The organism is Paenibacillus mendelii, assembly GCF_024498075.1.
Taxonomy (GTDB): Bacteria; Bacillota; Bacilli; order Paenibacillales; family Paenibacillaceae; genus Paenibacillus_Z; species Paenibacillus_Z mendelii.
In genome coordinates, this window is the sequence record NZ_JANHOF010000003.1 from 230,686 (window position 1) to 692,058 (window position 461,373).

410 protein-coding genes, 2 pseudogenes and 3 riboswitches (2 of these 415 cut by a window edge) are annotated in these 461,373 nt (G+C 51.4%); of the genes and pseudogenes, 305 read left to right on the forward strand and 107 right to left on the reverse strand.

What is annotated here, in order from left to right; all coding sequences use genetic code 11:
* On the reverse strand, positions 1–273 hold the 5' portion of the coding sequence (locus tag NNL21_RS11785) for a MarR family winged helix-turn-helix transcriptional regulator (protein ID WP_204819614.1). Its footprint begins 198 nt before the window's first position; only the first 273 of its 471 coding nucleotides appear in the window; its start codon is at positions 271–273; its stop codon lies off the left edge, out of view.
* Positions 274–478: 205 nt separating this feature from the next.
* Here NNL21_RS11785 and NNL21_RS11790 point away from each other — a divergent pair, with 205 nt between their 5' ends.
* Positions 479–1,855, forward strand: coding sequence for an MFS transporter (locus NNL21_RS11790; RefSeq protein ID WP_204819182.1), 1,377 nt, complete (start codon positions 479–481; stop codon positions 1,853–1,855).
* A 23-nt stretch (positions 1,856–1,878) separates the two neighbouring features.
* Complete coding sequence (locus tag NNL21_RS11795) at positions 1,879–2,244, forward strand: DoxX family protein (protein ID WP_204819183.1); 366 nt, start codon at positions 1,879–1,881, stop codon at positions 2,242–2,244.
* Between the two features lie 106 nt (positions 2,245–2,350).
* On the opposite strand, the gene NNL21_RS11800 is transcribed toward NNL21_RS11795, so the two are convergent.
* Positions 2,351–3,232, reverse strand: a complete 882-nt coding sequence (locus NNL21_RS11800) for a pirin family protein (protein WP_204819184.1) — start codon at positions 3,230–3,232, stop codon at positions 2,351–2,353.
* A complete protein-coding gene (locus NNL21_RS11805) occupies positions 3,222–3,677 on the reverse strand; it encodes a MarR family winged helix-turn-helix transcriptional regulator (RefSeq protein WP_204819185.1) in 456 nt (151 codons plus the stop codon). The genes NNL21_RS11800 and NNL21_RS11805 overlap by 11 nt, the downstream gene beginning before the upstream one ends.
* Before the next feature lie 306 nt (positions 3,678–3,983).
* Here NNL21_RS11805 and NNL21_RS11810 point away from each other — a divergent pair, with 306 nt between their 5' ends.
* Positions 3,984–4,607, forward strand: coding sequence for an FMN-dependent NADH-azoreductase (locus NNL21_RS11810; RefSeq protein ID WP_204819186.1), 624 nt, complete (start codon positions 3,984–3,986; stop codon positions 4,605–4,607).
* Positions 4,608–4,842: 235 nt separating this feature from the next.
* Here NNL21_RS11810 and NNL21_RS11815 read toward each other — a convergent pair whose 3' ends face one another.
* Positions 4,843–5,604: a glucose 1-dehydrogenase gene (locus tag NNL21_RS11815; protein WP_204819187.1), complete on the reverse strand. Its 762-nt coding sequence runs from the start codon at positions 5,602–5,604 to the stop codon at positions 4,843–4,845.
* A 171-nt stretch (positions 5,605–5,775) separates the two neighbouring features.
* On the opposite strand from NNL21_RS11815, the gene NNL21_RS11820 reads away from it, so the two are divergent.
* The 13 genes from NNL21_RS11820 (at position 5,776) to NNL21_RS11880 (ending at position 15,677) form a co-directional block, all read left to right on the forward strand.
* Positions 5,776–6,375 (forward strand): TetR/AcrR family transcriptional regulator, encoded by a 600-nt coding sequence (locus NNL21_RS11820; RefSeq protein ID WP_256555230.1) that lies wholly within the window; start codon positions 5,776–5,778, stop codon positions 6,373–6,375.
* 80 nt (positions 6,376–6,455) lie between these two features.
* Positions 6,456–6,893 (forward strand): RrF2 family transcriptional regulator, encoded by a 438-nt coding sequence (locus NNL21_RS11825; RefSeq protein WP_204819189.1) that lies wholly within the window; start codon positions 6,456–6,458, stop codon positions 6,891–6,893.
* Between the two features lie 257 nt (positions 6,894–7,150).
* Positions 7,151–7,528, forward strand: a complete 378-nt coding sequence (locus NNL21_RS11830) for a DoxX family protein (protein ID WP_204819190.1) — start codon at positions 7,151–7,153, stop codon at positions 7,526–7,528.
* A gap of 169 nt (positions 7,529–7,697) precedes the next feature.
* Positions 7,698–8,168, forward strand: coding sequence for an NUDIX domain-containing protein (locus tag NNL21_RS11835; protein ID WP_204819615.1), 471 nt, complete (start codon positions 7,698–7,700; stop codon positions 8,166–8,168).
* 151 nt (positions 8,169–8,319) lie between these two features.
* Complete coding sequence (locus tag NNL21_RS11840; protein WP_204819191.1) at positions 8,320–8,463, forward strand: hypothetical protein; 144 nt, start codon at positions 8,320–8,322, stop codon at positions 8,461–8,463.
* A 151-nt stretch (positions 8,464–8,614) separates the two neighbouring features.
* Entirely contained in the window at positions 8,615–9,628 is a 1,014-nt protein-coding gene (locus NNL21_RS11845; RefSeq protein ID WP_204819192.1) for an acyltransferase family protein, read from the forward strand.
* Between the two features lie 218 nt (positions 9,629–9,846).
* Positions 9,847–10,341, forward strand: a complete 495-nt coding sequence (locus NNL21_RS11850) for a GNAT family N-acetyltransferase (RefSeq protein ID WP_204819193.1) — start codon at positions 9,847–9,849, stop codon at positions 10,339–10,341.
* Between the two features lie 126 nt (positions 10,342–10,467).
* Positions 10,468–11,412, forward strand: coding sequence for a DNA-binding transcriptional repressor DeoR (gene deoR / locus NNL21_RS11855; RefSeq protein WP_256555180.1), 945 nt, complete (start codon positions 10,468–10,470; stop codon positions 11,410–11,412).
* 14 nt (positions 11,413–11,426) lie between these two features.
* On the forward strand, positions 11,427–12,113 hold the full coding sequence (deoC, locus tag NNL21_RS11860; protein WP_204819194.1) for a deoxyribose-phosphate aldolase: 687 nt from the start codon (positions 11,427–11,429) through the stop codon (positions 12,111–12,113).
* 10 nt (positions 12,114–12,123) lie between these two features.
* Positions 12,124–13,089, forward strand: a complete 966-nt coding sequence (gene rbsK, locus NNL21_RS11865; RefSeq protein ID WP_204819195.1) for a ribokinase — start codon at positions 12,124–12,126, stop codon at positions 13,087–13,089.
* Between the two features lie 318 nt (positions 13,090–13,407).
* Positions 13,408–14,202 carry an SDR family NAD(P)-dependent oxidoreductase gene (locus NNL21_RS11870; RefSeq protein WP_204819196.1) on the forward strand — a complete coding sequence of 265 codons (795 nt, stop codon included), beginning with the start codon at positions 13,408–13,410 and terminating at the stop codon, positions 14,200–14,202.
* A gap of 55 nt (positions 14,203–14,257) precedes the next feature.
* Positions 14,258–15,226: a C-terminal binding protein gene (locus NNL21_RS11875; protein WP_204819197.1), complete on the forward strand. Its 969-nt coding sequence runs from the start codon at positions 14,258–14,260 to the stop codon at positions 15,224–15,226.
* A 19-nt stretch (positions 15,227–15,245) separates the two neighbouring features.
* Positions 15,246–15,677: a cupin domain-containing protein gene (locus NNL21_RS11880; RefSeq protein WP_204819198.1), complete on the forward strand. Its 432-nt coding sequence runs from the start codon at positions 15,246–15,248 to the stop codon at positions 15,675–15,677.
* Between the two features lie 53 nt (positions 15,678–15,730).
* Here the strand turns inward: NNL21_RS11880 and NNL21_RS11885 are convergent, their stop codons facing one another.
* Positions 15,731–16,420 carry a GntR family transcriptional regulator gene (locus NNL21_RS11885; RefSeq protein WP_204819199.1) on the reverse strand — a complete coding sequence of 230 codons (690 nt, stop codon included), beginning with the start codon at positions 16,418–16,420 and terminating at the stop codon, positions 15,731–15,733.
* A gap of 232 nt (positions 16,421–16,652) precedes the next feature.
* On the opposite strand from NNL21_RS11885, the gene NNL21_RS11890 reads away from it, so the two are divergent.
* Positions 16,653–18,626: a YjhG/YagF family D-xylonate dehydratase gene (locus NNL21_RS11890; protein ID WP_204819200.1), complete on the forward strand. Its 1,974-nt coding sequence runs from the start codon at positions 16,653–16,655 to the stop codon at positions 18,624–18,626.
* Positions 18,627–19,169: 543 nt separating this feature from the next.
* Here NNL21_RS11890 and NNL21_RS11895 read toward each other — a convergent pair.
* The gene (locus NNL21_RS11895) at positions 19,170–19,280 is read right to left on the reverse strand and encodes a putative holin-like toxin (protein WP_256555181.1); all 111 of its coding nucleotides are present in this window, start codon (positions 19,278–19,280) and stop codon (positions 19,170–19,172) included.
* Between the two features lie 241 nt (positions 19,281–19,521).
* Between NNL21_RS11895 and NNL21_RS11900 the strand changes: the two genes are divergently transcribed.
* The 27 genes from NNL21_RS11900 to NNL21_RS12030 all read left to right on the forward strand — a co-directional run bounded on the left by NNL21_RS11900 (position 19,522) and on the right by NNL21_RS12030 (position 54,377).
* Positions 19,522–19,989: a protein kinase domain-containing protein gene (locus NNL21_RS11900; RefSeq protein WP_204819201.1), complete on the forward strand. Its 468-nt coding sequence runs from the start codon at positions 19,522–19,524 to the stop codon at positions 19,987–19,989.
* Positions 19,986–20,405 (forward strand): GH36 C-terminal domain-containing protein, encoded by a 420-nt coding sequence (locus NNL21_RS11905; protein ID WP_204819202.1) that lies wholly within the window; start codon positions 19,986–19,988, stop codon positions 20,403–20,405. Before NNL21_RS11900 ends, NNL21_RS11905 begins: the two co-directional genes overlap by 4 nt.
* A 138-nt stretch (positions 20,406–20,543) precedes the next feature.
* Positions 20,544–21,194 (forward strand): hypothetical protein, encoded by a 651-nt coding sequence (locus tag NNL21_RS11910; RefSeq protein WP_204819203.1) that lies wholly within the window; start codon positions 20,544–20,546, stop codon positions 21,192–21,194.
* Positions 21,195–21,300: 106 nt separating this feature from the next.
* Positions 21,301–21,999, forward strand: coding sequence for a hypothetical protein (locus tag NNL21_RS11915; protein WP_204819204.1), 699 nt, complete (start codon positions 21,301–21,303; stop codon positions 21,997–21,999).
* Between the two features lie 63 nt (positions 22,000–22,062).
* Entirely contained in the window at positions 22,063–22,455 is a 393-nt protein-coding gene (locus NNL21_RS11920; RefSeq protein ID WP_204819205.1) for a VOC family protein, read from the forward strand.
* A gap of 288 nt (positions 22,456–22,743) precedes the next feature.
* Complete coding sequence (locus NNL21_RS11925) at positions 22,744–24,147, forward strand: NAD-dependent malic enzyme (protein ID WP_204819206.1); 1,404 nt, start codon at positions 22,744–22,746, stop codon at positions 24,145–24,147.
* A gap of 102 nt (positions 24,148–24,249) precedes the next feature.
* Entirely contained in the window at positions 24,250–25,914 is a 1,665-nt protein-coding gene (gltX, locus tag NNL21_RS11930; protein ID WP_204819207.1) for a glutamate--tRNA ligase, read from the forward strand.
* Between the two features lie 245 nt (positions 25,915–26,159).
* Positions 26,160–27,584 (forward strand): aldehyde dehydrogenase family protein, encoded by a 1,425-nt coding sequence (locus tag NNL21_RS11935; protein ID WP_204819208.1) that lies wholly within the window; start codon positions 26,160–26,162, stop codon positions 27,582–27,584.
* Between the two features lie 243 nt (positions 27,585–27,827).
* A complete protein-coding gene (locus NNL21_RS11940; protein ID WP_204819209.1) occupies positions 27,828–28,721 on the forward strand; it encodes an AraC family transcriptional regulator in 894 nt (297 codons plus the stop codon).
* Positions 28,722–28,969: 248 nt separating this feature from the next.
* The gene (locus tag NNL21_RS11945; protein WP_204819210.1) at positions 28,970–33,487 is read left to right on the forward strand and encodes a DUF4838 domain-containing protein; all 4,518 of its coding nucleotides are present in this window, start codon (positions 28,970–28,972) and stop codon (positions 33,485–33,487) included.
* Between the two features lie 339 nt (positions 33,488–33,826).
* A complete protein-coding gene (locus NNL21_RS11950) occupies positions 33,827–35,617 on the forward strand; it encodes a sensor histidine kinase (protein ID WP_204819211.1) in 1,791 nt (596 codons plus the stop codon).
* A complete protein-coding gene (locus NNL21_RS11955) occupies positions 35,610–37,226 on the forward strand; it encodes a response regulator (RefSeq protein ID WP_204819212.1) in 1,617 nt (538 codons plus the stop codon). Before NNL21_RS11950 ends, NNL21_RS11955 begins: the two co-directional genes overlap by 8 nt.
* 134 nt (positions 37,227–37,360) lie before the next feature.
* Positions 37,361–39,040, forward strand: coding sequence for an extracellular solute-binding protein (locus tag NNL21_RS11960; RefSeq protein WP_204819213.1), 1,680 nt, complete (start codon positions 37,361–37,363; stop codon positions 39,038–39,040).
* Positions 39,041–39,121: 81 nt separating this feature from the next.
* Entirely contained in the window at positions 39,122–40,033 is a 912-nt protein-coding gene (locus tag NNL21_RS11965; RefSeq protein WP_204819214.1) for an ABC transporter permease, read from the forward strand.
* Positions 40,034–40,046: 13 nt separating this feature from the next.
* A complete protein-coding gene (locus NNL21_RS11970; protein WP_204819215.1) occupies positions 40,047–40,928 on the forward strand; it encodes a carbohydrate ABC transporter permease in 882 nt (293 codons plus the stop codon).
* Between the two features lie 32 nt (positions 40,929–40,960).
* Positions 40,961–41,992 (forward strand): glycoside hydrolase family protein, encoded by a 1,032-nt coding sequence (locus NNL21_RS11975; RefSeq protein ID WP_204819216.1) that lies wholly within the window; start codon positions 40,961–40,963, stop codon positions 41,990–41,992.
* A gap of 217 nt (positions 41,993–42,209) precedes the next feature.
* Entirely contained in the window at positions 42,210–43,622 is a 1,413-nt protein-coding gene (locus tag NNL21_RS11980; RefSeq protein ID WP_204819217.1) for an extracellular solute-binding protein, read from the forward strand.
* Positions 43,623–43,914: 292 nt separating this feature from the next.
* On the forward strand, positions 43,915–44,904 hold the full coding sequence (locus NNL21_RS11985; RefSeq protein WP_204819218.1) for a zinc-dependent alcohol dehydrogenase: 990 nt from the start codon (positions 43,915–43,917) through the stop codon (positions 44,902–44,904).
* Between the two features lie 15 nt (positions 44,905–44,919).
* Entirely contained in the window at positions 44,920–45,873 is a 954-nt protein-coding gene (locus NNL21_RS11990; RefSeq protein WP_256555182.1) for an ABC transporter permease, read from the forward strand.
* 33 nt (positions 45,874–45,906) lie between these two features.
* On the forward strand, positions 45,907–46,800 hold the full coding sequence (locus NNL21_RS11995; RefSeq protein WP_204819219.1) for a carbohydrate ABC transporter permease: 894 nt from the start codon (positions 45,907–45,909) through the stop codon (positions 46,798–46,800).
* Positions 46,801–46,942: 142 nt separating this feature from the next.
* The gene (locus tag NNL21_RS12000; RefSeq protein ID WP_204819220.1) at positions 46,943–48,556 is read left to right on the forward strand and encodes a type 2 periplasmic-binding domain-containing protein; all 1,614 of its coding nucleotides are present in this window, start codon (positions 46,943–46,945) and stop codon (positions 48,554–48,556) included.
* An 80-nt stretch (positions 48,557–48,636) separates the two neighbouring features.
* On the forward strand, positions 48,637–50,475 hold the full coding sequence (locus NNL21_RS12005; protein ID WP_204819221.1) for a putative phage tail protein: 1,839 nt from the start codon (positions 48,637–48,639) through the stop codon (positions 50,473–50,475).
* Positions 50,360–50,755, forward strand: a complete 396-nt coding sequence (locus NNL21_RS12010) for a hypothetical protein (RefSeq protein WP_204819222.1) — start codon at positions 50,360–50,362, stop codon at positions 50,753–50,755. Before NNL21_RS12005 ends, NNL21_RS12010 begins: the two co-directional genes overlap by 116 nt.
* A gap of 128 nt (positions 50,756–50,883) precedes the next feature.
* Positions 50,884–51,300, forward strand: coding sequence for an RraA family protein (locus NNL21_RS12015; protein ID WP_204819223.1), 417 nt, complete (start codon positions 50,884–50,886; stop codon positions 51,298–51,300).
* Positions 51,301–51,538: 238 nt separating this feature from the next.
* The gene (locus tag NNL21_RS12020) at positions 51,539–52,465 is read left to right on the forward strand and encodes an ABC transporter ATP-binding protein (RefSeq protein WP_204819224.1); all 927 of its coding nucleotides are present in this window, start codon (positions 51,539–51,541) and stop codon (positions 52,463–52,465) included.
* The gene (locus NNL21_RS12025) at positions 52,458–53,420 is read left to right on the forward strand and encodes an ABC transporter permease (protein ID WP_204819225.1); all 963 of its coding nucleotides are present in this window, start codon (positions 52,458–52,460) and stop codon (positions 53,418–53,420) included. Before NNL21_RS12020 ends, NNL21_RS12025 begins: the two co-directional genes overlap by 8 nt.
* A gap of 249 nt (positions 53,421–53,669) precedes the next feature.
* Complete coding sequence (locus tag NNL21_RS12030; RefSeq protein ID WP_204819226.1) at positions 53,670–54,377, forward strand: tyrosine-protein phosphatase; 708 nt, start codon at positions 53,670–53,672, stop codon at positions 54,375–54,377.
* Between the two features lie 109 nt (positions 54,378–54,486).
* On the opposite strand, the gene NNL21_RS12035 is transcribed toward NNL21_RS12030, so the two are convergent.
* On the reverse strand, positions 54,487–56,697 hold the full coding sequence (locus NNL21_RS12035; protein ID WP_204819227.1) for a heavy metal translocating P-type ATPase: 2,211 nt from the start codon (positions 56,695–56,697) through the stop codon (positions 54,487–54,489).
* A 222-nt stretch (positions 56,698–56,919) separates the two neighbouring features.
* Between NNL21_RS12035 and NNL21_RS12040 the strand changes: the two genes are divergently transcribed.
* The 25 genes from NNL21_RS12040 (at position 56,920) to NNL21_RS12160 (ending at position 88,186) form a co-directional block, all read left to right on the forward strand.
* A complete protein-coding gene (locus tag NNL21_RS12040) occupies positions 56,920–58,167 on the forward strand; it encodes a D-alanyl-D-alanine carboxypeptidase family protein (RefSeq protein WP_256555183.1) in 1,248 nt (415 codons plus the stop codon).
* 75 nt (positions 58,168–58,242) lie between these two features.
* Positions 58,243–58,611: an ArsR/SmtB family transcription factor gene (locus tag NNL21_RS12045; protein ID WP_204819228.1), complete on the forward strand. Its 369-nt coding sequence runs from the start codon at positions 58,243–58,245 to the stop codon at positions 58,609–58,611.
* A gap of 71 nt (positions 58,612–58,682) precedes the next feature.
* Entirely contained in the window at positions 58,683–59,405 is a 723-nt protein-coding gene (locus tag NNL21_RS12050) for a DsbA family protein (RefSeq protein WP_204819229.1), read from the forward strand.
* 25 nt (positions 59,406–59,430) lie between these two features.
* Entirely contained in the window at positions 59,431–59,841 is a 411-nt protein-coding gene (locus tag NNL21_RS12055) for a disulfide oxidoreductase (protein WP_204819230.1), read from the forward strand.
* A gap of 72 nt (positions 59,842–59,913) precedes the next feature.
* Positions 59,914–60,049: riboswitch (cyclic di-AMP (ydaO/yuaA leader) on the forward strand.
* A 4-nt stretch (positions 60,050–60,053) separates the two neighbouring features.
* Positions 60,054–60,518: a C40 family peptidase gene (locus NNL21_RS12060; protein ID WP_204819231.1), complete on the forward strand. Its 465-nt coding sequence runs from the start codon at positions 60,054–60,056 to the stop codon at positions 60,516–60,518.
* A gap of 182 nt (positions 60,519–60,700) precedes the next feature.
* On the forward strand, positions 60,701–62,320 hold the full coding sequence (locus tag NNL21_RS12065) for a glycoside hydrolase family protein (protein WP_204819232.1): 1,620 nt from the start codon (positions 60,701–60,703) through the stop codon (positions 62,318–62,320).
* A 31-nt stretch (positions 62,321–62,351) separates the two neighbouring features.
* The gene (locus NNL21_RS12070; RefSeq protein WP_204819233.1) at positions 62,352–62,735 is read left to right on the forward strand and encodes a VOC family protein; all 384 of its coding nucleotides are present in this window, start codon (positions 62,352–62,354) and stop codon (positions 62,733–62,735) included.
* 226 nt (positions 62,736–62,961) lie between these two features.
* Positions 62,962–63,993, forward strand: coding sequence for an autoinducer 2 ABC transporter substrate-binding protein (locus NNL21_RS12075; RefSeq protein ID WP_256555184.1), 1,032 nt, complete (start codon positions 62,962–62,964; stop codon positions 63,991–63,993).
* On the forward strand, positions 63,983–65,824 hold the full coding sequence (locus NNL21_RS12080) for a sensor histidine kinase (RefSeq protein ID WP_204819234.1): 1,842 nt from the start codon (positions 63,983–63,985) through the stop codon (positions 65,822–65,824). The genes NNL21_RS12075 and NNL21_RS12080 overlap by 11 nt, the downstream gene beginning before the upstream one ends.
* A complete protein-coding gene (locus NNL21_RS12085; RefSeq protein WP_256555185.1) occupies positions 65,811–67,478 on the forward strand; it encodes a response regulator transcription factor in 1,668 nt (555 codons plus the stop codon). Before NNL21_RS12080 ends, NNL21_RS12085 begins: the two co-directional genes overlap by 14 nt.
* Before the next feature lie 1,301 nt (positions 67,479–68,779).
* Complete coding sequence (locus tag NNL21_RS12090) at positions 68,780–70,285, forward strand: sugar ABC transporter ATP-binding protein (RefSeq protein WP_204819235.1); 1,506 nt, start codon at positions 68,780–68,782, stop codon at positions 70,283–70,285.
* 23 nt (positions 70,286–70,308) lie between these two features.
* On the forward strand, positions 70,309–71,358 hold the full coding sequence (locus NNL21_RS12095) for an ABC transporter permease (protein ID WP_204819236.1): 1,050 nt from the start codon (positions 70,309–70,311) through the stop codon (positions 71,356–71,358).
* Positions 71,359–71,362: 4 nt separating this feature from the next.
* Entirely contained in the window at positions 71,363–72,355 is a 993-nt protein-coding gene (locus NNL21_RS12100) for an ABC transporter permease (RefSeq protein ID WP_204819237.1), read from the forward strand.
* Positions 72,356–72,427: 72 nt separating this feature from the next.
* Positions 72,428–73,486: a rhamnose ABC transporter substrate-binding protein gene (gene rhaS / locus NNL21_RS12105; RefSeq protein WP_256555186.1), complete on the forward strand. Its 1,059-nt coding sequence runs from the start codon at positions 72,428–72,430 to the stop codon at positions 73,484–73,486.
* A gap of 349 nt (positions 73,487–73,835) precedes the next feature.
* A complete protein-coding gene (locus NNL21_RS12110; protein ID WP_204819238.1) occupies positions 73,836–74,555 on the forward strand; it encodes a glycerophosphodiester phosphodiesterase in 720 nt (239 codons plus the stop codon).
* 236 nt (positions 74,556–74,791) lie between these two features.
* A complete protein-coding gene (locus NNL21_RS12115) occupies positions 74,792–75,706 on the forward strand; it encodes an ABC transporter permease (protein ID WP_256555187.1) in 915 nt (304 codons plus the stop codon).
* Between the two features lie 87 nt (positions 75,707–75,793).
* On the forward strand, positions 75,794–77,527 hold the full coding sequence (locus tag NNL21_RS12120) for an extracellular solute-binding protein (RefSeq protein ID WP_204819239.1): 1,734 nt from the start codon (positions 75,794–75,796) through the stop codon (positions 77,525–77,527).
* 97 nt (positions 77,528–77,624) lie between these two features.
* Positions 77,625–78,533 carry a carbohydrate ABC transporter permease gene (locus NNL21_RS12125; RefSeq protein WP_256555188.1) on the forward strand — a complete coding sequence of 303 codons (909 nt, stop codon included), beginning with the start codon at positions 77,625–77,627 and terminating at the stop codon, positions 78,531–78,533.
* 24 nt (positions 78,534–78,557) lie between these two features.
* Entirely contained in the window at positions 78,558–79,442 is an 885-nt protein-coding gene (locus tag NNL21_RS12130; protein ID WP_204819240.1) for a CehA/McbA family metallohydrolase domain-containing protein, read from the forward strand.
* A 76-nt stretch (positions 79,443–79,518) separates the two neighbouring features.
* Positions 79,519–80,532: a LacI family DNA-binding transcriptional regulator gene (locus NNL21_RS12135; protein WP_204819241.1), complete on the forward strand. Its 1,014-nt coding sequence runs from the start codon at positions 79,519–79,521 to the stop codon at positions 80,530–80,532.
* 42 nt (positions 80,533–80,574) lie between these two features.
* Positions 80,575–81,534: a carbohydrate kinase family protein gene (locus NNL21_RS12140; protein WP_204819242.1), complete on the forward strand. Its 960-nt coding sequence runs from the start codon at positions 80,575–80,577 to the stop codon at positions 81,532–81,534.
* Positions 81,531–82,895, forward strand: coding sequence for a family 4 glycosyl hydrolase (locus NNL21_RS12145; protein ID WP_204819243.1), 1,365 nt, complete (start codon positions 81,531–81,533; stop codon positions 82,893–82,895). Before NNL21_RS12140 ends, NNL21_RS12145 begins: the two co-directional genes overlap by 4 nt.
* Positions 82,896–85,757, forward strand: coding sequence for an alpha-mannosidase (locus NNL21_RS12150; protein WP_204819244.1), 2,862 nt, complete (start codon positions 82,896–82,898; stop codon positions 85,755–85,757).
* 42 nt (positions 85,758–85,799) lie between these two features.
* Positions 85,800–86,696 (forward strand): metallophosphoesterase family protein, encoded by an 897-nt coding sequence (locus tag NNL21_RS12155; protein ID WP_204819245.1) that lies wholly within the window; start codon positions 85,800–85,802, stop codon positions 86,694–86,696.
* The gene (locus NNL21_RS12160; RefSeq protein ID WP_256555189.1) at positions 86,693–88,186 is read left to right on the forward strand and encodes a leucyl aminopeptidase family protein; all 1,494 of its coding nucleotides are present in this window, start codon (positions 86,693–86,695) and stop codon (positions 88,184–88,186) included. The genes NNL21_RS12155 and NNL21_RS12160 overlap by 4 nt, the downstream gene beginning before the upstream one ends.
* A gap of 105 nt (positions 88,187–88,291) precedes the next feature.
* On the opposite strand, the gene NNL21_RS12165 is transcribed toward NNL21_RS12160, so the two are convergent.
* The gene (locus tag NNL21_RS12165; protein WP_204819246.1) at positions 88,292–89,176 is read right to left on the reverse strand and encodes a helix-turn-helix transcriptional regulator; all 885 of its coding nucleotides are present in this window, start codon (positions 89,174–89,176) and stop codon (positions 88,292–88,294) included.
* A gap of 141 nt (positions 89,177–89,317) precedes the next feature.
* On the opposite strand from NNL21_RS12165, the gene NNL21_RS12170 reads away from it, so the two are divergent.
* The 12 genes from NNL21_RS12170 (at position 89,318) to NNL21_RS12225 (ending at position 103,875) form a co-directional block, all read left to right on the forward strand.
* Positions 89,318–90,142, forward strand: coding sequence for a phytanoyl-CoA dioxygenase family protein (locus tag NNL21_RS12170; protein WP_204819247.1), 825 nt, complete (start codon positions 89,318–89,320; stop codon positions 90,140–90,142).
* Positions 90,143–90,238: 96 nt separating this feature from the next.
* Positions 90,239–91,843 carry a family 10 glycosylhydrolase gene (locus tag NNL21_RS12175; RefSeq protein ID WP_204819248.1) on the forward strand — a complete coding sequence of 535 codons (1,605 nt, stop codon included), beginning with the start codon at positions 90,239–90,241 and terminating at the stop codon, positions 91,841–91,843.
* Between the two features lie 245 nt (positions 91,844–92,088).
* Positions 92,089–93,303 carry a GntR family transcriptional regulator gene (locus NNL21_RS12180; protein WP_204819249.1) on the forward strand — a complete coding sequence of 405 codons (1,215 nt, stop codon included), beginning with the start codon at positions 92,089–92,091 and terminating at the stop codon, positions 93,301–93,303.
* Between the two features lie 287 nt (positions 93,304–93,590).
* Complete coding sequence (locus tag NNL21_RS12185) at positions 93,591–94,262, forward strand: PIG-L deacetylase family protein (protein WP_204819250.1); 672 nt, start codon at positions 93,591–93,593, stop codon at positions 94,260–94,262.
* 37 nt (positions 94,263–94,299) lie between these two features.
* Entirely contained in the window at positions 94,300–95,103 is an 804-nt protein-coding gene (locus NNL21_RS12190) for an AAC(3) family N-acetyltransferase (RefSeq protein WP_204819251.1), read from the forward strand.
* A gap of 156 nt (positions 95,104–95,259) precedes the next feature.
* On the forward strand, positions 95,260–96,069 hold the full coding sequence (locus tag NNL21_RS12195; protein WP_204819252.1) for a phytanoyl-CoA dioxygenase family protein: 810 nt from the start codon (positions 95,260–95,262) through the stop codon (positions 96,067–96,069).
* Between the two features lie 252 nt (positions 96,070–96,321).
* A complete protein-coding gene (locus NNL21_RS12200; protein ID WP_204819253.1) occupies positions 96,322–98,022 on the forward strand; it encodes a hypothetical protein in 1,701 nt (566 codons plus the stop codon).
* A gap of 553 nt (positions 98,023–98,575) precedes the next feature.
* A complete protein-coding gene (locus NNL21_RS12205; protein WP_256555232.1) occupies positions 98,576–99,598 on the forward strand; it encodes a glycosyltransferase family 2 protein in 1,023 nt (340 codons plus the stop codon).
* On the forward strand, positions 99,595–100,041 hold the full coding sequence (locus NNL21_RS12210; RefSeq protein ID WP_204819255.1) for a GtrA family protein: 447 nt from the start codon (positions 99,595–99,597) through the stop codon (positions 100,039–100,041). Before NNL21_RS12205 ends, NNL21_RS12210 begins: the two co-directional genes overlap by 4 nt.
* A complete protein-coding gene (gene wsfD, locus NNL21_RS12215; protein WP_204819256.1) occupies positions 100,038–101,471 on the forward strand; it encodes a glycan biosynthesis hexose transferase WsfD in 1,434 nt (477 codons plus the stop codon). Before NNL21_RS12210 ends, wsfD begins: the two co-directional genes overlap by 4 nt.
* 244 nt (positions 101,472–101,715) lie before the next feature.
* Positions 101,716–102,756, forward strand: a complete 1,041-nt coding sequence (locus NNL21_RS12220; protein ID WP_204819257.1) for an SPFH domain-containing protein — start codon at positions 101,716–101,718, stop codon at positions 102,754–102,756.
* A gap of 3 nt (positions 102,757–102,759) precedes the next feature.
* A complete protein-coding gene (locus NNL21_RS12225; RefSeq protein ID WP_204819258.1) occupies positions 102,760–103,875 on the forward strand; it encodes a TFIIB-type zinc ribbon-containing protein in 1,116 nt (371 codons plus the stop codon).
* A gap of 138 nt (positions 103,876–104,013) precedes the next feature.
* Here NNL21_RS12225 and map read toward each other — a convergent pair whose 3' ends face one another.
* From map to NNL21_RS12240, 3 genes are all read right to left on the reverse strand, one after another.
* The gene (gene map, locus NNL21_RS12230) at positions 104,014–104,772 is read right to left on the reverse strand and encodes a type I methionyl aminopeptidase (protein WP_204819259.1); all 759 of its coding nucleotides are present in this window, start codon (positions 104,770–104,772) and stop codon (positions 104,014–104,016) included.
* Between the two features lie 2 nt (positions 104,773–104,774).
* Positions 104,775–105,404 carry a TetR/AcrR family transcriptional regulator gene (locus NNL21_RS12235; protein WP_204819260.1) on the reverse strand — a complete coding sequence of 210 codons (630 nt, stop codon included), beginning with the start codon at positions 105,402–105,404 and terminating at the stop codon, positions 104,775–104,777.
* A 174-nt stretch (positions 105,405–105,578) separates the two neighbouring features.
* Positions 105,579–106,526, reverse strand: coding sequence for a hypothetical protein (locus tag NNL21_RS12240; RefSeq protein WP_204819261.1), 948 nt, complete (start codon positions 106,524–106,526; stop codon positions 105,579–105,581).
* Positions 106,527–106,747: 221 nt separating this feature from the next.
* On the opposite strand from NNL21_RS12240, the gene NNL21_RS37030 reads away from it, so the two are divergent.
* The 3 genes from NNL21_RS37030 (at position 106,748) to NNL21_RS12250 (ending at position 108,157) form a co-directional block, all read left to right on the forward strand.
* A complete protein-coding gene (locus NNL21_RS37030) occupies positions 106,748–106,966 on the forward strand; it encodes a DUF6199 family natural product biosynthesis protein (protein ID WP_507176557.1) in 219 nt (72 codons plus the stop codon).
* A gap of 288 nt (positions 106,967–107,254) precedes the next feature.
* On the forward strand, positions 107,255–107,827 hold the full coding sequence (locus NNL21_RS12245; RefSeq protein WP_204819262.1) for an amidoligase family protein: 573 nt from the start codon (positions 107,255–107,257) through the stop codon (positions 107,825–107,827).
* Between the two features lie 63 nt (positions 107,828–107,890).
* A complete protein-coding gene (locus NNL21_RS12250) occupies positions 107,891–108,157 on the forward strand; it encodes a hypothetical protein (protein ID WP_204819263.1) in 267 nt (88 codons plus the stop codon).
* 141 nt (positions 108,158–108,298) lie between these two features.
* Here the strand turns inward: NNL21_RS12250 and NNL21_RS12255 are convergent, their stop codons facing one another.
* The gene (locus NNL21_RS12255) at positions 108,299–109,153 is read right to left on the reverse strand and encodes a phytanoyl-CoA dioxygenase family protein (protein WP_204819264.1); all 855 of its coding nucleotides are present in this window, start codon (positions 109,151–109,153) and stop codon (positions 108,299–108,301) included.
* Between the two features lie 114 nt (positions 109,154–109,267).
* Here NNL21_RS12255 and NNL21_RS12260 point away from each other — a divergent pair, with 114 nt between their 5' ends.
* The 6 genes from NNL21_RS12260 (at position 109,268) to NNL21_RS12285 (ending at position 115,446) form a co-directional block, all read left to right on the forward strand.
* A complete protein-coding gene (locus NNL21_RS12260) occupies positions 109,268–110,203 on the forward strand; it encodes a helix-turn-helix domain-containing protein (RefSeq protein ID WP_204819265.1) in 936 nt (311 codons plus the stop codon).
* Between the two features lie 241 nt (positions 110,204–110,444).
* Entirely contained in the window at positions 110,445–111,302 is an 858-nt protein-coding gene (locus tag NNL21_RS12265; protein WP_204819266.1) for a polysaccharide deacetylase family protein, read from the forward strand.
* Positions 111,303–111,500: 198 nt separating this feature from the next.
* Positions 111,501–113,090 carry a plastocyanin/azurin family copper-binding protein gene (locus NNL21_RS12270; RefSeq protein WP_204819267.1) on the forward strand — a complete coding sequence of 530 codons (1,590 nt, stop codon included), beginning with the start codon at positions 111,501–111,503 and terminating at the stop codon, positions 113,088–113,090.
* Between the two features lie 12 nt (positions 113,091–113,102).
* Entirely contained in the window at positions 113,103–113,957 is an 855-nt protein-coding gene (locus NNL21_RS12275; protein WP_204819268.1) for a plastocyanin/azurin family copper-binding protein, read from the forward strand.
* 155 nt (positions 113,958–114,112) lie between these two features.
* Positions 114,113–114,685, forward strand: a complete 573-nt coding sequence (locus NNL21_RS12280) for an RNA polymerase sigma factor (RefSeq protein WP_204819269.1) — start codon at positions 114,113–114,115, stop codon at positions 114,683–114,685.
* Positions 114,685–115,446 carry an anti-sigma factor gene (locus NNL21_RS12285; RefSeq protein ID WP_204819270.1) on the forward strand — a complete coding sequence of 254 codons (762 nt, stop codon included), beginning with the start codon at positions 114,685–114,687 and terminating at the stop codon, positions 115,444–115,446. Before NNL21_RS12280 ends, NNL21_RS12285 begins: the two co-directional genes overlap by 1 nt.
* Positions 115,447–115,567: 121 nt before the next feature.
* On the opposite strand, the gene NNL21_RS12290 is transcribed toward NNL21_RS12285, so the two are convergent.
* Both NNL21_RS12290 and NNL21_RS12295 read right to left on the reverse strand, forming a co-directional pair.
* Positions 115,568–117,334, reverse strand: coding sequence for a glycoside hydrolase family 2 protein (locus NNL21_RS12290; protein ID WP_204819271.1), 1,767 nt, complete (start codon positions 117,332–117,334; stop codon positions 115,568–115,570).
* A 109-nt stretch (positions 117,335–117,443) separates the two neighbouring features.
* Complete coding sequence (locus NNL21_RS12295) at positions 117,444–118,328, reverse strand: AraC family transcriptional regulator (RefSeq protein ID WP_204819272.1); 885 nt, start codon at positions 118,326–118,328, stop codon at positions 117,444–117,446.
* 150 nt (positions 118,329–118,478) lie between these two features.
* Here NNL21_RS12295 and NNL21_RS12300 point away from each other — a divergent pair, with 150 nt between their 5' ends.
* The 9 genes from NNL21_RS12300 (at position 118,479) to NNL21_RS12340 (ending at position 127,351) form a co-directional block, all read left to right on the forward strand.
* On the forward strand, positions 118,479–119,258 hold the full coding sequence (locus NNL21_RS12300; protein WP_204819273.1) for a phytanoyl-CoA dioxygenase family protein: 780 nt from the start codon (positions 118,479–118,481) through the stop codon (positions 119,256–119,258).
* Positions 119,259–119,428: 170 nt separating this feature from the next.
* Positions 119,429–120,331 carry an ArsR/SmtB family transcription factor gene (locus NNL21_RS12305; protein WP_204819274.1) on the forward strand — a complete coding sequence of 301 codons (903 nt, stop codon included), beginning with the start codon at positions 119,429–119,431 and terminating at the stop codon, positions 120,329–120,331.
* Positions 120,332–120,420: 89 nt separating this feature from the next.
* On the forward strand, positions 120,421–121,110 hold the full coding sequence (locus NNL21_RS12310; RefSeq protein WP_204819275.1) for a response regulator transcription factor: 690 nt from the start codon (positions 120,421–120,423) through the stop codon (positions 121,108–121,110).
* Entirely contained in the window at positions 121,107–122,489 is a 1,383-nt protein-coding gene (locus NNL21_RS12315; protein WP_204819276.1) for a sensor histidine kinase, read from the forward strand. Before NNL21_RS12310 ends, NNL21_RS12315 begins: the two co-directional genes overlap by 4 nt.
* Before the next feature lie 88 nt (positions 122,490–122,577).
* Positions 122,578–123,126: a M15 family metallopeptidase gene (locus NNL21_RS12320; RefSeq protein WP_204819277.1), complete on the forward strand. Its 549-nt coding sequence runs from the start codon at positions 122,578–122,580 to the stop codon at positions 123,124–123,126.
* Positions 123,127–123,313: 187 nt separating this feature from the next.
* Positions 123,314–124,048, forward strand: coding sequence for a hypothetical protein (locus NNL21_RS12325; RefSeq protein WP_204819278.1), 735 nt, complete (start codon positions 123,314–123,316; stop codon positions 124,046–124,048).
* A complete protein-coding gene (locus tag NNL21_RS12330) occupies positions 124,045–125,472 on the forward strand; it encodes an efflux RND transporter periplasmic adaptor subunit (RefSeq protein ID WP_204819279.1) in 1,428 nt (475 codons plus the stop codon). The genes NNL21_RS12325 and NNL21_RS12330 overlap by 4 nt, the downstream gene beginning before the upstream one ends.
* On the forward strand, positions 125,473–126,201 hold the full coding sequence (locus NNL21_RS12335) for an ABC transporter ATP-binding protein (protein ID WP_204819280.1): 729 nt from the start codon (positions 125,473–125,475) through the stop codon (positions 126,199–126,201).
* Positions 126,179–127,351, forward strand: coding sequence for an ABC transporter permease (locus NNL21_RS12340; RefSeq protein ID WP_204819281.1), 1,173 nt, complete (start codon positions 126,179–126,181; stop codon positions 127,349–127,351). Before NNL21_RS12335 ends, NNL21_RS12340 begins: the two co-directional genes overlap by 23 nt.
* A 201-nt stretch (positions 127,352–127,552) precedes the next feature.
* Here the strand turns inward: NNL21_RS12340 and NNL21_RS12345 are convergent, their stop codons facing one another.
* Complete coding sequence (locus NNL21_RS12345) at positions 127,553–128,761, reverse strand: MFS transporter (RefSeq protein ID WP_204819282.1); 1,209 nt, start codon at positions 128,759–128,761, stop codon at positions 127,553–127,555.
* A 201-nt stretch (positions 128,762–128,962) separates the two neighbouring features.
* Between NNL21_RS12345 and NNL21_RS12350 the strand changes: the two genes are divergently transcribed.
* The 5 genes from NNL21_RS12350 (at position 128,963) to NNL21_RS12370 (ending at position 134,045) form a co-directional block, all read left to right on the forward strand.
* A complete protein-coding gene (locus NNL21_RS12350) occupies positions 128,963–129,877 on the forward strand; it encodes an NAD(P)/FAD-dependent oxidoreductase (RefSeq protein WP_204819283.1) in 915 nt (304 codons plus the stop codon).
* Between the two features lie 77 nt (positions 129,878–129,954).
* Positions 129,955–131,487, forward strand: coding sequence for a spore germination protein (locus NNL21_RS12355; protein WP_204819284.1), 1,533 nt, complete (start codon positions 129,955–129,957; stop codon positions 131,485–131,487).
* 27 nt (positions 131,488–131,514) lie between these two features.
* Complete coding sequence (locus NNL21_RS12360; RefSeq protein WP_204819285.1) at positions 131,515–132,693, forward strand: Ger(x)C family spore germination protein; 1,179 nt, start codon at positions 131,515–131,517, stop codon at positions 132,691–132,693.
* Between the two features lie 6 nt (positions 132,694–132,699).
* Complete coding sequence (locus tag NNL21_RS12365) at positions 132,700–132,927, forward strand: hypothetical protein (protein WP_204819286.1); 228 nt, start codon at positions 132,700–132,702, stop codon at positions 132,925–132,927.
* A 23-nt stretch (positions 132,928–132,950) separates the two neighbouring features.
* Positions 132,951–134,045 carry a GerAB/ArcD/ProY family transporter gene (locus NNL21_RS12370; RefSeq protein ID WP_204819287.1) on the forward strand — a complete coding sequence of 365 codons (1,095 nt, stop codon included), beginning with the start codon at positions 132,951–132,953 and terminating at the stop codon, positions 134,043–134,045.
* 77 nt (positions 134,046–134,122) lie between these two features.
* Here the strand turns inward: NNL21_RS12370 and NNL21_RS12375 are convergent, their stop codons facing one another.
* The gene (locus NNL21_RS12375) at positions 134,123–135,163 is read right to left on the reverse strand and encodes an efflux RND transporter periplasmic adaptor subunit (protein ID WP_204819288.1); all 1,041 of its coding nucleotides are present in this window, start codon (positions 135,161–135,163) and stop codon (positions 134,123–134,125) included.
* Between the two features lie 223 nt (positions 135,164–135,386).
* Here NNL21_RS12375 and NNL21_RS12380 point away from each other — a divergent pair, with 223 nt between their 5' ends.
* The 19 genes from NNL21_RS12380 to NNL21_RS12465 all read left to right on the forward strand — a co-directional run bounded on the left by NNL21_RS12380 (position 135,387) and on the right by NNL21_RS12465 (position 165,177).
* Complete coding sequence (locus NNL21_RS12380; RefSeq protein WP_204819289.1) at positions 135,387–136,607, forward strand: MFS transporter; 1,221 nt, start codon at positions 135,387–135,389, stop codon at positions 136,605–136,607.
* Positions 136,608–136,991: 384 nt separating this feature from the next.
* Positions 136,992–137,172: riboswitch (cyclic di-AMP (ydaO/yuaA leader) on the forward strand.
* 289 nt (positions 137,173–137,461) lie between these two features.
* The gene (gene kdpF / locus NNL21_RS36755) at positions 137,462–137,539 is read left to right on the forward strand and encodes a K(+)-transporting ATPase subunit F (RefSeq protein ID WP_204819625.1); all 78 of its coding nucleotides are present in this window, start codon (positions 137,462–137,464) and stop codon (positions 137,537–137,539) included.
* 15 nt (positions 137,540–137,554) lie between these two features.
* Positions 137,555–139,234, forward strand: a complete 1,680-nt coding sequence (kdpA, locus tag NNL21_RS12385; RefSeq protein ID WP_204819290.1) for a potassium-transporting ATPase subunit KdpA — start codon at positions 137,555–137,557, stop codon at positions 139,232–139,234.
* Between the two features lie 16 nt (positions 139,235–139,250).
* Positions 139,251–141,290 (forward strand): potassium-transporting ATPase subunit KdpB, encoded by a 2,040-nt coding sequence (gene kdpB / locus NNL21_RS12390; RefSeq protein WP_204819291.1) that lies wholly within the window; start codon positions 139,251–139,253, stop codon positions 141,288–141,290.
* Positions 141,291–141,383: 93 nt separating this feature from the next.
* Entirely contained in the window at positions 141,384–142,001 is a 618-nt protein-coding gene (kdpC, locus tag NNL21_RS12395; protein ID WP_204819626.1) for a potassium-transporting ATPase subunit KdpC, read from the forward strand.
* A gap of 854 nt (positions 142,002–142,855) precedes the next feature.
* Complete coding sequence (locus NNL21_RS12400; protein WP_256555190.1) at positions 142,856–145,192, forward strand: universal stress protein; 2,337 nt, start codon at positions 142,856–142,858, stop codon at positions 145,190–145,192.
* 447 nt (positions 145,193–145,639) lie between these two features.
* On the forward strand, positions 145,640–146,593 hold the full coding sequence (locus tag NNL21_RS12405) for an ABC transporter permease (RefSeq protein ID WP_373567563.1): 954 nt from the start codon (positions 145,640–145,642) through the stop codon (positions 146,591–146,593).
* A gap of 22 nt (positions 146,594–146,615) precedes the next feature.
* Complete coding sequence (locus NNL21_RS12410; RefSeq protein WP_204819293.1) at positions 146,616–147,509, forward strand: carbohydrate ABC transporter permease; 894 nt, start codon at positions 146,616–146,618, stop codon at positions 147,507–147,509.
* 113 nt (positions 147,510–147,622) lie between these two features.
* Entirely contained in the window at positions 147,623–149,245 is a 1,623-nt protein-coding gene (locus tag NNL21_RS12415) for an extracellular solute-binding protein (RefSeq protein WP_204819294.1), read from the forward strand.
* A gap of 116 nt (positions 149,246–149,361) precedes the next feature.
* Positions 149,362–152,118 carry an alpha-mannosidase gene (locus NNL21_RS12420; protein WP_204819295.1) on the forward strand — a complete coding sequence of 919 codons (2,757 nt, stop codon included), beginning with the start codon at positions 149,362–149,364 and terminating at the stop codon, positions 152,116–152,118.
* Between the two features lie 102 nt (positions 152,119–152,220).
* Positions 152,221–155,190: a sugar-binding protein gene (locus NNL21_RS12425; protein WP_204819296.1), complete on the forward strand. Its 2,970-nt coding sequence runs from the start codon at positions 152,221–152,223 to the stop codon at positions 155,188–155,190.
* A 77-nt stretch (positions 155,191–155,267) separates the two neighbouring features.
* Entirely contained in the window at positions 155,268–157,952 is a 2,685-nt protein-coding gene (locus NNL21_RS12430; protein ID WP_204819297.1) for an alpha-mannosidase, read from the forward strand.
* Positions 157,953–158,143: 191 nt separating this feature from the next.
* On the forward strand, positions 158,144–158,908 hold the full coding sequence (locus NNL21_RS12435; protein WP_204819298.1) for a DUF2087 domain-containing protein: 765 nt from the start codon (positions 158,144–158,146) through the stop codon (positions 158,906–158,908).
* A 32-nt stretch (positions 158,909–158,940) separates the two neighbouring features.
* The gene (locus NNL21_RS12440; protein WP_204819299.1) at positions 158,941–159,360 is read left to right on the forward strand and encodes a GIY-YIG nuclease family protein; all 420 of its coding nucleotides are present in this window, start codon (positions 158,941–158,943) and stop codon (positions 159,358–159,360) included.
* 69 nt (positions 159,361–159,429) lie between these two features.
* Positions 159,430–160,704: an MFS transporter gene (locus tag NNL21_RS12445; RefSeq protein ID WP_204819300.1), complete on the forward strand. Its 1,275-nt coding sequence runs from the start codon at positions 159,430–159,432 to the stop codon at positions 160,702–160,704.
* Positions 160,705–160,936: 232 nt separating this feature from the next.
* Positions 160,937–161,665 carry a hypothetical protein gene (locus NNL21_RS12450; protein ID WP_204819301.1) on the forward strand — a complete coding sequence of 243 codons (729 nt, stop codon included), beginning with the start codon at positions 160,937–160,939 and terminating at the stop codon, positions 161,663–161,665.
* 40 nt (positions 161,666–161,705) lie between these two features.
* A complete protein-coding gene (locus tag NNL21_RS12455; RefSeq protein ID WP_256555191.1) occupies positions 161,706–162,281 on the forward strand; it encodes an RNA polymerase sigma factor in 576 nt (191 codons plus the stop codon).
* A complete protein-coding gene (locus tag NNL21_RS12460; protein WP_204819302.1) occupies positions 162,278–163,834 on the forward strand; it encodes an ABC transporter substrate-binding protein in 1,557 nt (518 codons plus the stop codon). The genes NNL21_RS12455 and NNL21_RS12460 overlap by 4 nt, the downstream gene beginning before the upstream one ends.
* Positions 163,831–165,177, forward strand: coding sequence for an ABC transporter substrate-binding protein (locus NNL21_RS12465; protein WP_204819303.1), 1,347 nt, complete (start codon positions 163,831–163,833; stop codon positions 165,175–165,177). Before NNL21_RS12460 ends, NNL21_RS12465 begins: the two co-directional genes overlap by 4 nt.
* A 250-nt stretch (positions 165,178–165,427) precedes the next feature.
* Here the strand turns inward: NNL21_RS12465 and NNL21_RS12470 are convergent, their stop codons facing one another.
* Positions 165,428–165,547 carry a putative holin-like toxin gene (locus NNL21_RS12470; protein WP_305880772.1) on the reverse strand — a complete coding sequence of 40 codons (120 nt, stop codon included), beginning with the start codon at positions 165,545–165,547 and terminating at the stop codon, positions 165,428–165,430.
* A gap of 144 nt (positions 165,548–165,691) precedes the next feature.
* The gene (locus NNL21_RS12475; RefSeq protein WP_204819304.1) at positions 165,692–166,858 is read right to left on the reverse strand and encodes an ROK family transcriptional regulator; all 1,167 of its coding nucleotides are present in this window, start codon (positions 166,856–166,858) and stop codon (positions 165,692–165,694) included.
* A gap of 295 nt (positions 166,859–167,153) precedes the next feature.
* Here NNL21_RS12475 and xylA point away from each other — a divergent pair, with 295 nt between their 5' ends.
* The 5 genes from xylA to NNL21_RS12500 all read left to right on the forward strand — a co-directional run bounded on the left by xylA (position 167,154) and on the right by NNL21_RS12500 (position 172,706).
* Complete coding sequence (gene xylA, locus NNL21_RS12480) at positions 167,154–168,467, forward strand: xylose isomerase (protein WP_204819305.1); 1,314 nt, start codon at positions 167,154–167,156, stop codon at positions 168,465–168,467.
* Positions 168,468–168,484: 17 nt separating this feature from the next.
* The gene (xylB, locus tag NNL21_RS12485; RefSeq protein WP_204819306.1) at positions 168,485–169,981 is read left to right on the forward strand and encodes a xylulokinase; all 1,497 of its coding nucleotides are present in this window, start codon (positions 168,485–168,487) and stop codon (positions 169,979–169,981) included.
* Positions 169,982–170,158: 177 nt separating this feature from the next.
* The gene (locus NNL21_RS12490; RefSeq protein ID WP_204819307.1) at positions 170,159–170,860 is read left to right on the forward strand and encodes an ABC transporter ATP-binding protein; all 702 of its coding nucleotides are present in this window, start codon (positions 170,159–170,161) and stop codon (positions 170,858–170,860) included.
* 49 nt (positions 170,861–170,909) lie between these two features.
* Positions 170,910–172,190: an ABC transporter permease gene (locus tag NNL21_RS12495; protein ID WP_204819308.1), complete on the forward strand. Its 1,281-nt coding sequence runs from the start codon at positions 170,910–170,912 to the stop codon at positions 172,188–172,190.
* Between the two features lie 102 nt (positions 172,191–172,292).
* Positions 172,293–172,706: a hypothetical protein gene (locus NNL21_RS12500; protein ID WP_204819309.1), complete on the forward strand. Its 414-nt coding sequence runs from the start codon at positions 172,293–172,295 to the stop codon at positions 172,704–172,706.
* Positions 172,707–172,788: 82 nt separating this feature from the next.
* Here the strand turns inward: NNL21_RS12500 and NNL21_RS12505 are convergent, their stop codons facing one another.
* Together NNL21_RS12505 and NNL21_RS12510 are read right to left on the reverse strand one after the other, a co-directional pair.
* Positions 172,789–173,070 carry a hypothetical protein gene (locus NNL21_RS12505; RefSeq protein ID WP_204819310.1) on the reverse strand — a complete coding sequence of 94 codons (282 nt, stop codon included), beginning with the start codon at positions 173,068–173,070 and terminating at the stop codon, positions 172,789–172,791.
* Positions 173,071–173,155: 85 nt separating this feature from the next.
* Positions 173,156–174,415, reverse strand: a complete 1,260-nt coding sequence (locus NNL21_RS12510) for a BaiN/RdsA family NAD(P)/FAD-dependent oxidoreductase (protein ID WP_204819311.1) — start codon at positions 174,413–174,415, stop codon at positions 173,156–173,158.
* A 452-nt stretch (positions 174,416–174,867) separates the two neighbouring features.
* On the opposite strand from NNL21_RS12510, the gene NNL21_RS12515 reads away from it, so the two are divergent.
* The 11 genes from NNL21_RS12515 (at position 174,868) to acpS (ending at position 181,576) form a co-directional block, all read left to right on the forward strand.
* On the forward strand, positions 174,868–175,317 hold the full coding sequence (locus tag NNL21_RS12515; RefSeq protein WP_204819312.1) for a hypothetical protein: 450 nt from the start codon (positions 174,868–174,870) through the stop codon (positions 175,315–175,317).
* Complete coding sequence (locus tag NNL21_RS12520; RefSeq protein WP_204819313.1) at positions 175,314–175,835, forward strand: accessory gene regulator B family protein; 522 nt, start codon at positions 175,314–175,316, stop codon at positions 175,833–175,835. Before NNL21_RS12515 ends, NNL21_RS12520 begins: the two co-directional genes overlap by 4 nt.
* Positions 175,836–175,839: 4 nt before the next feature.
* Complete coding sequence (locus tag NNL21_RS12525) at positions 175,840–175,965, forward strand: cyclic lactone autoinducer peptide (protein ID WP_204819314.1); 126 nt, start codon at positions 175,840–175,842, stop codon at positions 175,963–175,965.
* 67 nt (positions 175,966–176,032) lie between these two features.
* Positions 176,033–176,410: a LytTR family transcriptional regulator DNA-binding domain-containing protein gene (locus tag NNL21_RS12530; RefSeq protein ID WP_204819315.1), complete on the forward strand. Its 378-nt coding sequence runs from the start codon at positions 176,033–176,035 to the stop codon at positions 176,408–176,410.
* A gap of 316 nt (positions 176,411–176,726) precedes the next feature.
* A complete protein-coding gene (locus NNL21_RS12535; RefSeq protein WP_204819316.1) occupies positions 176,727–178,220 on the forward strand; it encodes a two-component system sensor histidine kinase NtrB in 1,494 nt (497 codons plus the stop codon).
* A gap of 18 nt (positions 178,221–178,238) precedes the next feature.
* Positions 178,239–178,931, forward strand: coding sequence for a hypothetical protein (locus NNL21_RS12540; protein WP_204819317.1), 693 nt, complete (start codon positions 178,239–178,241; stop codon positions 178,929–178,931).
* Between the two features lie 45 nt (positions 178,932–178,976).
* The gene (locus tag NNL21_RS12545) at positions 178,977–179,129 is read left to right on the forward strand and encodes a hypothetical protein (RefSeq protein WP_204819318.1); all 153 of its coding nucleotides are present in this window, start codon (positions 178,977–178,979) and stop codon (positions 179,127–179,129) included.
* Between the two features lie 15 nt (positions 179,130–179,144).
* Complete coding sequence (locus NNL21_RS12550; RefSeq protein WP_373567555.1) at positions 179,145–179,573, forward strand: DUF3905 domain-containing protein; 429 nt, start codon at positions 179,145–179,147, stop codon at positions 179,571–179,573.
* A 223-nt stretch (positions 179,574–179,796) separates the two neighbouring features.
* Positions 179,797–180,231, forward strand: a complete 435-nt coding sequence (locus NNL21_RS12555; RefSeq protein ID WP_204819319.1) for a BrxA/BrxB family bacilliredoxin — start codon at positions 179,797–179,799, stop codon at positions 180,229–180,231.
* 11 nt (positions 180,232–180,242) lie between these two features.
* Complete coding sequence (gene nadE / locus NNL21_RS12560; RefSeq protein ID WP_204819320.1) at positions 180,243–181,052, forward strand: NAD(+) synthase; 810 nt, start codon at positions 180,243–180,245, stop codon at positions 181,050–181,052.
* 125 nt (positions 181,053–181,177) lie between these two features.
* Positions 181,178–181,576 carry a holo-ACP synthase gene (gene acpS, locus NNL21_RS12565; protein ID WP_204819321.1) on the forward strand — a complete coding sequence of 133 codons (399 nt, stop codon included), beginning with the start codon at positions 181,178–181,180 and terminating at the stop codon, positions 181,574–181,576.
* A gap of 29 nt (positions 181,577–181,605) precedes the next feature.
* On the opposite strand, the gene NNL21_RS12570 is transcribed toward acpS, so the two are convergent.
* Positions 181,606–181,953, reverse strand: coding sequence for a c-type cytochrome (locus NNL21_RS12570; protein WP_256555233.1), 348 nt, complete (start codon positions 181,951–181,953; stop codon positions 181,606–181,608).
* Positions 181,954–182,098: 145 nt separating this feature from the next.
* Here NNL21_RS12570 and NNL21_RS12575 point away from each other — a divergent pair, with 145 nt between their 5' ends.
* The 5 genes from NNL21_RS12575 to helD all read left to right on the forward strand — a co-directional run bounded on the left by NNL21_RS12575 (position 182,099) and on the right by helD (position 189,642).
* A complete protein-coding gene (locus tag NNL21_RS12575; protein ID WP_204819322.1) occupies positions 182,099–182,971 on the forward strand; it encodes an AraC family transcriptional regulator in 873 nt (290 codons plus the stop codon).
* A complete protein-coding gene (mutY, locus tag NNL21_RS12580; protein WP_204819323.1) occupies positions 182,968–184,272 on the forward strand; it encodes an A/G-specific adenine glycosylase in 1,305 nt (434 codons plus the stop codon). The genes NNL21_RS12575 and mutY overlap by 4 nt, the downstream gene beginning before the upstream one ends.
* A gap of 75 nt (positions 184,273–184,347) precedes the next feature.
* Positions 184,348–184,980: a bifunctional 4-hydroxy-2-oxoglutarate aldolase/2-dehydro-3-deoxy-phosphogluconate aldolase gene (locus NNL21_RS12585; protein ID WP_204819324.1), complete on the forward strand. Its 633-nt coding sequence runs from the start codon at positions 184,348–184,350 to the stop codon at positions 184,978–184,980.
* 45 nt (positions 184,981–185,025) lie between these two features.
* A complete protein-coding gene (locus tag NNL21_RS12590) occupies positions 185,026–185,967 on the forward strand; it encodes an alpha/beta hydrolase (RefSeq protein ID WP_204819325.1) in 942 nt (313 codons plus the stop codon).
* Positions 185,968–187,224: 1,257 nt separating this feature from the next.
* Complete coding sequence (helD, locus tag NNL21_RS12595) at positions 187,225–189,642, forward strand: RNA polymerase recycling motor HelD (protein ID WP_204819326.1); 2,418 nt, start codon at positions 187,225–187,227, stop codon at positions 189,640–189,642.
* Between the two features lie 197 nt (positions 189,643–189,839).
* Here the strand turns inward: helD and NNL21_RS12600 are convergent, their stop codons facing one another.
* From NNL21_RS12600 to NNL21_RS12625, 6 genes are all read right to left on the reverse strand, one after another.
* The gene (locus tag NNL21_RS12600) at positions 189,840–190,658 is read right to left on the reverse strand and encodes a hypothetical protein (protein ID WP_204819327.1); all 819 of its coding nucleotides are present in this window, start codon (positions 190,656–190,658) and stop codon (positions 189,840–189,842) included.
* Positions 190,659–190,871: 213 nt separating this feature from the next.
* Positions 190,872–191,699 (reverse strand): carbohydrate ABC transporter permease, encoded by an 828-nt coding sequence (locus NNL21_RS12605; RefSeq protein WP_204819328.1) that lies wholly within the window; start codon positions 191,697–191,699, stop codon positions 190,872–190,874.
* Between the two features lie 18 nt (positions 191,700–191,717).
* Complete coding sequence (locus NNL21_RS12610) at positions 191,718–192,599, reverse strand: carbohydrate ABC transporter permease (protein WP_204819329.1); 882 nt, start codon at positions 192,597–192,599, stop codon at positions 191,718–191,720.
* A 74-nt stretch (positions 192,600–192,673) separates the two neighbouring features.
* Entirely contained in the window at positions 192,674–194,179 is a 1,506-nt protein-coding gene (locus NNL21_RS12615; RefSeq protein ID WP_204819330.1) for an ABC transporter substrate-binding protein, read from the reverse strand.
* A 117-nt stretch (positions 194,180–194,296) separates the two neighbouring features.
* A complete protein-coding gene (locus tag NNL21_RS12620) occupies positions 194,297–195,901 on the reverse strand; it encodes a response regulator (protein WP_204819331.1) in 1,605 nt (534 codons plus the stop codon).
* Positions 195,876–197,699, reverse strand: a complete 1,824-nt coding sequence (locus NNL21_RS12625) for a sensor histidine kinase (protein ID WP_204819332.1) — start codon at positions 197,697–197,699, stop codon at positions 195,876–195,878. Before NNL21_RS12625 ends, NNL21_RS12620 begins: the two co-directional genes overlap by 26 nt.
* Positions 197,700–197,927: 228 nt before the next feature.
* Between NNL21_RS12625 and NNL21_RS12630 the strand changes: the two genes are divergently transcribed.
* Together NNL21_RS12630 and NNL21_RS12635 are read left to right on the forward strand one after the other, a co-directional pair.
* The gene (locus tag NNL21_RS12630) at positions 197,928–198,521 is read left to right on the forward strand and encodes a TetR/AcrR family transcriptional regulator (RefSeq protein ID WP_204819333.1); all 594 of its coding nucleotides are present in this window, start codon (positions 197,928–197,930) and stop codon (positions 198,519–198,521) included.
* A 116-nt stretch (positions 198,522–198,637) separates the two neighbouring features.
* Positions 198,638–199,591 carry a D-2-hydroxyacid dehydrogenase gene (locus tag NNL21_RS12635; RefSeq protein WP_204819334.1) on the forward strand — a complete coding sequence of 318 codons (954 nt, stop codon included), beginning with the start codon at positions 198,638–198,640 and terminating at the stop codon, positions 199,589–199,591.
* A gap of 198 nt (positions 199,592–199,789) precedes the next feature.
* On the opposite strand, the gene NNL21_RS12640 is transcribed toward NNL21_RS12635, so the two are convergent.
* From NNL21_RS12640 to NNL21_RS12650, 3 genes are all read right to left on the reverse strand, one after another.
* Positions 199,790–200,185, reverse strand: a complete 396-nt coding sequence (locus NNL21_RS12640) for a hypothetical protein (protein ID WP_204819335.1) — start codon at positions 200,183–200,185, stop codon at positions 199,790–199,792.
* Between the two features lie 93 nt (positions 200,186–200,278).
* Positions 200,279–200,767: an anthrone oxygenase family protein gene (locus tag NNL21_RS12645; RefSeq protein ID WP_204819336.1), complete on the reverse strand. Its 489-nt coding sequence runs from the start codon at positions 200,765–200,767 to the stop codon at positions 200,279–200,281.
* Between the two features lie 111 nt (positions 200,768–200,878).
* On the reverse strand, positions 200,879–201,307 hold the full coding sequence (locus NNL21_RS12650) for a MarR family winged helix-turn-helix transcriptional regulator (protein ID WP_204819337.1): 429 nt from the start codon (positions 201,305–201,307) through the stop codon (positions 200,879–200,881).
* Positions 201,308–201,505: 198 nt separating this feature from the next.
* Here NNL21_RS12650 and NNL21_RS12655 point away from each other — a divergent pair, with 198 nt between their 5' ends.
* Entirely contained in the window at positions 201,506–203,608 is a 2,103-nt protein-coding gene (locus NNL21_RS12655; protein ID WP_204819338.1) for a hypothetical protein, read from the forward strand.
* A gap of 98 nt (positions 203,609–203,706) precedes the next feature.
* Here the strand turns inward: NNL21_RS12655 and NNL21_RS12660 are convergent, their stop codons facing one another.
* Complete coding sequence (locus NNL21_RS12660; protein WP_309145324.1) at positions 203,707–204,177, reverse strand: helix-turn-helix domain-containing protein; 471 nt, start codon at positions 204,175–204,177, stop codon at positions 203,707–203,709.
* A 124-nt stretch (positions 204,178–204,301) separates the two neighbouring features.
* On the opposite strand from NNL21_RS12660, the gene NNL21_RS12665 reads away from it, so the two are divergent.
* The 5 genes from NNL21_RS12665 (at position 204,302) to NNL21_RS12685 (ending at position 208,631) form a co-directional block, all read left to right on the forward strand.
* Entirely contained in the window at positions 204,302–205,060 is a 759-nt protein-coding gene (locus NNL21_RS12665; protein ID WP_204819340.1) for a phytanoyl-CoA dioxygenase family protein, read from the forward strand.
* A 61-nt stretch (positions 205,061–205,121) separates the two neighbouring features.
* On the forward strand, positions 205,122–205,904 hold the full coding sequence (locus NNL21_RS12670; RefSeq protein ID WP_204819341.1) for an SDR family NAD(P)-dependent oxidoreductase: 783 nt from the start codon (positions 205,122–205,124) through the stop codon (positions 205,902–205,904).
* Between the two features lie 121 nt (positions 205,905–206,025).
* Positions 206,026–206,580, forward strand: coding sequence for a hypothetical protein (locus NNL21_RS12675; protein ID WP_204819342.1), 555 nt, complete (start codon positions 206,026–206,028; stop codon positions 206,578–206,580).
* Positions 206,581–206,611: 31 nt separating this feature from the next.
* Entirely contained in the window at positions 206,612–207,094 is a 483-nt protein-coding gene (locus NNL21_RS12680; protein ID WP_204819343.1) for a PH domain-containing protein, read from the forward strand.
* A complete protein-coding gene (locus tag NNL21_RS12685) occupies positions 207,081–208,631 on the forward strand; it encodes a PH domain-containing protein (protein ID WP_204819344.1) in 1,551 nt (516 codons plus the stop codon). Before NNL21_RS12680 ends, NNL21_RS12685 begins: the two co-directional genes overlap by 14 nt.
* 101 nt (positions 208,632–208,732) lie before the next feature.
* Here NNL21_RS12685 and NNL21_RS12690 read toward each other — a convergent pair whose 3' ends face one another.
* The 4 genes from NNL21_RS12690 to NNL21_RS12705 form a co-directional block, all read right to left on the reverse strand.
* A complete protein-coding gene (locus NNL21_RS12690) occupies positions 208,733–209,899 on the reverse strand; it encodes a LamG-like jellyroll fold domain-containing protein (protein ID WP_204819345.1) in 1,167 nt (388 codons plus the stop codon).
* A gap of 222 nt (positions 209,900–210,121) precedes the next feature.
* Entirely contained in the window at positions 210,122–210,976 is an 855-nt protein-coding gene (locus NNL21_RS12695; protein WP_204819346.1) for a helix-turn-helix domain-containing protein, read from the reverse strand.
* Between the two features lie 180 nt (positions 210,977–211,156).
* The gene (locus tag NNL21_RS12700) at positions 211,157–212,221 is read right to left on the reverse strand and encodes a ParB/RepB/Spo0J family partition protein (RefSeq protein ID WP_204819347.1); all 1,065 of its coding nucleotides are present in this window, start codon (positions 212,219–212,221) and stop codon (positions 211,157–211,159) included.
* 301 nt (positions 212,222–212,522) lie between these two features.
* Complete coding sequence (locus NNL21_RS12705; RefSeq protein WP_256555193.1) at positions 212,523–213,986, reverse strand: sensor domain-containing diguanylate cyclase; 1,464 nt, start codon at positions 213,984–213,986, stop codon at positions 212,523–212,525.
* A 330-nt stretch (positions 213,987–214,316) separates the two neighbouring features.
* On the opposite strand from NNL21_RS12705, the gene tyrS reads away from it, so the two are divergent.
* The gene (tyrS, locus tag NNL21_RS12710) at positions 214,317–215,609 is read left to right on the forward strand and encodes a tyrosine--tRNA ligase (protein ID WP_204819349.1); all 1,293 of its coding nucleotides are present in this window, start codon (positions 214,317–214,319) and stop codon (positions 215,607–215,609) included.
* A gap of 196 nt (positions 215,610–215,805) precedes the next feature.
* Here tyrS and NNL21_RS37010 read toward each other — a convergent pair whose 3' ends face one another.
* On the reverse strand, positions 215,806–216,078 hold the full coding sequence (locus tag NNL21_RS37010; RefSeq protein ID WP_444875339.1) for a Ger(x)C family spore germination protein: 273 nt from the start codon (positions 216,076–216,078) through the stop codon (positions 215,806–215,808).
* Here NNL21_RS37010 and NNL21_RS12720 point away from each other — a divergent pair.
* Positions 216,019–216,381 (forward strand): Ger(x)C family spore germination C-terminal domain-containing protein, encoded by a 363-nt coding sequence (locus NNL21_RS12720; RefSeq protein WP_373567564.1) that lies wholly within the window; start codon positions 216,019–216,021, stop codon positions 216,379–216,381. The two genes, NNL21_RS37010 and NNL21_RS12720, sit on opposite strands and share 60 nt — an antisense overlap.
* A 246-nt stretch (positions 216,382–216,627) precedes the next feature.
* Here NNL21_RS12720 and NNL21_RS12725 read toward each other — a convergent pair whose 3' ends face one another.
* Positions 216,628–217,545: a helix-turn-helix domain-containing protein gene (locus NNL21_RS12725; protein WP_204819351.1), complete on the reverse strand. Its 918-nt coding sequence runs from the start codon at positions 217,543–217,545 to the stop codon at positions 216,628–216,630.
* Positions 217,546–217,704: 159 nt separating this feature from the next.
* On the opposite strand from NNL21_RS12725, the gene NNL21_RS12730 reads away from it, so the two are divergent.
* From NNL21_RS12730 to NNL21_RS12745, 4 genes are all read left to right on the forward strand, one after another.
* Complete coding sequence (locus tag NNL21_RS12730; RefSeq protein WP_204819352.1) at positions 217,705–218,541, forward strand: phytanoyl-CoA dioxygenase family protein; 837 nt, start codon at positions 217,705–217,707, stop codon at positions 218,539–218,541.
* Positions 218,542–218,779: 238 nt separating this feature from the next.
* Entirely contained in the window at positions 218,780–219,223 is a 444-nt protein-coding gene (locus tag NNL21_RS12735) for a GreA/GreB family elongation factor (protein WP_204819353.1), read from the forward strand.
* A gap of 142 nt (positions 219,224–219,365) precedes the next feature.
* A complete protein-coding gene (locus NNL21_RS12740) occupies positions 219,366–219,554 on the forward strand; it encodes a sporulation protein Cse60 (protein WP_204819354.1) in 189 nt (62 codons plus the stop codon).
* 35 nt (positions 219,555–219,589) lie between these two features.
* A complete protein-coding gene (locus NNL21_RS12745; protein ID WP_204819355.1) occupies positions 219,590–219,748 on the forward strand; it encodes a hypothetical protein in 159 nt (52 codons plus the stop codon).
* Between the two features lie 76 nt (positions 219,749–219,824).
* Here the strand turns inward: NNL21_RS12745 and NNL21_RS12750 are convergent, their stop codons facing one another.
* A complete protein-coding gene (locus NNL21_RS12750) occupies positions 219,825–221,417 on the reverse strand; it encodes a catalase (RefSeq protein WP_204819356.1) in 1,593 nt (530 codons plus the stop codon).
* 187 nt (positions 221,418–221,604) lie between these two features.
* On the opposite strand from NNL21_RS12750, the gene NNL21_RS12755 reads away from it, so the two are divergent.
* The 4 genes from NNL21_RS12755 to NNL21_RS12770 all read left to right on the forward strand — a co-directional run bounded on the left by NNL21_RS12755 (position 221,605) and on the right by NNL21_RS12770 (position 225,619).
* Positions 221,605–222,390 carry a transglutaminase domain-containing protein gene (locus NNL21_RS12755; protein ID WP_204819357.1) on the forward strand — a complete coding sequence of 262 codons (786 nt, stop codon included), beginning with the start codon at positions 221,605–221,607 and terminating at the stop codon, positions 222,388–222,390.
* Between the two features lie 122 nt (positions 222,391–222,512).
* Complete coding sequence (locus NNL21_RS12760; protein ID WP_256555194.1) at positions 222,513–223,670, forward strand: metallophosphoesterase; 1,158 nt, start codon at positions 222,513–222,515, stop codon at positions 223,668–223,670.
* A 119-nt stretch (positions 223,671–223,789) separates the two neighbouring features.
* On the forward strand, positions 223,790–225,178 hold the full coding sequence (fumC, locus tag NNL21_RS12765) for a class II fumarate hydratase (RefSeq protein WP_204819358.1): 1,389 nt from the start codon (positions 223,790–223,792) through the stop codon (positions 225,176–225,178).
* Positions 225,179–225,223: 45 nt separating this feature from the next.
* Positions 225,224–225,619, forward strand: coding sequence for an acyl-CoA thioesterase (locus NNL21_RS12770; RefSeq protein ID WP_204819359.1), 396 nt, complete (start codon positions 225,224–225,226; stop codon positions 225,617–225,619).
* 73 nt (positions 225,620–225,692) lie between these two features.
* Here the strand turns inward: NNL21_RS12770 and NNL21_RS12775 are convergent, their stop codons facing one another.
* Entirely contained in the window at positions 225,693–226,256 is a 564-nt protein-coding gene (locus tag NNL21_RS12775) for a C40 family peptidase (protein ID WP_204819360.1), read from the reverse strand.
* A 356-nt stretch (positions 226,257–226,612) separates the two neighbouring features.
* On the opposite strand from NNL21_RS12775, the gene NNL21_RS12780 reads away from it, so the two are divergent.
* From NNL21_RS12780 to NNL21_RS12800, 5 genes are all read left to right on the forward strand, one after another.
* The gene (locus tag NNL21_RS12780; protein WP_204819361.1) at positions 226,613–227,968 is read left to right on the forward strand and encodes a dicarboxylate/amino acid:cation symporter; all 1,356 of its coding nucleotides are present in this window, start codon (positions 226,613–226,615) and stop codon (positions 227,966–227,968) included.
* Between the two features lie 241 nt (positions 227,969–228,209).
* Positions 228,210–229,172, forward strand: coding sequence for an aldolase catalytic domain-containing protein (locus tag NNL21_RS12785; protein WP_204819362.1), 963 nt, complete (start codon positions 228,210–228,212; stop codon positions 229,170–229,172).
* A 189-nt stretch (positions 229,173–229,361) separates the two neighbouring features.
* Positions 229,362–230,078, forward strand: a complete 717-nt coding sequence (locus tag NNL21_RS12790) for a FadR/GntR family transcriptional regulator (RefSeq protein WP_204819363.1) — start codon at positions 229,362–229,364, stop codon at positions 230,076–230,078.
* 312 nt (positions 230,079–230,390) lie between these two features.
* Positions 230,391–230,900 carry a copper amine oxidase N-terminal domain-containing protein gene (locus NNL21_RS12795; protein ID WP_204819364.1) on the forward strand — a complete coding sequence of 170 codons (510 nt, stop codon included), beginning with the start codon at positions 230,391–230,393 and terminating at the stop codon, positions 230,898–230,900.
* Between the two features lie 110 nt (positions 230,901–231,010).
* Complete coding sequence (locus NNL21_RS12800) at positions 231,011–231,607, forward strand: hypothetical protein (RefSeq protein WP_204819365.1); 597 nt, start codon at positions 231,011–231,013, stop codon at positions 231,605–231,607.
* 108 nt (positions 231,608–231,715) lie between these two features.
* On the opposite strand, the gene NNL21_RS12805 is transcribed toward NNL21_RS12800, so the two are convergent.
* Positions 231,716–234,628, reverse strand: a complete 2,913-nt coding sequence (locus NNL21_RS12805) for an MMPL family transporter (RefSeq protein ID WP_204819366.1) — start codon at positions 234,626–234,628, stop codon at positions 231,716–231,718.
* A 288-nt stretch (positions 234,629–234,916) separates the two neighbouring features.
* Here NNL21_RS12805 and NNL21_RS12810 point away from each other — a divergent pair, with 288 nt between their 5' ends.
* Positions 234,917–235,495 (forward strand): TetR/AcrR family transcriptional regulator, encoded by a 579-nt coding sequence (locus tag NNL21_RS12810; protein ID WP_204819367.1) that lies wholly within the window; start codon positions 234,917–234,919, stop codon positions 235,493–235,495.
* Positions 235,496–235,692: 197 nt separating this feature from the next.
* Here NNL21_RS12810 and NNL21_RS12815 read toward each other — a convergent pair whose 3' ends face one another.
* The 6 genes from NNL21_RS12815 to NNL21_RS12840 form a co-directional block, all read right to left on the reverse strand.
* The gene (locus NNL21_RS12815; RefSeq protein WP_204819368.1) at positions 235,693–235,995 is read right to left on the reverse strand and encodes a hypothetical protein; all 303 of its coding nucleotides are present in this window, start codon (positions 235,993–235,995) and stop codon (positions 235,693–235,695) included.
* A gap of 111 nt (positions 235,996–236,106) precedes the next feature.
* Positions 236,107–236,982 carry an ATP-binding cassette domain-containing protein gene (locus tag NNL21_RS12820; protein WP_204819369.1) on the reverse strand — a complete coding sequence of 292 codons (876 nt, stop codon included), beginning with the start codon at positions 236,980–236,982 and terminating at the stop codon, positions 236,107–236,109.
* A 43-nt stretch (positions 236,983–237,025) separates the two neighbouring features.
* Positions 237,026–237,844, reverse strand: coding sequence for a hypothetical protein (locus NNL21_RS12825; protein ID WP_204819370.1), 819 nt, complete (start codon positions 237,842–237,844; stop codon positions 237,026–237,028).
* Positions 237,841–238,428 carry an RNA polymerase sigma factor gene (locus NNL21_RS12830; RefSeq protein WP_256555195.1) on the reverse strand — a complete coding sequence of 196 codons (588 nt, stop codon included), beginning with the start codon at positions 238,426–238,428 and terminating at the stop codon, positions 237,841–237,843. Before NNL21_RS12830 ends, NNL21_RS12825 begins: the two co-directional genes overlap by 4 nt.
* Positions 238,425–240,659 (reverse strand): ABC-2 transporter permease family protein, encoded by a 2,235-nt coding sequence (locus tag NNL21_RS12835; protein ID WP_204819372.1) that lies wholly within the window; start codon positions 240,657–240,659, stop codon positions 238,425–238,427. Before NNL21_RS12835 ends, NNL21_RS12830 begins: the two co-directional genes overlap by 4 nt.
* On the reverse strand, positions 240,647–241,531 hold the full coding sequence (locus NNL21_RS12840; protein ID WP_204819373.1) for an ATP-binding cassette domain-containing protein: 885 nt from the start codon (positions 241,529–241,531) through the stop codon (positions 240,647–240,649). The genes NNL21_RS12835 and NNL21_RS12840 overlap by 13 nt, the downstream gene beginning before the upstream one ends.
* 323 nt (positions 241,532–241,854) lie before the next feature.
* Between NNL21_RS12840 and pxpB the strand changes: the two genes are divergently transcribed.
* From pxpB to NNL21_RS12860, 4 genes are all read left to right on the forward strand, one after another.
* Complete coding sequence (gene pxpB / locus NNL21_RS12845; RefSeq protein WP_204819374.1) at positions 241,855–242,661, forward strand: 5-oxoprolinase subunit PxpB; 807 nt, start codon at positions 241,855–241,857, stop codon at positions 242,659–242,661.
* Complete coding sequence (locus NNL21_RS12850) at positions 242,658–243,674, forward strand: 5-oxoprolinase subunit C family protein (RefSeq protein ID WP_204819375.1); 1,017 nt, start codon at positions 242,658–242,660, stop codon at positions 243,672–243,674. The genes pxpB and NNL21_RS12850 overlap by 4 nt, the downstream gene beginning before the upstream one ends.
* A gap of 70 nt (positions 243,675–243,744) precedes the next feature.
* On the forward strand, positions 243,745–244,530 hold the full coding sequence (locus tag NNL21_RS12855) for a LamB/YcsF family protein (protein ID WP_204819376.1): 786 nt from the start codon (positions 243,745–243,747) through the stop codon (positions 244,528–244,530).
* A 180-nt stretch (positions 244,531–244,710) separates the two neighbouring features.
* A complete protein-coding gene (locus tag NNL21_RS12860) occupies positions 244,711–246,732 on the forward strand; it encodes a putative bifunctional diguanylate cyclase/phosphodiesterase (protein ID WP_204819377.1) in 2,022 nt (673 codons plus the stop codon).
* A gap of 91 nt (positions 246,733–246,823) precedes the next feature.
* Here the strand turns inward: NNL21_RS12860 and NNL21_RS12865 are convergent, their stop codons facing one another.
* From NNL21_RS12865 to NNL21_RS12880, 4 genes are all read right to left on the reverse strand, one after another.
* Positions 246,824–247,654, reverse strand: a complete 831-nt coding sequence (locus NNL21_RS12865; protein WP_204819378.1) for a hypothetical protein — start codon at positions 247,652–247,654, stop codon at positions 246,824–246,826.
* A 145-nt stretch (positions 247,655–247,799) separates the two neighbouring features.
* Entirely contained in the window at positions 247,800–249,647 is a 1,848-nt protein-coding gene (locus NNL21_RS12870) for a hypothetical protein (protein WP_204819379.1), read from the reverse strand.
* 176 nt (positions 249,648–249,823) lie between these two features.
* Entirely contained in the window at positions 249,824–250,861 is a 1,038-nt protein-coding gene (locus NNL21_RS12875) for a ribonucleotide-diphosphate reductase subunit beta (RefSeq protein WP_204819380.1), read from the reverse strand.
* Positions 250,862–250,931: 70 nt separating this feature from the next.
* Positions 250,932–253,157: a ribonucleoside-diphosphate reductase subunit alpha gene (locus tag NNL21_RS12880; protein WP_204819381.1), complete on the reverse strand. Its 2,226-nt coding sequence runs from the start codon at positions 253,155–253,157 to the stop codon at positions 250,932–250,934.
* A gap of 405 nt (positions 253,158–253,562) precedes the next feature.
* Between NNL21_RS12880 and NNL21_RS12885 the strand changes: the two genes are divergently transcribed.
* From NNL21_RS12885 to NNL21_RS12915, 7 genes are all read left to right on the forward strand, one after another.
* On the forward strand, positions 253,563–255,191 hold the full coding sequence (locus NNL21_RS12885) for a copper resistance CopC/CopD family protein (protein WP_256555196.1): 1,629 nt from the start codon (positions 253,563–253,565) through the stop codon (positions 255,189–255,191).
* Positions 255,192–255,218: 27 nt separating this feature from the next.
* Positions 255,219–256,067 (forward strand): sensor histidine kinase, encoded by an 849-nt coding sequence (locus NNL21_RS12890; protein ID WP_204819382.1) that lies wholly within the window; start codon positions 255,219–255,221, stop codon positions 256,065–256,067.
* Positions 256,064–256,813 carry a response regulator gene (locus NNL21_RS12895; protein WP_204819383.1) on the forward strand — a complete coding sequence of 250 codons (750 nt, stop codon included), beginning with the start codon at positions 256,064–256,066 and terminating at the stop codon, positions 256,811–256,813. The genes NNL21_RS12890 and NNL21_RS12895 overlap by 4 nt, the downstream gene beginning before the upstream one ends.
* Positions 256,814–256,930: 117 nt before the next feature.
* Positions 256,931–257,563 carry a YcnI family copper-binding membrane protein gene (locus NNL21_RS12900; RefSeq protein WP_204819634.1) on the forward strand — a complete coding sequence of 211 codons (633 nt, stop codon included), beginning with the start codon at positions 256,931–256,933 and terminating at the stop codon, positions 257,561–257,563.
* A gap of 519 nt (positions 257,564–258,082) precedes the next feature.
* Entirely contained in the window at positions 258,083–259,117 is a 1,035-nt protein-coding gene (pheS, locus tag NNL21_RS12905) for a phenylalanine--tRNA ligase subunit alpha (RefSeq protein ID WP_204819384.1), read from the forward strand.
* Between the two features lie 18 nt (positions 259,118–259,135).
* On the forward strand, positions 259,136–261,577 hold the full coding sequence (gene pheT / locus NNL21_RS12910; protein WP_204819385.1) for a phenylalanine--tRNA ligase subunit beta: 2,442 nt from the start codon (positions 259,136–259,138) through the stop codon (positions 261,575–261,577).
* A 282-nt stretch (positions 261,578–261,859) separates the two neighbouring features.
* Entirely contained in the window at positions 261,860–265,567 is a 3,708-nt protein-coding gene (locus NNL21_RS12915) for a cell division protein ZapA (RefSeq protein ID WP_256555197.1), read from the forward strand.
* Between the two features lie 212 nt (positions 265,568–265,779).
* Here NNL21_RS12915 and NNL21_RS12920 read toward each other — a convergent pair whose 3' ends face one another.
* Together NNL21_RS12920 and NNL21_RS12925 are read right to left on the reverse strand one after the other, a co-directional pair.
* Positions 265,780–266,178, reverse strand: coding sequence for a cupredoxin domain-containing protein (locus NNL21_RS12920; RefSeq protein ID WP_204819387.1), 399 nt, complete (start codon positions 266,176–266,178; stop codon positions 265,780–265,782).
* A 234-nt stretch (positions 266,179–266,412) separates the two neighbouring features.
* A complete protein-coding gene (locus NNL21_RS12925) occupies positions 266,413–266,778 on the reverse strand; it encodes a phage holin family protein (RefSeq protein ID WP_204819388.1) in 366 nt (121 codons plus the stop codon).
* Between the two features lie 145 nt (positions 266,779–266,923).
* Between NNL21_RS12925 and NNL21_RS12930 the strand changes: the two genes are divergently transcribed.
* From NNL21_RS12930 to cysK, 5 genes are all read left to right on the forward strand, one after another.
* The gene (locus tag NNL21_RS12930) at positions 266,924–269,290 is read left to right on the forward strand and encodes an endonuclease MutS2 (RefSeq protein WP_204819389.1); all 2,367 of its coding nucleotides are present in this window, start codon (positions 266,924–266,926) and stop codon (positions 269,288–269,290) included.
* A gap of 22 nt (positions 269,291–269,312) precedes the next feature.
* Positions 269,313–269,732 (forward strand): DUF350 domain-containing protein, encoded by a 420-nt coding sequence (locus tag NNL21_RS12935; RefSeq protein WP_204819390.1) that lies wholly within the window; start codon positions 269,313–269,315, stop codon positions 269,730–269,732.
* 120 nt (positions 269,733–269,852) lie between these two features.
* Entirely contained in the window at positions 269,853–270,398 is a 546-nt protein-coding gene (locus tag NNL21_RS12940) for a hypothetical protein (RefSeq protein ID WP_204819391.1), read from the forward strand.
* A gap of 126 nt (positions 270,399–270,524) precedes the next feature.
* Positions 270,525–271,835 (forward strand): MFS transporter, encoded by a 1,311-nt coding sequence (locus tag NNL21_RS12945; protein ID WP_256555198.1) that lies wholly within the window; start codon positions 270,525–270,527, stop codon positions 271,833–271,835.
* Positions 271,836–271,870: 35 nt separating this feature from the next.
* Complete coding sequence (cysK, locus tag NNL21_RS12950; RefSeq protein ID WP_204819393.1) at positions 271,871–272,788, forward strand: cysteine synthase A; 918 nt, start codon at positions 271,871–271,873, stop codon at positions 272,786–272,788.
* Between the two features lie 41 nt (positions 272,789–272,829).
* On the opposite strand, the gene NNL21_RS12955 is transcribed toward cysK, so the two are convergent.
* On the reverse strand, positions 272,830–273,903 hold the full coding sequence (locus tag NNL21_RS12955) for a CotH kinase family protein (protein WP_204819394.1): 1,074 nt from the start codon (positions 273,901–273,903) through the stop codon (positions 272,830–272,832).
* A 146-nt stretch (positions 273,904–274,049) separates the two neighbouring features.
* On the opposite strand from NNL21_RS12955, the gene NNL21_RS12960 reads away from it, so the two are divergent.
* The 6 genes from NNL21_RS12960 (at position 274,050) to NNL21_RS12985 (ending at position 278,590) form a co-directional block, all read left to right on the forward strand.
* The gene (locus NNL21_RS12960; protein ID WP_256555199.1) at positions 274,050–274,382 is read left to right on the forward strand and encodes a hypothetical protein; all 333 of its coding nucleotides are present in this window, start codon (positions 274,050–274,052) and stop codon (positions 274,380–274,382) included.
* Between the two features lie 235 nt (positions 274,383–274,617).
* Complete coding sequence (locus NNL21_RS12965) at positions 274,618–275,562, forward strand: hypothetical protein (RefSeq protein ID WP_204819396.1); 945 nt, start codon at positions 274,618–274,620, stop codon at positions 275,560–275,562.
* A gap of 264 nt (positions 275,563–275,826) precedes the next feature.
* Positions 275,827–277,134 carry an ArsB/NhaD family transporter gene (locus NNL21_RS12970; RefSeq protein ID WP_204819397.1) on the forward strand — a complete coding sequence of 436 codons (1,308 nt, stop codon included), beginning with the start codon at positions 275,827–275,829 and terminating at the stop codon, positions 277,132–277,134.
* 15 nt (positions 277,135–277,149) lie between these two features.
* On the forward strand, positions 277,150–277,815 hold the full coding sequence (locus NNL21_RS12975; protein WP_204819398.1) for a YwrJ family protein: 666 nt from the start codon (positions 277,150–277,152) through the stop codon (positions 277,813–277,815).
* Between the two features lie 114 nt (positions 277,816–277,929).
* The gene (locus NNL21_RS12980; protein ID WP_204819399.1) at positions 277,930–278,154 is read left to right on the forward strand and encodes a hypothetical protein; all 225 of its coding nucleotides are present in this window, start codon (positions 277,930–277,932) and stop codon (positions 278,152–278,154) included.
* 31 nt (positions 278,155–278,185) lie between these two features.
* Complete coding sequence (locus tag NNL21_RS12985) at positions 278,186–278,590, forward strand: spore coat protein (RefSeq protein ID WP_204819400.1); 405 nt, start codon at positions 278,186–278,188, stop codon at positions 278,588–278,590.
* Between the two features lie 66 nt (positions 278,591–278,656).
* Here the strand turns inward: NNL21_RS12985 and pdxR (NNL21_RS12990) are convergent, their stop codons facing one another.
* Entirely contained in the window at positions 278,657–280,084 is a 1,428-nt protein-coding gene (gene pdxR, locus NNL21_RS12990) for a MocR-like pyridoxine biosynthesis transcription factor PdxR (RefSeq protein WP_204819401.1), read from the reverse strand.
* Between the two features lie 169 nt (positions 280,085–280,253).
* Here pdxR (NNL21_RS12990) and hisC point away from each other — a divergent pair, with 169 nt between their 5' ends.
* The 4 genes from hisC to NNL21_RS13010 all read left to right on the forward strand — a co-directional run bounded on the left by hisC (position 280,254) and on the right by NNL21_RS13010 (position 283,604).
* Positions 280,254–281,318, forward strand: a complete 1,065-nt coding sequence (gene hisC, locus NNL21_RS12995; RefSeq protein WP_204819402.1) for a histidinol-phosphate transaminase — start codon at positions 280,254–280,256, stop codon at positions 281,316–281,318.
* A gap of 182 nt (positions 281,319–281,500) precedes the next feature.
* Positions 281,501–281,992, forward strand: a complete 492-nt coding sequence (locus NNL21_RS13000) for an Lrp/AsnC family transcriptional regulator (RefSeq protein WP_204819403.1) — start codon at positions 281,501–281,503, stop codon at positions 281,990–281,992.
* A gap of 13 nt (positions 281,993–282,005) precedes the next feature.
* Positions 282,006–283,223 (forward strand): aminotransferase class I/II-fold pyridoxal phosphate-dependent enzyme, encoded by a 1,218-nt coding sequence (locus tag NNL21_RS13005; RefSeq protein WP_204819404.1) that lies wholly within the window; start codon positions 282,006–282,008, stop codon positions 283,221–283,223.
* 99 nt (positions 283,224–283,322) lie between these two features.
* Positions 283,323–283,604, forward strand: a complete 282-nt coding sequence (locus tag NNL21_RS13010; protein WP_256555200.1) for an aspartyl-phosphate phosphatase Spo0E family protein — start codon at positions 283,323–283,325, stop codon at positions 283,602–283,604.
* A gap of 140 nt (positions 283,605–283,744) precedes the next feature.
* Here NNL21_RS13010 and NNL21_RS13015 read toward each other — a convergent pair whose 3' ends face one another.
* Entirely contained in the window at positions 283,745–285,829 is a 2,085-nt protein-coding gene (locus NNL21_RS13015; protein WP_204819405.1) for a GxGYxYP domain-containing protein, read from the reverse strand.
* Between the two features lie 355 nt (positions 285,830–286,184).
* On the opposite strand from NNL21_RS13015, the gene NNL21_RS13020 reads away from it, so the two are divergent.
* From NNL21_RS13020 to NNL21_RS13105, 19 genes are all read left to right on the forward strand, one after another.
* On the forward strand, positions 286,185–286,748 hold the full coding sequence (locus NNL21_RS13020) for a hypothetical protein (protein ID WP_204819406.1): 564 nt from the start codon (positions 286,185–286,187) through the stop codon (positions 286,746–286,748).
* Complete coding sequence (locus NNL21_RS13025; protein ID WP_204819407.1) at positions 286,745–287,317, forward strand: cob(I)yrinic acid a,c-diamide adenosyltransferase; 573 nt, start codon at positions 286,745–286,747, stop codon at positions 287,315–287,317. Before NNL21_RS13020 ends, NNL21_RS13025 begins: the two co-directional genes overlap by 4 nt.
* Before the next feature lie 2 nt (positions 287,318–287,319).
* Positions 287,320–288,270, forward strand: coding sequence for an RluA family pseudouridine synthase (locus NNL21_RS13030; RefSeq protein WP_204819408.1), 951 nt, complete (start codon positions 287,320–287,322; stop codon positions 288,268–288,270).
* A 13-nt stretch (positions 288,271–288,283) separates the two neighbouring features.
* A complete protein-coding gene (locus NNL21_RS13035) occupies positions 288,284–288,652 on the forward strand; it encodes an arsenate reductase family protein (protein ID WP_204819409.1) in 369 nt (122 codons plus the stop codon).
* A gap of 51 nt (positions 288,653–288,703) precedes the next feature.
* The gene (locus NNL21_RS13040; protein ID WP_204819410.1) at positions 288,704–289,903 is read left to right on the forward strand and encodes an aminotransferase class I/II-fold pyridoxal phosphate-dependent enzyme; all 1,200 of its coding nucleotides are present in this window, start codon (positions 288,704–288,706) and stop codon (positions 289,901–289,903) included.
* Between the two features lie 239 nt (positions 289,904–290,142).
* Positions 290,143–290,289, forward strand: a complete 147-nt coding sequence (locus NNL21_RS13045) for a hypothetical protein (protein WP_204819411.1) — start codon at positions 290,143–290,145, stop codon at positions 290,287–290,289.
* A gap of 101 nt (positions 290,290–290,390) precedes the next feature.
* Positions 290,391–291,359: a 5'-3' exonuclease gene (locus NNL21_RS13050; RefSeq protein WP_373567565.1), complete on the forward strand. Its 969-nt coding sequence runs from the start codon at positions 290,391–290,393 to the stop codon at positions 291,357–291,359.
* Between the two features lie 304 nt (positions 291,360–291,663).
* Positions 291,664–292,863: a M20 metallopeptidase family protein gene (locus NNL21_RS13055; protein WP_204819412.1), complete on the forward strand. Its 1,200-nt coding sequence runs from the start codon at positions 291,664–291,666 to the stop codon at positions 292,861–292,863.
* A gap of 61 nt (positions 292,864–292,924) precedes the next feature.
* Entirely contained in the window at positions 292,925–293,131 is a 207-nt protein-coding gene (locus NNL21_RS36760; protein WP_204819637.1) for an amidohydrolase family protein, read from the forward strand.
* Between the two features lie 2 nt (positions 293,132–293,133).
* Positions 293,134–294,246, forward strand: a complete 1,113-nt coding sequence (locus tag NNL21_RS13060; RefSeq protein WP_204819413.1) for a hypothetical protein — start codon at positions 293,134–293,136, stop codon at positions 294,244–294,246.
* A 311-nt stretch (positions 294,247–294,557) separates the two neighbouring features.
* Complete coding sequence (locus NNL21_RS13065) at positions 294,558–294,764, forward strand: hypothetical protein (protein WP_204819414.1); 207 nt, start codon at positions 294,558–294,560, stop codon at positions 294,762–294,764.
* Positions 294,765–295,017: 253 nt separating this feature from the next.
* Complete coding sequence (locus tag NNL21_RS13070; RefSeq protein WP_204819415.1) at positions 295,018–295,695, forward strand: response regulator transcription factor; 678 nt, start codon at positions 295,018–295,020, stop codon at positions 295,693–295,695.
* Positions 295,695–296,999 carry a sensor histidine kinase gene (locus NNL21_RS13075; protein ID WP_204819416.1) on the forward strand — a complete coding sequence of 435 codons (1,305 nt, stop codon included), beginning with the start codon at positions 295,695–295,697 and terminating at the stop codon, positions 296,997–296,999. Before NNL21_RS13070 ends, NNL21_RS13075 begins: the two co-directional genes overlap by 1 nt.
* Positions 297,000–297,186: 187 nt before the next feature.
* Positions 297,187–298,662, forward strand: coding sequence for an ABC transporter substrate-binding protein (locus NNL21_RS13080; RefSeq protein WP_204819417.1), 1,476 nt, complete (start codon positions 297,187–297,189; stop codon positions 298,660–298,662).
* The gene (locus NNL21_RS13085; RefSeq protein ID WP_204819418.1) at positions 298,662–299,354 is read left to right on the forward strand and encodes an ABC transporter ATP-binding protein; all 693 of its coding nucleotides are present in this window, start codon (positions 298,662–298,664) and stop codon (positions 299,352–299,354) included. The genes NNL21_RS13080 and NNL21_RS13085 overlap by 1 nt, the downstream gene beginning before the upstream one ends.
* Positions 299,311–300,369 (forward strand): efflux RND transporter periplasmic adaptor subunit, encoded by a 1,059-nt coding sequence (locus NNL21_RS13090; protein WP_204819419.1) that lies wholly within the window; start codon positions 299,311–299,313, stop codon positions 300,367–300,369. Before NNL21_RS13085 ends, NNL21_RS13090 begins: the two co-directional genes overlap by 44 nt.
* Positions 300,369–303,161: an ABC transporter permease gene (locus NNL21_RS13095; RefSeq protein ID WP_204819420.1), complete on the forward strand. Its 2,793-nt coding sequence runs from the start codon at positions 300,369–300,371 to the stop codon at positions 303,159–303,161. Before NNL21_RS13090 ends, NNL21_RS13095 begins: the two co-directional genes overlap by 1 nt.
* 27 nt (positions 303,162–303,188) lie before the next feature.
* Positions 303,189–304,139, forward strand: a complete 951-nt coding sequence (locus tag NNL21_RS13100; protein WP_204819421.1) for an ABC transporter ATP-binding protein — start codon at positions 303,189–303,191, stop codon at positions 304,137–304,139.
* 115 nt (positions 304,140–304,254) lie between these two features.
* The gene (locus NNL21_RS13105; protein ID WP_204819422.1) at positions 304,255–305,655 is read left to right on the forward strand and encodes a phosphodiester glycosidase family protein; all 1,401 of its coding nucleotides are present in this window, start codon (positions 304,255–304,257) and stop codon (positions 305,653–305,655) included.
* A gap of 85 nt (positions 305,656–305,740) precedes the next feature.
* On the opposite strand, the gene NNL21_RS13110 is transcribed toward NNL21_RS13105, so the two are convergent.
* A complete protein-coding gene (locus tag NNL21_RS13110) occupies positions 305,741–306,019 on the reverse strand; it encodes a hypothetical protein (RefSeq protein ID WP_204819423.1) in 279 nt (92 codons plus the stop codon).
* Positions 306,020–306,068: 49 nt separating this feature from the next.
* A complete protein-coding gene (locus NNL21_RS13115; RefSeq protein WP_204819424.1) occupies positions 306,069–306,365 on the reverse strand; it encodes a DUF3055 domain-containing protein in 297 nt (98 codons plus the stop codon).
* 314 nt (positions 306,366–306,679) lie between these two features.
* Here NNL21_RS13115 and NNL21_RS13120 point away from each other — a divergent pair, with 314 nt between their 5' ends.
* Entirely contained in the window at positions 306,680–307,663 is a 984-nt protein-coding gene (locus NNL21_RS13120; protein WP_204819425.1) for an HRDC domain-containing protein, read from the forward strand.
* A gap of 32 nt (positions 307,664–307,695) precedes the next feature.
* Here NNL21_RS13120 and NNL21_RS13125 read toward each other — a convergent pair whose 3' ends face one another.
* Positions 307,696–308,715 carry a hypothetical protein gene (locus NNL21_RS13125; protein WP_204819426.1) on the reverse strand — a complete coding sequence of 340 codons (1,020 nt, stop codon included), beginning with the start codon at positions 308,713–308,715 and terminating at the stop codon, positions 307,696–307,698.
* Positions 308,716–308,868: 153 nt separating this feature from the next.
* On the opposite strand from NNL21_RS13125, the gene NNL21_RS13130 reads away from it, so the two are divergent.
* From NNL21_RS13130 to NNL21_RS13155, 6 genes are all read left to right on the forward strand, one after another.
* Positions 308,869–309,330 (forward strand): chemotaxis protein CheX, encoded by a 462-nt coding sequence (locus tag NNL21_RS13130; RefSeq protein ID WP_204819427.1) that lies wholly within the window; start codon positions 308,869–308,871, stop codon positions 309,328–309,330.
* A gap of 132 nt (positions 309,331–309,462) precedes the next feature.
* Positions 309,463–310,242, forward strand: coding sequence for an SDR family NAD(P)-dependent oxidoreductase (locus NNL21_RS13135; protein WP_204819428.1), 780 nt, complete (start codon positions 309,463–309,465; stop codon positions 310,240–310,242).
* 35 nt (positions 310,243–310,277) lie between these two features.
* Positions 310,278–311,765, forward strand: coding sequence for a DEAD/DEAH box helicase (locus tag NNL21_RS13140; RefSeq protein ID WP_204819429.1), 1,488 nt, complete (start codon positions 310,278–310,280; stop codon positions 311,763–311,765).
* Between the two features lie 211 nt (positions 311,766–311,976).
* The gene (locus NNL21_RS13145) at positions 311,977–313,197 is read left to right on the forward strand and encodes an S-layer homology domain-containing protein (protein WP_204819430.1); all 1,221 of its coding nucleotides are present in this window, start codon (positions 311,977–311,979) and stop codon (positions 313,195–313,197) included.
* Positions 313,198–313,357: 160 nt separating this feature from the next.
* A complete protein-coding gene (locus NNL21_RS13150) occupies positions 313,358–314,116 on the forward strand; it encodes an ABC transporter ATP-binding protein (RefSeq protein WP_204819431.1) in 759 nt (252 codons plus the stop codon).
* Positions 314,106–315,341, forward strand: a complete 1,236-nt coding sequence (locus NNL21_RS13155; protein ID WP_204819432.1) for an ABC transporter permease — start codon at positions 314,106–314,108, stop codon at positions 315,339–315,341. Before NNL21_RS13150 ends, NNL21_RS13155 begins: the two co-directional genes overlap by 11 nt.
* 83 nt (positions 315,342–315,424) lie before the next feature.
* Here NNL21_RS13155 and NNL21_RS13160 read toward each other — a convergent pair whose 3' ends face one another.
* The 3 genes from NNL21_RS13160 to NNL21_RS13170 form a co-directional block, all read right to left on the reverse strand.
* Positions 315,425–316,285: a permease prefix domain 1-containing protein gene (locus tag NNL21_RS13160; RefSeq protein ID WP_204819433.1), complete on the reverse strand. Its 861-nt coding sequence runs from the start codon at positions 316,283–316,285 to the stop codon at positions 315,425–315,427.
* A 17-nt stretch (positions 316,286–316,302) separates the two neighbouring features.
* The gene (locus NNL21_RS13165; RefSeq protein WP_204819434.1) at positions 316,303–316,638 is read right to left on the reverse strand and encodes a PadR family transcriptional regulator; all 336 of its coding nucleotides are present in this window, start codon (positions 316,636–316,638) and stop codon (positions 316,303–316,305) included.
* A gap of 174 nt (positions 316,639–316,812) precedes the next feature.
* The gene (locus NNL21_RS13170) at positions 316,813–317,139 is read right to left on the reverse strand and encodes a winged helix-turn-helix transcriptional regulator (protein WP_204819435.1); all 327 of its coding nucleotides are present in this window, start codon (positions 317,137–317,139) and stop codon (positions 316,813–316,815) included.
* A gap of 143 nt (positions 317,140–317,282) precedes the next feature.
* Between NNL21_RS13170 and NNL21_RS13175 the strand changes: the two genes are divergently transcribed.
* Positions 317,283–318,143 (forward strand): VOC family protein, encoded by an 861-nt coding sequence (locus tag NNL21_RS13175; protein ID WP_204819436.1) that lies wholly within the window; start codon positions 317,283–317,285, stop codon positions 318,141–318,143.
* A 51-nt stretch (positions 318,144–318,194) separates the two neighbouring features.
* On the forward strand, positions 318,195–318,599 hold the full coding sequence (locus tag NNL21_RS13180) for a DoxX family protein (protein WP_204819437.1): 405 nt from the start codon (positions 318,195–318,197) through the stop codon (positions 318,597–318,599).
* An 80-nt stretch (positions 318,600–318,679) separates the two neighbouring features.
* On the opposite strand, the gene NNL21_RS13185 is transcribed toward NNL21_RS13180, so the two are convergent.
* Positions 318,680–319,984, reverse strand: a complete 1,305-nt coding sequence (locus NNL21_RS13185) for an aminotransferase class I/II-fold pyridoxal phosphate-dependent enzyme (RefSeq protein ID WP_204819438.1) — start codon at positions 319,982–319,984, stop codon at positions 318,680–318,682.
* 247 nt (positions 319,985–320,231) lie between these two features.
* Here NNL21_RS13185 and NNL21_RS13190 point away from each other — a divergent pair, with 247 nt between their 5' ends.
* Both NNL21_RS13190 and pdxR (NNL21_RS13195) read left to right on the forward strand, forming a co-directional pair.
* Entirely contained in the window at positions 320,232–321,017 is a 786-nt protein-coding gene (locus tag NNL21_RS13190; RefSeq protein ID WP_204819439.1) for a helix-turn-helix domain-containing protein, read from the forward strand.
* Positions 321,018–321,205: 188 nt separating this feature from the next.
* The gene (gene pdxR, locus NNL21_RS13195; protein WP_204819440.1) at positions 321,206–322,720 is read left to right on the forward strand and encodes a MocR-like pyridoxine biosynthesis transcription factor PdxR; all 1,515 of its coding nucleotides are present in this window, start codon (positions 321,206–321,208) and stop codon (positions 322,718–322,720) included.
* An 89-nt stretch (positions 322,721–322,809) separates the two neighbouring features.
* Here pdxR (NNL21_RS13195) and asd read toward each other — a convergent pair whose 3' ends face one another.
* Positions 322,810–323,601: an archaetidylserine decarboxylase gene (gene asd, locus NNL21_RS13200; RefSeq protein ID WP_204819441.1), complete on the reverse strand. Its 792-nt coding sequence runs from the start codon at positions 323,599–323,601 to the stop codon at positions 322,810–322,812.
* A gap of 253 nt (positions 323,602–323,854) precedes the next feature.
* On the opposite strand from asd, the gene NNL21_RS13205 reads away from it, so the two are divergent.
* The 19 genes from NNL21_RS13205 to NNL21_RS13300 all read left to right on the forward strand — a co-directional run bounded on the left by NNL21_RS13205 (position 323,855) and on the right by NNL21_RS13300 (position 354,550).
* Positions 323,855–324,148 (forward strand): hypothetical protein, encoded by a 294-nt coding sequence (locus NNL21_RS13205; RefSeq protein WP_204819442.1) that lies wholly within the window; start codon positions 323,855–323,857, stop codon positions 324,146–324,148.
* Between the two features lie 138 nt (positions 324,149–324,286).
* Entirely contained in the window at positions 324,287–325,447 is a 1,161-nt protein-coding gene (locus NNL21_RS13210; protein WP_204819443.1) for a glycosyltransferase family 4 protein, read from the forward strand.
* Between the two features lie 317 nt (positions 325,448–325,764).
* Positions 325,765–326,724 (forward strand): copper amine oxidase N-terminal domain-containing protein, encoded by a 960-nt coding sequence (locus NNL21_RS13215; protein WP_204819444.1) that lies wholly within the window; start codon positions 325,765–325,767, stop codon positions 326,722–326,724.
* A 495-nt stretch (positions 326,725–327,219) separates the two neighbouring features.
* Positions 327,220–333,147 carry a glycoside hydrolase family 78 protein gene (locus NNL21_RS13220; protein WP_204819445.1) on the forward strand — a complete coding sequence of 1,976 codons (5,928 nt, stop codon included), beginning with the start codon at positions 327,220–327,222 and terminating at the stop codon, positions 333,145–333,147.
* Between the two features lie 62 nt (positions 333,148–333,209).
* Positions 333,210–333,317, forward strand: a riboswitch (TPP riboswitch).
* 321 nt (positions 333,318–333,638) lie between these two features.
* Positions 333,639–335,399: a phosphomethylpyrimidine synthase ThiC gene (gene thiC, locus NNL21_RS13225; protein ID WP_204819447.1), complete on the forward strand. Its 1,761-nt coding sequence runs from the start codon at positions 333,639–333,641 to the stop codon at positions 335,397–335,399.
* On the forward strand, positions 335,362–336,687 hold the full coding sequence (locus NNL21_RS13230; RefSeq protein ID WP_256555201.1) for a ThiF family adenylyltransferase: 1,326 nt from the start codon (positions 335,362–335,364) through the stop codon (positions 336,685–336,687). The genes thiC and NNL21_RS13230 overlap by 38 nt, the downstream gene beginning before the upstream one ends.
* Before the next feature lie 5 nt (positions 336,688–336,692).
* Positions 336,693–337,550, forward strand: coding sequence for a thiamine phosphate synthase (thiE, locus tag NNL21_RS13235; protein ID WP_204819448.1), 858 nt, complete (start codon positions 336,693–336,695; stop codon positions 337,548–337,550).
* Between the two features lie 6 nt (positions 337,551–337,556).
* Positions 337,557–338,399 carry a thiazole synthase gene (locus tag NNL21_RS13245; protein WP_204819449.1) on the forward strand — a complete coding sequence of 281 codons (843 nt, stop codon included), beginning with the start codon at positions 337,557–337,559 and terminating at the stop codon, positions 338,397–338,399.
* Between the two features lie 2 nt (positions 338,400–338,401).
* A complete protein-coding gene (thiO, locus tag NNL21_RS13250; protein WP_204819450.1) occupies positions 338,402–339,544 on the forward strand; it encodes a glycine oxidase ThiO in 1,143 nt (380 codons plus the stop codon).
* Positions 339,541–340,452, forward strand: coding sequence for a bifunctional hydroxymethylpyrimidine kinase/phosphomethylpyrimidine kinase (gene thiD / locus NNL21_RS13255; RefSeq protein ID WP_204819451.1), 912 nt, complete (start codon positions 339,541–339,543; stop codon positions 340,450–340,452). The genes thiO and thiD overlap by 4 nt, the downstream gene beginning before the upstream one ends.
* Before the next feature lie 206 nt (positions 340,453–340,658).
* Positions 340,659–341,462, forward strand: a complete 804-nt coding sequence (locus tag NNL21_RS13260) for a hypothetical protein (protein ID WP_204819452.1) — start codon at positions 340,659–340,661, stop codon at positions 341,460–341,462.
* 106 nt (positions 341,463–341,568) lie between these two features.
* Positions 341,569–349,356, forward strand: coding sequence for a WIAG-tail domain (locus NNL21_RS13265; protein ID WP_256555202.1), 7,788 nt, complete (start codon positions 341,569–341,571; stop codon positions 349,354–349,356).
* Positions 349,357–349,991: 635 nt separating this feature from the next.
* Positions 349,992–350,306, forward strand: a complete 315-nt coding sequence (locus NNL21_RS36765; RefSeq protein WP_204819656.1) for a glycosyltransferase — start codon at positions 349,992–349,994, stop codon at positions 350,304–350,306.
* 3 nt (positions 350,307–350,309) lie between these two features.
* A complete protein-coding gene (locus tag NNL21_RS36495; RefSeq protein ID WP_309145325.1) occupies positions 350,310–351,959 on the forward strand; it encodes a glycosyltransferase in 1,650 nt (549 codons plus the stop codon).
* Positions 351,952–352,668 carry a glycosyltransferase gene (locus tag NNL21_RS13280; RefSeq protein WP_256555203.1) on the forward strand — a complete coding sequence of 239 codons (717 nt, stop codon included), beginning with the start codon at positions 351,952–351,954 and terminating at the stop codon, positions 352,666–352,668. Before NNL21_RS36495 ends, NNL21_RS13280 begins: the two co-directional genes overlap by 8 nt.
* Positions 352,669–352,671: 3 nt before the next feature.
* Positions 352,672–353,316, forward strand: a complete 645-nt coding sequence (locus NNL21_RS13285) for a class I SAM-dependent methyltransferase (RefSeq protein ID WP_204819454.1) — start codon at positions 352,672–352,674, stop codon at positions 353,314–353,316.
* A gap of 265 nt (positions 353,317–353,581) precedes the next feature.
* Positions 353,582–353,872, forward strand: coding sequence for a nucleoside-diphosphate sugar epimerase (locus NNL21_RS13290; RefSeq protein ID WP_256555204.1), 291 nt, complete (start codon positions 353,582–353,584; stop codon positions 353,870–353,872).
* A gap of 28 nt (positions 353,873–353,900) precedes the next feature.
* Positions 353,901–354,224, forward strand: a complete 324-nt coding sequence (locus NNL21_RS13295) for an alpha-helical endospore appendage domain-containing protein (RefSeq protein WP_204819455.1) — start codon at positions 353,901–353,903, stop codon at positions 354,222–354,224.
* Positions 354,221–354,550 (forward strand): hypothetical protein, encoded by a 330-nt coding sequence (locus NNL21_RS13300; protein ID WP_204819456.1) that lies wholly within the window; start codon positions 354,221–354,223, stop codon positions 354,548–354,550. The genes NNL21_RS13295 and NNL21_RS13300 overlap by 4 nt, the downstream gene beginning before the upstream one ends.
* A gap of 42 nt (positions 354,551–354,592) precedes the next feature.
* Here NNL21_RS13300 and NNL21_RS13305 read toward each other — a convergent pair whose 3' ends face one another.
* Entirely contained in the window at positions 354,593–355,870 is a 1,278-nt protein-coding gene (locus NNL21_RS13305; protein ID WP_204819457.1) for an adenylosuccinate synthase, read from the reverse strand.
* Between the two features lie 109 nt (positions 355,871–355,979).
* Here NNL21_RS13305 and NNL21_RS13310 point away from each other — a divergent pair, with 109 nt between their 5' ends.
* Positions 355,980–356,882 carry a LysR family transcriptional regulator gene (locus tag NNL21_RS13310; RefSeq protein ID WP_204819458.1) on the forward strand — a complete coding sequence of 301 codons (903 nt, stop codon included), beginning with the start codon at positions 355,980–355,982 and terminating at the stop codon, positions 356,880–356,882.
* A 125-nt stretch (positions 356,883–357,007) separates the two neighbouring features.
* A complete protein-coding gene (locus NNL21_RS13315; RefSeq protein WP_256555205.1) occupies positions 357,008–357,838 on the forward strand; it encodes a mechanosensitive ion channel family protein in 831 nt (276 codons plus the stop codon).
* A gap of 145 nt (positions 357,839–357,983) precedes the next feature.
* Here the strand turns inward: NNL21_RS13315 and NNL21_RS13320 are convergent, their stop codons facing one another.
* Entirely contained in the window at positions 357,984–358,976 is a 993-nt protein-coding gene (locus tag NNL21_RS13320; RefSeq protein WP_305880775.1) for a ketoacyl-ACP synthase III, read from the reverse strand.
* 76 nt (positions 358,977–359,052) lie between these two features.
* Entirely contained in the window at positions 359,053–360,144 is a 1,092-nt protein-coding gene (locus NNL21_RS13325) for a YheC/YheD family endospore coat-associated protein (protein ID WP_204819459.1), read from the reverse strand.
* A 172-nt stretch (positions 360,145–360,316) separates the two neighbouring features.
* Here NNL21_RS13325 and NNL21_RS13330 point away from each other — a divergent pair, with 172 nt between their 5' ends.
* Together NNL21_RS13330 and NNL21_RS13335 are read left to right on the forward strand one after the other, a co-directional pair.
* Complete coding sequence (locus tag NNL21_RS13330) at positions 360,317–361,405, forward strand: aminoglycoside phosphotransferase family protein (protein WP_204819460.1); 1,089 nt, start codon at positions 360,317–360,319, stop codon at positions 361,403–361,405.
* Positions 361,406–361,722: 317 nt separating this feature from the next.
* Positions 361,723–362,280, forward strand: a complete 558-nt coding sequence (locus tag NNL21_RS13335) for a hypothetical protein (RefSeq protein ID WP_204819461.1) — start codon at positions 361,723–361,725, stop codon at positions 362,278–362,280.
* A 21-nt stretch (positions 362,281–362,301) separates the two neighbouring features.
* Here the strand turns inward: NNL21_RS13335 and NNL21_RS13340 are convergent, their stop codons facing one another.
* The 9 genes from NNL21_RS13340 to NNL21_RS13380 form a co-directional block, all read right to left on the reverse strand.
* Positions 362,302–362,883 carry a GNAT family N-acetyltransferase gene (locus tag NNL21_RS13340; RefSeq protein WP_204819462.1) on the reverse strand — a complete coding sequence of 194 codons (582 nt, stop codon included), beginning with the start codon at positions 362,881–362,883 and terminating at the stop codon, positions 362,302–362,304.
* Positions 362,880–363,113, reverse strand: a complete 234-nt coding sequence (locus NNL21_RS13345; RefSeq protein WP_204819463.1) for an acyl carrier protein — start codon at positions 363,111–363,113, stop codon at positions 362,880–362,882. The genes NNL21_RS13340 and NNL21_RS13345 overlap by 4 nt, the downstream gene beginning before the upstream one ends.
* On the reverse strand, positions 363,110–364,822 hold the full coding sequence (locus NNL21_RS13350; protein ID WP_256555206.1) for an HAD-IIIC family phosphatase: 1,713 nt from the start codon (positions 364,820–364,822) through the stop codon (positions 363,110–363,112). The genes NNL21_RS13345 and NNL21_RS13350 overlap by 4 nt, the downstream gene beginning before the upstream one ends.
* A gap of 36 nt (positions 364,823–364,858) precedes the next feature.
* Entirely contained in the window at positions 364,859–366,043 is a 1,185-nt protein-coding gene (locus tag NNL21_RS13355) for a phosphotransferase (protein WP_204819464.1), read from the reverse strand.
* A gap of 155 nt (positions 366,044–366,198) precedes the next feature.
* Positions 366,199–366,996 (reverse strand): glycosyltransferase family 2 protein, encoded by a 798-nt coding sequence (locus tag NNL21_RS13360; protein WP_204819465.1) that lies wholly within the window; start codon positions 366,994–366,996, stop codon positions 366,199–366,201.
* Positions 366,997–367,015: 19 nt separating this feature from the next.
* Positions 367,016–367,810: a glycosyltransferase family 2 protein gene (locus NNL21_RS13365; protein WP_204819466.1), complete on the reverse strand. Its 795-nt coding sequence runs from the start codon at positions 367,808–367,810 to the stop codon at positions 367,016–367,018.
* A gap of 37 nt (positions 367,811–367,847) precedes the next feature.
* On the reverse strand, positions 367,848–368,831 hold the full coding sequence (locus NNL21_RS13370) for an NAD-dependent epimerase/dehydratase family protein (protein ID WP_204819467.1): 984 nt from the start codon (positions 368,829–368,831) through the stop codon (positions 367,848–367,850).
* Positions 368,832–368,871: 40 nt separating this feature from the next.
* Entirely contained in the window at positions 368,872–369,792 is a 921-nt protein-coding gene (locus NNL21_RS13375) for a methionyl-tRNA formyltransferase (protein ID WP_204819468.1), read from the reverse strand.
* Positions 369,793–369,796: 4 nt separating this feature from the next.
* Positions 369,797–370,513 (reverse strand): polysaccharide deacetylase family protein, encoded by a 717-nt coding sequence (locus NNL21_RS13380; RefSeq protein ID WP_204819469.1) that lies wholly within the window; start codon positions 370,511–370,513, stop codon positions 369,797–369,799.
* 211 nt (positions 370,514–370,724) lie between these two features.
* On the opposite strand from NNL21_RS13380, the gene NNL21_RS13385 reads away from it, so the two are divergent.
* From NNL21_RS13385 to NNL21_RS13410, 6 genes are all read left to right on the forward strand, one after another.
* On the forward strand, positions 370,725–371,669 hold the full coding sequence (locus NNL21_RS13385; protein WP_204819470.1) for an SDR family oxidoreductase: 945 nt from the start codon (positions 370,725–370,727) through the stop codon (positions 371,667–371,669).
* 15 nt (positions 371,670–371,684) lie between these two features.
* The gene (locus tag NNL21_RS13390; RefSeq protein WP_204819471.1) at positions 371,685–372,692 is read left to right on the forward strand and encodes a glycosyltransferase; all 1,008 of its coding nucleotides are present in this window, start codon (positions 371,685–371,687) and stop codon (positions 372,690–372,692) included.
* A gap of 40 nt (positions 372,693–372,732) precedes the next feature.
* Positions 372,733–373,743, forward strand: coding sequence for a glycosyltransferase (locus NNL21_RS13395; protein ID WP_204819472.1), 1,011 nt, complete (start codon positions 372,733–372,735; stop codon positions 373,741–373,743).
* Between the two features lie 82 nt (positions 373,744–373,825).
* Positions 373,826–374,683: a glycosyltransferase family 4 protein gene (locus NNL21_RS13400; protein WP_256555237.1), complete on the forward strand. Its 858-nt coding sequence runs from the start codon at positions 373,826–373,828 to the stop codon at positions 374,681–374,683.
* Entirely contained in the window at positions 374,680–375,435 is a 756-nt protein-coding gene (locus NNL21_RS13405; protein ID WP_204819474.1) for a GT-D fold domain-containing glycosyltransferase, read from the forward strand. The genes NNL21_RS13400 and NNL21_RS13405 overlap by 4 nt, the downstream gene beginning before the upstream one ends.
* Before the next feature lie 18 nt (positions 375,436–375,453).
* Complete coding sequence (locus NNL21_RS13410; protein WP_204819475.1) at positions 375,454–376,461, forward strand: glycosyltransferase family 4 protein; 1,008 nt, start codon at positions 375,454–375,456, stop codon at positions 376,459–376,461.
* Between the two features lie 208 nt (positions 376,462–376,669).
* Here NNL21_RS13410 and NNL21_RS13415 read toward each other — a convergent pair whose 3' ends face one another.
* Entirely contained in the window at positions 376,670–377,947 is a 1,278-nt protein-coding gene (locus NNL21_RS13415; protein WP_204819476.1) for a nucleotide sugar dehydrogenase, read from the reverse strand.
* Between the two features lie 509 nt (positions 377,948–378,456).
* Positions 378,457–378,852, reverse strand: coding sequence for a CHRD domain-containing protein (locus NNL21_RS13420; protein ID WP_204819644.1), 396 nt, complete (start codon positions 378,850–378,852; stop codon positions 378,457–378,459).
* Positions 378,853–379,066: 214 nt separating this feature from the next.
* Here NNL21_RS13420 and NNL21_RS13425 point away from each other — a divergent pair, with 214 nt between their 5' ends.
* The 14 genes from NNL21_RS13425 (at position 379,067) to NNL21_RS13490 (ending at position 393,138) form a co-directional block, all read left to right on the forward strand.
* Positions 379,067–379,873: a glycosyltransferase family 2 protein gene (locus NNL21_RS13425; protein WP_204819477.1), complete on the forward strand. Its 807-nt coding sequence runs from the start codon at positions 379,067–379,069 to the stop codon at positions 379,871–379,873.
* A 235-nt stretch (positions 379,874–380,108) separates the two neighbouring features.
* Positions 380,109–381,008 carry a glycosyltransferase family 2 protein gene (locus tag NNL21_RS13430; protein WP_256555207.1) on the forward strand — a complete coding sequence of 300 codons (900 nt, stop codon included), beginning with the start codon at positions 380,109–380,111 and terminating at the stop codon, positions 381,006–381,008.
* A 27-nt stretch (positions 381,009–381,035) separates the two neighbouring features.
* Positions 381,036–381,764 (forward strand): glycosyltransferase family 2 protein, encoded by a 729-nt coding sequence (locus NNL21_RS13435; protein ID WP_204819478.1) that lies wholly within the window; start codon positions 381,036–381,038, stop codon positions 381,762–381,764.
* A 58-nt stretch (positions 381,765–381,822) separates the two neighbouring features.
* Positions 381,823–382,545, forward strand: a complete 723-nt coding sequence (locus NNL21_RS13440) for a sugar phosphate nucleotidyltransferase (RefSeq protein WP_204819479.1) — start codon at positions 381,823–381,825, stop codon at positions 382,543–382,545.
* Positions 382,545–383,531: a dTDP-glucose 4,6-dehydratase gene (gene rfbB, locus NNL21_RS13445; RefSeq protein WP_204819646.1), complete on the forward strand. Its 987-nt coding sequence runs from the start codon at positions 382,545–382,547 to the stop codon at positions 383,529–383,531. The genes NNL21_RS13440 and rfbB overlap by 1 nt, the downstream gene beginning before the upstream one ends.
* A 4-nt stretch (positions 383,532–383,535) precedes the next feature.
* On the forward strand, positions 383,536–384,672 hold the full coding sequence (locus tag NNL21_RS13450) for a CgeB family protein (protein WP_204819480.1): 1,137 nt from the start codon (positions 383,536–383,538) through the stop codon (positions 384,670–384,672).
* Between the two features lie 172 nt (positions 384,673–384,844).
* On the forward strand, positions 384,845–385,792 hold the full coding sequence (locus tag NNL21_RS13455) for a GT-D fold domain-containing protein (protein ID WP_256555208.1): 948 nt from the start codon (positions 384,845–384,847) through the stop codon (positions 385,790–385,792).
* Positions 385,789–387,120 (forward strand): glycosyltransferase family 2 protein, encoded by a 1,332-nt coding sequence (locus tag NNL21_RS13460; RefSeq protein WP_204819481.1) that lies wholly within the window; start codon positions 385,789–385,791, stop codon positions 387,118–387,120. The genes NNL21_RS13455 and NNL21_RS13460 overlap by 4 nt, the downstream gene beginning before the upstream one ends.
* Positions 387,121–387,262: 142 nt before the next feature.
* Entirely contained in the window at positions 387,263–387,526 is a 264-nt protein-coding gene (locus NNL21_RS13465) for a hypothetical protein (RefSeq protein WP_204819482.1), read from the forward strand.
* 6 nt (positions 387,527–387,532) lie between these two features.
* Entirely contained in the window at positions 387,533–388,726 is a 1,194-nt protein-coding gene (locus tag NNL21_RS13470; RefSeq protein WP_204819483.1) for a glycosyltransferase, read from the forward strand.
* A 21-nt stretch (positions 388,727–388,747) separates the two neighbouring features.
* Positions 388,748–389,773 carry a glycosyltransferase family protein gene (locus NNL21_RS13475; RefSeq protein WP_204819484.1) on the forward strand — a complete coding sequence of 342 codons (1,026 nt, stop codon included), beginning with the start codon at positions 388,748–388,750 and terminating at the stop codon, positions 389,771–389,773.
* Between the two features lie 30 nt (positions 389,774–389,803).
* Positions 389,804–390,937, forward strand: coding sequence for a DegT/DnrJ/EryC1/StrS family aminotransferase (locus NNL21_RS13480; protein ID WP_204819485.1), 1,134 nt, complete (start codon positions 389,804–389,806; stop codon positions 390,935–390,937).
* Complete coding sequence (locus NNL21_RS13485) at positions 390,934–392,109, forward strand: ATP-grasp domain-containing protein (protein WP_204819486.1); 1,176 nt, start codon at positions 390,934–390,936, stop codon at positions 392,107–392,109. Before NNL21_RS13480 ends, NNL21_RS13485 begins: the two co-directional genes overlap by 4 nt.
* 123 nt (positions 392,110–392,232) lie before the next feature.
* Entirely contained in the window at positions 392,233–393,138 is a 906-nt protein-coding gene (locus NNL21_RS13490; protein WP_204819487.1) for a YhcN/YlaJ family sporulation lipoprotein, read from the forward strand.
* 91 nt (positions 393,139–393,229) lie between these two features.
* Here the strand turns inward: NNL21_RS13490 and NNL21_RS13495 are convergent, their stop codons facing one another.
* Positions 393,230–394,081, reverse strand: a complete 852-nt coding sequence (locus NNL21_RS13495) for a helix-turn-helix transcriptional regulator (RefSeq protein WP_204819488.1) — start codon at positions 394,079–394,081, stop codon at positions 393,230–393,232.
* 173 nt (positions 394,082–394,254) lie between these two features.
* Here NNL21_RS13495 and NNL21_RS13500 point away from each other — a divergent pair, with 173 nt between their 5' ends.
* The 3 genes from NNL21_RS13500 (at position 394,255) to NNL21_RS13510 (ending at position 396,274) form a co-directional block, all read left to right on the forward strand.
* Entirely contained in the window at positions 394,255–395,172 is a 918-nt protein-coding gene (locus NNL21_RS13500; RefSeq protein ID WP_256555209.1) for a phytanoyl-CoA dioxygenase family protein, read from the forward strand.
* A 160-nt stretch (positions 395,173–395,332) separates the two neighbouring features.
* Positions 395,333–395,908: a hypothetical protein gene (locus NNL21_RS13505; RefSeq protein ID WP_204819490.1), complete on the forward strand. Its 576-nt coding sequence runs from the start codon at positions 395,333–395,335 to the stop codon at positions 395,906–395,908.
* Positions 395,909–396,049: 141 nt separating this feature from the next.
* Complete coding sequence (locus NNL21_RS13510) at positions 396,050–396,274, forward strand: helix-turn-helix domain-containing protein (protein WP_204819491.1); 225 nt, start codon at positions 396,050–396,052, stop codon at positions 396,272–396,274.
* Positions 396,275–396,452: 178 nt separating this feature from the next.
* Here NNL21_RS13510 and NNL21_RS13515 read toward each other — a convergent pair whose 3' ends face one another.
* Positions 396,453–396,656 (reverse strand): alpha/beta-type small acid-soluble spore protein, encoded by a 204-nt coding sequence (locus tag NNL21_RS13515; RefSeq protein WP_256555210.1) that lies wholly within the window; start codon positions 396,654–396,656, stop codon positions 396,453–396,455.
* A gap of 133 nt (positions 396,657–396,789) precedes the next feature.
* On the opposite strand from NNL21_RS13515, the gene NNL21_RS13520 reads away from it, so the two are divergent.
* Positions 396,790–397,641, forward strand: coding sequence for an ATP-dependent DNA ligase (locus tag NNL21_RS13520; RefSeq protein ID WP_204819492.1), 852 nt, complete (start codon positions 396,790–396,792; stop codon positions 397,639–397,641).
* A 100-nt stretch (positions 397,642–397,741) separates the two neighbouring features.
* On the opposite strand, the gene NNL21_RS13525 is transcribed toward NNL21_RS13520, so the two are convergent.
* The 7 genes from NNL21_RS13525 to NNL21_RS13555 all read right to left on the reverse strand — a co-directional run bounded on the left by NNL21_RS13525 (position 397,742) and on the right by NNL21_RS13555 (position 400,701).
* Positions 397,742–398,125, reverse strand: coding sequence for a LytTR family DNA-binding domain-containing protein (locus NNL21_RS13525; RefSeq protein WP_204819493.1), 384 nt, complete (start codon positions 398,123–398,125; stop codon positions 397,742–397,744).
* A 23-nt stretch (positions 398,126–398,148) separates the two neighbouring features.
* Entirely contained in the window at positions 398,149–398,271 is a 123-nt protein-coding gene (locus NNL21_RS13530) for a cyclic lactone autoinducer peptide (protein WP_204819494.1), read from the reverse strand.
* Positions 398,272–398,276: 5 nt separating this feature from the next.
* Entirely contained in the window at positions 398,277–398,792 is a 516-nt protein-coding gene (locus NNL21_RS13535; RefSeq protein ID WP_204819495.1) for an accessory gene regulator ArgB-like protein, read from the reverse strand.
* Complete coding sequence (locus tag NNL21_RS13540) at positions 398,789–399,409, reverse strand: hypothetical protein (RefSeq protein ID WP_204819496.1); 621 nt, start codon at positions 399,407–399,409, stop codon at positions 398,789–398,791. The genes NNL21_RS13535 and NNL21_RS13540 overlap by 4 nt, the downstream gene beginning before the upstream one ends.
* A 41-nt stretch (positions 399,410–399,450) precedes the next feature.
* Entirely contained in the window at positions 399,451–399,765 is a 315-nt protein-coding gene (locus NNL21_RS13545; RefSeq protein ID WP_204819497.1) for a hypothetical protein, read from the reverse strand.
* A gap of 552 nt (positions 399,766–400,317) precedes the next feature.
* Entirely contained in the window at positions 400,318–400,494 is a 177-nt protein-coding gene (locus NNL21_RS13550; protein ID WP_204819499.1) for a hypothetical protein, read from the reverse strand.
* Positions 400,495–400,530: 36 nt separating this feature from the next.
* On the reverse strand, positions 400,531–400,701 hold the full coding sequence (locus NNL21_RS13555; RefSeq protein ID WP_204819500.1) for a hypothetical protein: 171 nt from the start codon (positions 400,699–400,701) through the stop codon (positions 400,531–400,533).
* Between the two features lie 206 nt (positions 400,702–400,907).
* Here NNL21_RS13555 and NNL21_RS13560 point away from each other — a divergent pair, with 206 nt between their 5' ends.
* The 6 genes from NNL21_RS13560 to NNL21_RS13585 all read left to right on the forward strand — a co-directional run bounded on the left by NNL21_RS13560 (position 400,908) and on the right by NNL21_RS13585 (position 408,882).
* A complete protein-coding gene (locus NNL21_RS13560; protein ID WP_204819501.1) occupies positions 400,908–401,585 on the forward strand; it encodes a tetratricopeptide repeat protein in 678 nt (225 codons plus the stop codon).
* A gap of 91 nt (positions 401,586–401,676) precedes the next feature.
* Positions 401,677–403,428 (forward strand): sensor histidine kinase, encoded by a 1,752-nt coding sequence (locus NNL21_RS13565; protein ID WP_256555211.1) that lies wholly within the window; start codon positions 401,677–401,679, stop codon positions 403,426–403,428.
* Positions 403,429–403,538: 110 nt separating this feature from the next.
* Positions 403,539–404,018: a GNAT family N-acetyltransferase gene (locus tag NNL21_RS13570; protein ID WP_204819502.1), complete on the forward strand. Its 480-nt coding sequence runs from the start codon at positions 403,539–403,541 to the stop codon at positions 404,016–404,018.
* Positions 404,019–404,116: 98 nt separating this feature from the next.
* Positions 404,117–405,688 (forward strand): SWIM zinc finger family protein, encoded by a 1,572-nt coding sequence (locus NNL21_RS13575; protein WP_204819503.1) that lies wholly within the window; start codon positions 404,117–404,119, stop codon positions 405,686–405,688.
* Positions 405,685–408,663, forward strand: a complete 2,979-nt coding sequence (locus tag NNL21_RS13580) for a DEAD/DEAH box helicase (RefSeq protein WP_204819504.1) — start codon at positions 405,685–405,687, stop codon at positions 408,661–408,663. Before NNL21_RS13575 ends, NNL21_RS13580 begins: the two co-directional genes overlap by 4 nt.
* Positions 408,664–408,696: 33 nt before the next feature.
* Positions 408,697–408,882, forward strand: coding sequence for a hypothetical protein (locus NNL21_RS13585; RefSeq protein WP_204819505.1), 186 nt, complete (start codon positions 408,697–408,699; stop codon positions 408,880–408,882).
* Between the two features lie 132 nt (positions 408,883–409,014).
* On the opposite strand, the gene NNL21_RS13590 is transcribed toward NNL21_RS13585, so the two are convergent.
* On the reverse strand, positions 409,015–409,158 hold the full coding sequence (locus NNL21_RS13590) for a hypothetical protein (protein WP_204819506.1): 144 nt from the start codon (positions 409,156–409,158) through the stop codon (positions 409,015–409,017).
* Between the two features lie 200 nt (positions 409,159–409,358).
* Here NNL21_RS13590 and NNL21_RS13595 point away from each other — a divergent pair, with 200 nt between their 5' ends.
* Entirely contained in the window at positions 409,359–410,336 is a 978-nt protein-coding gene (locus NNL21_RS13595) for an aldo/keto reductase (protein WP_204819507.1), read from the forward strand.
* 70 nt (positions 410,337–410,406) lie between these two features.
* Here the strand turns inward: NNL21_RS13595 and NNL21_RS13600 are convergent, their stop codons facing one another.
* On the reverse strand, positions 410,407–413,514 hold the full coding sequence (locus NNL21_RS13600) for a DUF5722 domain-containing protein (RefSeq protein ID WP_204819508.1): 3,108 nt from the start codon (positions 413,512–413,514) through the stop codon (positions 410,407–410,409).
* Positions 413,515–414,060: 546 nt separating this feature from the next.
* Between NNL21_RS13600 and NNL21_RS13605 the strand changes: the two genes are divergently transcribed.
* Together NNL21_RS13605 and NNL21_RS13610 are read left to right on the forward strand one after the other, a co-directional pair.
* Entirely contained in the window at positions 414,061–414,246 is a 186-nt protein-coding gene (locus NNL21_RS13605) for a hypothetical protein (RefSeq protein ID WP_256555212.1), read from the forward strand.
* Positions 414,247–414,636, forward strand: a complete 390-nt coding sequence (locus NNL21_RS13610; RefSeq protein WP_256555213.1) for an ABC transporter substrate-binding protein — start codon at positions 414,247–414,249, stop codon at positions 414,634–414,636.
* Positions 414,637–414,754: 118 nt separating this feature from the next.
* On the opposite strand, the gene yfbR is transcribed toward NNL21_RS13610, so the two are convergent.
* Positions 414,755–415,480 carry a 5'-deoxynucleotidase gene (gene yfbR, locus NNL21_RS13615; protein WP_204819509.1) on the reverse strand — a complete coding sequence of 242 codons (726 nt, stop codon included), beginning with the start codon at positions 415,478–415,480 and terminating at the stop codon, positions 414,755–414,757.
* Positions 415,481–415,687: 207 nt separating this feature from the next.
* Between yfbR and NNL21_RS13620 the strand changes: the two genes are divergently transcribed.
* The 4 genes from NNL21_RS13620 to NNL21_RS13635 all read left to right on the forward strand — a co-directional run bounded on the left by NNL21_RS13620 (position 415,688) and on the right by NNL21_RS13635 (position 420,980).
* Positions 415,688–417,232, forward strand: a complete 1,545-nt coding sequence (locus tag NNL21_RS13620) for a fumarate hydratase (RefSeq protein ID WP_204819510.1) — start codon at positions 415,688–415,690, stop codon at positions 417,230–417,232.
* A gap of 136 nt (positions 417,233–417,368) precedes the next feature.
* Complete coding sequence (locus NNL21_RS13625; protein WP_204819511.1) at positions 417,369–418,286, forward strand: bile acid:sodium symporter family protein; 918 nt, start codon at positions 417,369–417,371, stop codon at positions 418,284–418,286.
* Between the two features lie 47 nt (positions 418,287–418,333).
* Positions 418,334–420,142, forward strand: coding sequence for a two-component system histidine kinase PnpS (pnpS, locus tag NNL21_RS13630; RefSeq protein ID WP_204819512.1), 1,809 nt, complete (start codon positions 418,334–418,336; stop codon positions 420,140–420,142).
* 118 nt (positions 420,143–420,260) lie between these two features.
* Positions 420,261–420,980 (forward strand): response regulator transcription factor, encoded by a 720-nt coding sequence (locus NNL21_RS13635; RefSeq protein WP_204819513.1) that lies wholly within the window; start codon positions 420,261–420,263, stop codon positions 420,978–420,980.
* A 36-nt stretch (positions 420,981–421,016) separates the two neighbouring features.
* On the opposite strand, the gene NNL21_RS13640 is transcribed toward NNL21_RS13635, so the two are convergent.
* Positions 421,017–421,886 (reverse strand): AraC family transcriptional regulator, encoded by an 870-nt coding sequence (locus tag NNL21_RS13640; protein ID WP_204819514.1) that lies wholly within the window; start codon positions 421,884–421,886, stop codon positions 421,017–421,019.
* A gap of 163 nt (positions 421,887–422,049) precedes the next feature.
* Between NNL21_RS13640 and NNL21_RS13645 the strand changes: the two genes are divergently transcribed.
* On the forward strand, positions 422,050–423,129 hold the full coding sequence (locus NNL21_RS13645) for a Gfo/Idh/MocA family protein (RefSeq protein WP_204819515.1): 1,080 nt from the start codon (positions 422,050–422,052) through the stop codon (positions 423,127–423,129).
* A gap of 67 nt (positions 423,130–423,196) precedes the next feature.
* Here NNL21_RS13645 and NNL21_RS36770 read toward each other — a convergent pair whose 3' ends face one another.
* The 5 genes and pseudogenes from NNL21_RS36770 to NNL21_RS13670 form a co-directional block, all read right to left on the reverse strand.
* A complete protein-coding gene (locus NNL21_RS36770) occupies positions 423,197–423,439 on the reverse strand; it encodes a DUF6254 family protein (protein WP_373567557.1) in 243 nt (80 codons plus the stop codon).
* A 28-nt stretch (positions 423,440–423,467) separates the two neighbouring features.
* A complete protein-coding gene (gene cydS, locus NNL21_RS13655) occupies positions 423,468–423,566 on the reverse strand; it encodes a cytochrome bd oxidase small subunit CydS family protein (protein ID WP_256555215.1) in 99 nt (32 codons plus the stop codon).
* Positions 423,567–423,615: 49 nt separating this feature from the next.
* A pseudogene (locus tag NNL21_RS13660) lies at positions 423,616–424,643 on the reverse strand (cytochrome d ubiquinol oxidase subunit II).
* Complete coding sequence (locus tag NNL21_RS13665; protein ID WP_204819516.1) at positions 424,640–425,995, reverse strand: cytochrome ubiquinol oxidase subunit I; 1,356 nt, start codon at positions 425,993–425,995, stop codon at positions 424,640–424,642. Before NNL21_RS13665 ends, NNL21_RS13660 begins: the two are co-directional and overlap by 4 nt.
* A gap of 970 nt (positions 425,996–426,965) precedes the next feature.
* On the reverse strand, positions 426,966–427,676 hold the full coding sequence (locus NNL21_RS13670; protein WP_204819517.1) for a DUF421 domain-containing protein: 711 nt from the start codon (positions 427,674–427,676) through the stop codon (positions 426,966–426,968).
* A gap of 417 nt (positions 427,677–428,093) precedes the next feature.
* Between NNL21_RS13670 and NNL21_RS13675 the strand changes: the two genes are divergently transcribed.
* The 3 genes from NNL21_RS13675 to NNL21_RS13685 all read left to right on the forward strand — a co-directional run bounded on the left by NNL21_RS13675 (position 428,094) and on the right by NNL21_RS13685 (position 429,465).
* Positions 428,094–428,273 (forward strand): hypothetical protein, encoded by a 180-nt coding sequence (locus NNL21_RS13675; RefSeq protein WP_256555216.1) that lies wholly within the window; start codon positions 428,094–428,096, stop codon positions 428,271–428,273.
* 126 nt (positions 428,274–428,399) lie between these two features.
* Positions 428,400–429,122, forward strand: coding sequence for a DUF2238 domain-containing protein (locus NNL21_RS13680; protein ID WP_204819518.1), 723 nt, complete (start codon positions 428,400–428,402; stop codon positions 429,120–429,122).
* A gap of 142 nt (positions 429,123–429,264) precedes the next feature.
* Positions 429,265–429,465, forward strand: a complete 201-nt coding sequence (locus tag NNL21_RS13685; RefSeq protein WP_204819657.1) for a hypothetical protein — start codon at positions 429,265–429,267, stop codon at positions 429,463–429,465.
* 324 nt (positions 429,466–429,789) lie between these two features.
* Here NNL21_RS13685 and NNL21_RS13690 read toward each other — a convergent pair whose 3' ends face one another.
* The 3 genes from NNL21_RS13690 to NNL21_RS13700 all read right to left on the reverse strand — a co-directional run bounded on the left by NNL21_RS13690 (position 429,790) and on the right by NNL21_RS13700 (position 432,257).
* The gene (locus NNL21_RS13690; RefSeq protein ID WP_256555238.1) at positions 429,790–430,452 is read right to left on the reverse strand and encodes a L,D-transpeptidase family protein; all 663 of its coding nucleotides are present in this window, start codon (positions 430,450–430,452) and stop codon (positions 429,790–429,792) included.
* A 555-nt stretch (positions 430,453–431,007) separates the two neighbouring features.
* Positions 431,008–431,853, reverse strand: coding sequence for an MBL fold metallo-hydrolase (locus NNL21_RS13695; protein WP_204819520.1), 846 nt, complete (start codon positions 431,851–431,853; stop codon positions 431,008–431,010).
* Between the two features lie 59 nt (positions 431,854–431,912).
* Complete coding sequence (locus NNL21_RS13700; protein WP_204819521.1) at positions 431,913–432,257, reverse strand: DUF2512 family protein; 345 nt, start codon at positions 432,255–432,257, stop codon at positions 431,913–431,915.
* Between the two features lie 293 nt (positions 432,258–432,550).
* Between NNL21_RS13700 and NNL21_RS13705 the strand changes: the two are divergent.
* Together NNL21_RS13705 and NNL21_RS13710 are read left to right on the forward strand one after the other, a co-directional pair.
* Positions 432,551–433,405: pseudogene (locus NNL21_RS13705) on the forward strand (manganese catalase family protein).
* Positions 433,406–433,491: 86 nt separating this feature from the next.
* A complete protein-coding gene (locus tag NNL21_RS13710; RefSeq protein WP_204819522.1) occupies positions 433,492–433,800 on the forward strand; it encodes a metal-sulfur cluster assembly factor in 309 nt (102 codons plus the stop codon).
* A 100-nt stretch (positions 433,801–433,900) separates the two neighbouring features.
* Here the strand turns inward: NNL21_RS13710 and NNL21_RS13715 are convergent, their stop codons facing one another.
* Both NNL21_RS13715 and NNL21_RS13720 read right to left on the reverse strand, forming a co-directional pair.
* On the reverse strand, positions 433,901–435,853 hold the full coding sequence (locus tag NNL21_RS13715) for an amidase family protein (RefSeq protein WP_256555217.1): 1,953 nt from the start codon (positions 435,851–435,853) through the stop codon (positions 433,901–433,903).
* Positions 435,854–436,188: 335 nt separating this feature from the next.
* Positions 436,189–436,938 (reverse strand): 3'-5' exonuclease, encoded by a 750-nt coding sequence (locus tag NNL21_RS13720; RefSeq protein ID WP_204819523.1) that lies wholly within the window; start codon positions 436,936–436,938, stop codon positions 436,189–436,191.
* Positions 436,939–437,204: 266 nt separating this feature from the next.
* On the opposite strand from NNL21_RS13720, the gene NNL21_RS13725 reads away from it, so the two are divergent.
* The 7 genes from NNL21_RS13725 to NNL21_RS13755 all read left to right on the forward strand — a co-directional run bounded on the left by NNL21_RS13725 (position 437,205) and on the right by NNL21_RS13755 (position 444,487).
* Complete coding sequence (locus NNL21_RS13725; protein ID WP_204819524.1) at positions 437,205–438,500, forward strand: MFS transporter; 1,296 nt, start codon at positions 437,205–437,207, stop codon at positions 438,498–438,500.
* Between the two features lie 221 nt (positions 438,501–438,721).
* The gene (locus NNL21_RS13730; RefSeq protein ID WP_204819525.1) at positions 438,722–439,384 is read left to right on the forward strand and encodes a response regulator transcription factor; all 663 of its coding nucleotides are present in this window, start codon (positions 438,722–438,724) and stop codon (positions 439,382–439,384) included.
* A 3-nt stretch (positions 439,385–439,387) separates the two neighbouring features.
* Positions 439,388–440,842, forward strand: a complete 1,455-nt coding sequence (locus NNL21_RS13735) for a sensor histidine kinase (protein ID WP_204819526.1) — start codon at positions 439,388–439,390, stop codon at positions 440,840–440,842.
* The gene (locus NNL21_RS13740; RefSeq protein ID WP_204819527.1) at positions 440,824–441,597 is read left to right on the forward strand and encodes a hypothetical protein; all 774 of its coding nucleotides are present in this window, start codon (positions 440,824–440,826) and stop codon (positions 441,595–441,597) included. Before NNL21_RS13735 ends, NNL21_RS13740 begins: the two co-directional genes overlap by 19 nt.
* 101 nt (positions 441,598–441,698) lie before the next feature.
* Positions 441,699–442,460, forward strand: a complete 762-nt coding sequence (locus tag NNL21_RS13745) for a M15 family metallopeptidase (RefSeq protein ID WP_204819528.1) — start codon at positions 441,699–441,701, stop codon at positions 442,458–442,460.
* The gene (locus NNL21_RS13750; protein ID WP_204819529.1) at positions 442,457–443,692 is read left to right on the forward strand and encodes a CapA family protein; all 1,236 of its coding nucleotides are present in this window, start codon (positions 442,457–442,459) and stop codon (positions 443,690–443,692) included. The genes NNL21_RS13745 and NNL21_RS13750 overlap by 4 nt, the downstream gene beginning before the upstream one ends.
* Positions 443,693–443,746: 54 nt before the next feature.
* Positions 443,747–444,487, forward strand: a complete 741-nt coding sequence (locus tag NNL21_RS13755; RefSeq protein ID WP_204819530.1) for an N-acetylmuramoyl-L-alanine amidase family protein — start codon at positions 443,747–443,749, stop codon at positions 444,485–444,487.
* Between the two features lie 83 nt (positions 444,488–444,570).
* Here NNL21_RS13755 and NNL21_RS13760 read toward each other — a convergent pair whose 3' ends face one another.
* From NNL21_RS13760 to NNL21_RS13780, 5 genes are all read right to left on the reverse strand, one after another.
* Positions 444,571–445,170: a response regulator transcription factor gene (locus NNL21_RS13760; RefSeq protein ID WP_204819531.1), complete on the reverse strand. Its 600-nt coding sequence runs from the start codon at positions 445,168–445,170 to the stop codon at positions 444,571–444,573.
* A complete protein-coding gene (locus NNL21_RS13765) occupies positions 445,167–446,294 on the reverse strand; it encodes a sensor histidine kinase (RefSeq protein ID WP_204819532.1) in 1,128 nt (375 codons plus the stop codon). The genes NNL21_RS13760 and NNL21_RS13765 overlap by 4 nt, the downstream gene beginning before the upstream one ends.
* 79 nt (positions 446,295–446,373) lie before the next feature.
* Positions 446,374–447,213, reverse strand: coding sequence for a DegV family protein (gene fakB, locus NNL21_RS13770; RefSeq protein WP_204819533.1), 840 nt, complete (start codon positions 447,211–447,213; stop codon positions 446,374–446,376).
* 111 nt (positions 447,214–447,324) lie between these two features.
* Positions 447,325–448,416, reverse strand: a complete 1,092-nt coding sequence (locus tag NNL21_RS13775) for an AI-2E family transporter (protein ID WP_204819534.1) — start codon at positions 448,414–448,416, stop codon at positions 447,325–447,327.
* A 103-nt stretch (positions 448,417–448,519) separates the two neighbouring features.
* Positions 448,520–449,350 (reverse strand): AraC family transcriptional regulator, encoded by an 831-nt coding sequence (locus tag NNL21_RS13780; protein ID WP_204819535.1) that lies wholly within the window; start codon positions 449,348–449,350, stop codon positions 448,520–448,522.
* A 179-nt stretch (positions 449,351–449,529) separates the two neighbouring features.
* On the opposite strand from NNL21_RS13780, the gene NNL21_RS13785 reads away from it, so the two are divergent.
* The 3 genes from NNL21_RS13785 to melA are packed head-to-tail and all read left to right on the forward strand — an operon-like array spanning position 449,530 to position 453,115.
* On the forward strand, positions 449,530–450,627 hold the full coding sequence (locus NNL21_RS13785; protein ID WP_204819536.1) for an FG-GAP repeat domain-containing protein: 1,098 nt from the start codon (positions 449,530–449,532) through the stop codon (positions 450,625–450,627).
* Entirely contained in the window at positions 450,620–451,672 is a 1,053-nt protein-coding gene (locus NNL21_RS13790; protein ID WP_204819537.1) for a Gfo/Idh/MocA family protein, read from the forward strand. The genes NNL21_RS13785 and NNL21_RS13790 overlap by 8 nt, the downstream gene beginning before the upstream one ends.
* 30 nt (positions 451,673–451,702) lie before the next feature.
* A complete protein-coding gene (melA, locus tag NNL21_RS13795) occupies positions 451,703–453,115 on the forward strand; it encodes an alpha-galactosidase (protein ID WP_204819538.1) in 1,413 nt (470 codons plus the stop codon).
* A gap of 148 nt (positions 453,116–453,263) precedes the next feature.
* On the opposite strand, the gene lplA is transcribed toward melA, so the two are convergent.
* Positions 453,264–454,265: a lipoate--protein ligase gene (gene lplA, locus NNL21_RS13800; protein WP_204819539.1), complete on the reverse strand. Its 1,002-nt coding sequence runs from the start codon at positions 454,263–454,265 to the stop codon at positions 453,264–453,266.
* Positions 454,266–454,423: 158 nt separating this feature from the next.
* Between lplA and NNL21_RS13805 the strand changes: the two genes are divergently transcribed.
* The 4 genes from NNL21_RS13805 to NNL21_RS13820 all read left to right on the forward strand — a co-directional run bounded on the left by NNL21_RS13805 (position 454,424) and on the right by NNL21_RS13820 (position 458,722).
* The gene (locus NNL21_RS13805) at positions 454,424–455,662 is read left to right on the forward strand and encodes an MFS transporter (protein WP_204819540.1); all 1,239 of its coding nucleotides are present in this window, start codon (positions 454,424–454,426) and stop codon (positions 455,660–455,662) included.
* A gap of 211 nt (positions 455,663–455,873) precedes the next feature.
* Entirely contained in the window at positions 455,874–456,623 is a 750-nt protein-coding gene (locus tag NNL21_RS13810; RefSeq protein WP_204819541.1) for an IclR family transcriptional regulator, read from the forward strand.
* Positions 456,624–456,651: 28 nt separating this feature from the next.
* Entirely contained in the window at positions 456,652–457,425 is a 774-nt protein-coding gene (locus NNL21_RS13815) for an SDR family NAD(P)-dependent oxidoreductase (RefSeq protein ID WP_204819542.1), read from the forward strand.
* A gap of 403 nt (positions 457,426–457,828) precedes the next feature.
* Positions 457,829–458,722, forward strand: a complete 894-nt coding sequence (locus NNL21_RS13820) for a fumarylacetoacetate hydrolase family protein (RefSeq protein ID WP_204819543.1) — start codon at positions 457,829–457,831, stop codon at positions 458,720–458,722.
* Between the two features lie 1,151 nt (positions 458,723–459,873).
* On the opposite strand, the gene NNL21_RS13825 is transcribed toward NNL21_RS13820, so the two are convergent.
* Positions 459,874–460,725, reverse strand: a complete 852-nt coding sequence (locus NNL21_RS13825) for a helix-turn-helix transcriptional regulator (protein WP_204819544.1) — start codon at positions 460,723–460,725, stop codon at positions 459,874–459,876.
* Positions 460,726–461,188: 463 nt separating this feature from the next.
* Between NNL21_RS13825 and NNL21_RS13830 the strand changes: the two genes are divergently transcribed.
* On the forward strand, positions 461,189–461,373 hold the start of the coding sequence (locus NNL21_RS13830; protein ID WP_204819545.1) for a sugar phosphate isomerase/epimerase family protein. It continues 589 nt past the right edge of the window; 185 of the gene's 774 nt are visible here — the first part of the coding sequence; it begins with the start codon at positions 461,189–461,191; the stop codon falls past the right edge of the window.

Sequence of the window (461,373 nt, forward strand, 5' to 3'; positions counted from 1 at the left end):
AGGATCGGGAATTCGGATAAGAAGGTTATCTTTCTCCAGGGCATCGACAAAGTCGGTTACGGTACGTGCTGCAATTCCCAGCTTCGCCGCTAATTCACTCATACGGATCTTACCTGCTTCGGACACAATAGACAGAAGGCGCAGACGGGGGCCGGATATGTGAAAAGGCAGGTCAAGTGAAGAGATTTGCGCCGTAAATTCTCTCTGGATATAATGCGTTGTTCGCACCAATACATGAATCACATCAATCGCTGAAGGATCATTGGAAGGGATGATCATAGATCTCGGCTCCTTTGCAAGTCAGGTATGGATACAATCTTCAGCTGCAAACCTACTTAATACTACATTATAACGGGGTTATGCTGACCGCGCCACTTACGGCCTTCAATGAGGTTGACAATAGTGTGTATCCTCAGTATTATAAATTAGTGAGTAACCTCAATAACTATAGAGCGATCAAGTAGAGGGGGAGGCACTTATGAATAATCCGGCGTTTAAGAATGCGGACAAGCTGCTGCGCGTATTGGTCTTCGCATTAATATTCTCCGTCATGAACGGCACGATGTTTAACGTTGCTCTTCCGGTAATCGGTAAGGAGTTCGATCTCGTGCCTTCACAGGTCAGCTGGATTATGACTGGATATATGGTCGTCTATGCAATTGGTTCGATTGTATTCGGGAAGCTTGCAGACAGATTCCGGCTGAAGGATTTGCTGACTTTCGGGCTGCTTATCTTTGCGGTCGGCTCGATTACGGGTATGCTTGCTGCTGAATATTGGATGATTATTCTCGGGCGTGTGCTGCAGGCTGCCGGAGCTTCGGTTCTTCCCGCGACCGCGATGATCATTCCCATTCGTTATTTTCCCCCTGAGAAACGGGGAAGAGCCCTGGGCACGTCCGCCATCGGTCTCGCGCTAGGAGGCGCCTTGGGACCGGTAGTCGCAGGACTAATCTCAAGCTTTGGCAGCTGGAGGTTATTGTTCCTCTTCTCCTTGATATCCTTGGTTACCCTGCCTTACTTCCGCAAATATATGGACGACGAGAGAGGGAATGCAGGGCACATCGATTTCCTTGGCGGCGGACTGCTTGCCGGGACAGTCGCGCTCTTTCTTCTAGCCATTACACAAAGCAATGGGCTGTTGTTCGCGGCTGGACTTATTCTGCTCGCGCTCTTTATCGTTAGAATCCGGTCGGCTTCCGATCCATTCATCCATCCGGGTGTATTCCGAAACCGCAATTTCTCTGTAGGATTGTTCATTGCCTTCATCACGACGGCGATGAATTTCGGTATTACGTTCATGACCCCGCAATACTTGGCCAGCTTGAATGGTTTGTCTCCCGGGAGCATCGGCCTCGTCTTGTTTCCGGCTGCCATAGCTTCCGCTCTTATGGGGCGCAAAGGCGGGAAACTGGCGGATGAGAGGGGCAATTCCTTTCTCGTGTTTGCGGCTTCATCCTTGATGCTCCTTTGCTTCGCGCTCATCTCGACCTTTATCGGAGTCTCTCCATATGTCATAGCTGTGATACTAATTGCGGGCAACGTGGGTCAAACCTTCATGCAGATCGCCATGTCGAATACGTTATCGCGTACGCTGGACAAGGATCAGGTAGGGGTAGGCATGGGGCTGTTCTCCATGGTGAATTTCATCTCGGGTGCGATCTCCATGAGCTTCATCGGCAAGCTGCTGGACAATAAGATGTCCTCAATTCGTCTCAATCCGTTTGTAACCGATGAGGGTGCCTATATTTACAGTAACATTTTTATGGTGATGTGCGCTCTGACGATTGCAATTGTCGTGCTGTACCGTCTTCAGTTTGGGGCTGCTCAGCCAAAGATCAAGGCGGTTAGGGAGTAATTTATCGATATGGAGGTCTTATTGTGAACATTGTAACGATTATTCTTCAAAGCTTGTTATTACTCGCTTTCCTCTTCAGCGGCCTTAGTAAGATTGCCGGGGCGAAAATGCAGGTGGAGGTATTTAGGCATATCAAGCTGCCGCAGTGGTTCAGGGTGTTTACCGGCTTCGTTCAAGTGGCGGGAGCCGCTGGATTGCTCGCAGGATTCTGGGATAAAGGTATGCTTTCACTCGCCGCGTTATGGATCGGCTGCACGATGCTAGGAGCCGTGTTGTCACATATACGAGTGAACGATCCGATCAAGCAGATGTTTGCTCCTTTTCTGTTGATGATTTTGTCGATGACGTTAGCTTTGCTTCATTTAAGCGAGCTTAAAGCTCTTTTCTAATACAATGATTGGAAGAGATAAGGGCTGTCCCTGTCATCTTTAGGATGACTGGGACAGCCCTTCATTCATTTTGTAACTGATCCAAGCAATCACGGCCGCGAATGCATTAGAAATCCATGCTGCCCATTTTACCGGATTGGAAGTCTTGGAAGGCTTCCATGATTTCTTCACGGGTGTTCATGACGAAGGGGCCATGTTGATAGATCGGCTCATCAATCGGTTCTCCGCTCAGTACGAATACGAGCGTGTCGGCGGTTTGACCTTCAATATGAATACTGCCTTCGGTATTCTCGAATAAAATAAAGTCCCCTTCGCTCGCGGTTGTCGTGTTGTTGATTATCGCCGAGCCTCGGAGCACAACGGCCGCCGTGTTGAAGGCGGAAGGCAGCGAGAAGTCTGCTTTTCCCTTTTCGTTGAACGCGATATCGAATAGATGGATAGGCGTAAAGGTTTGGGCCGGTCCATTGACTCCGTTGTAGTCGCCGGCTATGATCCGAACGGTACCGCCGTTATCAGGAAGCTCGACTCTTCCCATCTGGGACTTCAACAGCTCCTGATATTTAGGGGGATGCATTTTGCTCGCGCGGGGAAGGTTAACCCACAATTGAATCATGTGGAAGATACCGCCGCGTTTGGAGAACTCCCGTTCATGATACTCTTTGTGCAGCAGTCCTGATCCTGCCGTCATCCACTGCACGTCTCCAGGGCCGATAATGCCATGGTTGCCGTGATTGTCATTGTGCTCGATATAACCGTCATATGCAATGGTAACCGTCTCGAAGCCTCTGTGCGGATGCGCACCAACACCCTTTACTTCCGGGCTTGGAGGGAATTTAAACGGTGCGTTATAGTCCATTAGGATGAAGGGGCTGAAACGTTGTTGAAAGTTGTTTCCCGATGGGAAATAGTTCGAAACCCGAAACCCGTCTCCCACCATATGGAAGGGTGCGCCTCTGTAGATGCCTTGAATTTTACGTTCAGTTGTCATGTTCATGAACTCCTTTGCCTAATTTTTTGAGTAAAGCAATTGCTTCATGCTTCTGGCTGCTGGTGATGCTGCTCAGCATCTTATGAATGCTTGCCGAGTGCATAGGGAATATGCGATCGAACAGGTCTTTCCCTTCGTCAGTCAATTCTGCGTAAACAACACGGCGGTCCTCCGAGCATGGTACGCGCCGTAACAGGCTTCTCTTCTCAAGCTTGTCAATATTGTAGGTCATTGTTCCGCTGGATATTAGAATCTTACTGCCAATTTGCTGAATGGGGAATTTCCCTTTCGCATACAATACCTCCATAATTCCAAATTCGGAGGAGGACAACCCATGGCTCTTTATATCCTGTAACGCTCTGTCCGTGATGCTCTTATAGGCTTTGGATAAGACAACCATAAGCTTGAGCGACAGTTGTTCTTCATCCTTTATTGAACCCGGCATGTCGATGGCTGATCACCTCCAATCAAAATCTTGAATTTAATAATCTTGAATTTAAGATAAATGATTTTTTTCATCTTGTCAAGCGGATCGAGGTCTGATAAAAAGTTATAGATGCCAAAACAAGGGACTTGAGTTTATTATTATTTTGCCCTATAATGTGCTTATGTCAGTTGCAGTAAAGGCGTTTTTTTTAATTGAATATGTGCTTGATATAGGCACATATAAGCTTAAATGAACTGATTTATATTGTACGCGCCGTTCCTTGTCTGACTACCATCTATGTATATCAAAGGAGAAATGCACATTATGGCAACTATACTTTTCGTTAAGGCAAATGATCGGCCGGCTGAGCAAGCCGTAAGTGTTCAAATGTACGAAGCGTTCTTGAAGGCATATAAGGAAACGAATCCAGCCGATGCTGTAGTTGAGCTTGATCTGTTCCAAGAGGAGCTCCCTTATTACGGGAATGACGCCATCACCGGATTGTATAAATTGAACCAAGGATACGAGCTCACCGCAGACGAGCAAGCCGCAGCAGAAGTCGCGAATCGCTATTTGGATCAGTTTCTTGCAGCCGATAAGGTAGTCATTGCGTTCCCGTTGTGGAACTTCGTTGCGCCTGCGCCTCTGATCAGCTATATCTCTTACCTTACACAAGCAGGCAAGACGTTCAAATATACCGCAGAGGGTCCCGTTGGTCTTGTCGGGGAGAAGAAAGTCGTCTTGCTGAATGCGCGCGGAGGGATATACTCAACGGAGCCTATGTCAGCGATCGAATCAGCTGTCAAACCGCTTAAAGCAACTTTAGGGCTGTTCGGCATTCAAACGCAAGAAGTCATTATTGAAGGTCATAACCAATTCAAGGACCGGTCGGCAGATATTATTGCGCAAGGGCTGGAAGAAACGGCAAGAACGGCTGCAGGTTTCTAAACGAAGCTGGGTCAAGCAGAAGAAACAATCCCAGTCGGCGTAACGAAAGAATCAATCGTAGAGTATAATCAAATAAGGGGCAGCCTTTCTCGCTACAGGTAGAACTGTTGGGGATGGAGGCTGCCCCTCTTACGTTTCTTGGACAACGAAATTATGAATACGACGTTATAAAAAGCCGCCTTTCGGCGGCTTTATGCATGATTATGGGCAGGTTGTACAAACCTAAGCCGTAAATTTAGTATGCGCTCCAGCCGCCATCAGCCGTGACTACCGTGCCGTTCACGAAACTGGAATCGTCGGAGGCGAGGAACAAGGCGACTGTTGCAATTTGCTTCGGATCAGCTGCTTCTCCGCGCTGCAAGGACATACCGGCCATCGCTTGTTCAATCCCAAACGGATCAGGCGCAGTTATCCCGGCACCAATATTGGTCGCAACGGCACCTGGAGCAATCGCATTACAGCGAATGCCGAGCTTGCCATACTGGAACCCGACGTTCTTGGTGATCCCGACAACGGCGTGCTTCGAAGCCGTGTAAGCAATGCCCGCCCGCGAGCCGAATAGTCCGCCGACGGAGGCCGTATTGATGATGACGCCATGACCTTGCTTCGTCATCAGAGGAATCACTTTACGGATGGCTCGCATAGGACCTGTAACATTGATCTCCATGACCCGGGACCACATCTCGTCCGTAACGGCCTCAGCGGACATCATTTGATCCATGATACCTGCATTGTTCACTAGAATATCAAGCTTGCCGTACTCCTGGACAGCCGCATCGATCATGCGGGTGACATCTTCCTCTTTTGTAACGTTCGTAACAACGCCCTTGGCTTGTCCGCCGGCAGAAGTGATTTCCGAAACGACGGCGCTTACTGCAGCTTCATTGATATCTGCGACGATAACTTGGGCGCCTTCTTTGGCAAACAGCAGCGCCATCTCCTTACCCATTCCTGATGCAGCGCCAGTGATAACAGCAGCTTTACTTTGCAATTTCATCGCTCTCATCCCTTCAAGATTTATGGAATATTGATCATTGTTTGACGACATCGTGTCGTCTATAATAATACCAATCAATCGCAATTTATAGTATGACATTTATCACAGATATGTAGTCTAAGCAGCATTTTGAAGGATCATGCACCCGAATTTATAGGAGGTGAGCACGTGATGAGAGCACGCCAGAATACGGATCTACGTGTCATGCGAACTCGCGGTCAGCTGAAGGCAGCTCTGCTTTCGCTTCTCTTGGAGAAAACCTTCGACGAGATTAAGATCAAAGAAATCGCCGAAAAAGCCGGTGTGAACCGGGTTACGTACTATGACCATTATTCCAGTAAAGAAGAAATTCTTACGGAGCTGATCGAGGATGTGCTGAACGAGTATGCGGATATTATTGAGGGCATGCCGGTCATCCCGCCGTCTCATGGACCATCGGTCGAGTTTATGAAGACCATCCGATTGTCCGTCGGACATATTAAGAAGCACAGCGATTTTTACGGCATTATGCTGCTTAAGAACGGAGTGCCCGATTTCACCAACCGGCTTCATGATCAAATGAGTCAATCCCTGCATCAATCTGTGCATCAGATGGCCCGGGTTCATCCAGATATTGAATTTGACCTGTTTGTGGATTGGATCATCGGAGGGGCCATCGGGGTTTATAAATACTGGCTTCAGAATGGAATGAGGCAGACCGAAGAAGAGATATCGCGGCAGCTGCTGAAGATTGCGCTCGCCTCCAGTCAGGTGTTTCTACCTCGCAAGTAGAAGGACGCGTTGTAATGCACCTGCTTTTGTAATATAATGTGCGCATTATAGTTGCACTTTGAGCTGAAGGGGGAAATAGAATGAGTTCAGCCAACCGCGGAGTCAACATTGGACCTCCTCGTTTTAAAATTGCCGTCCATGCCATCGTCTGGTTAGCGAAGAGCAATAATATATTATCGAGTGCCATGATCGCAGATCAAGTATCTTCTCATGCCACCTTCATGCGCAGAGTTCTGCAGCAATTAGCGGTCACAGGAATCGTTGAATCAAGAGGCGGCCGTGAAGGCGGGTATATTCTGCGTCAAGATGCTTGTCAGATAACGTTAGGGGATATCTACTCGGCAGTCAGTACAGGGTGTGCGGAGCCCGATGAGGATGTCGATTGTGGTGAAGCCGGTGCGCAGCTGGATCAAGAATTAGAGAAGATCCTGTATGAAGCTGAGCAGCAAACCATTGATCATTTACGGCAATATACCATAGCGGATGTTATGAATCGAGTCGATTTTTTCAAAATATAATATTGTGATGTTCGACTTATACCGGGCAGAAGCCTATCTTGCCGCCCAAGTCAGGTGTGCATGCTGCTTGGTGTAATTTAACATTTTTTTATACAGCTACTAGGCAAAAGGACAAAAAACGATTATAATGTGCTTGTGTTAGTTGCAATTGATCTGCGGGGGTGTGAACGCTCGGAGTTTGAGGGAAAGCAGGATCTTTTTTTTAGAATTAAATGTGCTTAATTAAGTTGCAATTATTAAAATTTGGGGGCAAGAGAATGGATATTACAGCAGTCGTACTGCAAGGCTTACTGGCGCTTGCGTTTCTGATGGCAGGCTTGGGGAAAATAACCGGCTCCAAGATGCACGTTGAAGGATTTAGACAGTGGGGATTGCCGCAATGGTTCCGGGTTGTAACGGGTATCGTTGAATTCGTGGCTGCCGTTGCACTTCTTATGGGTTACTGGGAGCCGAGCTGGACCGCGATTGGAGCACTTCTGCTTGGGATTACGGCCATCGGCGGAACGCTGACTCATGTTCGTGTGAAGGACTCGTTCAAACAGACGTTCCCGATCATTCTTCTCGGTGTGTTGTCCTTTATTCTGTTCTTCATCCGTATTTCGGATCTTGCTGACTTTCCGGGATTCCATGCATGAAGGGATCTAAGGTGGCGAGGTTTTCCAACCCACCAAGAGCCCTCTTCCGGTCTAAGAAGGAGAAGCTTATCCCTAAGGGACGGCTTCTCCCTTTTCATTTTATCGAGAAAATAGATCTTTCCATTCCTGCATCTTGAAGATATAATATGTGTTTGTTGTCATAATTTGGATGGTGGAGAGGTGGGGTAGAGTGGATAACAATCTGGTGCGCGTTAGGGTGACGGGGGTATACATTGAGAACGGTGCGGTCCTATTAGTGAAGCAGCGCGTAAGCTCGGAGCGCAGCTGGTCGCTTCCCGGAGGCAAGCTGGAGCGCGGCGAGTCACTGGAGGACGGGATGGCAAGAGAAATGAAGGAGGAAACAGGTCTCGAGATGAAGATTAATAAGCTGCTGTACGTATGCGAATTGCCTGAAGCCGAGCCTCCCGTTGTTCATATCACGTTTCTATTGGAACGAATTTCCGGGCAGTTAACCTTGCCTACGAATGACCATGAAACGACTCCTATCCATGATCTCAGGATGGTGCCGATCCAGGAGCTGGCCGGCTATGGTTTTTCGGATACGTTTATAGAGCTGATCAAGAGCGGGTTCCCTGAGGCCGGCAGCTACCAAGGCCATAAGCGCAATATTGGATTATGATCATGTGAATAAGAGATTGGGGTATGACCGATGGAGCTGGATAATTCGAACGGGAAGTTATCTTGTCTTTATTTTAACGATTGCTGTGCTGCAGCTAACAAGCTATTTCATTTAGTTCCGCGGGAAGGGCCTCAACCAGGAGGGGATATGCATGCAGGAGCTTGTGGGTGAATGCAAGGAATGCAAGAAGCCGGTTTACTGCAAGGATGGATTTATTGACGGGATCGTATTAGATGATCAGACGCTGGTATGCTTTGATTGCTCCGATAAAGAAGATGACAAGGATATTCCTTAAGTCACAGTGACTTGAGGAGTATCCTTGTCTTGTTAATTGGAATGCGATTCATATGACCTAGATATTTGAACGTATTCGCCTATGTTCGACATGTATCGCTATCCGATATGGTAGAGATGTGACAATAATCCAAGCAGAGTGGAGGGAATTCGTGAAGGAACGCAAGAAGTGGATTGACGTTGCCCGCGGGCTAAGCATCATTCTGGTGGTCATGGGGCATTCCGGTAATGATGTCATCAACCATTATTTAGGCTGGCTGCGTATCCCGCTGTTTTTCTTGGTTAGCGGGCTGCTCTTCAAAGGCGTAGCCGCAGATGCTTACATGCCGTGGGCGTGGAAAAGGATCAAATTTTTCATGATTCCATACTTCGCGTATGGGATCTGCATTTCGCTGTTGGTCGCTGTGCGGTTGAGGGATCCGATGTCGATTCCGAACGATCTTCTGTTGTTAGTTTACGGTGGTACCGTTCTAGGAGGATGGTATGGGGTATTTTGGTTCATAACCTGTCTGCTGCTGGTTCATCTCCTGATGGGCTTCCTCTCCAGGTATTCGTTCAGCGTACAATGGAAAGTCGTGGTGGTGTGTTATGCGGCAGCTCACCTGGTAAGCATGACATCCGCTGCGCAATGGGACGTTCCTTGGAATGCCGATGTCGCGCTGATGGCGATCGTATTTTTCTTTATCGGGTATACCTACAAGACCGTTCTGCAGAACTGGCTGGAGAAAGCGACCGTTTTCCTGCCCGCGGCTTTAATCTGGCTCACCGCAATTGTGCTCAATGTGACCGGCGCATGGAATTTCAGGATCGATATGAAGCTTAAGGTATACACACAGCCTGTTCTGGATCTCTTGGTGCCGATTGCTTGCGTGCTCGTCGTACTTCAAGTATGCTATTGGATCTCCCGTTGGCAAGCAACGAATGCATTGGCCTTCCTGGGGACAGTCACCATCACCATCATGTATTTGCACATTCCGGTTAATATTACACTGACCTATGGACTGGGAATGGAGTACGGAACCGTGGTATTTACCGTGGCAGGCGTATTGATTCCGCTTGCTATGGCTTGGGTGATGTCCAAATCGACGATACTCACCTCGTTATTCCTGGGACCGCAGGGGTTCGGACGGAAGCTTCAGACATCTACAAAGGCAAAGGCGGCTTGAGCTGAAATTCGAGATGAAATTCAAGAAGATAGGATAGGGACAACAGAAACCATTTCTGTTGCTCTATCCTTTTTTTTATTATCCGATGTGGAGTGGCTGCCAAAAATAAAGAGTCTCTTATTCCTATATATGGTATTATTTATATGCTGTATTCCGTCGAGACAACAGTAAATGGGAGACGCATATGAGCTGAAGCTGATCGGAAGGAGAGAACCCACATGAAAATAAGAAATATGGAAGGAAGCGATTGCGGAGGAATCCTTGCGGTTGCTTCTGCTTGGTGGGGGAATACTTATTCAAGCGACATGTTCTCCAAATGGTACATCACCCACTTTCGGGAAACTTGTTTGCTGGCAGAAGAAGGCGGTAGAATGATCGGTTTCGTGATGGGGTTCATGTCGCAAACGAATCCGGATGAAACCTATATTCGTATTGTTATGGTTGACCCTGCTTACCGTGGTAAGGGAGTAGGACGAGCACTTTATGAGGCGTTTGCTGAACGTGCTGTAGCCCTGGAGAGGTCTGTAATTCGATGTGTAACGGCCCCATGGAATAAGGAATCCATCGCGTTTCATATCTCTCTTGGTTTTATCATGGAGCCCCAGGAGCAAGAGCTTGAAGGCATTCCGGTATGCATTGACTACGATGGCCGCGGCGGCGGCAGGGTCTTGTTCAAGAAACGACTTGGAGTAGAACAACGAACCGTATGCTAAGAAGCTGCCCTGGTATACGGATAAACAGTAAGCTATTGACAGTTTAAATATAGATCAATAGAATCATGATACAAACGTAAAACCGTTTGTGAACAAAATTTCAATAAAGAAAGAGTGCATTGGAAATTGGAAGAAAGATTGGAGAAAGTCATCAGTGCAGCGAAAATGTACTATCTGCTTGATTTGGGTCAGCAGGAGATCGCTAAGCGCCTCGGGGTCTCCCGTCCGACCGTTTCCCGTTTGCTCCAACAGGCCAAGCAGGAAGGAATCGTACAAATAAAAATTAAAGATCCAACGGGTGACATTGAACAATTGTCCGAGGATATCCAAACAATGTTCAATTTGAAAGAAGCGATTATCGTCTCCGTTCCTCAGTACGAAGATATCCTTGTCAAGAAGTACTTGGGTGAAGCGACCGCCGATTACTTATATAGCACGGTCAAAGAGGGAGATTGTATCGCCGTTTCCTGGGGATCGACGATGTATCAGGTAGCGCTGCAGCTGGTTAATAAGCATCTCAAAAACGTAAAGGTCGTGCAGCTGAACGGGGGCGTCAGTTATTCGGAAACGAACACGTATGCGTCCGAAATTATTCAATTGTTCGCCAAGGCGTTCCATACGTCTCCACATCTCCTCCCCCTCCCTGCCATTGTCGATCAGGTCGTCGTCAAGCAGGCGATCGAGGCGGACCGTCATATCCGCTCGGTATTGGATCTGGGCAATCAGGCGAACATCGCGCTGTTCACGGTTGGAGTGCCTCTGAAGGACTCGTTATTGCTGCAAGCGGGGTACTTCTCGCAGGAGGAAACGAGCTTGATCACAACGGAAGGCGTGGGGGACATCTGCTCCAGATATTTCGACGAGGAGGGAAACATCGTCAGCGAGGAATTGAACAGCCGGACGATTTCGGTCGAATTAAGCGAATTATCGCGCAAAGAATATTCGATTCTCGTGGCGGGGGGACCGTCGAAGGTTGAAGCCGTTTATGGCGCGCTGCGGGGACGGTACGCCAATGTTTTGGTTACGGATGAGTTTACGGCACGCGTGTTGTTAGGGAAGAAACAAACTTGATAAGAGGTGAAGGAATGGAACACGTTCGTTTAACCGGGCCCGAAATCGCCCGGATCATTGACCATACTTTATTAAAGCCAAGCAGTACCAGAGATCAAATTATTCAATTGTGTAAAGAGGCGGTAGAACATCGTTTTGCCACGGTATGCGTGAATCCGTATTGGGTGCCTGTAGCTTATGGGTTATTGAAGGGAACGGAGGTTGGCATTACGACCGTTATCGGTTTCCCGCTGGGCAGCACGACTACTAACGCCAAAGTCGCCGAGGCAAGAGATAGTATAGCCAATGGAGCAACGGAAATCGATATGGTCATCAATCTCGGCGCCCTGAAATCGGGAGAGCTGGATGCCGTAGAGCTTGATATCCATGCGGTCGTTCAAGCGTGCAAGGGCAAGGCCTTCGTCAAGGTTATTCTGGAAACGGGTTATTTGACGGACGAGGAGAAGAGCGCCGCATGCCTCATTAGCAAACGTGCAGGAGCCGATTTCGTCAAAACTTGCACAGGCTTCGGGCCAGGAGAAGCATCCGTACACGACATCGCGCTTATGCGGGAAACGGTAGGCCCGGATATGGGCGTCAAAGCTTCGGCAGGAATCCGTGACAAAAGTACGGCCGAGAAGATGATTGCGGCTGGCGCTGACCGTCTTGGGACGAGCTCAAGCATTGCCATCATTACCAACGGTACCGGTGAAGGATATTAGGAGGTAAACGATGAAGCCAAATCGTGTATTGGTTGTTGGAAGCTATGTAGTCGACCTGATGAGCCGTACTCCGCATATGCCGAGAACCGGAGAAACGGTTCTTGGAGGCCCCTTTCGAATGGGAGCGGGCGGCAAGGGAGGCAATCAGGCTGCCGCCGCCGCTAGACTGGGCGCTAAGGTTTCGTTGGTGACGAAGGTGGGGGACGACGAATTTGGACGAAGCGCCATGAGTCACTTTCAAGCAGAAGGGATCCGGACAGATTGGGTCACCGTCGATCCAGAAGAGGCTACGGGCGTGGCACTCATTCTGGTAGATGATAACAAGGATAATCAGATCGTTGTGTCGTTAGGCGCTTGCGGGACGCTTAGCCGTGAGGATGTGGAGAAGGTGGAGGCTGATCTTGCCGCGTCTGACATCGTTCTGATCCAGCTTGAAACGAATCTTGACGCCGTTGGCACGGCGCTTAACCTGGCTGACAAGCACCATATTCCCTCCATTCTGAATCCGGCTCCGTATCAGCCGTTCGACCGGACTTGGTTGAAATACGCTGCCTACATAACGCCTAACGAAACAGAAGCCTCCGCTTTGACCGAAATGGAGGTTAACGACCCGGATAGCGCAGCTTCGGCGGCAAGGCTGCTCGCCGACTGGGGGGCTCGCAGTGTTCTTATAACTCTGGGAGGCAAAGGGGTCGTTCTGAGGGAGAGTACCGGGCAATGCTGGCATATCCCCCCTTATCAGGTTGAGGTGAAAGATACGACTGGTGCGGGAGATGCATTTAACGGCGGGTTTGCGCATGCGCTTTCCGTTGGCAAATCTGCATTGGAAGCGGCTTTATATGCTTCCGCGGTAGCGGCGCTTTCAGTAACTAGAGTGGGTACGGCTGTTTCCATGCCGCAAGAATCAGAGGTATTGGAGCTTATGGAGGATCAACGGAATCACGTGAAGCCAATTGCATTCGTTGAAGGCTCATAAGAATTCATAAGTTTTCATAAGATTCAAACCAGCAATTTTTAAAACTATATGTCATGCAGGCTTGACCACAAATGCAGTCCGCTCTTGTTATGAGACGAGCTGCATTTGTGCTGTCTGCTGGAGTTAATCCCTCTGCAGCTGCTGATTCACGTTGTTCAGACCCTTGTAAAGGCCCTAACAGGCTGCAGTTGTACAAATATAATTAAAATTGTTTACAATTTAATATAATTGACAACAAAAATTATAAATCGTATACTTGCATTATTATCAATGTTAAAAATATCAATATTAATTCATTAATTAGGAGGGATGATACGATTGCAATTCAATGGAAAAGTCGTTTTGGTTACGGGTTCAGGTAACGGGATCGGACGTGCAACCGCATTGGCCTTTGCTAGAGAGGGAGCCTCGATTGTTATAGCCGACATTGATGAACCCGCCGCACAAAAAACCCGGAATGAAATCGAAGGGATGGGTGGAAAGGCAATCTCATGTCAAGCCGATGTCTCCCAGAGAGCCGATGTGGAACGGGTTTTTGGCTTGGTAGCCGATCATTTTGGTACCTTGGATACTCTAGTGAATAATGTAGGAACGACGATACGTAAACCAATCGTGGATTTCTCAGAAGATGAGTGGGATCTGATCTTTGACACGAATGTAAAATCGATGTTCTTATGTGCCAAAGAAGCTGGAAAGATGATGTTGAAACAACAGTCGGGCATCGTAATTAATATTTCATCCATCCACGGTCTGGGTGGAATACCACGAAGATTACCTTATTCGACATCCAAGTCGGCGGTAGACAGCCTGACAAAGACGCTTGCTTGCGAGTGGGCGCTTGACGGTGTGCGGGTGAATGCTATCGCACCGGGATATATACTTACAGATAATTTAAACATGGCATTCGAGTCAGGTGCTTTGAATAAGGATGATATGATCCGAAGAACGCCTCTAGCCCGATTGGGCACGCCGGATAATATTGCCGATACGGCGCTCTTCTTATCCTCCGAGAAAGCTTCCTTCATCACCGGAGCCGTATTATATGTCGATGGGGGCTACGCGGCCTACCACGGACCGGAATCGGTTCCTTCATTCCATCATAATGTTCAATAGCAGACTTATGAACCTATGAAGAAGCATGCTGCGGATCGATGAGGAGGTTAACGGGTTGAGAAAGATCGCTATTCTTGGAGCGCAATTATTTGAAGGTCAACGTGAATTACAGCTATTTCAATCTATGAATATGGAAGCAGTCTATTACACCTGCAGGGATCCGCTTGAGATCGTGGATAAATTGGCGGATGTCGATGGATTGCTCGTTAATCTGGAACCGGTAACGGCGCAGTTGATCCATCATTTGGGGAATTTAAAGGTCATTGGCAGGTACGGAGTCGGGGTAGACAACATCGATTTGGAAGCGTGCTCAGGACGAGGCGTTGCCGTAATCAATGTTCCGGATTATTGCATTGAAGAGGTGGCCGAGCACGCCGTCAGCTTTATTTTCTCTCTGAATCGCAAGCTGTTCACTTCCTCCAACTTGACGCGGAAGGGTATTTGGGGGAATGTAAGCGTTTTAAAGCCCATCTACCCGATTAAAGATATTACGCTCGGCGTTGTCGGAACCGGTCGAATCGGAATGCGCGTGATTCAGATGATGACTGCGTTCGGTACGAATATTATTGTGCATGATCCTTATCTCACACAGGACGATTTGCCGTCAGGCGTTAAGCTGGTATCCTTCGGTCAGCTGCTCGAAGCATCGGATATCATAACCATTCATTGCCCGTTAACGCCGCAGACGCATCACTTGTTTAATACGGAAGCGTTCCGGCGAATGAAACAACAGCCATCATTAATCAATGTGTCGCGCGGTTCGATTATCAACGAGCAGCAATTGTTGGCAGCCTTGGACCAAGAGCTCGTATCTTTCGCCGCAGTAGACGTGATGGAGACCGAGCCTCCGCTGCCGGACCATCCGCTTCTCCACCATCCTAAAGCAATTGTCACGAATCATATGGCATGGTATTCGGTACAAGCCGAAATAAAGTTGAGAGATCTTCTAACAACGCGAGTTATCGATTATTTGAATGGGAAGCCCGTTCCTTCTATCGTAAATAAGCCAGCGATTGAAAAATAAAAACGTAGAGGTGTATGAAATGTCAAAGTGTACATTTATTAAGGCGTCCGAGGTAAAGCCTTTTATCGTAGATGAAATCTATTCTTCCAGAATGCTGCTCGACCGTACGAATTCCGATTCGCAATCCGTTCAAATTAATCTTGGCACGTTTGCTCCCGGAGGAAAACAGGAAGACCATTCGCATAGCCCTGAATTTAACAACGATGAAATCTATCTGATCCTTAAAGGGGAGGGAAGGCTTCGTCTCGATGGTCAAGAATATGACGTGAGCCCAGGAGATATCGCCTACATACCGGCAGGAAGCATGCATGCGCTCGCGAATAAAAGTGAAACCGAAGAACTGGTCATTTATACCGTGTGGACGCGTCAGCCCGAGAAAGGCGCAAACCCTGTATACGATCAGAGGTTGGAGGCTTGGGGGAAATCGTATAAAACCATTCACGAAGAATAGATCAAAATAGCATAACCCCGGCCTAGGCCGGGGGATTTCTTCAGTTTCGCCTATTAGCTCTTCAAGTGTTTCTTCAGCTGTGTGCTGACCAGGTCTTTAGAATGCGTAATTTGTAAAGTAATCTCATCGAGCGCCAGAGGGTTTCTTTGAATAATAAGATCGGATAATCGTTTATGCGATTTGTAATATTCGAAGAAGTCCGTGTAGAACGTGCCGTTCGAAATATTCAATGCGGCGTAAATCGTATTGGCCATTAGATTCCATGCCTGTAGAATAGCGTGATTCTCGCTCATGATCATAATACTGCGGTGGAATTGGATATCCACTTCTGTGATCGTTTGCGTTAGATCCTCTATATTGGCATGGTTATTTACTTCGCGTATTCGGTCAAGCACCGCAAGGATTGGAAAATAATCGACCATCTCGTTATCGAGAATGAGCTGCAGCGCCTTGTGCTCCAGCATGAGACGCAGATCGAAGATATCCTCGACTGCTTTCAGCGTAAAGCCTACGACCACCGTTCTCCCGTTAGGCATCGATTTAACTAGACCTTCCTGCTCTAAGCTTTGCAAGGCGGCACGGATCGGACCTCTGCTTACCCCTAGCTCGGCTGCTAACTGCGACTCGACAATAGACGATTCGGAGGTCAGCTTGCCCGAAATAATATTCATTCTAATAATTCGGATGACTTCTTTCGTTTGTTGATTGCGGTTGCTTTCTTCAGGAGACTGATTTTTTAACACAAAATACCTCTTTTCATAATCATGATGAGCCATATCAGTGAACTGCAGATAGGTACAATAGTTCAAAAAATAGTTACCTGTATTATAAGTTAAGAGGCAAATAATAGACAACAATTATGGCCATTTGCTGCGGAAATGAATAACGCCGTGTTAAACGTTGCACGCAGTACGGAAGGATATCAAGCTCATTAGAAGTTGAAAACACGAGATTATAAGTATGGGGGGATGAGTAATGAGCAGCCTATTCACTCGCATGATGGACCAACCAACAGACGGCTTATATGATATTCGCACATCGGCGCCTGGGCCCGCCGGCTCGCTGCCGCTGACGCATGAGCTTCTGATGGAGGCACCGAGCGGCGACATATTCGGACTGTCGCAGAATGTTGGCATGGGGTGGCAGCCGAATCAGCTGCATGGCAAGCAGGTGCTCATTCTCAGCACGCAAGGCGGCGTTCGGACCGAGGATGGCACACCGGTTGCATTAGGTTACCATACCGGCCATTGGGAGGTAGGACTACTGGTTAAAGCCGCCGCTGAAGAAATTAAGCGAAGCGGAGGGGTCCCGTTCGCGGGCTATGTAAGTGATCCCTGTGACGGTCGTTCACAAGGGACGACGGGGATGTTTGATTCTCTGCCCTATCGTAACGATGCCGCTATTGTGTTCAGGCGGCTTATTCGCTCGTTGCCGACGCGCAGGGCGGTGCTCGGCGTGGCTACCTGCGACAAAGGCCTGCCGGCGATGATGATCGCCCTTGCCGCGATGCATGAGCTCCCCTGCATCATTATTCCGGGTGGTGTCACTTTGCCGCCAAGCAGCGGCGAGGATGCCGGCAAAGTGCAGACCATAGGCGCCCGGTACGCTAATCAAGAGATCACACTGCAGGAAGCGGCTGATGCCGGCTGCCGCGCCTGCGCTACGCCTGGAGGCGGCTGCCAGTTTCTTGGCACGGCGGCAACCGCACAGGTGGTTGCCGAGGCACTTGGTATGGCGCTGCCGCATTCGGCGCTTGCCCCTTCGGGTCAACCGATCTGGGAGGAGATGGCCCGTCAGTCGGCCGTCTCGGTCATGGAGATGGAGGCGAAGGGGATACGCATGCGTGATATCGTGACCGACGCATCTATACGCAATGCCATGGCTGTACATGCCGCCTTCGGAGGCTCCACGAACCTGCTGCTGCATATTCCGGCAATTGCTCATGCGGCGGGTTGTACAATACCGACAGTGGAGGATTGGATTCAGATCAACCGGTCCGTACCGCGACTCGTAAGCGTGCTGCCCAATGGGCCTGAGTATCATTCCACGGTTCGAGCGTTCCTGGCCGGCGGTGTGCCCGAGGTCATGCTGCAGCTTCGACCGCTCGGCGTGCTGGATGAGAGCGTCATGACCGCTGCCGGAGAAACGCTCGGCCATGTGCTTGATTGGTGGAAGATGTCCGATAGACGCGCCCGGCTGCGGGAACGGCTTTGGGAGGCGGACGGCGTGGATCCGGATAGCGTCATTATGAGTCCGGAGCATGCGAAGAGTCGCGGACTTACCTCAACGGTTACATTTGCGACCGGCAATATCGCCCCAGAGGGTTCCGTCATTAAGTCGACCGCCATCGACCCCAGTGTCGTTGGCACGGACGGCGTCTATCGGCATACGGGAAGAGCCAAAGTGTTTACGACGGAAAGAGAGGCAATCCGGGCGCTCAAGACCGGCGGCATTGTAGCCGGGGATGTCATGGCGGTTATCGGCAGAGGGCCCTCCGGATCCGGCATGGAAGAGACGTATCAGCTCACCTCCGCGCTCAAATATTTGCCTTTTGGCAAGCAGGTTTCCCTTATTACCGATGCGAGGTTCTCCGGTGTCTCTACAGGTGCGTGCATTGGACATATCGGACCTGAGGCATTAGCGGGAGGGCCAATCGGCAAACTGCTCGATGGCGACATCATTGAGATTATCGTTGACCTTAACCGGCTGGAGGGATCCATTAATTTCATTGGCCAGGGCGAGGAACGTTTCTCTGCTGCGGAGGGGGCGGCTATTCTGGCATTACGCGATCCTCATCCGAATTTGGCCCCTGATCCAGCGTTACCTGAGGACACCCGACTGTGGGCCGCCCTGCAATCGGTCAGCGGCGGCACCTGGAGCGGCAGCATCTATGATACGGAGAGAATAATAACTGCGCTTGCCGCGGGGAAAAAAGCACTTGGATGGTAAGGCGATAGCGATTTTCATCATCCCCTGCCGGCGAACGAAGTTCTTGTACATGCAGCAAGTGGAAACACCGGAAGCAAATTCAATGCAGCATTGTTGGATATGCGATTCGCCCGTTCCGGATCTTCGTTAAAGAGAGTGAAGGGCTTGTAACAATGGTGGAGTATGGATTTAATCCGGAAGAAAAGCGAGCTTTGATGAATGTTGCGAAGCAACTGCATAAGGATCGGATCGGATCTGTTCTCTTGTTGGATTGAATTTTTGGAGCATACAGAATCCGGGCATTTACGAGATGCTGTTTACCGGGGGTTCGTTCTGCAGGAGATGAGTCCTAGCACAATGAAGCTCAAAAGAGATGGGTAAAGGTTGAGTAAGGGGGTATCTTGAAGCCATTGAACGGTTTAAATAGGTGTGTTATGCTAAGAATAAAGAAAAGAACCGCAGATGCTGCTAACATCTACGGTTCGGGTACACGCCGCTTGAAGAGCGGTAGGCTATCGGATAGTAATCGATCGAGAAATAGACCGGGTCCTTGTCCAGGGCGGTCTATTTCTTTTTGTTGGTTAGTGTAATGACGATGGTCACAATCAGCGAAATCAGCGCGATTAGCATCGAACCGAATCCGATCATGAGCGTCAGTACGTCCTTAACCTCCAAGGCATCACCTCCCTTCCGGGAGATTAGCCGACCGCCTTTCAAGCCCTACTATGTACTTATATAAATTATACCATATTCGCATAGAACACTATTAAACCTTTTAGCTATTTACATCTCTCCGGATAAAATTCCATTATATGGGTATCAGAGATGGGGAATATAAATTAAAAAGGGTGGTTCTAGTGGTAAGGACTATGTTATTGGAGACATTATAGACCTTCGTTACGAGGTACTAGATGATATGAGGGGTAAGGGTGGATTCGGAAAGGTTTTAAGTGTCAAAGATCTCACATCGGGAAAGCACGTTGCATTAAAATATTGTACGGAATCTGATGTGGAGCATATCCGTCGGTTTCAAAGAGAAGTTAGAATAATGGCCAGTATAGATCATGAGAATGTAATGACTGTATTACATGCCAATGTCGAGTTTAACCCACCATACTTCACTATGCCTCTTGCTGTACAATCCGTTTCCGATATCATTCACGAAACGAAGGGAAACATTGCAAAAACAATGCAAGTGTTTGAGGGAATGTGTAAAGGCATTAATTCAATACCCACCAGCGGCCATACCCACCGCGATATTAAACCAGATAATGTGCTTGTTTTTGACGGAGGGAAAATCGTTGTCTCTGATCTTGGCCTTGCGAAGATGGATGAGCGCGATACTACGGCACTTACAAGAGCAATTTCGTGCGTCCTTTCATGAGTACGGGCAGAATTTATCATCATACGCCGGTGATGGAAGGCTACGAACCGAAGGGCTGGGGTGTGCTGGAGCTGGCTTCGAAGGAACGTGACCGCGCGATAGCCGGAGTGTTTCAGCTCTCGAACCCACAGGAACGGGAGTATACCCTCCGCGTAAGAGGCTTGAATCGCGCCAAGAAATATAAAGTGACATGGGACAACAGCTCTCAAACGACAGTCATCGATGGTTATGTTCTTATGAATCAAGGCTTGATTATCCGGCTGGAAGGCGCTTTGACTTCGGAATTACTGCTGTTCGAAGCGGGGAATAGCAAGAAGGTGTGTACGACGATCTCATCTATACCGATAACGGGCTTAAGGAGCAGTCGCGACTGCTCCTTTTTTCTATTCGCAGGAATCGTCGCTCAATATACATAAATTACCTGCTATGATACAATGACAGACAATTCCAAGGGTAGAAGTATACACGGGGCTGCTCAGAACGGTTAACGACCAATCGTTCTAGCCTGACGCTAGTTTTCCTTGTACATGTTGAACTAGGGGAGAGTGGACATTATGTTGCTGCGATGGAGAGTGGGTATCCTGCTGCTGCTGCTGGCAGCTGCTGCTGTGGTTGGATTCATCCTATACCAGGATATCACTTCAAACGATGACATTGATTCAAGTCCGACTGTTGTGGCGGCCATTGAGAAGCAGCGGGGACCAGGGCATGTTTCGTATATGATCCATGAGCATGCTGTACCGGATGGACAGGTTGCCTTCTTCATACGGAATATGCCAAGTGATGGCATCCACATCGGCGCGGAGTATATTAAGAAGACGCCGAATGGCTGGAAATGGGGATATGGCGGCGAGTTCGGCCGATCAAATTATGAGCTGGGTCTCACCGACACGGAAGCAAGAAGGGAAATGTTCGAACCCATGTATTTCTCAAGCACAGAAGGCACTGAGTTTGACAGTCCCTTCCCGATGGTTTTCGGAATCGTGATCCATCCTGATATTCGTCGAATGACAGCGAAGGATTACTTGACCGGCTTGGAGAAGCAAGCAGAGTTAATTGAAGTGGAGCGGAATTTTAAGCTGTTCTATGTATTCTTGGACCGGAATCAGGGAACGAAGTTCGATATCACCGGCTATACCGCAGATGGCAGTGTCCTGCACAAGGAGACGATCCAGGATGAAGCGGATCAGCAAAGTCACCGTTAGCAGGCTGCCGCGGCGTTCTCCGACCCTCTATTTCCAAGTTGACGGGACTCGGGTACAAGACGAATAATGGGTAAGGGAAAGTTAAACAGATTGTCGGAGGAACGAAATGAAGCAGAGGCTATTCGCAGTATCGGTTCTGCTCTTCGCACTATTCCTGCTAGCGGGATGCGCGAAGGGAACCGCGCATGTCACGATTCATATGGATGGCAGCATTGAAGTGGCAGCGACGATCCGCCTGGATTCGCGTGCGCAGAAGCTGGTAGGGACGAAAGCTGAAGAAGCGATTGAGAGTAAGTCGAGCGAGTACGGGTACCGGTACAAGAAGGAGGTACACGCCGAAGCAGTGGAGTACCAGATTCAGAGGACGTTTTCATCCATCGATGAACTGAAGGCGACCTTCGGCAATTGGGACGGGAAGGATCTGGTTGTGGAGAAGAAGTCCGGCTTCTTGTCTACCAGGTACGTCATTACAGGCCAGGTGGATACCGGATTGAACGCGGACAGGCTTCTGCGGTATATCGGGGATTTGAATGTGTCTGAACGGCTTGTAAAGCTGTTTCTTACGCAGCTTACGTTTGATTTTAAATTAACGCTGCCGATTAACACGATCGGGGATCACAATGCGGATGAAGAAGAAGGACGGACGTTAACGTGGACGATTCCTCTTACATCTCCCAAGCCGGTCCTTCTGGAGGTTTATGTGCCTAATGTGAGTGCGATCCTGGTCGTCGGGGGTTCCGGAATTGTACTAATCACGGCAGCCGTTCTGCTAATTATTAGAAGAAAGAGAAGGAAATCGGTCTAATTCCCGCGAATAGTTGTACCTATATGGCAGGTTGAAGGATCAACGAACCGGAGGATGAGATGAATGAGCAGGGTGAAATTCTCAGTCAAAGTGCTGGTCGTATCGGATATGGAGGCATCCAAACGATTTTATGCGGATGTATTAGGCTGCGAAGTAACGGATTGGTGGGTCGTACGGGATGACTATGCCTTGGGCTTTAAGTTAATCCAAGCGGATCGGATCGAGGATGTCCAGCCGAATAAAGTAGGGAAATATCAGGAGGTTTCTTGGGATACCTATGCCTATGTCGAGACTCACGCCGATATGGATGAATTATACGAAGCGTTCAAAGCAAAGGGAGCGCGATTTATTCAAGAGCCTGTAGTGACGGAAGCAGACTGGGGAGCTTGGAAGGAATTTGTTATCGTCGATCCGGACAATTATGCGATTGGGTTCGGTTCCGGTAAGAAGAACTGACCACCGCCCGGATGATGTTTCGAATAGGAATTCAAGTTATGGATACAAAAGCTGGAGGCTGCCGGGATAACGATCCTGGCAGTCTTATTTCTATTTTGTGGATCTAAACGGATATTTGAGGGTATATATCCATATGTTAATGGAAGAAATTTAATGAATGATTCGCTGTGCGCGCGATGCGGAAATAGTGTGGACCCTATTATATAGAAAATAGAAGGACGGTGCTCGGAAGATTTTGCGGGCATGCATGTTTAGAAAAGCAATTCTATAGAAACAGGTGATATAATAATGGCACAGACAAGTATTATTCTACGCATAGAGCTTGACCATCAAGTCGTCAGCTTCGGCGATGTTGCGGCAACAATCGCCCGTGCGGGCGGTGACATTATATCGATCGATGTCATACGTCCAGGCAAGGATTCCTCCGTTCGCGACATTACGGTCGATGTGGCTGATACAGCAGAAGCAAGTATCGTAGACTCGCTTAAAGCCCAAGCCGGGATTAAGCTGGTGAATGTATCGGATCGGGCCTTCCTTGCCCACTTGGGCGGCAAGATCGAGATTCAACCGAAGCTCCCGATCAAGAATCGCGATGATTTATCCCGCGTCTATACGCCTGGCGTGGCCAAGGTTTGCACCGCTATCCATGAGAATCCGATGAAAGCCTACTCCTTGACGATCAAGCGTAATACGGTAGCGGTCGTATCCGACGGCACGGCCGTGCTCGGTTTGGGCGATATTGGTCCATATGGGGCTGCGCCTGTTATGGAGGGGAAGGCCATGCTGTTTAAGCAGCTGGCTGGTGTAGATGCCTTTCCGATCTGCCTCGATACGACCGACACCGAGGAGATTATCCGCACGATCAAAGCGATTGCCCCTATCTTCGGGGGAATTAACCTGGAGGATATTAGCGCGCCGCGCTGTTTCGAGATCGAGAGCAGGCTGGCTGACGAGATGGACATTCCGGTCTTTCATGACGATCAGCACGGTACTGCCGTCGTCGTCATTGCGGGTCTGCTGAATGCACTGAAGGTGACGGGCAAACGGGCCGAGCATATTAGGGTTGTCGTTAATGGCATTGGTGCGGCTGGGGTTTCGATATGCAAAATGCTGTTGAACGCTGGGGTTACAAGGCTGGTTCCCGTTGACCGCCATGGTGCGATTGTCAGGGGCGGGCAATATGAGCACCCGATGTGGCAGTGGCTGGCGGATCAGCCGCAGGTGGAGGACACGTCAGGCTCCTTGCAGGAGGTTATTGTGGGCGCAGACGTCTTTATCGGGGTATCGCGCGGCAAACTATTGACCTCGGCCGATATCAAACGGATGTCCCATGAACCGATCGTGTTCGCGATGGCGAATCCCGAACCCGAGATCTCCCCCGAAGAGGCGCTGCCGCATGCGGCTGTCTACGCGACAGGCCGGAGCGATTATGCGAATCAGATCAACAACGTGCTTGTATTCCCGGGTTTATTCAGGGGCGTGCTGGACTGCCGGGCTAGAAGAATCAACGAGCCGATGAAGCTCGCGGCTTCCCGGGCGATTGCTGCGGTAATCTCCGAGAAGGAACTGAACAACTATTACATCATTCCAAGCATATTCAATGAAATGGTTGTTACCAATGTGCGCAAGGCCGTTATCGAAGCGGCCATTCTGACCGGCGTGGCGCGCAGAACGCCGCCTGAGTTCGGCTAGCAGCCGGCTTCTGTCGATAGGAACGAACGAGCGGTGCAGGATTTCGCCTGCACGGCTGGTTTTATTTACCGAGAATTCTTTGTACATCAGGGGGAAATGTAGATGGTTACGACCGAGTCAACATCGATAAGTGAATTACTGTTTCCGCACATAACGGAATCGCCGCAGGAGCTCGAGCGGCGATATCCGCCGCGAACGCTCGGGGAGGATGCGTTCGTGACGCGATTCGCTCCAAGCCCGACAGGCTTCCTCCATATCGGGGGACTGTTCACGGCTATGATCTCCACGCATCTGGCCAAGCAGTCAGGCGGCCTGTGCTATCTAAGGATCGAGGACACGGACAAGAAAAGGGAAGTCGAAGGCGGGATTTCCGGCATAACGGAATCGCTGCGTGATTTTGGCATTATTTTCGATGAAGGCGTAATAGGGACGGGGGAAGAGCGCGGCGGGTACGGGCCATACCGGCAAAGCGACAGGGAAGCGATTTATCATGTCTATGCGAAGGATCTGGTACGAAGAGGTCTCGCTTACCCGTGCTTCTGCACAGAGTCGGAGCTGGAGGCTGCCCGCGCCAGCCAGGAAGCACAGAAGCTCAGACCCGGCTGCTACAAGGAATGGGCGTTCCACCGGAATCTAACTCTCGCAGAAGTGAAGGAGCGCCTGGCTTCAGGCCAGTCCTATGTGCTGCGCTTGAGATCGGAAGGAAGCCATGACCGGCATGTGACATTCAGCGATGGCGTCAAAGGAAAAGTGACGCTGTCCGAGCACGATATGGATATCGTGATCCTGAAGTCGGATGGCATGCCAACGTATCATTTTGCCCATGTGGTGGACGATCACTTGATGCGGACGACTCATGTCATCCGCGGGGATGAATGGCTGTCATCGGCGCCGATCCATCTGCAATTATTCGAGATGCTGGGGTTAGAAGCGCCTTCTTACTCCCATATTGCCCCGATCCTGAAGCAGGACGGCAGCTCCAAGCGAAAGCTGAGCAAGCGGAAGGATCCTGAAGCGGCTGTCAGCTACTTCAAAGAGCTCGGCTTCCCGTCTGAAGCCATTCTCGAATATATGCTGGGGCTGGCGAATTGGACCTATGAGGATTGGAGAAAAGAACATCCCTCGGAGGAACGTGATCAATTTCGCTTGGAATTGGACAAGATGGGCAGCAGCGGCGCGCTGTTCGACCGGATTAAGCTCGAGGATATCAGTAAACAGGTGATTGCCCGAATGGATGCCGCAGAAGTCTATAGGCATGTGCTGGAATGGGCGAAGACCTTCCATCCCGAGCTGGCTGGCCAGCTAGAAACCGATCCTGACTATGCGCATGCTATTCTTGCCATCGGGAGAGGAGCAGCGAACGCCCGCAAGGATATCGCGATCTGGTCTGACGTTCCAGCCTATATGGCTTATTTCTATGAGAATGAATCCCCCGATGTAGCGGCCTCCGATGTGCCGGATTCCATCACTACGGAGGATGCAGTGAAAGTAATCGAGGACTATGCGAGCGTATATCGTCATACGGATGATAAGGATGAATGGTTCAGCTCCATTCAACAATTATCGGAGCGGCACGGCTATGCAGGCAATATGAAACAATATAAGAAGGAGCCAGCCGCCTATAAAGGGCATGTAGGCGATGTTAGCTTGCTGCTGCGCTTAACGATTACAGGACGAGCCCGGACTCCGGATTTGTATGACGTTATGCAGGTCATGGGGAATGAACGCGTTATGGCGAGATTGAGGACACGCAAGGAATGGACATAAACATCGAGGGAGCTAAGGAAGCCGCGACAAACGCGGTTTTCTTTATCGTTAACTGAGCGGATAACGAATTAAGGGTATTTTTCCTTTTTATGTGAATATCATGGGCGAACCTTGCTCTAGATGCCGCTAAGGAGTAAAGTGAAGTCAAGCTATCACCCGTGAACAGCTGCTTTGTGGATGGAGGATCATCGCCGAATCGATGATGGAGCAGGCTGCCTGCAATAACGTTCTGGAGGTCAAATACCATGCTTAAGAAGCACTTATATATCAATGGGAAGTGGCAGGAAACACCCTCGTACGTGACGCTGAATTCCCCATATACCAATGATCCCATCGCCGAAGTGGCCGTCGCCGAACCGGCGGACGTCGAGGCGGCGATCGCAGCGGCCGTGAATGCAAGGCCTGTCATGCGGGCTATGCCGGCTCATCAGAGAGCCAGTGTTCTGGAGAAGCTGTGCAGGCTGATGGAAGAGAGAAGAAGCGAGGCTGCCGAGATGATTGCGCTTGAGGCGGCTAAGCCCATTAAAGCAGCTCTTGCGGAAGTGGATCGAACGATCCAGACGTATAAGTTCGCTGCCGAGGAAGCCAAGCGGATTCACGGCGAGACGATTCCGCTCGATGCGGCACCAGGGGGAGAAGGGCGGTTTGGCTATACCGCCAAGGAGCCGGTTGGCGTAGTAGGAGCTATTACGCCGTTCAATTTCCCGATGAACTTGGTTGCGCATAAAGTCGGGCCTGCCATAGCGGCGGGCAATACCGTCGTGCTGAAGCCTGCGGAGCAGACGCCGCTATCCGCATATTTTATTTGCGAGCTGCTGGAGGAAGCGGGATTGCCGGCCGGCGTATTGAATGTCGTGACCGGGGATGGCAAACTGATCGGCGAGCAGATCGTATCCGATCCGAGGGTTAACTATATTTCGTTCACCGGCAGTCCGCGGGTTGGATTGCAGATACGTGAGAGGGCGGGCTTGAAGAGAGTTACGCTGGAGCTTGGTTCTAACTCCGCGGTTATTATTGACAAGGATGCCGACATTGGCTCTATCGTGGCTCGCTCCATAGCCGGGGCCTTCTCGTACCAAGGACAGGTGTGCATATCGCTTCAGCGCATCTATGTAATGGAAGAACGCTATGAGGAATTCGTTGAGAAGTTTCTCTCCTCGATGCAAAGCTTGCGAGTAGGTAATCCGCTCCATGAGGATACGGACGTATCTGCGCTTATTTCACAGCGAGACGTAGAGCGGGCGTTGTCTTGGATCGAGGAAGCGAAGGAACAAGGGGCTGTAGTGGCCGCAGGCGGAACTGCCGAGGGCAGTATTCTGCTGCCAACAGTACTTCTCCATGTTAACCCGTCTGCTCAAGTATCCTGCAAAGAGGTCTTTGCTCCGATCGTGCTGATTAACAAGGTGCAGTCGATCGATGAAGCGATCGCGCATGTGAACGATTCCTTATACGGCCTGCAGGCCGGCATCTATACATCCAATGTGAACACGGCAATGAATGCTGCGGAGCAGCTTCATGTGGGCGGCGTCATGATTAATGATATTCCCACCTTCCGGGTCGATCATATGCCATATGGCGGCGTGAAACAGAGCGGTGTCGGCCGCGAAGGCGTCAAATATGCAGTCGAGGAAATGCTGGAGACCAAGCTGATTATTTTCAACCGGAACTAAGTGAACCATAACCATTTTATTTCATATGTCCAATTACGAGGAAATTCTTATCGTGATTGGACTTTTTGCTGCATGTACGGAAACTGGAATTATCCGTCTGTTAATAAAGGATTACCCTGTCTGCATCTTGAACATATAATCGACCATGAACATGCGACTTCCTTCATACAACTACGCTTTGATGCTTCTGGTAACGTTCTTCATGTTGAATGCGAATATGATTCTACGAGGAGAGGGATGCAGATGCATGTCGAGATTCATTTTTCGGATATGTCCCACACGCTGCAAATTGTAGGCTGTCACTTTGGGGTCAAACCGGCGGGCTGGGAGTATCCCCGGCATCATCACCACTTGTTCGAGATTATTTATTGTTGGGATGGTGCGGTGACCCTGATCGTGGACGATCACGAGATACGGATCAATTCCGGAGACTTATTACTGCTCAAGCCCGGTGTGAAGCATCACTCCCGTAATGACTCCGCAGGACCTCATACCTTCTTTAATATTCATTTCAATATCGATGATTTAGAGCTCCGCAATTTACTTACCGCGTCTCCTTATCAGCATATGAAGCGTGAAAATGTGCACCAGACCCGGCTTCCGGCGTATATGGATGAAATTGAAAGCCTGCTGCAGCAGGGACTGCTGAATTCGGGCAATCATTATTGGATGGATGATGAAAGATTTATTACGTTACGGAGTATGGAGAAATTATCTCTGCAAGGTCACATTCTACTCATCATGAAGGAAGTCATTTCATATGTGACCTCCGTAGTATTGGCTGACGATGAAGATGGGCATGCAGGCGGATCCACACTGCAAATCGATGTCGCGCATGAAATAGAAGCAAGGCTTCAAAGCGTGGATTGCTTCAAGGGGGTCATCGCTCAAATTGCGCAGGAGCAGAACATAAGCCGCAGTCATTGCCACAAAATATTTACGAGAGTATACGGCATGTCTCCGCGGCAATACTTGAGTCAGCTCAAGCTGAATCAAGCGAAGCTGCTGCTCCTTGGCTATGAGTTCACGATCGAGGAGATTTCGAAGAAATTAGGCTTCTCCACAATCAGTCATTTCTCCCGGCAATTCAGAAGATGGACCGGTGTTTCTCCTAATCAATTCCGTCCGAAGCCGTAACCGCGATGGAATGCTGCCGATAACCGATAGCATACCCGCCAAGCAGGCTGTTTCAAGAGAAACAGTCTGTTTTTTTTGGCTACAAAAGGACAAATAGATAACCGTTATGCCAATTGTATCTAAATATGCAATTTCTTATGATGGAAGTGAACATATCGGGGACGAAAAACAAGGAGGGAGAGAGTAACTGTGAAATGTAAACGCTTTATTGCGGGAGGGAAACATAAATAGTCAGGGAGGGTTTGAGAATGAAACGTCCATTCAAACGCGTGTTGTCACTGCTTCTGTCTATAAGTATGGCAATTGCAGCGGTGCTGCCGTCTAGTTCAACCGTGTCGGCTGCCGGCCCAGAGCCTGAGAGATCCGATATTGCCGGGCATTGGGCTGAACAGCCTATGAGCAGATGGATCGGCCAAGGCCTTCTCGAAGGGAATGGAGAGGGTCAATATAATCCGGATCGGACAGCTACACGAGCGGAATTCGTTGCGCTCATGAACCGTATCTTCCGAATTGTTCAGCCTTCAGCGGACAAGCCGTTCACGGATGTGAAATCGGATGCCTGGTACGCGGATGCGGTCAGTAAAATCTATCAAGCAGGCATTATTGAAGGTGTGGGCGAAGGCAAGTTCAAACCGGATGCGTTCATCACGAGGGAGGATGCTGCGGTCATCGTAGCAAGAGCCTTCCGGATTGATTTCGATCGTTCGGGAACGGATTCAGGAACTGCCGCAGGATTTGCGGACTATAAGCAAATCTCTGCCTATGCGCTTGAAGCTGTGGCGGCCTTGCATGTGGGTGGCTACATGAAGGGGCGTGATAACCGGCAGTTTGCTCCTAAAGCCAAGATCACCCGTGCCGAAATCGTTCAACTGATCGATAATGTGATGGGTACGCTTATTAACAAGCCGGGATCGTATAGCACGCAAGCGGCCGGGAATATGGTCGTAAATACGGATGGCGTAACAATTAAAGAGCTTGTCATTCCTGGAGACTTGTACATCACTCAGGGTGTCGGTGAAGGAGAACTGACACTGGATGGGGTGACTGTCGAAGGAACGACATATGTGCTAGGCGGTGGTAAAAACAGCATTAAGGTGCGGAATTCCACGTTGAAAGGTCCCCTAATCGTACAAAAATGGAATGCAGAGGTTCGGGTGGCGGCATCGGGAACGACGGAAATACCGCAAACCGTCATGCTGTCCGGAGGCATTCTCGAGGAGGAAGAACTTACAGACGATGCGGAAGGCTTTGATCAGGTGGAGATTCGTTTGCCGCAAGGTGCAGCCTTGAAGAATATTACGCTGATAGGACTGTTTAATAAAGTATGGAATAGAACGCCTGGATCTATATTCATGTTTCCGTTAAATACCATCATACGTGCTATCGTCTTCGATGAAGCGGCAGAAGCAGCAGGAGATGGGGTTATTGAGCAGGCCGACCTTAATGCTGCCGGCGTGAAATTAAATAAGTGGCCCAAGGGGATAACCTTCGCCAAAGGCGTAACGGCGTCTATCGCGGGTGAAATCGTATCGGAAGATAACCGCGTCGCCCCTTCTGGATTTGGAGGTGCGATTGTAATCCCGACACCGGAAGATCCCGGAGAAAAGGCGGCATCTATCGTTAAAGCCGGGCAGCCGAATGCAGATATTATCGTCAGTCCGGCTGCGGGGCAGTTGGAGAAGCTGGCAGCATCCGAATTGCAAAGCGCCATCAAGATGGTGAGCGGGGCGGAACTGCCGGTTATCGCAGGCGATGTCACGAATCCGGTCAGTGTAGTCCTGGATCAAAGTATGCTGAATGTGATCAAGAGCGGCGATTATCCGCTGGAGATTCAGCTCATTAATAATAGCCGTGTTTCAAAGCGTATCCATCTGCTTCAGACGAGTGGAAGCCCGATCAGTCTTTCTATGCCAGGGGAGATCGTACTGGAGGCGGGACAGATCCAATCCGTGGAGGTCACGGTAACGGTCTCTCGGGAGGGGGTTAGTGGCGTTTATGCGGCTGAAATTCAGGTCAGCGTGGATGGCCGACAATTCAAGACGCTGGATCTTACCGTAAATCTGAACCGCAATCTGATTATGAACGACAGTTTGGAGAATCTGAGCGAGGGCGCTGTCATGCCGGATGGATGGTACTCGCCGGCCGGAGTCGGCTCTTCAGATGATCGTGAAGCCCACACAGGCAGCCGATCGCTAAGAATGGATCTGGGCAGCAACGAGTATACGCATGTCCGGACAGATCATGAGGTGTGGCTGAAGGAGGGCCGGGAATATGTACTCACTGCCTGGGTAAAAGGCACGGCACCCGGACAGAGAATGCTGATCAGCATTGCGATGCCGGCTGGCGGGGATTCATTAAGCCAGAAGCAGCAGCAGTTTAGTATCAGTGATGAATGGCAGAAAATCGAGATGACGTATACGCCGGATGCGGCACATACGACTTCCTTTAACTGGATTCACTTCATGATCGCTATTGGTACGGAGACGATGTGGATCGACGATGTATCCATGAGCGAGGTTGAACAAGTAGAGCCGGTTCAACGTGATCCGGATCGGATTGGGAACTCGAGCAGCGGCGAGGAAGCAAGAGCAGCGGCAGCTGGCGAGCGTAAGCAGATCATACTGGGAACGCCTGCCTCCTTCCCGGAATTACAGACGAAGTATGCCAACGACATGGCCGACCTGAATAACTCGGACGGTTTTGCAATCCGCCAGGAGGGGAACCGGATTTATATCATCGGATCTGAGCCCAAAGGTGTCCTGAATGGCGTATACGACTTTATGGAGAAGAATGCGGAAGTATACTGGACACGTTCCGTGGAATCCGGAACGCTCTACAAGCCGCAATCCACGATAACGGCGGCCAAGGTCGATTATCGGGAGAAGTCCCCCTTTGCTGTGCGCGGATGGCATCTTACAGGCTACGGTGCAAACGGTGACTATCATTCCGATCTAGAGACGGAGAAGATGATGGCACGCAATAAATTAAACGCCAAGTTTGCCGAGACAGGCAATTTGCAGCAATGGCAGAGGTATGAAAGCACGGGACTGAAAGCTTTTAATCTCGGACATAATCTGGAGTTTTGGCTCCCGAATGAGCTTTACTTCGCGGATCATCCCGATTACTACAATGTGGACACCAATGGAAATTACGTTCCAGTGTCGCAGCAAACGCAGCTGAATTTCTACCATCCTGATTTGCCTGGCGTTTTCGCGGGGAGGATTAATCAGTTCTTGAATAATCAGTCCATTGAATATGTGGGCATCGGTATTAACGATACGCATAATTTCAATCAGGGCGAGCTGAGCAAACAGCCATTTGTTACGAAGGACGGTATTGTCGTTCAGCCGGATGATCCTGCCTATAAGTCAACGATATTCTTCAACTTTCTCAATCAAGTCGCAGCAGAGGTGAAGACAGCACATTCGAATGTTAAAATTGTAACCTTTGCATATTTCTTCACGGATGTGCCGCCGCTTGTAGAGGTGGAGGATAATATCGTGGTTGTGATGGCACCGGCGACTGAGGATGAGCGGTCACCTTTCAATTCGAGTGATGAACAAAATCCTAATTATGAATACAAGCTCAAGCTGGAAAAGTGGGCTGAAAAAACAAAAAATGTTGTGATGTATAATTATTACGGCTGCTGCTACTCCCATTCCTACGAAAGACCAATCGCGGAGAAGGTGCAGGCGGACGTCCGATATTACAGGGATTTGGGCATTATGGGGATGATGCCGGAAGGTATTGTAGATAATGGCATTCAGGCGGGTACCGGCATGCAAATGTTTGAAGCCGTAGCGCCGAACTGGGGCGTCAATGCCTTGCAATTCTGGCTCATCCATAAGCTGTTCTGGAATCCTGATGCGGATTTAGACGCGCTGAAGGCTTCATTCCTGCAGAAGGCCTATGGCAGCGCCGCACCTGCCATGAAGCAGTATTACGCGCTTATCGAGCAAGGCTGGAATTATGACCAGCAGGTGATTAACTGGTACTCCAGCGAAAGCCAATTAATCGGGAAGTACATCATCGAAGCCGGGATCAAGGATGCGGCCCAGACTGCGCTTGATGAAGCCTGGAGGCTGGCGGATGACAAGGCAAAGGCGAGAATAGAGCCGATTAAAAAAACGTTCGAGGTGATGACGTATTTAATTGGAGAGCTTCCCGATCTTTCGGCCAATGCAGTCAAGACGACGGCCAGCAAAGAAACGATACTGCAATCGCTGGATTTCAGCCAAGGACCGTGGACTAGCGCTGAACCGTTCAATGACTTCAGGGTCATGAAAACCAGGGAGGAGGTACCGGTCGAGACCAAAGTATATCTGCTGTGGGACGAGGAGAACCTGTATGTCGGGTATGAGAATTTCGATGATGATGTATCAAAAATGATCGTAAGCGACGATGCGCCGGGATCCTGGTGGACCAGCGGTGCCGATGACTCCGTGGAAACCTATGTTACGGGCGATATTGAGGGAGACTTCTACGCCTTCTTCTCCAACCCGAAAGCGGTTCATTTTGCTTACAAAAAAGGAGTGCGGCCTTCGCCTGAGACCGTGTGGGAAACAAACGCTTCGACGGGAACGGATCGCTGGAATGTGGTTCAAGTCATTCCATTCGCCAGTATCGGCGTTGATATTCATACAACGGACACGCTAATGGGATTCTTCTTCAGAAATTATCATGGCATGACCGGATTTTTCGGCTGGGGCGGGGGCTCGGTCTGGCAGTCCTCCGATTTTAACCCGATCCATCTCATCGAACCATAAAGCATGCACAGCCGTCCCGGCTCACAGAAGCGGGGCGGCTTTCTTCATGGCGGGATCCGGAAATTTCCGTATGCCTGGACGCAGACACGAGCTTCGCCCCTCTTTTCAAATGGAATCACAACGGCTATAGTAAGGCGTAACCAAGCTCGGGAACGATATCGCTGCTTACTTTCTGGAGGGAGAGCGCTTCCTTCCTGTGTCTGATCCTATTCAAGCAGCATCATTCATAAGATAGCTCCACTTCGATCGGCCATGCCGAGCCGAGCTATTTCGTGATGCCATTGCTGACAAACACCGGGTACGGCCATGCCGGACAACAGCTGAAAGGAATGCCACAACATGAAAATTTTCAACATCCGCCGAACGGTCCTCGCGAATCTGGTTGCCATCTTTATTGTTCTGAACGTCCCCGTCTATATTATGAATTTCTACATCACCCAGCATGCCGAGCAAAATATATTAAAACGTTCGACAGACGCGATCGGCTCGAACGCACGCTATTTTCTGGACAGCTTCGAAACCGAGATTCAGCGGATCGACCGGTTGAAGAATGAATATTTGAGCAATGAAGAATTTCTTCAGCTGGCCATAGAAGGGCCGTATTTGGATCCCTATACCAAGAATTCGCTCATTCTGTCGGTGAAAGACAAGCTGGCCCTTCTGAAGACGTCCAGCACATTCGTCAAGGATGTAAAGGTGTACTTCCCTAATCTGCAGCGCGGCGTCTTTGCAAGCAGCTACGAGAACCAGATCGCGAAGGAAGATGTGCGAAGAATGCTGGGGTCCTATAAAGACAAATCGATGCTGCATACGTCCCGGACCGGACTTGCGTTAGGCGGGCTCTATCCGGTCCCCTTGACGGATGACAATTTCATTCATTCGATCGAAATCGAATTGTCCGAGCCAAGCATCAAGAAGATGCTCGCGAACATTGGGAGCACAGACAACCATCAGAGTGGCGTTGCCATTCTGTATAATCCGAAAGGACATTGGAGCGTCTCGAATCATGCCGAGTGGCAGGAGAGCACCCGACTGTCGGCCTTAACGGATGCGGTTAAGCAGGGGGGCGAGCCGAAGGGGGATTACGTGATTGCCGATGTCGAACGGGAGAGCTATATGATTATGCACGAGAAATCGGACATCCTCGGCGTCGAACTGCTCGTAGCCGTACCGGAAGCGGAATTCACGGGGATGCTAAGCCGTTATAGCTATATGCTGTACTCGATTCTGGTCGTGTCCCTGCTATTCGTCCTGCTGTTCGCCTATTGGATCTACCGGCTGATTCATCAACCGTTTCAACGGCTGATGGCTGGACTAAGACGAATCGAGCAGGGAGATTTCGAGACCGTCCTCAGCACGCGCAAGGGAGACGAGTTCTCCATTGTATACCGGCAGTTCAATTCTATGGCCAGCCGTCTCAAAACGTTGATCCAGGAAGTATATGAACACAAGATTAGGCTGCAGCTGTCGGAGCTGAAGCAGCTTCAATCGCAAATTAATCCGCACTTTCTCTATAACAGCTATTATGTCATCTACCGGCTTGCCCAGCGGCATGACGTGGAGCAGGTCGCCGAATATACGCGCTATCTGGGCGATTACTTCAAGTATATTACCCGGAATGCCTCAGAGATGGTTGCGCTTGCCGACGAAATGAACCATGCCGATGCCTATATTCGAATCCAGATGCTAAGGTTCTCCAACCGGATCAAGACCGACACGGAGCCTCTTCCGGAAGAGATCGGCAAGCTGCAGGTGCCGAAGCTCCTGATCCAGCCTCTCATCGAGAATGCTTACACGCATGGGGTGGAGAGCAAGCTGCGGGACGGTTATGTCCGGCTGTCGTTTACACGGACGGATCAGGATCTCCATATCATCATCGAAGACAATGGAGAAGGCCTCTCCGATGGAGCCTTGGGAGAGCTTCGCGAACGGCTTAGCCTGATGAATGAAGATAACACGGTTGACGAGACGACAGGGATGCTGAACGTTCATAAGAGGCTGCAGTTGAAATACGGTAGCCCATACGGCTTATCCGCTGAGCGAAGCGGACTTGGCGGGTTGAAGATCGTGATGATGATTCCTCTCACAATAGATAACATGCATGAAGCAAGGAGTGAACGCGATGTATAAATTGATGATTGTTGACGATGAACCGTTATTTACCGATGGATTGGCGGAATGCTTGCGGGATTTGCGCAATCCGGAGTGGGAAATATTCAAAGCTTACCATGCCGAGGATGCACTGGAGCGTCTGGAGCGAGTCCCTGTGGACGTGCTGCTGCTGGATATCCGGATGCCCGGAATGAATGGCTTGGAGCTTCATCGGGAAGTACAGCGAAGATGGCCCAAATGCAAGGTGCTGTTTCTGACCGGTCATGATGAATTCGGCTATGTTCAGGAGGCGCTGCGGCAAGGCGGAACCGAGTATATCTTGAAGACAGAAGGCGATGAAGTCATCATTGCAGCACTGGAGAAGACCGCCAAGGAGCTGGATGCGGACGATCAGCGGGATCAATGGGCCGCGCAAGCCAGAGCGCGATGGGTTCAGGCCAAATCGTCTCTGCATAAATCGCTGTTCATGGAGCTGGTCAGCGGTGAAGCCGAGGTGGAGCAGCTTGCCGAGCAGTTCGAGGATTTGGCGATTTCGCTAAATCCGCAGCAGCCTGTTCTTATGGCGCTGGGCAAGGTAGATCAATGGAGGACGGAGGTGAGGCCGGCCGATCGTTCCTTATTTTTATTCGCGGTCCAAAATGTGGCGCAGGATTTGCTTCGTCCTTCGACGTCTCTGTTCTCCATCGATATCGACCGCTCCCATATCCTTTGGTTTATTCAGACCTCGACTCCGGAAGCTTCGCAAGACCGGGCGCTATTGTTCGCACAGGGCATTATGGGACAGGTGCAAGAAAAATGCGCCCAGCTGTTTAAATTGGAGATGTCGCTGGTCATCAGCGATAAATTCGTTCCCTTTCAGGAGACGCATGTCCAGTATCATCAACTTAAGAATAAGCTGTTCCGGCATTTTGGCCTGCAGAACCAGCTGTTTCTGATCGATCACAAGCAGGAGGGGCAGGAGGCCGGTAAGACGGTCTACCAGCACAAGCTCGCCCAATTGAAATTTGCGATCGAACATAATCGGAGAGCGGAATTCAGGCATGCCTTAATGCAATTCGAGGAGCTGTCCGGCAGTCAGAGCCGAAGCGCATCCTGGGATCGAACCCAGCTGTACTTCACCCTCGTCTCGATTGCCCTGGACACGATGCGCCAATGGGACTTGCGGGAAGAGGTGGAGGCACGCATCGATCTATCCGCTTTATTCAGCGGCCCCCCTCTTGAGAGCTGGGACCGGTTTCTCGCCTTATACGGTGAGCTGATCGAGCTGCTGTTTGATAAACGTTCGCGTGAGTGGGAGCAGCAGGGGATGGATGTCATCATGCGAATCAAGGCTTTCATCGTTCAGGAGCTCCATGCAGACTTGTCGTTGAGCCGCATAGCAGAGTATGTCTCATACCATCCGGCCTATCTGTCGAGACTTTATAAACAGCTGTCCGGCAGGAGTCTTTCCGAGGATATTGCGGAGATGCGATTGAAGCGCGCCGAACAATTACTGCCGGACAAGCAATTGAAAATCAATGAGATCGGCAAGACGGTCGGCTTCGATTCCCCCCGTTACTTCACCAAGTTTTTCAAATCGCATACAGGACTGACACCCCAGGAATTCCGGGAACGCAGCGGACAATAACCGGCTGGCTCCATTTCGAAGCATAGGTTAACAAAAGACTACGATGTAAACATTGTAGCCGTTCTCATGCTTATCCGGCCTATGGTATAGTTTCACCAGATCGATCTAAACAACTAGAAAACAGGGGGAAAGACATGAAAACAGGCAAGCTTACTCTCGCGATCGTGATCATGCTATCGATGGTATTAACGGCATGCGGGAACAATGATAAACCGCAAGAACCATCGAAGGAATCAGGCGGGAATGCCGGAAGCGCGGCCGTCTCGGATCCGAATCCGGAGCCATTCGGTAAATATGAGAAGACAGTTGAAGTGCATGCTGCGGTTGCCTCGGAACCGAATTGGAAGTTTCCCGAGGGCGACAGCTTCGAGAATAATGCCTGGACGAGAGGCTATGAGCAAGAATTAGGCATTAAGGTTGTCTATGATTGGACGACGAATGAGGGATCTTATTTCAACAAGATGAATGTGGCCATTACCTCTGGCGATCTGCCTGATGTATTCGTTGTTAATGGCGCGCAATTGCGGCTTCTTGCCGAGGCGGATCAGCTGGCTGATCTGACGGAAGTATATGAGAAATATGCGGCGCCGTTTACGAAAGAGCTGATCGAAGGCGACGGCGGACTAGGTCTGAAGGCAGCAAGTCATGGCGGCAAGCTGGTAGGGCTTCCGAAATCCGGATCGACCATCTATGAGCTTCCGATGGTATGGCTGCGTACGGATTGGATGAAGAAGCTGAATTTACAGGAGCCGAAGACGATGCAGGATGTTCTGGCGATTGCCGAAGCTTTCAAGAACGGCGATCCGGACGGGAATGGAAAGCCGGATACGTTCGGACTGCCGATCACGAAGGATCTATACGGAGGCATGGCCTCACTGACCGGTTTCGCCAATAGTTACCACGCTTATCCGCAAATGTGGGTGAAAGATAAAGACGGTAAAGCCGTTTACGGCAGCACCCAGCCGGAAATGAAAGCCACGCTTCAACAGCTTGCGGACATGTATAAGAAGGGCTTGATCGATCCGGAGTTCGGTGTCAAGGATGCGGAGAAAGTGACTGACGATTTCGTCAACAGCAAATTCGGTCTTACGTTCGGAGCCAATTGGAATCCGCTTAATTTCATCGATCTGAAGACGAAGAATCCGGATTCGGACTGGAAAGCGGTCCCGATCGTTTCTTCCGATGATCAAACCGCACTCGGCAGCATCGGTTTCCCGGCTACCCAGTTTACCGTTGTCCGTAAGGGCTTCGAGCATCCGGAAGCCGTTGTGAAGATGCTCAATTTCTATCAAGAGAAGCGTTACGGGAAGACGAAGGATGAATCGGTCTATAACCCGAACGACGCCAAGGGCAATCAGACGCATGTTTATACGTCGGCATTGGTGAAGTCGGACAAGGCCAATGAAATGACGATCTCGGACCTTAAGAATTTGGCCGAAGCCGTCACCAAGCAAGACAAGAGCATCCTGACCGACTATATCCCGGAATATGAGAAAATGATCAAGTTCAAAGATGGCGATCTGTCAGGATGGGCTTCCACCCGTCAAGGCGGACCGGAGGATTCCGGATTCTCGATTCTGATCAAGGCCTACGATAGCAGCTCCTACGTAGCAAACCTGTTCGGCGGACAGACAGAGACCATGTCTGCGAAGTGGAGCACGCTTGATAAGCTTGAGAAAGAGACCTTCACCAAGATTATACTGGGTTACAGCGATATCTCCGCATTCGATGAGTTCGTGGAGAAGTGGAATGCGCTTGGCGGTAAGAAGATCACCGAAGAAGTTAATCGTGATCTGTCCGCCCAGCAGGAATAGATGACCGCGGGGATGCGACGCATGGCGGATTGCATCCCCTTTTCTTTTGTGTAAGCTTTCGTATCGTAGGGAGATGAGCAGATGGTTCAACAACAAGCGACGAGCAGATGGAAACGCCAATGGCCATTGTATGCCATGCTGGTCCCGGCGATCATATGCGTCGTCATCTACAGTTACATCCCGCTTGTAGGAAGTGTAATCGCTTTTCAAGATTTTACGCCGTTCAAAGGCTGGTTCGGCTCGGATTGGGTCGGACTTGATCAATTCAGGTACGCCTTCGAGCTGCCCGATATATGGAAGATCATACGCAATACCGTTGTCATCTCGTTGATGAAAATCGTCGCAGGTCTGTTCGTTCCGATCCTGTTCGCGCTGCTTCTCAACGAAATCAACAAGATGTTCGTCAAGCGGTCGATCCAGACGCTGATTTATTTGCCGCATTTTCTATCATGGGTTATTCTCGGCGGTATCCTGATTGACATTCTGTCTCCTTCGGAAGGCATGGTTAATCAGCTGATCAAGTGGCTCGGCTTCGAACCGGTCTTTTTCCTCGGTGACAACCGGTGGTTCCCCTATATTCTGGTGCTGACGGATACCTGGAAGGAATTCGGCTTCAGCACGATCGTCTACTTGGCTGCTCTAACGGGCATTAATCCGGCTCTCTATGAAGCAGCGGTCATAGACGGTGCCGGCAGAATCAAGCAGACGTGGCACATTACGCTGCCCGGCATGATTCCGATTATCGTGCTGATGGCTACATTAAGCCTTGGCAACGTGCTCAATGCAGGCTTTGACCAAGTGTTCAACCTGTATAGTCCGCAAGTGTACGAGAGCGGCGATGTTCTCGATACGCTGATTTACCGGGTCGGACTGGAGGATATGCAGTATAGCGTGGCGACCGCGCTGGGATTGGTCAAATCCGTCGTTTCATTCGCCTTTATTTCCATCTCATATTGGCTTGCATACCGACTGGCCAACTATCGAATTTTTTAGGGAGGAAGCCGTTATGCAATCATCTTCGTGGGGGCGGTCCGCTTTTCAGCTGTTCAACTATGTGTTTCTGATCGCCATGTCCATTCTGTGCATACTGCCCCTCGTTCACATTCTGGCTATTTCATTCAGCTCAAGCGCAGCCGTGTCGGCTGGAGATGTCACGTTCTGGCCGGTCGACTTCACGTTCAAGTCGTATTCGTTCATTCTCGACAATCCCAAATTTCTCACCTCTGTGGGCATTACGCTGGAGCGGGTCGTGATCGGTACGATCATCAATCTGTTCCTTGCGGTGTTGACGGCCTACCCGTTATCGAAGGAAGTGAGTGCCTTCCGCCACCGGACCTGGTTCGCTTGGCTGTTCGTATTCACGATTCTGTTTAATGGCGGTTTGATTCCATGGTACATGACCATCAAGATGACCGGCTTAATCGACACGATCTGGGCCTTGGTTCTGCCGGGAGCGGTTGCCGTGTTTCATATTATACTGCTGCTCAATTTCTTCCGGGCGCTGCCCAAAGAGCTCGAAGAAGCGGCATTTGTTGACGGAGCCGGCCATTGGACGACATTGTGGCGGATTATGGTGCCCCTTTCGATGCCTGCTATCGCGACGATTCTGCTGTTCACCCTCGTCCAGCATTGGAACTCTTGGTTCGATGGCATGATTCTGATGAACAAGCCTGCTCATTATCCACTGGCTACCTATCTTCAGTCCATTATTATCAAGCTGGATTTTGAGAATTTGCGCCAGGAAGATATCTACTTGCTTGGCCTCATCTCGGACCGGACATCCAAAGCTGCGCAAATCTTTCTCGGAACGCTGCCGATTCTGCTGGCCTACCCGTTCCTCCAGAAACATTTTATGAAGGGGATTGTCCTGGGAAGTGTGAAAGGGTAAATTTAACATATAGCTAAGGAGGTTATGATTCGATGGCAAATCCGATATTCGAACGCCTGTTCCCGGCTCCCGTTAATGGCGGGTACAAGGAGGAGGATGCCTATATTTGGTGCGGATCCTGTATCCGCGGTGAAGATGGCCGGTATCATCTGTTTGCGTCACGCTGGAGCAAGGAACTGGGTTTCGGGGTCAATTGGCTGTTCAATTGCGAAGTCGTGCGGGCATCCAGCTCCGTGCCGGAAGGTCCTTATCAATTCGAAGAAGTCGTGCTGGGCCGGCGGGAACGCCATTATTTTGACGGCATGAACCAGCATAATCCTCACATTCAGTACTGGAATGGGACCTATTACCTCTACTACATGGGCACGACCTATGGAGGACCCATCCCTGGCCCGGGGGATCATGTTTCCTCGGAACGCGGGACGGAAGTGTGGAACAACAAAAGGATCGGACTTGCGACCGCGTCCTCCGTCTTCGGACCTTGGGAACGGCGGGACACGCCATTGCTGGAGCCGCGGTCCGGGCAATGGGATTGTACCATAACGACGAATCCCTCGGTAACGATTCTGCCGGACGGCACAACCTATATGATATACAAATCGCGGGAATATGCCGGTTCGACACTGCAGCTTGGTATTGCGGTCGCCGACCATCCTGCCGGACCGTTCCGCCGGTTGTCCGATAACCCGATTCTGGGCTTCACCGATCCCGACCTGCATGTCGAAGACCCTTTCTTATGGCATGACGGCGAGTTGTTCCATCTCTTGATCAAAGACGACTTCAAGAACGACTCCGAGGGCTTGACGGGCGAATGGGGAGCCGGCGTATATGCGACGAGCACCGACTGTCTGGAGTGGACGATTCATTCCGAGCCGAAGGCGTACTCGCGAACCGTTGCCTGGGATGACGGTACCGTGAAGGAAATGTGCAATTTAGAGCGTCCTTTCTTATTATTGCAAGACGGCGTACCGACCCATCTGTTCGCTGCTACCGGAACCGGGGAGCGGGCTTGGCACTTCTCCCATACTTGGAATATGGTGATTCCTCTTGCCCAGCCGAAGTAGGGTTGAAGGAGGAGAATAGCGCAATTCAACGGCAGTCCAATCAGCTCTCTGATTGGCTGCTTTTTTAATGCAGCCGTTATCCATCAATTGTCACCCGCCTTACCGTTGACATGGGCAGTGAAAAAGAAGAGAATCATCTCGTACAGAGTTGACATCTCATGTTAAATGCTCGACAATATAACTGATGTTCAAGTTATATAAACTAGGAGAAATATACATGAGTTATAAATCAGATCGTCCATCTTTTCAGGATCGGTTAGATCATTTCGTTAACGTGATCCGCACGGAAATCGTCAATGGCATTCGCCAGGAGGGAACGTATCTTCCAGCCGAGAGCACGCTTGCCAAACAGTTTCAGCTCAGTAATAAATCGATCCGCAAAGGGCTCGATCAGCTGGTCGATGAAGGGCTGATCGTCAAGATCGACCGGGTTGGCAGCATGGTTACGACCAGAGCCAAGGAAACGATTACGCTTAATTTCGGCTGCTCGCTTTCCTTGACGACCGACTTTCTGATTGATGAACTCATTACGTTATACATGCAGCGCAATCCGGGCATTCGTGTTCGCCGGATCACGCTGAACCATCTCAGCTATGTGAAGTCGGGCGAGGAGATGATCGCGAACGGCCTGCTGGATGTCGTGGCTTTCAACAGCCCGCAGTTCCAGGAGTGGACGGAGGAAGGACTGACGCCGCTGCTGGAACCGTTAACGCCGGATCCGGCCCTGTACCCGATCGCTGAGGAAGCCTTCCAATTCGATGGCGCAACCTATGCCAAGCCGGTATCGTTCTCGCCTGTTGTCTTGTGCTACAACAAGCGCCACTTTGCCGATGCCGGACTTCACGAGCCGGACAGCTACTGGACATGGGATGATTTGATCGATGCCTCTGTCAAGCTGGCCAAGCTAAGAGACAGACACGGCATCTATTTCCTGCCGGCCTCCGAGAACCGCTATCCGGTCTTTCTGCTGCAGGGCATCGGCAATCCGCCTGTCGGCTCTGAGGTCAATCCGAGAATGATGGAAGGGCTCCGGAAGCTGAACGAATTGATCGGTAACCGCGAGGTATTCCCGAATTATTGGGCGCAGGGGAATGACGAGACGATTCAATTATTCGCAGAGGGACAAGTGTCCGTGATTCTGTGCACCTATTTTAATTTAAACGAGCTTGCGCATCTGCCGCTGGATTACGACATATGTCCGCTTCCAAGCCTGCGCCGGGGAGATCCGCAGAAGACACTGCTGCTATCGATCGGCATGTCGCTGGTACGCCATTCCAAGTCGAAGGAGGCCGCGCGTCAATTCGTCGAATTTCTATCGTCTTCCACCGCGCAGAATCTCATTCGCGACCGGACGATAAGCATTCCAGCGCGTAAGGAAGCAGCTGAGCGTCCGCCAATAGACGGCTTGAAGTGTCCATCGCGCTATGCCATGTTCCGCGAGATGCTGCCGTCCTTTGCGTATCACAGCGACATCGGACTCCCGATGAAGAGCTTGCGTATTCTATCCAAGTGGCTGAAGGAATACTGGTCGGATATGATCACCGAGAAGACACTGCATGAGAACATGGGGGAATTGTTCGCCGCGGGCGGCAAGTCTTCCAATCCACCGACGAAATCCACTGTACAATAACTGTTTCAGTCGCTTTGGGCCGGTCGCCATCAGATGACCGGCCTTTCTCATTCCCTTCGAGGAGAAGCTGATTTTCATAAATGCTGGGATTCATGCCCATTAAATATGTGAGCGATTACAAATTTTTGCAATCGAAGTATGCAAAGAAAGCGGTACTGGCGAACGATTGAAAAATAGGTGTTGACGTTCTTTTTAAGGGCTGTGTATAATCAGTACATCAATTATACATCAGAGTGTTATACGTGACTCACATCCGATGTAATGGAAATCAGATATAAATCAGGAGGCGCGTATGCGAGCGATCAAGAGCCGAAACGGAATTGCTGTTTTCGTGGATTTGCCGGAACCTCAAATTAAACCGCAGTATGTGAAAGTGAAAATAACGTATTCATCCGTCAGTGTCGGTACGGAGTTAATGATGATTCGCACGAATCCGGAAGCACCGCTGGGCTATAGTGCGGCTGGTATCGTGACCGAAGTTGGAGAGGGCGTCACGCATGTGAAGCCGGGACAGCGGGTTGCCTGCTACGGTACCCCGGCCCATCGCGAAGTGATGCTTTCTCCCAAACACTTGACGATCCCGATTCCGGACGGCGTATCGGGCGAAGAGGCGGCCTTCTCAGGAATTGGAGCCATTGCGATCCACGCGCTCCGTCAAGCCGACCTTCGCTTCGGAGAGACCGTCGTCGTTGTAGGGGCAGGCATACTCGGTCAAATTATTGCCCGGATTGCGAACGCTTCCAATTATCGCGTTATTGGCCTGGAGCCGATGGAGGAACGAAGAAGCATGCTTAATCAGGCAGGCGTAACCGACGCTTGCAGAGATGAAGATGAGCTGAAGACCTCGTTGAACGCTCTAACGGATGGCAAGGGGGCCGACGCTGTTCTCGTATGCGCCAGCAACCGCAAGGACAGCTTGATCGATAGCGCGATCCGCTGGCTGCGGGACCGGGGGAAGGTCGTCATCGTCGGCGATACCGGATGCGAGATCGACCGGGATCTGTTGTTTATGAAAGAAGCAAGCGTTCACATTTCGAGGGCAGGCGGGCCAGGGCGCTACGAAACGGATTACGAACAGCTGGGCTTCGATTACCCGATTGGGTACGTTCGTTGGACCGAAGGACGCAATGTACAGGATTTTCTCCGAATGCTGCAGGAGCAGCGCTTTGATCTTCAATCGCTCATAACCGACCAGGTCGCGTTTGACGAATTGCCAGACATGTACGTCCGCTACGAGCAGAGTCCACAGAACAGAATGGGAGTCGTCGTTCGAATTGATTAGAGGGGTGATAAGAAGATGAGAGGAACAGCACCCGCGCCGGCTCTAATGCCAGGCGAACGCATGAAGCCAAAGTGGATGCGAACCTTCTGGCGATACCGCTGGCTGTATTTGTTTATGGTTCCCGGCATTGCCTACTATATTATATTTCATTATATTCCGATGTTTGGACTCGTCGTTGCTTTCCAGAACTATAACCTGATGGAGGGCATATTCGGAAGTCCATGGGTCGGCTTGGATAATTTCCGCACGGTGTTCTCTTCACCGGACTTTCCGGTATTGATCAAGAATACGCTGCTGCTCAGCTTCTACCGGATTATCTTCAATATGCTGCCTGATCTCGTGCTTGCGCTCATGCTGAACGAAATTCGGGTCCGCTGGTTCAAGAAGACGATTCAGACGCTGACCTACGGTCCGCACTTCTTATCGTGGATTATTGTTTACGGGATCATGTTCTCGTTCTTCGCTCCCGGCTCCGGCCTTGTGACGACATTCTTCCGCGATATGGGCTGGGGATCGATCGATGTGCTCACCAATTCCGAGTGGTTCCGGCCGATGCTGGTCTTGACGGATATTTGGAAAAGCACGGGCTACGGCGCCATCATCTATTTGGCCGCCTTAGCGGGCATCAATAATGAGTTATACGAATCGGCTTCGATGGACGGCGCAGGCCGGTGGAGGCAGCTGTGGCATATTACGCTCCCTGGCGTACGCGATGTCTTCATATTGCTCGTCATTCTTCGCCTCGGCAGCATCTTGGATGCCGGCTTCGAACAGGTCTACATCTTCCTTAACGTTCGGGTTTATGACGTTGGCGACATTCTCGATACGTGGATCTTCCGGCGGGGTATTGAACAAATGGATTTCAGCGTACCGGCCGCAGTCGGCGTATTCAAGTCCATTATCGGTTTCGTGCTTGTGCTCGGGGCGAATAAGCTGGCCAAACGGTTCGGCGGTTCCGGGATCTGGTAGGTTCCACATGCACGAAAGAAGCATCTAGCGGAGGTGAGGAAATTGCTTCTATATCAAAAGTCGCTGTCCGACCGGGTGACGGATATGGTGATTTATATCGTATTGGCCCTATTCGGAATAGCTACGCTGTTTCCCGTTTACTATGTGTTTGTCGTATCCATAACGCCTTATTCCGAAGTGCTCCGTAACGGGGGCTTCCTGCTCATACCGAAAAATATTACGTTCGAAGCATTCAAAGCCATCTTCACCAGCGGTGTTGTTCCCAGGGCATTGAATGTAACGGTTCTGATCACGGTCATGGGTACGGCGCTTAACTTGGCCGTAACCACGCTGCTTGCCTATCCGCTGTCCAAGAAATTCTTGCCTGGACGCAATGCGGTGCTGCTCGCGATAGTATTCACGATGCTGTTCTCAGGCGGCTTGATTCCGACCTTCCTGACAGTGAAGGCGGTGGGGCTGATGAATACGATTTGGGCCCTGATTATTCCGGGACTTGTCTCAACGTTCAACATGCTGATTATGAAGACATATTTTGAATCGCTCCCTCCCGAAATTGAGGAAGCCGCGAAGGTGGATGGCTGTACGGATGTTGGTACTCTGCTTCGTATCGTACTGCCGTTATCGGCGCCGATCATGGCAACATTGGGTCTCTTCTATGGTGTTAATCATTGGAATTCCTATTTCGGCGGGATTATGTACCTGAACGATCGCGACATGTTTCCGCTGCAGGTTGTCCTGCGGAATATGATCGTAACGCCTAGTGTCAGTCAGGAGCTGTCCGTGCCGCAATCTCAGCTAAGCGCCTTGCCTCCTGAATCCATCAAGATGGCAACGGTTGTCGTGGCGATCATTCCCGTCATTGCCGTATATCCGTTTCTGCAGCGCTATTTCATTAAAGGGATGATGCTCGGAGCCGTGAAGGGCTAGAGGCAAGTCTGGATGGCCGTTGATTCTATAAAGGGGGGAATGCCGTTAGACAAGAGCGCATCACTCTTGTCCGGAGATCTAGAGAAGCAGTGCCGAAAGAAGTTTCTGTTCTTCACAAAGTCCTGAGGGAGGGTACGACAATATGAAACGTTACAGTGCAATCTTAATCGGTCTGTTGGCATTATCACTTATTATCTCGGCATGCGGCAACAACAACGGCAATGGAAACAACAATGGGGGCAGCGCGTCCACGGATGCGGGCTCGGGTAATAAGGGTACAGTAGAGGAGAAAGTAAAGCTTAACTGGTTCGTCACCGCATCTGCGGATGCGCAGATACCGAAGGGTGACCTGGATTTCGTGAAGAAGACGATCGACGAGAAATTTAACGTGGATCTGGTCATCGATTATATGCCGCTTGGAACGGACTTTCAGAACAAGTTGAACTCCAGAGTGGCATCTAGCGACATTCCTGACGTCTTCTTCGTAGATGGCATCTCATCTAATCAATACATCAAGAACGGCGTCGCACGGGAAATGACGGGGCTCGTCACACCGGCCAATATGCCGAATTATTTCAAATATTGGGTGAAGGAAGAGGATTTGCCTAAGTATCAAGTACAAGGCAAGTTTGCACGCGCACCGATCCCATATGAGAGAAACTATTTCCGTTCGTATTATATCCGGAAGGATTGGCTGGACAATCTCGGCCTGCAAATTCCGAAGTCCTACGACGAAATGATCGAAGTTATGAAAGCCTTTACGCTTAACGATCCAGACGGCAACAAAAAGAACGATACGTTCGGATTTACGGCATACGGCAACGGCACGAACATGTCGATGGAATTCCCAACCTATGTCAAGAACGGCTTAGTTGGCGACTTCGTCGTAGAGGGCGATAAATTCATCGATACACGTACGGATCTCCGTATGCAGCAGACGCTGACGGATACGAAAGCGCTTCTAGATCTTGGCGTTGTTGACCCGGACTGGCTGCTGAACAAGAACGGTCAGCAATATGAGAAAGCCACGCAGGGCAAAGCGGGAATCGTGCTGGGCTTTGGCAAGAACATCGCTTTCGATAACAATGCTGAAGGACTGCAAGCGAAGACGAAAGAAATTACAGGCAATGACAAAGCGGATTGGGCGCCGTTCGATCCGTTCGCGGAGACGGGAACGTTCATTGAGCCGGTTCCAAGCAACCCTTTCCTGTTCAGCTCCAAATCGACCGATGAACAGATCAAACGTTCCATGCAGATTCTAGACTGGCTAGCCGGTGAAGAAGGCTTCCTGATGACGCATTATGGCCGCGAAGGAACGGAATTTACGCGCAGCGGGTCCCAGATCACGTTGAATCAAGAAGCATTCAAGGCGAATGTGACCGATAACGGCAACTTCCTGACCGTATACCAATGGTTTACACCGATTTCCGGACCGGAAGCCTACGAGATCGAAGTGGCGGATCCGACGATCACAGAACGCGACAAAGCGATTGTCGAGACCATCAATTCCTATAAAATCCTGCCTTCTGTCGGTACCAGCCTTGTCGTCAAGGAAGGTATGGACTTGGCGGCGCTGCGGAAACGGATGAACGAGCTGCAGGTTCAAGTCATCTACGACGAGAAGGATGCATCGAATTGGCCGAAGTACCGTGAAGAGCTGATGTCCAAATACGGTGGCAAAGAGATCTTCACCTATTATGCGGAGCAGGTTACGGCAGCTCAAGGCAAATCCATCACGTTTGATTCCGGCAATTAAACGATATCAACTTATTACCATACGGGGAGATCCGGATATCGGCTCTCCTCTCTAACTAATCTCTTAGGACGGGGGTATCAATGATGAGCAGCGAGCATGGATCGGGAAGCGTTGAAACGGCCGAAGATGATTACGCTCTGTCTTCTGCTGCAGGTATCTTCCGCGTCTCGAACGTGGAAGCATTGCGGGCTCTTCCGCCGGGGTATCGGCAGCCCGGCTTGTTGGTGTGGGTGGAAGGCTATTATGAATCAGGCGATCCAGGGGCGAAGCTTGTCCGGTACGAGGAAGCAAGTGAAGCCTCAGACAACGGCGGTACTGTACATGCACCCGCTGACGGAACTCCTGGGAGATGGGTGACCGTTCATGAGGGGATCGCAAGCTTCCGGATATTCGGCATCTTCGGGCCGGATCGAAGCGCAGATGACGCGCTGGATGCGATGGTCGGCGACGGCTCCATCTACCGGATCGAAGCGGGCTCGGATTTAAAGCTTGTACGCAGACATACGTTCAGCCGCAGCGGCATCGAGCTGGACTTTAACGGCTTTGCGGTGTATTCGGAAGGGATAGAACAGGCGCCGAAGAACGATCCGTTCGCGGCCGTGCTGCTGTTTCGCGGGACGGAAACAGGGGATACGCAGAGCTTGACCTTGAGCGAAGAGCTGGCGGAGATGACGGAATTGTTCGAGGTAGCCGACTCTTCCGCCTTCGCGGTTGGGGATTGGTGGATCGCACAGTCCAACAATCTGGCGGGCAGCGCGGAACGTGAGCTGGATAAGCTCATTCGGGTCACCGAGATCGTAAACGCGAAGCAGGTCCGTTTCAATTACAAGAATGGCTGGGCGCTCTCCGCGGGTCGGACCGTTACCTATCGGAAGGTCAATCCGGTTGTGCGTGCGTCGGTGCGCAACATGACATTCTACGGGGCCGGCGATACGCAGGAGACGGGCTCCCATCCGCTCGCCTATGAATTTGCGGTCGAGTGCGATGCTTCGGGCATTGATGCTTACGGTACGTTCTGGCCGGTCATTATGCGCCGTTATTGTACGCATTATGTGACGGAACGGTGCAGCCTGACCAATCCGACCGAGGTCGTTATCGGCGGGACCGGCTATTTGACGCAGCAAATCTATTGTCTCTACGGACATGTGCGCGACTGCCTGACGAGCAATGGCCGGCATCTGAATGATTTCACCGGCTCGGCATACGGCTATGTGGAGAATTGCCATGCGGACGGCGATGATCTGGGGGCCTTCGTTACGCACGGGCAGTATGAGCATGACCTCGTATTCATCGGCAATTCGGGGCTGATGTCGTTCGCGAACAGCGGGCCGACATGGGGTGAGAGCGCGAAGCGGATAACAGTTAAGAAGCATGTCGGTTCATGGTTCATCGCCCACCGGAAGGTCACCGATCTGACGCTGGAGGATGTCCATGTCTTCATTCGCGAGGGTGTGGAGAATTCGCGTAATACCGGGGCCATATGGCTGAACGCCGACGGCGTGCAGATGAAGAACTGTACCGCCGAGGCGATGGTGAAATTCGTGCAGGTATCGGCACGGTCGAAGCGTCCGAACATTGCGGAGAATTGCTCGTTCACCGTTACTGCGGAACGCCGTTTGTCGCATGAGAATGTGGAAGCCGAGCTGAGCTTCCGCGATTGCCGGTTTTCCGGTATAGACGGCAACCGCTTCGCGGGAGCCGGTGCAATCAGCTTCCGGGATTGCAAGCTGCAGGGGACTCATACGCAAGCTAAGCCGCTCTATGTCGCCGGCGGGCGAATCGTTTCAATTCCAGGGAGGCTCGATGAACGATACGGGCATTGTACTGACCGGCGACGGCGACAAGCGGGTAGATGTCGGTTCGGGCACGCTTATTGCAGGTGCCAATGCGGAGGGCGCGTTCTTCAAAAGGGACAGTGAATCCAAAGGTGCTGCGGATTGGCGGTTATCTGATTGCACGAGCCGGACATCGGCAACGGGAATGAGCCATTACGCGATTGGCGGAGAACGAAATCGTTATATCGCGACGGGATCAACCTTCGAAGGTGGACGTCTCGAGGCATCTGCCCATGCGTTCGAAGGCGGCCATATGCTGCACACCGCGAACGTGGAGAAGGGCGTCGATCGAAGCGGATTGCCTGAGGAGAGCGGGAATATCCAGCATCGGAACGGTAACTTGATTATAGGTGCAGCCCGATAATAAGAAGCTGGACCGTTACGGGGGCACGGGCCGTGCCAAAACGATCTTGTCCGTCGACGTTCATGCTATCCCCGAAGATCCCTATTCCAAGGAGATTGAGGCCGTAGATAGCGTGAAGCCTAGCGACATTGTTATTGGCTGTACGAACGAATCCCGCCAGAATGGTCTCTGGGGCGGAGCTGCTCTCGACCGCTTCGAAGATGCGGGGCGCACGCGGGGCGATCGTGGATGGCTTGGTACGGGATACGAAGAAAATCGTAGAGCTTGGTTTCCCCGTGTTTGCGACGGGCACGAAGCCAGTCGATTCTCAAGGACGAGGCCTTATAATCGATTATGATATTCCGGTTCTATGCGGAGGCGTCATGGTCTATCCGGGAGACGTTATATTCGAAAGACAGGGATGGTATTGTCGTCATCCCAAGCACCTTGGTCGACGAGGTCGTACTCGTTCACTAGATAAGGCGACGCGGGAGAATCATACCCGCGATGAGCTGCTGCAGGGCCGCACGATGCGGCAGGTTTACGATAAGTACGGGGTACTCTAGTCTTCTTGATTCTCCTGGCTGCATAGCGCATGGAGCAGCTTGATTCATATATGTGTGTTCAACTAGGCTGGGCCGTCAATGACCGATTATCGGTGGTTGACGGCCCTTTTTTACGTTAACAGGTCTAGGATGAAATTAGACTCGGGTCCAGTATTCGACTAAACCTGCGGCTATTCTGTAAACCGACCTGCTCCCGGTATACTGAGACAATCAAACCATGCCAAGGAGGCAGCACGTAATGAATGAGGAAGCGGTATTGCAGCTTCGGAATGTAACCAAGAAAATTGGCCGGCGTACGATCGTCGACAATTTAACATTAGATGTTCAGCGGGGGGAAGTATTCGGTTTTCTCGGGCCGAACGGAGCCGGGAAAACGACGACGATTCGGATGATCGTCGGACTGATCTCGATGACCAAGGGCGAAGCGCTCATAAAAGGAGTTTCGGTACGCAAACATTTTGAACTGGCGATGACCCATGTCGGGGCGATCGTCGAGAACCCGGAGATGTATAAATTTCTGACCGGGTACCAGAATCTGGTCCTCTGCGCAAGAAGACATGCCGGGGTCACGAAAGAGCGGATCAAGGAGGTTGTGAAGCTCGTCGGACTGGAAAACCGGATTAACGATAAAGTGAAACGATATTCGCTCGGGATGAGGCAGCGGCTTGGCGTAGCGCAGGCACTGCTGCATAAACCGTCCGTGCTCATCTTCGATGAACCGACGAACGGGCTCGATCCGGCCGGCATACGCGAGCTTCGCGATTATATGCGCAATGTCGCGCAGCAGGAGGGGATCGGGGTTATCGTATCCTCACATCTGCTGTCGGAGATGGAATTGATGTGCGATCGTGTTGCGATCATTCAGGCGGGGAAGCTCATTGACGTTCGAACGATGAGCGAATTGAAGAATGCGGTTGGCCATCAGCAAATCATTGTTGAAGTAGAGAATCCGGTGCACACGATGGAATACCTCTCTACGGCACTGCCCGGATTGGCAATCTCACTGCAGGACGGGAAACTGGAAATTATGGCAGGACGTGAACGGATACCGGAGCTGAATCGGACGTTAGTGTATGCCGATATTGACGTATACAGCATCCGGATGGCTAACCTCTCGCTAGAGGATCAGTTTCTGGAATTGACGAGGGGGGAGCAAATTGTCTAGCTTCGGTATGTTACTTCGCAACGAGAATATGAAAATCTATCGCCGCCCGAGAACCTGGGCAATGGTCGGCATCCTTATTCTGGCGCTCATGCTTCTGGCTGGGCTGATGAAGTGGGATGAATCCTCCTCGCAGGATTCTGCCGCCAATTGGAAACAGAATTTGATGCAAGACAACGAGCATATGCAGCAAAGCTTGAAGGAGCAGGCTGCCGATTCCAGTCCCGAAATGAAACAAATGATGGAAGAGCGCATTCTGCTCAATGAATATGCCATCGAGCATGATATTAATCCTAACGAGAACTCCTTGTGGTCAATCGTGAATGCTTCCTCGATGCTTATCGTTCTCGTAACTCTCTTGACGGTCGTTATTGCGGCCGATATGGTAGCCGCTGAATTCTCATGGGGGACAATTAAGCTGCTGCTGGTTGGTCCGGCGTCCAGGTCGAAGGTACTGCTGAGCAAATATGCAGCATCGCTGTTGTTCGCCTTGTTCCTCCTTGTCGTAAACTTTGCGGTCTCGTTTGCATTAGGAGCAGGCTTGGAAGGAATGGACGGTTTGTCGCAACCGCTGCTAACCGTAGGTGCTGACGGAGCAGTCCACGAAGGTTCAATGCTGCTTGATTCCCTTCAAAGATACGGCTTCAGCATCGTCCAGCTGATCATGTATGTGACGATGGCGTTTATGATCTCCGCGTCCTTCCGCAGCTCGTCGATGGCCATCGCCTTCTCGCTCTTGTTCATCCTGGCCGGGAACACGTTAGTCAATATTTTGGCGAGATACGAGTGGGTCAAATATCTGATGTTCGCGAATGTCGATCTGAGCCAGTATGTGAGCGGTACGCCGATACGGCCGGAGATGACACTCACGTTCTCCATCGGTATCTTGGTGGCCTACTACGCGTTGTTCCACTTCATTACCTGGATCATGTTTACGAAGCGGGATGTTGCAGGATAAACCATAATGAAATCCAGCTAGAACGACCGAAGTGAAAGCCGATCATCCGCTTGTAGTAGGGATGCATCGGCTTTTGCTATTTTCGGATGGGTCATCGGTCATTGATCTTGGATCATGAGATCCAACTGCTTCTTCTATTACTGGATATTGACAATTAGGTCCAGGCGGGCGTAGCATATGGGTTATTATACGGATGGAAATAAGCAATCGGACGGAGGGGTTCGGCTGCGATGAAAGGGTTGAGGTCTTATGTTAACCGACATACATTGCCATATTCTGGATGGCATAGACGATGGTGCGAAGGATTTGCAGGAATCGCTGGAGATGGCTAGAATCGCCCTACAGCATGGGACTCATCGGATTGTGGCTACGCCGCATTTTTTCGAGGGCTGCATAACACCGCGCGACCTTCTGCAGGAGAAAGTAGAGCTGCTGCAGCAGGAGCTGGACCGGCAGGAGATCGCCGTAAAGATATCCACCGGCCACGAGGTTCGGTTGGAAAGCGCCGCTTTTATTCAAGACCATCTGCAGAAGGAGAGCTTCTTCTATTTGAATGCAGCCGACAGCTTCGTCCTCTTGGAACAAAGATGGGACAGATACTGTCCGGATACCGAGGAAGTGTTGGATTGGTTTCTGAAACGAGGGACGACCCCAATTATTCCGCATCCGGAGCGGCACTTTTTCTTCCGGGATGATCCTGAACTGCTATCGCGCCTTATTGCTCAGGGCGCTTGGACCCAGGTTTCGGTCGACAGCCTGCTCGGCACGAACGGGGCAGAGGCCCAGGCGTTCGGCCGCCAGCTCATTGAACGGAACGAGGTCCACACCTTGGCCTCAGACGCTCATAATATCGTCCGCAAGCCGAATTTGTCCGAAGGTATACGCCTTGTAGGCGAATGGGCGGGACCGGCGCGCGTGCAGGAAATTACGGAACGTTCACACCGTGTCGTTGAATAGACAGCGATCGCAATCCTTCTAAGAATAACTTCTTCGAGAAACAAACAAACAAACAGCCCCCTCTTGCTGATATGCAAGTGGGGGCTGTTCTATTTGATAATGCTCATTTTTATTTACGCTTGCTAATTAGAATCGTGAGGCTGACGAGCGTGACGAAGATCGTCGCGCCCATGTCGGAGAGGATGGCGATCCACAGAGTGAGCCATCCTGGGATTGTCAGCAGCAGCGCGATCAGCTTCAAGCCAAGTGAGACCGCTATGTTGAAACGGATGACGCGGTTGACCTGCTTGGCGACGGATACCGCTTCAGGGAGCTTGCCCAGATGATCCTGCATAAGCACGATATCCGCGGTCTCGATCGCGCTGTCGGTTCCTTTGCCCATCGCAATGCCGAGCTGGGCGGAGGCGAGAGCAGGCGCATCGTTGATGCCGTCGCCGATCATCGCGACCTGGCCCCGCTGGGAAAGCTCCTTGATTTTGTTCACCTTGTCTTCAGGGAGCAGATTGCTATAGTAGTCGGTCACGCCGATGGCGGCCGCGACCTTCTCGGCCGTCTTCTTATGGTCGCCCGTCAGCATAACCGTATGCTTCATGCCGGCGCGATGCAGCTCGGCGATAACGGCTTTGCTCTCTTCCCGAATTTCGTCGGCAATGCCGAACATGCCGAGCAGGCGCCATTCGTCTGCGACCAAGACGAGCGTCAGTCCTTGTTCCTTCAAGGCCGCGATCTGCTCCTGAACGTCGGCGGGGAGGGTAAGGTGAGCGACGCTATTCTCATTGCCCAGCCAATACGGTGCTCCTCCAACTTGGGCTCGAATGCCGCTGCCGGGCACCGTTTCAATATCAGCTGCTTCCGCTGCCGGGATATTATGCCGCTCGAGCTCTCGCATGACCGCTTGGGCAAGCGGATGGGTTGAAGATTTCTCAATGGCACCGGCTACCATCATGAAGCGTTCGTCATCGTAGCTGATGATCTTCTCTACATGGGGCTGTCCCTTGGTTAATGTTCCTGTCTTGTCAAAAGCGAGTGTATCGATTCTGCCTAGCTGCTCGAGGAATACGCCGCCTTTTATCAAGATGCCATTGCGGGCATTCCGCGTAATACCGGCTACGATTGCGATCGGAGACGATAATACCAATGCGCAAGGACAGCCGACGATGAGTACGGCTAATCCTTGATAGAGCCACTCGCTCCAATCTCCGCCGAAGAGCAGGGGAGGAACAATGATGACCAGAGCAGCTATGATCATGATCAGAGGCGTATAGTATCGCGCGAATTTATTAATGAAGAGCTCGGTCGGTGTCTTCGTTTCCTGTGCTTCTTCGACCAGATGCAGGATTCTGGCAAGGGAGGAGTCCTCGTATGCTTTGTCGATGCTCACCCGAAGGACGCCTTCGTTATTCAGGCTTCCGCCGAATACTATTGCTCCTGCAGCCTTATCCACCGGCAGCGATTCACCAGTGATGGCGGCCTCGTTGACCGAGCTTGCTCCTTCCAATACGGTTCCATCGGAAGGGATCTTCTCGCCGGGCCTGACGATGACGATGTCGCCTGCCAGCAGTGATGCGACCGGGACGATCGTTTCGTGACCGTTCTCCACTTTAACGGCTTCCTTAGGCGCTGCCTTCAGAAGAGACTCCATTGAACGCCTTGCTTTCTCCATGCCCAAGCCTTCCAGAAGCTCATTCAAGCCGAATAAGATGGCGACGAGTGTTGCTTCCTTCCATTCTCCGATGGCGATTGCACCGATGAGGGCAATCGTCATAAGGGTATCAATGTTGAAGCGTAAGGCAAACAAATTCCGAAGTCCGCGCATAAACGTCGAGTAGCCGCTTATAACGGTTGCGACAAGATAAAGTCCGATCTGGACATTGCTGCCGAGAATGCCATCGGACAAGATGACGGCCACATAGATGATAGCGGAAAGCGCAAGAAGCTTGATCATAAGTGAATTGCCATGCCCGTGACTATGGGAATGATCATGGCCGGAGTGATCGTGACCCGCATGATCGTGACCCGCATGATCGTGACCGGAGTGATCGTGACCTGAATGATCATGTCCTGCATGATCGTGACCGGAGTGATCATGCCCCCCGTCTATGTGTGCATGTTTGTGTGCCGGCTGCGGTTTCTCGATATAGGCATGCTCCTTCTTCAGTATGCGTTCAACATCCTGCAGCGACACGCGCGAATCGAGCTTTAGCTTCCCGGTCGTATAGATGAGCTGGGCATTGCCGCCGTGCTCGAGCTTTTTAATCTGCTCTTCCAACGACAGCGTGCAGTTTCCGCAGGATAGTCCCTTCACCCTGTATTCGTTCATGCGGATTCCCTCTTTCATAACCTATATATGAATACTTGATCATATGATAGTTCAAATGCAACTGGCTGTCAAACCCATTTTATTAGTTTGAACGGATAAGGTGACGATCATCCAGCCCGTATTGGTATTGATGAAATGGTTCATCCTATGATACGTTAATATCAGCCAACAAAGAGCTCGTTTCACTCCCTTAGTCCATTTCGTCCGAGGAGGTCTATTAGGATGATGCCGCCTCAATATTTAAGGAGCTTGTTCCTCGTGGTTGTGCTTGCATGCAGCCAATTGTGGACGATGCCTCTAACAGCCGCGGAAGGCGAATCCAAGGGGGGCGCGGAAGAAGAGCTCATAGCAGAGCCTGTTCTTCAAGCTGAATCTGCGATTCTCATGGATGCAAAAACCGGGGCGGTATTGTATGCGCTCAATGCCGACAAGCCGTTATATCCGGCAAGTATTACGAAGATCGTGACGGGAATTGTCGCTCTGGAGGCCGTCACGGATTTGAACAGTCTCGTTACCGTATCGAAGGAAGCCAGGTACGAAGACGGCACACGGGTCTTTCTGGCCGAGGGTGAGCAGCAGACGCTTGAGAATCTCATTTATGGCATGCTGGTCAACTCTGGGAACGATGCTGCAACGGCCATTGCTGAATTTATTGACGGCACCAAGGAGAAATTCGCAGAACGCATGAACACCTTCGTACGAGACAAAGCTGGCGCCACGCAAAGCCTCTTTATGAATCCAAGCGGGCTCCCCGACCCGCTGCAGGTAACGACCGCACTGGATATGGCGCATATTGCGCAATACGCGATGAAGAATGAGCAATTTCGAACGATTGTCGGAACCATGAAGCGGCCCTGGGCGGGTGCGGAATGGACATCAGAGCTTATTAACCACAATAAGCTGCTGGGAAGCTATGAAGGAGCAACGGGAATCAAGAACGGATATACGAACGCTGCCGGGTTCACGCTTGTTGCCTCGGCCAAGCGGGGAGAGATGGAGCTGATCGGCGTTATTTTGAAAGCGCCAACAAATAATGGGATCTATGCAGATATGCGTAAATTGCTGGACTACGGCTTTCAAGGCTTTCAACTGCAGAAGCTGTTCGACAGCGGCCAGACCTACCCACAGACTGCTATGATGGAGGCCCCTTCTTATGTTGCTTCCGAAGAAATATGGGCGGTAATTCCCCAGGGGGAGCAGCCGGTTATTCGGGTTGAGCCGAGCGGCAATGTATGGGTCGAAACCTCGAAGGGCTCCACTGTAGCGGGGAAGATGACTGTGATAGAACCCGAAGCAGCGGATGAGCCCGCCTTGAAGAACAGCAAGACCATAAGTGAAGAGACCGAGAGGCAAATCAACCTGTGGCTTATTCTTGTGTTCTTCTCTTGGCTGATCATGAATGCCTTCCTTGTGCTCATTGCCTGCCTTCGTTATAGGCGGAAACGGAAGTATCGTTCACCAGAATGGTAATAACAGCTTCGTGCTCACTGCGCATTCTATGTTATAATAGCTCTCAAATAAGAGGCGAGGGATAGCGGGGACACTATGACTGAAAAATTGATACAGGATGCTTGCGACGATACATGCAGTGGAACGGAGGCCGATGTTCTAGCCGTTCAGGAGAAGCTTATAGGCGAAGCGGCGGCAACCGAGCTGGCAGATTTGTTTAAAGCTCTGGGCGATCCGACGCGGGTCAAAATGATTCATGCGCTCCTCCAATCGGAGCTCTGCGTACATGATCTAACGGTCGTTCTTGCGATGGGGCAGTCTGCCGTCTCCCATCAATTGCGGTTTCTTCGAAACCTGCGCATTGTCAAGCGCCGTAAAGTTGGGAAGACCGTCTACTACTCCCTTGACGACGATCATGTGGAGCAGATTTTTGTTCAGACCCTGCAGCATTTGAAGCACGACTAAATCAAGACTGGAGCGTCATCCTCATCAAGGGGGTGGCGCTCGTAATATGTCCGAATAAGGAGAGGTAACGAATGGGTGAAGCAAGGAAAGGACAAGCAGTGAAGGGACAAGCCGTGAAAGGTTCTTCTAAGAGACCGCCGGTCAAGAAGGGCCCTAGAAATCTTATAATTTTTACAGCGATAATAGTTGTATTATTCGTGCTGATGGTTGTGTTAAACCAAGCAGCTAAGGAGCCTGTAACGTTGGATAAAGCCCCTGATATTACGAATCAACCGGTGGAAGGCAGCCAGGAAGCCAAGGTTAATATCGTTGAATTCGGCGATTACAAATGTCCGACGTGCAAAGCGTGGGGAGAACAAATTTATCCGAAGCTCAAGAAGGATTATATCGATACGGGGAAAGTGAAGTTCTCCTATATTAATGTACTGTTCCATGGTGAAGAATCGAAGCTTGGCGCCATTGCAGGCGAGTCCATCTGGGCACAGAATCCTGAGGCGTTCTGGCCATTCCACGAAGCATTGTTCAAGGCGCAGCCAGCGGTCAACCATGACGATCTGTGGCTTACACCGGAGAAGGTGCTGGAGGTTGCGGGTACCATCAGCCCGGCGATCGATGCCGATAAGCTGAAATCCGATATGGATTCCCAAGCGACGCTGCCTCAAGTAGAGCTCGATGAGAAGCTCGTGGAGGAGTTTAAAATTACAGGAACGCCGACGATCATGATCAACAAGGTCAAGCTGGACGATCCCTTTGATTATGACGCCATCGTCAAGCTCATCGAAGAAGGTCAATAACTATTATGAATAGCGGGGGCGCAGGATGAAACTTCGTGACTACACGCTGTATATGGCATGGATCGTAGCCATAGCGGCAACACTCGGAAGTCTGTATTTTAGCGAAATACGCGGATATATTCCTTGCGAATTATGTTGGTATCAGCGCATTCTGATGTATCCGCTCGCTTTGATTCTGGGAATCGCAGCGTATAACACCGAGACTAGCATCAAGAAATATGTGCTGCCGTTATCCGTGATCGGCGGTCTCATCTCACTGTTTCATTATTTGGAGCAGAAGGTGCCCGGATTTGCTGCAATTAAACCCTGTACACAAGGCGTCCCCTGCAGCACCGCCTATATTAATTGGCTCGGCTTTATTACCATTCCGTTCTTGGCGTTAATCGCCTTCACGCTCATTACGGTGCTCATGCTGCTGACTAAATCCGAAAAATGAAAGGATTCTAATAAAAAATAAAGAGGAAAAAGACGGAAATCCTCGAATTAGACTATTTAGAGTAAGCAGGATGACACATAGAAGCCTAATTCTCCAGCACAGGAGAAACGGGGGACCCAACCTGGGTGAATTCATCTTCCATGGGAAGATAATAGGGACCTTCAACCGAACCCCTCAGCTAACCTCGTAGGCAACGAAGGGAGAAAGTCAGTTTGAAAAAAGCTTTAGTATCATTAGTAGCAGGGGTCATGTTATTTGCAGGGGGAGGAAGTGTCTTTGCAGGGCAAACGCCATTGAATGAATCCGTATCTGAGGTTATCGGCACGCCGTACAAGTGGGGCGGAACAACAGAGAAGGGATTCGACTGCTCGGGATTCATCATCTATATCTTCGATCAGTTCAAGGTGAAGCTGCCAAGAACATCCAGTACGCAAGCGAAGACGGGTACTGAAGTGAGCAAGGACGAGCTCCGTGAGGGTGACCTCGTATTCTTCAATACGAGCGGCAATGGCATTTCCCATGCGGGAATTTATATGGGGGATGGGAAATTCGCTCATTCATCCAGCAGCAAGGGTGTTGTCGTCAGTAAATTAAGCGATTCCTATTACAAGGACCGCTATGTAACGGCTCGGCGCGTGATATCTTCCGAAACGTATTCCTCGATCGTCAAAGGTTAATAAGAAAGAGGATTCAACTCATAACAGCGAATGAAGACCGGAGACCCTCCGGTCTTTTTCTATTTATTTTCATGAAGGGGCACGTCCAAATAAAAGTTGTTTACGTGGCGATGCAATGCGACTAGAATGCTATTGAAGGCGCTTTCTAAGGATTATATGATACTTCAATCGGGGGAGATTCGATGACCATTAAATATCCGAATAAAGTGAATGTGAACACGACTAACCTTGCGCTGGCAATTGCACAAGGCTGTCATCCCATGCAGCAGCAGTTTGATCCGCAGCATAACCGTCTCCCATATTTCGGTAATATTATGAGCGGACCGGAACCGGGTAATTCCCATTTTACGAATTACTCGATCTCGCATGTGCCCGGCAGGTGGCTGAATGCGCTATTGAATGCAGAAGAGGTGCTTGGCCTAACCTTAAATGAAACCGTCATCGAGGAGCTTGCATGCTGTACATACAAAGCCTTCAGTCATCCGATGAATATGCCGCAATTTGTCGATGTAGATACCTCCCAGCCAATACCTACGAGTGATTTGCATAATTTACGGGAAGCGACTCACGCGCTGTACGCTCTAATCAAGTATAGAAACGATGAGCAGGCTCTCGATATTGCGAAGCGCTTTATTCACACGGTTTCGGCCTATTTCAATTTTTCAAACGGCGAATGGGAGGAAGCGCGGTTTCATGAGGACACGGGGGGAAGCACGACGTTTACGTGCGGACAGCTGCGTACGTTCCCTATTTCATTCGGGCGATTTATCGGTCCCCTCGTAAAGCTGTACAAGGCATGCGGACTAGAGGATGCGCTAGTGCTTGCTATCCGTCTGAAGGATTATGCCTTCGAGCATGTTATTAACGAGCAGGGCGATTACGATGTTCGCATCTTTGGCGAGCATACGCATTCCACGACGGCAATGATCTCCTCCTTAGCTCAATTAGGCGAGGTTTTGGGGGATCGGTCGATCCTGGACAGAGTTGCAGCATTCATGGAGAATGGGCTGCGGCAGATCGCATTGGAATTCGGTTGGTGCATTGAAAACTATCATCGCAAAGATCACTGGGGGGAAATCAATAATACGTCGGATATCATGGAAACCTGTCTGATTCTGGGGAAAGCCGGGTACGCCAACTATTTTCAACAGGCGGAGCGCATATTAAGAGCCCATTTCTTGCCCGCACAGCTGCTGGATACTTGTTTCATTCCGGAGTGGGACTGTCCGGATCAGGATTACCGCCACAAGCTTGCCTCTAGATCGAAAGGGGCCTTCGGTTTTCCTTGTCCTTACGGGCATGAATATGAGAAGGACTACGTCATCTCCTTCAATTGGGACATCGTCGGCGGCGGCGTCGGGGGGCTATGTGAGGCCTATCGGGATAAGGTGATCAAGAGGCATGGATTGATCAGCATCAATCTTCATTTTGACCATCAGGACGAAGATATTGAGGTCACAAGTCCATATACCCATCAAGATGTTATGGGAATTCTGGTGAAACGCAAGCATCCGATTCGACTGCGGCTCTCGGATTGGATGAACGAAGCCAATATGACCCTAACGGTCCATAATAATGCGAAAGCCCTCAATATTTTCTCGGAGGGGTGGCTGTACCTGTATGGATTAGAGGAAGGCGATCGTATTGAGATCCAATTCGATATGCAGCTCGAGACGAAGCACTACACGTTCAGGGAGGATACGTTCTCCTTCCAGTGGCGCGGGGATGCTGTAGCAGCAGCTTCAAATTTTGGACGCAGGCTTTGTTACTTTGATGATATTGCTGATGTGGCGCAGGGATAATGGAAGAAGAAAAGGAAGGTGAATCGTTAAGATGATCAGACACGAAGGCATTCATCATGTGAGTTTAATCGTAACCGATTTGGAGCGGGCGAGATCCTTCTACAAGGAAGTGCTCGGATTACGTGAAATCCCAAGACCTCCCTTCGACTTTCCCGGCGAATGGTTAGCCGTCGGCGAGACCGGCCAGCAGCTGCATCTGATCGTGCACGAAGGAGAAACGCTGCGGGCAGGCGGCATCGATACGAGGGACGGCCATTTTGCCATACGCGTAGATGACTTTAACGAGACGGTTGAATGGCTGCGGGAGCAAGGCATCGAACATAAGGCGAACCCGGATAGTATCACTGGATTTGCCCAAATATTTCTGCTGGATCCGGACCATAATGTGATTGAATTAAATGCAGCGCGGCGTTGAGCCGCGCTTTTTGCTGTACCTGCCTCAGCTTCGTGCCCGAGAAAATGGCATAGTTGGAAACGTTATTGGACAATCTAAATCAACGGCAGGCTGCATATGGATCTATCCGTGAAATAAAGTCAATAATGTCTCCCTTGACCTGACGATTGTCTCCTTCCTGGCGGCTGATTCTTGGAATAAAGTTAAAGAAATAGGCAGCATTATCGAAAGAGCGGGTGATGAGAACTTGGTTCGAAGGCTGACGGCTGTCTTGGTCATTCTATTGTTTGTAAGCGCTTGCCAATCGCGATCGGCTCCCTATGAAATCATCTATACGATGGAACCGAAGAAGCCGCCTGCAGAGGCAGCGGAGCAGCGTAAATATACGATTGGGGTCGTTCCTAAGGTGATGGAGATCCCTTATTTCAATGTGGCTGAAGACGGTGCAATGGAAGCGGCGCAGGATCTGGGCGTGAATGTGGTCTATGAAGGACCGCTAATTGCAGACGGTGCTCAGCAAGCCAAGGTGATTCAAGACCTGATTGCACGCAAGGTGGATGTGATCGCCGTGTCCGCGAATGATCCTGCAACACTGCTGCCGGTGCTCAAGAGGGCGAGGGAGAACGGGATTAAAGTGATTACCTGGGACGCCGATACCCTGCCGGAGGCAAGAGAGCTCTTCGTCAACATGGTGGATCCGGAAACGCTTGGGCGCCATCTTCTGGATACGCTGGCATGGACGATGGGGGAGAAGGGCGAGTTCGCGATTATGACCGGAGCGAAATCGGCATCTAATTTGAATGAGTGGATCAAATGGATCAAGATCCAACAGCAGCAATTTTATCCGGATATGAAGCTGGTCGAAATTGTAGCGACTGACGATGACCCGCAGAAGGCTTACGAAGTCGCCCAGAGGCTATTGAACAACTATCCGGATATTACGGGGATTATCGGAAACTCGTCCGTAGGCCCGCCGGCAGCATCCCAAGCCGTGAAGGAAGCGGGCAGGAGCGGGAAGGTGAAGGTAGTCGGATTGTCGACGCCGAATTTAATGCGTGAGTATTTGAAGGATGGGTCCGCTCAGACCGCAACGCTGTGGAGCCCGAAGAAGCTCGGGTATCTGACAGTTGTACTGGCCAAAAATCTACTCGAGGGTCAGCGGCCTGTCGATGGCGACCGGATTGAGAATGTCGGTAATATCAGAGTGAACGGGGATGTTGTCATCATGGGTGAACCTCTTGATTTTATGGCGGAGAACGTGGATCAGTATGATTTTTAAGGTGCCGGAACGCTATCGCTTTCGAAATTACCGACTAAGCACCAAGCTGATTATTACCTATATTATACTCACTGTCATTCCGATGATGCTTCTCGGGTATATCTCGTTCGTCCAATATAACCGGTCGATACAGGAGCAAATCGGCGAGTATATGCCTCGATTCCTGCAGCAGGCGAATGCGAATATCGAGAAGCATATTGAAGAATTTATGGCGCTTCCGGAGCTGCTGCTTAATTCGGATAGCGCTGTTGCTGTGTTAAGGCGGGATTCCTATCAGTCTCAATCCGACTTGAATTTCGATCAATATACGCTCAGCAATTATTTGACCCGGACTTACTTGAACGGCTCGAATTCCGATGTCTTGGGTGTGTTTGTGCTCTCCAAAAACCGATTGTTCTACAGCTCAAGAATGGAGTTTACCGGCTTGGATTGGGTGAAGAACGCTAACCCGTACGGACAGGATCTCGACTTGAGAGGCAAGGCGAAGATCATTCTGCCGAGCGAAACCCATTTGAAATTCGAAGGCGATATTCCTTATATTCTGATCACGAAACAAATGAACGACTTCGATAATCGCAAGAATTTGGGCACCATGTTTATAGCGGTTCAGTTAACGTTCATCGACAGCATCCTGCGTGATTTCGAGAAGAATGAGAAAGCGGATCTATGGGTCATGAACCGGCAGGGTGAAATTATCTATCATACGGATCGTGATAAGATCGGAACGATTGATCCGGATATCAAGCGGTATCCAATCCTGAACGGGAGCTTCCTAGCGGAAGGCAGCGGAGATTCGCGGCTGGTTAGTGTTACCGAATCGTCAAGCTTCGGCGGTGTGATCGCGCACAGCATACCCTTGAAGTATTTGACGGAGCGTACAGATCTGGCCAAGCAGGTTACGATCGTCGTATTTATCGTGATGGTGGTCGTGACATCTATTTTCTCCGTGCTATTCGCGCTGCGCGTCACGCGTCCCATTAAGAAGCTGTCCCAATTAATGAAAGAGGTCGAGATGGGCAAGTTCCAGGTCAACCTCAAAATACAGAGCACGGACGAGGTGGGCATGCTGGCACGGAGCTTTAATTCTATGATCGCTACCATCCGCGAGCTCATTGAGAAGAATTACGATATTAAGATTCGGCAGAAGGAAGCCGAGCTCTATGCGCTTCAGTCGCAAATCAATCCGCACTTTATGTACAACACGCTGGAGACCATTAATATGGCCGTTGAGAACGGGGAGACGGATACGGTGGTTCAGATGGTGACCCAGCTTGGCCGGATGCTGCGGTTTTCCGTAAGCAATAAATTTCGAATCGTGCGGATCGAGGAGGAGCTGCAGCATGTGACGGATTACCTGATGATCCAGAAGTTCCGGTTCGAGGACCGGCTTACCTTTGATATTGACCGGCGCACGGAAACCGGGGATTTGTATACGCCGAAGTTTATTCTGCAGCCAATCGTCGAGAATTCGATTAAATACGGGATGGAATCGCGTCAGGCGCTTCATATCGAAATTATGATCAGCAAGGAATTCAGCGCGCGCTCCGGCGAGTCGGATATCGTGCTGCGTATTCGGGATAACGGGCCGGGAATTGCCGCGGAGCGTCTTGGAGAATTGGAGCAATCGCTGCGGTCAGGGACGCTCGCAGGCAAAGATTCCGAATTCGGACTGAGCAACGTCAATGATCGCATCGCTATGATGCTTGGGGCAGATTACGGTATCCAGCTGCATAGTATTGAAGGCAAGGGAACGGAAGTGACCGTGAGAATATCAATGATTGACCTTAACGAGAAGATGAGATTGGAACAGACCAAAGATGAAGGGACTTGATGATAGCATGGAGGCCATCCGAACGTTGATTGTAGACGACGAAGCGCGTATTCGCGGCGGTATTGAGCGGCTGCTCGGCACCTGCGAAGGCAGCTTTGAGATTGTAGCCAGCCATGCGGACGGTAAAGCGGCATTAGATTATTTGCATCAAATCAACGGAGCGATCGACCTGCTCATTACAGATGTGAAGATGCCCGTTATGGACGGGCTGACGCTGATCAAAGAAGCCAGGCAATTGTATGCGTTCTATCCGGTTCTGATCAGCGGTTATGATGATTTCGAATACGTTCAGGCAGCGATTCGCGAGGGAGCCGTCGATTATTTGCTCAAGCCGATCGACCGGGATCAGTTCCGCGCCCGAATGGCCAACATTCAAACCATCATTCGTCAGAACCGGCTGTATCGCCACCAGTGGGGTGAGATGAAGAAGAAGGAAAACAAGTTGATCGAAACGCGTCAAACCCAGATGCTGAGCTACGTCACCTCGGCAGGCCTTGATATGACGCGGCTGGGGTATTGGGTCGATGAGTTTCCGAAAGGTGATTACTTGCTGCTCTATATAAGCCTCGATCCCGTTCCCGTGAAGACGCGAAGCTATTCGTCGAAGGACTGGGGGGCGTACAGCTACGCTCTGGACAATATTATCGGGGAAGTGACGACGGGACAAGCCGCCACCAGCGATAGTGAAAGCTGGTATTGGAAAGGAGGAGACTCCGATTTCTGGGTGCTGCTCCATCGCCCCGTGCGTGAACATGAACGGACTCTTGAGGAGGTGGCTGCAGAGCTGTCCAAGGAGCTTCGATCCGCGATCCGCTCCCATACGCCTTTCACCGTATCCGTAGCCTATGGGGACACGATCGAGGACCTCTATCTGCTTCCGGAAGCGAAGCAGCAAGCCCTGTCGCTTATGAATTACCGGCTGCTGGATGGCAGCAACCAGTCCTTCCACGCCCATCCGGATGCATGGGCAGGCGGGCGGATGGATGCGGATCTTGCGCGGTTCGCCCACCGGTTGCGAGTCTCGGTTGAACAGGCTAATGCAGAGGAAGCCGCACAGATTTCGAAGCAATTTTTCGAGAAATTGAAGGCGGTCGAATCGCCAACCTCCATCAAGCGCGCGGTGCAGAACGTATTCATGCTCATCCATTCCGCAGGCTTGGAGCATGAGGATGCGGGCGGTAGCGCCAATAAGCTGGAGCAGGCGTTTCAGGTACTCAATCGAGCGGCGAATCTGCATGAGCTGAAGGTAGAGGTCGATCGTCTGATGAATGTCATTATCCATCAAATCCGCCAAGCCCGCCAAAGCGGCAGCATCAAGCCAGTCGAGCAGGCGAAAGCTTGGATTGCCGAGCATTTGGCTGGCGACATTAGCATCAAGTCAATCGCCGATCAGGTGCATATGAATCCGTCTTATTTTTGCCGGTACTTTAAAACGCAAACGGGAGATACCATCCTCGATTACATTACGAGCTTGCGGATGGAGAAAGCAAAAGAGCTATTGCTTGCCTTCCCGGGCATGAAGCTGCAGGATATTTGCCAGCAGATCGGCTACGTGGACGTCAAGTATTTCAGCCGGCTGTTTAAGCAGCATTTTGGCGAGACGCCTTCGAAATTCCGCGAACACGCGGAAACGAACGGGGTCCGTACGCCATAGTGTGCAGGAGCGAGGCTTGGACTTGGACGCTCTGGTAAGTCCTTAGCATGCTGGCCGGGCGTTAGGCGGCGTTTACATGGCCACGCGCTGTAACGCCGAAAAGCGGCGTTACAGCGCGACGGGGCCAGGGCGCAGAAGGCTGTAAGACCGTTTTCCGGACTTACAGCTTCGAAAGTGAGGTCAGCAGCAGCTGATTCACGGCTGTAACGCCAGAAAGTGGCGTTACAGCACGGAAGGCCCCGGGCGCAGAAGGCTGTAAGACCGTTTTCCGGTCTTACAACGTCGAAAGCGAGGTCAGCAGCAGCTGATTCGATGCTGTAACGCCGGAAAGTGGCGTTACAGCTCGGAGAGCCCCGGGCGAAGGAGGCTGTAAGACCGTTTTCCGGTCTTACAGCGTCGAAAGCGAGGTCAGCAGCAGCTGATTCACGGCTGTAACGCCGGAAAGTGGCGTTACAGCTCGGAGAGCCCCGGGCGAAGGAGGCTGTAAGACCGTTTTCCGGACTTACAGCTTCGAAAGTGAGGTCAGCAGCAGCTGATTCACGGCTGTAACGCCAGAAAGTGGCGTTACAGCACGGAAGGCCCCGGGCGCAGAAGGCTGTAAGACCGTTTTCCGGTCTTACAACGTCGAAAGCGAGGTCAGCAGCAGCTGATTCGATGCTGTAACGCCGGAAAGTGGCGTTACAGCGCGGATGGCCCCGGGCGCAGAAGGCTGTAAGACCGTTTTCCGGTCTTACAGCGTCGAAAGCGAGGTCAGCAGCAGCTGATTCGATGCTGTAACGCCGGAAAGTGGCGTTACAGCTCGGAGAGCCCCGGGCGAAGAAGGCTGTAAGACCGTTTTCCGGTCTTACAGCACGAACATGGAGACCCCAGCCGCTACTCCAATGAATCTTCCCAGCTAAGGTCATATAGCGGGGTATCATACTCCCGCCCATGTATACGATTATTGATAACGAATGGCCGCTGGAAAAGTAGGCGCGATCCAAATCCCGTTGGACCAGGAATGCTACGGTCTGTGTCAGGTCATTACTCACGGGATTACGCTTCATCCGATGTAACTACCTGACGATTCTAAGCCAGCCATATGGTACTGCGCCAAGCCTTCTCTGACCTCACTTCGGTCGGGAGAAGGCTTTTTAGCTTGTGCGAGATAAACCCTCGCAGGCGGATATTCGAGAAAAGGCAAATAATCACCCCCCTCATGTCACGATTGTCTCCTTCATGGGAATCTCAATAATGAGTAATCTAGAAGAAGAGAACGGCACAGCCGCAAAACAAACCAAAGGAGACGGAGGGAACCGGCGATGGCCGAATATGTACTGGAACTGAATGGGATTACGAAGACCTTCCCGGGGGTCAAAGCGCTGGATAATGTCTACTTCAAATTGAAGCCGGGCGAGATTCATGCGCTCATGGGTGAGAACGGTGCAGGCAAATCAACCTTTATTAAGGTCATTACAGGCGTTCATCCAGCGGATGAGGGCGAAATGATTATGAACGGCGAGCGGGTGGAATTCAAAACCCCGAATGATTCGAAGCGGAGAGGCATTGCGGCGATTTATCAGCATGTCACAAACTATCCCGACTTGAACGTAACCGAAAATATATTTATGGGCCATGAGAAACTTCAAAAAGGCACGAAGCGCATTCTTTGGAAAGAGATGCACAAGGAAGCCGAACAACTCCTGAAGGAGCTGGGTGCAAGCTTCAGTCCGAAGACACAAATGGGCGCGCTCAGTGTAGCCGAGCAGCAGATTGTCGAAATTGCGAAGGCGCTTTCGGTAGATGCGAAAATCATCATCATGGACGAGCCGACTGCCGCGCTGACACGCCGCGAGAGCGAAGAGCTCTACCGGATAGCGGAGCGTCTCCGGGACAGAGGGGCATCGATTATTTTTATCTCGCACCGATTCGAGGACATGTACCGGCTCGCCACCAAGGTGACCGTGCTGCGCGACTCCAAATATATCGGTACCTGGGATGTGGATGCCATCTCGAACCACGATTTGATCGTTGCGATGGTTGGACGCGATATTACGCAGCTGTTTCCGAAGACGGACGCCGAGATCGGGGAAGAGCTGCTGCGAGTAGAAGGCCTTGGCAAGACAGGGTACTTTGCGGACATCTCCTTCTCTCTGCGCCGAGGCGAAATTCTAGGCTTGACCGGGCTGGTCGGTGCCGGAAGGACGGAGGTATGCCAGACCTTATTCGGCATCGAGCCGTATGATCGGGGAACAATCTATTTCAAAGGCAAAGAAGCCCGCATCAAGAAGCCGCTGGACGCCATGAATTATGGCATCGGCTATTTGCCGGAGGATCGTCAGAAGCAGGGGCTCGTGCTGGAATGGGGCATAGGACGCAACATTACGCTGCCCGCGCTCGAGAAGATCGCGCGCAAAGGGAGCATCAACACCGCCAAGGAAGCTGAAATTGCGAAGCGGCTGGCAGAGAAGGTCGGCGTCAAAGCGAAATCGATCTTTGATCTGGCAAGCTCATTATCTGGTGGCAACCAGCAGAAGGTCGTATTCGCGAAGCTGCTCACGGCCGACCTCGATGTCATTATTCTCGACGAGCCGACGAAAGGCGTCGATGTCGGCGCGAAATCGGCGATTTACGAGATTATTAGCGATCTGGCCAATCAAGGCTACGGCATCATCATGGTATCGTCCGAAATGCCGGAGATCATCGGCATGTGCGACCGGGTCGCCGTCATGCGGGAAGGCCGGATAACGGCATTCCTGGATCGCAAATCGATTACACAGGAAGCGATTCTCAAGGCATCCATGGCCGATGAAGCGCCTGTAGATTAAACAAGGTTAGAAGGTGAAATAAGATGGATGACAAAGGATCTACTATGGCTGCCGCTCTAGCAGGTGAGCCGCACGCGAATACGCCGAAGCCGTCGTTTAGCGCCAGCATCGCCAAATTCAGGGAGCTGGGCCTGCTCGTGTTTATTATACTGCTGTCGGTTGGCGTACAGCTTCGGAACCCCAGCTTTCTAACGTGGGAGAATATCAATGATATGGCAACGAATACGGCCATATTAAGCATACTGGCTGTCGGGATGATGTTTGTTATCATCACGCGGGGCATCGATTTGTCGATCGGGGCTACTTTAGCTCTTTCGGGCATGATTGCAGCGCTGACAGTCGGTGAATTTCCTGGCATGAATCCCATTCTGGCGATTCTGCTAGGCATGGGCGTCGGATTAGTATGCGGCATCGTGCTTGGTTTTCTAGTCGCCAAAATCGGGATCCTTCCGATCATTGCAACGCTAGGCATGATGAATGTCTTCCGCGGCCTGACTTATGTGGCAGGCGGAGGGAAGTGGGTAAGCGCGCATCAGATGCCGGCCAGCTTCAAAGACATGGCAACAGGCTCCATACTCGGCATTAATAATTTGATCTTCATCGCGCTCATCATCTATGTGATTGCCTACTACTTTGCGAATCATACCCGAACGGGGCGGCAAATCTATGCAGTTGGAAGCAATCCCGAGTCGGCTAAGATCAGCGGCATTAACACGGACAAAATATTATGGCTGGTTTACGCCATCATGGGCGGCTTATCGGGTCTTGCCGGCGTCCTCTGGGTTGCGAAATTCGCATCGGCTCAAGGCGACACGGCATCCGGCTACGAGCTGAGCGTCATTGCGGCATGTGTACTGGGAGGCGTTAGCATTGCAGGCGGCTCCGGTAAAATTTCCGGGATCATACTGGGCTCCGTGCTGCTTGGCATTATGAACAATGCGCTGCCGCTCATCAATGTATCGCCGTTCTGGCAAAATGGCATTCAAGGGGCCATCATTCTGATCGCCGTACTCGTGAATGCAATCGTTAAACGGGGCGTTGATCGCAATAATCTCATGAGGAGGAAGATCTGACGCTATGGATACGAGAATCATAACAAATAAACGGGATTTTTCCTTAAAAGGCTTCTTCCTCCAATGGGAATGGATGCTGGTCCTGATTTTCATCGGCGTGAACATAATGAATATGAGCTTGTCCGAATATTACTGGGATTATAATAACCTGCGGGATGCCACTATGAACTTCCTGGATAAAGCGTTCATTGTGCTGCCAATGGTGTTCATCATCATTCTGGGCGATATCGACATCTCCGTCGCATCCACAGTTGCATTATCCTCGGTCGTCATGGCCGATCTTTACAATATGGGCGTCCCCATGCCTCTGGCCGTCGTCATCTGCTTGGCGGTGGGTACGGTATGCGGATTTATCAACGGGCTGCTGGTCGTCAAGTACAAGGAATTATCCGCCGTTATCGTGACGCTGGCGACGATGATTATTTACCGCGGTATCGCCTATATCCTCCTTGAGGATCAGGCATCCGGTTCATTCCCCGACTGGTTCAGCTTCCTGGGTTGGGGTTATGTCGGATCGATTCCATTCATCCTGATTGTATTCGCTGTGTTCGCAATCTTGTTTGCCTTCCTGCTGCACAAGACGGTATTCGGACGCAGAGTGTATGCTATGGGCAATAATAGCACGGCGAGCTTCTTCTCAGGCATTCAGGTCGGCAAGGTTAAAATTATTGTCTTCACACTTACCGGCTTGATGGCCGGGGTCACGGCGCTCTTCCTCACTTCACGGATGGGGAGCACCAGACCTAACGTTGCCACGGGCTACGAGCTTGATGTTATTGCCATGGTCGTACTCGGCGGGATTAGTACCGCTGGAGGTAAGGGCCGCATGATTGGCGCGATTCTAGCCGTATTCTTGATTGGCTTTCTGCGATACGGACTTGGACTCGTGAATGTTCAAGCGCAAGTGCTGCTCATTATTATCGGCCTTCTGCTAATCTTCGCAGTTGCCGTACCTAAGCTGAAGTGGGGCAAGAACAAGCCTCGAAAGCTGACGTAAGGATACAGCCTCGCATTAGCGCGGATTGTATATAGACAACAAGCATGGACATAAAAAGGGAGGAACACAAAAGTGAAGAAATTTTTAGCAATCGGCTTGTCGATGGTTCTTATGCTAACGGTGCTCGCAGCATGCGGCAGCAACGACAATAAGACCACAGACAACGGTGCAGGCGGAAATGCAGGCAATGCGGGCACAGAGAAACAGAAGCACGCCATTATCTTTAAGAACACGGGCAATCCTTACGGTGAGAAAATGATGGAGGGCTTCAAGAAAGCGGTAGAGGAGCAGGGCAACGAAGCCATTCTGAAGGCGCCTGACCAACCGACGGCCGAAGCGCAAATTCAAATGATCGAAGAGCTGATTTCGCAAAAAGTAAACAGTATTACGATCGCAGGTAATGACCCGGATGCGCTGCAGCCGGCGCTGAAGAAAGCGATGAACGCGGGCATTAAAGTGCTCTCGCTGGATTCGGCCGTGAATACGGCAAGCCGTCAGGTTCATGTGAACCAGGCCGATCCGGAGCGCATTGGACGTACGCTGATCCAAGGCATCTCGGACATGATCGGCGGCGAAGGCCAAATCGCGGTTCTAAGCGCAACCTCGCAAGCAACGAACCAGAACATCTGGATCGATTGGATGAAGAAAGAGCTGGAAGACCCGAAATACAGCAAGATCGAACTCGTAAAAGTGGCTTACGGCGATGACCTGCGTGACAAGAGCGTATCCGAGACGGAAGCATTGCTGAAATCGTACCCGAACCTGAAGGGCATAATCGCGCCAACAACAGTTGGTATCGCAGCTGCAGGTAAAGTGTTAACGGATAAAGGCTTGAAAGGCAAAGTACAATTGACTGGCCTGGGTCTGCCAAGCGAAATGGCTGAATATATCACGAGCGGCGTTTCCCAATGGATGTACCTGTGGAACCCGATTGATGTCGGCTACGTAGCTGGCTTCACAGCTGATTCACTGGCGAAAGGCACAATCAAAGGCGAAGTCGGCGAGAAGTTTGCTGCTGGCGACCTTGGTGAGAAAGAAATCGTTGCAGACGGAGACGGCACGCAAATCATGCTTGGCGATCCGTTCAAATTCGATGCGGCTAACATCGCAGAATGGAAAGACGTATATTAATCCATTAGATTTGGAGCAGGAAGAATGATTCTGGAGAAGCGCTAGCGCTCGCCTTTGTTCCCGGATTACAACCTTTAACTTTGATTCAAGGTAAACCGGGAACAACAGCGATCGTAAGAACATTCTGCCTGCGCAGCAGGTGTAATTCTTATGACGTTATGAAACGGCAGAGCCAGCATAGGCACTGCTGTTTTTTTTGATAAACTTTTTGTAAATCGGTTATTGCCCGCGGAAGAAGCATTGCATAACAATCGGGAGTGAGCTATTATCAGCAAGAAACCAAATATCATGATGTAGACGACAGGAGAAGAGCTCCTGCAAGGTCTATGATAACGGAGGATGATGCGCAATGAAGCTGCCGATGGTTGCGGCCCATACAGGCTGCGGAACAGCACCGGACAATACGTGGGCTTCTTTTCTGGAGGGGATTCAGATGAATGCGGATATCGTTGAAATCGATATCAGGGTAACATCTGACGGCACCGCAATTCTGCTGCATGACGACTCGCCGTACCTAAGGGAGTATACGTACGAGCAGCTCAATCAAGCAGAATATCGTACGAAGCTTGATGCGATTTATGAGGAGCATGAGATCGTAAGGCTGGAGGATGTTCTCCGCTACATAGAGCCTTACGACACGAAATTGAATTTGGACGTGAAGGATGTGTCCGCCATTGATCCAACCATTGCTCTCGTTCAGCGATATCATGCGCAAGAGCGTATCTTTATCACGGGCTGCTCCGATGGGATCACGCAGCGATATCCAGATATTCAGGTCATGCTGAACACACCGGATGATCTGTCGCAGGAGGATCGCGAGGACTATGCTTCGTTCGCGTCCCGGGTATGCAGGGAAGCGGCGAATGGCTCATACTCCGGGCTCAATATGGCCTACGGGACATGCCAGGAGCGTGTGACAGAGATGGCAAGCGAGCTGAATTTAGCAGTTTGGGTCTATACGGTGAACCGGCGAGAGGACATGAAGCGTCTGATTAATTTGGGGGTGGATGCCATCACGACACGGAATCCAATCTTGCTCCAGGACATAATTAATAATTATTCATCTTAGAAATGGATTGACCGCCTGAAATAAATGTATTATGATGATCTCATTCGGAAAGCGCTTACCCCATGGTCACTCGCCGGAATGAAAGCGTTAACGTAATCTTCATATTTTTTTTATGGATTTTCTGGTAACGATACCATATGATTTGTGAGAGAGGAGATGAAGAGCGATTTGTACAGATCCACCCCGACGTTTATGCCGATCGTTGAATTCCATCACAAGAAGGTGATCCGTCAATAATGCTAACCGGAAAACTATGGAAACGCATTTTACTGCACCGCTATTTGTACATGATGCTGCTGCCTTGTCTGCTGTTCTTCATCATCTTCTCCTACATCCCGATGGGGGGGCTGATGCTGGCCTTCAAGGATTACAAATTCAATATGGGGATCACAGGGAGCCCTTGGATCGGGTTTGTGTACTTCGAAAGATTTTTTAATGACTATCAAAGTATGAATCTTATTAAAAACACCTTGATCATTAGCGGAATGAAGCTGTTCTTATACTTACCGTTCCCGATTATTCTCGCCTTAATGTTTAATGAAATTCGCGGCAAATTTTTCAGAAACATTGCCCAAAGCATCTCATATTTGCCTCATTTCCTATCCTGGGTCGTCGTTGTTGGGTTAGTACAGCGAGTGTTAGCTCCGGATACGGGGCTGCTCAATGAAACCATCGCAAATATGGGCGGAGATGGAAGCACCTATTTCTTAATGGAGCCGGATTACTTCTACCAAATCATGTTTGGCAGCCATGTATGGAAATCGATTGGCTGGGACTCGATTATCTATCTGGCGGCGATAGCGGGGATCAATCCCGATATGTACGAGGCGGCGCGAATGGATGGTGCCAGCAAGTGGCGTGAAATCTGGCATATTACCATCCCATCGATCATGCCTACGATTCTCATTCTATTCATTCTATCGCTTGGAAGCATTCTATCGGCAGGCTTCGATCAGCTGTACCTGCTGCGAACGCCGGGCAACATGCATTTATCGGATATATTGGACACCTACATCATTCGTGTAGGGCTGCAGGGCGGACAATACGGTTATGCAACCGCTGTCGGCTTGATGCAAGGACTTATCGGCTTTATTCTAGTCGTCCTGGCAAATCGGCTTTCCAGACGTATTTCAGACACCTCGGTATGGTAACGATACCATAAGCATAATGAACAGACCTTGGTGAGAGCGCTTAACTGGGCGTTATTCATAAAAAAACATTTGCAAAGGGGTATGTACATGGGGAAGAAAGGGTCAATTTATATTTCGGTGTTCCTTATTCTGGTGTTATTGCTTACGGCTTGCTCCAAGAACAATGAGCCGGCAAACGGTGGCACGGATGGAAACAATGGAACCAAAACCGAGAACGGGGAAAAGCCGACTGATGGAAAGCCCGCAACCTGGATCGCGGATCGCAAAATTAAAGGTCTTGTATTCATGGGCACGGATGATTACACAGAGGACATGAACGCGGAAATTAAACAAAAGCTCAAAGATATGACGGGCATTGAGCTGGAGCTCGAAATTATGAAAGCGGATCATTCGATCGACGGCTTGATTGCAGGGATTGCCTCCGGCGACCTGCCTGACTTTATCACCTTCTACTTAAACAACAGCGGCCGTCCAGAAATGTCGGTCATTCTGAAGGCAGCCCGTGAAGGCATGTTCACGGATTTGACGCCTCTGATGAAAGATACGAAGGTGTTCAGCAAATATTTGCAGGACGATTACCTTCCACTGGATACGAAATATGGCGTTATGTTCCGTCCCGAATTTAATGGCTCAAGCTATTTCGTTCACATGAACATCAATAGAGAAGGCGGAGCTACTACCCGCAAGTATGTAGGAGGTCCTTTCGTCCGCAAGGATATTGCAGATACACTCAAAGTCGATCCTCGTACGATTAAGACAAGCGAGCAGCTCTATGAATTGGCGAAGAAGATTAAAGACGGCGGATTTAAAGACACGAACGGCAACGCGGTATATCCGATCGGTCCTTCCTACTGGGGCGGAAAAGAAGTCAGTGCCTTGTATCCCGATCTATCGTGGGGAGCCAGCGATCAGCGCATAAAGCCTGATAAAGACGGCAAATGGCTGCACGAGGCTCAAACCGAGTTTGCCATGAAACGCATCGAGTTCGTACAGAAGCTGTTGAAAGAAAAGCTCATTCATCCGGAGTTCTTTACCGTGGATGAGAGCCGTGCAACGGAAGCCGCTTTAAACGGAACGTCCGCGATTATCGGCGACATGCACAACTATCAAGAATTTAACAATGACATGCATTACCTCCCGATCGGCCCGCTTGATAATGCCGACTCTCCTTACCAGATGCAGGTTGATTTCAAATCGGGCTATTCCGGCTGGGCGATTCCGTCCACGACGAAAAATCCGGAAGAAATCGTGAAGTTTGCCGATTTCTTAGCCAGCCGCGAAGGTAAATTGCTGTGGCAGTATGGTCTTGAAGGCCGCGACTACACGCTGGATGAGAAAGGCAATCCGAAGGTGAAGCAGGAAGTGCTGGATCTGAAAGTTAGTGATCCGAACGCAGCGAAGAAGCTCGGTTTTGCTGGTGTGAGCAATTCCTTTGGCGAGCTGCTGGGTGGTACCGATATCGACCGCATGGCCGACTTTGGCGAGATGGAATATGGTGAATCTGTTCATCCCGAAGTTCTGGCAGGTGCGAACGGAATCATTGATTACTTTGACTGGGACGGCAAACGCAAGGATGCCAAGATCAATGACGGTTACCCGCCGCTTTCCTTCCTGGGCGAATTTGACCGTGGTACCGAGCTTAAGACTGCTTTCGATAACTACAATGACAGCTTGACTCGCGCTTACTATACGAAGAATCTGGACGAAGCCAAGAAAGTGATGGACTCCGCTCTGAAGCAGATGCAAGCTGCAGGGCTGGACGATTACTTGAAGCTTCTGGAACAGAAGAACGCGGATGAGAAGACGAGAGTGAAATACTAATACGTTAGTGTCCAGATCATTCGTTCATGTTATGTGGCCGGTTTTATTCAAGAGGGGTGAAACCGGCCCCTCATAAGGAGCGGGAGGGGGAGACCGGGTGGGAAAAGAATTTTACAAACTGTCGGCGGGAGAGAAGATTTTCAAGATCGTCATTTATTTGCTGATCATCGGCTTGTGCTTGTCGATTATTCTTCCTTTCATGAACATATTAGCCCTTTCCTTTAATGCCGGCAAAGATGCCGAGCGGGGCGGAATCTATTTCTGGCCAAGGGCATGGTCGACGGAGAACTTCAAAGAAGTGTTCATGTCTGCGAATGTAGGAACGGCATTTGGTATTTCGATATTCCGAACCGTCGTTGGTACGGTGGCGAGCGTATTTTTGACGGCGATGGCGGCTTATGCGCTGAAAGGGAAAACATTGCCGGGCGTGAAGTTTTTTACGCTCCTTATTTTCTTCACCATGCTGTTCAGCGGGGGAATCATTCCTTACTATATGCTGCTGAAGTCGCTCAATTTGACCAATACGATATGGGTTTACGTAATCCCAACCTTGTACAGCGCCTGGAATTTGATCATTATGCGGACGTTCTTCCAGCAGATCCACCCCAGTCTCGAGGAATCGGCTCGAATTGACGGTTATAATGATTTCTCCATCTTTATGCGGATCATCATGCCGCTCAGCCGCCCGGTTGTCGCGGTGATCGCCTTATTCAATGCCGTGAGTCATTGGAATGATTGGTTCACGGGTGCATTCTACGTGCGTTCATCCAATCTGCGGCCATTATCGACATTATTGCAAGAAATGCTGATGCAGGCAGAAGCGATGAGAGATACACTAGCGCAGGCGGCAGGCGCCAACTATGACGCCCTGGAGAAGATTCAGGTGACGGGCAACTCGCTGAAAATGGCTACCATCGTAATCGTAGTCACTCCGATCATACTTATTTATCCATTTATACAGAAATATTTTGCCAAAGGCGTTATGATTGGATCATTGAAGGAATAACGACGGGAAAGAGGTATGTTGACGATGGAAATCAAGAACCCTTACGACAAAACGGGACAATGGCTAAGAGGGGCATTTCATAACCATACCTCGAACAGCGACGGTTGGTTTCCACTTGAAACGGTGTATAAAATGTATGCCGAATATGATTTTCTGGGGATATCGGACCATGATTTGATTACGAAGCATGAAGGGATGCGGCGGATTCCTACCGTTTTCGAAGCGATCGAGGTGAGCAGCAAGCAGACGCACATGCTTCTCGTTAATCCGCCGCATTCGATCATGACGGATTATTCGAATGAATTTACGATAGAGAATTATCAGCGTTTAACCGATCGAACCGTGGAAAATGGCGGATTTTCGGTACTTGTTCATCCAAATCGATATTTTTCTAATTACTGGAACGTCGAAGATATGCTAAAGTTGGAAAGGTACATCGGTATCGAGGTCTATAACGGAGACGGCAATCCGGAATACGATATCGCTTTCGATAAATGGGATGCTCTCCTATCCGCCGGGCGCAAGGTATGGGGCTTCGGCAACGATGATTCCCATGTCTATGGGCAGGAAAAGCGGGTATGGAATATGGTGCTTGCAGCGGATAATTCGAATGAAGCGATCACGGCCGCTATTAAGGACGGCAGCTTTTATGTATCGACCGGCTTCGGGTTCGAAGCGATTCGGACAGAAGGCAACCGAATTATTGCGGATCTCCGTTCGAATGCATTGCTGGATGGAATGTATAAATACGCAACGTTATTCGGTAAAGATGGAAGAGTGCTTAAGGAAGTTACCGGCCGATTCAAGCAAATCGAGTATGAATGCGCAGGGGATGAGGAATACGTGCGTATTTCGGTCTATCTTGAAGGGGGCTTCGGGGCCTTTTCCCAGCCGTTATTTATCGGTTGATCCCACTATTGACCAAGATAGCAGCTAGACTAAACACGGCGGAAGAGTCGTAGAGAATGAAGGTCAGGTGATAGACATGGCGGTAAAGATTAAGGATGTTGCCGAGAGGGCCGGCGTTTCCGTAACGACCGTTTCACGGGTGCTGAACGGGGAGAAATACGTAAAGGACGAACTGAAAGAGCGAGTGAATCAGGCTATTGCTGAACTGGGCTACTCCCCCAGCCAAATCGCGCGCAGCCTGGTGCGGAAAAAAACGAACCTCATCGGCGTCATCGTGCCGGATCTGACCTCCAGCTTTTACTCGACGATCTTAAGCAGCATTGAAGAGACGGCAAGCTCGAATGACTACAATCTTCTGGTGTGCAATATCATCGAAGATATCGATAAAGAAACCAAGTATTTGAACGTATTCAAAGAGATGCGCGTAGAAGGCATTATTATTATGCATGAGAAAATCAACCCCGAAATACGAAACTTCATTAATACGATTCAAACTCCGGTCGTTTTTTCAAGCGTCAAGCCGGCCGACCAGAATTTCATATCTGTCATTATTGACGATTACAAAGGTGCGTACGATGCGACAGCTTATTTGATCAAGCTTGGTCATGAGAGAATCGGCTTCATCGGCGGCGATATGAGAGACGTTACTTCAGGTCAGAACCGTTATACGGGTTACCGGAACGCGCTTTCCGACCATGGGGTCAAAATGATCTACGAGTTAATCCGTTTTGGCGATTATAAGGTGAACAGCGGTTATCAATTGATGGGTGAGCTGCTGGATGGCCTTAATCCGCCGACGGCTATCTTTGCCGTGAGCGATGACATGGCGCTAGGTGCGATGAATTGCATTCATGACCGGGGATTGAAGGTTCCGGATGATATCTCGGTTATTGGATTCGATGGCAGCCAATTGACGGAGCTCGTTCGTCCACGGCTTACCTCGATGGAGCAGCCGATCCATGACATGGGCCGGGTGACGGTGGAGACGATTATGAAGCTGATTGCAGGAACGTATCGGGCTGACGGGGATGTTATTATGGATCATCGTCTGGTCATTCGCGACAGCTGCAGGGCTTTAACGAACGAATAGGTTATTTCAACATAAGTATCGGGCAGAGAAGAGGAGAATGCTTTGAAAAAATTCGATGCGATTGTCATAGGGGATGTGAATATTGATTTGGTCGTTGTTGGCTATGATCAGCCACCGCTCCCGGGGCAGGAAGTATTCGTTGATAACATGATGACACATCTTGGCGGGGGAGCAGCCCTATTCAGTCTGTCTCTCGCCAAGCTTGGCTTGAAGCTTGCGTTTAATGGAATTTTGGGCGACGACTACTATGGGCGCTTTCTGATGGGTGAATTTGAGCGATATGGTATCGATACCAGTTATATCAAACGGAGTCAAACGACGAACACGGGGATATCCATTGCCCTTCATCCCGAGAAGGACCGCTCTTTCATAACCTATGCGGGATCGAACGCGGAGCTGAGCTTGAGGCAGCTTGATCGGGATAGCGTAGAGCAAGCACGCCACGTCCATCTGACATGCTATAAGGGAAGTGCGAATCACGCCGAATTCATCGAAACGGTGATGGAGCTGAAGAAGCTGGGCGTCACGCTTTCCTTCGATACAGGTTGGGACGACACCGGAGAATGGTATCCGGGTATCCTCGACTTGGCGGCTCAAATCGACGTCTTCTTCATGAATGAGACGGAAGCGATGCATTATACCCGGTGCGCCACCGTGGATGACGCGATAGCCCTTCTGGCTAAGCATGGCAAGCATGTCGTCGTGAAGCTCGGCTCCAAGGGCGCGATGGCCATTGTGGATGGCAAACAGGTATTCCACCCTGGTTTTCGAGTGGAAGCAAAAGATACCACAGGAGCCGGAGATTCCTTTAATGCAGGTTATGTATATGGTTATTTGATGGGCATGGAGCCGGCGGAATGCCTTGTATATGGCAATGCGTGCGGTGCCCTGTCTGTAAGCGCATATGGCGGAAGCACGGGAACGATGGATCACGGGGCGATGCTGCGGTTTATTGCCGAGCAAACGGCTGCCGCTGCGGTCCAATGGGAGGCTAGAGGATGAAAAAACTAACTTTGATCGGCGGGGGCGGCGTAAGAGCCGTCCTCTTTACGAAGAGCTTGACGCTCAAAGCGGAAGAGGCAGGAATTACGGATCTGGTGCTGCATGATACCGATGAAGAGCAGTTGAACATTATCGGACAATTGTGCCGGATCGTCATTACTCAGAGCGGCATTAATCTGCGTCTTCATTTATCGACAGATATTCGAGCAGCGCTGACAGGCGCGGACTATATCGTGACGACGATCCGCGTCGGCAAGGAGCTTTCCCGTTACACGGACGAGCAGATCGCCTTGAACAGCGGCGTGATTGGCCAGGAAACGACCGGACCGGCCGGCTTCTCTATGGCGATTCGCACCATTCCCGTTCTGATGGACTATTGCGAGCTGGCTAAAGAGCTCGCTCCGCAGGCATGGATTTTCAATTTCTCCAACCCGTCGGGGCTCGTTACCCAAGCGCTGCGCAGCGCGGGATATGACCGTGTGATCGGCATTTGCGACACGCCAAGCCATACGAAGCTGCGCATGGCGGAAGCGATGGGCGTCGATCCAAAGGAATTATACGTTGAATTCTTCGGCCTGAATCATCTGTCATGGGTGAGCAAGGTCATGTATAAAGGTGACAATATCTTGGAACAGCTGAAGAACGATGCCTCATTCGTGGCGAAAGTGGACGAGTTCAAGATGTTTGACACTGACCTGCTCCGGGCCTTGCCGTATCTTCCAAACGAATATCTCTATTATTATTACCATCGTGAACGCGCAATCGATAATATCGTCAAATCCGGCATGACCCGCGGCCAAATGATCGCTCAGAACAACAAAGATATGATAGCGGCATTGAAAGAGATCGACATCGATGCGAACCCTAAGCAAGCTCTGCAGATCTATCTCTATTACACGCAAAAACGCGAAGCTTCCTACATGGCAATTGAAACGAATTCCGGCTCAAAGCCGCTGCCGCAGGAGCTGGAGCTTCCGAATTCGCTCGGTTATGCCGGCGTTATGCTTGACTTCGTTGCATCGCTGCAAACGGGCAAGCGCAGCGACATCGTCCTGAACGTGCCGAATGCAGGCAGCATAGCGGGATTCGAGGATGATGATGTCGTGGAGGTTTCTTGCGAAATAACCGAGCAGGGCGCGCAGCCGGTGAAGATCGGTGAGGTGCCTGAGAATATGTACCTGCTCATGAAAGGCGTGAAGCGGTTCGAGCGACTGACCGTAGATGCCGTGCGGCATCAGTCCCGGGAATTAGCGGTCGAGGCGCTCATGGTGCACCCGCTCGTCAATTCCTATTCCATTGCGAAGCGCCTCGTTGACGACTACATGAAGGCGTACCGGGATCTCTTGGGAGAGTGGAACTAAATGGCACATAATCGGATGCACGCCAAGCTTGCCAAGCTGAAGAAGGACTGTCCGGAGAGCTATTGGGGTAAGCGCATATTGGCTCAATTGGAATATGCGAACCGGGTTTCCCTTGCAGAGGATCATAAGTTTGATGTGCTGATTGAGGAGGCCGCCGACTATCTGGGGAGACGATTGAAGGCCGATGGCGCGATTGGACAATCGGCGGTAAGTGAAGCGGAGCAGATGCTGGCCGGAATAGCGGCCGAAGCCAAGTCTTATGAGCTGATATGTGCAGCGCATGCACATATCGACATGAACTTCTTGTGGGGATGGGATGAGACGGTTTCCGCAACCCTGAACACGTTCCGTACGATGCTTGACCTGCTGAAAGAATACCCGGACTTCATCTTCTCGCAATCCCAAGCTGCCGCGTACCAGATTGTAGAGAAATACGATCCGGAGATGCTCGAAGAAATTCAGGCGAGCGTGCGGGAGGGGCGCTGGGAGGTTACGGCTTCGACTTGGGTCGAGGCTGACAAGAATATGCCCAACGGCGAGAGCATGGTACGCCAATTTCTATATGCCAAGCAATATTTGGCCGGTCTCTTCAACCTGGATCCAGGCAGCCTGCAAATCGACTTCGAGCCGGATACGTTCGGCCACGGAGCTAACGTGCCGGAGACGCTGTATCATGCCGGCGTCAAATACTACTATTACTGCCGGGGCCACAATAATGAAGGCCATCACCTGTACCGCTGGGTCGCGCCTTCCGGACGCTCGGTCATTGCCTACAAGGAGCCGCACTGGTACGATTCCCGCATCGAGCCGGAGATGGTGCTGACCGTGCCTGCATTTTGCAAGCAAACGGGCATGAAGTCGATGATGAAGGTGTACGGCGTCGGCGATCATGGAGGCGGACCGACGCGAAGGGACATCGAGCGTGTGCTTGACATGCAGACGTGGCCGATCTTCCCGTCGATCCGTTTTGGCAAATATGCCGATTATTTTGCGTTGACCGATCAGGTGGCGGATCAGCTGCCTGTCGTTTCGAACGAGCTCAACTTTATTTTCACCGGCTGCTACAGCTCGGAAGCCAGACTAAAGAAGGCCAATCGCGTATCGGAGAACCTGCTGAACGAAGCAGAAGCGTTCTCGAGCGCAGCCTCTCTGTGGGCGTCGGCACCGTATTACGGCAAGGACCTGGAGGATGCCTGGCGCAAGACGCTGTTCAACCAGTTCCACGATATCCTGCCTGGGACGGGGATTCCGGAAACAAGGGACCATGCGCTCGGAATGTCACAGGAAATTGCGGCGATGGCCAACACCAAGCGGAGCGCGGCGCTCCGCAAGCTCGCTTCCCGAATCGATACGTCTGCCTACGCGGTCGATAATGAGAATATTAAAGACAGTATCTCCGAAGGTGCTGGGGCAGGTGTCGGTGTCATGCACCTATCCCGGACCGGCGAGAGCGACAGAGGCCGCGGCAAGACGCGGATTTTTCATCTGTTCAATAGCGCATCCGCGGAACGCAAGGAAATCATCGAGCTCATTCTATGGGACTGGAATGGCGATTTGCGCAATATTGTATTCCAGGATGATGAAGGGCAGCAGGTCGATTATCAATTCGTTGACCGCGGCTTCGAGGAGCACTGGGGCCACTTCTTCCTGCGCGTATTGCTGCCGGTAACTGTGCCTGCGATGGGCTACGCAACGTATGTCATGACCGAGAAGGACGGCGATATGGGCGTCCTGGCAGCGGACGATTATTACTTGACGGGACAGAACCTTCCGCCGGAGGAGACGTACTCGTTCGTGCTGGAGAACGAGCATGTGAGGGCTGTACTGGATACACAGCGGCTGACTCTCGTCTCTTTGGTTGATAAAACAGACGGTACGGAGCTTCTGGATCAAGGCGGGTCTGGGGCACTGTTTAGGCTGATTGAGGAAGATTCGCATCAAGGCGGCGGCAACGCATGGCTGGTCGGGCGCTATCGTAAGGTAGAAAGCTTGATCGAGGGCGTGCACGTGGAACGAATCGACTTGGGCCCTGATCGGCTGCGTCAATCGATTATGTTCAGCATGTCTTTCCGAAGCTCGAAGCTGAAGGTAACCGTATCGCTCGACCGCGGCAGTCGAAGGCTTGACTTCGCAGCAGAGTGCGACTGGCATGAATACGGGAAGAATCATGCATTCACGCCGCAGCTGCAGTTCATTCTGCCGCTCAGCTATGAATGCGAACGTTATAAGTATGATACGGCATTCGGAACGATTGAGCGGGCGGCAATGGAGCTGGACGTCCCTGCGAACAGCTGGGCAACGGGGCTTCCGCGACAGGAGATGGGGGCTGACAAGAAGGCTGTCACGCTCGTCACAGACAGCAAATACGGATTCCGCGGAACGGGGCATTCGTTAGCGGTCACCCTGCTGCGCGGCTCGTACAGTCCGGATCCTTACCCGGATACAGGGATCCAACGATTCACGATGGGGGTTTGCATTGGCGATCCCTGCGATAATCAGGCTCTGATTGAACAGGCCTACAATTACAACCATCCCATGATTCCGATATCGGTGGCAGCCGGTCCTGGGGAATGGCCGGCGAGACAAAGCTTCTTCCGGTTGGATGAAGGCACAGCTGCGGTTTCTGCCATTAAGATGCCTGAAGACGGGGTGTTGCCCAAACGATGGATCGTTCGGGTGTATGAGACGGCAGGTAGGGAAACGCAGGTTGCCCTATCACTGTTTCGCAGTATTCGGGCTGCTTATTTCGTCGATACTCTGGAGCGTTCTACGAATGAGGGGGTCGTCGATATACTAGACTCACAGCTCCGTTTTTCATTACCCGCTAATCAGGTAGCGAGCCTCTGCATCGAGTTTCACTAGAAGTAGTTCGTTTACGATCACTGTCGGAGAGGATGAGGTTGCATGGGGAACGATTTGAAATTTAACCCGGAGGGATCTTTCACGATCGTACAATTTACCGATATGCATATCGGCAGTGAGGAAGACCAAGCAGAGGATGCGAAGACCCGTGAGCTGGTGCTCCGGATTATTGAAGCCGAGCGTCCGGATCTCATTGTTCTGACCGGCGATATGATTTGGAGCCACGGTGTCCCCGATCCTGCTGCTTCCTTCCGTAGAGCGATCGCCCCTGTTGCCGCGTCGGGCATTCCATGGGCGGCTGTGTACGGCAATCATGATTCAGAAGGGGACGTTACGAGAGAGGAATTGCTTGCGATTCAGCAGGAGAGTGCAACCTGCTTGACGCAAGCCGGGCCCGGGCCGCTCAGCGGGGTTGGCAACTTCGTGCTGACGGTGAAGGACCGTACCGGCGAGGACGCCGCAGCTTTCTATTTCTTAGATTCCGGTGCGGTGGCACCGGAGCATGTCGGCGGGTACGAATGGATTCATACGGATCAAGTTCATTGGTATACGGAGCAGTCCCGTCGGCTCAGCCGGCGCAAAAGCGGACCGCTGCCTGCCCTCGGATTCTTCCATATCCCGCTGCAGGAGTATGCAGACGTATGGAGCAAGGGAACCGTATCCGGTCAGAAGTTTGAGAACGTCGAAGCAGCAAAGATCAATTCCGGCCTGTTCAGCGCCATGGTCGAGATGGGCGATATGATGGGCACTTTCGTCGGCCACGATCACGATAACGATTACTGCGGGACGCTCCATGGCATTCAGCTCTGTTATGGACGCGTAACCGGATATAATACTTACGGCAGGCTGAAGCGAGGCGCCCGTGTTATTCGGCTAACGGAGGGGAAGCGGGAGTTCGACACCTGGATCCGTGAGGACGATGGGATGGTTGTAAGGTGAAGATAGAAGCAGGATGGTTAGCAGAAGCACAGGTTATCATCGTTCCTTTATTCAAAGAGAGTTTGGACAACGCGGGCTCTTACCCGGGGCCAGCCTTGGAGCTTCTGAACCGGTATGAAATCCGGCCTTCCATGGTGGAGAAGAATGCAGTAACCTGGTTGTTCGGCGAGCGGGGAAAACCGGACACGCTGCTGCTCGGGCTGGGTGAAGCGCAGGCCTATCATCCGGAGCGAATTCGTGAAGCGGCTGGAACCGCCGGACGGGCGGTGCGCAAGGAAGGGCGTTCAACCGCGAACGTCTCGTTCGCAGCGCTGCAGCCTTATGGCGGGTATGCGGGTGGAACGTCGCTTGCCGGGCTTGCGGCAGCTTGGACGGAAGGCTGGCTGCTTGGAAGCTATGAATATGACGCTTACAAGTCGAAGTCCGTTCCTAGAATCGAAACGGATGTTTATTTGAACGAAGAAGTTGGCGGGGATCCGTTGGCTTCCGCGATTCAGCTCGGGCGAATCCGTGCAGAAGGAACGCTGCTCGCCAGAGAGCTTGCGAATGAACCCCCAAGCGTGCTCTACCCCGCTTCGCTCGCTAGCCGGGTGAAGGAGAGATTCAGCGGAACGGCAGTTGAGGTGAAGGTGTATGAAGGCGAAGAGCTCGAGCGGCTTCAGATGGCCGGTCTCCTCGCTGTCGGACGCGGGAGCAAGCATGCGCCGGCCTTTCTGGAGCTCCGCTATCAGACGGATGATTCTCTGCCGCTGATCGCCCTGGTCGGCAAGGGGATCACCTTCGACACCGGCGGCATTAGCTTGAAGCGGGACAACAATATTAGTGACATGCGGATGGATATGGCTGGGGGTGCGGCGGTGATCGGCGCCCTCGACATGATCGCCAGAAGCGGGATGAAGGCGAATGTGGCTGTACTTATTCCGGCAGCAGAGAATGCGATTGGCAAGGACGCGCTGCTGCCCGGCGAAATTCTCCGCTATGCGAACGGCGTGTCGGTACAGGTCGGCAATACGGATGCGGAAGGGCGTCTTGTGCTGGCGGATGCGCTGATTCATGCCAAGCGGATCGGGGCGCATGAGGTGATCGACATGGCGACGCTCACCTATTCCGTGGTTGGCGCGCTCGGCTCGAGGATCGCCGGCATCTGGGGGGACGAAGCATTAGCGCGGACGCTATGCGAGATCGGGAGCAGCGTAGGCGAGAAGCTGTGGATCATGCCGCTTGCAGAAGAATACGTCACGTATTTGGACAGCGATTGCGCCGATTCCAGCAATATTAGCCGGGTTGGGGAAGCCGGAGCGATCGTAGCGGCTTTATTCCTGCGGAAATTCGTCGATCCGTCCATGCGTTGGGCGCATATCGATATGGCTGGCTTGAAGGAATCTTCCTCAGCGAGGGGTTATATTGTTCCAGGTGCGACGGGTTTTGGCGCCAGGCTGCTTGCGGGACTTGTGGCAGAGCGTATGAATCACGGTGATTTCGGCGTGTAACAGTGGATGGTTCCATCGAAGCATGTCCATGTATCATTGTGTGGTGTTTATGAGAATATGGCCGTAAATGCAAGTAGAGCCTCCCTGAAAGGATCAGGGAAGGCTCTATTCGCGTTCCCGGGCCATGCGTCCCGGCATCTGGCGGAATTCGCTTGGCGTCAGCCCGGTTTCCTTCTTAAAGTTGTTGCTGAAGTAATGGATGCTGGCATAACCGAGCCGCTGCGCGATCGTCTCCATCGGCTCTCCCTTGAGCAGCGCCAGCTTGGCGAGCTTGATCCGCTCCGAGATGATGTACTGCTTCGGCGACGTTCCCGTCTGTTCGGCGAACAATCTGGCGAAATAGCTTGGATGGTACCCGCATACGTCGGCAAGCTCTGCCACGGACCAATTGCGGGTCGGCTCCTCCTTCATCGCATGGAGCGCAAGCTCGATCTTGCTGGCTGATTCCGCTGTTTTATGCTCAGTGACGTTTCTCACCAGAGTCAGAAGAAGTTCCATCATCAACGCTCTCATGGCGAAGGAAGCGCCCCAATCGTCGGGCTGCAGATAGACCTTCACGATTCTAGCCATGAGAGGCTCCACACCGCTGAGAACAAAGTGATGCGGGATCGTGAATTCGCCGCGGCCTTCGATTGTCAAGCTGTACGATTCGGGATGGCGGGCCAGCTCGGTCTTACGGACTTCCTTAATATGATAGGCCGGATGAACCGGCTGAGAAGAAGGAGCATGCCATGTAAAGTGCAGGCTGTAAAAGGTGGAATGACGAACGCTGGTCAGGATATGCGGACTGTTATGTCCGTAAAACACGCATTCGCCAGGCCGGATCGAATAGCTGTCAGGCCCGAGGATAAGCTGTACTTCACCTGAAAGCACATAGATGAGCTGGCAATCCGGAATTTCGCGGACTCCCCAATATTCGCCAGGCTCGGAAGACTGCTTGGTTGCAAAGTTAACCGTTGGCGTCAAATCAATCAAATTCCCCAAAAGCATGGACAGTCCTCCCCCTTTGCGCCGCACATCTTGCAAAAGTGTAAAACGAGTTTGCGTTTATCTAAATACGCGGCTCGCATTTTCGTTTATTGTGAAAGTGTTACCAAAATCTTATTCCTTCTGGAAAAGGAGTGCAAGCTAATGTTGACGCAAGCGCAGCTGTCAGAATTTGAAAAGAACGGTTTTCTGAAAGGGAGCGTCGTACTAAACGACGATGAAGTGGAACAGCTTCGTGAAGAGCTAGCTCTAGTTATGGAAGGTAAAACGGTTAAGAAGCCCGTACTGAGTCACAATATGCTGGAGGGCGGCTCGTTGTATGACGATATGAAAATGACCGTCACCGAGCGTGTTGTTCAAATTGTTAATATATGGATGGCGAGCGATAAATATTTTCAGCATGCGGCTCATCCCGTTATCACGGAAGAGATCGCTCAGCTCTGCAACACCGATACGCTGCGGATCTGGCATGACCAAATTCAATATAAACCGCCAATTTCCGGCGGTCCGACAGGCTGGCATCAGGATCACCCGCTATGGCCGATCATTCAGCCCGCGGATCTGGTCAGTGCTTGGGTAGCGCTGGACGATGCCGTGATCGAGAACGGCTGCATGTGGATGGTTCCGGGCAGCCATAAGTGGGGCGACCAACAGAAGCATCTGGCTTCCACGCCTGACTTCAAGCCTTATCACAAAAATCCGGAGCTTCTTCCGGAGGGTGCCGTTGTAGAGGCTGTTCCTTTCGAAATCAAGAAAGGACAGGTCGGGTATCATCACTCGCTTACTTGGCATGGCAGCCCGCATAACCGGTCAGAGCTGCACCGGAGAGCAATAGCTGTCCACTATATGCCGGGCCACACGCGTTACCAGCCTTCAGCGAATCATCCGATGCATCAATTCGTCACGGTGAACGCGGGAGATTTGATGTCCGGCAGCCATTTCCCAGTGGTCTATTCGAAGGAAGATTAAGGGCAGTCAAGAAAAATATCGCAACAAAGCGGCCCCAATAAGCGTCTTAATTGCTGGACATGTTTATGAATCCGGCATTTAGGAGGACTTATTAGGATGAAATTTGGCAAGTGGTTGGCGCAGCTTATGCTGCTGGCAGTAATCGTTGTGGCGGTCGTACCGGCAGGTCAGGCGGGGGCGGCCGCTTCGGCTGCTGCGGACATCGGGATCTTCTTGGATGGGGAGAAGATCAAGAGCGACGTGTCGCCGTTTGTGATTCCCAAGCAGAACGTCACCATGGTTCCGCTTCGTGTCATCAGCGAGGGACTCGGAGCGGGCGTGGATTGGAACCAGTCGACCAAGACGGTCACGATTAACGACGCGAATACGACTCTGATGATGACGAACGGCCGTAATTATGCAGTCGTTAACGGCAGCAATGTGGTGCTGGACGCTTCCGTACAAGCACGGGCAGGCCGGATCATGGTTCCGCTGCGTTTTGTCGGCGAGCAGCTGGGATTAGTCGTGAACTGGGATCAAACCTCGCGCACGATTTCATTGCTGACGGTTAATACCGTACCGGGAGAACCGGGGGATGGCAGCGGACATGGCAGTGGCAATGGACAAACATTGAACGGTGCTTGGGTGTCTTCTGTCTACAATTTGGATTGGCCATCGGCAGCTTCTTATGGCAAATCGCAGAAGCAGAAGGAAGAGTTCGTTGCCCTGCTGGATGAGCTGCAAGGAATCGGACTGAATGCGGTGTTCGTGCAGGTGCGTCCTGCCGGGGATGCGCTGTACCCTTCCTCGCTCGTGCCATGGTCGAAATTCCTGACAGGCCAGCAGGGAAAGGCGCCGGACTATGATCCGCTGGCGTTCATGATTGAAGAGACGCACAAACGCGATATGGAATTCCATGCGTGGTTCAATCCTTTCCGTGCGAGCGTAGATGCGAAGACGGATACACTGGCGGCGAACCACGTGTCGAAGCTGCATCCGGAGTGGATCGTCAACTCAGGCGGCAAGCCTTATATCAATCCGGGGATCCCGGAGGCGCGGCAGCATATTATCGATACGATTATGGAGGTCGTGAGCGGCTACGCAATCGATGGCGTCCATCTCGATGATTATTTCTACCCCTCCAGCGGAGCCTTCCCGGACGAAGCGGCTTTCAATGCGTATAACCCGGGCGGACTGACGATCGGCGACTGGCGCCGGGAGAATATCAATTCATTCGTCCAGAGCCTGAGCGATTCCATCCATGCGGTCAAACCGCAGGTAAGGTTCGGGATTAGTCCTTTCGGGGTATGGCGCAACAAGGCCGTCGATTCAACAGGCTCGGATACCAAGGCTAGCGTCACCGCGTATGACAGCATGTACGCAGACGTCCGGACATGGATTAAGCAGGGCTGGATTGATTACGTGAATCCTCAGATTTACTGGAGCCTGTCGTTCTCCGCCGCACGCTATGATAAGCTGGTAGATTGGTGGGCACAGGAAGTGAGAGGAACCGGGGTCGACCTGTATATCGGCCATTCGCCTTATAAGCTGGGAACGGCGGAAGCCGGCTGGCAGTCTTCACAGGAAATCATTAATCAGCTTCTATATAACAAGCAATATCCGGAAGTGAAGGGCGATGTCTTCTTCAGCGCGAAGGATTTACGCAGAAATCCCCTTGGCATTATGGAAGCGCTAAGGACGTTCTACTTGAGTATTCTATAAGACTTGCACCAATGCGAGATGCGGGGGACAGCCTAATACGGGAGGTCCTCCGCTTGTTTGTGCACAAGTTCCCGCCAGATGCCGCCCGCATTGACTTCAAGTGACTTTTGTATGGATTTCCCCGACTTGGAAATGGTGACATCCTAGATGTTAATAATTAATGAAATGCGACTGATGTCCTTGATTATCCATCATTAAAAATATATATTATACATAACAAATATAAGCATGAGTATGGTGAGAGCATGAATTCAACCGAACGAATACCCCTGTATCAGAAAATACAGGAATATGTACGCGAGCTTATTGATTCGGAAGGACTTAAGACAGGGGACCGGATTCCTACAGAGAAAGAATTAATGGATCGTTTCAATGTCAGTAAGATTACGGTCGTCAACGCATTGTCTGGCTTGGCCAATGAAAAAATCATTACCCGTGTCCCAGGCCGTGGAAGCTTCGTCAGTGAACTGGCCGAACGCGAGGGAGACAGCAATGCCCATCAAGTCACTGAGCCTGGGGCAGGTTCATCTTCTGCGGCGTCCTCCGTCCAAACCGTTGATGGAATGGATAAACTGAAGAGCGGGGCTGTCAAGAGCGGTATTATCGGAGTCGTAATGCCTTCGATAGATGATTATTTTGCAATCCGCCTTATTAAGGGAATTGAGAGGGCGATGGATGAGCGCGGCTACCGGAGTATGATTCTCTTAACCCGCAGTCAATTGGAGAAGGAAAAGGAAGCGATCAAGACACTTAAGCGGCTTGGCGTTGAAGGCTTGCTTATTTTTCCTGTGGACGAAGAGCGCTACAACGAGGAAATATTAAGCATGAAGCTAGGCGGGTTTCCATTCGTGCTGATCGACCGTTACTTACCAGGCATCGAGACGAACTATATTGCTTCCGATGGCCGGCTTGGCACAAGCCTTGCAGTCGACCTGCTGTGGAATTATGGACATCGTGAAATTGCGATTTGTTCCGATTCACCTCTGCAAACCGTTACGGTTCAGGAGCGGATCGAAGGCTATATGAACGCGCTTAAGGATAAGGGCGAGCTGATCAACCCCGCCCATATCATTAACGGGTTTGATTTGAATGAGAACGACAACAGTGACTCGCACCCGTTATACCGCTATATCCGGAACAGAATGGCCACAGCCTATATTGCGCTTAACGGCAGGCTCGGCGTCTATATCTACCAAATGGCTGAGAGAGCGGGTCTGCGTATTCCGGAGGATCTGTCGATCATCACCTTCGATGATCCGACTTCGATTGTTGAGGAATTCAGTATTTTTACACACATCAAGCAGTATGAGCAGGACATGGGCTATCAGGCGGCAATGAAGCTGTTTGGCGTCATTCAAGGCGGAGAAGACGGTGTCGCGAAATTTAGCAAGACACTTATTCAACCGGTCCTCGTTGAACGCAAGACGACGGGGCCGATCATCCGCGAGCAGCAATCCTAGCTTTGCAGTCGGATCAATTACGGGGCTGTCTCAAAAGAGATTCACTTTTGAGACAGCTTCTTTGTCGCATCTTATAGCATATTCGAGGAAGATAGATACGCCAGAGGCTGCTGATATACGGCGCGGCAAGTGCGGAGTACACGATTTCGTCATGAGGCGGCGACGTAAGAATAAACCGGCCACTTGCGGCGTTTTCGGGAATACTGCGCTTGAATTGAGATTGGCTTCTATATCACGCATAATAGAGCTTAAGTTAACTTATACGGATCGGAAGGCGATGAGAAGTCATGGAAATCAAGATTGCGAATCAGCTCAATGGGTTAAAGGCCGGCTTCGTTTATGCGCATCCGGACGACGAGACGTTCATGAGCGCAGCTGTGATCCGTCAAATAGCCGACACTGGAGGTAATCCGGTACTTCTAGTGGCTACGCGGGGAGATGCCGGATTTAAGAATGGGGATTATACAAATGCTTCGCGCGAAGAGTTAGGGGTTATCCGCGAGCAGGAGATGGCGGAGGCTGCACAAGTGCTCGGCTTGACGGTCGTCGAGCATCTCGGATATCCGGACGGCAAGCTGGGCGAGGCCGATGACCGGGAGCTCGTCTTACAAATCGAAGTGTTCCTGCAGAAGCATGAGGTTGAGGCCGTGTTTACCTTCCCGCTGGATGGCGGCAACGGGCATCCCGATCATATTGCGATCTCACATGCAGCGACGGCAGCCGTCAGGGGCGGCAAGTGTCCAAGCGTGCGTGCGTTGTACTACGGGTATTTCAATAAAGGCGGCGAGTTACAAGAACCTGAGCTGATCGTGGAGACAGCGCCCTATTGGCCCTTTAAGGCTGCCGCGCTGCGTGCGCATGATTCGCAGAAGCATTCGATCAACCGCCATTTTGGCAGCCTTGACCAGCCGCGTGAGGATCGCCGTTACGAGATGTTCGTTGCGGCTTGGAAGGCATAGCAGGATTCGCAAGTAAGCAGGCAGAGGTGAAACCGGGATGGACGAAATACAAGGAACATTAATTACGACCGAATCATTGAAAGCGGATTTTGTCAGACTCGGGCTGCGTCCGGGAATGACGGTCATCGTTCACGCTTCGTTCAAGTCGCTGGGGCAGTGGGTGGCAGGCGGTCCGGTGGCGGTGATTCTGGCGCTTGAGGAAGCGCTGGATGAGACTGGGACACTCGTGATGCCCACACATACCGGCGATCTGTCCGACCCTTCCGAATGGGTCAATCCACCGGTCCGTGATTCGTGGTGGAAGACCATCAGGGAGCAGATGCCGCCCTTTGACGTGGACCTGACACCCACATTCGGAATGGGAATCATTGCAGAATGCTTTCGGAAGCAGCAGGGCGTCTTGAGAAGCGTGCATCCGCAGGTATCCTTCGCCGCCCGGGGGAAGCACGCCCGGACGATTACAGACAATCATGGTCTTTCTTATGCACTCGGAGAGCAGTCGCCGCTCGCCCGCATATATGACATCGACGGCTGGGTGCTTCTTCTCGGTGTAGGGCATGCGAACAACACCTCGCTGCATCTGGCAGAATATCGGGCGGATTATAAGACGAAGAGCGAACGTATTTGCAAGGCTCCGATGAAGCGGGATGGTGTCCGGTCATGGATCGAATTCCTTGAACTGGATTTCGATTCGGATGATTTCACCCTCTTGGGTGAAGCCTTCGAGCACGATACGGGTCTGTTCATACGCGGTAAGGTTGCCGGGGCAGATGCGCTGCTGGCCAGGCAAAGAGATCTTGTGGATTATGCGGTGCAATGGTTGGGAACGAATCGGCAATGACGGACTGAACTCGCGGGTATACGAGATGGGTTATGAACCTGAATAGCAGGATTGTATGATTATTTAGCATCTTTGTTCATTCATTTTGACGAGGAAAGCTCCTATACTGAAGGTAATTAAGCAAGAACAAACCCTTAACCTTCAGGAGGATTCGTCATGGCGAATACGTTACGGACGCTTACGGAAGAGCAGAAGCAATTGTTTGATACCGAAGGGTATTTGGTTGTAAAAGGTTTGTTTTCGGGCGGAGATCTCGCCACCATCGAGCATACCTTCGAGGTCATGAGCAACCAGACGATACCCGGCTATTTTGAACCGGATTTGAGCTCAGGGGTTGATGACCCGCTGAAGCGGTATCCGCGTGTCATGCACCCGCACCGCTTCAACGAGACAGCCATGCAGTACATGCTGCACAAACCGGTGATTGACGTTCTGGCAGACTTGTTCGGAGAAGAAGTATTGGCTGCCCAAAGCATGTTCTATTACAAGCCGCCAGGCTCCCGCGGGCAGGCGCTCCATCAGGACAACTTCTATCTGCAGGTTGAGCCCGGCAACTGTATCGCAGCCTGGACTGCCATTGATGCAGCCGATGAAGAGAACGGCGGATTGCTGATCGTGCCGAAGACGAACCATCACGATATTTCCTGTCCGGATCTAGCGGATGCTAACGAATCCTTCACGACGCATTACGTGAAGCCGCCGAAAGACCGGAAGGCGATACCGGCCATCATGGATAAGGGCGATGTCCTGTTCTTCAACGGCAACCTCATTCACGGTTCTTACCGCAACAAGTCGAAGGACCGGTTCCGCAGAGCATTCATCTGCCATTATGCGAATGAATCCGCCACCCATATCTCAGGCGGCTACAAGCCGCTCTACCGGGCGGACGGGGTTATTGTGGAGCGTGAAGACAGTATCGGCGGAGGTCCTTGCGGCATGGAATTCGAAGTCGCATACCCGCATTAATGATCAAGTCCAACAAGCAGGCAGCTGCTTATTGGACTTTTTTATTATGAAGCCAGCCGTGGGGAGCCTGAGATGCAGTCGAATCGTTCGTGGGTGAAGCACCAAGCTAGCCCGCCTTAATAGTGGGATATGGCTTACCGATACGGCTGTTGAAATTTATGGGTAGAATGAGCGGGACACGAAGAATGCAACTCTTCTCCCTCCTCAATCGTCTGATAAATATAGGAAATGAAATAGGCGGAGGATGGAACGATGGGAAGAATGAACGCTTTTCGTTTGCTGCTTGGCTTGCTGCTTCTGATCTTGGCGGGCTGCACGAATAATGACGAACCTCCGGAACACAAGCCAGCTTCTTTCCCAGCCATTGAGGGCGTGACCTCTATTAACGTATACGACGACCGCTCGTCAACCCGGATCACACATATTGCCGACCCCGGGGTCATCTCTGACATGCTGACTGAACTTAAGACGGCCAAGACATCCTATTTCGACGATCCCGAATATCTCGGTACCTTATTGCGTGTTGAGATGAAGCGCGAGAATACGACAGAAACGTATTATATCAATGACTTGCGGGAGTCGGCTTCAAGCTTAAGCGGGAAGATCTATCCGAAAGTGTCCACGGAGAAGGGGGCCGTGTGGAGCATCTCCGGCAGCCTGATCAAACGATTCCGCGGCGAAGCACCGCAAACCTCGGAACTGCAGCCACCGCTCCTGTATATTCAGCTGCAGAAGGAGAGCGGCGCTATCGTCGTTGAATCCAACCAGGAGATTTCGCGCAAATCGGTTCGCGAAGCATTAGAGGCATCCCTCCAATTAATTGAGAAAGACGGCGGCGTACCATTCAGTTATGAGATGGATTGGACGGATGATCTCCAGCGCTTCGTGATTCGAACGAACGGACTGGAAGAGGGCGAATCCGTAAGGTTCCGTTTAGATGCCGCACATACCATTTCGGGCGTACCGTACGAAGATGATTCGCAGCCGAACCGGAACACGGTGCAGCTAACGATTCCGCCTGAACAGAATCAAATTCGTCTTATCGATGTCCACGAGGACGGAGATAAGGTAATGGTGGCGCAGGACTCGGCGCTGGTACAGGTCGTGCAGGTTCAGGACGATGCTGGAACACTGCTGCCCTACGCTCTTGTACATGGGGAAGGCAAGCAAGGAAGCCATTCCTTGCTCCCCATCGGTGCTGGAGGCTCGTATACGATAGAAGTGAAGGAATGGCCGGAGCACGGCGAACCGTATGCCAATGATTACGGAGGGGAGTTCCTGTTCTCCGACCGGTTCTATACCGACAAGACCTATGCCGTGTATGGGAACCGAACATTGTATGAAGTAGCTTGGAAAGAGGGTAAGGCACGTAAACTCTATGATTCACAGGAACCTGTATATGGGATTGCTTCATCGCCGGATGGCAAGCGGATCGGGCTTCTGGTCGCATCGGATTCATTTCTTGGCCCAATGGCCGATCTTGTTGTGCTGGATCAGAACGGCAAGAAGCTGAAGCAATGGCCAAGCGCAGGCTATATCTCGCATAGTGACGGATTTTTGTTCAGTTATCCCATGACCTGGACCGACAATAATACCGTCGCGGCTCCGCTCGTCGGGGTGGCAGACATTACCCGCGGGAAAGCGATCCTCGATGTTAATGAAGGCTCTGTAATCAAGGTGAAAGACCCTGAGCTTCCGAAGGCTGCGGCAGATCGGCTGAAGCTTGAAGCGGGATCGTCTGTGGAAATCATCCGAGTCCTGCCCGAGCCTTCCGCACAGGAGGTGCGATATGCTGCCGTTCAAACCGCCGAAGCCGGGATATGGCTGATCGATGTGCAGAACGATTCCGCGGCTTGGATTGGCACTGGACTGCTTCTAGGCTGGAACGAAGAACAGCAGCTTGCCGTCTTTGATGCAAGCAATGAGCAGCCCCCTTATTTTCTTGCTCCGTAGCCGCTCCGGCCGTCAGGCGACTCAGAAGCTTAATTATGCAGCCGCTGCAAGCTGGATAGAAAGAGTGTAGAGCGGTTAGGAAACAACGAAGAAGGGAGGGGACAGGACCCCTCCCTTCTCGACATGCTTAAGACATGCTGCGGCCGCATTGGCTCGTATACAGCTTGTACCATTCCTCACGCGTTAGGCGCAGCGTGCAACAGCGATCGGAAGAACATTCTGCCTGCGCAGCGTTTTGCTTCCCATCTTTCGTCCAACCCGTGAGATATTTGACATGAAATAAGCAATTCTATAGCTGTTTCCCATACCTATAGCTTCTCTGCTTCACGTTCCGCGAAGGGATTCTCTGCTGTACAGCTAGCTTTGACCGGCAGGCCCAAGCAGCTTGACGTATGCGTGGGACACAGGTAGGATGGAGAATGTTGCATTTTGTAGGCTATTATTAGAATATTAGGAACGATAGTGATCGAAAGCGCTGCTTACGGGTAACAATGGTATGTAGGAAGATACATAAGAGAAAACATTGATGTTCAGTCGAGGTGGTTTTTGCGTGTTGAAAGAAAGTCCGACGCTCGGCATCGTTGTGCCGTGCTATAACGAGGAAGCTGTAATCGGCGAGACGATCTCGCAATTGAGCAAGATTATGAAGGAAATGATGGACGAGGGGCTCGTATCGCAAGCAAGCTTTCTCATGTTCGTGAATGATGGGAGCCGGGACCGTACGTGGGAGCTGATTGAGGAGAACCGGAAGTCGAATCCGCTTGTCTCCGGAGTGAAGCTTTCCGGTAATGTCGGGCATCAGAACGCGCTGCTGGCAGGGTTGATGACGGCCAAGGAGCTTGCCGATTGCGTCATATCGATCGATGCCGATTTGCAGGATGACGTAAAGGCCATCCGTGAGTTCGTCGTCAAATATAAGGAAGAAGGCTGCGAAATCGTCTATGGTGTCCGCCAAAGCCGGAAGACGGACACCTTCTTCAAGCGAACCACAGCGCAAGGCTTCTACCGTTTCATGGACCGAATGGGCGTCAAGGTGACGTACAATCACGCCGATTACCGGCTTATGAGCAAGCGGGCGCTTCACGAGCTGGAGCGGTTTAAAGAGGTGAACCTGTTCCTCCGCGGTATTGTGCCGATGATCGGCTTTAAGACGGGGATCGTCTTCTACGACCGGCTTGACCGTTTCGCGGGCGAGTCGAAATACCCGCTTCCCAAGATGCTGGCATTCGCCTTCGAAGGCATCACTTCACTCAGTGTACGACCGATCCGGTTCGTAACGCTAATGGGATTCGGACTGTCCCTGGTCAGTTTATTTGCCGTCATATATGCAGTTGCGTCCAAGCTGCTCGGCAATACGGTTTCAGGCTGGACGTCGCTGATTCTGTCCGTCTGGTTTCTAGGAGGCGTGCAGCTGCTGGCGCTGGGGTTGATCGGGGAATATATCGGTAAAATCTATAAAGAAGTCAAGCGCAGACCGCTGTATATTGTCGACAGGCTCCTTCTGCCTGAATCGCTGCCGCAGCGGGAGGCCGACTTGGGCCATGCGCGCGGGCGAAGCTTGAACGTACAGCCATGAAGCTGCTGCAGCACAGCTTCGTGCGGTTCATCATCGTTGGCGTACTGAATACGCTAATCGGCTTGTCGGTTATTTTCATCTGCTTGAATATGGCCGGTCTTGGCTACTGGCCGTCGACGATCATCGGCAACGCCGTCGGAGCCGTGAATAGCTATGTGATGAATAAACGGTTTACGTTCCAGTCCAAAGCAAGCGTCTCCAGCACGCTATGGCGGTTTATGCTGGTGACCGTAATATGCTACATAACGGCGTATTGGATCAGCGCTGAGGCTGCTCGCCGGCTGATCACTCCTGTATTTCCGCAGGCAGGAGAGACTGCACTGAATAATGCGGCGGCTCTGCTGGGCAGCGGCTTGTACACGGTACTGAATTATATAGGACAGAAAAAATTGACGTTCGGCAAGAAACAAGAGCGAACGATAGAGTGGGAGAGCGAGCAATGAGAAGGTTAGTCACGTTAGAACTGGCGGCCGTCGTTGCGGCGGCTTGCATCGCCATATATTTGTTATTTATCGGACCGTTCATCGGAGTTGCCGATAACGGGGACTTCCTCCGTATTATGGGCACGGTGGGGTTGAATTATTACGATGCATTGGAATCGTACGAAGACCGGTTCTTCGGGTTCGCCCACGCGAATTTCGCTTATGATTCCTTCTTTCGAGGGGCCTATGTGTCCACTCAGATTATATTGGTCTTTATCGCCCGTTTTGCCGGCATGATCTTCAACGGCGATGCGTTCGATATCCGTGTTCTAGGCGCGCTGTATACGCTGCTGCTGCTAGCTGCGGCTTACCTTATAATCAAATATAACAAGACCGAATCACGCGTGACCGGCTTCATTCTTGCCGCGTGCATCGTATTCGTTTTCTGCGATATTGCCTACTTGGCTTACTTCAATTCATTCTTTGGCGAGCCGGTTTCATTCGTCTTTATGCTGATGACGTTCGGACTGGGTCTATGGCTGACGAAGCAGGAACGGCCTTCGAACAAAGTGCTGGTACTCTTTTTCGTATCGGTGCTGTTTCTGTCCTTCTCCAAAATCCAGAACGCGCCAATCGGCGTCGCATTCGCACTGATCGGGCTTCGCTATATGAGCTTGAAGCGGGATTGGAAGTGGCGCAGGCTGGCGATGTGGTGCTCAGCAGGGATCTTTCTGATCGCCGTCGTGATGTACGTTACCGCCCCGAAGGAATTGAAGCACATTAACTTGTACCAGACGGTATTCTTCGGCATTCTGAATGATTCTCCCGATGTGTTGGGGGATCTTGAGGAGCTGGGACTTCCAGAACGGCTGTCTGTATTGGCGGGCACGAACTATTTTCAGACGGATACCGTAATCAAACAGGATGATCCCTCGCTCAAGGCGGACTTCTATGATCGCATGTCCCATACCGATGTGCTCCTGTTCTATCTGAAGCATCCTGGACGGTTAATCGATAAGATGGAATATGCCGCTTCCAACGGGATGAGCATCCGGCCTTATTACCTCGGCAACTATGAGAAATCGGAGGGCAAGCCGTCCGGCACGCTATCGTTAACTTACAGCACATGGAGTGAGTTCAAAAACAAATACGTGCCCAAATCGTTGCTGTTTATCGTCATTTTCTACGTGCTGTACTATGTCGCGGCCTTGTTTGAGTATCTGCGGCGGCCAACGGTACGGGAGCGTATTGCAATTGAGCTGTTCATGCTGATCGGGCTTGTCGGGATCTTCTCCTTCCTCGTTCCCATACTCGGAGACGGACAAGCGGATATGGGCAAGCATTTGTTCATGTTTAATGTGTGCTTGGATATGATGTTCGTTACCGCGCTCGTGTGGGTGGTCTACCAACTGGCCTCCCTGAAGCGCAGCAGACGGAGCTATTACTACTAGGCTTGTAAGATGTCGTAAACCCTTTCCCGTGCTGGATGCGCTATGGCGTTATCCGCGAAGGAAAGGGTTTTTAAATGCGTATGCGTGTCACTCAATGGGAAGGATCGTCCAAATTTGTCGTATCATGTTACAATGGAGGGGTGTATTCGCCTTGTTAGGGATACGGGATGCTTAGCATGAATAAAATCAGAGTGATCCCCGGTGTGAGGGAATAATTTCTACGATTTGTAGTGGAGGTAGAAGAATGGGACTATTTTCATTTCTCAAAGGTCAATTTATTGAGGTTATTGAATGGTTAGATGATACGGGCTCGATGGTGTACCGTTTTCCCGCTTATGATAATGCGATTAAGATGGGGGCTAAGCTGATCGTCCGCGAGTCGCAAGCGGCGGTTTTTGTGAATGAAGGGCAGATCGCCGATGTATACGGTCCCGGCACCTATACATTAAGCACGCAGAACATGCCGCTTCTGACTGCCTTGAAATCTTGGCCGCATGCGTTCAATTCACCGTTCAAAGCGGATGTATTCTTCGTCAGTACGGCCAACTTCACCAACTTAAAGTGGGGAACAACCAATCCGGTCATCATGCGCGATGCGGAGTTCGGCATGGTTCGGATGAGGGGCTTCGGCAGCTACTCCATACGGGTAACCGAGCCGGCCATGTTCCTGCGAGAATTATTCGGAACGCGCAGCGACTTCACGACGGACCAGATCTCCGGGTTTCTGAAGTCGATCATTGTTACCGGTATCAGCGATCTAATCAGCGAGGCCAGAATCCCCGTGGCTGATCTTGCAGCCTCTTACGAGGAGTTGAGTGCAAGCGCGGCTCAGCGGCTGCAGCCTCACCTGCAGGCGATGGGACTGTCGCTCACGCTGCTGATGATCGAGAATCTGTCGCTGCCGGAGGAAGTCGAGCGGATGATCGACCGCAAATCGTCGATGAATATTGCCGGCAACCTGGATCAGTACATGAAATACCAGACGGCGGAGGCTATTCGTGAAGCGGCCAACAATCCCGATTCGGGTGCAGCCGGCACAGGCGCAGGCCTCGGCGCAGGAATGGCTATGGGCCAGATGATGAGCCAGATGATGAACAAGACGGCCGAGCCTCAAGCCCCAAGCGGCGGTGAGAGCCGGAATGGCGGGAACGGGCAACCAAGCAGCAGCGCCGGAACCTCGAGCCCGGGCTCCAATACAGGCACAGCTAAGAAGTTCTGCTCCGAATGCGGCGAGCGCTTGGCAGAGAATGCGAAATTCTGCTCCGGCTGCGGCACCAAGGTGTAGGGTATGGCGGTGGAAGAGACGACCAAGCCGAAGACCCCCGTCACATTCCCTTGTTCCGGCTGCGGCGGTCCCATGCTCTTTGACTCCGAGAGCCAGACCTTGAAGTGCGAATATTGCGGCAAGGAGGATCCGATCGAGAACTCGGATCAGCAGCCAATCGAGCATGATCTTGATCTGTCGGAGACGGAGGACCCGGGGCTGACCGATTGGGGGCTGCGGACGCAGACGGTCCACTGCGAGAAGTGCGGCGGGGAGAGTGTGATTCCGCAGATCGAGACGGCGGCCCTGTGCGCGTTCTGCGGCTCACCGAAGGTGCTCGTCGAGGAGGATACGACCAGCATCAGGCCGGAGACGATGATTCCGTTCCAGGTATCCTTGACTGAGGCTGTTGCCGGTTTTCAAGCATGGAAGAAGAAGCGCTGGTTCATCCCTAATGAATTCAAGAAGGGGAAGATTAATTCCCGTCTCACCGGGCTCTACATGCCCTATTGGACATACGACTCAGAGACGGCCTCTGTGTATTCGGCGGAACGTGGGGACTACCATTACCGGAATGAAACCAGAACCCGGGTCGTGAACGGAAAAACCGAAACCTATACGGAGCGGGTCCGGTACACGGTTTGGCGGAGAGTGGGCGGAGAGTATGACTGTTCATTCGACGACATCCTTATTCCGGCCTCGGTCCGGTATGACAGGAGCTTGCTGGAGGATCTCGGCAATTTCGATTTGAGGAAGCTGACGGGGTATAAACCCGAATATCTGAGCGGCTACATCGCCGAGAAATATTCCGTGCCCCGCCAAGAAGGCTGGCGGAAGGCAGGGGAGAAAATCGACGATACACTCCGCGCTAACATTCGTGCAGAAATCGGCGGTGACGAAGTCAGGAGCCTCAACGTTCGCACGCAATATTACGATCGGACCTACAAGCACATGCTGCTGCCCGTGTGGAATGCCAATTACACCTATCGGACCAAGCCATACCGTTATATGGTGAACGGGCAGACAGGTCTTGTCTCGGGTACGGTTCCGCGCAGTCCGTGGAAAATCACATTCTTTGTGCTCCTGTGTGTGATCGCAGCCGCGGCAGCGTTTATCTTCTTCTCGCAATACAGTGGGTGACGAGTGGAATCGTGCCGCTGCGCCCTCATTCTCTATCAGGTCGGGTCAAAAGACAAAGGCCTCCGGTTTCACCGCCTATACGCTGGGCAATGGAAACGGAGGTCTTTTGTTATTTGCTTTGCGAAGCCCTTCAGCAGGTCAATTGGGATCACCTTGATCAGTCAGCAAGATAGGGCCGTCCTCCGTAATTGCAATCGTATGCTCATACTGCGCAGACAGTTTGCCATCAGCGGTTCTTGCCGTCCATCCATCTTCGTCGATTGTCATTCGGTACGTGCCTATATTGATCATCGGTTCGATTGTCAGCACCATGCCTTCTTTGAGCCGGAAGCCTTTGCCTGGCTTGCCGATGTGGGCATAGTTCGGCTCTTCATGAAGCGATTTGCCCACACCATGGCCGAGCAGGTCACGTACAACGGAGAAGCCATTCTGCTCCGCATGCGTCTGGACGGCATGCATCACATCGCCGATCCGATTTCCCACCTTCGTCTGTTCGATTCCAAGATAGAGACATTCCTTCGCAACCCGCATCAGCTTCTCCGCTTCATCGGATAGCGTGCCTACAGCATAAGTCCAGGCAGAATCCCCAACCCAGCCTTCATAATCGGCTACGATATCGATGGTGACCAGATCGCCGTCCTGCAGAGGCGTATCGCCCGGGAATCCATGTGCAATTACGTCATTAACCGATGCGCATGTGGCATATTTATAACCATTGTACCCGATTGTAGTCGGATTGGCGCCGTGACGCCGGATCCACGATTCTGTGAAAGCGTCGATCTCCCTTGTCGTCACGCCCGGACGGATCATCTTCGCGATTTCCCGGTGGCAGGCAGCGACGAGCTCCCCGGGTTTACGCATGAGTTCAATTTCCCGCGGTGATTTTAAAATGACCATGATTAGGCCCCTTCCTTCTGTTGAAATGCTGCGAGCAGCAAATTGACGGTTCCTTCGACATCCATCTCCATCTGGTGACGGTGAATATGGAGGCCGGCGCAGCCAATTAGAGCTCCAAGAACATAATGAGCTTCATGGTCTGCGTCTTTGGCAGGGTTGTGTTGTCGCAAGTGGTGGATTGCTTCAGCTAGCGGTTGATACAGCTCGGCATCGAAACGCTCAGCGAGCTGATGAGGCATCCGGCCTCCGCCGGGAATGGAGATTCCGTTCTCGGCAACCGATTTATACAAGAAGAAGACGGACGGATCCTGGAGCCATAGCCGCAGCAGACGGATACAATAGCGTTCCAGCTTATCCTTAGTAGCTGAGCTTCGATTCATACCGGGGGACAGCTCCGCTTCCACAGCTTCCTGCGCCGCGCCGAAGGCATGCCACAGCAAGTCGTCCAGCAGCTCATGCTTGTTTTTGTAATAATGATAAACCGTTCCGTATCCGAGACCGGCCTTGAGAGCAACGTCGCGAATTTCAATGGCGAGGCCTCGTTCCAGCAGCATATCGGCTGCCGCGCGAATGATTTGCAGCTTTCTCTTTTCCCGTAAAGCATCGTTCTGTTCCTTGGTGCGTGGGCACATTGTCTACAACACCTCTTCTTTAGACCTGCTCGCATGTCAATTTAAAAATACAGGATATCGCTCGCAATTGCAACTGTTCACTTGGCCATTATTTTTCCCGCCAGAGAAAAAATAAGCCTGCACATCCGAAAGAGGCAGAGGGTGCAGACTCGATTTCATATGAAGAGCTAGTTACTAACCCGCTTGAAACGTTTCAATCCAATTGGTACGCTTCGTCTTCATCTCTTGCAGGACGGCACTCTCGGATTGATGCTCCGCATGGAGGTGATTGACGATCGTACGAACCTGATGCATGGCTTCAAGGACTTGGCTCTGTGCGTCTTTAATTCTTCCTTGAACGATCCAATCGGAGATCAGACCATCGAACCAGTAATCCGCCATTTTGAGCATGGAGCTGATATCAATTTCAATGGAGATGCTGCGCTTCACATCCGCCAGCTCATCCCGGAAATTCAAGATCAAGTGGTTCGCATTATGGATGAATTGTTTGGCATCGTCGACATGGTTGTGCTTGAGGTGGGTGCTGATGACGCCGCCGCCGCCCCACATGTCCCAATTTCCCCAATTCTCGGCTTTCTCCAAGCTTGACGAAGCATCCTGAAGCGAGTTTAACACACGCCGTCCAGCCGTAAGCGCTTCATGAATCTCCTTCACCAGGATGGCTTGGTCGCCGATCTGTTCTTCCATCTCTGTTAACGATTGAGATGATGTGGGTGAATTGCGAAGGAGCGATTCCCTCTCCACTACCAATTCATCGTACTCCCGTTTGGCATTGCGGTAATGGGCTAGATCATCGCCGACCCGCTTCAGGTCCGCCTCCGTATCGGCGAGCGTCTGCTTCGCTTCCTGCAGCTTCAGTGCCGCGGATAATGCTTGCTGCCGTTCCATCTCCAGCTGCTCGGCCTTGCTGCGAAGTATCGTATGAAATAAATTCGCCAGCGACATCCGTGTCAGCTTGTCGACATCGGCTTGCTCGTCTTCCAATTGAATTTCCAGCTGAATAACGAGACGTTCCAGCTCACGCACCCTTTTCTGCAGATCCTGTATTCTCCGTTCTGCCTTTTGCAGGCGAAACAGCCTCTCTTTGGCATCACTTAAACGCAGGTGAAAGGAATTCGGCATAATCGACCCCTCCGTTCGTTGGTTTGGCTCACTAAAGCTTCAGTTTCGTTCGCCTCATATGAAGTACGCTTAAAAGCTGGAAATGGTTGCGGCAGGAAGAAGAATAAGTACATTTGCAGCAGCGGGATCTGTTAGAATACCTTATAGGATAAAGTCAGAAAATAGAAAAATAAGTGTATGTTGACTGTAAACAATTGAAGGTAAATGAGGACTAAATTGAAATGGGAGCAGCACTTGTGGCCATTATACTTGGCCTATTCAATGCGATATTTCCAAGAAAAGTATGGATCATCTCACAATTCATGTTTAGGTTCAAAAATGGACGCATCACATTTCAGTCCGCAGAACCTAATTTACTTGTTCTTGGAATACATCGGTTTCTAGGATATTTATGTATACTCGTTGGCCTAGTCATTCTATATACAACATTTTTCGAGTAATCAATCAAATTGTAGTGCAGCAGGTGATCGGTTGAAAGCAACGCTCTTAGAGGAAGTATGACGCACGGACGAATGCTGCTGATTTTACGGCACGGCTGATTCTTAACGGTGAACGATTTTTAATAATTAAACTAGCTTGCTTAATTCCGGTTGTATATAATTACCACATAAGCAAACATAGGAGGAACTAAGATGCCTAGAAAAAAGATCCCTCGCTAACCTCGTGGTCCGCCTCCTCGTCGCTTCCTATCGTACTGAATTCGATATGAAAACGAGAGGATGACGACAATGTGGCCGCGATCAGTGGATTGGAAAGCATTGAGATTCGGTGTTGAAATTGAGTTCATAGACGGGAGTCCGAAGGAATTGGAACTACTGCCTGACTGGGTCATGTCGCTGGATGAACTCCAGCTTGACGAGACAGGAGCAGATTCAGGAAGCGAGCTTAAGCCGCCTCCAATTCTGTGGAGAGACAGGGAACAGATCCGAATGATGCTTACACGGCTTCAAGCACAAGGAGCATCGGCCAATTGGAGCTGTGGACTCCATGTTCACGTTGGTTTGGAGCCGTGGGGGGATAAGATTATTCTACCGCTCATAGACGCAGCGCTGCGATACCAAGAGACCATCCAGGCACTCGTGCAGACCAGCGCACATCGGCTGATCTTTTGTCCACCGGTGACGCACCAGATGCGAAGAGAATTTATGGAAGCTCCAAGCCCGGAAGCTCTTCGCCACCGGGGACGTCCCCAATCTCATCGATGCGGGATCAATATAGCAGCTTGGTTTGACATTGGAACAGTAGAATTTCGTTTCGCGAATGGTTCCCTTGACTTTGACGAAGTGATCCAGACGATTTAGCTTTATTTGCGGTTCGTAGCTGCAGTAGGGGAGAATCGCATTCTTTCTTCCGATCCCCAAAGCATGGCAATCGAACTCGGAGTGCCCGTCAAGGGTTATCCGGCCCCCCTGCCGATTCCACGATGGTATCAGGAACGTATTTGGCTGGAGGAAGCTATTATTCCGGCAATCGCTCCACTGGTGGCCGAGCTTGTACAGGGTGGCGAAGTTCATCATGTGCTGCCTGTATCCGACGGGATATTGATTGCGATTGAAGAGGATGAGAAGCTGTACAAGTATGTTTTTCAACCTCCTGCAGGGGATTGGAAGCTTGTACGTCAAATTCTCTAATGACTACCGATAGATAGGTCGTTCTTTGACCCTTTCGCCACCACTGGCGGAGGGTTTTTTTAGTATAAGTGTCGAGTTGAAAATAGAATGAACAAAGGACCGGTCATCAGTCATAACCGGTCCCATTATCGCAATACGGCTTTAGTAACCACCGCGCGGGATATGCGCCCACTTGGGCTCCCATTGCTTATATGTTTCCACTGAATCTGGATCGATCAGGCTCCTTGCAACGAAGCCCTGCGCCTTGCCGGATGCGGTCGCTTGCGAGGTAGCCTCATATCGAATGTCCATGGACCAGCGGACGGCATCCGAACGATTCGGGAGTGCGCGGTGCGGCAGCAGCTGTGTGAAGCATAGCGCATCTCCCGGCTCCATCTCGATGGAGACCGCCCTCAATTTTTTTGCGTCCTCCTTGCTTAATCCGAGGAACCCCGTCTCCTCATCGTCGTGTCCGCTGAGCAGTGTGTCGGTGAAGAGATCTGGCGCGACCTGCAGACAGCTGTTATGCTCCGTCACCTTCTGCAGCGGAATCCAGATGGAGACGACATGCACCTTCTCAGCATCTCGATAATACTGTGCGTCCTGATGCCAAGGGGTATCCGTCCACTTCTGATCGGGAAGCTTGGGCCGACTATTAAAAATGCCGTGAACGGACAGTTCATCCGTGCCCAGCAGGTCAGCTGCCAGGTCGAGGAGCCGCGGATGAGCGAGAAACGAATACATATCAGGTCCAACAAGATCTCGTCTTGGACTCCGCTCGTATTTGGGCCTGCCAGCGGCATTCCACAACTTGACTAGCCGGTGTTGAAAATCGAGATCGGGAAGCGTATCGTGGATCAGACCCTTCTCCACCCATTTGTTGATTAGCTCGTCTACCCAGCGGGAGATGATTGTTCGGCCTAAATCCAACACTTCCTGGGGTACGACTTGTTTGGCATGCAGATAGTGATGTGTACGATAAAAATTGATGTCTGAAGTACTGAGTATATGGCTCATGTGTATCCCACTTTCGAATTGAATAATAGATTCTTATTCAAGGTATCAAAAGGAAAGTAGGGTGACCATGACGAATAGAACTCAATACTTAACCTTTTGCACGGAGGGTTTACCATGAATCGTAGGATACTCAGCAACCCAGACGTTGGCGGTACACTGCTCATTCACGACTGTCATTATGCATCCGTAGAAGCAGAGTGGTTCTATCATAAGCATCACCATACCTCGTTTGAGCTGCTTCATTGCTTGGATGGAACTGCTGTAGAATGGATCAACGGTCAAGCAGTCACGTTGTCCACTGGGGATTGGCTGTTTCTGGGCTCGGGTGTTCTGCACAGTACCATCACGGGACCAAACGCGCCATTTTCCTATTTTACTGTACATTTTGATATGGATGATATGACGATTCGGGAGGAACTAAGCCAGCGGGATTATATATTGATCGACTCGACACAATCGAGTCTGGCAGGGCCATTGTGGGAAGAACTCGAGAATTTGTTAGTAGACTGGCTTGAGCCGACTGATGTTCCAGCAAAGGAAGAAACCGTCGTATTAGACCGGCTTACTGCGGTACGCAGACTGTCTATCCAGTCTGTTATCCTTCGTATGATCGTAGAGCTGCTTGGCGTCATGGAGAAGACAAAGCCGCAGCTGCGTAAGCAGGCTGCAACATCAATAGAGATCGAGCTGGCACATGAAATCGAGAAACGGCTTCATGCCGCCGTATTCACATCCGACACGATCGGTGCCATTGCCCGTCAGCTTTATATGAACCGCAACCGATGTAACCTTGTCTTTAAGAAGGTTTACGGAATGCCGCCGCATCACTATTTGAATTTACTCAAGATGAGAAAGGCGAAGGAGCTTATTCTTCGCACGACTGCATCTCTAGAGGAAATCGGTGTTCGATTAGGCTTCTCGTGCGCGAGCAGCTTCAGCCGTCAATTCCGGCGCTGGACGGGATACGCGCCTATTCAGCTGCGTAAATCAAAGCAGGATCATGTGTCGCAAAATCATGAGAGGACACCGATCGAGGAAGCCAAGGAATGAGTTTGGAAACAAGATGTGAGTTTGAGTTTTCTTAACACAGAAAGAATATTCAAGTGGCATGAAAAAGCACGGGTGCTTCATTGTTTTACATTTTTAACTTGTTTATACTTACCATAAAGTGAATTCATCAGAAGAAAGAATTTATGAGGTATCGAGATGAAATTCTCCGGGACAGACCGGGTTTTTGAATGATTACGTAATCATCTATACTCGTATACTATAAAGCAGAGGAGATAAATGAATGCGACCACAAAATGTGAAGATGCTCTTCCCGGAGGGGAAAACGAGAGCGTTTACAATGAGCTATGATGACGGAACTGTCCAGGACCGCAGATTTGTAGAAGTGCTGGATACCTATCAATTGAAGGCTACGTTCAATCTTAATTCAGGCGCATTGGGTCAACAGGATCGACTGCAGCTGGGCGACATTAATGTTGACCACTCGCATATTGAACCGGATGAAGTCAAGCCATTATTCCGCAATCATGAAGTTGCCATACATACCGTTACGCATCCGGATCTTACGAAGGTGTCCGATGAGAGTATACGGAACGAGGTGCTTGAGGATAAGAAAGCTCTAGAGGAGTTAGTCGGCTATCCGGTTCGTGGGATGGCTTATCCGGGCGGGAATTTCAGCGACCATGTCGTGGAAGTGCTGAGCGGCACCGGCGTGGCATATTCGCGGACTGTTGTTAGTCACCACGCCTTTCACTTGCCGGAGCAATTCTTGACCTGGCACCCGACATGCCACGATAATGACCCGGCCCGGCCTGCCTTGACGCAGAAGTTTCTTGATCCCACGAACAAAGATTTGTTGCTTTTCTACGTTTGGGGACATGGATTTGAGTTCGATATGTACGAAGACGCATGGGAGAAGATCGAAGCATTCTGTTCCGAAATCAGCGGTAAGCCTGAAGTCTGGTATGCGACCAATATTGAAATCTACGACTATGTTAAAGCCGTGAATGAGCTTCGTTATACGGAACAAGGCACGGTAGTGTATAATCCGTCCGCACTCGATGTTTATTTGGAAGGGTCGGGCAAGCCGATTATCGTAAAAGGCGGAGCAACGATTGGATTATCCGGAGAAAAGTCCTAATCCGCTATTGATCAAGCAGATATGCAGCCATTCAAGCTCCGGCCCTTTCGCCACTACAGGCGGAGGGGTATTTTGTTATGCACGCTTTCTAGCTTCGACTCGATATTTTCAAAAAAAATATGGAATCGCCATCAAACCGATTGCCGCGCCCAAGCGTTACCTCTTAATAGAAAGCTAATATAAGGGAGGTAAACGCGGATGAGAAAATTTGCACGTGTATTGGTGGGAATTTCGTTATGCGCATCGCTGCTGCTGTCGGCGGCTGGCGTTTTCGCCGAGGAGCAAGTGAACAGGGAGGCCGTGCAAACAGATGCACAGGCAGCGGAGGAGCTTGGCCTCATGATTGGAGAAGGCGATGGAGTAACGCCGGCATATTTGGCACAGAAATCGACGCGGATACAGGCAGCGCTCATATCGCTCCGTCTTCAAGGCAAGCTGGAGGAAGCGCTCTCGTACAAAGGAACGGTCAATTTCACCGACGCGAAGCTGGTAGGCAAAGGCAATCAAGCGGTTCTGGCGTATTTGAAGGATCATCCGGAATACGGCTGGACCGGAACGGGAGGGGGCCGCTTCGATCCGCTGTCGGACATAAGCGCTGCACAGCTATATAAGGTGCTGCTCGAGGTGGCGGGTTACAAGTCCGGTACGGACTTCGCCTACGCGAATACGGAGACGTATGCTGCCGGCAAAGGTCTCGGGCAAATCGCCGGAGCCGCCGTTCTGACGAATGCTCATATCGCAACCGCGCTGATCGAGGCTCTTACAATCGAGACCGCTCACGGACATGCACTATTCGCGATGCTGCAGGAGAGCGGCGCCATTCCCGCATCGGCGATGATGCCTCAAGGCGAACGGATCGGGCTGCGCTCGGACGCCAAGCTAGGCACGTATATGACCGACGGCAAAGGCCGCTCGCTTTACTTCTTCACGAAAGACGCGCAGGACGTGAATGCCTGTCAAGGGGAGTGCATTACGAACTGGCCGCTCTTCGCCTCGGAACAGCTGCAAATTCCGGCATCCTTGGATCCGGCCGATTTTACGGTTCTGACCCGCAAGGACGGAACGAAGCAATGGATGTATAAAGGATGGCCGCTGTATTATTTCGTCAAAGACAAAGCAGCCGGAGACGTGCTCGGTGAAGCGGTTGGCGGTGTTTGGTTCCTTGCCAAATCCGATTATTCCGTTATGCTCGGAACGAACGGCACGCTCGGAAATTACTTGACGGACGATCGCGGGCGCACATTATACTATTTCGATAAGGACACGCCGCAGAGCAGCGTATGCCAAGGAGACTGCATCGCGAACTGGCCGGCATATGGCGAAACCGACGGCAGCGTTCCATCAACGATGAAAAAAGCGGATTTCAACCGCATCACCCGTGCGGATGGCAGTATCCAGGCGACTTTCAAAGGCTATCCGCTTTATTATTTCATCAAGGACAAAGCGCATGGCGACGTGACAGGCCAAGATGTCAACAAGGTTTGGTTCGTCATCGACCCGGCTAAGTTTAACGGGACGACGGCTGCGCAAGCGGTCAAAACCTACCGTGTCGACATCAAAGAATTTTCGTTCGGGACAGAGCCGCTGACTGTCGAAGCCGGCTCCGAAATCGTCTTTACCAACTATGACGATATGAAGCACAATGCGGTAGCGGTGGATGGGGCTTTCGCTACTCCCCTGCTGGCCAAAGGAGAATCCTTCACCATTAAGATCGACAAGGCTGGCACATACGATTATTTCTGCGAGCCTCACAAAAGCTTCATGACCGGCCAAATTATCGTGAAGTGAGCGTGATGTCAGGTGAAGCTTCGAGCCATTGCGTATTGGGTCGCGGTGCTGGGCGTGCTGCTCCTGATGAGCGCATGCGGCAATGGGAATGCCGGTTCATCCACAGCGGATGACGCCCATCAGGCGGCAGGTCATGAACAGACCGATCCGCCCGCTGATCCACTAGCATCTGAAAGCGTAAGCCAGGAGCAAAGCACAGATGGCGATCCGCCCGCTGATCCGCAGCCGGCAAAGAACGATCCCGCGGATTCCGCCGATAAAGGGCAGCCCGTGGATCCGCAGCAGCCCGCTTCCTCGGTTGAAGGGGGCGCGGACCATAAGGGCGACGACAATCATACTAAGCCCATTGAGGACGAAAAGTCCTCGAAGGACCAGGGATCCGGCAAGTCTGAACCGAAGCCGGATTCCACGGGGAAACCAGCCGGCAGCGCCGCGAAGAACGACGACCCGAAACCTGAACCAGAGGCTCCTGCACCAAGCAAAGCCGGCGGCTCCGGAAATGCTGCCAAACCGTCTCCGCCCGCCGAACCAAGCAAAGACGGCAGCAAGAACGGCAGCGCGGGTGGTGGCAAGACCGGGGACGCTTCCGCCAAGACTGATAAACAGAAGTCTAAGACGCATGTCGTCGAAATTACCGATTTCGCCTTTTCGCCGGCGAGTCTAGAAATTACTTCCGGCGACCGCATCACATTCGTGAATAAAGATCCCGTCAGCCATACCGCGACCGCGGACGACGATTCCTTCGATACCGACTTATTTGGGAAGGACGAGGAGAAGACGGTCCTATTCGAACAAGTAGGCGAGTTCGGCTATTATTGTGCCCCGCATCCGGCGATGAGAGGGACGATAATCGTCAAGGCCAAATAGTTTTGTTGAAATCGCAAGAAAGGGCAGCCTTAGCTCGGCTGCCCTCTCTTCACGTCCCGCAGCTGCTGCCCTATCGAATAGATTTCTTTTCCAATCCATAGCTGATAGGATGAGTATGCGGATCTCACTTAAGCCGAACCTGGAGGCCACGCGAAATGCAGAATCTTTCCGATCTCGAACTGATGCTGCTCGTGAAGCGAAAGCGGCACGATGCGCTGCCTGTCCTATATGACCGCTATGCGGCGTTAGTCTATTCGTTTGCCATGAAGGCGTTGAAGGACGAGTCGGCCGCCCGGGAAATCGTACAATCCGTATTCGTCCGGCTGTGGACGACGGAATCGGGATACGACCCGGATAAGGGACGGTTCACGAGCTGGCTGATTACGATCACCCGCAACATGACGACGGATTGGCTCCGCAAGCAGCGCCGGCTGTCCGAGGGGCTGGTGCCATTCATTCCCGAGGAGCTGGAGCGAATTCCGGACGCCCAGGCGGCGTCTCCAGAAGCGCGCGCGGAGCGGGAAATGCTGAAGGAACAAATTCGCGGCGCATACCGCTTTCTATCGAAGCAGCAAATCGAGCTGCTTGAACATTTTTATTGGCAGGGATACAGCCTTAGCGAGCTGGCGGCCGTCTACCAAGAGCCGCTCGGTACGGTGAAGAACAGGCTCCATCAAGCATTGAAAATATTGCGCAGACATCTGGCGGTAGAAGGGGAGGGTTGGTAATGCCGAATAAGAACGCGGAATCCGTATGCGATCTATGCTTGGATGTGATCTCGGGCTTGTGTACGGAAGAGCAGCGGCTTGCTTTCGAGCGTCACCTTCCGGGCTGCGAAGCCTGCCAGGCTGAGATAGAGGAGCTGCGCATTGTATGGGAGGCGCTTCCCGCCGATATGGAACAGATCGAACCGCCGGAAGACCTGAAGCAGCAAGTCATGGACGCGGCCTTTGCCGCTGAATCGGTAATGACCGCAGAGGCTGCTGCAGCCCGTAAGCGTGCTGCAATGAGAAGAAGAATCTATCGATCTACAGCGGTTGCTGCGTTGTTCTTGTTCATAGCCGGCACTTCTTGGAATGTATGGCTGTACAAGGAGCGCACTGGATCTGTGGCTACAGTCGAAGAGGCATTGAATGTGCCTGCGGCGCAAATCGAGCAAGTGGTGGCGCTGGGAGCGCAGCCGGGAGCGGCGAAGGGGGCATATGGCGTAGCCTGCATCGTCAATAACGGTCAGAGCAAGCAGTTCGTCGTCTATGTGTTCGGAGCGGCCCCGACGAGCGGCGATGAAGCTTATCAGGTCTGGCTGATCAAGGATGGCGAGCGTAAGAGTGCGGGCACGTTCCGCGTCGGAGAAGATGCTAAAGGGATTGGCTTGCTTGCGCTGCCGATGGGCTCGGACCATCTTGCCTTCGATTCGATCGGCATTACGCTGGAACCCGATGATCAAGGGGATCAGCCGCGCGGGGAGAAGAAGTTTGGTTCTGCGTGAGGATGACTAAACCCTCTATTCAACCTGAACAGTGAGCGGGCTCTTCAGCCCCATCATTAAACAGCACCCGGAAAGAAAAAGAAGCCCGCCGGACGATCATTTGTCCGGCGGGCTCTCTCTATTAGTCCTCGATTGCTGCGCGCTTCGTGTTAATCGCGCGGATGATGGCGGGATCGAACTTCGGCTTGCGGTCGTACGTGTACAGGCCGTTCACTTCCTGCTCGATGTCGTACAGCTGTGTGTAACAGAATCCGAACATCTTCGGATGATCGAGCAGCGCTGTCGTCAAACCGTCATAGCGGGCGATGAATTCTTCCTCGCTTGCCGGACGGTTGCCGTAGCCCCACGCTTTGCCGTCGGTCTGTCCCGGGTTCCACCAGATGCCGCCATATTCGCTGACGAAATAAGGAAGCCCCTCGGTATACTTCTGGCGGTCCGGGAACCAGGCGAATACTTCGCCCTCGCCGGTAAGGAGTGACTCATACCGCGCTTTGAATGTCTCTGGATTCTGATCATAGTCATGGACGTCGAATATATCCGTAATGACATGGAAGTTGCCGCTTGTATCGATGACCGGCCGGGTCGGATCAATGGCCTTGGTCGTTTCGTATACGATGCGCAGCACCTCGTTATCTTGACGGGCACCTGTCCTTCCATCGTCCCACGTTTCATTGAACGGACACCAGCCGATGAGGCTTGGATGATTGAAATCCCGCTCCACGCCTTCAATCCATTCCGGCAGGAATTGCGCAAGTCCCTTTGCATTCGTAATGTTGAGGCCCCAGTTGGCATGCTCGCCCCATATGATATACCCCAGCTGATCCGCCCAATAGAGGAAACGCGGCTCGAACATCTTCTCATGCAGACGCGCGCCGTTGAAGCCGACTTCGAGAGACAGCTCGATATCCCGCTTCAACGCTTCATCGGTAGGCGCCGTGTAGATGCCATCCGGATAAAAGCCTTGATCGAGCACAAGCCGCTGGAACACAGATTTGCCGTTAATGCGGAAGGCCATACCGTCCAATTGGACGGAACGGAGTCCGAAGTAGGACATCGCGGTATCCACCGCTGTATCGCCGGCTTCACTGCTAACAAGCTGAAGCTTCAGATCGTACAGCTCCGGGGAGCCGACCTGCCATAGATGAACCTCCGATACGGGGATCGTCACCTTCGCGGACATCGCACCAAGACGAACGGCGGCACGGCCCACCGGGCGGCCTTTATAGCTGGCTTCGCATACGAGCTGCAGGCCTTTCGTCTGGCCTTTGACGACAGCTTCCAGATGAACGCACTCGTTCTCCGGGTCTGGGAAGATCTTGAAGGAGGACAGATAAGATTGCGGAACGCTCTCCAGCCATACCGTCTGCCAGATGCCGGTCGTACGCGTATAATCGCAGCCGGCGGAATGGTAGGAGCCGGACTGCTTGCCGCGCGGCTGAAGTCCCGATCGGATATCGTCCTCCGCGTAGACCGTTACCGTATTGCTTCCAGCTTGAAGTGCAGCTGTAATATCGAAGGAGAAGGAAGAGTAGCCCCCGCGGTGGGTACCGACGAGCTTGCTGTTCACCCACACCTCCGCCGTGTAATCGACAGCTCCAAAGTGAAGCAGTACCCGGTCTCCAGCCCAATCGGCAGGAATGTCGAAGGATCTTCTGTACCAGACCGCATTCATGAAATCGGTGTTCCCGATACCGGATAATGCGCTCTCCGGGCAGAAGGGAACGATGATGGACTGTCCTAAGCTTGCGCCCTCCGTATGAAGACCGCGATCCTTGCCGCTTCGTCCGTGATCGATTTCGAACTGCCATGCTCCGTTCAGGTTAAGCCACTTCTCCCGGACGAACTGAGGTCTTGGATATTCAGGACGCGGGATGGACGTTGTTGTCATCGATAACCCTCCATTTATTAACTTGTAAGTTAATTAATTAATGAATATAACCCCATATTAGACCCGTTCATCCACACTGTCAATACAGATTGATCAATTAACTTCAGAGTTAAATAAACTTTGTCCCATTAACTGCATTCGCCCGGAACCGGGCAGGCGTCTCGTTCATGAGCGCATGGAAGGTTCGCGAGAAATAATGGACGGACCCGAAGCCCGTTTGCTCGGCAATCGCCGCAATCGGCAGGTCGGTATGCATGAGCAGATCGGCCGCCTGCTGCACGCGTATACGCCGCATATAGTCGGTGAATGACTCATGAATGCCGGAGGAGAACATTCGCGACAGGTGGCGTTCCGACATATTCAAATAGGCAGCGACCTTGCCCAGCGACAGATCGTTGTCGGATAAATTGTCGGCGATGTACAGCTTGGCCTGTTTGAGCATATGCGCTGAATTTGGACGGGGCGCCGGCTGCAGACGCTCGGAGGCTTCACCGAAGAGCTCGGGAAATGAGAGTAATAGCGCTGCGCTTGCGGCAGGCAGTGCCGCTGCCGGTACAGCACCTTGATAATCGGCGAGCAGGAAGAGTGATTTCCACAGCAGTGCAGCGGGCAAAAGATCGCCGTCATAGACGCAAACCTTGTCCGTCTTCATGAGATTAAGAAAGGACTTCCGGTGATTGTCGGAGCTGGCATGCTCATCAAGCTCGAATCCGACGAAGACGAGCTCCATGCCGGATTCGGATTCAATTTGATGAGGGATCCCCGGTCTGGAACAGAACAGGGTGCCGCGATGCAGCGGATATGACGTTCCATCGTCCACGTAAGTGCCCTCCCCATCCAGCACATAGCAAATTTCAAAGAAGGAATGCTTGTGAGGCGCATTGGAGAGATGGGATTGATGCATTCCCCAGCCATGTACGGTGAATACGGCATCGGCCGCCGCTGGGCGGAATGCGTGACGATTGAGTCTTGCTGCGCTTTCCTGCCAGTTCATTCAAGAAGACCCCCCAACCTATATTTGAATAATGGCGTCAAAAGACAAAAAGCTGTCTTGATCGGCTAAAGACGAATAATGCCTCGAAACGCTAGAATTATAAGCAGATTAAAGCAATTCATAGTATCTACTTCCCAAGGAGGAATTAACATGATTAAAGCACAGGATGTTGATTTTTACAATGAGAATGGCTACCTGCTCGTTAAAGGGGTGTTCAACAAAGAAGAAGTTGAAGTGATGCGCGCGGCAATCGACGCGATTATCGATCGTGCGGCGCAAGCGAAGATGGACTCGAACGCTCAATGGCAGGGGGACTTTCTCCCGCCGGAGCAGTTGAGAAAGCTGATCCTCAAAGGCTTCCACGACGTTCAATACCATGATGCTTCCTTTACGCGAGCCGCGATTCATCCGAATATGGCCGCTGTATTGTCGCAGCTGATCGGACCGAACGTTCAGCTCCATCATTCCAAGATGCTCGTGAAGCCGCCGGAGAACGGCGCCGCCTTCCCGATGCATCAGGATCAGCCTTACTTCCCTCACGAGAAGCACACGATGCTGGCTGCCAGCATGCATCTCGACGATGCGAATGTGGAGAACGGCTGTCTGCATGTCGTTCCAGGCTCGCATAAGGAAGGACCGATGTCGCATGTAGGACGCCATTATCTGGATGCCAAGGAGCATCCGCTGTCCAGCGGGATTGCCTGCCCGGCAGAAGCGGGAGACGTTCTGTTCTTCAACTACTTGACGATTCACGGCTCGCCGGCGAACAAGAGCCAGCGTACCCGGCGGAATGTGCTGTTCCAATACCGCAATGCATCGGACTTCCCAACGCAGAATACGCACATTAATTGGGGCCAGGGGCTGATGGTTTGCGGCGAGAATCCGCATTTCGAACGCGCGAATCCAAGCTTTACGGTCAACAGTATATAGTTGTTGATTCAACCGATACATTAATCGTCAGGTTATCGATTAGCCGCCGCTTGTTTAGACAAGCAGCGGCTTTTCTTTGTCATTTTTCGGCTTTCCTCCCGTCAGGATCATTGATTATTTAACCTTAGGGTTATATAATGAACGAATTACACAAGAGACGAGGCGTATGTATGGCGTCCATAGAAGTGAATAGCGATAACCTGATTTTTCTGGAATGCTTATCTTCCTCCACCCGAATCAAGATCATCGAGCTGTTGAATATCAAACCGATGAATATAGGTGAGCTTGCCGAGCGGCTTGGCGTTTCGTCAGCCATCGTAACCAAGCATATTCAGAAGATGGAGCTTGCAGGAATCGTAGCAACGGAGAGCGCGACCGGTAAGCGGGGGATGCAGAAGGTATGCTCCCTGCAGCTGGAATCCGTTCTGCTGCAATTCAAGACGAATAAGCCGCTGCCGCAGAAGAGCTATACGGCATCCATCCCAATCGGCCAATTCAACGCCTGTGACATCAAGCCGACATGCGGTATGGTTTCGGAGAGCCGAATGCTCGGGATGATTGATGACCCGCGGTACTTTGCCGATCCGGAGCATGTGAAGGCCAAGCATCTATGGTTCGGAAGCGGTTGGATCGAATACCGCATCCCGAACTTTCTGCTGAGCAATCAGCAGCTGAAGCGGCTGGAAATCTCGCTGGAAATCGGCTCCGAGGCGCCCGGCTACAATGAGCAATGGCCATCGGACATTACGTTCGTCGTAAACGGGAGGGAGATTGGAGCATGGACCTGCCCTGGCGATTTCGGGAGCAAACCCGGCATTTTCACCCCGCAAAGCTTTAATCTCGGCTCGCAGCACGGCCTGCTCAAGACGCTGTCGGTAACCGATGAGGGTACGTTCATGGACGGGGTGCGAATATCGAACGTGACCGTCGATACGATCGGCATTACCTTCGGTAAAGATGTGACGCTGCGGATCGTATCGCCCGAATCTGCGGAGAATTGCGGCGGTGTTACGTTGTACGGGCGCGGCTTCGGCAATTACGATCAAGATATCGAGGTTCATATGTATTATTGAATCACCGCACGGATTCGCTCGTTCATCTTCTATTCATCTTCGTGTGGTAAGCTGGCGGAAACAAGTGATGCAAAAGGGCTGAACGGGCGATGAAACCGATAAAACTGCTGACCATTGATGATGATGCACATGTATGTGAGCTCATACGATTATATGCGGAGCGGGAAGGCTTCGAGGTGAGTGAAGCGAATGATGGATTAGAAGGACTGGAGATGGTGTACGACGCTTCGCCGGATATGATCATACTGGACATCATGCTGCCCGAGATGGACGGATGGGCGCTGTGTGAGCGGATCCGGAAGGATTTCTCAACGCCGATCATTATGTTGTCGGGCAAAGGCGAGAGCTACGATAAGCTGAAGGGCTTCGAGCTGGGGGTGGACGATTATGTTGTGAAGCCCTTCGATTCGAAGGAGCTCATGGCCCGGGTTCGGGCTGTGCTGCGCAGGACGAATCCGTCGCTGTATCATGAGGAGGTCGTCCTGCTGGACGAGCTCTTGTTCGACATGCGCCATCTTCAGGTGAAGGTACAGGGAGAGAATGCCGGCTTCGCGCCGAAGGAAATCGAGCTGCTCTATTTTATGGCAACCAACCGGAACCGGGTTTTCACCCGCCAGCAGCTGCTGGACCAGGTCTGGGGCTTCGATTACGACCGCGACCCGCGGACGGTGGACGTACATATTAAGCGGATTCGCGAGAAGCTGAGGTTCTACGAGGTGCAGAGCTCGATCGAAACCATCCGGGGCATCGGCTATAAGTTCGGAGAAGCGGAGCTATGAGAACCAACACCATATTCGGCAAGCTGTTTCTTAGCTTCCTGCTCATTACGTTCTTATCGTTCGGCCTGTCGATCATGCTGTCCTCGACCTTCTTCAAGAGCAATCTGCGCTCCTTTATTCGCAACGGCTCGGAGACGATGCAGGACCGGGTTGTCGACCATATTAAATTTGGCTACAGCAAGGGCTGGAGCCGGGAAACGGTCATCGATTCCTTGCAATGGGGAGTCGGCGGGCCGGAACGCGCCTATCAGTTCTATGATGGCAGGGGGCAGCTGCTCTATACGGTAGGCAATCGCGGCCGAATGATCCCGGTGGCCGAGAAGTTTGTTCAGGATGCGCTCGCGGGGCATCGCGTGCGGGAGGAAATCGAGGTCAACAACCGACAGACGCTATTTACGGCGCGGGAGATCCAAGATGCATCCGGCTTGGAGGAAAAAGTGATTATCAGCTTCTCCTTCGAATTCGATCGCGATGTGAACCGTTTCTTTCAGCCCTTCATGCTTAGCGTGCTCCTTACGATTCCGATTGCCATCGCCATTTATTTCGTGCTTGGCCGGCGGCTGTCCCGGCCGCTTAAGGAAATGAGCCGTTCAGCGTTGATGTATGCCAAGGGCGATTTCTCCCGCAAGGTTGAGGTCCGCACAAGGGATGAAATCGGGCAGCTTGGCGAAACGCTCAATTATATGGCGGCTGAGCTTGCGTCGCTCGAGAATGCCCGACGCGAATTTTTGGCCAATGTCTCGCATGATTTGCGGGCACCGCTCACGTCTATCAACGGTTTTCTGACGGCCATGATGGATGGTGCGATACCGCCCGAGCGTGAGAAGCATTACATGGAGATGATGAAGGAATCCTCGGACCGCATGATGAAGCTGGTCGGTGACCTGCTCGACATGGCCCGGATCGAAGCGGGGCAGTTCCGTCTGGAGAAGGTGAGGTTCAATATCACCGAGCAAATACGTAAGACCATCGCCAGGATGGAGCCGCAGTTTGTGCAGCATCAGATCGCGGTCGATCTAGACAGTCCGGAGGAGGATCTGTATACGGTGGCCGACCCGGATCGTATCGATCAGGTGCTTGCGAATTTACTGCAGAATGCAGTGTTCTACTCTCCCGCCGGCAGCGGGGTGCGGGTGTCCATCAAGGAGCATAACGGCAGCACCGTCATTGCTGTAAGCGATCAAGGCATCGGGATGACGCAAGAGGAGCTCGAACGTATTTGGGACCGCTTCTATAAAGGCGACAAGGCTCGAAGCCGGAAGCTGGGAACCGGGATTGGCCTCTCGATCGTCAAGCATATTCTTGACCGGCATGATGCCGCGATCCGGATCGAGAGCGAGGTCGGCAGGGGAACGGTATTTACCATCACCCTTCCGTAACCATTTCTTAATAATATCGTTAACCATTCTTAAACCCGAAAGGGTAAGATAGAGAGAACAACTTATCCCCTAAGGAGCACTATGACACATGGTTAAACGCAGACATTTCATTCTACTGACGGGTATCGTCATCCTTCTTATATATTTCATACAAGAGCTGCCGGACAGGCTCAAGCACGATCGGGTAAAGTACGCGAATGAGGTGAAGGAGCTGCATCCGATCCTCGCTCAGAAGAAGGAAGAGCTTAAGATGAAGGTCAAGAAGAAAGGGATTGCCATCTTGATAACAGATGATTACCGGAGCGCTGCGCATCAAGACAAGCTGTACAACCAGGGCCGGACGAGCGAAGGCAGGGTCGTAACGAATGCCAGAGGCGGGGAATCGTATCACAATTATGGTCTTGCGATCGATTTTGCGCTGCGGACGAAGGGCGGAGATGTCGTCTGGGACATGGAATACGATGGCAACAAGAACGGGCGGGCCGACTGGATGGAGGTCGTTGATGCCGCCAAGGAGCTCGGATTCGAGTGGGGCGGCGATTGGCCGGACTTCCCGGATTATCCGCATTTGCAGATGAACTTTGGCCTGACCATTAACGATTTGCAAAAAGGGGAGAAGCCTCCAGGCCAGGGATGAATGGAATTGAACAAATCGGTTACATATTCATATCGTGTAAAAGGTCATTCGTAAGCCCACCGGTTGGTGGGCTTTTTCTTATGCTCTGCCACAGGCGCTTCATCATAGCTGGAGACGTTCACTGATCGTTCATATTGGCCTGCTATGCTTATAACCTGATAACCGTATGGAGAGGTGGACCACGAACGTGATGGAACGATGGGTATGGAAACGCGCGGCGGTTGTTGTGCTGCTTGCCTCGATGCTCGCCGGGTGCGGGAATGATGGCGGAGATGCCGTGACGGATACGGGACAAGCTGCGGCCGGTGTGCGCTCTGATGGAACGCAGCTTCAGCTTCCGGATCGGACGGCTGATCTTATGGGCAAGGTCGTCAGCGTAAGCGCGGAATCAATCGTCCTTCAGAAATCAAAGACGCAGCCGGCTGATATGCCTGGCGGCGGAATGGGTTTCGGCGGCGGACAACGAGGTGACCGTGCAAGCAGACAGGGCACGGAGGGAGCGCCGGATGGTGACCGGCCGCAGCCACCTGAAGGAGCGCCTCAGGGCGACCAGCCGCAATCTCCAGCCGATGGCGAGCGGCCGCAGCAGCCGGAAGGCGGTACTGGTGAAGGCGGGATGCAGCCGCCGGAAGGCGGAACGCCGGACCCCGGCAGCGGGGCCAATAGAGGCCAGCGGGGCGGAGGCTTCGGCGGTCAAATGGAGTTTACGGACGAGCAGATGACGGTCAAGCTTACAGCGGATACTGCAATATTCGCGATGTCCTTCGGAGAAGGCGGGATGACGAATAATCCCGTCCAGGCGGCTGATATCCAAATTGGCGATATTCTGACGGTATGGCTTGACTCGGATCAAGGAGCGGCATCCACGATTACGAAGACAACGATTCCAACAAACATCGGGAAGGCGGAGGAGTTGCAATGAAGAAGTGGTGGCTGATTAGCATCGGTGTGCTGCTCGTCGCCGGTGCAGTATATGCTTATTTTGCATACAAGAAAGAAGAACAGCCGGTTGCGGCTGCCGTCAACACGACGCAGGTCCGGAAGGGCACGCTCGAGGTGAGCGTCAGCGGTGCGGGGAGCATTCAAGTCGGGGATCGTAAGACGGTCACAGCGGGTAAACAAGGGACGATCAAAGAGGTGAAGGTGAAGGAAAACAGCATCGTCAAGAAAGGCGATGTTCTGATCGTTCTCGAAGGGGAGGACAATTCGGATCAAATTAAATCCGAAGAAGTAAACCTGGAGAAGAAGCTGCTGGAGCTGACCGACCTTCAGACCAGATACAAGAGCGGGACCGATACGAGTTCGCTGTCCAGCTTGGATCTATCGATGAAGAAGCAGAAGATCGATATCGAGCAGTCGCGCACATCGATAGCCAAGCTGAAAGAGAAGCAGGAGGAAATCTCCATTATCGCTCCGATCGGCGGTACAGTGAAGTCGTTAACCGCAGCAGAGGACGACGAGCTGACGCCTCAGACGCAAATCGCCGAAATTGTGGATTATGCGAACTTGGAAATCGTAGTCAGCATCGATGAGCTCGACATTCCACAGGTAAAGGTGGGCCAATCGGCCGTCATCTCGGTCGAGGCGCTGACGGGGCAGACCTTCCAAGGGAAAGTAACCGCTATTGCGGATGAAGGTACGGCGAGCAACGGGGTTGCCACGTTCGATGTGACCATTGGTGTGGAAGCATCCAAGGATGTGAAGGCAGGCATGTCGGCGGAAGCAAGCATTTCGATCGAGAAGAAAGAAAATACATTGATCCTGCCGATCGATGCCGTCCAGTCACTGGGAAATCGTTACATCGTCCTTCTCCCGGCGGGCACCTCGAACACAGGCGATCAAGCAGCCGGTCAAACGGGCGGACAAGCAGGAAGCGCTCCTGACGGTGATGCGGGTGGTCAATCGAATGGCGCGGCTGGCAGTCAGCCAAGCACGCCGCCTGACGATCAGCAAGGCAGCAGAGCTGGAAGGCAAGGCGGCGATCAGCCGAGCGGCCAGATGGGATCGCAGCGCAGCGGTACGGCTCCAGGGTCTTCGAGTAGAGGCGCAGGTCGTTTCGGTTCAGGAACGCCGCAGCAAATCGAGGTCGGCATTCATAATGAGGACTACATCGAAGTCGTGTCCGGTTTGAAGGAAGGTGACTTGGTTATTATGCCTACTGTCGTGACCAGCTCGAGCACCAGCCAGCAGCCGCAGGGGGGATTATCCGGCCTCGGCGGTATGGGCGGAATTGGCGGTGGAGGCGGGTTCCCGGGGGGCGGCTTCGAGGGCGGTGGTGCCCGCTCCGGCGGTACTGGCGGCACCCGTGCGGGTGCTGGTCAAACCGGAGGCGGAGGAGGACGGTAGATGGACGCGAAACAAACGAATCGTGAACCGTTAATCCGAATTGAGCAGCTGTCGAAGCAGTATAAACTCGGCGGCGAAACAGTCCATGCGCTGAGCGATATTTCGATTCGCGTTAACCATGGCGATTTTGTCGCCATCATCGGCCCCTCGGGTTCAGGGAAGTCAACGCTGATGAACGTGATCGGCTGCCTGGATTCGCCGACGACGGGCAGTTATTGGCTAGATAGCGAGGAAGTGAGCCGGCTGAAGGAAAATAAGCTGGCCGAGATCCGGAATCGTAAAATCGGCTTTATTTTTCAAGGATTCAATCTGCTAAGTAAGCTCTCCGCGCTCGAGAATGTGGAGCTGCCTCTTATCTACCGCGGTGTACCGGCCAAGCTGCGCAAGGAACAGGCTGTAGAAGCGCTCAGCAAGGTCGGGCTTGAAGACCGGGTTCATCATAAGCCAAGCGAGCTGTCCGGCGGTCAGCAGCAGCGTGTCGCTATTGCCAGAGCACTTGCGGGCAATCCTCCGATACTGCTCGCGGATGAACCGACGGGCGCGCTGGATACCCGCACCGGCGTTGAAGTGATGGGGCTTATGAAGCAGCTGAACAAGCAGGGGCATACGATTGTCCTGATCACGCATGACTTGTCGATATCGCAGCAGGCCGGCCGCTTCATCCGGATTCAAGATGGACGCATCAGCGAGGAAGGCGGTGAGATGCGTGAACGTCGGGCAAGCCCTTAAAATGGCGGTAAAAAGCATTCTAGGCAACAAAATGAGATCCCTGCTGACGATGCTTGGCATCATTATTGGCGTAACGGCGGTCATCGCGCTGGTATCCCTCGGACAAGGCGCGACGAAGGCCGTTACGGATCAGGTTGCGAGTCTTGGCACCAATCTGTTGACCGTCAATATAACGGGACGCGGATCCACGACGACGATTAGCTATAAGGAAGCGGAAGAGCTGGCAAATATAGAGGGAGTTGAGTATTCCGCACCCGCCAATACGCAGAACGGGAACGTGAAGTTCGGCACCACCAGCATCAGTGTCAGTGTGGTCGGGACGACACCGGATTACGCGGACGTACGGGACTATCAGCTTGCAGCCGGCCGGTTTGTCTCCCAGATCGATATGGATTATTATCAGAAAATTGCACTGATCGGATCGAGCACCGCAGAGGAATTGTTCGCGGGGGAGAATCCGGTTGGACAGACCGTTCTCATTAACGGCATTCGCTATAAAGTGGTTGGATTGCTGGCGGAGAAGGGAGACTCCCTCAGCGGCTCGAACGACGATGTCGTCATTATTCCGATCACCTCCTCTGAGAGACTGTTTAAGTCCAAGGGGGTTAAGACGATCTATGTGCAGGTCAAGGAACCGGAACAGATGGACGCGGTTGTGGCCGAGTTGGAGGCAGGGCTGACCAAAACCTTCCGGGGCAACGAGAACAGCTACCGGGTGTTTAACCAACAGGATGTGCTGGATTCGTTCAGCAGCATATCTTCCACCCTCTCGCTTGCGCTCGGAGGAATCGCGGCGATATCGCTGCTCGTAGGCGGGATCGGTATTATGAATATTATGCTTGTCTCTGTAACGGAACGCACGCGGGAGATCGGCATTCGCAAAGCGATCGGGGCGAAGAAAAAGGATATCATGATCCAGTTCTTGATCGAATCCATTGCCCTTAGCGGGCTGGGCGGTCTGCTTGGCGTCGGCCTGGGAATCGGTATTGCCCAGGTTGCCTCGAAGGCATTGAACATGGGGGTGTCACTGTCGATTCCGATCATGGTACTCGCCTTTGGCTTCTCCGTCTTCATTGGCGTCGTATTCGGCTTGTTCCCAGCCAACAAGGCCTCGAACTTGAAACCGATCGAAGCGTTACGATTCGAGTGAACGACCTTCAAAAAGAATGATGATGAATACGAAGACACCTTCTGCGTGAAAAGTAGAAGGTGTCTTTGTTATTCGCTAACTTTATAAGTTCCTGAGAAAGGTACAAACAGTGGAGCAGGAAGAATGATTCTGGAGAAGCGGTAGCGGTTGCGTAAGAACATTCTGCCTGCGCAGCGAGTTGTACTAAATAATAGGTTCATTTTATACAGGCTGAGCATGCTGCTTCTGAACGGCGTCCTCAAGCCGCTGCTTCTTTAGCAGCAGTGCCGCGATGATCAGCATGGATCCATTGATGATGAATACCCAGCGGATTGGAATCCATCCGCCGAGCACACCGCCGATCATGGGACCGAGCATGGTCGCGAGCTGGGTGCCGGATTGGTTCAGGCTGAAGGCGCGGCCGCGGAAGGCGGGCTCGGTCACCTTGACGATCATGGCGTTGATCGATGGATAAACGGCTGCGAAGAACAAGCCGTACACGAAACGGAGTATTCCGAATTCGACGTAATGACCGACGAAGAATTGCAGAATATTCCCGATACCGCCTCCGAGCAGGCCGATAAAGAGCACGTTGGAGAAGCCGATTCGGCTGCCGACCTTTCCCCATCGGGGAGCGGCGAGCAGCGTGGCAATCCCGACCGCCGAGAAGATAATCCCCGATTTGAGAGAAGCATCCCCTTGTTCCACGCCCAGCTTCAGAATGTAAACCGTTAAGAGCGGCTCCAGAATCATGACGGAGAAAGTTCCGAGCGCGGCCACACTTAATATGGTGACGAATATCCGATTGGATAATGCCTGCTTTAAGTCATCGCGTATCGAAGGGCGCGAGGCTGAGCGGTTGAAATTCGTTTCTTTCGCAAATAGGGTAGCAATAAGAGCCGCAACGAGCACCACACCACCCGAGAACAGAAACGCCTCGCGATTTCCCCAGTAATGGCTCACGACACCGCCAACCAGCGGACCCAAGATCCCTCCGGTCGCACCGGCCGTCGCCATGATACCCAGCGCATAGCCCGTCTTCTCCTCCGGCGTATTGGTCGCCACAAGCGCGATTGCCGCGGGCACGTAGCCTGCCAGCAGCCCTTGAAAGATTCGGAGCAGCAGGAACAGGTATGGGTCATGAATGAAGAAGGTAAGCGCATATAGAACGGCAAGACTGAAGCCCGAACGAATAAGCATCGGCTTACGGCCATACTTATCGGCCAGCGATCCCCAGAAAGGGGAGATGAGTGCACTCGCTAGAAACGTTATGCCGAATGCGAATCCGGACCATAACTCCAAGTGGCTGTTAATGCCGAGCTCCGTGTTAAGAAAGATAGGGATGAACGGAATTGAAATCGAATAAGCGGTGCTGCAAAAGAAAACGCCCGTCCATAACACGATTAAATTTCGTTTCCACGAAAACCCCATTCGTATCACATCCTCATGCTGAGACTAACGTACTGTTGTCTAATGCTTTCCTATGGTTGTATCGGTTGAAATCGGTCATTCTATCATACACCTAATTGGTCCATGTTGGTAAAGTCAAAAGGTCCAAGTTTAAGGTCCTTACCCGTCCGGCATAATGAAGCTTGTAGAGAAGTAGTCCACAGCGGAAGGGTGAAGGATGTCATGAAGATGGATTGTGTAATCGTTGGCGGAGGAATTGCTGGCCTGCAGGCAGCTGTTCAGCTGGGCAGATATAAGCGGAGCGTATTGGTGATCGATGCCAATGACGGGCGCTCCGTCATATGCCGCAACTATAACAACATACTGGGATGGCCAGACGGGATAAGCGGCATGGAGCTGCGGGAGCGGGGACGAAGACAAGCCGAGAAGCTGGGTGTTTCGTTCTTACAGGCCAGAGTGGAGCGTGCGGAACAGACAGGAGACTTCTTTCAACTGACGACGGACGGCGGCGCGCGCATTCTGGCGGACCGGCTGCTGCTGTCAACCGGGATCGTGGATCGGCTTCCTGATCTGCCTGGACTGCTGCCCTGTCTCGGGCGCAGCATCTTCGTCTGCCCGGACTGTGACGGTTATGAAATAACCGGCAAGAGAACGGTCATTCTTGGCTCGGGTCCGGTCGGCGCGGACATGGCGTTCACGCTTGCTTATTGGTCTCGTGATCTGATCTATATTAATCATGAGGCTGCCGACATTAATGATGCGCAGCGCGACCAGTTGTCATCTGTTGGAATCGAGTATATCCCTGAACCGGTCTCCTGCCTGGAGGAGGTGGAAGGGAACCTTCGCGGAGTTGTGCTGAAGAGCGGCAGACGGATTACAGCGGATAGGGGCTTCGTCGCTTTTGGCGGCAATCAAGTTCGATCGGAGCTGGCACACCAGCTGGGTATCCATCTCATGGACAACAAACATATTCGGGTAGATCCTCGTACTAAAATGACCCAAGTCACGAACGTCTGGAGCGCGGGTGACGTTGTGGCGCATTCCGAACAGGTTACGATTGCAATGGGGGATGGGGCGCAGGCAGCCATATGGATGCATAAGAGCTTGCTTGGCATCCCGGTGCCGGTCAGCGATTAGAATGAAATCCTTTTTTTAGGCCACACTAAACGAACCATAATTTCACACCCTTGTCCGGCGTATTAAAAGGAGAACCAATGAGCACAAACGCAGTGAATTCGGATACGGACGTACACTTGCTTCCTTGTCTTGATGATAATATTGCCATGATTCAAAGCGCGCTGGGCGGCAGTCCGGATCTCATCGTGAAGGGCTTCAAATGGGGGGATCAATGGCGGGCAGCCCTGCTCTTCATCGATGGAATGGTGGACGCGACCCAAATGCATGAAATGATCGTCGAGCCCTTGCTCTCCTTGAGAAAAGACGATGTTCCTTTTGAGCCGTCACCAGGAATTGACGCGCTGCATGCGCTCAAAGACCATGTGCTCTCAGCCGCTAATGTGAGCGTCGTGGACCAGCCGGCCCTGTTATTCAATTCCATGTTCTCCGGAGACGCTGTCCTTCTGCTGGATGGATCGGCCTCGGCGCTGCGAATCGATGTCTTCGGCATTGAGGAGCGGCCGGTAGGCGAGCCGATCACCCAATCGGTTATTCGCGGCCCGATGGAAGCCTTCACGGAGAACTATCGTAAGAATGTCGTTCTAATCCGCCGCAGAATCAAAGACCCGAACCTATGGATTGAATCCAGACTAATCGGCAAAGTGACGAAGACACAGGTAGGAATCATGTATTTGCGCAATGTGGCGGATGACAAGATCGTTCAAGAAGTTCGCCAGCGTCTGGACCGGATTGATATTGATGGAATTCTGGAGAGCGGTTATATCGAGGAATTAATACAAGACCGGACGATAACCCCGTTCCCGACGTTGAACAATTCGGAGCGGCCCGATGCGGTCGCGGCAGCTCTGCTGGAAGGAAGGGTGGCGATTGTTGTTGATGGCACCCCCTTCGTCCTGACGGTGCCCGGTTTATTCGTCCATTTCTTTCAATCGGTGGAGGACTATTATCAGCGTGCCGATATCGGTACGCTGCTGCGGGTAATCCGGTTTATAAGCTTCTTCATTGCCATGCTGGCACCGTCTTTTTATATTGCGGTCTCGACCTTTCATCAGGAGATGCTCCCAACAGGGCTGTTAATCAATTTGGCCGCCCAACGGGAAGGGGTGCCGTTCCCGGCTTTCATTGAAGCGCTGCTGATGGAAGTAACCTATGAAATATTGCGGGAAGCGGGGGTCAGAATGCCGCGTACGGTTGGTCAAGCCGTATCGATCGTCGGTACGCTGGTCATCGGGCAAGCAGCGGTTGATGCGGGTATTGTATCGGCGGCGATGGTCATTATCGTTTCCATTACAGCGATTGCCAGTTATGTGATCCCCACCGCGAATATGTCCATTACGGTAAGGATGATCCGTTTCGTGCTCATGGGGTTATCTGCCTCCTTCGGCATGTACGGCATGCTGATTGGCATCATAGGAATGGTTGTGCATTTATGCACGCTTCGTTCGTTTGGCGTTCCATATATGCTGCCGTTCGGGCCTTTCGTAATGAGCGATCAGAAGGATACATTATTCCGTCTGCCCTGGTCGAGAATGATCATGCGTCCTAGTCTGATGAATCATGAGAATCCGCGGAGGCAGCGAAAAAAACCTGCGGCAAGCAAGGGGGAGTAGTCTATCATTCGCATCTTTCTCACCACAATGGCATGTCTGCTCGTCTGTGGTCTTCTATCCGGATGTTGGAATCGCCGCGAATTGAATACGTTGGGTATACAGCTTGGTACGGCGATCGACAAGAAGGACGGACAATATCAAGTTGCCGTTCAGGTTGTCGATCCAGCGGAGGTAGCCTCCAAATCGAAAGGCGGCTCCAAGCGAGTCCCGGTTACCATGTATCATGCAACAGCGCCGACTATATTCGAAGCGTACCGCAAGCTGACGACGACGAGTCCGCGCAAAATATATGCCAGTCATATCCGCGTACTCGTCTTGGGGGAATCGCTGGCAAGAGATGGGATTGCGAAGGTGCTCGATCTTCTGTGGCGGGACACGGAGCTTAGAACCGACTTTTACATTATGGTCGCGAATGGGACGGAGGCCAAGAATGTACTCAAAATCTTGACTCCCCTTGAAGACATACCTGCCACTAAGCTGTATAAGTCGCTTGATACCTCCTCCAAAGCGTGGGCGGTTACGAACCCCTTCACAATGGATCAGTTAATCGAACAATTGGTATCGGAAGGAAGAAACCCGGTCTTGACCGGCATTCGAATCATCGGGGATCAGGAGAAGGGCGAGAAGCAGTCCAACGTGGAGTCCATTGATCCTGCTACCCAGTTAAAGTTTTCGAAGCTGGCCGTGTTTAGGGAGGACCGGTTAATCGGATGGCTTAACGAAGAGGAGAGCAAAGGCTACAACTACATTATGGGGAATGTCAAAAGCACCGTCGGCCATGTGTCCTGCCCGGATGGTGGTTATCTCGATTTGGAGGGGATCTATTTCGATACCGAAGTGAAGGGAAACGTGAAGAACGGAGAACCGGTCATCGAGGTTAAGATGAAAACGCTGGGGAATATTGCTGATGTGGAGTGCGATATCAACGTCGAAGACGTGAAGACGATTGAATGGCTTGAGGATGAGGAGGAAAAGAAGTTGACGATGCTGATGAGAAAATCAGTTGAGGTGGTGCAGAAAAAGTTCAAGGTCGATGCCTTTGGATTTGGAGAAGCCATCTACCGTTCGAATCCTAAAGCATGGAAGAAACTCAAGCCGGATTGGGAGGAGCGGTTTTCCCGGCTGAAGGTGAACATCAGCGTGGACGCTCGTATTCAAGGTACGGGGACTGTGACCAATTCCATATTGGGCGATGTAAGGGAATGATGCGCCATGGCGGAAACAATCCTCTTCTCCCTCTTTGTTCTGGCTGTTTCGGCGTATGAGGTACCGCGGCTGCTGCGCAAGCGTCATGTTAAGGAAGCGGTTTTTATCTCGTTCCTGCTGCTCGCCGGATTCATACTGGGTATCGTCACGACGAAGCTCATCAAGGTTCCCAGTCCGCTGATCGTACTGCGCTACATCTATCAGCCGCTGAGCATCTGGTTTTTCCGAAAATAATCGTGAGAGGATGGCGGGGGCGTATGCTCGATAACGTAAAAATCAGTATCCAGCAAATGGCGGTACTCGTCATCTTTCTAACCATTGGCGATTCTGTTCTGGTATTGCCGTCCGTGATTGCAGCTACCTCTAAACAAGATGCTTGGATATCGGGTATCATCGGTATTGCAGCGGGAATGCTTATTGCCTATATCATCCTGTCCCAATACCGGCTCAATCCGAGGGCAAGCCAGATCGAGCTCAATTTGAAGGTGCTTGGCAAGTGGATCGGCTGGCCCGTTTCCCTGTTGTTTTTGTTGTATTACTTATTAATGACTACCGCCATCATTAGGGAAGTCGGCAATTTCATGACAACTCAGATGATGCCCGAAACACCGATATGGAGCATTCACGCGCTATTGCTCCTGATCTTGGTGAGCAGTGTAAGAAGCGGATTAGAGCCGATTGCCCGGACAGGTGAAATATTCCTCCCGATGTTCATCCTTTTTTTTGCGGCTCTGATCATCTTGAATCTCCCTGAGGTTAAGCTGATTCATTTAAAGCCTTATCTCGGTGAGGGAATCATCCCCCCAATACAGGGCTCGATTTATCTTGCGGCTTTCTCCTTCTCAGAGCTCATTGCTTTGGCCATGGTGCTTCCGAGCGTAAGACCGGGCAAGCACTTATCCAGGGATTTTTTGTTAGCCGCGCTTTTTGGAGGCTTTTCGATTCTGGCCGTGATTTTCGGAACCATACTCGTTCTGGGACAGTATATCACGGCACATCAATATTACCCGGCCTACGCCCTTGCCAAGAAAATCAACATCGGCCAGTTTTTAGAGCGGGTGGAGGCCATGTTTGCGGTCATTTGGATTATATCGACCTATTTCAAATGCACGATCTATTTTTATGCATTGAATGCGGGCACCACACAGCTATTCAAGCTTCGGGACAATCGCGCTTTGACGTTGCCGCTGGGAATTGTCCTGTTTGGAACAGCCTATGCCATATCGCCGAGTGAGATTTATTACAGCGACGCCATAAAAAAATATTGGCCTTTTATGGATTTGACGTTCAGCATGGTTTTTCCTCTGGCGCTCATTGCCGTGTACTCGCTTAGAAAGCTCGCGAAGGGATAGCTTCCGGGATTGAATCTGGAAGACAAAGAAGCAAGCCGCAATGTGAAAGCGGCTTGCTTCTTCTTGTGCGCGGCAGATCACGTGTTGAGGATGACCTTCTGCCCAACCTCCAGCCCTTTGACCACTTCAACCTCCCGCTGCGTGGTCAGACCGGTCTCGACATCGATTTCCTTCACGCGATCGTTCTCCATTACCTGAACGTAGTTGCGTCCCAGGTAATTGCGCAGCGCATTCCGCGGAATGACGATGACGTTCTCCCGCTTCTCCATAAAGATCTTAAAGTCCGCATACTCGCCAATTCTTAGAGGAAGATTGGTCACCGAAGGGACACCGATGATAAGCGATTTGCTGTTGCGTCTGATGATACTTTCAACATCGCTCTTGGGCGCAGTTTGTGGTGTTTGCAATACTTTACCTTTATAGGTCTTCTTCTTGATCGTCACTTCGACGTCCATGTCCACCTTCGCGCCTACCAGCGATTTGGCTTCCGTTGCTTCATAGACTAAATCGACGTCATTCGGGTCCGCAATAACCGCGACCGTGCGGTTGGCTTCAACACCGTCCCCGGTTCGCAAGCTGTCCACGTAGGTAACGACACCGTCCATGGGTGCAAATAGCAGCGCCTTGTTATACTCCTTCTCCAAGGAGTTGAGGATGAGTTGTTCACCCTTCAAATCAAGCTCCCGGAGCCTGATGTCATCTGTACTCATCTCCGTTGTGGTGGCGTTGAATAACTGAAGATTCCTTTTCTCCACATTGAGCTTCTGCAGCTTGATGCGCACAGGTAAATCGCCGGTATCGAGCTCAGCGATCGGTTGACCGGCTTTCACCAAATCGCCAACCTGCACGAATATATTTTTGAGACGGCCTCCGGTTTCCGGGAACGAGACAGGGGTATTGCTGCCTGATGTCGCTGTTGCTGTAGAGGTAATAAATCGTTCAATGTTACCGCGTTTCACGTCGACGATTTCATACTGCTTCTGAACCTTTTGCAGAGTAGGGGGCTGGAGTGAATCCTCTTCCTCTGGCAGTAGCGAGCAGCCTGACATGAGCGACAGGACGAGTGCAGCCGACGCCATGCGCCTAACGAGCATTCGCTTGCGTATTACTTGAACCATCGGTACAATGTTCCTCCTCTATTGCTGCCTTTATATTCCATATGTTCTACTATCTCTCTTAATCCAAGAATAAAGGCGGACAAGGATAGTGTCAACGTTTACATTTCCAATTATAGGTGAATTCTCCTCCGTAGACAGCCTGAAACTCCCTTATTAGTGATTGTCACCTATACGCATGTGTGCTAATGTTGCTTGTATAATTTACAGTGAAGGGTGTGGAGGCATGGCAACAGGTGCTTCAACGCGAGCGGCTGCAGTTCAAACCGGCACCGTCTATGCCATTTTATTTGCAATCAGTTCCGTTCACATGCTGAATGACACCATGCAGGCGATAGTAACAGCGATGTTTCCCGTTGTCCGGACCTCGCTCGACCTGTCTCTTGGGCAAATTGGCTGGGTTGCGTTCGCCTTGAATATGACATCCTCGGTCATGCAGCCGGTCGTCGGCTTCTTATCTGACAAGCGGCCCGCGCCGTGGATGCTGCCCCTCGGAATGGTGCTTAGTCTGATCGGGGTAGCCGGGCTCGCTTATTCACCCGGGTTCTGGACACTCATGCTAGCGGTTATGTTTGTCGGCTTGGGGTCGGCCATCTTCCATCCGGAAGGCTCGCGTGTCGTTTACTTCGCTGCCGGCGGGCGGCGCGGTCTGGCTCAGTCGATCTACCAGGTTGGAGGCAACGCGGGGAGCTCGCTGGCGCCGCTTATGACGATCTTCATTTTCGTACCGTTAGGCCAGTCTGGTGCGGTATGGGGAACGCTGCTCGCTGCGGCAGCTATTATTATTCTGCTGCGCGTCGTTCCTTGGTATCGTACCCAGCTTGCGGTTCACGGCAAGCCGGTGAAGCGTCCCGTGAAATCGGCAGCAGGCCCTGCGGATACGAGTCAGGTGCGCCGGAATGTGGGGTTTGCTCTATTTCTGCTTGTCTTGCTGGTGTTTGCAAGGTCATGGTATACGACAGGGATCTCGACGTATTATCAAATCTACTTAGAGGATTTTCGGGGCTACTCGCTCAAGGCGGCCCAGGTACCGATCTTTCTGTTTATGGCAGCCGGAGTGCTCGGCACCTTTCTCGGGGGCATTCTGGCGGATCGATTCGGTCGTAAGCGGATGATCCTGATCTCCATCGGCGGTGCTGCTCCATTCGCATTATTACTCCCTTATTTGCCTTCCGCCTTGATTTATCCCGTCATCTTCATCTTGGGAGTCGTATTGTTATCGGGTTTCTCCGTAAGTGTCGTCTATGCGCAGGAACTTCTTCCGGGTAAGGTAGGTATGGCTTCGGGACTTATTACAGGGCTGGCCTTCGGAATGGGTGCAATAGGAGCGGTCATAATTGGAGAAGCAGGTGACATATGGGGTCTTGACCGGGTACTGACCTGGTCGAGCTTCCTGCCGCTCATCGGACTCCTGGCCATTGCGCTTCCTCCGGATCGGCGAGATTAATGTACACGCTGCCCTGCGGACCCAGCTGGTATGGACTCATTCGATTTGCATATTCGTTAATAAGAAGCGGTGATTCATTTCGCCGCTTCTTTGTGATTTCCGGATACTGCTCGACAGCTGTACTTTTGCTGCTATTTATGAAAAGACGAGATTGAGCGAGAATCAGTGAGCATGAAGGATATCTATAGAGATGTAAGCGTTGTATGCAAGCGAAAGCTGGCTGGAATGGTGGTATTTTCAGCTGCGGGCTCGCTTTACAGGCTATCGAAGCAGGAGTAAGATTCAATTCATCGATCTTCTTGTTCTTACCAAATCGGAGGCCTCCGAGCAGGAGAATGATTCGAACTCGATTGTAGATTCAATATGTGAAACGCAATGAATTAACCGTCTTTATCGCTGAGTCCTTCAGATCTTATGAAGGAGCGGGGGAACCAACGGCAGCATGCAGTGCGATGCGTATGCAGCAGCCATGGGGTGAATCTTGGGTCAGAAGACTGAACCGAGTAGGGCGACTCTCACGCCCGAATCCGACAGCTAACCTCGTAAGCGTATAGGGAGAGGCAACATTAACACGTGCTGTCATAGCTCGAGATGATTTTGCTGTGCCTTTCTAGGTGCAATGCCGAGTCTACTCTTGCTATGGATTTTAGAAGCCACGGGTCATGTTCCTCATGCCCGCTGGCTTCTTTTTTGTGCCTTACTATGGATGGAAATTGAATAAAAGGGATCGAAAGGAATGGTGTAAGAATGACCGATGTTTGGATGATTGTCATGCTGGCAGCGGGATTCGGCCTCGCAGCTGGTTTTGTCATCTGGTGCAGCAGCGTGGTTGAGGATGCGGGAGGGAACGAAACATGATTCTAACGGCAATTATTGCAGGGCTCGTATTTATGTATTTGGTTTACGCACTGATTCACCCGGAGAAGTTCTAGGAGGCTGGTTGATTTATGGATATCTTGCAAATTGTAATCGTCATCGCTGTCCTTGGGCTGTTAGTGAAGCCGCTGGGCACGTATGTCTATCATGTGTTCTCGAATGAATCGAATTGGACGGACCGCATATTCAGCAGAGTTGAACGGATCATTTATGCGTTAATCGGGCTGAAGAAGCGGGAGGGAATGACCTGGAAGACGTATGCGCTTAGCGTCATCGCTGCGAACGTTGTGCTTGTCGCGATCGGTTATGTGCTGCTGCGGATCCAGGGTGGATTGCTGCTTAATCCAAGCGGGAACGCCAATATGGAATCGACCCTTAGCTTTAATACGATCATCAGCTTCATGACCAACACGAATCTCCAGCATTATAGTGGAGAATCGGGCGTCACTTATCTAACCCAGATGGCGGTCATAACGATGATGATGTTCACCTCTGCCGCAACAGGATTCTCTGTCGCCGTTGCTTTTGTAAGAGGGATTACGAGTAAAGGGCGTACGATCGGCAACTTTTTTGAAGACTTTGTTAAAGGGCATGTACGTATCTTTCTGCCGATCTCATTCCTGATGACGCTCGTTCTTGTTGCACTGCAAGTCCCGCAAACGCTGGATCCGACCCTCGTGGTCACGACGCTGCAGGGCGTGACGCAGCATATCCCGATGGGGCCGGTAGCATCGCTTGAGACGATCAAGCATATCGGTACGAACGGGGGCGGGTTCTTCGGTGTCAACTCGGCTCACCCGTTCGAGAATCCAAGCGGTATCACGAATGTACTGGAAATCCTCATGATGTGGGCACTTCCCGCATCGCTGCCTTATATGTTCGGGCGGTTCGCACGGAATCGCAAGCAAGGCTGGGTCATTTTTTCCGCCATGATGGCGCTATTCCTGGTGTTCGTCTCCTTGACTTACTTCTCGGAAAAAGCAGGAAGCCCAGCAATGAACGCCATTGGAATCGATGTTTCACAAGGAAGCATGGAAGGCAAGGAGGTTCGCTTCGGCATCGCTCAATCGGCCTTGTTTACGGCGGTCACGACAGCGGCAACAACAGGCAGCGTCAATAACATGCATGATACGCTGACACCGCTTGGCGGGATTGCACCGTTGGCGCAGATGATGCTGAACTGTGTATTCGGGGGCAAAGGCGTCGGATTAATGAATATGCTCATGTACGCGATGCTCGGTGTATTCCTATGCGGACTGATGGTCGGGCGGACACCTGAGTTTCTGGGCCGTAAGATCGAGCCCCGGGAGATGAAGCTCATTGCGATCGCGATCCTGGCGCATCCGCTCATCATTCTGGCTCCGACAGCTATTGCCTTCATGACCGAGCTTGGGAAGGGCTCGATATCGAATCCAAACTTTCATGGCATTACGCAGGTGCTGTATGAATATACCTCGTCAGCTGCGAACAACGGGTCCGGGTTTGAAGGGCTCGCGGATAACACGCCATTCTGGAACATCACGACCGGTCTGGTCATGTTCTTCGGACGGTATATCTCCATGATCGCGATGCTGGCCGTTGCCGGATCATTGGTCCGCAAAACGCATGTGCCCGAAACAATCGGGACCTTCCGGACGGATAACGCGTTGTTCACGGGTATTTTGGTCGGTACTGTGCTGTTAATTGGCGCACTAACATTTCTCCCGGTCATCGCGCTCGGACCGGTAGCCGAATATTTAACGCTTCGATAAGCGAGGGGAAGAGAAAATGAAACAACAACGACAACAACGCAAAAAGCTGCTGACGGGTGACATTGTCAAGCAGGCTGCAATCGATAGTGTCATGAAGCTAAGCCCGGCTGCAATGATCAAGAACCCGGTCATGTTCATTGTCGAAATCGGAACGGTCGTCGTGCTGCTGCTGACGCTGTTCCCCAGCTGGTTCGATGCGGAGGAGCGGTTCGGATTCAATCTGACGGTGTTCCTGATCTTGCTCATAACCGTACTGTTTGCAAACTTTGCCGAAGCGCTCGCCGAGGGCAGAGGTAAAGCGCAGGCAGACTCGCTCAAGAAGACAAAGCGGGAAGTGGTTGCGAGCAAGCTAGTCAACGGTGAGGTGGTCGTCGTACAGGCATCTACGCTGCGCAAAGGTGACTCCGTCATCGTAGAACAGGGTGAGATGATTCCTGGCGATGGCGAGGTGATCGAAGGACTTGCTTCGGTTGACGAATCGGCCATTACGGGTGAATCGGCACCCGTCATTAAAGAGGCCGGAGGAGACTTTAGTTCCGTCACCGGCGGTACACGGGTCGTAAGCGATCGAATTGTGATCCGCATTACAAACGACCCGGGCGAATCATTCATTGACCGGATGATATCCCTCGTTGAAGGCGCTAAGAGGCAGAAGACGCCTAATGAGATCGCGTTAAATACACTTCTCATAAGTTTGACGCTCATTTTCCTTATTGTCGTGGTTACGTTGGCGCCCATCGCGAAGTATGTCGGGGTCGATTTGGAAATCCCCGTCCTGATCGCCCTGCTCGTCTGCTTGATACCTACAACAATCGGCGGTTTATTGTCTGCTATCGGGATAGCGGGGATGGATCGTGTGACGCAGTTCAATGTATTGGCGATGTCGGGGAAAGCCGTTGAGGCGGCAGGCGATATAAACACGATGATTCTTGATAAGACCGGTACAATCACGTTTGGGAATCGGATGGCCAGTGAATTCGTACCGGTCGGCGGTGCATCGTTAGCGGAGGTCGCAGCGTGGTCGGCGATCAGCTCCGTTCAAGATGAAACGCCGGAAGGGCGCTCGGTGCTGGAGCTCCTGAAGAAACAAGGCACCGCCTATGACACAGCACTTGCTGAAGGAGGCACGTTCATCGAATTTAAAGCCGAAACCCGAATGAGCGGTGTTGACCTGACAAACGGCCGGTTGGTACGTAAGGGGGCGGTCGATGCGGTGAAGCAGTGGATCGTCGCGCAAGGCGGCCAAGTGCCAAGCGAGTTAGATGCGGAGACGGAGCGTATCGCATCGGCGGGAGGCACGCCTTTGGCGGTGGCGGTAGATACCCGGATTTATGGGCTTATCTATTTGAAGGACACGGTGAAACCGGGGATGAAGGAACGCTTCGAGCAGCTCCGCAGGATGGGGATCCGTACAATCATGTGTACCGGCGATAATCCGCTGACGGCTGCCACGATAGCCAAAGAAGCAGGTGTCGATGATTTCATCGCAGAGAGCAAGCCGGAGGATAAAATTGCCGTCATCAAGCGGGAGCAAGCGCAAGGCAAGCTGGTCGCGATGACGGGCGACGGTACGAATGACGCACCTGCGCTCGCGCAGGCCGACGTTGGACTTGCGATGAACAGCGGTACGGTCGCGGCTAAGGAAGCGGCAAATATGGTTGATCTCGATTCCGATCCATCCAAGATTATCGAGGTCGTCGCCATCGGCAAGCAGCTGCTCATGACACGAGGAGCTTTGACAACCTTTAGTATTGCGAACGATGTGGCCAAATATTTTGCGATTATTCCGGCGATTTTCCTGCTGGCGATTCCGGAGATGAGTGTTCTGAACGTTATGCAGCTCGGGTCCCCCTTCTCCGCGATATTGTCGGCGCTCCTATTCAATGCGATTATCATTCCGCTGCTCATTCCGCTTGCCATGAAGGGCGTAGCGTACAAACCGATGAGCTCGGCGAAGCTGCTCAGCCGAAATTTGGTCGTGTATGGGCTGGGTGGAGTTATCGCGCCGTTCATTGGGATTAAACTAATCGATATGATTGTCCATTTGTGGATATAAAGAAATAAGTAAAAGTGGTCGGCGAGGCCTTTCTAAGAATGGGGTCGTTGCTGCTGCTGACAGGAGGCAAGAAAGATGAAGCAAGTTTCAGAGATGGGAAGCGGGAACGTGAACGGGAGCAGGGGCGGTGCGGCCTGGAGCGGATCGGTCTGGGCGGTGGCAGCTCGGGCGGGCATAGTCTTCATTATATTATGCGGTTTGGTCTATCCGCTTGTAAGTACGGGAGCGGCACAGCTTCTGTTCCCGCATCAGGCCAATGGGAGCCTGCTGGAGAATCAAGAAGGTCAGGTAGTGGGGTCTGAGTTGATCGGTCAACAATTTACCGATCCTGCTTATTTCCAAGGCCGTATTTCGAGTATCGACTATAAGGCGGAGGGATCGGGTACGAACAATTATGGACCGTCTAATGCGGATTTGCTTGCACGGGTTCATGCATCAATCGAAGAGTGGAAAAAGGCAAATCCCGATGTTTCGGTTGATCGTGTGCCGATCGCGCTGCTTACAAACTCCGGTTCCGGGCTGGATCCGCATATTACACCCGAATCGGCAGTCGTACAAATTCCGCGAATCAGCAAGCTGACGGGGGTGTCTGCGGATCAATTAACGAAACTAGTAGACCAATATACCGAAGGCCGCGACCTCGGCGTGTTCGGTGATCCAAGAGTTAATGTGCTTAAGTTAAACTTGGCGCTAAAAGAGTACGTGAAGTAATTTGAAAACCTTCTAAGGGATGGTGAGGCAGCTTCGAACTCACGATCCCTTAGATTATATGTTCATGATTCCCATAGTTTGTGTGAGAATGCCATAAGATAAATGCAGGCTTACGTCCACTATCCCTGTGACTCAGAAAAACGATCAGAGCTACTAGGTCTGCAATGAGGTGAGGTTAAGGGGGGTAATTTAGCTTATGTCCACTATCCCTGTGACTCAGAAAAACGATCAGAACTACTAGGTCTGTAATGAGGTGAGGTTTAGGGGTTAAATTAGCTTATGTCCACTATCCCTATGGCTCAGAGAGTGATGTGGATAGCAGTGAATAATTGTCTTAAGGACTGCTTACCAACTACTAGCTTTGACAACAACACTGATGGTCAGATTCAAGAATCTACAATCTAACCAGCCATCTATAGAAATAAGAATGCGTACTGATCCAAGGGGATAGTGGCCCAAAGGGTGTGAACCCTGCGTACTCGAACTGATCCAAGGGGATAGTGGCCCAAAGGGTGCGAACCCTGCGTCCACGAACTGATCCAAGGGGATAGTGGCCCAAAGGGTGTGAACCCTGCGTACACGAACTGATCCATGGGGATAGTGGTCATAAGGGTGCGAACCCCGTACACGAACTGATTCAAGGGGATAGTGGCCCAAAGGGAGGGCTCGAACCCTGCGTACACGAACTGACCCAAGGGGATAGTGGTCAAAAGGGTGCGAACCCCGTACACGAACTGATTCAAGGGGATAGTGACCCAAAGGGTCCGAATCCTCCATATACGAACTTGATCCATGGGATAGTGGAGAGGCGGTAAGAGCAGCGAAAATCAACGAATGATGGAGCACAAGAGGGAGTGGATCGGGAATTGCAATATCGTCGAAAAACGCCCGAGGAATTGCTGTTGTCGGTTTCACGGCTGCACCGGGGAAGATTTAAAATTTGGATTGGGGCGATGACCGGTACGGGTAAGACTTATCGCATGCTGGGAGAAGGGCAAACCTTGAAGCAGCAGGGGATCGATGTCGTGATCTGTGCGGTATCCACGCTGCGCCGGCCGGAAACGGTCGCTCAGCTAGCCGATTTGGAGCGGGTGCCCAGCATTCGATGGGAGAAGGATGGCGTGGAGCAGAAGGACCTGAATATGGACCTTCTTCTCGAACGCAACCCCGAGCTCGTACTCGTCGATGGACTTGCTCACCGCAATCGACCAGGAGCCCGATTTCCGACTCGTCTCGATGATATTAAACATTTGTTGAACAACGGCATCGGTGTGATGACGACTGTCAACGTTTATGAGCTCGAAGGAGCGAACATATTGGCGCAAAGGCTGACGGGCATTGTAGCCGATGAGATCCTACCGGCCGATACGCTGGAGCTTGCCGATGAGGTACAGCTTGTCGATGTACCTCCGGAGACGATGCTGCAACGGCTAGAGGATGGAATTATTGGCGACTTCAGCGACCCTGCTCTATTCGCGCGCGGCAATCTTGGCGTGCTGCGGGAGCTAACGCTGCGGCTGGTGGCTGAGGATGTGAATGATACGCTCGAGAAGCATCGCGAACGGCTGGGGTTGATTGGTCCATCGGGCGCATCGGAGCGGATTCTTGTATTAACGCAGTATCATTGGAACGGCTCAATCCATCTGCGCCGGGGGCAGCAGATTGCCAAGCGGCTTAATGGTGATTTATTGGCGGTCACGTTCGTGAAGCCAAGCATGCCGTTGACGAAGGTTCAGTCGGCGTTCAAGAAATCGTTAACGAAGCTGGCAAGCAAGCTGGGTGCGGATTTTCAAGAGCTCCGGTTACGGTCGAGGCGGCGGATGCCTGCGGATTTATTGCGCTATTCCCTGAAGAAAGGCGTGACGCGCATTGTTCTGGGACATTCCAAGCAGAATCGCTGGGAGGAACTGCTCTATGGCTCCATAACGCTCGGCCTGCTGCGCGGTAAAGTGAATATGGACTTGTTCTTTATCGCTGATCGGGCGGAGCATGAAGGGGAGCGGATCATGCCTGCCAGGCGTGAGGAACGAAATGCCGGAGCCGGGTTTCGGCGGTTGAGCGAGGAAGAGGTCGAGAAGCGGATCGTTGCGATCCGGCGTGGGCGGCTCCGGGTCTATATTGGAGCTGCTCCAGGTGTTGGCAAGACGTATCGGATGCTGAAGGAAGGCAATGCGCTGCGGGCAAAAGGAATCGATGTTGTCGTTGGCCTGCTCGAATCGCATGGCCGTCAAGAAACGGCGCAGCAGCTTGGCAATCTTCCCGTTATCCCGCGCCAGCAAGTCGAATACCGCGGTACGAAGCTGGAAGAGATGGATACGGATGCTATCATCGCCCGTAATCCGGAGGTCGTTCTTGTCGATGAGCTGGCACATACGAATATTCCGGGAAGCCTCAATAAGAAGAGATACGAGGATGTGTTTCGCATCCTCGATGCAGGCATCACGGTCATGACGACGGTTAATGTTCAGCACTTGGAAAGCTTGAATGACGCGGTGGAACAGCTCACCGGCGTTCGTGTACGGGAAACCGTACCTGACTGGGTTTTGCAGCAGGCCGAAGAGGTAGAGCTGATTGACGTCACGCCCCAAATACTGCAGCAGCGCATGCGGCAGGGGAAAATCTATGGCAAGGAGAAGGTGGAGCAAGCGCTCGGGGCTTTTTTCAAAATCGGGAATCTGATTGCTTTGCGTGAGCTTGCATTGCGGGAAATCGCCGATAATGTAGATGAGCGGCTCGAGGCATGGGACCGCAAGAGCGCGCTGCGCGGCCCGCTGCGCCGCCAAGAAGTCATCTTCGTCTGCGTGACGGCCAGTGATCATGCACTTAGACTCGTACGGCGCGGGTTTCGGATCGCGCATCGGCTTAAAGCGGCCTGGCATGTCGTCCATTCCGATGACGGCTCTCCAGATCCGAGCGGAATGAAAGCGAGAAGTCTCGAAGCGCTTCGTACGATGACCGAGCGGCTGGGCGGCTTGTTTGAGGTCATTACAGTACCGGAGGGGAGCCGTGTAGCGGACACGCTTCTGGCGCATGCAAGAAACCTGAAGGCAACGCAATTTATCATCGGGCAAAGCGGCAATCATAGCCGTGGAAAAGGCCAGCTGCTGCTTCGTCTGCGGCGCGATGATGTTGCACGCCGTCTGCTGCACAACGCCAGGCACATCGATCTGCTTATCGTGCGTGAGGATTGAATTCGCAATATATAGATAACGATATTACTCGATACCTATCTCTAGTAAGAAGACCTGGCCTGGGAGCCTGCGGCATTGGACCTTATGTCCAATAACCACGAAGCTCCCAGGCTTCTTTTGTCCATCCAACTGGATAATCACCCATCACGCAAATGTATATGTATAATGATACATAATACTTAATCATTTTATAGGTAGAATTAAAGAGACGCGAATTAAAAAACTAATCGATATGTCATATTGTATTATTATATTGACAGGTTAAAGGAGAGTGTGTAAGATAACCTTAAATCGCCCATGATATATCTCTTTATCTGAGTAAAATCGTTTTACTAAGGTTTTGAAGGCTTATTGATACGATAAATGAGCTGCAAATGATATATTGTTTTATTGGGATGATGCGTATGCTTCATTATGCTTGAATAATGGAAAGTGAGGAGCTACATGATGGACACAATTAGACCGTCGACGGATGCACCCCTTCGGCTGGGAAAGAGAAGCAGAGCCTTCAAGCGGATTTGGAAGAATTGGCAGCTATATTTATTCATCCTGCCCGCGCTTGCTACCGTAGTTCTGTTCTCGTATGTTCCGATTTATGGTGTACAGATCGCATTCAAAAACTTCATTGCTACGAAAGGCATCTGGGGCAGTGAATGGGTCGGGTTCGACCACTTCATCCGATTCTTCGATTCTTACTACTTCTGGGATTTAATGCTGAATACACTCGGCATTAGCATTTATTCGCTTCTGGTTGGCTTTCCGATTCCGATTCTGCTCGCACTGGGTTTGAACGAGCTTCGCAACGGATTTTTCAAGAAAAGCGTGCAAACGATTACATATGCGCCGCACTTTATTTCGGTCGTCGTCATGGCGGGAATCATACTTGCCTTCTTGTCGCCGGAGACGGGAATCATTAACCGGTTTATGGTCTTCTTCGGATTGCAGCCGATTGCCTTCCTATCGGAAGCCAGTTGGTTCAAGACCGTGTACGTCTTCTCGGATGTTTGGCAGAACATGGGGTGGGGGACGGTTATTTATATGGCAGCCCTCGCCGGCATCGATCCGCAGCAGCATGAAGCGGCGATTATGGACGGGGCATCGCGCGTCCGGCGGATTTGGCATATCAATTTGCCTGGTATTGCGCCAACGATGATTATTCTCCTTATTCTGAGCACCGGCGGTATTCTGAACGTCGGCTTCGAGAAGATCTTGCTGCTGCAAAATCAGCTGAATATGGATTCGTCGGATGTCATTTCGACCTATGTATACAGGAGCGGGCTGAGACAGGCGCAATACAGCTTCTCCGCCGCAGTCGGCTTATTCAACTCGGTTATTAATCTCATTATTCTTGTCGCAGTCAATTGGATTGCGAAACGGAAAAGCGAATCAAGCCTGTGGTAATGGAAGGGAGAGCACAGCATTCATGAAAAGGGAATCCACCGGTGACAAGTTATTCATCACCATCAATGCAATTGTCATGTTTCTCGTAATGGTCATCGTACTTTATCCGTTGATTTATATAATAAGCGCTTCCATCAGTGATCCGATGTATGTCAACAATGGCGATATGTGGCTGATCCCGAAGGGAATTACCTTCGAAGGGTACGAGAGAGTATTCCGCAACATGGACATCTGGACCGGTTACCGCAACACCATTTTTTATACCGTCGTGGGTACGCTCATTAATTTAGTGCTGACCATTCCTTGTGCCTATGCTTTATCGCGTAAGGATCTGGAAGGCCGCAATTACATTATGGTTCTGTTTATCTTCACGATGTTCTTCAGCGGCGGGCTGATCCCTCACTATCTGCTCATTAAGAATTTAGGAATGATCGATACGCCTTGGGCGCTGCTTCTTCCAGGAGCCGTCTCCGTCTGGAATATTATTATCACCCGAACCTTTTTCCAGAGCACGATTCCCAGGGAGCTGGAAGAGGCTGCCGAAATCGACGGGTGCTCGAATGGCAAGCTATTCGTTCGGATTATTCTCCCTTTATCGGCTCCCATCATCGCGGTAATGGGATTATTCTACGGCGTTGGGCACTGGAATAGTTACTTCGGTGCGCTGATCTTCTTATCGGATCGGGATTGGTTCCCGCTTCAGCTCATCCTGAGGGAGATTCTGATCATTAATCAGATGAGCGACTCGGCCATGCTGGGCGGAGCGGAGGCGAAAGCCCAGGCGGAGCAAGCTCGAATCGCAGAAATCGTTAAATACGCCGTCATTATCGTATCCACGCTTCCGGTGATCGCAGCTTACCCGTTCATGCAGCGTTTCTTTGTCAAAGGCGTCATGATTGGTTCCGTCAAAGGGTAGCCGGCGATATGAAATAAAGGGGGGATGCGAAGCAAGGTCAGGGTTTGTCACCCATCCGTAATGGAACTTTTGAACAACGAGAAATTGCAATCATTTTATAGGGGGAATACCTGTTGATTAACAAGCTGAATGCAAGGTTTTCGATGATTACGTTAGTTCTGATTATGGCTCTTATCGTTTCGGCCTGCTCCAACGGTGGCAATGACACGAATAAGGGTGCTAACAACGAGACGAACAAAGTGGATAGCGGCAACGGAGAGCAGGAAGTATCGAACGAACCGATTACAATGAAAATGATGGGCTTTAAGCATCCGATCCAAGGCCCTTGGGAAGAAATGGTCTTTTTTAAAGAGATGGAGAAAAAAACGAACATCAAATTTACGTTCGACACGCCTCCTGCTGAAGGCTATGAGGAGAAAAAGAATTTGGCCTTCGCAAGCGGCGAGGTTCCTGATGTGTTCTTCGGTGCCAACCTGACGGCTGGTGAAGAAGTGAAATATGGATCGCAGGGCGTTCTCATTCCTCTCGAGGAACTGATCGAGAAGCATGCCCCGAACATTAAGGCGATGTTCGAGGAAATGCCTGACGTCAAACAATCAATTACGACGCCGGACGGACATATCTACGCGCTTCCTAACATTAATAAAGCGTCTATCGCCGTTACATCGACAATCTGGGTGAATGGCGATTGGATGAAAAACTTGAATGTAACGGATTTGCCACAGACAACAGACGAGCTGTATACGCTGCTGAAAAACTTCAAGGACAATGATGCCAACAAGAATGGCCAATCCGATGAAATTCCGATCGGATCGCATGATAAAGCCAATGAGTTCCGTACAGGAATTATGCCTGCCTTCGGAGTGCTGGCCAGAGAATCCGTTGTAGATGATGCGGGCAAGGTTAGCTTCGGCGCTCTGTCGGATAACTACAAAGCTTATCTGCAGTACATGAACCGCTTGTGGAAGGAGAAGCTGATCGATCCAGCTACGTTTACGGAAGGCTTCACGGAGATGAGCGCGAAGGGTAAAGCCGACAAACTGGGCATGTTCCTCCACGCAGGTCCATTCCTGGCATTCAATGTTCAAAATCCGGAGGATAACTTGAAATATCCCGTGCTGCCTGTCTTAACAAGTCCGGAAAACAGCACGAAGATGTATCCGATCGGTACCGGTATCGTCCGCGGCGTGTTTGCCATTACAAGCAAAAACCCGGATCCGGTGCGCACGATAAAATGGGTCGATTCCTTGTATTCCCTGGAAGGCAGTGTCTTCATCCACTACGGACCTGAGGGAGATCTGTGGGAATTCTCTGACAAAGAGAAGGGGCTTCGCAAGTACAAGACACTCGAGAACGGTATGAACAGCGAAGAATACCGCGGCACGCTGACTCCTGACGTAGGAACGGCTACTCCGAAATGGGTACGGCCTGAAGTCGAACGGGGCTGGGATGATGTTGGTCACCAGCATCGCTTTACTGAAACCGAAGAAAAAATGACGCCATCCGGTAAAGTGCCGTTCCCGCTCATCTACTTTAGTGCGGAGGAGCAGGACCGCATCGATGCCATCTTTACGGATTTGAAAACCTACCTGGACTCGATGGAGGCCAAATTCATTACTGGCCAAGAATCGTTTGATAACTGGGAGAAGTACACCAGCACGATTAACAAGATGAACATCGAAGAGTACGTGAGCATCCATCAAGCTGCATACGACCGCTGGAAAGCGGCCAACTAGAGGGACATCACGATAACTGTGCTTGGCGGAACCATTTCGCCAGGCACGGTTATCTCTAGTCCTGCGGCAGCAGTCTGTCCGAGACAGAATGACAAAGAAAAGAGGGAGAATCGCGTATGAGTAAGGATAAGAACACCATTGAGACGATACACGTCGTCTCGCAAACGCACTGGGACCGAGAATGGTACCAGGATTTTCAAGGGTTTCGAGCCCGGCTCGTGTACATGATCGACGAGCTAATCGATCATATGGAGAAAGACCTGGAATACAAGCACTTCATGATGGATGGACAGACAATCGTATTGGACGATTATTTGGAAATCCGGCCGGAGAACCGTGAGCGGCTTCAAAAACTGATCCAAGACGGCAGAATCGACATCGGCCCATGGTACGTCATGCCCGATGAATTTCTCGTTAGCGGGGAATCGTTGATCCGCAACCTGCAGAAAGGGATGAGTCAATCGAGGGCATGGGGCGTAGAGCCGATGCTGTCCGGATTTATCGTCGATATCTTCGGTCATAACAGCCAGATGCCGCAGATCCTTCAGGGCTTTGGCATCGATAATGCCGTCTTGTTTCGCGGATTTCACGGCGATGCCGACCCGGCCGAAATATGGTGGGAAGCAGCCGACGGCAGCCGGGTATTGGGCTTGAAGCTGGATGAGGACCGCAGCTACAGCGATTTCTATTTTGCCTTCCGTTGGCCGTTCTTTGATCGGGATGACGCTTACGAGGAGCATAAGGAAGAGCTAATCGAGCGTGCCGTGGCGCATATGGCGTATAAAAACGAGCGGGCGACGACGAGCGTTGGGATCGGGATGGATGGCGTCGATCATGTCGAGATCGAACCGCAGCTGCCTTTGCTGATCAAGCTGTTGAATGAAACGGATCGTTTGAACGTCAAGTTCATCCATTCCAGTCTCGAGAAGTACCTGGAGGAGCTGCGAAGCAAGCTCGGCGAGCTACGTGTCTATAAGGGCGAACAAAAAGCGCTTGCCTATAATGGCGTTAATAATTGGGTACCGGAGAACACCTTGTCCTCCCGCATTCATCTCAAGCAGCAGAACTACATTTGTGAGACACTGCTCGAGAAATGGGCAGAGCCGCTTGGCGTAATCGCCTCACTGGAAGGCCGGACTTATCCGGCGGGCTTTCTGAATAAAGCGTGGGAGCATCTGCTGCAGAACCATCCACATGATTCCATCTGCGGCTGCTCTATCGATCAGGTCCACCGGGACATGATCTATCGTTTTGATCAATCCCGATTGATCAGCGAACAGATGATCAAGGAGCAAACGAGCTACATTGTCGATCACTTGAATGAAGCGGACTTGAACGGCAATCAAGCTTTTACGGTTTTCAACAGCTCCTCCTTCGGTATAGAGGGCGTGATCGAGGCAGAGCTTCTGCTTCCGGCGGGAAGCGATGCTGCGGTGGCCTTGAAGGGAATGGGCGGTACTTCATTCCGGCTGTATGATCATGAGCATAATGAAGTTTCCTATCAGGTGCTCAGCATCCGTTCGAACAGTGCCAATAAGTTTAGGCCTTACCGCGAATTGCCGCGAATGGATGTCGTTGATCGTTACCGGATCGCATTCAACGCCAGCATCCCTGCATTGGGCTATTCCACGTTCACGTTAGAGAAATACACAATCGAGCACCCGGCGCCGCTTGCTTACAGTGCTCCAAAGCTCAGAGGAACGGTTCGTCATATGGGTTCAATGCAGACCGATGAGAATACATGGAACAATGGACGAATCATTCTTCAGGTCGGTACCAATGGAACCATCGATGTGACGGATATTCAGTCCGGGCATACTTACACAGGCTTGCTGTTGTTTGAAGATGAAGGCGATATCGGAGACGGTTGGAGTCATATCCCGCCAGTTGGCAACACAAGGGTGCGGTCTACGGGGCTTCAAGCGGTTGTTTCCACGGTAGCCGACGGTGCCTTTCAATCAACGATTTGCGTGCAGCTAACCTTGAAGCTGCCTAAAGGCATTGAACCTTCAGAGATCGGTCGCAGCCGTGAATATGTTGATGTTCCGGTAACGACGTATATGGATCTCAAGAAGGATGACCCTGTTGTTTATTGCCGCACGTCGATTACGAATACAGCGAGAGACCACCGTTTGCGCTTGCTGTTCCCAACGGGCCTGGAAGCCGATCATTACTTTACCAGCACGCCGTTTGATTTTGTGAAGCGTGACGTTCATGCTCCGGATCAATCGAATTATTTGCGCAAGCCGTTCGAGGTTGTTCCTCATAACGGCATCGTAGCGCTGGATGATGGCAAGAAAGGCGTCGCGGTCTACAGCAAAGGGCTGTATGAAGTTTCGGTCAGAGATAATGCCCAGCGTACCATCGCTCTTACGCTATACCGGAGCACGCATAAAGAGGTGCTCAGTGACGGGAGTGATGGCGGACAACTGCTGGGGCAGCTGGACTTCGAGTATGCCATTCGCCTATTCGGGACGCAGGAAGACAGCCGTGCCGGCTTGTGGAGAGAGCATCAGCTTTATTCAGCGGGCATTCAGACTGTCAACCGCAAGCAAGGCAAGCTGTATAAGGAAACGCCGCATCGCAGGGATGCTAATCTTGCTTTGCGCAAGTCCTACTTGAACCTTCAATCGGATGAACTCATTCTAAGTGCCTACAAGCAAGCAGATAACCGAGATGGATACGACATCCGTGTATTCAATATTGAAGACATGGATGGCGTAGGGGTTCTTCACTTCGATCGGCCGCTGTCCTCCGCATTATTGGTCAATTTGGACGACAAGCCTCAAGGTGAGCTCGCTGTCGAAGGCAATACAGTAAAAGTAAACGTTAAGCCGAAGCAAATCGTAACACTGAAAGTGAAGTTCGCATAAGTGTACGGGTAATCCGTAGGTGTGTCCGACTACAGGATGGGAAGGCGGCTGGTGCGGCAACATCTGCGATAACCAATAGATTCACGGAAGGTGGTTATTGTAATGGGTTCACGCGGCAAGTGGAAACGATTCGGAATGGCACTGCTCGTTATGTCCTTAGTCATGAGCATGATGTCAGGTGTGGCGGCAGCGGAGAAGAACGATAAGAAAGGACGTCCTATGGTTGTATTCGATCTGAAGACATTCTTAAGCGGAATGCCGAATTCGCAAGTAGCCTACGATTATTTGAAGCTGGCTACCGCACTGCAGGGGCTTGTTAACCGCAGCCAGGCAGACTTGTACTACCTGTATGAGTCAAATTATGTAGCGAAGGCCGAAGGGATGGACAGCGACCGTTTCTGGCTGGAGGAGCTTAGCAAGAAGAAAGGATTTCTGGCTTCCCGCCCGGTCGAGACACCGCAGACCTTCAATGAAGTGCTGGAGCGCTTCGCATCCTCCGTTAAGGGAGTTGTCGTATGGGATTCGAGCGTTCCCGCTACAGCTAACGTCGCTTCTACCGTTGCGGGCGTGGAAGGCTGGCTGCCGGTTCGCTACGATGAAACGCCGGGAAGCCCCTACACGGAGCTTGTTCAGAATCGAGGTATTCCCGTCAAGTTGAATCTGGTCGGAAAATTTACCGGTCAGGGGACGATTGAAGGTACATCCCTCGCATCGACAGGGAGTGCCAAGAACGATGCCTACCTGTGGGCCAAGGTTAAATACTTGGATACAGGTCGGACGAATCGGACTATGATGGTGTATGCACTGGATGCGGTATCCTGGGAATTCGATCAGAATAAAGAGCTGAATGCGCAGCTGGTTTCTTTCACGATGCCCACATCGATGAAGCCTGGGGAATCGGCTGAAGCCTCGATCACGCTGAGGAATAACGGAATCAAGCCATGGACCTTCGCTGCCAATGACCGGCTTGCTTCAGCACCCGATCCATTGAATGAATTTGTGTGGGAAGACTTGAATGGCGGCTTCTCTCAGGGACCTGCCAATCAGCGGGTCTTCATGAACCCGGGAGAGACGATCGAGCCCGGCGGACAGAGGACCTTCGTCTTCACGATTGTAGCTCCTGCAGCAGCAGGCACGTATACATTCAGCGCACAGATGGTCCGCGATGGCGTGACCTTCTACGGCGGGCGTATTCACAGGGAGATTGAAGTGACGACGTCGGCTGAACCGGGTGAACCGCCCGTTCCGGAAACGGGTTTGAGCGAGGAATTTGTCTACCCGGATTTATTCAATTCGTTTCTGCCGAACGCCGACTATTATATCGCCAATAAAGCCTTCTTCTTCGATTTGAGTCCTGATGAGCTGTCACTTCCGAACGATGACCGCAATCAGACGCTGGGAACCGATTTCCGCACGCTGGTGGAGCTGCTTCGTTCGCAGAACCGTCATGCAGGCGAAAATATTATTACCATCGGCGGCTTCGTCCCATGGTGGCTTAAATATACGAAGCATGCCGATGCGCAAGCCAGATTGGAGCCGGTTGCGGCGGAGTGGAAATATGCGGATGAAATATCCAAATATAATGCGCAGAAGGATGCCGATGCCTTCGGGCTGGTCGGCTTGTCGAACGCGTCGTTATTCCAGCATGTCCCGCTCGAGAAGAAGTTCAAGCAGGATAACGACAAAGGCAAGAAGATGCGCAAGAACTATGATCCGAATAAAAAATATATCGCCTTCTACATGGGGGACTACGATTCAGGCGCATGGACATCGGGCGCGCTGCCCGCACTGTGGAACGATCCGAAGCGGGGCGAGCTTCCGCTTGCATGGGCACCCGTATTGGGATTGTCCAAGAGGGTACCTCAAGTGTTTAACTATTTGTACGATACGATGACGGAGAACGATTATTTCGTAGCGGGCGACAATGGCTCTGGATACTTGAATCCGATGATGCTGCTGGAGGAGAATCGGCCGGACGGACTGCCGGATTTCCTCCACGTGTGGGAGAAATACAATAAAGAGTATTATGAACGGTTTGACATTGATATCACCGGCTTCCTAATAAGCGGCAACAGCGGATATGTTCCGCTGGAGGTTCAGAAGTCATATGCCCGTTTCTCTCCGGACGGCGTCGGGAATAATGCCGGCTTCGAGCAGCCGGTCGTTAAAGGCACACCGTTCGCGCAGGTATATGATCTGCCGAATGAACCGAATGCGGCTGCATATGGCGAAATCTTAGCCCAGCGGTTGAGAGGCGGCGAGCAGTTCCAGATGTTCCGTAACGTGCTGTTCAAGCCGTCAACGATTGTGGATGGCGTCAATTACGTCAAACAGCATTATCCGGAGCTGAATTTTGAAGTTGTGGATCCATATACGTATTTCCGTTTCTACAAGGAAGCCGCGCCGTGGATCAAAGAAACGAAGACGTACACGTCAGCTAAAGCGGCGGCTCCTGTTCAAGCCGATGGAACGGTTCAACCCGGAGAGTGGGATGGCGCCGAGCAGATCACGGTCAGCGCACAATCCGGGGATGTCCTGGAATTCGGCCAGACTTGGGGAGTGCCGGGTAATCTGGAGACGAACTATAAGATCAAGTGGGACAACGAGCATCTCTATGTGCTTGAGCAGCGACAGGATGACAGCTTTCAGTTTACCGAAACGGGCAGCCAGATGTATCTCAGCGACGCCTCCATGCTGTTCTTGAGCTTGAACGGGAGCAAAGTCGGCAGTACGTATCTCGATGGTGATTATGCGCTCATGTTTACAGCCGGCGGACCGGATGGGCAGCCTCACATGTTTATTCGGGAGGGGCATAACGATGGGGTTACGGAATATCCGTTAACACAAGGAACCATCGCTTCGACGGTCAACGACAACCATTATACAGTGGAAATCGCCATTCCGTGGAGTGCTCTGCAGACGATACCTTTCACGCCCGCAGAGGGCGCGACGATCGGGATGTCTGTCCTTGCGACGCATGGACCTACGAATTGGGGACAGATCATGTGGGTCGGCAATGGGGACGATCAGTCCAAATGGGCGGATTTGCGCTTCGGCGGATCGGGTAGCTAGAGCTATTATTCTTACTTAATTGGCATGCCGGGAGCTATAGCGTTCCCGGCATGCTGCATAATGGAGGGGATCACGCAGTGACTACGAACAAAACCTATCATTTTATATCGCATACGCACTGGGACCGGGAGTGGTATTTGCCGCTTGAGCGATTCCGCTACAGGCTAGTCAACCTGATCGACCGGCTGCTTGCGCTGCTGGACCGCGATCCGGACTTCCGCTATTTTCATCTGGATGGCCAGACGATCGTGCTGGAGGATTATTATGCGCTGCGGCCGGGCAACCGGGAGCGTCTTGAGGCTTATATCAAGCAGGGGCGCATCTTGATCGGACCTTGGTACCAGCAGAATGATCTGTACCTGACGAGCGGCGAATCAACCGTGCGAAATTTAATGACTGGAATAAAGGATTCACGCCGTTTGGGCGGCGAGATGAAGGTGGGGTATCTTCCCGACCACTTTGGACTGATTGGACAGATGCCGCAGATTTTTCAAGAAGTGGGACTCGATAACTGCGTATTCGGCCGAGGCTACGATATGGCAAAGCACAAGCTCCCTTTCTTTCGCTGGCAGGCACCGGATGGCTCGGCCGTAGACGGCATGCTGCTCTATTATTGGTACAACAGCGCGCAGCGGCTGCCAAGCGATGGGGAGCAGCTTCGAAGCGTCTTTGCCGGAATGCGGGAAAGAGAGGAAGCGATCAATCCGTCGCCGCATCATGCCATGATGAACGGGGTGGATCATCTGGAAGCCCAGTATGATTTATCGGAAGTGCTCGCCAAGCTTCGCGAACAATCCGAGGGCGAGATCGAAATCGTGCACAGCAGGCTGACGGACTTTGTTCAGGGTGTCCAATCCTATATGCAGGACCAGCAGGATGGTGTTCTCGAGACAGTGGAGGGGGAGCTAAGAGAATGCTTCGAATACAGCATTCTATCCGGGACCTTGTCCAGCCGGATTTACTTGAAGCAGGCGAATGCCCACTGTCATGATCTGGTTGAGAAGTGGATCGAGCCGCTCTCTGTATTCTGCCGGGTGGCAGATCTGGACGGGTATGAAACCGATACGATCGATTATTTCTGGAAGCTGTACATGGAGAACCATCCCCATGACAGTATATGCGGCTGCAGCCAAGATAGCGTACACGATCATATGATGGACCGGTATACGCGGCTGAAGGAATTGGCCGAGGAAATCATCGACCGCAAGATGAAAGCAGTCGCGAAGCAAGTATCGGCCGAGCGCTTCGGGCAAGACGACCAGAAGCTTGTCGTGTTCAATACGTCTCAGCTTCGTTCCTCTGCCGTCGTGCGGATGCCGGTCTATTTCTTGGAAGAGGATCAGGTCGCTGATTTCGCGTTGTTGGACGATGCCGGCCAGCCGATACCATACCAAATCGTCTCCGAACGCCTTAGCCGGATTCAGGTTCTGAGCCCGATTAACCTGCCTGGCGTCTTGAAAGTGAAGCGGTTCGACATCGAATGGCAGCCTGGTGCGCCAGCACTTGGGTATGCGACTTATCAAATACGTCCTCATTCGCATGGAGCTATAGCCCGCAATCTGCCTGAGCAGACCTCGCAGCACCCTATTCTGGAGAATGACTTGTTAAAGGTCGAGCTGCAGGCGGATGGCTCGTTCCATCTTCATGATAAATCGACGGGTGTGGTGTATCACAATCAAGGACGTCTTCAGGACGCTGGAGATGGTGGAGATCTCTACGTATTTAAGAATGTGGAAGGAGACACTCCAGCACTCTGGCAGGAAGCGGTGTCGTTCACGAGCTTGACGCGGAACGAGCTGTATGAGGAATGTGTCTATGAATTTACATGGGAGCTGCCAGAAAGTCTGGATCATACGAAGCGGAGAAGAACGGACGCTAAGAAGTCATCCCTGTTCCGGGTGTCGCTTCGCCTGGATCGGACCGCGTCAGAAGTGAAGATGGCCGTAGAGATCGACAATCAGGTGAAGGATCATCGCCTCCGCCTCTTGTTCAAAGGTGCGAGTCAAGCGAAAGAGGTGCTCGCAGGAGGGCAGTTCGACGCGGTGAAGCGGGCTTGGAACGAAGGCAGTGAATTTCAACGCGATGCCCATTCCCAGCCGTTCTGGAAGTGGGTAGCACCCCGCTATGAAGAGGGCGGAATAGCTGTTTATGCCAAAGGCTTGTATGAATACGAGATGACCGAGCAGGGCCGCACGATCGGCATCACGATTCTGCGCGGCGTCGAGACGATTAACATGAGAGAGGAAGTTGAATTGGAGGAAGACCGTCAGCCGAAGGGGCAGTGCCTCGGAGCTTCTACGGTTGAGCTGTCAGTCCGTCCCTTCTCGCTGGAATCCATCACACAGCTTTATCAAGAGGCGGAGCTCTTCCACCAGGGCGTTAAGACGAAGCTGTACCCGATGGATCAGGAACGATGGACACGCGGAAGAGCATGGGTACAGGATACCGCGCATAAAGGCTTGTTCAAGGAAGAGGATCCGAATACGGATAAACCGTCCCTCCCGCTGCGAAAGTCGTTTATGGAGGTGGATGGAGAAGTCATGCTGTCCGCATGGAAATGGTCCGAGGACGGCGAACGCCCCGTGCTGCGGATCTATAATGTGGAAGACGCAACGTCCCGCGTTACCGTAACTGCCGATGGTTTGCATGGCGAAATCATAGCCGCCAATCTTCTTGAGGAGCCTTGCGGAACGATCGCTGTTCAATCAGGCCGCTTCGACGCAGAGGTGGAAGCGAAGAAGATTAAGACTTATCTGATGTAGCAAGATCGAAATAATTGTATACCATCCGCTCAACACGATGCTATTAAGCCTCAAGTTCCACTACACTGGTGGATCTTGGGGTTTCTTTTTGCTGAAACGCAGACGACCTCCTAATTGGTTCTTGATAAAAAACAAACAAAAATATATAATGTCTATAAATTAGTGGACAATACAAGGGGTTGTTTGGTTTTATGAATTTATCCGAACGGTTTGACGAAGCATCCTTGCTTGAACTGAAACAAGGTTTCCTCTACGATGCCGATGCAGAAAGCTATATTTGCCTCCTATGCGGCGAGCGCTTCGAGGAGGGGGTCGTCTATCCGGCAGACAGCCGTTTTCTGGAAGCCCGTAAATATGCTGCGTATCATGTTAGTTCCGTGCACGGATCGATGCTCGATTACTACCTGTCGTTAGACAAGAAGGCAACCGGTCTAACCGATCTGCAGAAACAGCTGATCGCCGCCTTCGCCTCGGGCATGTCCGATGCGGCAACCGTCCAATTAACCGGGGGCGGGAGCGCTTCGACCATCCGCAATCACCGATTTGCCCTGAAGGAGAAAGCGAAGCAGGCCAAGCTGTTTCTCGCCATTATGGAGATGATGGACAGCAAAGTGCCAGGCGGAGCGAAGTTCGTGCCCATTCATCATACAGCGCCGCAGGTGGATGAACGTTATGCGCTGACGCAGGACGAATACGCGGCACTGCTTAGTAAATATTTGCCTCATGGACTTGAAGGTCCGCTTACGGGACTTCCGCGCAAGCAGAAGCACAAGGTTGCGCTTCTGCGGCACATCGCGGCTGGCTTCGAGAAGGGGATCCGGTATGAAGAACGGGAGATCAATGAAATCCTCATGCGCTTCTCGGATGAGGAGTATGTGACACTCCGCCGGCACTTGATCGATTACGGTTTCTTAGGCCGAGAAGATGACGGCCGTGCATACTGGTTGAACATCTAGAAGGTATACGAGAGAAGGGGGGATAACACGCAATGAACAGACGCAAAGAACTGCAGAATGAATTCGGAATGAAGAAGCGTGAGATGGGCGTGTATCAAATTATAAATCGAAATAACGGCAAGCGGTACGTGGGCTCGTCGACAACGCTTGATTCCGCTTGGAAGCGGGAGGAGTTTATGCTCCAAATGGGCTCGCACATGAATAAGACGCTGCAGGAGGATTGGAAGCAGTCCGGCGGAGCAGGCTTCGAATTCGAGGTGCTTGCGAAGCTAAAGCTGGATGATGAAATTCGGCATGATTACAAAGATATCCTCCTTCCGGCTGGGGCGGGACTGCGAAGTGACGTGATACAATCTTACCGGAATGAGCTTAAAGCTCTGGAAGAGCTTTGGCTGGAGGAGCTGCAGCCCTTCGAGCCTGCAGGCTACAACCGACCGCCTAGAGCCCGCTGATAGATGGAGCGTTAGGGTGGAGTTTCAGACGGCTTAAGCCTATACGTATATATTCAAGGAGGAAATGAAATGTCGTCCGGATCTGCGGCACAAGGCGCAGCGGGACAGCTGCTGCGCAACCGTTTTTTTCAAACGGTGATGTTATCGAATGTGTTATTACAAATCGGCATCTGGGTTCGTAACTTTGCTATTCTCATGTTTGTGACGGATAAGACGGGCAGTGACCCGGTTGCCATATCGCTGATTTCATTCGTCGAGTTCGCGCCTATCTTTATTTTCTCCTTTATCGGCGGGACCTTCGCTGATCGCTGGCGTCCGAAACGAACGATGATCTGGTGTGATTTATTGTCTTCCGTATCGGTGTTTGTTGTACTGCTGACCCTTATCTTTGAAGCGTGGGAGGCCGTTTATTTTGCCACATTAGTGTCGGCGATTCTCTCTCAATTCTCCCAGCCTTCTGCCATGAAGCTCTTCAAGCAGCATATTCCGGAGAATCAGCTCCAGACCGCTATGGCGATCTTCCAGACCCTTGTTGCAATCTTGATGGTAGGCGGTCCGGCACTGGGCGTAACGGCTTATCATCATTTGGGCATCAATTGGTCGATTGCCGTCATGGGCATCGCATTTCTGTTATCCGCGCTTGTTCTCGTCCGTATACCGGCCGACCGGCTGGCGGAGAAAGGCGAGGCTGTCAAACGCCGCATTTCACAGGATTTGAAGGATGGATTCCGTTATGTCATGCGAAGCCAAGTGCTTCGTACTTTATGCGGAACGTTTGCGCTTGCTGGTCTGGCGATCGGGATCGTGCAGACGCTAGGTTTGTTTATCGTGACCGACCGGCTTGGCAAGCCAAAGGAATTTCTGCAATTTATGCTGATGGTGAACGGCGTGGCTATGCTGCTCGGGGGCGTCTCCGTCATGGCCCTCGCTAAGCGGTTAACGCCACAGAAGATGCTCGCGCTCGGCATGCTGGTCAACACGATCTGCATGATCAGCATCGGCTTCTCGACCAATGTAACGTTGACCTTGATACTACAGTTTATCAACGGGCTCTTCTTCCCGGTCATCCAGGTCGCCATCAGCACGATGATGCTGCAGTGGTCTGAAGAATCGTACGTGGGCCGCGTGAATGGCGTGCTTAGTCCGATGTTTAGCGGGATGATGGTTACCACGATCGCAACATCCGGTCTATTGCTGAAGGTGATGCCGCTTGTGACGATCTATTCGATCGCCGGCTTGCTGATGCTGGTAGGAGGACTGCTGCTTATCCCGATTTTCAAACACAAAGCACCTGAACATGAACGGTCCGGCACGCCAGCTGCGGCCGGCGTGATGACCCATTGAGGTTTACCTATTAGCTAAGAACAAGCATGATGCCAAGAAACAAAGCAGTAACACCGCTGCCGGCATCATGCTTTTTGCTGTTCGTGTTTTTTTATCTGATTTTTAAACCAATGGGTGGAGATATACGTATAATAATAGAAGGAATTATTGAGCAGACCATTCGAATAAATCGCGTGCATGACCGACAGCGCATCTGCGCTGTCGTTTTAATTATGAAAGGGGAGATACCGCAATGGTAACAGAGTCCGTGAACACAAGATTAATGGACGTTTCGCAGCTGGCCATGGTGCTTGCGATGAGTATATTTTACGCCTTGCTCCTCTTGTTGGCTGTCGTGGTATACAGGAGGTCCGAGAAACAAAGCGAGCCCTTTCTCTTTCTTAAATTGGCCGGTTATCTGTTCCTTGCCGCATTTACCTTCCGGATGAACGGATTTCCGCTGCCCGCCGGTCTAATCATTGCATACGTACTGCATAGACGAGCTGTTTTCAATCGGAAGGCGAAGCAGACGGCCATTCTGTTAGGAGCCCTACTGTTCGTAATCGGTTTGTATCCACTTGATCAGAGCATCGATCGGATGCTGTACTCCCGCAGTGAAATCGCAACGTACCTGCATAAGGATTTAAATCCGGCGGAGGATGGGTTCAATATGATGATATTCACAGGGCAAGAAAGCGCGCTGAATATAGTCACGGAGAAGGAAGCTGAGGGGCTGGAGCTATATGAAGCCATGGCTGAATCTGAAGGAATTGACGCTGTCCCTGGTGAGCTCGGGGAGACGTATTGGTATTTGCAGCTTCATCAGGACCATGATCAGGATCGGTTCCGCCGCATGGTGTTTGAAGTGGACCCGCAAGGACGCTATTTGATTCTGCAAGCTAGGGGAGAAACGTATTCATTCAAGACCTCGGAGCGGTTCCAGGCGCTGTTCCAAACGAAGGTTTCCCAATCCGCCGAATAATAGGGAACCATTCCCTACTTGAATCGTCTACTTGTGAGAGGTGAACGACTTGCAGCAGTTCGACTATTTGAAACATGTGACCGGCGGCTTGGACCGTTCTGCGGTTCTCGATGAACTGATGCGGGAATACGGCAAGGATGTGTGGAACTTTGCTTTCTTCATGACCCGGCAGAGGGAGCTTGCGGATGATATCGCGCAGGATGTATTCGTGAAGGTATACGAGCATCTGTACGAATTTCGGGGACAATCCTCCATCAAGACGTGGCTGCTGGCGATCACGCGGAATAAAGCGAGAGATGCTCTGCGCTCTTCCTGGCTTCGGAAGGTTACGCTCCTGCCGGTATGGTTCGACAGGGATACACATCCTTCGGCGGAACGGGAAACGATGGACAAGCTTGAGATGGAGGAAGTCTGGTCACACGTACTCGAGCTTCCGCGCAAGCTGAGAGAAGCCTTATTGCTTAATAGCCATTATGGGCTCACCATGAAGGAAGCAGCGGAGCTTCTCGGGGTATCGGAAGGCACGGTCAAATCAAGGCTTCATCGCGCGCGCACCGCGGTGAACCGCAAATGGGCGAAGGAGACGGCTGCATGCGGGGAGGAAGAGTGGGTATGAACGGTCCAGAACAGGATTGGGAAGGGCGGCTTGCCGGGAAGCCGCCGATCACGAATGGGTTCACCTCGAAACTTGAACGAAAAGTGAGGGAACGTATTCGTATGCGATCGAATGAACGCAATGAACGCAAATCGCCATTCAGGGCAGTGGCCGCTGTTCTGAGTATCACCCTGCTGCTTGGCTGCGGCTGGTGGTTTCGCGATGATTTGAAGGAGATGATCGGCCAAGGCCAATCCAAGGATGCTTTGGCATCTATCTACAATGATCCGCTAGCTGATCAGGAAGCTACACTGAAGGTTTTGCTTTTGGATTACGTCAATTTCGATAATATTAAGAAGCCGTTCATCATCCGGCATCCTTCCGTTCGAATCGAGACCGCCGTTGCATCAGGTGAGATCCTTCAGGATCCAGCGCGATATTCGGAATGGATTGCAACGGAGAATGCCGACCTTCTTATGCTCCCGATGAATAAATTTATGGAGCTCGCGGCGAGCGGGAAGCTGAAGGCGATTGACTCACTTATCAAGAAAAGTGAGTTCGACTTGGAAGCGATTCATAAGCCGCTGGTTGACCTGCTTCGTATAGCCGGCGGAGGAGAATTATATGGACTGCCTGTAGAATTTGGTGCCCGTTCACTCTTTGTCAACAAGACGCTCTTCGCCAAATATAATATCCCTCTGCCAGATGAGAATGCAACGCTCGATGATATTTTGAAGCTGGCCGCACGATTTGAAGGGAAAGATACTGCGGGGTTAACTACATCTACCAGAGGAAACCCATACGAGCTTGCCCGTATCATCGGACAATCCTCGGGCTTGAAAACGTTAGCCTTCGATAAGGATCGCGTGTCCGCCTTGGTGCAAACCGATGGCTGGGAGCAAGTATGGCAGCAGGTTTCTGACGGCTTCATTGGGGGCTGGATTCAATCCCCCGAGGAGTTGGATTGGAGTAAGGGCAGCATTTCAATGAGTGAAATAATGAAGAACGACCTGTTTGCGCAAGGCAAAGCGGCGATGTCGCTGTCAGACAGCAGTTACTATCATTCGCTTATTGATGAAGAGAACCGCTTGAAGGGGAAGCTTGGTTTCGATTGGATGACCTCGTCCTTCAAGATGGATCCTACCGCAACCAATCAAGCCGAATACCTAGAAACGAATTTCGTCTATGCCATATCGGCCACTACGAATAACGAAGATGCCGCTTGGGAGATGCTGCGATTTACGGCCGGTCCAGAAATTGCAGCCCGGTTCGATCAAAGCAGTCATTATGGAGGTAAACTGCTTGGCCGAGTGTCAGCGATGAAATCACAGCCCAAGGAGAAATGGGGGGGCTTCTATGCGATGCAGCCTAATCCGGCAAACGTCGCAGCAGAGTTAACTCTTCAGACTGACTCGCGTTACGGCGAGGCTGCTAATCTGCTAAGAAAATCGAGCAGTGAACAGTTCCTGAACGTGGTCAAAGGGACGAAGTCGGTAGATCAAGCGCTCGCTGAGCTCCAGACGGAGCTAAATGCCTCGCTGGGGAAGCTCGGAAAGAAGGGTGAATCGCAATGAGGAAGATAAGAGGTTACTCTGGAGCTCTTCTTGCGGTTACGGCGCTCTTCTTCATGGGGCTATTGTCGGGATGTATGGGTGATGATGAGGGCGAGCAAGGAGAGAAATCGCTTAAAATCGCCATCAGTTCGAAGGATTACTATGAATTTGCCTATAAGGATTACATCGAAGCGGCATTCCCTGAATTGAAGGTTGAGCTCATCGAACTAGAGCCGGACTACCAAGTTCAGGTATCGGATGACGATTATATCGAGGCAATCGAGAAAGAGAAACCAGACTTGATCCTAACGTCCAGTTACAGATACGAGCTGCTAACGGAACGCGGGATACTAACGGATCTATCCGTTCGAATGGCGGACAGTGGGATGAAGGAGGATGATTTCTACCCAGGCATGATTGAATGGATGAAGCGGTCAGGCGATGGGAAATTGTACGGACTGGCGCCCGATTTTCAAAGTTCCGCCTTGTACTATAATGCAGATTTGTTCGAGAAGTACGGAATCGATCCGCCACAGGATGGGATGACGCTCGCGGAGGTGTATCAGCTCGGCAGCCGATTCGTCGAGCAAAGTGGAGGGAAGGAAGGTGTAGTCGGCTTCTATCAGCAATATATCAATCAGCCTTACGATATGTTAGATAGCTTCGGGAGCAACGAAGGACTTCGGATGGTCGACTTTGCGAAGGGCCGGATTACGATGGATACGCCATTATGGCGCGACACGCTCCAGACCATGATTAATTTGTATAAGAACGGTACGCTTACATTAAACAGAACAAAAGGCGAAGTGATTGATGGCGTCGTTACGTATGGGAAAGAAGCTGTGGAGGCCGGCGATCTGTTCGGCAAGGGCAAAGCGGCTATGACCGTCGTATATTATAACGATGGAGTGAGATATAAGTTCAAGGCAGGTGCGGTCACACCGCCAGTAAGCTCATCCGACCGGAGTCGTACCAACAGCATCTATGTATTTGAAGCGATGGGGATACCCGCGGGTTCCGCGAACGCAGCAGCGGCTTGGGACGTGATTCGCTTTATGACCAGTGACCATATGGCTAAAGTCAGAGCTGGCCTGAATTCGGGAGAAGGCTTCTCTGTGCGCCGAACGTATACGGAGTATATGCAGGATCCGTTGATCGGAAAGCTGTTTGAGCTGATGCCTGTACAATCTCCCAGGAATTCAAGAGGGAACGTGGATATCCAGAAGTTCAATCCGCTCTTCAATGAGCTTGTTAACCGGGAGGTAGAAGCGGCGATTCTTGGCGAGAAGTCGACAGATGAGGTAATTCGCACGATTCATAAGGAAGGACAAGCCTTGCTGGATGCGGCGACATTGAAAAATTGACCATAGATATACACATGACAAGCCGCCTGCAGTATGATTCTATCGTCGAATCCGTATCCAACAAAATACGTTCGATCTTGCCTGTTTCGCTGCAGTCCCCACTTGTGGTATAGTAAATAAAGATAAAGCCAAGTATGCAAAGGGAGCCGGTTGCCGCCGGTCTCCCTGCGCAATAGCCGCTATTAAGGGCGGTTGGCATGAACGAAGCATTAGCAGCGGAAGTAGGCCGCGTTCCTCGTTACAGGGCGGCCTACTTCTTTTTGTTTTGGTTAAGCACGGTGAAGAGGGTCACGACCAACGTCACGAGTGCAATTAGCAGCGAACCGGCACCGATCATGAGCGCCAATACGTCTTTAACCTCCACGGGCATCACCTCCCTTCAGGGAGAATTTGCCTGGCCGCCCTTGCAAGCCTTTCTATTACTCTTCCATTATACCGAACTTATGTTCGCATTGAAAGCATTCTTTAGGGACGAATTTTCCGTTAGGAAATTTGTCCCTATTTCTGTCGTTTATTATACGCCGCCTTTGGTCTTGATGAAGAACCGGCTGATGGCGTAGTAAGCGGCTCCTCGTACCGCAGACTGATCGTTAAGCTCGGCAAACAGAATTTGCAGCTTTTCTCTATGGTAGGAAAGGCTTCTTCGCGTCACCGTCTCTTGCAGAGATGGGCCAATCCACTGTCTGGCCCGGCTCATCCGGTTCCCGATTATAACGACATCGGGATTGAAGACGTTGACGATGTTCGCAATTCCCGTGCCGAGCGCCGTGCCTATGCGGCTGAATAATTGTTGAACGCGCCGGTCGCCGTCTTCGGCTGCTTGGAGAAGCGCATCCAGATCCGAATAGCCCAGAGGTGCGGCCTGCTCCAACAGGGCATTCTCCGAAGCATACAGCTCCCAGCAGCCATCGTTGCCGCAGCGGCAGGGCTTGCCGTTCATCTCGATGGATAAGTGTCCCAGCTCCCCGGAGTAGCCGGACGCCCCTTTATAGAGCTCCTTGTTCAGAATGATTCCGGTACCGATACCGATGCCGACGCTCACATAAATTTGATGCGCGATGCCGCGTCCAGCGCCGTATTTCTGTTCGCCCTGCGCGCCTGCGTTGGCTTCGTTGTCGATCGTAATCGGCACATCGTACCGCTCCGCGAGCGCCTGCTGCAGCTTGACCTGTTTCCAATCCAGATTCGGAGCGAAGAGAATCATGCCCTGGTCGTCAACGATACCGGGAACGCCGATCCCGATGCCGACAAGACCGTACGGGCTGTCTGGCATGACGTTTCGAAGGCTGTCGATACAAGCAGCGAGCTGCTCGATGACCTTCTGCTGCTGATTCGTCTTCAGCGGCAGCTCATTGTCCATCAGAACGGCGCCTTCAAGATCGGTCAAGACGCAGCGGATATAGTTCACCCCCAGATCGATCCCGATGGCATAGCCTGCACGCGCGTGAAAGATCAGCAGCACGGGCTTGCGCCCGCCGCTGGATGCTCCTTGCCCGATTTCCAGGACCAGCTGATTGTCGATCAAGTCCTGAACGAGGCTGGAGACCGTCGCTTTATTCAAGCCGGTTCGTTCAGATATTTGCGCACGTGACAGAGGGGCATGCTTCAGGATCGCTTCCAGCACGATGGCGGTATTTATTTTTTTGATCATGGCGAGGTCGCCTGTAGGCTTTATTTTCATAGGTGGGATATGCTCCTGTTACGATTATTAGTGAACGAGCGAACACGGCATGTCCGTTATTCATAAAACTTGTGCTGCATCCCTTATAGCGGTGCGATTTTATTTGCATCTTAGTATAGCACAACACTTAGTTTGTTTAATAGACAAACTAAGTATGGTCATGCTATGCTATTCTCAAGCTGCCCCGGAGAGCGCTTGCATAGGAGCACGCCGCAGTGCGAATTGACTTTGTGCGTTGCATGTGAACGTCGCGGGGCACGTACAGTTCAAGGATATGAAGGAGGCCATTATTAAGATGACTTATTTTAAAAACATCGGCAAGATTGCGTATGAAGGCAAAGGCTCGAACAATCCGCTTGCATTCAAACATTATAATCCGCAGGAAATCGTTCTTGGCAAATCGATGGAGGAGCATCTTCGTTTCGCCGTGGCTTATTGGCATACGTTCGTTGGCGCGGGAGCAGATCCATTCGGGGTCGGTACGGCTGTAAGAGGCTGGGACTACACGGATGCGATGGATCAGGCGAAGGCTCGTGTGGACGCGAATTTCGAGTTTCTTCAAAAAATCGGCATTCCGTATTATTGCTTCCATGACCGGGATATTGCGCCTGAAGGCGAGACGCTTCAAGAAACGAATAACAATCTCGACGTGATCGTGGATCTGCTCGAGCAGAACATGAAAGCATCAGGTGCCAAGCTGCTGTGGAACACGGCCAATATGTTTAACAACCCGCGTTTCGTTCACGGAGCAGGCACATCCTGCAACGCGGATGTGTACGCCTATGCCGGCGCTCAGCTTAAGAAATCGCTGGAAGTAGGCAAACGTCTTGGCGCGGAGAATTATGTGTTCTGGGGCGGCCGGGAAGGCTACGATACGCTGCTTAATACGGACATGGCCTTTGAGCTGGACAATTTGGCGCGCTTGTTCCACATGGCGGTCGACTATTCGAAGGAGATTGGCTTCGGTGCTCAATTCCTGATCGAGCCTAAGCCGAAGGAGCCGACGAAGCATCAATATGATTTTGATGCGGCTACAACAATTGCGTTCCTCCGGAAATACGGCTTGATGGATTCATTCAAGCTGAACTTAGAAGCTAACCATGCGACACTGGCCGGCCATACGTTTGAGCATGAGATTCGTGTTGCGGCCATCAACGGCGTGCTGGGCTCGCTGGATGCGAACCAAGGCGACCTGCTGCTCGGCTGGGATACGGATGAGTTCCCAACGGATTTGTATGCCACCACGTTGACGATGTATGAGGTGCTCAAAGCTGGAGGGCTCGGTTCAGGCGGCATCAATTTCGATGCCAAGGTACGCCGCGGATCATTCGAGGACGAGGATCTCTTCCTTGCCCATATTGCAGGCATGGACAGCTATGCTTGGGGGCTGAAGGCCGCCGCGAAGCTAATCGAAGACAATGTGCTGGACGGAATCGTCGATCATCGTTACCGCAGCTTCAAGGAAGGCATTGGCGCCGACATTGCAGCAGGCAATGTAACGCTTCATACGCTGGAGCAATATGCGCTGCAGAACAAGCCGATTAAGAACGAATCCGGTCGCCAGGAGCGCATCCGGCAGAAGTTAAGCGAAGTCATCTACAGCGTATAAAGGAGGCTCCGGCCACAATGTCCTATGTCATTGGGATCGATCTGGGCACAAGTGCGGTAAAGGCGCTGCTGCTAGAACGGAATGGCGAAGTCCGTGCGGAAGCATCGCGCAGCTATCCGCTCTATCACGAGCATTCGGGCTGGAGCGAGCAGCAGCCCGACGATTGGGTTACGGGGACGATTGAAGCCCTGCAGGAATTGATGCAAGTCTCGGGTGCGGGCGCTGATGCGATCGAAGGTATAAGCTTCTCTGGTCAGATGCATGGTCTCGTGCTGCTCGACGGTGAAGGCAACCCGGTGCGCAACGCCATTCTGTGGAATGATACGCGCACAACTGCGGAATGCCGCGAGATTGATGCAGTCCTTGGCGATCGGCTTCTGCGGATAACGCGTAATCCGGCGCTGGAAGGCTTTACCCTCCCTAAGATTCTATGGGTGAAAAAGCATGAGCCGATCGCTTTCGCGAAATCGGAGTTGTTCCTGCTGCCGAAGGATTATGTCCGCTATCGGCTGACGGGCCAGCTTCACATGGATTACTCTGACGCTGCGGGCACGCTTCTGCTGGATATCGCAGGGAAGTCGTGGAGCGCAGAAGTACTGTCCGCGTTCGGACTCGTGGCTTCCTTCTGCCCGCCTCTTGCGGAGTCACATGCATGCGTGGGTACGCTTCTGCCGGAACAGGCCGCGCGCTGCGGCTTATCGGCCGAGACGAAGGTGTTCGCCGGCGGGGCAGACAATGCTTGCGGCGCCATCGGTGCCGGTATTCTGGAGGAAGGGCTGACGATGTGCAGCATCGGCACTTCCGGTGTGATCTTGTCGTATGAGCAGGGCAGCAGCCGGGATTACGAAGGTAAGGTCCATTTCTTCAATCATGGGAAGCAGGAAGCTTTCTATGCGATGGGGGTCACTTTAGCGGCCGGATATTCCTTGAGCTGGTTCAAGAACACGTTCGCGAAGGACGAATCGTTCAACGATTTGCTTGCGGGCGCAGGTGATGTGGAGCCGGGCGCAAACGGCCTGCTGTTCACGCCATACCTTGTGGGTGAACGGACACCGCATGCGGATTCGGTAATTCGCGGCAGCTTTATCGGTATCGACGGCTCGCATGAACGGACACACTTTGCCAGGGCTGTAATGGAAGGCATAACATTCTCGCTCAATGAATCCGTCGACCTGTTCCGCGCAGCCGGGAAGACGGTTGATACGATCATTTCGATCGGCGGCGGGGCCCAAAACCCCGTTTGGCTGCAAATGCAGGCGGACATCTTCAACGCGAACGTTGTCGCACTCGAGAACGAGCAGGGGCCTGGGCTTGGCGCAGCCATGCTGGCCGCTTACGGCAGCGGCTGGTTCGACAGCCTAGACGCATGCGCAGAGAGATTCGTGAAGCGCTCAGCGGTCTATACACCGCAGCCTTCGGCTGCGGCTGCATACGAGGGTTTATTCCGCATCTATCAGCAGGTATATGCACAGACCAAAGCTATGAATGAATCGCTGAAGGAATACCGTCATTAAGCAAATAAAGATAGACGTTAATTAATGCCGTATTCCACGGGTTTCCGACTCGCGGTATACGGCATTTTTAATAGGCTTGCTCTGCTGTCCCTATACCAAGATTGAAACTTAATGCCTCTCGCAGTAGTATAAGGAACATAGTTAGACAGTGACGAATCATCAGATGGAGGGTTTACCATGGACGTTCTTACCGTAGATATCCGCAGGGCAGGATATGAGGAATGCCGCCCCATCATCCAGGACGTCTCCTTCACCGTTGCCGGGGGTGAGCTTGTGGGCTTGATAGGGCCGAACGGTGCAGGCAAAAGCACGACGGTCAAGTCACTCCTGGGCTTGCTGCGGCATGTGGACGGAACGGTCACCTTCGCGGGAGAAGGCAGCCGATACGCGTATGTTCCGGAGCAGCCCGTGCTCTATGAATACATGACCTTGTGGGAGCATCTTCAACTCGCCGCTTCGGCATTCGGTCTGGATGAGCAGACCTTCCTCGATCGGGCTACCGTGCTGTTGAAGCGATTTCGAATGCTGGGCGACCGGGACCGGCTGCCAACCGGCTTCTCGAAGGGGATGCAGCAGAAGATGATGCTCATTATCGGCTTCATGCTGGAGCCGGATGTCTATGTGGTGGACGAGCCGTTCGTCGGTCTTGATCCCCGGGCGACGAGGGACTTCCTCGAACTGCTGGAATCCGAGAGACAGCGCGGCGCGGGCGTTCTCATGAGCACACACGTGCTGGATACCGCAGAGCGGATCTGTGACCGGTTCCTGCTCGTTAACGAGGGTTCTGTCGTCGCGCAAGGCACGCTGGATGATGTAAGGCTGCAGGCTGCCTGCGCGAAGGACGCAACGCTGTTCGATTGCTTCTATGCCCTGACTTAAATTCAACCATCAGGCCAGTCAGGGTGCATAATAAAATAGGAGGACGGCAATGGAACAAGTAACGGAACGAACCGGCAGCCTAAACTGGTCCAGCGGCAAGTTATTCCGACGCCGTCTAAGCCGGTATTGGCGTGAGCAGTGGCGCGTGTGGCGTACGGTTCTGGATTGGACGGTATGCCTCTATATTGTACTCCCCGCCCTCTGGATCGGAGGGGGAATGTATGTTGAGCTGTGGAATGAACCTGCCTCATGGATGAATCAGATCCCCTTGTGGACGATAAGGCTGCCGGCGCTCCTGATCATCAATTTAGGCATTCTCCGTACGTTTGCCGAAGAAGCGGATGTGCTCTTCTTGCTGCAGAAGCCGGATTGGAGGAAGGGGCTAATTCTGCGCGGTATATCGTATACCGCTGTAGGACGCGGACTCATTATTGCGGTGCTCTACGCGTTAATGCTCCCGTTCCTAATCATCATACATAAGCTTTCCTGGATGTCTGTCGCAGAGATGATTATCGTCACATGGCTGTGGGCGATCATCGGGAGCCTCTGCCGCAATCTGTTGGATGGACGCTACCGTGGCTGGCGAAGAATGGTATGGAAGGCCGCGGCAAGTGCGCTTCTATCCGCTTCTTATGTTATCCCGATCTTTCTCTTTGCTCCGCAAGGTATTCATATGGTATGGCAGCCGGCTGTCGGCCTGCTCCTGATCGTAGGTCTAATCCCGCAGAAGCTTCGTGCCCGTGACACCTTCGAGTCGGATGTCCAGCAGGAGCATCGCGCGAGACTTGCGAGCACAGAGCTGCTGCTCAGTCAGGTCATTGAACGGAAGCCTAGGATAAAAATGAATAAGCCTATCATCCTGCGAAGCTCGAAACGCTTGTTCCAATCGTTCGATCCGGCCACGATGCTGGCAGAGAATACGATCAAAACCTTCCTGCGGCGTCTTTCGCTCATTCGGATATGGCTCAGTTTCTTCGGGATTTCGACAATGGCGATGCTGTTGTCGCCTTTGTGGGTGAAGGTACTCCTGTTGATTCTGCTGCCGCTGCTCGTGTCGCGGTGGGTACAGTCTTTATGCGATAACTTTGTTCATGAACCGTTTATTGAACAGTTTCAATGGGCGGACCTCGTTCGGAAGCAAATGGCCGAGAAGGTTCGGTTCTGGCTCGTTATTCCTGTCGCCGTTGTACTCGGTCTTGCAGCAGGGCTGCAGATGTTTGGCGTATGGGGGATTGCGGCAGGTGCGGCAGCGGGCTTGTACTGGTGGAAGGCCAATGAAATCATGTCGGACATTCTCATGCTGAAATCGCGAAAGAAGGGCACCGTGTAATGTGCCGGTCATCCAGCGGACGCTTCTTGGGTGTATGAACTGTCAAGAATAGGGAACCCTACCTTTGATGGAAGCATTTTACCGGAAAGGGGATGGCCGCATATGGGACAAAATACAGCTCTGCTATTTCAGTTCGCCGAGACTTCATCTGCCTCGCTTGCGGCGGATACGCTCAGGGAGCTCGGCTACGAGCCCAGCTTTCATAGCGGGTATGAGCTTCATATCCACTTGGATGGCAGCGATCTGACCACTGCGCTTGAGATAGCCCAATCGCATGGAGGCGTGCTTGCCAGCCAGTCCTCGATCGAAGAAGGAACGCTATCGAATACGACTTACAGTCTGGACGCCATCCCGATTCCTGCCCATGTTGTTAATGAAGACCTCATTGCTCAGGAAGCAGAAGCAGATGCAGATGCGCCGTACCTGCATAACCATGATGACGATGCCTCCGAATCCGAATGGTTCCAACCGGATGAAGGGGCATACAATCATTTTTCCGGGGATGTTAGAGCCTAGTACCTAATTTCAGAATCAGGCAGCCTTATACAACAAATCCCCGATCTGCTCTTCGAGCATGACCGGGGATTTGTTGTGAAACTTAGCGTTTCTTTCTGGAACGTGTTTTTTTCTTCGCTTTCGAACCGGAGAGCTGGAACTGCATGTAGTTGCTGCCGCCAGTGTTGTTGTTGTTGTTGTTGTTGCCGGTTTCTTCTCTCTCAATATATTGGAAGCAGTGTTGGTATACCGGTACATAATGGCGGCGGTTTACGATTTCGACTGGATGTATGACTTGAACTAACTGCGGATAGAAGAAGTCTCGTTCGATTCTGACCGGAGGATCAAAGATCGTAGCGGTCGGACATATCGGGTGACAGGACATTGCAGGGCTCCTTTCACTTTAGACTACTATATGATATGAAAGTAGCAGGGACAACGCTTGTGTACTTGCCTTCATGGACATTCGTTTAATGGTGGCTTGCTGCGCTCTTGCCTGCAAGGTAGCCCGTCGAGAAGGCTGCTGTAATGTTATATCCGCCCGTATAGCCGTGAATATCCAGAATTTCACCGCAAAAAAATAGGCCGTTTACTAGTTTGGACTCCATCGTTTTGGGGTCTACCTCCTTGAGGTTAACCCCGCCTCCCGTAACGAAAGCTTCTCTTAATGAAAGTGTTCCATATGCGCGAATAGGGAAAGCCTTCATTTGTTTCGCAAGAGTCATCCAGGCTTGCCTTGGAATATTGTCATAGGTAAGCGTCTCCGTTAACTCCGCGGCTTGGAACAAGAGGGGAAGGAGACGTTCGGACACATAGCTCTTGAGCACATTTTTAATGGTCTTTTTGGACTCCATTTTCGCGGCATGCAAAGTCTCGGCATAGATTTCGTCCACGCTTTTATCCGGCAAGAGATCGACGGTAAGCAGGATGTTGCCGGCCTCATACTGCTTCAACGCCTTAACGACGAATTGACTGCAGCGCAGTACGGCAGGTCCGGAAATACCGAAGTGCGTAAACAGCATGTCCCCGCGATGCTCGATAATTCGCTTGCCCTTCGGATTCCATACGGATAGAGCGATGTCCCGCAGGGACAGACCTTGAAGCTCTTTCGATTGAATAAAGGGCTCATTAGAGGTAATTGGCACCTCGGTCGGGAATAGTTCAGTAATCGAATGTCCGGCCTTCATGGCCCATGGATATCCGTCTCCGGTGGAGCCTGTCTGGGGAACGGACTTCCCTCCGGAAGCGATAATGACATGCTTGCTGTAGAGAACATCACCGGACTTCAGGCGTACACCGGCAACATGGCCATTGGAGTAAAGAACTTCATCGACGGGGGAGTTGACCCTGATCGTGACGCCTTGCTTGCGCACTTGATTGATGAGCGCATCCACAACGGTCTTGGCCTTGTCCGTTACAGGGAACATGCGCCCGTTATCCTCCTCTTTTAGCGCGATCCCCAAATTCTCGAAGAATGCGATAATATCCTTGTTGCCAAAATTCGATAGGGCGCTATATAGAAATCTGCCGTTTCCGGGAATGTTCTTAATCAATTCGTCAATTTCTTTATTGTTCGTGACGTTACATCTTCCGCCGCCAGAGATGCCCAGCTTGCGTCCGAGCTTGTCCCCTTTGTCCACAAGAATAACGTTGCCCCCGTTTTCGCTGGCAGCGATGCTGGCCATTAGGCCTGCAGAACCACCACCAATGACGATTACATCAAAAATCATATGATTTAAGCTCCTACATGTTCATATTTTTGGAAATTCATCTTGAATGCGAGCGAGATTAAACGCATCGAAAGACTCTGGAAATCTTTGTTTGTATCCGTTTGTCTGCATATAATTGCTATTAATCATACTATCCCATCGAGTTATGGTCTACTCTAACGAGGAAGTAAAAATATGTATTTATTTGTACAAGCTTTAGTTGTATAGTAGTGGTAAAGACAACCTATGGTGAGCTGCAGGGGGACCCAATGACGACTTTTTTTATTGATTTTATTGTAAATGTGTCTGAGACAATTGCTCTATTTTGTCTCTTGTTATCGATTTTCTTATTTCCAATTCGTTCATATGGTACACAGATGCTATTTACATCCATAATAATGGGGCAAACTTCTTATATTGTAAGGGAAGTTTTCCATCTAGACAATTTAACGCCGCTCTTTATGCTCGGATGGATGATTATCCTAATCTGGCTTTTGTTCCGGGTTCATCTCTTCTACGCATTGCTGATGGCGGTAACCGGTTATTTTGTGTACGTTGCGGTTCAAATGGTCTTTATATTCGTCATCCAATGGTTGATTGGCGTGGAGAATTTAACAACTGATTTCTATTATCAGAAGATGCTTCAAGTCATCTGTTCCCTTATAGCTTTATTCACCTCCTATATTTTATCAAAAAAGAGAATCGGTTTTTCTTTCGTACCCGACCGCAGTCATGCAAAAGTGCCTTTAATCGGCGTGAATCGCGCGCTGCTTCATGTGCTGATCGTATCCAGTGTTATTATTATAGGAATCGCCTACACAGGCTTCGAGGGGAAATTGCAATTCGCCGTTTCGGCAATTTCCGTTATCACCATTATATTAATCATTGTCCAATTGTCCTTGTGGAAGGAGCGTAAAGAATGATAGATTCACTTTCAGAGCGTATTAGTTTGAGGATCTATGAGCTGAACGATAAGAAGAACGTCAGCCAGGCCGTAATGAAATATGCGCTTGTATCTGTTTTTACCAATACCATTACTTTCGTTCTTTCCCTAGTTATCGGCATCTTAGCAGATGCATTTGTAGAGACGATAATCGCAATGGCTTTAATTGCCTTATTACGAACGCTATCCGGTGGGTATCATCTTCAATCGGCCGTCCTTTGCATCGTTGTCTCTACTGCCGTAATTACGGTCATACCCTTTATCCCCATAAATACGACAATGGTACTTGTGTTGACCTTGATCGCCGCCATCCTCAACATCATCTACGCACCATCCCGTTTACGGGGCGTGACTAGATTGACAGAGAAGGCACTTCAGGTCAGAAAATGGCTGGCCGTTGCCATTATCCTAAGTAATCTCGTAATCTCTTCAGATATAGTATCTCTTGCGTGCTTTGTACAAGCGATTACGTTGATTAGTAAATCCAGAGGGGGGTGAATATATGAAAACCAAATTTGCACGCGTTATGGCTACTGCGCTTGGCGGTCTTGCTGTAGTATTTGTTTCCACTGCCTGCATCTGGGTTGGCCATCGTCCTGAGACTCCAGCTGAGCTATTGCAGAAGTAATAAACTAGGGCTGCCGCTTATGGCGGCGGCCCATCTTCCAACAAGGAAACGCTTTGGAGTGTAGGCTATGAAAATTCCCGTTACCCGAGACAAGAATAACGATACGCCGATCTTTATGCTGGATACGGCGGATATTCTATATATCCAAACCGATGAAGGCACCATCGTGTTTCAAACGGCGAGTGAAAGTTTCTACCCTCTGGCGCCCTCTCTATCTACCTATGTGAAACATCTGGAGCAGCACGGCTTTCATAAACTTGACCGCATCAATCTCGTCAATAAGAATAAAATTGTAGCCTACGACCATGATCACGGGAAGGTTTTTTTCGAATCCGTTGATGATAAGCAAGGAAAGTCGACAACAGTGGCTTTTATGCATAGAAGCAAGCTGCGACAAGACATCGAAAGATGGATCGACGAGAACATTAATAGATCGGATACATAGGGAGTCGCCGGAAAGTATATTCCGACGGCTTTTTTCTACTGATGGCTGCTTTTCTCTCGTTGTAAAAATTAGTTTACTATGTTTTAATCGGATATAATGGGAATTATTTGTCGGAAAAGATCGGGGGGAGATTCGTATACTTGTGTGGAAGCAAACGCTCTTGCAAGTCTTTGTCGCCTTGATGCCCGTTTTCACTTTTCAGATCTGGTACGAACGTTCTAAGACTCGTATAGCTATCCCCTATGTATTCGGCTTTCTATGCTTAATCTCATTGCTGGTTAGCTTTGCCGTATGTGCAAATATGGAACCGTACCACATGGATTATTGCCTAGTACCGCTTCTTGTTGGATCTCTGTATGGCGGGATTTATGTAACCTTCGCGCTCGTCTTTACGTATGTTACGTTACAGCTCGCTACAGGAGATGGGATATGGATTTGGGTGGAGCTTGGCGGAGTGCTGTTGATTATGCTGCCCGTTCTTCTGGCTGCAGCACGGCCATTCCAACAAGCGGATCGGAAGGGCAAGCAGCGACTTGCGTTAGCGTCAGCGGCTGTGATGATGTTTATCGAGTCCGGGGTATTCCTGAGCTATCGATATATGGAGCAGTTTGAAATATCAGCCTCGCATATTTTGTTACTACTGCTAAACGCAGGCTACTATTTGATAGTGACATGGGTCATCGTCTTCCTTGTCGAGAATTTTATAGAGAAACAGCACCTCCAGAAAAAACTAGAGACGATCTCGGACAATTACCGGATTGAAGTGCAGAAGATGCAGCAATTCATTGACAAAATGCCTCTGGGCGTCCTGTTCATCGATCAGAATGGAAAGATTTCGCATATCAATGAGATGGCCATTGTTACTTTGCAGCATAAAGTGTCAGGCAAAGAGCGGGAAGAGCTGCTTGGCAAGCCGTATACGGTTTTGGATGATGGAATGGAGCACGCCTCGGTAAGCAAGCAGCTGCACCAAGCTTTGAACGGGAATCAAACCTCGTCGGAGTATATACATGAGCAGGGAAAGATTTATATGCAAACGGGGATAAGTGTTCGTGACATGGAAAACAATAACATTATTGGAGCGGCCATCATCTCGCATGATATCTCGGAATTAAATCGCCTGCGGGACGAGGTTGGACGTATGGAAAGACTTAGTCTCGTTGGTCAAATGGCTGCAAGCATTACACACGAAATCCGCAATCCAATGGCCGTTATTCGCGGCTTCGTCCAACTTATGCGTGAGCGCAGTCCCGAGCATCAGCAGGAGTATTTTCGGATCGTCATGGAAGAGCTTGACCGGGCAAATGGAATCATCAACGATTTTCTCTCGCTAGCCCAGAACCGTATTATTGAGAAGGAAAGCTGTTCTCTTCATGATATTATTAATGATCTGATGCCGCTGCTGCTGGCGGATTCGAATATGCGCGGGCAAACAATCGAGCTCGAGCTCGATGAATATATGCCGAGAATGATGTTGAATGCAAAGGAAATGAAGCAGCTCATCTTAAATTTAGCCCGGAACGGAATGGAAGCGATGGATCACACCGGCGTATTGAAGGTATATACCAGCGTTACAAATGATCATGTTGAGCTTCGAGTGACCGATAACGGATGCGGGATTCCTACTGAACAGCAGGAACGGCTGTTTGAGCCGTTCTACACCACGAAAGCACGCGGAACAGGTCTTGGCTTACCGTTATGTCTGAGCATCGTGGAACGTCATGGAGGTCAGATCAGGGTTGAGTCTACGGAAGGAATCGGTACCGCTTTCATTGTTACATTCCAGCACAATGCAGTTGTATTACGTTAACCGAATGGAGAAAAACCTATGCCTGAGATCGTATCGATTGGACCGTTCCGTGCGGACGGGACGCTCCTTACTGCCATTTTATCATTAGTCGTTGGTCTTGCGGCACTATCGCTTTGGATAAGACAAAAGCCGGAAGTGAGGCAGGGTCCATGGATTGATCTATTAATTACCGCGTCGGTTATCACTCTTATCGGATGGAAGGTGGGATTTCTGTTAAGAGATCCGAGCTTACTGTGGACCCGTCCATCGGCAATATTAATCATGCGGGGAAATACGGGGGATGTGATCCTCGGTCTGACGGCAGCTGTCATTTATTTGCTGGTGATACACTGGCGTAAACGTATAGCTTGGATGGAATTTCTAAATATACTTCCCTTTGCCCTGCTGCCGGGCTGGATCACTTGGAACGCGCTGAGCGAGTTTCCATATCGACTGATATATGCCATTGTATTTGCAGTGGTTTATGTATGGATCATCAGACAGCAGACGTCGAATGTACCGGAGCAAGGCGATGCGATAAGCAGCGCGCTTCTTGGAATAGCAATAGGCGGGTTAGCGGCAAGTCTCTTCGCTCCCTATCCTCCAGGGTATTTACCGGATCTTACATGGGGATTGACGAGCGCGCAATGGCTGCTGATCGGATTAGGCGTCCTTGGCGCAGTGATTCCTCGCATTCAAGGACGACATCAAGAGAACGAAACAACGGGATAGCCTCTCCAACATGGGACATAATAGGGTTGGAAGGGGGTGCCAGCAATGATGACGGATGGGAAACGGAATGCAGGACGCTCGAAGTCCGCTTCCAGGCCGGATGCTGCGGCTGAACGGAATGAACAGCAGAAATCAGTCGCTCCTGAATCGGCAGCCTACCATAAGAAATTGGATGGCCCGAATCGACCTTCAACATAAGGGAGTGATTGTCCCGTGAAATCCAAATCAACGGACGGCTCTTCGGAACAAAGCCGAAACTCGCTTGACCGCGAGCCGATGGTCAGTAGAGACGATCCGGCATTGGATCCGTATGAAATTAATTTCTTGCCGCAATTCCAGCATGACCGCGGCCCGAGATCGCCGTTCGTCAACAGCAGCGGTGTGCTTATCGGGGATCACCAGTATGACTCGCCGCAATCACCGCTGCACCGGTGGACGGCCGACACGGATCCGGCTGTGATGTCCGGGGATGAATGGGTGCACCCATTCAAGGATATCGGATTCACAACTGACGAGAACCGGGATTATTTTGAGAAGGGCATCCCCCCGAAGTCGGGTATATTCATGCACCCGGACAAAGATGTTGCCTATGCATCGGCGGAGGATCGTCCTGAAAGTGAACCGGTTAATGAACAGGAATAAGTAGCTGCAATCGGTGCGCATGCACCGATTGTTTTTTATATATAAGAAAGTGTAAGTTTGCGTCATACTTTGCTTATATTTCTAAGGGAAGCAACCTAATTCACCGGCAAATACGGCGTATGCCGGTTCTTCTTGCTAGAATGGGTACAGATTGCTTTGCTTTCATTTCTGACGGGCGTTATAATGGGAAATAAAACGAATTTATTTGAGGGAGTGGTAACACATGTCAATGTCTTTCGAACGATATATGCTGGATACCGTACAACCGATGCGCGATGATCTGACACGTCTGGGTATTCAAGAGCTTCGTACCCCTGAGGAGGTTGAAGCTGCGCTGCCAACGGCTAAAGGTACGGCCCTTGTTGTTATTAATTCGGTCTGCGGCTGCGCAGCCGGTCAATGCCGTCCTGGCGTTGGCAAGGCCTTGGAGCATGACGTGACTCCGGATCACCTGTTCACTGTATTTGCCGGCCAGGATAAAGAGGCGACAGCGAAGGCGCGTGAATACTTTGCACCGTATCCGCCTTCTTCCCCATCCATTGCCCTTATGAAAGATGGAGAACTCGTATACTTTATTGAGCGTCATCAAATTGAGAACCGTTCGGCTGAAGCTATTGCGGCAGACCTTGCTGGAGCATTCGACCGGTTCTGCCGATAAGAGGTGATCGTATGAGCTTGCAGCAGGAGATTATTGAGCGGCTTGGCGTTAAGCCGACGATCGACCCGAAGCAGGAATACCGCAGACGGGTTGATTTTCTCAAGGACCACGTACGCAAGTCGGGAACGACTGGACTGCTGATTGCGATCAGCGGCGGATTGGATAGCGCAGTTGCCACTGGCTTGTGTAAGAAAGCCACTGACGAGCTGTCTGCGGAGACCGGACAGCCCTATATGACGCTGGGAGTCTTCCAGCCTTACGGGGAGCAGGGCGATATTGCGCACAGCTACGAGGTTGCAGAAGCGTTCAAGCTCGAGCACCGGGTCGAGACGAACATTCAAGAAGCGGTCGATGAGATCGCCATTGAAGTGGAGCATGCGTTGAAGGCGATCGGCATATCGCGCCATATTAGCCGCGGGGGCAAAGGCAATGTAAAGGCCCGCACTCGCATGGTGACCCAGTACGCGTTGGCGTTCGACTTGAACCTGCTTGTTGTCGGGACCGATCACGCATCCGAAGCCATTACCGGTTTCTATACCAAATGGGGCGACGGTGCAGTGGACATCACGCCGCTCAGCACGCTGAACAAGCGGCAGGTCAATCAGCTTGGCGCCTATATCGGCGTACCGAAGAGCGTGCTTGAAAAAGCGCCGACCGCAGGCTTATGGGAAGGCCAGACCGACGAAGGCGAGCTTGGCATCACCTATGCGGATAACAGCGATTATCTGGAAGGCAAAACAATCAATGATGCTGCGCGTGAGAAGCTGGAGAAGCAGTATTTGAAGACGCAGCATAAACGTGATCCGATTCCAGGCATCTAGACAGCTCTTCTAGTACGTGTATGAAGCAAAAATAGTGGCGGAATGCCACTATTTTTGCGTTATGCGGAAAGAAAGTTATCTGACCGAAAGAGCAAGGAAACGGATAAGAATGGAGGCGAAGCAGCATGATTCTCGGAATCGGACACGATATAACGTCTTTAAGGCGAATAGAGACACTGCTGCAAGGTGAAACGGGGGAACGATTCTCGGCGCGTATATTGACGGAATCTGAGCGAGCGGCGGCGTCAGAACTGCGAGGCGGAAGGCTTGCGGAATATGTAGCTGGACGTTTTGCATCTAAAGAGGCGGTGTCCAAAGCACTCGGCTGCGGAATTGGCGCCACGCTCGGGTTTCATGATATTGTCATCGGCCGCAGTCCCCTAGGCAAGCCGCAGTGCAAGCTGAGCGGAGAGGCTTGGGATAGGCTAGGTCTTATTGCGGAGCAAACGGTCGTTCATGTGACTATTACACATGACAGCTCGCTTGCTTCCGCTTTCGTCGTTGTAGAGCGTGTGCAGGCTTAACAGGCATCTTCTTTCTAAGCAAGCAAGGCTCATTTCTTCGTCGCTAACCATTCGGCAAGCTGTTTAATTTCATCCTCCTTCAGTTTGGATGCAAAGCCTTGCATGGAGCCCCCGCCTTCCTGGATTTGCTTCAGAATTTCGGCCACGGACATCCGGTCACCCACCTTCTGGAGGTTCGTGGAAGCGCCCATCTTGCCCTGGAGCTCATTGCCATGACAGGAGATGCAGTTCGCTTTATATAGCTTGACTACTTGAGCGGGACCATCGAGCGAACTCGATTGCCCTCCTCCGCAGCCGGTTAACAAGACCACGAAGGCTGTAAGCACTGCGGCTCGTGTGATCTTGAAGCTTCGTTTTGGTGAATGTATTCTCATCATAATCAATCCGGATCCATCCTTTCGTCGTGCTTGCCATAATCGATAGCGGCTTGTACCCAAATAGTGGCATGTCCTTTTTATAACATACCCTTTATAATAGGGAATGGCAAAGCCATAGCAAATGATTTCTATATTGGGAGCTGCAATGAAACCTACATACAAGATGATTTTACAAAATTACTTTCATCGCTTTCAAGCGGATGTATCCATGGCAGCGTTCTCGGATATTCATCCAGACTGGAATCAAACCGAAATTCCGGATTATTATCGATATTGGTATATTCGCAGTGGAGAAGGCTGGCTGGTGATGGACGACCATAAGTATGTGGTCAGGCCAGGATGTTTGTATGTGCTGCCCGCGGGGAGTGCCCAGTCCTTCGGTACGGACAGTAATGCAAAGATTGAGATTTATTGGTGCCACTTCCGGGCGGCGATCGGAGATTTGGAATTGTTCCAGCAGCTGAAGTTTCCGATCAGTGTCGAAATCCATGACCGCAAATATATAGAAACTATATTTGAACGAATGATTCTTGCCTATCATTCGGAATCGCTTACGAGAGAGCTTCGCTTGCGGTCGGCCATGCTGGATCTGATGGCCGCTTATTTGGATCACTGCAATTTTAACGAGGTGACGGGGGAAGGGATCGAGCTTCTGGAGAAGATGGATCCCGTACTTCATTATATCGAAGAGCATCTAACCGAGAATATTATGGTCGATACGCTTGCACGGATTGCTTATCTTCATCCGAATTATTTTATCGGGTTCTTCAAGAATGTGGTCGGCTGTTCGCCCATACAGTATGTGAACGGCAGACGGCTTGAAATTGCCAAGCGGCTGTTAGAGGAAACGACAATGAGCGTGACTGATATCGCGAAGCAGGTAGGCATGCAGAATCACTATTTGTCCCGTTTATTCAAGCAGCATATTGGCCTGACACCAAGCGGTTACAGGAAGCTGTACCGAATGTCAGCGGCCAACGGCAACGGCATAAAGGAAGGGAGTGGAGAGCTTACATGACAACAGAGGCGGCCGAATATTTCAGTCGCGAGCTGCTCGGCTGGTATCGTGAGAATAAACGGATATTGCCATGGCGCATGAACCGCGATCCTTATCGGATCTGGGTGTCGGAGGTTATGCTGCAGCAGACGAGAGTCGATACCGTGATCCCTTATTACGAACGGTTTATGGACAAGTTTCCGACCGCGGCAGCCTTGGCAGAAGCTCCAGAAGAGGAAGTGCTGAAGTGCTGGGAAGGGCTAGGCTACTACTCCCGGGCTCGTAACCTGCAAGCAGGCGCACAGGAAGTCGTCGGCCGTCATGATGGCGTCGTTCCCGATGATAAGGAAGCGGTGTCGGCGCTAAGGGGGGTCGGTCCTTATACGACAGGCGCAATTATGAGCATCGCCTTCAACCGGCCAGAGCCTGCGGTAGACGGCAATGTCATGCGCGTGCTGTCCCGATACTTCTGCCTGGAGGATGACATTGCCAAGCCCTCCACCCGCGTGAGTATTGAGAAGCTGGCCGCGTCATTAATACCTGAGGGAGCGGCTGGCGACTTCAATCAAGCGTTGATGGAGCTCGGTGCTCTTGTATGCACGCCCAAATCCCCAGGCTGTCTGACCTGCCCTGTGATGGCACATTGCGAGGGGAGGATGGCGGGCAAGGAGCATATTCTGCCGATCAAGACGAAGGCGAAGCCGCCGCGCCCGGAGGTGCGGCTGGCCGCGCTTGTGGTGGGCACTGGCGAGCATGCCGGCCAGATTCTGATAAGGCAGCGTCCGGATAGCGGCTTGTTGGCGCGAATGTGGGAGCTGCCGCATGTAACGGGGCCGGCTGCAGAGGCTGGCGAATCAACGGGTGATGCTAATCCGAAGAAGCGCCGTCGTTCAGGAGTCAAATCAGTGCCTGTGTCACAGCTTGCGCGTGAAGGGCAGATGGATGTGCTCTGCCGTGCTTTAGCCAAGGAAGAGAAGATGTTAATCCGTCCGACAGGCTGGTGGGGCGAAGCGGAGCATGTCTTTAGCCATCTGATCTGGGATGTTCAAGTGTATACGGCCGAATTCGGCTTTGTCCTGGATGAAGCCGCCGCAACAGAGGAGACCGCCGCCGTGGCGCTCGATCGTGCAGCTGAAGCACAAGCAGGTTATGCGGTGCTTCATGACATTCAGAACGAATCGACGATGGCATCCAGTCAGGTTAAGCCTGGGGAGGGGTTGCCGCCGCATTATCGTTGGATTGGCCCTGAACATATGATGAATTATGCGTTTCCGAACGTATTCTTACGTCTATTACGCGAATATTGGGAGACCGTAGATTGATTCAAACATCTATTCGTTCTACAATACATAGTGACAGGTTTAACCAATAGGGATGTGTTAGGGAGGATTCATAACATGAGTCAGATGCTGGATCGATTGCTGCAAGAAAAGGTTGTTGCTATTTTTCGTTATATCGAGGATCAATACGCCGATCAAGCAGCCCAAGCCTTGCTGGATGGCGGTATTTCCATGATGGAGATTACGATGAATACCGAGGGCGCGACCGGCATGATCTCCCGCTGGCGTGAGAAGTTTGGCGAGCAGGCTTCAATCGGAGCGGGCACAGTGCTTGATCTGGATATGGCGAAGGAAGCCGTGGCTGCAGGTTCACAGTTTATTATTTCCCCGAACTTGGACGAGTCGGTGGTCGCGTATGGTTATGAGAACGGTGTTCCCGTATGGCCGGGCTGCATGACGCCGACGGAAATCGTCCGTGCTTGGAAAGCAGGAGCGGAAGCGGTAAAGGTATTCCCGATGGGAACCCTCGGATGGAAGTACTTGGCTGAAATCCGCGCTCCTCTGGATAAAATACCAATGATGGGAACAGGCGGAGTCGATCTGGATAATATCGCCGATTATTTCAGAGCCGGTGCCTGTGCGGTAGGCATGGGCAGTAAGCTGGTCAATTTGGATTGGGTGAGAAGCGGCAGATTCGATCTGCTTACGGAGCGGGCACGCAAGTTCGCAGAAGCGGCGAAATCCGTATAAATCATTGCAATCCTGAGGTTGCAAATAGAGAGGAGCGGCATATCTATGTCAATAAGTATGGTATTACTGATGGGCGCGGCGATTGTCGCGCTTCTTCTATGGGCAATATGGACGATAGGTGCGCGCAGTCAACAGCCTCGCAAGAGGCCAAATGAAAATAAACCGGATCGCCAGTTCGAGTCTGTAACCTTCGAGAGCAATGGTTCCACACTTCATGGCTGGCTCATTCATCCTCATGCAGAGGGAATAGGCAGTGGAGGCTCCGGCCATAAAGGGCCGAATGGTGAATCTGATATGGAGAAGCAGCCGATCGTCGTAATCGCGCATGGATGGGGTTCGAATCGTTCCCGTGTGCTCCGCTATTCCAAGCCTCTGTTGGATGCCGGATTCTCCTTGTTCATGTATGATGCCCGCAGCCATGGAGACAGTGATTCCATCGCCGCACCATCGGCATTAATGTTCCGTGACGATGCTGTGGCGGCTGTGGCCGCCGTACGCAAGATTACGACCGTGGATCCCGAGCGGATCGCCATTCTCGGGCACTCGCTGGGCGGTTTCGGAGCCCTGCTGGCACTGGGGGACGGACTGCCTGTGAAAGCAGTGGTGACCGATTCGATGCCGACACGCTTCGAGACGATGCTGAAGGCAGAGCTAAAGCGTCATAAGCTTCCGTATTTTCCGCTTGGTCTTTTCATTCCGCCGATCTGGCTGTACCGGGCAGGCATTACACGCAGTGAATATGCGAAGGCGCAAATTCCCGTGGCATTAGACAGAAACGATCAGGGTGCGAAGATTCCCGTGTTCATGGTTCATGCGAACGGTGACGGATTTATTCCGGCGGACGACTTAAGAAAGCTGGGCATGGAACGTAAGATTAGCTCGCTGTTTGTTGAAGGAGATGGACATAGCTCCTCGGAGACAGATCCGGTTTTCTGGCAGCAGGTGATTCCTTTCTTGAAGGAACATCTTCAGGTAACGGATAAATGAACGAGATCCAAAAGCGATCGGTAGATGGAATCTGGGCGGTACTCACGAACGGACCGGGAGCCAATGGCACCGGAACCGATACTGGCTTTGGACAAGCGGCACAGTAAGACAAATACGAAGGGGACGGCACGGAGGGGGACATTCCTCCGATGGCCGTCCCTTTTCATTTATCCTGTCATTGCTTCGAAAGGAATCTCGACCGATAAGCGGGACGTCAGAGCTTGGCATTCCGGCTAAACGAAACGGTATTCGATAACGCTAACCGGCTGCACGCCGCCAGCTATTCAAGGTGTGACAGATATTTGCTTGGGATACAGGGCTATGGAATGCACGAACCGCCTCTGGCTGAGGCGGTCTGGCTATTTTTTGGCATGTGAACGGATAAAAAAGAAGCCTGCGAGAAATCTCGCAGGCTTGTTCAAGAGAGAATATATATTAAGGGGGGTCATAGGTATAGTATAAATCCTCAACATGAAAGGAACATGAAGTTAATATTACACTAATATTACGAGAGACATAGGAGATACGACAAAAAAAAGGAAGCCTGCGAACAATCTCGCAGGCCACAAGAGAGAATATATAATAAAGGGGGGTCATAGGTCTATTATAGGTTTTCAATATGAAAGGAATATGAAGGAAATATTACAGTTTCATTACAAAATCGAATTTTTGATCGAATTTGTAAGGTTTTTCTGATGAGAGAAAATAAAGTTCTTAATCAGCCGCACTTGCCATATGGGGTATAACAAATAAAGTTCTTTAATTATTTGGTCAAAAGCTATTAAGCAGCGTAAAACCAACTAATCCTCACCAGTTCATCTCATATTTGCCGGGGAGATCGGGAGACGTTGAAACAAGGATAATTGTATGAGATGAAGATACACAGAGGAGGAACAAGTAATTGAGGCAGTATACAGGAAATTCGAGGAAAGACTCGTCTCTATTCCCCAGTGGACATAAATAAAGATGACCGCTGATGAATTCAAGGGTCATCTCCTGGCAGCGTAACTTCGCGGTGGTTTGTTTAACTGTCCACAATCCGAGTCAGTGTTTAGCTCTGCTAGAGGGCAACAATAAAAAAATAAAAATAAATTGAACGAGAAACAACGCTATGATATAATCGATAGCGTCTTCGACAAATTAAAATAAGGTGTGTATCCAGTTTTATTCCTACTTTAATTGTACATCTGGAACTTTAATTTGTCAATGCTCTTTTTTATCCCAAAAACCCGGAAAAAGGAGTGTGTTCAGGAAGCGATGAAAACGAAGGATTGGCGGCAGGAACAAGAGCGGCTGGAATGGGTCAGGAGCAAGCTGCAGGCGAGAATCGCCGAACTGGAGCCGGAGGTTGCTGGGCTGCGCGATCAGGCTACGGATATCCGTAAGCGGTTTTGGGAAGAAGTTACGATCAACACGAGCACGACCGAGGATTTCGAAGAGACCTTTTACTCGGTTCAGCAGCAGTCCGCGATATTGGCCGAACGAGAGCGCGGACACAATCGGTTGGTGCATCAATGGAACGGCATGAAACGGTTGCTCCCATCACCTTATTTTGGGCGTGTTGACTTTCAGGAGGATGGCTTGAACGCAAGCGAGCAGGTCTATATCGGGGTATCCTCCTTCGTCGACAATGACGGACTGAATTTTCTGATCTATGACTGGCGTTCCCCCATCGCGAGCCTATACTACGATTATCCTCCGGGTCGAGCCTCTTATGTCACGCCGGCTGGTCGGATCGAAGGGACGATGACGCTCAAACGGCAGTATCAGATTCAAAGCGGTCACATCCGAACCATGTTCGACGCGAGTGAAACGATTGGAGACGAATTGCTGCAGCAAGTGCTCGGCAAGGACGCGGACTCGCAAATGAAGAGTATCGTGGCAACCATCCAGAAGGAGCAGAACGCCATCATCCGGAACGACAAAAGCCGGATGCTTATTGTTCAGGGGGCGGCCGGCAGCGGGAAAACTTCCGCGGCCTTGCAGCGTGTGGCGTATTTGCTTTACAAACACCGCCAGACGATCACGGCCGATCAGATCGTGCTTTTCTCGCCTAATCCGATGTTTGGCAGTTATATTTCCACCGTCCTTCCAGAACTCGGCGAAGAGAATATGCAGCAGACGACGTTTCAGGAATATCTTGACAAATGGCTAGGTTCCTCATTGCGGCCAGAGGATCCCTTCGATCAGATCGAATATACACTGACAGCGCAGGGGGAGCCGGGATATGAGGCTCGCCTCCAGGGGATCGCGTACAAAACCTCCGAAGCTTTTCTGAAAGCCCTGCAGAACTACGGGAAGTGGTTGGGGCGGGAAGGTATGCGGTTCAAAGACATATGGTTTCGAAATCGCATTTTGATTACTGCGGAGCGTATGAGCGCGAGAATGTACGATTTCGACAGTTCCCTGCCGTTGTTCAGTCGTGTCGTTCTCTTGCAGGAATGGCTCTTGAATGAACTGGCTTCACTCGAACGCGAGGAACGGGAAGCGTTCTGGGTACAGGAGGAGTTAAATTATCTCGATAACGATCAGTACGCTGAAGTTTTCGACAGGCTGCACAAAGAGAGGGAACTACTCGACCTTTCGGAGAACTACGCTGTGGCTCACGAGCGAATGAATAACAAGCGTCGGGGAGATGAAGGCGACGTTGACTTCGCCCAGCGGGAGGAGGAACTGATCCTTCGATCAATCGTGAAAAAAAGCTTTAAGCCGCTAAGGAAAAGCGTGAGCAAATTTTCGTTTGTCGATGTTAACGGTATATATGGCCAGTTATTCGGCGACGAAACCTCGTATCAGGAGAAAACAAAAGAGATCGTCATTCCCCCGCATTGGTCTGAAATTTGCAGACAAACCAAGGATATGCTGAGCCGGAACGAATTGTTTCACGAGGATGCGACTCCTTATTTGTTTGTAAAAGAACTGGTCGAGGGCGTCCGAACGAACAAGGAGATCCGGCATGTCTTCGTCGACGAAGGCCAGGATTATTCGGCGTTTCAATATGAATATTTTAGAAAGTCGTTTCCACGAGCCCGGATGACGGTGCTCGGCGATTTTGGGCAAGCGATCTTCATTCAGGCCACAAACCTGGAAGCATCCGATTCTCCGCTGATCCGGCTTTTTGGCGAAGCCGATACAAGCCTCGTCCGCCTTGTGCGCAGCTATCGTTCAACCAGAGAGATTGTGGAATTTACGAAACCGCTGGTTCCCGGCGGTGACGAGATCGTACCGTTTGAAAGAAGAGGCCACAAGCCCCTTCTGATCAGAATGAACGGCGTGAAGAAGCGTGATGCGCAAATATTGGAAGACATCGCCTCGCTCAGGGCCGAGGGCTTCGCTTCCATCGCCGTCATCACAAAGACCGCAGCCGAAAGCCGGGAGGCCCATGAGTCGTTGCGGATTCATGGAGGCGAAGCTCTGCAGCTCATTACGAAGGAGATGATGGGCTTTGAAAAAGGAGTGATGGTCATTCCCGTGTATCTCGCCAAGGGTGTCGAGTTCGATGCAGTCTTGGTCTATGATGCTTCGCCCGAAGCTTACGGCCGGGACAACGAACGCAAGCTTCTTTATACGGCGTGTACGCGGGCCATGCACCGGCTTCATCTATACACGACGGGCGATTGGTCGCCATTCGTACAGGCATTGCCTGCGAATTTGTATGAGAAAGCAACATATTGACGGATCGGGGGTGACGTCGGCCGCGATAAGCTGCTGCTCATGATTCAGCAAGCGGCCAAGGCTATTTTTTGCTGATCATGTTAGTCTGTATAAAATGCAAAGGCAGCCGATTCATATCGGCTGCCTTTGTCTCTGATTACGTCCGTTATTGCTGATCGCTTGTCACTAGCCTGTCTATACAAGATCGTTATAAATGTTTAACCTACAAATTTTTGTGTCATCCGTTTGACTTCGTTCACAAAACCATAGCGTTCCAGCTCAGCGATTAAAAGTTCATCTGTTTCTTCAAAGGATGGGATTTCAGTATAATCGTATTCTTGTACATCACGGATATACGCAAGCTTGCTCTCCAGGCTCGCGGATATCAAGAATGAAGTCAATTGACCTTTAATCGTCTCATCGTCCCCTTCATTCACGATAAAAGTAGAGTGTGTCATTGAATCGGAGACTGCTTTGACGCCCAGGCCGTTATAGGTCTTGGCCACGACGCTATTTTCCCGATCCTCTATAAGCTTCTGCTTGTAGGCCCGGACGCTTTCAAAAGGTTCGATCTGAAATTTCTCCATTATTCGTTTATAAATATATTCTCTTTCCGGGCCAATAGTATCTTCTGAGGAATCATCATCCTCAGATATAAATTCAAAAACGCTCTTTGTAGTTACGAGCAGACGCAGAAAATCAATGAAATTATGAGCAATAAGTATCGCATGTTTATCCAGACCGATCGACTCATATTGGATAATAGGGGCATTCGCAAGGTTATCAATCGTACTAAACTCGGTTATAAAGCCAAAATAACTATCCGGGATCGAAGTCATGCCGAGCAGCACCATATCAATCGGCATCCCCTCATGAGGATATTCCGCGTTATCGTCTTCTGGCCAATAATCGAAGGTAATTCCGATGGAATCGAAAAAATCTATTCCAAGCTCTTCTCTAATTTCTTCCTCAAGCTCTTCCAGCATATTCAACTCTTTAAAAGAAGGATAGACAGTTTGCTTAATTGTCGGCTGCATAATTGCGCTCCTCATCTAGTTTATTCCTATTCTTCCGAATATTTTAACACATACCTGAGTCAAGCAAGAATGGAATAATGCAGCTTAGTATGAAAATGCATTAAACTTTCACGAAATGATATAGTTTCTTAGATACGAGAAGTACAATAAGGGACGTGAATGATTTCACGTCCCTTATTTGCATTTGGCAATTTCTTGCATATGTTTGTGTGATCACATCTTAATCGAACCACTGGCAATGCCCTCGACAAAATTGCGCATGAGTACGGAGAACAGGAGCAGGAGAGGTACAGAGGCGAGAATATAGGCCGCCATCATCCCGCCGTAATCGCTCAAGCCGTAGTTGCCAGCGGAAGCTTCGAAGGATACCAGAGCGACGGTCAAGGTCTGATGCGCCCGGTCGAGCAGGAGTGAGGGCAGTAAATAATCGTTCCACAGGTTGTTGATATTGATAATGCCGACTGTGGTACAGATCGGAATGGACAGTGGAAGCACGATAGAGGTATAAATTTTCGGGTTTCCGGCGCCGTCGATCCGGGCAGCCTCGAACAGCTCATTGGGCAGCTGGTCGAAGAATGTTTTTAACACGAATATGGTGAAGGCCTGACCGCCAGCGATATAGGGCAGAATCAGCGCCCAGTAGCTGTCCGAGAGACCCAGCTTCTTGATCTGCAGGTAAAGCGGAATCAAGGTCAGAAAGCCCGGAATCAGCAGCAAAGAGAAAATCAGCATGAATAATGAGTTTTTCAACGGAAAGGAAAGCTTGGCGAAAGCATAGGCGCTCATAGAAGAAAGAATAACAATAAAGAACACGCTGATGGCAATGATGACAACGGAATTGACGATCGGCATGCTTATTTTATCCCATGCAGCTGTATAGTTACTCCATTCAAAATGCTGCGGAATATTCAGCGTACTGGCTGCAAAATCAAGCGGTGTTTTGACTGAATTTACGAAAATGAAGTAAACCGGCAGAAAGGAGAAGAAGAGCAGAATAATTAAGATCCATTGTCCAACGGATGGCAGCCGGATGCTTTTCAAATGGTAGACCTCCTTTGGTTAGGATTCGGATTTGACCAATTTCATGTTGAGGATGGTAAACAGCAGGATAACCAGGAACATGATCAGAGCAACAGCCATGCCGTAACCGAATTCGCCGTTTACAGTGGAAACATTATACATATGGAGAATCGGCACATAGGTGGAATACCCCGGCCCACCGTTCGTCATAATCAGCGGAGGAATAATATTTTGCAGGCTTCCGATCAGAGATAAAATAATAATCAGCCTGAACTGGGGAAGGGAGAGCGGGATATCGAGCCTGAACACCCGTTTCCATCCTGTAGCCCCTTCGAGCTTCGCCGCTTCAATTACTTCCTGAGGTATTCCCTGCAATCCGGAGTAGAAGATAAGCATATTAAACGCGCTGATCCACGGAAAGCCCATCAGCATGATGGAATACAGCGCAATATTGGGATCTCCGAGCCACAGCTTCTGTAGGGAACCCAGGCCAATCATCTCCAAAATTTGATTGATAGCACCGTCACCCTGGTACAGTAAACGCCAGAGCAGGACCGTCACAATGCCTGGGATAACAATGGGCACGACGAATAATGTGCGATAGAGATATTGGAGCTTGGTTTTTTTGACATGAAAAATAAGCTCCGCTACGATAAAAGGCGGTACGACCGACAAAATGATCGAGAATGCAATCCATATTAATGCGTTGACGGTGGATTGGCTCAATACCTCGTCGGTCATCATCCGCTTAAAGTTATCCAAACCGATAAACTGAGGGGCATTAAAGCCGTCCCAGTTCGTGAAGGCACCGCTCAAAGCCTGATAAACCGGGTAGTACATAAACCAGATCAGGAAGATGAAGGTAGGTAAAATAAAGGCGTATCCGGTCAGAGCAACCTTATACTTATCTTTTAATTTCATCAGGGAACCCATCCTTTCTTGTGAGAATAGAAAAAAGGGAGCAATGTCATGCAAGCTCCCTTCCCCATACAAGCTTAGTACTGACTAAAATCCGTATTGTTTTTGGTTTGATATTCTTTGATTGCGGTATCAAGTTCCTTCTGTACAGATTCTTTCGCTTTGTCAAAATTGATATTGCCGCTCAGATACAAGCCGAATACCCGCTGCAGGTTTTTACCCAGGTTGGGAGAAGACCCGCCGACACTGATCGCTTTAAGCTCTTTGGAGGCTTGACTTGCCAGCTCAGACATACTGTCATTGGGTTTCGTACCCGGCCAAGTCGGAACGAAGTTGCCGTTCTCATTGACGATTCTCTCTACATTCTCAGGCGTTCCAACGAAATGCAGCCAGTCGATCACAGCTTCTTTCTTGCCTTCTTCCTTCATGGTTGCATTGGCTTCCTTAGTTGATACGGCAAACTGGAACGCACCATTCGGACCGCCTACGGCACCGGAAGCATCTATACCAGTACTGAACTGTGAATCAGCAGTGGATAATACCGGGAAGTTGAAGGAAGCTAACTCGAAAGTAACATTGGCATCCTTAACATTGTTAGGTACCCAGCTTCCATCATAGATAATCGCTGTTTTTCCAGCCAGGAAGTCGTTCTTTGCACTGTTTGCTACAATACCGGGTTCAGACGTCAAATAGTCTTTCTTCCACGTATCGGTCAGCTGTTTGAACAGCGGCCACCATGCCATGAAACGCTCATCCGTAGTGCTCAGAAGGCCTTTAGAAATCGCAATGGTTTCATCCAGGGAAGAAATACCTGGGTTCTTGTCATAACCGGAGATGGTTTCAAATTCCTTGGAATAGAAGTCGGTCAGGTAATGCCGCTGGAACCAGCTGTAGTCAGGACCTTGAGACATCGGAACAATGCCGGCATCCTGCAACTTCTTGCTGACTTCAATCAGTTCTACCCAGCTCTTCGGAGCTTCTGTAATGCCGGCTTTGTCGAAGAGATCTTTGTTGTAGAAGAAAGCGGTCGCTACATAATCGCCATTAATGTTGTAATGCTTGCCATCCGGAGAGACGGTCTCATTCACGACGGTTTCGTTCATGGCTTCCTGCCAGGTCGGTTTGCCGGGAATATACGGATTTGGCTTTTTGAAATATTCCGTTAAATCTTCCGCAATGCCTTTGGGGAAGGTATTGTTTAAATCAGCCCACTGCCCCCAGAAAATATCATATAATTCACCAGCCGCCGCTTTTACACGGACCGTCTGTGTGTAGTCTTTAAACTCTTCGTCGATAAATTCAATTTTGATTCCGGGGTGAGCCTTCTCATATTCATCGGCTACCACCCGCAGCATGCGCTGATCTTTCCTCAAGCCTGAAATGTTTTTGGCATCGGGCGTGTAGGCTTGGGCATACATCGTAATGGTACCTTTCCATCCGGAAGCTTCCTCCTGATTACCTGACGGCGTTGTCCCAGGTGTATTGGACGAGTTGTTAGCCGCATTGCCACCACAGCCGCTCAAAACCAAAGCAAGCGCGATTAGCATAACGGGAAGCATTTTTGCTTTCTTGTAGATATTCATTCGAATCCCCCTGATGTTAGTTTGGAAAGCGTATTCATCTTCCTCATATTAATGTTATAGGACCGGGGACGGGACATATAGAGGTGTAAACTTTACTTTGGGATGGATTTCTTTACATCACATGCAATGCTTCTTATATTCCGACGGCGAATAGCCGGTACGTTCCTTGAAGACACGGTAAAAATGCTTCACATCGGCATAACCGATCAGCTTGCTGATTTCCTGAAGATTATGCGTGCCCTGCGAAATGAGCTCTTTGGCTTTCTCGATCCGGCATTCTTTGAGGAAATCGACGAAATTTCCGTTTGTTGAATATTTGAACCACCGGCTGAAGTAGCTGGCATTCATTCCAAGATAATCCGCAACGGATTGGAGGCTGACCCCTTCGGACAAATAATCCCTCACATGCTGCTTCGCTTTCTCCGCAAGCGGGAGATCCAGATGACTGCGCTCCTGAAGGATGAGCCGGCATATCTCATGGATCATGGCTTTGATCTTCTCCATTAAGGAGTCGCGGGTTACCGTGGATTCCAGCTCGGATAACCACACCTGCAAGGATTTTCCGCTAATTTGATTGATATCCTGATCCATTTCCTTGATTTGCACCGCAAGCCTCAGCATGTAATGAACGATAATTCTTTTCAGCTCGATAGGGCCAAGACCCCCGGAGGAAGTAACCTCATCAAGCACCTCGTAAGCGGCTTGTTCACTGCCCTGCATCAGATGCTCCAAAGAAGTCTCCATTAGTTCTAGCAAGTGCACAGGTATATTCCGTTCGGAATGAAGGGCATGATGCGATAGAACCTGATCCCCGCCATAAACAATGCGGTAAGTGACGGCCAGAGAGGCTTCCTGGTAAGCTTTCGGAGTATCGGCAAAAGAATGAATGCTGCTGATTCCGATGGTCGCCGTCCGTTTGAAATAATCGCGGATGCCCTGTTTAAGCCCGCTTGCCAGCTGAGCCGCGAGCTGTTCAGCAGGTGCCGCCGAATCGGCGGCATATTGGAGAATGACAATTAATTGTCCGGCATGATCCTGCAAAATAAAGGCATGCGGCTGGTCGGCATACCATTCCTGGACGAATTTAGTGAGTGCATACATGAACAGCTCGACGTCGAATGGGCTGAAGGTATCCTTCTCGATCCAATCCGGACTTACGGCCAGCAGTACAACTTGAGCGTTATCCTGCTTGTAAGGGACGGAATATCCGGTATCGACAAGAAATTGTTCCAGCTCATGACTGTCATACCCGAATAAAAACTGATGATAATAGAGCTGTTGAGCCAGAGGAGCGGCTTGGCGTACCGTATGCTGAAGAGAGCTCAGCTGGGCTTGCTCCTGGCGCTCTCCGTCTACTAAGGCCTCCACTTTCAACAGCGTTTGCAGCAGCTCCTCGCGGTCCAACGGCTTGGTAATAAACTCCAGCACACCGTGGTGAATAGCTTGCTTGGCAAGCTGGAATTCCTGATAAGCAGTCAGAATGATGCGATGGATGCGCGGGGCTTGCACCGCGATTTGCTCACAGCACTCAATTCCGGTGAGCCCGGGCATGCGGATATCCAGAATCGCCAGATCCGGCTGCAAACGCAGGATCTGCTGCAGGCCGGAGATGCCGTCCTCGGCTTCGCCGACGATCTCCCATTTGGGGGCAAAACGCTGAAGTATTTTCTTGATGCCCTGACGGATGACGGCTTCGTCATCCACGATTATGACGCGATACATAGAAGTTGGCCTCACTTTCGCTGCGTATGATTGGAAGGATCAGGGTAATCTGCGTTCCCGTCCCTGGTTGGCTGTTGATATTCATCGTATAGGAGTCGCCAAAATACAATTGCATGCGGGCATATACATTGGCCAGCCCAATGCTTTTGTTGGATCTCGCCGCATAGGACATGCTGTTCTGGAATTGCAGCATCAGCTGCTGCAGGCGTTCCGGGGACATACCGAGGCCATCGTCGGTAACCTGAACCTTTATATGATCCGATTCTTTTGCAATGGTAACGCTCAGCTTTCCTTTCCCCTGTTTCATTTCCAGACCATGATAGAAGGCGTTCTCGATAAGCGGCTGAATCAGAATTTTGGGCAAATACCAGTCAAGAATCTCGTCCTCGACGTCAACGATCATTTCAAACCGTGTAGCATAGCGATTTTCCTGAATATAAAAATAATTGGTTATATAGTCCAATTCCTCGCGAAAGGTAATGAAATCATTGCTTTGAAAAACGGAAGATTTCACCAGCTTGCCTAATGCGGTAATCATATCGACGGTCGAGTCGGCTTCATCGATTTCCGCCTTCATCTTGATCATTTCTAGCGTATTAAACAGAAAATGAGGATTGATCTGCGACTTTAGCGCTTGGAGCTCGCTCTCCTTGCGGACAATTTCAGCCTGGTATAGATTGCGGATCGTCTCATCCAGTTTACGGCTCATTCGAATAATACTGCTGATCAAATGACCGATCTCATTGCGCGGAGGGTTAACGTATTCGATTTGAAAATCTTCCGTTTCCACCCGTTTAATAAGCGCGATAAGGCGGTAGATCGGCTTGGTGATCTGATAGGAGATTCCGGTAGAGATAACAATAGCAACAATTATGCAAATGACCCCGAGCAGGATCATAGAATTGCGTACACTGACGATGCCTGATACGATTTGATCCACGGGAACATAGCCGACAACAGTCCAGTCGTATCCGCCGACTTTGCTATAGACCACGATATTTTTTTGCTTGCCGATGTTCATGATCGTTTGCCCCTGGTTATCGGCGGACAGGGCGGGGAAATTGTCCAGGAGCTGGTCGTCTACGGATTGATTGGCATAAACGACCTGCTGAGTGCTGTCCATGATGAAGAAGGAGCCGTTCTTCTCGTGATTGACCGAATCCATGATTTTTTTGATATCATCAAGCTTGAAATCAACCTGGAAATAACCGGCGTATTCCTCCATCGTCGTCGATTTGTAAATCTTGCGCACCAGGGAGAAAACTTTATCCTCGTCATGGATATCGTTGAAAAAATTGGCGATCGGCTTATGAAGACTGAGGAAAACGACGTTGTTGCTGGATTGGCGGAACGTTTCGTACCATGGCATCATCTCCACGGTGAAATCAGGCGGGAGATAACCTTGGCTATAGATCCGCTTCATCCCCGTGCCCGGTATGCCGAAAAAATAAATCCGCTCCACGCTGTCCCGCTGGGACTGCCAGAAGCTGAAATTTTTCTCGATGCTCTCTTTCAAGTCCATCTCGGACAAGGAGCTGGATGGCTGCTCGATGGTCAGCATATCCTGCAGCTCCCGGTTGTAATAGGGCGTGAGGGTGAACCTCTCCAGCTCGTGGATATACGTTCCAACACTGGAAGCCGTGCTGACCGCCACCTGTTCGGCGAAATCGCCTACTTCCTTCTCCATGGCTTGGCTGTAAAAATGATAGGCTCCTAAGCCGAGAATGGACAGCGGCAGCACGATAAATATCATATACGTCATAATGAGCTTCTGCTTGAAGGTTATGAAGACTTTCACCGGTATCAGCCACCCAATGCGATTATTTTCACCCCATCATAACATAGAATGAATCCAGGCCAGAACATGCCCTTTCCTAGCAAACATGCCCTGCAGGCCGGATTCCCGCTCTCAAGCGCATAGCGCACGAGGGGTGGAGGAGGAATAAAACAAACTGACGGTTGGTTTATTGGTATTATTCCTGCTATACTTATAAAACTGGATGACATCGTTTGGAGGGGTATCGTTTTGAAAAATGAGGAGCGCAGGGAACTAACCATTGGACAGCTGTTGAAGGCCGCCAAGGAGCTGGTTTTGGAGAAGGGCTGCGATGCGATCACAATGAAGGATATCATGGACCAATCCGGATTGACCAAGGGGGCCATCTTTCATTATGTGAAGAGCAAGGACGAGATCTTCGCCTGGGTTCTGCAGGAAAAGCTGGAGGAGACCAATCAGCATTTTTTGAATGAAGTGAGGCAAAAGCCCGCTACCTTCGAAGGCCCTATGCAGGCCATAGCCCAGAATCTGGCGTCGATGGAAAACTCCGATGACGTAACGAACAAGGTGCTTGTCTATCTGCTCGGGAAGGAAAATAACCCTGCTGTCGCAGAGGTGCTTCAGAAGTTCTATGAAAAGGCCTTGTCACTGTCCTTGCAGTGGATCACAGCCGGTCAGCAGCACGGTGTCATACCGGAATCGGTCGATCCCCAGAAGACATCCGAATTGTTCGTCCTGATGTCCATCGGGCTGCGGGTACGGTCTACCTTTTCTCCCCCCAAAGCTGATTCTTACACGGCGCAGGATTTATCGGCATTCATTGCCGCAAGCCTGAAAGCTTAGCTTCCTATGAAGAGCAAATGGGATTCCTCTTACTGTGTTTACATTGACACGCAAGGTGTCGAATGCTACTATCTCTCTACAAATAATTCCGTATGAGCGGGGAGGTAAATAGGGATATGAGAACAATTGCAATCGTTCATCCATTGAAGGATGAGCTGGTCGCCAAAATTATTGAAGCTGCGCCTGGCTGGACCGTCATTGGCGGACAAGATACGATTAAGGACCAAGCGATTCTGTCGGAGTCCGAAATTATTTTCGGATGGAACTCGGCCGTCAAGGAAGCGGCCATGCTGCCGAAGGCAAAGCTGAAATGGGTGCAGAACTGGGGGGCGGGCGTTGAACGGCTGCCGCTTACCGAGCTTGCCGGGAGAGGAATTGAAGTGACGAATGCGACGGGCGTCCATCCGAATCCGATATCCGAAACGATCTTCGCCATGCTCTTGGCATTTACCCGTGAGCTTCATGTCTCGGTTCGCAATCAGCAAAACCGCGAGTGGGTGCGGCATGGCGAGCTGCGCGAGCTGCACGGCAGCACGATCGGGATACTTGGGGTAGGAGCGATCGGTCTGGAGACGGCCAAATTGGCCAAGGCATTCGGCATGACGGTGCTCGGGGTTCGCAGATCCGGTCAGCCGGGAGCGAACGTCGATCGCATGTACGTCACCGAGGAGCTGCCGGAACTGCTTCGCCAATGCGATTTTGTCGTCAGCTGTTTGCCGCATACGGAAGAGACGGTCCATCTCATTGGGCGCGAAGCGTTTAGCACGATGAAGTCCTCGGCCTATTACATCAATATCGGCAGGGGTACAACCACCAATACGGAAGCGCTCGTGGATGCGCTGCGCAGCGGTGCGATCGCTGGTGCAGGACTGGATGTATTCGAACAGGAGCCGCTGCCGTCCGAGCATCCGCTCTGGTCGATGGATAACGTGATCATCACCCCTCATAATGCGGGAAGCACGCCTAAGTACATGGAACGGCTGACTGACATTTTTACATCGAACCTGAAGCAGTATGTGCAGGGGCATCCGCTGGGCGTCAACGTCGTGAAGCCGGAAGCGGGATATTGACTCGTATTCGAACAAGCGAAGAATATGTAGCCTAGAAGGACGGACCGGGGGGATATAATATTCCTGTACGCCAGCAGGACTAATACCTTCATGGGTGGGACAGCCGGTTAATTGACCCTTACATCGAATTATGAAATATAAACGGCGAAGACCTGCAGGTCTTCGCCGTTCTTCTTGTATGATCATATGAATGGACACCTATCGAATATCATACGAGCAGCTGGAGTCCTTCCCTTTCCAGTTATATTGAAGGTTCAGATGATTACCATCTTTGCTGCCAATCATTGTGAATGGATCTGCTTTAGGCTCCTCCAGGGTTACGGATATATTGTCATCTTTAATCGAATAAGTTCCAAACCATACCTGTGTATAATTACCCTCCGTTTCATCGATAACGATCCCTTTGACATTTGGAATATTATCAAAGAAGCGAACCCTTGTGAAACATTCATCTGACGAAGATGACAGTTCCCAGATTCCTCCGACCTCTAGGTTCTCTGATTTAGAAAAAAACAGGATGACCGACACGATAACAATCAGACTTGATAGTACAATGATAATACTCCTCTTCAATTTCCACTCACCTCCATCCAATGGCAGAATTCCCCTCCCATAGTATACCTGCAATGGGTATCAATGAAAATGGGATGCAGCTGCACGAGGTGATGCTGGGGCATCCGTGTACAGTTAACCCGATAGCCTGAACGCCATGAAGAAGGACGCGAGTGCCGCAAGGGTTGCAACAGTCCGCACGTGGTTCCAAGGCATCCAACTGGCTATATAACGAGCCCATTGACCGGACGAGCCTTCAGCACTTGGATCTATCGCCGCCAGTGAATCGTTTAACGGTACGTTAAACACAATCGTTACCAAGAAGGAGCCGATGAGATAGGACAGGCTGCCGATAAGCAGGTAACCCGTGCCAGCTTCACCTAACCTGAAGCATGAGGTGATCGCCAAGAAGAGACATGCCACGGCTGTTCCAGTAAACACGAGTCCGAATAACGGGTTGAGTATAGTAACGTTTATCGATTGCATGGCCGCAATACCTTGCGCGGACGGGAGTCTGGCAAGAGCGGTCATCATGAACACCGAGAAGGCAAAGAACAATCCGGCAATTAAACCCGAGCCCATGGCAGAGAAAAAGGTCAAGATCGGGAGTATACGTTCGATCATCTCCAAACACCTCTTTCGTTGATTATTTTCATTGGCTTCATAACTTCCATTGACTCCTTAATAATTAATTGTTTGCACAAGCAAATATTAGGTCGGATAAAGAATGTTGTTTCATTCTTTATTTTCTAATCGGTCACTCACGGTAAAGAGGTGAAGGGATAGTTCATCCCCTTCTTTTTCTCCTAATAAGGTAGTGTATCGTTTGCGTAGGCTCATCCAGCATTCATGAATCGTACCCTCTAACGCCTTACCTTTCTCTGTGGCGGAAATAAGCGATAAGCGCCCATCGATCCGGCTTGTGAGCAGCCCTTTGATAATAAGCTTCTCGATAAGACGGGTCATTGTTGAAGGCTGGAGATGGAGAAGTTCACCCAACTCCTTCTGTGAGATCCCATCCTTCTCATACACGGCCATCAATAAAAAGGCTGATGTTGGTGACAAGCCGCTTACTGCAAATTCATCCTCCGCCATCTTCGTCATCACTCTGCTCAATCGGTTTGCCGTGAAATACAGGCATTCTTGTAAATAGTTGTTCAGCATGGCTTTTCCCTCATTCATCCTTTAATAATTGCTTGTACATACAAATATAAATGATTTCCAGATTGTTGTAAAGGATGCATTGATCTTTCCGTTCGGAAGGGGGGACCGCGTATCTAGGGATAAGCAGGAAATACACCGGGAATGTCGAATATTGGAGCCTGTAGTTAGAGGTCTTAGTACGGCGGGGTCATTCAGGAGGTGACAGTACAGACTGGAATCAAGGGTACCGGGTGCATACGGCAGCAGAGTGATACGGCTTCAACAAATCCGGATCTAATTGTCAAAGGAACGGCTATCACAAGATACAACATATTCATAGATGAAGGGCAGATGATCATTCATATGAGTTATATGTTAAGAGCCGTAATTCTGGAACAAACGTGGGAGAGGCAGCTCCAGGATATCATCAAGTTATGCAAGGAAGCTAACATTGAGGAAGTGGCTCTCAAGGAGCTGTCCTCACATATTATTCCGGTTCCGTTTCTCCTGGATCGACACCGCACGATGGCAAATATTTATAGTAAGATGGCGAAATCTCTTCGTGAAGAGAAGATTGAATTCAGCATTAACATTATCATGCTGGCCGGTCATTCGGACGGTGATGTAGAAGCGAAATATATCATGCCTTATCAGAAATTCGTCGGAGAAGATTTGCGCGAATTGCATGCGACCTATTGTATATTGGATGAAGAATGGCAGGCTTATGCTGCTGATGTATGTGCCGTGTATGCCGAAACCCGGCCTGACAAGCTCATGATCGACGATGATTTCAGAAGCTTGAATCACGGTGTTCAATATGGATGCTTTTGTCCGATTCATGTACGCAGAACGTCGGAGAGATGCGGGATCGAATTAACCGCGGAGACGTTGATGCATGCGGTGAGCGGCGCAAGCGCCGAAGATTTGCGCATTAAGGAAGCTTGGATGCAAATCAATTTCGAAGGGCAGCTCAAGGCGGCTCGGCGTATGTGCGCCGCTGTGGAGCAGGTAAGTCCAGCGACACGACTTGGTTTGATGAACTCCGGGGAGCCTGCGCATTCCTTGCAGGGACGGGATATGGATGCGCTGCTGCGGGAATTTGCCGGCAGCCGGAGACCGCTCTCCCGCCCTGCCGGGTGCAGCTACAGCGATACGATGCACGGAGAGCTATTTACGATTCATCAGGTCATGGCCCTCAGCAAGAGTGTGCTCGGCGAAGACGTTCAGATTGTAAGCGAAGTGGAGAACTATCCACACACGCGGTTTTCCAAGAGCATTCGCATAACGAAGCTGCAGCTAGAGCTTCATGCATTGGCGGGAGCTGAAGATTTTACACTCAACCTGTACGATTACTTGGCTACTCCTTATGAGCAGGAGCCGGATTTTCTCAAACTGCTTGCAGCAGAGAAGGAGCGGCTGGAGACCATCCAAGCGGCTAGAAAGGGAAAGAGAATGGTCGGATTTGGCGTTCCGTGGAAGAAGGATACCGCATTGAAGCAGGTCAGCCGGCGCGGATTGCTGAGCGATGTGATGCCGAGCCGAGATCCGGATCAATACTTGCCGCAGTTTGGCATTCCAATGCAATTTCAACAAGGAAAGGGGAATCTCATCTTCGGCGATGCCGTTCAGTGTTATGACGACGCTGAAGTGGAGGAGCTCCTATCCGGCGGGCTCATGCTCGACGGACTCGCCTTCGAAAATTTGTACAACCGCGGATTCGGCCGGTATTTGGGCTGTAAGCCGGATGGAAGCAGGGTTGTTGACGGCTTCTCGGTAGAACAATTCGGATCCAATGCGTTTACCGGACCGTTTGCAGGAAATCTGCAAACGACGAACTGGTCGGAAAGCAAGAAACACGGAAAACTGCCGCAGCGTGTATGTATGGATCCAGACGCGAAAGCGATTTCGATGCTGGTGGATGATCATATGAAGGAACTAGCTCCTGGCGTCGTGCTGTTCGAGAATGAACTTGGCGGAAGGGTTGCAATCTTTACCGTTCCGATATCGTCCTTTCAATTTCTCCACCGATGCCGTGCATATATGGTAGCCAAGGTAGCGGAGTGGCTTATGCGGGAGTCTCTCCCGATTTGGATCGAGGATTGTCCGAATGTGGGGCCGATTTATTATGAAGGTGCGGACGGCGAGGGGCTCCTCGGGATCATTAGCGGCAATCTAGATGGACTGGATGTGAAGCTTCATACCGATTTGCAAGTATTCGATCTATTTACCGGTGAAGCGATAAACGACTTGTGGATGGATCCGCTCTCTGTCCGATTCTTCCGCACGAAGAAGAGTATGGGAGCGCATAGAGTAATGTCATAGCGTAGAAAGACTCGACTCCAAGAAAAACAGGTTCCCAAGACCTTTACGGCAAGGGCTTGGGAACATGAGTGTCTGCTCCCGCCAGGCTCCGTAACCTGTCAGCGTGCCTTCTGTTCCCCCTGTCTAATCTGTTCCAAAACATCCCCGCACATTGCGACGCATTCAGAGCATATACACACCCCAGGTCCAGCGATTATACGCCACACCCGGTCTCGATGCTTCCCGCAAAATGAACAGTGCTGCCCTGTACATTTCTGGCTAGTGTGCATTGGAATAGACTCTGGTGAGCCTAATCTAGTCTCGATGCCATAATATAATGAATCAATCGAACAGCTGAACAGCTCGGATAGCTTCGGCAGTAACGTAATGTCAGGTGTCGCCTGTCCAGTCTCCCATTTGGACACGGCTTGAGCTGTAACCCCCAATAAATCCCCTACTTCCTGCTGCGTCCAATTCCTCTCAAGCCTCAGCGTTCTAATATGTTCATTCATCTTATACGTGTCCACCATTACACTCACCCGCCTTCGCAGAGGTTCTATAACACTCATGATGGCATAGAAGCGGTTCATCAACAACCTCGGCAAAGTTGAGAGAAATTCAACCGGCGGTTGAAAGCATTATAGGTTTACGTTTCCAACCTATAGCATTAGAATGAGGGTAAGCTTGTGAACCTAATTAAGTGGAGGTGTAATTATGAACTTGCTTACTTACGAACAGAAAAAATCCATGCTGGATAACGGGTATATTCATGTACCCGGCGTGGTTCCGGGAATTATGGTGGATCAGGCATTGCGCCATATTAATCATTCGCTTGGACAAGGAATGAGTGCCGAAGATCTAATCAAATTTCGGTCCCAATCCTACTGTCCGGAGCTTCAAGGAAAAGAAGTGATTACGGATCTGTTTAATAAAACACCTGTCAAGGATATGGTGGCGTCTCTGATCGGAGAAGGAAAGTCATACCCGATTAAGGACGGGCAAATTGCACTGCGCTTTCCCACGATGCAGGATCCGCCGCCAGCGCCAAGTCCCCACCTGGACGGAATGTACACGCCGACCAATGGCGTACCCAAAGGAACGATTGGCAATTTTACGATGTTAGTCGGCGTGCTGTTAAGTCCGGTCCGGCAATCCTACGCGGGTAACTTCACCGTATGGCCAGGCACGCACCGTTTGTATGAACAATATTTTCGAGAGCATGGACCCGAGGCGCTGTTGAATGGGATGCCTCCGGTATCCATGCCCCAGCCGCTCCAGACGACAGGAGAGCCGGGGGATGTCTTCCTCGTTCACTACCAGCTGGGCCACGCAGCTGCTTCCAATTTGGCTTCATTAACGCGTTATGCACTATTTTTCCGGGTGAAGCATGTGGAGGTACAGCAGGATTGGAAAGCGCCGATGACGGATATTTGGCTGCATTGGCCGGGTATTCGAGACATAATGGGCGAATGATACAGGTATAAGAGAGCCGGGTATAATAAATAAGGGTATACAACATGAGGAGGAGACGAGCATGGAACTCGGAGTGAAAGGCAAGACAGCTATTATTACAGGCGGAAGCAAAGGCATCGGTCTTGCCACAGCGCTCGCTCTTGCGTCTGAAGGGGCTCAAGTAGCTCTGGTGGCACGCGGTATGGAGTCATTAAGCAAAGCGGCGGAGCTGATCGCAGAAAAGACCGGAGCCGAGGCACTGATTATCCAAGCCGATGTGACGTCAGAGGAGGATGTTCGTCGTGCGGTGTCTCAGACAGTCGAACGCTTTGGCGGTGTACATATTCTCGTGAATAATGCGGGGACATCCGCTGCGCGGCCCTTCGAGGAGGTGGGGGCGGATGCATGGGATGCGGATCTGGATTTGAAGCTGTATGGCGCCATCCATTTTTCGCGTTTAGTTGTACCCCACATGCGTAAGAACGGAGGAGGCGCCATCGTCAACGTGACGGCAATCGGCGGGAAGGCACCATCTGCATCTTCGCTGCCGACCTCTGTCAGCCGCGCAGCTGGGTTGGCGCTGACCAAGGCGATGAGCCATGATTTGGCTTCATCCAATATTCGGGTGAATGCGGTCTGTATTGGATTAATTCGCAGCGATCAGATTGAACGAATGTGGCAATCCAGCGCTCCGGAGCTGACCTGGGAACAATTCGAAGTAGATCCGAAGTTCGGTATTCCGCTAGGCCGGATTGGACGAACAGAAGAGGCGGCGAAGGTCATATCGTTCCTCGTTTCTGAGGCGGCCTCCTATGTGACGGGAACCTCCGTTAATATCGATGGCGGCAAGTCAGCTGTGCTGTAGTTGGAGTGAAATAGCAGAAGGCTTCTCCTCTACGTGCGATGAACGGTGGAGAAGCCTTCTTTTTGCTGGGATGGCTTGCGACTGCAAGAAGGCTGGACGGGTAATAGAAGGGGGATTAGCCTTGGGAAGGTACACAGCAGGGATTCTCGCATTGGCAATGATCGCTGTCGTTGCATTGCTGGCTGGCTGTTCGAATCATGAAGCGGGCGAATACGGGCGTGTAAGCGCAGCGGATGAAAGCGAGCTTCGAAACCGCACATACATTGATGTCCCGTATGATCAGCTGCTGTACACGAAGACATCCGCTGCGTTCTCGTGGGAACAGGACGAATCGGGGAAGGAAATCGGCCAAGATATTCGAGATCAGTATGGCAAGCTGAAGAATGCGGCTCCAGGCGGGTTTATCGTCAAGGAGACGGCTAATGAATATTACATATGTATAAGCGCGGAGGAGAAGTCATCTTCCCAAGAAGGGTTCAGCATTCAATCCCTTTCTTTATTAAATGATGATGAGCGTGCAGTTGAATCACTAATCATTCAAATTGAGCCGACAAAGAATGAACAAGTATCGGGTCCCGATGCGGGCAAGGTATTTGTGACATCACTTGTTAGCATAGCCAAGAAGGATTTGCCCATGGATGCGAATATTAATGAAATCTCGATGACAGGCAGCTAGGCGAACAGCACGTAGGGGGATGAATGTAAGAATGGAGAATGAACGCTTGACTAGGCGGATCGACGAGAAAGCGCTGCGTGCATGGCGTCTGTCCGGATGGATATCAACGGGTGTCTATGCCGTCATCACGGTGGCTCTGTTGGTGGTGACACTGAAGTTCGATTGGCCGATATGGATTCCTGTGCTCGTCTTTATATTGGCCTGCATAGGCGCTTATTTGGAGGTCAATCTGATGCCTAGACTCAGGTATAAGCAGTGGCGTTACGCGATTACCGAGCATGAGATCGAGCTTCAGCACGGCATCTATTTCCGCAAACGCACGCTTATCCCGATGATACGCGTCCAGCATGTCGACTCCAAGCAGGGACCGATTCTGCGCGCATTTGGTCTGGCTACCGTTACCTTCTCGACCGCAGCGGGCAGCCACGAGATTCCGGCGCTGACAGAGGGCAGAGCAGACGAGGTTCGCCGGCAAATTGCGCAGCTAGCGAGGTTATCCGATGAAGAAATCTGAGGAAGGGGTTCAGGGTGGAAAGCATCGCTTACATCCTGTTTCATTGGTGTTTTTCATCGCCAAGACGGCTAAAGACCTTGTCTACCCGCTGATTGCCTTCTTGGTTTCAACGGTCTTTCGGGATGGAGTCAACTGGCTGTGGGTAGCGGGTGGGGCGGGCTTGTTCTTACTGCTGCTGTTCCTGTTAGCTTGGCTGAACTGGTACCGCTTCGTCTACGTAATAGATCGGGGCTCGTTGCTCGTCGAGCACGGCATCTGGGTGCGGAAGAAAGTGTGGATTTCGGGGGACCGTGTCCAGTCTGTCGATTCAACGGCAGGTCTTCTCCACCGGCCATTCGGCTTGGTTAAGCTGCAGGTGGAGACTGCGGGCGGCAAGAAACCGGAAGCCATTCTGACCGCGATCCCGATTGCGGAGGCCGAGAGAATTCGCTTGGCATTGACTTCACGCAAACCGGGGGTAATCACAGAAGAGCCAAGCATGGACCTCGCGATGGAGCCAAACAGCGGGCAAGAGAATCAAGGAGAGCAGGCGGCAGGTTCGTTAACCGTCCATGGGAATGCTTCTGCTGCGAGGGTTCCCGCAGAAGAACCTATCAAGGCCAAAGCCATACTGCCGATGAAGGATTTACTGATCTACAGTTCGACCTCAGGGCAAATTGGGATTGTGCTGGCTTTGCTCGGAACTGGATTTTCTCAGCTGGATAATATTCTGAAAAACTTCAATGTGTGGGAAGAGCTGGAACATTACTTAGGCGCAACCTGGTATGTGTGGGGGGCAATTATCGTATTGATTTTGGCCTGGCTGTTCGCCTTTCTCGGAACGGTGCTGACCGAATACGGATTTACGCTTAAACTTGAGGACGATAAGCTTATTATCGAACGGGGGCTGCTTGAGCGCAAGCAGGTGACGATCTCGCTTGATCGCATACAAGCGATCCATCTGGTCGAGAACGCGCTTCGGCGACCGTTTGGCCTAGTCAGCGTGCGTGTCGTAACTGCTGGTTACAGTGGAGGCAAGGAGGGGCAGACCGGACTGATGTTTCCCATCGTCCGTGCGGTAGAGCTGGAAGGGTTTCTGCAGCAGTTCGCACCGAAGTTCAGCGTACCTGCGGATTGGACGCCTCTTGAGCCGCGGGCGCTGCGCAGTTATTTATTCATACCGGTGCTGATAACCGCTGCAATGGCTATACTGGCAATGGTGTTGATTCCGTACCGGCTTGGCTGGATCGCATGGATTCTTCCTCTCGTGACGGCATGCTGGTGCTGGCTGAGCTTCAAGCAGGCGGGATGGTCGACCGGTGACCGGCAGATCGCCATCCGCTACGGCGGTCTCTCCCGGCAGCGTGCGCTCATTCCAAGGCAGCGCATTCAGTGGCATGAGGTGACTCAATCCCCCATACAGGCAAGGCGTGAATTGGCAACGCTGCGAGTGGCGCTCACATCAGGTGCTGCACGCTCCCTGTTCAGCGTACGACACGCTTCTGCCAGCGCTGCACATCATTTATCGACTTGGATTTCTACACGTAAGGGGAAATAGCCGAGGAGCTGGAATACGTTACGGAGAAAAGGGAGGCTGTCCGCAAGCGCTAATGCGGGCAGCCTCCTTTCCCATTGTATGACTCCAGCAATGGAAGGGAATTATGCTTCCTTACTGTTGCGATAAGCTTCGAGCAAGGCTTCGACGGAGATGCCGTCGATCGTCATTCCTTGCAGACTGCAGCTCTGAATCGAGACGCCGCGCAGGTTGCAGTCCCGGATTTCACTGCCATGAAGGTCGCAATTCTCGAAGAGCAGCGGCCTCTGCTGACTGCCTTCCACATAGGCAGGGTGGCCCTTCGGAGGCAAGCCGATATTATGTATGTATGCGCCGCCCAATTGAGCGCCATCGATTTCGAGATCGCTTAGATTGGCATCGCTGATTTTACTTTCACTGAAGTCCACGTTGTGAATTCGCGTCCGGTGAAGGTCGACACATTCCATCGATAAGCCCGGTAGCGATACTTCGTGGAATTTCATAGATTCGGCACGGCAATTCACGAATACGGAGTAAGCAATGTTGGAGTTCTCTACCCATAGCTTCTGATTGGGGTCCCGCTTATGCTTCAATTCGACCTGCTCGGATCCGGTCTTAGCCTGTTGAGAGGCAGCGACCAGCTTGGGATTGCTCCAACCATTCTCCGTATAAAGAGCGACAATCTCATCATCCGTAATCGGCCGGTCATAGATCCGGATATCATCGATCGCTCCCCGGAAGAAGAAGTAGGGCTCGTCTGTTGCTTTGCGTCCGATATAGAGCGGCTCATCATCGCTTGGCTCGAAGCCTCCCGTCTTCTCGGACATAAGAATGCCATTCCGGTAAAGCTTGTGCTTGCTTCCGTCATATACGGCTGCATAGTGATTCCATAGACCGGGGTTTACCGGCTCCTGAACGAATACTTCATCAGCTTGAAAGAAGCGGTGCCATGTCACCTGCTGCTGATGAGTACTGAGCTGGAACACGCGCCGTTCGTGATGGCCGTCCTGTGAAACGATCGCATTGTTCCAGCCGCTTAGGCTTGCATCGCGTCCGTAACGGGCCCAGACGGAGAGGGAGAAGGCTTCCCGGTTTAGTTTGGGTGCGGGCTGGACCACGATGTAATCGTTGATTCCGTTAAACTCATACGCGCCATCCGGATTGCCGAACCGATCGGCAGCCGGAACAGCACCATGCACTTGCCCTTCGTAAATTCCGGTATTGCCCGTGTCTCTGCATCCATCTTGAAATAAGTATTCGGCGATTAGCCCATTACGCAAGGAGTCGGCCATAGTATGTTATTACCTCCTAATATGGATAATAATAGAATATTAGTCTCATTATATCAAACGTATGTTCGTGTGTAAATATATGGGATGGAGTTAATTCATTATCCGGCAATTATAATAAACAAGTGGTGGCGCACGGGTTATTCCCTTGCACCACCACTTGTTTGTGTAGATCTCAATATAACCGCACGGCCATCTATGAAGTAGTTTCAGCAGGTGGTCTTTTTAGAATTGGAGAACGAGCTTGTTCAGCTGCTCCTGCGGCAGGAAGGGTGCTAATCCCGGCAAAACCGCAGGGGACAATGAGCCTGGCTCGATTCGTTCGATGACTTGCAGCAATGCGGTCGGTTCAAGAAACGGCGCGAGTCCGACGATTGTCCAAGGATCGGGGGCTCCACCCGACACTTGCAGAATAAGCTGGGATAGCGTATGGCGTTCAACGAATGGGGCAAGTGCCGACAGGTCATCCCAGCCTATGCTGTCTCCTACTGCATGCATCAGCAGCCGTTCAAGCAGATCCTTGCCCAGGAAAGGGGCAATGCCGGTGATATCTCTGATGGGTATAGGGCCGTCCATCTTGCCTGCCAGTCGCTCTAGTGCAGGTCTTCCTGCAAAAGGGGCCAGCGCACTTAAAGCAGATACGCTTGGATCACCTTCGATCTGATCCATCATAGATTCTAATATTTCTTGACTTAGAAACGGCGCGAGACTGATCACATGATCCCAGGTCAGCTGCTGCCGTACAGCTGAGTTCCCGTTCAGTCCCGAAGAAGAATCTGAAGATTCAGCTGATAACGGGACGGGAGGAGCGGCTGATTCTCCGGAGGATACCGCGGAACCGGGGATATCCGCATGACCTTCATCATTGCCTGCCATCTCGCCGTTCAACAGCTCATCGACGGTTGTTTCCAGCAGCTTGGCTAGGCCTGGCAGCATGCCGATATCCGGGAGCGATTCGCCGCGCTCCCATTTGGACACAGCCTGATGGCTGACGCTCAACAGCATGGCTAGCTCCGCTTGTGTATAGTCCCGATTCTTTCTCCGTTCCGAGATGAAAGCTCCGATTTTTCGTACATCCATTTAGGCGTTGCCTCCTAAGAATGATTTTGCAAAACCGCGCGATTTGCTGCTTTCAACGTAACATAGGAGACTTGCGCAGCCAATCAGCCGTTAGTTGAATACATGCCTGCTGCGCTTCAACCGACGATTCAACCAGCGGTTGAGGATCTGCCTTCCCGGAACTTGAACAGCTGTTATTCCCTATTCCTTGGCCGCTGCCGCCTGAGATTGGAATGAAGAACGAGCGAGCTCCTTAATCTGGCTCCATTCGGCCAGCTGCTTCTGGAGATTCTCGATAAGCAGGTCAACCTCGTGATGGAAGCTCTCCCGATCGGTTGACTGGATCGCTTCATAGGTATGTATAATCTCCGCCGATAACGGACTGTGTGCCGTAAGTGAGGCCAGCAGCTGTTTGAGCGTGCCTTGAAGTGTGGGAACTGACTCCTGAGCTGGCGGCGCCACCGCCACCACCGCCGCATTAGCCGCAGCCGCGGCTTGCGCCGGCTTCTTTTCTTTGCTGGCCGAGACCTTGGGAGCGGCTGGCTTGGCCCGTTCCGCGCGATTCTGTTCGTACACCGACCAGGTTTCTAGCAGGTCACGTCCTGATTTATAGAGCAGCTTGTCCTTCGTACCGCTTGAGATATCTTTATCTTTGAATAAGCGGGAAATCTTCTTGACGTCGCTCACGGGCATCTCGTCCCGGGCAATAATCATGGCCAGCGGATCCCGGTGCTCTACCGGCAAATCTTTGATCGGCAGAAGCTGCTCCTCCGTTAAGCGGTCCTTCTTGATTTCCGTTCCGCCGACAATCAGCTTCTTGACCGCCTGTCCGAACTTCAGAAGCTCGATTTTATTCTTAATATAGGCTTCCGGCTTGCCTAGTTTACTGGAGAGATATTTGGTCGAGCTGGTAAACTTCGGATCGTTCAGAAGCTTGTTGAAGGCGTCCGCTTCTTCAATCGGGGAGAAGCCTTCCCTCGTCAGATTCTCCGCGATCTGCTCCAAATAGATGTCCAGCTCATTGGTAACCGTCGAGACGATGCATGGAATCGTTCGGCGGCCCAGCGTCTTGCACGCTTTATAGCGGCGGTTCCCGTAGATGATTTTATATCGGCCGTTATCCATCGTTCTCACTTTGATCGGAGACAGCAAGCCGATTTCTTCAATGCTTTTCATTAACTCCTGCAGTGCTTCTTCATCAAATTGGTAGCGGGGCTGATCGGTATCTTCATCAATCAAGTCTGTTAATATTTCAATCATGTCCATATGAATTCTCCTAACGTTCGATATGATCGGCAGATCGAGCGGCCGGTGGGGACAACTCTATTATATAACACGGTGGCAAGCCATGAATATGGAGCCAGTAGTCCGATCGCGCCGATAGGTTCATTAAGCGAGAATCCTGTGCGCGAGAGCCGCAAATAAACCGTCTCTTTCTAGATTCGGTTCATTCTTCAACCCGATTCTAGAAAGAGACGGTCACCTGTCAGCTTCTATCGACAATCCTTGTGAGTGTTACGTTCTGCAGCCCTTTTGCTGGTACTGCATCCAAGTCTCCCGCCATGACTTACATAACGAGTTCATGGACGGCGACGACCGTCCTGTTCCGGCCTTCATGCTTCGCCGCATATAACGCCGAGTCGGCAAGCTGGAACAGCTTCTCGGGGTTGTTGGCATGGAGCGGATATTCGGCAACGCCCAAGGATACGGTTACGGGCTCCCCGCAAGGGCTCATGGTCGACTCCATCGTCATGCGAATATCCTCGGCGATCTTCATCGTTGTCTGGCTGGAAGCCTGCGGAAGGAGAATAACGAATTCTTCTCCTCCGAAGCGGCAGCAAACATCGCCTAGACGGACGCAATCGCTCATAATCCGGGCAAGATGCTTCAGAACCTCATCCCCGATCTGATGTCCATAGCGGTCGTTGACGGTTTTGAACCGATCGATGTCGAGTACGATGATGGAATAGGGCGTGCCTTGTGCCAGCCACTTATTCATCATTTCTTCCAGCATTCTGCGATTATAGAGTCCGGTTAGTTGATCCGTCGACGCGGCCAGAGAGAGACTGGCTTTCTGCCGTTCAATGGAATCCACCGCTAGACTCATAACGTGGCTCAGCCGGTCCGCTTCCTTGTTCCAATGCGGAGTGAAATCGTTCTTCGACACCGCATCGCCCTCGGACAGCCGGGCAGCCAGTGCAGACAGTTTAACGAACGGCTTAGCCAGCTTCATGGCTACGAGTATAGCCCCGAGCATCATAAGAAGTAAGGGGAGAAGCATGTTGAACAGCTGTTCCCGGACAAGTAAGTTCAGTTGACGGAAGACGGTCGATTCCGGCGTCTGCATGATGACCCCCCAGTCATTCTCCGCCACGGCCGAGAATCCGGCCAAATGCGAGATGCCTTGGGTGTTTACGACCTGCTCCATGCCGCTTTCTCCGCGGGACAGCTCCTGCACAACGCGATTGCTGCTCACATCATCTCCCAGACGGGAACGGTCGGGATGGAAGATAAGATCCCCTTTGGGGCCTACGATGTAGAAATAGGAACCCGTTTCATTACTGGCATTGGAGCCGAATATTTCATAGATGACATTCGCTTCCTGAAGGTAGATCGTTCCCCCGATAAGCCCGCGATAAGTGCCCTTCGAATCAAAGACCGGCTCCGTCATGAGTACGATTAACCGGTTTGTCGTCCCTGTGTATGGTGCGGATAGATAAGGCTGTTGCAGCGATAGGGCGGTCTTGGCAGCAGAGGTGGACAAGATTTGGCCGGTTAATCCGATGGATTGGGGAGAAACGCTATGAATTAGACCGGTTTCGTCAGCCCAAAACAGGGAGTTGAAGTAATTGCTGCTTCCGCGGATCAAATCCAATTCCTCTTGAATCGATGATGCGGACTTATGTGTATTTGCCGACATATAGGAGGAGGTGGACTTCAGACTTTGCCTCATCGCTTTGAATAGTGAATTAATCGTATCACTCATTTTTGCCGCATTGGCATAATTGAGCTCGAGTGTCGTATTTATCAATGTTTTTTTCTCCGCTTCATAAGAAACGAAGATGAGGATAACCGTCGTTAAAAGGATAGAGAGTGTGACCAGAAGAGGAAGAATAACAGTTAGGCTGATTTTTCTCCCGTTCCTGCTTAAGAGCGAGCGCAGCATAGTAGAGTACCTGCTTTTCATTATTTTGTCATTTCAAATTTCGACATTTAGTTACAAAATCCTCTTTCGAGGAGGAAAGGCTCGTCAGATTGCAAGGTTTGACCTGCGCGCCGGAGCTACATATAAATTGACACGGTGGCGTGAAAGTGGTAAAAATGAATCAAATTTTATATCCGATGTGAGGAGCAATTTCTGATGACGAATGACGCTGTGGACACAACCAATCTCGATTTACTAGATGACCTGGAGTATAGAGGGCTGATCTATCAAATTACGGACCGCGATGGACTCCAGAAGAAGCTTACCGAGGAGCGCGTCGTCCTTTACTGCGGCTTCGATCCGACGGCGGACAGCCTGCATATTGGCAGCCTGCTTCCGATTCTCTGCTTGCGCCGATTCCAGAAGGCTGGTCATATTCCGCTTGCCCTTGTCGGCGGCGGTACAGGGCTGATCGGCGATCCGAGCGGCCGCTCCACGGAACGCTCGCTGAATACGACCGAGACCGTAGCGGCGTGGACAGACAGTCTAAAGCGTCAGTTATCCCGCTTTCTTGACTTTAATGTGGATGAGAATCCGGCCAAGCTGGTGAGCAACTATGACTGGATTGCACCACTCGACGTTATTACATTTCTTCGGGATGTCGGGAAGAACTTTACCGTCAATTACATGCTGGCGAAGGATTCGGTCGATTCGCGGCTATCGCAAGGGATATCCTTTACGGAATTCAGTTACATGGTCCTGCAAGCCTACGACTTCCATAAGCTGCATGATCAATACGGATGCTCGCTGCAGATCGGCGGAAGCGATCAATGGGGCAATATTACAGCCGGCCTGGATCTAATCGGCAAGATGGGCGGAGGCCATGCCGTCGGGTTGACGATGCCTCTTGTCACGAAGAGCGACGGGAAGAAGTTCGGCAAATCGGAGAGCGGCGCAATCTGGCTCGACCGCAGCAAGACATCCGCCTACCAATTCTATCAATTCTGGATTAACACCGACGATAATGACGTCATTAAATTCCTCAAATATTTCACGTTCCTGACCCGCCACCAAATCGAGGAGCTGGAGGCGGAGGTCAGGCTCCAGCCTGAGAAGCGTGCCGCGCAGAGAGAGCTGGCCCGTGAAGTAACCAAGCTTGTACATGGCGAGGAAGCGGTCATCAGTGCTGAGAAAATTACACAAGCGCTGTTCTCCGGCGATGTGACGCAATTAAGCGAGGACGAGCTGGTTGAGGCGCTGCAGGATATGCCGAGCACCCTGCTTGAGGACCAAGAGGAGATAGGGTTAATCGATCTGCTTGTTGCTGTTCAGCTGGCACCTTCGCGCCGCCAGGCGAAGCAAGATATTGAGAGCGGGGCGGTGTATGTCAATGGCGATAAGCAGAGCGGGATCGATACCGCCATCAAGGCGGATCAAAGGCTTCACGGCAAATATATCGTTTTGCGCCGCGGGAAGAAGAATTACTCCCTAGCACGCTTTGGATCGTAATTTCCTCATCATCCGTGATGAAGGATAGCTGCAAGGTGCATAGCAATGAAGAAGAGCCGTATTCCCTTCCAGAAGGGAATACGGCTCTTCTTCTGCATTCATGGAGCAGTCCCAAGCTGCCTATGAACCCAGCTTCGCTTGGAAGGATTGAAGAATGAGCTCATAATTCATCTTCTAATTGGTGAAAATAGGAGCACTATCCAGCGGGGAGACAATCATCTTTCATGGCCACCTCATGACCGATAACAAACACTTCGTTCTGGCCCCAGAACAAGCGGCGGGGCACTTTCTCCTGAAGACTTGCTGCTGCGGCTGCTATATCGGCTCCGGCTGCCGAGATGACCATCGTGGTCGGACTCTGGCTCATTCCGTACGCCTTAATCGAGGGGAGTCGAAGATAATTCCTACGATTGCCGGGGATGACTGGGGAATAACGGTCAAAGCCGATGCTAAGTATATGCTTGTCCAAAACACGACAAAGCTGGACATAACCAGTCTGCAGGAGAATCGAAGACTAGAGGATCAGCTGAACCGTGAGATCGAGCAGAGAATGAGGGAAGCGCTAATAGCCGTTCAGAAGTTGAAAGCGGATATAATCGGCTTCGCTGAAGCCTTTCATCGGAAGTATCCGAAGCAGTGGAATAAAGAGAAGGATCAAAGGAAAGAACGGTTTCCCCAGATAAAGGTAAAATACGAGATTTCTTCGCAAGTTATAAGTCCGGGCAAGCGTACGCTGCCGGCTGGATGGAATGAGGACGAGGTGGTGAAATGAAACTAACCTATCTGCTTATGATAACGATCGTGACGGTAATCATTATCCTAACGAACTGGCGGTCGATCAAGGGGGGAAGGAGGTAACGGCGTTCTTCGTTATTACGTCAGGAGGCTGGCTGATTGCCATCCTCCTGATTTGGTTTCCGCACTTGCCAGGTCCAACCCAGTGGGTCTCCTATGTCTTCAAGCCTTTAGAGAAGCTGCTTGATTAGCTTTGGAGCGTGGAGTGATAACAAGGCTAGCATCAAGTGCTGCGGTTGCGCCACTGCGTTGGGGTGACTCCCATGAATCGTTTGAATACGGTGGCAAAATGCTGGCTTGACGGATAACCGAGGCTGTGCGAAATGTCCGTAACCGAATCCCTGGTTTCGGCAAGTTTACGGCAGGCTTCCTTGATGCGAAGCCGCTCGATGAAGGTGATCGGGGGCTGACCGGTGTATTCTTGGAAGGTATGGTAGAAGTGGGACTGGCTGACGCTGGCGGCATCGGCAAGCTCCTGTACGGAAGGCCTCCATTCCGGTTCCTGCTCCATTCGGGCGATCAATAGATCGAACTTCCGGAGAAGGTCCTCCGCGATTACTGCCCGGGCTTCGGTCGGCTGGAGCAGCTGCAGCAGCAGGTTGTGGATAGCGTGACGCACCATCATGCCGCGCAGCGCCTCATTGGTCTTCTCAAGTCCCTTCCGCAGCTGCTTGAAGGATTCGACAGCCTTGAATCCGATCTGAACAACCCGTGGAAGGTCTTCGAGGGAATGCTCGATCCAGCGGCTTTCACCCGGAGGGAGCCGGAGCCATCCGTCGTGATGCGGTGCCGTGAGAATCATCCACCATAATTTGCAGGGCTCAATAATGCTGAAGCCGCCGCGGTGCAGCTCACCCGGCCGGGCATGGAAGACATCTCCCGCCTGAGTTTTATATACCGTTCCCTCAAGCTCCCAGCTGGCGATTCCACGCTCGACGAACGCGAATTCGAAGCAGCCGTGATGGACATGATCATCAAGCGGGATCGCTTTACGAATATCATCGCTTCCTAACATGACGAACTCGGGCACAAGCGGAATAGAACCATTATCCTCTGTCGTATAGGTCCAGCGGGCATCACGGAGGAAGTGATTGCCGTGAACGTCTTTGACAACGGCATTCCTCTCCTGAGAATCCGGCAAAACGATCACCTCCAGTCTTGATTATGTTTCTTTATCTATTGTATGTTTCTCATACTCTTTCGTAAATAGAGAGACGCTTGGAAGTACATTCTGCGGTATTTTGAATAGGAGAAGACAACAAGTCGCCATTCGAATATTCACTATCGGGAGGAAAGAATAATGAGCATACCAGCAGATCGTCAGTATAAAATTACACAGCAGGATAAGGACATCTTCGAGAGAGACGGGTACTGGATCAGTCCCAAGCTAATCGACGACGAGCAGATCGAACGATTGCGCCGTGCGCATGACCGCATTTGGAGCGGGGACTATGATGGCGATGGAGAGCCCATGAACTATTTTCGCCTCCATCCGAACCCGGATGCATTGCGGAAGTTCGATAATGGCTGGTGGATCAACGACGAGATCCGTGCCGTTGTCACGGATCCATTCATTGGCGAATTGGCTGCCGACTTGCTGGATACGAATGAAATCCGGCTGTGGCATGATCAGGTTATCTACAAACCGGGTGTTGGCGATAAGCCGACAAGAGACGGCAATGTCGGATGGCACCAGGACTATGGCTATTGGCAGAGCTCCGACAACCCGAACATGGTGACCGTCTGGATCGCGCTGCAGGACACCGATTTAACGAACGGCGGGATGATGACCATCCTTGGCTCCAATCATTGGGGTCTCGTTCCAGACAGCGACAGCTTCTTCAATCAGAACATGGATGAGCTGAAGAACAAATATTCCGGAGGACGCGAGTGGGTGGAGGAGCCTTGCATATTGAAGGCTGGGCAGGCGAGCTTTCATCATGGCCTTACGTTTCATGGCTCTGGCGCCAATCGGACGAATGAGCCGCGGCTGTCGGTCGTTGCCCATCTCATGCCGGGCGGAACCAGCTATAGCGGGCGCATTCAGCGGCATGAGAATGTTCGACTGCTCGGACCGCGCCCCGTCAAGGGACAGCCGTTTGCAAACGACTATTTTCCAGTACTCATTCAACGTTAATTAGGAGTGCCATATCGAATTCTTACGAAGCAGGATGGGAAGCTGCGGGTGGCATTTTTTTCACAAGGCGGTAAAGCCAAGCACTCTAAATTCCGTATTGGAATCGGAGTTCATATTTGTTAATATAGCTGAAAGGCCTCCTACACTCGGAGGCCTCTATTTCTATGGGAGGGATTCACAATGCGGTCGATAAGCAAAGTTGTTGGAAGGTTGCAGCGCATAGGAGGGGAGATCTACTATGAGCCGTAGTTGGGCGGGTTCAAAGACACAGTTGATCAACCAGCTCGTTTATTTTGACGAGGAGAAAGCGAAGTTTCTGGAGCAGTACTTCACAGATCAAAGTAAAGAAAGAACCGAGATGGAGAAGCTGCTGTCTTTATATTGCAAAACGCTCGAACAAATCGTGTCGGATGTCAACGAAACAACGCTGCAATCCACCGTTCTGATCGGGAGCCAGGTGAAGCTCCGTTATGAGGACGACGACTCTCTCGAGACGTACACCGTTGTCTTCCCCCATGAAGCGGAGCCTGAATATAATCGAATATCGTTCCTGTCCCCAATCGGGAGGAAATTATTGATGTCCACCATGATGCAAAGTCATGAGCTCGATATTCCTTCCGGAGTCATTAAGATTCATGTGGAAGACATTAAATATATCCCGGCCAGCAGTGAGAGTAAATGACATAGTTTATTAAGTTTGACATTGGTTACCTGTAATGGTACATTGATAATAATTAGGCATTCCGCTATTCTTGCGGGGTGCCTTGATCTATTTTTGAAGTGTTTTTACAATTAATGGTATGAAAAAGATCGGAGGATGGTTAATGATACAGGTGAAAGAATTTGTCGATACGGATAATTCCTATGCTGAGAATAAGGTTAATCAATTTCTGGCAACCATGGATGAGAGTCAGATCATTAATATTTGCTACGGATCGGTCGTGAAATCGAGTCAGAACGGCGCGGGTCTGCAGAGAAGCACGATCCTGGTGGTTTACAGAACGAGCAGTTAGTTTGCTCCATCATGCATAATGAAGGGGTGAGATCCATGAAAGTCACCAAGCCTCCACCAATTCAAGAGAATGAAGTATCCGCTGCTGAAATCAAGTACCGAAGATTCTTTATGTTCCTGTCTGCGATATCAACCGCCGCTATCGTCATATTCGCTATTTGTTATCTATTCTACTGGTTGTTTAAGCCGGAATGATGGCAGGTAGCCTATTGGCTGTATATAACGAACAATGCCGCAAGCACTAAGCCTGCGGCATTGTTCATGAATTGCATTAATACGGATCCGCTTCGTGTCCAAGGCGCTTCGACAAGTCGACAGCTTGTTCGGGATCCGTTTGCCCGCTGTCGATCTTGCGGTGTCCCCCTTGCGCTAACCCCTCCGCAACGCGCCGGCCATAGCCGGCATCTGCCTCCGTGAGGTGCCGGATCATTCGCTCCTGAATACCGCTGCTGCAGACACTTAACGCATCGACTAGGTTATCGATCAATTCATCCCGCTCCCAATCTTCGAAGGCGCGGTACGTGTCGCCGGCTTGTTCGAAGTCATTCGCGCGGCCGATTTTCTGGCGGGTCAGGTCTGCATCATAATGAGGCCTATGCTCTTTGCCCCGTTCCGAGGCTTCATGCAAGCCGCCCAATGACGATGGCTCGTAGTTTACATGGGGATTCTGTCCTGGCGCGCGGTCTGGCCGGTACAGCATTTGCCCGCCGCTCTGATTGGTTGCCACATCTGTTTTCGGCGCGTTGATTGGAAGCTGTAAATAGTTGGTTCCAACCCGGTAGCGCTGGGTATCCGAGTAGGAGAAGGTCCGTCCCTGCAGCAGCTTGTCATCGGAGAAATCGAGTCCGTCTACAAGCACCCCGGTTCCGAAGGAAACCTGCTCAACCTCCGTAAAATAATCCGCCGGATTGCGGTTCAAGGTCATCTTTCCAACGGGAAGGAAAGGAAACTGTTCTTGAGGCCACAGCTTAGTCGGATCCAGCGGGTCAAAATTCAGCTCGGGATGCTCGCCATCACTCATGATCTGCACGCACAATTCCCATTCTGGAAACTCGCCGCGCTCGATCGCTTCATAGAGATCCAAGGTGGCATGGTTGAAATTCAGCGCCTGAATCTCGTTTGCTTCTCGCTGCCTCAGGTTTTTAATCCCTTGCTTGAGAGGCTCCCAGTGATATTTCACGAGTACGGCCTCGCCGTTCTGATTCACCCATTTGTATGTATTGACGCCCGACCCTTGCATTTGCCGGTAATTCGCCGGTATTCCCCATGGGGAGAAGAGGAAGGTAATCATATGAGTGGCTTCCGGACTCATGGAGACAAAATCGAAGAAACGCTCCATATCCTGAACATTCGTGATGGGATCAGGCTTGAATGCATGCACCATATCTGGGAATTTCAACGGGTCGCGAATAAAAAAGATTTTGAGGTTATTGCCGACCAAATCCCAGTTGCCGTCCTCCGTATAAAATTTGATCGCAAAGCCTCGCGGATCCCGAAGAGTCTCCGGCGAATGCATGCCGTGAATAACGGTGGAGAACCGGGCAAACAGTGGGGTTTGCTTCCCGGCCTCCTGAAAGAGCCTTGCCCGCGTATAGGCAGAGACGGGCTCGCTGCCCACATGTCCATACGCTTCAAATATACCATGGGCACCCGCACCTCGCGCGTGAACAACGCGTTCTGGTATGCGTTCCCGGTCAAAATGCGTTATTTTTTCGATGAAGTGATAGTTTTCCAACGTGCTGGGCCCGCGGTCACCCACGGTTCTAATGTTCTGATTATCGGTGACAGGATGTCCCTGCCGAGTTGTAAGTGTTGGATTGGAATCGGATGACTGCCGGTCATCAGGTTGCCGTTCGTTATTCATTCGAATTTGCCGCCTTTCAAGTTGGTATTATTGACCTGTATTGTACCCAGCAAAGGGAAAGTTACTCAGTTTCTCCTTCTTTTTGATACGGTTTGAAGCAATTTTATCCAATATTTTGTCAAATGGCTTTATTCCGGAAGTTTCATTCGATATAATGATGCATAAATAAGTGTACGGGAGGCAGACCATGTATAAGTTGCTTGCAAAGTTACTATTGGTGGCCGCAGTCCTGACACTAGGGATAGGCTCGGAAGTCCGCGTTACGCAGGTCCAGGCGCTGTCAACCGAGATCTCTCCCATGGAATCATTGAAAAGCGAAATCATATCCCAGCTTGCCCAGCAGCAGACTGAAATCAATGTGACCTACGACGGGGATAAGTCGGAGCTGTCGAAAGGGATCGCCGAGCTGCTCCGTCAAGCTGTATCGGCCGATGATTATATCGCGTATATTGTGGATTCTTATTTCTATACGGTACGAACATGGGGCGCATCCGCTAAGATCAAGCTGGCGGTGGCTTACCGCGAGACGGCGGAGCAATCCAGGCTGGTTGAGGAACGGATCGAACGGGTCTTGTCAGCTATTATTAATCCGGGAATGACGGTCCGCGAGAAGGTGAGGCAGATTCACGATTGGGTGGTTACGAACGTGGAATATGATCTTTCCCTTTCACGCTACACAGCCTATGAAGCGCTAACCGAAGGCAGCGCGGTCTGTCAGGGCTACACGCTGCTCATGTACCGAATGCTCAAGATGGCCGGCATCGAGAACCGTATTATCGAAGGCGAGGTTGATACGGGAAGCCATGTCTGGAACTTGGTTAAAATTGATGGACAGTGGTATCACCTGGATGCGACATGGGATGACCCCACGCCAAACCGAGCAGGTGCCGTCAGCTATAACTATTACTTGAAGAATGATGAGCAGATGAGGAAAGATCATACATGGGTGAAACCTTACCCGGCTTCTAATTAAACGGAGGGCTCCCGAACGATTTTCGTTCGGGCAGCCCTTTTTGCCGTTGGCGGTCTCGATTTCCCTCTGCAGCCGATTTATGCGAAGATGGAAGGATTATATAAGTTGTAAGGGGCGTTTGAATGATGAGTGTGCGCACGCTTGTATCGGCTGCAATCTTTCTTGGTTTATTCCTTGGTCTTAATCTCTTGATCGGCTGGAACGGCTCTTTATTCTGGGGAGCGGTTCTCCCACCGGCCTTCATGACTCTCTATTGGATCCTGTACGGTATCATTGCATTATCGTATTTGGCGGCCATGATTCTACGCCGCGTGCTTCCGTACCAGCTCTACACATGGTTTAAGCTGATCGGAGCTTACGGAATGGCGTTCCTCTTCTATTCTCTTCTGCTCGTTCCGGCAGGGAATCTGGCAGCATGGCTGCTACGCCTGGCGGGCATGGATGCAGAGGCTACCGTCCTGTTGGTTGGCTGGTTCGTAGTGTCGCTCCTCCTGCTGCTTCTGCTGCGGGGATCCGCCAACGCGTGGCGTCCGATTGTCCGGAGGTATGACATTACAATCGACAAGCAGGCCGGGGCGTTCCGGGAGCTGCGAATCGCTGCCGCTTCGGATTTGCACTTGGGGACGATTGTCGGCAAGCGTCACCTGAGACGGCTGGTTCATATCGTCGATGAGCTGAGCCCGGATCTTGTTTTGCTGCCGGGCGACGTGCTCGACGACAGCATCGAGCCGTTCGTCCGTGAGAATATGGCGGAGGTCATGCAAGAGCTGAAGGCACCGCTGGGCGTTTACGCATCGCTTGGCAATCACGAGTACTACGGCGGACATATTACAGAATATATCGAGCGTATGCGGGCGATCGGAATCGAGGTGTTGGTTGATCGAACGGTTCATGTGGATGACAGCTTCTACGTCGCGGGCCGTGCGGACAAGGCAGCTGAAGGGTTGGAGCCGGGCAGGCTTCCTATCGCTTCGCTGCTCCATGATCTAGACCGTTCGCAGCCTGTCATCGTGCTCGATCATCAGCCGTATGGCTATCGGCTGGCGGCTGAGGCCGGCGCCGATCTCATCCTCTCCGGACATACGCATCGGGGGCAGATGGCCCCGAACCATTGGATTACCCGGCGGCTGTTCGACCTCGACTGGGGGTACCTCCAAATAAACAAGCTGCACGCAATCGTTTCCTCAGGCTTCGGAACGTGGGGGCCGCCGATCCGTATCGGGAGCCGCAGCGAAGTGCTGGATATTCATATCACGTTTCGATCTCCGGCAGAGGGGTAATGGAAACGATGGTTAATGTTTCATGAATCACCCGATTGGAAACGGATGAACCGGGCACAATGAGTGAAGCTGCCAACTGTTGGATGCCAGAGTGACAATAGGAATGGAGGATTATGGATATGAACTTTCGCATCGAGAAGGATTCCATGGGGGAAATAGAGGTCCCAGGCGACCGTCTATGGGGGGCGCAGACTCAGCGGAGCCTGCAAAATTTCAAAATTGGGACGGAGAAAATGCCGGTTGAGCTGATCCGAGGATTTGCCTACCTGAAGAAAAGCGCCGCGTTGGTCAATGAAAGCCTTGGCAAGCTTGATGCTGCTAAGGCGGGCGCAATCGCAAAGGCGGCCGATGAGATTCTGGCAGGCCGTTGGGATAACGAGTTTCCGCTGGCAGTCTGGCAGACGGGCAGCGGAACCCAGTCCAACATGAACGTGAATGAGGTAATCGCCCGGCGTGCGGGACAGCTCATGAAGGAAGCGGGGGACGAAGGCACGGTTCATCCCAATGACGATGTGAACCGTTCGCAAAGCTCGAATGATACCTTCCCGACGGCTATGCATATCGCCGCGCTTAACAGTGTGGAAGAGCTGGTTCTGCCGGCTGTCGCCCAGCTAAAGAAGACGCTCCAAGGCAAGAGCGAAGCCTTTGCAAGTATCGTTAAGATCGGCCGCACTCATCTTCAGGATGCAACACCGCTTACGCTGGGACAAGAGATTAGCGGATGGGTCCGGATGCTGGAGAAGGCCGAGCGGAATATCGGAAACAGCCGTGAAGAGCTGCGGGAGCTGGCTATTGGGGGGACGGCGGTTGGCACCGGACTGAACGCCCACCCGGAATTTGGCGAACGGGCCGCTGATGAGATCAGCAGGCTGACGGGTTTATCCTTCAAGAGTGCCGCCAATAAGTTTCATGCGCTGACAAGTCATGATGAGCTCGTTTTCGTACATGGCGCCTTTAAGGCCCTTGCCGCGGACTTGATGAAGATTGCCAATGATGTGCGCTGGCTCGCCAGCGGACCGCGCTCTGGGATTGGTGAAATCCGGATTCCGGAGAATGAGCCTGGCAGCTCGATCATGCCGGGCAAAGTGAACCCGACGCAGTGCGAGGCGCTCACTATGGTCGTCTGTCAGGTTATGGGCAACGATGCAACGATCGGATTTGCGGCCAGCCAAGGCAATTTTGAGCTGAACGTGTTTAAGCCTGTGATCATTCATAGCTTCCTGCAGTCTGCCAGACTGTTGTCGGACGCCATGCGCTCCTTCGATGAGCATTGCGCGTCAGGCATTGAAGCCAATCAGGAAGTGATTCAGCGTCATCTGAAAGATTCATTAATGCTTGTGACCGCCCTTAATCCGCACATCGGCTACGAGAATGCGGCCACGATTGCCAAGACGGCGCATAAGCTGGGGATTACATTGAGGGAAGCTGCCGTGCAGAGCGGGCTGATCACATCGGAGAAGTTCGACGAGGTCGTACGCGCAGAGGATATGATTCACCCCAAAGCTTGAAGAGGCGGTTGTGATTCGAGAACGGAAGGAAATGGGGAACCCGAGATGGAAGCGGCAATCGATATCGTGGTTCGTTCCACGGAAATCGATGTGAACGGCCACGTCAACAATGCGAAATATTTAGAATACTTGGAGTGGGGGCGGGAAGCGTGGTATGAGGAAGCCGGGCTTCACTACGACGTGTTTCTGAGGATGGGGATACAAACCGTGACCGTCAACATTAATATCAATTACCGGAAGGAATGCCGGCAAGGCGACCGTCTCACGATTGTGACGCTGCCAGAACGGGCAGGCCGGAGCAGCTATGTGTTAAAGCAGGAGATCGTTAACGACCGAGGCGAACAATGTGCGGATGCGCTGGTTACCTGCGTTACGATGGGATCTGAGTCCCGCCAGAGCATATCGCTGCCCGACACCTTGCGCGCCTTATTCCCCGTATAATCCATAAATGTATCCGCGAGCCAGCACGAGCTGCCTTCCTGTAAGGGGGCTCGTGCTGGCTCGCCTTGTATAATTAGGCTGTTTTAACGAATGCGGTTTCACTCATGATCCGGCTGGTATATTGGCGGAGCTCTCCGATGTATTCCAATTCAAGTGATTTCGATTGCCCGATATCGCCGGGTGTAATGAGTCCGGCCGTCTTATCCGCCAGCGCGAGGCCATTCTGCTCAAATACGGAGGCCACGAACTGAGAGCAGAAATAAGCGTTCGTCCGTTCGATTTCTTTATTGAAGACGACACCAAACAAGCCTAGCAGGTTGTATTTGTACAGAGCTTGATTACGTTCATACCATTCCATTTGCTCTTGCATCCGATAATAGACGCTGGAGTCGACCGTGCAGCTGAAGACGGCGCAATCGACATTATCGAACCATTCATCGTATACATTTTCCTTCACGAACCCGCCAATCAGCGGATTGTGGGGGTTTTTGCGTCCAAAGCTGTAAACCTCCCGTAAATCGCGGTCAAATGCGATAGAAGCGTGATTGAGTGGAAAACGGGTTACCATACGAATCATTTTCGTAAACAGCGTCCCTGTATCGGTTAATAGAACGTAAATCCTTCTCTCATGGGTCATTGTAAGATTCCTCCGTACATTGAATAAATAAAAGCCGTCCAATAATTGACTACTTTCAGCATACGTCAGAGATTGCTTGCCCGACACGTACCAGAGTTGGATGTCATACTAGACTTAGGACCGGTCTATTCTTTGGAAAGACAACTTCCTCATGACCGGCTTCGTGGAAATATATCCCTAGTTACATAATAAATGAAAATGGTTACTCCGTCTTCATAATAAAAATAAGTTTTTTTGTGAAGTGAAAGCTCCAGATTTGGGTAAGATAATTCTACTGACATAAAAAGCCTTAACGGGAATATAACTTAGCATCAATACTATAAGTATATAGATTGGAATTAAAGGAGATGGTCGCGTTGGAGAATAATCTGGTGCATGCGTTTCAAACAAATTGGATCAGCCTGCTTATATCCGTGATCGTTATCGGTTTTTTATTCTGGCTGGCACGTAAACGCGTCAATTTTGGTTACAGAGTCCTGCTCGCGCTCGGCATTGGACTCGTAGTCGGGATTATTCTCAATTCGACGAAGACGGATGCGACAAGCATCGGTACGATCGGTTCCATTTACGTTAATTTGATTAAAATGCTTGTCATTCCGCTGGTAGCCGTATTGGTCATCTCGAGTATTACGTCCATATCGAGCCTAGGCCAGCTTCGTAAAATCGGAGTCAAGACGATCGCCCTCTTTCTTGCGACGACCGGGGTTGCCGCTCTTATCGGTCTGCTGGTGGCGCTGGCAATCAATCCAGGCTTAGGTATTGAACAGGCTGTTCCCGAAAATTTCGAGGCTCGTGAAATACCGACCTTCTCGCAGGTTATTCTCGACTTAGTGCCGGCTAATCCGGTCAATGAGATGGCGAACGGGAAAGTCGTGCCCGTTCTCATATTCTCCATCTTCCTCGCCATTGCCATCGTGCATATCGGAGGGAAGAAGCCTGAAGCTGTCGAGCCGGTGAAGAAGTTCATTGACTCCTTCTCGCAGGTGATGCATCAGGTGACCAAATACGTCATTCGATTAACGCCATACGGGGTCTATGCCTTGATTGGCTCGATGGCTGCAAGGTACGGCTGGGAGACGCTTAAGCCGCTCGTCGCCCTTATCGTGGCCACTTACATCGCACTGGCTCTCCATTTTATTATTACGTTCTTCGGGCTGGTGACGTTCGTCGCGAAGGTCAATCCGCTGCGCTTCCTGCGCAAGGCTTATCCTACGATCGCCGTCGCATTCACGACGCGCAGCAGCTACGCTACGCTTCCTATTAACCTCGAGGTAATTACGAAAAGAATGAAGGTATCGCCGCGCATCGCAAGCTTCGTTGCGCCTCTTGGGGCTACGATGAACATGAACGGCTGCGGCGGTGTCTGGCCAGCGATGGTCGCGATTTTCGTCGCGCAGGTTTTCGGCATCGCGCTCAATGTATCTGATTATATTCTCATCGTAGTCGTCAGTATGATATCTTCGATCGGTGTAGCCGGCGTTCCGGGTCCGGCTTCAATTGCCACGACGGTTGTGCTGACGGCGCTTGGCTTGCCGCTGGAAGGGTTGGGGCTCGTACTTGCGATCGATGCGATCGTCGATATGGGGCGTACGGCGGTCAACGCTACGGGAACGACTGTCTGCGCACTGCTCGTGGGTCAGTCTGAAGGCGAATTTGACCGGGAAGCATTCAATCGCGAGGATGATGACCAATTGGAGCTGAATGCGACTTAATGGCCGGTCATGCCTTCTGTGTTCATTTGTTGCTTAAATGTCACATCTGCAAAGCGATGCCGCTGACGATCAGGAGACCGCCGATTTGGTGGTCTTTTGTTTGATTTTGGCCTATATATTTCGACCTATTCGAACGTGTCGATCTCTGTTTATCCGACAAGAAAGCTTTGCGTTCGGGGCGTATTTCAAGTATGATGATGAGAAAAAGAAAAATGGCTATTCAGAAGGAGCAATCATTCGCATGAATTCGAAAACTACACATTGCAAGATTGTCGACTGTACGATTCGCGACGGCGGGCTCGTCAATAACTGGGATTTTAGCGTGGAGTTCGTTCAGCATCTCTATAACACCTTGAACGAAGCTGGCGTCGATTATATGGAAATCGGTTATAAAAATTCACCTAAGCTGTTGAAAGGCGCCGAGTCTGCGGGACCATGGCGTTTCCTGGATGACGATTTCCTGCGTACTGTCATTCCTCAGAAGCTGAACACGAAGCTTTCCGCGCTTGTTGATATCGGACGCGTCGATGAGAACGACATTCTGCCGCGCGATCAAAGTATGATCGACCTGATCCGCGTTGCTTGCTATATTCAGGACGTAGAGAAAGCACTTGAGCTGGTTCAAGTTTTCCATGACCGCGGTTACGAAACAACGATTAACATCATGGCGCTCTCCAACGTTATGGATAACCAGCTTCTTGAAGCATTCAAGCTTATCAATGACAGTGTCGTTGATGTGGTTTATATTGTTGACTCGTACGGCAGCCTGGACCCGAACGACTTTATCTATCTGGTGGACAAGTTCAAGACGCATCTGCCGAACAAGCGCTTAGGCGTTCATACGCACAACAATATGCAGCTGGCCTTTGCTAACACGCTCATTGCCGCCGAGAATGGCGTCGAGCTGCTTGACGCATCGGTATATGGCATGGGTCGTGCAGCGGGCAATTGCTGCACGGAGCTTCTTGCAGCACACCTGAAGAGCACGAAGTACAACGTCCGCCCTGTGCTCGACATGATCGAGAAGTATATGATTCCGCTTCGCGAGAAGGAAGAATGGGGCTACATCATTCCTTACATGATTACAGGAATGCTTGATGAGCATCCACGCTCGGCAATGGCGCTGCGTAATTCCGCTGATAAGGACAAGGCCGTTGACTTCTATGATAAATTAACGACCCCTGAGATGCTCCACAGCACGTAATTATAGCACCAATACACATTTGGTTGAACATATGGCTGTTCCGACCGAGCAGAGCCGAAGAAGGCTGCTCCGCCGGAGCAGCTTTTTTCAAACACGGCCATGGAATATAATAAAGGCAGGAATGATAAGCCGGTGTCATGAATAATCGGCTAAAGGATACGTTATTTGAGGAACGGGGAGGGAAGCCGGGTGGCTTTCTCGAAAATTTCGACGCGCAAAATTTATGAACAAATCGCGGATCAGATGAAGCAGCATATTGTGGATGGCGGATGGAAGAGCGGTGATAAGCTTCCATCGACGAAGGAGCTATCGGAACAATTTCAAGTGGGGCGCTCTACGATGCGCGAGGCGCTCAGCGCATTGAAGGCGATGGGACTGATTGAAATTCGGCATGGGGAAGGCTGCTTTGTGCGATCCGTTGAATCATCCGATATCCGGATGCCAAGCTTCGATACGCTCCTGCTGAGCCGCGAAGCGATCTTCGAACTGATGGAGGCCCGCATTGCACTGGAAGCATCCAATGCGGCAATCGCGTCGAATCGCCGGACAGAAGAGGATCTTGCCGCTTTCCGCGAGCTGCTCCAGTCGATGCAGGAACGATTGGGAGACGAGGCCTACGGCGAAGCGGCGGACATCGAGTTTCATCGTTTGCTGGCGAAGGCAACACATAATTCCATTATGGTCCGGCTTCTGGATACGATCTCCTCTCAGATGGAGGCGGCGATACGCGAGGCACGGCGAATTCAAATCTATGGCAACAAGCAGGTGTCGATCAGGCTGTGGGAAGAGCATGAAGCGATTTATCAAGCGGTAGCTAACCGTGATCCGGTAAGCGCAGAGACAAGTATGCGTGCCCATCTGACGCATGTCGAGCAGGTGCTGCGCGCCTATCTGGTCGATTCATAGAAGGCAGGAACACTACGCGCAAATGACTGTCTGCGGCTTATTTATAGCTGTAGGTTGTCTGATCACATGATGATCTACACCGATACCGCCATGCCTTGGCAGAGCTAAGGTATGACGGTTTTTTTGCATCCCCGAACCAACCTTTTACCCGTGTGAAAACGCTCTGAATCGCGATTTAGCTGCATTTTTAGCGTTATTAGAATATTTTTATTTAATCGTCCATTTCTAGATTCAATCCGATAATCCCGGTTTAAATCCATATTGTTAAGATATGGTTACATAACATATACCACACAAAAGGGAGAGATGGAAATGAAGGGTATGGGCAAAAAAATGTTGGGTTTGGTTCTGGGATTGTCACTGTTGGTACCGGCAATCGTTCAAGCAGAAGAGGGGGATCCATCGGCTGAGGTCAAGCCGGTCGTGGAAACCGTTACGATTATGATGAAGGTCGGCGGGATGGAAATGGACGTCGATGGAAGTAAAACCACGATGGATGTAGCTCCAGTGATTATGAATGGTACGACCTATATCCCACTGCGTTATTTTGCCCAAGGGATTGGCGGAGTCCTGGACTGGGATCAGAAGGAGATGTCGGCAACATTGAAAACAACCGATATGCTGGCTACCTTTCGCCCGGGCAACAGTAAAATCATGCTGAATGGGGCAGCTATCGAGCTTGGTATTTATATTAGCAGCCAGAACGACCGCACGCTCGTTCCCGTACGTGCTGTCGGAGAGATGTTCGGTTGGACGGTTCAATTCAAAGACAACGGCATCATTTACATGACGAAGTCGATGGAACCCGCTGTCGCTTCATAATATCGAATAATAGAAGGCGCCTGTACGAACAGGCGTCTTTTCAATGTTTACAAAGAAATGAGGTTTAAGTAGACTGGCAGTATAGAAGTCGAATAAGGAGTGGATATTGGATGAATGAATCTATCATGCAAATTATCGAACGGTTGAAGTCGCGGAGGCCGCTGCAGCAGCTGGCGCCTGAGCGGATTTGGGACGAGGCTCTTGATGCGGAAATCGCTGCGATCAGCTTGGCCAATCCCGATGCTCCCGAGGGAATCGCACTTAAGGCAGGTCTTCATCTGTGGAACGATAGCCTGGACCGCTCTCATTCTTATGCTCAATTAATTGAGGACAATCCAACGGGCGGATATTGGCATGGCCTGATGCACCGAATGGAACGCGACTATTCGAACGCTAAATATTGGTTCTATCAAGCCGGTGCTCATCCGGTTATGGACAGCCTGCAGAAGCGTGCCAGCGAATGGCTGCTTCATGAGATTGACTTCAAGCAGCTTCCTGAAGGGGAGATACGGGATATGCTGTACGAAGTGACGAAGCAGCCGCGCTGGAATCCGGCAGCTTTCACAGACAGCATTGCGCTGCAGGGAAGAGGACTCGGCTGCGAAGCGTTAAGACAGGTGCTGGAGGAGCTGCAGCATATCGAGTTATTGGAGCTTATAGCCTATACGTTACGAGCAGCGGAAGAGAGCGAGCGGGTTTCCCGTTAACATAAGCAAAGGAATTGCATCGAGTTGAGCAAATATCAGCTGCAAAAAGGCTGTTTTCGAGTAGGCAGATGGCATCTGTCTATCGGAAACAGCCTTTCTTGATAAGGATTAAGATTCTATCGCCGGTACCTCTTTGGCATTATAATCTTGCTTCGCGGGCTCACTCTGACGCTTGTTGAACGGCCACCAATTGGCCTCCCCGATCAAATTTGCCATCGCGGGCACGACGAGCCCCATAAATACGGTTGAGTACAGCACCAGTCCGATGACGATGCCGGCACCAATCTGCAGCAGCGTATTTACACCGGACATCATGAGAGCAGCAAAGGTACCGCCCATGATAACCGCGGCGGATATAATGACGCCGCCTGTTGTGGTCATTGCCTTGGACATCGCATATACGATGCCTCCCGGACGATACTCCTCCTTGAACCTCGCCATGAGAAAGATGCTGTAGTCAACGCCGAGAGCTACGATAATGAGGAAGACGAAGAACGACGCGCTCCAGGATAGTCCAGGCTTCCCGAGAAGATGTACGAATATAAATTCCACGATCCCCATCGTAACGAGATAATTGAAGCCCAGCGATAAGAGGACATAGAGCGGCGCCAGTATCGACCGCAGCAATAGCATGAGAACGATGAAAATTCCGACCAGAACCAGCGTGCCCGTACGTGTGAAGTCATTGCGTGAAATATCCTTGAGCTCACCGATCTGTGCGGTCGTCCCACTGAAGTTCAACTCGGGCTTACCGATCGATGAACCAGCCAGGCTCTGCTTCAGCATCTCGCGTATTTGGCCGACTGTAGTGAGCGCTTCTGCAGAATATGGATTCTCAGCCAGAATGACTTCCAGCTTCACGGTCAAACCGTCCTTGGACATGTAATAATCGATCGCCTGCTGCAGCTTTGGATCATCCAGCGCTTCCTTCGGCAAGTACCAGCCGGGAATCTGGCCTTCTCCGCTGCCTGCGATGCCTTGCTGAGCCTCATTCACCGCCGACAATCCGCCAGAGATATCTGCGAGGCCCTTCGCACCTTCCTTGAGACCGCCGGTCAGCTCTACTAAACCGCTGCTCAGCTTATTGGCGCCATCCGCAGCCTGCTGCTGTCCACTTGCCAATTGGCCTAGACCAGCAGCAGCCTGTGAGATCGCTGGGGTGATTTGGCCGAGTCCCTGCTTGAGTCCGGATGCGCCTTGTTCCAGCTTTGCCAATCCATCGGCCAAGCCCTTCTGCTTGCCGAGCAGCATCTGCATATTGATATCATCCTTAAGCTCCGGATGTGCCTCCAGCAGCTTATGCAAATCGGCGCCGAGTGACGCGGAGACGTCTGCGCTTTGCGATAAGCCGGCAGCAAGCTGCCCGGCCCCTTTGGAACTTTGCTGCAGGCCGCTGTGAATTTGCTTTAAGCCCTCTTGAGCCTTCACGGTCTGAGTCGACATCATACGAAGACCGTTCGTAAGCTTGCCGATATCTCCTTCGCCAAGGGCGATCTCGTTGCTAGCAGCGGTAAGTCCGCCGCCGATTTGATCTACGCCGCTTTTCAGCTGCTCCAGAACGCTGGAGGTTTTCGTCAGCTGACTGGTCACTGTCAGGTCGGTTAACTGTTCCCCGAGAGGCCGGACAGGGCTGCGCACCTCCTGGACGCCTTCTAGGCGGGCCAGATTCGCGCTAGCGATCTCCAGTGCAGCGAGCGCCTCTGGCGTCCGCATAGACGATTCGGAAGTAAGGGAGATCGATAGCGGAAACACTTCCCCGGAGCCAAACGAACGCTCTACTTGACGGAAGCCTTGAACTGAGCCATGACTGGGATCGATTTCTGCGAGATCATCGAAGGAGCGTTTCCCTTCGAACAGCAGCGTGACTGGTGCCAGCAGAATGACAGTCACTAGCAATACGGCTACTGGCCGCCGCGCGGCCAATGAAGCCATTCCGGCCCATAGCTTGGATTCTCCGTGGCCCTGACCGCTTTGAACCTTTGTCGGCCAGAAGGTAGCCTTGCCGAAGATCATGAGCAGGGCGGGTGTCAGCGTGAGTCCCGCAGCAAGCGTAACCGCTACGCCAATCGAGACGCCGACCGCGGATTGGTATAAGCCGAACTGGGCGAAGCCGATTAGGAAGAAGGCTACGAACACGGTGCTGGCGGAGAACACGACCGTCTTCCCGACATTGCGCATTGTTCGAACGAGCGCATCTTCTTTACTGCCGCCTTGACTGAGCTCCTCCCGGTAACGCTGGATGAGGAGGATGCAGTAATCGGTTCCAGCCCCGAACAGAACCGCGATAAGAAAGGATTCGGTAAATGAAGATACCGGCATGCCGTATTCCGTCGCCAACGCGACGAGACCACGCGTAATGACGAGGGAGATTCCAATCGTTACCAACGGTATGAAAGGAGCGATCGGCGAACGGAAGACGATAAGCAGAATAATAAGCACAAGTGCAACCGTGAGCAGCTCAGTCTTGCGAAGTCCTTCCTCGGAGCTGCTTTGAAAATCTTTGCTGATCGGAGCGCTTCCGGTTAGATAAACATCGCTGCCTGAGGGAGCCCCGCTCAGAGCCCCGCCCAGCTTCTCCACGGCCTCCTGGGTTACCGTGTCATTCTCCGGCCGCTCAAACCCGATCATAACAAGCTCAGTAGTTCCATCCTTGCTCCTGAACTTGACGGCAAGGTCGGGGTTGTCGTAAGCGGACGTGACAGACTTAATGCCTTCGCCGCCTTTCTCTGCGGACAACTCGGATGCTTTGTCTTTCAGCCATGAACGGTCGCTGTCCGTCAACCCTTCTGCTCGTGAATAGACGATGATTGCACTGGATTTAGGCGTACTCTCCGGGTCAATTCGTTCGAGCAGCTGCTTGGCAACGACGGACTCTGAATCTGCAGGTATAAATTTCTGTTCTGTTTGTCGCACAATGCCCTGCAAATCCGGCAGGCCGAACATTGCGGCTGCTGTAACAGCCAACCAGATGATTAATACGACCCATTTTGCTCGGGCGAGTCCTCTCACAAACCGCTCCATAGTACGTTCCTCCCTTAATTCAATCATCAGCAAATGTTGCCGTGAAGATATCCATATGAATAGTTATAGTCGATCACAAACAGAAAATCAATAATTTTATACCGTCGGTCATAATTATTTTGAGACAATTAATCATTGTAGAATCATTGTTCCATGAAGAAGATGTCTATGTAATGAGGTTCCTTAGTGTCATTTAATGACTAACGGTCATAATCATTTACTCCATCCATGTCTTGTGCTACAATGTAACGAAAGTGAAAACCGTTCGCCGGGAGGGAGGTGACTTTGGTGAACCGTGAGCAGAAGAAACAGCAAACACGCATACAGATCAAGGATGCAGCGTTATCGCTGTTTGCCGAGCAGGGATACGAGGCTACCTCGATCGAGCAGATTGTGAAGCAGGTTGGTGTTGCCAAAGGCACCTTCTTCAACTATTTCTCGTCGAAGGACGAGCTGATCTGCGATTTATTAAGCATGTTCGTCATGGGGGAAGCCAAGAAGCTCAAAGACAAGCCGGGTCCCATCATTCCTCGTATGAGAATGATCCTCTTTCAGCTTGTTCAGCGGTTTCCACTGAATAAGCAGCTGGGGAGAGCGCTGTTTCAAGCTACGCTTGGGAGCAGCAAGGCACTCGAAGCCCACAATGCCGCCATGCATGAACTGATAGAAGCACTGATCCCGATCATCCGGCAGGCACAAGAAAGCGGTGAGCTGCGTAAGGATATGCCGCCGGAGATGATTGCCGGGCTCGCTTACCAAACATACTTCGGCGCTCTTATTGTATGGTCGATGAATGATGAGCAAGAACCGATTGATGAACAAATGGCGATTACCTTCGACCTTTTTTTCAGAGGCATTCAAGCGTAGGACGCATCTGAATATAGTAAAGAAAGCTCCAGCGGCATTAGCCGCTGGAGCTTTCTTCATGAACTTCTGGAGGAATGGATCCATTTCACAACTACCGATTTCCTGTAAGGTCTAGGGGAAGTAAACGGGCTTCGCCGCCATAGAGTGGCGAGAGCCGCTTGTTCTTGATCGCCCCGCGCTGAATCCTAATGCATACTTTAAAAACCCATAAGCTCTCCATCGCCGCGGATCGCCGCCGCGTGGTGCTGGACATTCGGATGCAAATACCCGGTTCCTTCGAATGTCCTCCCGCCCGCTGTGATGGCCTTCAGCTCGACGCGGATATTCTCGCTTTCGTTAAAGGCTCGAAGCAATGAGGTTTGTGTCATGCCATCGATATCGATATACCATAACCGAGAGCCGGTGTCGGTAACGATCACGAGCTGAGCGCCAGCGAAAACGAGCTTGGTCGTCTCTTCGGATTGGCGGATGGTGAGCTCCGCCAATAAATAAGTATCCACAGCCGCAAGGCCTCCTTCACATGTCAATGAATCAGGGATTCAGTAGCCCCGTTATGAGTTCTGTTACGATTGTAATAGCGGGTCGTTATCATTGCAACTATCAGACACAAGTTAACGAACGTTGCCGGGCTGGGTGATAGAACGGCAGCGAATGTAGTAAGCGTCCTCCGTTGTGACCGGCTGCTTCTCGAACTGCGGGGATGGGGGTACTTCACTGCCAAGGATGCGTACCTGGAAGGAATCGCCTTCAGGCCGGACAGTCAGAATGCGTGCCGGATCAAGCAGCCGATACGTATCGGCATCGATTGTGCCGCTCCACACTGACAGAGACAAGCCTTCGCTCCACTCTCGAATGGTGCCGTGATACTGCGGCTTTCCTTCATCGACCCAGAGCACGCGGTCAGCCCAGGCTTCCCATTCGTTGAGCTCATGCGTCGAGATGATGATCGTACGTCCGCGCGAATGCGAGGCCGCGAATCGGGTGAAGTGAAGCCGTTCCAGGGAATCAAGCGCATTAAGCGGCTCGTCCAAAAAGATATAAGCCGGAGAAGCGATCCAAGCTTGCGCGAGGGCGATTCGTTGGCGGACCCCCTGAGCAAGCGTCTTGATCTTAGATGTACGGTAAGCGGTAAGATGGAAAGCCTCCATGAGCTGCTCAAGCTCGCCCTGGGCAGCCCCCCCCTTGAGCTCGGCTAAGTAATGAAGCAGCTTAACCGTTTTCATCTGCTCGTAAAGCTCGATCCCAGTCGGCACGAAACCGATCTGGGATCGTATGGAAGGCAAATCGCGATCCACGGTTAACCCGTCATATCTGATCTCGCCCTCGGTGGGGAACTGAGCTGTCGCCAGCAGCTGCAGCAAGGATGATTTCCCTGCCCCATTACGTCCAACGAGCAGTGTAATCCCCGGCTTCAGAACAAGCCGGGGGACGAAGAGGCGGAAGTCGGAACCGCCTCTTCGCCATTGAACCTTATGAAGCTCAAGCATGTATAACAACCCTCTCCTTCATATCCGACAGCCAGATCCGCGGCTAAGGCAGCAGACGCGTTCCAAAGCTGCGCTTGTAGGCGAGTGCAAGAAGCACTAAGCCAGCAATGACGGCTGACAGCTGCAGCTCGGCCAGATGTCTGCTGTACGACATCTCCCACAGCGGAATTACACGCTGCATCAACCCGTTCCAACCGATCCAGAATACAGCGGCGAAGGTGAATGCAAGCTTGAAGCCTTTCCACATGAGGACATACGCAGTAATTCCGCTTACGAGCAGCAGCAGTGAGAGCCACTGGAGCACGAACGGAAGCATTGGGAACGCGGTTACCTTCACATTCATATAGATGGAGCCGGCAATGCCGAACACAAGGTTAAGACTGATCACAATCATGGTGCGGACGATGAGCAGGAGGGCCGGCGGGTAAGGCGTGATCGTCTCGATCATGCGCATCTCCTTGTTCCAAGACCGGAAGCTGTAAGCCAGCGAGGCAAGGAGAAGCGCCGGCAGCACAATGGAAAACATCGTGCCCACGCTGAAGGCGGAGACCCCTTGGCTTGTCGGCAGAACGAGCAGCAGCATCCCGAATATGAGAAGGCTGGCTAACCAGTACATCCGTGAATAAGACGACAACTGAGAACGAATTAAACGGAAGATCGAAGGCCGTTTTACTTTGACTGTATTCCGGTTCACAAAACGATCTTCTTCGCTCGCCTGCTGCAGTTCATCGAAGGCGGGCTGCAGCGCACGGATAAGTCGGGCCGTATCATATGACGAGGCGGTTCCCGTAAGCAGCTGGGACAGAGGCGTACGCAGCTCATCCTCCAGCATCTGAAGCTCAGTATCTTTTGGTACACTCAATTTCGTCCACCTCCTTTGGCATCTGCTACGACAATGTTGTCGGGGTGCAGCCGAGATTTTAACTTGCGCAATCCGTTATATAAATGGGTCTTAACCGAACCGAGCGGCAGACTGACAATATCTGCGATATCCTGCAGCTTCAAATCTTGATAGAAGCGAAGCGTAATAATTTCCTTCTGCACATCGGGCAGCGAATCAAGCGATTGCTGCACTTCCTTGCGCGTTTCCTGGCGTTCGGCCAGCTCAACGACCGAGGGGGTCATATCGCGCTGCTCCGGAGGTTCGGCGAACGAGGTCTGTACATTGCGATTATGTGCGCTCTTCCAGTAATCCCGGCACAGATTAAGCGCTACACGGTAAAGCCATGCCTGGACGTTATCAGGCGGTCTGCGTTCCTTCAGCTGCCTGATCAGCCGCAGGAACGTTTCTTGCACAAAATCCTCAGCCCGCCCGGAGTCCTTCAATTGTCTTTGCAAGAAACCGTACAGCGGGGCATTGTACCGATGCACGAGTGCTTCGAAGCTCGCCTGATCGCCGGCGGCCATGCCTTCCAGAAGCTCCTCATCCGTCATGTCGATGCTCACCTGCCCTTCTCTTCATTCCATACCTTCAGCCACTGATTCCATGTAATGAGCGGGAACGTGAACCGGGTCACGTTGTCATTGAATTGGATCGGTTGGAACCGGGCTGAGTACAGATCATTGATATATAGACCTTCATTTAAAAAATGTAGCAGCACTCGTCTTACGAGCTCCTGCTTTCCTTCCGTATAGGCATGATCGATCATATCCATCAACGGCTTGCTAAGCGGGGACATGCTGTGCGGATCCTGATTCACGGCATCCGGATTCGTTTCTTTCAGCCAAACATAAGGAGCAATGGCGCGCCTGATCTCTTGCACAATGGAGTAGGTTTCCGCCATCTTCTTATTCTGATCGTCCCATTCGTCGACAGGCATCGTTGTATTGACGGTATCGCCGAACAACATGTAGTTCATTACCTGTTGAAGTCTATAGTCATCTAGATTATTATGCTGCATCTCGCTAATAAACATCATGTTATCTTCAATGAGAATGTTAGTGCCATAGCTCGGTCTAATCGTATCATCCATAGGAAAATAAACGATTTGCTTCAAGCGGCTCAGCGGCTTGCCGAGCCAACGCTCATAGAATAGGCGCTGCTCGTGTAGTCTTTCCAAAAACAGCTTACTTTCCTTCACGTTGCCGGGTGTTGTTACAATAGAGATGGGTTCTCCGCTTATACTTACGTTTTCGAAGCGGCCCCCGAAGATCGTCACACCGCTCGCGGAACTCTGTGACCAATGTCTCGAGTTCGGCCGGTCATCCGGCGCAGGCGATATTGATGCATAAAGATCGCCTGGGAACCCGGTCAGTCTCACATCGATATCGGCCTGCATGTACTTAAGCGTGTCGGTCCGGTTCAACGCGAAACGGTAGTTGGAATAGAGCAAGCTATCGCCTCCCGGGATCGGAAACCAACCGATATGGCTGGGCAGGTAGACTTGGGCTCCATCAACGAATGCCCGGTAATACTGGGTTGAGTATTCACTCTCCCATTCATTCAAGCTTCCGGAATAGGTGATGACCAGAGTATGGACCCCATCACCGGGTCCAAGAAGGGAGCGATCGAATGATAGAAGGTCGCGTTCCTGCTTAAAGGGAATCGATCTGCCGTCGACCGTGAAGGACTGTACGATCAATCGCGGGTACAACAGAAAGGATACCCGGCCTTCTTCGTGCTCCTTCACCTTCGTTATGCCTGGAGCAGCCGGAATGAGCGCACCGTCTTGAACGGGCAGGTTGATGGTGGCTTTCATATCGAGAATATCGTCTTGGCTGCGGCTTACTTCAAGGGCCAGGCGATCGATCCGGAACATAAACGGTTCCTGGGGCTGTGCCTGCTCGGAAGGTGGTGCAGCGGCCTTGACCGCGTTGATCCGATCGTAACGGTCTCCCCAAAATCCGGCGTAGGGAACAAGAGATGCCAAGGCTGTAAGCAGGGCGGTCCACATGATCAGATTAGGTATCTTCGGGCGCATGACAGGTCTGGAGCGGGCGAGCAAGGCCCCGGAAGCTGCGAGCATAAAAAGGGTGAATGCCGCATTAATGACAATCTGAAGCCCATACTCCTGCGCCTTCAGTTGAAAGGTCCATGTCTCATTAACCGTATTGTTGCTCATATTCATCAGCGGACTGAGACTAAAGACATTGGCGGGATACCAGTAATACGTATCGACGAGAAACATTGGGACGAAGATCGTACCGAACACCCACCCGCAGAATGCGATTGCCAGCGAGAAACGCATCGGCATCAATGCGCCGAGAACCATTCCAAGCGCCACGCTTAAGGCAAAGGTCGTTTCGTATATCGTCGTATAGAACATAAGCTGGCTCATTGCGGATTGCCACGCTAGCTCATGCTTCCATGCCGAGAATAAATAGGCGGCTTGAATGCACAGGGTGAACATGCTGCTATATAGAAAGCCGGCTATCCATTTACTTGTGATGAAGACCCGATTCGATACAGGAAGCGCAAGACTCCATTCGTAGGAGGCATTCAACGTATCGCGGCGCATGAGAAGAACGCCGAACAGGATCGGGATGATCGGGGTGAAAATCATCAACATGTTATGGGCATCCGCAGCATACAGGTTGACATCCATCGAAGCGGGCAGACCGTTAGAGTACGTCTGTACAATCATCCAAGCGCCGGCGACCGGCGGCAGCAGCAGCGGCCATCGCAATCTAAACAACAGACGAAGCTCCATCACGATCTGCAGAGCTAACGCGCGCATTCGTGTAACCTGGCCTCTCGATCGGTAATGAGAGCCAAATAGCCTTCCTCCATCGAGGGCTCGGCAAGCTGCGCATAAGGCGTGGGCGGCGCATCGGCGATCGTTCTGCAGAGCACGCCATCTGCCGTGCGGCGTGCGGCCAGCAGCCGCTCTTGTGCCATTGAGCGCCATTCCAGCTCGGATGCTTCCCACTGCCACAACCGTCCTTGCGCATATCGGGAAAGCCCGTTCAGCGGTCCATTGTAGCGAAGCTTACCATTGGTTAATACGATGGCCTCCTTGCAGCTGGTCTCCACATCGCTCAGGATATGGGTAGACAACAATATAACGCTGCGCATGGCCACTTCCGCCAAGAGATTGCGTAGACGGAGGCGCTCCTCGGGATCGAGGCCGGTGGTCGGTTCATCCACGATAATGACGTCGGGACTGCCGACCAGTGCTTGGGCAATGCCGAGACGCTTCACCATGCCGCTGGAATACGTGCGTGTCGGGCGGTCTGCCTTGGCTTCAAGATTCACTGAGCAGAGCAAACGCTCGACCTCCTTCTCCTGCTCGGCATGCGAGGCGCCGCCTTTCAAGCGGGCCGTATGGCGGAGAAGCTCGCGGGCGGTTAAATTCGGATACAGCTGAAACGTCTGCGGGACGTAGCCGATGCGGCTCCGTGCATGGACGCCGTTGCGAACCGAGACCCCTTGAATGGTAGCCTCGCCCGTGGATGGCGTCATTAGACCGGCAAGCAGGCGCATCAGCGTCGACTTCCCGGCGCCATTGGGCCCGAGCAGTCCGTAGATGCCTCTTTCAAGCCGGAAGGATAAGGGCTCGAGCGCCCAGATTTGTTTGTATTTTTTTCCTATATTATAGGCTGCTAGCATCGGATTTTTTCCTCCTGTGGTCTAGACGAAAGGCTGCAGAAAAAAGTTTTTGTGAAGCAGGACAAAGGTGCTGGACAAAAACCGTGCAAATGGTACAAACTAGGTAGTAATTAGGGTTGCCAGTTAACGTGTTCCGATTCGCTTATAAGATGAAGCGGAATGCAGCGACACGAACTATTTTACCACCTGAACCGGCATATAGCGATGCATGTCTTGGAAGAGAGGGCGAGGAAGCCCGGTGCCATCTAAGCACGCAGCGCAAGGCTCTCTTGCTACGGATAAGCAAGCAGCAAAGGCCGGTCAGGGCAGATGGGAGTGACGGCATGCCGCCGCAAATTGCCATTGAGCCGTTAGGCGACCGGGCACTCGTCGTGAAGCGTGTGGAAGTCTCCGATCATTCGGACACGAAAGCGATGGCCGATATGGCCGAGCTGCTGAGGGCAGCCGAGGCGTCTTGGCTGATAGATATTATTCCTGCCATGGATACGTTAACCGTCGTGTATGATCCCCTTGCGATCTTACAGCGGGTTTCTGACGGCTTGATGGTGTCGAACGCTGGCGAAGCGATCGCGGAAGACCGTCGAACGATGAGAAGGTCTGGTGCAGAAGCAGGAATAGGAGATGGGTGGGGATCTCCATATGTCGCAGCAGAATTGGAAATCCGTAGATTGCTGGCGGCCGCGGCGGGCAATCGAACCCTGAAGCCGCGAACGGTGGAGGTCCCTGTTCATTATGGCGGCATTGACGGACCTGACCTGCAACAAGCCGCTAAGCGGAGCGGCTTAAGCGAAGAGGCTTTCATCGAGCTGCATACATCGGTTGAATATGAAGTGGCGATGATCGGGTTCATGCCCGGGTTCCCCTACTTGACGGGGCTGCCCCGGGAGCTCTTCCAACCGCGCCTGATTTCGCCGCGCCACCGTGTACCCGCCGGCTCGGTCGGAATCGGGGGGGGCCAGACCGGTGTCTACCCGCTGGAAACTCCGGGCGGCTGGAGGCTGATCGGGCGGACGCAGGTGCGGCTATTTGATCCGGCACGCAATGAGCCCTCGCTGCTCCGGGCAGGAGATAAGCTGCGCTTCGTGCGGATTGACCGAAGGGATCTGGAAGCGGAGGAAGATATGTCATGAGTCTGCGCGTAGAGAAGCCCGGGCTTCATACGACCGTCCAAGATCTGGGGCGAGCCGGATGGCGCAAGGATGCGCTCGCCGAAGGCGGTGCCATGGACCGTTATGCCTTGCGTGTGGCGAACCTGCTGGTAGGCAATGATGAAGGGGCCGCAGGACTGGAGCTGACGCTGGTCGGCCCGGTTCTCGTGGCCGAGACGGATATGCTGCTTGCTGTATGCGGCGCCTATATGACGCCACAAGTGAATGGAGATGAGCTGCCGATGTGGCGGCCCTTCTGGGTGGCCGCGGGCGCACGCCTCTCATTCGGCGCGGCGGTGGATGGCTGCCGCGCGTATGTGGCGGTTGCCGGCGGCGGGATCCTGACCGCGCCCGTGCTGGGCAGCCGCAGCACGGATACGCGTGCCGGCATCGGCGGTATCGCGGGCCGCGCGCTTCGCGCGGCGGATGTGCTGCCATGCGGCAGCAGGGATGCGGCGCCGGCTTGGCGCGCCGCAACGCCCTCGTGGAGCCGCCGCAATGGCTGGGCGGCTCCGGGCTGGTTCGCGCCGCCGGTCGCCTATGGCGGCGGCGCAGCGGACGGCATCGAACTGCGCGCGATGCCGGGCGCCGAGTTCGGGCGGCTGCGCGAAGCGGCCCGATCGGCGCTCTTCCGGGAGCGGTTCACCGTCGCTCCCGCATCGGACCGGATGGGGGTCCGCCTAACCGGACCCCCGGTGGAGTTCGAGGACGTTGCGGAGATGCTATCGCATGGCGTCGTCCCGGGCACCGTTCAAGTGCCGCATGGCGGCGCGCCGATCGTGTTGGCCGCGGATTGCCAGACGACCGGCGGCTATCCGAAGGCCGCCCAAGTGATTACGGCAGACCTGGCGCTGCTTGCACAAGCGAAGCCTGGCGATATCATCCGATTCCGCGAAGTCTCACTCTCAGAGGCGCAGCGGATTTACATCGCACTGGAACGCTCCATGACGGAGCTTGCCGCTGGGATCCAACTGCGGCTTACTCAGAACCGGTAGAGTCGGTAACGATACATATCACAGCTCAAGCAGCAAGTTCCATAGGCGAAGGGGGAATAAGCTGTCAATCATGATATCGAATGCGGAGGCTTCATTCCAGAGTAAGGTTGATTTGAATTGTGATTTCGGAGAAGGCTACGGAATTTATACATTCGGGCAGGACGAGAAGCTGTTGCAGTATGTGACGTCCGTCAATATCGCCTGCGGCTTTCATGCAGGCGACCCCAAAGCGATACGTCAGGCGGTAGCCAGCGCGGCCGAAGCGGGAGTGGCGATTGGCGCTCATCCCGGCTTGCCTGACCGCCTTGGCTTCGGCCGCCGGGAGATGGCCGTCGAACCTGATGATGTGTATGATGACACGCTCTATCAGATCGGGGCACTCGGCGCTTTCGTCCGCGCGGCCGGGACCGAGCTTCGCCATCTTAAACCCCATGGCGCCTTGTACCATATGGCGGGCCGCAGCGAAGCTATCGCAGATGCCATCATTCGCGCCGCGAAGGCATACGATCCTAAGCTTCGCATCTATGGCCAGCATGGCAGCCTGCTGCTCAGGGCGGCAGAGCTTCATGGGCTGCGGGCGGTTTCCGAAGTGTTTGCGGACCGTACCTATATGGCGGATGGAACTCTGACGCCGCGCATACTACCGGGTGCAATGATACAATCACGTAATGCCGCATTGGATCAGGCGCTTCGCATGGTAATCCAAGGCGTGGTCTTAACACCGAGCGGCGATGTGACAGCCGTTCAAGCCGATACGATTTGCCTGCATGGGGACGGGCCTCATGCGGCGTCGTTTGCGGCAGCCATCCACGATGGCTTGACCGGGGCAGGCATCAGGCTGGAGCGGCCAGAATGAATCACCGCATATTGCTTCGCGAAGCAAGCATTAGTCAGCATAAGACCTTGTTTGGCTATCCTTCTGAAGGGGGACACCATGTCAATTAACCGGGCGGACAAAAGGACATTAAGGACAGCCATCATTGCTTTTATTAGTTTTATCGTCGTGCGTGTGCTCGCAAATGGGAGTTCCGAGATCTTGGATGATCGCATTTTCCTGCTGCTCCACTCCGGCATCGAAATCATAAACGGTGCGATTTGCTTTTCAATGCTCGCAATAGCCTGGCTATTCTTCACGGATTCGCTGACGGCCCAGCGGTTATATACGGCGGTTCTATTCATCGTCGTCGGTCTGTTCGATACGCTCCATGCGCTAACGTCCGATGGAATGCCATTCTTCCGTTTGGTCGGGGACACATCGCTTACGGTGCTTTACGGTCTTACCGGACAGGTGATTGCGGCGTTCGGTTTGTTCATGATATTCAGCACGCATGATCGGCCCATTCAGGCAAGCAAACGCATACCCGCCGGTATTGTAGTAATCGGCGCAGGCAGTCTGCTGGCTGCTGCATACATGTTAATGGCGCAGTGGAATGTCTCGATTCCTGCTTTAGGCGGGGGAGTACAGCAGATTTTCCGCGGAGCGGCAGAGACGTCGGTGCTGCTCACGTATTTGGTTACAATCGGGGTGATCGTTCACCGCCACCGCAGCCATCGCCCGCAGGCACTGCTCATGATCGTACAGGCAATTCTATTCTTCGTATTGGCTAACATTCAATTCATGCTCAGCTTCGGTTTTCATGACACGGATATGCTGGTCGGCCATGTGTACAAGCTCGTCGGTTACTTGTATTTGATGAAAGCCGTCTATTTCTTGACGGTCGATGAGCCGATCAAGAAGCAGCAGCGTATGGAAGCTCGTATTCACGATCTGGCGGATCACGACGAGCTGACGGGCCTTTCTAACCGTCGTCATTGGAGAGCAAGCCTGGCTGCCGAGCTGGAGCGCTCAGCCAAGCTAAGCAGCAGGGTTGCCATCCTGCTGCTTGATATTGACCGGTTCAAGACGGTTAACGATGCGCTTGGGCATACCCTTGGCGACACTCTGCTTCAGAAGATTGCGGATCGGCTGCAGCTGGCGGCGGCAAAGCCGGATCATGTATTCCGGATGGGGGGCGACGAATTTGCTGTGCTTATGCCGGATCTTGATCTGTATGATACAGCCGAGAAGCTGGCTCAGCGGATCATGGGAATGATCGACAAGCCGATCATGCTAGGAGAAGCGGAATACCATGTTACGATCAGTCTGGGTATATCATTCTATCCGCAGGATGGGGACAGCGTGGACGTTCTCATGAAGAACGCGGATACAGCGATGTATCATGCGAAGAGGAACCGCAACGAATACCAGAGCTATAAGCCGGAGATGAATCAGGAAGCGTATGACCGGCTTCGCCTGGAAAGCGATTTGCGTCAAGGCTTGGAGCAGGAGCAATTTACGCTGGCTTACCAGCCGCTGGTTAATTTGAGCTCGGGGAAAATCGTCGGCGTAGAAGCGCTGGTTCGCTGGCAGCATCCGCAGCGCGGCCTGCTGCCGCCGGGTGAATTTATTCCGTTAACGGAAGATAACGGGCTCATTCTGCCGCTGGGCGAGTGGGTGCTCCGCGCCGCTTGCAAACAGAATAAAGCGTGGCAGGATGCAGGATTGCCGCCTATGATCATGGCGGTCAATTTATCGATGCGGCAATTTCGTCAGCATAAGCTTGCAGACCGCATTAAGAGTATACTGGAGCAGACCGGTATGACGCCCGAATATTTAGAGCTGGAGATTACGGAGAGCATGACGAGCGACTTCGAAGCTGCGAGTGAAATCTTATCGGAACTGAAAGCCATTGGCGTGCAAATCAGCATTGATGACTTCGGCACCGGATACAGCTCGCTGGGCAATTTGAAGAAGTTCCCTGTTGATAAGCTTAAGATCGATCGATCGTTCGTTACCGATATTACGAAGGATGGGAGCGACGCAGCCATTGTCACGACCATTACGTCCATGGCTCGCCATTTGAATCTGAAGGTTACCGCCGAAGGTGTCGAGACCGACGAGCAAATTCGTCTTCTGCGCGAGGGGAACTGCGAGGAAGCGCAGGGCTTCTACTTCTCCAAGCCGATCCCGGGCAATATGTTCGAGAATTGGTACCGGCATCGCTGCCAATCCGCTTGAATGAACATCGGTTACATAAGCCATTAGAGTATGAAGAAGGACCGTCCGCGTTTCAATAAACGCGGACGGTCCTTTTTTGGCAGATTCGATTTTACCGCCCAAAGCCGCCTTGCTTGACTTGGAGGTCAAATTGGAACGGTGCGCCGGTTTGTTCGATCATGATGGGAGCAGCAGAGTCGCCGTCTTCCTTGGAAGGTTGATCGTTGTTGGTCATAATTGGCGCTTCGGTCTGGACCTGCTCGTTCCCGGCTCGAATATTCTGAGCTTCAATGACGGTATAGGTCAACCCGTAGGGCAGGAGGACAAACGCAGCCATGACAAGGCCGATTCGCTTCATGCGGTGGATGACTGATAACCCGTCATCGCGGTGGATTCGTTTACGCTTCACGGTCTGGCGAAGACCGAGCAGGGCGATCACCGACAAGTATGCGAGTCCAAGAAGGCTAAGCTCGTTATAGATATGGATCTCCAGCGGGTACAGCAGCTTGTACGTATACAGCATGGTGCCGACGGTTAAGGCTTGCACGGGAACAACTAACCACGGATTGGCTGCGGCGCGGCGCTTGACCCGGCTTGCCGGCTGCTGCCGGTAATCGGCATGGATGAGGGCAAGCTCAATTAGTCTGGGAACCGCGAACAGAATACTAGCGGCGTATGGAAGTGCAATAAACAAGGTAAACAATAAGACCTCATTCCGGACATACAACCAGCCTGATGAGCTGCTATAAACCATTAGCAATACTTCGCTTATCGCCAGTATACCGATAGATGCCTGAAGCGCAAGAATAATCCGCGCCGTTCTCCGTATGGACTCGATTGTCTTCCGGTAGGCGAGCGCTCCCGCCCCATACCCGGCTAACAAGGTGAAAAGCAGTATAACCATTGCGAGCACTGTATCCATTCCGATCAGCGCTTGAAACATGAATAACGCCCCCGCTTCCATTCAACTGTTCTCATCTTACCGTGGAATCGAGAAGGGTTAAATTGGCCGGAGTCCAGTTTTGATGCACGACTTAAGTCGTGCATCCGTCTAAAACCGAAGATGGACATACTTCAGTCAGTGCCGATCAGATGACCCTTACCTCGGCAGCAAAGCCATGCTGCTGAAGCTTCTTATGGGATAGCTTCGAATCCCTCTTGTCAGACGAGTCTTGCAGGAAGGCTTCTGCACCCCAGTGCAGATAAGTGTCCCAGTTGCCAAGCTTTATGGAGGTAACTCCACGAGGCTTTGGTTCATCGGCCCGCATGCTGCCGTACGAGTCGAACTGCTTCACGATGCTGTGGATGGCGATAGCCAGCTGTATAGCCGTCTCGTGCTGGGGAATGTCGGTTCGCGTGAATGCGCCCCGAAGCATGGTAAGCGGACCTGTAAGCATTCCTTTGAATAGGGTACTCGTTAATGCAGGGGGCGTATTGGTTTCGAGCGTATCTGTTGGTGCGATGCGCACGATGTCACCATAGATGATGGGCTGCTTCACGCAGGAGGCGCCTGTACGTTGCGTCCAACCATTGGCGGTGAACAGATAGCCGTCAAGCTGTCTTCCCAGCCATTCCAGCAGGCTGCCGCTGTCCAAAGCCTCCTGTCCATCCGCTGCCCGTGCCAGGCGCCCGAAATACTGGCCGGTCATTTCCTGTGCGTGCTGCTGCTCCTCGAAGAGACGGCTTGGAATAGATCCGATGCCAATATGTTGAGATGCATCCTCAAGCCCGCTGGCTATCCGGTTGCGTGAAGGACTCTCGGCGAGTGCTTGCAAGGTTAACGCATTGTCGGACATGTCCAGGGCGATCGACCTTCTCCCTTCACGCAGTCCGCGGGAGAGGACCGCAAGCTCTGCCAGCTTTTCATCGGCGAATGCTAGTGACAGACGTACCAGATGGGGCAGCTTCGATTCATTCCTTAACGTAACGGGGACGTGGAGCAGACTGCATGAAGGCTGCAGAAGGAGCCGCTCAGCCGGAACCGTCCGGATCAGACCATCAAGCACAGCCCAAGCTACAGACAGGTCAGTCCGCCAAATGTTGCTGCCGTCCACGATACCGACACCGAGCACTTTGTCCTGCGGAAAGCCAAGCTCCGCTATCGCCTTCCCATGCACGCCTTGGTCATGAACGAAATCGAGACCGATCCCGTCAACTGGCAGCTGGAATAACCGGGCAGGCTCAGAGGCAGCTCCAAAATAAGTCTGAAGCATCAGCTTGATCCCCCGTGTGCTGCTTCCAAGGGCGCCATATATGTCCTGCAACAGCTCGTAATCTACACGGTTCATATTCTGACTAAGGGCAGGCTCATCAATTTGAACCCATTCGATACCAGATGTGGACAGCTGGTCCAGCAGCTCTGCGTATACGGGAATAAACGAACGAAGAACGGATTCGAATTGACCGCCAGGAAGGCCCTTGATCAGCTTGGTGAACGAATAAGGCCCGATCATGACAGGTCTAAGCGCTGCACGCAGAGGAGCAGGTGCTTCCTGGATATGTTCAAGCCAATGATTGCGGCACAACTGAGGCGTGAAGCCCTTCACCCATTCCGGAACGACATAATGGTAGTTCGTATCGAACCAAGAGGCTGTTTCGCATGCAGCCGAGTGCTCAGTCCCCTTCGCCATTGCATAATAAAGATGCAGGCTGTCAGCTCCGCGAAGGGAAGAATAACGCTCCGGTATAAGTCCGAAGGCGATCGAATGATCCAATACATGGTCATATAATGAAAAATCCCCAACCGGAATAATGCCTACGCCGGCCGCGGCCTGTTTGTTGATATGTTGAAGACGTAAGGCTCTCATTGTCCGATGAAGCTCCGACTGGCTGATGTGGCCGGCCCAGAATTGCTCCAGTACTTCTTTCCACTGACAATGCTCACCGATTCGTGGATAACCGAGGTTAGCGACCACGCCTTTGTTTCCGACGGACATAGTTACAATTCCCCCTATACGATTTCATACCATTGATTTGCTTCATGAAAAGGATATTTATAAATATACATTAAAATGAATATAAATACAATGGACGATAGGGAAGGGAAACAAAAAAAGCGGGCGGACATTATTATTCATGTCCAAGCCCGCTTCGTTATAGGTTAGAGCCTACATTACAGATCGCCCCAGTTAAGATTGGACGCTTTGCTGTAGTTCGTTACTTTCTGTTCGAAGAAATCAGTCTTCATGCCGTTCATGTTGCTGAAGCTCTCTACCCATTTCATCGGATGCTCGACAACCTCCGGATAGAGGATATCCAGGTTGAGCTTACGAAGCCGTTCATTCGATAAATATTTGATGTATTGATCGATAATTTCGTTCGTAATGCCTGGAATTTGATTGTTCGTAATATATTGTCCCCATTCGATTTCATGCTCTACGGCGGTCTTCATCATCTGACGAAGCTCTTCGACCAGTACAGGGGTGAATAGCTCAGGGTTTTCCTTGCGGATTTCACGGAAGATGCCTTGAAATAGCGCAAGGTGAGTAAGCTCATCGCGTTGGATATATTTAATTTCGGACACGGTTCCGAGCATTTTCCCTTGGCGTCCCAATGCGTAGAAGAAGCTGAAGCCGCTGTAGAAATAGATGCCCTCAAGAATGAAGTTCGCCATGATCGTCTTGATCAGGTTCTGTGAAGATGGATTGGCGATGAAGTTCTCATAGAGATCGGTGATGAACCGGTTTCGCTTCAGCAGGTTTTTGTCCTCGCGCCAGAGGTTATAGATTTGGTCGCGAACCTCGGCAGAGCAGACGCTATCGAGAATATAGGAATAGGACTGGCTGTGGACCGCTTCTTGGAACGTGTGAACCGTCAGGCAGAGGTTGACCTCCGGTGCTGTTATATACTCATTCACGTTCGGCAGGTTGGCCGTTTGCAGCGAATCGAGGAAGATAAGGAAGCTGAGAATTTTATCGTAACTGTTGCGCTCGGAGAGCGACAGGTTGCGGTAGTCTTTGGCATCCTGAGCCAGCGGTATTTCTTCAGGTATCCAGAAGTTGTTCATCATGTTCCGGTACATCTTGGTCGACCAGTCGTATTTAACATTATTGAGTTCGATCAGGTTGGTAGTGTTGCCCCCGATCATGCGGCGTTTGCCCCAATCGCGGTCGCCATCCTCATTGAACAATTTTTTCTTTTGAAGTTCCATTGTTGTTGCCTCCTTCGTTACTTGGTGAAGCGATGCCGCAGTTATGCCGAGACAAGAAGACTGCAGCTCATTAAGAGCTGCAGCTTACACAATCTTCGACTTCCAAGCTCTTATTGCGGCAGTAGTACACCGTCTTCAAGCCGTTCTCCCATGCAGCCATGTAGAGGTCAAGAAACTCCTTGGCTGAGTATTCCGGCGTAATGTAAAGGTTAAAGGACTGCGCCTGATCGATATGACGCTGACGACGTCCGGCAGCCTTAATACTCCAGTTCTGATCAATATGATGAGCTTCCTTGTAATACCAGAAGGTCTCTTCGCTTAGGTTTGGAGCTGTCTGAGGAATGACCGCGTTCTTCTTCTCTTCGACGAAGAATTTACTGAAGATGGGGTCGATCCCTGCCGTGGAGCCGGCTATCAACGACGTCGAGGCCGTCGGTGCGATTGCAAACATCCAAGCGTTACGAACGCCATGCTCAGCAACGTCTTTCCTTAATTGTTGCCACATCTCGCTGTCATATCCACGACGGTCGAAGTACTCGCCTGTATGCCATTCGCTGCCTTCAAATACGCGATAGCTGCCTTTTTCCTTGGAGATCTCCATGGAGGCTTTCACTGCACAATAGTTGATCCACTCATAGAGCTCATCGGCCTTGTCCAGGTGATCCTCGGACTCCCACGATATTTGGTTAAGCGCCAGCCATTGATGGTAGCCGCTTGTTCCAAGGCCGACAGCGCGGTACTTCTGGTTCGTAATTTCCGCTTGCGGAATCGGATAATGGTTCAGGTCGATGACATTGTCCATCATGCGCATTTGGCAGGCCACGACTTCTTGGATTTCTTCCTTCGTCCGGCTGCGTCCAAGATTCAGTGACGACAGATTGCAGACGACATAGTCGCCGCTCTTAATTTGCGTTGTAATGATTCCGTCCTCGTGTGTTGTGGACACGTATTCGGTCGGACTCATGTTTTGGCAAATTTCGGTGCAAAGGTTGGAGCAATATACAATGCCTTTATGCTTGTTCGGGTTCGCACGGTTAACCGTATCACGGTAGAAGACGAAAGGTGTGCCGGTCTCGAACGAGCTTGTCAGAATACGCTTCATGATATCGATCGCCGGAACTTCATCGCGGGACAGCGTCGGGTGGTTGATACACTCCTCATAACGGCTTTCCCATTCCTCGCCCCATGAGTCTTCGATCGCCCAGCCCATCACCGTACGGACCTCGTGAGGATCGAATAAATACCATGAATCGCGCTCTTGAACTTTCTTCATGAACAGGTCCGGTATGCACACGCCTGGGAAAATATCATGTGCCTTCATCCGGTCATCGCCGTTATTGGTCTTCAGATTGAGGAAGTCAAGAACGTCCTTGTGCCAGATGTCGAGGTAGACGGCAACGGCACCCGAGCGTACACCCAGCTGGTCAACGGCAACCGCCGTGTTATTGTAGTTCTTGATCCAAGGTACAACGCCGCCTGCGACGCCCTTGTATCCGCGAATATTGGAACCGCGGCTGCGTACCTTACCGACATAGATACCCATTCCGCCGCCGAATTTGGATACTTGGGCGAAGCTGGAATCAACATGATAGATGCCCCACAGATTGTCGGGTACAGTATCGATGAAGCAGCTCGACAGCTGATGGAACGGCTTGCGGGCATTGGCGAGCGTAGGGGTGGCAACCGTCATCTGCAGACGGCTCAGCACGTCGTAGAACTTGCGGGCCCATCCAAGCTTGTCGGATTCATTCATCGCCAGATGCATGGCAACGCCCATGAACAGCTCTTGCGGCAGTTCAAGCACTTCGCCGTTGAAGCCTTTTATGAGGTAACGGTCCGCTAATGTCTTCAGACCGATATAATTAAACAGGTAGTCGCGCTCCGGAGCAATATAATTGCCTAGCTCACGGATTTCATCGCGGGTGTAATGCTCTAATATGTATTTGCCATAAAAGCCCTTCTCGGTCAAATACGTGATCAGGGAATAGAAATCGCCGTAGCCGAAGTAGCCGTATTTGCGGTTGATCGCGGATTCTTTATATAGATCGTATACAAGAAGCTTAGCGGCAACGTACTGCCAGTTTGGCTGCTCGATGCTTGTTTTCTCGACCGCCACTTGCGTGAGGGTGCGTTGGATTTCTTTGGTTGTAATGTTGTTGCGGAAGTATGGTAGAAGGGCTGTTTCCAACTCAAGGGGATCGCAGTCGGCATAACCGACGCATGAGAAATCGATAACCTTTTTCAGTTTCGAAAATATGAGTTCTTCTTTCTGTCCGTTGCGCTTAATAATGTCCACGAGCGTGAATCACTCCTTGTCGAAGGGCGTCGGTTCCGAGCCCTAAATACACAATATGTTGATACCGTAAACCAAAGTTACACCAATATGTAGTGCAAGTCAAGTTATAACATTCGACAAAACCGATGCGGCTAAGAGGCGTAAATCCGGTGTGAAAAAGGAATGAAAACTTGCTGCGGCGGGTTTTTTTAACTAGATTACTATACTACTTTTGATAGATAAGGGACAGTGGGAAATAGTTGTCGATTCGAAAAAAACTCAATTTCGCAACATTTGTAAAGTGACAGAAAGCGTTCAAGAAAATCGGAAATTTTCGATTGACCGTTGTGGTAAACTAGTGCTGAAGCAGGGTAACGGAAGGGACGTGTAGTTCGATTGACGACTTTATTCAAAAGAGGGATCACCGTGAAATCCGGTGCTTCTATGATCACTGTATTATTTTTGATGCTAACCACGCTATTGGTCTCGCCGGGACTTGCCTTAGCACATGCGGAACTGGAGCGTGCCGTTCCTGAGCCGAACACGCGGATGAATGAGGGGCCCGCCGCAATCGAGCTTTACTTTAACGAACCGATTGAGTCCAAGGTTGGGGCGCTCGATGTGCTCGATAAGAATTCGAAGGCTGTCACCGGCGAAGCTCCAACCGCGGGCACTGACCGCAAATCGTTAAAGCTGCCTTTGCCAAAGCTGGGTGAAGGGGTCTACACGGTTTCTTACAGTATCGTATCGAGCGACGGTCATCCGATTAGCGGATCATACGTGTTTGTCGTCGGCAATCCGCCAGAGGCGGTTGACGCCTCCTCGTTCGATCTCCATAAACAGCTCGGACATGAAGGGCATGGCGATGTTTCGTCATTCAGTTGGAAAACCATCATTCTCTATATCGTGCGGTTCCTCTATTACAGTGCGATCCTGCTTGCGGCAGGTGTGATGCTCTGGTCACTGCTGTATAAGGGCGGCGGCGATGCGATGAACCTTGTACGGCGGAAGTGGGAGCTGCAGATCATGCGGTTCCTGCTTGTAGCGGCTATCATCTATGTATTTATGCATGCATCGGAGATGATGCAGGGCTATCCGGCAAGTGAGTATATGAAGCTGTTTGGCGAGACAGCGGTCGGGCGGAGCTGGATCGCGCTCATTGCCTTGGCTGCCGCGGGATTCCCTATCCTGAAGCTAGGACGGATAGCGCGGGTTGTATGGGCGGCTGTTCTGCTAGGAGTAGAAAGCTGGAGCGGACATGCCGTTGTCTTTGAACCGAAGGCTGTCTCTGTTCTATTCGACTGGCTCCACCTCGCCTCTGCGGCCGTGTGGATAGGCGGCTTGGTGCTGCTGCTCGCGTTATGGTTCGAAGACCGCAAGGAAGCGGGGAGGTTCGCGATTGTTTTCTCCAGGGCTGCTCTGGCCTCCATCGCACTCCTTATTCTGACAGGCGTCGCGATGACACTAATCTTCATGCCGTCGCTGAGGTATTTATTCTATACGAACTGGGGTATCATGCTGCTCGTGAAGACAGGAGCCGTCCTGCTAGTTCTGGTCGTCGGCGCCATGCTGCGGAGCCGTGTACGGCGCGGCGATCTGCCGAATTTCTCGATGCTGCGGCTGGATCTTGGGCTGATGGTCATCATTATAGCTATCGTAGGCATCTTTACGTACATCAGTCCGCTTCCGAGCAACACTCCGGTTGTCTATCATAAGATGGGCACAGATATGCATCTGACCCTGCGCATATCGCCGAACAAGCCCGGGATGGATAACAAGTTTACGGTTAAGATATGGCTTCCCGAGAAGACCGGGGCTCCGAAGGACGTCGTGCTTCGCTTGAATTCGCTGGACCGCAAGGAGCTTGGCGCGATCGACGTGCCGCTCCAGACATACGAGGACGATGAACTTACGAGCTTCGAAGGGTTTGTTAAATCTGCTTATCAAGCGGAAGGACCCTACATGCCATTCGCAGGCAAATGGAGTGCGGAACTGCGCGTCATGGATCAGGATGACAATGAAAAAGTGGAGAAATACGAATTCCGCAACTATTAGAGACATTCATCCGGGGAGGGAAGGCCGGTGCCGTACAATCGGATCAAATGGCTCATTCTGTCGATTCCCACCATTACCATCGCATTGTGGGAATATGTAAGGCATGCGTTTCTGCTGCCCTATATCTCCATGGACCTTGGGAATTTATTGGCGCCGATCATTGTCCTTCTGGTTACGGTTACGCTTGTCCGCATGCTGATGGGAATGCTTGAAAAGGTGCATAAGTCGCTCCAGCAGGAACGGGCCGTGAAGGCAGGCCTTATGGAACGGGAGCAGCTGGCTCGAGAGCTGCATGACGGTATCTCGCAATCGTTGTTTCTGCTGTCTGTCAAGCTCGACAGGCTGGAGCAGGAAACGGCGGGCGGGCAGGCAGCAGAGACCGTGACTCAATTAAGAAGCACGGTTCGGCATGTCTACGAGGATGTGCGGCAATCGATAGCCAGCCTACGCACCGAGCCCGCTGTGGCGGATGTGCAGTGGATACAGGCGGTGAAACAGATGGCGGACGACTTTGCGCGAATCGGGCTTCCGGTTCAAGTGGACTGGCGGCTGCCTGATGCGATGCTTACCAATAAGGAGAAGGTCGAGCTGCTCGCGATCATTCGGGAAGCCATGTTCAATGTGCAGAAGCATGCTAGAGCCAGCCGCATGAAGGTTCGTGCGGCAGCCGAAGACGGCGGATTCCGATGCTCGGTGGTGGATGATGGCATTGGCGCGAATCTAACGGAGCTTGGAGCTAAGGGGCGTTACGGCGTCCGCATGATGAAGGACCGGGCGTCAGCTATGGGCTGGCGGCTGGATATCGCGCCGGCTTCCGGGGAAGACGGGATGAACGGGCTGGCCGTTGAGGTGACGAAGGAGGGAAGCGGGAGATGAGCATAGAGCAGCCGATACGTGTCTTGATCGCCGATGATCATCCGCACGGACGTGAAGGCATGCGTGAGATTCTGAGCCGGGATCCTTCTTTTCAAATCGTCGGGGAAGCGCTGCACGGCGAACAGGCCGTTACGCTTGCCGCCGAACTAGGGCCGGATCTAGTGCTGATGGATATCAACATGCCCGTCATGAACGGGATGGAGGCTACTCAGCTTATTAAGACGATCGATCCGCGGATCAAGATCGTTATGGTCACCGTGTCGGACGATATCGTTGATTTGTTCGAGGCGGTCAAACGCGGGGCTCAGGGGTATCTGCTCAAAAACCTGTCCCCTTCCTCGTGGCTGGAATATTTGCGTGGGGTGGCGATGGACGAAGCTCCAATGTCCAAGGAGCTGGCGTTCCGTCTCCTGCAGGAGTTCAATGGCGGAGGAAGGATGAACGCCTCCAATTCGGACGCAGCCGCCAACATCCCCTCCCCGCCATCGCGTTCCGTTGAGCGAACGCGGGAAGCAGCCGGCGGGGGAACCGCCGGGCAGGGGACAACGCCGCTTACCCAGCGCGAGCATGATATATTGGAGCGGGTCGCACTCGGCGATTCCAACCGCCAGATTGCGGAGACGTTCGGCATATCCGAGCATACGGTGAAGAACCATCTGAAAAATATTTTGCAGAAGCTTCATCTCGACAACCGCGTGCAGCTGACGCGCTATGCGCTGGAGAAGGGACTGTTCGGGGGAAGATAAATCGGACACTTTTTATTCACAGTCATAGCCCTTTCGAGTCATGTCCTTGGGGGTGCATGGATTTATAATTAATTCTCGTAATCCGATGAACGAGGAGGGTTTATTTCTGTGAAATCCATGAAGAGATTGTCCATGATCAGCATGGCGATGCTGTCGATGCTGCTGTTTGCAAGCGTGGCTAGCGCTCATGTGACGGTTATGCCGAAGCAAGCGGCTCAAGGCAGCTATGAAGTGTTTACCGTGCGCGTTCCAAGCGAGAAGGAAAGCGTAACGACCAAGAGCATCAAGGTAACGATAGCGGAAGGGGCTGCTGTGAGCCGCGTTGAGCCTAAGCCTGGCTGGAAGTACGAGCTGGAGAAAGGTGCCGACGAAGCGATTAAGTCGGTCACGTGGACGGCGGAGGGAGACGGGCTTGCCCAGACGGAATTCACCGAGTTCAGGATGTCCGGCAAAGTGGCCGACGACGCCAAGGATCTGGTCTGGAAGGCTTATCAGACCTACAGCGACAACGAGGTCGTGGAATGGATCGGTGCTGACGATAATGCGAAATACCCGGCATCCGTTACGACCATTACAGCTGGAACCGCCAATAGCGACGGTCACGGCGCCCCGGCTGCGGAAGCTGGTTCGGAGACCGAAGCTGAGGCAGATGAGGAAAGCGGTTCTTCTGCCGTGCAGCTTGTGCTCTCGATTGCCGCACTTGTTGTAGCTGCTGCTGCACTGATCGCGGCGCTTACCCGCCGGAAATAGGTTTGCGACAGGTAGTATCCAGCAGATATAGAACCGCCGCGCAAGCTTGATGCTTGCGGGCGGTTTTTTCGTGCTTGTATGGATGAGAATTGCCGGTTGATGAAGTCCTTATTCTCGTAAACGGGCGATTGTTGGCGTTTTTTTTCGATTCTTGCGGGGAACGCTTGCTTATGGTATGCCATTATATATATAATTAAGCTATAGTGTAACGCGATGAGGGAGAAGAGTACGCAGTGCCTTCGTACAGGGATAAGACGCCGTAGATTGAGAGCGTCTTAATGAAACCAGGCTGCCGAAGTTCGCTCCTGAGCAGGCTCTTGAACTTGCACCGGCATGTCCGGGCGATTGTAGGGAGACCCGGTTTACCGGCCGATATCCGGATGCTGAAGGAATTGCAGGGAAGGTGCCGCCGTATTCGGGGTAAGCCGACGATGCAGTTCGAATTAGGGTGGTACCACGGTCCTTTCGTCCCTTATGGGGAGGAAGGGCTTTTTTTATTTTGTTTAGGAGGCGAAGGGAATGAAAGAGCGATTAGAGGCTTTGCGGACCGAGGCTTTGCAGGAGCTGCAGCAGGTAACGGATCCGCAGCAATTGAACGACTTGCGCGTCAAGTACCTCGGCAAAAAAGGTGCCTTGACAGAAATATCGCGCGGCATGGGCGGATTAAGCGCAGAAGAGCGTCCGATCATCGGCCAGGTGGCCAATGATGTCCGGGGAGCTATAGAGGAAGTTATCGCAGCCAAGCAGGCTGCATTCCAGCAAGCGGAAACGGAAGGCCGCCTGCGCGCGGAGACCATTGACGTGTCGCTGCCGGGCAAGAAGCTGGCCGCTGGCGCCGTTCACCCGCTCAATAAAATTGTTCAGGAAATCGAAGATATCTTCATCGGACTCGGTTACACCGTAGCAGAGGGTCCGGAAGTCGAAACAGACTACTATAACTTCGAGGCATTGAATCTGCCCAAGGATCACCCGGCACGGGATATGCAGGATTCCTTCTACGTGACAGACGAGCTGCTGATGCGTACGCAGACGTCCCCCGTACAAATTCGGACGATGAAGGCGATGAACGGCAAGACGCCCGTTAAAGTCATCTGTCCCGGCAAAGTGTACCGCCGCGATGACGACGACGCGACGCATTCGTTCCAATTCAATCAAATCGAGGGCCTTGTCGTTGGTCCGAACATCCGGATGAGCGACTTGAAAGGGACGCTCCTGCAGTTCGTGCAGCTGATGTTCGGCAAGCAAGCGCAAATCCGTCTTCGTCCGAGCTTCTTCCCGTTCACGGAACCAAGCGCAGAGGTCGATGTAACGTGTTCCCAGTGCGGCGGGCATGGCTGCCGGATGTGCAAACAGACGGGATGGCTGGAAATTCTCGGATGCGGCATGGTGCATCCGCGCGTGCTGGAGATGGGCGGCTATGATCCGGACGAGGTGAGCGGCTTTGCGTTCGGTATGGGTGTTGAGCGGATCGCGTTACTGAAATACGGCATTGACGATATCCGTCATTTTTATACGAACGATCTGCGCTTCCTGAGCCAGTTTGTCCGAATGTAAATAGGGGAGGCGAATACAATGAATGTATCCTATAAATGGTTAAGCGAATATATCGATTTGAACGGCTATACCGGTGAAGAGCTGGCGGAGCTGATGACAGGCGGCGGGATTGAAATCGACGTCGTGGAATCGCGTAATAAAGGGGTAACCGGCGTTGTCGTCGGGCTTGTACTGACGCGGGAGAAGCATCCGGATGCCGACAAGCTGTCCGTCTGCACGGTCGATGTCGGCCAAGCGGAACCGCTGCAGATTGTGTGCGGGGCGAAGAATGTTGAAGCGGGCCAGCTTGTGCCTGTTGCTACGATTGGCGCCAAGCTGCCTGGCGATTTTGCCATTAAACGCGCAAAGCTGCGCGGTGTCGAATCGCAAGGCATGATCTGCTCGGCGAAGGAGCTGGGGATCAACGACAAGCTGCTGCCGAAGGATCAGCAGGAGGGAATTCTCGTGCTGCCGGAAGGAAACGCAATCGGCCGTTCGATCCTGGACGTTCTCGCCCTGGACGACGAGGTGCTTGAGCTTGATCTGACTCCGAACCGTTCGGATTGTCTGAGCATGCTGGGCGTCGCCTATGAAGTGGCTGCCCTGACAGGCCGTCAGGTGAAGCTTCCGGATAACCGCGTGAATGATGCGGCTGAAGCGGCTAGCGATTATGTGAGCGTCGTGATCGAAGCGAAGGAACAATGCACCCGCTACTCGGCGCGCTATATTAAGGGCATCCAAGTCGGACCGGCGCCTCTCTGGATGCAGAACCGACTAATCGCAGCAGGCATACGCCCGATCAACAATGTTGTGGACATTACGAACTTCGTCATGCTTGAATACGGCCAGCCGCTTCATGCCTTCGATGCCGACAAGGTAAGCGGCGGCAATATCGTCGTTCGTCAGGCACGAGAAGGCGAGACGCTGGTTACGCTCGACGATCAAGAGCGTAAGCTTGAGCCGCATAATCTTCTTATCACGGATGGGGAGAGACCGCTTGCTCTTGCCGGCGTAATGGGAGGAGCGGATTCAGAAGTAACCGCAGCGACCGTTAATATTTTGCTGGAATCGGCTCACTTCGAAGGAAGCTTGGTACGGAAGACTTCACGTCAAGTCGGTCTGCGTTCGGAATCCAGCATTCGTTTCGAGAAGGGGGCAGACCCCGCACGCGTTCTTCCGGCCTTGGACCGGGCTGCTTCGCTTATGGCGAAGCATGCGAGCGGACTCGTGCTGGATGGCGTCGTAGAGGCGATCGCTTCCGCGCATAGCGAAGCGGTAGTTGAGGTATCGCTGGATAAAATCAACCGTTACCTCGGGACAACACTTTCCCGGCTGGAAGTGGAGACCATTCTGGGCCGCCTGCAGTTCCCGTTCGAGCTGTCGCTGGAGGGGGTATTTATCGTAAATGTACCGACACGCCGCGGAGATATTAGCCGGGATGTCGACCTCATCGAAGAAGTGGCAAGGCTGTACGGTTATGACAACATCCCTACGACTCCCATTGAAGGCGAGACGACACCAGGGGCACTCACGAAGCCGCAAGCGATCCGCCGCGAGCTCCGCAAGCGCTTGACGGATGCCGGGCTTCATGAGGTAATCAGTTACTCATTCACGCATCCTGAGCGGACGAAGCTCTTTCCATCCCTCACGAACGGAGCACAGCCCGTACGTCTGGCGCTGCCGATGAGCGAAGACCGCAGCGTGCTTCGGACAAGTCTGCTGCCGCAGCTGATCGAGACGGCTACGTACAACCACAACAGGAAGAATCACGATGTTGCGATCTTTGAAATCGGCACGGTGTTTCACACGGAAGAATCGGAGCTTACGAGACTGCCGTCGGAGAAGCACCGACTGGCTGTTCTGCTTACGGGCAGTAAGGCTGCAGCGCAGTGGAATCGCAAAGCAGTGCCGGTCGATTTCTATGATGCCAAGGGCGTATTGGAGACAATTGCGGATGTTCTGGGCGTAAGCGGTCTAATCTCCTATGAAGCGGCTCAGCCGGAGGATATGCATCCGGGCCGGACGGCAGCCGTAGTAATGGAGACAGAGAGAGGATCGCAAACAATCGGATATCTCGGTCAGCTGCACCCGCAGGTTCAGCTCGATCACGACCTGGCCGACACGTACGTGCTCGAAATTGAACTGGCTCCATTGTACGATAAGGCTGATTTCGATATCGTCTACAAAACGCTTCCGCGCTACCCGGCGATGCAGCGCGATATTGCCGTCGTGCTTGGAGCTGATGTCGGAGCAGGCAAGCTGATCGCATCCGTACGCGAGACGGCTGGCGGGCTGCTGGAATCGGTAAACGTGTTTGATGTATTCACGGGTGAGAAGCTCGGAGCCGATAAGAAGAGCGTGGCGTTATCGCTTGTCTACCGTCATGCTGAGCGGACATTGACGGATGAAGAGGTCTCGGAGCTGCATAACCGCGTTGTTACAGAATTGGAACAATCTTTTGCCGCTGAATTGCGGAAATAGGCAGGAGATGTTCGAAGCCGTATCGAATTAGTTCTTTGCGAACCAATTTCGATGCGGCTTCTTCATGCTGTCAGCTTTAGTGGACGACTCGCAGACCGTTAAGTAGTGGAATTGGACGAATATTCGATGAGAATCTGCTCATCCGCTTGCATGGCCGTATTTGAATCGGTTATGCTGCGTTAAAGAAAAAATGGGCGTTATTGGCGAATACCCGACAACGTACCCGGATTCATAAACACTTACTATTGAAAATGAAATATTTGGCGAGGAGGAACTGCCTTTATGGATACTGCCGGACGGACACGCGTAACGGTTGATATATATGGAAATCAATTTCGATTGTCAGGCCACTCAAACCCCGAGTACATCAAGCGGGTAGCGGCCGTGGTCGATGAAAATATGCATAAGCTGGCGAAGGGGTACCCCCGTCTGGATGTACCGAAAATTGCCATGCTGGCAGCTGTACAGATGGCGGAAGATGTTTTCAGGCTGAGCCGGGAAAACGAACGGCTGCATGAAACGGAAACGCGCGCAGAGGGTCTTGCGGCAGATCTTGAACGCGCTGAGCTTACTGTAACCTCGCTGCAGGGTGAACTGGAGGCGCAGCTAGCGGACGCGGTTGCCGAGCTGGATCGGCAGCGCGAAGCTGCCGAATTGAAGCTGGCGGGGCTAAGCGAGCAGAAGGACGCAGAGCTCACACGTCTGCGGGAGCTGCAGCAGGCTGAGCTGGAACGACTCCAAGCTGAGCGTCAGTCGGAAGTTGATCGGTTGCAGGCCGAACTCGAGGCGGAGGTAGAGCGGCTGGAGGCCGAGCGTCAATCCGAGGTGGGACGACTGGAGGCTGAACGCCAATCGGAAGTCGATCGACTGCAGGCTGAGCTGCAGTCCGAGGTTGAGCGGTTGGAGACGCAGCGGTTGTCCGAGGTGGGACGACTGGAGGCTGATCGGCAAACGGAAGTCGATCGACTGCAGGCCGAGCTCAAGGCAGAGGTAGAGCGGCTGGAGGCTGAGCGTCAATCGCAAGTGGAACGGCTGAAGGGTGAACATCAGTCACTGCTTGAACGACTGGAAGCGGAACGGCAAACGGATGTTGAGCGTCTGAAGGCAGAACTGGATCGTCTCCAAGATGAGCAGCTTATCGAGCTGGAACGTCTTGAATCAGAGCGGCAAACGGAGCTGCAATTCGAGCGTGAAGCAGCTAAAGAGGCGCTTGAGGTTGTACGGACAGCTCTAACAACGGAGCTGGAGCAGCTGCGCGAAACGAGCCAAGCCGAGCTGCAGCGAGTGAACGAGGAATTGGAACAGACGGTTATTCTGTATAACGAAGAGGCTGCCGCCTCGGCCGAGAAGCTGGAGCGTGTACGCGAGGAAGCTCGCGGTCAGCTGGAGCGGGCGCGGGAATCCGCCCGTCTGGGCCTGGAGGGCGAACGGGAAGCGGCTAAGGCTCAACTGGAGCGGGAACAAGAGCGGGCGAGTGCGGAGCTTGCCCAGCTGCGTGAAGAGCTGGAGACAGAGCATGAACGTGTCCGTAAAGAGATGCAAGCCGAGCACGAGCGCGCCCGTGATGAGCTGCAGCTCGAGCTGGAGCTGGAGCGTGAAGTCCATACCGAGTCGGCCGCTGCTGCCATTGAAGAGCTGGTTCGGCTGCGTACGGATTCCGAAGCCCAATTGGAACAAGTGCGAGAATCGGCCAAGAACGAGCTTGAAAGCGAGCGCCAAGCGGCAAGAGCCCGGCTCGAGCAGGCGCAGAAGGCAGCTTCGGAGGAACTAAGCCGCGAACGTGAAGCAGCCCGTGCGGAGCTTAAGCGGGTACAGGCCGAACTGGAAGGCGAGCGCGAGGCTGTTGATATAGAGCTCGCTGGCGTAAGATCCGAGCTCGAGCGTGAACGTCAAGCGGCCCGCGAGGAGCAGGATAAGCTTCGCAAGGAAATGGAAGAAGAGCGGGAGACTGCAGGTTTGCAGCTGGAACGCTTGCGCACGGAATTAAAGGCCGAACGCGAAGCAGCTAGAGTGGATCTGGAGCTGGCAGGCACTGAATTAAACAAGCTGCGAGAAGAAGCCGCTTATGAGCTGGAGCTCGCTCAGACCGAAGCTGAGGCAGAGCTTGAACAAGCGAAGAAAGACGCCGAGGCAGAGCTTGCGCGTCTTCGTGAAGAACACGCCGCTGCAAGCACCGAAGCTTCGAATGCGTTGGAGCAGGCGATGGCCGCCGCCAAGCGGAAGCTGGAAGAGGAACGCGCCTTGGCGTCGGCGGAGCTTGAGCGGGTGAGAGCTGAGCATGCGCTGCAGCTGGAGCAAGCAAGTGAAGCTGCGAGCGGCGAGCTGGCGAAGGAGCGAGAAGCGGCAGCCCGTAAGCTGGTTCAAGAGCAGGAAGCGGCTCAAGCGATGCTGGAGCAAGCTTTGGTCGAGAGCGAAGAGCAGGCGGGCGCGCTTAAAGCCCAATTCGCCATCGAGCGGCAGGCGCTTGAGAAAGCGCAGCAGAAGGCGGCGGAAGAGCTTGAGCGCGCTCATCGCGAGGAGCTTGAACGTCAAAGCGCTGCCTGGCAGGCTGAGCTTGATCAATTAGCTGATCAGCTTAAGCAGACGCGCTATGAGCAGGAGACAACAGCCGCAGCGCTCGTCGAGCAGCAGCAGGAAGCGGACAGGCTGGCTATGGATACAGCCGAGAATGAGAAGGCTCTCCGTGCGAGCATTGAACACTTCGAGCTGGCATTGGCGGAACGCGAGGATGCGGTTGCCGAGCTGCAGCGTCAGTTAGCCGAGTTGAAGCAGAAGGAGAACAGACGCAGTCAAGCGCTGCAGCAGCAGGAAAAACAACTGATGAAGCAGCGTGACCAGCTGACGGCTTCACAGCGTCATACCGATGATGTCGAGACTCAGGTGCGACAGCTCACGGAGGTTCGCGACCGCTTGAAATCGGAGCTGGAGCAGCATGCTGCCCGGGAGCGGGAGCTTCGTCGTAAGCTCGAGCAGGCTGATCAACGGGCATCGGAAGAGACTAGACGGAATGAAACCGCATTGGCCGAAGCGAAGCAGCGGGTCGAGGAGCTCGAGCAGCGCGTTGAGCAGGCTGCGGATCAGAGCTCAGCCATATTGGCTGAAGCGCGGCGCAGGGCACTTGAGCTTGAGGGCGAAGCGGCGGAAGCTGCTAAGCTGAACGAGTCGGCGCTCGGCAGAGCGAATGCGAAGGTAGCGCAGCTGGAGAAGCAAGCGGCGGAAGCGGCGAGGTCGCAAGAAGCGGCGCTGAGCGAGGCGAATGCGAAGGTAGCGCAGCTGGAGAAGCAAGCGGCGGAAGCGGCGAGGTCGCAAGAAGCGGCGCTGAGCGAGGCGAATGCGAAGGTAGCGCAGCTGGAGAAGCAAGCGGCGGAAGCGGCGAGGTCGCAAGAAGCGGCGCTGAGTGAAGCGAATGCGAAGGTAGCGCAGCTGGAGAAGCAAGCGGCGGAAGCAGCGAGGTCGCAGGCAGCGGCGCTGAGCGAGGCGAATGCGAAGGTGGCGCGGCTGGAGAAGCAAGCGGCGGAAGCAGCGAGGTTGAAGGAAGCCGCGCTGAACGAAGCGAATGCGAAGGTGTCGCAGCTGGAGAAGCAAGCGGCGGAAGCGGCGAGGTTAAAGGAAGCGGCGCTGAGTGAAGCGAATGCGAAGGTGTCGCAGCTGGAGAAGCAAGCGGCGGAAGCGCTGAGGGCTAAAGAAGCGGCCCGCAGCGAGTTTGAAGCGGCACAGCTTGAAGCAGCTGCTTTTACAGAAACGGAGAGTGAGCTTCGGGAGCAGCTCTTGATCACGGAGCAGGAAGCGGATCGAACCAGCGCGCGAGTACAACAGCTAAGCTTACGTCTGGCGGAGCTGGAGTCCGTGCTTGCCGATTCGAACCGGGACGGCAATAAGCTGCGTTTGGCCCATGAACGGCTGCAGACGGATCATTCCAAGCTGCAGATCGAGTATTCTAAGCTGCAAACCGAATATAACGAGTGGATTGAGCTTATCGAAGAGAGCTAACAACAGCCACGTAGAGACGCACCTGTTACCGGATCATGATCCAGTAACAGGTGCGTCTTGTTCTTTCATTAATAAGTTACGCTTGTACCTGTAATACGGTCTTGAGGAAGCGTAACTAATCTGAGGATATCCAGTGTTATTTGTACAGTCACATAACGACAAGAAGCCGCCTTGTCCCATCGGGAGAAGGCGGCTTCTGCTCATATATTCGTTTATTCTACTACAAGCTTGGCGACCATTTTTTTGTGGCCTGTGCCGCATTGGATATTGCAATGGAATTCATATTCGCCGGCATCATTGATCGTGATGACCTTAGAGTCTCCCGAGCCCAATTTAACATCCAGATCAGAAACTTCAATACCATGTACGCCGCTTACGGATTCAAGCGTTAGCTTGACAGGCTCACCCTTTTTGATGGTGTATTCCTGTTTGTCGAATTTCCAGCTGGATGCCTTGATCACGACTTCTTGTGAAGAAGCCGATCCCGTTGTTTCTACCCCGTTGCCCGCATTCTCCGGTGACTTATCGTTATTTTTGTTGTTCGAACCGCAGGCTGCGATAACCATAACGAATGCAGCAAGCATACACATGAACAATGCTTTTTTCATCATTAGTAATAACCCTCCCATTTCTCTGAACTGTTATTTTGACGTACCTATACTAGTATAGCGTCATTCGGACAAAATGTTAGTGTGCAGCCATGGTGCTCCTTTGAACATTTGATGAACAAATTGTAGCAGATTTGTTATGGATGAACGAAAAACCGAGCCTCGCCAAGAAGGAGTGATCCTTCTGATGAGACTCGGTCTTCTGTTTGGCAGTTATGGTGCGGCAATGCCCGCCGGTTACTTCCGGCTTTCCTGTTTTCGTCCGGCTTCATATGGTGAGCTGACTGGTATAAACAGGTCGATGATACCGATCACCAACGCAGCCAGAATCGCTCCAAGCCAAGTGACCGATACGCCACCGACGATAAACTGTGCAATCCAGATGACGACGGCGCTTGCCAGGAACCCGACAATGCCTCTGCCGAACGGAGTGACTCGTTTACCAAAGATGCCTTCGATGATCCAGCCGAGTAGCGCGATTACGACTGCCAGGAACAGTGCGCTCCAGAAACCGCCTACGCTGAATTGGGGCACGATATAACCGACGATCATAAGGACGATCGCGGATACGACGAAGCGAACAATATGTCCCAGAAAGTGCATTCGGAACCCTCCTATTCGTATTTGTAAAAGTTTCGATGCAACAATTAGTGTTTCCGCGATTACGCCAGACATGCATGGTAGCTTACGTCATGGCATACGTTGTCAGCTTCGGCTATAATAAGGAACGAGAGGGGTTGTGCTCAAGTTGGATACCAAAATACTACAAACACTCGAGTTTTCAAAAATCGTACATAAATTAATGCAGCATGCGGCTACATCGCTTGGCAAGGCGGCGGCGGAAGCCGTGCAGCCAAGCTCGGACCTGGAGGAAGTGAAGCTGCTGCTTCAAGCGACGGACGAAGCATACAAAGCCGATAGGCTAAAGGGATCAGCTCCCTTCGGCGGCGTTGTCGATATCCGCGCGGCACTGCTGCGTTCACGAATCGGCGGCATGCTTAACCCGGCGGAGCTGCTGGAAATCGCGGAGACGATACGCGGCTCCAGGCGGGTAAAGCGTCATATCATGCAGCTGCATGATGATGACCCCATCCCGTTGCTCGCGGCGCAAGCAGAGCAGCTCACGGAGCATAAAGCGCTTGAAGATGCGATATTTGCCTGTATCGACGACCAAGGGGTCGTCATGGACAGCGCAAGCACTGAGCTGGCGTCGATCCGCAGAGAACTCCGTACTGGTGAAGCGAGAGTCCGCGAGAAGCTGGAACAGATGGTGCGGTCGACTTCCGTACAAAAAATGCTGCAGGATGCGATCGTCACGATTCGGGGCGAACGGTTCGTTATTCCCGTAAAACAGGAATACCGTTCCCACTTTGGCGGAATCGTACACGACCAATCAGGCTCAGGTGCGACTCTCTTCATCGAACCGGAAGCTATTGTCGCCATGAATAACAAGCTGCGGGAGATGCGTGCCGCGGAAACGCGCGAGATCGAGAAAATTCTTCATCGTCTAACGGCGCTTACGGCCGAATATGTGGAAGATCTGCTGCTCGATTTGGATGTCTTGGGCTGGATTGATTTTGCCTTCGCAAAAGCGCGTCTCGCTCACCAAATGAAAGCAACGCTTCCCATGATGAATGATCGCGGTTTCTTGAAGCTGCGCAAAGGACGCCATCCTCTTATTGCGGAGGAGCAGGTGGTGCCGACAGATGTTGAGCTGGGTAACTCGTTTACGGCGATCATCGTCACAGGTCCGAATACAGGGGGCAAGACTGTCTCCTTGAAGACGATCGGCTTGCTCAGCCTGATGGCCATGTCCGGTATGTTCGTCCCAGCAGAGGATGGAAGCCAGCTGTGTGTGTTCGATGCGATCTACGCCGACATTGGCGACGAGCAGAGCATTGAACAGAATTTAAGTACATTCTCCAGCCATCTGACGAATATTATTCGGATATTGAAGCGTATGACGCCTAAGAGCCTTGTTCTGCTCGATGAGCTTGGCGCTGGCACGGACCCGGCCGAGGGTTCGGCACTGGCGATTGCGATTCTGGAGCAGATGCACCGGCTCGGTTGCCGGATCGTTGCGACGACCCATTACAGTGAGCTCAAGGCCTATGCCTATAACCGCAAGGGGATTATTAACGCAAGCATGGAATTCGATGTACAGACGCTTAGCCCCACGTATAGGCTGCTGGTTGGCGTTCCCGGGCGAAGCAATGCGTTCGCTATTGCCGAACGTCTTGGACTGCAGCGTTCGATCATTGAGCATGCCCGCGGTGAAGTAAGCGAAGAAGATATGAGGGTTGAGACGATGATCGCATCCCTGGAGAAAGACCGGCTTGGCGCAGAAGCCGAACGGCAGACAGCAGAGCAGCTGCGCATCGAGATGGAAGCGCAGAACGCCCGTCATGAGGCGGAACGACGTAAGTTCGACGAGCAGCGCGATAAGCTGATCCTGCAGGCGCAAGCAGAGGCGCGTGAAACGATTGCGAAGGCACGGCGCGAGGCGGAGCAGATCATAGCCGATCTGCGGAAGCTGGCTATGGAGGAAGGAGCTTCCGTTAAAGAGCATAAGCTGATCGAAGCCAGGCGCAAGCTGGACGATGCTGCTCCCGAGCCCCATAAGCCATCCAAAGCCAATAAGGCGAAAGCGGCGAAGCCGCAGCGGATCGAAGCGGGTGACGAAGTTATGGTATACAGCCTCAATCAGCGCGGACATGTCGTGGAACTGAGCGGTAACGCGGCGTTCGTGCAGCTGGGCATCATGAAGATGAAAGTGGCCCTTGATGATCTGGAGCTGGTGAAGCGTGTCGAAGCGGCGAAGTCGCAGCAGCCGAAGCTCGCGGCTACCTTGAAGAGAACGCGTGATGATAATGTACGGATGGAGCTCGATCTGCGCGGCGATAACTTGGAGGAGGCGATCGTGGAGGTGGATCGGTTTCTAGACGAGTCCTTTCTCGCGGGGCTCGGTCAAGTCTTCATCATTCACGGTAAAGGCACCGGCATACTCCGCCAAGGGATTAGCGACTTTCTGCGCAGGCATAAGCATGTGAAGAGCTACAGGCTGGGTAATTATGGCGAAGGCGGCAATGGCGTCACTGTTGCGGAATTAAAGTAATCTCTGGAAAGGAGAACCTTTAATGGAGCAGGAAGTCGACAAATTATTGAGCAATCCTTACGCAGCAGCACTCGCTTACGTCTCGGTGGCTGTTCTCGCGTTAGTCCTGTTTCTATTTTTATTCGAGTTTGTGACCCGTTACCAATGCTGGGATGAAATTAAGAAAGGGAACGTAGCCGTTGCGTTGGCGACCGGTGGGAAGATCTTCGGGATTTGCAACATTTTTCACTTTTCTGTCAAGGCAAACGACTCGGTATACCAGAGTATGGTGTGGGGAACTTTCGGTTTTTTCTTGCTGCTCGCAGCTTATTTTCTGTTCGAGTTCCTGACGCCGGTCTTTCGGATTGATGATGAAATTCAGAAGGACAATCGGGCGGTAGGATTAATTGCAATGGTCATTTCAGTCTCGCTTTCTTTCGTCATCGGGGCTGCGGTCGTTTAATCACAACGATAAGGAAGGGCGCAAAGCATGAAATATTTATGGGGAATTCTGTTTGCTCTGGCAGCATTGTTTATTATTCTAGGGGTTATTTATTTAATGTAGCACATGGAGGGAAACGCGATGGATGATCAGATTATATGCCCGTGGTGTCAGACGGAAATCGTTTGGGATGAAGAAATCGGGCCGGAGCGTTACTGCCCGCACTGCGAGAATGAGCTGTCCGGATATCGGACGATGCAGATTGGTATCGACAGCGATGATGAAGATCAAGAAGATCCGGAAGATGAACCGGAGGATGATGAAGATGAGACTTCCGAATGGGAATCCGGCAATCGGTATAACGATGCTGGCAGCTCATTCCTGACTCGAAGCCGCGAGCATCTGGCTTTAGAGGAGACCGTGGAGCGCATACTCGATCAACAGGGCGAGGTACCGGAGTGTCCGTCCTGCCGGGAGTATATGTTGGAGGTTGGGTTGGAGACTGTAGCCGATTCAAATTTCCGTTCAACAGAACCCGCAGGGCTGAACACATCCCTTCTTGCGGCACCGTTCCAAATCGTCCGCTATGTCTGTCCGTCCTGCTTCACTGTGATGGGTAAGCTGGCCAAGGCTGATCAGGAAAGGTTTGTCCAATTACTGACTAAGGCGGCGGACGAAGGTCTCTGATAAACGATACTGAACCGCTCATTCTTGGTAACTATAGGCATTGTTCTTCTTACCAGCATGCATCCGTTCTGTTGTGGGAATCTTACGTCAAGGTACGCAAGATTTGACAAGCAGGAGGGGATGAAAGTGGGGCAAGGCAAACAAGTAATAAAGTCTAGATGGTATGCACCCTCTGCGCGAGGGAAATGGAAAAGTGAATCCTACAAGGGGACGGGCCGTAATCCGGATAGCCGTGCGCTTGACGGGCAATCCATACTGCTGCTGGCGGTACAAGGCTTGCTCGGCATCGCAAATGCGCTATCGGGGACGTTCGTTCCCGTTTATTTGTGGAAGGCCAGTCAGTCGTTTGCTTTGATCGGATGGTTTAATTTCTGCCAGTATGCCATTAGCGGGTTTACTTTCTGGATTGCGGGCAAGTGGGTAAAGGAGCATAACAAGATGAACTGCCTCCGGCTTGGCGTGGCACTATCGGGGGTCTTTTATTTTACAGTGCTTCTTTTGGGAAAATCGGCAGCCACCTATGCGATACCCCTTGGCATTCTGAACGGCGTAGCATTAGGCTGTTTCTGGATGTCTTTCAATGTGGTTTATTTTGAAATCACGGAGCCTGGCAATCGGGACCGCTTCAATGGATGGGCTGGATTTCTCGGATCGGGTGCGGGTATCATAGCTCCTTGGGTATCCGGGACGATCATTACATTGAACAAAGGCGAGAGAGGCTATACCATTATTTTTACGATAGCCGTCATTATATTTGCGATTGCGGTTATTCTCAGCTTCTGGTTGAAGAAGAGGAAATCGGAAGGTCATTATGAGTGGCTGCTGGGCGTACGCCAGCTTGCGGTCAAAGGCAGTCCATGGCGTCGAATCGTACCGTCGATCGCCGCTCAGGGCGTACGCGAAAGTGTGTTCATGTTTCTAATTGGCTTGCTGGTGTACATAGCAACGAATAATGAGCAGAAGCTGGGCACCTTCTCCTTGATAACCTCATTGGTAGCGCTCGGCAGTTTCTTATTAATCGGTAAGCTGATGACACCGGCAAGAAGACGAATCGCGATGCTGATAGGAGCTGCTGCTATCGGAGCGTTCGTCATTCCGTTATTCTGGCCCATGAATTTCGGCACCTTATTGGTATTCGGTATTGGCACGGCTATCTTTATGCCGCTCTATGCTATCCCGATGACCTCTGTGGTCTTCGATATGATTGGCCAATCCGAAGAGAGCGCGAAGAAACGCGAAGAATTCGTCGTTCTTCGTGAAGCGTCGCTAACAATGGGACGCCTTCTTGGGCTGTCTTGCTATTTGATTATTCTGCCTTACACGGACAAGTCTCCACAAGCAGTCCCTTGGCTGTTATTCTCGATTGGGCTGTTTCCGTTGATAGGCTGGTTGTTCATCCGAACATTCGTCGGCCGTGTTGCTCGGGAAGCCGCCTAATGAAGCGGTGGTATGTAGGGAAGGGGAAATAAGAAATGACACGAGTAGTGAACAATATTGCCGAATTGATTGGCAACACGCCAGTAGTAGCTCTAAATAAGCTCACAGGCGATGGTGATGCGGAGGTTCTTATCAAGCTGGAGCGGTTTAATCCCAGCGGCAGCGTCAAGGACCGGGCGGCATATGCACTCATTACGGATGCGGAGCAGCGGGGTCTGATAAAACCTGGTGACACCATCATTGAGCCGACAAGCGGCAATACCGGTATTGGCCTGGCGATGAATGCCGCTGCGAGAGGCTATAAGCTGATTCTTGTTCTGCCGGATAATATGACGAAAGAACGAATCGGCTTGTTGAAGGCTTATGGCGCCGAGGTCGTCCTAACCCCGGCAGCCGAGCGGATGTCTGGCTCGATCCGTAAGGCATTGGAACTCCAATCCGCGATCCCGGGAAGCTATATTCCCAACCAATTCGAGAACCATGCGAATCCAGACATTCACCGGTCGACGACAGCGCCGGAAATTATCCGTCAGACGGGAGGACGTCTGGATGCTTTTGTTGCAACTGCAGGCACTGGCGGTACCATAACCGGAACGGGAGAGACATTGAAGGCGGCGATTCCAGGGCTGTATGTCGCAGTCGTTGAGCCGCTAGGTTCGCCGGTTCTGTCCGGCGGAAAGCCAGGTCCGCACAAGCTGGTAGGAACAAGCCCAGGTTTTGTTCCAGCAATACTTAATACATCCGTATACGATGAGATCGTGAAGGTCTCGGATGAAGATGCCCTGCATACGATGAGGTCTCTCGCCCGGTTGGAAGGATTGCTGCTTGGGCCGTCATCAGGCGCGGCTGTATGGACAGCGCTGCAGCTGGCCAGACGGCTGGGTAAGGGACGCCGCGTGTTGTGCATCGCCCCTGATAGCGGCGAGCGATATTTAAGTATGGATATTTTTTGATCATCGATGATCGTCTGTGACGTGCTAAGCAACCGGCAGCATTATTCTGTCCATTGCTTTAGTTCCTTTTTGAGAATGCTGCGCCGCTCTTCAATATAGCTTCGAATAACCTCAGGCTCCTTCAGGAAGGTTTCGTAAGGCCATTTTCTCGTGAAATCGTCGCGTACTGCTGTACGTATGCGGCTGTATATATCTTCCACAACGGGATCCAGCGCTTGGACAGTGAATTGGCTTGCAAGCAATTTATTCAGCAGCTTTCGATAATACTGTCTGTACTGTTTGTAAGCCAATACTCTGCGGGTCAGCTTGTTATAGCCTTGAACGGGGACTTGATCGTTCCTGCACAATTTACCATAAGGATTCCTCCCCCATGTCCCCTCGTAATCCCATGGAATGATTCGATACTGTCCGGTAGGCGTATGCTCATACAAGGCATAGTTTTGATCAAAACCGTCATAATTGTCGGTTAGCACGGCCCCCGCAAGCCACTGGAGGTATTGCCGCACATCCAGCCGTTTAGCTATATACACCTTTAAGGATTGTTTGACGGGCCGGTTGATCCGCTTAATGAAATTAACGAGTCGCGTTTTGGTTGCGTCGCTGCCTTTCATTAATTGATAGCCGGAGAATAACGATTTCTTCGTTTGTTTGGTCTCCGGATCGATAAGACTGAAATTCGCACTGTCGTTCGTTGCGTAGATGAGCGATTGGGCTTGAATTTGCCGAACATTGAAAAAGGTGCGATCCACGGATTCAAGTTCTAAGTAGACGCCATGAGGCCGGCCATTCCATACGAGCCACATATGCCTCGTCTCTGGCGCAGGTACGCCAATCAAATTAAAAAAACGAAAGGACAGTGCATTGCGAATCAAAGACGGGTCATCGAATTCAGCATTCCAATGCAAGGTCTGATCGTCTCCGAATCGAATTTCATATGATTTTTTCTGATAATTACGAGTATGTCCCCCTCTGAATCTAAGCTGTGCCTCCATTGTCACACCATCCATTACAAGCTTTACAGGTGCGAACTGGTTACTCCAGACATCCTTCTGCAGCTCCAATAAGTCGCTGGGATCAATTGTGATTGAACGGGTAGGAAGTCCTCCGCTGGACATTCGACCATCCCTCCAGACAAAAAGTAAAGCCTATCGTATACGATAGGCTTATCGATGATTGCTTTACTTTATGCCGGTTGTGCCCATTGTGTCACAGCCTATTACTTATATCAGGGCTGTTGTTGTATGAACGACTTATCCATCTCTTGTACAGCCGCGAGTACCGCGAGTACCGCGAGTACCACGAGTACCGCGAGTGCCACGAGTACCGCGAGTGCCACGAGTACCGCGAGTACCGCGAGTACCGCGAGTACCGCGAGTACCGCGAGTACCGCGAGTACCGCGAGTACCACGAGTACCGCGAGTGCCACGAGTACCGCGAGTACCGCGAGTACCGCGAGTGCCACGAGTACCGCGAGTACCACGAGTACCGCGAGTACCACGAGTACCGCGAGTGCTGCTGGTTGTTACTTCAGTTGTTTGCATATTTAATTCCTCCTCTTCATGTCTTAATACAAGCTATGCAGAAATTCTATTAACTGCGCTGGGTAATCATGTAGTCTCATATAAATAGATGCTAATCTAGTACCATTAAGCTACGGGATACATATAAATAGATTATAAATTGTCTCCCATGATAGATTACGCCGAGACAAACAATGGAGGGATGAATGCCGAAGCGAAGATGATGAACCTGGATTCGTGGTCGTTACAATCGTTTATGCGCCGATCGTCCTTAGTAACCAATCTATTAATTATGGAGGGATTTCATCTATGTACTTTCCGTTTGTAAGCTACAAGCCATTCAGTAGTGTTAATTCCAATCAAGCCGTATCCAATGAAAAGAAAAGCACGAAAGGATCGGGCAGTAATTTCACAAAGGGAACTCGCGGAACACGCGGCACGGAAGGAACTCGCGGTACGCGAGGAACGCGCGGTACGGAAGGAACCCGCGGTACGCGAGGAACACGGGGTACGCAAGGAACTCGTGGAACCCGCGGAACACGCGGAACACGCGGAACTCGGGGAACACACGGCGCCCGCAGTGTGGAGGTTTCGTACCTGAAAAATATGATAGGCATGGGTGTGCAAATCAACAGAGGGGGTCCAGAAACGATTCAAGGCACGGTAGCCGGTGTTTCGAATGGATTCTTGGTACTGCTGTCCTCCGATAACAACAACAATAACAATAACAATAATAACAACAATAACAACGTGAACATGTACTCGAACGCGAAACAATCGGAGAGCGACTATGTTTACGTGAACCTGCGGCATGTCAAAAGCGTTACTGAAACTTCAGGCAAACAAGATAGCACGGGAGTAAAAGCGAACTTCATGGCAGCCAGAAACTTTAACGGCATCTTGAGTAAGCTCAATAAATCATTCGTGCAAATTAACGGCGGAGGACCGGAGAAAGTCGAAGGGTTCGTCGTGGATGCCAGCAGTGATTCACTCTTGTTGCTTGTCCAAGGCAGTAACAACAACAATAATAACAATAACAACAATAATAACAGCAGCAGCCAAAACCTGGTTCGCATCCCGATCTACCATATCAAGTCGGTTAAGAAAGTGGATCAATATGCGAAAAATAACAAAAACAATAACAATAACAATAACAACAACAATAACAACAATGCAAACACGTCCAGTGTGAAAAAGGTCGCCGTACGAAAAGCAGTAAAACGTCTATCCCGCCGCACAGGAAAAAAAGGTTAATCGGCTTCCGGAATCCGATGCACGCTCAGGTCATGGATAGGGTCTAAGTCAAATGCTCTCCTGTGTGCTGCACGGATTCCGGTACCCGTCACCTGATCCGCTCTTTGAGGGGGAATCCTGTGCTTGCCATTCTGGTCATCCTGGTTGCTGCAGTCCCGTTCTATCTGTTCTTTAAGCCAAAGCCATCACCTAAGTTAATTACGCCTCCTTTAGAAACAGAATCCTTTTCATTCGATACCGGGCATCCAGGCGAGGCGGGGCGGCATGTTTGACGGGGATGCTTATCTCGCCTGGTTTGTTATGGGTACGACAATTGCAATTATGATTCTTGGAAGACCACAAGGATTGAATGAATCGGTACCGGTCACAGCAGGCGCCGTTCTCATGCTAGCAGCCGGCATCTCCCCGGCGGCCGGAACTGTTGCGGTAAGCCAGCATGTCGGAGGAGCGGCCGTAACCATCCTTGCTACGACTATCATGGCGATCGTATTGAATCATATCGACTTCTTCCGATGGGGCGCTTCGAATCTGATCACATATGCAAAAGGTTCGGGAAAGCGCTTATTCTGGTACCTGCTCTCCTTATGCTTCCTGACTACCCTGTTCTTCAACGACTTGGCAGGCGTTCTCGTCATGACGCCAATTGTTCTACAGGTTTGCGAGCAGCTGAAGCTTAAACCGATGCAGCGTTACCCGTATCTGCTTGGAGGGGTTCTAATCGGAACCGCGGCAAGCGTTCCGCTGGGTATCGGTCTAGGGTCATTGATGACGTTATCACTGATTCCCATGAATCTGAGTATGTATGCCAATCTGATATTCGTACCCGCAACGTTGGGGATTGCGAGTATGGCTTTGGTACTGTATCTTTCCACACGAGGGCAGCTTCCTGCCCGGATCTCGGCTCAAACATCGATGCGACCTAATGAGGTTACACAGGCCGATTGGCGGCTGTTCCGAATATGTATGCTCATCGTCGTCACCACTCGAGCCGGGTTCTTCATCGGATCCGGCTTTGGGGTGCCGACGGCTTGGATCGCGGTTGTGGGTGCAGCATTGTTGGTTGCCGTCAGTCAGCTTCGCTTCGGAGGTGGAACGCGGAAGTTGGTTGCGCAAACCCCTTGGCACATCCTCTTGTTTGCGTTCGGCATGTATGTGATTGTGGATGGATTGCGGCAGACCGGACTTATCCGTTACCTCCTTTCGGAAGGGTCGTTTGTATATGGATACAGCGACTTCATATCCTCTTTCTTCACGATGGGGCTAATGACGGTATTATCGAATGTGGTGAACCAGTATCCCTCTCTTATCATTGCGACATTATGGCTAGCGGAGATGAATTTGCCTCTGCAATCCGTGCACATCCTCTATTCGGCAGCGATAATCGGCAGCATTGTCGGCGCACTCCTTACACCCTTCGGAACGTTAGCGGCACTGATCTGGTTGTACATTTTACGTCAACATCATGTGCTTATCTCATGGAAGAATTACATGAAGCTTACTGTGATGATTATTCCGGTTGGACTGCTGGTCAGTCTATTCAGTCTTTATGCATGGACGCAACTAATAGGATGAAAGGAGGTCGATCGAATGAAGTACCGCCATCCTTTATTAGATCAATACGTGGAGCTCGATATCTCAGGTAAGACGATGCCAATCCGTGGTAAAATGATCGACTTGGGCCAAGATATTCTCGTTCTGCACAACGGTCTGCAATTTCTGTATGTCCCGCTCATTCATCTGCAGCAATTGCGATTAGCGAAGCAGGAAGGCGAAGATTTAGTGATTCCTGAAATTCCATTTGAACAGCAAAGCGAGCCGATCTCATACCGAAAAATTTTAATGAATGCCAAAGGAATGTTCTCGGAATTGTATATTACCGGCAATCAGACGATTCATGGCTATTTGACAAGCGTGATGAACGACTTCTTCGTCTTTTATTCACCGGTTTATCACTCCGTCATGGTGTCGCTGCAGCATTTGAAATATTTGATTCCGTATAACCCGAATGTCACTCCCTATACGCTAACCCCGGCACAGTTTCCGTTAAAGCCGTCGCCAATCACGCTCGCACGCACCTTCGACCAGCAGCTCCGCAAATTAATCGGGGAATTCGTCATCCTTGATTTAGGAGAGAATCCGAACAAAATCGGGGTGTTAAAAGGTATCGACCAGAATATGATTGAGCTGTCGACTGCCGGTGGTAACTCGGTTTTCCTGCATTTTGACCATGTGAAGACCGTACATCTCCCTTGATAAGCTTCGATCCCGAGGCCCTTCCCCGGCAAGGAAGGGCCTCGTTACATAATTCAGTTTGGGCGGGGAATACTACGGAAGGTTCATTATTATGGAAAAAAGGAGGGGTTCGAAATGATGCAGCCCATGTCCGCCAAAGAATTGGAGTATATCGTGGATTCGATATCCAATGAGGACTTGCTGTTGAAGCAATGCGGCGTTGTTGCAACATCAGCGACGAATCAGGCGATTAAGCAAACCTGCCACCAGATGATCAACATGCACCAGCAGCACATCCAAACACTCGTTCAATCGATTCAACAACATCAACAAATGGCGCCGTCACAGCCGCAAAATTGACGTCGCACTTATATAAAGGAGGTCGCCCTACATGAATCAACAACAATCACAACAGCAGCCCGTGTCCATACAAACCTTGCTGCCCGATCACGATATGGCTTACACGGTGCTTGCGGACTTGAAACGGGTCGTACGTGAATACGCAACAGCAGCAACAGAGTCCAGCTGTCAACAAATTCGTCAAATGTTTACTCAGTTGACGAACGACACGCTGCGTATGCAAGGCGATTTATACAACGTCATGCAGCAGCAGGGTATGTACAGCACAGCTTCGCCAGCGCTCCGTCAAGAAGTGGACAAGCAGCTTCAACAGCAGCAGCAAACGCAACAGAAGGCTCAGCAGCACCTTCAACAAATTGGCCTTGCCGGCGGGCAACAAAACCAACAGTTCCAGGCCTATCAACAGCCTCAATCCCAGCAGCAATATCAGCAGTAACGGCTTCAATAACGCCCAAGACGCGCAATGAAAGAAGCCTCCGATCCGGGAGGCTTCTTTCATTGCCTATAACCACATTCGAGAAAGCCGTTCTATTCCCACATGGATGTCGTCCTCGTTCATTCCCCCGAACCCCAGCAGTACGGTGGAAGAAGGGGCAAGCTCAGGCTTCAAGGCATAGATGGATGTCGGATAGACATGGACGCCTGCTTGCTTGGCACTTCTGACGAGTTTCTCCTCACTCATACCATTCCTAACTTTCATGAGCAGGTGAAGACCGGAGCCTGCTCCGATGACAGCGGCTTTATCACCGAATCGGCTGCGGATCGCAGTCAGCAGGGCATGATGTCTGCCGCCGTACACCTTCCTCATTCTCCGCACATGGCGTTCGAAATCACCGGATTGCATGAACAGCTGGAGAGTCTTCTGAAAAATAGGCGAAGCGAGCTGGTCGAAGCTGTGCTTCTTCTGCCGGAACCGTTCCAGCAGCTCGGGCGTCAGGATGAGATAGCTCAGCCGCAATGAAGGGGTGAGCGCTTTGGAGAAGGTCCCGACATAAATGACGCGCCCATGATCATCCAGACTCTGCAAGGCGGGGATCGGTCTTCCGCCATACCTGAATTCCCCATCATAGTCATTCTCGATCAGATAGGCGCCGGTCTGGTTCGCCCAATCCAGCAGCTTGGTCCGTTTGCCGATCGATAGGGTCATCCCGTAAGGGAATTGGTGGGACGGAGTTACATATAGAGCCTGTGCACGGCTTTCGTAGACATCCTCCATTCGGATGCCGTCACTTTCTAAACGCAGCGGATGCAGGGTGAAGCGGGATTGTTCAAGAAGAGCTTTAACACCGTCATTGACGGCTTCTTCTGCCGCAAGCGCAGTAACTTCCCCTTGGAGAAGCTGGAACAGCAGATCTAGTGAATGATAGGTTCCTGCTCCAATAACGATTTGCTCCGGCGTGCAGCGAATCCCGCGGCTTTGATGCAAATACGCTCCAATTTCCGTCCGAAGCTCCGGTTCACCCTGATAGTCGCCGTACATGAGCACACGGTTATTCTCCGGGAGGAAACATAGGTTCAGCAGCTTTCTCCATTTGGCATATGGGAAGCTGTCCAAATCAATCGTGCCGTAGCCAAAATCATAGCGCGCTGCCTCGCTTGGCGAAGCATGGTAAGCGCGCGGCGGCGAAGGGAGGATCGCGCTCATTCGATCTGCGCCACTCGCAGCCGGGGCGAGCGCAGCATCAAGCTTGACGGCGAACAGCCCTGACCGTGGCTTGCTGATGGCGTAGCCTTCGGCTAGCAGCTGCTCGTAAGCTAGTGCCACCGGAGTGCGGCTCACACCTAACCGTTCGGACAAATTGCGAATCGAGGGCAGTTTGCCGCCGGGAGCGATCCGGCCGGCTAATATATCGTCGCGAGTGCTGCGGTAAATTTGAATATACATAGGGTCTGTGGAGCTGGTGTTCCATTGGGGTGTGATGCCTGGCATGTCATTTCCCCCTCTATGATTACAACTGTCACTGTAAATCATTGAAATCTGTGTATTTTCATAGTGACAATTATCGCTTACGATCATCTTAACATCCCTGTCGATGGACGGGAAGAGCGGTATCTATTATATGGATCGGCCTTAGAGCCGGAAGAAGGAGGAGCTTATCTTGTCGATTATTATGCCTCATATCGATGCACTTACAACCTACGCACTGGGAGAACAGCCTCCCGAAGGAGTTCAATCTGTCAAATTAAATCAGAATGAAAGCCCATATCCGCCTGCTCCTTCTGTGCTGCAGGCTCTGCGTGACATGAACGAGGAAGAACTGCGCCGGTATCCCGACGCAGCGTGCAGCGAGCTGCGGGAGACGCTTTCTGCCCATCTCAAGGTGGACAAGGAGCAGCTTTTTTGCGGAAATGGTTCAAGCGAGATCATTTCCTTGATCTTTAAAGTATTCATCGGTCCTGGAGGCAGTATCGCAGTCACTGATCCGACCTTCGGGCTGTATCACACTGTGGCTGCCAGCTTTCAAGCCGGTTGCAAGGCAATTCCGACAAGGGACGACTTTACAGTTGATGTGGACGTCCTGCTTGCAAGCGGTGCGAAGGCTATCGTGCTCGTCAATCCGAATGCACCGACTGGTCTGCTGCTTAGCTCGAGTGAGGTGGAGCGGCTTGTCAGCGGGTTTGCGGGTCTTGTCGTCATTGATGAGGCTTACATCGATTTTGCGGAGCCGGGCGCATCCTCTCAGCCGCTGTTAGCCAAGTATACGAATCTGCTGATCCTGCGAACCTTCTCCAAAGCCTATGCGTTGTGCGGCGCCCGCGTTGGGTATTGCATGGCTGACCGCGCATTAATTACGGCCCTCGAGAAAGGCAGAGATATTTATAATGTGAATTCGATTAGCCGTAAGCTGGCAATCGCAGCGATCCGGGACGAGGCGTATGTGAAAGATACGATCGTTCAGACCAACCGGAGCCGGGAAAAGTTTATCTTGAGCCTGCGGGAGCTGGGCTTCGAAGTGCTGCCTTCGCAGACAAATTTCGTATTGTGCGCCCCTCCGATCAAAGAAGGACTCGATGCCAAACAGATGGAGAAACGATTAGCCGCTGCCCATATATTCGTCCGTCATTTCGATCAGCCGCGTCTTCGCGGCATGCTGCGGATTTCCATCGGCACGGAATCGGATATGAAACGGCTGCTTGCGGAACTTGTCCATATCTTGGCGTAACCCGGCGAGTTTGCAAAGGCTGCCGGGTAAGGTGGAGGGCAGCTGGCTTTATTTCCGCTTTGCAGGAAGCTTGGATTCGTTGTAATATAGAGCTTATAAATTTGTTGCGCAGCCCTACAAACAAATAGGCTTCGTCCTTGCGCAATATGAGTGTCGAAGCAAGTTACCGGGAGGTATTGACGATGAGTGAGCTGAAGATGAAGATTTTGGAGCTGCTTAAAGAAGACGCGCGCCGGAGCGCGGATTTGATCGCGACGATGCTGGATGTTACGGCGGAAGAAGTGAAGCAGGCGATCGCGGAGATGGAGCAGGACCATGTCATCGTCAAATATGCGACCGTCGCTAATTGGAGCAAGGTAGACGACGAGAAGGTTACCGCATTAATCGAAGTGCAAATAACGCCGGAACGCGGCCGTGGGTTTGAAGGGATCGCGGAACGGATTTATTTATATCCGGAAGTGAAGTCGGTTTATCTGATGTCCGGCGCTTATGATTTGCTTGTTGAGGTTGAAGGGAAGAACTTGAAGGAAGTAGCTTCTTTCGTTTCCAATCGACTGTCTCCGATTGACGCGGTTTTGTCTACGAAGACGTTTTTTATTTTGAAAAAATACAAACAAGACGGCATTATTTTCGAGGAGCATGAGTCCGACCACCGTCTCCCCATTTCGCCGTGAAGGGTGATGCGCGATGATTAAAGACGAAGAGATGCAATTGAATACAACCGTCCGCCGCGCATCGATGGCCGATTATTTGGCTCCCGGCGCACGGTCGATGAAACCTTCCGGCATTCGCCGGTTTTTCGATTTAGCGGCAGGCCGCAAGGATATCATTACGCTTGGGGTTGGCGAGCCCGACTTTGTCACGCCTTGGCATGTGCGTGAAGCATGCGTGTATTCCCTAGAGATGGGGAAGACGCAATATACATCGAATGCCGGCATGCCGGAGCTTCGCGAAGAAATCGGACAATATCTCTATAACCAATTCGATGTGGCCTACGACCCGGCTCAAGAAATACTGGTAACCGTTGGCGGCAGCGAAGCGATTGATCTGGCGCTCCGTGCTCTTATTACGCCGGGAGATGAGATTCTAGTGCCCGAGCCTTGTTATATCTCGTATTCACCGATCACCTCGCTTAGCGGCGGCGTTCCGGTCGGGATCGAGACCTTCGCGGAGGATCAGTTCAAGCTGAAGGCCGAGTCGCTGAAAGCAGCCATCACACCTCGGTCGAAGGTGCTCGTTGTATGCTATCCAAGCAATCCGACCGGCGGTATCATGACCTACGAGGACTGGCTTCCGATAGCCAAAGTAATCGAAGAGAATGATTTGATCGTCATCTCCGACGAGATCTATGCCGAGCTTACATATGGCTCGAAGCATGTCAGTCTGGCATCGCTGCCGGGGATGAAGGACCGGACCATTCTGGTCAGCGGATTCTCCAAAGCGTTCGCCATGACAGGCTGGCGGATGGGCTATGCTTGCGCACATCCGGATATCATCAGCGCGATGCTGAAGATACACCAGTACACGGTTATGTGCGCTCCGATCATGGGGCAAGTAGCTGCTCTTGAAGCGCTTCGTAACGGGCTAGAGGAGAAGGATCGCATGGTGGAGGCCTACAACCAGCGCCGCCGGCTGATCGTACATGGATTTCGGGAGATCGGGCTGGAATGTCATGAGCCGCAAGGCGCCTTCTACGCCTTCCCTTCCGTCAAGGCGACCGGACTCAGCTCGGAGGAATTCTCCACCCGCCTGCTGAATGAAGCCAGCGTGGCAGCCGTCCCTGGCGATGTATTCGGATCGGGCGGCGAAGGGCATCTGCGCTGCTCCTATGCAACTTCCGTTAACCAGTTGACGGAAGCTATCGATCGGATCGGGAAGTTCGTCGATAAACTTAGGACGGGCTAAAAATTTATTTTCAGATTTGTTATAGTTTGTTATAATTTATAAAAACTTGCGCACGCAGGGTAAATGGATTGACTCATGTAACGAGAAGGAGGAATGACAGTGGCTTCTGCGGATTATGGATTCTCGTTTCTAAGTGACCCGGGTACCATGCAAGCAAAGCAATACTCCTCATCATCCATTCGAGTTTTGGAGGACGAAATTTATACGCTGCGCAAATTAATGGAACAATCGTATCTGGAGCATAAAACGTTCAGCTCCGATACCGTGATTGACCTGAGCCGGAAGCTGGACGTCAAAATTAACGAATATATGAGGTTCATGCTGTGGCGTAAGAGCCACAGCACCACCATGAACGGAAGTGTGTCTAGAAGTCCCTTTTAGAGGGGCTTCTTTTGTGTGTGCTTGGCAGCGCTGAGAAGCGAGCCAAATAATGTGACATCAAAAAGAAAGAGCTAAACCATGATGAAACTGGTTGGCTCTTTCTTTTGTTTTAAAGGATATGAATTATATCCCGAACAATTCTATTGCTCATCTTTGCTCTCTGCTTGCTGCTGCGGCTTGGACGGAAGGCCGTTAGCTTCCCGGATGAGCGAGAAGTAGTGATCCGCCCTTACGGCTTGATATTCCGGTCCGAGCGACTCGGTCATCGCGACGACATCCGTCGGGGTCATGCTCCAAGCGAGCAGGCCGAGGGATACGAACAGCGGCGATTTACCGTCCCAGTCCGCTTTGGCCTGGGCTAAAATGTTCTTGCCGTCTTGTGCTGTGCTGATGCCCTGAATTGTCGATACCGGAAGGGTACCGTTCACGATTTCGACGCCGTAATGATTTTCCCAGCTGAGGAAGAGTCCAGACGCTTTATAGTCGTTCTCATAAGCGGTCGCCTTCGATTCGCTGAGCGGCACGTTCTCGCTGTCGACACGGTTCAGCACGTACGGAACGGTCATTCCTGTTTTCTTCAGATATTTGTAAGATTGCTTCAGGAAATCCGAGAACGTGGCCTCCGGCCAGGCTTCCGGATAGAAGTACCCTGCTCCGGACGGTCCGGCAATGATGAGGTCATTTTCCGTCGCTGTTTTTTGGAAGTAGTTCAGAATGGCAGGAGCGCCGTCATATAGAAGCGGACTCGAGGTCCAGTTGATCGGTACTTTGCCACGGGCTGGATCATCCCATAGAATGCGCATTCTGTGTTGATTGTATTGGAAATTGTCGCCTTCGCTGAAGGTGTACGTGACGTAAATTTTGTTCTCAAGCTTCGGTGCCCTAGGCGTCTTGGCCTTGACCGGCTTCGCCTTCGTCCCCGAGAAGACCGTCAGGTTGCTAAACCAGTCCGCCGCAAGCACGTAGACGCTGTGATTGGACGTGATTTCTACGGAGCTGAATTCGCCTTCAACATCATTGCTGAACCAACCCAGATAAGGGGTACCCGGCTTAACGTCTGATAAAATTTTCTCGAAGAGCGCCTTCTGCTCCGGCACATTCGAGTCGAGCCAGAACACCATCGCTTTGTTCGCGACTGCATAATCACGGAGGTAGCCGTAAGGCTCCTTCTGCTCAGAAGATAGCGGCTGGACATTGCCCGCCGAAACCTTATATTGGTTCCACATGAAGACGGAGGCGGTTAACTGCTTCGTGCCGGCCGGCGGTGTGAACTTGTAGACGAAGTAACGGCCGTTGTCGGCAAATCGGTGTCCGCCTTGTCCTGTCGATACTTGGGAGCTTTGGCGGTCATACAGGAACGCTTCTTCCTCGGGCGTGCCCGGGATGAACTGCGCGATTGTCTGCCCGTCCGCTTTCACGGTCACCTCGTGAACGGCCGGTCCCCAACCATCCTGCGGAAAGGCATCGTCGAAGCGTAGGTATACGGACTCCTTACCCAGATAGCCGGACAAATCGAGCTCATACGTTTTCTTGTTGTTACCGTCGCGCTCCTGCGTCGGTTCTTCAGCGATCGTCTTGAACGATTCAGGAAGACCCGAAGGAATTTTGATGGACGTATCCGGGCTTAAGCCGACAAGCATCCGGTGCGTCGTGTTTTTCCACAAGTTCTCATATTGCCAGGTGTAAGCATCCAGACGATCCTTGAATTTTCCCTGCAGATCCTCGAGCACCTTAAGGTTGAAAGGAGCTGCTTTCAACTGCGCTGCAAGCGCCGGGCTCGCCACAACGGCGTCCTTCAACCCTGCGAGTGTAGTAGCTACATTGACGGAGTCCGCGACCTTCGGGTCGTAAACGATGATGCCTTTGACTTCTCTCTTATATTTCTTGACGATATTCCAATAATCATCATGCAGGTTGTAAGGAACCTTAAGATCGTTCAACCAGGTAAGCTTTCCCTCTTCTTGATTCTCCAATAGGTAGATCCTCGGCTCAGCGCGGTTAACGACACCCTGTAGAGTCGCAAGCAGCAGCTTGATGTCTCCCGGCGCATCATAAATATCCGCAACATCCAATTGTTTTGGCTTCCCGAATGATGGAAGCGCTTGCTTTTCTGGCCATGTAATCGAGCCAATATCGGGTTTGGATTCCGAAGAAGCGGAAGCGCCAAGCGTTAATGACAGCGTGCATAGTAGAGCTAGACATGTGACGGTAAGTTTTCGAATCACGGTCGTACACCTCGTCTCATCCTATTTGGTGGAACCATCGTCAGAGTGCCTCTCTAATTCCCTCCTTCCTCGGCTACCTGCTGATAAACAAACGGCAGCACCTATATGTTATATTAAATATATTCAAATATATTACAATCCTTTCGACAAAGTTTTCATAAGAAGACAACTCAAGACCCAGAAATTTTAGGGCGAAGGAAATAGAATATAATCTCAAGTACCTTTGCGCATCTTTTGTTATCGCTAAAGGAATATATATTCAATATACATACGCCGAAATCGTCATCAGGTTGTTTTCTCATAGGGGGTCCTTTGTGCTATAGTTGTCATAGAATTTGTTTGTGGAGGGATCAAGTTGCAGCGTATGACGAGTATGACGAAGAAGACCCGCTTTGCTGGAATCCTGCTCATGATTATGTTATTGTCTTCTATCCTGACTGCTTGTGGATCAAGTGCTGATTTGACGGTATTCATCATGCCCAGGGAGCATCTGCCGGACGGCGTCTCCGAGAAGGTCGAAGAGAAGCTGCAGAAGGCGTTCGGCGAAGACAAGAAAATGGCGGTTCATGGTACACCTATGTACAATGATCAAAAAATGATCGTTGAGCTGGCTGCAGGCGGCAATGGAATTATGATTCTTCCTAAAGAAGTTCTCGAGAACATGATGGCGCAGGGGGCGGCCGTACAGCTGGACCAATGGTTCAAGACGGAGGATTATCCCGAAGGCGTCATGGAAAGCGTAGTTGGCGACAAAGACAGTGAGAAGAAGGTAACCGCTCTATTCGCGCTTCCGGTCGAGAAAATTCCTGTTTTCAAAGAAGCGGGCTACGAAGAGAAAGATATGTTCATATTCATCCCGGCGAATGCGCCCGATGAGGAATTATCCGTCGAGGTATTAAAGGAGATTGTAAAACCATGAAGCTCTATACACAATCAGGCGATGGCGGCAAGACGTCTGTTATTGGCGGCCGCGTGAGTAAAGACGATAGCCGTGTGGAAGCTTACGGCACACTGGATGAGTTGAACTCTTTTGTTGGACAAGCTGCGGCTGTTGCAGCGAAGACAGGCGTACTGGACGAGCTCGTGCAGGAGCTGCTCGAGATCGCGCAGGAGCTGTTTGACTGTGGCTCCGACCTGGCTTTCGTCGATCCGGAAGGACGTACATTCAAGATTACGGCTGAGCCGGCGGAGCGTCTGGAGGAGTGGATAGATGCCCATGTGGACCAAGCGCCCGAACTCACCAAATTCATCCTGCCGGGCGGAAGTGAAACGTCGGCTCTGCTTCATGTTTGCCGAACGGTATGCCGCAGAGCGGAGCGCCGCATCGTCACGCTCACAGCAGATATCGCAATCAATGAGGACGTTCTCAAATATATCAACCGGTTATCCGATTATTTCTTTGCAGCGGCTAGATCGGCTAATGCCAAGCTAGGCGTACCGGATACGGAATATGTACGCAGTGCGGACGTATTCAAGAAACGGAAATGATCATGAAATATTATGAGCCGCTTGCCGTACACGTGAAGATCGAAGAGGATGGGATGACAGTACGGAAGGTGCTGGAGCGAAACCTCGGAGTGTCCCGCAAGCTGCTCTCGCGCTTGAAGCTGACGGATGAAGGCATTACGGTCAATGGCTGCCGCGTCTATACGTCGGCGCGCGTCAAGCAGGGGGATTACATCGAGCTTCGTATGGAGCAGGAACGATCCGATGATATTTTGCCGGAGCCTATTCCACTCGATATTGTTTATGAAGACCGGGAGCTGCTCATCCTCAACAAGCCGCCTGGCATTGTCGTACACCCGACACATGGCCACTATACAGGAACATTGGCGAACGGTGTCGTTTATCACTGGCAGGAACGCGATGAGCGGGTGCGCTTTCGACCGATCCATCGATTGGATCAAGATACCTCGGGTCTGCTGGCCATTGCCAAAAATCCTTACATTCATCAACAATTGTCCGAGCAGATGCATGCAGGCGATGTATTAAAATCTTACCTTGCTTATGTATACGGTTCTCCTGGCACTGCGAAAGGCACGGTCGACGCTCCGATCGATCGTGACCCCGACTCCCCCCACGTCCGAACGGTTCTGGAGAGCGGCTATCCCTCAGTTACCCATTATGAGACCGAAGCCGTATATCGCGGCGGCGAAGCCGCGAAAGTAAAGCTGAGGCTGGAGACGGGCCGCACCCATCAGATTCGCGTGCACATGAAGCACATCGGCTGCCCGTTAATTGGTGACGGCATGTATGGCTATGCCGCCAGTCCAGGCGAAGGCGGTAGTCCGGAGCTCGAGGCCGCCGTTAACCGGCAGGCGCTGCATGCGGCAGTCCTTGGAATGACGCATCCTATTAGCCGCAAGTGGATGGAGTGGGAAGCGCCGCTGACGGAGGATTTAAGCAAGCTGGAAGCCATGTTGAAGGCAACGAACGAATAGGAGCTGTAAGCAGATGAAGAAGTCAAACCGATTGACTGTTTATGAATATCCACGCTGCGGCACTTGCCGCAGTGCGTTAAAATGGCTCAAGGCCAAGGAATATGAAATCGAGTCTCACGATATATTTGAAACCGCACCAGATGCTGAGACGATAGAGGCGCTTATCGCCAAGAGCGGTCTGGATATCAAGAAATTTTTCAATACATCTGGTGAGGTTTATAAAGAAATGGGATTGAAGGATAAGCTCGCGGGAATGAGCCGCCAAGAGAAGATTGAGCTGTTAGCCTCGAATGGCCGTCTAATTAGGCGTCCAATCGTTGTTGAAGGTGACCGCATAACTGTCGGCTTTAAGGAAGACGAATACGAACGGGTATGGGGTTAATGATCCTTTGTTATTCAACGCGATTGAAGCCATAAGGAGGATTCTACAGTGATGTCGAAACGATGGCGGGCTGACCGGCTTGGACGGCTCGGCTCGTCTATTTTTGCGGAAGTAGATGGTTGGAAGCGGGAAGCGCGTCAGGCGGGTCATGAGGTTATCGATCTAAGTATCGGGAGTCCGGATGCTCCTCCATCCGAGACGGTTAGAAGAGTCCTTGCCGATGCAGCTCTGAGGCCGGATTCATATGGATACCCAGGCTCTAAAGGGAGCCCTGCATTCCTGAATAAAGCTGCGGAGTGGCTGGCATACCGGTTTGGCGTGCAGGTGGACCCGGAGCAAGAGCTGCTGTCCCTGATGGGGTCGCAGGATGGTCTGGGCCACTTAGCGCTAGCTCTCTGTAACCCGGGGGATATCGCGCTCATTCCAGACCCGGGATACTCTATCTATGCTGCGGGCTTGGCGGTTGCCGGCGTTGAGCCGTATTTGATGCCGCTGAAGGCGGAGAACGGCTTCTTGCCGGACTTTAATCGGATTCCGGAAGAGGTGTGGAAGCGAACGAAGTTTATGCTGCTGAACTATCCAAGCAATCCGGTATCGGCTGTTGCGGATCTCGGCTTCTTCCAAGAAGCGGTGGCGGCTGCTAAGCGGCATGAGGTTCTGATCGTGCATGACTTGGCTTACTCGGAGATGGCATTCGACGGATATCGCCCACCGAGTATTCTTCAAATCCAGGGGGCCTTGGACTGCGCAGTAGAATTCCATTCGTTATCCAAGAGCTTCAATATGGCTGGCAGCCGGATCGGATTTCTAGCTGGTAACCGCGAGGCGGTTGGAGCGTTGAGAGAGTTGAAGGGCAATATCGATTATGGCATCTTCAGCCCTGTTCAGGAGGCTGCTATAGCTGCACTCGAAGAAGATATACGGGGTGTGAATGAGCCGGTAGCAGCCTTGTACCAACGCCGGCGTGATGTCTTGCTGCAGGCGCTGCGTACAGAAGGCTGGGAGATCCCGGTCCCTAAGGCAACTATGTTTGTGTGGGCGCCGCTGCCCGCCATGGAGTGGGGGCTGTCGGAAGGTTGGAGCTCCCGTCGAATTTCCCGGGAAATGTTAATTCGGTACGGTGTTGCGGTTATACCGGGCGATGCTTTCGGCCAAGAGGGCGAAGGCTATGTACGGATTGCTCTGGTGAACGATGAAGAGCTGCTGATCGAAGCAGCCAGCCGTATGGTGAGATTTATTCGCGGGGAGTAAGCGGCTTTAAATGCTGCGCCGTATCCTGTGCAAGGTTCTAAGGGAGTCAATTGATTGACTTGAACATTAACTAAGATGAAGTATTAGATGATCCCGTCACGACTATCGATTGGAGTTCTGTAAAGCAGATGCTTAACAGGGCTCTTTTTGATGCGTATTTTCCAAGTGATCGTATTTCTATTTAATCCCTATCAATCTAGAAAAAACGAACGAAAGGTACAACTAGCGGAGCAGGAAGAATGATTCGTAAAGAAGCGTTAGCGGTCGCCTTTGTTCCCGGATTCCAACCTAATATAAGAAATTTAAAGGAATCCGGGAACAACAGCGATCGGAAGAACATTCTGCCTGCGCAGCGGTTTGTGCGTGTGGCATTATCCAATTATTGATGGGATCTTCAAGGCCCTATTCCATGGAAACAATGCTATAATGAGAGAAAACATTATGGGAGCGATTACCCGTGACCGAACTGAACGGCCCAATGGAAACTATGAAGGATTCACCGAATAATAGAGTATTGATCGTAGATGGAATGGCATTATTGTTTCGAGCTTTCTATGGAACATCTTATACCGGATATATTCGCAAGACGAAAGCTGGACTGCCAACAAACGCCGTGTACGGCTTCATTCAATATTTTTTTGATGCCGTCCAAACGTTTAAACCAACACATGTGATATGCTGCTGGGATATGGGGAGCAGTACATTCCGTAATGAGAGCTTCTCGGAGTATAAACAAAATCGTATGGAAGCCCCGTTAGAGCTTATTCCGCAATTTGATCTAGTGAAAGAGGTCGTAGCTGAAATGGGCGTTCCGAATGTTGGAATCGTCGGCTACGAAGCAGACGATTGCATCGGTACTTTGTCTGCGCAGCTGGGAACAGACTCGGAAGTTTACATACTGACAGGTGACCATGATATGCTTCAATTGATTACCGAACGGGTCAAAGTCGTTATTATGAAAAAAGGCAGATCCAATTACGCGGTCTATGACCTCGAAACCTTGCTGGCCGAGAAACAATTAACGCCGCTGCAGGTCATTGATATGAAGGGATTCATGGGGGACACCGCCGATAATTATCCGGGTGTGAAAGGGATTGGCGAGAAGACGGCGCTTAAGCTGATTCTTGAATATCAATCTATCGAGGGCTGCTTGGCGTGTCTGGACCAGCTTCCCAAGAGCATCCAGGCCAAAATCTCAGCCAATCTGGACATGCTCCATCTGTCACGGGATTTGGCTCGAATCCGGCTTGATGTACCCATCTCGTGCAGCCTGACAGAGTGTCTCTGGAACCTGCAGCGTGAGGCTGCGGCGAGAAAGTTCGAAGAGCTGGAGTTTGGCGGACTCGTCAAGATCCTGGGAGAAATCGAGGAAGTCATTGAAGAAGCAGTGGAAGAGGAGATGGACCTGTTCTCACTTGCCGTACAAGAAGCAGCGGCTTCAAGAGAAGAATCCTAACCTGGCAGAACGACAGAGTAAGGCAGAAGATCCCGGTTCAATAAATTGAAGTGCACCCCTTAGAATAGACATTGGAAAATGGTACTCCGATGAAATTCTATAGGGGTGCATTTTATTAGGCCAGTGACCGTATGGATGGCGGAGAACCGATTGTGTATGACCACAAAAGAAACGATAGGAAGATTAGTTTTTTGACAAATTCAACAAAAACTAACTCTGTTATTATTGATTATGTTAATAGGACGGCTGTTAACAAGGATGGAGATTGCAACGTCATACGACCATTAGAAAAGAGGAGATTATAATGGATCGTCATCATCAGATAAGGACCGATGCTAAGGAAATCGAACGAAGTATGATCGAAGCACGCCGCGATTTTCATTTAAATCCAGAGCTTAGCTTTAAGGAGTCTAGAACTGCGGGTATCGTGGCTGACAAATTGAAAGCGCTTGGAATGGAGGTTCATACGAATATTGGCGGTTATGGAGTCGTTGGTGAACTTCATGGAAGCCGTCCGGGGAAACGAATCGCGTTAAGAGCAGATATGGATGCGCTTCCAATTGACGAGCAAACGGGGCTGCCATTCGCTTCTACTACACCCGGAGTGATGCACGCCTGCGGCCATGATGCCCATACCGCAATTTTATTGGGGGCTGCCGAATTGATAGCAGGGCGGAGGGACCGGCTGTCAGGATCGGTCCGTTTTCTCTTTCAATCAGCGGAAGAGATATTAGCTGGTGCGGTTGCAATGATAAAGGATGGCGCTATGGAAGGTGTGGATGAAATTTACGGCTTGCATAATCTTCCTTCCCTCACAGCGGGTAAGATAGCCGTAAAATCTGGCGTGCTGATGGCTGCAATTGATCGAATCGAAATACGCATTATCGGTAAAGGCGGACACGGCGGGTATCCGGATGCTTGTTGTGACCCGATTGTCGCTTCATCGGCTGTCGTGATGGGGCTTCAACAAATTGTTAGCAGGGAAATCGCTCCACATCAAGCTGCAGTCGTTTCGCTGGGCACGATTCATGGGGGAACCGCAAACAACATCATTCCTGACGATGTAGAACTAACGGGAACAATCCGTACGATGGATCCCGAGGTTAGACGATCAATGCCTGAGCGGCTGAAACGAATTATCGAAGATATTTGCCGCGCTTATCGCTGCACGGCACAATTAACTTATATCGAACAAGTGAGGGAAGTAGACAATGATGAGGCTTGTACGAGCCATGTTCGGGAGATTGCTGCTGAGCTTTTCGGAGCAGAGGCTTGTCAAAGCATCGTTCCTTTCACGTATGGCGAAGATTTTGCCGAACTTATGAATCTAAGCAAAGGCTGCTTCTTCTGGCTTGGTTCTGGCCCTCAAGAAAATCCGGAACGAGCATTCGGGCTGCATAGCTCCAAGCTGAACGTGGACGAATCCTGTCTCGCTGTTGGAGCGGCCATGTTTGCAGGAATAGCCATCCATCGACTCGCATTCGAGGGGTGCAGGAGCGAATAGCTCTTATGCCCCTCCTTTTCAGTTGATAGATCCTCTATAACCGAGTGGCTCATTAGCGGTTATTAGGTATTGTTTTGCCGAAGCGAATCCAGATAAGCTGCTGTTCTCCAGTGATGCTGCATTCAATAGCTTGACCTGGGATATCGGCAGCATTCTGTATTCCCGCGTTTCCGAAGAAATGAAAGAAAAGGTACTGGGCCTGAATGCATGGCGATTGTTGAAGAGTTTTGTTCCATCCAAATATACTTATTACGGGAAGCGGGGATAACGATGCAAACAATGACAAAAAAACGGATAGCGGCCATTATTACGGAGTATTGGGACATTTCGCATGCGGATGTGATTATTACGAAAATGCTTGAGGGGTTCACGATGGATGGGCGCCAATACACGTCTACTATTGATATTGTTTCGATGTACGTGGATAAATTTCCTGAGAATGATATAAGCCGTGATTTGGCTGCAAAGCATAACATTCCTTTGTATGGAACGATCGAGGATGCATTGAAGTGTGGCGGCAAGGCTTTTGATCTTGACGGGATCATTATTATAGGCGAACATGGCGATTATCCGACTAATGAAATTGGCCAAATTCTTTATCCTAGACGGGCGTTTTTTGAAGCTTGCTTAACTGTCATGGTGGAGAACAATCATATCGTTCCTATTTATTCCGATAAGGGCTTTGCTGTTACGGGAGAAGATGTCAAGTGGGTATATAAGCAAATTAAGCAGCATCATATCCCGTTCTTCTCAAGCTCTGTTGTTCCTTTTGCACATCAATATCCGGCAAGTCAGCCGCATCCCAATGGAGCTCCACTACATAAAATGTTCGGGTTTGCTTATGGCGATGTAGAGAGATATACGTATCACACGCTAGAAATGATGCAATCTCTAGCTGAGAATCGAGCTTGTGGAGAAAGTGGAATTACTGCTGTGAGAGCGTATGAGGGTGAGGCAGCCCGTGAGAAGCTGCTAGGAGCAGAGTGGGGTCAATTATATAGAAGTCTCGGTTCATTTATCAATCTAATCGATATAGAGAAAATGCCATACAGCTTGACTCATCCCCTCTTCTTCGAAGTGGATTATGTGGATGGTTTAAGAACAGGCATGCTGTATGCAGAGCAAGAAGTGCGTGACTTTGCATGTGCTAGTCAGATGTATGAAGATTCAGAGCCTTTTTGTACGGAATTTTACTTGCAGCCTGGAAAACCATATATTCATTTTGGGATATTAGTGTTGGAGATTGAAAAATTCTTTCATACCTCCCGACCTCCATTTCCGGTTGAACGTTCTTATTTAACGAGTGGAGCATTAGACGCCTTGATGAAGGCTATACACCATAAAGAGGAAGTCGTAACTCCGCATTTACGTGTGAAATATTAATTAGCTATCAGGGTTGGAGATGTTTATACCTAATTAGGGAGGGATATGTGCGATGAAGGAGGGCGGAGTGAAAGCGGCATTTGCGTAGAAGGCTTAGATTTGCATGTGCAGGAACATTTGATGGGGAGATGAAAAACATGAATGCATTAAAAGGTCATGTAGCCGTCAGAAGTGTTCTTCGCACCCAACACAGCACATTTGACGGGGGCTGGTATGGATGTGGCCAGTCTAATTCGTTGACATAAGGAGCGGGTCGCCTATGTTCATCTGAAGGATCTGGCACCTAAAGATCCGAATATCGAAGCTCACCTATGCTGCTGGGCAATGAAGCTTTGCCTGATTTTTGCGAGCTTGGGCTTGGAGTGATCGATTTCCCTCCTTTCATCGACGGCTTGAATGAAATCGGTTATGCGGGTTGGCTAACTGTCGAAATCGACCATTCTCCCTATTCCGCTCTGCGTAGCTTGAAATATGCCATAATATGGATCATAAGAATTTATGATAGAATGGATTTGTGATAGGGCCTTGTCATTTGTAAGAAACTCGCTGATCTCTTAAAATACTGATCCGAAGAAGAGTCTTGGGAACTCCCAGTGACTCTCTTTTTTGTGCTTGGAGTTAACACGATCCGATACGATGCGAAGCTAGGAATGATATTGACCGCACTTAAGGAAGGCTTCATCCGCCTCTAATCATTCGTTAAGGTTCGTCAATTAGAATAGGTCTGCTGGCTATATACGTGAATGAGCCTGACTTAAAGGGGCAGATCAATTGAGAATTTTAGTGATCGAAGATGACCGTCCGCTGCTCGATGCGGTGACGACGCTGTTGAAGGAAGAAGCGTACCAAGTGGATGAGGCGGATAATGGCTCAGATGGATTGTATTTCGCGCAGCAGCGAGTCCATGACCTGATCGTGCTGGACGTCATGCTGCCCGGTATGGGCGGATTGGCTGTTCTAAGTGAGCTGAGGGCGCAAGGGATTAAGATACCGATCCTCCTGCTTACGGCGCGTGACAGCGTGGAGGATCGCGTGAAGGGGCTGGATGGCGGCGCAGACGATTATCTGGTCAAGCCCTTTGCGACGCCGGAGCTGCTGGCACGGATCAGGGTGCTGCTGCGCCGACTTTCTCTCGGCGCGCCGGACGGAGAACTCCAATATGGACAGCTTACAGTGAAATGTTCCTTCATGGAGGGTTATGTGAACGGTGGACCGCTGAAGCTAACGTTAAAAGAATATGAGCTGTTGGAGTATCTGCTGCTTAATCGGGAGCAGATTCTGACGAAAAATCAGCTGCTTGATCGGGTGTGGGGGATAGACTCCGAAGCGGGCTTGGGAGTGGTCGATGTCTATGTCCATTACTTGCGCAAGAAACTAGCCCCTTCGGGATGCGACCGCTATATCCATACGATTCGCGGAGTCGGTTACATGTTAAAGGAGAAAAGCTGATGTTCAATCGTATTCGTGTGCAACTGACGATCCGCAATGCCGCGGTTCTGTTCGTCATTCTGATAACGTTAAATGTGTCCGTCTTTCTTATCATGAAGAAAATGCTATTTGCTCAAATCGATCTATCCATCACGAATTTCAGAGATCAAGTGGTCATGACCGTCCCTGGCATGGCCGCCAGTTCTACCACCTCCGCTGCCTCTATCCTATCGAGTATGAAAAGCGTAATCTATCGCATAGGCCAGATGGATCGGCCGATTATCCAGCTGTATTGGACACAGAATGATCAGACCGTTCCGATGTTAGGCAGTAAGGAGTTTAGCGAAGAGAACCTGAAGCTGCTCCAGCCGAAACGGTTCGGCTCTTCACCGGAAACCGTCAAGGTGAACAATCAATATTTTCGCGTATTGAATGTGGATAATCCCGGCATCTCGGCAGTGAACGGCATCGACGGAACCTCCTACCAGATCACGACGCAGCAGCTGCTCAGCAATGTTTCCGCGGAAATAGACATGCTGCATCAGCTGCGCAATATTCTATTGTTCGGTGGAAGCGTGGGGCTGATTGCCGCAGTTGCAGCCGGATTTTACTTGGCGAATCGAGCGCTTATTCCGATCCGCCGCGCCCTTGAGAAGCAGCAGCAGTTTGTCTCGGATGCCTCTCATGAGCTGCGGACCCCCCTTGCTGTTATTCAAGCGCATACGGAGCTCTTGCTGCGTCACCCCGATCATACGATCGAGCAGGACAGCAGGCATATCTCCAACGTCCTGCAGGAAGCCCGGCGAATGAGCAAGCTGGTCGGCGGTCTTCTGACATTGGCTCGTACGGACTCGAACCAGCTGGAGCTGGAACGGAAGCCAATCCAATTTGACCGGATTGTTCAAGAGAGCGTGAATAAGATGCAGATGCTGGCCGAGCTGAAGGACATTATATTACATACCGAAATCGACTCGCCCATCCCGATGGAAGCGGATGAGGAGCGCCTTCATCAGCTGCTTGTGACCGTGCTCGATAATGCGATCAAATATACGCCCGAAGGCGGCGTTGTCCGTGTGATCTGCAGCAAGTTCGCTCACTCCGTGCAGCTCGAGGTGGAGGATACTGGAGTCGGGATCTCAGCCGATAATTTACCGCATGTCTTCGATCGGTTCTACCGCGGCGATAAAGCCCGAACGAGGCAGGAAGGCGGTACCGGCTTGGGCCTCGCGATCGCCAAGTGGATCGTGGAACGGCATGGCGGCAAGATCCGGCTGGAGAGCAAGCCCTTAATCGGTACACGTGTTTATATCACATTGCCGATATAATGTGCAGCCAGAATGTGAAGGGCTTTGACCCTTGCCGACACTGCAGACAGTCAGGGATTTATCCTGGACTGTCTTTTTTTATGCTCTGCTCACGAAATTTTAAGCAAACATTCAGCTTCTCTAACCGATTTCTAAAGATCCGCCACCATACTTGGGAAGAAATCTATTAAACGCGGAGGGTGATCGAGTGAGGAAGAATGGGATGAGAAAATCGGGGCTGTTGACATGGGCTCTTGTGTGGGTGGTTGCGCTGTCGGCATGCACTTCGTCGGGCGGCAAGGAGGAAGCGGCATTAAGCGGCTTGGACAGAGAGGACAAGGGATCGCTGAAGGTCGCTTATTTTAACGAAGAGGCCTTTTATATGCAATATGGCAATGCGTTTCAAGCGATGTACCCCAATATCCAATTGGAGGTCGTCTCGACGGAATCGGTGTTTAATGCCGAGGACCCGGTGGCCGAGATGGAGAAGCTTCTCCAGGAGCAGCAGCCGGATGCGATATACTTGACGGAAGAGCAGTATGCCGAGCTTGCGAAGAAGGGGCTGTTGTATGACCTGGATGCCGTCGTCAAACAGGATCAGTTCGACCTGGACGGCTTCCTGCCCTCTGTCATCGAGCTGCTCAAAGCAAGGGGAGGCGGCAAGCTGTACGGGCTAAGCCCGAATTTCTCCAGTCAAGCGCTCTATTATAACAAAGACATGTTCGATCAATATGGCATTCCGTATCCGACGGATGGCATGAGCTGGGATGAGGTGCTGCAGCTGGCAGCGCGCTTCCCTGTTAAGAAGGACGAAGACGACGCCTTGAATGGCCTGTTCCAATCCTCCCAGACGTCTGACCTGTTTGAGCTGATCCGTACAATTGGCCAAGCTAAAGGGCTGATATATGCGGATTCGGATGCCGGGACGGTTTCGATCGAGTCGCCGGAATGGAAGGCGATCTTCCAATCGGTCATCGACGGCTACAAATCAGGCAGCATTTCGATGCCATCCGATGGCGGGGGCGCGGGGGGAGCAGCAACGATGCGCAGTATGGGCGGTAAAATGACGGTTCGAATCGGAGGAGACTCCATGCGGTTCATGTCCGGTCAAGCCGCGATGACCATCGACGGTCCTATGATTATGAACTTTATGGGAATGAATATGAAAATGGGCGGAGGTGCCGTGGCGGCGGAGAGTAGTAAAAGCTCAGGCTCTGGAGGTAAGGTCGAGAGCCCATTCAAGGATATCAATTGGGATGTCGTGACGATTCCCGTCGATCCCTCTCAGCCTGATGTAACGGGTAGCATGAGTCTAGAGAGCGTATTCTCAATTAATGCTACATCCGAAAGCTTGCCCGCAGCCTGGGAGTTTGTGAAGTATGCCAATGGCGAGCAGCTGGCCAAGACGGGCTCCATGTCATCCCCTTCGTTATCGTCCAGAACCGCTTTCAAGAAAACGATGGAAGGGAAAAACCTGGACGCCTTCTATTCCCTGGGAGCTAATTCGCAAATTCTGCTGCAAACACTGCCTGAAGGCTTCGCAGATTCTTTCGCACAGCTGGCATCCGGGCAGATCAAGAAGGTGGTGGAAGGGGCGCAATCCGTAGACGATGCCCTCAAGGCGATCCAAACGCAAGGGCAGAACCTCCTTACGAAAGCGAACGTGGAGGCTGGACAGGGATAATGGCTCAGGTGAAGGATGAGTCTTTCCTCGAGGTGCGGAATGTGCATCGAAGCTTCTGGAGCGGCGGAGGACGGGTCGATGTGTTGAGAGGGATCGATATGTCGGTTCCATCCGGTGCGCTGACAATGCTTCGGGGACGTTCGGGCTCGGGGAAGACAACGCTGCTTAACTTACTCGGAGGTCTCGATCGCCCGTCAGCGGGGGAAGTGTTGTTTAAGAATCGGGCCCTGCATCAGTGGAGCGACAGGCAGTTAACGGTCATACGCAGGCAGGAGATCGGGTATATCTTCCAATCATACGCCCTGCTGCCGCTGCTTACGGCATGGGAGAATGTCGAGCTTAGCTTGCGAATGGCAGGTACATCGAGGACCCAATGGAAAGAGAGAGTGGCCCGCTGCCTGGAGCTTGTAGGCTTAACCAAACGGATGCACCATCGTCCGTCCGAGCTATCCGGAGGCGAGCAGCAGCGGGTTGCCATTGCCAAAGCAATGGCTCACCGGCCGCATCTCCTGCTGGCGGACGAGCCGACGGCAGAGCTCGATTCACAGATGGCGGCACATATTATCGCGATATTTCGAGATATCGTGGAAGCAGAAGGAATTGCGATCTGCATGACCACACATGATTCTACTTTATGGGGGGCGGCAGATGTTGTCTATCAAATGGTTGATGGCCGGATCGTTACGCAGTAGAAGGAAGGGAGCAGCTGGGCGGCTCTTAGCTGCGGCGGTGAGCGTGTCGCTCATCGCCGGTTGTTCCATACTTCCGCAGGAAGAAGAAGTCGAGAAGCTGCCGACGATTCAGATTCCTAAAATATCGCAGAAACCGGAGTATCCGGTTAAGCGCGGTACCTTGGAGACCAAAGTGAGCGGATCCGGCAAGCTGATGTCCGAGCGGGAGGAAATTCTATTTTTTACGGATGACAACCGCCGAATTACGGATGTTTATGTGAAGGCTGGAGATAAGGTGAAGAAGGGGCAGGTGCTGGCCGAGCTCGATACGGGAGATAGGAAGAATCAAATCCTCCGTAAGGAAATTGAATTGGAGAAGACCGAGCTCGATTTGAAGGATTTGCTTCGCGAAGCGTCTGGAGACAATGAGATTCTGCTTCGTAAACAAGAGCTTGAATATAAATTGCAGAAGGAAGAGCTGGCAGAATTGCGGAGCGAGCTTGCCAATTCGAAGCTGACCGCTCCCTACAGCGGCACAATAGTCAGCTTCTCGGCCAAGAAAGGCGATATGGCGAAGTCATATGAGAAGGTAGGTCAAATTGCGGATATGGACGCCCTCGTCGTGGCGGTTCAATTCAGCTCGAATGATCTGAAGAATATTGCGCCGGGGATGGAAACGGTGGTGGGGATCAACACGGCCGGCGACCATGCGGGTACGGTAAGAAGGCTGCCGGTAAGCACCGAGCAGGAGGAAGCCGACTCCCTTGATTCGTATGCCCTGATCGATCTGAAGAAGATGCCCGCGAACGTCCAGCACGGAACGCCGCTATCCGCTTCCGTCATCATCGAACGAAGGGAGAAAGCGCTGTATATTCCAATTGCGGCGCTTCGGAAGCAGAACAACCGCAGCTATGTGCTCGTATCGAATAGCGACGGCAGCAAGGGTGAGGTAGACGTGGAAACAGGCGTACAGACGGCCACGGATGTAGAAATCATTAAAGGGCTTGAGGAAGGCCAGAAGGTCGTGGGGAAATAATGCGGATCATCGTCTATCTTCTCCTGAAAATGTGGCAAAATCGCTGGTTTACGCTCACTACGATGCTTGGGCTGACAGTAGCGGCGGCATTCGCGATGAGTATTCCGATGTATGCCGACGGCACATTGAAGCGGCTTGTCGCGAAGTCTCTTCAGGAAGAGACGAAAGGACTGCCCGCAGCATCTCTCTATATCAAATTTCAGTCAGGCGGCAAGGAGGGTACCGACTTAGACGGGCTCGGGGAGACGGATCGCTGGATGACCGGGGAGCTTCCCGACCGCATCGGATTTCCGGTTGACGCCACTTCCAGCCGAATGAGCCTTGCGGCATCTACGGTGCGATCCGCCCAAACAGGCGCTGGAAGCTCCTCCAGCCGGTTAGTTCGCATGGAGCTTGCCGCGCAAAACGGAATGACGGATCGAATTGAGATCGTGGAAGGGAAGCTGCCTCGGGACGGTATTCAGCAAGGATCCGTTGAAGCTCTTGTGCTGAGCGAGACGTTAACCCGAAACGGCTGGAGGATCGGCGATACCTTCTATTATGACGCCAAGAATGCGGATGGGCTGACCAAGCGGCTGACCGTGCGAATAGCCGGCACGTATAAATTGAAAGAGGAAACCGATCTAAGCTGGGCGATCAACGGAAAAGAACAATTGGCCGATACCTTGCTCATCGGCCGCGGGACGATGACAGACACGTTGATCAAGGAGAAGCAATTCGTATTGGATTCAGCCGACTGGTTCTATGCTTTCGATCTGAAAGAGATTCGAATCGCCGATCTTGCGCCGCTCATCGGCGAGCTGCAGCGGCTGGAGATCAATCTGCACCAGATGCTGGAGAACACCAAGGTTAACTTAACGTTCATAGACATGCTCCGCGAATTCAATCGCCAGAGCGTCCTGCTGCAGGCGATGCTATTCGCGCTCGCTGCACCGGTTCTCGCGATGGTGCTGTATTTTATTACCTTGAACGCGAAGCAAGCGCTTGACCGCCAGAGAAGCGATATTGCTGTGCTGCACAGCAGAGGGGCGAGTCCAAGGCAAATCACCGCGCTCTATTTCATCGAAGCTGCTCTGCTGGGAGGCGCGGCCCTGCTGATTGGACTTGGACTGGCTTGGTTTATGGCCAAGACGATAGGTTCCTCCAGCGGGTTCCTCTCCTTCGTCGGCCGCAAGTCGATCCCGGTCGGATGGAACAGAGCCGTCTGGCTATTCGGAGGCGCTGCAACGATGCTCGCCGTAATAGCCACGACAGCGCCGATCCGAAAGTACGCGGAGGCCTCAATCGTACAGCATGCCCAGCAGCGGGCCCGCAGCGGCAGAAATCCGCTCTGGCAGCGGCTGTACTTGGATGTCGCGCTGCTGGCTGCAGTCGCAGCGGGCTGGTACCTGCTGGACAACGGTCAAATTTCTTCAACTGGCCAGAGCGGGGAAGCAGCGCAGATTCAGCCGTTCATCTTCGTTATCCCGGCATTGTTCTTATTCGCCTCGGGCTTGCTGTGTCTTCGGTTGTTCCCGATGCTGCTCCGTTCCTGGAATGCGCTAATGAAGAATCGCATGCCGGTAACGATGTATGTCACCTTGACGCAGCTGTCCCGCTCGGCGGTATCGTTCTATCCGCTTATGATTCTATTGATTATTACGATTGGGCTTGGGGTCTACAATGCATCGGCTGCACGGACAATGGATGTTAATGCGTCGGATCGCACGAGCTATCAATATGGCAGCGACGTTGTACTGAAGGCGGCTTGGGAAGGGGTTCAGGATGAGAACGATGAGAACAAGGTCTACTACAATGAGCCCTCCTTCCAAGCTTATTCGCAATTAGAAGGGGTAAAGGCTGCCACTCGGGTCATGAAGGCGACCGGCAAAGTGGAGATTAGCGGCAAGACGGTCGGCATGGGGCAGGTCGTCGGCATCGACAACGCGCAGTTCGCTAAGACGGCTTGGTTTCGTGACGACCTTTATCCGATCCACCCTTACGAGTATCTCAATGCTCTGGGTGCAACGGAGCAAGCGGTGCTGATATCTGCTGGATTCGCGGAGCAATACGGATTGAAGGTCGGCGATCCGCTGCGAATCACGATAGGCTATGACAAAGCGGTGGTGGAATTAGCAGTGGTTGGAATTGTACCCTACTGGCCAAGCCAGTACCCGGGAGAGTCGCCGTTCTTTGTGGCCAATTTGGATTATCTGTATCAGCAAATGGAGAAAATTCCATATGAAATATGGATGAAGATGGAAGACGGCGCGAAGCTTACGCCCGTTCTTGAGATACTGGCGGAGCGCGGCATAACAGTTGCTTCCGCGGAGGATGCCCGCGGAGAACTCATCGAGCGGCGCAATCACCCCGCGCAAGGCGGCGTCTTCGGCATACTAAGCCTCGGATTCCTCATCTCCCTGCTCGTATCGCTTCTGGGTTATCTGATTTTCTGGTTCTTCACTCTATCGCGCCGGGTTGTCCAGTTCGGCATATTAAGGGCTATGGGACTCTCACGCAGTCAATTAACCGGAATGCTGCTGCTCGAGCAGCTGTTCACGACGGGTTTATCAGTCGCGGCGGGAATTGGTCTTGGTACATTGGCAAGCCGGCTATTTCTGCCGTTCCTGCAGGACGGAAGCGTGGAAGGAACAAGGCAGGTGCCGCCGTTTCGGATCGTGTTCGAAGCGGAGGATACGCTTAAGCTGTACATGGCTACCGGCATCATGCTAGCGGCAGGTGCGTGCTTGCTCATCCTGCAGCTTCGGCGTCTGCGAATCTCGCAGGCCGTTAAGCTGGGTGAAGAACGATAAGAACAACATGGAGATGGAGGCCATGCGATGATTCATTGCGAAGGTCTGGTGAAAATATATAAAACCGACGACATAGAGGTCGTTGCGCTTCAGGGCTTGAACATGACGGTGGAACAGGGCGAGATGATGGCGATCATCGGTAACAGCGGGAGCGGCAAATCTACGCTGTTGAACATTCTGGGCGGGTTAGACCGGCCCTCTGCCGGCCAAGCGGTCGTAGGTCCTTGGAATTTGCTCAAGATGTCGAAGGAGCATCTCATCGAATACAAACGCAGGACCGTCGGTTTTATCTGGCAAAATAATGGGCGGAATCTGGTGCCCTACCTCACCGCGCTTCAGAATGTCGAGCTGCCGATGCTCATCAAAGGGAAAGCGGACCGCGTCTATGCCAAGCAGCTGCTTGCCGCGGTTGGCTTGGAGCATCGGATGGGCAGCCGGCTGACGCAGCTCAGCGGTGGCGAGCAGCAAAGGGTCGCAATCGCCATTGCGCTGTCCAACCGTCCGCTTCTTATTCTGGCCGATGAACCGACCGGCTCCGTAGACAGCGCAACGGGAGAACAAATTCTAGATATCTTCCGAAGGCTCAACCGGGAAATGGGCGTGACAATCGTAATCGTCACTCATGATCTCTCGGTTGCCGACAAGGTGGACCGTGTAGTGGCCATCCGGGATGGTTTGACCAGTACGGAGTGGGTCAAGCGGGACGCGGATGCCACCGGAGCGAATATGGCCGATGATGCTTCTTCTACGGCGCCAATAGATTCTTCAAGCCCCGGGTTCGGAGCGCAGCATGAAGAATTTGTGGTGATTGACCGCGTTGGCCGGCTGCAGATCCCTCAAGTATACTTAGATGAAATGAAAGTAAGCGGGAAAGCGGTGCTTGAATTCGATGGCAGACGGGTCATCATCAGCCCGCCGGAGGAAACCGGTGATTCACCTGTCCAGATCGTAGAAGAGCGGAGCAAGGAGGATTTCTAGCAAGCGCATAATCCGGACCAACAGATCCATTCTCTAGAGGATCTTCAGATTATAGGCTGAAATACCGAAACTATCGGTATAACTATGATTTGATGGGAATGGAGAATGGGCATCTATGAATTGGAAATTACGAATGGCCTGCCTGACGATGAGCATAATGGTGGTATGGCTTGGAACTGCCGGATGGATGGGTTATGGCGGAGGAATCAACAACGAGCATATTGCGTCTGCGGAGGAAGCGCGGGTCTTGAAGGAACCGGTCAAGCTTACGTATCCATCCGCTTCAATTGATTTACCACTAGGATCGCGCATGGTGCTCGGGAATAAACTGACCATGTCAGCACCTGTCGCGCTATCGTATCAGGTCGGTAACGCGGCGGTAGCGAAAGTAAATGCGAAGGGCGTTATTATGCCGCTGAAGGTCGGATCAACGGTATTAACCATCGATGTCGCAGCAGAAGGCTACAGCGGACAGCTTAAGCTGCCCATTCACGTTACCGCATATAAACCGGTAAAGCGTGCGTTCCAGCCGACCTTATCGGACCGGAAGCTGACGGTATCGGGGAAAACGTTCACGGTACGGACGGTGACGATTCCCAAGGGAATGCCCGTCACGGCAGGCCTGGCTGAGCGAAGAGTGGGCGCGACTGCCTATCTTTCTTCTATAGCTGCGGCCTATCAGGCAGATGTCGCGATTAACGGGACATTCTTCGAGGCTTATGGGGGGCCGCCGGATCCATACGGCACAGTCATCAGCGATGGTATGGCGGAGCATATCGGCAATACCGGCACAACGATCGGATTCCAGTGGGATGGCAGTGTTCTGATGGACACGCTCCGTCTGCTGATAGATGGCAAGACCGCGGGAAAAACGGGCAGCGTAAGCTGGTACGCTTATTTCATGAACCGTACTCCGGCGGCAGGCGCGACAACGGCGACTTTATTCACCCCTAAGCGAGGAGAGCGGATCGGGTTTGCCGCAAGTAAGGCAGTCGTGGTTTCCAAGGGTGTCGTTACGCGAATCGCAGCAGGCGAGAACGTCGTTATTCCCAAAGATGGCTTCGTCCTCGTATTTCAAGGCAAGGAGCAGGGGCAAGCTGCCCGGTTCCAGATTGGATCTGTCGTATCCTATGTGCTTAAGATGACGAATATGGACGGTAAAAAGGTGGATTGGAGTCAGGTTCATACGGCAATTGGAGCGGGGCCGCGGCTCGTTAAAGACGGTAAGGTTACGCTGAATGCGGCGGCAGAGGGCTTCAAGGACGAGAAGATATTGAAAAGTGCCGGTGCCCGGAGCGGTATCGCGCTTCGCAAAGACGGTTCTATCGTTCTCGCGACCGTATCGGGTGCGACCATGCAGCAGTGGGCACAGCTCATGGTCAGCCTAGGCGCTTATCAGGCGATGAACCTGGACGGCGGTGCATCTTCGGGCCTATGGTTCAAGGGAAAAACGGTGACTTCACCGGGTCGTCAGCTTAGCAATGCGCTGCTGTTCGGTGAAAAGTTAAAGTGGTAGCCGCACGTTAAGGTGTTCGGAGCAAATCAAAGAACCGTCAGGGCAGAAGCGATGCCCTGACGGTTCTTTGATTACAGGTGAACAATTACGGTTCGTCCAGTGCATCTGGAATGGCGTTACCGTAACCGCTATCGCCGGGATAACCTCTTTCCAGTCCGGCATGCAGCTCGCGGTTTTCGTAATCGAAACGATTGGACGGTCTCTGATCGATCCGCCATGGCTTGCTCTTACCGGTCTTCTCCGAATGAAGATCGGAGCCATAGGGTCCTTCCGGAAATTCTTCGGCCGTGAGATCGTTGCGCTGAGATTCGACTGTAGATAGGTCCGTGTATGGCTGGCGGTTTTCGGGGATAAACCCGTTCATCGTTGTCCCTCCTGTAACAGTATTGGATTACCGTTTCAGTGTGCCCCGATCAATCGGTAAAATTCACCGTTCCTACGACGAGGGTTAGGAATTGTCCCAGCTCCATTGCTTCCTCTTCGGATAACTTGAACGTATGCTCCAGATAGCCTTCTTCCTCGAGATCGTCCGGTCCGATAATAGCGGTGCGGCCGCTCTGCAGATCAGTGACCAGCTTCTTGCCGTAGAACCGGTGTGTCGAGGTAACGGCAAGATCAAAGCGTGCCATACCCGGTGTAATAAACGTTACGAAGCGGGTTGTCGTATCTTCTGTCGTATCCGACATGAAATCATAATCAGGCAGCAGCATATAGATCCTCCTACAAAGTTTTGTGCATATGCTCATGAAGACAAATAAGAGCCGACTGCATATACGCTTTTGCCAAGTATCATAGCATTCGACTGCAGAATTGGGCAACTTGTTATATGAGCTATAAACGGCTTTGTTCCCCTTGTCATCGATCTGTACCTATGCTATGATGTGAGCAATCGAAATACTGAACGTTGAGGAAGCACCTCTTAATGCCGGAAACGGCTTAAGGGGTGCTTTTTTTGTGTTTATTGACGTTCTGCCTCTCGTTCAGTCGGTCGATATGAAAAAACGACAACTATGGAGGTGCAAGGATGCAAGTAGTATTTTTAAACACATTCGAGAAAGTGATGGAAGGAAGGACAGCTCAGCAGGGACAGCTATCTATATGCGAGGATGAGGGAGTATGGTCTGTTATTTGGACGGTAGAGAGCGAGGAGGCTATCTGGTTTGAGGGCGGTTCGTGGGAGGAGATGTTAGCTTCATTCAGGCATGGTGCAGCAGTGAAGATGGGTGAAGGCTATTCGCCGCTTCTGGATGGAATACTGGATGAACGCCGGAGCTCAACCGGGATGGGCAGCACCTACTCGATGATGCAATGCTTCGGCGAAATGAATTCGAATGCGGCGCTGTTCGATGCTCTCCGGGACTGGCGCCGTGCAAGGGCGGTGTCCGATAAGAAGTCTGCCTATTTGGTCGCTACGAACCGGATCTTGTGGATGATTAGCGCTTATGTTCCTCATTCGCTGGAAGAGCTGGAGCAAATACCGGGCTGGGGTGAAGCGAAGCAGGCGAATTATGGAGAGGATGTCCTTCAGGTTACATGTGCCTTCGAACAACCGAGAGCGTTTCCGTTGGATTGGGTTGCCGAAGCCATCGATCCAAGGCAGTACACGCAATGGCTGTATAAACAGAAAGAAAACAAATACAAGTCGCAGATGGACCGCCATCAAGAAAAAAGGCAGCTGCTTAGCGCCATATCGGAAGGGAAGTCGCTGGAGCAGCTGCAGAATGAGCTGGAGCTTCCGCGCCGGGATTTAATGGAGCGGATCGAACGGCTCGATACGGAAGGCTATGATATGGAGCCGCTCATTAAGCTGGAGCTCGAGCAGATGCCCGAAGCGGAGCAGCAGCTTGTGTGGGATGCGCTCACAACCATCGGCGACAAGTATTTAAAGCCTGTGCTTTACAACGTATATGGCGAGGACTCCGTTCAAGGGAAGCCGCTTGATATGCTTTACGATCGTCTGCGGCTTATCCGTCTTCGTTATCGCAGAGCAAGGCCGGATGCGGTCTGATTATTTGCCCGCGCGCAATGAGTCTCGCGCCACTAAAGGCTTGTTAGTCTTTGCCGATCGGGCCAGATAGGATCCTCGAATCCTATAACTGCTCCGCTATCGCAGGGGAGGCCTGTCTCATAGGAGCGGTTGCCGATCTCATAGGCAGCCGCTTCTTGCAGCGAGATTGTACGCTGCGAGAATTCATCGGGATTAGACATCGCGTCCGACCGCTCATGGGCGCGCAGCCATTTCAGGACGGCTGTAACGGTTCGAATTCCGTCTTCCATGGCAATGTCCCAGAGTGTCCAGACGCTGTCTGTCCGAGTCTGTTTACCATCGGTAGGATCGAGCCATGGCTGCTCCGCTTCATTCAATATATCAAGAGCCGGGATACTGCGTTTGTAGACAAACGGCTCGATTTGACCAAAGGTAAGCTTGCTCCGAATACCGGTTGGATCGTGAAACAGCCGCTGGGCATGAATCATATCGCGAATGGCAGCATGCCATTGTTCCCGGCGAACGGCGGGAGCCAGCTCGGGATAGTGGACGGCTGTCACCTGTTCGAATGCATCGACGACGACTTCAGGCAATTTCTCGGCCTTTATGTCAATTTCCCGCCATACTTCAGTCTTCCAGGTTTCGATGCCCAGCAGCTTGCGCACGATCAGGGTGTCCATCATGACCTCGAATCGTTGATGATCCCATTTGCGAAAGCCGGAGCGGCTAAACACATAGGGGTGCATATTCCGGTCCAAAATATGATGGAGCAGAAACCCAAGCGTGTAGACGACGGCTTTATCCGGCGCGGATGGAGCAGTAGAGCGTCCGCAAACAGCGTCCAGCATGTCGATCATCACGAGTCCGCAATGGTGATTGTGCATTTCGCTCCCCAGCTTGTTCATCGTCATGTTTCGCTGCCAGGGTAGAAAGTGGTGGTAAAACAGAAAATCGGGTCCTTGGCAGCCCATATTAAACATCCTTCGCAGGGAATCATCGCCAATGAACGCTTCTTCGCCAAGCGAATGCAGTACTTTCTGACCAAAGATGATATGGGTCCAAACATTCGGCATTCATCTTCCTCCTTAGGACTTTCGTTCGATAAAATTAGATTATTTTCTACATTCCAAGAAAGGAATAGTATACTTGTCCTAGAAAATCTAGTATAATACATAAAAGATCAATGATATAGCACGAATCAAGTCGAAAAGGGGCGTTACCTTGCGATGAAGGCTGAATACATTAATCCATTCCTGGAATCCGCTAAAATTGTCATCGAACAGGTTGTTCAGATTCGGCCGTCCACAGGGCAGTTAGGCCTTAAGGATGTAAAGTTCGTTGAGAATTATATTTGGATTCAAATTGGCCTCAATGGCCAGATGAACGGAGATATCGTATTCGGTCTCAGTGAAGAGGTAGCCATAAAGATGATATCGGCAATGATGGGCGGTTTTGTAATCTCTGAAATCGATGAGATGGGCAAGAGCGCGATATCGGAGCTGGGTAACATGATTAGCGGCAATGCGAGTACGATCTTATACAATCAGGGTGTTCGAGTTGATATCACTCCACCTAAAGTTCTTCATTCGGCACAGACGGCCGGCTTTGAAGCGAAGAGAGCACTCACCATTCCGTTAATAATGGATGGAATTGGTGAATTGGATATTCAAGTTCTAGTAGCATCGTAACATCAATCAGGCTCCCGATGGGAGCTTTTTTTCATTTTTGAGCACCTCTGAAGGGGGCTGCAAGCCTTGCTCGTCCTAGAGCTGCCGGATCTTTGCCTAATGACGCAGGTTGAAGTAAACTGATAGCAGGTGATGCAGGTGCTGCAAGGGAAAATAATATTCATTACCGGTGCCGCAAGCGGGATCGGGGCGGAGACGGCAAGGCAGTTATCCGTTCGAGGCGCGATTCCCATTATAACGGGCCGCAATGAAAAAAAACTGAAAGATACAGCCGCTTCCTTAAGGGGGGCATATGGCTGTTATAAGATGGATGTGCGGGACCAAGATGAGGTGTCGGAAGTAATCGGACGCGCGGCCAGCGACTTTGGACGGATTGACGTCCTTCTCAATAACGCGGGCTATGGTCTGTTTGAATCATTCGAGGAAGCGCCGCTGTCGCATTTCTCCGAAATGATGGACACGAATTATATGGGCATTGTCCGATGTACGAAGACCATTCTTCCCATTATGCGCAACCAGGGCGGCGGGCATATTGTCAATGTAGCTTCGATGGCAGGCAAGCTGAGCACGGCCAAATCATCGGGGTATGCAGCGACGAAGCATGCGGTGCTTGGTCTGACCAACGCGCTGCGAATTGAATTGAAGCCGCTTGGGATCGCCGTATCGGCAGTTAATCCGGGGCCGATCGATACACCTTTTCTGCTTGCGGCAGATCCGGAGGGAACCTACGCCAACAACGTTCGGGGCTATATGCTGAAGCCGGATAAGGTGGCAGAAGCAATCGTCCGCGTTATTGAACGCCGCACGCCGGAGGTTGATCTTCCATGGTCGGCCGGAATCGGTATTAGGCTGTATGGCATGGCGCCCCGGTTCGCCGACAAAGTGGCCGGGCGTTTCCTGAATCGCAAGTAAACCAAGGAATTATAACCATTAAGGAGCTTTACACAATGAATGAAATATGGGAGTCCTATGGCTTAAGTCCCGAACTGGTGAATAAGCTCCAAGCAAGTGAAATCGAGCAGCCCACGCCTGTTCAGGCAGCCGCAATACCAGCGTTGATTAGTGGTAATGACGTATCGGCAAGATCGCAAACAGGAACAGGTAAAACGCTGGCTTATCTGCTGCCGGCACTACAGCGTGTGGATACGGCAAGTTCAAGTCTCCAGGTCATGATACTCGCTCCGACGCAGGAGCTGGCTATGCAAATTGTGCGGGTCGCGGAGTCATATGGTGAACCGATCGGCGTCCGCGTTCAGCAGCTGATCGGCGGTGCGTCGGTACATCGCCAGATGGAGAAGCTGAAGCAGCATCCGCATTTGATCGTCGGTACGCCGGGACGGATTCATGAGATAGTCGCTTCCGGTAAATTGAAATTGCATCATATTCGTCTTCTGGTCATCGATGAAGCCGACCAGGTCTTTAGTCTTGGTTCCACTAAAGAAGTGGAGACGCTGTTAAAGGGCATGGTTCGCGACCGGCAAATCGCGTTCTTCTCCGCAACCCGCCCGAAGCCGATGGAGGAAGTGGAGCTTCGTTGGATGCGGGATCCGCAAGTGATTGAAGTTACTTCGGATCAGAACATAGCCAGCCGAGTCGAGCATTATTATTTGGTGTGCGACAAGCGGGACAAAGTAGATACGGCTAGACGCCTTATCCGCCTATTGGAACCCGCCGCTGCGCTTCTGTTCATCAACGAGACGGATGAAATCGCCAATTATGAGGCCAAATTCGGCTACGAGGGCTTCGTCGTGGAGACGTTATACGGCGACGCAGATAAACAGAGACGGGCAGCCACGCTGACCCGATTCCGCGAAGGACGCTGCCAGCTGTTATTAGCGACAGACATCGCAGCGCGCGGTCTGGATATTGCCGATTTGCCGCTGGTGGTTCATCTTGATCCGGCATTGGATGCTGATCATTATGTGCATCGATCCGGCCGTACCGGACGAATGGGCAAGCCAGGAACGGTCGTATCCATCGTAACGCCGCAGCAGCTGTTCATTATGGACAAGTTCAGCAAACAGCTTGGGATTGACCTGCAAGAGAAGGAGATGTACCGCGGCCGGCTGTGGAATCCCGAGGAGCTTCAAGCATCCCGGCTCCACCCTAGAAACGGGAGCCGCCATAATTCTTCACCGGGAACCACGAACAATTGGGGAGCAGGTGCAGCAGTCCAAGCGGATGGCGATGCTCCGTCTAGCGGAGAAGGTGCGCCAAGAAGCGGCAATCCGATGGGAATTTCTTCGCGAAATAAAGCTGCTGGCAAGAGCCGTTCAACCGGCGGTGCATCCAAGCCGGTGAAAGCGAAAGCCGCCTCGAAGCCGAATGCGCCGGTGAAATCAGCCCGTCAGCTGAAGCGCGAGAAGAAGGACAAGGGAGCTCCGAAATGGCTGAAAGCCAAACGCGAGGGACAAGGTGATAATCAGGAATCTTAAGCGGTTCCGGCTGGCTGGAGATTCGCGAAAGGCCTTTAGAAGACAGGAATCTATATGCTATGAATGGACACGCCGTTAAGGGCAGCGAATACGCTGTCCTTTTTTCTTTTTTATGAGCCACCCCCCGAAACCGGCGATAGGCTGCCGAACGTTATGGGCGAAAGCAAAATAAGCGGCATGGACCGCTATCGTAGAGGAGAGTGGCAGCACCATGAGTAAGGCATTCATGAAAAAAGCGGCGATTACATCGATGGCGTTACTGACGCTGGCAAGTGGGGCTTCAAGCGCGTTTGCAGACGGAAAAGGCAAAGGGCATGACAATGATTCGAAACATGAGGATAAGAAACAATCCGAAAAGAAGCAGAATGGCAAGAAAGATGTGGACATTCATCTGCATTTCAAAGACGAGAAAGAGCTGAAATGGGCCCTAGAGCATATTATCCGCCTCGCTTCCAAAGGCGTGTTTAACGGGTACGATGATGGTACCTTCAAACCGCAGCAGAAAATTACACGAATCGAGACTATTGTGGCGGCCGTTCGTTTGATGGGCTTCAAAGAGCAAGCGGAGTCGACGGAGGAAATGGGAACCAAGCTAAACTTCAAAGATGCTGATCAGCTGAAGCGTAAATACCCATGGGCTGTAGGCTATGTTGCAGTCGCACTGGAGAAGGATCTGTTTGCAGAGACCGATTCTTTAGTTCAAGCGGACAAGCCGGCAACACGTCTGTTTGCGGCAACGCTGCTGGTCAAAGCACTTGGTCTGGAAGAGGAAGCAAAAGCAAAAAACAACACGAAGCTGAATTTCAAAGACACGGATAAAATTCCAGCTGGCGCTGTCGGTTACGTTGCGGTTGCGCTTGAGAAAGGCATTATTACCGGCTACAGTGACAAGACATTCCGTCCGAACCAGCCTGTTACACGCGCTGAATTGGCTGCGATTCTGGACCGTACGGATGAGCAAATGCCGGACCATGACGCCCAGGCGATTACAGGCAAGCTGAAAGCAGCTCCTGCCAATGGCTCGATCGTAATCGTCAAATCGGATAATACCGAGGTATCGGTAGCGCTTGATCCGAACGTCTTTATTTTCCGCAACAATGTGAAGGCTCCGGTATCTGCGCTTGCTGCTGGCGATGAGCTGCTTGTCCGCACGTACCAAAATAAAGTCGTGTTTATCGAAGTGACCAAAACGGCTGAACAGCAGCCGCAGCTCACGACGGAAACCGGCAAGTTTAACTCTTTCACCTTGAATGCCCAAGGTAAGATTGCAACAGTCTCCATTACGAAAGAAGTAAGCGGCGGCTCGCAAGCAATGGTGCTTAATGTTTCCCCGGATGTGGTTATTATCGGCAGCGTAGCGCTTCTGAACCCAGGTCAGGCGGTCGAACTGAAGCTCCTGAACAATCTCGTTCAGTCCATTGAAGTGAAATAATAATCTTCTTTATATGAAGGGTTCCTTCTGTCCTTGGGGCGGAGGAGCCCTTTTTTTCATTCTGCGACCCTCCTCATCTAGTTGGTAAGGAAGGGATCCTAGGCGCGGTTTTCGTTTCTGCCCACTTTTTCGTATAATGGAACTAGATGAGGTGAGAGTCATGAAACCGGTTCTAGAGGTTCAAAATTTAACGGGTGGCTACAGCCCCCGCAGACCTGTGCTGCATGGCTTGTCGTTCGAGGTTGAGCCCGGCGAGATGGTTGGGTTGATCGGCTTGAACGGCGCAGGCAAAAGCACGGCCATTAAGCATATACTGGGGCTGATGCAGCCGCATGAAGGAGAGGTCCGCGTTCAAGGTCAAACCTTAGACCAAGATCCCGGGCAGTACCGAAGCGCCATTACTTATGTACCCGAGACCCCTCTGTTATTCGACGAGCTTACGGTCGAGGAACACCTTCGTTTAACAGGCATGGCATACGATGTGGAGGAATCCAGATATTCGGACCGGACGACGGGCCTGTTGGACGATTTCTACATGACGCCCAAGCGCCGTGCGTTTGCGGCGCATCTATCCAAAGGGATGCGGCAGAAGGTCATGATCATGAACGCGCTTCTCGCACGTCCGCCGCTGTATATTATCGATGAGCCGTTTCTGGGACTGGATCCGCTTGGGATCCGTTCGTTATTGGACAAACTTGTCGAGGTGAAGCAAGAAGGCGCAGCGATCTTCATGAGCTCACATATTCTGTCTACGGTCGAAACGTATTGCGACCGGTTTATCGTGCTGCACCATGGGAAGATCATAGCCCAAGGGACGCTGCAGGATATCCGCTCGGCAGCCGGTATGCAGAGGGAGCAAGGCACGTTGGAGGAAGCGTTCTACCGGCTTACGACGGATGGAGGATCGCATGGGGGTTGAGGCGATTTGGAGTGCGAGAGCTAAGGCCTTCTGGCGGGAATCGACGCCGTATTTGCGCTATATGGCACAAAGCGGGGTACCGCTCGTAGCGGCTATGCTGTTCTTTGCCGGGGCGGGGTATTATACCTCGTTTATTCATCGCGTGCCGCCTGATTTTCCCTACATGCTGGTGGGCACACTTGTCCTTCTTCCTTTTATCTGCTGGAGCCCGATGAGAACTTGGCTCGGCGAAGCGGACATCGTCTTCCTGATGCCTCGCGAGAATGAGATGGGACGGTATTTCAAGCGGTCATTCCGCTATAATCTCATTCCGGGCTCCATACTCGCGGCAGTCGTTTTCTTGGTCTATTCGCTGTTATATGTACAAGGGCCAAGTCATCTGCCTTGGTATCTAATGCTTGTCATCGTGATTCTGCTTAAGGTGTTGAATGCTGCGGGCGCATGGCGGGAGAGACGCCTCGCATGGACATATTCACGCCGCGGTGTCCGCCTGCTGCGCTGGGCGGTCACGACGGTAGGCTTAGCGGCTTGGCTGCAGACTGCGCCTTGGAAAGCCGCAGCGTTAACCGCTGCGGCTGCGGTTCTAATGACTCTGCTGTATAGACGATTAGACAGCTATAGAGTTCCATGGCTGGCGCTGATCCGTGAAGAAGCGAGGACGAAGCGGCGATACAGTGTTTTCTTCAGCGCCTTTACAGATGTGCCGTCAGATTCGGCACAGGTTTCAGCGCGTTGGTATCTGGTTTGGATGATACGATGGCTGGCATATCGCAGAGATCATGCATTCGTGTATCTATATGCACATACGCTGCTGCGAACAGAACTCGGCGGCATCGTCATACGGCTAAGCGCTCTCGGCATATTCTCCGGTTGGCTCGCTGCGTATTCAGGGCTCTGGTCAGGCTGGGGAGCGGCAGGCGTCTTCCTGCTGTTCATCTGGCTAACGGGTCTGCAGCTGGGTTCACTTACGCAATCACACCGGCACTCCGTCTGGAGGCATGTGTACCCGTTGCCGGAGCAATCGCGCCTGCAGGCCGTTCTGCGGGTCGACCGTACCGCTTCTCTCGTATGCGCTGCTGTATTATGGCTCCCGCTTCTGCTGCTGCTTCCGCAGCAAGGATATTTCCCCGCTGCGGGAGCAGCAGCCGTCTTGGGTGCGATCTATATCGTGCTGATAAGACCAAAGGGGTTAAAGCGTAAATTTACGGCTGATATCGATGATTGATGAATGATGATTGAGACAATAACGCCCGTTCCCATTACGAGCCTAGTCGTTCGTAACGGAGCGGGCGTTATTGCATTATCCGTTCAAGCTGTCTGCAACCGATGCTGTAATCGGTTTGAGGCGAGGTAGAGGATGTAACCAAATACGTTGAATAGCAGGAAGGTGATCACCCAGACCGGATTTCCTTTTCTATTGTGATAGGCGTTCAAGCTTCCCCAGATCGCGAACAGAAGCCAATAACCAAACAGCAATGAAATCCCGCTCATGAAGGCTGCATCAGATAAGAGGGTAGAGGAAAGCTCAATTGCGACTGACTTATTCGTACCTGGGATCTTCACAGAGGTGCCGCTAGAAGGGTGATAAACAAACCAACGTTCCTTGAATGCGAAGCCGTTGTTCTTCATCGTATCCTCCCTATAAGAGGCTGGATACACATAATCGATTTGACTGACGGCTTGTCCATTGTCAATCACGGCAAGATTCACTGCTTGAATATCCCATTTGCGATTGACCTTCTTGGCAACAGCTGCTTCCATCTCAGGTGTGATAGGATGCTCCTTTGTACCCATGTGGGTGCTCACTTCAGCAAAGACGGTTTTGACGGATTGATAGTGGAAGATTTCATTCCACAAGGGAACGAATGCGGTCAGGAAGGAACCGAGTACAAGCAGAATGATCGAAGCAACCAGCATATTCTTGGAAAATACCCGTCTTAGTTTGTTTAATCGGGCCAATTCCTGTTCGATATGAGCAGGCTCTCCAAACCGCTCCAAGGCTGTACGAACGGCCTCTTCCTCCGGTAATCCTTCATCCAATAATTCCATCACGCTGGCCCGTAAGTGAATCAGCATCTCCTCCCGAAAGTCGTTAACTTCCTCCGCAGTACCCTTCATTCTGATGCAGATGCCATTCGCGTAACGGACCAGATCATTCTCGGCATTCATGCTCAATACTGACGTAATTAAACACTCTCCTCCTTCAAAAAGGCATCTAATACGGTGCGGACGTTCATCCACTCCTGCTTCTTGGCTGCAAGCTCAAGTCGGCCTTGGTCAGTTAGCTCATAGTACTTGCGTTTTCCTCCACCGGATTCTTGACTGCTCCAATAGGAGGCCACCCAACCCTTCTGCTCCAGTCTTTTCAAGGATAAATACAAAGTCGCTTCCTTCAGCTCGAAGCTTCCGGCTGTACGTTCTCTCGCAGATTTGGCCATCTCGTAGCCATAGGAGGGACCCTTCTCAAGCAGATGGAGTAAGATGGGATCGATATAGCCCTTTAACTTTTCTTTGTCAAACATAGGTATCAACTCCAATTAACGGGCTTAAACAAGTACATTGTATAACGAGGTAAACTACTTTGTAAAGTGAGGTAGTTAAAAAAGCTATCCTTCAGAGCAAACGGTCTGCTCAAAAGAATAGCTTTTATGGGTTATGGCTGCGCTCGCGTTAAATCGTGAATCGAGCTATCAAGCTTATTTGGGGTCTTCGTCGAGCTCGATCCATGCCGATGACCATTTCTCCATTTCGCGTACGACGGGTTCCAGTGCAAGACCTTTATCCGTTAATGAGTATTCTATTCGGACTGGCATTTCTGGATACACCTCGCGGTGCACAATCCCTTCATGCTCCAATTCCTTTAATCGCTCCGACAAGAGTCTTCCGCTTATTGGAAGTGCAGATTCAATCGTGCAGAAGCGCTGGGGACCGCTAAGCAGCTGATAAATGATTAATATGGCCCAGCGTTTGCTAAGAACCTGCATGCCTTTTTCGACCCTTGGACATAATGAAAACTGTTCCATCTCCCTAATCACCTCGCTAACTCCCAGTATAGCTCAAACCTCAATGACTTACAAAGAGAAGACAACATACTTGACGTATTTTAATTATTAATATATATTAGGTTACGAAAAGTAATTAAATTATAAAAAAGGTGGTCGAACTGATGTCTCATCAATTGCATCCCGATATCGAGCTCGGTGAGCTTAAATTGAAAATTAGTAATCTGGAGCGTTCCCTTCAATTTTATCAGGATGTAGTCGGTTTCCAAATTAAATCGAAACAGGCGGGCCGGGCAGTGCTGACGGCTGATGGAGAGCATCCGCTTCTTATTCTCGAAGAAATACCCGATGCTGTCATCGTGCCAAAGAGAACGATGAGCGGGCTGTACCATTTTGCCATCTTGCTGCCGACAAGGCGGGATCTCGGCATAGCCCTCCGCAGACTTATCGATTCGGGCATCCATATTGGTCAAGCCGATCATCTTGTCAGCGAAGCGTTATACATTTCCGATCCGGATCAGAACGGCATCGAGATCTACCGGGACCGTCCGCGGGAAAGCTGGCAACGCGATGCGAACGGCAATTACAAGATGACAACGGATCCGATTGATTGGGACGGTTTGTTGGATGAATCCAAGGATAGCAGCGCTGAGCGCTTGCCTTCAGGGACAACTATCGGACATGTACATTTTCATGTAGGCGACCTTCAGAAGGCCAAGGCGTTTTATTGCGACCTGTTAGGGTTTGACATCGCCGCTGACCTGATGCGGCATATGGGTGCGCTATTTATTTCGGCAGGGGGCTATCATCATCATATCGGCTTGAATGTATGGGCTGGCGCCAATGCACCGGCAGCTCCGGCGAACGGGACGGGATTAGCTTATTATACGATCGTTGTTCCTACGAGGGCAGAGTTAGAAACGATTGTAGAGCGGTTCAGGAAGGCCGATGTTCCTGTTCGGGAACAGGGTCAGGCTTGGTTTGTAATAGATCCTTCAGGGATCGAAGTAAGATTTATTCTTTAAGGACGGAGCTAAAGTCCGCTCATGACTATCTTATTTTAAAGGAGAAACACAATGAATAAACGATTTGAAGCAGGCGTGCTTATCCTACGCTTGGTGCTTGGCCTTACTTTTTTTGTACATGGTTTGACGAAATTCCAAGATGGAATCGGCAATACAGCCGCTTGGTTCGATAGTATCGGTATTCCGGGCTTTGCCGCATATATTGTAGCCATCATTGAGCTTGTCGGCGGTTTGGCTATGATCGTTGGATTTGGAATTCGTATCGTCTCTGTCCTATTTGCTCTCGTCATGCTAGGCGCCATCATTAATGTTAAATTCGAGATTGGCTTCCTAGGGAATCAGCAAATGGCAGGCTACGAGCTGGATCTGGCGCTTCTTGCTATGTCCGTTATGCTTGGATTGAGCGGGAGCCGGTTGTTATCCTTGGATCGACTTCTGTTTCGCTCAAAAGCTTAGTTAATCAAAGACCCCTCAGAGAGGCTCAATAAAAGCCGTCTGGGGGGTCTTTGTATAGAACGGGTTGATCCGGAATATGGTTACCTGCTCGAGACGGTGACGTCTTGAACAGCTTTGTAGATGGTGTCAAACAGCTCTTCCAGATTGGACTCCTCGATACAGGAGAATGCGACGCGAAGATCGGTTTCGCCCAGAGCGATCGTACCGACGCCATATTCGTCCAGCAGACGCTGGCGGACGGTTTCCGCATCGGTCGTGTTCAGCTTCAGGCACATGAAGTAACCGGAGTTGAACGGATAATACGACCAAACATCGCCGTAACGGCCACTGTCGAGCAGGTCTTTAACCCGGTTGGCACGGGACTTCATAATCATGAACTTCTCGGTCTTCTGAGCTTCGAATTCAGGGGACTGCAGCGCACGCAATACGAACGTCTGCGAAGGATGCGGCCCGCTGGAGATCGTGGCGCGAATAATGCCAAGCGTCTTCTGTTCCAGGGCGCTGTGCATCGCTTCAGACTGTCCGGCGTAAGTGATGAAGCCGACGCGGAAACCCCATACGTACTCTTCCTTCGTTGCGCCGTCGACTTTGATGGCAAGCACGCGAGGGTGAACGCGGGCAAGCTTCCCGAATAGCGATTCCTGAAGCGAATCCTCGAAGAATAATCCGAAGTAAGCATCGTCCGTAACGGCTACGACGTTCACACCAGCTTCCGCAGCATCGCGGATGGCGGCTACAATCTCGTCGCCTTCCTGTGGTCCTGGCGTATAGCCTGTTGGATTGTTCGGGAAGTTAAGAAGCACGATCGCTTTGCCTTTACCCTTCTGGGCTAGCAGCGCCTCGCGAAGTCCCGCGCTGTTGAAGCGCATCTCGTCATTGTAGAGCGGATATTCAACAATCTCGGCACCGCGCCGGATACCGAAGGTAAGCTCATAGTTCTCCCAGTTCTTGTTCGGGTAGATGACGACGTCCCCGGGATCTGCGAATAGATCGGCAACAATGCTAAGACCGTGCGTCAGCGCATTGGTTACAACCGGGTTGCCATACGTAATACCTTCAAGCGATGGGTTCTCCTTCAGCATCTTGGCGCGCCATGCTGCGCGCAGCTCCGGCTTGCCTGCTGGAGGGGCATATTCATAAATGTCCTTCGGGTTATACGCGGACAATGTGTCTTGAATGACTTTCAAATGCATAGGCTGTCCATCTTCAATGGCGATCCCGATAGTGGCGTTAAATTTCTTCGCCTTTGTTTTCGCCTCTGCAGACTGGCTTAATATGCCTTCTTTCGGAAAATAAATCGCTTTGCCAAGATTGGACAGCATGGCATAAACATGTGCATTCTCTTGCTCAATGGTTGTGTTTAGCTGCTGGGCAAGTGGGTTCATAGACCTCAATCCATCCTTCCAATAGTTCATTGATCTATTCGGGTTCCGTAGGGAGAACCGTTTAGGCTATATTATAGCACTTATTGCGAGGGGAAGACCATTCATTCTGAAGAATTATACAGGTCGCAACAGATCGTGGACAACCGCTTGCGAACAAGCAATTGGCGGTGTATGATGACAACGACAGAAACAGTGCTGCAAGCAGCTGTTTCCATAGCACTAGCTTGTGATAGGAGGAATCGCTGTCATGCTGCATCTAACACCTTCATCCTATGTTCTCTTGACTGCCTTCGCTAAGATCGTCTGCGAACCGGGCTGGAAATGGCAGAAGCGCGAGAAGCCGCTGGCCAATTACGACTTGTTCTATGTGTGGAGCGGGATTGGCGAAGTGGAGCTGAACGGAAAGTCTTTCCCTGTCGGGAAAGGCAGCTGCTTTCTCTTCCGTCCCGGAGATCATACAAGCGCAACGCATAATCCGCAAAAACCGCTTGTCCTGACCTATATTCATTTTGATGTAAAGGGACCGGTCGATCTCGTGCCGGAGCCTTATCGGATGTTGAACGATACGATTGATTTTGAGCATCTGCTGTCCAGATACGTCAGGCTCTTTCTAGTCAAGACGTTCGCTGCGGAAGAGGAAGCGCAGCTGATTCTGAAGCAGCTGATCATTCATCTGCTGCGGGATGATCATGAGAGCCCGGTGGAACGAAAATCAAGCAATCAGCTTACCGAAGCGATCCATGAAATCGCGAACTATATTCGGCAGAACCCGGGTAAAGCACATCGTGTAGAGGATTTGGCATTGCGTGCGCAGCTGTCACCAAGGTACTTCTCCATCAAATTCAAAGAGCTTATCGGACTGTCCGTACAATCCTATATGATCCGTACCCGTATCGATAGAGCGCAGCATCTGCTTATGCATGCAGGAATGAATGTAACCGAGGTCGCAGATGCGCTGGGATATCGTGATATCTTTTTCTTCAGCCGACAGTTCAAGCAGTATACCGGTAAAAGTCCATCTGAAATTCGCTAATGCCTGTAGATGACCGTTTTGAACCTAATAACGCTTTGGCTCGATCGCAGCAGGAGGTCCGCGTGCAGCAAGTCCGTAACGGACAGCTTGCCTAGGGCTTCTTTTTTCTGATGACGTGAAGGATTGATCTGTAACAAGGGCAGCATTTCTATTGTTTCTACGAGACTTGATTTGGACGGTGATGCTTGATGGACGTGATCTTGGCCTATAATCGGTATCTTGGAGAGCATGGGAGGAAGACCGAGGCCTTGTACCGTTCACTGCGTGAGGGTATCGTCAATGGCGAACTGACCGCGGGTACGAAGCTGCCGCCAAGCCGGAAGCTTGCGGAGCTGTGTGATGTATCTCGCGGCGTCGCGACACAGGCCTACGACATGCTGTATGCAGAAGGCTTCGTACGCATGGAAGGCGGCAGCGGGACCTTCGTTTGTTATCATCCGGCAGAACTAGGGACTCATGCCGAACATACAGCTACGGGAACAACTGCCGCTCAGGACTGCAGGTCAGCCGACATAGCGGTATCGGAGTGGGCGATGCGGCTTGAGCCGGTACAGGGAAGTCATGTTGGAGTTGCTAACGCAGGATATCAGGACACGTTGATCCTGGAGGCGGATGTGATCGATTACGAAGTCACTTCCTCGGTTCCCGAGCTGTTTCCGGCGGAAGAGTGGAAGAAGGTCATGTATGCGGAGATGAGGGAGACGATCCGTCCACAGCATGAGCAGCCTACGGGTGAATATCGACCCTTAAGTGAAGCGATCGCACGCGAGCTTGCAAGGGAGCGCGGGATTCACGCTGACGCCTCTCAGCTCATCATAACCAATGGCTCCATGCAGGCTATTGCGCTGCTTGCCATGCTGCTCGTATCGCCTGGCGATGGGGTAGTGCTCGAGAATCCAACGTATCCGGGCATCGCGAGAGCCGTACAAGCCGCAGGCGGCCGCATTATCACTGCAGACGTAGATGAGAGAGGGATCGTTCCTGCAGATTGGCAGGCTAAGCTGCTGTTTGTTACACCGACGAGACAATTTCCAACCGGAGCCGTACTATCCGCCGAACGCCGCAAGGAACTTCTGGAATGGGCGAACCGGAGAGGCGCGGTTATTATCGAGGATGATTACGACAGCACCTTCCGCTGGAGAGTCCGGCCTGTTGAGCCTCTGAAGGCGCTGGACCGCGAGGATCGTGTCATCTATGTGGGTACCTTCTCGAAGACGATGCTTGGTGAGCTGCGAATTGGCTATACCCTGCTGCCGAAGGCGCTAACCGAGCTGTTTCGCCGCGCAAAAATGCTATTCGAGCCGATGCCGTCCGGCTTGATTGAGCAGCGGGCGCTTGCAGCCTTCATTGCAGGAGGCGGTTATGAGCGGCATTTGCGCCGGATGCGCCGCATATGCGGCAGGCGGTTGAACGATTTGCGCGAGGCAGCGGGCAGCAAGCTCGGAAAGTTGTTTCAGTTCGTCGATACGGATGCAGGGCTGCATATGTATGCGAAATGGCTGGGCGAACCCGCGGATTATGAGCGGCTTAAAGCTGTCTGCAGCGAAGCTGGCGTCAGGTGGTCGGATGGCAAGCGGTATTGGCTTAACGGGAAAAGTGAAGGTGAGTGCGCACTCTTCGGGTTTGCGCATTTGACGGAATCCCAAATTGAGGAGGGTGTGAGTAGGATCGAGACCGCCGCCCTGAAGCTGTTTGGCTACTAAATCATGATATGAAAAAGCGCTGGCAGGGCTGTGCATCGACTCTCGATGTAACAGCTTGTCCAGCGCTTATTGTTGTGGTTGATTGACGTTTAATTGTCTTCCATTAGAGTACCGAGCCGCTCACCCATCCGCACCTTTAGTCCTGGCTTCAGGTCGGTACGGGGGAAGAAGGTGTCGTCTTGGGTAAGCAATACGACGGTGGAGCCGAATTCGAAGTAAGCCAGTTCTTGGCCTTTGGTCACTTTGTCATGGCGCGGTTCTACATACTTAATGCTGCTTACGTTCATGGCGCCCACTTTGACGACGGCAGTCTCTCCAGCCGTATGATGGATATACGTAATGAGGCGTTCGTTCCGGCTCAATACGCGGCGCATATGGCGGAGGCCGAATTCATTCACCGGATACACTCTGCCCGGCACATGCTCGCGTTCCACAATCATGCCTTCAACTGGCGTATGAATGCGATGATAGTCGGTCGGGCTCAAGTAAAGGACGATGTAATAGCCATCTTTATAATTCTCGGTGCGCGGGGAGTGGTTGAGCAATTCATCCACCGTATAGTCCTGCCCTTTGACGTTCATTATCGTACCTGAATCGATTGGACCGGCTCCGGTAATAAGAGCGTCAACCGGACTGACTAGAGCGGTTGTCCCGTCGTCGATCGTGCGGATGCCCGCCTTCAGCCGTCGTGTGAAAAATTCGTTTAAAGTCCTATATTCGTCCAGCCTTTTCTCGGCTTCTTCTATACGGATGCCGTACATGTTCGCGAATTTCGGTATAAAACGCCGGCTTGCTGGCGATTGCGCAAAACGGCCGGTCAGCTTGGAAATCCACTTTCGCGAGCTGAGCTCAGTCATCGATCGAAGCAGCCATCTGGTCATGCCTGTTGTTCACGTCCTTTCAAGATTGAAGCCAGCACTCTGGTCTTTCGAATTAGTTTGACATATCAGGACATTTTTATCAATAGACTTCATTTCCAGCCTGGAAACGGTCCAGATCTAGCAAAGGCAGCATTCCGTGAAAATCGTACCAACCTCCGATAGAGTCTGTACCCGGAAGAGACCATCTTTGTTTGAGGGCTCGAGGTTTGTCGCGGCTGCGGGAAGCCGATGCTTGTAGGAGAGGTGATGAGAAATGACAGTCTTTCTTGTGGCGGGCTTGCTTGTGGGATCCGGTTTCATGTATTGGCTGCGAGGGATCGGGCGGCCTTGGCAGCTTATCGTGGATGGCGTTGGGCTGGTCGCCTATTGTGGCTTTGCCGTGGAGATATCGCGAACCGTCATTCGCGTGCTGGTCGACGATACGGTATTCATGACGCAGGTTCATGAGGTGCTGCTCAGTACCGTTTTTCTTCTGAGTGGTGCATATATCGGTATGTATGGCTTGTGCAGACTGTATGAGAGCATGAGGTACGGACGGACAATGTAGCGGGGTTAAGCCAACTGCCCTGGAGGTAGGTTAGGCCGATTCATCTGTTGTCCGGGCAGTGGGAAGACGCCGTGTCCGAACTCGTTGAGCAGCGTATGCTGGAGATAACAAGCTTATTCAGAAAGGGGCTGGTTGTCGATGGCGCGTCCGAAAATCGCGTTCGTCACACCGGGAGCTTTTCCGCTGCCTTCACCGAACAGCAGTTCCGTGGAGCGGGTCGTGGAGAAGCTCGTGCCGCTGCTCGTACCTGCGGTCGAAGCTTGCATCTACGGTCGAACGGGCCGCGCTCTCCCAAGGAGAGGGATGTTAAAGGGAGCGAAATGCGTGCGTTATCCGGCTGTCGACAAGCTGAAATATGTGCGTAATGTCGGGCAAGCGATACGTCGCTATGCGCCCGATGTGACTGAAGTAGAGAATCGGCCGCGAACCGTCCTGCGGTTGAAGCGGATGCGCCCGCAGGGGAGAATTTGGCTGAATTTGCACTCGACGACCTTTATTGGAAAGAAGGCGATTCCGCCGTCCATGCTCTCCCGCAGCTTTCGCCTAGCGGAGCGGATAATTGTGAACAGTGAATTCCTGCGAGATGTCGTCTCAAGACGTGTGCCGAGCTGCGCACATAAGGTCAACGTCGTATATCCCGGCGTGGATACGGACCGGTTTATATCTCAGTTCTCGATGGAAGGAGCTTATAAGCGTGAGCAGCTTCGGTTCGCGCGCGGGTGGAGCGGCCGTGATGTCGTTCTTTTTATGGGGCGGCTCATTCCGATGAAAGGTGTTCATCACCTGCTGCATCTTATGCCTGAGCTGATGAAGGAGCATCCGTCTGTACTGCTTGTTGTCGTCGGCGGGGCGTTCTACGGATCGAAGCGAACGACAGCTTACGTGCGCGAGCTCCATCGATTGGGCAAGAGTCTGCAGGGACATGTGCAGTTCGTGCCATACGTACCGTATTCGGATGTGCCGGACTGGTTTCTCGGAGCGGACGTGGCCGTCGTGCCTTCGAGCAGTCGGGAAGCATTCGGGCTCGTGAATGTAGAGGCCATGGCGTGTGGGCTGCCGGTCGTTGCAACGCGTTCAGGCGGTATGAAAGAAATTATCGAGGATGGTGTTACCGGTTTTCTGGTTGATCCCTCTCATGTTGAGACGGAAATGCGCAGCCGGATCCTCTCACTCCTCCGAGATGACATGCTCCGTTCGTCTATGGGGATGCTGAGCAGGGAGCGAGTAGAGCAGCGCTTCACATGGCATCATACGGCGGAGCAATGGCTAACGCTGCTGCGTGGAAGCGGGATTTTATAGGATAATCGGACAGGAGAATATTGTAATTTAAGCTTGATTCTTTGGAAGTAGATAAAGTATGATGGGGGTAATGAATACGGGATTTCGAGGACTTAAGACAGGAAGCACCTGTTTGCAGGCTGAATTTCAGCTTGCAAGCAGGTGCTTTTTTGCTGTAAATATCGTCGAAAGATAGCGAAAGGTGGTAGGATATGCTAAACACTGGCAGAAGTAATTACGATAATATATGTTGTTGCTCAGATGTGAGAGGCAAGGCTTGGTCAGCTGCATTATAGAGTGAAATCCACTGAAAAACTATTAGCAGGGGGAATAAGAAAATGAAGAAAGTATTGAAATGGAAGAATAAATTGAAAATGCTGGTTGCCTTGAGTGTGCTGGCATCCGCGATAACGGTAGTTCCTTCAGCAGGAGAAGCGGCAAAATCAGAAAGGAAGATCGTAAGCTCGGATATGCCGGTCAAAGTACTGTATAACGCACGCCAGGTAGCATCCGATGTGAAGCCAAAAGTAGTCGAAGGTGCAGTACTCGTACCGATTCGGTTTATCGGAGAGAAGATCGGATCTGAAATTACGATAAGCAACAATAATAAGAATATCCATATTAAGAGAGGCTCTAACGTAGCGAACGTGACGATTGGCTCGAAAGTGGCTACCGTAAACGGTAAGACGGTTACGCTCAATGCTGCGGTAATAGCGGAGAACGGCAGAACACTGGTGCCGATCCAAGTAGTTGGTGGACTTGGTGTTGCAGTCGAGTGGGATAGTATTACGAAGTTTGTTTGGGTAGGGCATAAGAATGTGCCTATGCTGGAGGATGTGGCACCTAAGGCTGTTCCGTTAACTCCTTATAGTAAATACTTTAAAGGGAATGAATATTTGCTGGAACTAAATGGAGAAAAAAGAGATGCTGCTATTGTTATTACAGACTCAATATTTCCATTTAAAACGTCAGAGGGAAGGACTTATTTTAGATATGATCTAGCGAATGATAATCACGGAGATCAGTATATAAAAGCTACCACAACTGATAAAGGTATAATGGTTACTCCGATTTATTTTATGGGTCAAAACAATCTTCTATTGAGATCTTCAATAATGAATATGCGTGTGGATTTGGAGAAAGACTTAAGAATTCATTACTATCCGGTTGTTTCAATAACAGATTTCCATTATTATGACGACAAAAATTACGCTAATTTGAAGATAGGAGATATTAAAAACATCTACATACATACTGAATATCCTAGTCTCCTTATTCTTGCATCAAATTGGAGGTAGAAACTCTTGACTAGGGGGAATATACTAAAAGTCATTTCGTTATTACTGATTTTTGTGGTTATTGGAGGTGGATTGCTTGGTTTAATTCCTATCCATACCGTTGATGCTGCAACTCCCAACATGGGTAGTAACTCAATGATTACTCCTGTAAAGCAAAATGGAAAACCACCAACAAAAAGATTTGCTGTAGGATTCATGTCTTACGATATTTGGAGTAATTCTGCAGGGGAGTGGACAACTAAATCCCCAGGAGACAATGTTAATATTAGTTGGGATTACAGCTTTAGTTTTCCAGGGAGATCAGTCCGCGATATTAATGTCCGAGCATTTAACAGTAGTTCGGACGGTTCATTGTTTAATGAATCCCGAAACTCAGAACAATATTTTTCATACGCGCCGTATGTAGGAAGCTCTTCATCACCAAACATACCCAGCGGTGGTAAGACTGGGGTAGGTACTTCTTCAATCACATTTAATACTAAGATGGATGGTATATTGAATGCTCCTACTCCACTAAGTATTATTGAACCTGGTGATTATTCACCTAATGTAAAAGCTTATCGCTACTTTTTCCCTATCGTCTTCGAATTCGAACTAGACGGATTTTTAGAAGTCAGACATTTTAAGACAGATGGGACTTCGATTGATAGTGCATTTTCGAATCAATCGAAGTCCATCCAGGTTGGCTCCACGGTTCCCATAACGCCAGCCACGAATGCGAATTATACGTACGTCGGCTATAAGAAAAGCGTAACTTCTTCTCCAAGCGGCGGTTCAATCTTAACTGGCAATCCTCCGACCTTCACATATGACGGGACGTATGACACCTACTATCTGAATTTATACTATGAGGAGACAGGTAATGGCGGCGGCCAATCCAAATTTATCGTTAAACATTATAAGAAAGATGGATCTAGCTTAAGTTCGATGTTTCCGGATAAAATCGAAAATTTAACGGTAGGAAGTACATATAGCGCAGCGCCTGCTGCTCATGCCCAGTATACCTACTATGGACATAAGTCCTCTAAAACAACCGATCCGCCATCTGGATCCATTGTGAGTGGAAATCCTTCTCCAATGAATTTCGTATACAATGGGAGTTTTCCAGCATACACGGTCTATCTGTATTATGATGAGAAACCAATCTCGTCATCGGACGGAGTCATTAAAGTAAGGCATATGGTCAAAACATCCCCATCGGGTTCATACACAAACGCAAGAGAAGAAAATGTCATTGTCAGCCCGCTCCCTGGAACAAAGAAGGTAAGTGCCGATGCTGCGCTAGGCACGATTCTAGGAAGCAATCTATCGTATACATCATACGTAGACGGCTCATACACCACGGGGAGTACGAATGAGACAGCCAGTTTAACTTCAACGAAAAAGGCAGCATATGTGACTTTCTTCTATCAAAAAACGACCGTCAGCATTATTGGCGATTTCGACATCATCAAAGATAAGATCAATTATCGCGAGCCGTTTAAACTCCATCCGAAGAACATCGTAGTAACCGGATGCAGCTACCAATATCACTATTTTGAAATATCGCGCGATGGGATAACATCGGAGACGCCCAGGATTTACGGATCGACGACGGACTTCAATTTCACGGAATCCAACTATCCTTACTCCCTGGGAATCGGTATGCATGATGTGCGGATGAAAATCGTTGCAGAATGCGGAGAGAGTGATTGGATTGGACCCAAGCCTTTAGAGGTGCTGGGACCCGTTGGCAACAGCCCGCCTCAATTCAAAATCGGTTATGTTCATCCTTACGAAGGTCTTCGAACCATACCAGTGTATGAAGTTGTCGTAGGCACCACGATGGATCTTATCTATATCGATGATCCGTCGGTACCGACTCCATTTGATCCGGATGGCGACGTAATGTATTTTGAATATTTTGATTTTTCAGAAAGTTCGGAGTGGGCGAAGCAAATTCCGTCTAAATATCAGAACTCGAAATATACGGATGGGTATCATGGTGTTCTTATGGATACGCTCGGTAATCACCCCGTTAAAGCGAAGATGAGGGATAAATTTGGAGCAACAAGCACAGCAACTACTTATATTAACGTTGTGCCTGAAAATCCCGTTCCTATCATCGATGCATCCAACGAGGTCACCGAAGGCCGTCCTCTGAAAATTCCATTGAATTCCTCTCGAAGCTATAGTCCAATGAAAAGAGAAATCAATCATAGCCGCGATGAGTGGACCAATCGGAAAAACGTATATGACACCGTAGGGACGGAAACGGTCACCTTGAGCGTATATGATTCGGCAGGCTTAAAATCGTTAGCTCCTGCAACGCATATTATTAACGTTAAGCCGGACTTGCCTCCAATACCTCAATTGGAATTCACGACTCCTTCAATCCGGAATGTAGAGATGGTGTTTAAAGAACGCTCGTATTCGCCGGATCAGGACGTAATAGAGGTCAAGGATTTTTCCTACCGTTATGACTCTGATAATGACGGAGACTTTGACGATGAGACCATGATTCCAATCGAGCTGGATAGTAACCGTAATTTCAAGCTAACTCCTAATCGTGTCGGTATCTATGAGTTCCATATCTATCTCAAGGAAGATTGGGGCAAAGAAGCGCAGCAATCGTGGATCTTTGAAGTTGTGAATGATAGCCCTACGGTATCATTTGATATTTCGACCGAAAGTAAGGAGCCCATAGTTATTCCTTCAATCCCTCTGTACGCTTCCAACATGGTCAATCTGGAAGGGTGGAAGAACTACGATTTAGGCGGGGAGAGGACAAAAAGCTGGGGAGCTAACCCTGTAACAGGAGCGCTGGCCCATAGTCCTGAACATATTAGAGGCAATAATTATCTTGACGTAATCGGACCAAGTCACGACTATAAGCCACGTGTGATACTGCCCGGCGGATACAGTTATAACGGTGCGAATGTTTACTTCAAAGACGGTTATAACATCGTGTTCGAAGATGCTATGCAGTATGAAACGTTAAGAAGCGCTAAGTACTGGTTGTATAAGCAAGCGGATCCGCCCGCGACAGGACAAGCCAGTATTTGGGGGGGCGGTAATTACCGAATAAACGAGAGAGTAACGGGTTACGATGCAATAAACGACTTGGTATATGTATCCAGAAAAACAGGTATTAAAGATGGTTATGACTTTTACGAGCCTTTCGTATACACATGGGAAAATTTCATAACATGGACGGGGGTCACAGGAACAGCTACTAAGGTCAATACGGTCGAATACTCTGCATCAAATTCTTTTAGCTCGGCTTACGGCATTATGACTACGACTAACGGTACGGGCGGTAAATATAACCTTGTCACAGGCGACTGGGCGTCGGGGGCTGTTATCGGAACAAGTCAAACAGTCGACAGCAGAGTGGGCAGTCTCATCAGTAAGGCTCCCGATGCTTCTATGACCTATCACGGCTATCTTACTAATCCTGCCCCTCACCCTAGCGGGTATTACAAGTTTGATAGTAAGAGTTACACGCTATCTTCTGTACCGAATATTCCGAGTGGGGTTTATACGCCTACCCGAGACGGAAAATTCACGATAAGCGATACGGGGAATGTGTACAGCACGGCGACGGGGTTATTGACTGGTGAAATGTTAGGAAGTAAACGCGTAACCCTTATGTTTAAAGATGTCGTCGTCATGACCGACAACATCAAGCTAACGGCTTATCGAATTTCATCGTCAGGCGTACCTTCTCAGGTCTGGACGATGCCAGTGGTTGCCACAGGGAATATACCGGATATGACCAAAGCAGACGCGGCTGGCTATGCTTACTACATCTCTAACAAGAAGGTATTCAAAATCAAAATCGAAACGGGAGCGATCTCCCAGCTCCACGACCTCACCACCATGTGGAGAGATAGCTCGTCTGGAAGCAGCGTTAACCGTTGGATAAGCGTTGGCGATGGACAGCTGGTCTACTCCCAAACCGTGTATTGTACGTACAGCGACGGTTCATCATGCGGTCGAAGCACTTCTAGCGTCATCATTACTAGCGGCATCGATTACAGTAACGTAAAGCTGGTTACGCAGCAGCAGCTGCTAAACAGCAAAGACTTTACGAATATTCAGCTTAATTTCAAAATCCGGTTTAATGAGTATCCGTATTCGACTGCTGGCAGGTATTCCGGATATTCCTTCCACGCTCAGGATAACAGGAATATGTACAGGGTTGAGATGAATGTTAAAGGGATCAGGCTAGTCAAGGTCGTTAATGGTGTGCGCTCGGTGCTTAGTGAAGCCGCATATCCGATAAACAAGAAAACCTTCTATCCCGTTAAGGTACAGGTTTTAGATGGTCAAATAAAGGCTTACATCAATGGTGTGCCTCTTATCGATATCAGGGATGAGACGTACGACAAGGGACTATTCGGCCCATATTCCGAAATACCTTGGACAGAGTTCACGAACATGGCTTACTCTGACTTAACGCCAATAAGCTCATCCGCCAAGCTCCAAGGAATAGCCATCGTAGGTCAACCTATGATCTATTCGATTCTGAATCAGGACACGGAGAATGACCCGATGATCGTGGAGAAGACGAATTGGCGTTATGATCAGCTCTCTCAGAAGTTCTTGGATGCCGGAGATGGAAAATCAGGCGTATCGATTCATGATGGAAAAACGTATCGGGATCCAAAGATGGTCATGGATAAGGTTGGTCTCTATCAAGTGAATTATGACACGATGGACGATCCCAACCCAGACTATCTGCACCCGGCTGCACAATTTGATCCATACCGGAAGGATTCCAACCGCGCAGCACGGCAGCTAATCGTTCACCGCGCACCGATCGCGGACTATGATCTCGGCTTCAATCCGGATTACACGATCAAATGGACCGACCGAAGCCGCGACTTGGATCGCTACTTAAGCGCAACCAACTATTCGACTGAAGCGACCGGTATCGACTATTTGGCTACCAAGGGTGTGCTGCAGAAGAAATTTTACTATATTACGCCTTCCGGCTTGACGGTGGAGCAGAAGCTGGTAACCCCGGAAGAGAAGGGAGGATATACGGTTGGCTTGGCCGTTAAGGATGAATACGATGCTTGGAGTCCCTTCCTGGAGAAGAAGATTAATGTAACGATGATACCGCAGCCGGATGATCCTCCGAAAGCTGGATTTACACTCAGCCACAAGAAGACATACCGGAACGTAGAGGTCACGATCAATTCTACCGCGAGTGATAAAGAAGATGGATCCCGGGAGAATCTTCCGCATCAGTATTACATGCGTAATTTGACTGCCGGAGGTTATGAGACGCTGCAGAGCAGCGCACGGACGAGCTGGAAGAAAACCTTTAATACGATGGGTACGTTCCAGATCCGGCAAGTCGTCGAAGACAAGCTAGGGCAATCCGATCAAGCAATCGATACGATTGAGATCGTAAACCGGATTCCGATTGCTCAAGTGACGTATCCGAGCAGCGCTGATCAGCTTAAACCTGAGAAAGTCACGGTAGTAAGACCCGCTTTCCTATGGATGTACACAGACGGTGATGGGGATGCAATGAAGAAGTATCAGGTGCGCGTCTACCGGTATGGCGGGATATTAGAGCAGGAATCGGGCGTTGTGAATGGCAGCGCGTTAACTTGGGAGGTGCTCGAGGATCTTCCGGAGATGGTTAATCTCTTCGTTATGGTCAGGGCATACGATGGCTACGATTGGAGTGAATGGAGCAATCCGAAGTTCTTCTACATCGAGACGAATCAACCTCCGACCGCTGATTTTGATTGGTCGCCAAAGCCGGTATACGAAGGCGATATGATCCAACTCACGCAGCTCATTGATGATCCGGATCTGGATCCCCTTAACGTCCAGTATCGAATAACAAGCCCCGCAGGAGAGGTGCAGACGGATTCGAAGACTTCGAATGCGCCTTACAGGACGGAAGGCCCTAGCTTCAAAGGCGTCAAAACCGGCATTTATCAAGTGGAGCTTACCGTATCCGACGGCAAGGCTCCAGCCGTTGTCGTCCATAAAGACATACGAGTCCTGCCGCTTACGGTTGCAGGCCAGATCAAGCATACGGACTTATGGAACGAACGCCGTAAGGAGTATAACCTGAAGAGCAGCGGTAACGAAGAGAGCCCGAGGGGCTATGATGTCTATTGGGCGGGTGAACGGTTTATGCTGGCGGCCCAGACAACGGCCACAGGTACGGCAACGAAAGCGCTGCGTGTAGAGGTCGCAATGGGCGGCTTCAGCGTCGAGCTAACGGATAGCGAAGCGGGTGCCTTGAACTGGACGGGAGACCTGTGGGACGAGAGCTTCGAGCAGCTGCCGGATGGAGAAATCACCTTTATTTTCACGGCTGTCTACAGCAATGGGACGGTGAAATCCGTTCCGGTCACCGTGTCGGTCGCTGCCAATGTGAACAGCACGTTCGGGGTGCATCGAAGACAGTAATGAGCCAGTCCTGCACTATAAGGGTTGACAAATTTTACTTGCGAGGGGTATAGTCGTACCAGGAAATCCACTAGGGGCGCCCGCATGGGCTGAGATTAGGCACGAGTTGCCTTGGTCCCTTAGAACCTGATCTGGGTCATGCCAGCGTAGGAAAGTGGGAATGTGCATGCGACACAAGGGGTGTGCGGAATGAATACGGCTTACGGCCGCATTCGGATTCCACCTCTTGTCCGAACGGCAGCTGCTTAGCTGCGAGTTCGGGATAGACCGCGTCTACTGACCGCTCCTTCGCCGGGGCGGTTTTTTTGCTGCCCCGCTGAAGAAGCAACGTCGATAGTGTGCTCTAGCGGGAGATTCGATTGACGAAGGGGAAGCTGGAGCTTCACTTGCCGCCGTTATCGTGATCACGCAAGGTCGTACTGCTGTTTCTATACCCACAACTCCATGGCCTCCTAGGGATTTTCCACCATAATCCTAGGAGGTTTTTTAATATGCCGATACTAACTACGCCCCTGCCGGGCAGCCGCAAAGTGTATGTCGAAGGTAGCCGTGCCGATCTGCGCGTACCGATGCGGGAAATTGAACTAACGCCTAGCTCGGTAAAAGGGATGGAACAGCCGAATGAACCGATCCGGGTCTATGACGCGAGCGGACCTTATACGGATCCCGCTTACCAGTCCGATGTTCGGCGCGGGCTCCCTAGCCTAAGGCGCGCCTGGATCGATGAACGCGGAGATGTCGAGGCCTACGAGGGCCGGGTTATTAAGCCGCAGGATAACGGCTTCAATACCGAGGAGACGGCTGTGAAGCGCGGTGCAGAGCTGTTTCCAGGCTTGAACCGGCGTCCGCTCCGGGCTAAGCCGGGTCGTAATGTGACCCAGCTCCATTATGCCCGCAACGGCATTGTGACGCCTGAGATGGAATATATCGCGATCCGTGAAGGGATGACGCCGGAATTCGTGATGGGCGAGGTGGCTGCAGGACGCGCTATTATTCCGTCCAACATCAACCATCCCGAAAGTGAGCCGATGATTATCGGCCGGCATTTTCATGTGAAAATCAATGCCAATATCGGCAATTCTGCGGTTGCTTCCTCGATCGAAGAGGAAGTGGAGAAGATGACATGGGCGACGCGCTGGGGCGCCGACACCATTATGGATTTATCCACCGGGAAAAACATTCACACGACGCGTGAATGGATTGTGCGGAACTCGCCGGTTCCGGTAGGAACGGTGCCCATCTATCAAGCGCTTGAGAAGGTCGATGGCAAAGCCGAGGACTTAAGCTGGGAAGTATTCCGGGATACGCTGATCGAACAGGCGGAGCAAGGCGTCGACTATTTCACGATTCATGCAGGTGTGCTGCTGCGCTACATCCCATTGACGGCCAAGCGCGTCACGGGTATCGTCTCCCGCGGCGGCTCCATTATGGCGGCTTGGTGCCTTGCGCATCACCGGGAAAATTTCCTGTACACGCACTTTGAAGAGATCTGCGAAATTATGAAGCGGTACGATGTGGCCTTCTCGCTCGGAGACGGCTTGCGTCCGGGTTCGATTGCCGATGCCAATGATGAAGCGCAATTCGGCGAGCTGGATACGCTAGGGGAACTGACGAAGATCGCTTGGAAGCATGACGTCCAAGTCATGATCGAAGGACCGGGTCATGTGCCGATGCATTTGATCAAGGAAAATATGGACCGCCAGCTGGAGGTGTGCCAGGAAGCGCCATTCTACACACTTGGCCCGCTGACAACGGATATAGCGCCCGGCTACGACCATATTACATCCGCGATCGGCGCGGCAATGATTGGCTGGTTCGGCACGGCGATGCTGTGCTATGTCACGCCGAAGGAGCATCTGGGTCTCCCGAATAAGGAGGATGTGAAGGAAGGCGTTATTACATACAAAATCGCAGCCCATGCGGCCGATTTGGCCAAAGGCCATCCGCGGGCCCGGATGCGTGACGATGCGCTGTCCAAGGCGCGCTTCGAATTCCGCTGGCGTGACCAGTTCCACCTGTCGCTCGATCCGGAACGGGCGATGTCCTACCATGACGAGACGCTGCCGGCCGAAGCGGCGAAATCGGCGCATTTCTGCTCCATGTGCGGTCCGAAATTTTGCAGTATGCGCATCACGCAGGATATTCGCGATTATGCGGCCGAGCACGGACTTGAAACGCAGGAAGCGATTGATGCGGGCATGAAAGAGAAGTCGGATGCGTTCAAAGCGGCGGGCAGCTCGATTTATGCATAACGACGATCAATGGAAGGACCGCTATTCACGGCAAACACGCTTCACACCCATCGGCCAGGCAGGCCAGGATCGGCTACGGGAAGCAGCCATCCTTATCGTGGGCTGCGGCGCTCTCGGCGCATCGCTTGCACAGCATATGGTACGCGCAGGCGTCGGAACGGTACGGCTTGCGGACCGGGATTATGTGGAGCCCAGCAATTTGCAGCGGCAAATGCTTTTCGACGAAGAAGATGCTCTTGCTGCGCTTCCGAAGGCGGTCGCGGCGTCGAATAAATTACGCCGGATAAACAGCGATGTGAACATTGAACCGCATGTCGTCGACGTCACGGCGCGGAACGCCGCGAAGCTGACTAAAGGCATCATGCTGGTGCTGGATGGGACGGACAATGTGCAGACCCGCCTTGCGTTGAGCGACTGCTGCTTCCAAAGTGGAATTCCGCTGCTGTATGGAGGAATCGCGGGGTCGCAGGGGATGAGCGCGACGCTTATTCCCGGGGAAACGGCCTGCCTGCGCTGCTTAATCGGAGGGGCGGAGGAAGGCGAAGCGGGTGAGACCTGTGAGACGATCGGCGTCATCTCTCCGATCGTGGACTGGATCGCCGCACTGCAAGCGGCGGAGGCGCTCAAGTGGCTGACCGGGTCACGGGATGCGCTTCGCCGGACTTGGCTATCTGCTGATTTGTGGCCGTTTCAGCTGTTCGAATCAAACCTGCCAAAGCCTTCTGTAAGCTGCTCCTATTGCAGCAGATCAGCCGTCTCAATGCTGACTATTCGTAAGATGGCGAAGCGTAAGCAGAGATGGGATTCCACTCGCGGAAGCGATACGGTCATCAATGGATCAGCGGCAGAGGGCAGCAGGGAGGAGTCGAGGGGAGCGGAGCGAAGCAGAGAGGCAGACCTTCCGTCAGAAGTCGCCCATCCAACGGATGACAGTAAGGCTGCCGCGCATTTAGGCGAGAGCATCGAGCGTGATTCCCCCATCCGTACCGCCATGCTTTGCGGCCGCGATACCGTTCAAGTTTCGATGGGCCGAACAATCGATCTCTCAATGGCTGAACAGTATATGGCCGCACATGGCTTGCTGGTAACTTCCAATCCTTACTTGGTGCGGGTACAGGTACAAGAAGGCGAACGGCTCGTTCTATTTCCAGATGGACGCATTCTTGTTCAAGGAACGCAGGATACAAGTCTGGCTGCAGCGCTTTGCGATCGTTATGTACAGGGGATCGAGGAGGCTGCAATCACCGCTAACCGGCTTAATCGAGCTGGCGGGCAAGAGAGGAGCTAAAGAGGATGAGCAGCAAATGGAAGGATTTCCGCCTTTATGTCATAACCGGCGTGAATTATCATCCGGGCAGGAGCTTAATGACAGTTATGGAGCAGACGCTTCAGGGCGGTGCAGATATCATACAATTGCGTGCAAAGGATATGACGAAGCGGGAGGTGCTGGCGCAGGCGTACGCACTACGTAAGTTGACGCGGCATTATGATGTGCCGCTGATCATTAATGATCACATCGATATTGCTCTAGCCGTGGATGCGGACGGGGTTCATCTGGGGCAGGATGACCTGCCGCTCGCCGAGGCCCGCCGCATTCTGGGAGCTGATCGGATCATTGGCATCTCGACGCACAGCATCGAGCAGGCGCTAAGAGCAGAGCGCGATGGCGCCGACTACATTGGGGTAGGTCCGGTGTTCCCAACGGGCACGAAGCCTGGCAGACAAGCGGTAACGACCTCCTATGTACAGGAAGCGGCGCAGCGAATCCGGATTCCGTTCGTCGCAATCGGCGGCATCACGACCAGCAACGTCAATGAGGTTCTAGCGGCAGGCGCAGCACGCATATGCGCCGTATCCGCCATTGTCGGAAGTGACGATCCAGCACATGAATGCCGGTCATTCCTGCAAGCCATTCATGCGTCGGACCAGTCCAAGCCCGGCCAAGTCGATCTTAAACAAATTCGGGTGAACGGACGTGCTGAGCAAACATCTGCGCGTCATGTGACCGAGCTGGTGCAGCAGCTAGGCCTTGAAGGAAAACGGATTGTCGTCGAGCTGAACGGCCAGATTTTAGCACGCGATGCATGGGGTGAGGCGGAGATCGAGAATGGCGCGACGCTGGAGATGGTTCATTTTGTAGGGGGAGGTTAATCGGCAATGGATTCTTATGGTGATTATGATCCGCTTATTATAGGCGGCAAAAGGCTGTCCTCGCGCTTCTTTCTGGGAACGGGGCGCTTCCCAAGCCCGGCCGTTATGCAGATGGCGCTCGATGCTTCCGCTGCCGAGGTGATCACATTCGCGGTTCGCCGCGTCAATCTGGACTTTGCCCAGGATGATTCCATCCTGCAGCATATCGGAGGGCGCGAACTAACGTATCTGCCGAATACATCCGGTGCGAATAATGCCGACGAGGCGGTTCGTATCGCGAGACTCGCCCGGGCAGCAGGTCTCGGTGACTGGATTAAGGTGGAAATTAGCGCAAGCACTCGCACGCTGTTGCCCGACCCGCTCGAGACGTTACAAGCAACCGAGAGGTTGGCGGCAGAAGGTTTTGTCGTCCTGTCGTATACGTCCGACGATCCGGTAGGCTGCAAGAGATTAGAGGAAGCTGGGGCCGCTGCTGTGATGCCGGGCGGGTCACCGATTGGCTCGGGGCTTGGCATTCTGAATCCGTATAATATAGGTCTTATCGTTGAAGAGGCGGGCGTGCCTATCATCGTTGATGCAGGGATCGGCTCCGCCGTTGATGCCGTGCAGGCAATGGAGCTGGGTGCGGCAGGCATTCTTGTCAACACTCCGGTTGCAAAAGCGGGCGATCCGGTGGCGATGGCGCATGCCATGCGCCTGGCTGTCGAGGCAGGACGAATGGCTTATCGCGCGGGACGCATACCGAAACGAAGGTACGCATCGGCCAGCAGCGAAGAAGCCGGGGTATCTGTGCCCATGAAAGCTCAGACTATGGCGGCTAATTCTACCACCGCTGAAGGGAGCAGATAATCATGCCTGAGAAAGTCGTTGTTCTCGGTGGTGGAATCATCGGCTTGTCATGCGCATTCGAAGCGGCACAGCGCGGAGCCCGCGTAACAGTAGTGGAGCCAAGTGGAATCGGGGGGCAGGCATCCGGTGCTGCCGCAGGCATGCTCGCACCCTATACGGAGAATCCGGAGCAGCCCGATCCGTTCTTCCATCTTTGTGTTGAAAGCTTGTGCCGCTATCCGGCATGGCTCCGCCAGATCGAATCGGTATCCGGCTTGACCGCGGAGCTCATGACAACCGGCAGCCTGACTGTCGCGCTGCACGAGGCGGATCTGCTGCCGCTGCAGACGAGGCTCGCTTGGCAGCGGGATTTCGGCTTGAAGGCTGAACTGGTTGAGGGAGCGGAGCTGCAGCGGCTCGAGCCGGCGTTGACCCCGGGAATACAGGCCGCCCTATACTGCCCTGAAGAGAGCCATGTCTATGCCCCGCTGCTCGTTCAGGCATTGGAGTCAGCCTGCAGGAAGCTGGGCGTGGAGCTGATCGACCGCGCTGGCGCCATCACATTACCTGATTCCGATGAACATAACGGCATTCGGGTGCAGACTGCCGAAGCGGGGATCTTCACTGGCGATCGGCTCGTCGTATGCGCGGGGGCTTGGGCGTGCATATATGCCGAGACGTTCGGCTTTCCTATTCCGATTCATCCGATTCGCGGCCAAATTTGCGCCTTCGATGTCCCGGTCCGGGAAGTACGTCACATGGTGTTCTCCAGCCAGGCCTATTGGGTCGGCAAAAATAACGGGACGCTCGTTTGCGGCGCATCGGAAGACGTAGCCGGCTATGATACATCCGTCACGGAACGCGGAATCCAGCGGCTGGTCCGCGTTGGTCCGCGTCTGTTGCCATTCCTGGAGGGGCGCAGCCCGATTCATAGCTGGGCCGGACTAAGACCGGCTACGCGTGACGGTTGGCCGCTCATCGGCCCGCTGCCCGGCAGGCCGGACATCATTCTGGCGGCTGGGCATTACCGGAACGGGATTCTGCTAAGCCCGGTTACAGCCGCAATCGTCGGAGATTTGCTGGATGGGCATCAACCGGTCATGCCAATGGCGCCTTTCGCTCCGGACAGGTTTGCCCACATGGCAGCAAGACGAGGCGTATCATGAGCGGGGGGCATCCTGACGGCCGGGCTATTGCGGGCGGCAGGCAGCAGCGGCTGCGATCAGATCCACATCCACGGGTATTGACAATCGCAGGGTCTGATTCCGGCGGCGGCGCAGGTATTCAAGCGGACTTAAAAACATGTCAAGAGCTGGGCGTATTCGGCATGACGGCCCTTACTGCGGTTACGGCTCAAAACAGTCTAGGCGTTCAAGCGATATTTCCGCTATCGGTGGAAGCTGTAGAAACCCAGCTCATCTCGGTGCTCGACGATATGGGAGCCGATGTGGTGAAGACCGGCATGCTGCTCGAATCGGCTATTATCCGAATCGTAGCCAAGACATTGGAAGACCGCGGCATTGCACAGCTGGTTGTGGATCCGGTATTGTATGCCAAGGACGGTTCAGCACTGTTTCGCAGGGAGGCGATCGAGTCTCTCAAGTCGGAGCTGCTGCCTATAGCATCAATCGTTACGCCGAATATACCCGAGGCCTGCGAGCTTCTTGAGCTTCCGGCTGACACGATTCGCACAACAGCCGATATGATAGACGCAGCAAGGAGTCTGCTCCTGCTCGGACCGCAATATGTGCTGCTCAAGGGAGGCCACCTGCCGGGCGAATCCAGCGGATCCAGCGGATCCAGTGACGCTATAGATGTGCTTGTCGGATCGCCGGCAAGCGGACTTCATGAGCATCTACTATTGCGGTCACCGCGAATAATAACGCGGCACACGCATGGAACGGGCTGTACCTTGGCTTCGGCTATCGCCGCTTTTCTGGCCCAAGGACATACAGTTCCAGCTGCTGCAGGGAAAGCCAAGCGTTTCGTCACCGCGGCAATTGCGGAGGCTGTTCCTCACGGCCGGGGAATCGGATCATTATGGCATGCTGCTCAAAGGCAAATGATAGAGTAATCAACTGGAGCAATATTAAAGGTAGCTCCAGCAGGTGATTGAAACGGCAGACCGACAAGTCTGCCGTTTCGTTATTCACAACTGAAATCTCCCTTGATTGGGTACAGGTCAGAAAGTATAATTGACGTTGATAATCATTATCATCTATGATAGTCGTATCGGAGCTTCCGAAACTTACACGAAACGAGCAAGGAGTTGAATCATGTATGCTGCCCGATTCATTCAAGAACTGGCGTTCGCGGCCTAATCATTTTTCATCGGTTAAAGTTCAAGCGGATCGTTCGCTTATCGCAGCGTCGCTGGATCAAGGCGTCTATCATATGTCCGAGCAAGGGGATTGGAGCAAGCTGTCGGAGGGACTGCCGGAAGGGGCGACCGTGAACCGGCTTCAAGTTATTGAAGGACGAATGTATGCGTGCACAAGTCATGGGCTGTACCGTCTGCATCGAAAACGTTGGCAGTATGCGGATATCAGTCAGCCCTGTTATCAATTTAAAGAAGAGTGGGGATACATATTTGCCGCCACGCAGAATGGTTTAATCTACAAAACGGAGGGGAATTGGAAGCATTCCGCCTTTGAGAACGCTATCGTGTACGACTTCTTATTTACGCCGCAATATTTATATATCGCCTTGGACAAAGGCATTGCTATGTACGATCGTTTGACGGATCGGTGGGCTACATTTGAGCTGGGAATCGGTGTTACGAGCCTGGCGGCGGAGCGCGATCGCTTGGTCGGTGCCGGGGAGAAGGGTGAACTCATATTAAGCAATGGCAGAGGCGGGTTCGAAACGGTTCAATTCGGAGGTATATTCGTATTTGCAGTTGCAACGAAAGAACAGGCTGTCTACGTTTGCACCGACAAAGGCTTATTCCGGCTCGGAACGTTGAATGGTCGAATAACGCTCTTCTCCATTAAAGCGGGAGTCCCTGTTACCGATATTGATTGGCATGGAACGAATTTATATATGGCGACCCTCTCCAAGGGCATTCAAACGATGCGGGAATAGCACTGCAATCATATCTTTTGTCATAAAGCTTCACTCTCCAAGTGACCGGCCCATGGGTATATGCATATGATACCTATGACATTTCAGGTGGAAGAAGGAGAGGGCTATGGCGAAGAGCAGGAAAGGGAAAAGCCCCAAAGGGCGAAAGCCGTTATTCTATGTAGATAATCCGAATGCTTCGGAGTTGAAATGGCTTGACGATGTGAAGAAGAAACCAAGCATTTCCACGCCGTCCCCCGGAGAGTCTTCGATCATGGAGGCCGTCCGTCCAAGCGGCAAAAAGCTGGTTCATGTGAATACAGCCGCACTGGCCGAAGTGGAACCCGCACTGATTGATTCTATCCAAGAAGGAACAAACAGTGAGCAAATGACTTTTGAAACGGGAACGGAAACAAGAATGAGCGCAGAAGATGAGGATTTCGCATCTGATGTGCATGCCGAAGCATCTGAGCTGATCGCACCCGAGACGGATCTATCCGAGGAAGCGGAGCAGCTTGAGGAATTGCTGGCAGACGATCAAGCAAGTAAGGAAGACCGCATGGCGGATCAACCGGAGCCGTTGTTGAAAATCGATCAAGCTAGCAAGGAAGAGCTTGTGGCGGAGCGGCGTATGCCGGACCGTCCTGAACCGTTCGTCTATACGGACGATATCGCCGACGAGGCAGTGCTAACGGAGAAAATCGCTCCGGGGGCCATCGATACATCGCGTCTGCGCAACGGAGCGGTCAGCACACAAACGATTGCCGATTTTTCAGTGGAGAGTATTAAAATTGCCGATGGAGCTATAACCTCAGCAAAGATTGCCCAGGAGTCCATAACTAGCGATCATTTGGCGAAAAACGCTATTTCCGGATCGAAAATCCGGGACCGTTCGATTACAAGCGACAAGCTGCGCGACGGCAGCATCGGCTCGAATAAACTGGCCGACCGTACGATCAGCGGAGATAAATTCGCCGAAGGCTCCATCGAAGCGAAGCATTTGAAGCCGTTGATCATTACGAACGACCTGCTGGAGGATCAGTCGGTTACATCAAGCAAGGTGAAGAGCGGGGCTATCCGTTCAGAGAATATCGCCAACGAAGCCGTCAATACCGCGAAGCTGGCCGAGGGGGCGGTTACGACTTCCAAACTGCGGGACCAGGTCGTGACGAGTGAGAAAATCGGTCTCGGAATGGTCGATTCCCTTCATCTGAAGCCTGGTCTTCTGCTGGCCGAACATGTGGCTGCCGGGGTACTGATGGGAAAGCATTTGGCCCCAGAAGAGATAACCTCCGGCCACTTGGCGGCAGGCGCGGTAGGCGCAAGGGAACTGAAGCCGGCATCCGTAGGAACGGAAGCGCTCGCGGACGGGGCGGTCGGTTCAGCACAGCTGAAGGAAGGGGCCGTAGGCGGAGAGCACGTCGCAAATAATGAAATCGCAACTCGGCATTTGATAGATGGTACGGTAACATCGCCCAAAATTGCTGATCTATCCGTATCGACGATCAAACTGGTCGATCATGCGGTGACGGCTTCCAAAATTGCCGACCAAAGCATCACAGGGTCGAAGCTGGCGGATGAAGCCGTTCAACGAAGGCATCTGGGAAGGCTTAGCGTCAGTGCGGAGAAAATTGCCGACGGCAGCATCGAAGGCCGCCATCTGACCGCCGGTATAATCAAATCGGTACACTTGACAGAAGGCAGTGTGCAGACCGGACACTTGAAGGACGGTTCCGTAAGCGGGCGAAAGCTGGAGGCGCAGGCTGTTCGACAGGCTCACATCAGCGCAGCCTCGGTCGGCGAGAAGCAGCTGGCAGACGCTTCAGTAACTGACAGCAAGCTTGCCGAAGCAAGTGTAAATGGCAATAAGCTGGCTGAAAATGTGGTGGAGACGAGGCATTTGGCCGATGAGGCGATCACCTTCGATAAAATTGCACCGGAAGCTGTCCGTGCATTCCATCTATCGGCCGGATCTGTGTCCGAAGAGGCGGTTTCGCCGGAGGCGATTGCCTCCAAGCATCTGCAGCCGGGCCTAATTGGACCGGAGCATATCGCCAATGGTGCAATCGATACGGCTGCTCTGAAGGATGGTGCTGTCAAATCGCTCCATCTGTCGGCAGGCGCCGTCAACGAACGCCATCTCGGCGCAGGCAGCGTGAACTCCCACCATTTGGCGGATCATGCGGTCACTTCACTGAAACTATCGCAGGAGAGCGTTTCGACCGATAAGCTGACGGATTGGGCAGTCACAACGGTGAAGCTTGCCGACGGCAGCGTAACGGGGGGGAAGCTGGCGGCACAAGCGGTATCAGGCAAGCAGCTTTCGCCGCGAGCGGTGCATAGCATCCATCTGGCGGAAGGCGCGGTCGAAGCTCAGCATCTGGGAGAAAGCATACTTTTGGCGAAACATTTTGCAACGGGTGCGGTGGAAAGCAGCTCGCTTGCGGATAACGCCGTCAATGGCGGAAAAATCGCGGATGGCGCGGTCGCCGGAAGGCATCTCGCGGATGAGTCGGTCGGAGGTCAGCACCTGGCCATTCAATCGGTACTCGGCATCCATCTTTCACCGGAAAGCGTTCATGAGGAGCATCTGTGCGATGGAATCGTCACCTCCCACAAGCTGGCAGAAGGCAGCGTTGGCAGCTCGAAGCTGCAAGCAGGCTCTGTAGGCGCTTCTGCCCTGCAGGAAGGAGCTGTCGGCGCAAGCCATGTGGCGGAAGGCGCAATCGGTCAAACCCATTTGGGCGAGTTGTCCGTCGGCGGCAATCATCTGCAGCCTGAAAGCGTGGATCAATCACATTTGACTGCAGGAGCGGTGGATACGGAGCAGCTTGCTGATGGAGCGGTGACGTTTGCAAAGCTGGCGCCCTTGACGGTTAGCGGTGAGCATATCCAGCTGGAGACGGTTGCCAGCAAACATTTGAAATCGGAGTCGATTCAAGGCTACCATATCCGTAAAGGCGCGATTACGCAGGCGCATCTGTCCGGTGAATTATTGGCTTTCGAAAAAGCGCCCGATGGCATCTTGCATGGCAGCAAAATTAAACCCGGCACAATAACTGCCGCTCATCTTGCGAAAGGCGCGGTTCGGGCGGAGTCGATCGGCGAAGGAGCCATAGGTGAAGTGCAGCTGGAAGCCGGTGCTGTTACACTTGGCAAAATCGCTCCTCGCTCCATTTCAACCGCCCATCTTATTCCAGGTTCCGTTGAAAGTAAAACGTTAAGCAGCAACGCCGTGACGACCGACAAACTGGCAGCCGGCGCAGTAGGAGAAAAAGCGCTAAGCGATGGCGTGGTAACAGGCGCGAAGCTGGCAACGGGCGCGGTAGGCGAGCAAGCGCTAAGCGATGGTGCGGTGACTGGCGCGAAGCTGGCGAGCGGCGCAGTAGATGCAGAAGCGCTGAGAGATGGAGCTGTGACGATCGCGAAACTGGCGATAGGTGCAGTCGGTACGGACGCGCTGAGTGACGGTGCGGTAACAGGTGCGAAGCTGGCCGCAGGCGCGATAACGAGCGCGAAGCTGGCTACGGGCGCCGTCAGCGCTAGAACGCTGGGCGAGGGCACGGTGACGGCTGCGAAGCTGGCTGCAGGCGCGGTAAGCGAGGAAGCGTTGAGTGACGGAGCCGTCACGGGTGCGAAGCTGGCCGCTGGCGCGGTAAGCGAGGAAGCGCTGAGCAACGGATCGGTTACGAGCGTGAAGCTGGTGGCGGGCGCGGTAAGCGAGGAAGCGCTGAGCGACGGAGCCGTAACGGGAGCGAAGCTGGCCGCAGGCGCAGTAAGCGAGGAAGCGTTAAGTGACGGAGCTGTAACGGGAGCGAAGCTGGCCGTAGGCGCGGTAAGCGAGGAAGCGTTAAGTGACGGAGCTGTAACGGGAGTGAAGCTGGCTGCACGCGCGGTAAGCGAGAAAGCGCTGAGCAACGGAGCTGTGACAGCTGCGAAGCTGGCCGCAGGTGCGGTAGGCAAGGACTCGCTGAGCGACGGTTCGGTGACGAGCGCGAAGCTGGCTGCAGGTGCGGTAATCGAGGAGTCGCTGAGCAATGGATCGGTGACGAGCACGAAGCTGGCCTTAGGTGCGGTAACTGATATAACGCTGAGAGACGGATCGGTGACGAGCGCGAAGTTGGCCGCAGGCGCGGTAAGTGAGATGTCGCTTGCCGACGGAGCGGTGACGAGTGCGAAGCTGGCCGCAGACTCGGTAGGCGAGGAAGCGCTGATCGACGGAGCGGTGACGGCTGCGAAGCTGGCCGCAGGCGCGGTAGGCGAGGAGGCGCTGAGTGACGGAGCGGTCACGGGAGCGAAGCTGGCTGCCGGTGCGGTAAGCGAAGAATCGCTGAGCGACGGTTCGGTGACGAGCGCGAAGCTGGCCGCAGGCGCGGTAAGTGAGTCGTTGAGCGACGGGTCGGTGACAAGCGCGAAGCTGGCCGCAGGCGCGGTAGGCGAGAAAGCATTGAGCGACAGGTCGGTGACGGCCGCGAAGCTGGCTGCAGGCGCGGTAAGCGAAGAAGCGTTGAGTGACGGAGCCGTCACGGGAGCGAAGCTGGCTGCAGGTACGGTAAGCGAGGAATCGCTGAGCGACGGAGCGGTGACGAGCGCAAAGCTGGCTGCAGGCGCGGTGAGCGAGGAAGCGCTGAGCAACCGGTCGGTAACGAGCGCGAAGCTGGCTGCAGGTGCGGTAAGCGAGGAGTCGCTGAGCAACGGGGCGGTAACGAGCGCGAAGCTGGCTGCAGGCGCAGTGAGCGAGGAAGCGCTGAGCAGCGGGGCGGTAACGAGCGCGAAGCTGGCTGCAGGCGCGGTAGGCGAGGCAATGCTGAGCGATGGCTCGGTGACGAGCGCGAAGCTGGCCGCAGGCGCGGTAGGCGAGGAAGCGCTGAGCGACGGGTCGGTGACGAGCGCGAAGCTGGCCGCAGGCGCGGTAAGCGGGGAGTCCCTGAACGACGGTTCGGTGACGAGAGCGAAGCTGGCTGCAGGCGCAGTAGGCGAGGAGACGCTAAGTAACGGCTCGGTGACAAGTGCGAAGCTGGCCGCAGGCGCGGTGAGTGAGGAAGCGTTGAGCGAGGGAGCCGTGACGGGAACGAAGCTGGCCGAAGGCGCGGTAGGCGAGGAAGCGCTGAGCAACGGGTCGGTTACGGGAGCGAAGCTGGCTGCAGGCGCGGTAGGTGCGAAAGCGCTGAGTAACGGGTCGGTGACGAGAGCGAAGCTGGCTGCGGGCGCGGTTAGTACAGGAGAGTTGAGCGACGGAGCGGTGACGAGCGCAAAGCTATCGATGGGCGCTGTTGGTGCAGCGGCGCTGAACGACGGATCAGTGACGAGCGCGAAGCTGGCCGCAGGCGCAGTAGTCGAGGAAGCGCTGAGCGATGGCTCGGTGACGAGAGCAAAGCTGGCCACAGGCGCAGTAGTCGAGGAAGCGCTGAGCGATGGATCAGTGACGAGAGCGAAGCTGGCAGCAGGCGCAGTAGTTGAGGAAGCGCTCAGTGACGGTTCAGTGACGAGCGTGAAGCTGGCTGCAGGCGCAGTTGTCGAGGAAGCGCTGAGCGATGGATCAGTGACGAGCGCGAAGCTGGCAGCAGGCGCAGTAGTTGAGGAAGCGCTCAGCGACGGTTCAGTGACGAGCGTGAAGCTGGCTGCAGGCGCAGTTGTCGAGGAAGCGCTGAGCGACGGCTCGGTGACGAGCGCGAAACTGGCTGCAGATGCAGTTGGCGAAGAAGCGCTGAGCGATGGATCAGTGACGAGTGCGAAACTGGCTGCAGGTGCAGTTGGCGAAGAAGCGCTGAGTGACGGTTCGGTAACGAGCGCGAAGCTGGCCGCAGGCGCGGTAGGCGTGGAAGCGCTGAGCGACGGTTCGGTGACGAGCGCGAAGCTGGCAGCAGGCGCGGTAGGCGCGGAAGCACTCAGCGACGGGTCAGTGACGAGCGTGAAGCTGGCTGCAGGCGCGGTAGGTGCGGAAGCACTCAGCGACGGGTCAGTGACGAGCGTGAAGCTGGCTGCAGGTGCAGTTGGCGAAGAAGCGCTGAGCGACGGTTCGGTGACAAGCGTGAAACTGGCTGCAGGTGCAGTTGGCGAAGAAGCGCTGAGTGACGGTTCGGTGACGAGCGTGAAACTGGCAGCAGGCGCGGTTAGTTCGGGAGAGTTGAGCGACGGAGCGGTGACAAGCGCAAAGCTATCGATGGGCGCTGTTGGTGCAGCGGCGTTGAACGACGGCTCGGTGACGAGCGCGAAGCTGGCAGCAGGCGCAGTAGTCGAGGAATCGCTGAGCGACGGCTCGGTGACGAGCGTGAAGCTGGCCGCAGGCGCAGTAGTCGAGGAATCACTCAGCGATGGATCAGTGACGAGCGCGAAGCTTGCTGCAGGTGCAGTAGTCGAGGAAGCACTGAGCGACGGGTCAGTGACGAGCGCGAAGCTTGCTGTAGGTGCAGTAGTCGAAGAAGCGCTTAGCGACGGTTCGGTGACGAGCGTGAAACTGGCAGCAGGCGCAGTAGTCGAAGAAGCGCTCAGCGACGGTTCGGTGACGAGCGCGAAGCTGGCCGCAGGTGCTGTAAATGCGGAAGCGCTGAGCGACGGGTCAGTGACGAGAGCTAAGCTGGCTGCAGGTGCAGTTGGCGAAGAAGCGCTCAGCGACGGTTCGGTGACGAGCGCGAAGCTGGCAGCAGGTTCGGTAGGTGCGGAAGCGCTGAGCGATGGTTCGGTAACGAGCGCGAAGCTGGCAGCAGGTGCATTAGGTGCGGAAGCGCTGAGTGATGGGTCAGTGACGAGCGCGAAGCTGGCAGCAGGTTCGGTAGGTGCGGAAGCGCTGAGCGATGGTTCGGTAACGAGCGCGAAGCTGGCAGCAGGTGCATTAGGTGCGGAAGCGCTGAGTGATGGGTCAGTGACGAGCGCGAAGCTGGCAGCAGGTTCGGTAGGTGCGGAAGCGCTGAGCGATGGTTCGGTAACGAGCGCGAAGCTGGCAGCAGGCGCGGTAGGTGCGGAAGCGCTGAGCGACGGGTCAGTGACGAGCGCGAAGTTGGCAGCAGGCGCGGTAGGCGCGGAAGCGCTGAGCGACGGTTCGGTGACGAGCGCGAAGCTGGCAGCAGGCGCATTAGGTGCGGAAGCGCTGAGCGACGGGTCAGTGACGAGCGCGAAGCTGGCAGCAGGCGCGGTAGGTGCGGAAGCGCTGAGCGACGGTTCGGTGACGAGCGCGAAGCTGGCCGCAGGCGCGGTAGGTGCGGAAGCGCTGAGCGACAGGTCGGTGACGAGCGCGAAGTTAACCGCAGGCGCAGTAGGCGAAGAAGCGCTGAGCGACGGTTCGGTGACGAGCGCGAAGTTAACCGCAGGTGCGGTAAGTTGGAGAGAACTAAGCAACGGAGCCGTGACGGGAGCGAAGCTGGCCGCAGGCGCGGTAAGTACGGAAGCGCTGAGTGACGGCGCGGTGACGATCGACAAGTTGGCGCCAGGTCTGCTCATGCAGCAGTCGCTGCCGCTCGGAGGCGTGTCGGAAGAACATTTGGCCGAAGGTGTGGTCACGTCCGATAAAATCGCGGCAGGTGCGGTGACCGCTGACAAGATCGCGCCGGGAACCATAACATCCGATCATTTGGCACCAGACGCGATGGCCAGTTCCTTCAGCTTGCAGGATGGAAGCATTGATGCTGGCAAGCTTGATTTCTCACCTGTCCGCACAACGAAGCCTTCTGTATTACAGCAGTTTGGATTGGTCTCGTATGATTTTATGGGCCAAGGTGAGCAGAGTGAAGTGACCGTATTTTTCGACGAACCGTTTACCAATGATACGTTCGCGTTCGTCGCAACAACGGATCATCCGTCCTGCTACGCGGTTATTAAGGAGAAGTCCAGCGTTGGCGTGCAAATAACCATCGTTCGGACGCGTATTAGTCCCGAGCCGAAAGGTCTCCTCAACTGGATTGCTATCGGAATTAAATAGCGGTTCTCACCATGAGTTTCCGCTTGCATGTTCATCAGAATACGGGTACGAAGGGCTGTCCTGGCATAATGGCGAAGGGCAGCCCCATTTTGTGTGTGCCAACAGATAGGAAACAGCTCTCTGACGATGCAGCGGATCACAGTTTCTAAGAGCTAGCTCATAGGGACCCGGCATGAGCCTTTGGCGATTCATGTCAGGAATGAGACCGCGCTGCATACGCTTGTAAAATGCCCTGATCGATTATATCCATATTGTGGACTGGAATGCCGGTGACGAGGGGCAATTAATGCCCCTGTTAATGAGGGCGGCATCCTGTCTGTGGGAGATCCATAAGGTAAGGAAGTCTGGCTTCAGAAGTCAAGTTGTCCAAGCCATGCGAATACAATGGATCGTTTCTTAAAAAGAAGGGAAGAGGACCTATCCGTTCTCGCTGCCAAACTCCGCACAGTTGCCCAGCTGTACCCGGCGGTTGCGGGCGAAACGATGTTGTTTGTGCAGCGCTATGAACCCGAAGGGAGGGGGGCAGAGCCGCCCGTCGGTTCGAACGCCAGCAGTGGAAAGCCTGCTATTTGTATAAACAAAAACAAGCGTAAGAGAATGGATTAACCTATGGAATGGGGGGGGCAATTCGCAGTATGGCCGGAAAGCCTTCATTGTGGATGATCGTTCGCGACGAAGAGCGTTCGATCGCGCGCTGCTTGCAGAGCGTGAAGGACGCGGTAGACGAGATCATTGTTGACGACACAGGGTCGACCGACAGGACGGTCGGAATATGCCATAGCCGGCTTGGGCTGGGTTCGGAGCAGGAGAAGCAGCAGGCGGGAGGTCCGGACCGGGCAAGACAGCGGATTCTGGTCGCCAGTCCCGTCAAGCAGAAGCCCGCCATCTTGCGTTTGTTCCTCGATTCCCTCGCTGAATTAGATGCGGAGGGGCTGCTCGTCGAATATTAGTTCTTGGATGACAACGATGATGAGGAAGCGAGAGGGCTCCTGGAGGCGTTTCGCGTCCAGAACGAAGGCGCGGTGGCGATTGTCAGCGAGAAGGATGGCCAGCCGTACGTGCGGGACGATCAGACCCATTACTGGAATGATGCGCTGGTGGATCGGGTAGCGGCGATGAAGGACCGGATCATCGAGCATGCCCTTGAAGAGGGCTATGATGCGTTGTTCTTGATCGATTCGGATCTTCTTATCCATGCGAATACGGTGAAGCGTTTATTTCATACGGGAAAGGATATCATCTCCAATATATTTTGGACGAAATGGCAGAAGGAAGCGGTGGAGCTCCCGCAAGTGTGGATGACAGACGAATACTCGTTTATCCGCAACTCCAGGCAGACCCCGCTGGCCGATGAGGAAGCCAGCCGGCAGACCCAAGCCTTCCTGAAGCAGATGCGGAAGCCGGGCGTTTATGAAGTCGGCGGGCTGGGAGCCTGCACGTTGATCAGCCGCGCGGCCATGGAGAAGGGCGTCCGGTTCCGGCGGCTGCCCAACGTCTCGTTCTGGGGGGAAGACCGGCACTTCTGTATACGGGCAGCCGCGCTTGGCTTCGGATTATATGTCGATACCCGATATCCGGCATATCACATCTACCGCGATTCGGATCTGGATGGAGCCGTCCGGTATATACGGTCGAAATCGCCTGATCCGAATCCGGGTATTACAATAAGTCTCTGCATGATCGTAAGGAATGAGGAAGAGGCCTTGGAACGCTGTCTGCTGTCGGTCGAGGGGGTCGCGGACGAAATTATTATCGTCGATACCGGCTCGACGGACCGGACGAAGGAAATTGCCGGCCGGTTCACCGGCCGCATCTATGACTTCGATTGGGTGGATGACTTTGCCGCCGCTCGCAACTATGCTTTCGGCAAAGCGACCGAGTCTTACATCATGTGGCTGGATGCGGATGATGTGGTGGAGGAGCCATGCGGGTTTAAGTGGATCGGCGTCGTGCACGAGTATTTGGAGGTCGCAGGCAATATCGTCCAACGCGATATCGCCATCACGCATAAGAAGGACAAAGCATATACCGACCGGAATCTGCAGATTTACCGGCGGCGGCTTGAGCAGGGCGAGGAATTCCTGCCCAGGGATATGTATTACTTCGCCAACGAATTGAACGATCACGGCTGGTTCGAGGAAGCGGCCGATCAATACGAGAAGTTTCTGGCGACCAAGCAAGGCTGGATCGAGGATCAGATTGCCGCTTGCCTGAAGCTGGCCGATTGCTGTGCACGCCTATACGAGCGGGACCGCCAGCTGCGATCGCTGTTCCGAACGATGGAATATGACCGTCCGCGCGCGGATTGCTGCTGCCGGCTAGGCGCTTTGTTTATGTCCGAGAACCGGTTACAAGAGGCGATCTATTGGTACGAAACGGCAACAACGCTCGGAGAACCGCCGCAGTCCGGCGCCCTTATCGATCATGCGTCATGGACGTGGCTGCCGCATCTGCAATTATGCGTCTGCTATGACAAGCTGGGTCAATATAAGAAGGCGTATGAATATAATGAGAGAGCGCTGGACTATCAGCCGGACCACCCGAGTATGCTTTATAACAAACGCTATTTGGAGGAGCAATTGAAGGAGAGGGCGGGTGGATAAGTTGAGAAGCGAGGGCAGCAAGCTTACCCTCTCGATGATCGTCCGCAATGAAGCGGACCGTTATTTGCGCCGGGCGCTGGAAGCCCACCGCGACTATATCGAAGAAGCCGTCATTATCGACGACGGCAGTTCCGACGACACCGCTGATGTATGCCGTGATATGCTTAGCGGCATACCGCTGCATCTGGTTCGGAACAAGCAGTCGACTTATCATAACGAAGTGGAGCTGCGCAAGCAGCAATGGCATGAAACGGTAAGCCGGAAACCGGATTGGATCTTGAACATGGACGCGGACGAGTGGTTTGAGCCAGGCTGCAGGCCATTACTGGATGAAACCCTGCGGCAGCGGCAAAGTGACGCCATCTATTTCCGCTTGTATGACATGTGGAGCGAAACGCATTACCGGGAGGATTTCTACTGGCGTGCCCACCAGACGTTCCGGCCGTTTCTGATTCGTTATCAAGCCGATGCCGCGTATGAATGGAAGGAAACGCCTCAGCATTGCGGCAGATTTCCCCAGTCGATCCAGTATTTCTCGTATAACTGTCATCCGCTTCGTGTGCAGCATTACGGCTGGGTGAAGCCGGAGGACCGGAGAGCGAAGTATGACCGTTACATGAGGCTTGACGGTGAAGGACGTTACGGATGGATCGATCAATATACATCGATTCTGGATGAAAAGCCGAATTTGATCCCGTGGGAGGGCTAAGACGTGCTCGTTCGCGACATCGAGAAGTCGATGCTTCACGCCGAACAAACCGGGTACGGCTTCGGGCCGATGACGATCAGCAAGAGCGCCCTGGTCCATTTGGCGCGCCGGCTGGAGCCAGGGGAGGGCGGACAGGCGGTCAAGCTGTTGGAGCTGGGCGGGGGGCAATCGACGATGTTTCTATCATCCCTGCACCGGCTCGGCTTGCTCCCGCTTCAAGTGATGACGCTTGAGCATCAGCCGTCATGGGCAAGCGATCTGCAGAGCCGTGCAGATCCGGACTGCGTCACAATCATGCGGCAAACGCTGAAGCAGATCACCGACGAGGAATGGGAGCGCGTCTTTGCCCATCCCGATCAGTCCGCCCGGTTATGGAGCAAAATCGGTTCCCCCGTTCGGGACTCGTTATATGGACATTATACGCTTCGGAATGCTTTCTATAGCGAAGCGCACGACAACGTGCCGGGCCGGGGCACCATCGATGCGATGATTATCGACGGGCCGCATGGCAACGGGCGTTCGCTGGCATTTCCGCTGTTCGTTTCGGCTCTGAAGCAGGGGGCATATGTGCTGATCGACGATTTTGACCATTACCCGTTTTCTGAGCGATTTGGGCCGCATTTGCCGCTACGAAGAATGTTACCGTGAACTCATTGGCGATAAGCACTGGGTATTGGTTCAGGTGCAGGTGCAGGTGTAAGAGCCTCATACCAGAGGGCCCCCTGCAGCGAAGCTATCAAGGATGTCCCGACTGCAGACTATGCAGGCGGAAAGTCAGCAGGCCTTGGCGTACAATTGCCGTTACGGCGTTCAGCCGTCTACATACAATAAGCAGTGAACGGCAGCCTGACTGCCGTGCAGTAGCATACCGGCTTATTGCGCATATGCTGATAGAAGCGGGGAGGGACTTTTCTTGACGCAACAAATCGTGACGGAATTAATCGAGCATATTTCACATTCGCATGAACATATGGCGCGTGTTCTGGAGGCTGAGCGCCATGTTGCGGTACGGATGTCGCAGATGGTGGATGCGCTGCCGGATCGGCATCCGGAATTCGGAGGCATGGGTGGATTAATGGAAAGCGCGCACGCGGTGACGGGCAGCGTCGTCAATTATTTGAACAGCATTGCCGAGCTTCAGGAAACGATCGCCATAACGATCAATTCAATTATGAAGGAGCTCAGCGAAGAGGAAGAAGAGTAGGGCGGAGGAAAGGGAGGAAGATGCGGCCATGAGTCGGGAGACGTCATATGCGCGAATGCTGGAAGCCTCCGCCAAGCTTCAGCGGAACGTGGCGGTGATACTGGAAGCGAAGGCGTCCGAAGCGGAGAAGGTACGGAGCTGGCTGTGCAACCATGTAACGCCTGATGCATATCAGGAGCATCAGGCACATCTGAAAGATACGCTCGGCGTCCACGAGCAATTGATCGAAGTCATCGATGGTCTGTCCAAGCTGAACCAAGGCATGGCAAACGTTCTTAAAGCGGCGCTTCGTCATGATCAGGAGGAGAGCAGCGGGTTTGGCAACTTCGACTTCGGGGAAAAGACCGAATGAGCCTGTTCATGAAGGAATGGGAGGTACGCATCGAATTGATCCGCTCCATTGCCCGAAGCCAGCAGGCGATGGCGCGGATCTTGGACAGCGTAGCGGACATCACCGAGCATTCGCCGGTAATGGCGAAATCGATTCGCGAGAATATGCGGTCGCTGACAGCGATGCAGCAATCGATGGCCGAAACGGTTGGCTGCGTAAGGCTGCGGCGCCCGCAGCAAGGTATTCCCGCCAAACCATGGCTGCGTACCGGCGCCTTCCCCCCGAATGAAGCCGCAGTCCCGGTTCGTTCAGAGAGGCCGGCCATTAACGGGAGGAAGCGAAAGTGAGCCTACTAATAAGCACGGCGCCGGCTTCGGCGCTGGTTCGCCCTACCGCTGGATGAACTGACCCCGCTCCGGTCCAACTGAAACATAGCGGATGGGGACTCCTATTCGACGTTCCAGCTCAAGGACATAGCCCTGCGCGTTCGGCGGCAAATCTTCGAATCGTCTGATGTGTGAGATTGCCGTTGTCCATCCGGGAAGGGTCTTGAATACAGGCTTCGCCTTCTCAAGCAAGGAAGACACGGGGAACTGCTGAGTCACATCGCCTTCAATATCGTAAGCCGTACAAATCGGGATGTCGTCCAGATAGCCAAGTACATCCAAGTTGGTCAGAGCAGCTTCAGTCGCGCCCTGCAGCTTGCAGCCATAAGAGGTTGCGACCGCATCAAACCAACCCATTCGACGAGGCCTGCCCGTTGTAGCCCCATATTCGCCGGCATCCCCGCCTCGGGTTCGGAGTTCATCCGCCGTGATACCGCTGATTTCCGCGGTGAGAGGCCCTTCGCCCACCGCGCTTGAATACGCTTTAATGACCGCCATGACCCGATTAATCGAGTAAGGAGGCAGTCCGGCGCCGACCGAAGCGAAGCCTGCCAGCGTCGAGGATGATGTCGAATACGGATAGATGCCGTGGTCAGGGTCGCGCAGCGCGCCAAGCTGTCCCTCCGCTACGATCCGTTCCCCCCGGTTCAACGCTTCGTGCAGCAGTGTCGTCGTATCCTGTAATAACGGCTTAAGCCGTGCGGCATGTGAGAGCAATTCCCTGACGATGATTTCGGCTGAGAACGGCGGTTTCCCATACAGATGGACAGCCAGAATATTCTTGATTTCAAGAGCGGCTTCGACGCGGCGCCGCAGTCGTTGTTCGTCAAGCAAATCGCCGGTTTGAATGCCAAGCTTTACATATTTGTCCGCGTAGAAGGGCGCGATGCCCGCCTTGGTCGACCCGAATTTACGGTCCCCCAGCCGCTTCTCTTCCCATTCATCGAACCGTTTGTGATAAGGCAGCACGAGCTGTGCCCGGTCTGAGACGAGCAATATTGGCGCCGGAACGCCGCGCGCCTTCAATGCGTCCAGTTCATGGAACAAGTCTTCCATATGGAGCGCTGCTCCCGGTCCGATCACGTTCGTCACGTTCGGATGAAACACGCCGGAAGGCAGCGTGTGAAGCGCGAATTTGCCATATTCATTGATAATCGTATGCCCCGCATTGCTGCCGCCTTGAAAACGGACGACGTATTCCGCCTCGGCCGCGAGGACGTCGGTCATTTTACCTTTGCCCTCGTCTCCCCAATTCGCTCCGACAATCGCTGTTACGCCCATTCGATAAGCCCTCCTTATTGAAATGTCCTTCTTTATCTGATTATAATAATTGTAAGTGCATTAATATAATTAATGTTAATCATACCTATCATAAAGGTGGTTTATAGGAATGGCGCGTCCTGTTCAAAACTTGGAGCTCTACCGCGTCTTTTATTACACGGCCATCACTGGGAGCTTGACTAAAGCGGCGGACGAGCTGTTCATTACACAGCCTGCGGTCACTCATTCGATCAAGCAGCTGGAGGAGCGGCTGGGCGGCAGACTGTTTCTCCGCACATCCAAGGGGGTAAAGCTGACTCTAGAAGGTGAAGCGCTCTTTCACTATATCGATCAGGCGTACCAATTGATCCGCAACGGAGAGCGTAAGATGGCCGAGATGCATGAGCTGCAAGATGGCGAGGTTCGGATCGGAGCGGGTGACACGCTATGCAAGCACCTGCTTCTCCCCCATCTGGGCAGCTACCACAAGGCCTATCCGGCGATACGCGTACATGTGACGAATCGGACGACGCCGGAGACGGTGGCGTTATTGAAAGAAGGGAAGATCGATATCGGCATCATCAATTTGCCGTTCGCGGCGGACAAGCAGGTAAACGTTCTTGAAACGATCGACCTGCACGATTGTTTCGTAGCGGGGGAGTCTTACCGGGAGCCGGAGTTGAACGCCATCTCGTGGGAGGAGCTCGCGGAACGGCCGCTAATGATGCTGGAACGCGGCAGCAGTACAAGAGCTTATGTCGATGAGGTCGCAATGAAGCATGGTGTGCGGCTCAAACCAGAGGTTGAGCTTGGCAGTCTCGATCTTCTCGCTGATTTTGCCAAAGCAGGGCTTGGCATCGCTTGCGTTGTCCGCCGGTTCGTGGCCAGCGATATCGCTGCAGGCATGCTGCATGAGGTGAACCTGTCGCATCCGATTCCGCCCCGGAAAGCTGGGATCGTCACCTTGAAGGACACGCCTCTGCCCGCAGCGGCGGACAGGTTTATCCATATGCTTACAGAAGAGACGCTATAAGCTGGGTCAGAGTGGCGGGGGAACGACTGAGCTGTGTATGCCTGAAAAGTAATGCTTCACTGATATGTATGACCTGACGTTCAATGGGGTATTAGTGGAATTAATATGCAGGGAGAGGAATTATCGTGGCTGATTGGATGGGTAAAGAGTTTTGGATCGACGGCCTTAAACTTGTCGCCAGCAAATCGATTGTGCTGGCATTCATTGTGCTGATGACATGGGTTGTCCTTAAGGTAAGGAAGACAGCCATCAAGCGTTTGTTCGTACTGACACGTCTTGGCTTGAAGCAGCGGGATACACTGGAATCGCTGCTGCTGTCATTTACGAAATATGTGCTTTTTATCGTTGCCGCACTCATGTGCTTGAGCAACATTGGGATTCAGGTTGGACCGATCATTGCAGGAGCTGGTGTTCTTGGTCTTGCCGTCGGCTTCGGCGCCCAAACGCTTGTGAAGGATTTAATTACGGGATTCTTTATTATATTCGAAGATCAATTCTCCGTCGGCGACTATGTCTCAATCAATAACGGCCAAATTAACGGGACCGTGATGAGCGTCGGCCTTCGCGCGACTAAGATTCGTACGTGGGCGCAGCATATGGTCGTCATTCAAAACTCGGAAATCAAAGTGAGCCAGAACTATAACCGGGAAAGAATGCGCGCAATCGTCAACGTGTCCATCCCGTTTGATACGGATCCGTCGGTAATCGAGCAAGCGGTGCATGCCATATCCCATCGGCTGACAGAGACAATGCCACACCTGTTCTTGACGGACCCGGATGGAGTACCCGTGGAGCCTCCGAAGCTATATGGCCTTGCCGAGATGGAAAACAATCAGCTTGGCGCAAAGTATACCGTAACCTGTCTGGTCAAGGACGAGCACTTCTGGACGGCGGGAAGGGAGCTGCGCAAGGCGCTTGTCCATGAACTGAGGGCGAGGGACGTCGCTATTGCCTAGCGGCTGAGGCAGACGGTCATATACACAAAGAATACTGAACGTGATATGGATTCAATCCATGAAAAATGAGGATTCTTCCTAGGGAGAATCCTCATTTTTTTGCATTCCTATCTTGTCTGATCCCCAAGTCTTCTCCGCAGCTTACCTAAAGTGTCCAGCGCATCAACAAGGCGGCTTCCGTCAAACCGCCGCCGAAACCGTACAGCAGTACGAGATCGCCTGTCTTGATCCGGCTTTCCTTCATCGCCAGATCAAGCGCCAACGGAATGGAGGCTGCCGAAGTGTTCCCGTATGCAGCGATGCTTGTCAGCGTTTTTTCGACCGGAATGCCGGTCTTTTCGCATACAGAGTCGATGATCCGCATGTTGGCGCTGTGCGGAACAAACCAATCCAAATCTGCGGTGTCATATCCGTATCGTTCCATAATCGCAGAGATGCCCTTAGGCAATTGACTGACCGCCCATTTATATACTTCTCTACCGTTCTGGATGATTTTCCCGTTTGGGGTGATCGGCTGCCCATTAATCGATGAAGACAAGCTGGATCGATACAACTGATGGCTGTCTTCACCCGAGGTGGAAACGTACGATCCGATAAACGCTCCTTCATCGCTCCTCTCCAATAATGCCACTCCTGCCCCGTCCCCGAACAGAATACATGTCGTACGGTCGGTATAGTCGGTGATCTTGGAGAGCGTTTCCGCGCCGACCACGAGTATTTTGCGGTGAACGCCCGTCAGCAGAAGGCCGTTCGCAAGCTGGAGTGCGGTTACGAATCCGGCGCAAGCCGCTTGAATGTCGGCCGCGCCGCACGCTCCGATACCGAATTCCGCTTGGATGCGCGCGGACATGCTCGGAAAGAAAGTATCCGGCGATGATGTTGCGACCAGGATGAAGTCGACGTCCGTCAAAACGGAACCGTACCGGGCTTGCATATTGCGAATGGCGGCAAAGCACAGATCGCTGCAATACTCGTCTTCGGCAGCGATGCGCCGTTCATGAATGCCGGTGCGTTGGACGATCCATTCGTCGCTTGTCTCGACGATTTGCTCCATGTCGGCATTGCTTAAGACACGTTCCGGCACATAGGCTCCGAAAGCCGTAAGAGTCGCATGGGACATGAATTGCGGTTCCTGCATAGGGAACAGCTCCTTTATGATCAGATATTAGTACCAGATACTAATATCACTACTTTACCTAATAATCTTGATGCTGTCAAAGGCCGCGGTTAGGAGGCACTTTACCATCCAGCAAATAACGCGCGAATCCGATCGGATTCGTATAAGTCGCTCTCCACTCCTGAGGCATATTTCCCTTCTGAAAGCTGTAACGCAGATCTCTCCCGTTGCATTCCACAAACAGGGGGTAGCCGCTGCTCGTTAAGCCGATGTCAAATCCGACATCCGCAAGATGAGGCAAATAACCGCTCAAATGGCGGGCAGCATGCAAACAGAAGTCTTCAATATTATTCCGTACCTGCGCCGCATTCAACTCGGGATATTGCCGCAATATTTCCTCCAGCCGGTATACGGTGCCTCCTTGGGCTACATTCGTAATAAAGGCGTTCTTGGCGGCAACCTTCGCGGCGATCCCTGTCATGGCCCAATCGCCAGTATGAGTGCGCTGGATGGACACGCGAAGATCAAACGGGCAGCCATTATAGGTTGCGAGCGGAAGCCTTTGCTGAACAATGTATTGATCCCGCTGCAGCTTCCGCTTCAAGAATAGAGGAATCTGGCTCACAAACCGATGCTTTCTCCATCCATCCCGGGTACGGTACGTAAGCTGCCATTCCGCTGGAGAACGGTCCAATCTCATAATTCCACGGCCGATGCTGCTGCTGTTCGGTTTCAGGATGAGCGAGTCGTACAGCGCCATCATATCCTTCAGGGCATCCGGTGTGGCCGCAACTGTGCCGGGAATATGCGGGCGCAGCGAAATATTTTCCATTAGCAGATTGTGAATGTGGAGCTTACCGTACCGGTTCCAGCCATTAAACACCTGAATCCCCGATTGAACCAGTTTTTTGATTTGTTTTTTGGGGCCTGTATGGGTAAATAATGCACGGTTGTGGATGACTGCCGGAATGGAGAGCTGTGTTCGAATATATCCCGAATGATTTTTGACATATGCGTTAACGGTATGCTGATGCAAACGAATGTCCTGCAAACGAAAATAACACGGCGTTAGTCCGTGCAGATGCCCGGCTTCTTCATAAAAGCGGATTGCTTCATGCTTCGTATTGCCGGAAGGAATTCCTTCAAACACAGATTTGTTAAGCAGTATGCCTACATATCGCCTATCCAATGCACCAACAGTCCTTCCGAATATCCTGTTTTCCTATTAGATTATGTTGGCGAGAGTCGGCATGCTTGGACGAATGCATGTTAGGAACATCTGTCTCCATGGTTCAATAACCATCTCATTATAGCTTCTTCAACATAGAATAGAACAAAGGCGAGAAGAGGGATGAGCGCATATGAGCCGACTCAAAGAAATCAACCCAAGATTGATTCGCAGAAAATGGCGCAAGATGCAATTTGCAGACGCATTCAAACCCATTTTAAACGGGACCGTAACCTTGAATCATCGAAACATGAAGTGTTTAAAGGATTCCTACAAAAGCAGCATATGGAAGCTTGAAATCAAATCCGGGCATACAAGCATGCCAGTCATTCTAAAAATTTCGAAACAATTAAGAAAGCCTCGTCCGGAAAGCACTGTAGAAAAGAATATATACCGCCGGGCCAGAAAAGTGCTGCAGCCGTTTATGCCTCGAATATATTTAACCAAACGAAACATTAATGGACGCGACTTGTGGGTATTCATGGAATACGTCGAACCCGTCAAGGGACAGGTCGAATATAATCCGGATCACTTCGACAGGATCATTCCAACGCTGGCGAGGCTTCATGCCGCTACAATGAATGAAAAGTTCCTGCGGCATAAAGAAATGTTTGCAGGCTGGCTTCCCCGATTCGATTCGGAAGAAATGCTGGCGGAACGAGTCCGTTTAAACAAAGCGACGCTGCAGCATCTTGACGAAGCGATGCACATACCCAAACTCAAAGCAATTGTGCAACCCTATTACAGCCTGCTTCGGAATATACTGAACAAAGGCCCGGGTTATTTTCCAGAGGTGAGCCAGGCAGGACTAAGTATTGTACACGGTGATTTGCATACGGCCAATATGGCTTGCGACAACGTGAAAGAGCTAGTCTGGGATGTTAAATTCATCGATTGGGAAGGCGCGAAATTCGCTCCTTGCTGGTTTGATCTCGTTAATTTGATCGGCGTTTTTTTGGCGTACCGGAGAGAGTGGAAGGACGAAGAAGAGGAGATAACCAAACGGTGCGTTCAATTGTATGCCGACGAGATGAGAAAGAACGGCGTGGTTTTCAAGACCGATCCCATGAAATTATATCAAATGGCCTATCTGAAACGGGTACTTGAAAGAGGCTTGTATCTGCAGTTGAATTGGGCCGTGACCGGAAAAAAAGAAGCGAAGCTGCTGCGGGTTTACTTGGAGAAAATTAGAGTTTTGGAGAAGAAGATCGGGCTGCATTAATGTCCGGGAGCATGGGACTATGCTTTTTTCGACACGCGCGAAACGTGGGTTTTTGGGCGACTGTGGCCCTTCTTTGTATTTGAACGATAATTCAAATATACCTATAAGAGAACGAATGATCAGCATATAATATATCAACTCGGTAGAATCGATAAGACTCCGGATGATGCGAGGAACAATGGGGATTAAAAAAAGATGACTCCTGATAAATACAGGAGTCATCTACTTTCGGCTTAGCACTTTAATTAAATGTCCATAAACGGGGTCACAGTTCAGGTACAGGGTACGGGCTAATTTAGATAAAGGTGGCAGATACAGTGGGACGGATGCTTAGAACAAGCGCGACGAAGAAAAGCTCAAAAGAAATGTCCGATAGTAAAATCTTGTCCGATCGCGACATACAATCGATTCAGCGATGGATTTCGCAAATGAATCATGATGGATCATCAACGGAAAAGCAAAAGAAAATCGAGAAGGCTTTACGATTGAATTATAAAATCATCGGCATTGGGAAGACAAGAATTGTATACGACCTCGATAACGGATACGTAGTCAAAATCGCCCATTCCAAAAAGGGACTGACCAGCAATCGGACCGAGTTCCAACTCTATAATCGTTGTTCTTCCAGATTGCGTAGGCATCTTTGTCCCGTAATCGAATATGGCGATGGATGGGTTGTCATGAAAAAAATGCATCGAATGGAATCGCTGACAGAAGAATACGAGACAAAGCTGCTCCGGTTGAGAAGAAGGTTTCTAAACGAAGGGATCGTTGCGCGAAGTCTCCGAAGCAAAAACTTGGCCGTGTCACGCGATAACAATCGGATTATCGTCATTGACTACGGCAGCTTCAGATACGATGGCGATCGGCATTAGTACGGGCTGTCCGAAGCTGTTTCAACCTCCGTCCTCCTGCAGCAGACGCTCCGCCAAGGCTGCCGGCTTTTCCAATTTCTCTTGAATGGACGGCCAATTCTCCTTCGTCGCCGAATGAAGGACCGTATCGTAGGAAACGCCTTTGATCGTGAGACCGCCGTGCTCGATTCCCGTGCGGGGCAGCCCGCAGTTATCGTGAAACGAGACGACGCTGGCATTATCCATAACCGTGTTGGAATAGACGCTTGACAAGCCTAAGATATCAAATGCGACATGAAAAACAAGCCATACGCTGGCGGGGGCAGCCGGAATATCGGGGGAAATGATCCATCTTCCCCAATTCCCTTTCTTTTCAGCAATATCATAAATCGCAATCGTACCGACGGCTTTCCCCGAGAGCAGCTCGATGCAGAAGTAGTAATCGCCCTCTCGGTGAAAGTACTGTTCCAGCCATAAACGGTGAACGGAGTAACGGGAATCGAATTCTCCGATATATTTGGATAACTCCGGCGATCTTCTTAGTTCGTATATAAAATCGGCATCGTCCATTGTAACCGGTCTTAAGCGAATCCCGAAGCGTTCAACGGTGATAGTATGGTTCACGATTTCACCTCTATAATCTTGACGATATCGTTCAAGCTTTGAATATCGGCAACCTCCTTGATCGAGAAGCGGATATGAAACTGTTCTTCAAGACGGAGAATGAGTTCCATATGCTTCAATGAATCCCAGTTCGCCAGTTCATTCCGTCTCGGATTATCTACCGCTAATAATGTCGTGTTCAGCACCTCCGACAAGATCGAACGGATCTGATTGCGCAATTCGTTCTTCATGGGATCACCTCTATCTCGGCAGGATGGTTTCTGCACGCTTTGTTGACGCGGGCATGCAAGGTGCGTAGCAAATATGAACCGCCGGAATCGGGCACATACCGCTTTAACCAGTCTAAGGCGGGGCCGTTCCGGGGTCCCTCGATCCGATCGATGCTCAATCGCTTGACGCCTTTAGCAATCAATTTCTTCAGAACCTTCGCGAAAGCAACCGTTTCGATCTCGCGCCCAAGCGCCCTGCAGCTAAAGAGCGTTTCGATCAAAGACGCTTGCTCGCCTTCCAGCCGGCATACGAACACGCCGATAATGCCGCTATCGGCCAACAGATCGGAGAGACGGACCGTAACCGTCAAATAACGGTCTTTGTCCATCGCTTCTTTAGCTTCGATTTCCGTCATTCGCCGCATCGCCAAATTGAATTGATTCGTTTTTCGGCTTAGGTCATATAACCGCCCGGCATGAGACGGTTCATTCTCGTACAAGCTTACGACCATCTTCAAACTTTCCAAATAGTCTTCGAAGCTGGAAGCCGCTTGCCTGGTTCTTTCCCGAGCCTGATTGGCTTGGATGTCGGCTGTTCTTGACGAAGCTTCATCATCGGGGCGAAACTGATACAGACCCGGATAATGGCTGAGTCCGTTCATGGTCTCCATCCCGCTCCGGCTCGCGCGAAACAGGCGAACGTCAGGCAGCGCAGCTGCCATCTTAAGCAGTTCGGCCGAATTGTCATCTAGAAATAAAAAGGCCGAGGGATCGATGTTTAGCTGCTGCGCCAACCGGCTCAAGTTTTCCGATTTCGGCTGCCAATTGGCGTAAACGGCCGCGAAATCGTTCCACTTCAACGGGAAATCGTCTCTCCCGTCAAATAAAGCTCTTGCGTCCCGTTCCTCGTTGCGGCTGCACACCGTAAGCAGCATTCCGGATTGTTTCAGCCGGAGCAGCAGCTTTTGCAAACGGCAGTGTCCCTCCGAAAGAACGACCCCATCGATCCCGTCTTCCCCCAAGACCCCGCTGTACAGCGTATCGTCCATATCCAGAGCGATCGCTTTAAGCCGGGGCGCAAACGCGGCGGGGAATAGATGCACGCCAAGATGACGGGCGACGGTAATCGTTGCCCGATCGGATAACGGAAAATGGCTCATGTCTTCATTGCGTTCGTCGTAAAACGATTCCGCCTCTTCTTGTGCCAATCGGTCCAAATCGATCAACTCACAGCCTGCGCTTCGTTCCATAAGCTCTGCCAGACATCCGTTTAATTTCAGAAACCAGTCGCGGCCGCTTACGCGGTGGCCGAACAGCAGATCGCCGTCCTTGCGCAGCTGAGGCCAGTTATTGACCCAGATCGGTTTATCCGTTGCGCCGCGAAGCTGCGTGATCCGCGTGTTCAACCAATCGACGGCCTCTTGCGCCGTCATCGATTGCGAATAGATACGCCAGTCCAACCAGATGATGTAAGCATCCGCTTGATGATTCCCACCGATACCGGACAATGCCGCATCGTAATCGGAATAATCGAAACGGACGTCGCTCTTCCATAATCCGCAGAACGCGGGCGTCAAATTCGCGATAAATTCAAAGGGCATCGATCGATCGACTCTGATCTTGTAGACATGTCGGTCCGCTGCCTTAGGGATTCCGGCAATTCGCGCTCTGGTGGGCAGGGCGTAGAGCAGAGATTCTGCCATATCCAGCGCATTCAAAGTATCGTTCACCCGCTACACCTCCTATCCGCGCTAGCGCCCGGTTCATCATGCATGCAATCCGAGTTCCTTGCCCCAAACGTTGATTTTCTCCAAGTAACCCTCCAGTAAGAAGGCCGGCTTCTGCCCGTCCGTCGCCCAGTGAAGCTGCAGATGCAAGCTTCGTTCCAATACCCGCTGAAGATAAGCCATCTTATATAATCGGACCGGATCCCCGTCGAATCGGATGCCGTATTTCAGCATCTCGGCAGCATACAGATGCGCGCAACGGTGGATGACCGATTCCTCGGCGCTTCTCCAGTCTTTCCGGTATGCAAAAAACACGCCAATTAAATTAAACATGTCGAACCAGCATGGAGCGAATCGGGCGCCTTCCCAATCGATGAATTTAATGTTCCAGTCCGCTTCTTCCACGTTGCCGCAGCCGATATTCGGCGTCTGAAGATCGTTGTGGATAATGCTTTTCCCGGCTTGAACGAGTTCCGGAAAATAAATCGGCCCTTTCTTCAATACGCGCCGGAGCATATCGCTGCTGGTTTCCAGCCTTTGTCTTAGTTCCGGACGTTCCATCGCTTTATCCAAATACTCCAACGTTTCCTTGTGCGTCTTCTGGCGTTCGAGAGAGGTGGTCTCCGAATCGTAGCGGGGAAGCCAATCCGCAAACAAATCCCAGTGACTGTAGAAGCGGTCATTATACGTCTGGGCATGGAGCTTCGCCAAGGCTGGAATAATGCGGTCAAAATGATCCGGCGTAAAGATAACCTGCCCTTTCAATTGAGGGACGTACTCCATAAAGACCCAGGTATCGTCGCCGTTCATTCGTTCTTGAATCATAAATATGGCGGGCATCAAGTCCGACAGAATGCCGCTCGCTTCGCGGTACATATTCAACTCGATCAGATCTTGATCGGCGATCGGGGCTTTGAACATTTTGAGAATAATGGGAACGGAGTTCCCGTTCACCGCGATTTCGAGCTTCCAGATCGCGCTTTTCGCAGTTTCTTTCAACTCTTCCATGTTCCGGTCGTTCAATTTAACGGCTGAACCGAAATGGGCGGCAAATTTGTCGGCGCATTGATATTCCCGCCATTTCAGACTGATCGCATTAAGAGGCGGATTGACGGAAGCATCCTTCGCATCCTCGAGCCCCTTGTTATAGCCGTCTCGCATCCCCTTCGTGTATCCATCTGCACGGCCACGCTCGTAACCGTCGGGATCGTATTCATTCACCATATTTCATGAGCCTCCACTCCAGATTCTTTCAGTATCATATGTTGCAAACCGCCAACGTGACATTAAAAAACCGGAAGCGTCAAGTCTCCGGTTATAACGCCTGTTCTCCGTCCATCTCCCGTCGGTCCGCCAGTTGCCGTAATACGTATGCATGACTATTTCTTTTTAACTCTAATTAATTGTATCTTCGGCCAAAGCGAAGGGGAATGGCTGTACTTCGCCTTGTATTTATTCCCCCATCTGCGAAGAGCCCGATCGGTAAAATACACAATAGCTTTACTATAAGCCCGGGCATATTTGTCTGAGCTCAGATTTTTTCCCGTATTCCTCAAATGGTACAAATATTTATTCACATAACAGAGCTTATATTTATCCAGAAGCCTCAGCACCATGCGGCGGTCCTCCAGTATTCTACCCTTGCTTGGATCGTCCGTCTCCCAGCCGTCTACACCGCGCACGCAGTCCGTGCGATAAAACCTGAGCTGCACCATGGATTCATAAGTGACAAAATCATACTTGTCTTTAAAGGCTTTTCTTTGTCTCATTTCGTTAAAACGATCGATGCCGTTCTTATGGATCCAATGAACGGTATTTGCGTAAGCCATTGCCGTGGTCCGGGGTTCTTTTTCCATTTTTGTCAACATCGTTTCCAGCGCGTTCGGCTCGATCCAATCGTCTCCGTCGACTTGTACGAAATATTTCGTATCGATATGTTTAAGGGCCGTATTTAACACATGACAAATCCCTTTGTTTTCTTTCAATTCGATCAGCCTTGTTTTGTCCGGATCAATGTTTTTCTTGATTATACCGACTGTGCCGTCCGTAGACGCATCGTCTATGACAAGAAGCCTCCAGTCCGTATAGGTCTGCATGGAGATGGAATTCAAAGCGTTCTTAATGAATTTTTCTTTATTGTAAGTAGGAACGACAACGGTAACGAGACTAGTATTCATTGGAAGTACTCTCCTTCTGCTAAGGTACCTTTTTGGGTTCCAAATGAGATATCCTTTTCCATCCTTCATTTATTGTTATAAAGACGGGGGAATAATGATCGCCCCATCGTTTCAGAGCATCGCGAACGCTCCAGTCAACGAGTTCCGAGTACTTTTTGACTTGCCGCGTATGGTTGGTTCGATGCCTGCGATGCTTGTATAACAATTCGTCTATCCAATGAAAATCATAGTGCTCAATTAGCCGGTAGAGGATCCTCATATCCTCGCGATACCGTCCCTTGTATGGATCGTCCGTCGGCCAACCGTTAATTTTACGAAGGGCCGATGTTCTGTAGAAGCGAGGCATTAAAGTTCTGTTTGTCAACAAGAATTCATATTTTTCATCGTAGGATCGACCGTTGCGAATTTCCGACCGTTCTATTTCACCTTTTTTGGTTTCATAAAAAATGAAAGCATTGCCCGAGATCGCGCCTACTTTCTCGGACACGGTTTGGGCCTCTTTTACCATCGTCTCCAACGTGTAAGGATAAAACAAATCATCGGCGTCAAGTTGGATGACAAAAGGCGTTCTAACATGCTGGAGACCTGTATTCAAGCTCTTGGACTGGCCTTTATTCGAGATATGGCGAAACAGCTTTACGCGTTTGTCGTCCATATATGTTTTGATCCCCGGCCAATACAGGTCCGTCGAACAATCGTCAATAAGAATCAATTCCCAATCGGTGTAGGTCTGCATAAAAACGGATTCGACAGCTTCTTTCAAATACCGGCCGGCATTATAAAAGGGTATCAAGACGGTTACTTGGCTCTCCAATGAAATTACCTCCCTCAGTTGGGCCGAAATTTCCGCATTAAATTCTTTCCGTATCTGTATTCATTTCAGCTCTATACCAGGCGACTGTTCTTCTCAAACCTTGTACGAGTTCAATCTCAGGGGAATATTTTAAAATCTTGCGCGATTTCGTCAAATCAGGAATTCGATTTGGGGTATCCTCGAAGTTTTTTCCATAAACGTTTGAATGGGGAATGTATATTATAGCGGAGTTTGAGGCGGTAATTTTTTTGATTTTTTCCGCAAGCGCATTGATGGAAACGACTTCGTCCATTCCGATATTGAAGACTTGACCGTTATGTTTAGCGTCTTGGCATAATAGGGTTCCGCGAACGGTATCTTCAATAAACGTAAAGGAGCGCGTTTGTTTGCCGTCCCCATGTATGGTAATGGGGGATCCCTTCAAGGCGGCCGTAATAAAGATTGGAATGACCCCGCCGTACTGGGTCGCCGTCGCTCTCGGACCATAAGTGTTGAAATATCGAACTACCGTGACGGGAAGCCCTTTGTCCGCATAAGCAAAGCACAGATGCTCCTCAATCGCCTTAGCGGTAGCATAGCTCCATCGATGGACGTCAGGCGGTCCCAGCAGCCTGTCGGAGTTCTCATGAAAAGGCAGATTATCGTTTTTGCCGTAAACCTCGGAAGTCGAAGCGAAAACCACTTTGCACTTCCGCTTATACGCGAGCTCGAACACGTTCATCGATCCTCCGATATTATCCTCTATGACTCTCAGCGGGTTTTCCACAATTGTTTTGATGCCGAGTACGGCCGCAAGGTGATAGACGACATCGCATTGGTTGATGATGCGGCTCAGCAATTCACGATCGAGCACGGAGCCTTGAACGAAGGTATGGTTCGGGTGATGGATCACTTCACCAAGATTGGTTATTTTTCCTGTAAGAAGATTATCCAGTGTGATAACCGTATGATTCATGTCAATCAGCTTTTTAACCAGATGGGATCCTATGAACCCGGCCCCGCCTGTAACGAGAATCTTCACGAACGCTCACCTCCTGTAAATTTGTTTTAAACGGCAAGGGCTAGCTAAATAAATCATGTTGTTTAACGACGCCGGGATAGTCATATTTTTTCACCAAAATTGAGCCGTCAACGGTCTTCATAACGAATTGGGCTTCAAAAGCGGCGATAACTTCTCCTACCAGATATTTTGAAGTATCTATAAACGCGTCGAAGGGGACGGCTTCCCATATAATCAGTTTCTTCTGATCGGCGGAATGCAAGAAAGCGCCGGGAAAGGGACGGGACACCCCACGCACCAAATTGTAAATTTCCTTTGTTGAAGATAGCAGCGATATTTTCCCGTCTTCAGGCGTTCGTTTTGGGTACCAGGTCGATAAGTTGGATCTTTGGGGTTCCAGGAAAATAGAATGTTTACGGTAGTCCTTGATCAATTCGGCAACCTGCTCCAGTCCGACGAGCACGGTCTTGTAATGCAACGATTCCATCGTATCGAATTCATTAATTTCAAATACTTTGATGGAATGTATGCCCCCTCTGTCCGCTTCCTCATTGTACATAAACAGGTTATTGAGAAACCGGGTATGGCCCTTGATGATGGACCAATTCAGGGGCGAGCGGCCTCTCCCGTAAGGAAGATGGCCGGGGCTGCCGTGAAATCCGAATACCCCGGTTTGAAACCGGCTTAGCACAGCTTGCGGGATAAGCCTCTGCCAGCCGACGGAAATTCCGAGGTCAAATTCGTTTGATGAAAAAAACGCCATGCATTCCGGGCTGCGTAACGAGTAATCGTCGACGATCATGGTTGGAATGCCCAGGCTCTGGGCGCACTCGACAACGTTGCCGAATCCGGATATGGCATGTTCGTATTTGGCGCTGTCTACTGTGACGATGAGGTCTATGGGAATGAGTTGGCGATGAATGTGCTCAATGTATCGCATCGTTGTCGATTTGTTGCCAAATATGACAACTTTATAGTTCATGTTCTCACTCCCCGCTGATTTGTATGTCTTGTTCGAAGTGGTTGCATTCCGATTTTAACGTGTTGTTAAATTCCATTCTCTTCTCATGCTGGAGCATTCGGAAGTTAGTATTCGAAGTGTAGCCGGCCGTCGTCCATTCATCAGGATGGATGAGAAGCTGGATTTTGGATTGTTTTTTTAAGATTTTCTTGTCAGGATAACCGTACTTCCATTGATGCCGGGAATCTGCGATATACTTTATGGTTAATTCAGACCAATCCTTTTCTTGAAATTTGAAATACAAATCGTCATAGGTATTTATCAGTCCATCGATTTTTAATCCAAGCGTTAAAATTTCTTTGGAAGGACGATGGTAGGAAAAACGGTCAATCGGTATGCCCAGCATTTTTTCCATGATCTCTACATCTTGAATAATATAATCTTGAAGCTGATCTCTGCTTTCCAGCATTCCCAAATGCACATGGAGGCCGATGTAATGGCCGATCTCGTGTATGTTCCGGACGGTCTGAATATTTCCCGCCGAGAACAAATTGTACGCATCATTCCGAATTTGAAACAAATAACTAGAGCGTATGCCAAGCATACTCTCTAGAATCGCCATTTTGTGAGCTCTTTCTATGGAAAATTCCACATCGTGGCGCAAGACGATAAAGTTCTTGGTGTCCCGGTTTACTTTGCTGAAATCCATATAATGACGGGAAGCTGCAAGATTTCGAAGCAATTCGGAATACTCCATATAAGAAAAAGGGTTCACTTATTCACCTCACATGTAGAGACAAGGAATCGAAAACGTTCCATGCCAGTTTATGCTGTATATGATTTTCAGACACCACGTTTACCTATAGGGTTGTATCCATACCAAACAAATGGTGACGGCATAAGATACCATTACGACTTGAATTGGAATTGATGCTTGAAGGAGAGAGAGTATATTGGCGACATATCTAATTACCGGAGGGGCCGGGTTTATCGGGTCCCATCTGGCGAGCAGGCTTGTAAGGGATGGACATCGGGTCAAGGTGTTGGACAATTTACAAACCGGAAAAATCGAGAATTTGAAGGGAATACTTTCAGACATCCAATTCGTGGAGGGGAGCATAACGGACCCCGACGCGTTGAAGCTCGCTATGGACGGCGTGGAGATCGTCTTTCACCAAGGAGCGATTCCTTCCGTCCCCAAATCGATACGAAATCCGATTAAAAGCAATTACGATAATGTGAATGGGACGCTTCAGGTGCTGCACACTGCGGTTGCCCAAGGAGTCAGAAGAGTCGTTTATGCCGCTTCTTCCTCGGTTTACGGAGATTCGGAGGTACTGCCCAAATCGGAAATGATGGTAGCCAATCCAATATCCCCTTATGCCATAACTAAATATACAGGGGAGCTGTACTGCAAAGTGTTCAACCGGATTTATGGCTTGGAAACCTTGTCTCTGCGCTACTTCAATGTATTTGGTCCGAGGCAGGACCCCAATGCCGAATATGCGGCCGTCATACCCAAATTCATTGCCTCGATCATGATGAACATTCCTCCGACTATTCATGGCGATGGCTTGAAATCCCGCGATTTTACGTATGTCGATAATGTCGTAACGGCTAATCTGCTTGCTGCGAGCGCTCCGAGAGTTCAAGGAGAATCGATCAATATCGGCTGCGGGAAACGGATAACGCTGAACGAAGTCGCAGAGAAAATCGGGATGATGTTAAACAATCCTTTGCTTCCGGTTTATGATGAAGAACCGAAAGGGGATGTGAAGCACTCGCTTGCCGACATTCGTTATGCCGAAGAACTGATTGATTATAAACCGCATATCGATTTTCAGGAAGGATTGAAGAAGACCGTGGAGTGGTTTTCGAGTGCAAATAATGAGGGATAGAGGATGATCGAATCCATGAGCAAAGAAAAACTGAAAATACTCTATTTCGGCGTCGATCAAACCAACTGGGTCAAAGAGAATTGGGAATATTTCAACGCTGAGTTAAACAAAATGCCGAATTTACAGGTCGCTTACTTTCGCGAAGGAGGAGCCATTCACGATATTATACGTCAAATCGGCTTTACTCCCGATTTTATTTTTTTCGGCGACTTCAAAAAGACGAGAACGATTTCCGTTACCGGATTGGATCAAGTTTCGATTCCCAAAGGCGTGTTAGCGATAGATCTTCAAAGCAGTCCGGATATCTTCAGGAAATTCGTGAAAAAAAATAAAATTAATCTGATTTTCAGCGTCTATCGGGATGCGTTCTTCCGTTTCTTCCCGGAGTTTGCGAAGAAGTTCGTCTGGCTGCCGCATCATGTGTACACGCCCGTCTTCAAGGATTACAAGCTTCCCAAAGAAATCGATTACTTATTGATGGGTGCGGTAGGCAAGGATTTATACCCGGTCCGAACCAAAATATTGCATAGGATGAAAGGAACCCGAGGGTTTGTATATCATAAACACCCGGGGTACAAGTATTTTAGCGAACAAGAAAGGAAAAAGGCATTGATCGGCAAAAATTTCGCCCGTGAAATAAACCACTCCAAACTATTTTTTACCGATGACAGCAAGTATCGTTATCCTATTTCCAAATATTATGAAGTGGCCGCATGCAACACCTTGGTTGTCGGTACCGGTTCGCGCGAATTGAATGATCTGGGGTTTATTCATCGAAAGACATTCGTGGAAATCGACAAACATAATTTCAAAGATAGGGCTAAATATTACTTGAAGCGGGAGAAACGAAGGGAAGAAATTGCGCGTCGCGGCTATGAAATGGTTAGGACCCATCATGCGACGTCGATTCGCGCCCGCCAATTCGTCGATTGCATCAGAAGGTACTTGGGATGGAAAAGAAAGCTTGATCCAAATTCTAACAGACCGATATGGATGAGACTTCATGATGAAATGCCGTCATGAAAATCGTTAGAACGATCCAAACAGAGGAAGAGGCGAAGGCATGAAAGACAGGAAATTGAAAATTTTATATTTTACCGGGGATCAGACCCATTATGTGAAAGAGAATTGGGAGTATTTCAAGTCCGAACTAAGTAAGCTGCCGAACGTGCGGGTCGCGTATGTATCCAAGAGCGGGCCAATCGATGAAATAATGAAAGAAATAGGATTTACTCCCGATTTTATCTTCTTTGACGACATGAAACAGACAAAATCGCTTGTAATCACCGGTTTGGATAATATCGGTATTCCCAAGGGGGTATTGGCTGTCGACCTCCACGGTAATCCCGGCTTCGGCCAATTTGTGACGAACAACAAAATCGATCTTATTTTCTCTATATATCGGGATGCTTTCTATCGCTTTTATCCGGAGTTTGTCAAGAAGCTTGTCTGGTTCCCCCATCATGTCTATACGCCGATATTCAAATATTACGGATTAGACCGAAGAATCGATTACTTATTAATGGGTGCGGTAAGCAAAGCTCACTATCCTTTAAGGGCAACTATTGCGCGTGAAATGGCTGGCGTAAAAGGATTTGTTCGTCACAATCACCCCGGCTATCAATATTTCAGCAGCAAAGACAGGAACACGGCATTGATTGGCAAAAGATACGCGAAGGAAATCAACCGGGCAAAAGTTTTTTTTACCGACAGCTGCGTTCACGATTACCCGATAGCCAAATACTACGAAGTAACAGCATGCAAAACGCTGCTGCTCGCATCCGGTTCTCAGGAATTAAGGGATCTCGGGTTCATTCATAAGGAAACCTTTGTTCAGATCGACGTGAAAGATTATTACGAGAAGGCACGCTACTATTTAAAGCGAAAAGACAAGAGGAGAGAGATTGCCGATCGAGGCTACCGGATGACCAGGGCCCATCATACGACGGAAATAAGGGTACGGCAATTTGTCGCTTGCATCAGGAGATATTTGGGCTGGGACAGAAAGCTGGATCAACATTCTAAGGCTCCGATGTGGGTGAGATTATATGAAGAAACATCTCTTGGTTTATGATTACGAGTGGTGGGTTCTTGGTTATCGGGCCAGTATTATTCAAAAGCATCATCCGAATTTGCAAATTCTCTCGTTGGAAGATATGAAGCGGCTTGTTAAAAAGGAAGGGGCTTCTGCAATCAATCGCATGTACGGGGTCATCTCCGCGATGGGGCTGGAGATTGCTTCCAAACTTCTGAAGTGGGGCGTTAGGGTCGATTCCTCCCAGGTCGGCAGTTATAATTTTTTTTCACGCAATGTAGATTCGTATCGCGAATGGTGCGATCGGCCGGATATAGATAAATCCTTCGTGAAAAACGTCATCGGGCGAATCGAAAAGCTGGGAGCGTTCAATCCGAGACTGGTCAAGGTACTAAAGGAAATTGCACCCGATCAAGATGTTCGATATATACGGCCTTTCGTAGAAACAAGTCTTTTCAAGCCTGACAAGAAACAAAGGATGGAACGAGAAAAAACTTTCACGATCGGATGGGCCGGCAATAAAGGAAGAAAGTCGAAAAATTACAAAACGCTCTACCTTCCGATTGTCAAAGCGTATAAAAAACATCCCTATGTCAAATTCGCGGAATCTACAGTCGGGCAGCGCACGGTAAACGATATGCCCGCTTTCTATAACAAGCTGGATTTGTTATTGGTCACTTCCGCCAACGAAGGGGCGCCCAATCCTGCTTTGGAGGCTTACTCTTGCGGAATTCCCGTTCTTTCCACCAACGTCGGATATATCAAGACCGTAGCCCATGAAAAGGCTAGGTCGCTCATCCTCGACACGGATCAACCCAAGCATTTCATTGAGAAAATCGATTATTTAGTAAAAAATCGAGATGCTTATCTAGAAATCAAAAAGGGTTGCAGAAGAAATATACGACATAATTGGACCGTAGAAAAGGCCATGGACGATTGGTTACGGATATTATTTAACATCAAGGGAGATAAGGAATGATGGCCAAGGTATTAAACAGCGGAGAGCTTATGGATCGCATTATTCGGGCACTCGATGAGAAGACCCCTTTATCCGTTGTTTCCGTCGGGTCAACGGAAAGCTATGTCATGGCCCAGTACACCGTGATGTCTGAAAAACGGTTTATGCGGCATAGAGAAGCGATCACGACAAATAGCGGGAGAGTTGACAGGGGCTTCACGTTTCCGAATGTGAAGCTTCGCGACGAGATGGTAGTGGCAGTCAAGAAGGCGGATATTATCGGATATAATATATGTCTTCGCGATATTTATGCCGGAAAAATGGTAGCTAGAGTGTTTCGGGCTTATGGAATAAAGCCCAGCTTCGTATTCGATACCTTAATACGCAGAGTTATTCCCTTCAATCAAAAAGTGAAGTTTAAAAATATGCTTCGGAATCGCAGAATTGTCTTGATCGGAAGTAATGCGTCTAAAGTCAAGCAGGCACTGGAGCGCAGATGGGGGAAAAGGTTTCCGTTCAAAATAGTTGCCTGTATTCCTATGCGTTCTTATGACGAAATGGAGAAGGTCAAAAGTGAGCTTGATGGAACCGAATTCGATTTGGCCTTAATAACCGCCGGCGTTAATGCTGTCATTCTTGCTTCGTATATTGCCGACCGTCTAGGGAAAGTTGCCTTCGACCTCGGACAAGGCATGAATTCATTAATGACGAAGAAAGTGTTGGAGACGGGATTCGTTCGGAGAGTAGGCCTGCAGAAACTAATGAAAATGTAAGGCGTAGGAGGGCGGATAATGAGAGTGCTTCATCTGCCGGTTGGCAGGCAAATGATTGAAATGTGCGCTGCTCTTCGCCGTATCGGCGTAGATGCCGCTGCATGTCATTTTCGCGATCGAAATCAGAATTTCGACTTGTGTCTTCATTTAGAGAAACAATCCGGAAGTAATCGAATGAAGCTGCGTGAGAGGTTCCTGAAGGAAGCGGTCGAACAATACGACGTCTTCCATTTTCATTTCGGCGAAACGTTCTATAAAGACCGTTCCGATCTGGAATATCTGAAGAAGCACGGAAAAAAGCTGATTGTCCAGCACCGCGGATCCGATGTTCGGATGCTTTCCGTCGCAAACGCCGAAGGAAGCGCAGATGTGCGCGTGAAAGGCGGGAGAAGAAGAGAAGAACGGGAAATCGTTCGGAAATTAAAGGAGTTATCGCAATATATCGACCATGCCATTGTCGCGGATCATGAACTGCTTGCCTATATAAAAGGGCGCTATAAGCATATCCACCTACTGAGGCAGTTTATCACATTGGATAAATTTCCTTTCTCCCCTCCGTCCGCGACTAACCGAAAACCTCTAATCGTACATGCTCCGACCAACGACTATCTGAAGGGAACGGAATATGTTCTTCAAGGAATCGACCGGCTGCGCAGGAAAGGACTTGACTTTGATTTCAAAATAATAAATGATGTAAGCCACAAAGAGGCGATCAAGGAATACCGGAAAGCGGATATTATTATCGATCAACTATTGCAAGGTTCTTTCGGGGTTTTAAGCCTTGAAGGGATGGCTCTTGGAAAACCGGTCATTTGTTACGTCCGAGACGGCATGATCCGGCATTATCCTCCCGGAATTGCCATTGTCAATGCCAATAAGGATACGTTCTACGATGTGTTGAAGAAGTTGGTTAAAGACCCGGAATCTCGAAGAGAAATTGGCATTGCCGGAAGAACGTATATCGAAAAGCATTATGATTCCCGCCAACTTGCCTTGAAATTGGCATCCATATACAAGGAGCTATAACGAAAGGAAGAAGGGGCGGCAGCCTGAACCGTGAACCCTGTTTATTCAATAGATGACTTCTGAATTCCTCGGGAGTCATCTTTTTTAATGTTCACCGGCTCCGCGCTGAGTCGTACAACACAAATGACCCGCAAGAGGGTCACTTTTTTCAAAGTGTCCATCTTACGGGTCATAGTTAAGCCAGTAACTTCCGGCAAATGGCCGCTTATCAGCTTCCTCCTCCCAGTCGGATGATTTTGGCCTTCCCGCTCAATCCTTTTGTCAGGTTTCGAGTATCGAATACGAAAGTAGCGTGATTGATAATAGACTCGATCGGCAATTGGGAATGGCCCGTTGCAATAATGACGCAATCGGTATTTTGTAAATATTCTTCGGTCAGGTCGACGCTCCGGTATTTAAATCCATCCAAGGTAATTTGAGTTACATAGGGATCGTGATAGTTGAGACGAAATCCTTCCTGGCTCAGTAGCTTCATGAGCGCAAGAGAGGCAGATTCCCGCACGTCGTGAATATCGTTTTTGTAGGCTGCGCCTACGACCAATATTCTGGCGTCTTTCGAAAGGCTAGCAGGCAAATGCGCCTTAACTTGAGAGACGATATAGGCCGGCATACGGTTATTAACAGCCGCCGACGCTTCTATAAAGACGCTTCCCGATCCGATTTTTTTTGCTTTCCATTGCAGGTACAAGGGATCGACCGGTATGCAATGACCGCCGACGCCCGGACCCGGAAAAAATTTCGAGAAACCGTAAGGCTTCGTGCCGGCAGCTTCGATGACTTCCCATACATCGATCTTCAGTTGATCGCAAAGAATGGCGAATTCGTTAATAAACGAGATATTAACGAAACGATAGGAATTCTCCAGCAATTTCGCCAACTCGGCTACTTCCGATGAAGATACCGGAACGACATGATCAAAGATTGTCTTGTACAGCTCGTAAATCTTTTGTGCGCATGCCTCTGTTACGCCGCTTATAATTTTGGGGATTTCTTTGAATGAATACTGGCGGTTGCCGGGATCGATGCGTTCGGGGGAATAACCGAGATAATAATCTTTGCCTGCTTCCAATCCTTCCTGGTCGAACAGCGGTTTTAACACTTCCTTGGTGGTGCCCGGGTAGGTGGAGCTCTCCAGAATGATTAAGTGGCCGCTCCTGATGTGTTGTTTGATCATTGTCCCAGCGTTGACCAAATAGCTCAGATCGGGAGCGTGTTGTTCATCGAGAGGCGTTGGAACGCAGATGATGATCACGTCGGTCTCGGCAATTGCGCTATAATCATCCGTAGCGGTAAAACGGCCTGAATCTGCTTCGGATTTAATAGTATTGTCATTGATGTCCGTCAAATAGCTCTTTCCCGACATGATTAAACGGATCTTTTGGATGTCTACATCTATTCCGACTACCCGATAACCGTTTTGAGAGAATGTCAGAGCGAGAGGAAGCCCTACATAGCCAAGACCAATTACGGAGATTGATTGCTTCAATCACCATCCCACCTTCACTTATTGAATTATGATATGGTATGCGTTAACGAAAAGACTTGCTATGGGATGTCTATCACTATTTTGATCTAGTAAACGCAGCGAAGACCCTCATCCATTTCTTCCCTCTTGTCTGAGCTTGAGATAAAGCCCATTGAATGTCGGGCGCATTGGATTGGAGCGCCTCAGAGACATAGCGAACAACGTTAATTTGACCTTCAGGTACGAATGCCGTTGCAGTTAAACTACCTAAACATAGAATGTGTGTAGATGAAGATTCTGCTCAAGCGTTAAAGAATGCACAATCGCTGCCTATTGATTCTTTACAGGCATCTGAGAAAGGCCGCGGAGATCAAAATATATTCTAAGAGAGTGTCCATTCTATAGTGGAGGTCAGACTGTCGAGAGAGTCTCGGCAGTCTGATTTTTTTTATGCGATATAAAAAGTGGAGAGGCCCATGAATAATATTCATGGGCCTCTCCCGTGGCGTATGTCTCTTGTGTTTGTCGTCCTACCGGCCGACTTGACCGCGAATTTCCCCATCCGGATTTTGATTGGTGTGAACATTGACATAAGCGTTGCCACTTTCGAACTCGCGGACGAGGTCGCGGATCGTCCTTCCTTGAAGAGGGCCGATAAGATCTTGATTGGTCAGGACACCTCGCACGACTCCCCGCCTTACGGAAATGCCGAATTTTGACGGACCGAACAAGAAGGCGACGATAGGACCGTTTTGCCCTCTTCTTCCAAGATGAATATGACCTTGGGTCACGCGGTTAATATTTCGGACAATAAGAAGGAATCTTAGCTGGGTGCCGTTGTTAATAAGCCGGAAAGAGGCATTTCCTGTCGCTATCGTCCTTACAGGAGGCACCTCGTTACGGCCATTTAAGACTGCTCTGAATATTCGGATAGGTCTCCACTCCTTTTCATAGTTATGGTTTTAGCATATTCATAGATATCCGAAGAGGTATGTTTACCAGCCTACGCACGGCTCTGAACTGGCGAAAAACCAACCAACGTTAATTTCACCTTCAGGTACGAATGCCGTTGCAGTTAAACTACCTAAACATAGAATGTGTGTAGCAGTCTTCTTAAATCTTACTAGGCAGGTGAGGAACATGCCGAGACGAAGCATTGTGAGCCGTGGTCATAGAACAAAGGCCAGAGGATACCCATTCACCATCCGAAACGCGGAATTCCCCAAGGTGTCCGTCATCATCCCTGCTATGAACGAAAGGAAGACGATTGCGGCCGTTATCCGTCAAGCCTCTCAGGTGCATCCCGAGACGGAGGTCATCGTAGTTGCGAATGGGTCGACGGACGGTACGGCCGAGCTGGCGCAGAGAATCGGCGCCCGAGTGATCCGCTTTGCCCGTCCGCTCGGTCATGACGTGGGACGCAGCGTTGGAGCCCGAGAAGCCAAAGGAGACATCCTGCTCTTTACCGATGCTGACATTGTCATTCCTGCCCGGGACTTCATTCCCTTAACGAAAGCCGTCGAGGGAGGCGTGGATGTAGCCCTTAACAAGTATTTGGGACCAACAGGCAAGCAGCATGTACACAGCGTCGTTCTCGCCAAGCATTCATTGAACATATTCGTCGCACATCCCGGTTTGCAGGGCGCATCCTTAACGACTATTCCGCATGCGATGAGCCGCAAGGCGAGAGATTTGATCGGCTCCGACAATCTGGCTGTCCCCCCGAAAGCCCAAGCTATCGCCATCTTTAACGGATTGAACGTGCGCGGCATCCATTACGTCGATGTAGGGCGGAGAAATCCGAGAAGAGGCCGGACAAAGGGGAATGATCCGCTTGAAAAATTGATCGTTGGCGATCATTTGGAGGCCTTGGACTGGTTCATCTCGAAGGCCGGAGCGCGGGGGAACCGGTTGGATTTCACACGAAACCGAGAGATCGTGCGGTGATGACAGGATGATAAACAGGAAGCCGAGACGAAGGATGAATGGCGCCGCCGCCCCTTTGCGGAGGGGAAGGCAACTACAAAGGAAACGGCCTGTTGTTAATGCTCGAAACGGACGGAAGCCGGGGACCCGGAAGCTCAAGAGGCCCTCTACAGGAAACGCCAGTTATTGGAGGGAAAGAGCTTATACCGCGGGTTATCTTGCTGCAGCCTCGGAAGGATCGACATCAACGGAAGTCATGTCACAAGCAGCAGAAAGTGATCCGCATACAAAGGTCAATGAACAATGGCATCGCTGGTATCAAACCGTCAACCGTTTGGCGTGGCCTGTGTATCACGCTGCTGCAGCCAGATTTGTGGAAGGATTCCGCAAGGATGCGGGAGGATATTTCGGGAATTGGATCCTGCTGCCGACGACCAAGAAGGTTGCTGCGATCGTCACGGTCATGAATGAGAAAGATACGATTCTAAGCGTTCTCGAACAGCTTCACCGGCTTCCGCTTCATGAATTGATCGTTGTCGTGAACGGATCGACCGATGAAAGCTTCGAAATCATCCGCAATCAATCCCGGGCTACGATCGTTCATTACCGGGAAGCTTTGGGACACGATGTCGGGCGAGCGATAGGAGCGAAATTGGCCGAGTCCGAAATTCTGCTGTTCCTAGACGGTGATTTTCCGATACAAGCCGAACATCTCGTGCCTTTCGTCGATGCTATTGAGCAAGGGATGGATATCGCTTTAAACAACATCTCTCCCTATATCGGCCTATTCTCCGGCAGGGACGATGTGACCACGGTCAAGGAGTTCATCAACCGGGCGATGGCCAGGGAGGATCTCCAGGCAAATTCGCTGACCGCGGTCCCTCATGCGATGAGGAAGCAGGCAGCTCAACGAATCGGATATGCCAACCTCGCCATCCCCCCCAAGGCGCAAGTCATAGCATTGGACAGAGGGATGAGAATAAGCTCGCCGGCCAGCGTGGACGTGATTACGACGAATCGGCACCGGTCACGTAATGTTGGGCGTAACAATGCCGTTTCCGAGCTGATCATCGGAGACCACATCGAAGCTTTAAAGACGGTATTGGACTTGAAAGGATCGCGGTTATCGTTTCAGGATCGAATCAGACACCGTTAATTAACCTGGCTTTAGAAGGTGGACGATATGAACAAAACAAGTATCATTATCCCGACCTATAACGGAAAGGAACTGCTCAAGGACTGTTTGTATTCCATCAAACGGCATACGCAAATTCCGTATGAAATCATTGTCGTCGATAATGGTTCAACGGACGGTACGGCTGATGTTTGCCGGCAAGAGGGGATCACCTTCATTTCACTGGCAAGTAATATCGGGTTTCCGGCAGCTTGCAATATGGGGCTGAAGCTTGCTTCCGGCGATACGCTTCTATTGTTGAATAACGATGTCATTGTATCCCGCAACTGGCTGCAAAACATGCTGAATTGCCTTAACAGCCGGGCGGACATCGGAATCGTGGGGCCGCTAACGAACTATGCGAGCGGTAAGCAGCAGATCGATATGCCCTATACCAATTTGGAGGAGATGGCCAATCAGTTAAATGAGCCGGATTCCGGCAAGTGGATGCATGTGGATCGAATCGTCGGACTATGCTTTCTGTTCAAACGGGATTTAATGGATCAGATCGGACTGTTGGATGAACGGTTTTCTCCCGGTCATTTTGAAGACGACGATTACTGTTATCGGGCAAGGGGGGCGGGATATAAGCTCAGGATCGCAGGGGATGTTTTCATTTTCCATCATGGCAGTGCCAGCTTCGGCCGGCAGGAAGAGAGCAGGGTGAAGCAGCTCATTGAGAGCAATCGGCATAAATTTATCGCGAAGTGGGGCGTCGACCCCATCATCTACGTATAGGTAACGTTCAACAAGTGATTCTCCTTTAGTTGAATTTGGTGCAGAAAGGAAGGGTTATATGAAGGGTGTCATACTGGCAGGAGGTACGGGCAGCCGTCTTCATCCATTGACCAAAATAATAAACAAGCACCTGCTTCCTGTCGGAAATATTCCGATGATCTGCCATGGCGTGGAGAAATTCCGAAAAGCGGGCATTGAAGATATTCTTCTTGTCATTGGCAAGCATTCTGCAGGATTATTCACCGAATTGCTGGGCAGCGGGAAGGAATGGGGGGTTCGCCTTACCTATAAAATACAGGAAGAGGCTGGCGGAATTGCTCAAGCCTTATCGCTTGCCGAACCATTAATGAAGCCAGGCGAGAGGTTCGTTGTTCTTCTTGGCGATAATCTATTCGAGGATTCCTTGACGCCTTATGTCCAGGCTTTCGTTAAACAGACGGAGGGAGCCCGGGTGCTTCTGAAGAAAGTTCATGACCCGACAAGATACGGGGTTCCCATTCTGTTGGATGACAAAATAGATTCGATCGAGGAGAAGCCTGCTGTGCCGAAATCCGAGTATTGCGTTACAGGCATTTACATGTATGATTCCGGGGTATTCGACGTGGTTCGAAGCATTAAACCTTCAGGCCGCGGTGAACTGGAAATCACCGATGTCAACAATGTATATGCTTCCAAGGGGCAGCTGACTTACGACATTCTCGATGGCTGGTGGACGGATGCAGGGACCTTCCAATCCCTCTATCAAGCAAGCGGCCGGCAGCTAGAAGGAGAGTGCCGATGATGAGGCTGTTAATTACCGGGGGCATGGGCTTTATCGGCAGTAATTTCATCCTGCATATGCTGGAGAAGCACCCCTCATACCGGATTATAAACCTGGATTCGCTCACATACGCAGGTAACACAGAGAATCTGGAGCAGGTTAGGCATGCCGCGAATGTTCAGTTTATTCATGGCAGTATTACCGACCGGCCGACGGTGGACCATGTTATGCAGGAAGTCGAGGCCGTCATTCACTTTGCGGCGGAGTCTCATGTAGACCGAAGTATATCCAGCCCCTACCAGTTCGTGGATACGAATGTAGCGGGAACCCACTATTTGCTCGAAGCAGCACGGAGGCAGGGCATCACTAAATTCATTCATATTTCCACGGACGAAGTATATGGTTCTCTTGGACCCACAGGATACTTTACCGAACAGAGCCCGATTGCTCCGAATAGTCCTTATTCAGCCAGCAAAGCGGCCTCCGATTTGCTGGCCCGTTCCTATTATGAAACGTACCGGTTCCCTGTCGTAATCAGCCGCTGTTCGAATAACTACGGTCCAAGGCAGTTTCCAGAGAAGCTAATTCCTTTGATTATTACCCGAGCCTTGGAAGATCAGCCGATTCCGATCTACGGAGATGGACTTAATATAAGAGATTGGCTTTTTGTGGAAGACCACTGCAGGGCGATTGACCTCCTGCTTCATCAGGGCGTGCCTGGCGAAGTGTACAATATTGGAGGAAATAATGAACATTCCAATCTAGATATTGCCCGAGCTGTACTGCAGCAGTTGGGAAAACCGGAATCATTGCTGCAGTTCGTATCGGATCGTCCCGGCCATGACCGCAGATACGCGATCGATGCGGCGAAGATAAACAAGCAGCTGGGTTGGAGTCCGGTCAATCCGTTTCATCAAGGCTTACAGAAGACATTGGACTGGTATACCGGCAATATTTCGTGGTGGAAAAAGATCCTGGAGCGGGAACGAATGAATTCGGAGGCCTGACAATATGCGATCAATTGATCTGAATTCGCAAGAGCAGGGAGTAGGGGTAACCGAAGAAATAGCGATCCGTAATGGACGTGAAGCCGGTTTTCGGCAGGGACGAAACGACGGGTATCGGATGGGGTTCTGCGATGCCGTCCTGCGCGGACAGCCCGCAGCTTCAGAACCCGTGCGAGATGTAAAGATTCTCTATGTCACAGCTGGTATCGGCGTTCCGTATCCTGCGCTGGATCAAGCGGTAATCGACGCTCTGGAGGGATTGGTCCGAGGCTTCTCGGTCGCCACTCCCTCGGAGGACGTTGTCGCAATAGCCAAGAAGGTGCAGCCGGATCTTGTACTCGTTCTTAACGGCGTGGTATTGCCTGCCGATAAAGTCAAGCAGCTGCGGCAATGCGGATTTAAAACAGCCGTCTGGTTTACGGACGATCCTTATTATACCGACTGGACCATCACGATTGCGCCCCGTTACGATTACGTTTTTACACTGGAGCTCAACTGTCTTTCTTTCTATCGCAAATTAGGCTGCGAGCATGTTTATCATCTTCCGTTCGCAGTCAACCCCAAAGTATTTCATCCGAAGCATGTGCCTACCTCTTATCAGTCCGACATTTGCTTTATTGGCACAGCCTTTTGGAACCGGGTCGAGTTGATTGACCGCTTAGCCCCGATTCTGATGAATAGAAGAGTGGTCATCGCCGGTTGGTGGTGGGACCGGCTGAAAAACTATTCCCGATTGTCCGATAAAATCAAGCTCGGCGATTGGATGACCCCCGAGGATACAGCGAGCTATTATAACGGTGCGAAAATCGTCATCAATCTTCATCGTTCCATACATGACGACACCATCAATGCAAATGGCCGGAAAATCGAGGCGCTGTCCGTTAATCCGCGAACGTTTGAAATCTCCGGCTGCGCGACGCTGCAGCTGTCCGATATTCGACCGGATATCAACAACTTATACGCCCCTGATTCGGAAATTGGCACGTTCGTTACTCACGATGAGCTGATCGATAAGATCGATTATTATTTGCGGCATGATGAAGAAAGGCAGCGAATCGCTTTGAGCGGGATGATGAGAACAAGAAGGGACCATACCTATCACACAAGATTGAGCACGATGCTGAGCATTGTTTTCCCTTGACGGTCCTGGCCAAATTGGATGGCTGTACCTGTTTCCGAACCTAGTGTGAAGAATATATTGATTTTATGAGTTAGATGGGGTGGTTACCATTCGGCGGAGACGCGTTCATAAGCGAGTGTCCCTCAAAAGGAGGATATCGTCGCTCAAAAAGCCGCTTGGCCAGGATGCATGTATGCAGAAAGTGATGGCGCAAGCGGCAGTATCTTTTAATCAAGGTTACGATGCGGGTTATGACGACGCCTTGTTAAAGACGATGCAAACGGCGCAAACGGTACAGACGGTGCCTATTGAGGTCCCGAATAGAAGTTTCGATAAAGATTATAAGAATGGGGTTTATGACGGGGGAGAAGGCATCGTGGATTCGATACTTCCTGATCTGGATATTCTTCCCGATATTTCCGTGCGTCAAATTATTGAAGCGGGAATAGAGCATATGCGTTCCCGGAGCCATAGAGTTCTCGGCGCGCCGGAAGTGACCGGACAGATCATGAATGCTCTGAACACGAAATCACCATTGTCGGTTATTCGCCTGGGAGATGGTGAATTGTTGACATTAGCGCAGGATGTGGTCCTGAACAGGGAACAGGTGCGGAAGGAAGGCCATTTTCTAAAGTATGCCGGTGTCCAACTGCCCGATCTTGCTGCCAGAGATCAGTTGGTTCAAGCGATCGGGAGCGCGGATATTGTAGGCATACCCAAATTGAGATTGCCTAACTTTCAGCCCCTGGCTTTCTCTGTTTTCAAAGCTCACGGCATTGATTACCGGCAATTGCGGTTGACTCTGTCGACCATCAACTATTCCATCTATATGGATGGCTTATTAAGAGGGATCCTTGCCAATCGCCGCGTTCTGGTCGTGGGTAATTCAGCACCCCAACTTTCGCAAGTGCTATCACTTAGCGGCATACGCGTAACGGGGGCGGTTGCTCCAGTTGAAGGTATGCATGACATCACCAGGGTAATGGGGGAAATTGCGGCTCGCGATTTCGACATTGCTCTTGTCGGAGCGGGTATTCCTGCTGTTGTCATCGTGCAGCGAATTGCAACCGAGCTCGGCAAGGTGGCAGTCGATTTCGGGCATCTGGCCGATTCATTCGTGAATGGGGATTCTGTCTTATGAACAAGCTGGCGAAGGAAAGTGCCGGATTTAACGATGGATTCTCCAAAGGATACAACAAGGGGTACGAGGATGGTTTTAGTCGCGGACGAAATGCGGGGGCTGCCAATTTCACATTACCATTCGAAGGAACGAGTATTATAATCCCGACCTACAATCAACTCCATTATGTAAAGGAATGCATCGAAAGTATTGTTCAGCACACCCCTGAACCATACGAATTGATTGTGATCGATAACGCTTCCGATGATGGGACGGCAGCATACTTGAAGTCGGCTGGCGGCCTCCGGTATCGGATTAATAAAGAGAATCTGGGGTTTGCAGGTGCTGTGAACCAAGGTCTAATGCTGGCGAGGGGAACGACATTGCTGATCTTGAACAATGATTCAGTTGTAACCCCAAATTGGCTGTCCAATCTGCTCGTATGCCTTGGCAGCAATCCGCAATACGGAATAGTCGGCCCAGTAACGAATTATATCAGCGGGGATCAATTAATTGAAACCAGCTATACGAATATAGAAGACATGCAGCGGTTCTCAAGATCGTTCAACCAATCCGATGCAAGCCGCTGGAAAGTGACAAGCAGGTTGACCGGATTCTGCATGCTGCTGCGGCGGGAGGATTTCAGAAGACTCGGTTACTTTGACGAAGGCTTTGAGATCGGCAACTGCGAAGATGACGATTACGGGCTTCGAGCCCGGCTGCTGGGCCTGCAGCTCGTTATTGCGAAGGATACGTTCATTCATCACTACGGCAGTGTAAGCATGAAATCATTGAATGACAGGTTTGACCAGGTATATGAAAAGAATCTGGCTTTCTACGCCAATAAATGGGCGGATCCACATGGAATGCTGTCTCTGGCATGGCAGCGGACCCTGAATGGCGTTACGCTGCGAACGATTGATTCTTATCCGACATGCGTAATCGTTCAGGGTACCGGTTCAACAACCTATTGGGTGGAGAATGGCATACGTTCCCCGATCGCGGGCGCAGCCTCCGACGTTCAAGCCGTCCGCGTTTCCCGGATCGATCTGCGCAATTGGCAGCTTGGCGAAGCCATCCATGTGGAAGAAGTTATGCGCCGGATGAACAATCTGTATGGATCTCCCTCGGGAAGCTCCGATATCGAAGGCAGACTGATAAGGCTGCAAGACGGCACTGTCTATCAGCGCAAAGGGGGAAGGCTGCACCGGTTTATGAATCGGCAAGCAGCAGCGGCGTGGAAGCTTGACCATTATGAACCGCTGACACTCACGCAGCGTGACCTGCAGGGCTATGAGGAGGGGCCTCCAATAATCTCTCCTCCGGTCATGAAGGCAGATAATATATAAGCTTCCGAAGCGAGTTTTGTTGCGATGAATAACAAGAAGCGGAAGCTTCACAAAACGAGGCTTATGCTTCCGAAGCGAGTTTTGTTGCGATGAATAAAATCAAGAAGCGGAAGCTTCACAAAACTTTTAGGAGGGTGCAACGATGATCAAACGAAAAACGAAAGCAAAGGCGGTAAAAGGCAGAAAACCGTTACGAAAAACCGGAAGAAGAGTGCTGAAATCTACAGTAAGAAGAGGAAAGAGCCGGATGGGAAGACGTGTCCTCAAAAAGCCCGCCGCCCTTCCGGCCGGTAACTATAATCAATCTTATGATGCGGGGTTCGATGCCGCTTACAATGAAGGATTCAACGCGGGCTACGCAGAGGGAATGGAAACCGGTCATCAAGAAGCATATAAGGGAGATTGATACGTCATGGCGTTGAGAAAAAAACAAAGGTCCGGGAAGACCAGGAAGCGGCGTTCAGTTCGGCTGAGCGCTTTCCAGCAGGGGCATATTAACGGCTTTCGAAAGGGCAAAGAGGATGGATTCGCACAAGGTCGCGCGGACGCTGTGAAGAAATCCCAAAGCGCTGTGGCCGTCGCCATACCCGACCATCCCGCTGCGGATGTTCTTGTCATCACGGCCGGGTTTATTCCATCGCTTGAGATCGGCGTTCTTCAACCTTTAAGCGCCCTGAATAAGCTAGATAACTTACGTTACGATGTGAAGCAGGAAGATGAGGTCAGCCACGAAATGATAGAGGCGGCAGATGCGATCGTGTTTGTCCGCAATGTCGAACCTGAGGCGTATACATGGCTGGAATTGGCACTGCAGCTTAGGAAACGGACGATATATGTCATCGACGACAATTTCTTGGAGATTCAGCCGACGACAGCAGTCGGTCAGTACTATGCCGATCCAGTTCGCAGAGAGACCTTTATTAAATTCTTGAGAAACGCGCACATCGTTAAAGTGGATGCTCAGGAACTTGGCGCCTATATCGAAGAAAGGTTCAATAAGAATGTCGTTTATTTTCCGGCCAGCGTCGATTTTGATTGGCTTGATGAACAGAAACGGAATGAACGGGAGCACGAACAAATTGTGATCGGCTATGAAGGAGGCGCTAAAGAGGAGGACTTCGCTCCCGTCATTCCGGCTCTGCACAAGATCCTTGATTACTATGGCGGTTTTGTCCGAATGGAGTTTTTCGGCTATGTCCCGGTCAGCTTGGCCGACCATCCGAGTGTTCACTTTGAAGAAGGGGGCATGAACTACAAGGACTTCATTAAGAAATTAAACCGATGCAACTGGGATATCGGCATTGCCCCGCTTAACGATAATCCGTTCAATAGGAGCAAGACGAATAATAAGCTTCGTGAATACGGAGCTTGCCGAATTCCAGGCATCTACTCCAACTCTCCCGTGTATGCACCCTGGGTCACACAAGGAGAAACAGGTTATCTTGTTAAACACACCGAGCAAGATTGGTTTGAAGGTATTAAGGCAATGATCGAGAATCCTACGATGCGGCTTCGTATTCGAGAGAATGCCGAAGCATCGGCAAGACAGCATTTTTCGCTGCATACGTGCATCGATAACTGGAAGAAGTTTATTTTGAAAAAGTAGGCTGGAGGGAGAGAGCGGACAATGGGTAGAAGAGGAGATATCAATGTACTCATCATCGGCTCGGACAAAATCGCATCTTATAAAATCGGTTTAGAGCAACCGTTTCGGCATCTGGAGAAAATGGGGGTATGCCAGTTTGACGTCCGGTCCGATGAAGATGTGTCGATATCCAGGCTAGCTGCAGCAGATATCGTGATCTTTTTTCGCACCGTTCAACCAGAGGCGTATAAAAGTCTTGAGCTGGCCCGCGAGATGGGAAAAAAAACGGTGTACGTGATCGACGATCACTTTCTGGCCATGTCACCGGCAACCGATATGGGTAGATATTATCACGAATCGAATAAAAGGAAGACGTATGTCAAATTTCTGAAAAATGCTCATATCATCAAAGTGGCCTCCGGATTTTTCGCTAAACATCTCGAGACGCATTTTAATCCCAATCGAGTCGTTAATTTCCCGGGCAGTGTCGATTTTTCCTTGATTTCCGGATTGGTGAAGGACAATAAGAATGAGGATAAAATTGTAATCGGTTATGAAGGCGGCAAGAAGCATATTGCCTTTGAACCGGTTACGAATGCGCTGAGAGGAATTCTACGAACCTATGGGGATAAAATTAGAATCGAGTTTTACGGGTTCGTTCCTGAGGGACTCGAAGGCAAACCGCAAGTGTCCTATGTCCAGCATGATTCGGATTATAAGAACTTTCTGAAACGTCTCTACCGGTCAAAGTGGGATATCGGCCTTGCTCCATTAGAGCATTCGCTGCTGCATGATTGTAAAACCAACAATAAATTTCGCGAATACTCCGCTTGCCGGATCCCGGGTATCTATTCCTCCTATCCGGCCTATGAGGACTGGGTCAAGAACAAAGAAAACGGAATGCTTGTCTCGGAAACGAGAGACGATTGGTATGAGGCGATGGTTGAGCTCATTGAAAATCCGGAACTGAGGCAGACGATTACGAATAACGCAGAAAAATCAGCATGGGAACATTTCTCAGTGGAAGTATGTGCTGAACGATGGCGTACCCAAATTCTGATGTCATAATAAATATGGGACAAAGAAAGGTGATTTCACTTGGAGCATAAACTGATTCCTGTTCTACAGCCAAGCATCGGGCAAGAAGAAATCGATGCGGTAGCGGAAGTGCTGCGTTCCGGATGGCTTGGTCTGGGACCCAAGACCGAACAATTCGAACAACAATTTGCTGGCTTTGCCGGCAGCCGCTTCGCGGTTGCGCTCAATTCCGGGACGGCTGCGCTTCATCTGGCGCTGGATATTCTGGGAATCGGGCCTGGCGACGAGGTCATCGTGCCTTCCATGACCTTCATATCCACCGTCCACGCCGTTAGTTATGTAGGTGCCACACCGGTCTTTGCCGATATCGAACAGGTTACGATGAATCTATCGGTAGCCGATATCGAGCGCAAGATTACAGATCGAACGAAAGCCATCATCGTCGTCCATATGGGCGGTCACCCCTGCGATATGGATGCCATACATGAACTAGCGAATTCGCGGGGAATCAAAGTGGTGGAAGATGCCGCTCATGCCTGCGGTGCGGAGTATAAAGGCAGGCGTATCGGATCGATCAGCGATATGACCTGCTTCAGCTTTCATGCGGTCAAAAATCTGACCAGCGGCGAAGGAGGAGGAATTACCTGTAATGCGGAATGGATGAACCGGAGGCTTCGCGAGAAACGGTGGGTGGGCATTTCTCGCGATACGTGGATGCGGTCGTCCCACGAGAAAGTGTATGCTTGGCAGTATTTCGTCAACGATATCGGATACAAATACCACATGAACGACTTGCAAGCGGCGATCGGCCTCGTTCAGTTGAACAAATTGGACCGGATGAACGGAAGGCGCAGAGAAATCGCAGAACGTTATCAAGCCGAGCTGAACGATTTGGAATGGATTGAGCTGCCGCAGGAACAGCCATATGCCCGGAGTTCATGGCATTTGTTCCAAATCAAATTTAACGAAGATAGTTTGCGGGATCGTATGATTACGCACCTGCAGGAGCATAATATCGCCTCCGGAGTCCACTACTACCCTTGCCATCTCCATCCGTGTTACATTCATTTGAAAGCGCTCGTCCCCCTTTCCTCGGAAATATGGAAGAGAATTCTTACCCTGCCGATCCACCCCAATGTAACCGATGAAGATCTCGATCGGATCATAAGCCGCATTAGAGAGTTCAAGCCATGAGAAAGCTCATGATTCTGGGTGCAGGCATCTCGCAGCTTCCATTAATTCAAACTGCAAAGCAGATGGGGTTGAATGTCGTTGTTGTAAGCCGTCAGGGAAGCTACCCGGGATTTGCGCTCGCCGACAAGATCTATTATGAAGACACGACCCATGCGGATAAAATCGTCGAAATCGCCAGACTCGAAGGAATAAACGGTATTTGCACGACGGGTACGGATGTGGCTGTCAAGGCGATCGGTAAAGTGGCGGATGCGCTCGGGGTTAGCGGGGTCAGCTATGAGGCGGCAAAGCTCTCATCGAATAAATGGGAAATGAAGCAGGCTTTTCTGGAATATGGCGTTAGAACGGCGAAATTCGTCAAGGTGACAAGTAAAGAGGAGGCGTATCACGCTTTCGATGCGTTATCGCCCCCTCTTGTCTTTAAAGCCGTGGATAGCGGTGCAAGTAAGGGGATCGTGAAGGTATCGGAAACGGGGCAAGTCGATTACGCTTTTGAAGAAGTGATGAAAGTGACAAAGCTAGATTTTTTTGTGATCGAGGAATTTGTCGAGGGAATCGAGTTTGGAGCGCAAGCATTCGTATACAATAATTCGATTCAATTCGTTATGCCGCATGGCGATCTGATGTTCTATGGGGATACAGGAGTGCCGATCGGCCATTACGTACCGTACGAGCTGCCAGATATGGTGGAAGAGGATATTCGTTATCAGCTGGAGCAAAGCATTCGCGCGCTGCGCTTGAATAATTGCGCGATTAACGCGGATTTTATTCTTAAAGACAACAAGGTGTATGTTCTAGAAATAGGCGGCAGAGCGGGAGCGACTTGCTTGCCCGAGCTCGTATCGACCTTTTACGGATTCGATTACTATGAACAGATGGTCAGAGCCGCTCTTCATATGAGCCCTGATTTTCAGATCCATTCCTCCCAGCCTTGCGCATGTGAGCTTCTCATTACCGATACAGATGGAGAAATCACAGAACTTGAGGATGGGAATGAGCGCCATGCGGACATCATTCAAGTAACCTTTGACTACAAAGTTGGCGATAAGGTTCGTAAATTCCGGGTTGGTACGGACCGCGTCGGCCAGATCATCGTCAAAGGAAACGATTTGGAAGAAGCGTTGAAGCGATTAGAGGAGGTTAAAGGAAAAATAAAGATCGCCTCCATGTGAAGATCGCCATAAATTTGCGGTTGCATCTGCCGGAAAATTGCCAGCATAGCCTCCCCCTGAACGGTCAACGATAAGACCGGGCCTTTATTCGACTTTATGGCCAAACGAAACGGAGGATGGCAGATGCATCGCAAATGGGTAGTGCTTGCAGCAGGAGCTATGCTTGGTACCATGTTGACGGGCTGTATGGAGAAGACAGGTGATCTGGGTAATCGGAATATTCGTGAGAACAGTGTGCGTTACGATATGAATGGCAATCGGATCATGAACAAGCGATTCGCTAATGATCAGATGAATGAGATGAACCGTCTGGACGGCCGCAGGCTGAACAGCAACAACCTCGTCGGCTTACACCGCAACTACCGTCTGGAGATGAGCCAGGAGGTCGCTGAACGCCTCTCATCCATGAAGGGAGTCAGTAAGGCATATGTGATGCTTACCGACAACAATGCGTATGTAGCCGTGTCGCTTGACGACAAGAAGGTGGATAAGACAGGCGTATCTGCCAAGGGCATGGAGACGGAGGGCAGATCACTTTCCCGCACGAATGATAGCTACTTGCCAAAGGGAATGACGGGAATCAAGGGCAACGGCGCTCGTATGGAGTCATCGGATTACGATATGCTGGGCACAAGAAACGGCATGAATGCGACAAGGAGCTTCGATGATAAGAAGACGTATACGAACCGCTCCTTATACCGGACATACAAGCCGAATCAAGCAAACAAGGATTATCCTAGAGGCGCTGGCACTTTTATGAATCCGTCATCCGCACATCGCATGAAATCCATGGCAACGAATGAAACCGAAACAATCGGTACGCTGAAGGACCGGATCGCCAAAGAAGTGAAAATCTCGGCGCCCCAAATCAAGAATGTTTATGTATCGGCCAATCCCGACTTTGTCTCCAGAATGACTTCTTATATGGAGGATGTCCGTTTGGGTCAGCCGATTCAAGGCTTTATTGTGGAATTCAATGCCATGGTGGACCGCATCTTTCCTGCCGAATCAGGAACAACCTTGAAATAACAAAAGTGAAGAAGCCGGTTGTCGTACACTTATGCGATGACCGGTTTTTGCCTAAGTATACCCTCAGGCTTATTTTGTTATGCTTAAATATCTAATCCGTGACGAGAGATGAGCAAAATTGGCTCAGACTGACGCCCATATTATTCTTGAACATTCGACCGAATGTATGCACATCGGAATAACCAACCGACGCGGCAATTTCACCAATGGACATATTGGTTTGGACAGCCAGCTCCTTGGCTCTCTCTATCCGGACGCGTGTTAAATATTCGAAGGGCGTCATCCCGAACGCCTTGCGAAACTTGACGATAATATAATTGCGGCTTAGACCGGACAGCTGCTCAAGCTCCTTGTGGCGGATCTCGCGGTCATAATGATTGGCGATATGGTTGCGGATCAGTACCATCTTCGTCTTGATTTTATGTTGCCCTTCTGTAGTCGTTTCACGCTCCTGCTTGCAGCGGGACAATTCGCCGAATAATTGCATGAGCAGGCCTTGGCATGACGTATGATGTGTTAATCCGGGCTGATGATAATGAGCGATCAGCTGCGAGAGCATCTTCTCAATCGTATGGCCTGCGTAGTTGCCGAGATAACGATCCTCGCCTATGAGCTCCGTTACGGGATAGGCGCTTTCCCCGAAATGAAACAGAATGGAGATACATATATATGGCTCACCTGGAAGAGTTCTTACTTCATGAAGCTGCATAGGCGAGTGGTAAATAAGATCCCCCTTGCGGGTGATGATCGTACGTCCCTCGATTTCATATTCAGCTATGCCGTCAACGACATATTGAAACTGATAGTTGTTCAGCATGCGCGGGAGAATCCCCCAGCTGCCTTGGGCGTGAAATAGATGCGCGAGTGTAATGTACGGCGGAAAATAATACTTCCCGGCTGCATGCTCGGGTAACGCATAGTAGTGAACCGGCGGTTTTTCCATGGACGATCTAGCCACCCTTATCCATAATGTGAACGCTGTCATAGTGTCATCTATTATGAAGTATCCGTGTGATATCGGCAACCGAATTGTTACTTTGAACTAAATACGGGGGCAGTGATATCTCTTATACTTACATGGAGAAGGATCATTCTCTTATAAGGGAGCGATATGAATTGACGAAGCTTAATCATGTCGAGCTTATTACAGCCGACGCGCGTCTACAGCCTTGTATAACAGATAGAGAAGCCCAGTTTTTTTTGGATAACGGGTTTCTGGTCATCCGCAACGTCCTCGTAGGCGAGGAGCTGGAGCTGATTCAGTCTGAGATGAGTATCTTGTATGACAAAGGGATGGCGGGCATGCCGGAGGATTCCGATTACAGGTATGGAAAAGGTGTGAAATCGGGCCAGAATACACTGCATCGTATCGAATACGTGATAGATAAGAGCGATCCGATGAAAATATTGCTCGGCCATCCGTATATTCTGCGTTCCGTGGAAAAGCTGCAGGGATCAAACTTTATTCCGACTTGGGATTCGATGGTATTGAAGGCGCCGAATGAAGGGATGATCGTCCCTTGGCATCGTGATGCTGCCGTCCCAGAAGGCTGCACAGATCCGCATCCGATCTTTAACGTTGATTTCTACTTAGATGAAGCCGATTTACAAACCTGCCTCTGGGTCATACCGCGCAGTCATCTGTGGTCTCAGGAGGAAGCCAACGAGCGCTGCAGACGCCCGGGGTTCGAGACGGAGGATGCGATACCGGTTCCAATGCAGCCGGGTGATGTTATTCTACACAACATTGAAGTGCTGCACGGTTCTCCGGCAGGTGATGGCAATCCGCTACGCCGCACCGTGTATTACGAATTCCGTCCAGGTGCGATCGAAGCTGAATTCGGACCGCATACGTTGGAGTATCTGTCCTTGAAGCAGAACGTTCTGCTCGATTGCATCGAGCGTCGCAAGCAAGCGCCATATGCGCAAGCAGAAGAACCGTTCGCCTATGAACCGACCGGAAGCTTCGCAATCCGTGAGCCGAAGCAGCCCCAGCACTACCGGTATACACATGAGACATACTGGCGGCGTTAAGTAATGAGAGTATCAAATAAGGGCTTTCCCCTGATTGTTATGACTGGGGGATAGCCCTTATTTATTCATTCGGGGTGGTTAGCGGACAGGCATCCAATTTCCTATTGAGGATTGCAGCATATAGTGAAAGGAGAGGATCTTACCTTAGGAGGAGAGCGGCATGAGGATCAGAAGAATCAGATCGGTCAGCGGCCGGAAGAAGACTGTGATCGTTCTGCAGCGGGAGGACATCATACGAGGTCTTAGAACCATATCCAAACGCACCCTACCGTTGTATGGCCGGATCGTGCGCGACCGTAATTATGCGACGCAGCTTGTCCAGGCTGTTAAAGCACTGAATTTTAGCCGGGTCGAAACGATCATTCGGCTGGAGGTTCCCGGCGCAATGGTGGGTGTCGGAGCCGGCTTCGATGCCTGTTTGGATTTTGGCAATGGCTCCAGTGAGTTTTGCGTGGGGATCTTCCGTCCAGGAGAGAAGATCTGCACCGCACAAATCCGCTCCGTCTCCCGTATTATGCTGCCGCTTCTCCGTAAGATGGCGAATAACCGCCAGTTCACGGCTCGCGTCACCGATCTCGTCATCAAGCGGCAATCCAACGCGCTGCTCCGCCTCATCAGAACGGTCGTTAATCCGGCGCTCGTCGTATCGGTGCCGATCGATGATTTCGGTTTCGCTTGTGTCGTTAAGCTGCCCAGCGGTGCAAGATATAACTTTGTCGTGACGATCCTACAGTAATGACAAGCCGCGGGCAGGGAAACGTTGTGCCCATTTTTGTTAGAAGCCGCACCACTGCAAATGCCCTTTCATACTATAATTTGACTGTATCCCTTAACCTTGTTAAACCATAAAAACCCGAGCAAGGAGGGGTGACAAATCTTGAAGGGTAGCGACCAGAAGAGCAAGTTTTTATTGACCCATCGTGAGCGCGAGGTATTCGAGCTGCTGGTACAGGATAAGACAACTAGGGATATCGCACAACAACTGTTCATCAGTGAAAAGACCGTCCGCAACCATATTTCGAACGTGATGCAGAAACTTAATGTCAAGGGTCGTTCGCAAGCAGTTGTCGAGCTGATCAAGCTTGGGGAATTAAAGATCTAATGTTGATGTGACATCTGCGCAGGCACCTTCATTACCGCCGTTTCATCGGCGCAAGCCTTCTTTTTCCGCACTTGGAGAGGTGTGGGAGAGGAGGCTTTTTGACATGACTCAGACTATGAAATAAGAGAAGCCCGCAATTGTGCGGGCTTAAGCATGGTTTGTTTTCAACAACAGTGGATTATCTTCCTCCAAGCTGCTGCTCCGCGATTTGAATGAGGCGCCGTGTAATGTTGCCGCCGATTAGTCCCATCTCACGCGTTTGCATGTTACCGTAGTAACCATCTGCAGGCAGTGGAATGCCTAGCTGCTGTGCAACCTCGAACTTCAATTGATCCAATGCCATACGCGCCTGTGGAACGACAAGCTGATTATTTCTAGCCACCTGAGCTCACCTCCTGATATTGGAAATATTATGTGGAACATTCAGGAGGTCTATGCATCACTTACCGGAATTCATGAACGATTCGAAGTGATACAATGGACGAAAGAGCAGTATGGATACGGAGGATACGCCCATGTTTATTACACCGATGCTCCTCGAAGAACGAGAGGAGCCCTTTGACGATGATCGTTACATATTCGAACCGAAAATAGACGGGCATCGTATGATATTGTCGCTGATAGACGGCAAGGTTCAGATGTATACGAGGCATCATAACAACTGTACCCGGCAGTATCCGGAGCTGTTTAATGTACCGGTCAAGCCTGACTGCGATGTTGTGCTGGACGGTGAGGTTGGGTATATGAATCCGGAAACAGGCAGGTTTGAGTTCGAGCATCTCATGGAGCGCTTCAAGCAGAGCAAGGAACCGAAGATACGTGAAGGGCGGCTGCGCTTGCCCGTGAGATATTTCGTCTTTGACGTGCTGTTTGCGGGAGGGGAAGATGTGCGCAGCTGGCCTCTCGTCGAACGGAAGGCTCTGCTCGAGGAGATACTAACGGAGAACGAGTTTTATAAGAAGGTCATGCGAATCAATCGGGATGGCTCTGCTCTATTCGATGTGATTAAGTCCCTGTCTCTGGAAGGGATCGTAGCCAAGCGGAAGGACAGCCGCTATGTTAGCGGACCAAGCGATGGATGGCTGAAGGTGATGAACTATCAATACGAGAATGTGCCTATTATCGGCTATCGAAAAAAACATTTTGCGCTGCTCGCGCAAATCAATGACGGGACTCCCGGTAGAATTGAGCTATCGCTTCCCGCCGTGCTCCGCAGAGAGTTCCATAGGGCAGCCAATGAGATTCAAACAGGCGAAGACCGTCACTTCGTGTATATCCAGCCCCAAATCCAGGCCCGTCTGCGTTATCGAAACCGGAATCATAACGGCATGCTTCGTTTGCCGGAATTTGTCGATTTTGTCGTATAGCTCAGCTTACTGCAGATCGTGATCGTGTCGGCAGATAGAGTGAGGGCATCCTATACGCAGGCAACAGCCGAACCTTGGAGGCCCGGCTGTCATTGTTCAATTATGCAATTACGATCGAACCGCTTGATAACAGCTTCATGACTTCTTCAAAGTGCTTGCCGGAAAACGTGCAGTTTTTGGATCGAGTATTAGTGGGCCATTCAAAATAAGCCTTCTTGGTCGACGTATCCAGACAAACGATTTTGTCGATATTAACGGCGTTATTTCGATCGACCAGCTTGAATGAATATCCACTATTGTTGAGTGATTCGATGAAATACTTTAACGTGCTCATGGTGTAGTATTTGTTGTTCGCGGTATGAATAATGATTCGGTTAATGATGTTGTCGTACTCGAAAAAGATGATATCATGAATGTCTACAAGTTCAAAACCCAGTTTTCCGTCGATATCGAGTGTGACAGACAATTGCTTACATTGCTGCATCCCTGACCAACCCCTGAGCTTTATTACTTGAGCAGTTCTTCTGGTGTTTCTGGCTGATGAATGTAGCCCCAGCTCGCAGTATTAACAACCAAAACCGCAGCCGCTGCAAGCACGGTTGCAATTATGCTATAGACCCGCTTCACCATATTTCTCACCTCCTAATCCGAATTAACGTCAATGCTTGTACCAGAAAAGTTGAAGCCAAGACAGAACTACCCACAAGAAAACTAATCGCAATCATAGCTAGAGATATAAGTTTAAGGATTGGAAAATATTTCTTAGGAATCCGGGTCTGGGCTTCAATTCGGGATGGAGCGAAGAACAGCGCTATTATAAACGCTATTGCATTGAATATGAATGTGGCGGTACCGTTGAAATCTGCAAAGGAAAGCAGCGTGATTCCGGCTGTGGAAACGACAATGCACATCATGCCAGAATGCAAATGATAGCCGCCCGAAACCTGGCGAAGTGCGGCGAATGCGACCAGCGCGATGGTCGCATTCGCTATTTGGCCGGTCAAAAGAGATATCCCTAAAGATAAACTGATTATAAATATAATGTTCAGAATGAAAGAGATCGAGTACTGTAATACAGCGACGCTTGCCTGATGTTCAGGCACCTTCGACTTAATCCCGGCAGCGATCTTATGGGACAGTACATTAATCAATCTATCGACGCTTCCTTTCGTATGGAGTAAAACAGGAATACGAATAAGGACAGTAGAAAGCCAAATAAATTCGCGTACACATCTTGAAAATACATCATCAAAAGTAAAGCGATAATAAACCCAATGATCAAGACAATGACAAGCAGTTGTTCGCCTTTAAACCGGAGTCTTTCAAAATCAAAGGTGAACCCAAATCCTCTTCGATATAAAGTCCAGCCGATTAACGTCCCGAAGAAACCGGTTAAAAACTGTACGAGATAACCTTTGAGCGGATCTTCCTGTATCTCCGATAGGCTAAAGGAAAATGATATGATAAATGTCTGGAGCGCCATGTATACGATATAACCAACGACTGTCATAAACATGGACTGCAAAATCGGAATGCGAACAATTATTTTTAGAAACAAAATCGTTATCAGGATATTAATGATCGGAGCAATATACGAGATGGAAGAAAGGTCTTCTCGGGTCAAGTAATTCTGCAAATTGATCAATTCAATAATAATTAACGAATGCCAGACAAATCGTTTGAAGTTATACCGGAATATGTAAAGAGCCAGAGCGTAAACAGCTATCCCCTCTAACGTTGAGAACAGCATAAACCATATAAAGTCCATAACCCACCATCCTGCTTGTCCACAATGAGTGATGATGCGAGTTATATTTTCTCGCGCCGCCATTCATCTATTTTTGCTTTGTATTCTATGATTTCACGTTCGAGCCATAACGGCCTGCTGCCGACATATAGAGCGGGTTCAGGGAAATACTTCGTCTTTTGTTTGTGATGCATATTCCGGACATCGATTCCCAGCACTTCTGCTACATTAGCGCTACCCAGAAGCTGGGGCAGCTTCTTGCCCTCTAGCTCCTTATTAAGCTCTTCAACCTTATGAACCAGTTCGAGTATGCGGACCCCAACGTCTCCCCCCAATTCTTCGGCTAATATGGAGTATTCCTTTAATGATAAGCCCAAACGTTCAATCACCTGCCTTGTACTTACTGTATAAAATATACGATTTTGTCATATATTCCGCAAGACATTTTCATACAATTGTGTAAATAGCAAAAGACCCATAGAATGGGCCTTTCTGCACAAGGTCTAACCTTAATAGATCGGTTAGTATGATGTAGAGGCTGAGTCTGATCTAAGATTCAATTAGCAGCCTTTACCGTAGCCACTGAAGCCCATGCAGCTACAAGCGACAATCACCAACAAAATGAAAAGTACCAGGATTGATCCTGTGTTTGTGAATGCTCCTCCAACGTAACCGGACATTTTTCAATGCACCTCCTTACGGGTTGAGTACCCTGTAGGTTATGCATGGTATCTATCATGTGCTTGGGTGTTTGTAACCAAGCATAGATATTTTGACGATATCATTCGCCTTGAAATGAGGGACATCTGCCGCATTGGACAAAAAAAAGCGGCCCGCATCGCTGCGGGCCCAAGTCGATCTATATTAATAGGGGGGTCGTATCTTCTGTTTACCCGGCGCCCAATTCTTTGAAACAGGACTGGGACAAACTAATCACGGTCGGTATTCAATGTCGAATCATAGATCGCCGGATTTCGTTTGCCGCCTTCTTGCTGAGCGTATGCAATCAACACGATATTGTCACCTGTAGCGCTGGATAGGTCGCTTTCAAGCTGCTGCAGCCGTGCAACGGCATCCGATGGTAGTGCAGCTGTTTTGTATTCCATAGAATCACCTCCAATTGAGCCTGGATAAATGGCGCGCTACTTGTCATCATCCTCGTCGCCTAGTAGCGACTTCTGTATATTATTCATGGTTTCTTCAACGACAGAGTCAAAGTTGTCTGTTGCTGAAATATCCTTACGGTCAGGCTGGATGGATAACCCCGCAACCTGATCGGCCGTTTGTTCACGCAAATTGTTTTTATCGCTCATTATTGAAACCTGCATCCTTCCCGAAAGCTGCAATTGACTACCTTCGAGTAAGGTTTCCATATGGACCTGTTTTTATGTATGATTCCCTGAAAATGCTAGGGATAAACCTCCTATAGGCCTGTGAAAAAGGTCGTAATTTCTGGCTATCCCCTAACGTCTTAATCATGTACAATAAGGAAAGAGCCACTGACGATACGGAGGAAATAATGAGTAAATCTTTGATATTCGGTTTATTGTGGGCTTTGCTTGGGAATCCATTTCTGGCAATGATTGTACTGCTCGTTATTCTATATGTCATTGACCGGCGCTTTGTCGGCCTTACGCCAAGCTTCATTAAACCGCTGCGGCGAAGAACGGCTATACGGCGTTTGCGTCAGCAGGTATTGATGAATCCGAGTGATGTGCCGGGTAAGCATGAGCTGGCGAGATTGCTGATCGAGCGGAAACGCTACTCGGAAGCGAAGGCGATCCTCATGCCGCTGCAGGATGCCCTCGAGAACTCGGCAGAGTTTTGGGACGATCTCGGAGCTTGTCTGGTTCCTCTCTCTGAGCCGGAGGTCGCGGAAGCAGCAATCCGTAATGCCTTGTCGATTAACCCTAGAGTCAAATACGGCGCTCCATATTTGAGACTGGCGTCCCTATATGCGAAGACGGATCCTCAGAAGGCGATCGAACAGCTTGAAGCGTTTCGTTCCATCCAAACCTCATCCTGCGAAGCGTACTATAAGCTGGCGCAGATTTATAAACAGCTCGGCCGGCTTGAGGATGAGAAGCGCGCTCTCGCCGAGTGCGGCGCGGTTTATCGGATGCTGCCCAAGTATAAGAAACGGCAAGAACGCAAATGGGCACTCCTTGCCCGAATCCGCCGGGTATGGCCTTCTTAACCGGAAGCAAATCGTTCATTTAGGAAGCCCATCACAACTTCATGGGAATAGAATCAGTCGCGTACTAACAACGGACAAACAGGAGAGTCTCATGATAATGCGTCGTAACGTCTGGCTGCTGGCTATTGTGTTAATCGCCGTTCTGCTTGGCGTTAATAACACCATCTATTATTTCACAACGAAGAGGTCATTGGAGGACAGCCTCCAACATGAATTGCAAACGATTGCAAAACAGATAGAAATTTCCATCGAGCTTTCCAGACAAGGTTCCGAGAAATTTCAAGAGCAAATCGGACGAGAGCTTCGGGCAGTCTCTATAGCTGCTCAGTATGCACTCGATCCCGACGTGGAGAAGGTCACCAAGGAGCAATTAATCGAGCTAAGCAAGAAGCTGGATGTGCTTCATATTACGCTGCTTAAACGGACGAGCGATAATATAGAGCTGTACAAATCGTCCGATCCGAAGCAGATCGGCTTCAAAACGAGTACGTGGAATCCTTGGTACGCGGCGTTCAACGAGCTGTTCGACACGCGAAACGTCTCGATTGATTGGGGCCAGCGGCTGAATCATTTTTGGACGGGCCCCTTCGAGTTTGCGCAAACCGAAACGAGCCAAATTCGGAAGTGGGGCTACTATTTCGACGGGTCGACGAATTACATTATCGACCCCTATATCAGCTATGAAGACAGGCAGCAGGACTATGACGAAGAGACAGGCGTGAACACGATCATTGCCAAGACGCTTCATGAGAACGGCACGCTGCTGGAGATCGCGGGTATTAACCCAAGCACGTTCCCCCTGGGAGAACAGACGACGGTCACGCAGAAGGGCGATACGCTGTTTCACATGACGCAGCAGCCGATTATTTACGGTTCCTATCTATTCAAGTATGACCAAGATCAGCGGTTAGTCAAAGAAGCCAATGAGTCAAATGAATCCATAACCGTTAACACAACCATTAACGATAAGCACGTGCTCAAGCTATTCATCCCCGTGTCTGTCGACAAATCAACGAGCATGCTGGATGAGAACGGCGAGCCGATCAATCGGTATGTCCTGACGTTAGTTGCGGACTATCAGACGATTCAGAACACACTCGACAAGCAATTTCACAACATCGCCCTTATTATGTTAACGGCCACCCTGCTGAGCTTGATTGTGGCTTATTTAACGGCCTCCTCGTACCGTAAATCGCAGGATAAGCTGGTGCGGCGGACGCAAGAAACCTATGTCGATGAAATCAACGGATTGTTCCGGGCCATTCGGGAGCAGCGCCACGATTTTCTGAACCATGTGCAGACGATCCATGCATTGGCGGAATTAAACAAAACGGAGGAATTGAAGGCTTACACCTGTGAGCTTACCGGTGAAATCCGACAATTGAACGACATCATTAATATTGGCAACCCGGCGATTGCCGCTCTGATCCGCTCGAAGATATCCCAGGCCGAATCGCTCAAAATTAAGCTGGAAACATCTTTTACGGACATGAATCATCTGGGGCTCGGGATTAAATCGCTGGATTTGACCCGCGTGCTGGGCAATCTCATTGACAATGCTTTTGACGAAGTGATGCAGTACCCGGAAGAGCGGCGATTGATATCGATCAAAGGGAAGCAACAGAGCGGATACATGGAGTTCGCGGTGAGCAACACATGCGACAATATCGAGAAACTGAGCGGCAAGCCTATATTCGAAAGTGGGTACAGCACGAAAGGAGCCACCCACTCAGGACTCGGACTAGCCATTGTAAAGACGATCGTCGACCGCTATAAGGGCTCCGTGCAAATTGTTCTGAATGAACCGAACATGGTAACCTTCATTGTCCGCATCTTGGATTAAAGCGGTGGTAATTTTGTCGTTATCCCGCAATCGATCTATGCGATAGGAACTTCAATTATGTATACTGAACGTAAGCAATTATTTTGTGATGACCGAAGGGGGACCAAGCAATGCCAGACATGTTAGTCAAATTATACGAGCTTCCGGAAGATGAGTCGGCTGCGAAATACGCTGAGCGTACGGGTGTCATGGTACGGAGGGCAATCGGGCCGGAGCTTCGGACCATTGGGAAATGGGTTGAAGCACATTTTGGTCAAGGGTGGCGCAGCGAATGTGAGGTCGCTATTTCGCGTCAGCCTGTTTCTTGCTTTATTGCAGTGAAGGACGGCCAGCTGCTCGGGTTTGCTTGTTATGATGCGACATGCAAAGGCTTCTTCGGTCCGACGGGTGTAGATGAACAAGCACGCGGACTAGGCATCGGCAAACGTCTTTTTCTGGAGACGCTGCGGGCTATGCGTGAGGACGGTTATGGATACGCCGTTATCGGTGGTGCGGGACCAACCGAATTTTATGCGAAGACCGCTGGTGCGACGGTTATTGAAGGCTCGGTACCAGGGATCTATGCGGGGATGCTTAAGGTTAACGAATAATGATATGCTCTTTGCTTGTGGACGGTTCGTCCGAGCAGAGAGCTTTTTTTTTTGTTATAATGAAAAGAATGCTTATACGCGTGAATGGGGGGACGGAGATGGACACTTATTTTCGGTTGGATGATGGTCTTCGGAAAGCCATGGAACGACAGCTTCTTGAAACGATCCCCTTGCATTTGCTAGAACGCGGGTGGGACTATTACCGCCGCGAAAAAGTGCTCTCCGTTCAAGTGATGGACGGAACATCGATCTATGGTACGGTGCGCGATACTGAAATATATGCCGTAACGATCGATGCGGATGAATTTGGATTCAGTACGTGTACCTGTTCGAGCAGCGGCCACTGCATGCATATGGCTGCCGTGTACTATGCTTACTGCCATTATGCGGGAGAAAGCGCGGACGAAGTGCATAATCGTTTATTATATGGGGGAGATCTTGTCACCGCAGAGAAGAAGCCTGCATCTGGCGGGAACCTCCCCGGAGACGCGCCGCTTGAAGAGAAGCCGGATTGTTGGTTTTCGGAGATGGACCGGCAGCATGGGGACGTCTGGCGGCAGTGCCGGCATTCGCTTCATCCCCTGCAGGCGGTATTATCCGCGATAAAAGGAACATCCAGAGACTGGGATGGCGCCGTGAAGCGGCTGCATTGGATGCATGCCGTATTGTTTATCGTAGACCAGGCGGAGAAGGCCTATTCCGCAACAGATAGCTACAGCCGTTATTATTATGAGATGGCATTCGCTCGGATGACCGAGCCGTGGGTTACGCATTATCAAGAGATGGCTGCCGAGCTGGAACCAGGCAAGATGTCAGAGCGCGAGAATGCTGCCGTTGACAGCCTCATTGCTTTTTTCCATGCGAGGGATATGGATCGCGAGCAGCAGCTTCATCGCTGGGAACTGCTTTATTTCAGCCTATGGACGAAGCTTGTAACCGAACCGAACCGTCGCCTGTCCGAGGAAAACTGGCTGAGGGAGGCGAAGGAAGCCGGCAATTCGACCTTCTTTTATCCGATGGCGCTTGCCTTCCTGGCTTTCATCGATCTCCGGGATGAGGAAGCGGTAGCGCTGCTCAAGGATACCGCATTTAACCGGACGTCGCTGCTTGCTTGCGATTGTGCGATGCAGCGCTTGGGAGAGGGCGATTGGAAGAGGCTTGGGAGCTGGATGGACTTTATTAACGGAGGGCTGCAGATTGAGCGGAAATCACGTTCCTTCGGCCCTTTCCTGTCCATGTGCCGGTTAGCTGACGAACGGCAGCCAGACAATCCGCAATGGCAGCGTTATTTGATTTCTTACTTGCCGCAATCGTACTCGGCCTTGACCGAGCATTGGTTGGGACGCCAGCAGTATGATCAGTGGGCGGATTTGCAGATGCTGATCGGCATTGATCCGACCGAGCTCGATGTCCAGGTTCTGCGCGAGTTGTCCAAGAGCGCTCCGCATGTACTCATGCCCCTGTATCATCAAGCGATCGATGCTGCCATCCGCAGCCGTAACCGGCAAGGCTACAAAACTGCCGTGAAGCTGATGAAGAAGCTCGAACGGTTGTACAAGGCGGAGGAACAGCAGGAGCGGTGGAGTCGTTATATCGATGGAATTGTGAGCAAGCATCAACGGCTGCGAGCGCTTCAGGAAGAGCTGTGGAGGGGAAAAATCATCACATGAGAGGCTACACGGGCGCGGAAATCATACATGTGGACGGCTATTGGAAAGACGGCGAAGGGATTGTTCTGACGGTGAGGCATGCTGCAGGATTGACGCAGCGTCTGAGAGCCTTGCTGTTCGCTTGGCATGCACCTTCTTGGTACGGCTCCGAAATTGAGGAGCGCGAGAGCGAGCGGGGGAAAGACATCGAGATGATTCTTCCACCGCTGCTTGCTCTCGATTACTTGGCATCCCCTGAGCCGGTCAGATTGCTCCACGTCGACTGGGGCGGACGGCTGCTTAAGCTGATGGAATTCGCCAAGCTGATCCGAAGGGCGCTATTGAACGGCTGGTATATGCCGGATTGGTCCCGATGGTCGGAGGAAGCCCGTGCTTGGAAGCTTGAGCTGCCTGTTACGGACATCGAATTGATTGCTCACTATGAGAAGCTGCTCGCATCCTTAGACGAGACAGACCGGGGAGCTAGACGCTGGCTGAGCCAAGTCGTGGAGTCTCTGATCGACAACAATCCTCAAGTTGCTGCCGTATGGAAGGAAACAGCGTCCTTAGCAGGGGCAGCTTCACTATATATGAAAGCCGCGGATGAGGACGATTGGCTCGTAGCAATCGGCTTGAAGCAGGATGATGTGCCTTTCCGAATGGCTCTCCAGCTCATCGAGCCGGATGACCGAGCAGGGTGGCGTCTTCGCCCGGCCGTTCAAGACCGGTCGGAAGGCGGCAGATGGATTACGTTGGAGCAAACTTCCGGGAAAGCCAACGTGAAATCAGGGGGGGATGGAACCTCGCTGAGATGGAGCTTACCGGCCGATACGCCGGAGACATGGGTTCCTTTCTTCGCAGAACGGATGCTGAAGGAAGAGGCCAAATGGATTTCCGCGCTGCCGGACTGGGTCGAGCACAGCGAGAGCGCGGGTGAGCCAGAAGCAGGTCCGTCAGGGGAAGCTGCCGAATCTTCTCAGCAGCTGCCTGTATTTCGAACGGAGCTGACTGATGGCCAGGCGTACTCCTTCCTCGAGGAAGCGGGGCCGCGTCTATTAGAAGCCGGATGTACGGTTCTGCTGCCCGGTTGGTGGGAGACGGTTCGAAGCCGCAAGCTGCGGCTGAGGGCGAAGGTGAAATCCTCGGTGGGCTCTACCGAGCAGCCTACGTTCGGATTACAGCAAATCGTCGACTTCGATTGGAAGCTGGCCGTAGGCAACATCGATTTGAGCGAAGCGGAATTTATGAAGCTCGCGGAAGATAATCGCCGATTGCTGCAGATCGGCGGCGAGTGGGTGCATCTGGATCCGGACGATGTGGATCGGATACGCCGATGGTTGAAGAAGAGCGGGAATAAGCATGGGTTTACGATGCGGGATGTTCTGGAGATGCACCTTCGAGGAACGGCAGAGCTTGAAGAGGAGCGGGAAGACCGTGAAGCTCTCGAAGCCGAAGTGGAGCTTAATGAGCATTTGACCGCTTGGTTGAATAAGCTTAATGAGACCTCGGAGCTGCCGCTCGTCGATAAGCCGGCTGCGTTCCACGGAGAGCTGCGGCCGTATCAGCTGCAGGGCGTTTCCTGGCTTGCTTTCCTGCGGCGGTTCGGACTTGGCGGCTGCTTGGCGGATGATATGGGTCTTGGTAAGACCATTCAGTTCACCGCATATTTGCAGCATGTTATCGAGCAAGGCGGCGGGCTGGGTCCGTCCCTGCTGATATGCCCGACATCGGTTATCGGCAATTGGGAGAAGGAGCTCGAGCGGTTTGCCCCGTCGCTGCGTGTTCATGTGCATTACGGACCGCGCCGCTTGAATGGATTCGCGTTCGCCGAGGCGGCTGCGGAAGCCGACTTGGTCATAACCTCATATGCGCTCGCACCGCTTGACGAAGAAGCGCTGGGGTCTGTGAATTGGGATGTCGTCTGCTTGGACGAAGCACAGAACATCAAGAACTACTATACGAAGCAATCTGCGGCGATCCGGAGATTGAATGCTTATCATCGGATCGCATTAACCGGCACGCCGATGGAGAACCGGTTAACAGAGCTGTGGTCGATCTATGATTTTATTAACCCAGGCTATCTGGGAAGCTTGAACGAATTTCGCCAAGCGGTCGTTCAGCCGATTGAGCGCGAGCGCGACGAAGCGCTCATTGCGGAGCTGCAGCGGTGGGTGAAGCCGTTCATGCTGCGCAGGGTGAAGAAGGATCCTACAATTCAGCTTTCGCTGCCGGAGAAGAACGAGATGCATACCTACCTGTCGCTTACGGTTGAGCAGGGCACGTTGTACGAGAATATCGTGTCCGATTTGCTTGGCCAGCTGGAGCAAGCCGGAGCTATGCAGCGCCGGGGTCTTATTTTATCGACGTTGACACGGCTGAAGCAGGTGTGCGATCACCCCACGCTATTGCTTAAAGAAGATGCATCGGTTGCACCTGCGTGGGACCCGGACCGTTCGAACAAGGTGGTTCGCTTGCTTGAGATGGTAGAGGAAATTGCGGCGGAGGGCGAGCGCTGCCTCATCTTTACGCAATATGTAGATATGGGTGAAGCGCTCAAGCGGCTGCTAGAAGAGCGGATTGAAATTCCCGTGCCTTATTTGCATGGCGGTGTGCCCAAGCAGAAGCGCGACGTGATGATCGAGAACTTTCAGAACGAAGCGGTGCCTGGCTGTGCATTCGTTCTCTCGCTTAAAGCTGGCGGTACCGGGCTTAATCTCACAGCGGCGAATCATGTGATTCATTTTGACCGATGGTGGAATCCTGCGGTGGAGAACCAAGCGACAGACCGTGCGTTCCGAATCGGGCAAACCCGCAATGTCCAGGTGCATAAATACGTTACGCTAGGTACCCTGGAGGAACGGATCAATGACATGATTACGCGCAAGCAGATGCTAAACGAACAGGTCGTTGGTCAATCGGAGAACTGGATCACAGAGCTGTCCACAGAGGACCTGCGGGAACTGTTCACATTGCGCAAACAAAGGCTGAAGGGCTAATAACACCGGAATTCGAACGGGGGAGAATGATTCATGGAGAATCGTGGTCGGTTGGGGGAACGGTTGGACGTCTCTTCTCCCAAGGAAACGGATACCGCAGCTGAGGAAGGCTCCTCAGTTGAGAAGAATGAACAGCCGATCGGTCCTGCGGATGCAGCAGCGCACTGGCAGGCATTCTATCGTTCCATTCGCGATGCCGTCAATGGATTGCGTAAGTAACAATGGTCGGGGCTGCCCGAGCTGCCTTAGGCGCTCGGGCAGCCCCTTTTTAATGGAACGCAATGATGTTAGAAAAGTAGACCATCCCAAAAGCAGTCCGCCCGGGATGGTCTTGCTGATGCTGATCACAGCTTAGCAGTTTTTTCCTTTTTTACGGCTGTTTGGATTCATCGGCTTCGTGCCGGACTCGTCGGCAAGCTTATCTCCGAATTGATCGAGCCGATCGGGACTTGCCGCAGGTCCATCATTGTCTGGCTTGCTGTTTCTTCCTGCCATCGTTATCACCTCCGCCGTTCATAACATGAACGGCGGAGGTGATTTTCATACGCGATTGGAAGAGAAGGGCTCAAGAGCAGCTATACGATACGTAACCAAGTAAACTTAAAGTGCGTACTTAACAGACCGGTCGATATCATCTATTCTATAAGGGTGTATTCTGGCAGTAGAATATTGATGAGAAGGAGCGGTGAATCATCATGGAATTTACGTATATGGGACGTTCGGGATTAAAGGTCAGCCGGTTGTGCCTCGGTACGATGAACTTTGGCGTGGATACGGACGAACAGGAGTCATTTCGGATTATGGACGCTGCGCTGGATGCCGGCATAAATTTTTTTGATACCGCTAACATCTATGGCTGGGGTGAGAATGCAGGCCGTACAGAGGAAATCGTAGGACGCTGGTTCGCCCAGGGAGGCGGTCGCCGAGAGCGTACAGTACTCGCTACAAAGTTCTATGGCGATATGCATGATCCGCTTGACGGACCGAACCGGGATGCAGGGCTGTCTGCTTATAAGTTAAGAAGACATCTCGAGGGATCGCTGCAGCGTCTGCAGACCGACCATATCGAGCTGTACCAAATGCATCATGTCGACCGCAATGTAGGCTGGGACGAGCTGTGGAACGGATTCCAGACGGCTGTAGCGCAAGGGAAGATCGGTTATGTCGGCTCAAGCAACTTTGCCGGCTGGGATCTTGCGGTCGCTCAAGGCGAAGCCAAGGCGCGGGGGATACAAGGACTGATCTCCGAGCAGCACAAGTATAATTTGATGTGCCGCCTGCCGGAGCTTGAAGTACTGCCCGCTGCCAAGAATCTCGGCATTGGCGTCATCCCTTGGAGTCCCTTGGATGGCGGACTGCTCGCAGGCAATGCAACCCGTGGCGGAGCAGGCAAACGCAGCGGCGATATGAAGCGTGTGGAGAAGCATCGGAGCCAGCTGGAAGCTTTCGGAGCGCTCTGCGATGAGCTCGGCGAACGCGAGGATACGGTTGCACTTGCATGGCTGCTCGCGAATCCGGCTGTCACGGCGCCAATTATCGGCGTCCGCACGCTGGAGCAGTTCGAGCGTTCTCTGCGGGCTGTCGAGCTGGAGCTGGATGAGTCTGCGATGAAACGATTGGATGAAATTTTTCCAGGGCCTGGCGGAGAAGCGCCTCGCGCCTACGCTTGGTAACCGAAGGTATACAGAAACACAGCAGCCTCCATGGTCCGGATTAACGGATATGGAGGCTGTTCTTATTTCGTTATTTGGTTGCCGGAACGGAAATATAATCAATGACGACATTGCCGCTGCTCACATCTTCTGTCGGGTCGAGACGGAATTGCGATATCGTTCCGCTCCACAACAGCTCATCCGACATATCGATGGTGTACACACGCTCGATGGTATCGCTTGGCGTAATGGCGAAATAACGGATCCGGTCCTCGCTCATGCCTTCGCCCGTACGCGTCCAGTAAATCTTTGCCATCCGCGCAGTCGAATTATTCTTCATCTTGATTTGAATGGTCTTATATTTGGAAGCATCCATACCGAGGCTTGAAGGCGAATAAATATATGGATCGATTCCAGTCACCGTGACCGTTAGTTTGCCCCCGGCTGCGCTTGTTGTCAAATCATGAGCTGACCCCCAGCCATCCAGGCTTCCGTTGACAGGATAATCCCAATGCTTGTAGACCGCATTGAGCAGCCGCACGTAATCAATCGAAAATGTGCCCGATCCGCTGCTGTTATCGGCAGGATCGACTCTCAATTGGGTAACCGTGTTTGCCCAGCTGGCGGTTCCGCTGAGATCAACGACATATTCCCGGTACCGGTCGTCATTGGCTGTTACAGTGAAGCTCACAGACTTAGCCGCGTCATATCCGGGGGAAGTGTTGGTCGTCCAGTATAGTTTGGCGATCGTCGCATTCGTATTATTCTTCATTCGGATCGTCACCTTGTTCTTCGATGCGGCAGCAGCGGAGATCGGGGCGGATTGGAGCTGAGGATCTGTGCCCGTCAGCGTGCCGTCCAATGTCGTTCCCGCAGCTGTTAAGCCGCTGATTTGATTCAATGGCGTCCATCCTTCAACATCGCCGGAAACATTGAATTCGCCATGCAGGTCCTTGAACACGGCCGAGCTTGCGGCTTCAATGCCATCAATCTGGAAGTTTCCTCCCCAGCTGCTCGTGGTGTTGGCTTTATACCAAACCTTGATGCGGTCGATGGAGGATTTGCCGCCCCACTGCGAAATGTTCATGCCAAGCACGTTCCAGCTATCCGGCGACATCTCGCCCTCGCCTTCAAGAATGCTCGTGCCGCTGTACAGCCGAACCTTGACCGTGTATTTCGTAGCGCTTGGAGCGCCGCCATACGAGTTGACGGCGAAAGTAAAGTATGGCGTCGACGATAAATTAAGCGGTGTCGCGAAGGCTTTCGTAGTCCCTTTCCAAGCGGAGGCACCTCCCTCGCCGGTGCTGGTGCTAAAGCTGGTTTCCAGCATACCTGCACCTTCATAAGGCGTGCCGGGCCCATTCGCCATGGATGTTACCCGGTTCGAGGAGATCCCGTAATCGGCAGCAATCCAGCCATCATTCGTGCTATTGAAGCTTGCGATGCTGACTTTGGTTCCGGATGAACTCAAGATGGGATCCAAGCTAACGACGGTTGGAGCGGGACTGACGTTTAATGCGGATGCATTCCAGCCAGGTATGACCGTACTCCAGTCCGAGAATCCGATAATGTTCTTCGCGAAACTGGTGACCTCTTCGGATTGTGCGGTATCGATCCGTTTCATCACATTCCATATTTGCTTCTTGGCAGAAGGGCTGGCTATGGAATCGGAGGCACGCTGCCATATCCCTAAATTAAGTCCGCCCTCCTGGCTATGGTCCGTATGCCGATGGAGGATGAAGGAATCGATGCCTGTATTGAAGAGCACCTTGTAATAAGCGTAAGCATAGGCGGCCGCCTGAACGCTCTGATCGGCAGCGCTCGCCGGATTCGATGTATGGAAGCCCTGTTCGGATAGAATAACGCGGCGCGGTGCACTGTTATAGAGGAAGTCCGTCTGATTCAAATAATCCGTAAGGATATTCAGGTTTTTGAATGTGATGCGCTGTGTGGTGAAGCTGTTGGTTGCCGTCGTGTCGTTCCATGTGCGCGGTTCGAATAAATTTTGTGGATAAGGATGGTAGGCGATGTGCCATGGGAAATTACCCAGCGCCTTCACCTCTGTATTAATGAGATCCGTTACCGATTTGCCGGGTTGAAAGCCATTTCCTGTTCCGCCTAAATTAACGGACCAGAAATGGTCCAACGAGACGTAGATTCTGGCGTTGCTGTATTTCTTCATTGCGGCGTTATAAACGATCCGCAGCGTCCGGATGTAATCCTTCACAAAATTAGCTAGCGTTTTATTTCCCATATTATACCAAACGTAATTGCTGTTCACTTCGTTCCCAACGATGAAATTAACGGCACGGCCATACTGCTGATCCGCGCGTGTATACCGCTCGATAATAAACTCCGTAGCAGCCTTGAAATACTTCAGATTGGCATTGGTGGTGTTGAACGCGCCTACGATACCGCTGCTTGTGTAGTCTGGATGCATAATAAGAGTAGAAGGAGAAGAGGTTGATCCGGGGTAAATCAGCAGGATGAGCGAGACAATCATGCCGTTGTCCGAGAGCGATTTGACCCGCGTGTCGAAGCCTTCGATTTTACTTTTATTGATGTAAAAGGTTTCTCCGTCCATGACATAGGGGATGGTATTCGTGCCAGGGGAATCCAGGAGAAGATCATTATACTCGAAATTTAGCGCGGCATGACCGAGCCCGAGCTCCTGCGCATCATCGAGCATTTGAACCTGAAGGCCTTTCTTCGTTGTGCTGGTAGGGAACGCATAGTTGTTGAGGGCTATGCCCGAGAAGGCTGTTGCGTGCTTGGCATCCGCGACGGTGTACACGGCACTTGTGGTTTTGAATGCAGCGGCGAATTTGGAGTATAACCGGTCTCGTGATCCATCAAATCGGTCTATAGAGGCCGTATAGTTGTAGCAGCTCTCTGAGCTGGGTGTTACGGAAGCGCTGGTGAGGGGAGTTTTCACGGAAACGACGGCGGTGGTTGCATCTTCATAGGGCTGCAGCTCGTAAATTTCAATGCTGCCCGAAGTGCTTGCTCTGGACCAGCCGGTTACGGTGATGACGGAGGTGCCAACGGTTACTCCGGTAATAGCTCCGGCACCCGCTGTTGTACAAGAGGTTAACGATGCGGTCATACTCGATACAGCACTTGCTCCAATTGGCATTACAGTCAGCAGCAGTACGGCTGAAACCACTGCTGCTACCCATCGAGGTACATGTCGTTTCATTCCCACAATCCTCCTCCTTTGATTAGGAAAGCGCTTACAATAGAATGGACATTTGTACAGCTGAGTTACTTGTACCGTGCTTTCGGCAGAAGACTAGTAGAGATGAATGTAAAGTATTAAGCCGTCAGCAAAATACTACAAACAAGACGAATGATGCGTTAGCGACCTAACTTCACCCCTTTCCTTTATTTAACAATTCTTGCCCTTTAAGTATAAGGTCGAACACATATTCTTGTAAATCCGAAATTATCGACAATTTTCGATTTTTGTATACATTGAGCCGACTGAAACAGCATACCTGTATTCACATGATTTTCTCCTGCTGGCTTTGTTTTTTTTCCTTGTCATCGATTCTCGTAGAATTATCACCCTCCCCCGTTGTTTTTTCAACCTCCTTGAGCCTATTCGTCCCGTCTATAATCAACATGTAAGGTAAACATGTAGAGAGATAGAAGCCCCGCAAAAACGAAGTGAATGCCTACGAAGGGAAGTTTGGCTCAGGCAAGTCGGGCGAAGCCACGCAAAAACTTTTAGGAGGTCTCATGAATGAAGAAAAGTTACTTGGTCGTTGTTGCTCTGCTCCTTTCGATCACACTTGTGCTATCCGGCTGCGGATCGAGCAAGGAAGAGAAATCGGAGAACACGGGCGGGAATGTCGGCAGCAAGCCGGAAGCGGCAGTTAAGGACGTTAAGCTGTCTCTGCGCCATACGCAAATTAAAGAAACGAGCTAGGTGCGCCTGCAAATTTTTAAAGATGTCGTCGCCAAGGCCGAACAAGAAAATCCAGGCCTGAAATTCGAGCTGGAAGGCATTGACGAGGTGGTCAACCGCGATCAGAAGCTGAAGGCCGAGATGGCGGCAGGCAACCCGCCGGATATTTTCGAGGTGTTCGGTGGCGCCGACCTGAATCTATACGTCAAAGCAAGCCGCATGCTTGATCTGATGCCTATCATTGAAGAGCTCGGCCTCAAAGACAAGTTCGCCAGCCTGGTTGAATTCACGGTTGACGGCAAGGTGTACGGCCTGCCTTTTGGCTACAGCGAGGGTATATTTTACAACAAAAAATGTTCGAGGAATTTGGGCTTGCCATTCCCAAAACATGGGATGAGCTCATCTAAGTAGCTGATGCGACTAAAGCGAAGGGGAAGACGCCATAATGACCCTTGAGGGCGGCCATACCAATAGGCCGTCCCTCCGATGAGTAGAGACAATGTAAACCCAGTGACACCTTCAACGAGGCTCAATCGTTCTCCGACAGCTCGTCCAAGGTTTTACTGAAGCTTGGCGCCATATGGGTGAGGAACCAGTTGACCTCGGGGATGGCGAGCCGGGCCAGCGTCTCTTCGGTCTGTCCTTTGGCAACGGCGAACTCGCGATTGCCGGAAGACAGCTCCGACAAACATTTGATATAGGCATCGAGCAGGTCAGCCGCCTTAAGCATCTTCATCAACTCGTGATCATCGTCGCTGCCGGCCGGCTTGGCCGCGCATTGACTATCATGTTTCGGTTCATGCGCAGGCTGACCGTCTGCTGCCAAGGGTTTCTGGCTTCCTGTATGCTGACCGGCAGTCTGATCTTGGCGATTGTGGGGATTTGCCGCCGGGCCGAGCACTAGCGGCTCATAAGCCGGCAGCAGCGGCTCAGGCACCATGCCGAGCAGCCGCTCTGCGGCCATCGATTCGATTTCGCGGAAATTGGCGAGCATCTTCGGGTTATGATGCTTGACAGGAGTGGGGATATCCCCCGTAAACACTTCAGTTGCATCGTGGAATAACGCCATCGAAGCCGCACGGTCCGCATTAAGAGACCGACCGTAAACCCGGTTGCCGATTTCGCACAGCATATGGGCCAGCAGCGCCACATGGTAGGAGTGCTCGGCGACATTCTCGCGTGTCGTATTCCGCATCAGGCTCCAGCGCTCGATATAACGGAGCCGGTACATATAAGCGATAAAATGGCTGTCCAATTGAATCTGCTCCTTCATACTGGATTGAGAGGTTTATAGGATAGAAAGCAAGCGGGAAGAGCCGGAATCACCTGGGTAAATACCGCAACAGCGGCGGGTTCGCGGCTTTTAGTGACGTTACAAAGGTTATACCAAACCGTTGGTATGTGCTATTATATTATATAGTTAAACCAGAAATGCGACTAGAGAGAGGAGCCAGCTGGACCCATGCAGCAGTTTGAACAAAGCGTCTATAAGCTTATTGTCGAAACGTCCACGAATCTTCCGGGGGATGTACGCAAAACCATTCAAGCGGCCAAGGAGGCGGAGGACCGCGCAACTCGCGCCGGCCTGTCGCTGTCTACGATCGCAACAAACATTGAGATGGCGGAGAATAACGTCTCCCCGATCTGTCAAGATACCGGTATGCCGACCTTTATCGTCCATACGCCGGTTGGAGCCAACCAAATCATCATGAAACAGCAGATTCGCAGTGCGATCGCGCAGGCGACGAAGGACGGCAAGCTCCGGACCAACTCCGTAGACTCGCTGACGGGCGCGAATACCGGGGACAATCTCGGACCGGGAACGCCTGTCATTCATTTTGAACAATGGGAAAAAGATGAAATAGACGTTCGCCTTATTCTTAAAGGCGGCGGCTGTGAAAATAAAAATATACAATACAGCCTTCCGACAGAGCTTGAAGGTCTCGGCAAAGCGGGCCGCGATCTGGACGGAATCCGCAAATGCGTCATGCATGCCGTCTATCAGGCGCAAGGACAAGGCTGCAGTGCGGGATTCATCGGCGTAGGCATCGGCGGCGACCGCACGACTGGCTATGAGCTGGCCAAGCAGCAGCTGTTCCGTCACGTCGACGATGTGAATCCGATTCCGGAGCTTGCTCAGCTGGAGGATTATGTCCTCGACAATGCGAACAAGCTCGGGATCGGTACGATGGGCTTCGGCGGCCAAGTGACGCTGCTCGGCTGCAAAGTAGGGGTTATGAACCGTCTGCCAGCCAGTTACTTCGTATCCGTTGCTTACAACTGCTGGGCATATCGTCGTCAAGGCGTGCTGCTTAATGCGGAAACAGGCGAAATCAAGACGTGGATCTATCCGAATGGATCGGATACACCGATGAAATCCTCTGCGGCGGACGCTGCCGTTGATGCTGTTGAAGGACAAGAGGAACGCCGTGAAGTGGTGCTCCATACGCCGATTACAGAAGAACAGGTGCGCAGCTTGAAAGTTGGAGACATCGTCATTATTAACGGCGAGATGCACACGGGCCGCGATGCCCTGCATAAGCACTTGATGGATCATGATGCGCCTATCGATCTTAATGGAGCCGTCATCTACCATTGCGGACCGGTTATGCTTCAAGATGAGCAGGGATGGCATGTCAAGGCGGCTGGCCCGACCACAAGTATCCGTGAAGAGCCTTATCAAGGTGACATCATCAAAAAATTCGGCATCCGTGCCGTAATCGGCAAAGGCGGTATGGGCGCGAAGACACTTGCTGCGCTTCATGAGCATGGAGCGGTTTATTTGAACGCAATCGGCGGAGCCGCGCAATACTATGCGGAATGCTTCAAGAATGTGAATGGCGTCGACTTCATGGAATTCGGAATTCCCGAAGCGATGTGGCATTTGAAGACGGAAGGCTTCGCTGCGATCGTAACGATGGACGCGCATGGCAACAGTCTTCATGCAGAAGTCGAGCAGGACTCTTTCGCCAAGCTCACGCAGTTCAAGGAGCCCGTGTTTAAGTAGACCCTGGAAACGATATAGCCTCCGTTCCATCCTATGAACGATGAAGATGAAGTTAGAAAGCTGATCTAGCGAAGAAAAAGAGGGATGCGTTACGCGCGATTTCGGATTGGCCTTCAACAAAAGGTTTGAACAATGGATGTTTCTTATTATCCCTGGATCTCTTGTCCTGGGATTTCTTTTTTCAACGCATCTTTCCAGGTTTGTGCCGGCTGTCCCGTATCTATTCGCATACGTAACCCTGACGATGGCGATCGGCTGCGGATTGCGCCAGCTCGGCACGGTAATGCGCCGGCCGGGTGTGATGCTGTGGACGTTCATCCTTACCCATGTGCTGTCACCGCTCGTTGCCTATGGCTTGAGTGCCATGTTATTCGGCGCAGATTCTCCTTATGTGATCGGCTTCGTGTTGTTCACGATTATTCCGTTAGGGGTTTCGACCGTATTGTGGGTGGGCATGTCGGGCGGGAGCATACCGTTAATGCTGGCCATGGTTGTCATCGATTCTGCACTGAGCCCCTTCGTCGTACCGGCAGGGATTCATCTGCTGTTTCATACGGCTGTGGAGGCGAATACGATGCAGATGATGACTGATCTGCTCGTCATCATAGTGCTGCCCACGGCATTCGGGGTGCTGCTCTATGAGCTGTCCAAAGGGCGTATTCAGAAGGCGGTTCAACCGATCGCTGCTCCATTGTCCAAGCTCTGCTTCGTTGCGGTCGTTGCGCTGAATGCAGCAGCTATCGCACCGCAGGCTGCAGCCTTGAAAGGCGACTTGCTCCGCATTGTCCCGCTTGCGATCCTCATGGTAGGCCTTTGCTATGCGATCGGATTTCTTGGTGCGCTGCCTTATAAGAACCGGGAAATTCTAACGACGGTTTCATATGCTTCCGGAATGCGCAATATATCACTGGGCATTGTGCTTGCGTTAGGTTATTTCAGCCCGCTCGCCGCAGTCCCGGTCGTTCTGTCCATCCTTATCCAACAGCCGCTGGCCACGCTGCATCATTACGTTTTACACAAACTTAACAATCGAAAGGCTGGCGCGCACGGCTAGGGACAGGTACGATTAGGAACGAATGAAATGCTGGAGGACGAGGGACAATGAACAGTTTTCGGTTGCGACTGACGATTATTATGATTGCCATGGTCGGTTTGTCGGTGCTTGCCGCGGGTCTGCTGATGGGCAAGACCTTCAAGGATAATCACGTTGAAGCGCTTCAGGACAATATGGTGCGCGAGATGAACATAATTCTAAGGCAGATGGATTGGCGGCATGGCGATCCTGACAGCTTATTTTCTTATTATACGGAGCAGGCTCAGGAGCTGAAGAAAATTACGGATGCCAGGGTCACGTTCATCAGCGGAGACGGTATCGTTCTGGGCGATTCCGACCACGATCCGCGGACAATGGACAACCACTCGCAGCGGACCGAAGTGCAGGAAGCGAAGAAAAGCGGCGTAGGCCGGACGATTCGGCATAGTGATACGCTGGATCAGAATCTTCTCTATGTAGCCAAACGGGTTGATCTGGATAACCCGGATTCGGACATGATCCGGCTCGCGCTCAGCTTGAAAACCGTGGATCAGAGCATCGAGCATATCTGGACCGTTCTTATCATTGGCCTGATAATTCTATTTGTCGTAGCTGCATTGGTCAGTTATCGGATTGCTAGCGGTCTTACGCGCCCGCTTGAGAAAATAACCGAGGTAGCCAAACGGATTAAGAATATGGACTATCAGGCGCGTGTTACCGTCAAGAACAAGGATGAGATCGGGGAGCTCGGCCTCGCAATCAATGCGATGGCGGACAGCCTTCAAGTTCAAATGTCGCGTATTCACCAGAATGAGAATCATCTCGAGAGCGTCCTCGATAACATGATCGACGGCATCGTCATGATCGATCGCACCGGACGGATCGTCTTATTGAACCGGTTCGCCGAAGAGGTGCTCGGCATATCTGCTCGGGATCTGGTCGGCCGTCATTATGCGGAAGCGAAGCAGCAGTATGAGCTTGCTCAGATCATCCAAGACGGACTGGAGCGGAAGGAGCATCTCAGGGAAGAGATGACGTTCTACTTTCCGGAGGAACGTCTGCTTGATTTAAACCTTGTTCCTATATTTGAGAATGATGAGGAATTTAATGGAGTCCTGCTCGTTCTTCAGGATGTCTCGGCCATTCGCCGCTTAGAGCGGATGCGCAGTGAATTCGTAGCGAACGTTTCCCATGAGCTCAAGACGCCGCTGGCGGCGGTCAAAGGCTTCGCGGAAACCTTGCTGGGCGGTGCGGTCAACGATCCGGAGACGACGCGCTCCTTCTTGCAAATCATCTTCGACGAAAGCGATCGGCTTAACCGTCTGATCGGCGATATATTGGAGCTGTCGAAGATCGAAGCCCGCCGTATTCCGCTGCAATTCTCGCCCATCGAGCTGCCCAGCTTCATTGCGAAGATCGTGGAGCTCATGGGGGCGGAAGCGGCACGTAAGCATATCGTGCTGATCATGAACGTGGAGGAAGGTCTCTTTGTCGAAGCGGATGAAGACCGGCTGCGGCAGATCGTGATGAACCTGCTTGCCAATGGGATTAGTTACACATCCAATGGAGGGCGTGTCACGATCACGGTTGAACCCGTTCGAACCGGGCAATCGATGGATCAAGAGGATGCGGATTATGATCATATCCGGATCGGCATCTCAGACACCGGCATCGGGATCCCGAAGAAGGATTTGCCGCGGATTTTCGAACGATTCTATCGTGTGGATAAAGCGAGATCACGTGGATCAGGCGGAACCGGCCTGGGGTTATCGATTGTCAAGCATTTGGTGGAGCTGCATAAGGGTTCCATTACGGTTGAAAGTCAAGTCGGCGTCGGCTCAACTTTCATCATCGAGCTGCCCGTTCTGCAGGAGTAAGGCTCAGGGCGGGTAAGGTACAAAAAGGTTTACCCGCCCTGCATAAGAATGTTATGATTACTTTGTTAAAGCGAAGTAAAGTGTGTTTAAGGAACAAGCGAGGAAGCTGGGGGTTCTCATGTCACAAAGAGTGTTAGTCATAGAAGACGAACCGACGCTGGCGAGGCTGCTCTCCTACAACCTTACGCAGGAAGGGTACGATACGACGGTTATCGACCACGGCTCGGAAGGGTTGCAGGTGGCGCTGCAGCGGACATTTGATTTAATTATTTTGGACATTATGCTGCCGGGAATGAACGGGTTTGAAATATTGTCGCGGCTGCGTCAGAGCGGTAACCGTACGCCGGTAGTGGTACTAACCGCCCGCAACGCGGAAGAAGAAGTGGTACAGGGGTTACGGCGGGGGGCGGACGATTATATAACCAAGCCTTTCGGTGTCGCGGAGCTTCTGGCACGGGTGTCTGCTGTTCTTCGGCGGACCAATAACGAGGATGGCAAAGCGCCTGAATCGACGGAGAAGGTCATTACCGCCGGCGATCTGTCTATTTATCCGGAGAAGTACGAGGTTATTCTGAATGGCGAAACCGTTCCGCTGAGGCCGAAGGAATTCGAGGTGCTGCTGTATCTCGTCCAGCGGCCGGGAATGGTCATCACGCGGGATGATCTCATGAACGTGGTGTGGGGATTCGATTATATCGGCGGACAGCGAACGGTGGATGTCCACGTCTCCTCATTGCGCAAGAAGCTGGAGCTCGGCCAGCAGTCGGTTCAGATTGAATCGATCCGCGGAGTCGGTTATAAGCTCGTTATGCCAAAAAAGCTCGGAGCTCCGAAGTGATATCGGCGTACCGGGCTTTTTTCGTTATCTTGCGTATTATTGACGTCCCCACGCCAGCATTCGTTTTTGAAACTGCTTCGGGGAGCAATCATTGTATTTTTTGAACATTTTGTAGAAATGGGCCATATTGGGCATTCCGATGTGATCGCCTACGGCAGAAACACTCATATCTTTGGTGAGAAGTATACGCTCCGCCCACTTAATCTTTCGGTAATTGACATATTCGGTGAACGACAGTCCGATCGCCTTCTTGAAAAATTTTACGAAGTAGTAATAGCTCATATTGGCCATCTTGCATACTTCCTCGACCTGAATGCGGTCGGTCAGGTGATCCTCTACGTAGTCGAGAACGGCACGCAGCCGTGCACGATCGAAATCCTCGCCCTCCATAAGAACTTTCTTCGAGTCGCTGCGAATCATCAAGAGGAGCAGCTTCTTAATAATCATGCTCACGGCAAGCTCATAACCGACCTGCTTGAACGTCACTTCCTTGTGGATTGCCCTTATACAGTCAGCTGCTTCCAGTCTAGCGCTCTCATTCTCGCGAAAAATGTAGTTCGCTTGGCTGAGAGGGGATTTCTCTTCCGAGAAAAACCGCATGTAAGGCATCGTGCTATGATCGAAGAATTGCTCCAGATCGAACTGCAGCACAATATAATTCATCGGCATGCCCAGACTCCGGTCGCGATGGAGCTGCTTGGCGCCAATGATGGCGATATCGCCCGCGTTCAACCGATGTACTTCCTCCTCGATATACACGTCGAGCATACCTTCATTAACCAGCAGAAGCTCAAGCTCACGATGGTAGTGCCAATTGATGAAAAAATCATGATTGCGCTGCGATTGAAACACTTTGAGAGATAAAAGAGGGTTTTCGTAAGCGACCTTCTCGTTATAAACTTCCACGCTACCACCTCATCAACTTGACAAAATCACATAAAAGCTTCGCCATTCTGAACCTATTAATTTCTCTATAGGTTCGACTATACTTATTCTAGTGCATTGCGCACGGTGACACAATGTAATATTACGACGATTAACTGATTCGATATGGAGGTAGAAGGAAATTATGTCTAAAGTTCGTGTTGGTATCATCGGCTGTGGCGGCATCGCCAACGGCAAACATATGCCGAGCCTCTCCAAAGTGAAAGAAGCTGAAATGGTAGCGTTCTGCGATATCGTCGTTGAGCGTGCAGAAGAAGCGAAAGCGAAATACGGCAATTCCGATGCAAAAGTATATAGCGATTACAAAGAACTGCTTAAGGATTCGTCCATTGACGTGGTTCATGTTTGTACGCCGAACGACGCGCATGCGGTCATTTCGATCGACGCGATGGAAGCGGACAAGCATGTACTGTGCGAGAAGCCTATGGCTAAGACAGCCGAAGATGCTCGCCGCATGCTTGCGGTAGCTCAAAAAACAGGCAAGAAGCTAAGCATTGGGTACAACAACCGTTTCCGTCCGGACAGCCGCGTACTGAAGCAAGTATGTGAATCCGGTGAGCTGGGTGAAGTTTACTTCGCCAAAGCACATGCAATCCGCCGTCGTGCGGTTCCGACTTGGGGCGTGTTCTTGGACGAAGAGAAACAAGGCGGCGGTCCGCTTATCGATATCGGTACGCATGCGCTTGACCTCGTTCTGTGGATGATGGACAACTACAAGCCGAAGGTAGTTCTTGGCCGCGCTTACCACAAGCTGTCGCAAACCGAGAATGCTGCGAACGCTTGGGGTCCATGGGATCCGAAGGAATTCACGGTTGAAGATTCCGCATTTGCTATGATTACGATGGAGAACGGCGCATCAATCGTACTTGAATCCAGCTGGGCATTGAACTCGCTTGATATTGACGAAGCTAAGGTTACGCTTTGCGGAACGAAAGCCGGCGCAGACATGAAGAGCGGCCTGAGAATCAACGGCGAAGAAAACAGCCGTCTATATGTGAAGAACATCGAGCTGAACAGCGGCGGCGTTGCATTCTACGACGGCGCAAGCGAAGATCCGGCTGAGCTGGAAGCACGCGCGTGGATCGACTCGGTATTGAACGATAAAGAACTGATTGTGAAGCCAGAGCAAGCACTCGTTGTCTCCGAAATCCTAGAGGCAATCTACGAGTCTTCCCGTACAGGCAAAGCCGTCTACATGAACTAAATCGTAACACAAGGAAGGCGTCCCCGTGAATACGGGAGGCGCCTTCTTCGTGTTTGGCCGCTAAGCCTTATTCGTGATTTTGGAACCCAGCCTCACTTGAAGCTGGTGCGCCACTGGCGAGCTCGGCAAACGATTTGATTTTTTCATGGGGCTTTCGATTCTGCTTGCGGCTTTTCCATGCGCTTTGGCGCCGACCTTGGGATGATGTCATGGTATGAGCTCTCCTTTCGATCCTAACAGCTGCCGTGGCAGTGGAATGGAGGGAGCTGTTGCCCTCATCGTTAGAGTGGGCTCTTTCCGATTGAATCATACGAAGGCAGAGATGGTGGAATGTTTCCTTACGTTTTCTTAGGGCCTCGCGCGCCCCACCAGAATAAACCGCCCACCGCTGCAACTACGACAAGAAACGGAGCAACGAAAACGAGAAAGTCGTCCATTTATATACCTCCCTTATGGGTTTGGGAATACCGCTGATCTTCTTGATAATTAATGCTGCTTCTCGCGCTTGCCCTGCACATAATTGGCATCGAACAAAAACAGCCGCATGAGCAGGTACAGCGATGGAATGAGCAGCAGCAAACCGAGAATGAACACGGATATTAGCGCGATTGCCATCGGTTCACTGGTAAAGTTATCGTATATGGTCAAATACGGATACAGAACATAAGGCAGATGTCCGGCACCAAGCCGAAGAAGGCGAAGCCGAACTGCAGCATGACGAATAGGAACGAGAGACCGAGCCGTTTCTTACTCCAAACCAGATAGACCGCAATCAGGAAACAGATGAACGAAGCCACGAACATCCAGGCAAGGTTCAGCATTTGTTCAAAGTGCTCCGGATTATGATTACGGATGGCGAAGAAGACAAGCAGACTGCTCAGGATTGTGGGACCGCTCCACACAAGCGCATATTTGCGCACCACCTCGAAGGCGTTCCGATCCTTGGCCCGGTCCGCATAATACGCCAGGAACATGGCCGAGATATACAGAACACTGACGATCGCGAGCAGCACGACGGTCCATGAATAGGTGCTTGTGAACAGCTTGCTGAACAGGAAGGTAACTTTGCCGCCGCTGTCAACCTCAATGTAGCCGCCTTCCGAGATGGTCAGCACCGTCGAGAGGGACGCGGGTATGAGAAGACCGCTTGCGCCGTACAGGAACATGTAGATCGTCTTGCTTCGGGTGCCATAGCTGTTAAAGGCGTAGTAAGCTCCCCTGATGGCAAGCAGGATAATCGCGATGCTGCCTGGTACGAGCAGCGCAGTGCCGTAGTAATACGCGGTATCCGGGAAGAATCCGACGATGCCGACGAAGAAGAACACGAGAAATACGTTCGTTACCTCCCAGACGGGAGATAAATATCGCTCGATGATATTGTGAATGAGATGACGCTTGCCGGTTATCGAACTGTAGAAGCTGAAGAATCCGGCGCCAAAGTCAATGGACGCGACAATCAAATACCCGAAGAGGAAGACCCACAGGACCGTTATGCCCAGTACTTCGTAGCTCATTTATCTTCCCCTCCCAGGATCAGTCTATCCGCCATTTCATCCTCTGCTGAATTGCTCCGGAACATGCGGGTTAGAACACGTACGGCGGTAATCCCAAGAACGATGTACAAGAGAGTGAAGAGAATGAGCATCGAATCGACATGATTCGAAACGGTAGCCCCCTCGGATGTACGCATGATGCCCCGCAATATCCAGGGCTGACGTCCGACCTCAGCGAAGATCCATCCATGCTCAATCGTCAGCATAGCGAGCGGCGCAGCGACGATTATGGCGCGCAGGAGCCACTTTGACGTATAGGCTGCGGCTCGCTTGCGCCACAAGAACAGCATGAAGGCTGTTGCGATAATGGTCATCATCACGACGAAGGCCATCTTCGTATCGAACAGATAGTGAATCCACAGCGGCGGATGTTCATCAGCAGGAATATCGTTAAGCCCTATAACCTCCGCGTTCGGATTGCCGTGAGCCAAGATGCTGAGTGCAAACGGGATCTTCAAGCCGAATTTGATCTCATTGTCTTCGGTCAGAATACCGCCAAATACGAGCGGCGCCTGCGTTGTCGTTTCAAAGTGCCATTCTATTGCAGCCAGCTTCTCAGGCTGGTATTTGGCCAGATATTTACCGGACAAATCGCCGATGAGGGCGCTGGCGAGAATGAACACGAAGGCCGAAACCATCGTTAGCTTGAGCGCTTTTTTGTAATAAACGTGATTTCGTCCTTTAAGCAGAGACCAGGCAGAGATCGCGGCCAATACGAAAGCGCAGGTTAGATATGCGGTAATGAGTACATGCGTCACTTTCGTTGGCATAGCAGGGCTGAGCATAGCGGCGAAAGGAGCGATATCGACGATTTTGCCGTCCTGTACCGTAACCCCGGCAGGCGCATTCATGAACGCGTTAACCACGGTAATAAAGAAAGCGGAGGCTGACGAACCGATAACGACGGGCACGAGCAGCCAGAAGTGAACCATCCTGTTCTTAAACCGGTCCCACGTATATAAGTAAATGCCCAAGAAAATCGCTTCAAAGAAAAAGGCGAACGTCTCCATGAACAGCGGCAGCGCGATTGATTGTCCGGCAACGCGCATGAAGCTGGGCCAGAGCAGGCTGAGCTGCAGACCGATTGCCGTACCCGTCACGACCCCGACAGCGACCGTAATGACGAAGCCCCGCGCCCAGCGCCGGGCGAGCAGCAAGTAATGCGGATCATCCCGTTTGATTCCGATCCATTCGGCGAGTGCGATCATAAGCGGAACGCCAACCCCGATGGTTGCAAAAATAATGTGAAAGCCGAGCGTGACCGATGTAAGGATCCGACTATATAGTACCGGGTCATAACCACTAAGCAGCATACCAAATCCCCTCCTCATCAATGAGTTCTACTTCATGCACGACTTAGAATAAATATCGAGACAGGGAGAGAAGCATAATAACTGCAACACCGACGCATAAATAGATAAGGCGCTTTTCCTGCTTGTTTCCCCGGCTCTCGTTCGATTGGTCCATGGAATCAACCCCTCCTTCAAGGATTTGACAACGAATTGATTGATTACCCTTAGTATAACCACAAGCTGTGATTTATTTCACAAAGATTGTGACAATGGGTTGAATAATCAATGGCGAAGTAATGAACCGCAATTAAGAGCCCTTCGCCTTTCCGGATTTCCGGATGATTTTGTCTTCCCGGCGGATGTGCCGCTCTCGGCCCAATGCCGATGCGTTGGCAACTGCGTGGCTTACCCTGTTGCGCTATCGTGAGCAAATGCGATGTACCACCAGCTGATGTATGGCCATCTACGAGGAGTGAGCTAGATCAATGATCGGTCCGAACTGGTAATGATCTTTTGGAGGGCAATATAAAATAAAGAATCGCCATCTATGTTGGAAGGAGTAAGAAACGGAAACCAATCGATGGACAAATCGGCGCTGCAGCAGCGCTCTGTTCAATCGTTACTTCGAGACGAGGTTTAATTGAGCTGCTACGCTTTCTAGCTCAATCCTCTGCACAGGGATTAATCATCCTCCCCTGTGCAGAAGGGGAGGCATATTGGGAGGGGACTCTATGTCCAAGCAGCAAGATAAGAGCCAGTTGTATCGAAATCTGAAGAATCAGCCGCTCCTCCCGAATTGAACGCTTCGCACCGGAGCGGATCGCACGCTTGTCAGGCGAGATTTCTGCTTATTCACAGGCAATAGAGGGATTACTGAAACATCATTCCGAGGTCTTCGAGAAGCGGGATGGCTGCTGCCGTGTCTTTTCGGTTATGATGATTTGTTGTGGGGTCTTATTCTCTAAACCGAAAACCGTAAGGCCGCCTTTTCTCACTCCCGGTCGACGGCATGAGAAATCCCGTCGTCGTAGGCGTCGACGTACAGCTTGCCTGCCGAACTAATTGCGGCATAGTTTAACCGATCGATCGTATGCCCCTTCGACTGAATCTCCTTGAGTAGCCATTCCTTCCGGATGCCGTTTTTTCGGAGATTGTCTTCCATGAGCTGCCCGTCCATGATGAGCTCCACCGGGAACGATTGGTTCGCGACGGACGGCATATTCAAATCCTTATACACAACTGGCAAGTACTCCGGCTTACGAAGCACCGACAATTTTCCGTTTAATTCCAGAACTGCATATTGAACCTCCTCGATATTGAAAATGTTCTTTTCCCGCAGCTCCTGGTTCAGCATGTCGAGGTTGATCCTTAACTTTTTCATGTTATTCTCTAAGATTTTACCGTCTTCCATTAAGACGGTCGGCTCGCCCGAAAACCATCTGCGCATCGTTTTGCTCTTGAGCGTGAGCACCATCAGCGCAAAAGCGATGCCACTGAACGTTGCCAGCGCGACGATGAGTTGGATACCGCTCATTTTCAGATTGAAAGCCAGATTGGCCGTAATCGCGCCAAGCGTAATCGCGGCCACGAAATCGTGATAGGATAGCTGGGCGACGGTCGGCTTGCCGATGATTCGCGCGATCAGCATCATGATGGAGAAGGCCAGAAAAGAACGCCAAACGATTTCCCAAATGTGATCCACGGTTCGCCTCCGAATGTACAAGATCCTACTGGTTATAATTTACAAAACGACAAACCATTATGCATGCTGCCAACGATGTTCTCGAACCGTAAGAAAAACCCCGCAAAAAAAGACTGCCGATGCCGGCGTTCCCAGGCTGTCCGCGGTCCGTCAAACCTAACCAACAAACCAACGATAGGCCAAGTAACGAGTTCTTCCAGACAAACGAATTCATAACTAATTGTACATTCGTATTGGAACGGATCGTAAAACCACCGCTTGTTAGGATTACACTGATATACCATATTAACGCGGTAAATAGATGAAGGGTTATGACGAAGAACGTCACGGCTGCGCTATCCGGCATCGTGATCGGCTGGTTCGGGCGGTCTCGTACCGTCCGGCAGGACATCAATAGTGAGGCCCGGCAGCGACGCCGTGCTACGGAATGACGTGGACTATATCAAACGGGGCATTGACGACGTTCGGTTCGAGCAGCGAGAGCGGGGCCGGCGATTCGATGCCCTCTCTGAGCGCGTGACCCGCGTCGAAGAGTCGGCCAAGCAAGCACACAAGCGCCTTGACCGCCTAGATACTAATACAAAAACGGGAGAGTGATTCGAAATGGAATGGAACGCAATTATGGAACTGAGCCAAAAAAGAAGTATAGCCGAGATCGTTAACGGAAACAATGTCGCTAACCAATCATAACCGACTTCCATCCAAAAGGAGCGAACATCCCGAATGAGAATGCACACTTTATACTGGCCAGACCGGACTGCGCTCGGCGCCGATATCCCGTTTCGCAGCAATCGGCTGCTCCAAATTTCCGTCGTCGTCTTCTCGCTGTATTGGATATTCATGGGCATTTGGCCGGTGCAGCGTTCGCTTTGGCTCGTCGAAAACTTGCTGGTCGTAGCCTTGGCCGTCCTTCTCGTATGGACTTACCGCAAATTCCGATTTTCTAACCAGTCGTATTTGTTCATTTTGCTGTTCCTCGTCTTGCATACGTTCGCGACCCATTATTCGTACGCGACGACCCCGATCGACGAATGGTTGAAGACGACGTTTCATACGAAACGCAGCTATTATGACCGGTTCGTCCATTTCGCGTTCGGCTTGCTTTGGGTATATCCGTTCGGCGAGCTGTACGTCCGTCTAGCCGGGAGGCGCGGTGCCTGGCCTTTCGTCGTCCCGGCCGCGATCGTGATGGCGCTGAGCGCCCTTTTTGAAATTACCGAAGCTGCAGGGGCCATAATAGTGGGACAAGAACCAAAAGGCGGCGAATTCGTAGGGATGCAGGGCGACGTATTCGACACGCAAAAGGATATGTTCGCTGCTTTTATCGGGGCGCTGCTTGCGATCGCTTGGCTTTTCTTGCGGCAACGGAGAAAACGAGGAGAGCTCCGATCCGCAGCTTTCGCCGAGAGCGGCGAGGCACCGACAACCGGGAACGGCCGGGAATGAGGGTGCTACGACCCGGACCCGATTTAGGTAATCGTGTAAATACATAATCTGATAGCTCTAGGCCTTCGCCGTGTTCGTTATAGGTATCCCTCCATAGACTAATGTCGAATACCCTATAATTAAAATCACGAGGAGGACTCTTTTGACTCAGTTTATCAATTACGCGATGCCGATGTACTCCCAGGACCATGACACTTACTGTAGGCAAATGTATGAATGGCATATGAAAATGCACCATTATCAGGAACAACTGCGATCTTATCATTTGGAAAGGGCGAAATTTTTTCAAGGTTTGGCAGGTGAAAGGGAAAAAGAAAAATCCAATAACGATCCAGCCGCTTGAAATGGGGCCAACATGGAGCGATATACTGAATTGGAGCTATTCCGAATGAAGTTGTGGGAACGCTTCGTAACGCTTCGTACCGATTTTTCGGAAAGGGATGTTTCATTCGATTCGTTTTGGTACGATTTTTTGCTTAAATGCATGGTGTTCAATGAACCCCGGAAGGAAATTATTTATAATGAAATCTGTGCAGTTATGGAAAAGCACAGGTCGTCCTTCCGAAAGCAAACGAATTAAATTAGTAACGTTACGTCAAATTCCAATAGCTTCCCATCACGGGAAGCTTTATTTATTCCTCTTGAAATAGAGAGCTTAACGCACGAACTACTCAAGTAATCCAAGTTCCTCATATACCCTTGTTGAGACGACACCATTCTGATCCATGTGTTGATCACGTTGAAATTTTTTAAGAGCCGCGGTTGTATCCGAGCGAAACTTGCCGTTACAGACCCCATTGAAATACCCGGCGCTCTTCAGCCGAGATTGAATTAATTGCACATCCCCTCCGACGTCGCCTTCCGCTAGATCCCTTGAATTATGGTATAAATCACCCAAAACATGGCCGTAGATCGTGACTTTTGCGCCGAGTGGAATCAATTCGAATAATTCAATAACATCACTGTTACGCATACGGATGCATCCATGGCTCAGATGCTGTCCTATAGAATAGGGCTTGTTCGTACCATGGATACCATAATTCCCCCACGGCACGTTTAAGCCTAGCCAGCGCGGCCCAAAGGCAGTCCCCCAATTTTTCCCCTTATACATGACTTGGTATTCACCAGCCGGAGTCGGGGTAGATGGATTTCCAACGGCAATGGGATACTCTTTTATTTTTTGCCCTTGCATTCGAACGATCAAGCGATGCTGAATGGGGTAAACTTCAATGGATATAACCTCTTGTTCTGCGACAATCGGCAGGGAAGGATCGGCATATGCGGAAGCGGGATCAAATACCCTAAAAACGATCAAACTTAACAATAGCATAATGTAGATTTGGGGACGTAAGGTCCCCTTATTTCGCTTCATTATTCATCACCATTAGGTTTCGTATTTAATGTTCTCAAATCACTTTATTTTGTAACTCAAGGGAACATTTTATTCCCAAACGATCCATGCATGGGTTAATGAAGAAATTATTCAATCGAAAATTTGAAGCTCATATTTATTTTGTGGGAATGGTCATTTTTCGTTCAAGGCTGCCGCTGTTTCTTTTATTGGTTCAGTCTAAACCTTTGACCTGAGGATTTGCCGTGCGACAATAAAGAACTTTATTTACAAAGAATAAGGATTGGCATCATTTATTAAACAACTTTATTTTCACTATTATCGCAATAAAGTGGATGGGTGCGAACCAGAGTAAAGAACTTTAGTTTTCCGCGGTTTTTTCTCCCATAAAAAACGTTGAATTACTTAATATTCACTAAAGAACTTTATTTTACCTCACCATTAAGGTATATATATTGCATGATGAAAGTAGTAAGGAGAGTAAACGTGTGTTTGGGGAGAGGGACAATATTTTGGGATCTGTCCCTCTTACTTTTAATTCACATATTTTCCATGCTGTGGCTTAGCTATGCGGTCAAATTCATCAGCTAATTGCTTCAGGCTTTGCGATAATATTTCACCAGCAAAGGGGGCTCCATGCCCGGTAACAGCGATTGCAGGCTTCAATGCTTCTAATGTCTTAACAGACTCCGAGGCAGATTGCCAATCGGTTGTAAGATACCGCGGCGGTCCGTTGATTTCTGGTTTTTGGGTTAGAACCTGATAGAGATTTTCTTGTTTAACCCCCACGAACGCATCTCCTGCGATGAGCGACCGGTCACGTTCTCTGAATAAAGAGATATGACCGGGGGTATGTCCAGGCGTGTGAATCCAGCGCCATTCCGGCATTGCCGGTACCATGTTGTCCGAAGGAAGCTTGTTAACGTGATGACCAAGATTAATGGCCTCATTTGGAAATAACGGCGACATCTTGGCGATCAATCCGCCATCAACGGTTGGATCTGGGGCGGGATAATTTTTTATACCCGTTAAATAAGGTAATTCCGCTTCATGTGCATACACCGGTACATCCCAATGCTTGATTAATTCAACGATGGCTCCGACATGGTCAAAGTGCCCATGGGTGAGAATAATCGCCTTGGGTTTGCTATCGGGGCCAAACCGTTCTTCGGCGGCTGCAATAATGGTGTCTGCAGAGTTTGGCATACCTGCATCAACTAAAATCCATTCATCATCATCAGGTTGACCGATGAAGGTAATGTTAACAATTTGGATCGTTAAGCAATATAGGTCTGAAGCTGCTTCTTGCCCAACACCGCTGTTAATCGAAGTTATCGGCAGGTAATGATAATCCTCTCCATAAGACAACTCTTCATTCATACTCGTTTACCACCTTGCGAAGGCTGGTACTGAATGTATTCAGACCGGCTTATTTTTGTTTACTTCGGTTCTTGCGCTGTTATTCTGTCGTCAAAAACATATCGATGGAGAATCCACTCTGCCGCTCCGAGCAATAAGGAAATAAAGAAAATCTCCGAGAAGTCTAAACCCCAATTCATTACGTAGGAAGCAGTCCATAAAAACACAAATGCAAGAACAGCGTCAGAAAAAGTTGCTGCCAAATTGTTTGTAAATCTTAAAATGAGCTGATCCCCGACCAAATAGGCGATTATGGTAAGCAGTGTGGCCGTAATTACAGAGCTAACGAAAGAGGCATCAGAATAATACATGAACAACGAAACGACAATTACGCTATTGACTACCCATTTGAGAACAAACTTCATTTTATTTACCATCCTTTTTGGTTTTATGCTGCTCGAATAGGTTACCGTGCCACTATCACATATCCAAGTTTGAATGTCATAAGAGACACTCTTAAATAATATGGCTTAATTGCATTTCAATTTATTCAAGATTAATTTACAGGTTAATTAGGGGTTGAAGGTAACGATGACAGAGGAAGCGGAATTAAGGCACAGGGAGGGATGAATTCATTTTGCATTGACACTGCTGCGCTGAATAATTATCATCTTGCAGCAAAATATATATGTGTTCATCAGATGAAGGAGGCGTATCCTTGTATTTCTATAAAGAAGATTTAATTAACGTGATTGTACCGGATAAACCGGATCCGGCTGCTGCCAAAGTAATTCAAGAGATACTTGGCGGACACTATGGCGAAATGCGTACGATGATGCAATATTTTTTTCAGAGCAACAATTTTAGGGGAAAAGAGATTCAATATCGCGATCTCATCCGCGGGGTATTTCTCGAAGAGATCGCACATGTCGAGCTGGTTCAAAACACGATTAATCAACTGCTTACAGGCAGCGGGGAAGAGTCACCCGGGAATTCAGGTGTAGACGGTGCACCGTTAAACGAAGCTGTTAAACACGCGAATCCCCATCATTATATAGTTGGGGCGCAAAGTTCTTTACCCGTTGATGCAGGCGGTAATCCATGGTTAGGTAACTATGTCTATAGTCATGGGAATTTAATAAGTGATTTGCTCGATAATCTGTTGTTAGAATCGACGGGCGTTTTGCAAAAAACTCGCATTTATGAAATGAGCTCCAATAAAACGTTCCGCGAGACGTTAGCGTTCTTGATTGTTAGAGATAATGCCCATCAGAATGCATTTGCTAAAGCACTTTAAACTTTAGGGGTAAGTTGGGGTAATCTTTTCCCAGTACCCAATTACGATATCAACAAATATCCGGAATGCCGCAAATATGTTGACCTTGGTTTCCATAATGCCCAATTCAATTTTCGCTTGGATCAAACACGGATTGGTGAAATATTCAGCGGGCAATCGCCTAGCCGTAATGGAGGAGAACTACAAGTAACCCCTCCGCCACAAGGATACCCGCTGCCATACAATCCCGAGTTACCCAATGAACATAGCCCCGGCTTGTCCGACATGGGCAGATAGTTCAATGCAGCAATCGATCCAGCTGGATTTTACGAAAACGCAGCAGGCTTCACAGATGGTTAAGCATTTTAATGAGGTGATTCCAAATGAACACTGAGGATGCAATATGGGAATCGTTGAGGGATGTAATCGATCCGGAGCTAGGAGTTAATATCGTCGATCTAGGTCTTGTTTATGGCATTTCGATCGAGAAGGGAAAAGCCGATATAGAGATGACTCTAACCATTCCCGAATGTCCCTTGGCCGATCAAATTGTTAAAAACGTTAAAGAAGTTGCAGCTCAAGTCGCAGGTGTTAACGAGGTTGCTGTTACGCTCGTATGGGAACCGAAGTGGACGCCCGCTAAAATAAATGACCAAGCTAGAGATGAAATAAGGGCCCGTCAAAATATTTGATCCGCACCGCTTTTTATCATAGAGGGAAATGAAAATGGCTGTACAGGTTCGAATGCCTGTACAGCCATTAGCGGCTCTAACGTTTATTCCATTCTATCAGTTATGGCGTCAGTTCAGGAGCGCGGCGGTGCTGTGTGCCTTGCTCGAAGGAATAGGCCAGCTTGATTAAGGTTGGTTCACTGAATGGGCGTCCAATGAAGTCCATGCCAACAGGCATGTTGTCCGTCGTAAAGCCTGCCGGAACCGTTACAGTGGGATAACCGGTGAAAGAGCTGAGTTTAAACCCGTCACCGATCGTTTGATTGCCGCCGAGTTCTACAATCTGTTTGGCCGAGGTCGGGAAGATCAGGGCATCGAGATCATAGTCAGCCATCATCTTTAGTACTGCTTGCTGTGCCAGGCGAGTACGATAGAGCACAATATCCTTATACGTCTCGTCTTCCAGCGATTCTTTGGCATCCCGTTCTTTTAATTGCTCGGCAATTGAAGGGTCGAATAAGCCGGTTGCGATAATGTCCGACAATTTGCCGTACGGCCGGTCGTCTCCGAGTCCTGCCAGGTAGTCGTTGAATTGAAATTTGAATTCCCAAGCGCTCAAGCTGCCAAAGGTATTGATCTCCTTAAAGTTAGGGATTGCAATATTGTCGACGAGCGTTGCTCCGCCTTGCTTCAGCTCTTGAATGGCCTTCGTCATCACGGTATTGATTTCACTGTCTGTGCCGAATACTTCGCGTACAATGCCGATTCTGGCTCCTTGCAGGCCATTCGCGTCCAAATAATCCAGATAGGAATCAGGAACTCGGCCTACACTGCTGGCTGTCGTCACATCATTCGGGTCATAACCAACTGTTGCGTCGAGCACGGCTGCGGCGTCGGCAACCGTTCTGGCGATTGGGCCGCCCGTATCTTGCGTTAACGCAAGCGGCATTATGCCGTCCCGGCTCGACAATCCGATGGTAGGACGAATGCCGACCAGACTGTTGAACGAGGCGGGAACGCGAATTGAACCGCCGGTATCGGAGCCCATGCCAACAGCTGCGAAGCTTGCTGCGATCGAAGCGCCTGTACCACCGCTGGAACCGCCCGGCACTCTTGTCAGATTATACGGATTAAGCGTTTGTCCGCCGATCGAGCTTGAGGTCGTGTAACCGAATGCGAATTCATGCAGATTCGCTTTAGCCAAAATAATAGCGCCAGCTTCTCTGAGCTTCTCGACTTGATAAGCATCGTCATCCGGTATACTGTCCTTTAGCGCCAGGGACCCTCCAGTTGTCGGCATATCCGCGGTATCGAAATTATCCTTCAGGATGACAGGGATGCCATGCAGAGGACCTCGTGCTCCTAGCTTGCTGCGCTCCGCATCCAACTCCTTCGCAAGCGCGATAGCTTTGTCATTTACTTGAATAATAGAATTGAGCTTCGGTCCTTCATCGTCGTATTGATGGATGCGAGCGAGATACAGTCCCACAAGCTCTTCTGAGGTCAGCCTACCGGTTTCCATAGCGGTTTGGATGGAGGCGATCGAAGCTTCTACAGGATTGAAGGGTTGAAGATACTGATAGAGGCGGTAGGCGATCACGGCTGCATCCGCTTTGGTCAGCGTTTGCCCGTAACCATAGCTGCTGGCAGAGAAGCCTTTTATAAGGCCAGAGGTAGTGATAACTTCAATAGAGGGGAGATAGGCGCCCGATTTTACATCTTTGTAAGAGACCTTATGCGGATAAGGCACATCGATAATTTGGTCTAACAAGACGGCAGCTGCTTCGCGTTTAACGGCTGCTTCTCCCGATTTATTCATGATCGGCTGTTTGAAACCCGCGGCATCTGCAGCCGTATTCAGCAGCTTGACGAACTCGGTGGCTTGTATGGCACTTTGCTGAGTGGAGGAAGTGATAAAGTCTTGCGGCGTCCATTCCTGTGCGAGGAAGGAAGTTAACTCGGAGCTGTGACCCGCTGCGGCGCTTGCCGAAGGAAGGGGTGCTGCCAAGGGTGCCAGCAGAAGCAAGCCGGCCAGTACAAAGCTCATGGTGCGAATCATCGTTTTCCTCATCATTTCTACCACTCTCTTTCTCTGTTATGTAATATAAACTAACATAACATAGATTAATAGAGTTGAACAATGTGAAAAATAGATAGTTTTATTCTGATAATGGGAAATAAACAACATATTATGTAAGTTTAATGATATTCAAGTCATGTTAAGTGACATATAAACCGGTGGCCTCCTATCTTTTGAGCACATGCAGTTATAGCTAAGCGCATGCAGCTGCGAGCAGCCAGCGTAGAGGGAAGGTATTGGCCAATAAACAAAGATTGCCAACCTATCTGGCCAGAAAGGCCGGATTGTTGGCAATCTTTGTTTATTCTATTAGAGGGCGTGCGTGACGGTTAGTTTGTAATCTCCGCCGTAAAGTATTGCTGGAGCTCCGTCATTTTTCTCGTATCGTCGAGAGGCAGCTTATCTTTAAGATATTGGGTGACAACGAGCTCCCAATCGGGGACGATCTTCTGGGCGCGCATGGCGCGTACCGCCTGCTTGACCATCCGCCGCTCCTTCGCATTGGAGTACACATCCTTGAATTGCTGCGCGAGGTTGAAATCCAGCTGATCAAAAATGGCTTTGAACACGTCGGACGTCATTCGTGCATCATCAAGTGCCCGGTGCGCGGAACCCTCAGCGGTAATTTCGAGCGCGGCTAATGCGGCTTCAACGCTGACATCATTCGTAATTTTTTTGTAGCGCAGAAATCCCTTCAATAAGTCGAAATACGAGGCGGACATCCAGTATGCGTCATCCAACTGGTGCATCCTTGTATCATAAATGATCCGTTTGAGGTCCTCGCCTCCCCAAGTGACGAGCAGGAAGGATTCGCTTCGATCCAGCCAGGTGATGAAATCGCCGATCACCTTGCGGAATCCGGCGGCTTTATCGATGGATTCTTGGGGGATTCCCGTTTTTTTCTTAATAAAATCATTCAACTTGGCAAAGTAAACCGGCTTGATCAAGGCTGAAAATTCATCTGTCTGCTGCAAAGCGGCATTCAGCCTGACAGCCCCGATCTCAATCACTTCCATGGGTTTATCGCTGGCAAACTTGCGTCCGTTGAATTCAATATCCAGTATTATATAGTCCGTCATAAAAGCCTCCACTCGTACAATTACCTTTCATTGTAGTATAGCTTAAGCGGCATGTAAAATGTTCGCGCATTCACAAGTGCGGAAATCGTAAAAAACGGGATGAAAGCCGTTTCAAAAAACGTCGGATTTCAAAGACAATCGGCTATAGGGGCGCGCAAACGAGGTTATTTCGTTGAAATTGAGCTTCGGTCAGCCCCTACCCTCCTGTACCCTATGTTACAATGTTGCCAATGCGGAGATTGGTAATTTCAGGGGAGGCCGTCAAAATGCAGCCTGGTATTCGATTAAGATCCGTCTTTGAAAGAAGAAATACGGTTTCTCCAGACCTTCGATTAGGAAGGGAAGCGCTCATTACGCTTGTCATTCATGGCTGCTTTCAGTTTGGTGCGTCCATGTCGGCGTTGTTTCTCAATCTGTATCTATGGCGCTTAACACAGGATTTGACCGTCAACGGCCTGTATTACATTCTACTCTACGCGTCGCTGCCGGGAACCTTTCTATTAGGCGGCTGGATCTCGAAGCGCAGGGACCGAATGGTCACCTACAGGATCGGGATTCTGATGATCGCGCTGTTCTATCTGATGGTCATCGTCATGCAAGAGAAAGTAGTGGATTACTTCATTCTGTTCGCTATCTTTAACGGGATTTCGTCTGGCTTATACTGGTCAGGCTTTTTAGTTTTGCAGTACGACGTATCCACGGATACGAATCGCATTCGATATTTGGCCATCAATATGATTGTCTTTAACTTCGCCGGCCTGGTTGGTCCGGCGCTTGCAGGCTACGTTATTCAACGAAGCGACGGTTTGTCGGGCTATATCTTTATCTTCATTCTGGCGTTTATTATGTTCCTAATAGCGGCGATTGTCAGCTTCCGGATTCGAACCGTCGTTACGCATCATCGTGCCTATCATCTGAATTTAATGGGGCTTGTGATGCGCAAGAACCGGCGTTGGTTCAAAGGACTAATCGCCTTTTTCGTGCTGGGCCTGTTCCAGGGGGTTATGTTATTCTTGCCGGGCATCCTGCTCTTCCAGACGGTTGGCCGGGAGGACTGGGTGGGTTACTTAGGCGTCTTCTTCTCAGCCTTGACGGTTGCAACCGGCTATGTCATCTCGCGTAAAGCGAGGCAGGAAGACGTGCGCAAATATATGCTGGCCTCTTCGACCGGAACCCTGATCGGCGCATCCTTCCTGCTTATCGATGTTCAGCTGTGGTCGGTGCTGATTTATATGATCCTATTCTCGATCTGTAACCCGCTGGCCATTAATACACTGACTTCTTACTACTACCGGCTTATGAGCAAGCTGCCGCTGAGGGGACAGCTGCGTGAGGAATCCGTGGCCATGCGGGAAGTATTCTTGAATACCGGAAGAGTGCTCTCCATCGCGGCGCTGATTATCCTGTCCAAGGACCTGGAGTCGTATTGGCTGCCGGTGGTATTGGTCGGTACGGCTGCACTGCAGTTTGCTTTGCTTGGACTCATGAAGGAGCAGAGAGCATCTTCTGCTCCGGCTCAAGCTCCAGCCACAGCCCCGACCTTCACGAATGAATCGAAATGAATCCTTTCCATCAGCTGTATCGTTTATGTATAAGAGTTTGCTTCCGGTAACTGGAACCTTGACCCCATTGATGAAGGAAGGCAGCAGCCTTATTCTTCTGCGACTGGGGTTTTCGTATACAAGAACAGCTGGAACGTGACAAATATTGCTCCTATATGGCCCTTGCTATACGGTATAGAATGAATAGTAGGCTATCGGATCGCGAGAAAGGTGAACGAGCTATGGATGGGAATAAGAAAATATTAATCGTCGAGGACGACGTTAATATTTCGAATATTATTAAAATGAATCTGACGATCGTGAATTACGAAACGACGGAAGTTTATGATGGCCTGGAGGCGCTGGATGCCATTAAGAACGGGAAATTTGATTTGATCTTGTTGGATGTCATGATCCCGCGTCTGGATGGGTTCGCGCTTATGGAGAAAATTCGTTCCTTCCGCATACCGGTGATCTTCTTGACCGCCCGCAATTCCGTTTTCGATAAAGTGAATGGTTTGAAGCTGGGTGCAGACGATTATATGGTGAAGCCCTTCGAAGCACTCGAGCTGCTTGCGCGTATTGAAACCGTCTTGAGAAGGTACGGCAAGGGAGAGACGGCCATCACCTTTAAAGCCATCACCGTCTATTTGGATAAACGGGAGGTCACACTGGACGAGACTCCCATTGAGTTGACGCCCAAAGAATACGAGCTGCTTGTCGTCTTGCTCAAGAACAAGAATATTGCGCTCACCCGGGAACAATTTCTAGATAAGGTATGGGGCGGGGAATATTACGGAGAGACCCGGACCGTGGATATGCACATCAAATCGTTAAGGAAGAAGCTCAACCTGCAGGATTCGATTAGGACCATCTACAAGATCGGTTATAGGCTGGAGGATTAGCCGATGAAGTTCTGGCAGAAGATTTATCTATTTTCCATCCTCACCTTCGTCATGATCTTTAACGCCGCCTCTGTCATGGTCATCGAACGAAATCACAGCCAAATGCTGCAGCAGGAGATCAATAACACATTAAGCGCGAATATGAGCGTGAATTCAAGCGTGAACGCCATTATTCCGATCCTGCGCATCTACGACTCCATCGACTATGAGAAAACGGTATTAACGAATATTGCCAAGGAGTTCGTCGACAAGAACAGGGATGCGAACATCTTCCTTGAGATCATCAACGATAAGAAAAAATCGATTTACAGCAATGCGGATTTTGCGATGCCGCCTAACCGTGGAGAGCTGGAGGCGCTGCAAAACGACGAGATCAAATACATCCTGCGTGATATCGACAGCCGTACCTTATTATTTACAACGAATGTGGCGGATATTAATCAGAATAAATATATCTTCACTTATATGAAGGACGTAACGCCGATCTATGCTGAACGTATGGAGCAATACCGTTTCTTTTGGAAAATTGATTTGGGCGCTTGTTTGTTTTTTATGATCGTGATGTTTTTTATTAGCAAGCGGCTGACCAAGCCGATCGATCAGATGGTGAAAACGGCTAAAGTGATCGCGCAGGGTGATTTTTCAGAACGGGTACAGCTTAAATCGAAGGATGAGATCGGCGTGCTGGCCGCCAATTTCAATGACATGGCCGCCGTCGTAGAGGACAAGATCAACATATTGGAGCGCAACAACAGCGAGAAGCAGCGATTCATCAATAATATTACGCATGAGCTCAAAACCCCGCTGACCTCGATAATCGGGTATGCGAATTATTTGAGAGTGACCAAATACAAGGAAGATACATTCCTGGATGGATTGAATGTCATCTACAACGAGGGGAAGCGGCTAGAATCTCTTTCCTCCAAGCTCATGGACTTGATTCTATTAAACGAAGATCAATTTGCAATGACACAAGAAAGCTTGAGGGAGATCATCCTTGAGATGGAGCCCTCGCTGATTCTCAAATCGAGAGAGAAGCAGGTTCAGATACACCTGGAGTGCGAAGATTGCCGGTTATGGCTGGAGAAGGACCTGATGAAGATTCTCATCTTCAATTTTGTGGACAATGCCTTGAAGGCGTCGTATGCCCAAGGCAGCATTACGATCCGAGCCTATACGCGTGAAGAGACCTGCATACTGGAAGTTGCCGACCAAGGAACCGGCATCTCTGGGGAGCATTTGGACAAAATCTTCGAACCCTTCTACATGGCTGATAAGGCTAGAACGAAGAGTAACAACGGGGCGGGGCTTGGCTTGTCGATCTGTCAAAGTATCGCCAACATTCATCATGCCGTCATCGAAGTGGAAAGTGAAGTCAATCAGGGCACGACCATCAAGGTCATATTTACGAAGGCAGGAGCCTGTCGGGAGGTAGGCGAATGGCAATCATTCGAATAAGCAGCATCATTCTAGCGGTGAGTCTCCTTCTCACAGGCTGCAGTGGCTTCTATACGAGCATTCCGAAGGACACGGTAATGGTTAAAAAGATCATTCAAGAAACACCTGCAGATGAGGTGGAGTATAACGGCGTGCTGTCCGAAGAAACGGTTAAGACACTCAGTATCAGCGCAGTGAATAAATATTATAGCCATAATTTATCCTTAGATGATATCGAGTTCGAGGGGTTTTCCATGGATCAAGCCCAAATCAAGGAGTTATTGGCCAAGAATACGAAGGATTTATATGGCGAACAAGGATTTCTTGTTGAATTTAAAACACAGCTGAGCAAGGTTCCAAGCGGTATTTATATTGTTGCGGTGATGAATAAGTATGATGCGACGGATATTTACAATGTTGTTATGAATGCAAAAGACGGCGATGTGGTCGCGATTTCCAAGGTTGTTATTAGTGAAAAAACAAAGGTGGAGAAAAAGCCGACTGTTCAGCGGTTAAGTGAGCTTGAAACGATTGGCGATCAATTTATTGCAGGCATGGATGATTATAAGCCCGCTGACCTGGTACTGGACGATACTTCATATCGCTACGGAGGGAGTACTGCGGAGTTGTATTATAAGAGTAAAGAGAACGATGCGATAGTCTTGAATATCGTCATAGATGTGGACACCCAGAAGGTGGTTGGATTTTATAAGGATATCATGACGGTGCTTCAGTATATCGTGAGTAAATACGCTTTCAGCATCATGGGTTACTGAACATTTTACAACTCCATTACAACTCTATCTAACTTCTTATATGATCCCGTATTAAACTTAGATTCATAGGTAAATACGGCATTCGATAAGGAGCATCAGGGATGTATAACACCAAATGGACGTGTATTGCCGGTATAGCGGCATTATCCATAAGCTTGACTGCCTGCGCCGGTCCTTCAAAAGAACAAGGCCATACGGTAGGCGCGCAGGCAGCCCATGTGCAAACTAACCATAAACCCCAAGATGGGCCGTCAACGGTTCCAACGAGTGAAGAGCAAGGGCAGCAAGAGGATCGTTCGATTCAAGTGTTTGTCAACAAACAGAATAGTTTGGCTAAGGATTTCGCGCCTGAGGATCTGGTGGATGTGGATGTTCCTACCGTTCTTCAAAACCCTGAGGTCAATCAGATGAGGAAGGAAGCTGCCGAAGCGCTCAAGCTAATGTTCAGCAAGGCAGAGGAATCCGGCTATAAGCTTTATGCCCGTTCAGGCTATAGATCCTATAAGACTCAAGAGGCGCTGTTTGATGGTTATGCCGCAAGAAGCGGACAATCTGCAGCCAGCAGATTCAGTGCACGGGCAGGGCAAAGCGAGCATCAGACCGGCTTGGCTATGGACATTACGAGCGAGAGTGTTTCCTTGCAATTATCAGAGGACTTCGGGGAAACGGCTGAAGGAAAATGGGTAAGCGAGAATGCCCATCGTTATGGGTTTATTATCAGGTATCCTAAGAATAAAGAAGATATCACCGGGTATATGTATGAGCCGTGGCATATTCGATATCTGGGTGTTGATACGGCAACTAAGGTTTATGAGTCCGGTCTGACCTTGGAAGAATACCGGAACGAAGTGAGCCCATCATGAGGCAGACAAGGCGGAAGAAAAGGAAGAAGATTGTCCTGACAGCAGTAGGAGTTGCGGTCCTTGCCATTAGCCTTGCAGCGGCAGCAACTTCCTATTTATGGGAAGATAGCGTGACGGTAAGCAAGTCTCCGGCTGATGTTCTAACGCCTGAAATAACGAAGCCCCTTGTTGAATCGGATTCGTTCATCGACATTAGGCTCGCTGCCGCAGGCGATATCATGTTTCATAATGCCCAGCTGAAGAGCGGGTACGACGCCAAGACGGACACCTATAATTTTAAATCGGTGTTTGATGGCGTGAAGCCGATCATAAGCGCCGCGGATCTCGCGATTGCCAATTTTGAAACGACTACGAATGGATCCGACCCGCACAAATTCACGGGTTATCCGCGATTTAATTCACCTGATGAGGTGATCGATGCGATCCAATACGCGGGTTTCGATGTGATGTCTACCGCCAATAACCACAGCTTGGATATGGGGAGACAAGGCATTATCCGCACGGTACAGAAGATTCAGAAGAGCGGGATGGATACCGTTGGCACTTACGAGAAACGTCCTGAGACGAGAGTGCTGATGAAGAACGTGAAAGGCATTAAGCTTGCGTTCATGTCCTACACGGAGAGCACCAATGGTCTTGAAGGTACGCTCTCGCCGGATGAGCTGGATGCGATGATCAATATTGTGGACGAGCAGAAGATGAAGGAAGACATTCAGTACTCGAAGAAGCAGGGAGCTGACGCCATTATCGCCTTCCTTCATTGGGGCAATGAATACGAACGCACGCCCTCCCGGAAGCAGGAGCAGCTGGCCAAGCTGTTGGTCAGCGAGGGAGTGGATATCATTCTGGGCAGCCACCCGCATGTTATTCAGAAGTCTGAACACCTTACCAGCGGTGGCAGCAGGGGGTTCGTCGTCTATTCCATGGGCAATTTTATATCCAATCAACGCTATGAAACACTTGAGAACGAATATACCGAGGATGGCGTTATTATTAATTTTGATATTCAGAAGAACAAGAAAACCAATGAGACCATCATCAAGAATATTGAATACGTGCCGACTTGGGTTTATCGGAATATGGAGAACGGGCAGCAAACCTACACCTATCAAATTCTTCCGATTCTAAACTACATGGACAGCAAGCACATTTCTATGGAATTCAAAGCGCGCATGCAGCGCTCCTATAAGGATACGATTACACGGCTGGATGCCGGTAAAACAGCTTCATAATCCGGCACAGCCCATGAAGCAGCCAAGGAAGCTCGTTTTTCAGAAGGAGACGTTATGAGAGGGAATAGAAGAAATATACGAATTCGCACGGTCATCTTCTTTCTAGGTGCCCTCGTTCTGATCGGGGGCATCTTGACGAAAAATAATTTATCGTTATCGATGTTAACGGCAGGTGAGCCTAAGACTTCAACCCATGATTCGTTGGCATCCTCGCAAGCCAAGACAACAGCTGTAAGTAAGTCGTTAGACGGCTACAAGATTGTAATCGATGCCGGTCATGGAGGGAATGACCCGGGAGCAGGCGGTGTAAGCGGCAAGGAGGAGAAAGAGTATACGCTCGCCCTGTCCCGGGAGGTGTACGAGCTGCTTAAGCTGGAACCGATGTTTGAACCGTACATGACCCGCGATGACGATTCGTTCGTGGAATTAGATGATCGTGCCAAATTCGCGAATGAGCGTGAAGCGGATGCCTTCATCTCGATACATGGCAATACGTATACAGATTCGAGCATATCGGGAACGGAAACCTATTATTTCTCCGATAACAGCCGGTTGTTGGCGAGCACGATCCATCAGGAGCTTGTCGAGGCTACAGGCTTCAATGACCGGGGGGTAAAGCATGAGGCTTGGAGGGTTCTGACGCAGAGCGAGAAGCCTGCTATTCTGATGGAGGTTGGTTTTCTGACCAACAAGGAAGAAGAGAAGAAGATGCTGGATCCGGCAGCGCGAAGCCGCGTCGCTCATGCGATCGTGGATGGATTGAAGCAATATTTTACGCAAACCGGAGATCATTAAGCCGTTCGAAGCAAGTCGAATGCTGCGCACGTGGCTTAAGCCGCGCAAAAAAGGGATGACGTGCCGTGCCCGTCATCCCTTTCTTATTCCATCCAGCCCTTTTCCTTCGTGCGCGTGATCGCTTCGATCCGGTTCTTGACGCCGAGCTTATCCAGCATGCCCGATATATAATTGCGCACCGTTCCATTCGTCAGATAGAGCGCTTCGGCTATTTCCTTCGTCGTCTTGCCATCCGCAACGAGGGACAACACTTCGATTTCCCGCTCATTAAGCGGGTTTTCTTCGTTATAGGCATCGGCCACCAGCTCGGGGGCGTAGATGCGTTTGCCGGCAATGACGCTGCGGATGCAGTTCGCTAATTCTTCGCTTGGACTATCCTTCAGCATATAGGCGCTGACACCGGCCTTCAAAGCGCGCTCGAAATATCCGGTACGGGCGAAGGTTGTCAGAATCATAACCTTGCAGCGCATTCCGCGAATTTCCTCGGCGACGTCGAGTCCGCTCTTGCCGGGCATCTCAATATCCATGACGCAGATATCCGGCTCCAGCTTCTTAATGAGCTCATGCGCCTCATCGCCGTTGTTTGCTTTGCCTACGACGACAAAGTCATCCTCCAAATCGAGCAGGGCGCCGAGCGCGCCTAGCAGCATTCGCTGATCCTCCGCAATTACGATACGAATCATATACTATCACCCGCTTCCTTCTGCTTATTCACTCGCGGTACCCGGATCGTAACGATCGTTCCCTGAGTCGAGGCAATGCTCACACTGCCATTGACGAATTCCAGACGTTCCCGCATGCCCTGCAGACCATTCCCGGAAGGGATATTCGCTGGAATACCGATACCATTGTCCCGTATACGTATGATGGTGTCTGTCGGCGTTTGTTCAATCAACATGTCGCATGAGGTAGCTTGACTGTGCTTGACGATGTTCGTTACGGTTTCTTTCACGCACATGCTCAGGACATGCTGGATGAACGGAGGCGTGTCCGCAAGCTTGCTGTCGCCGCTGTATTGAAAATCAATGTGGGCGGCCTCCAGCATCTGCCGGGCGTGGATGATTTCATCCGCAACTTTGGCTCCTCGCATCTTGGATACAAGCTGGCGGACTTCCTTCAAGGCGGTTCTCGCCGTGAGATTGACGTCTTTCATCTCATTCTTCGCCTGCTCCGGACTCTTGAGGACGAGCCGGCTCGCGAGGTCGCTCTTCAGTCCAATTAAGGATAGCTTCTGGCCGAGTGTATCGTGAAGATCGCGGGAAATTCGCTGCCGCTCCTCTTGAATGACAAGCTCCGCGATTCGTTTATTCGCATACTCGAGCTTCTCCTGCAGCTCGCCCCGTTTGATCTGTGAATAGGTGTTCATGGGCAGCAGGATGGCTCCGATCAAGCATAGAATGATGAAGGGGAACTGGGAGATAAACACTTCATTCTGCTTAATAAAGCTGTAGTTGATCGTAATAAAGACGCTGGTGAGATGAATGGCGTACAAGACGAAGAAATGGACACGCATTCGAATATTGCCAATAAAATAGGCGATGAAAAAGGCCAGATAGACGTAATCATAATGCAGGGTCATCACGGCGGAGATCCCGATCTGGAGAAACGTCCATACATATAATAACAAACGGTTCTTCGTTTGGGAAAGCTGGCTTGCCGCAACGAAGGCGATCATAAGAACAATCCCGATCCAGATTCGGCTCAAGGAAGAGGATTGGAAGATAAAGTAGAACGGCAGTATATATAACAGTGCCCAAATATAAGGCGTAATACCGGTACCTTTCGGCAACAGACGAAACCATTTCATAAACATAGGAGCCTCCGATACCAAAATCATCCGCATGGTAACCATTCTTGACGGCTACGAGGCGGATGATGCGCTGGAATTAATCCGTATAATACGAAAAACCGATCGCACTAGGCCCCGTGTGTGAGCTGATGACAGGCGTCGTCAGTTTGATCCACGTTGACATGAAGCCTGAAACCTTCTCGATTTCCTGCTTCAATTGTTCGGCCAAGGATGGGTTATCGGCGTGAGAAATGCCGATGCCTCGAATCGTTCTTCCTCTTGTTTCTTCTTCAAAGTGGCCCATCAGCTTCTTCACAAGCTGCGACCGGGTTCTTACTTTATAGACGGGGGTGTAGACACCGTCTTGCAGCATCGCGATCGGTTTGATATTCAAGATCGAACCGATTAGCTCCTGTCCGCGTCCGATGCGTCCACCCTTAGCAAGATGCTCCAAGCTATCCACAACGACAAAGAGTGTGGTGTGCTGAATCATCTGGGTCAAGCGTGCCTTGATTTCTACTATGGAAGCACCCTGCTTGGCCATCACTGCTGCTTCAATCACTTGAAAACCCAGTGCCTGCGACATCATCTGCGAATCGAACGTTTCGACGCGGGTTTCAGACATCTCAGCCGCTGAGCATGCAGTCGTATAGGTACCGCTCATCCCGCTCGTCATATGAATCGATAGCACGGAATCTCCGTTCTCGCCGAGCCTGTCATACGTTTCGAGAAACGTTCCGATACTTGGCTGCGAGGTGAGAGGAAGCTGCTTGGAGGCTTTCATTTTGCCGATAAAGGCTAGGGTTGAAACATCGTTGCTCTCGATGAAGGTTTCTTCGTTAATCGTGACCTGTAAAGGGATAACTGTAATGTTGTATTGATCGATGATGAACTGAGATAGCTCTGCAGTCGTGTCGGTAACGATTCGTATCGTCATGACCCGCACCCCCCCCCCTCGTACATTCTACAAGGAGCCCCATATACTTTACAGTAGCAAATGTTAAGTCCTTCATATGACAACTGTCATGTGAGGAGGGAGCTGGCGCATCTAAGGAGCCGCGTCTGAATTGCGGAGCTTAATGAACTGGTAGACATGCGTAATGACAATCTTGGCAACCGCATAGGTGGGGACGGCTAATAATAACCCAATAGGCCCTGTAAGTGTGCCCACTACTAGGAGGAGCAAGATGATCGTAAGCGGATGAATCTCCAGATTCTTGCCCATAATTTGCGGCGAGATCAGGTTGCCTTCAATTTGCTGGGCGACGACAGTGACGATGAGTACCTTGATGATCATCCCCGGCGAGCTTCCCATCGCGACGAGTACCGCAGGCGCGGCGGCAATGAAGGCGCCTACGTAAGGAATGACATTCGTCATCATCGCCGCAATGGCGAGCAGCACGGCATATTTGAGGCCGATGATCAAATAACCGATGAGCAGCAGTATGCCAACGCATACCGCCACCGTTATTTGCCCCCGAACATAGAGGCTGATGGTTTCATCCATCTCTGCTAGTAATTTTCGGCCATCTGCCCGGTTTTTAACCGGGAGCAATTTGACTAGCCCTCCCGACATCTTCTCGCCATCCTTAAGAACGTAGTAGAGGATGAACGGCACGACAATTGCAATCAGTACCAGGTTGGTCAGGAAACCGATCACGTAAGAGATGTTGGAGCCAAGCAGATCGACCAGAATAACGGCGTATTCGGAAGCCTTCACAGAAAGCTGCTGCAGGTTAAGGTCGAAGTTCTCCAGCATTTGATTGAACCATTCACTTCCGGCCAGCTCATTCACTTTGGCAATGGCTGTCTGGACAAGCGTCGGCAAGCTTGAGGCCAGATCATTAAACTGTCCCTTGATCATCGGGTACACATAGATGATCAGGAGTGTGAGCAGGCACGCGATCGCCAAGTATACGATTAGAATGGCAAGCGTTCGGGGCACGCGCTTGCGGACGAGCAGCCGGACAATGGGGCGCAGCAGATAGAAGCATACGCCTGCGATGAGCAGCGGGGCAAACAGCGTCTGGAACATGACGACGAGCGGATGAAAAATGAAGTTAATTTTCACTCCGACCCAAATAATGAGAAAGAGCAGTAGAATTCCGTATCCGACACGGAAAAATTTGGAGTTAGGCACGTATTTCCTCCAGTCCGCTAAGTATGGTTATCAACCCGTAATGAACATGCAATTCCTATCATATCATGTTCAGTCTGCCGATGCTCGGCAGGCAGGAGGGAGACTATTGCGTGTTAATACGATATTTGCCTGGCGTGGTTCCAGTCATCCGCTTAAAAAGGGTGAGGAAGGACGTTTCGCTTTTGTAGCCAACGCGTTCTGCGATTTCGCCCAGCGGCAGTCCGGTTGTTTGCAGGTAGCGCTTGGCTACCTCGATGCGGCATTGAATGAGATATTGAATCGGACTGACCCCGACCTCCTCCTTGAACAGGTGGGCAAAATGGTATTCATTGATATACGTCAAGCGGGCTAAGGTCGCAAGGGTAATGTCGGTGTAGTAGTTTTCTTCCATATATCGCTTTGCGGTCGGTATGGCCTCGTGTGAGGATCTCTTATCCGGCAGCACAGGTACGGGAGGATAATGAATCAGACGAGCCAGCCTGGTAAGCAGGATGCCAAACATATGCGTGGCGATCGATTGCGCCTCCGGGAGCCGCTGTCTGTTCTCCGCAAGTATATCCAGCATCCACTGCTTGAACGGCAAATAATGCTCCTTGAGCTCGATGACCGGAGGTTTGTCAGGCTCAAGAAAGAAGTCGAGGGGAAGCCCTCGAAGCTGCAAATTATTGAAAGCAATGAAAACAGCCTTGAAAGGGTGGCGTGTCGACTGCTCTTCATGCCACACTCCCCGATGATAGAACAGCATCGTGCCTGCCTTGGCTTCATAAGTTCGGCCGTCTATACCGAATACGCCTTCTCCTTCGGTTATCAAGAGCAGTTCACTGTTGCTGTCATGCTTGTGGAGGGGGAAGACGAACGGGTCTTTTTCCGTTTTTTCGATTGGAGCGCCGTGTATGAAGCAAGGTGGGCTTAGAAACAGTGAATCACCTTCCATAATCATATCACCCTTCGCAAGAATCAATAATAGAAACACAAGATCAATTATTGCTGGTTCATCCTAAATTCATTAAATTAACTGTAGGAAGCGCTTCCGCTTCCTTGTTATTACCTTATCGTACGTTAGGTATATTTTCAAGAAACGATAATAACGACATAAGCCAGGGAGGTACCATTGTGCTTCAATTTAATAAACGATTGTTAGCGGATGAGAAGTATGAGGCCTGCGCGGTCTTCGATGTGAATGGCGATGGCATTCAAGATATCGTGAGCGGGGCGTATTGGTATGAAGGACCGGATTACAACCGCCGCCATCCGATTTGCGAGGTGGAAGCGATCGACGGATACCATGATGATTTCAGCGACTATCCGCTTGATGTTGATGGCGATGGCAAGCTTGATATCATTACGGGGGCCTGGTGGGGGAAAACACTGAGATGGCGCAAGAATCCGGGGGTCACCGGCGAAGAGTGGCAGACGTTCGACATCGACGAATGCGGCAGTATCGAGACAATTCGCTATTTGGACATCGACGGATGCGGAGTGCCGGAGATCTTCCCGAATACGCCGGGCGAGCCGCAAGCGTTCTATAAGCTGGTATGCGACGCTAATGGCCGCGGCACAGGGGAATTCCTCAAGTACGTGATCAGTGAAGGCGCAAGCGGGCACGGCATGGGGTTCGTCGATATTAATGGCGATGGCCGGATGGATATCGTGCTCTGCAATGGATGGCTGGAGCAGCCGGAGGATCCGTTCCAGACACCATGGGCCTTCCACCAAGAGTTCTCGCTTGGTTCCGCCAGCGTACCGGTGCTTGGCTATGATGTGAACGGCGATGGGCTGGTGGATCTGATTGTCGGGCAAGCCCATGATTACGGTCTCCATTGGTATGAGCAGCAGCGGGACGCGGATGGCAGCCGGACCTGGATCAAGCATGAGATCGATATGAGCGGCTCACAGGTGCATGACCTGTGGCTTGTCGACCTTGACCTTGACGGCGAGCTGGAGCTCATTACCGGCAAGCGGTACCGCGCGCATAACGACGGAGATCCCGGCGCACATGATCCGGTAGGGCTCTATTACTACAAAGTGAACGGCGGCCGTTTCGACAAGCATGTGATCGATTTCGGACCGGCAGGCGAGGCATCGGGAGCGGGTATTTATTTCTGGGTGCAGGATCTAACCGGCAACGGTTATCCGGATATCGTGGCGCCTGGCAAGGATGGGTTATATTTATTCGAAAATTTAGGACCGGAGGGATTAAGTCATGAGTAAATTGCGTATCGGGTTTGTTGGCGTTGGCGGGATGGGGCAGATGGCTCACTTATCGAATTACGCCGTTCTTACGGATCGCTGTGAGGTCGTAGCTCTCGCAGAGCCGCGGCCGCAGATGGCACAATTGATCGCACAGCGCTATGGGGTGCCACAAGTATACGAGAACCATTTGCAGCTGATTGAGAAGGCGAATGTAGACGCCATTGTGGCGCCTCAGCCCTATCGTCATCATCCGGCTCTGATCTCGGATATTTTGCGTGCGGGTATACCGGTAATCACGGAGAAGCCGCTTTGCCTTACGGTTGAAGCGGGCGAGGAGCTCGTAAGAATAGGCGAGGAGAAAGGCGTTCTTCATATGATCGGGTATCATAAACGTTCGGATCCTGCCATGGAATATGCGAAGAAGCGCGTGGATGAATGGAAGGCAAGCGGCGCCTACGGCAAGATGCGCTACATTCGCGTTACGATGCCGCCGGGCGATTGGATCGGTGGAGCGGATATGCCGCTGGGGACTGCAGAGCCATATCCGTCCATCACGCTCGAGCAGGGGCCTTCGGATTACACGGCGGAGCAGACGCAGATGCTGGATTCGTTCGTCAATTATTACATCCATCAAGTGAATGCGATCCGTTTCTTCCTTGGCGAGTCGTATCGTCTGACCTTCGGAGACCGTGCCGGCGTTCTGCTCGTCGGGGAGAGCGAGAGCGGCGTCACGGTAACGCTTGAGATGGCTCCTTACAGTACATCCGCTGAATGGCATGAGCAGGTGCTGGTCGCGTTCGAGCAAGGCTATGTCAAGGTCGAGCTGCCGCCGCCGCTGGCGCGTCAGCGGGCTGGCGAAGTCACGGTCCTCATGGATAACGGCAAGGAAGAAGCACAGCATATCCGCCCTGTTATGCCTAACGTGTCTGCGATGCGCAACCAAGCCATCAATTTCATTGCAGCGGTGCGCGGTGAACGTCCGGCTCCATGTGCGGCGAAGGAAGCACTGGAGGATTTGAAGCTGGCCAAGGATTACATTGATTTCATGATTCGGAACCGTTAAATCGAAAATAATCGTAACGGAGGTCATCCCATGCGGAAAATAGCCATTATTGGTGCTGGAAGTGTTGTCTTTTGCAAAACGCTCATGTTGGATATCATGGCCACACCGGCGCTTGCAGAAACGGAATTTGTGCTCATGGCGCCATCCACAACCAAGACGTCGCAGGTGAAAGCTTTTGCCGATAAAGTCATTGCCGAGAACGGCTTGAAGTCGAAGGTATCCGTCACGACGGACCGTAGAGAAGCGCTGCGGGATGCCAATTATGTGATTTGCTCTTTCCAGGTGGGAGGCGTATCGGCCTTCGAGCTCGATTATACGATTCCGAAGAAATATGGGGTCGACCAGTGCATCGGGGATACGCTCGGACCCGGCGGTGTGTTCCGCGCGCTTCGCAGCATTCCGGTTATTCTGGATACGGCGAAGGATATGGAGGAGCTGTGCCCGAATGCAACCTTGCTTAATTACGTCAATCCTATGGCCATGATCTGCTGGGCTTTGGGTGAGACGAACGTCAAGTTTGTAGGGCTGTGCCATGGCGTGCAGACGACGCTTGATCTCATCTCCGGGTACACGGATATTCCGAAGCAGGAAATCGATTATGTATGCGCGGGCATTAATCATATGGGCTGGTTTACGAAGCTGTCGCATGAAGGCAAGGACTTGTATCCGCTGCTGCGGGATAAGTTTGAAGAGCCGGAGTTCTATGTGAACGAGAAGGTGCGGGGCGAAGTGTTCCGTCACTTCGGTTACTTCATGACCGAGTCCACCGGCCACTTGTCTGAATACGTCCCCTGGTTCCGGAAGAATCAGAAGGCGCTCGACCTGTATTGCGACGAGCCTTCATTCGGCGGAGAATCCGGAGCCTATTACAAGTGGTGCACATATGTCGCGGACAAATACCGGACGCAGGATGTTCTGGCGGACGAACCGACGGTGCTGCCACCACGTAGCGTCGAATACTGCGCCTATATTATCGAGGCACTGGAGACCGGGAAGACATTCAAGTTCAACGGCAATATCCGCAATGACGGCATGATCACGAATCTGCCGGATGAATGCTGCGCCGAAGGCCCGATATTCGCCGATCGAACCGGTCTGAACCGGACCATCGTCGGTGAGCTGCCACCGCAATGCGCGGCGCTCAACATGACGAATATCAATGTCCAGCGGCTGACGGTTCTAGCGGCCAAGAGCGGCGATCCGGAGACGGTCGTGCAGGCCATTGCGCTCGATCCGCTCACTTCATCCGTCCTGACGTTGAAGGAAATTCGCGACATGGTGACGGAGATGCTGGAAGCGGAGCGGGAATGGCTTCCACAATTTGCAGGCAGGCTTCCGCGTCCGACCCCGACGATCACGATTCCTGCCGATATTGAACGGGCAGAGGTGCCGATCGATCCGGCGCTTGCGATCTTCTCGCGCTTCGGCGATTTGGCCAAGTAGACCCATGTAGAACCCCTCTCGCCGACCTTGGCGGCGAAGATGGTGCGTGAAACGGTTATCCTTCGATAAAGTTAAGTTGACAAAGGCTCTCATGCGGATGTAACTCACCCGCATGAGAGCCTTATTCTGTGGCGTATATCGAACGGTACTAATCCCGCAGCATCAACAGCCCGATAAATTCTTCCTCGGTCAGCTTCCCAAAATAACGGGTCAAGTCGACGGAAGCGATCGCTTGGCGAAGCGCTTCCTCCTCGTAGCGGGTATGGATCAACAATTGTTCAAGCTCGGCAACGTCATGCGCGCCGAAGTAGTCGCCGAACAACCGGATTCCCGCTATTTTCCCATCCTCTACGTCGAGTCTTGCGTCGATGATGCCCGATGCGAATTTGCGGATATTTTGAATATTGCATTTTGGCGATCGGCCGTAATTCCAATCCCAGCTGCGATAACGCTCCTCCGCCAGCTTGCTGACGGCATCCCATTCCGCATCCGACAGCTTATATTGCGGCACTTCGGCCGGTTCACAGTTGAACAGCTCACGCAGCAGGGAGGTGCGGAATTGCTCGGTTGTCATCGTTTGCGATAGAAATTCCGATATATTCGCGACGCGCCCGCGTACCGATTTGGTTCCCTTGGACTCAATCTTGATCGGTTTCACCTTAAGAGCGGAAGCCACGTTCTCCATAGCCGAATCGAACAGCAGCGTCCCGTGGCTGAACATACGGCCCTTGGTGGCGAACTGGGCGTTGCCCGAAATTTTACGATCGCCGACTTGGATATCGTTGCGTCCTGTAAGCTCGGCATGTACGCCAAGCTTGTGCAGGGCGTCGATAACAGGCTGCGTGAATTTCGCGAAGTTATGGAAGGAGTTTCCGTCATCTTTGGTTATGAAGCTGAAGTTCAGATTGCCCAGGTCATGATAGACCGCTCCGCCGCCCGACAGCCGGCGTACGACGTGCAGCTTGTGATCGCGGACGTAATCCGCGTTGATTTCTTCGATCGTGTTCTGATTTTTGCCGATGATGATAGAGGGTTCGTTAATATAGAAAAGCAGGTAACTGTCATCCGTCAGCAGATTGCGCAGCGCATACTCTTCCAGAGCCAGGTTGAAGGCGGGATCGGTATTCCCGCGGTTGTCGATAAATAGCATGTGCGTTACCTCCGTCAGGTCGCTTGTGATAGTTCCATTATCAACAAGAGGCGAAGGCAAAGTCAAATAACCGTTGACGATGCAAGAGTCGAATTATACATTGTAGAGATAGAAATAAGCAATGCCTCGTAGTAGGATGACATCATGGAGGTATTCGGATGAGCAGACCTTGGTTTCACCGGCTTCAAGGGAATAGCAGAGGTTGCCTCGTCTTCGAGCCGCTTTTTCTAATTCCGTACAGCATGTATACGACTTATGCAACCATTTATATGTACGAGCTTGGCCTCGGCGAAACGGCAATTGGATGGATTACGACGATTAGTCTGATCGTACAAGTGTTTTCATCGTTCATTAGCGGTTATTTGACAGATCGGATGGGTAGAAAGTTTGCCCTGCTTTATTTTGATTTAATAAGCTGGTCGGTTGCTACGCTGCTGTGGATGGTCACGCAGAATGTATGGATGTTCGTCGCAGCCGCCATCGTGAACGGTTTTCAACGGGTCCCGCATACCGCCTTCTACTGTCTGCTGGTGGAGGATACGGAGCCGAAGGAAAGAACCTATGTGTTTACAATCCTTCAGTTTATTGGTGTTGTAGGCGGGTTGTTCGCGCCGCTCGGCGGATTGCTGGTGCATCATTATTCCCTCGTTCCCGGGGTACGGATCATGTACGGCATTGCATTCGTGTGCATGACCTTACAGTTTATAGGCCGCCATATGATGACGCGGGAGACGGATATGGGAAAGCGAAAAATGCGTGAAGCCCGAGAGCTTGGCTTGAAGGAAAGCTTGGGGGAATACATGAGCGCGATCAGGAGTGTGCTTATGAACCGCCCGCTCCTTCTAGTATTCGGTGTCTACATGCTGTTTAACTTTCAGATGACGATGAAGGGAACCTACCTTTCCTTGTATCTGGCTGATTATTTACATATTGATAGCGATTTGATCTCCTTATTTCCGGCGCTATCATCCGTCATCATGCTGCTCACCATGTGGCTGCTTATGCCCCGCATACCGGAGCGGCTCGCGCAATCCGCCATGAACGGGGGCTTCGTCTTATCCGTCATCTCGACGGTCATGCTCATTGCGGCGCCGGCAGAAAGCTTGATTTGGGTAGGATTGAGCACCATATTGGCTGCCGTCGGCACGATGATCAGCTCGCCGTATTTGGAAGCGCAGGTGGCCAATGCCATCGACGACAACCAGCGGGCCAAAATTTTCTCGATCCTGTCGGTGCTTGTCCTGCTCGTCATTTCGCCTAGCGGCATTATTGGGGGCTGGACGTATCAGCTCGATCCCCGGATACCGTTTCTGCTCGTTGCCGCAGCATTTGGCCTGAGCATTGTACTTCTGCTTATTCATCGGGGAAGCATGCGGGCGTCTTCTGCGAACCTGTAGGTGTAGGGTGCGCCTAAGTCATTGGGTCACAAGCGAGCAGCCATCTTCGAGCGAAGTGGCTGCTTATTTTATTGCTCAGGAGAAAAAATGGTGGTTTAAGTTTGATGAAGTGGCTTGCCCACGAAGTAGTTGGCATTGTATAATCGGGGTAGGTTTATTATTAGGAATCTGGTTTATTATAATAAACCATCATTGGGGGTTAGCGTACACCATGGCGGACAAACCGAAGTATTGGGTGCCTGCGCTGGAGAAGGCCCATCTCGTTCTTCGCGTACTTGCGGAGGAGCCTGGGAAATACAAGCTAATCGAGCTGTCCCGCATGCTGGATATCAACAAGAGCTCCATGTTCTCGCTCCTGCAGACGATGGAATCGCTTCAGTGGGTGAATCGCGAGGGGAGCGGGACGTATGCCGTCGGGCCGGCGCTGTCGGATTTCGGATTTTCGTACATGCAGCGCTTCGATGTGAAGGAGCAGTTCCGTCAGGAGGCGGCCTTGACCCGGGATCGGCTGGGTGAGACCGTGCAATTAGCTAAATTGGCGGGCACCGATGTGTTTTACCTGGAGAAGGTCGAAGCGATATCGCCCGTTCGGCTCGTCTCAGAGCCTGGGATGCGGTTTCCTGCTCATGCGACAGCGCTCGGGAAGGCCATGCTCGCTTACGAGCCGGAAGAACGCTTGCAGCGTGTACTGGCCGAAGCGGATTTGAAACCATTGACCACGCATACGGTAACGGATGTAGAAGTACTGAAACAATCTTTAATTACGGCTCGAGAGCAGGGTTATGCTGTTGATCTGCAGGAAGCGGTTATGGGGTTTAACTGCATCGCGGCACCGATCCTGAATCGGCGGGGCGAGGCGGTCTACGCTGTAAGCTGCTCGATGCCGGTACACTGCTGGGAGGAAAAAGCCGATGCGGCCAAGCGCGAAATATGCGAACTGGCAGAGCGGCTTTCCAATTAATAGATCATAGACGAGGAGCTGAACGAATATGAGATTACAAGACAAAGTTATCTTAATTACCGGATCAGGATCAGGCATTGGCCGAAGCACGGCTTTATTATTCGCTTCTGAAGGCGCGAAAGTGATCGTGAATGATTTGTCCGTTGAGAGCGGCGAGGGAACAGTAGCCGAAATTCGTGCAGCCGGCGGGGAAGCGATTTACATCAAAGCCGACGTAACCGATCCCGTCTCCGTCAGCGCGATGGTGGACGATATTATTAAGCAATACGGTCGCATTGACGTGCTGTTCAACAATGCCGGTATTAGCGGCGTAGGCGCACTGCATGAGATCGAACCCGAGATGTGGGATCGCGTTGTGAACGTCAACATTCGCGGCGTCTATGTCCCTAGCAAATATGTGCTGCCTCATATGATTGAGCGTAAAGCGGGCTCTATCATTAACATGTCCTCTTGCGTTGCCGAGATCGGCTTAGCAAAGCGTGCCGTATACGCTGCAACCAAAGGTGCCGTACTCTCGTTGACGAAGTCCATGCAGGTCGATTACGCGCCATATAACATTCGCGTTAACGCCTTGCTGCCGGGTACGATCCTGACTCCATTCGTGGAAAACTACCTCCGCACTTCCTATGACAATCAAGAAGAAGCCTATGAAGGATTGAAGAAGCGTCAGCTTAGCGGCGACCTTGGCCGTCCTGAGGATGTGGCGAAAGCCGCTCTGTTCCTCGCTTCCGATGAGTCGAAATTCATGATGGGCTCGCCCCTCTACATTGATGGCGGCGCTACTTTCGGTAAGAACGCCTAATACGACTCTATCACTGCAAAGTCTATGCAGATGATACGAGTTTTGATACGATGGAAATTCGAGGGAGTTTTGCTTTCGCGAATGAAATCACAGGGGCACGCTTTGTACAAGTGAATGAGCTGGAGCCTCGCACGAGTCAGTGCGAGGATACGCTTTCGATCGCATTTGAGCTTACAAAACATAGGCGTATGCTTGCGAGGCGAGTTTTGCTCGATTACGCTTCCTTGGAAGCGATGAACTCACAAAACTTAAGCGTATGCTTACGAAGCGAGTTTTGCTCGAATACGCTTCCTTGGAAGCGATGAACTCACAAAACTTTTGCGTATGCTTACGAAGCAAGTTTTGCTCGAATACGCTTCCTCGGAAGCGATGAACTCACAAAACTTTTAGGAGGTTTTTTGCAATGAAACTCGTAACAATTGTGCAGGATGGAAAGCCCGCCTTGGGCGTAAAGACTGAAGCCGGCATTATCGATATTGCAGCAGCTTTGGCTGCACAGCCTGCTGCTGGTGTGCCACAGGATGTTATGGAAGTCATTCAAGGCGGCACCGAAGCAGTCGCTGCTCTTCAAGGATATGTTGACGGGTTGCCAGCTGGCAAAGCCGCTTATGTACTCGATGAAGAAGCCGTTCAGTGGGGCCCTTGCGTAACGCGCCCGAACAAAATCATCTGTGTCGGTCTGAACTACCGTAAACATGCGGAAGAGACGAATTCACCTATCCCAGCATACCCGATCTTGTTCAATAAATTTAATAATACGCTTACCGGCCATAAGAAAGATGTTGCGGTTCCGAAAGTAACCAATAAACTCGACTATGAAGCTGAGCTTGTTATCGTCATCGGCAAGCGCACCAAATACGTAGCGCAAGAACAGGCGCTGGATCACGTATTCGGATATTGTGCGGTTAACGATTTGTCCGCACGCGATCTGCAGCTTCGTACGCAGCAATGGCTGCTCGGCAAAACCTGCGACGATTTCAGCCCGCTCGGACCTTACTTGGTTACAGCTGACGAAGTCGGTAACCCGAATGATTTGGCGATCAAAGCCATCGTGAACGGCGATGTTCGTCAGAACTCCAACACATCGGACATGATCTTCAAATGCGACGAAATCGTTAGCTACATTTCGCAGCACATGACGCTTGAGCCTGGTGACGTTATTCTGACCGGCACACCAGAAGGCGTCGTGATGGGTTACCCGCCAGAGAAGCAAGTGTACCTGAAACCAGGTGACGAAGTGACGATTGAGATCGAGAAGCTCGGTCGCCTGACGAACCGCTTCGTAGCTGAAGCCTAGAAACCTGGACCTATTCCATGAAGGGCCTCCTTGTCATTTATGACAGGGAGGCTTTTTGTAGTATATTTGCTTATTCTGAGTGCATTAACCATTAGCCAGCTCTGCAAATGCTCGCAGTAACGCCTATAACCGGCGTAACAGCTAGGCATTACTAAGCGAGGTGCGTCTGTAACGCCATATTCTGGTCTTACAGCGCTTGAACCGCCAGACAGCCCAGCAAATCCCCCGCTGTAACGCCTAAAACCGGCGTAACAGCTAGGCGTTACTGAGAGAGGAACGACTGTAACGCCGTTTTCTGGACTTACAGCGCTTGAACCGCTAGCCAGCTTAGCAAATCCCCCGCTGTAACGCCTAAAACCGGCGTTACAGCTAGGCGTTACTGAGCGAGGAACGTCTGTAAGACCGCTTTTTGGTCTTACAGCGCTTGAACCGCTGCCAGCTCAGAAAAATGCCCCGCTGTAACGCCTAAAAACGGCGTAACAGCGGGGTATTACTAAGCGAAGAACCTCTGTAACGCCGTTTTCTGGTCTTACAGCGCTTGAACCGCTGCCAGCTCAGAAAAATGCACCGCTGTAACGCCTAAAACCAGCGTAACAGCAGGGCATTACTAAGCGAGGTGCGTCTGTAACGTCCATATTCTGGTCTTACAGCGCTTGAACCGCTAGCCAGCCCAGCAAATCCCCCGCTTTAACGCCTAAAACCGGCCTAACAAAAGGGCATTACTAAGAGAGGTGCGTCTGTAACGCCGTTTTCTGGACTTACAGCGCTTGAACCGCTAGCCAGCCCAGCAAATCCCCCGCTGTAATACCTAAAACCGGCGTAACAGCAGGGCATTACTAAGCGAGGTGCGTCTGTAACGCCATATTCTGGTCTTACAGCGCTTGAATCGCCAGCCAGCCCAGCAAATCCCCCGCTGTAACGCCTAAAACCGGCGTAACAGCTAGGGGTTACTGAGCGAGGAACGTCTGTAACGCCGCTTTCTGGCCTTACAGCGCTTGAACCGATCGTCAGCGCTTGCAGCCTTCAGAAAATCAGCAGCATCAGCAGTAGCGTATGGCTTGGTAGCGGTCCGAGCTGATATCAGACTTCGTGCTCTAACGAGTCAACGGAACGGGTAACTGCGCGGATGATCCAATATCCGTCCAAGCTACTTACTCGTCTCCATCTGAATTTGCCGTACCAGGATTCACGGTAGCCGCATTCGTAATGCTGTCCCGGTAAACGCCGGGAGCGATGCCGTATTGCTGCTTGAATACTTTGTGGAAATACGAATATTCCCCAAATCCGCAGTTCTCCGCGATCTGGTGAAGCGTCATGGATGTATACTTCATCCGTTCGAGCGCTGCCGATAAACGAACCTCGGTTGCATAGGTCATCATGGTCATGCCGGCATGCTGCTTGAACAAGTGGACGGATCGTGATGTACTTAATCCGGCATACCGCGCGGCATCTTCGATTTTGAACCGGGTCGTTGCATTCTCTTCGATGTACCTCTTCATCCGCAGCACGGCGAATGGGGGACGAGCGCTAGGTACTTGCGTCTCCGTCACCGCTCTCTCCAAATACAGGCATAACGTTCGTAGCAAATAATCGCTAAGCTCATGATCCTCGCTCCCGGGCTGGCGCCGTTTCTCGACGATGAGATGCCGCCATAAGCCGAGCAGCTTCTCATCGGGATCGATATGGGCGAGCGATGGTTTAGAGGAGCGCGCCCACCATTCATCGATCCACTCCCCTTCGCAATGGATGTAGTAATCTCCGCTGGCGATTGAAGCTTCTCTTCCCGCATTCGTATGCTCTTTCACGTGAAGCTCATAAGTTGATCCGGGATCAAGAAGCAGCAGATCACCTGGCTGAAGCGATAATCGCCTTCCCTGTATGACCGCTTCGCTGCGTCCTTCGGTTTGAAGACGGAACAAGTAGGAGGTTAACCCATTGTTATGCTGATCATCAAACCGTTGGGTATGATAAGAGTAACCACAGGATAGGACAGCCGATTTCATGTTCACGAACCTCCTGCAGCAAAATGATAGCCATATAATCGATGTTGTAATTATATCGTTTATGTTCGTTTAAAGCCACTTCGTAGTAAGATGTAGTCAAATCGGCAATGGTATGGGTTTGCTGCGCCGATGAAGAATCGCCGCGAGAGTCTGCCCGGGTGGGTGTTAAGCTGATGAACCAGTCGAGGCATACGCCAGCCCAGCTGGTGTTAAGCTGATGAACCAGTCGAGGCATACGCCAGCCTAGCTGGTGTTAAGCTGATGAACCGGTCGCGGCATACGCCAGCCCAGCTGGTGTTAGGCTGATGAACCAGTCGAGGCATACGCCAGCCCAGGTGGCGTTATGCTGACGAGCCAGTCGAAGTATACGCCAGCCCTGGTCCCTGGCGGGCGCGCATCGACGGTGCAAGGGCGACATGCATACGACGGGAATCCGAATGTATTTTAAGGAGAGTGACAATTCATGAGAAGAATGGGTATTGGGTTGCAGTTATATACGCTGCGGGATGAAACGGCCGTCGATTTTGCCGGCACGCTGCGAAAGGTTGCGGAGCTTGGGTATGAAGGCGTAGAATTTGCCGGCTACGGAGGATTATCCGCGACAGAGATGCAAGAGCTGCTCAAGGAAACCGGGTTGAAGGCCGTTGG

Bases quoted from the DNA above. Each gene is read 5' to 3' on its own strand.
- NNL21_RS13135 (WP_204819428.1), top strand. From the start codon at position 309,463: ATGCAGGTGCTGCAAGGGAAAATAATATTCATTACCGGTGCCGCAAGC.
- gltX (WP_204819207.1), top strand. From the start codon at position 24,250: ATGGTTACGACCGAGTCAACATCGATAAGTGAATTACTGTTTCCGCAC.
- NNL21_RS12520 (WP_204819313.1), top strand. From the start codon at position 175,314: ATGATAGATTCACTTTCAGAGCGTATTAGTTTGAGGATCTATGAGCTG.
- NNL21_RS12730 (WP_204819352.1), top strand. From the start codon at position 217,705: ATGAGCATACCAGCAGATCGTCAGTATAAAATTACACAGCAGGATAAG.
- asd (WP_204819441.1), bottom strand. From the start codon at position 323,601: ATGACCAGATGGCTGCTTCGATCGATGACTGAGCTCAGCTCGCGAAAG.
- NNL21_RS12510 (WP_204819311.1), bottom strand. From the start codon at position 174,415: ATGATTTTTGATGTAATCGTCATTGGTGGTGGTTCTGCAGGCCTAATG.
- NNL21_RS13320 (WP_305880775.1), bottom strand. From the start codon at position 358,976: ATGCAGGAACCGCAATTCATGTCCCATGCGACTCTTACGGCTTTCGGA.
- NNL21_RS13300 (WP_204819456.1), top strand. From the start codon at position 354,221: ATGAGCCTGTTCATGAAGGAATGGGAGGTACGCATCGAATTGATCCGC.
- NNL21_RS13525 (WP_204819493.1), bottom strand. From the start codon at position 398,125: ATGCAGCAATGTAAGCAATTGTCTGTCACACTCGATATCGACGGAAAA.
- NNL21_RS11815 (WP_204819187.1), bottom strand. From the start codon at position 5,604: ATGAAATTGCAAAGTAAAGCTGCTGTTATCACTGGCGCTGCATCAGGA.
- NNL21_RS12735 (WP_204819353.1), top strand. From the start codon at position 218,780: ATGAGCCGTAGTTGGGCGGGTTCAAAGACACAGTTGATCAACCAGCTC.
- NNL21_RS12260 (WP_204819265.1), top strand. From the start codon at position 109,268: ATGAATCGTAGGATACTCAGCAACCCAGACGTTGGCGGTACACTGCTC.
- NNL21_RS13580 (WP_204819504.1), top strand. From the start codon at position 405,685: ATGAGAGGCTACACGGGCGCGGAAATCATACATGTGGACGGCTATTGG.
- NNL21_RS13450 (WP_204819480.1), top strand. From the start codon at position 383,536: ATGCGATCAATTGATCTGAATTCGCAAGAGCAGGGAGTAGGGGTAACC.
- NNL21_RS12055 (WP_204819230.1), top strand. From the start codon at position 59,431: ATGAAACTTCGTGACTACACGCTGTATATGGCATGGATCGTAGCCATA.
- tyrS (WP_204819349.1), top strand. From the start codon at position 214,317: ATGACGAATGACGCTGTGGACACAACCAATCTCGATTTACTAGATGAC.
- wsfD (WP_204819256.1), top strand. From the start codon at position 100,038: ATGAGAAGGTTAGTCACGTTAGAACTGGCGGCCGTCGTTGCGGCGGCT.
- NNL21_RS12245 (WP_204819262.1), top strand. From the start codon at position 107,255: ATGTGGCCGCGATCAGTGGATTGGAAAGCATTGAGATTCGGTGTTGAA.
- NNL21_RS12740 (WP_204819354.1), top strand. From the start codon at position 219,366: ATGATACAGGTGAAAGAATTTGTCGATACGGATAATTCCTATGCTGAG.
- pxpB (WP_204819374.1), top strand. From the start codon at position 241,855: ATGCCGCCGCAAATTGCCATTGAGCCGTTAGGCGACCGGGCACTCGTC.
- NNL21_RS13055 (WP_204819412.1), top strand. From the start codon at position 291,664: ATGGATCGTCATCATCAGATAAGGACCGATGCTAAGGAAATCGAACGA.
- NNL21_RS13520 (WP_204819492.1), top strand. From the start codon at position 396,790: ATGTTTATTACACCGATGCTCCTCGAAGAACGAGAGGAGCCCTTTGAC.
- NNL21_RS13360 (WP_204819465.1), bottom strand. From the start codon at position 366,996: ATGAATACTAGTCTCGTTACCGTTGTCGTTCCTACTTACAATAAAGAA.
- NNL21_RS12335 (WP_204819280.1), top strand. From the start codon at position 125,473: ATGGACGCGAAACAAACGAATCGTGAACCGTTAATCCGAATTGAGCAG.
- NNL21_RS12010 (WP_204819222.1), top strand. From the start codon at position 50,360: ATGAACGATACGGGCATTGTACTGACCGGCGACGGCGACAAGCGGGTA.
- NNL21_RS12615 (WP_204819330.1), bottom strand. From the start codon at position 194,179: ATGAATATCTACAAGAAAGCAAAAATGCTTCCCGTTATGCTAATCGCG.
- NNL21_RS11835 (WP_204819615.1), top strand. From the start codon at position 7,698: ATGGTGGAGAGGTGGGGTAGAGTGGATAACAATCTGGTGCGCGTTAGG.
- NNL21_RS12800 (WP_204819365.1), top strand. From the start codon at position 231,011: ATGAATGAATCTATCATGCAAATTATCGAACGGTTGAAGTCGCGGAGG.
- NNL21_RS12145 (WP_204819243.1), top strand. From the start codon at position 81,531: ATGAAAAAACTAACTTTGATCGGCGGGGGCGGCGTAAGAGCCGTCCTC.
- NNL21_RS13310 (WP_204819458.1), top strand. From the start codon at position 355,980: ATGGCGCGTCCTGTTCAAAACTTGGAGCTCTACCGCGTCTTTTATTAC.
- NNL21_RS12300 (WP_204819273.1), top strand. From the start codon at position 118,479: ATGATTAAAGCACAGGATGTTGATTTTTACAATGAGAATGGCTACCTG.
- xylB (WP_204819306.1), top strand. From the start codon at position 168,485: ATGTCCTATGTCATTGGGATCGATCTGGGCACAAGTGCGGTAAAGGCG.
- NNL21_RS11880 (WP_204819198.1), top strand. From the start codon at position 15,246: ATGTCAAAGTGTACATTTATTAAGGCGTCCGAGGTAAAGCCTTTTATC.
- NNL21_RS12925 (WP_204819388.1), bottom strand. From the start codon at position 266,778: ATGCACTTTCTGGGACATATTGTTCGCTTCGTCGTATCCGCGATCGTC.
- NNL21_RS11915 (WP_204819204.1), top strand. From the start codon at position 21,301: ATGAAGCAGAGGCTATTCGCAGTATCGGTTCTGCTCTTCGCACTATTC.
- NNL21_RS11925 (WP_204819206.1), top strand. From the start codon at position 22,744: ATGGCACAGACAAGTATTATTCTACGCATAGAGCTTGACCATCAAGTC.
- NNL21_RS12445 (WP_204819300.1), top strand. From the start codon at position 159,430: ATGTCGTCCGGATCTGCGGCACAAGGCGCAGCGGGACAGCTGCTGCGC.
- NNL21_RS13395 (WP_204819472.1), top strand. From the start codon at position 372,733: ATGAAAGACAGGAAATTGAAAATTTTATATTTTACCGGGGATCAGACC.
- NNL21_RS13575 (WP_204819503.1), top strand. From the start codon at position 404,117: ATGGACACTTATTTTCGGTTGGATGATGGTCTTCGGAAAGCCATGGAA.
- NNL21_RS13625 (WP_204819511.1), top strand. From the start codon at position 417,369: ATGTTTCTTATTATCCCTGGATCTCTTGTCCTGGGATTTCTTTTTTCA.
- NNL21_RS13000 (WP_204819403.1), top strand. From the start codon at position 281,501: ATGAGTGAGCTGAAGATGAAGATTTTGGAGCTGCTTAAAGAAGACGCG.
- NNL21_RS11825 (WP_204819189.1), top strand. From the start codon at position 6,456: ATGAGTTCAGCCAACCGCGGAGTCAACATTGGACCTCCTCGTTTTAAA.
- NNL21_RS12030 (WP_204819226.1), top strand. From the start codon at position 53,670: ATGTTAACCGACATACATTGCCATATTCTGGATGGCATAGACGATGGT.
- NNL21_RS11840 (WP_204819191.1), top strand. From the start codon at position 8,320: ATGCAGGAGCTTGTGGGTGAATGCAAGGAATGCAAGAAGCCGGTTTAC.
- NNL21_RS13155 (WP_204819432.1), top strand. From the start codon at position 314,106: ATGGGGGTTGAGGCGATTTGGAGTGCGAGAGCTAAGGCCTTCTGGCGG.
- NNL21_RS13145 (WP_204819430.1), top strand. From the start codon at position 311,977: ATGAGTAAGGCATTCATGAAAAAAGCGGCGATTACATCGATGGCGTTA.
- NNL21_RS12345 (WP_204819282.1), bottom strand. From the start codon at position 128,761: ATGGGGTTTTCGTGGAAACGAAATTTAATCGTGTTATGGACGGGCGTT.
- NNL21_RS11940 (WP_204819209.1), top strand. From the start codon at position 27,828: ATGCATGTCGAGATTCATTTTTCGGATATGTCCCACACGCTGCAAATT.
- NNL21_RS13180 (WP_204819437.1), top strand. From the start codon at position 318,195: ATGAATAAACGATTTGAAGCAGGCGTGCTTATCCTACGCTTGGTGCTT.
- NNL21_RS13040 (WP_204819410.1), top strand. From the start codon at position 288,704: ATGTCGAAACGATGGCGGGCTGACCGGCTTGGACGGCTCGGCTCGTCT.
- NNL21_RS13025 (WP_204819407.1), top strand. From the start codon at position 286,745: ATGAAGCTCTATACACAATCAGGCGATGGCGGCAAGACGTCTGTTATT.
- NNL21_RS12170 (WP_204819247.1), top strand. From the start codon at position 89,318: ATGTTGACGCAAGCGCAGCTGTCAGAATTTGAAAAGAACGGTTTTCTG.
- NNL21_RS13560 (WP_204819501.1), top strand. From the start codon at position 400,908: ATGAGTAAATCTTTGATATTCGGTTTATTGTGGGCTTTGCTTGGGAAT.
- NNL21_RS12870 (WP_204819379.1), bottom strand. From the start codon at position 249,647: ATGTCCGTCGGAAACAAAGGCGTGGTCGCTAACCTCGGTTATCCACGA.
- NNL21_RS12370 (WP_204819287.1), top strand. From the start codon at position 132,951: ATGCTCGATAACGTAAAAATCAGTATCCAGCAAATGGCGGTACTCGTC.
- NNL21_RS13550 (WP_204819499.1), bottom strand. From the start codon at position 400,494: ATGGAATACAAAACAGCTGCACTACCATCGGATGCCGTTGCACGGCTG.
- NNL21_RS12515 (WP_204819312.1), top strand. From the start codon at position 174,868: ATGATTATCCTAATCTGGCTTTTGTTCCGGGTTCATCTCTTCTACGCA.
- NNL21_RS13475 (WP_204819484.1), top strand. From the start codon at position 388,748: ATGGGTAGAAGAGGAGATATCAATGTACTCATCATCGGCTCGGACAAA.
- NNL21_RS12490 (WP_204819307.1), top strand. From the start codon at position 170,159: ATGGACGTTCTTACCGTAGATATCCGCAGGGCAGGATATGAGGAATGC.
- NNL21_RS12855 (WP_204819376.1), top strand. From the start codon at position 243,745: ATGATATCGAATGCGGAGGCTTCATTCCAGAGTAAGGTTGATTTGAAT.
- NNL21_RS12465 (WP_204819303.1), top strand. From the start codon at position 163,831: ATGAGGAAGATAAGAGGTTACTCTGGAGCTCTTCTTGCGGTTACGGCG.
- NNL21_RS11850 (WP_204819193.1), top strand. From the start codon at position 9,847: ATGAAAATAAGAAATATGGAAGGAAGCGATTGCGGAGGAATCCTTGCG.
- NNL21_RS12965 (WP_204819396.1), top strand. From the start codon at position 274,618: ATGTACTTTCCGTTTGTAAGCTACAAGCCATTCAGTAGTGTTAATTCC.
- NNL21_RS13735 (WP_204819526.1), top strand. From the start codon at position 439,388: ATGAAGTTCTGGCAGAAGATTTATCTATTTTCCATCCTCACCTTCGTC.
- NNL21_RS13780 (WP_204819535.1), bottom strand. From the start codon at position 449,350: ATGGAAGGTGATTCACTGTTTCTAAGCCCACCTTGCTTCATACACGGC.
- NNL21_RS36770 (WP_373567557.1), bottom strand. From the start codon at position 423,439: ATGATTCAATCGGAAAGAGCCCACTCTAACGATGAGGGCAACAGCTCC.
- NNL21_RS12685 (WP_204819344.1), top strand. From the start codon at position 207,081: ATGAAGAAATCTGAGGAAGGGGTTCAGGGTGGAAAGCATCGCTTACAT.
- NNL21_RS12220 (WP_204819257.1), top strand. From the start codon at position 101,716: ATGGGACTATTTTCATTTCTCAAAGGTCAATTTATTGAGGTTATTGAA.
- NNL21_RS12210 (WP_204819255.1), top strand. From the start codon at position 99,595: ATGAAGCTGCTGCAGCACAGCTTCGTGCGGTTCATCATCGTTGGCGTA.
- pdxR (WP_204819401.1), bottom strand. From the start codon at position 280,084: ATGCCAGGCATCACACCCCAATGGAACACCAGCTCCACAGACCCTATG.
- NNL21_RS37030 (WP_507176557.1), top strand. From the start codon at position 106,748: ATGGGAGCAGCACTTGTGGCCATTATACTTGGCCTATTCAATGCGATA.
- pheT (WP_204819385.1), top strand. From the start codon at position 259,136: ATGAATGTATCCTATAAATGGTTAAGCGAATATATCGATTTGAACGGC.
- NNL21_RS12360 (WP_204819285.1), top strand. From the start codon at position 131,515: ATGGCATGTCTGCTCGTCTGTGGTCTTCTATCCGGATGTTGGAATCGC.
- kdpF (WP_204819625.1), top strand. From the start codon at position 137,462: ATGATTCTAACGGCAATTATTGCAGGGCTCGTATTTATGTATTTGGTT.
- NNL21_RS13440 (WP_204819479.1), top strand. From the start codon at position 381,823: ATGAAGGGTGTCATACTGGCAGGAGGTACGGGCAGCCGTCTTCATCCA.
- NNL21_RS12470 (WP_305880772.1), bottom strand. From the start codon at position 165,547: ATGCCCGTGGAGGTTAAAGACGTATTGGCGCTCATGATCGGTGCCGGT.
- NNL21_RS12555 (WP_204819319.1), top strand. From the start codon at position 179,797: ATGTCAATGTCTTTCGAACGATATATGCTGGATACCGTACAACCGATG.
- mutY (WP_204819323.1), top strand. From the start codon at position 182,968: ATGACAACAGAGGCGGCCGAATATTTCAGTCGCGAGCTGCTCGGCTGG.
- thiO (WP_204819450.1), top strand. From the start codon at position 338,402: ATGCCTGAGAAAGTCGTTGTTCTCGGTGGTGGAATCATCGGCTTGTCA.
- NNL21_RS13330 (WP_204819460.1), top strand. From the start codon at position 360,317: ATGAGCCGACTCAAAGAAATCAACCCAAGATTGATTCGCAGAAAATGG.
- NNL21_RS13815 (WP_204819542.1), top strand. From the start codon at position 456,652: ATGAGATTACAAGACAAAGTTATCTTAATTACCGGATCAGGATCAGGC.
- NNL21_RS12680 (WP_204819343.1), top strand. From the start codon at position 206,612: ATGGAGAATGAACGCTTGACTAGGCGGATCGACGAGAAAGCGCTGCGT.
- NNL21_RS13710 (WP_204819522.1), top strand. From the start codon at position 433,492: ATGAACACTGAGGATGCAATATGGGAATCGTTGAGGGATGTAATCGAT.
- NNL21_RS13820 (WP_204819543.1), top strand. From the start codon at position 457,829: ATGAAACTCGTAACAATTGTGCAGGATGGAAAGCCCGCCTTGGGCGTA.
- NNL21_RS12985 (WP_204819400.1), top strand. From the start codon at position 278,186: ATGAATCAACAACAATCACAACAGCAGCCCGTGTCCATACAAACCTTG.
- NNL21_RS12070 (WP_204819233.1), top strand. From the start codon at position 62,352: ATGATCAGACACGAAGGCATTCATCATGTGAGTTTAATCGTAACCGAT.
- NNL21_RS12135 (WP_204819241.1), top strand. From the start codon at position 79,519: ATGGCGGTAAAGATTAAGGATGTTGCCGAGAGGGCCGGCGTTTCCGTA.
- NNL21_RS11945 (WP_204819210.1), top strand. From the start codon at position 28,970: ATGAAACGTCCATTCAAACGCGTGTTGTCACTGCTTCTGTCTATAAGT.
- NNL21_RS13495 (WP_204819488.1), bottom strand. From the start codon at position 394,081: ATGGAAAAACCGCCGGTTCACTACTATGCGTTACCCGAGCATGCAGCC.
- NNL21_RS12865 (WP_204819378.1), bottom strand. From the start codon at position 247,654: ATGTTTCAAGCGCTGATCGGAATGGATACAGTGCTCGCAATGGTTATA.
- NNL21_RS12900 (WP_204819634.1), top strand. From the start codon at position 256,931: ATGAAGAGATTGTCCATGATCAGCATGGCGATGCTGTCGATGCTGCTG.
- NNL21_RS12700 (WP_204819347.1), bottom strand. From the start codon at position 212,221: ATGGACATGATTGAAATATTAACAGACTTGATTGATGAAGATACCGAT.
- NNL21_RS13600 (WP_204819508.1), bottom strand. From the start codon at position 413,514: ATGAAACGACATGTACCTCGATGGGTAGCAGCAGTGGTTTCAGCCGTA.
- thiE (WP_204819448.1), top strand. From the start codon at position 336,693: ATGAGCAGCAAATGGAAGGATTTCCGCCTTTATGTCATAACCGGCGTG.
- NNL21_RS13530 (WP_204819494.1), bottom strand. From the start codon at position 398,271: ATGGTGAAGCGGGTCTATAGCATAATTGCAACCGTGCTTGCAGCGGCT.
- NNL21_RS13205 (WP_204819442.1), top strand. From the start codon at position 323,855: ATGACAGTCTTTCTTGTGGCGGGCTTGCTTGTGGGATCCGGTTTCATG.
- NNL21_RS12410 (WP_204819293.1), top strand. From the start codon at position 146,616: ATGAAAAGGGAATCCACCGGTGACAAGTTATTCATCACCATCAATGCA.
- NNL21_RS13400 (WP_256555237.1), top strand. From the start codon at position 373,826: ATGAAGCGGCTTGTTAAAAAGGAAGGGGCTTCTGCAATCAATCGCATG.
- NNL21_RS13565 (WP_256555211.1), top strand. From the start codon at position 401,677: ATGATAATGCGTCGTAACGTCTGGCTGCTGGCTATTGTGTTAATCGCC.
- fumC (WP_204819358.1), top strand. From the start codon at position 223,790: ATGAACTTTCGCATCGAGAAGGATTCCATGGGGGAAATAGAGGTCCCA.
- NNL21_RS12535 (WP_204819316.1), top strand. From the start codon at position 176,727: ATGGATTATTGCCTAGTACCGCTTCTTGTTGGATCTCTGTATGGCGGG.
- NNL21_RS12355 (WP_204819284.1), top strand. From the start codon at position 129,955: ATGAGCACAAACGCAGTGAATTCGGATACGGACGTACACTTGCTTCCT.
- NNL21_RS12065 (WP_204819232.1), top strand. From the start codon at position 60,701: ATGACCATTAAATATCCGAATAAAGTGAATGTGAACACGACTAACCTT.
- NNL21_RS13680 (WP_204819518.1), top strand. From the start codon at position 428,400: ATGAGAATGCACACTTTATACTGGCCAGACCGGACTGCGCTCGGCGCC.
- NNL21_RS12540 (WP_204819317.1), top strand. From the start codon at position 178,239: ATGCCTGAGATCGTATCGATTGGACCGTTCCGTGCGGACGGGACGCTC.
- NNL21_RS12695 (WP_204819346.1), bottom strand. From the start codon at position 210,976: ATGGATGTACGAAAAATCGGAGCTTTCATCTCGGAACGGAGAAAGAAT.
- NNL21_RS12475 (WP_204819304.1), bottom strand. From the start codon at position 166,858: ATGAAAATAAAGCCTACAGGCGACCTCGCCATGATCAAAAAAATAAAT.
- NNL21_RS12315 (WP_204819276.1), top strand. From the start codon at position 121,107: ATGAGAACCAACACCATATTCGGCAAGCTGTTTCTTAGCTTCCTGCTC.
- NNL21_RS12505 (WP_204819310.1), bottom strand. From the start codon at position 173,070: ATGTCCTGTCACCCGATATGTCCGACCGCTACGATCTTTGATCCTCCG.
- NNL21_RS12165 (WP_204819246.1), bottom strand. From the start codon at position 89,176: ATGCTTTTGGGGAATTTGATTGATTTGACGCCAACGGTTAACTTTGCA.
- NNL21_RS12980 (WP_204819399.1), top strand. From the start codon at position 277,930: ATGATGCAGCCCATGTCCGCCAAAGAATTGGAGTATATCGTGGATTCG.
- NNL21_RS13760 (WP_204819531.1), bottom strand. From the start codon at position 445,170: ATGATTCGTATCGTAATTGCGGAGGATCAGCGAATGCTGCTAGGCGCG.
- rfbB (WP_204819646.1), top strand. From the start codon at position 382,545: ATGAGGCTGTTAATTACCGGGGGCATGGGCTTTATCGGCAGTAATTTC.
- NNL21_RS12285 (WP_204819270.1), top strand. From the start codon at position 114,685: ATGCCGAATAAGAACGCGGAATCCGTATGCGATCTATGCTTGGATGTG.
- NNL21_RS12570 (WP_256555233.1), bottom strand. From the start codon at position 181,953: ATGATGAGAATACATTCACCAAAACGAAGCTTCAAGATCACACGAGCC.
- NNL21_RS13755 (WP_204819530.1), top strand. From the start codon at position 443,747: ATGAGAGGGAATAGAAGAAATATACGAATTCGCACGGTCATCTTCTTT.
- NNL21_RS11960 (WP_204819213.1), top strand. From the start codon at position 37,361: ATGAAAACAGGCAAGCTTACTCTCGCGATCGTGATCATGCTATCGATG.
- NNL21_RS12320 (WP_204819277.1), top strand. From the start codon at position 122,578: ATGGTTAAACGCAGACATTTCATTCTACTGACGGGTATCGTCATCCTT.
- NNL21_RS13715 (WP_256555217.1), bottom strand. From the start codon at position 435,853: ATGATGAGGAAAACGATGATTCGCACCATGAGCTTTGTACTGGCCGGC.
- NNL21_RS12050 (WP_204819229.1), top strand. From the start codon at position 58,683: ATGGGTGAAGCAAGGAAAGGACAAGCAGTGAAGGGACAAGCCGTGAAA.
- NNL21_RS13115 (WP_204819424.1), bottom strand. From the start codon at position 306,365: ATGCTGCTGCCTGATTATGATTTCATGTCGGATACGACAGAAGATACG.
- NNL21_RS12035 (WP_204819227.1), bottom strand. From the start codon at position 56,697: ATGAACGAATACAGGGTGAAGGGACTATCCTGCGGAAACTGCACGCTG.
- NNL21_RS12195 (WP_204819252.1), top strand. From the start codon at position 95,260: ATGGCGAATACGTTACGGACGCTTACGGAAGAGCAGAAGCAATTGTTT.
- NNL21_RS11800 (WP_204819184.1), bottom strand. From the start codon at position 3,232: ATGACAACTGAACGTAAAATTCAAGGCATCTACAGAGGCGCACCCTTC.
- NNL21_RS12775 (WP_204819360.1), bottom strand. From the start codon at position 226,256: ATGACCCATGAGAGAAGGATTTACGTTCTATTAACCGATACAGGGACG.
- NNL21_RS12970 (WP_204819397.1), top strand. From the start codon at position 275,827: ATGTTTGACGGGGATGCTTATCTCGCCTGGTTTGTTATGGGTACGACA.
- NNL21_RS12460 (WP_204819302.1), top strand. From the start codon at position 162,278: ATGAACGGTCCAGAACAGGATTGGGAAGGGCGGCTTGCCGGGAAGCCG.
- NNL21_RS13005 (WP_204819404.1), top strand. From the start codon at position 282,006: ATGATTAAAGACGAAGAGATGCAATTGAATACAACCGTCCGCCGCGCA.
- NNL21_RS13405 (WP_204819474.1), top strand. From the start codon at position 374,680: ATGATGGCCAAGGTATTAAACAGCGGAGAGCTTATGGATCGCATTATT.
- NNL21_RS13035 (WP_204819409.1), top strand. From the start codon at position 288,284: ATGAAGAAGTCAAACCGATTGACTGTTTATGAATATCCACGCTGCGGC.
- NNL21_RS13130 (WP_204819427.1), top strand. From the start codon at position 308,869: ATGAAGGCTGAATACATTAATCCATTCCTGGAATCCGCTAAAATTGTC.
- NNL21_RS13700 (WP_204819521.1), bottom strand. From the start codon at position 432,257: ATGAAGTTTGTTCTCAAATGGGTAGTCAATAGCGTAATTGTCGTTTCG.
- cysK (WP_204819393.1), top strand. From the start codon at position 271,871: ATGACACGAGTAGTGAACAATATTGCCGAATTGATTGGCAACACGCCA.
- NNL21_RS13730 (WP_204819525.1), top strand. From the start codon at position 438,722: ATGGATGGGAATAAGAAAATATTAATCGTCGAGGACGACGTTAATATT.
- kdpA (WP_204819290.1), top strand. From the start codon at position 137,555: ATGGATATCTTGCAAATTGTAATCGTCATCGCTGTCCTTGGGCTGTTA.
- map (WP_204819259.1), bottom strand. From the start codon at position 104,772: ATGGTCATTTTAAAATCACCGCGGGAAATTGAACTCATGCGTAAACCC.
- NNL21_RS13305 (WP_204819457.1), bottom strand. From the start codon at position 355,870: ATGGGCGTAACAGCGATTGTCGGAGCGAATTGGGGAGACGAGGGCAAA.
- NNL21_RS12785 (WP_204819362.1), top strand. From the start codon at position 228,210: ATGAATTCGAAAACTACACATTGCAAGATTGTCGACTGTACGATTCGC.
- xylA (WP_204819305.1), top strand. From the start codon at position 167,154: ATGACTTATTTTAAAAACATCGGCAAGATTGCGTATGAAGGCAAAGGC.
- NNL21_RS13455 (WP_256555208.1), top strand. From the start codon at position 384,845: ATGCAGAAAGTGATGGCGCAAGCGGCAGTATCTTTTAATCAAGGTTAC.
- NNL21_RS13045 (WP_204819411.1), top strand. From the start codon at position 290,143: ATGATTCGTAAAGAAGCGTTAGCGGTCGCCTTTGTTCCCGGATTCCAA.
- thiC (WP_204819447.1), top strand. From the start codon at position 333,639: ATGCCGATACTAACTACGCCCCTGCCGGGCAGCCGCAAAGTGTATGTC.
- NNL21_RS11810 (WP_204819186.1), top strand. From the start codon at position 3,984: ATGGCAACTATACTTTTCGTTAAGGCAAATGATCGGCCGGCTGAGCAA.
- NNL21_RS13505 (WP_204819490.1), top strand. From the start codon at position 395,333: ATGAGGATCAGAAGAATCAGATCGGTCAGCGGCCGGAAGAAGACTGTG.
- kdpB (WP_204819291.1), top strand. From the start codon at position 139,251: ATGAAACAACAACGACAACAACGCAAAAAGCTGCTGACGGGTGACATT.
- NNL21_RS13790 (WP_204819537.1), top strand. From the start codon at position 450,620: ATGAGTAAATTGCGTATCGGGTTTGTTGGCGTTGGCGGGATGGGGCAG.
- NNL21_RS13085 (WP_204819418.1), top strand. From the start codon at position 298,662: ATGGCTCAGGTGAAGGATGAGTCTTTCCTCGAGGTGCGGAATGTGCAT.
- NNL21_RS12270 (WP_204819267.1), top strand. From the start codon at position 111,501: ATGAGAAAATTTGCACGTGTATTGGTGGGAATTTCGTTATGCGCATCG.
- NNL21_RS13165 (WP_204819434.1), bottom strand. From the start codon at position 316,638: ATGTTTGACAAAGAAAAGTTAAAGGGCTATATCGATCCCATCTTACTC.
- NNL21_RS12495 (WP_204819308.1), top strand. From the start codon at position 170,910: ATGGAACAAGTAACGGAACGAACCGGCAGCCTAAACTGGTCCAGCGGC.
- fakB (WP_204819533.1), bottom strand. From the start codon at position 447,213: ATGACGATACGAATCGTTACCGACACGACTGCAGAGCTATCTCAGTTC.
- NNL21_RS12435 (WP_204819298.1), top strand. From the start codon at position 158,144: ATGAATTTATCCGAACGGTTTGACGAAGCATCCTTGCTTGAACTGAAA.
- NNL21_RS11980 (WP_204819217.1), top strand. From the start codon at position 42,210: ATGAGTTATAAATCAGATCGTCCATCTTTTCAGGATCGGTTAGATCAT.
- NNL21_RS12330 (WP_204819279.1), top strand. From the start codon at position 124,045: ATGAAGAAGTGGTGGCTGATTAGCATCGGTGTGCTGCTCGTCGCCGGT.
- NNL21_RS13460 (WP_204819481.1), top strand. From the start codon at position 385,789: ATGAACAAGCTGGCGAAGGAAAGTGCCGGATTTAACGATGGATTCTCC.
- NNL21_RS13140 (WP_204819429.1), top strand. From the start codon at position 310,278: ATGAATGAAATATGGGAGTCCTATGGCTTAAGTCCCGAACTGGTGAAT.
- NNL21_RS12190 (WP_204819251.1), top strand. From the start codon at position 94,300: ATGGACGAAATACAAGGAACATTAATTACGACCGAATCATTGAAAGCG.
- NNL21_RS13570 (WP_204819502.1), top strand. From the start codon at position 403,539: ATGCCAGACATGTTAGTCAAATTATACGAGCTTCCGGAAGATGAGTCG.
- NNL21_RS13750 (WP_204819529.1), top strand. From the start codon at position 442,457: ATGAGGCAGACAAGGCGGAAGAAAAGGAAGAAGATTGTCCTGACAGCA.
- NNL21_RS12120 (WP_204819239.1), top strand. From the start codon at position 75,794: ATGGGGAAGAAAGGGTCAATTTATATTTCGGTGTTCCTTATTCTGGTG.
- NNL21_RS12045 (WP_204819228.1), top strand. From the start codon at position 58,243: ATGACTGAAAAATTGATACAGGATGCTTGCGACGATACATGCAGTGGA.
- NNL21_RS12590 (WP_204819325.1), top strand. From the start codon at position 185,026: ATGTCAATAAGTATGGTATTACTGATGGGCGCGGCGATTGTCGCGCTT.
- NNL21_RS11975 (WP_204819216.1), top strand. From the start codon at position 40,961: ATGGCAAATCCGATATTCGAACGCCTGTTCCCGGCTCCCGTTAATGGC.
- NNL21_RS12180 (WP_204819249.1), top strand. From the start codon at position 92,089: ATGAATTCAACCGAACGAATACCCCTGTATCAGAAAATACAGGAATAT.
- NNL21_RS13125 (WP_204819426.1), bottom strand. From the start codon at position 308,715: ATGCCGAATGTTTGGACCCATATCATCTTTGGTCAGAAAGTACTGCAT.
- NNL21_RS13740 (WP_204819527.1), top strand. From the start codon at position 440,824: ATGGCAATCATTCGAATAAGCAGCATCATTCTAGCGGTGAGTCTCCTT.
- NNL21_RS12575 (WP_204819322.1), top strand. From the start codon at position 182,099: ATGAAACCTACATACAAGATGATTTTACAAAATTACTTTCATCGCTTT.
- NNL21_RS12665 (WP_204819340.1), top strand. From the start codon at position 204,302: ATGAACTTGCTTACTTACGAACAGAAAAAATCCATGCTGGATAACGGG.
- NNL21_RS13060 (WP_204819413.1), top strand. From the start codon at position 293,134: ATGCAAACAATGACAAAAAAACGGATAGCGGCCATTATTACGGAGTAT.
- NNL21_RS13230 (WP_256555201.1), top strand. From the start codon at position 335,362: ATGCGTTCAAAGCGGCGGGCAGCTCGATTTATGCATAACGACGATCAA.
- NNL21_RS13635 (WP_204819513.1), top strand. From the start codon at position 420,261: ATGTCACAAAGAGTGTTAGTCATAGAAGACGAACCGACGCTGGCGAGG.
- NNL21_RS13425 (WP_204819477.1), top strand. From the start codon at position 379,067: ATGCCGAGACGAAGCATTGTGAGCCGTGGTCATAGAACAAAGGCCAGA.
- NNL21_RS13190 (WP_204819439.1), top strand. From the start codon at position 320,232: ATGCTGCATCTAACACCTTCATCCTATGTTCTCTTGACTGCCTTCGCT.
- NNL21_RS12660 (WP_309145324.1), bottom strand. From the start codon at position 204,177: ATGAACCGCTTCTATGCCATCATGAGTGTTATAGAACCTCTGCGAAGG.
- NNL21_RS13185 (WP_204819438.1), bottom strand. From the start codon at position 319,984: ATGAACCCACTTGCCCAGCAGCTAAACACAACCATTGAGCAAGAGAAT.
- NNL21_RS12670 (WP_204819341.1), top strand. From the start codon at position 205,122: ATGGAACTCGGAGTGAAAGGCAAGACAGCTATTATTACAGGCGGAAGC.
- NNL21_RS12745 (WP_204819355.1), top strand. From the start codon at position 219,590: ATGAAAGTCACCAAGCCTCCACCAATTCAAGAGAATGAAGTATCCGCT.
- NNL21_RS13410 (WP_204819475.1), top strand. From the start codon at position 375,454: ATGAGAGTGCTTCATCTGCCGGTTGGCAGGCAAATGATTGAAATGTGC.
- NNL21_RS12250 (WP_204819263.1), top strand. From the start codon at position 107,891: ATGGCAATCGAACTCGGAGTGCCCGTCAAGGGTTATCCGGCCCCCCTG.
- NNL21_RS12100 (WP_204819237.1), top strand. From the start codon at position 71,363: ATGGATACGAGAATCATAACAAATAAACGGGATTTTTCCTTAAAAGGC.
- NNL21_RS11820 (WP_256555230.1), top strand. From the start codon at position 5,776: ATGAGAGCACGCCAGAATACGGATCTACGTGTCATGCGAACTCGCGGT.
- NNL21_RS11890 (WP_204819200.1), top strand. From the start codon at position 16,653: ATGAGCAGCCTATTCACTCGCATGATGGACCAACCAACAGACGGCTTA.
- deoC (WP_204819194.1), top strand. From the start codon at position 11,427: ATGGAACACGTTCGTTTAACCGGGCCCGAAATCGCCCGGATCATTGAC.
- NNL21_RS11985 (WP_204819218.1), top strand. From the start codon at position 43,915: ATGCGAGCGATCAAGAGCCGAAACGGAATTGCTGTTTTCGTGGATTTG.
- NNL21_RS11920 (WP_204819205.1), top strand. From the start codon at position 22,063: ATGAGCAGGGTGAAATTCTCAGTCAAAGTGCTGGTCGTATCGGATATG.
- NNL21_RS11955 (WP_204819212.1), top strand. From the start codon at position 35,610: ATGTATAAATTGATGATTGTTGACGATGAACCGTTATTTACCGATGGA.
- NNL21_RS12290 (WP_204819271.1), bottom strand. From the start codon at position 117,334: ATGACAACAACGTCCATCCCGCGTCCTGAATATCCAAGACCTCAGTTC.
- NNL21_RS13465 (WP_204819482.1), top strand. From the start codon at position 387,263: ATGATCAAACGAAAAACGAAAGCAAAGGCGGTAAAAGGCAGAAAACCG.
- NNL21_RS12405 (WP_373567563.1), top strand. From the start codon at position 145,640: ATGGACACAATTAGACCGTCGACGGATGCACCCCTTCGGCTGGGAAAG.
- NNL21_RS12005 (WP_204819221.1), top strand. From the start codon at position 48,637: ATGATGAGCAGCGAGCATGGATCGGGAAGCGTTGAAACGGCCGAAGAT.
- NNL21_RS13120 (WP_204819425.1), top strand. From the start codon at position 306,680: ATGCAAGTAGTATTTTTAAACACATTCGAGAAAGTGATGGAAGGAAGG.
- NNL21_RS12095 (WP_204819236.1), top strand. From the start codon at position 70,309: ATGGATGACAAAGGATCTACTATGGCTGCCGCTCTAGCAGGTGAGCCG.
- NNL21_RS13295 (WP_204819455.1), top strand. From the start codon at position 353,901: ATGAGTCGGGAGACGTCATATGCGCGAATGCTGGAAGCCTCCGCCAAG.
- NNL21_RS12130 (WP_204819240.1), top strand. From the start codon at position 78,558: ATGGAAATCAAGAACCCTTACGACAAAACGGGACAATGGCTAAGAGGG.
- NNL21_RS13175 (WP_204819436.1), top strand. From the start codon at position 317,283: ATGTCTCATCAATTGCATCCCGATATCGAGCTCGGTGAGCTTAAATTG.
- NNL21_RS12920 (WP_204819387.1), bottom strand. From the start codon at position 266,178: ATGATGAAAAAAGCATTGTTCATGTGTATGCTTGCTGCATTCGTTATG.
- NNL21_RS11990 (WP_256555182.1), top strand. From the start codon at position 44,920: ATGAGAGGAACAGCACCCGCGCCGGCTCTAATGCCAGGCGAACGCATG.
- NNL21_RS11830 (WP_204819190.1), top strand. From the start codon at position 7,151: ATGGATATTACAGCAGTCGTACTGCAAGGCTTACTGGCGCTTGCGTTT.
- NNL21_RS11790 (WP_204819182.1), top strand. From the start codon at position 479: ATGAATAATCCGGCGTTTAAGAATGCGGACAAGCTGCTGCGCGTATTG.
- NNL21_RS12080 (WP_204819234.1), top strand. From the start codon at position 63,983: ATGATTTTTAAGGTGCCGGAACGCTATCGCTTTCGAAATTACCGACTA.
- NNL21_RS12770 (WP_204819359.1), top strand. From the start codon at position 225,224: ATGGAAGCGGCAATCGATATCGTGGTTCGTTCCACGGAAATCGATGTG.
- NNL21_RS11950 (WP_204819211.1), top strand. From the start codon at position 33,827: ATGAAAATTTTCAACATCCGCCGAACGGTCCTCGCGAATCTGGTTGCC.
- NNL21_RS13725 (WP_204819524.1), top strand. From the start codon at position 437,205: ATGCAGCCTGGTATTCGATTAAGATCCGTCTTTGAAAGAAGAAATACG.
- pheS (WP_204819384.1), top strand. From the start codon at position 258,083: ATGAAAGAGCGATTAGAGGCTTTGCGGACCGAGGCTTTGCAGGAGCTG.
- NNL21_RS12280 (WP_204819269.1), top strand. From the start codon at position 114,113: ATGCAGAATCTTTCCGATCTCGAACTGATGCTGCTCGTGAAGCGAAAG.
- NNL21_RS11900 (WP_204819201.1), top strand. From the start codon at position 19,522: ATGAGGGGTAAGGGTGGATTCGGAAAGGTTTTAAGTGTCAAAGATCTC.
- NNL21_RS12150 (WP_204819244.1), top strand. From the start codon at position 82,896: ATGGCACATAATCGGATGCACGCCAAGCTTGCCAAGCTGAAGAAGGAC.
- NNL21_RS12940 (WP_204819391.1), top strand. From the start codon at position 269,853: ATGGATGATCAGATTATATGCCCGTGGTGTCAGACGGAAATCGTTTGG.
- NNL21_RS12200 (WP_204819253.1), top strand. From the start codon at position 96,322: ATGGGAAGAATGAACGCTTTTCGTTTGCTGCTTGGCTTGCTGCTTCTG.
- NNL21_RS12600 (WP_204819327.1), bottom strand. From the start codon at position 190,658: ATGCAGCCGACAATTAAGCAAACTGTCTATCCTTCTTTTAAAGAGTTG.
- NNL21_RS12525 (WP_204819314.1), top strand. From the start codon at position 175,840: ATGAAAACCAAATTTGCACGCGTTATGGCTACTGCGCTTGGCGGTCTT.
- NNL21_RS11970 (WP_204819215.1), top strand. From the start codon at position 40,047: ATGCAATCATCTTCGTGGGGGCGGTCCGCTTTTCAGCTGTTCAACTAT.
- NNL21_RS13110 (WP_204819423.1), bottom strand. From the start codon at position 306,019: ATGAACGGGTTTATCCCCGAAAACCGCCAGCCATACACGGACCTATCT.
- NNL21_RS13065 (WP_204819414.1), top strand. From the start codon at position 294,558: ATGCTGCTGGGCAATGAAGCTTTGCCTGATTTTTGCGAGCTTGGGCTT.
- NNL21_RS13160 (WP_204819433.1), bottom strand. From the start codon at position 316,285: ATGAATGCCGAGAATGATCTGGTCCGTTACGCGAATGGCATCTGCATC.
- NNL21_RS12545 (WP_204819318.1), top strand. From the start codon at position 178,977: ATGATGACGGATGGGAAACGGAATGCAGGACGCTCGAAGTCCGCTTCC.
- NNL21_RS13485 (WP_204819486.1), top strand. From the start codon at position 390,934: ATGAGAAAGCTCATGATTCTGGGTGCAGGCATCTCGCAGCTTCCATTA.
- NNL21_RS12020 (WP_204819224.1), top strand. From the start codon at position 51,539: ATGAATGAGGAAGCGGTATTGCAGCTTCGGAATGTAACCAAGAAAATT.
- NNL21_RS13430 (WP_256555207.1), top strand. From the start codon at position 380,109: ATGTCACAAGCAGCAGAAAGTGATCCGCATACAAAGGTCAATGAACAA.
- NNL21_RS13540 (WP_204819496.1), bottom strand. From the start codon at position 399,409: ATGGACTTTATATGGTTTATGCTGTTCTCAACGTTAGAGGGGATAGCT.
- NNL21_RS13105 (WP_204819422.1), top strand. From the start codon at position 304,255: ATGAATTGGAAATTACGAATGGCCTGCCTGACGATGAGCATAATGGTG.
- NNL21_RS12805 (WP_204819366.1), bottom strand. From the start codon at position 234,628: ATGGAGCGGTTTGTGAGAGGACTCGCCCGAGCAAAATGGGTCGTATTA.
- NNL21_RS12895 (WP_204819383.1), top strand. From the start codon at position 256,064: ATGAGCATAGAGCAGCCGATACGTGTCTTGATCGCCGATGATCATCCG.
- pdxR (WP_204819440.1), top strand. From the start codon at position 321,206: ATGGACGTGATCTTGGCCTATAATCGGTATCTTGGAGAGCATGGGAGG.
- NNL21_RS12440 (WP_204819299.1), top strand. From the start codon at position 158,941: ATGAACAGACGCAAAGAACTGCAGAATGAATTCGGAATGAAGAAGCGT.
- acpS (WP_204819321.1), top strand. From the start codon at position 181,178: ATGATTCTCGGAATCGGACACGATATAACGTCTTTAAGGCGAATAGAG.
- NNL21_RS12350 (WP_204819283.1), top strand. From the start codon at position 128,963: ATGAAGATGGATTGTGTAATCGTTGGCGGAGGAATTGCTGGCCTGCAG.
- NNL21_RS12090 (WP_204819235.1), top strand. From the start codon at position 68,780: ATGGCCGAATATGTACTGGAACTGAATGGGATTACGAAGACCTTCCCG.
- NNL21_RS13375 (WP_204819468.1), bottom strand. From the start codon at position 369,792: ATGAACTATAAAGTTGTCATATTTGGCAACAAATCGACAACGATGCGA.
- NNL21_RS12310 (WP_204819275.1), top strand. From the start codon at position 120,421: ATGAAACCGATAAAACTGCTGACCATTGATGATGATGCACATGTATGT.
- NNL21_RS12610 (WP_204819329.1), bottom strand. From the start codon at position 192,599: ATGAAATTAAAAGATAAGTATAAGGTTGCTCTGACCGGATACGCCTTT.
- NNL21_RS12225 (WP_204819258.1), top strand. From the start codon at position 102,760: ATGGCGGTGGAAGAGACGACCAAGCCGAAGACCCCCGTCACATTCCCT.
- melA (WP_204819538.1), top strand. From the start codon at position 451,703: ATGCGGAAAATAGCCATTATTGGTGCTGGAAGTGTTGTCTTTTGCAAA.
- NNL21_RS12380 (WP_204819289.1), top strand. From the start codon at position 135,387: ATGGCAACAGGTGCTTCAACGCGAGCGGCTGCAGTTCAAACCGGCACC.
- NNL21_RS11935 (WP_204819208.1), top strand. From the start codon at position 26,160: ATGCTTAAGAAGCACTTATATATCAATGGGAAGTGGCAGGAAACACCC.
- NNL21_RS12425 (WP_204819296.1), top strand. From the start codon at position 152,221: ATGGGTTCACGCGGCAAGTGGAAACGATTCGGAATGGCACTGCTCGTT.
- NNL21_RS13100 (WP_204819421.1), top strand. From the start codon at position 303,189: ATGATTCATTGCGAAGGTCTGGTGAAAATATATAAAACCGACGACATA.
- NNL21_RS12635 (WP_204819334.1), top strand. From the start codon at position 198,638: ATGAGAACAATTGCAATCGTTCATCCATTGAAGGATGAGCTGGTCGCC.
- NNL21_RS13265 (WP_256555202.1), top strand. From the start codon at position 341,569: ATGGCGAAGAGCAGGAAAGGGAAAAGCCCCAAAGGGCGAAAGCCGTTA.
- NNL21_RS12835 (WP_204819372.1), bottom strand. From the start codon at position 240,659: ATGCGCGCGTTAGCTCTGCAGATCGTGATGGAGCTTCGTCTGTTGTTT.
- lplA (WP_204819539.1), bottom strand. From the start codon at position 454,265: ATGCTATTTATCGACAACCGCGGGAATACCGATCCCGCCTTCAACCTG.
- NNL21_RS12585 (WP_204819324.1), top strand. From the start codon at position 184,348: ATGAGTCAGATGCTGGATCGATTGCTGCAAGAAAAGGTTGTTGCTATT.
- NNL21_RS13075 (WP_204819416.1), top strand. From the start codon at position 295,695: ATGTTCAATCGTATTCGTGTGCAACTGACGATCCGCAATGCCGCGGTT.
- NNL21_RS13645 (WP_204819515.1), top strand. From the start codon at position 422,050: ATGTCTAAAGTTCGTGTTGGTATCATCGGCTGTGGCGGCATCGCCAAC.
- NNL21_RS13745 (WP_204819528.1), top strand. From the start codon at position 441,699: ATGTATAACACCAAATGGACGTGTATTGCCGGTATAGCGGCATTATCC.
- NNL21_RS12690 (WP_204819345.1), bottom strand. From the start codon at position 209,899: ATGGCCGACTCCTTGCGTAATGGGCTAATCGCCGAATACTTATTTCAA.
- NNL21_RS12645 (WP_204819336.1), bottom strand. From the start codon at position 200,767: ATGATCGAACGTATACTCCCGATCTTGACCTTTTTCTCTGCCATGGGC.
- rbsK (WP_204819195.1), top strand. From the start codon at position 12,124: ATGAAGCCAAATCGTGTATTGGTTGTTGGAAGCTATGTAGTCGACCTG.
- NNL21_RS13805 (WP_204819540.1), top strand. From the start codon at position 454,424: ATGAGCAGACCTTGGTTTCACCGGCTTCAAGGGAATAGCAGAGGTTGC.
- nadE (WP_204819320.1), top strand. From the start codon at position 180,243: ATGAGCTTGCAGCAGGAGATTATTGAGCGGCTTGGCGTTAAGCCGACG.
- NNL21_RS13355 (WP_204819464.1), bottom strand. From the start codon at position 366,043: ATGGTGAATGAATACGATCCCGACGGTTACGAGCGTGGCCGTGCAGAT.
- NNL21_RS13030 (WP_204819408.1), top strand. From the start codon at position 287,320: ATGAAATATTATGAGCCGCTTGCCGTACACGTGAAGATCGAAGAGGAT.
- NNL21_RS12450 (WP_204819301.1), top strand. From the start codon at position 160,937: ATGGTAACAGAGTCCGTGAACACAAGATTAATGGACGTTTCGCAGCTG.
- NNL21_RS12795 (WP_204819364.1), top strand. From the start codon at position 230,391: ATGAAGGGTATGGGCAAAAAAATGTTGGGTTTGGTTCTGGGATTGTCA.
- NNL21_RS12085 (WP_256555185.1), top strand. From the start codon at position 65,811: ATGAAGGGACTTGATGATAGCATGGAGGCCATCCGAACGTTGATTGTA.
- NNL21_RS11805 (WP_204819185.1), bottom strand. From the start codon at position 3,677: ATGCCGGGTTCAATAAAGGATGAAGAACAACTGTCGCTCAAGCTTATG.
- NNL21_RS12850 (WP_204819375.1), top strand. From the start codon at position 242,658: ATGAGTCTGCGCGTAGAGAAGCCCGGGCTTCATACGACCGTCCAAGAT.
- NNL21_RS13810 (WP_204819541.1), top strand. From the start codon at position 455,874: ATGGCGGACAAACCGAAGTATTGGGTGCCTGCGCTGGAGAAGGCCCAT.
- pnpS (WP_204819512.1), top strand. From the start codon at position 418,334: ATGAACAGTTTTCGGTTGCGACTGACGATTATTATGATTGCCATGGTC.
- NNL21_RS12305 (WP_204819274.1), top strand. From the start codon at position 119,429: ATGGCGTCCATAGAAGTGAATAGCGATAACCTGATTTTTCTGGAATGC.
- NNL21_RS12265 (WP_204819266.1), top strand. From the start codon at position 110,445: ATGCGACCACAAAATGTGAAGATGCTCTTCCCGGAGGGGAAAACGAGA.
- cydS (WP_256555215.1), bottom strand. From the start codon at position 423,566: ATGGACGACTTTCTCGTTTTCGTTGCTCCGTTTCTTGTCGTAGTTGCA.
- NNL21_RS11965 (WP_204819214.1), top strand. From the start codon at position 39,122: ATGGTTCAACAACAAGCGACGAGCAGATGGAAACGCCAATGGCCATTG.
- kdpC (WP_204819626.1), top strand. From the start codon at position 141,384: ATGGGAAGCGGGAACGTGAACGGGAGCAGGGGCGGTGCGGCCTGGAGC.
- NNL21_RS13470 (WP_204819483.1), top strand. From the start codon at position 387,533: ATGGCGTTGAGAAAAAAACAAAGGTCCGGGAAGACCAGGAAGCGGCGT.
- NNL21_RS12375 (WP_204819288.1), bottom strand. From the start codon at position 135,163: ATGGTTCAAGTAATACGCAAGCGAATGCTCGTTAGGCGCATGGCGTCG.
- NNL21_RS12115 (WP_256555187.1), top strand. From the start codon at position 74,792: ATGCTAACCGGAAAACTATGGAAACGCATTTTACTGCACCGCTATTTG.
- NNL21_RS12240 (WP_204819261.1), bottom strand. From the start codon at position 106,526: ATGCCGAATTCCTTTCACCTGCGTTTAAGTGATGCCAAAGAGAGGCTG.
- NNL21_RS13345 (WP_204819463.1), bottom strand. From the start codon at position 363,113: ATGAAGAACGAATTGCGCAATCAGATCCGTTCGATCTTGTCGGAGGTG.
- NNL21_RS12755 (WP_204819357.1), top strand. From the start codon at position 221,605: ATGTATAAGTTGCTTGCAAAGTTACTATTGGTGGCCGCAGTCCTGACA.
- NNL21_RS13210 (WP_204819443.1), top strand. From the start codon at position 324,287: ATGGCGCGTCCGAAAATCGCGTTCGTCACACCGGGAGCTTTTCCGCTG.
- NNL21_RS13620 (WP_204819510.1), top strand. From the start codon at position 415,688: ATGCAGCAGTTTGAACAAAGCGTCTATAAGCTTATTGTCGAAACGTCC.
- NNL21_RS12750 (WP_204819356.1), bottom strand. From the start codon at position 221,417: ATGAATAACGAACGGCAACCTGATGACCGGCAGTCATCCGATTCCAAT.
- helD (WP_204819326.1), top strand. From the start codon at position 187,225: ATGAAAACGAAGGATTGGCGGCAGGAACAAGAGCGGCTGGAATGGGTC.
- NNL21_RS12175 (WP_204819248.1), top strand. From the start codon at position 90,239: ATGAAATTTGGCAAGTGGTTGGCGCAGCTTATGCTGCTGGCAGTAATC.
- NNL21_RS11910 (WP_204819203.1), top strand. From the start codon at position 20,544: ATGTTGCTGCGATGGAGAGTGGGTATCCTGCTGCTGCTGCTGGCAGCT.
- NNL21_RS13690 (WP_256555238.1), bottom strand. From the start codon at position 430,452: ATGCTATTGTTAAGTTTGATCGTTTTTAGGGTATTTGATCCCGCTTCC.
- NNL21_RS13170 (WP_204819435.1), bottom strand. From the start codon at position 317,139: ATGGAACAGTTTTCATTATGTCCAAGGGTCGAAAAAGGCATGCAGGTT.
- thiD (WP_204819451.1), top strand. From the start codon at position 339,541: ATGAGCGGGGGGCATCCTGACGGCCGGGCTATTGCGGGCGGCAGGCAG.
- NNL21_RS12040 (WP_256555183.1), top strand. From the start codon at position 56,920: ATGATGCCGCCTCAATATTTAAGGAGCTTGTTCCTCGTGGTTGTGCTT.
- NNL21_RS12255 (WP_204819264.1), bottom strand. From the start codon at position 109,153: ATGAGCCATATACTCAGTACTTCAGACATCAATTTTTATCGTACACAT.
- NNL21_RS12500 (WP_204819309.1), top strand. From the start codon at position 172,293: ATGGGACAAAATACAGCTCTGCTATTTCAGTTCGCCGAGACTTCATCT.
- NNL21_RS12875 (WP_204819380.1), bottom strand. From the start codon at position 250,861: ATGGAACTTCAAAAGAAAAAATTGTTCAATGAGGATGGCGACCGCGAT.
- NNL21_RS12620 (WP_204819331.1), bottom strand. From the start codon at position 195,901: ATGTATCGCGTCATAATCGTGGATGACGAAGCCGTCATCCGTCAGGGC.
- NNL21_RS13825 (WP_204819544.1), bottom strand. From the start codon at position 460,725: ATGAAATCGGCTGTCCTATCCTGTGGTTACTCTTATCATACCCAACGG.
- NNL21_RS13765 (WP_204819532.1), bottom strand. From the start codon at position 446,294: ATGAAATGGTTTCGTCTGTTGCCGAAAGGTACCGGTATTACGCCTTAT.
- NNL21_RS11905 (WP_204819202.1), top strand. From the start codon at position 19,986: ATGAGTACGGGCAGAATTTATCATCATACGCCGGTGATGGAAGGCTAC.
- NNL21_RS13665 (WP_204819516.1), bottom strand. From the start codon at position 425,995: ATGCTGCTTAGTGGTTATGACCCGGTACTATATAGTCGGATCCTTACA.
- NNL21_RS13390 (WP_204819471.1), top strand. From the start codon at position 371,685: ATGAGCAAAGAAAAACTGAAAATACTCTATTTCGGCGTCGATCAAACC.
- NNL21_RS12760 (WP_256555194.1), top strand. From the start codon at position 222,513: ATGATGAGTGTGCGCACGCTTGTATCGGCTGCAATCTTTCTTGGTTTA.
- NNL21_RS12915 (WP_256555197.1), top strand. From the start codon at position 261,860: ATGGATACTGCCGGACGGACACGCGTAACGGTTGATATATATGGAAAT.
- NNL21_RS36765 (WP_204819656.1), top strand. From the start codon at position 349,992: ATGGCCGGAAAGCCTTCATTGTGGATGATCGTTCGCGACGAAGAGCGT.
- NNL21_RS13050 (WP_373567565.1), top strand. From the start codon at position 290,391: ATGAAGGATTCACCGAATAATAGAGTATTGATCGTAGATGGAATGGCA.
- NNL21_RS12365 (WP_204819286.1), top strand. From the start codon at position 132,700: ATGGCGGAAACAATCCTCTTCTCCCTCTTTGTTCTGGCTGTTTCGGCG.
- NNL21_RS12000 (WP_204819220.1), top strand. From the start codon at position 46,943: ATGAAACGTTACAGTGCAATCTTAATCGGTCTGTTGGCATTATCACTT.
- NNL21_RS12840 (WP_204819373.1), bottom strand. From the start codon at position 241,531: ATGCTAGCAGCCTATAATATAGGAAAAAAATACAAACAAATCTGGGCG.
- NNL21_RS12820 (WP_204819369.1), bottom strand. From the start codon at position 236,982: ATGCTTGAGCTTCATAAGGTTCAATGGCGAAGAGGCGGTTCCGACTTC.
- NNL21_RS13150 (WP_204819431.1), top strand. From the start codon at position 313,358: ATGAAACCGGTTCTAGAGGTTCAAAATTTAACGGGTGGCTACAGCCCC.
- NNL21_RS13490 (WP_204819487.1), top strand. From the start codon at position 392,233: ATGCATCGCAAATGGGTAGTGCTTGCAGCAGGAGCTATGCTTGGTACC.
- NNL21_RS12155 (WP_204819245.1), top strand. From the start codon at position 85,800: ATGGGGAACGATTTGAAATTTAACCCGGAGGGATCTTTCACGATCGTA.
- NNL21_RS13605 (WP_256555212.1), top strand. From the start codon at position 414,061: ATGAAGAAAAGTTACTTGGTCGTTGTTGCTCTGCTCCTTTCGATCACA.
- NNL21_RS12530 (WP_204819315.1), top strand. From the start codon at position 176,033: ATGAAAATTCCCGTTACCCGAGACAAGAATAACGATACGCCGATCTTT.
- NNL21_RS13595 (WP_204819507.1), top strand. From the start codon at position 409,359: ATGGAATTTACGTATATGGGACGTTCGGGATTAAAGGTCAGCCGGTTG.
- NNL21_RS13245 (WP_204819449.1), top strand. From the start codon at position 337,557: ATGGATTCTTATGGTGATTATGATCCGCTTATTATAGGCGGCAAAAGG.
- NNL21_RS13095 (WP_204819420.1), top strand. From the start codon at position 300,369: ATGCGGATCATCGTCTATCTTCTCCTGAAAATGTGGCAAAATCGCTGG.
- NNL21_RS13585 (WP_204819505.1), top strand. From the start codon at position 408,697: ATGGAGAATCGTGGTCGGTTGGGGGAACGGTTGGACGTCTCTTCTCCC.
- NNL21_RS12975 (WP_204819398.1), top strand. From the start codon at position 277,150: ATGAAGTACCGCCATCCTTTATTAGATCAATACGTGGAGCTCGATATC.
- NNL21_RS12110 (WP_204819238.1), top strand. From the start codon at position 73,836: ATGAAGCTGCCGATGGTTGCGGCCCATACAGGCTGCGGAACAGCACCG.
- NNL21_RS12420 (WP_204819295.1), top strand. From the start codon at position 149,362: ATGAGTAAGGATAAGAACACCATTGAGACGATACACGTCGTCTCGCAA.
- NNL21_RS12185 (WP_204819250.1), top strand. From the start codon at position 93,591: ATGGAAATCAAGATTGCGAATCAGCTCAATGGGTTAAAGGCCGGCTTC.
- NNL21_RS12235 (WP_204819260.1), bottom strand. From the start codon at position 105,404: ATGTGCCCACGCACCAAGGAACAGAACGATGCTTTACGGGAAAAGAGA.
- NNL21_RS12935 (WP_204819390.1), top strand. From the start codon at position 269,313: ATGGAGCAGGAAGTCGACAAATTATTGAGCAATCCTTACGCAGCAGCA.
- NNL21_RS12295 (WP_204819272.1), bottom strand. From the start codon at position 118,328: ATGAACTGGCAGGAAAGCGCAGCAAGACTCAATCGTCACGCATTCCGC.
- NNL21_RS12650 (WP_204819337.1), bottom strand. From the start codon at position 201,307: ATGCTGAACAACTATTTACAAGAATGCCTGTATTTCACGGCAAACCGA.
- NNL21_RS13215 (WP_204819444.1), top strand. From the start codon at position 325,765: ATGAAGAAAGTATTGAAATGGAAGAATAAATTGAAAATGCTGGTTGCC.
- NNL21_RS13090 (WP_204819419.1), top strand. From the start codon at position 299,311: ATGTTGTCTATCAAATGGTTGATGGCCGGATCGTTACGCAGTAGAAGG.
- NNL21_RS13590 (WP_204819506.1), bottom strand. From the start codon at position 409,158: ATGGCAGGAAGAAACAGCAAGCCAGACAATGATGGACCTGCGGCAAGT.
- NNL21_RS13695 (WP_204819520.1), bottom strand. From the start codon at position 431,853: ATGAATGAAGAGTTGTCTTATGGAGAGGATTATCATTACCTGCCGATA.
- NNL21_RS13260 (WP_204819452.1), top strand. From the start codon at position 340,659: ATGCTGCCCGATTCATTCAAGAACTGGCGTTCGCGGCCTAATCATTTT.
- NNL21_RS12955 (WP_204819394.1), bottom strand. From the start codon at position 273,903: ATGTCCAGCGGAGGACTTCCTACCCGTTCAATCACAATTGATCCCAGC.
- NNL21_RS13435 (WP_204819478.1), top strand. From the start codon at position 381,036: ATGAACAAAACAAGTATCATTATCCCGACCTATAACGGAAAGGAACTG.
- NNL21_RS13555 (WP_204819500.1), bottom strand. From the start codon at position 400,701: ATGAGCGATAAAAACAATTTGCGTGAACAAACGGCCGATCAGGTTGCG.
- NNL21_RS13720 (WP_204819523.1), bottom strand. From the start codon at position 436,938: ATGACGGACTATATAATACTGGATATTGAATTCAACGGACGCAAGTTT.